Raw genomic sequence first — 461373 nt, forward strand, 5'->3', positions numbered from 1 at the left:
TGCGTTCCGCGTTGCCCGTCCGCCAGCGGCGCGGGGCCGTGGTCCCGAGCCAGTCCAGCGGTTCGACGCCGCCGGGCGACCCGCCGTCCAGCGCGAGCCGGACGGCCGCGCCGAGGTCGGCATCGGTCTGCGGGGTACGGGCGGCCGGGGCGACGGAGACGAACAGCGCGGTGCCGGAACGGGCCACCAAGTCCAGGAACTGACGGTTCAGCCGCCACTCGGTGGCCGGGGTACAGGGCACGCAGTCGGCATCCACCGCGTAGAAGCGGCTGTGCTGGGCCAGCCGGAAGGCGAGGGTGTTGATGCCCATCCGTCGGGTGCGCTCCCAGTGACGGCCCGAGGTGTCGTCACCGGTTCGCTGCACCTGCACCAGACCCGCCGCCAGATGTCCGACGGTGTTGCAGCCAAGCACCACGGCGTCCCCGGCCGCCTCGGCGATGGTCCGGTAGAGGCCCACCAGCACTTCGGCGGTGGTGCGGGTGCGGTCGGCGAGCCGCCATCCGGCACCGGCCATTTCGTGCGGTGTGTCCGGGTGGAAGCGGCCGAAGACGTCGTACGTGCTGAAGTCGTGCTTGATCAGCTCGAAACCCCAGGAGCGGAAGCGGGCGACATCGGCGGCGACGGTCGCCAGCGTCGCGTCCAGCGACGGGTCCAGGGGGATCCGGCCGGGAGCGCCGGTGTCCGTGCGCATCCCCTCCGTCGGCACCCGGGACAGCAGCGGCCGGAACCACAGGCCTGGCCGGGCGCCACGGTCGGCGATGCCCGCGGCCAGGCCCGCCATGTCGTCGAACAGCCCGGGCAGGCCGGTGTCCCACGGCCCTCCCGGGGCGCTTCCCCCGCCTTCCGTCCAGCCGTCGTCGACGACACAGAACGGCCGCACTGGATGGTCCCCGGCGAACTCGGCGATGGTGGCCGCGTCGCGCAGTACGGCGTCCGGGCCGAAGTCCTGGCCGTAGGCGTAGTACCAGTTGTTGCAGCCGACCACCGGCTGCGCGGGCAGCAGCGGATCGGGGGACATGGCGGCGCACAGCTCCTGGAGCGCCGCGTACGGGGTGGTGTCCGCACCCGTCGCCACCCCGACCACCGTGGCGGCGGCGATCTCCCGGTCGCCCGGCAGCACAGGCAGGCCGCCGGAGCGTACGTCCAGCCACAGCGTGGTGCCTTCCTCGTCCACCGTCCAGCAGCACAGCGCCCCGGCGCGGGTCCGTACGCCTAGCCCGGTGCAGCCACCGGTCGCCGGGTCGGTGCTCAGCCAGTACCAGGGCAGGGGGCGTTCCGGCTGGACGCTGCGCCACTGCAACTCGCCGTACGAGCGCTCCCACGCATCGCCGAGTACCAGGGCGGGGCGGTGACCGCCGGGGTGGTGGCGCCAGCGCAGCGCCACTGTCGACAGGCCCTCCGGACCCGGCGCGGCGAGCACCAGCCGCAGGGCGCCGTATGGATCGTGCCGCGCCGTCACCTCGGCGCCGGGCACGGTCCAGCGGCCCGTCCCCACCGGTGCGGCGGTGCGCGGGTCCCCGGACGGACCGGTGATCACATGGACGGAGTCGGGCAGCGGAACGTCGATCGCGGCCATCGGCCTCACCCCTTCACGGCGCCGGAGGTGAGCCCCTGCACGATGTGGCGGCTCGCGAAGGCGAAGAGCACCATGGTCGGCAGGATCGTGAACACGGCCGCTGCGGACATCGAGCCCCAGTCGATGTTGAAGCTGGAGATGAATCCGTTGAGGGCCGTGGGGGTCGTCTTGTTGGCGTCGCTGTTCATCAGGGTCACCGACAGGAACAGCTCGTTCCAGCAGTTGACGAAGTTGAAGATGAACGCCGCCACGATCCCCGGACGCATCACCGGGAGCAGCACCCGGAACAGCGCCGCGAACCGGGAGAGGCCGTCGATCATCGCGGCCTCCTCCAGTGCGTCGGGGATGTTCTCGAAGAAGCCGCGGAGCATCACCGTGCAGAAGGGGATACACACGGCGATGTAGACGAGGATGAGCCCGAGCCGGTTGTCGACCAGTTTCAGGTCGGTCATCAGCAGATACAGCGGGCCCAGCGCGATGAAGGCCGGGATCATCTGGGTGACCAGGGCGGCCGTCAGCAACGCGGACTTGGTGCGGAACTCGAAGCGCGCCAGCACATACGCCGACAGCATCGAGATGGCGGTGGCGACCGCGCCCGCGACGGTCGCGACGATGAGGCTGTTGGTGAGATAGGTCCCGAAGTCGGCCTTGTTGAACAGCTCACTGTAGTTCTCCAGCGAGAAGTGCTCGGGCCAGTAGGCGAGGGGGAAGGAGAAGATGTCGCCCGGCGCCTTCAGCGAGGTGATGGTGATCCAGTAGAGCGGGAAGACGGTGAAGGCCAGCCACAGCCCCAGGAAGACGACCCGGACGGCCCGGCCCGCCGTGGTCTCTTTGCCGATCACGACCTCACCTCTCGCTTCTCACGCGTGGCCAGCAGGAAGAACACCGTGAAAAGCAGCAGCCCCGCGACCACGAGGAGACCGAGCGCCGAGGCCTTGCCGTAGTCGCCCTGCTGAGTGATCTTGATCATCCAGGTGGTCACGATGTGTGTCTGGTTGTTCGGCCCGCCACCGGTCATCCCGAAGATCAGATCGGGGAAGTTGAAGATCCAGATGACCCGCAGCAGCACCGTGAGCACCAGCGTGACCCGGATATAGGGGATGGTGATCTGGAAGAGCGTGCGTGCCTTCCCGGCCCCGTCCAGCGCCGCGGCCTCGTACAGTTCGTCGGGGACCGACTGGAGCGCGGCCAGGATCATGATGGTGAAGAAGGTGACGCCGTACCAGATGTTGGCGATCAGTACGGCGATCATCGCCTTGTGCGGATCGGCCAGCCACGCCACGGGCTCGTCGATCAGCCCCGCCTTCTGGAGCAGATCGTTCACGACGCCGAACTCGCTGTTGAACATCCAGCGGAACAGGATGCCGATGAGGAACCCGGAGATCGCCCAGGGGAAGAAGATCAGCGCCTGGTAGACGCCGCGGAAGCGGAACCGGCGGCGCAGCCACAGGGCGAGCGCGAAACCGATCACGAGCTGGGGCACGATCGATCCGATGACCCAGGCGCCCGTATTGCCCAGCACGGTGCCCCAGTTGGGGTCGGAGAAGACACGGTGGAAGTTGTCCAGGCCCACCCAGGAGGTGTCGGTGAGATCGTTCAGATCCCAGTGGCGGAAGGCCATCTGGCTGCCCGCGATCATGGGGTAGTACGTGAACACCGCCACGAAGATCGCGGCAGGCGCCATGAAGGCGGCGATGAGCAGGCCCCGGCGGGTCGTGAACTCCCGCTTCCGGCCGCCCCGCGGCCCGTTCCGGGCCCGCGGGGCCGCTTGCTTCCGGACGGGGCGCGAAGTCTTCGGCCCGGTCGTCGTTGCGGACGTGGCGGGCATCCCTACTTCTCCTGCTCCCACTTCTCGGTCCAGTACGCGTCCCAGCCCGTCAGCAGCTCCTTGGGCGACATCTTGCCGGTCACCATCTTCTGCACGTCGGCGTCGGACTTCTGCTCCCACTCGCGCCACCAGGTCACGCCGCGCGGCTGGCTGACGTTGAGATAGGTGTCGGGGTGCTTGGTCATGGTGACGTAGGACGACCACGGGCCGGTCTTGTAGAACGGGTCCTCGGTCGCCGACTTGAGGATCGGCACCAGGCTGTTCTTCTTGGTGAAGTCCGTCGACGCCTTGCCCTGGGACAGGAACTTGATCAGCTTGACGGTCTCGGCCTTGTGCTTGCTGCCCTTCGCGACGCCCCACCCGGCGGTGGCCAGCGGCTGGACGGTCTTCCCGCTGGGTCCGGCCACCAGCGGAGCGGTGTCCCACTGCTCCTTCGAGATCGACTTGGACTCGGAGACCGTGGCGATGACTTCCGGATCCTGGAGCAGGAAGGCCGTGGAGCCGTTGGAGAACGCCTCGACCATCTCCGGATAGCCCCAGGACACGGATGACTTGGGCGATGCCTTCTTGAAGAGCGTGAGGTAGGTCTTGAGGGCGTCCAGGGCCTCGGGCGCGGAGAAGATCGTGCGCCCGTTCTTCAGCTTGTAGCCGTTGGCGAGGTCGACCTTGTCGGCCACGTACGCCTCGATGATGGCAGTGGCGTTGCTGTTGGCGTTGGCCCCGCCGCGGAACGCGTAGCCGTAGCGGCGCTCCGCCGGGTCGTTGATGGCGGAGGCCTGCTTCAGCAGCTGGTCCCAGGAGGCCGGGGGCTTGCTGAACCCGGCGTCCTTGATCAGGTCCTTGCGGTAGAAGAGGCTCAGCCCGTAGAAGCCGTAGGGGACGAAGAAGGTACGGCCCTTGGCGTCTTCGGACGCCTTGACGGCGTTCTCCGTCATGGCATTCCAGCCCTGCCAGCCCTTGAGGTCCTTCGCCATGTCGTACAGCCAGCCGTTGTTCGACCACGGGCCGACCGTGATGTCCCGTACCTCGAGTGCGTCCACGCCGCTGCCGGACTGGAGCATCTGCTGGATCTTCTGATCGGCCTGTTCGGTGGGCGGCGAGATCAGGTTGACCTTGATCTTGGGGTTCTGCTTCTCGAAGTCGGCTATGAGCCCCTTGAGCAGATCGGTGCGGGAGGGGTTGGTCAGGCTCTCGACCATGTTGAGCGTGACCGTGCCGTTCGCGTTCGGACTCATGGCGGAACAGCCGGTCAGGACCATCGCCGCGGCGGTGCCGAGGGCGAGGGCTACCGTCCTTCTCCTCATCGTGCTGACCTCTTTCTTGGGTGCGGGCCGCGCTCGGAGCGGCTTGGGGAGTCGGGGGTGGGGAGGGGAGTACGGTGTCGCGCCGCTATGGCGCGCCGTGCCGCCCGCGAGCCGCGCGGGCCCACTCAGCGAGGACGGGGACGCAGGTCTCGGCGAAGTACTCGTAGTCGGCGGCGGTGTTGTAGACGTGGGCGGACACCCGCAGATAGCCGATGCCGCCGAAGCTGGTGAAGGCCGCCTCGACACCCAGCTCCCCGGCGACCCGGTCGCGCAGCGCGTCGGCCTCGACGCGGGTGGCGCCGAGCCCCTCGGGCAGCCGCACCAGACGCATCCCGGGGACCGGCATGCCGACGTCGACGCTGCTGTCGGCGCCGGTCAGCTCGGTGAACGCGGCACCGATGACCTGCGCGGCGTAACCGGCCAGGTGGTCCATATAGCGGCGGGCGTGCCTCCAGCCCCAGGTGTGCTCTATGAAGCCGAGCGCCGTCGGTGCCGCCAGATAGCAGGTGGCATCCACCGTGCCCTGCTGGTCGAAGCGGTCGGGGTACGGATCCTCTGCACCCCATGAGTCGATCGGTGGGTAGAGCCGCTCACGCAGTGGACCGCGGGCGACGAGCGCTGCGGTGCCCCGGGGCGCGCATCCCCACTTGTGCAGGTTTCCGACCCAGAAATCGCAGGTCAGCCCCGAGAGCGGGGCGGGGAGCAGACCAGGTGCGTGCGCACCGTCCACGAGCAGCGGGATCCCGCGCCGCCGGGCCTCCGCTCCGATCCGCTCCACCGGCAGCCGGCGGGCGGTCGCCGAGGTGATCTGGTCCACCACGATGAGGTCCGTCGCCTCGGACAGTTCGGCGAACACGGCCTCGCACGCTTGCTCCTCATCTGCGTCGAGGGGTACCCGCGCGGTGCGGACCCCGCCATCCCAGCGGTCGCGCGCCAGCCGCTCGGCGCCCATGGTCACGGCGCCGTAACCGTGGTCGGTGACGACGATCTCCCCGCCGCGGCGACGGTCGAGGGCGGCGTACACGGTGCTGATGCCCGCGCTCGCGTTCGGCACCAGGGCCAGGTCGTCGGCGGCCACCGCCAAGAAGTCGGCGATCTCGACCCTGGTGTCGGCGATCCGCTGAGGCAGCGCCGGGAACCACACCACCGGGGAGCACTCCATCTCCACCCGCAGCTGCTTCTGCCGCTCCTGTGCCACCAGGGGAACCGCGCCGAAGGAACCGTGGTTCAGGTGTCTCATGGCGGGGTCCAGCGTCCACGCCCGGTCGGCGGGACGGCCGTCGGCCAGCAACAGGGGGCGTGGCGCCGCGATGACATCGGTCTCGCTCACATGAGTGCCGATCTGCCGGGGTCCGGATGTTCCGAGGGGCGTCAGAAACGAGAGAGATCTGATCGCAACCAGAACACGTATGATGACTCGGCATCCTGCATGATGGATTCCATGCAATCAAGGGGTGTAGCAGCGTGGATCATCAGATGACTTCTGATCGATACCTCTGAGATATCTGATGAATCGGTACAGTGCGATGAAGGGCGCGGGACCGCGCCCCGCCCGTTCGGGAGGAATCGGATGTCCGCAGTCGACAAGGCGTTCCACGGCCTACGCCACATGATCGCCACCGGGCGCCTCAGCGCCGGAGGGCGCATTCCGCCCGAGGGCGAGCTGTGCGAGGAACTCGGCGTGTCCCGGGGGTCGTTGCGCGAGGCCGTACGGATGCTCGCGGCCCTGGGGGTGATCGAGCCGCGGCACGGCTCCGGTACTTATGTCTCCCAGCTCAGGCCGGAGGACATCATAGGCAGCCTGTCGCTCACCCTGGAACTGCTGCCGCTCTCCGGTCTGCTGGAGGTGTACGAGATCCGGCGTGTCCTGGAGTCCCACGTCGCGGCGCAGGCTGCGGCCCGCAGCACCCCGGAGACGGTGCGGGAACTCTTCGCGCTCATCGAGGCCATGGACGCCACCGACGACCCCACCGAGGCATCGGACCTCGACCACCGCTTCCATGCCGCGATCGCCACCGCGGCCGGAAACCCCGCCCTCGGCTCCCTGCTCTCGGTCTTCCGCGCCCGCTCCCGCAAGTACCAGATCTTCACCCTCCCCGAGGGCGAGCAGATGCGGCGCAAGAGCGACGAGGATCACCGCGTGCTGGCCACCGCGATCGCCGACCGCGATCCGCGCGCCGCCGCCGGAGCGGCCGAGGCCCATGTCGCCCAGACGGAGCGATGGCTGCGCGCCTTCATGCCGCCCATGGAGGAGGACTCCCCGGCCTGACGCGTTGCGTTGCGTTTGACGTGCCTCGCGTCGGCATGATGCGATCCAGCGTTCCGCGATGGCGTTCATTCGGGGCACCTGGGGCGGTGTCGGAATGACGTGCACGCCGATCGCCTGGAAGACGGCGTCGAAGCTGTCGGTGAAGTAGGTGCCGCGGTCCCGGATGAGGAGGCTGATCGACTCTGCGCGGTCAGCGAGGTCCACGAGGTGGTTCCGTGCTTGCTGGGTGATCCAGGGGCCGGTCGGGTGCCGGGTGATGCCGGCGATGTGCACGTGTCGGGTGCCGTGGTCGATGAAGAACAGCATGAACCAGCGCCGCAGGAAGACCGTGTCGATGTGGAAGAGGTCGGTGGCCATGATGGCGGAGGCCTGGGCTTTGAGGAAGGCGGGCCAGGACTGGTTGGTGCGCTGGGGTGCGGGGTCGATCCCGGCCTTCTGCAAGATCTCCCAGACGGTCCAGGCGCCGAGTTTGCGTCCCAGGCCGAGCAGTTCGCCGCGGATCCGTTGATATCCCCACCCGGGGTGCTCCCGCGCGAGGCGCAGGACCAACTGCCGCAGTGCTTCCGGCGTCGGTGGTCGGCCCGGACGGCGGTGTGCATAGGTCCACTTCCGGGCCACGAGACGTGCGTGCCGGCGCAGGACCGACCGTGGAGTGACCAGCAACACCAGCCGTGCACGCTGCTGCTTGTTCACCATCCGGAGCAGCGCTGCCATGACAGCCCGATCACTCCAGGAAATTGAGGTCGTGGCTGGATGCGTTGCGCGACACCGAGCTGGTGCCGGAGCATCAAGATCTCGACTTCTTTCGCCGCACTCGACCGGGCCAGCAGCGCAAGCCATCGGAAGAGCTGACACGCGAGCTGATAGATCAGGCGTATCGCCACGACCCAGCATGATGCCGCAGCACCCGTCAGCTCCAGCGCTCTGGCAGATCCGAAGTCGCAGGTCACCTCGGGTGACATATTTTCCGGCACCCACAACGTCGCACACCGCTCGGCCAGCACCGCACCTCGCCATCGGCCAGCACCCGCACCTCGCCAGTCGCCTCGTTGACGACCGGGGCGCACATCTCGTCGTCGAGGGTGTCCTCGGCGTCGATGGGCGGCATGTCGGCCATCATGCCGACACCCTCACGCGGCCACGACCTGGATCGGGCGTCCTGACGTTGGCCGTTCGCCCCCTATCAGGTCTTGCTCCGCGCCCGCCGGCGCCGGCCTGGCGGCGGTCCAGACCGGCGGACGGGGCGATGTCATGCGGGGACGCCGAGCGGCGGGTGCTCGAGCACGCGGGGCTTGTACTCGACCAGCTGGATGCGGCCGTCGAAGGTGCGGTGCTCGATCATCTCGAGGGCAACGTCCGGATAGCCGTCGTAGATGCGTTCTTCGCCCGTGGCCCCGGTGATCACCGGGAACATCACGACCCGGAAGCGGTCGACGAGTCCGGCTCGTAGCAGGGACCGGCACAGGCTGAGGCTGCCGATCGTGCTGAGGAGTCCCGAGCCACTCGACTTCATGGCGCGGACCGCCTCGACGGCGTCGTCGCGGATGAGCGTGGAGTTGGCCCATGCCAGTGGCTCCTCGAGTGAGGAGGAGAACACCACCTTGGACGCTTGCGTGAGCTCGTCGACGGACGCCTCTTCCTCGGGCCTGAACTCGTCTTGGCCATTCGGGACCTCGCCTGCGGCGAAGCCGGACATCAGGCGGTAGGTGTTCGCTCCCATCAGATAGGTGGCCTCGGGCTGCTCGCCGAGCCATGCGAGGTACTCCGGGCCCTCGAGGCCCCAGAACCCGGGCCATCCCTCTCCCGATGCGTGGCCGTCGAGGGAGGTGATGAAGTCGACGAGAAGCTCCGACATGGCGGTGTCCTTTCCTGGGGTGTCACGAGCTTGGACCGGCCGGGAGCCACAAACTCATCGGTCGCGCTGTGGAGTGACGAGAAAACCCATGACGCTGCAGCCGATCAGGCCGACGGACGGCACTGCTTCGGCGGGCCCGGAGGCCCATATGATTGCACTATGCACGCAGTCGGGGAATGGTCTCGCGCGATTGGGCACGGCGGTTTGAGTTCTGTCAAAGCCCCAGCTCAGCCCCACCCGCGAACGGCCCCACAACCAGATCCCTACGATCCGGTGCATGCTGGATCCCGAGCTGTTGGAGCGGACCACCGCGCGGAGCGCGGAACTGGACGAACTCGGAGAAAGGCTGGCCAAGCAGTTGGCCGAGGTGCGGGCCGAGCGGGACGAGCCCGCTGTCGCCGAGAAGGTCCTCGAGCGGATGAGCGAGCAGCTCGCTGGAGAGCGCGCTTCATACACCAGTGAGACCGCCATGCGGACATGCTGCCAGCCGAGACCGGATCCCTGACGTCACCTGCCGCGACGACTTTTCGAGCCTGTGCCGTTCAGAAATGCGTCGTTGCGTGTCGTAGGTGGTCTGGCGGGATCAGCGGGCGCGCTGGGACCATGTCCAGGTGATCGTGTCACTGGTGTATCAGGTCACGAGGAAGCTTCTTGGTGCTGCGGCCGGCACGGGAGATCCGGCGCTGGGGCTGCCGCGGGATCCAGGGGGGAGCTCGCCCGGCTGGGCCACAGGATCGGCGCCTCCACGCTCTGGAAGATCTTGACCGCCGCCGGTGTCGGCCCGGCTCCCCGCCGCGTCGGGCCGACATGGCGCGAGTTCCTGACATCCCAGGCCGAAGCCATCATTGCCTGCGACTTCCTGCACATCGACCTGGTGGATCTTCGCCGGGTCTACGCGCTGGTCTTCATCGAGCACGACACACGCCGCCTCCACATCGCCGGCGTCACCGCTCATCCGACCGCACAGTGGACAGCCCAGCAGGCCCGGAACCTCGCTCTTGAGTCGGGCGTGCGCTCTGGAGCGAGCGCCACGCTCTCCGTGTTCTCAGCACCTACGCCGGACACTACAACGGACATCGACCGCATCAGGCCCGGGAGCAACTGCCTCCCCTCGCCGACCACCACACGGCGCCGCTGACCGACCTGAAAACCCCACGACGATTGCTCCGGACCCGTGTCCTTGGTGGCCTGATCAATGAGTACAGGTACGTGGCATGACCAGCGGTGACGCGTTTCTGAACGGCACAGGATCATGTGGTTCTTGGAGTTCCGGATGCCCCATGGCCTGCGTGAACCCGGCGAGCGCCGGCGATCGCGACGGCGCCGCAGTGTTGTTCTCCTACCGCGTCACAAGCCAAGAGCTGAGCTTGCCGTGCTACTTCGTAACCCTGATGATCGGTTGCTCGACCCGCAGTTCGGCCTAGCACGGAGAAGGGTCCAGGGGTGTGTTCTCTGGATGTTCCCTTGTGTACGGGGGCACAGGCCGGGACGCCGTCACGGCTACTACTCCTTACTCTGGGGGTATGGACCGAGTGGAAGCACGTGAGCTCGAGTACTTCGTCGCCCTCGCCGAGGAACTGCATTTCGGGCGGGCCGCGGAACGACTCGGGATCGCCCAGCCACCGTTGTCCAGAGCGATCCGCAGGCTGGAACGCCGGATGGGTGTGCAGTTGTTCGAGCGCACCAGCCGTCATGTCGGTCTCACCGCGGCCGGTGCGGTCTTCCTGACCGAAGGCCGCAAGGCGTTGACCGCACTGGACGACGCGGTGTCACGCGCCCAACGCAGCATTCATCCGCACCGGCTGGTGGTGGCCGCGCTGCAGGGCACCGGGTCCGGGCTGCTGGCCGGCATGTTGCGGGACTACCGCCGCCAGCCCGGTGCCGCCGACGTCGACGTGGTGTTCACCCAGGACCACGTCGACCTCGTGCGCACCGGTTCGGCAGACCTCACGTTGACGTGCGGTCACAGCGGTCTTGCCGGGTTGGAGTTCACCGAGCTCGCCGAAGACGACACAGTCGCGTTGCTACCGCGGGACCATTTCCTCGCGGCGAAACCGGCTGTGACGGCTGCCGATATCGCGCAGGACGCGCTTTTCCGTCCGCAGTGGCCGGAAAACACACTCGACGAGATTATCGATCAGGTCGCCATGGGCGAACTGATTGTGACGGCTGCGGCAAGCGCAACCGACCGGATCGGCTCCGCCGTCGTGGCTGTTCCCGTCCTCGACGCGCCACCGACCTGGCTGGTGCTGACCTGGCGGCCGGACATCCCTACCGCGACGCGCGACGCATTCGTCTACACCGCCAGGAACGTGGCAACCAGGCACCTGGGCCACTCAGGACCAGGTGCCTAGCTGGGTGGCTCCGCCGTCAACGACCAGTTCAAAGCCGGTGATGTAGCTGCTCTGCTCCGATGCGAGGAACAGGATCGCGTTCGCCTGTTCCTCCGGTCGCCCCCACCGGGCCAGCGGGACGGCCGACGCGTAGTTCGCTTTCCACTCGCGCCTGCCGGCCTCGTCGAGCCCGGCCGCGACGAGCGCATCCTCGATCCCGGCAGTGTCCACGATTCCCGGTGACAGCGCGTTGACCCGGATCTTCCGCCCCTTGAGTTCGTTCGCCCAGCTCCGAGCGAACGAGCGGACCGCGGCCTTCGACGCGTTGTACACGCTGTACCCCGCCGTCCCGCCACTCCCCGACACCGAGCTGACCAGCACGATCGACGCGCCGTCGCTGAGCAGCGGAAGAGCCTTCTTGACCGTGTTCAGCGTGCTCCGGACGTTGGTGTTGAAGTGCAGGTCGAAGTGCTCGTCGGTGACGTCTTCGAGCATCGCGAACTTGGCAGTGCCGGCGTTGGCCACCACAACGTCGATCTGACGGCCGTCGGCGCGCACGGTGTCGTACAGCCGGTCGAGATCCGCGGGGTTCGACGTGTCGCCCTGCACGGCGATCGCACCCACCTTCTCCGCGGCGGCCGTCAGCTCCTGCTCCCTGCGACCGGTCACGTACACCACCGCACCTTCTTCGACGAACCGCTGCGCCGTGGCGAGACCGATACCTGAACTGCCGCCGCTGATGACCGCGACCTTGTTGTCGAGTTGACCCATGACACCGAGTCCACCACCGCTCACCAGCGGGAACAATGACGACTCCGGCATCACAGCAGTACCCGGCAGGTATCGACTGTGCGCGGTCATGTTTGCCGGTTGCCGGGACCACCGCAGGTTGCCCCCGAGTTATGTTCTTCGCGGTCCTGCAAGAGGGCCGCTGGCCTACGGGCCCGGCATGACTGTTCCTGTGCCGTTCAGCGATGCGTCGTTGCAGGTCGTAGGGGTCTGGTGATACCCGGGGTCGCCTGGGGCGATTCCGCGGGTGATCATCTCCCTGAGGTATCAGCCAACGCGGAAGCTGCTATCCGTCCCGGTTGTACTGCTCCGCCAACAGGCAGCCAAGGACGCAGAACTACTGGTACTCCGACACGAGAACGCGGTGCTGCGCAGACATCTCGCGCGTCCGGTGCGCTACGAGCCGGTGGACCGACTGTGGTTCGCCGCGCTGTCCTCCCTGATACCCCGGCGGCGATGGGCGCAGGTCTTCCCGGTGACTCCAGGGACTTTGCTCGCGTGGCACCGAAGGCTCGTCACATGCGGCTGGGACTACAGCAGGCGTCGGAGCAGGCCTGGCCGACCACGGCCGGCGAAGGCGATCAGGGAGTTCGTACTGCGGAAGGCCCGCGAGAATCCGCGATGGGGTTGCCGCCGGATCCAAGGCGAGCTGGCTCAGCTCGGGCATCGGGTCGGTTCCACAGTCTGGGAGATCTTGGCCACTGCCGGCGTAGGCCCTGCGCCTCGCAGAGCCGGACCGACATGGCGTGAGTTCCTCACGATGAAGGCCGACAGCATCATCGTTTCTGCGACTTCCTGCACATCGATCTGGTGAATCTCCGCCGGGTCTATGCGCTGGTCTTCCTCAAGCACGGCACGCGCCGCCTGCACATCGCCGGCGTCACCGCACACCCGACGGCTGCCTGGGCCACCCAGCGAGCCTGCAATCTCGCCACTGACCTGGGCGCGCGCATGGACTCGCTCCTGCGCACCCGCGTCCTCGACGCTGTGATCAACGAGTACAGATATGCCGTTTGACCAGGAGTGATGATGATCCGATCCTCATCGGTCAGAACATGGTGTTGTCGTTCTTGGAGGTCGGTGGGATGAGCTGGAGGACGTCCCAGTGTTCGACGATCTTGCCGGCCGCGTCGAAACGGAAGATGTCGATGCCGGCGTACTCCTCGGCGGGCCAGGTCTGGTGGCAGTGCAGGATCACGTGGTCGCCCTCGGCGAAGGCTCGCTTGACCTCCACCCGCTTGCCCGGGTACTCGGCGGCCATGCGCTCGAAGTAGTCGATGAACGCCTGTTTGCCATCGCCGACGTGGGGATTGTGCTGGATGTAGGTGTCGCCGACGTACCGGTTGATGGCCTCGGCGGGGCGGCATTGGTTGAACATCAGGTCGTAGAACGCCTTGGCCGTGGCCTTCTTGGTCTCCGGGTCGCTCATGGTGTCTCCGTAGGGTCGGGTGTCAGGTGCGGCAGGGTGAGTGCGTCGAGCAGGTCGCCGGCCTCGACCGGGACGGGCAGAGTCCGGCCGGAGAGGTCCGCCGGGGTTTCGGGGTGGGTGGAGTTGACGCGTACGAGGCGCGCGTGGGGGAAGTGGCGGGTCAGGTGTTCACCGGGCCATCGAACCACCCCGGGGGTGTTGAACCCGGCGCCGAATTCCAGGATGAGCAGGCGGGTGTCGACGTGAGCCGTTCCCAGCCACTGCTGGAGGCGACGGCCCGCCGGGAGGTAGGGGGTGTCGACGAACTCTGGGCCGATACGGACGTTGATCTCGACCTCCCCGCCGCAGTTCGGGCAGCGGGGCAGGGCGCTCGGGTCCGTTACGGCACCGGTGGCCGGGTCGTATGCGGCGAGGAGCCGCGTGATGAGGGGGCGGCTGTCCCAGGTGCTGGGGATGCAGGGGGTGGCGCACTGGTAGCGGCCGTAGTCGCCCTGTGGTGTGAAGACCCGGTCGGGGGCGAAGCCGCCCCGGGCGAAGAGGGCATCCACGTTGGATGTCATCACCCAGTGTTCCTTGTCGCCGACGAGGGAGCGCAGACGCTGGTAGAGGGGGTTGGGGTCCGGGGAGAAGCGGATGTCGTGGATGTGGACGGCCCAGTAGCCCCACAGCAGGGCGGGCGGCAGAGGGACGCCGACGAGGTAGCGGGAGCGCAGGCCGAGGCGGTGCAGGGCAGGGAAGAGCTCCTTGAAGCGGTCCTCGTCTCCGTAGTCGTATCCGCGGCGGCGCTGAGTCCGGCCCCGGCGGTGATCAGGACACGGTCGGCCTCGGTGAGCCAGGTGCGTATCGTGTCGGCGGCGGCTGCCACTTCGAAAGCGGGGTGGTTCATCGGGGCCGGGTTCCTTCGGTCAGGGCGTGGCGATAGGCGGCGAGGTCGTCGTCCGTATAGACGTTGTAGATCACGCGGTCGAACCGTTCCGGGTGGAGGTCGAGCCAGTCGGCCACGGTGTCCAGGGCGATGCGGGCGGCCGGTGTCCTGGGGTAGCCGAAGACGCCGGTGCTGATGCCGCAGAACGCGACGCTGCGTATGCCGTCCACTTCGGCGGCGAGGTCGAGGCAGGCACGGTAGGCGGACGCCAGTGCCCGCTGGTGGAGCGTGAGCACGGGGCCGTCGACGATCGGACCGACGGTGTGCAGGACGTAGCGGGCGGGCAGGTGGTAGCCCCGGGTGATCTTGGCCGTGCCGGTCGGTTCCGGGTGCCCCTGCAGAGACATGATCGTGTGGCAGTCGGCACGCAGGCGGGGGCCGGCGGCGGCGTGGACGGCGTTGTCGATGCACGGGTGCATCGGGGCGAAGCAGCCGAGCAGGGCACTGTTGGCGGCGTTCACGACGGCGTCCGCGCCGAGGGTGGTGATGTCGCCCTGCCACAGCGCCGTCCGGTCGTCGGCCCGGTATGTGGTGTGGGGAATCGTGTCGCGGACGGTGGGCAGAGAGGTGGCGTCGACGGTGTCGCGTGCCAGGCGTTCGCCGACCAGAAACGCGTCGAGTACGCGGGCGGTGCCGGTGGACAGCGGGCCTGGCTCCCGGACCGTCAACACGGCGCGCAGGAGCTGCCGGGCGGCGGCATCGTCGAGCCGGTCCGCTGCACCGGGGCGCAGCCCGGCCCTCACGGCCACCGGGTCGTCGCCCAGCAGTCCGAGCGCCTCGCGGGCCAGGTCGGCGGGCCGATCCCCTGGGACATGACCGACGTCGAACCGGAAAGGCTCGTCGAGAGCGATGGCGGCGCTGTAGGCGGCGAGCGGCAGCGCGGTCGCGTACACGGTGGTCCTCCGGGCGTGTGAGGGCAGCCTTCAGGCGGGTTCGAGGGTTCCGGTATGGAGTTCGGCGACGCGGCCGTCGCCCGTCTCATAGGTCCAGACGGCGTGGACAGTCCAGGTATTGAGGTTCATGAGGTGGGTGATCGTCATGCCGGAGGCTCCGACCCAGCTGAGCGTGAACAGGCCGGGGCCACCTCGGCGGTGTGGAGGGTGACGGTCTCCTCGGTGCCCTTGGCCGGGCCCTGAAGGGTCTCGTAGCGCAGGCTGGTGCCGTCGGCCGTGCAGGTGTACCGGAAGGCGACGCCGTTGTCGACGCGGAAGACGAACGTCTTCCCGGCGCAGGTGAGCCCACTCACTGCATTGCTCCTTGCAGGTGCCGCGAAGCCTCAGAACAGGCCGTTGTCGTGGGGCAGTTCGGCCGGGATCGGGGCGACGACGTCCCAGTGCTCGACGATCTTGCCGCCCTGGACGCGGAAGAGGTCGTAGTACGCCACGGGGACACCGAACTCGCCCTCGGACTGGAGCAGCACGAACTCGCCCTCGGCGATGACCTTGTGGACGGTCTTGTAGACGAGGTTCTTGCCCTGCTCCGCCCACTGCGCGGCGGCGGCGCCGAAGCCGTCGAGGCCGTCGGCGGCCTCCGGGTTGTGCTGGTGGTAGGTCTCGGTGGAGATGTAGTCGGTGAGCGCCGAGTAGTCGGCGCCGACCAGGACCTTCTGCGCGAACCCGGAGACCAGGGCCCGGTTGGCCTCGGTCTCCTCGGGCGCGGTGACCTGGGAGGGGCCATCGGTCTGCGAGCGGCCCGACGCCGTCTCCCGTACGAGAGGGGTCAGGGCGTCCCAGTGCTCGGCGAGCCTGCCGTCGGCATCGACGCGGAAGATGTCGAAGGCGACCAGCGGGTCCGGGCCGAAGCCGTGGTACGTGCCGTGCAGGGCGACCAGGCCGCCGTCGGCGATCACCCGGGCACCCTCGTACCGGAAGCCGTCCGGCAGGCCGGCGACAAGCTGACGCAGGGCCTCGGGGCCGTCGGCGGCCAGCGCGCTGTGCTGGGTGTAGCCGGCAGCGACCCAGCGGTCCACCGCGCTCGGGTCCTTCTGGCCGAACAGCTCACCGGCTGCGGTCAGAACGGTGTTCTTGGCGTTGCTCATGATGGTTCTCCTCGCGAGGACAGCTTGTGGATGGAGGCCTGGGGGATGGCCCGCAGGCAGGCGCTGGTCGAGGGCGGCGGTCAGGGAAGCGACCCTGGAGGCCGCGCCGCCCATCTGGTCGGCACCGTGTGCGGTGTGCAGCAACAGCGCCGGGGAGGAGGTGACGCGAAGGAGGCACAGCGCCCGGAAGGCGGCGCGAGCCTCCACCCGGCCGCCCGGGGCGCTGTACGCCGAGGTGACGGCGTCCGCGTCCAGTCCGAGCTCGTCGGCTATGTCCCGGTAGACGTCCACGTCGGACAGGCCGCGGCCGTCGACGAACCACGCCCGCTGCATGGCCTCGGCCGCGTCCAGTTCGCTGACTCCGGGCTGGTCGCGCAGCGCGGCCAGCCCCGCCGCCGCGGCAGCGGAGTCGAGCACGGTCGTCCCCCGCGACAGCGCATGCTCGTAGCCCACGCCGAAGGCGGCCCCCGTCAACTGCGTGATGCGGCCGCGTTCGGCCGACAGGTGCGGATAGGCCGCCACCGGCAGCGCCCGGGCACCGGTGTAGAGGCCGGCCGACACGACGCTGAGCCGGATGCGGTGCGCGTTGTCCTCGGCGAAGGCCCGCACGGTGGGGCCGAAGCCGTAGCACCAGGCACAGTACGCGTCGAACGCATACGTCAACGAGGCTTGTTCCGCCGAAGGCATCACCCTCCTCCTCCCTTACTGCTTTCCGACATCGATCGATGTCGGAGGGCGCCGACATCTCAAAGCTATGGTTGTTGAACAGGCTGAATCGGATACCCTGGCGACTAGTGATGGTCAAAAACCGACATGATTCCGACCCGGGGATCCCGGCGGTCTCCTTCGCGGCGCCCGCCGGCACCCCCGCCGGTGTCGAAGTGCTGTCCCTCGCCGACCTGTGCCACCGCGTACCAGGCGCGCGGCTCACGGTCCCCCAGCGCCCGGACTTCCATCACCTGATCACCGTGACCAGCGGAACCCTGTGGCACACGGTCGACTTCACCGCCTACGCCCTCGACCCCGGCTCATGGCTGTGGGTTCGCCCCGGCCAGGTTCAGCAGTGGGGCGACCTCACCCACGCAGAGGGCACCGTGATTCTGTTCCGCCAGGACTTCCTCGACCCGGCCACCAGTGCCGGCGCCCGCATGGAAGACCCGCACGCGCCGATCCTGCGTCGGCCCCTGTCCGAGGACGCCCAGGCCCTGCGACTCGCCGTCGACCATCTCGCCGCCGAGTTCGACGCACTCGGACACCTGCCCCTGGAGATCCACACCGCGGCCCTGCGCCACCTGCTGGCCGTCCTCGTCCTGCGACTGGCCCACCTCACCGCCCCCCTCGGCAGCCCCGTCCCCGAGCCCGACGCCACCTACCTGCGCTTCCGCGACGCGGTGGAAAAGGACTTCGCCCGCACCCGCCGGGTCGAGGACTACGCCGACGCACTCGGCTACTCGGCCCGCACCCTCTCCCGCGCCACCCTTGCCTCCGCCGGGCTCGGCGCCAAGGAGTTCATCGACCGCCGCGTCGTCCTCGAAGCCAAGCGGCTCCTGGCTCACAGCGATCAGACAGCCGCCCGAATCGCCGACCGCCTCGGCTTCTCCAGCGCCACTCACTTCAGCAAGTACTTCCACCAGCGCACCGGACAGACCCCGATTGCCTTCCGCGGCACGGTCCGCGGGCACACCCCGAGGTGAGAGTCGTCCGCCCCGCCGTAGACACCTTGTGGGGCTCGAATATTCATCGCCGCACTTCATCGCCGCACTTCAGGCGGCATAGCGGGAACTCGTTGAGTATCTCGCCCTGGACTGCGTCGGCACGGGCATTGTAGTTGGCGTCGTAGCACGGCGTTTTCATGGCGCAGGACGAGAAGTTCGGCCTCCTTCGAGGTGCCCCGCTGCAGAGGCACTGTCGGGACGGCGAGGAGGCGTCGAGTCACCTGGTACAGGAGCGACACGATCATCCCGTCGCAGCTCTGTGCAGGCCGGATGGGGCGTTTGACCAGCGACAATGACTCCGCGGACGGTGTGATCGGATGGCCGGGCCGACCTGGCGGCTGCCCTGCGGGTTCGACTGGATCCGTCCGCCGTCGACGGTCACACCCGCTTGGCCCGCCGCCAGGCTCAACTGGAGGATGGAGGCCTGTTTGCGATGGGGCTGCTGCTCGGCTCATGTGGGGCAGGGGAGCCGGGTCAGATTGCGGAACGGCCGCCGTCGGCGGCGACGATCGCCCCGGTCGTGAAGCTGGCCAGGTCACTGGCCAGGAAGGCGACCACCTCGGCGACTTCGGCCGGGTCGGCCACCCGGGCCAGCGGCACCGTGTCGCCGTATCCACCGACATCTTGGCCGAGCGACTCGACCGCCTTCGCCGAGCGCATCGGCCCCGGCGAGACGGCGTTGACGCGGACGTTCGCCTGGGCGAACTCGGCGGCCCAGGCGCGGGTCAGGGACTCCAGCGCCGCCTTGGTCGCGCCGTAGACGGCCATGGCGGGCATGCCGATGCCTGCGGCGGTGGAGGAGATGTTGACGATGCTGCCGCCCCCGTTCGCGGCCATCCGCGGTGCCAGCACCGTGGTGAGCGCGAAGGGAGCCCGCACGTTGACAGCGAACGCCTCGTCGAAGGCGGCGAGTTCCTGCGTCGCGCCGAGCAGGACCGCGGCGTTGTTGATAAGGATGTTGACGGGGCCGGCCGCGTCGGCGAGCCGCCGCACGTCCTCGACCTCGCTCAGATCAGCCGGCAGGAAGCGGATTCGCCCGCCGAGATTCTCAACGGCCTGGGCGCCGCGCCGCGGGTCCCGTCCGGTGACCGTGACATCAGCACCGCCGGAGGCGAGGACCCGCGCCACCGCGTACCCCAGCCCACCGATTGCACCGGCGCCGGTGACCAGTGCGTTCTTTCCCTTGAAATCCATGGGCGTGGCCTTCGCCGGGTCAGCGCGCCGCGGCGGCCGCGTTACGGATCCAGTTGCGGAATTCGATCGCCAGGTGCTCGCAGTGTCCCTCGATCATCGAGTCCGGGGCGGCCGACGGATAGACGACGCGTACCACCACGTTCGCGCCGGTCCCGGTGTCCCGCGCCCGGTGCAGGCAGTACGCGAAGGGAGTACCGTCGTCCAGGCTGAGCAGGGCGTTCATCAGCGTCACCGGGTAGGACGTGTCGAGGAAGGCGCTGACGGTGGCGGGCAGTTCGCGCGCTACCGAGACTTGAACCGGGTGAGGTGGCCGCCGATCGTCTCCACCATGCCGCCGGTGTAGGTGGGCGGTTCGACGTAGTGCTCGGGGTGGGCGTTGACGAGCAGTGACTTGTCCTGGAAGCGGCCGGTGCCGGCTTGCGCGGCGAACCAGTCGGCCAGGTCGGTGCCGCTGAGCCCGCGGACGGTGAACTCGGTGCTCGACTCGCGGAAGGTGCCGCCCGAGGCCGCGACGAGTTCCTTGTGATAGCGGTCGCCGGCGTCGATCTGCCCGGCGAGCAGGTCCATCATCACCTGGCCGCCTGCCACGCTCTTCAGGTTCCTCAAGGCCCGGCGTGCGGCCTTGAGCTCCCACCGGTCGACTTCGGTCTCGTCGAAGGTGCGGCCCATGGTGTGTACATCGACGGTCACGAGGGGGGACTGCGGTGCTTCGGTGTGGGTGTTCACGTGTGGTTCCCTTCATGGCAGGAGGCGGTCAATGCAGCTGCGGCGACAGCCCAGCTGTGTACACGGAATGCGCCAGCCCGTTTGCTGCCCGCCCAAATCCACAACAAGATGCACTCATGCACCTTGCAAGCCCGGGCCCCGCCCCCCGCCGCCGTCGGCGCGGCGTAGAACTGCAGGCCGCTCTACTTGATGCGGCCTGGGAAGAGCTGATGGAAAGCGGCTACGCGGGCCTCACCTTCGCCGCGGTAGCGGACCGCGCCGGCACCAGTCGCCCGGTCGTCAACCGTCACTGGGCGACCAAGGCCATGCTGGTCCGTGATGCCATCGGCCGTGCCAGCGATAAGTTCTCGCTCACCGATCCCGGCACCGGATCCCTGCGCGATGACACGATCGGGCTGCTCGAACAGCTCAACGGGGCGTTCACTGTGTTCGCTGTCGCCATGACCGCACAGTTGGCCGCCTACTTCGAAGAGACGGGAACAAAGCCCGCTGAGCTGCGTGCGTCCCTGATCGATGAGAGGTGGGCGCTGATCGAGTCCGTCGTGCAGCGCGCCGTCGAGCGAGGAGAGATCGATGGTTCGAAGCTGACTCCGCGAATCGTGCGGCTGCCCTTTGACCTGCTCCGACACGAAGTGCTCATGGACCTGGCGCCAATGTCTGCGCACGCCATCCAGGAGATCGTCGACACGATCTTCCTCCCCCTGCTCACATAAGACCTGCTACTGAGGTTGAACTCCGCAGTGTCATGGGGGCTGTTGGGGTGCCGACCCTTTGCGTATATGGCCGATGTATGCGGTATCCACAGGGTGGCGGGCTGACCGCCGAACGACGCCAGTTCCGCGAGGAGTTACGGAGCCAGGCCGCGGAGCGCTTCGTCCAGGGTGAGGGCAGCTCGGCGATCGCCGAGGGCCTGCGTGTCAGCTCCGGTCGGTCCAGCGCTGGCGGCAGGCATGGGAGGCGAGCGATCCTCGGGCCCTGCGCGGAAGGCTCGCGGCGGCCCGTGGAGCATGGCTCGTCTTCGAGGACGAAGCCGACTCCATGACGCCGCCGCAAGCGAAGACCTGGTCACCACGTGGCCGCACCCCGGTGGTGCGGGTCCGCGGCCGTTCTCGCAGACGTGTCTCCATCGCCGCGCTGACCTGCTACAAACCAGGACACCGCTCGAGGCTGATCTACCGGCCTCGCCGCGACGACGGCCATCGCGACGGCCGCAAGAGCTTCTCCTGGCGCGACCACCGCGACCTGCTCATCGCTGCCCATCAGCAGCTCGGCGGCCCGATCGTGCTCGTCTGGGACAACCTTGGGCGTCCACAAAGCCGCCGACCCGCGCGAGTTCGCCGCAGCACGGGACTGGCTGACCATCTACTACCTGCCGCCCTACGCACCCGACCTCAACCCCGTCGAAGGGATCTGGCCGCTCCTGCGGCGCGGCTGGCTCTCCAACGTCGCAGCTCGACGAGACCACCGGCGAGCAGACGACCCACAGCTAAGAGGATGCGCCCGGCGGTGTCGAGCGTGTAGCGCTGTGTTTCGCCGAACGAGTTTGTATGGGCGGTCAGGCGGCCCGCCGCGTCACGTTCGTAGGTGCGTTGGGCGCCGTTGAAGTCGGTTTCGGCGACGAGGCGGCCTGCTGCGTCGTACTCGTAGTGCCACTGTCGGCCTTGGGGGTTGGTGACGGCGGTGAGGCGCAATTCAGTGTCGTAGGTGAAGGCGTAGGTGGCAATGTCGGGGTCGGTGCGGGTGGCTGGCAGGTCGAAGTGGGTGTGGGTGTAGCTGGTGGTGTGTCCGGCCTGGTCGGTGTGGCGGGCGAGGTTGCCTTCGGTGTCCCATTGCCACACTTCGCGGGAGCCGTCCGGGCCTTCGCGCCAGGCAGTGAGTGGTGTGGCCGAGGGGATCGATGACTGCGACCGGAAGAGCGGCTGCGTTCGGGGTGACCTCGGTGGTGTGGCCCAGGGCGTCTGTGACGGAGGTGAGGTGACCGGAGGCATTGTGGGCGTAGTGGGTGGTGGCGCCAGTGGGGTCGGTGGTGGAGGCGCGTGCGCCCCTGTCGTTGTAGGTGTAGCGCCAGATTGCTCCACCCGACTCCCGGGTCTTCAGAGGCAGGTGGTGGCAGCGGGTCGGTCTCGGCGATGACCTTGTAGGCCTCGTCGCAGACGTAGGTGGTGGTGTTGCCCTGCGAGTCGGTGTAGCGCGTGGTCCGGGCCTGCGCGTCGTAGTGCAGGCGGCCGGAGAGGATGCCGTCCGGGCCGATGCCGCGCAGCACACGGCCTCGGTGGTCGTAGACATAGGCATAGGTAGTGCCGTTGCGGTCCGTCCATGATGTGACGCGGTGTTCGTCGTCGTACTGGTACCGCAGCGCCTTGCCAGTGGAGTTGATGACCTCGGCCAGGTCCCCGGCCGTGTTGTAGCCGAAGGAGATCAGAGTGGTGCTGTGCTCATGGTCTTCGCCGTGCAGCAGGCGCAGGGCCGTGATCCGCAGCAGTTTTGGATCGGTGTCGACCGCGATGTGATAGCCACCGGAGTGGACGATCCCCGTGGGGGCGCCTTGTGGGTCGTAGGTGACGTCGGTGCGGTCGCCTTCGCCGGTGCGGTCGGTGATCGCTGTCAGAGCGAGCTCTCGGCCGCCCGCCGGCAGCGGGGCGAGAGCAATTGTCAAATCCTGTGGATCAAAGCTCGGACCTGGCGCGGCGAGACCCCGAGGTCGGTGGCCGGATGGCAGCGCTGCCATGCAAACTGGTCTGGACCACCATGACCTGACCTCATGTCAGAGCTCTACTATGGCAAGGCCTAGTTCGGCGGCAGCGCTGAACGCAGCGGTTCGGGGTGTCTCTAGAGGTCGATCACGACCTTGCCGCGGACGTGTCGGGCCGCCTGGAGTTCGACGGCAGCGCGGATGTCTTCGACGGGGAAGGTCGCGGCGATGGGCACACGCAGGCGGCCGGCTGCGACTAGGGCCGCGATGTTATCCAGGGCATCGGGCGCGGCGTTCGCGCCGTTGGCGGCTGGCACCCCGTCGACCACGGCCGCGATGGTGCAGATGCGGCCATCCGGGAGGCCTAGTTCGCGGGCGACGTGCACCGTGTCCGTCCCGTGGAGGTCCAGTGCCGCGGTGACGGGGCCCGCGTCGAGGTCGCGGACCCTGCCGGTCAGGCCGTCGCCGTACGCGACCGGTTCGGCGCCGAGGCTTCGCAGATGCTCCGCTGTCGACGGCGAGCCGGTCCCGATGACGCGTGCGCCCGCGATCCGCGCCAGCTGGACCGCGAACACACCGACCCCGCCGCCCGCGCCGCCGACCAGCACCGTGTCGTCCGGGCCGAGGTCGAGGACGGCCAGAGCTGCGGCAGCGGTGCTGCCCGCGATCGAGAGCGTGGCGGCGGTGCGGTCATCGATGTCGTCCGGGGTGTGGTGCGCGACGCCGCTCGCGATGTTCCCGTCGGCGTCGACCACGACGAAGTCGGCGACCGCTCGGGATAGGGCCGCCCCGAACACGCGGTTGCCGACCGCGTAACCGCTCACGCCCGCACCGACCTGGTCGACGACTCCCGCGTAGTCGGTCCCGAACCCGGCGGGCAGGCTCAGGCCGAACCGTGCCGCGGTCTCGGCGTCCGCGGTCATGAACCAGTCCATCGGGTTCAGGCTGGCTGCTGTGACTTGCACACGGATCTGGCCGTCACCCGCCTGGGGTTCGGACACGTCCTGGACGGTGAGTGCCTCTGGGCCGCCGAACGACTCGAGCCGGACCGCCCTGCTCGTGCCGTTTCGAAGTCCGTCGTTGTGCTGCTGCATGCTGCCTCGTCCCCTGGTGTGAGCGGCGCCGCCCAGAATCGGACTATGCTCCGTTTCCCGAACCACGATAACCGGAGCGTGATCCGTTTGCCTAATCCAGAGCCGCGGGCGAAGCGGGCCGACGCCGCCCGCAACCGTGACCAGCTGCTTGAGATCGCGACGCGGGTGTTCGCGTCGACCGACGCGGAGACGTCGATGCGCGCCATCGCCCGCGAGGCCGGCGTCGGCATCGGGACGCTCTACCGCCACTTCCCGACCCGCGAATCCCTGGTGGAGGCGGTCTACCGCGACCAAGTCGTCCGCCTCACGAACGGCGCCCAGGAATTGCTCGCCGACCTGGCTCCGGCCGTCGCGATGCGGCGCTGGATGGACCTGTTCGGCGACTGGATCGCGACGAAGAACGGCATGCTCGACACGCTACTGACGGTGATCGAATCCGGCACCGTCGGCCACGCCCGAACGAGGGACGAGCTCCTGAACGCGATCTCGTCGATCCTCGACGCAGGCCGCGCCGCGGGAGACCTCCGACCCGACGTCACCGCCGAGGAGATCGCGGCAAGCCTGATCGGAATCTTCACCGTCGCACACCAGCCCGGCCGCACCGTCACCGCTGATCGGCTTCTCGACATCCTCCTCGACGGCCTTCGACCGCGAAATCGTCCTTGAGGAACAGCCGCACGACCGCCGAGGTGAGTCCTGAAGTCGAGAAAAACAAAACCCCAGGTCAGTGACCTGGGGTGAGTGTCTTGCTGGTGCGCACGAAGCCTGGCTGAACGGAAGAAGTGGCCCGTCGACATCGCGGAACAACAGCGGGCGTCGCGCGTGGTCCGTCATGCTGCGCTCACCTCGCGCTCGATGAACTCCCCGCGCGGGAATCGGGCTCCGGCCCGCACGAGGGCGACCAGGTGGGGTTCGTTGACGGCGCGCCAGCGTTCCTGGGCGGACTCGATGAGCTTGAACGTCATCGCCAAGGCAGCCGAACGGGAGCCGGCTCCGCGAGTGACCTTGGTGCGCAGCCGCACCGTGACGAAGGTGGACTCGATCGGACTCGTGGTCCGCAGGTGGATCCAGTGTTCGGCCGGGTAGTCGTAGAACGCCAGCAGCACGTCTTCGTCGTCGACGAGCTTCACAACGGCTTTGGGGAACTTCGCGCCGTACTGCTGGGCGAACACCTTGATCGCGGTGCTGGCCTGGTCTTTGTCCTCCGCGTTGTAGATGTCCGCGATCGCGTTCTTTGCCGCGGGCTGCGCCGACTTCGGGACGACTGCTCTACCTGATCTTCTGCCGACTCCTGGGCTGCCTCCTCTTGCTGGGTCCCACCTGGGGATACGTGAGAATCCAAGGTGAGCTTCGACGGCTCGGCTATCGGGTTGCCGCCGCCACGATCCGGCGTGTTCTACGCCCCTCCGGTCTACCGCCCGCACCGCAGCGAGCCTCCCAGCAGACCCGGCGCTCCTTCCTCCGTTCCCAGGCCCACACGCTGCTCGCCTGCAACTTCATGCACTTCGTCGGCAACGGCACAGCCGTCATCCCGACTCCGCCACAAAGCCCGCGGTCCAACGCCTACGCGGAACGATGGATACGCCCCAGACGACGACCCGAACGTCATCCCCCTGCCCGCAGCCACGGTCATGCGCCGCCGGGTACTCGGTGGACTGCTCGACGAGTACTGCTCGAGGCCACCCCGGCCGCCTCACGGTCCGCAGGGAACACCCAGCTCAGCAGCCTGATCGGAACATATATCGCCGTACCTACGCCGCAGATCTTCAGCACGGCCTCCCGGCAGGCAAGCTCAGACCTGCCCAGGAGTTCCCCGGCCCCGCTCAACGCGGGGGTCCAGGTGCGCATCGCCTCCGGCCCACATCGGCCAGGTTCGAGCCGGTGCATATTTGAGAGACGTAAAAGCCGGTTCCTCTCAGACGAAGAAGGGCCGCAGCTGCTATGGCGCGGCATCGTCTGTGGACGGCTCACGCAACGCTGTGGGCGTGGTGAAGGTCTGCGTGCCGATGGTGTTGAGCAGCGTCAGCGTTCGGGCGTCGGATGATCCTGGCTCGGCGGTGTAGACCACGACACGCAGGTCGCTGCCCTCGACGGTGAGGACGTCGCAGTCCAGGGTCATCGGCCCGACCTGTGGGTGGAGGATCGTCTTGCGCGTCGCCATGTGGCGTGCGACAGCGGCGGACTGCCAGCGTTGGTCGAAGCGGGGGCTCACCTTGCGCAGGTCGGTGATGAGAGCCTGCAGCGGCCTGTCGTCCGGATGGCGTCCAGCCGCGGCGCGCAGATCCGCGACGGCTGCCCGCTCGAAGGCGGCGTCCTCCTCCGGGGTGGCGACGACCCGGGACGGCAGGTCGGTGAAGTGCCGCCACAGGAGGTTGCGTTGGCGTGCCGGTTCACCGAGCATGTCGCCGAGCAGCGCGGTGGCCAGCGGATTGGCGGCGACGAGCTGCCAGGCCTCGTCCAGGACGATGACGGGTGTATCCGCGAGCCGGTCGATGATCCGGTGGACACCTGGGGTCATGTGCCGGTTCATGCCACTGATACGCGGATCCGCGTGGCCGGCCAGATGGAACAGGTGCGTGTTCTCGTCATCGGTCAGTCGCAATGCCCGTGCCAGAGCCTCCAGCACTGAGGGAGACGGGTTGCCGGCGCGCCCCTGCTCAAGGCGGGCGAGGTAGTCCACTGACAGTCCGGCGAGGTGTGCGACTTCTTCGCGGCGCAGGCCGGGCGCGCGCCGCAGGCTGCTTGCGGGGAGTCCGATGCTTGCGGGAGTGAGGCGATCCCGCCAGTCCCGCAAGCATCGTGCGAGTTCATTGCGATCCACGTATCCAACGTCTCCCATCCGGTGCTCTCAGATCCTGGCGAAGGGGGGGCAGGGTGCGCCCCCCGACCGGCCGACCGGCGGGTGTCTGCCCGGTGCGGCAGACACCCGCTTGTGCGGGAAACCGACGTCGACGACGTGAGTCGTCGAATCGTCACAGCTCGGAGAGCATCCGCACGTGTATGTCAGGCAAGGAGACCGGAGCCCTCGCTGAGCAGTTCCTCGACGCGCAGGGTTCCTTGCGGGGTCAGCGGGGTGAGCGGCTCCCGGACATGTGCCGAGGAGATGAGGCCCCTCTGATGGAGGACGTACTTCAAAGGAGCCGGGTTGGTTTCGACGAACAGCAGATCCACCAGAGGGTGCAGACCGTAGTGCAGTTCGCGCGCCGTGGCATGATCGCCGGCTTCCCACGATTCATACATGCGGGCCACGGCGGCCGGAGCCAGATTGGACACCGCACTGATGAAGCCGCGGCCACCGAGAGCGAGGAGGGGAAGACCGAGCAGCTCGATCCCTGACCACACCAGAAAGCCGGTGCCCGTCTTGTGCAGAACCCGCGAGAAGTGTTCGAAGTCCTTGGTGGTCTCCTTGATGCCAACGATGTTGCCGAAGTCGCGGTGGAGCCTGTTGACGGTGTCAGGAGCGATGTCGACCGCGGTGCGCGACGGCACGTTGTAGATGATCAGTGGCAGGTCGGGGAACTCACGGGCGATCGTCGCATACCACTGATACAGCCCCTCCTGGGTGGGGCGTGCGTAGTAGGGGGTGATGATCAGGACGGCGTCGGCGCCCGCGGCCTCGGCGGCAGCGGTGATCTCCACGGTTTCATCGAGCTTGGCGGAGCCCGTGCCGGGGAGGAACGGCACCGCGTCGGCGACTTCTTCGGCGACTGCCTTGATGGCCTCGATCCGCTCCGCGACGGACTGGGCTCCCGGTTCTCCTGTGGAACCGCCGATCGAAATGCCGTGTGAGCCGGCCTCCAGCTGTCGGCGGACCAGACCCCGCAGGGATGGCAGGTCCAGGGCGCCGTCGCTGGTGAAAGGCGTGATGACGGGAGCCACGGAACCCTTGATCTGCGTCGGATCGCTACGGAACTTCATGAGGTCCTCACCTCGTCGTGTGCTCGTTCGCGCACCTCAGGCGCCTGTCGTACGGGGGCCGACATATCCGGTCTGGCCGGCTTCGGAACCGAGGGCGAGGATGGGGCCGGACATCTTCTCCTGCCAGATCAGCGATTCCATGCCGATGTGCAGGGGGTGGTCCTGGACGGTGAAGACACCGAAGCCGTCGGGGCCGTGGTAGTGGTCGTGCTCGCTCCAGCCGGGGGCCGACAGCAGCAGGTCGCCGGCGCTCCAGTCGACGACGTGTCCTTCGACGACGCTCTTGCCGGAGCCGAGGAAGTGATAATTGATGGCGACGGAGCTGTGCCGGTGGCCGCGGCGCAACGGCTGTGCCGCGACGCCGGGCGGCATCGAGGAGGCGGTCACGAAGAAGGTGTGGGTGGCCCCGTTGCGGCGTTCGGTCGCCGGGTTGTACAGCGCCATGATCGTCCGCTTGCCGTCGCCCTCCTCCCAGGACAGGTGCTCGCGGACCTCGTTCCAGGCCCAGTGCAGCGGATTGTTCTCGACAACCTCGATGTCCACGAGGTATTCGTAGCCCCGCAGCCGGGCGCCGGAGTCGTTGAGCTCGATGTCGGGGGCGGTTTCGCGGATGTAGCGCTCGGACCTGCGGTCGGCGGAAGGCGGGACACTGGGGCCTGCGGTCATCTGCTCGTCGGTGAGCGGCTCACTGTAGAGAACTCCGAGCTTGGCCAGGAGCGGAGCATTGGAGTAGCTCAACCGAACCCAGAGTTCGTCGCCGTCGTTCTCGAAGTAATGGCCCTTCATCGAGGGGATACTGCACACGTCCCAGCGCTCCATGCGCGTGGACCTGCCGACGACGTGGACAACGCCGCGGCCGCTGATACCGATCTCGACCTGCCCCGTGTTGCGCCGCAGTGGTGTGGTCCGCTCGCCCGGCTTGAGCACGTCGATGGTGACGTCAACGCCGGGAGCGAGTCCCGGGCCGAGGCCCACGGCGTCCGGATGCACGATGAGAGTGGATCGACGGCCGTTTGCCGGCCGGGGGAGCGAGGCGAGGCGCTCGATCTCCGCCTCGATCCGGGCCCGGGAGATCTTCACGGGCGCCCAGGACCGGATCGGCTCGGGCTCCTGTCCGCTGATGTCCACGAACCGGGCGTGCACATCCCGTGCGGCGGGGAGGGCGTCGATGTCTGAGGGGGAAGAGGTGACGCTCACGGTAACGGCTCCTTGGTCTATTTCTGTGGAGAAGGTCGGGCGCCGCGGAGCAGCAGTGCGGCGACCGAAAGGTCGGACAGTCCCATGCCCATGCCCTTGAAGACGGTGCAGCGTGGCTGCTCGGGGCGGGCCACCTTGCCGGTGACCAGATCGGCGAGCCGGTGGACCGAAGTCCAGTCGTCGCCGAAGAATTCGCCCAGTTCGCGCGAGCCTCGTCGCGCGTTGGAGACACTGTCGACCACGGTGAGTGCTGAGGACGCCAACAGAGCCGCGTCGAACTCCGCGTTGGCGGGAAGGATCGCGCCGACCGCGTTGAGGTGGGCTCCTTCGGCCAGGGCGTCAAGGGCGAAGAACGGGTCAGTGGCACGGGTGATCAGCGTGACGATGGGAGCATCCTGGGACGCCGCCTCAACCGTGGGGAACGCTTCAGCGGCGAGTCCGAGGTCCGTTTGCACCTGGGCGGCGAAGCCCACTGCTCGCTCGGGGGTACGGCTCCAGACGCGGACCCTGCGCAGTTTCCGGACCGCGGCGACCGCGGCCACCTGGCGCAGGGCCTGGCGCCCCGTGCCCAGGACGGCGAGTTCATCGGCGTCCGGGTGGCTCATCCAGCGGGTGGCGAGTCCCGAGACCGAGGCGGTACGCAGGGCACCGGCCACCCCGGCTTGCAGCGAGGCCCGCAGACTGCCGTCGGCGGCGGAAAAGGCGGTGAGGACGGCAGTCGCTCCGGCCGGGGTGTTGACCCAGGTCTTGAAGACGACGAGTTGTTCCTCGGTGTCGATCGCGCCCAGCGCGTGGGCGCTGCTCATGGGCGACCAGGTGGCCATGGTCTTGTCGATGTTCCAGGCGGCACCCGTCGCCTCGTGTTCCAGGACACCTTGTACGGCGTCGATGACGGACGGAAGGTCGGCGCGAGCTTCGACGTCCCGGTCGCTCCACTGGTAGGGGCTCATCGGTGTACCTCCGCGGGGTTCAGGGAGCGTGCCTCGTCGGTGACCGGGTTCCGGAGCACGCCGACACCCGACACTTCGACTTCGAGCTCGTCTCCCGGGCGCAGATACCGGGGGGGATCTTGCCGGTGGCCGATGCCCTGGGGGGTCCCGGTGGCGATGACGTCGCCGGGTCGCAGTGGGGTGAAGGCACTGATGTATGCGAGCAGTTCGCCGAAGGAGAAGGCCAGCCGGTGGGTCGAGTCGTCCTGCACGACCGTGTCGTTGAGCCGGGTGGTCACCCGCAGCGGGCCGTCCCCCAGTTCGTCGGGGGTGACGAGCCAGGGCCCGCAGGAGCCACTGGCGTACCAGTTCTTGCCCGCGGTCGCTTGCCGTGTGTGCAACTGCCAGTCCCGCACACTGTTCTCCGCCATGCAGGTGAAGCCCGCGATATGCCGGTCCGCGCGGTCGGCGGTCACCCGGCGCGCCGGGTGACCGACCACGAAGGCCACTTCGCCCTCCCAGTCCAGGGAATCCGTGTCGTACGGCCGGACCACCGAACGTCCCGCGCCGACGAAGGAGTCGGGGAAACGGGTGAACAGGGTGGGCCACTCGCGCGGCGCCTCCTGGGACTCCACGGCGTGGGACGGGTAGTTGTACCCGACGCACACGACCTTGGCGTGCGTCCCGATGGGGGGCTGCCATGTGACGGTGCTGACGGGCCAGCGCGGGTCGTCGGGGCGTGGCGTGGCGTTGTGGAGCTCGGTCAGCATCGCCTCGAAGGAGGCCATGCGGTGCCCTAGGTCAACCACTTCGTCTCCGTCGACCACACCGAACGACGCCCCGGATCCGTCAGGTGGTGTGTGGAAGCGCGCCAGCTTCATCGGGTGTGCTCCTTGTTCGGCTCTGTGCCCACCACGCTAGGTAAACAAGGAACATAAGTCCATTAACGTTTTCTTTTGTTCTGCATAACGCATTGTTTATGTGCTCACGATGACTACCGCCCCGCCAGCCTGATGGCGTCCAGTGCGGATGCCTGCAGCGGAGAGAAGTACTTGTCCGTCCGGTAGAACAGCCCGATGCGTTCGTGCAGGGCTCCATCGGTGAACTCGATCGCTCGAAGTCTTCCCTCTGCGAGATCACGTTCCACTGAGTAGCGGGGGAAGATTGCCGCCCAGCCGTGCTCGATGACCGCTGTCTTGATCGCTTCGGCATGGCCGAGCCGAATGACCGTGTCGAGCTCGCCGACGCCCAGTTCCTGCAGCTGAGTGTCGATGCTCCTCTGAAACGCCACATGCCTGGGCACTCCCACTATGGGCAGTTTGGGAAGGGCGCTCAGCGAGACGGAGTCCGCCGTAGGCGGTCCATCGGGACTGGCGCAAAGGATCAAGGGCTCGTCCAGCAGCGTCTCGGCGACGATGGAGGTGGGGAGGGCGCGTTCGTCGCGGGTCATCACGGCGAAGTCGACTTCGCCGATCTCCACGGCGTGCAGTGCGTGTTCCGGCTGGGCGACATGGACAGTGATGTCGGCTCCGGGCCGCTCGGCGCGCAACGCCGTCATCAGGGGCGGTAGCAGATAGGTGCCGACGGCCAGGCTGGAGGCGAGCACGACACTGCCTCCCGTGCCGAGTGTCAGCTCCTCCACGTCGCGGCGGACCTGCAGGCACCTGGCCAGCATCTCCCGGGCCCACAGGTGGGCCCGGCCGCCGGCCTCGGTCAGCACCATGCGGCCGGAGGTCCGGACGAACAGCCGCGCCCCGATCCATTGCTCCAGTGCGCGGAGCTGGCTGGAGACCGCCGGCTGGGCGACTCTGAGCCGCTCGGCGGCGCGCGTCACGCTGCCTTCCTCCACTACGAGGCAGAAGACCTCGAGTCTGCGCAGTGAAAGTTGGGATTCCATGGGGCGACCCTCCCGCACGGTCGTTCAGATCCTGGCCTCATTGCCGGTTCTCCATAAGGTATCCGTTATGGAATCATCGAACAAGCGTTACTATGCATATGGCTTGGTTGCCCCTAGAGTTACCCGGCAACGCCGCATCTTTTGAGATGAATGCGCCGGGTCAAGTGCCTCCGCTGGGCCGACAAACGAAGCGCCTGGTATTTGACTCCTCTTCGTGGCCGATCGGCTTAGCCATGCTTGGAGTTAGGGACAATATGAGTGCCATTCTCGGGATAGACATCGGTGGCACGTTCACCGACGCATTTCTGGGTGATGATCAGGGCAACATCACCACCGCCAAAGTTCCATCCACTCCGCCCGATTTTGCGGAGGGGTTTCTCAACGCCGTGGACGAGATCGGCCGCAAGCTCGGCCGGTCCCGTGAGGCGACGCTGTCCGATGTGGACTACATCTGCCACGGAACAACGGCGGCTCTCAACGCATTGGTCACCGGAAACGTCTCCCGGGTTGGACTGCTGACCACAAAAGGGCACCGTGACTCAATTTACATCATGAATGTCGAGGGCCGGTATGCCGGCCTTGGGCCGGAGGAGATCCAGAACGTCGCGGCGACACGCAAGCCTCCGCCGCTCCTGCCCAAACGCATGGTGAAGGAGATCACCGAGCGCGTCGACTACCAGGGAAACGTCGTCGTACGTCTCGACGAGGACAAGGCGCGCGTCGCCATCCGGGAACTACTGGAAGACGGCGTAGCCGCGATAGCGGTGAGCCTGCTGTGGTCCTTTGTCAATCCGGAGCATGAGATCCGGCTCCGCAAGATTATCGAGGAAGAGAGCCCGGGCACCTATATATGCCTGAGCAGTGACCTCAGCCCCAAGATCCGCGAATACGAGCGGACCGTTACCACCGTCATGAACGCGCAGGTCGGTCCGACCCTGCGGGACTATCTGGCACCGCTCACCGAGGAACTCGAGCTCCGCGGGCTGAACGGCGCGCTACTGGTGATGCAAGGGAGCGGGGGAACGGTCTCGGCGCAGGACGCACCCGCACAGGCCATCACGACCATCGGCTCAGTACTCACCGGAGGCGTGGTCGGAGCCCGTAACCTCGGCCGCAAACTGGGCCACCGCAATATCATCACCTCCGACATCGGGGGCACGACGTTCCTGGTCGGCCTGGTGGTCGACGGGGAACCGGTGTACTCCAGCTCCACCACGCTGAACCAGTTCACCGTCAGCACCCCGATGGTCAACGTCACCTCGATCGGCTCGGGCGGCGGTGCGATCGCCTGGCTGGACGCTGGAGGCAATCTGCGCGTCGGCCCGCGCAGTGCCGGCGCCCGCCCGGGGCCCGCCTGCTTCGGCCAGGACGGCGTCGAGCCGACGGTGACCGACGCCAACCTCGTCCTGGGCATCCTCGATCCGAAGACGTTCGCGGAAGGCACCAAGAGGCTGGACGTCGATCGGGCGCGCAAGGCCCTGGAGACCCGGATCGGCGCACCTCTCGGCCTCGATGCCGAGCAGGCCGCTGCCGCGGTCTTCGAGATCCAGAACGCCCAGACCGCCGACCTGCTGCGCCGGGTGGTGGTCGGACAGGGCCACGATCCTCGCGATTTCGTCCTCTACGCCTTCGGCGGTGGCGGTCCCGCGCACTGCTTCGCCTACGGCGCCGATCTCGGAATCAAGGAGATCTATATCCCGCTCGGAGACGCCAACGCGTTCTCGGCTTACGGCCTCACCACCTCCGATGTCGTGCTGTCCGCCGAACTCTCGAACCCCGCGACCTATCCCTTCGACGCGGCGCGGGTCGAGCGGCAATTCGCCGAACTCGAGGCGGGGCTCACTGCTCGGCTCGAGGCCCAGGGAGTGTCGTTCACCTCCATCGGCATGCGCCGGCAGCTCGACATCCGCTATACGGCGCAAATGTTCGAAGTTCCGACGCCGGTGGGCTCGGGCCCGCTCACCGACGCCGACATGGACACCGTGATCTCCGATTTCGAGCACACGTACGAGCAAATGTTCGGTCGCGGAACGGGGCACGCCGACGCCGGCTTCCAGCTCATCAATCACCGTGTCTTCGGCATCGGCTCCACCGCCTTCACTCCTGAGCTGCCGATCGCCCCCAAGGCGGAGAGCGAGGACGCCAGGGTTGCGCTCAGCGGCACCCGGCGAGTCTTCCTGGACTCACGCAGGGGGTGGGAGGTGACGGCGATCTACGACTACGCCCGCCTCACCCACGGACACCGTCTCGAAGGCCCGGCGATCGTCGAGGCCGGCACCACTACCGTCGTCGTACCCCGCGACGCCTCGGCTCAGGTGGACTCCCTGCGCAACATCATTCTTCACCTCGATGACCGGAGGCCATGATGGCTGTGACGCCCGTACCCGGCTCTGAGATCTTCGCCAGCAGGCCGTATACGAACGAAGAGATCCGTACGGACCTTCCCGCGCACCTGCCGCTGTACCCCACGGACCTCAGCGGCGCCGAGGTCGACCCGCTCACCTACGAAGTCGTACGCAACCGCATCTTCGCCATCACCGACCTGATGGGCGACGCACTGCGCCGCATGAGCGGTTCCCTCGTGGTCACGGACTGCAACGACTTCGATGTGGCGCTCACTGACCCTTACGGACACATCGTGCAGGTCGGCCCGTACAACACCCAGCTCGTCGCGTCGATCGGGCTGGCCATCGGCTGGATCCTGCGGAATCGCGCCGACAACCCGGGCATCGAGCCGGGAGACATGTTTCTGTGCAGCGACCCGTGGGTGGGCGGTGGCCTCCACCAGAACGACGTGGCCCTCTTCGCCCCCCTGTTCCACGACGGAAAGCTGTTCGGCTGGACCGCGGCCGTCGCCCACCAACTGGACGTCGGCGGCGTGAGCCCCGGCAGCTGGACCCCGCGCGCGGAAGACGTCTTCTGGGAGTCACTGCCCATGCCGCCGATCAAGGTGGTACGCGGTGGAGTGATCCAATGTGACGTCGAGGACGCGTACGTACGCCGCTCCCGCATCCCCAAGCTGGTCGCCCTGGACCTGCGGGCCAAGGTGGGGGCCAACAAGCTGGGCCAGGAGCGCATCGCAGAGCTGATCCGCAAATTCGACGCGGATACCGTCCAGCAGGTCATGCAGTTGCAGATGCGCGATGCCGAGCAGCGGTTGCGGGACAGGCTGGCCGCGGTCCCGGACGGCACCTGGACCGCCGTCAATCACCAGGAGCAGTCGCACACCGGCGACCGCAAGGCGCACGCGATCCGGCTGAAGCTCACCAAGACCGGCTCCGACCTGCGGTTCGACTTCACGGGGACCGACGAGCAGTCCGGCATGATCAACTGCACCTTCACCGGACTCTACGGCGGGATCATCTCGGCCATGATGCCCCTGCTCTGCGGCGACCTGCCATGGGCGCCCGGCGGCATCATGCGGTGCGTCGACATCATCAGCGAACCCGGCACCCTGAACAACGCCACCTTCCCGGCGGCCGTCGGCAAGGGCTCGGTCGCATCCTCCTGGGCGACCACCAACGCGGTGATGGAGTGCCTGTCGCAGATGCTGGACACGCATCCGTCGACCCGGTCCTCGGTGGCCAGCGTCTGCTGTGGCAGCTGGGACCTCAGTATCGTCGCCGGCCTCAACCAGCACGGCGCACCGTTCGCGACCTCCATTCTGGAACCGATGGCCGGTGGCTTCGGCGCGGGCAGCGACCACGATGGTGTCGACACGGCCGGCCTGCCGTTCATCCCCATGGGCAAGGTCCCGGACGTCGAGATGAACGAGTTCACCACACCCCTGCTCTACCTGTGGCGACGCGAGGAGACCGACTCGGGTGGTCCCGGCCGCTACCGCGGCGGCCTGAGCGGCAGCGTCGCCTTCACCCCGTACCACAGCCCGGCGCCCATCTATCAGGTCATATCCGGTTCGGGGAAGGCCGTTTCGATGAATCGCGGCCTGGCCGGAGGCCACCCCGGAGCCGCACAGGAGGACATCGCCGTACGCGGATCCGACGCGGCGGAGCTGCTCGCCCGGGGCGAGCTGCCTTCCACGGTGGCGGAACTCGGCGGCACCCCCGAGTTCCCCTCCAACCAGGAGGAGAGTCTCCTTCAGCAGGGCGACGTCTACGTCATGCGGTGGCAGGGCGGCGGCGGATACGGAGACCCGGTGCTCCGCGACCCCGAACTGGTCGCCACGGACGTCCGTGAACTGAAGGTGTCGCCCGACGCGGCGCGCACGGTCTACGGCGTCGTCCTCGACGACTCGTTCACCGTCAACGCGACAGCCACCGCCGCATGCCGCGAAGCCGTCCGTGCCGACAGGAGGAACCGTGTCCAAGGCTGACACCAACACCGCGCATCAGATGCCCGCCGACGAGCAGGCCGTGGACGACAACCTCGTTCAGCGCCTGGTGGACGGCTCCCCGCACTACGTGTGCCGGCACTGCGACACTCCCGTGGCACCCGCGGGTCCCGACTGGCGCCACCGGCTGACCAAGGTCTTCGAGGGCGCCCCGAGCACCGCCGGCCCCCACCTCAACGACAACGCTCGTCACTACCTCGACGTGGACGTCGTGCTGCGCCAGGGATTCTGCCCGGGATGTTTCACCGCGCTGTTCACCGAGACTGTGCCCGCACGGAACGGAGAGACACCATGAAGGTTCTGGTAACCGGCGGTCTTGGTGTCAACGGCGCCTGGGCCGTACGACGACTCCTGGCCGAAGGCCACCAGGTCACAGTGCTGGACGTGCGTCCGGACTTCGACCTGCTGCCCGACCTGGAACCCCACTTCGAGTTCGTGCAACAGGATCTGATGGACGTCGAGGGGCTGGGCCGGCTGATGACCAGCCGACACATCGACACCGTCGCCCATCTCGCCGCCGTCGTGGTGGCGCCGTCCGATCCTTACCGGGCATTCGAAGTCAACGCACTGGGCTCGGTCGGCGTACTGGAAGCCGCGCGCCAGGCGGAGGTGCGACGGGTCGTCTACACCAGTTCCAAGGCGGTGTACGCCCCGATCACGGGCGAGTTCGCCCACCCCACCTACGTGCCGGTCACCGAGGACTACCCCCGCGGCCCCACACCCGGTCTGCGGGCATACGGTGCCTCCAAGATCCTGAGTGAGGAGGCCGGACGGGTATACGCCGAGCGTTTCGGCATGGACTTCGTGGCCCTGCGGTTCGGCGCGATCTACGGACCGGGCAAGAAGGCCCGCCACGGTCCCGTCGGAGTCCACAGTCGCATCATCGAGAACGCGATGCTGGGCGTTCCCGCCACAGTCGGCCGCGGAGGCCAGCAGGGCGACGACATGATGTACGCCAAGGACGTTGCCCAGGCCATCGTGCGCGCCTGTACCAGCACGAACCTCGGCTCCTGGGTGTACAACATCGGCACGGGCGCACGCTCCACACTGGAAGACTTCGCGGACGCGGTGCGCGCCCGGTACCCGTCTGCCGACATCACCATCGGCCGAGGGTTCGAATATCTCGGCATCGGCCCCGTGCACGGTGTCATGGACATCACCCGCGCACGCCGTGACCTCGGCTACGGGCCCGAGTTCGACCTGGCGTCAGGTGTCGCCGACTACGTCGAGTCGCTGACGCGGCTGGGGATCGAGCCACAGGCCCAGACCGACGAGAGCAGTTGGTGATCGCCATGCCCCAGGCGGCTCCCCGCACCTCGGCCGTCCTCTTGCTGTGCGCTGTGTGCATGGTCCTCGAGGGCTACGACGTCATCGCCTTCGGCGCCACCCTGCCGCACCTTCTGGCGGACTCTGGCTGGGGATTGACGTCCCGTCAGGCGGGCTTCCTCGGCAGCCTCACCCCCATCGGCATGCTCTTCGGCGCTCTCCTCATGGGATGGGCCGCGGACCTGATCGGCCGCCGACGGCTCGTCCTCATCAGCGTCTCCCTGTTCTCGGGGGCGATGCTCGCCTGCGGAATGGCGCCGAACGCGGAGCTCTTCGGCGTCAGCCGATTCGCGGTCGGGCTCGGTGTCGGAGGGGTACTGCCCACCGTCGCGGCGCTCGTCTACGAGCATTCCCCCGACCATCGCCGCAATCTCTACACCACCCTGGCCTTCGCCGGAGCGGGAGTCGGGGGCGCCCTGGCCGCCGTCATCGCCGCCACTCTCGTACCCGGCCTGGGCTTCCGCTTCGAGTTCCTGGCCGGGGGGCTGGCCGCGCTGATCGTGCTGCCTCTCGCCTACTTCCATCTGCCCCGTTCGGCGGATCTGCCCACAGCCGGGCAGGCGGCGGCCGAGTACTCCGGTCCACGGCGCTTCGCCGTCCTGTTCACCCGCCCCTACCTCCTCACGACAATCACGTTCGGCGCGGCGATGTTCAGCGCGCTGCTGGTGGTCTTCGGCCTGTCCACCTGGCTGCCCGTCCTCATGCGAACCGCGGGATACCCCCTCGGATCGGCACTGACCTTCCTCGTCGTCCTCAATCTGGGCACAGCCGTCGGTCCCGTCGTCATGGGCAAGTTGGCTGACCGGATCGGCTCTCGGCGGGCAGTGATCATCTCTTTCATGACGGCCGTCATGGGCGTCGCCACGCTGAGCCAGCCCCTGTCGATGCTGCTGGTGTACATCGCCGTGGTCCTCGCCGGTATCGGCAGCCTGGGCACCCAGATCCTGCTCAATGTGTACATCGCCGGCAGATACCCGGCCGAGTTCAGGGCGACCGCACTCGGCACCGCCCTCGCCCTGGGCCGCCTGGGCGGGATCGCCGGCCCTCTGTACGGAGGAGTGCTGCTGGACTCCCACCTGCCGTCGGCGTGGAACTTCTACGCCTTCGCGCTGCCCGCGGCGGTCGGAGCGCTGCTCATCGTCTTCCTGCCGCATCCCCGGCGGGAGTCCGAGCGGCCGATCAGCCTCAACGTCGTCAGAGATCCGGTGTGACCAGCCAGGGCCGACGCCCCCGCCCCCGTGATCACCGGGCCGACCCGCTGTGCGGGCCCCAAGCCGATCGGAGAAACGCAGTGCACAGCACCATGCAGGGAGTCGGGCTCCAGATCCGCAGACTTCTCGAACACGGTTCCCGCATCCATGGGGACTCGCGGATCGTCACCGCGGGCCCGCACGGCCCGCGGTCCGCCACCTTCGCCGAAACAGGCCGGAACGCCGCACGTCTGGCGCATGCCCTGCACAGCCTCGGAGTGCGCGGCGGCGACCGCGTGGCCACCTTCATGTGGAACAACCAGGAGCACGCGGAGGTCTACTTCGCCGTGCCGGCGATGGGGGCCATCGTGCACCCATTGAACATCCGGTTGTTCCCCGAGCAGGTGGAGTACATCGCCGACCACGCTCAGGACAAGGTCGTGATCGTCGACCACACCCTGGTCGGGACGCTGGCGTCCATTCTGCCGGGAAGCAAGGCCATCGAGCACGTCATCGTCAATGGCCCCGCGGACCTCTCGCCCCTGGACGGCCTGGGCGTCGAAGTGCACTCGTATCAGGAACTGACCGCCAACGCGCCCCTCTCCTACGCGTGGCCCGACATCGACGAGAACGCCCCGGCCGCCATGTGCTACACCTCGGGCACCACCGGCGGCCCGAAGGGAGTGGTGTACAGCCATCGTTCCGTCTACCTGCACGCGCTGGCGAGTTCACTGCCGGACGCCTTCGGACTCTCGGAACGGGACCTGGTACTGGCCATCGTCCCGCAGTTTCATGTCATGGCCTGGGGACTGCCGTACGCGGCATTCCTCACCGGCGCCTCGCTGGCCATGCCCGACCGGTTCCTCTCGCCGGAACCACTGGCCGAGTTCATCCAGGCGGTTCGTCCCAACAAGGGTGCTGGCGTCCCGACCGTATGGAGCGGCCTGTTGCAGTACGCGCGCCGGCAACCCGGGACCGATCTGTCTTCCTTGCAGGAAGCCGTCGTCGGCGGCTCAGCCATGCCCGACTCCCTGATGCGGGCGTTCGCCGAGGAGCACGGCGTGACCGCGCTGCAGGCCTGGGGAATGACGGAGATGTCGCCGCTGGGCACCATCGCCCGGCCACCGGCCACTGCCCACGGCGATACCGAGCGCACGTACCGGCTGACCCAAGGCCGCTTCCTGGCACCGGTGGAAGCCAAAATCATCGACAACACCGGCGCCGAACTTCCCTGGGACGACGCATCGGTGGGAGAGCTCCTGGTACGAGGCCCATGGATCACGGCGACCTACGTCGGCGACGGGGAACCCGACCCTGACAAGTTCGACTCCGGCTGGCTGCGCACGGGCGACGTGGGGCGCATCTCGCCGGACGGTTACCTGACACTCACCGACCGGGCCAAGGACGTCATCAAGTCCGGTGGCGAGTGGATCTCCTCCGTCGAACTGGAGAATCACCTCATGGGCCACCCGGCGGTCGCCGAGGCAGCCGTGGTCGGGGTGCCCGACGACAGGTGGGGCGAGCGGCCGCTGGCCGTGGTCGTCGCGGCACCGGGCCATGACGTCACGACGCAGGAGCTGCGGGAGTTTCTCAGCAGCCATATCGCACGCTGGCAGCTGCCGGAACGCTGGGCCTTTGTGACGGAGGTGCCGCGTACGTCGGTTGGCAAGTTCGACAAGAAGGAGCTTCGGCGCCTGCATGCCGACGGACTGCTCTCCGTCACTGTTCAGTCCTAGCGCCGGCGGCGGCAAGGGGCTGTTCCGTCCAGATGGTCTTTCCGGTATGCCCGTACCGGCAGCCCCAGCGGGACGCGAGCTGGGCCACGAGGAACAGGCCGCGACCTCCCTCGTCGGTGGTACGAGCCCGGCGCAGCCGCGGCTGAGTGTTGCTGGGGTCGGAGATCTCGCATACCAACACGTCCTCGCGGATGAGCCGCAGCCCTACCGGCCCGCCGGCGTAGCGGATGGCATTGGTGACCAGCTCACTCACCAGCAATTCGGTGGTGAACGCGACGTCCTCCACGTCCAGCCCCCAGGCCGAGAGCTGGCGGGTAGTGGCCTCTCGGGCGCTTGCCACCTGGGTCAGGTCGGCGGCGAACTCCCAGCTCGCGACGTTGTCCGACGGGATCGCCCGGGTGCGGGCCAGGAGCAGGGCGATGTCGTCCCGGGCCGGGGCATCGCTTGTGTCGGTGAGCAGGGAGCGGCCGATGTCGTCCAGGGTCCGACCAGGGCCACCAAAGGCGGCGAGATCGTCGGTCAGTTGCTGGATTCCGGCAGCGAGATCGTGATCTCCGTGTTCGACCAGCCCGTCGGTGTAGAGAGCGAGGATGGATCCGGGCGCCACATGGGTCTCGGCGACCTCGAAGGGCATGCCCCCCACCCCGAGGGGAGGCCCAGGGGTGACGTCGATGTCCCGCACCGTGCCATCGGGCCTGACCACTATGGGAGGCGGATGACCCGCGCTGGCCATCGTGCAGCGTCCGGTGACGGGATCGTAGACAACGTACAGGCAGGTCGCACCGACCGTGTCCTGCTGTCCATGAGGCGCCTCGTTGCCGAGTTGCTGGACGAGGTCATCGACATGCGTGAGGAGTTCGTCCGGCTCCATTTCCAGGTCGGCAAGGGTATGGATGGCGGCCCGGAGCCGTCCCATCGTGGCGGTGGCCGGCAGGCCGTGACCCGTCACGTCCCCGATGATGAGGGCGACCCGCAGGGAAGGCAGGGGGATGGCTTCGAACCAGTCTCCGCTGATGTCGGCCCCATTTCCGGCGGGCCGGTAGAAGCCGGTGGTTTCGGCCGCTGGAGTGTCCGTGGCGGCGCGGGGAAGCAGGCGCTGTTGCAGGACGACTGCTTCGCGGTGCTCGCGGGTGTATCGGCGGGCATTGTCGACGCTCAGCGCACCGCGGCTGGCGATCTCCGTCAGCAACTCCGCGTCCGCCTGGTCAAATGGCTCAGGCCGACTGGTCCGCCAGACCACAACGGCTCCGAGCACGAGCCCTCGGGCGAACAGAGGTGCCGCCACCAACGAGTGCCCGTGCTCGGGAATCAAGAACGCGGCCAGTTGCGAGTCGAAGTCGATCATGGCCATGAAGGCCGTCCGGTCCGGTGCCACCACGGTCTCGCCGTGCTGGACCCTGCGCAGGACGGGTACGTCCGGCATCGGCGGCTCATCGCCGAGTTCGGGGGGCCAGAGCCCGGGTGGCCAGGGAGCGACCGATGCCGCGGCGGCCCTGCGCAGGTGCCACTGTCCCGGGCCGGCCAGTTTCGGAGGCTCGTCACCCTCGAGCACGGCTTCGGCGAGGCTGACCCAGGCCAGGTCACCGAGTGCCGGGACGAGAACGTCAACCAAGTCCTGAGCTGTGCGCAGGACGTCGAGGGAACGGCCGACCCGTGTTGCCGCCTCATGGCGCAGATCCAGGTGGTAGCTGGAGCGCTGCTGCTCGGTAATGTCGGTGAACAGGGTGGCGAGGCCGGTGGGCTGCCCCTTCGCATCCTCCAGTCTGAAGGCTGACAGGGACAAGCACCATTCTTTACCGGGCCCGCGGGGCGTCCGAACACGCTGCTTCCGATCGATCATCGGGATGCCGGTGACCAGTACCCGCCGCAGCGCTGCCGCGGCGTCCGGATCAGAGATGATCTCGCGCAGTTGGCTGTCGACCACCCGGATCCCACCGAACATATCGGGGGTGACGTTGCTGTGGAGGGTCATCAGGTCCATGTCGTGGATGCCGAGCCCCACCCGGTCCTGCGCCAGAAGCGCGCGCACGACAGCCTCGTCCCGCCCCCAGCCGGTGACGCGGAGCGTGGGCGCGGCCAGGACGAGGAGGTCGGATGTGCCGTCCAACGGCAGTACGTCGAAGGCGACGTCAACCGCGCGGCCGGAACGATGACGCAGCAGCGCCTGCCCCGCGCTTCCGGGCCCGCACGTCGGATCCGATTGCTGGACGAGCAGTCGCCGGAGCGAGTGACCGCAAACGTCCGCGGGGGAGCGGTCCAGCAGTCGCGCAGCCGTCCGGGACCATCCCCGCACGATGCCGTTGCCATCGACCAGGGCGGCCGCCACGTCGCCGAACGGGAACGCTTCGCCTCGCTCATGATCGCTGAAGGAGTTCATCTCGCTCCTCATTAGCGATGCTACCTGCCCGGAACACTGCATCCATTATGTCCAATCTGGTGGCATATGTTCCATGGATGGGCGGCATCCCTCGCGCGGCGAACGGCTCTGGGTGCCTCGGTCCGCGTCGACGGCAGGGTGAATCGCTACTTAGGGCCCACGTCCGATGACCCTCGGTGTGCTCCCATTGTCCAGGCCGACGGCATAAGAGGTCGTTTATGCATGCATAGAAAAAGCGATAATTGCCTTTATGTATGCAGGGGCCTACCGTTCGGTGTGAGCAAGGCCGCAGTGCGGAGAATGCTGGAAAAAGACATTGCACGGCCTATTCGTCCTGCCAGTCGCTGAGCGCGCCAGCATATTGAAGCACACACTGGGTGCGCCGGACCAATACGTTCTTCGAACCTGGCGGCGATCTTATGGCCTCATCGAAAGGATCGTCATGATTCCTGAGCGAGCACCCGGAGCCAGTCAGCTCAAGGTAGATCTGCGCGACCGTGTCGCTATCGTCGCTGGGGCCGGTCGCGGTATTGGAGCTGCCGCGGCGCGGACCCTCGCCACGGCAGGGGCCGCGGTCGTGTGCGGAGCGCGTTCGCGGGACGAACTCGACGCACTGGTGAAAGAGATCGAGGAGGCGGGAGGGGAGGCGACTGGTGTTTGTGTGGACATCGCCGACCCGGACTCCGTGGAGGGTCTTGTGCAGGCGGCGGTCGACCAATACGGTCGCCTCGATCTCGCCTTCAACAACGCCGCAGCGCATGCCGAAGGGCCGTTGCACGAACTGACCATCGAGGATTTCGACCGGGTGGTCGGCGTCAATCTGCGTGGCACATTCATATGCCTCAAGCACGAGATCAGCGCCATGCTGTCCAGTGGTGGTGGTGCCATCGTCAACACGGCATCGGTGGGTGGCGTTATCGGCGAGAAATTCATCTCTCCGTACATCGCCAGCAAGCATGGCGTCGTCGGACTGACCAAGGCTGCGGCGCTCGACTACGCGGACCGCGGCATCCGGGTCAATTGTCTCGCGCCCGGCGCGACCCGTACGAGGATGCTGTTGGACTGGCTCAGTACCGACGAAATGATGGAAGCGATAGTTGGCAAGACCCCGATCGGCCGCCTCGCGGATCCGCAGGAAATCGCCAATGTAGCGGTCTTCCTGCTCTCCGACGCCGCGTCCTTCGTCACCGGTGCGACCTACTTGGCAGACGGTGGACTGGTCGTCCCCTAGCTTGGCCCCTTCTTCGCTCATACAGATTCACAACCATCACCCTATGTCTCACTCAACGACGAGGAGTACTCATGGAATTCGCAGGCAAGATAGCGGTGATAACCGCCGGAGCCGGTGGGATCGGCCGTGCGTGCGCCGCCGCGCTCGCCCACCAGGGCAGCACGGTGGTGATCGCCGACATTGATGCCGCGGGCGCCGCGCAGACTGCCGAGGAGATTCGCGCTCTGGGCCGTGAGTCGGTCGGTATCCGTTGCGACGTCACAAGCGACCGCGATGTACAGGCGCTGGCCGATCAGGTGGTCGAGCGGTTCGGCCGCGTGGATCTCCTGCACAATCACGCGGGTATCGGCGTGGCCGGGTCTCCTGACCAGATCCCACTTGAGGAGTGGGAGCGGGTGTTGCAGTTCAACGTCTTGAGCCAGGTGCGCGGCGTGATGGCCTTCCTGCCCCATCTGAAGAAGACCCGCGGGCACGTGGTCAACACGACATCGAGCCTCGGAGTCGTCGCCGGGCATCCGATCTCGCCGATGGTCGCGCCGTACATCACTTCCAAGAACGCGATCGTCGGTATGACGCAGTGCCTCGCTGAGTGGCTGCGGCCTCAAGGAGTTGGGGCTTCTCTGCTGGCTCCAGACCACACCGCGACAAATTTCGATAACACCGTCAAGTTCTACGGCGTTCCGGTGGATCAGGGCGATGATGGTGCGGCAGCCATCGAGGACAAGGTGCCCTACGGAATCCAGCAGCCGGAGGAGATCGGCCGGGCCTACGTCGAGGGGCTGCGCGAGGGCCGTTTTCTGCTCTCCTCGACACCGGATGTCGCGGATATGCTCCGTCGTCAGGCCGAGGGCCTGCTCGACCCGAGCGCGCTTCACGGCGTCTACGCTTAAGCCCCTTCATCCACCGGTTCCCCCTTCATGAAGCGAACTCGGCGATCCGCGTCGCCGGGCGGGATTCCCATGACCTTGGGGCTATCAAGGTCGTGCTCCTGCCTGATCGGTAGAGATTTCCGGTCGACGTCGTCACACCGCGATCGGACTGGAGAAGCCGCTCATGCACCTGTTGGTGACCCATAAGCAAAGCATCGCTGAGAATGTCGTCGCCTTGACACTGAGCGATCCCGATGGCAGTCGTATCGATGGGCCCCGAAACGACTTCCCGCTGATACCCGCTCGCCGGTACGTGTTCATCGCGGGCGGGATCGGCATCACGCCGATCCTGCCCATGGTGTCGGAGGTGGAGCGTTCGGGGGCCGAGTGGCAGCTTTACTACGGAGGGCGGCGTCGCGCCTCCATGGCGTTCCTGGACGAGCTGGCCCGGTACGGGGACCGGGTGCACGTGTACCCGGAGGACGAGCAGGGCTTGCTTCCCCTGTCCGCGGTGCTGAGGCGTTCGAGGTTCGTCTGGCACGGTCCGGCCACACACTCACGGTTCCGCCGGGCAAGTCGATCCTGGAAGTCGTCGAGGAACGCGTGTTCGGTCAGCCCAACGTGCTGAGCGCGGAGGGGCAGACGCACGGCGAGCTGCGGCGAGTGATCGACCCGCCACTGCTCCAGGAGCCGGGCCACGCTTGCGGGTCCACTTTCTTGGGTCTGACGACCCGACCCGAGCGGCTCGGTCGGGTCGTGGAGAATCCCGCCTCTCCCGAAGGCCGTCGCAGAGGGGCTGCGCTGGTTGTCGCCGCTGTTCAGCGGGGCCTCCAGGGTGCCGAACCGCGACATTGAGCTGTCCGGCGTGCGGCTGCGTCAGGGTGACACGGTGTGGCTGTGCTACGGCTCGGCCAATCACGACGAGGCCGAGTTCGACCGGCCGGAGATTTACGATTTCGACCGTCCTGCGCATGGTCGTCTGGCATTCGGCACCGGCCGCCACGCCTGCTCCGGCAGTGCCTTCGCACCACAGATCGCACGCATCGCGCTGGAGGAGTTGCTCGCTCGCCATCCCCGCATCCGTCTCGAACCCGATCACGAAATCATCGTCCGCGGGTGGATGTTCCGGGGTGCCACCGAACTACCCGTCCGCATGCCGCGCTGACCACGGAAGAGCCGGGCAGCGTCGCGATATTCGCTCCGCGCTCGATCGGTCGAGGAAGCAGAGACGTTCAGCGCACCACCCCGGCCGGACGGGCGGGGAACCGCCGATGGCGACCGCGAACGGCCGCCATCGGCGAGATGACCCGACGCCGGTGGGGCGGGTCACTTACCGCAGAGGGCAGTGTCGACGAAGTCGACAACGTGGTCCGCGGCGGTCTGCTGACCGGCCTGGTCGGTGGGTAGGGCGTTGGGCAGCGCGGTGACGGTGACCGAGACGGCGCGGCCGTCTTCGGTGGCGCCGCCGCGGGTCTCGTAGCCGGGAATGTCACCGCCGTGGCCCCAGACGAGGCCCCCGCAGCTCAGTGGGGTACTGATCAGGCCGAGTCCGTAGCGAGCCCCGGGCCAGAGATCGGAGGCCGGGACGGTGGTGCGCATCTGCTTCAGCTGCGCCGGCTTGAGGAGCTTGCCGCCGAGCAGAGCGGAGTAGAAGCGGTTGAGGTCGCTCGGGGTGGCGATCATCTGTCCGGCGGCCCACGCCCAGGACGGGTCCATCTCGGTGATGTCGCGCATCGGATCGCCGGGCTTCGGCACGTGATAGCCCCGCGGATGAGGTCGCCGAATGTCCTGGTCGCCGATGCCGGGGAAGTAGGTGTGGCGCAGCCCGGTGGGCTTGATGACCCGCTGCGTTATCTCCTCGGCCACCGGGCGGCCGGTGACTTTCTGGATGAGCAGGCCCGCGAGGAGATAGTTGGTGTTGCTGTACTCAAACTTGCTGCCGGGGGCAAACTTCGCCTTCTCGGCCAGCGCCAGGTCGAGCAGGTCGCGCGGTTCGGTGTAGGTGTGCCGGCCCTTGAAGAAGTCACCGCCCATGGCCGCGACGTAGTCGGGCAGGCCGCTGGTGTGCTGCAGCAGCTGCCGCACCGTGATGTGGCGGCCATCGATGCCATCGCCCCGGACGAGCTTCGGTAGGTACGTCTCGACCGGTGCGTCGAGGCTGACGCGGCCTTCGCCGACCAGCTGCAGGACGACCACGGCGGTGAAGCTCTTGGTGGTGGATCCGATGCGTACCTGTCCGTCGGCCGGCACCTTCGTCTTGTCTTTCCGGTCGGCGACGCCGGCGGTGTAGTCACGGGTGCTGCCATCGCGTCCGCGGACAGCGGCCAGGGCCGCGGGAAACGCGTCGTCGCGCACCAGGCGGTCGATCCGCTGCCGCACCACATCGTGACGCTGGCCGGCCTGATCCCCGGACGCCGACGCCGACGATTCGCAACCCACGATGAGACTGCCCAGCACCGCCAGTACGGCCGTCGTCTTGGCCGCTCGTCGGTGCCTGAACGGCGACGAGGTGTGAACAGACCGTACAGCGTGGCGATAACGGGACACGAAGAACACTCCTTGCTGGTGCCCTGCCCGGCAGGGCGGGGGTTGAGCCGTGATGAGCCATGGGGCTTCTCCGGCTGCTGTGGGGGGTGAGGGTGTGCGGTAGCCGGCGGTGCGGCAGATCACGCGCACCGCGCGGTACGGGCGATGTGACAGGTCGTACGGGTACCTCAGCCCGGCAAGGCCGTGCTCTTCGTGGCTGTACCGGGGACGGTCTTGCCGAGCATGCGGCAGACCGCGGCGTCCACCAGGGGCCGGTACATGGCGGCGACCTTCGGTTCGCTGAGGCCGAAGACGGTGGTGGTGAGAATGGCGACGGTGCGGTGGCCGGTGCTGTCCGTGTAGTTCTGGCTCGCGTAGCCGGGGATGCCACCGGTGTGTCCCCATACGGTGCCGCACGGGGTGCGGACCTCTTCCAGACCCAGCCCGTACCTGGTGGCCTCCGGCGCGGTGGGGTCTTCCGGGACGGTTGTGCGCATCTGCCTCAGCTGAGCCGGGGGCAGCAGCTCGCCGGACATCAAGGCGGTGTCGAAACGCGCCCAGTCGGCCGCGCTGGAGACAACGGCTCCCGCGGCCCAGGCCCAGCTCGGGTTGATCCCGGTCGTGTCTACGTGGTCGTCGTGGCTCGGACCCGCGAAGGACGTCCCCGGGGGCATGCCGGGAGGCAGCAGGGGGCCCAGATGAGCGGCGTCGGGTTCATAGCCGTGCGCGTGCGTACGGTCGTCGCCGGGCCGCCAGGCGGCAGTGGTGGCGAGGTAGGTGTGGGTCAGACGCAGCGGCCGGACGATCCGCTCGTCGATCAGGTCGGCCACGCTACGGCCGGTGGCCTTCTCGAGCACCATGCCGAGCGCGATGTAGTTGGTGTTGCTGTACGACCACTTCTCGCCGGGAGTGAACAGCGCCTGGTGCCTGGTGGCCAGCGCGAGCAGTTCTTCGGGGGTCCATTGCCGCTGGTCCTGGCCGGTGACCGAGGCGAGGCCGGCGGGGTCGTCGGTGTAGTCGTACAGGCCGCTCGTGTGGTTGAGGAGCATGCGTAAAGTGATCGCGCGTCCGCCGGGGACCAGGCCGGGCAGCCAACTCTCCACCGAGTCGGTCAGGTTGACCTGGTGCTCAGCGACAAGTTGCAGGATCAAAGTGGCCACGAGCGTCTTGGTGTTGGAACCCATGCGGAACTCGTCGTCCACCGCGAGCTTGTGGTCGGCCACGGTCCAGGGGGCCTGCCCGGCAAACTCGACAGCCGGACCACGACCGTCGTCGATCCGCACGGCCACTCCTGGAACACCGGCGTCCACGGTCTGCCGGACCAGCGTGGCCAACTGGTCCGGTCGCGCCGCTACCGCGCCGGCGCGACCGGTATCGGCCGACCACGCGTCAGCCCGCGCCGCCTCGGTCCGCACCGGTGCGGCCGAGGCCGCGGCCGCCGCGCCGGCCGTGGTCAGGCAGGTGGCCAGGGTCAGCGTCAAGGCTGCCCGCAGACGGCGACGCGACATCGGCGCCCGTTCAGTCATGAGATGTCTCCGTGGGGTGAGATATGGTCCGACCGGGTCGATGATGAACGTCGAGGCTGGACCGGTGTCGTACAGTGATCACTCTGGTTGACAGTGGCCGCCCCGGCGATCCGGCCAGCAGCAGCATGCGGGGTGGGGCTATCCCCACTCGGTCCCAGTTCAGGCTTCGGCGGAGTAGTGGGGGCGCCACGCCGGACCATGGTCCGAACCGCATGCCCCCCTCTTTCCGCCCCGAGCCGACCCAGGGCCAGGCGAATAGGTTGGTCGACCGATGTGGCAGCGGTCGTCACGCGTGTGGAGCCCGCCGAGATCATCGAGGCGGGCAGCACGGTGGTCGCACTTGGACACCGTTCGACCGTGGTCGGGGTCAGCGTCCGATGTGGTGGCCGCCCTCGGCGGGGATGACGGCGCCGGTGGTCCAGCGGCTTTCGTCGGACAGCAGGAACAGGGCGGCGCGGGCCATGTCGTCGGCCAGGGCGATCTGGTTCATCGGGGACTTGGCGGCCAGTTGCTCCTGGAATTCGATGGGGAGCATGTCCCACATCTCGGTGCGGGTGGAGCCCGGTGCGAGGGAGTTGACGCGCACGTTGGAGGAGGCCAGTTCCAGGGCCGCGCTCTTGGTGAGCCCGTTGACGGCCCACTTCGACGCGACGTACTCCGAGATGCCTGCCACTCCCACCATGCCGCCGATGGAGGAGACATTGACGATCGAGCCGCCCCCGGCGGCGAGCAGCGCGGGGATCTCGTGCTTCATGGACAGGAAGACGCCCTTGGCGTTGACCTCCATGACCCGGTCGTACATATCGGTGTTCTTCTCGTGCAGTGGTGTGCCGTCGCTGGTGATGCCGGCGCTGTTGAGCGCGCCGTCGAGGCGGCCGAACCGCTTGACCGCAGTGGCTACGGCGGCTTCCACCGTGGCCTCGTCGGTCACATCGAGCGGCACGGCGATGACCTGGTTGTCGGCGGTCGACATCTCAGCCGCCAGCGCCTGGAGGCGGTCGGTGCGCCGGGCGCCGGCCACGACGTGTGCCCCCTCGGCGGCGAAGCGACGCGTGGCGGCTTCGCCCATGCCGGCGGACGCGCCGGTGATCAGGATGACCTTGCCCTCCAGCCGGCGGGCCTGGATGGTCACGGGCGCGGGGTGGTGATTGGGGTGGGACGACATGATGGTGTTCTCCAAACGTAAGAGATATGGGTGACGCGCAAGCGAGCTCAGTGGCCGAGCGCGGTCTTCAGTGCCTGAGCGGCCGTGGGCCAGACCATCTCGCGGCTGACGCGGCTGACGAGAAGCGCGGCGTCACTGTCCGCGACGCCGTACCCGCCCTGCCAGGTGATCGCCGTCTGCCCGTCGGCGGGCTGCAGCGAGACGGTGGTGCGGGAGGTGGAGACGGGGATGGGTGGGTCTCCCTGGAAGCTGTAGGTCAGCGTCATCCGGGCGTGATCCAGCTCGTCAAGACGCTCGGTCACCGTGCTGCCGTCGGTGAGCGACAGTTCACGTACGGCACCAGTCCGTCCGGACGTACCGGCCGCCAACCGGCTGCTCTTCACCTGCGGGTGCCAGTGCATGTCCTCGAAGGCAGCCAGGAGTTGCCAGACCGTTTGCGGGCCACTGTCTATGACAGCGGTGTATTCGACCGTGATGTCCACGTCAAATCCAGCTTCCGCCGTTGACGACAAGGGCCTGTCCATTGATCCATTCGGCCTCCGGCAAGGCGAGGAATCGTGCCACGGAGGCGATGTCACTCGGCTCACCAAGGCGTCCGGCGGGCGCGGAGGCGGCGACGTACTGCCTCATCTCAGGACTGAGGGCGCCGTCACCCGCAGCGAGGAAGCCGTCACCGACAGCGCCGGAGTGAATGCTGTTGGCAGTGATGCCCCGCGAGGCGAGTTCCTTGGCCAGTGTGCGGATGGTGGCGTTGGCGCCGTTCTTGCTGGTGGCGTAGGCACCGAAGCCGGCGCCCGCGCTCTGGGTGGAACTGCTGGAGATATTGATGATGCGACCGCCGTCGGACAGCCGGCGGGCAGCCTCCCGCAGTACGTAGAAGACCGCGCGGGTGTTGACGGCGAGCACGCGGTCGAACTCGGCGTCGGAGATCTCGGCCACCGGCTGCAGCCGTGAGGCGACGCCGGCGTTGGCAACCACGATGTCCAGGCCGCCGAAGTGTGCGATGGCCAGGTCGAACAGCTCCTGCACACTGCTGCTGCGAGTGAGATCCGCGGAAAGCGGCAACACATCGACACCGAGCTTGCGGATCGCCTCCGCGGCCTCGTGTGCCTCCGTCTCCCGGCTGCGGTAGTGCAGGACGATATTCGCCCCCTCCTCCGCGAGCGCCTCGGCGATGGCTCGGCCGATGCTGCGCGGTGCCCCGGTGACCAGGGCGGTCTTTCCGCCCAGGCGGCGGCCGCCAGGGCCGCGCGGCCCATTCGATTGATGCACGGTGACGCTCCTCGAGAATGGCGGCTGCGGATCGCGGTCGCCTCCACATCACCGTGCCCTCCATCCGCTGCCGACACGAGAGGCCGCTTCTGCCTAGGACTGACAGGGCGATGCTCACCCGCTGTCTCCGGGCGCCGCGAAGAAGCCGCACACCTCGCCGGACTGTCAGTGGACTACCTCGCCCGGTCGCCGCCGATCCGCTGGCCACGCGCTGCTCGGCGACATGCTCGGTGAACCGGCACGCCAACGCAAGCTTCTGTGGCGGCACTTCACCGACCTGCGCAAGACGAGCCCCCGTGGGTGGGAGGAGGTTGTGCGGTCGGACGCGGAGGCGACGTTCGACTGCGCCCCGGCGGGCAACATCGGCCCGGTCGCGGACGCCTTGATGGACGCCCTCGGCATGGATTTCACCGTCATATGCCCAGCGCTGCCGGTCAGCGGCCGAACCGTCCGCGACGGCCGGCTCTTCGTGGGCGATGCGCCGTTGGACACCGCATGGCCGGCTGCCATACCCGACTACAGTTCCTGAGAGGACAGCGATGAGTGATGTCGAGCTTCAGCACCGTATGGTGTGGGCGGACGACCTCCGGTTCCACATCGTGGAGGCCGGTGAAGGGCCCACGATCGTGCTGGTCGCCGGTTTCCCGCAGAGCTCCTACGCGTGGCGGCGCCTGATGCCGCTGCTCGCGGACCGTTTCCATGTGATCGCCGTCGACCTCCCTGGACAGGGGGACTCCGACAAGCCGGTGGACGGCTATGACACCCTGACGACCGGCAAGCGGCTGCGCTCGCTGCTGAAGGTCCTCGGTGAGGACCGGTACGTGCTGGTCGGGCACGACATCGGCGCCTGGGTGGGATACGCCTACGCGCATCAGTTCGCCGCCGACCTGCGAGGAGTGGTGCTCCTCGACGGCAACATCCCGGGTGTCACGCTACGGCCGACGATCACGCTCGGCCCGGACAACTGGCGGAACTGGCACTTCCTGTTCAACCCGGTCCCCGACCTGCCCGAGGCACTGCTCCAGGGACGCGAGCGCATCCTCATCGAATGGTTCTTCAGCAGGAAGACCGCCAACTGGCGAACCACTTTCAGCAACGCCGACATCGACGAGTACGAGCGCGTGTACCAGGCCCCGGGCGGACTGCGGGGCATGCTCGGCTACTACCGCGCGGTCCTGGAGGACATCGAGCAGAACACCCCGCTGATGCAGAAGAAGATCGACGTCCCGGTACTCGCCCTCGGCGGTGAGGTCGGTTCCGCGCCGGATCTCCACGAGAGCATGCAGCCGCTGGGCCACAACGTGCACGGTGGCGTCATCGCAGGCAGCGGTCACTACATCCCGGAGGAAGAACCCGAAGCGCTCGCACGGGAAATCTCCGACTTTGTCAACGATCTCAAGGCATAGCGCGCGGATCGTCCCTGGACGACCGCCGGATCGCCTATTACGGGAAGGTCGGCGCAGACGTCGACCTGGTGGCCGCGTGTCTGTGTGCGCAGCGTCATGACGACGGACTATGCGCGTGGTAGCCGTTGGACCCGCCTGCGTCCGCAGTGATCAGCAGATGGGTCATGGATTCCGTACGGGATCGCCTCGCCCGGTCCCTGCCGGTCCAAGAACTCGTGCGTCTTGACCAGGACTGCCGCCGTGCCCCGAGCTCCGGGGCTCGGCCCCCAGTATCAGCCGCCGCTGTCACTCATCCAAGTGCGGGTACGCCCGAACTGCACAGCGAGTGACCACGGACCTCATCGGAGACGCTGATATCACAACAACGAGCCGCACCCCGCGAAGCAACACCTTGATTCTCTGCCGGTCCTTGGTCACAGGAGCGGATCCTCCCACTGCTCCAAGAGGGACTCCACCGTCCCCTGTGTGCCTGCCGCGCCGTCGTCGAGAGTCTGCTCGGCCCAGATCACCTTGCCGTTCGGCGTGTAGCGGGTTCCCCAACGCTGCGCGAACTGGGCGACGAGGAACAGGCCGCGCCCGCCCTCGTCGGTGGTCTTGGCACTGCGCATATAGGGCGATGTGCTGGAGCCGTCGGACACCTCGCAGATCACGGTGCGGTCGTACAGAAGGCGAACGGTGATGGGTTCGCTGCCGTAGCGGATGGCGTTGGTGACCAACTCGCTGAGGATCAGCTCGGTCGGGAAGGCGGTCTCCTCCAGCCCCCAGTCGGCCAGCTGCCGGGCGACCCGGCTGCGGATGGGGGCGACGGCGGCAGGGTCGGCGGGTACGTCCCAGGTGGTGACCCGTGTGGAGGCGAGCATGCGGGTTCGGGCCATCAGCAGTGCGATGTCATCGCTCGGATCGTCGGGTACCAGTGCGTCCAGTACCGCCTGGCAGGTGTTGTCCATGCTGCGGTCCGGATGGCCTGCCAGGGCGCTGCCGAGGAGTTCGAGACCCTCGTCGATGTCGCGGTGGCGGTCTTCGACGAGGCCGTCGGTGAAGAGGGCGACTTGGCTGCCTTCGGCAAGCTGGAGTTCGACGGCCTCGAAGGGCAGGCCCCCGAGGCCGAGGGGCAGGCCGGCGGGCAGATCGGGGAATTCCACGGCGCCATCGGGATGGACGATGGCGGGTCCCGGGTGTCCGGCCCGTGCCATGGTGCATCGACCGGAGACCGGATCGTAGATGGCGTACAGACAGGTGGCCCCCGTGGCTCCTTCGCCCGCACTCTCGGTCGTCCGGTCCTGGTCGATTCTGGCGACCAGCTCGTCCAGGCGAACGAGGAGGTCGTCGGGGGCCAGGTCGAGGGCCGAGAAGTTGTGCACCGCGGTGCGCAGCCGCCCCATGGTGGCCGCTGCGTGCAGTCCGTGCCCGACAACGTCGCCGACCACCAGGGCGACTCGGGTGCCGGGCAGCGGGATGATGTCGAACCAGTCGCCGCCCACACCGGCCCGGGCGGGCAGGTACCGGTACGCCACTTCCAGAGCGCTCTGCTCGGGCATGCCACCGGGAAGCAGACTGCGCTGCAGGGTGACGGCCATGGTGTGCTCTCGGGTGTAGCGGCGGGCATTGTCGATGCACACCGCCGCACGGGCGGCCAGCTCCTCGGCGAAGGACAGATCCTCCTCCCCGAAAAGCTCGGATTGGTCAGCGCGCCAGAAGTCGACTGCCCCCAGCACCACCCCGCGGGCCTGCAACGGCACGGTGATCAGCGAGCGCACGCCATAGTTGAGGATCCTTTGGGTGCGTTCCGGGTCCTGAGCCTTCCAGCCGGGCGCTGCATGAAGGTCGGCATCGAGGGTCGGGCGGCCGCTCGCCATACCCAACGCCGTCGGCGCCGCGGGGACAAACCTGACAAGCTCACCCACCGGGTAGAACGGCGGATCCTCCCGGATGCCGCAGAAGGCCGTACGGCGCATCTCGCTGCTTGGCCCGACCGGCTCCTCACCGCGCAGAACGGGGTCAAGGAGCTCTACGGTGACGAAGTCGGCGAACCCAGGGACTGCCACTTCGGCCAGTTCCTCGGCAGTGCGTACCACATCGAGGGTGGTGCCGATGCGGACACCGGCGTTGTAGAGCAGTTGAAGCCGCTGCCGGGTCTCCTCGGCCCGGTCGGCGAGCGCATGCAGCTCGGTGGTGTCCCGCAGTGTCGTCACGCTCCCCGGCGGCCCCCCTTGACGGTCGGTCGGCCGAACATTGACCGCCAGTAGCCGGTCACCGGCTGGGCACACCTTGTCCGTGGCCTCACGACCGGAGAGCAGCAGCTGCGCGATTCCAGGAGCCAGGCCAAGGTCGGTGACCGTCCGTCCTTCCACGTCCGCGGGCAGCTCTAGCAGCCGTCGGGCCTCGTCGTTGGCCAGCAGCAGCCGCCCGTCGCCCCGGACGATCACCACCCCTTCGCGAACCGCGTGCAGTACGGCGTTGTGGTGGTCGTACATCCGTGTGATCTCGGCCGCGCCCAGACCGTGCGTCTGACGTCGCAGCCGCCGGCTCGCCAGCACGGAACTGCCCGAGGCGAGAAGGAGTGCACCCGCCGCCGAACCCAGCACCACCGGCAGTTGTTCTGCCACCATGGTGTTCACCCTCTTCATGGTGATCCCGGCCGAAACCAGGCCGACCAGCTTGCCGTCCGGCCTGGTCACGGGCACAGAGGAGGTCATGCTGACGCCTGTCACCGTGGGGAAGCTTCTGATGAAGGGCCGATTGGCCCGCGCGGCGTCGAGTGTTTCCTCGTACGGGCCGACGATGTGCTTCCCGATTTTCTTGGGGTCGGGGTGCGTGTACCGGATTCCAGCCGTGTTCCACACCACGATGTAATCGAGGTGGGCGTCCTTCCGGGCAGCCTCGGCGAGCGGCTGCAGCACGTGCGTGGGATTCCGGTCGGACAGGGCTTCGATCATGCCGGGCGAGTGCGCGAAAGCCTCGGCTGCGGCGAGTGTCCGGTCTCGCGCATCCCGGGTGCTCTCGCGCCGAGCCTGCAGCACAAGGGCTGCTACCGCGGCGGCGACGAGCAGGACAATGAGTACGACCTGTAGGACCAGCATTTGGCTCGCGACACTGCGCGTGTCAAGCAGGGAGCGAAGAGAACCGGTCGCTGAGCGTGCCTCTGGTGATGTCAGACCTTTTTTACGCCGAGTAAATGAGGGGAAATTTACTTGCATAACGCATTTTTACCACTCCTCGGACTTTTGGTGACTACTGCCGACGCCGGTCGGATACTCCTGGATGCCTGGGGTCGGATAGTCGGCGCCTTTCACCTTTACGTCCGGGCTCGTGACGCACTGGGGTGCACACGGGCAGAGGCGACTGTCCTTGTTCCCGTGGTCGGCGCTCAGCTCTCTGTCGAGTGCGGGGCCTTGAGGCCGAATGCCCCGTAAGCCGTACGTGCCCGCTCGGATCCGAGAAAACACACCAACTCCGACGCGGGGGACCACTCCGCCGCAGTCGTGGACGGCGCGATGCTGAACTCGGTGTCGTGCGCGGCGTCGGCGGGGAAGGGGCCGACCACATCGACGCCGGGGACGGTCATCAACTCACTCACCTGCTGCACCGCCAGGTCTGCCCTGCCATCCAGCAAGGTGGCGGCGGCGAAGCCCTTCTGCACAATCGTGGCCCGTGCGTTCACCGCCTCCGCGATGCCGAGTCGGCCCAGCAACTGAGCGAAGTAAATGCCGCTGGCCCCCGTTCTGGAGTAGGCGACCGAACGGGCGTCGAGCAATGTCCGCACCAGGTCGTCGACGGTCGCGATCAACGGTCGCGGCGTCCGCGCCCGGACGGCGAGTCCGATGCCCGTTCTGGCAACCGGCAGGCGCGCCCGACCGTCGACGGTTCCCTGAGCCGACAATTGCCGGATGTCATCGGTAACGGCGATCAGGACATCGGGGACCTCTCCGGAGTGGATACGCTCCAACAGCACCGATGTCGGATCGAAGTCCGGCTGGACGCCGATGCCCGTCTCCTCGGTGAACTCTCTGAGCAATCGCTGTTCCAGGGCGGCTTGCACCGCCAGGGTGCTGAAGAGGGATACCTGCCTACCAGCGGAGTTCTGTTCGCGCATGGCTCCTTCACCCTTCCTCTGTATGGATGAACCGCGTCAGCCACCCGAGCCCCTCGGCGGTACCGTTCGCGGGACGGTACTCACAGCCGATCCAGCCCGCGTAACCAAGCGACCGCAACCGGTCGAAGACGAAGTCCCAGGCGATCTCCCCGCTGCCGGGCTCTGCCCGCCCGGGCACGTCCGCGACTTGGAGGTGCGCGATCGACGGCAGGAACGTCTCCAGCCGGGTGGTGATGTCGCCTTGCTGAACCTGACAGTGGTAGACGTCGAAGAGGATGCCGACCCGGTCGTTGCCGATGGCATCTACCACACCCGCGGCCTGCTCCTGGGTATTCACGAGATATCCAGGAATGTCGCGGGAGTTGACAGCCTCCAGGACCAGCCGGACACCGGCCGTGGAGGCGAGCTGCGCGGCCCATGCGACGTTTGTGACGTATTGCGAGAAGGCCGTGTCCCGCTGGACCTCGGGTGGCCTTACTCCGGCGCGCAAGTGGACCAGCGGGCACTCCAGCTCGACCGCGTAGTCGAGCGCTTTGGTTATGCCGTCGCGGAACTCCCGCACCCGGTCGGGCAGACACGCCGTTCCCGCGAATGTGGAAGTTCCCGGAGGCCCCACCGGGCTGTTGATCAGCGCTTGGCACAGTCCCGCCTCCTGCAAACGGCGTCGCAGCGTGAGCGGTGAATGGTCGTACGGCGACGCATACTCGACGGCACTGAATCCGGCCTCGGCTGCGGCGGTGAAGCGTTCCTCAAAGGGCACTTCACCGAAGAGCCAGCCCAGGTTCGCGCAGAAGCGCAATCTCTTGTCCACTGGGGTCACGGACCAGTGACTGCGGCGACGACTTCGATCTCGACGCAGGCACCGTGCGGGAGTTGAGCTACCCCGATGGCGCTGCGGGCGTGCTGTCCGGCCTGGCCGAGGTTTTCGATGAAGACTTCCGACGCCGCGTCGATGACCCTTCCGTGCGCCGTGAAGTCCGGTCCCGAGGCGACGAATCCCGTTATCTTGAGGATGCGCTGGAGTCGGCGTCCTTCGGTGAGTTCCCGGTTCAGGACATTGAGGCACGCCTGTGCGCAGAGCCGTGCCGCCTCGCGCGCGGAGTCCAGGTCGACATCCGCCCCCACTTTTCCGTGATAGGCGATCTGACCGTCCTTCCGGGGGAGCTGGCCACTGACGTACGCGAAGCCTTCATGTACCACAAGCGGGGTCACATAGCCGCTGGGGGCGGATGCTGTCTTGTTCGCTGTTGTCATCGTCTACTCCCTATGCCTTGAGATCGTTGACAAAGTCGGAGATTTCCCGTGCGAGCGCTTCGGGTTCTTCCTCCGGGATGTAGTGACCGCTGCCTGCGATGACGCCACCGTGCACGTTGTGGCCCAGCGGCTGCATGCTCTCGTGGAGATCCGGCGCGGAACCGACCTCACCGCCGAGGGCGAGTACCGGGACGTCGATCTTCTTCTGCATCAGGGGGGTGTTCTGCTCGATGTCCTCCAGGACCGCGCGGTAGTAGCCGAGCATGCCCCGTAGTCCGCCCGGGGTCTGGTACACGCGCTCGTACTCGTCGATGTCGGCGTTGCTGAAAGTGGTTCGCCAGTTGGCGGTCTTCCTGCTGAAGAACCATTCGATGAGGATGCGCTCGCGTCCCTGGAGCAGTGCCTCGGGCAGGTCGGGGATCGGGTTGAACAGGAAGTGCCAGTTCCGCCAGTTGTCCGGGCCGAGCGTGATCGTCGGCCGTAGCGTGACACCCGGGATGTTGCCGTCGAGGAGCACCACTCCTCGCAGGTCGGCGGCGAACTGATGCGCGTAGGCGTATCCCACCCAGGCGCCGATGTCGTGCCCGACCAGCACGTACCGGTCCTCACCGAGGACCTTCAGCAGCGAGCGCAGCCGCTTGCCGGTCGTCAGGGTGTCGTAGCCGTCCACCGGCTTGTCGGAGTCCCCCTGTCCAGGGAGGTCGACGGCGATCACATGGAAACGGTCCGCGAGCAGCGGCATCAGGCGCCGCCACGCGTAGGAGCTTTGCGGGAAACCGGCGACCAGCACGATCGTGGGTCCTTCACCGGCCTCCACGATGTGGAACCGGAGGTCGTCCGCCCACACCATACGGTGCTGGAGCTCGATATCACTCATCGCTGTCCTCTCAGGAACTGTTGTCGGGTATGGCAGTCGGCCATGCGGTGCGGTAGGCGCGCCCAGGAAGCCGCCCACGAGGAGGTGGAGGTCAGCGACCACGGTCGAGTTGTGAGACCTCTTGGTCGCTGAGAGCGCGAGTCGGTATTCCGCGCAGGAGCAGGAAGAGCTTCGCCGTCTCCTCCAGCTCTTCGATCGCCGCCGCCGCGGACTCAAGAGTCGTGCCGCTGACGATCGGCCCGTGGTTGGCAAGCAGGATCGCGTGGTAACGGGCGGCGAGGTCGTAGATCGCGGTGGCCAGCGCCGGGTCACCGGGCCGGTAGTAGGGGACGAGGGGCAGTCGGCCGATCCTCATGGCGAAATAGGCGGTGAGCGGCGGAACACACTCGACCGGATCGAGCCCGTCCATGCAGGACACCGCCGCCGCGTAGGTCGAGTGCAGGTGAACGATGCCACCGGCGTCCCGTCGCTGTCTGTACAGCGCCAAGTGCAGGAGGCTCTCCTTGGTCGGGCGGTCCCCGCCGACGTGGCGCCCGTTCTCGTCCAGCTTTGACAGCCGATCCGGATCAAGAGTGCCCAGACTCGCGTTGGTGGGCGTCATCAGCCATCCGTCACACACCCGCACACTGAGGTTGCCGCTGGTCCCGGTGGTCAGTCCGCGGGCGAACAAGGATGCGCCCAGCGTGGTGAGCCGTTCCCGTAGCTGAGGTTCGTGCCCTTTCGTGATCAGGTTCATGGCAGCCGCTCCCAGGCGTCGAGGAAGAAGTCGCGCGAGCCGAAATTCCCCGACTTCAGCGCGAGCGCGAGTGGCCGAGGGGTGCCAAGCGTCCACGTCCACGGCACTCCTGGACTGATCTCCGGCCCGATGACCAGCCCGGTAGCGCCAAGTGCCCCTACGACCGCACCCGAGGTCTCCCCGCCGGCGACGATCAACCGGCCGACCCCCATGTCGACGAGGCCCCGAGCGATCGAAGCGAGGGTGTCCTCGATCCGTGAGGCGGTGTCGTCCGGAAGCCGTGACTTCGCCGCAGTGACATTCCGCGCCGGTTGCGTCGCGTGCAGCAGGACCGGACCATCCGCCAGGAGTGGGCGGGCCCAGCGCAGTGCCGCTGTGACGACGTCCTCGCCTCGGACAACCGCGCAGGGGTCGACGGGGAAGGTCGGGTACACCGCGCGCGCCGCCTCGACTTGGGCGTTCGTCGCCGCTGAGCAACTGCCCGCGATGACGGCCCGTGCCCCACCGAATGGCACCGGGGCGTGGGGATCACCGTAGGTGAGACCGTGCGGCCGGGTACGGGGAGTCTCCGCGAGCCCGATCGCGAGCCCAGAACTCGCCGTGACCAGCCGCAGATCGGCGCACGCGCGGCCGATGGCGAGGAGGTCGTGATCGTCGGTCGCATCAACGACCGCGTATCGGATTCCCGCCGAGCGCAACGCGCCGAACTCTGCGCGGATCCGCTCCGGCCCCTGAGCCACGGTTCCGTGGCCGACCAGACCGACTCGCGAGCCAGTCTGCCGCCGCATCAACCGCACCACGTTCGCGTCATCCATCGGCGTCAGGGGGTGCTGACGCATGGAAGTCTCGTCCAACGGCGCATCGCCCACGAAGAGCCGGCCGTCGCGGACGGTTCGGCCGTTGGCCGGCAGCGCTGGACATATGACGGTGAAATCCATGCCGAGGGCGTCCATCAAGGCGTCCGCGACCGGGCCGATGTTGCCCGCCGGGGTGGAGTCGAAAGTCGAGCAGTACTTGAAGTAGTAGCGTTCGCAGCCGATCTCCCGCAGCCACCGCAGTGCGGTGAGGGACTGCTCCACCGCGTCGGCGACCGGCGCCGTGCGGGTCTTCAACGCGATGACGACCGCCTCCGCGCCCGACCGCACAACCTCCTCCCCGGTATCGGGGACGCCGATGACCTGCACCGTTCGAATCCCCTGCGCCACCAGCGCGGAGGCGAGATCGGTACCGCCTGTGAAGTCATCGGCGATGCATCCGAGCAACATGTCCGCGCCCCTTTCCGATCACGTCGGCCGACGGGCCCGCAGGGGGACAGCGGCGGTCACACGGCGCCATGGACAGCCTCCTTCAGGGCGAGGACGGCTGTCTGTGGGGCGGTGTAGACGGGCACGTCCACCCGTGCGCGGACCCGCTCCACCGCCTGCGAGGTGGAGAAATGGGCCAGGACGATGGCGTCGCAGCCGGAGAGCCTTGATGCCTGCTCCGCGACCAGCCGGTTGTGTGAGCCTGCGTCCCCCGCACGCAGCAGCTCGATCGCGGAGTCGACGACGATCGATCTGAGCTTCGCAGGTGATCCCAGACGTTCCGCCTCGGCGGCGAATTCGTCCTCCATGGTCGGGACCGAGGGTGCGAATGTGGCGAGCATCCCGACATCGGTGCCGCGCGCGAGCGCCGCCCGGAACATCGCCTCGTTTGGTTTGACCACCGGCACGGGCAGCAGAGCCGCCGCGCGGTCTATCGCCGGGCCGAACGCCGAACAGGTCGCCAGGATGCCGTCGGCGCCGGTGCGGCAGGCATAGCGCACCAGATCCACAAAACGTTCGGTCAACTCCTCAGCCAGCTCTGTCTGGCGTGCCCGCTCGGTGGTGAGCCCGTCATCGAGCAGATTCGTCAGCTCGGCCTCGGGCCATTCTCTTGCGAACGCGTCATGGACGGGCGCCATGGCGACGGGCGTCGCGTGGATGAGGACAATGCGTGCTGTGCCTGTCATCGCTTTCTCTGCTCTGTATGTCACACCGGTTGCCCGCCCGCTGGCGGGCGGCTGAATCGGCCGGTCAGGAACTCTGTGACAGAACGGCCGTGATGGACTCGATGATCTCGATGTGGTCGTCGAGTGGAAGCCTGTCGATCGTCATCTGCAACTGGCCGAGCCGATCGACACGGCTGTCGTCGATTGCCTGGCCGATGGTGACCGCCGCGGTGAGGATGTCGTGCTCGGACCGTGCGTGGAAGTGCTTGAGCAGGTACGGGGCAAGATCGGGCCGCAGGCTCGCGACCGCCCCGAGCAAACCGTAGGCCCCCCAATTGGCGACACCGGAGACGATCAAGTGGTCGGCGCCGGTCCGTGCGGCGACCAGGGCACCGTTCGGAATGTCCTCCTCGACGATCTCCCGGGGCAGCACACCCATACCGAGCTCGTTGCCGCCGTCACCGATACCGATGGTGGTCCAAGGCGAACTCCAGCCGTCATCCTCGAACAGATAATCCAGCGGCGCGGTGTCATCCGAGATGTCCCACCCGTGCTCGCGGTGCGCCCTCCCATCGGCGCCCAGCGAGCAGCGCTCGATCGCGATGAGGTGGGTGAGCGGCTGCTCCGCCGACTCCAGACGTCCGCGCAGGCTCCGCACGGCGTCGGAGTCCACCGGTACAACCTCCAGTGCGACCCTTCCCGGCAGAACACCGGTGACCGCCCATACCGCCTTGGCGCATGGCGCGTCGGTGATCACCGTGACGGGGATACCGGCCTCGATGAACCCCGCGGCGAGCTGACCCATGCCATTCAGGCCGTCCGTCTCAGGTGACGGCGGTTCCGCGTGCCGGACGAAGAACCCGCACACGATGCCGATGTGCGGCGAGGGGTGGTCCGCTATCGACTGGGCGGCGCGCTCCAGATTCCCCTGCGCGAACGCGACCAGCCGACTGATGTCGCGGCGCACCTTACGTCCGACGATGCCTTCGATCTCGGTGATAGGCGTTGGCATTTATACCCTCCAAGGCGGTGGCGTATACTTAACGTATATATGACGCCTGGGCGTGTCAACCACACTCCCGGACCGGTCGGCGCGCGGTTGAACCCGGCGATAGACCGCTCCCCAACTGTTCACGGAAGGGGTGCGCTGGGAGCCCGGCCCTGATGCCTCGCCCTCCGGGCGATCCGCCACCAGTGGGCCGAAGAGGTCTATCTGCTCCAGGGCGGCCTGCGCGACGTGACTCTCGATGCGACCTTCTCCGCCGGACACTTCACGGCACGCCCCCCGGGCATGGGCCGCGTCGGCCCCGCCCGCCCCACCCGGTATCCGTGTCCCGCCCGGACCGACCGCCGATACCTGGAGCACCGGGCACATGGAAGAAGCGTCGGAATCGTAGGCGCCGCGCTCCCGGGTCACGCAACTTGAACCAGGCACAGAGTTCTGTTGGGCAGAGTCTCCGGCGTGCGGCGGGTCCTCAAGTGCCTGGCTGATTTTCGCCCAGACGATGTAAATATACGCGACGTATATTACTGAGAGTGGCGGCGTCAGCGCCGGGTTGGCTGGATGCAAGTGGGCCCTTGACCTGACACGCAAGGCATATATACGTTCCGTATACCTCGTTCTCCTGGAGGCGACATGCCTGAAGAACTGCTCCCCCGCCCCTCGGATGTGGGCGTGAATCCGCCACCCCCGCAACGTCGACAGATCGCCAACGCCTTCGCGGCCAGCCTGTCGGGCACTGCGCTGGAATGGTATGATTTCGGGATTTACTCCGCGTCGGCCGCGCTTGTCTTCCCTGTTCTGTTCTTCCCCGACTCCAGTTCCGCAGCCGCAGAGCTGTTCGCGTTCTCCACCTATGCCGTCGGCTACATCTCGCGCCCGTTGGGAGCGTTCGCACTCGGGCGGCTCGGTGATGTCATCGGACGCAAACAGGTCATCGTCCTGACACTGCTGTTGATCGGCGCGGCCACGTTCGTCATCGGCTTGCTGCCCACGTACGGCACGATCGGCATCGCCGCGCCGATCCTGCTGGTGTCGCTGCGATTCGCGCAGGGAGTGGGGGTCGGCGGAGAGCTGGGCGTGGCTCCGCTGTTGTCCAGCGAGTTCGGCGCCCCGGAACGGAGGGGGCTCTGGTGTTGTGCGCCGCAAATCGGTCCGCCGGCCGGGAATCTGCTGGCGAACGGGATGCTGGCCCTTCTCACGGTGTCGATGTCACACGACGCCTTCCTCTCGTGGGGCTGGCGAGTCGGGTTCCTGACGTCTGCGGTCTTGGTCGGGGTCGGGCTGCTGATCAGGCTCCGGCTCGAGGAGACGCCGGTGTTCCGCGCCATCCGCGACAAGGGGGAGAGCCCGACCGCTCCCGTCCGTGAGGTCTTCTCCACCGAGCGGCGTGGCCTCATCGCCGCGTCGTGTGCCCGGGTGGGACCGGACGTCACTTACGCCCTGTTCGTTGTATTCAGCCTCGTCTACGGCACGAAGGAAGCCGGTTTTACGTCACAGCAAGTGCTGATTGCGGTACTGATCGGCTCAGCCACGCAACTCGTGCTCATCCCGCTCGCTGCGGCACTGTCCGACCGCGTCAACCGCCGCCGGATGTACGCGGTGGCCGCGGCAATTGCGGCCATCTGGCCGTTTGTGTTTCTGCCGGCCGTTCTGAACGGTTCATTCGTAGTCCTCGTCGGCGGGATCGTGGTCGGGTTGGGACTGCATTCATTCATGTACGGACCGCAGGGCGCCTTCATCACCGAGCAGTTCTCACCCCGCCTTCGCGCGAGCGGCAGTTCGCTGGCCTTCGCGATCGGCAGTACGTTCGGCGGCGCCATGGCCCCGCTGGTGTTCACGGCCCTGTTGAGCTGGCAGGGAACGTGGCCACTCCTCGCCGTATACAGCGCTCTCGCCTGCGCAGTCACGATCGCCGGGACTCTCTGGCCAGGTCGCGACTACGACGCGGAGGAGGAGCGCCAGTTCGCCGAGAGTCTGCTCTGAGAAGCATTCCGCTTGCCGGTCGAGAGGCTTGGTCGGTCGAGCACGATTCCCGTACGGGTGATGCGTAGTCGGGACATAACGGCAGGGCTTCCTGGTGGCTCGGGATGAGGATCCCATCAGAGCGGCACCAGGAGGCCCCGCATCGGCAGCACCTACTGCTCGGAGGCCATGGCAGTCAGCCCCTGCCGGTGATATGGACCGGGTAGTGAGCCGGTCGGCAAGAATGATGGGGCATCAGATGTCGCCCATTTGCCGTCGCAGGTGTCGACATGGGAACAGAGACTGGTCTGGCCGCCCGTCCGCGGACACGTGAACAGCGGGCGAGCCGGCTTCCCGGGACGGTGGGGAATCAACTCGCCCCATGGCGCCCCAGATGGTCTTGACATGGGCCGGTCGGCGGGGCCGCGGTATGAGCGCGGCCAGGGTGGAAGCCAGCAGCGTGAATGCTCCGGTGGTCAGGAACGCGGCGCGGGCGCCGGGGACGAACTGGCCGGGTATGGACCCGGCGGCGTAGGCCGAGACGATGACGGCGAGTCCGATGGCGCCGCCCAACTGCTGTGGACTGCCTGGAGCAGGCCGGAGGCCGATCCAGCATGCTCCGGCACGACCCCGCCCATCACCAGGGAGGCGGCCGGCATGAAGGTCAGTCCGGCCGAGACGCCGTTGATCGGCGGTGGGCCGAGGTCCGCGGTGACGTAACTGCTGGTCGTGTCGACATCGCTGACCCAGACGTAGCTGGTGGTCAGGCCGAGGGTGCCGGTGATGAACAGCGGTGCTTGTCCCAAGCGGGCCACCAGCTTCGGGGCGACGCGTGCCATGGCGAAGATGCCGAGGGTCATCGGCAGGAACGCGGCCACGGCTGCGAGGGGGCCGAAGTGCAGCGCCCCCTGGACGTGTCGAAGCGGCCGGGTTGCGCGGGGTTTCGGTGACGAACCGCGGCGCGAGGGGGAGCACCGCGATGCCGAGCAGGGCGAGCACGCCGGGCGCGGCGAGTGCCGCGCCGATGCCCTGGGCCGCGCGGGCCGCGATGAGCAGTGCGGGGTTTGGGCGAAGCCGCCGAGCAGTGAGGACGCGGTGAAGACGGCCAGGCCGAGGAGGAAGGCACGTCGGACATAGGTGTCTCCGGGCCGGCCGCCCAACAGCATCAGGCCGCCGAAGGCGACGGTATAGGCGTTGACGATCCAGGACAGGGAGGCTGTTCCGGAGTGGCTTGGCAGGGTGTTCCCGGCCGGTGCCGACGACGGGACCCGAGCGAGCTGGGCCATGAGCCGGGTGTGCTCAGTCCCCCGGGAGAGCGAGAGGGCGCAGCTTGACGGGGAATGGGGCGACCGTGTTGCTCTGCAGTAGCCGTACCAGCCGGTCCTGTGTGGCGCCTGCGTGCTCCGGCAGCACCTCGGTGAGCGTCTCGCGGTCCTTGTCGCGCACCGCTTCGATGATGCGGTCATGCTGCCGGAGATTGAGCTCGAACTGCTCGTCCTGCTGCTCGGGCAGCGCCGACTCGAGTGTGTAGAGGTAGACGAGCAGCCGACGCACATGGCGGTGGGTCGACTGGGCGAAGCCGTGGAAGAAGCTGTTGCCGATCGACTGGTTCATGCGCATATGGAACTGCTCGTTCAGCGCCGTGATGTTGAGATACCTGCGGTTGTCGACCTCCACGCGATACCGCGTCTGAATGCGTTCCAGGTCGTCGGCCAGCGTCTCGTCGTCGAGCCTGCACAACTGGGCGAGGTTGTTCTCCACCAGTTGGTGAGCCACCACGATCTCACCGATCTCCGCCAGGTCGAGCTTGCGGACGAACGTGCCACCCCGGTTGGGCACGATGTTCACAAAGCCCTCCGCGGCCAGCTGGTTGATGGCCTCTCGCGCCGGGGTCCGGCCCAACTGGAACTCCTTGAGCAGCAGCGGCTCGTCGATCCGGCTGCCCGGCGGGATCGTCAGGTCGATGATGCGGGAGCGAATCTTCTCCACGGCGGCCCCGGTCTGGGAGACCTTTTTCGGGGAGGCCGGGGTCCGGCCCATTCCGGCGTTCGTCTCCACCGCCGGGGCACTGGGCTCAGTTGGTCCGGTCTTCGACATGGCAGCCGCCGCTTTCCGGCTTTCCGGCATTCATCACTCTCCTGCGAACGGGAACGACGGGTGAAGCATCATCCGGACGTTCCGCTGTGGTCCACGGCGCCGGCCCGGAAGGGAAGGCCGTTACGTACCCCTTGGCCGCCCAGACGCCACCGATGGTAACCGGCGTCCGCCTCCGGGCGCGGGGGTGGGGGCGGCATCCCATGGGTCCGCTACCTCGGTAACGCCCCCGTTTCACATGCTCAGACCCGTGTGAGAACCCTGGACGCGCCACCGATACGCCAAGTATACGTTAAGTATCCATTCGGAAGGCGGAATCATTCATGCCGAGTACACCCGACAATGATCTGTCACGATCGCGACCGGCCGTGACCGCGGCCGGGGCGGCGGCCGCACCGGCCACCCGCCATACGTCGACGGGGCCGGAGGACGATTCCGGGCTGGCGCGAGGACTCAGTCCGCGGCACATGCAGATGATGTCCATCGGCATGGCCATCGGTGTGGGGCTGTTCCTCGGCTCCGGACGGGGCATCCACATCGCGGGTCCGGCACTGCTCGTCGCCTACGCCCTCGCGGGGGTGGTCGTGTACTGCCTCATGCGCGGCCTGGGGGAGATGGCCGTCCATTCGCCGCACGCCGGATCGTTCAGCGAGTACGCCCGTGTCCATGTGAGCCCTTTCGCCGGGTTCGTCACCGGCTGGACGTACTGGCTGCAGTGCATCGTGGGCCCGATGGCAGAGCTCACGGCGAGCGGTGTCTACATGCACTACTGGTATCCGGACCTTCCGCAGTGGGTGCCCGCGCTCATCGGCCTGGTCCTGCTGTTCGGTGTGCATTGGGTCTCGGTCCGGATGTTCGGGGAGTCCGAGTTCTGGTTCGCCCTGATCAAGATCATCGCCATCGTGGGACTGATCCTTTTCGGGGCCGTCATCATCGTCACCGGTGTGACCGCGCTCGGCCATGGCGCGAGCCTGAGCAACCTCTGGAGATTCGGCGGCTTCTTCCCGAGCGGTGGGCACGGCTTCTTCCTCACCCTGCAGATCGCCGTCTTCGCGTTCATCGGGGTGGAGATGCTCGGCATCACAGCGGGGGAGGCGGCACACCCGGAGCGGACGATCCCCAAGGCGGTGGGCAACGTCATCTGGCGCATCATCGTCTTCTACATCGGGGCGCTGTTCGTCCTCATGGTCGTCCAGCCGTGGACGCGGTACACCGCTGACGTGAGCCCGTTCGTCTCGGTGTTCTCGAAAGCGGGGCTGGCCGGCGCTGCGGGGATCATGAACTTCGTCGTCCTGACCTCGGCTCTTTCCTCATGTAACGCGAATATGTTCTCGGCCAGTCGGCTGCTCTACGGCCTGGCATCCGCGGGTTCGGCGCCGCGAGCGCTCCACCACACGACACGGCGCCGGGTGCCGGGGCGGGCACTGACGGTCACCTCGCTCGCCGTCGGCGTCGGGGTGCTCTTCAACTATCTGGCGCCCGCTCATGCCTTCATCACGCTGACCAGTGTCGTCAGCGCCTCCGGGCTGTGGACGTGGAGCATGATCGCCATTTCCCATATGCGGTTCCGCCGTCGGCTGGCGCTGGAGGGCGCACCCTTGCCGGCGTTCAGGCTGCCCGGCGCTCCCTGGACGAACGTCTTCGTGGTCGCGATGGTGGTCATCGTCCTGGTGAGCCTGGCATTCGAGGGTGACACACGAGCGGGTCTGTACACCGGTGCGGTCTGGTTCGCCCTCCTCACCATCGTCTACGTCGTCCGCCAGCGGGTCGCGCGGGTGCGGTGAGGGCGGTGTCGCCGGCCGGGGCGCGGTCCGGCCGGCGACACCGGCACGGTGACGGGGACCGCCAGCAGGGCGATCACCAGGGCGGGAAGGGCGTCCTCCATCCGCTGGTCGACCTGTTCGCCCGGTGCATCCCGGACGGCCGCCGGACGAGGGATCGCCGCGCGTGCCCATGGCGCCGGTGCCAGGGCCTGCCGACCTCACCCAAGGTCATCTCCAGGCAGGCATCGCCGGTACACACCGCCACGGGGCGAGAGGCATCGGCCAGTTAGGCCGCTTCCCAGTGTCCGGCGTCGCGGTCGCCGTGGCCGGCGTGGCCACTAAGGCCCGTCTTGCACGGCATTGCCTTTAGGGACCGTTTCCTGAGCGACGTCGAGTGGGCCGAGGTTTCGCGGCCGCCATGGCGCCACGGGCATCGCCCCACGCCAGAGTCCGCCAGGCAGCCATTTGTCCGTGTCGACCAGGTGTCGCCCCGAGTACCTCACGGACGCCGAACACAAGCTCCTGACCCGCCTGTGCGAACGCCGGCCCGCTCTCGGCTCGACATGTGCCCGCCGCCTGGCCGCGCTCCTGCGCCACCGCCGCAACGAACACCTCGCCCTCGAGGTCTGGCTTGCCGAAGTCCGGCTCGACAGCCCACGGGGACCGCGGACCCTCGGTCGTGGTCGCCGCTCGGCGACCTGGAGATAGTGCCGCGCACCGACCGGCGGTGGGACGAACAGCCTCCGTGATCCGGCGCAGCGGGCTCAGGACGGCTCGCAGGCCGCCAGGTGGTCGGGGTGACCGTGCCGGCCGAGGTATCCCTCCCCGACCGTGCTGGACGCGCCCGGCGGCAGCGTGGAGCACGGGCCGGTCGCGCCGTCCTGGTAGACGACCATCACACCCACGGTGTCCGCGCAGTTGTTGGCGGCATCGGTGTATCGCCAGCTCTCGTACATCGCCACGCAGGCCGGGGCCGGCCCGGATGTCCGGTCCCCGGCGGCGGCCGACGAGGACAGGCCGAACGGGAGAATCAATGCTGTGACGACTCCTGCAAACACTGCGCTCCATTTAATCCAACTATGCACTATTTACTCCTCGCCGCACTGGCCGGATGTATACATGTGATTGAAGACTTCGTCCTCAACATGCCGCGAAGCCTTCAGGAGTTGAAGGTTCCGGAGGGGTGAGCACGAGCGCAACCCGATGAGCCCTCTTTCGGACAGCCCGGCCCTTTCGGAACCGGCGCGAACGGGGCCCCTGGGGCATCTGAGAGGCCAGATGACGCTTCAACACGCCGCGCAGTCGGGAGGCCGGGTTGTTACCGGGGGATTCGGCGACGAGTCGACTGCGTGCGAGGGGGTTGGCCTTCAGCGCGGCGGGCCGGTGCCAGTCCTTGAAGGCCTGGCGTACTGCGGCGTCGAATGGCGGCCGGGACAGGACGGCGACCTCGTCGACGCGGCCCGCAGTGGCGTACGTCGCAGCCGTCGCCGGGGCCGGAGTGTCCGCTGCCGGCGTGGCTCATGTCTGAGACCGGGCCCATGCCTCGAACCGGGCGTCGAGACTCAGCCGGCCGGCGCCGGTGATGAAGAGCACGAGCGCCCCCGTGGCGAAGAAGAGGGAGTTTTCGTGCGCCAGCCCCGGCTCAGCGCCCCCGATGAGGGGCTTGCCCAGGCTGGAGGTCAGCCACGTCGTCGTCATCAGGGCGGTCATGAGCACTGCCGAGAGCCGTGTGAGCAGACCGGCCACGACAGCCAGGCTGGTGCCGATCTCGCCCAGGATGCTGAGCCAACTCGCCACCTCCGGGAACGGGACCCCGAAGCCGCGGGAGAGCGCTATGCGATGCGCCGGGTCGCCGAGCCCTTGGAATCCATGGATGACAAGCAGTCCGCCTACGGCCAGACGCAGGATGAGCAGAGCCGTGTCGTCGAGTGTGTTCCGTGGTGTCAGAGGGGGCTTCCTGGGGTCCAGCATCAGCAGTGGATTCGGCATGGCTCCTCCTGGGACCGAGGGTTTTTGGCGATCCGGTGACATGTCGCCGGTGAACGGTTGGGGACCGGCGTGCCCCAACGCATCGGTTCCGCTCAGCGCGGCACTCGCCCGTCCCCCACGGAATCGATCGGCGGCGCGAGACTGCCCTCGTGGAGCGCGCGCAGCAGGGCCAGCAGGCTCTCCTCGTCGTTCGGGCTGATGCCGGGGGGCGATCCCTGGGCCAGTCGCCGCGCGATCGGTGCGAGGTCGTCAAGTCCGACTCCAAGCTGTCGCAGGCCGGATGGCGCGCCGAAGGCGCGGGCCAGGCGTAGGAGTTCCGTACACAGGTCCCCGCCGTCGGCTGACCGGGCCATCAGCTCGCGATGCGCGGCCGGCAGCCAGGGCTCCTGGTGGCGCAGGACGAACGGCAGAACCAAGGCGTGGGTGGCGGCGTGCGGGGCGTCGAACCTGCCGCCAAGCAGGTGGCACAGCCGGTGGTGCAGGCCGATGGTGGTCGAGTCCAGGCAGATGCCGCAGAGCCAGGCAGCGTACAGTGCCTCATCCCGGTCACGGTCATTCCAACCGCCGTCCAGGCCGCGCAGGGCACGGGTCATCACCGCGATCGCCTCACCGGCGGTGACGGCCACCAACGGCGAGGTGTCAGGGGCGTAGACGGCCTCGACGGCGTGTGCGACCGCGTTCAGGCCGCTGAGGCCACTCACCGACCGGGGAAGGCTGTCGGTGAGCTCGGAGTCGTAGACGACCACGCGCGCCAGAACCCGGGCGTCCCGGCCGGTGCGCTTCTCGCCTCCCTTCGTGATACCCCAGACGTCGGTCATCTCCGAGCCCGAGTAGGTCGTCGGCAGACACACGATAGGCAACCCGGTGCGCAGGGCGACCGCCTTGGCAAGACCGATGGCTGAGCCTCCTCCGACGGCGACCAGCGAGTCGGCACCCGACTCCTCGGCTGTGCGCACGTGCTCGTCGACCAGGTGCTCGGGCACGTGCATGCGCGCCCGGTCCGAGGTCGCAGCGGGGGCGAGGGCCTCGTCCGCGAGGCTCGCTGCGACACCCGCTGCTGCTGCCGCGGATCCCGGCGAGGACACGCACAGCGGAGCACGTACGCCGAGGGTCCGCAGCTCCTGCGCGGCCTCGTGGCGGCGTCCGCGGCCGAAGACGATCCGTGACGCATGGGACTGGTGGATGAAGCGTGTCGCTGTGCTCACGTGGACCTCCACGACGTGGCATCAGCGTCCGGGGCGAGGACCAGGTCCACCCGCAGCACCTCGGCGATCGACGGCACGGGCGGGCCACCGGGATCGACCACGAGGCCGGCGAGGTCGCCGTGGTCACCGTCGAGGGTCTGCCGTTGCCGGATAAGGCTCGGACGCACAGCGAAGACCGCGTCCGAGTCGAGGTGCGGGGAGTCCGCCAGGAAGATGTGCGTGGTCACCTCCCGACAGCCTGCGGCCGAGACCTGAAAGTGGATGTGGGCCGGCCTGTACACCGGCCGCGAGGCAGCGGCCAGCAGCTCGCCGACGGGCCCATCGCTGGGGATCGGGTACGGCGCCGGCACGACGGTCTCGAAGTAGAACCAGCCGGCGCTGTTCGTCGTGAACAGCCCGCGGCCACTGCCCGGCGGGACCACATCCGGGAGCTGCACGTCGTAGTAGCCCTCGCCGTCGGCCTGCCATACATCGATGGTGGCCGAGGGGACGGCCGCGCCGGTTGTGTCGCTCACGCGGCCATAGACCAGGAGACGCTCGCCGCCCGCGCCCGCGATTGACGAGCCCAGTTCGCGCTCGGGTGAGGTGGTCATGTGGAACGGTCCCAGCACGGTGCGCTCGGTGGCTCCTCCCCTCTCGCCGCGCGCCTCTGCAAGGACCTCGACCAGCATGCTCGCGCCGAGGACGTCGGAGAGGAGCACGAATTCCTGTCGGGTCTCCGAGCAAGTCCAGCCGGTGCGGGTCAGGAAGTCCACCCCGGCGTACCACTCCTCGATCGTGACGTCGTTCTCCCGCAGGAAGGCGTGCAGGTGCGCCGTGAACGACTGCAGCAGCATGCGGAGCCGGTCGTTGCCGGACCGGTTGAAGCTGGCCCGAACCTGCCGTTCGAGGTTATCCATTGCTGGCGAAGCCGCGACCGTCGTTGGGTTCACGTGGCTCTCCTTTCGATCGTCAGCGTCCACGCTCCGGCCCAAGTGATCAGCCCACCAGCGTTGGCGTCCGCTCAGCGGGATCCATCAGTGGCCTGGAAGCGGGCCCGGGCGGTGCGATGGTCATCGATCTCATAGAGAGGTGGTCTTGGTGCAGCAGCACAACGAACAGAGGGAAGCCGACGAGCGCAGCATCCGCGCGCTCATCAACGACTGGGTGGTCTGGCGCGACGCGGGCGACTGGTGCCGGTTCGCGACGCTCTGGTCGGACGACGGCACGATGAGCGCGACCTGGTTCCAGGGCTCGGCGCACGATTTCATTGAGGCGAGCCGCCGCGGGTGGGAGAAGGGGGTCCGCATCTGGCATCAGCTCCACGGGTGTTCCGTGGACCTCGCGGGGGAGCGCGCGATCGCGCAGACGAAGATGACGATCCTGCAGCGTGCGAGGGTGACCGGGGTCGAGGTCGATGTCACCTGTCACGGCCGTTTCTACGATTTCCTCCTGCGCGGTCGTGAGGGCTGGCGGCTGTGCCACCGCCAGCCCATCTACGAACGGGACCGGCTCGATCCCGTCAATCCGGCCGAGCGCCCCGCCTTGGACCGGGAGCGCCTGCTCGCCTGGCCCGAGGGGTACCGTCACCTCGCCTACATCCAGGCCGAGGCGGGTTACCGCGTCGTCGCCGACCTGCCCGGCCTGACCGGAGAGCCGGTAGAGCGGCTGTACGCGCGCGGGGATCTCTGGCTGGAGGGCGCGGCCCTGACCTTCGAGCCTCTGCCCATCTGACGGCGCCGACGGCCCGCTCTTCCTGAAAAGATTGGCTCATGGCGGGCAACAGTCGTGACAGCGGACGCAGCACTCTGGACCGGACGTTCACCCTGCTCGACGCATTCACATTGGCCAAGCCGTCGCTGCGTCTGACTGACCTCGTCGATCTGAGCGGTCTGCCGCGCTCGACCTGCCACCGCATCGCGATTGAACTCGTCGAGCTCGGAGTCCTTGAGCACACCGGCGACGGACGCTACGCCGTCGGCCTGCGGCTGTGGAGCCTGGCCAGCAGCTCGCCCCGCCACCAGGGGCTGCGGCGGGTCGCGGCACCTTTCATGGCCGATCTCTACGAGGCGACCCGGGAGAACGTGCAGTTGGCCGTCCCGGACGGTCTCGTCGCCCGGGTCGTCGAGAAGGTGTCGGGACCCGGGTCGGTCAGGAACGTCACGACCCCGGGCGGCCCGCTGTCGTTGCACTGCACCGGCGTCGGCAAGGTCATCCTGGCCTTCTCCGACCCCAGCCTGCTGAGCCAGGTGCTCGACGCCGGGCTGGAGCGGCACACGGCGTATACGCTCGTCGAGCCCGGTCGGCTGACCGCCAACATCGCGCAGGTGCGCCAGACATCACTGGGTTGGGCCATCGAAGAGCTGACCCTCGGAGCATGCTCAGTCGCCGCACCGCTCTTCGACGCTCAGGGCGAGCTGAAGGGCGCGCTGGGGATCGTGGCCCGTTCGTCGGCCAATCTGGAACGGGTCTCGAGCGCGGTCCGCATGGCGGCGCTCTCCGTGAGCCGGCTACTTGCCTCGCCAGCGGCTTTGCCGGACCAGCACCGTCACGGGCGTACATCCCACTGAGCGGACGCCGACGCTGGTCGTGCAGACGGGTCCGCTGCGACCGTCACGTCAGCCCAGCGAAGGAGGCTGACGATGTTGAAAGTCACATCCACCGATACCCCTCCCAACAGCTCAATGCCCGACGTGTGGCCCGCCATGCTCTGCTGGATCGCGGTCGCGCTCGACGGGTTCGACCTCGTGGTACTCGGCGCGGTGATCCCCACCCTGTCCAAGACGGGAGACCTCGGCTTCACCGACGCCTGGCTGACGACGGCCTCGACTCTGGGTCTCGTCGGCGTCGGTCTCGGGGCTGTGGCAACCGGCCCACTGACCGACCGCTGGGGCAGGCGCCGCACCCTGCTCGGCAGCATCGCACTCTTCTCAGCCGCGACTCTCGCCGGCGGCTTCGCCCCCACGATGACTGCCTTCATCATCCTGCGTTTCGTCGTCGGCATCGGACTGGGTGCATGTCTGCCGACCTCGCTGGCGTTCATCTCCGAACACGCCCGCGAGGGGAAGAACGCGACGGCGGTCACCATGGCCATGACCGGCAATCACGCCGGCGCCGTCCTGACCGCGCTGCTGGCACTTGTCCTCGTGCCCGAGCTTGGCTGGCGGTCGATGTTTGTGGTCGGCGGCCTTCTGGGCACCGCGCTGCTCCCGCTGCTGTGGGCCAAACTTCCGGAGTCCGAGACCTACCTCGCGGCCAGCCGGCAGCGAGAGACCTCGCCCGCGCCCGCACGGCGGAACCGAGCCGACGTTGTCCGGGGCGCGAACCTCGTCACCAGCCTCGCCCTGTGGGCGGCGTCGTTCATGGGACTGCTGCTGGTGTTCGGGCTGAACACCTGGCTGCCCCGGATCATGGGTCAGGCGGGCTACTCGATCCAAGCGGGCACCGCCCTCCTGCTGGTGCTCAACATCGGGGCCGTGATCGGCCTGATCGTGGCCGGCCGGGTCTCAGACCACACTGGGCAGCACAAGACCACGACGCTCGCGTGGTTCGCCACCGCGGCCGCGCTGCTCGCGCTACTGTCGATTCGGCTGCAGAGCCAAGTCCTGGTCTACTGCGCCGTGCTCGTCACCGGGATCTTCGTCTTCAGCGCCCAGGTCCTCGTATACGCCTGGACAACCCAGCTCCACCCCCCGGAGTTGCGGGCGACGGCCCTGGGCCTCACCGCCGGGATCGGTCGTCTCGGAGCCATCCTCGGCCCCTTCCTGCTCGGCACGCTGGTCACCGCCGGCATCGCCTACCCCTGGGGCTTCTACGCCCTGGCCTGCGCCGCAGCCATAGCGGCGCTCGCCCTCTCGCCGATCTCGGTCCACCGCAAGCCGACAGTCCACGACTGAACCGGCCCCGGGCTACAACCGAGTCCCCAGCCGGAACGCAATCGATGCCGGCGGTGGAGACCTCGGTGAGCGGGTGGGGGCGGCGGCTGTTGATGTGGCCACTGATCAGGCGACAACGTAGCCGTCCGCAACGGATAGCTTCCGTGCTGTTGAGGGAGGTGTCCGAGGACGGCCTGCGCCGGCCCGACAGCCTCGCGCAGATCGCGGTCGGCTTCGGTATCTCCGTCGGCACCGCCCACGCCTGCGCGACGGCCGTCATCAAGTTGCTCGCCGATCGCGCGTCCGGCCTGCTGCGCGCTCCGCGCGAAGACGATCCCCGCAGCTTGCACACAGGGCAGTTCTCGACGGTTTCGGTGGGCCGCCGCAGGGCCCGGCCGGCTGTGGCCTTCCACCGCGCCCACCCCGCCGTGCTGATCTGAGGCTGTTTGCGGGCAAGCCGCGCCGCCTTGGGGTTTCGGGCCTGTCAGGGGCAGCGGGACGGGAGCAGGCCGGTCAGGGCCCGGATGCAGTGGTGAGGGTCGGCACGGTGACCGGGGCGGGGGTTTCCCGGCGGCGATGCAAATTTCCCGCACGCCGGGATAACAGCCGGGGGAGGGGCGTGTTTGTGGTCGGCGATGACCTGGCAGGCGTAGCCGCCGGGGCAGGCATCGTCGGCGATGTTGATGAGGGTGTCTGATGGGATGCACTCCACCCGGGCGCCTTGAAAATGTTCGGGTTCCCTTTATGCGCGCCGTACCTGTCGGCAAACGATCGTTTGCCGACCGGCCGGGGCGGTAACCGTTGCGTGCTGATCGTCAGGCTTGGACCGTGGGGCGGACGACGATCTCGCTGACGTCGATGCCATCGGGCTGCTCGATTGCGTAACCGATGGCGGAGGCGATGGCCGATGGCGGCATGGCGATCTCGTCGCGCAGCTGCATCATCGTCGCTGCTGCTTCGGGGCTTGCTCCCTTGCCCACGCCCTCCGTGTCGGTGATGCCTGGCGAGACAAGGGTGACGCGCAGGTCCGGACCGGACTCCAGGCGCAGTCCTTCGGTCAGGACCTTCACCGCCGTCTTCGTGGCTGCGTACACGCCCTGGGGGGACTTCACGACATAGGCCGCGGTGGAGGCCACATTGACGAACTGTCCGGAGCGCTGCTGCCGGAAGATGGGCAGTGCCGCCCCGATGCCGTTCAACAGGCCCGTGATGTGGGTGGCGACCATGGCGTCCCAGTCGTCCTGGCGCAGCTCGTCGAATGGTGAGACCGCCATGGTTCCTGCGTTGGAGACCAGGACATCGAGTCGGCCGAAGTGGTCGACTGCCGCATCGGTCAGGCTCTTGACGTCTTCGCGGCGTGTCACGTCGACGACAATCCCGATGGCTGAGCCGCCCTGCGCCGTGATCCGCTCCACCACCGTGTCCAGCCGGTCCTTCCGCCGAGCTCCGAGCACCAGGCGGGCCCCTTGCTGGGCGAGATAGGTCGCTGTCGCCTCTCCGATGCCGCTGCTGGCGCCTGTAAGTGCGATGACCTTGCCCTTGATGCCTGACATGACCAGTCCCTTAGTGAGGTGTGTGCAGGTCATACCTTGACCTACAGTGGAATTGGGGGCGCCTCCGATTAATGACACCCTAAGTGGGGACGCCCCCGGTTAGCAACTGGAGAGCCTGAGAGGGGATGGCGAGCGCTTATGGCCGAGGGAGCGCAACGGCCGTTGCGAGCTGACGCGCGGCGCAACCGGGAGAAGATCCTCACGGCGGCAGTGCGCCTATTCGCAACGGAGGGGCTCGACGCCCACTTGGAACACATCGCCAAAGAGGCAGGGGTGGGCAGTGCCACGCTGTACCGCAACTTCCCCACTCGCGAAGCGCTGGTCGAGGCCGTCTACCGCAATGAAGTGGCCCAGCTGTGCGACGCGGCCCCCACCCTGCTGGCAGCGAAGCCGCCCTTTGAAGCCCTGCGTGCCTGGACCCGCCTCTTCCTGGACTACGTGACCGCCAAGTACGGCATGATCGATGCCCTGCGCGCCATCGCAGCGACGGGGAGCAACCCCTACGGTCACAGCCGGGAGATGATCCAAGCCGCCCTGAGTGCCCTCATGACCGCCTGCGCGGCCGCCGGGACGATTCGTACCGACATCAGTCCCGCCGATATCGGCGCCGCCCTCGAAGGAATTGCCCTCACTTCGGCGAGCCCTGAACAACGGCAGCGAGCAGAACGCCTGCTCGACCTCACCCTTGACGGCCTGAAGGCCCGTCCATCAAGGTCGGCATGAAGCGCAGCTCCGTCCCGGTGCGATCGAGAGAGGCCGGAATCGACCCGGCACCCGATCGGGCCTGCAGCACGTGGGCCGATTTCCTACGCTCCCAAGCTGGTGCCTTGCTGGCCTGCGATTTTCTGGAAACGGTCACCTTGTCCGGGTCCCGACTGTATGTGTTGGCGGTGATCGAGCGTGTCAGTCGACGTATCCGGATCCTGGGTCCAGCAGCCCGACGAGACGCTCCCGCAAATATCGCTGAGCTGTTCCTCGCTGGCTTCACGGCGAACCGGGCGGGTCAGCGAGCGGGTCGGGGCGGGACGCCGCTCGCGGGACTCCTACGCTCACCGTCCCGCACGCCATCGTGATCGGAGGCCCTCCCACCGCGCGCTCGAACGGCCCCGCGCACTCCGCGGGGGGCTCCTCGCTGCCGGCTCGCCTTCCCTGCCCCCGTCGCCTTTCCTCCCACTTTCCGCCGCGTGAAATGTCAACGCGCCATTCCGGGGACTTCCTTGCCGGGGCTCGGCCCACTGAGGTTCGCTGGTCCGCGGCGCCACCACCGCACCGCCTCCTCCTCTCGTGTCCGAGACCGCATGTCGTGTTCCCCGTGCGGACGGTGTGCGAAGGGGCGCCGCCCCAGTGACGGTTCGTCCCACGGGAAAGGTGAAGATGTCGGAAACAGTCGACGCGGCAGGCAGGTTGGACGTCATCGTCGTCGGAAACGGCGTTCTCGGGTTGACTGTCGGCGTGCAGTACGCCCGCGCCCATCCCGATGTCCGGGTGGCGGTCCTCGGCAAGCCGGCTCGGCAGTACGGCGCAACGCCCGCGGCCGGTGCCATGCTCGGTGCCTTCGGCGAGGTGACGGCCCATCTGCTGGCCTCGGAGCACGGCAGGAAGAAGCACGCGCTGGCCGTCCAGGCGCAGCGGCTGTGGCCGGAGTGGATCGGCGGCCTTGAGGCCGACGGCGACGGATCGGAGCGTATCCGCACCTCGGACGACACCGTGGTCCTGCTCAACACCGTGGGGCACACCGCCCTGGACGACGCGAACTTCGCCGCCGTGCTGACGGCACTGAAGGAGGCGAACGCGCCACACGAGGAGATCGAGGTCTCCTCCGTCGACTGGATCGATCCGGACCCCAACTCCCGCCCGCTGCGGGCCCTGCACATCGAGGGCGAGGGTTCGGTCGACTCCGGCGTGCTCCTGAGGGCGCTGGAGCGCTCCTTCCGGCAGGCCGGTGGCGTGATGATCGCCGCGGACGCCACGGAGATCAGGACCCGTGACGGACGTACCGAAGGTGTCGTCACCGACGCGGGCGACTTCCTGCCGGCGGGCCAGGTGGTGGTGGCCGCGGGTGCCCGAAGCCAGCGGCTGATCGCCACTGTCCCGGGCCTGGAGCACCGGATTCCGCGGGTTTACGACGGCGTCGGGGTCTCCGCGCTCATCGACACCTGGGACGGCTCGGGGCCGCCCACCGTCCTGCGCACCTCCAACCGGGCGTTCGCTTGCGGGCTGCACCTGGTGCCCCGGTCGGGTGGGTCGGTGTACATCGGCGCGACCAACGCGGTCTGCCTGGAGCCCCGGGGCGGGGCCAGCATCGAGGAGGTGGTCTTCCTCTTCAACTGTGCCATCCACCAGCTGCACCGCAGCCTCAACGGCTCGGAGGTCCGTAAGGTCCAGGTCGGCAGCCGGCCTGCCTCGATCGACGGCTTCCCGCTCATCGGCGGCACCTCGGTGGAGGGCCTGTGGATGCTCTCCGGGACGTACCGCGACGGTCTGCACCTCTCGCCGCTCATCGCCCGGCACGTCGTGTCGCTCATGGCCGGCGGGCTGGGGCTCCCGGACCTCGCGGAGTTCGCTCCCGAGCGGGATCTGATCTCCGCGTGGAGCCGGGAGGAGGTCCTGGAGGACGTGGTCCGGCACACGATGGCGACGGGCTACGAATTCCCGTGGCGGCTGCCACTTGAGTGGCCGCACATGATGGAGACGTTCCTGCGTGGCCCGTTCGCCGAGCTCGCGGACCGGCTGAGCGACACGTACACCCCGCCCGCCGACCTGATGACGGCGATTATGTTCTCCGAGCCGGAGGACCAGGAGGAGCTCATCCGGTACTACGGAAACGTGTACCGGGAGTGGCACTGACCCGGCGGCCGGGGCGCTGAGCCCCGGTCGGCCGACACGGCCACGTGCCGGGGGCACCCCGGCACGTGGCCGATCGCGTGTACGGGCGGGCTTCGACGGGGCGGAGGGGCGAACGATGGCGACACTGACGGTGGGCGGTGGGCGGCAGGTGCGCTATCGGCGGGCGGGCAGCGGCCCGCCCGTGGTACTCGTCGCCGCGGGCGGGCCGGGCGACTTCTGGCAGGCCCACCAGGTACCCGCGCTGGCCGCCGTCGGCTATGAGGCGATCACCCTCGAACTGCCGGAGGCCGCCGGGCCGCGGGACGAACTGACCGCGCTGCTGGCGGACTCCGTCGAGCTGCTGGGCACCGGGCCGTGCGGACTCGTCGGATTCTCCTTCGGCGCGCAACTCGTCCAGGGGCTGCTCGTCCACCGCCCGGACCTGTGGACGCGGGCGGTACTCGTGGCGACCCGGGGCCGACCGGACCCGGTGGGCGGCGCCCTGCTCCGCGCGGAGCGCGCGCTGCATGCGGCCGGGGCCCAACCGCCGCCGCCCTACCAGGCGTTCTTCCAGGCGGTGCTGCACCTCGGGCCTCGCACCTGGGAGCGGGAGGGCGAGATCCTGGACTGGCTGGACCTGTTCGAGGCCGGCGCGAGGACCGGCGGCGTACCCCCGGAACCGCCTGGCGACCAGGCCGACCAGCTCGCCGGGCTGCACGGGGTGACGGGCCCGGTCCTCGTCCTGGGCTTCCAGTACGACATCGTGGCCCCTCCCCGGCTGGGCCGCGAGGTGGCCGAGGCACTGCCGGCGGGCCGTTACCGGGAGATCCCCGACTGCGGCCACTACGGCTGCCTGGAGCGGCCCGGCACAGTCAACGAGGCGATGGTGGGGTTCCTCAGCGCCCCGGTCCCGCGCTGAGGAGGGGCCGGGGCCGTCGTTCCGTGCTCAGCTGCCCGCCTCCGGGCCGCCCCCGGCCGCGGTCCACGACCGCCATAGCCGAGCGTACGCGCCGTCCTTCTCCAACAGCTCCTGGTGGCTGCCGAGTTCGACGATCCGACCGGACTCCATGACGGCGATCAGATCGGCGTCCTGTACGGAGTCGAGCCGGTGCACGATCGAGATGACCGACCGCCCGGCGAGCAGCGCGGCCATGGACCGCTCCACCTGGCGGGAGGCGGTGGGTTCCATGAGGGCCGTGGCCTCGTCGAGGACCAGGGTGTGCGGGTCGGCGAGCAGCAGCCGGGCAAGGGCGATCTGCTGGGCGGTGACGGCCGGTACGTCTGTTTCCCCGGTGGCGACCGGGGAGCCCAGCCCGTCGGGCAGCTTGCGTGCCCACTCCTCCAGGCCCACGGTCCGCAGGGCGGCCCACAGCTCCTCGTCGCCCCAGGTGTCGTCGTCCGGCCCGGTCCTGCCGCCGGGGCCGCGCCGTTCCGGCAGGGTCAGGTTGTCCCGGACGCTGCCCGCGAAGACGTGGTTCTCCTGGGTGACCAGGGCGACCTCGCCGCGCAGGGTGCCGATCGACATCGCGCTCACCGGGGCGTCCCCGATCTCCAGCACGCCCGCCGTCGGGTGGTGAACCCCCGCCAGCAGCTTGCCGAGCGTCGACTTGCCGGCCCCGGAGGTGCCGACCACGGCGATGCGCCCGCCGGGCGGGATGTCGAGGTCGATGCCGTGGAGGACTTCGCGGCCGGCGTCGTAGCCGAACCGTACGCCACGCAGCCGGATCCGACGGCCGGTCGGTACCGCGCCGGTGTCGGACCGCTCCACGGGAAGGCGCTCCACGCCCAGGATGCGCCGGAGCGCCGCGCTGCCGACCTGGAGTTCGTCGGTCCAGGAGAGCAGTTCGACCAGGGGTCCGTTGAGGCTCTGGAGATACAGCACCATGGCGGTGATCTCGGCCAGCCCCACCCGGCCGTCGCGGTAGGCGGCGCCGCCGGCCAGCAATGTGAACGCCATCGGGACCATGGTGGCCAGATCCAGACTGGGGTACCAGACCGTCTGCAGCCCGGTGATCCTGCGGCGGTGGCGGACGACCCGGGCCACGGCGCTCCCGTGGTGGTCGATGCGCCGCCTGGCCAGGCCGAGCGCCTCCACGCTGGCGGCACCGCGGACCGTCTCGTGGGTGCTGGTGAGCACCTCGGCCTCGTCCTTCAGCAGCTCCTCGTAGCCGCGGGTGGCGCGTGGCCGGTACCAGCGGGTGGAGAACACCGCGAACGGCAGCCCGGTGAGCAGGAGCAGGGAGAGCAGGGGCGAGGTGAGGAGCATCGCGACGACGGTCAGCGCCAGGGTGACGGCCGCCATCAGGATCCTCGGCATGGCCAGCCGGATGCCCTCGTTGAGCCGGTCGACATCGGAGGTGGCGCGGCTGAGCAGGTCGCCGGTGCCGACGGACTCCACCGTGCCGAGCGGCAGCCGCATGACGCGCCGCACGAAGCTCTCCCGGGTCTCGGCGAGTACCTTCTCGCCGAGCAGGGTCGTCTGTACCTGGGCGGCCCGGGTGAGCAGCGCCTGGACGGCGAGTACGGCCACGAGTACGAGCGCGACCATGTCCACGCGCCAGGTGGTCGTGGAGCGCTGGACGGACTCGACCAGGTAGCCCAGCAGCCGGGGGCCGACGAGACCGGTGCCCAGGGCGAGCCCGAAGAGGGTCAGCATCGCGGTGATCCGGCCGGAGTTGCCGCGGACGAACGTCCAGAACCAGTGGTGCACCTCCTGCTGCCTGGCCAGCGGCAACCGGGTTCCCGGCTGCTCGTCGGCGGGGGGCGCCAGGGGGTTGGCGTCGGCGGTCCGGGTGGTGGTCATGGCGTCCGCTCCCCTCCGTGGTCGGCGTGGCCGCCGCCGGCGGCCACCCGGGCGAGCGTGACCACCTCGTCGGCGGCGTTCGACCACAGCGGGCTGCCGCTGAAGACGAGGGTGGTGCGCCCCGCGCGGTAGCGGGCCACCCGCCGGGCGATCAGCGCCTCGGTGGAGGAGTCGACCGCGGACGTCGGATCGTCGAGGACCAGGACGTCGGGGGCGGCGAGCAGGGCACGGGCCAGGATCAGCCGCTGCCGCTGTCCGCCGGACAGTGAGCGGCCGCCCTCGATGACGGCGTCGTCCAGCCCGTGCGGCAGCGCCTCGACCACGTCCTCGGCGGCGGCCGCGTGCAGCGCCGCACACAGCTCCTCGTCGGTACGGGCCCGGTCGCCGGCGAGTTCGGCCCGGAGCGGGCCGCTGAACAGGATGTCGGTGTGGCTGCACAGGACGAGCCGACGGCGCAGCTCCGGCAGGGCGATCCGGTCCAGCGGGACGCCCGCGAGCCGGGTGCCGTCCACGGGGGCCGGGGGTCCGTAACGGGTGATCCTGGCCGCGGTCCGCGAACCGTGCTCGCCGCTGGTGGCCACGGCCGTGAGCCGGCCCGCCGGCGCCTCGATGCCGGTCGCCCGGTCCTCCAGCGACAGGGCGCCCGGGGGCAGCGTCAACGGGTCGTCCGGCGGCGGGGGATCGGGGACCAGGTTGAGGAAGCGGCAGATCCGGCCGGCCCCGACATGAGCCTGGCTGATCGACTCCACGGCCTCCGTCGCCGTGCTCACCGGGATGACGAGGAACACCGACGCGCCGTAGAACGCGACGAGTTCGCCCGGGGTGATGACATCGGAGAGTACGAGCCGGGCACCGAGCCATGCGACGACGATGGTGACCAGACCGGGGAGGAACACCCCGGCGGCGCCGAGCCAGGCCTCCAGCCGCCCGGCCGACTCCCCTGCGCGCCGCACCTCCTGGCTGACGCCGACGAAGCGCTCCGTGAACTTCCGCTCCCCGCCGATGCCGCGCAGCACACGCAGCCCTGAGCAGATGTCGCCGGCCTGAGCGGTCGCCGTGCCCAGCCGGTCGCGCTGCTCCTCGTTGCGCCGCTGCAGCGGCCGGAGCAGCGGGCCGATCCCGAGCAGGGCCGCAGGTACGCCGATGAGCACCACGACGCCCAGGACAGGCGAGGTGACGGTGAGGGCGACTGCGATCGCCACGAAGGAGACGACGGCTCCCGAGGACCGGCCGACGACCTCGAAGGCGCTGCCGATGCTGGGGATGTCGCCGGCGGCGACTGCCACCACGTCGCCGGAGCCGGCCTTGAGCCGCAACGAGCCGCCCAGCCGGGTGGCCTGACGCAGCACGACCCGGTGGCTGGTGGCGACCGCGTGCATCTGGCCTCCAACCGCGGCCTGGATGAGCCCCGCGCCGGCGACGGCCTGGACCACAGCCAGCACCGCGACCACGATGACCCAGCCGGTGAGCGAGGAGGTCGATCCGTCGTCGATGCCCTCGTCGATGGCGTATCCGACGACCAGGGGGAGCAGGGCGAGTGGAAGCATCCACAGGGCGCCGAGGGCGGTGCTCAGCACCAGCAGCCGTGGACGGATCCGGATCAGCCACCACAGGTAGCGCCAGGCGCTGCGGTGGTCGGCTTCGGGAACGGTCGCCGGGGACTCAGCGGGCCGGAACATACCGACGGGCAAGAGAATTTCTCCCAACAACTGTGGCGGAAGGCGAGAGCCGGGACATGCGGGTACGGCTGCGCACGACTCTGCCAGGGCGCCGGTCGCACGACGACCGGCCGTGTCGCTCACGCTACGGTTTGCGCCACGATTTCGACCGCTCCGCTGGCTGGTTCCTGTCGTTCGAACAGCGTTGCTTTCCCGGTTCGTACCGGCTGAAAGGCCCACGGCCGCGGCGCGCCGATCATCTGTGCCGGTTAAAGGACATGTCAAGGAGATTCCTTGGTGTGGAATGTCGGCGGCGATTCGTCCCGGCCCGAAGGGCATTCGTGTGTCGCGCCGTTGACGCCGGGAAGAACGGTGGCCAATCCTGTGGCCGACATGCCCGCAGCTCCCGATGAGGGAATGCGCAGGGCGTCGGGAGGAGGAATTATGCCGGTGAGGATCCGCTGATGCGCATCGTGGTGGAACACGACCTGGAGATACCGCTGCGGGACGGCACCGTATTGCGGGCGGACCTTTATCGGCCGGATTCCCGCGTTTCGCTGCCGACGCTGATTCGCCGTACCCCCTACGGCCGTGCCGGCGAATCCGCCGGACCCGGGCTGGACACCCGGCGACTGCTGACGGCCGGCTACGGCCTGCTGGTCCAGGACGTCCGCGGCCGAGGCTCCTCGGGCGGGGAGTTCGAGCCGTTCTGGGCCGAGGGCGTGGACGGCGCCGACACGGTCGACTGGGCCGCGGCGCAGCCGTGGTGCGACGGCAGGGTCGGCATGCTGGGGCGGTCGTACGAAGGCAGCACCGCGCTGCTGGCCGCGGGCCATGTCCCAGAGGCGCTCCACGCGGTCTCCGCGTACATGGCCGGGTCCGAGTTCCGGGAGGGCTGGTGCTACCAGGGCGGTGTGTTCCAGCTCGGCTTCGTCCTGCACTGGGCCCTGGCCGACCTGTTGCTGCCGGGGCTGCTGGCGGCCGACTCAGGCAGCACGGGCGCCGGGGCGGAGCGGGTGCTCCACGCCCTCGACTCCATCGAGGACCTGTACCGGACCCCCGACCTCGCCTGGAAGCTCCTGGACGAACTGGCCCCGTACGTGCGGCGGTGGCGCGAGCATCCCCGGCCCGGCCCGTACTGGCGGCGCGCCGCACCCAACCAGACCTATCCGGCCATGCGGGCGGCCGGACTGCACATCGGAGGCTGGTACGACATCTTCCTCGGCGGAACGCTGGAGAACTACGACGGGGGACGCCGACACTGCGGTTCGGCTGCGGCGCGCGAGCACACCACGCTGGTCGTCGGCCCCTGGTCGCACTGTGTCCGCGGCGGGGTGTTTCCCGGACGGCGCTACGGGGTCCGGGCCGACGACCAGGTGCTGGATGTGACCGGGCTGCACATCGACCACTTCGACCGGACGCTGAAAGGAACGGGCGGGCCGCCGGCGGAGCGGGTGCGGCTCTTCCTGACCGGCGTCGACCGCTGGCAAACCTTCCCGGACTGGCCGGTGCCGGACGTCAGCCCCGCGGCGCTGTACCTGACCAGCGGCGCCCGGCATGCCAACTCCGCCACGGGTGACGGTGCCCTGCTGCCGGACCCGCCCCCTGCGGCCGGCGCGGACCACTTCCTCCACGACCCCGAAGACCCGGTGCCCACCACCGGTGGGGCGACCCTGATGACCGGCATGTTCGTCGGCGCCGACTGCGGGCCGCGGGACCAGCGGGCCGTGGAACGCCGCGCCGACGTGCTCTGCTACACCGGCGCACCGCAGACCGCCGCGCTGACCGTGGTGGGCGAGGTGACGCTCGTCGTGTACGTCTCCTGCTCCGGGCCCGCCACGGACATCGCGGCCAAATTGGTGGACGTGGCCCCGGACGGCCGTGCCGAGATCCTGTGCGACGGGATCCGCGCCGGCTACGCGGAGTGCACCGACGGGCCGTCGCCACCCGGCCGGACCGTCGAAGTCACCGTGCGGCTCGGCGCCGTGGGCCATGTGTTTGCCCCCGGCCACCGTGTACGACTGGAGGTGGCCGGCAGCAACTTCCCACGTTTCGAGGTCAATCCCGGCACCGGCGGTGACCCGGCCGAGCTCTGGGCCCGGCCGTACGAGACGGTCACCGCCACCATCCACCACGGCCGGCCACTCCCCTCCCACCTCCTGCTGTCGGTCCTCACCACCGACTGAACACCCGTGCCGCAGACGGGCCTCCGGCACCGACCAGAGGAGGAGTGCGCCATGGAGGGAACCTCGGGACCGAGCCATCTGCGGCTGGTGCGCGAACGCTGGGACGAGGCCGTCTCCGCCGCCCGTCGGCACGGGGATCCCGGCGCGGTGGTCGCAGAGGTGTTCGGCGACGCCGTGGAACGGGATCCCGTGCACAGCCGCAGTCTGCGCGCGTTCCTCAGAGCCTTGCCGGGAACGCCGTAGCGGACCGGCGGCGTGCGCGGTGTGCCCAGGCCGGGGCACACCGCGCGGTGACGGGGTCAGTCTTCGCCGCCGTCACCGCCGAGGACTTCGCTTCCCCCGGTGTGCACCACGAGCGTGCGCACGGCCGCCTCGGTGGTGCCCGGCTCGTCCCAGACACCGCGCACCGCCCACTCCCGGGCCGGGGACCCGCGGGTCCACAGCACCTCTGCGGACCGCAGGGTGCGCCCCCCGCCGGTCTCCCGCCCGTACCACCGCCGGAACTCGGGCGCGCGCCACAGGTGGAGGGGGACCCACCGCTCACCGGCCCGCCGGCGCGCGCCCGTACCCAGGCGGCGCAGGGCCTCGGCGACGGCCTTCTCCAGCGAGTTGGCGACCGGGACGGCGTGTTCGCGGGCGAAGTGCAGCAGGTACTCGTTGCGCCGGGCCTCCGGCGGGGAGCCGAGGACGGCCCGGCCCGAGCGGTGCCAGGCGCCCCACTTGACGTTGGTGACCAGGCCGGGGAGTTCGGGCAGGGCGCGCGGCACATAGAAGAGGATCACGTCGCTCATGCCCATCGCCTCCTCCTCCCATGCGATGTGCTCCTCGTAGGAGAGCGGCCGGCCCGGTTCCGGCTCGGGCAGGAAGACCACGGGTCCGTGGCCCTCGGGCCCTCCGTCCGCGACGAGTTCGCGGATCCGGCGGATGGCCTCGTCCCGCCAGAGCGGGGTGTCGGGGTTCCGTGCGGTGGGGCCGCAGAGGTAGAGGGAGGCCGACCAGGCCCCGGGGAACGGCTCTCCGGCGCGGACGACGGTGACGTCAGCGGGCACGGCCGGCTCCCGCGGGCTGGGAGGTGTAGCGGGCCGCCTGGCCCAGCCGGGCAACGGTCCGCATCACCTCGGCCGCGGCCCGCCGGTGGGGTCCGGGGTCGGTCGAGCGGCGGACCAGCAGACTCACCGAGGCGACCGTGGCCGCGCCGCGCTGTACGGGGGCGGCCACCAGGTCCCAGCCGGGCAGCGCCGAGGGGGTGCGGGCATGGTTGAGGTCCCGGATGCGGCGCAGGACGGGATCGCCCGGGGCGACGCCGGGCAGCCGCGCGAGGAGGACCAGCCCGGCGGCGTCGGTGTACAGCGGCGCGCGGAACAGCGGGCCGGAGCGGTCGCCGTCGGCCAGGGTGGGCGCCAACTCGCCGGCCGGGTCGTAGCAGCAGCACAGACTGACCCGCAGCGGGGGCCGGAGCATGACGGGCACATGGATGAGTGCGGCGTCCCCTGCGCGGCTGCGCAGGGCGGACAGTTCGGTGTGCAGGGTCTCCAGCGAGACCGGCAGGTTGACGAGCGGGCCGGTGACCGGGCTGACGGCGGAGGGGGCCAGCCGGTACCTGCCGTATCCGGACTGGAGGACCGCGCCTTCGCGGACCGCGGACTGGAGTATGCGGTGAGCGGTGGAACGGGCCAGCCCGGTGAGGCGGGTGAGGGTGTCGAGGGAATGCGTGCCCGGACCGAGCGCGTCCAGCGCCCGAAGCACGCGAAAGGCCCGGTCAGCGGCCGTTTTGGGGGAAACTTCCGAAGTAGTGGACACAATTCTCCCAGCAGACTGCACATCGGCACGGGTGTGGTGCTACGAGACGTATCCTTGCGGGCCGCCATTCCCTTCCGCAATGAAGGCGTCATTTCCAGAATCAATGGCTTCCGAAACGCTCCATAAGCAACGTCGGATGCCGCGGTGGAAGCCCGCCGGTCCGGTGTACCACCCCGACCTTCCCCACAATGAACCGCCCTACAGAGTCGCATTTCAGCCACCCGGGGTCGGCCAGCATTTCAAGCCAACGCGGGAGGCCGATACTAACCTCTTTTCCACCGTCCGCACTAAGGGGTGTGACCCTTGACACAGAATCGCCTATCGAGACATGATCGGGGCGGCCATGGCGGCTTTGGATCCAACCTGGAGGGAAGGCGTTGAGTGCAGGACACTCGGGTATAGACGAGGTAAGGAAGCACCTTGGCCGGTTATTGCGGAAATGCCGCGCCCGGGCCGTGGTGGATCCCGGTGATCCCCGCATTCAGGGGCGCCGCCGGGGCATTTCCCAGGAAACCACGGCCGCCCTCCTCGGCTGTTCCACGCGATGGTACGCGACGCTGGAGTCCGGACGTATGAAAAATCCGACTCCGGAATTCCTGGAAAGCGTGGTCGCGGTCCTGCGGATGAATGACCAGGAGCGCCAGTTCCTGTTCCTCTACGCCACCGGAGAGCTTCCCCTGGCCACCGGCCCGGCCGACTACGCGCTCCATCCCGGCTGGGCCCAACTGGTCGAGCGCCAGCCCCATCCCGCCTGCATCTACACCCGGCGCTGGGACCTGATCGCCGCCAACGCCGGCTATCTCGACCTGCTTTTCGGGGCGGAGGCCGGAAGCGTGGCCGAGCTGCCCGACCGTAACGTGCTGCGCTGGGTCCTGCTGAACAAGGCCTGTCGCGCCGAACGGCTGGTCGACTGGCGCGACAGCTGGGCGGCGCCGATGCTCGGTGAACTGCGCGCCGCGATCGCGGCCAATCCCGACAGCCAGGACCTGATGACCCTGCTGGACAGTCTGCTGGCCGACCCGGTGGTGAAGGAGCTCTGGGACGCGGAGATCGGCGTCTTCCGCACCCACCCCGACGGCACGATGCTGAGCATCGATGACCCGGCGCACGGCCGCGTGGACTTCACCATCCTCGCGGCGAACGTCATGCACGCCAGGGAACTGCGCTTTGTGGCGCTCATGTCCACCGGGCCGGGCTTCCGCCCCGGCTCGGTGGAGGGCCGGGGCACCGCGCCCGCCTACCTCTGAACCAGGAACGGCCCCAGGGCCAGGGCATCGAGCGGTGCACGGGCGAAGGTGGCCAGGGCGTCGCGGGGTGAGCAGACCACGGGTTCGGCGTTGCCGTTGAAGGAGGTGTTCAGCACAACCGCCCGCCCGGTGCGCTCCTCCACCTGTCCCAGCAGTCGGTGGTAGAGCGGGTTCGCCCCCACCGAGACGGTCTGCGGACGGGTGGTGCCGTCCACATGGGTGGCTGCCGCGAGGTACCGCCGGTGCCGCTCGGGCACCGGGGTGGTCACGATCATGTACGGCAACGGCCGGTCCAGTCCAAGAAGTTCGGCCGCCGACTCCTCGCGCAGGCTGGGCGCGAACGGACGCCACCGCTCACGGTCCTTGATGGTCAGGTTGATCCGGTCCTGCTGCTCGGCGGGGTACGGCACGGCGAGGATGCTGCGGTGCCCGAGCGCCCGGGGACCGCCCTCGCTGCGCCCCTGGTGCCAGCCCACGATCCCCCCGCGGGCGAGCATGTCCGCCGTGGCCACCGCGATGTCGGCCGGTTCGGTGTAGCGCGTCCCGGTCGCGTCCAGCACCTGCCGGACGGCGTCGGGACCCCACCGCGGCCCCCACGCGACCGTGCCCGTCATGGGCCGGACCCGTTCCCCGGCCTGGGAGGCGACCCAGCCGGCGGCGCCCAGGCTCACCCCCTGGTCACCCGCGAGCGGCTGGACGAAGAGGTCGTCCACCTCCGGCAGCCGCATCAACTTGCCGTTGAGTGTCGCGTTGAAACCCACGCCGCCGGCCACCAGCAGGGTCGACTCCCCGCTGTCGCGCAGCAGCCCGCGCACCAGGGCGAGCACGCACTGCTCCAGCGCCTCCTGTGCGGTGGCTGCCAGGTCGCGGTAGTCGTACGGGTCACGCGCGGTCCGCTTGGTGTAGCGACCGAGCATCGGATCGAAGCCGCGGGAGACGGCATTGGGCGGCAGGGTCAGCGTCTTCTCCAGCCGGTTCACCCACAGCCGGATCGTGTCGTCCTCCTCGTCGGTGCGGCCGCGCGAGAGCAGGTTCTCCGGCACGGCCTCGACGCTGTAACCGTCCCCGTGTACCTGCAGCGCGCCGCCGAAGGTGGTGTCCCCAGGCGTCCCGTACGGGGCGAGGCCCATGAGCTTGCCCGCGGCGTCGGCACCCAGACCGGCGTACTCGCAGACCGCGGCGTAGAAGTACCCCAGCGACCACCCCGGCGAGATCGACCGGAGCAGTTTGAGGTCGCCACCGCTGCCGACGGCCAGGGTGGCGCTCTCGTTCTCGCCCTGCCCGTCGAGGATCAGCACCGCCCCACTGTCCCGGCCCGAGAAGTAGTAGGCGCTCGCGGCGTGGGCCATGTGGTGCTCGACGAAGATGAGCCGGGGGTCCCGGCGCCTGGGGAAGACACCGCGCGGCAGCAGGAAGTCCAGCGCTTCCTCCGGGGTGGGGAACCATTCCAGACCGCGCCGGGCGAACAACTCGGGCATCTCCCACCCGTGGGCCACGAAGTCGATGTCCTCGATGGACAGCCCCGCCTCGGCCAGGCACCACGCCACGGCGTGGTGCGGGGCCTGGCCGTAGGAGTGCTTGGCGCGGGTGAAGCGCTCCTCCTCGGCGAAGGCGATGACCTCCCCGTCGACAAGCAGGCAGGCCGACGCGTCGTGGCTCGCCCCCGGCCATCCATTCACACCGAGAATACGCATGGAATTCTCCTCCGAGTGATACCCGTGGGGATTCGCTATTGACAGCGAGTCGCCCTCATGTCAAAACTTGAGAAAGCGCCCGCAGAATAGGGAATTCATCCTTGGCGGGTTTCTCATCCCATTTCTTGCTGGAATTGGATTCTCACTTTGAGAGGGCATCGACCTCCTGTCAAGAGAGGTTCCACGATGCCTGTTCGGTTTCTTCGCTTCGATCTCGTCGGACCGGGAGGTCTTCCGGATGCTGCACGTTCGAAACGCCGTTGAAGAACCACTGGGAAATATCGCGGGTACCGGCCGGAATGCGTCGGACGACTTCCATCAGGACTGGGAGCGCCTGCTCTTCCTGCGCCGGCAGGGGGTCGCCGTGCGCTTCACTGAGGTCTGGGAGGACACCCGGTGCCTGGCCACGATGCTGCTGGAGGAGGCCGACGGGTCCTGGTTCATGTGGAAGGGCCCGACCGGTGTGCCCGACCCGGAGGTCCTGAGCCGGCTCCTCACCGACATCGCCCGGCTACCGCGGGTCACCCTCGTGCTCCAGCCCGCCTGGGCGTTGCCCGGAGCACTGGCCGAGCACGGTTTCCGGCCGGGCCCGGAGTTCACCACGCTGCTCGTCGACGCCACCGGAACCGACGAGCAGATCCTCGCCCGGATGCGCCCGAGCACTCGTGGCCGGGTCCGGCGGGCGCTGCGCCACGGCTTCACCTTCACCGACGACCCCGGGCTGCTGGACCGGTTCCACCCGTTCTACACCGCGGCCATGCACAACGCGGACTCGCCCGACTTCGCCCCGCTACAGTACCTGCGGGAGCTGCTGGAACTGGAGCGCGTCCATCTGTTCGGAGCCGTGTACGGCACGGAGGTGGCGGCGGGTTCGGTGTGTCTGGTGAACGGTGACGCGGTGGAGTCCCGCTATGTCGCGACCAATCCCGCGTACCGTTCCCAGGCGGCACTGAACTTCGTCCACTTCCAGACCATGAAATGGGCGGCCGAGCGTGGGCTGCGGCATCTCGATCTGAGCGGTATCGACACCGGCGAGACGAGCGAGAAGACCCGACTGATCAACCGCTTCAAACTCGGCTTCGGTGGATCGGAGTTCCGGTACGCCACCTATTCCCGCTGAACGGGAAGCGGGGCGGGCGCGGGCGTGCGGAAGACCGACAGGTCGGCCACGGGCTCGATGACCCGGCCCCGCTCCCGATGGGCCCGCCGCAACCGGATCCGCTGCGCCGGAGTCAGTTCCGGACAGTGCTGGGGAACGGCGTGGAGCATCCTGGTGCGGCGCGCGGCCGCCGGTATCCGGTGGCGCACCCCGAACGGGTCCCGAAGCAGGTGGTAGAGCGTTCCCGTGTGGTACGTGGCCTGGAGCAGCGCGTAGAAGGCCGCGGCGAGCGGCCCCTTGGCTCGCGCGCAGCCGAGCAGCGTCCGCGCCGAGTCGTACAGCCGCCACAGCACGGGCACGGCCGGCGTGGTGAAGACGCCCAGCTGCTGGCCGATGCCCTCGCCGACGCCGTAGCGCCAGTAGCTGCGAAGGTTCTGCAGACCGTGCTGGGCGTCGTGGTGGATGACCGCGTCGGGCAGGTGGACCACGGGGATCTCGGCGAGCTGGAGCCGGAAGTCGAACTCCCGGTCCTCACACCAGTGGACCAGCGGGTCGTAGTGGTACCCGCCGATGTGGTCGGCGACCCGCCGGTCGTAGATCAGCGGTGGGGAGAGGGCGCTGACGTAGTCCCCCTCGTCGTACTCGCGGACCCGGGCGGTGAGCAGGCTCAGCACCCCGCCCCCCACCCCGTACACCACCTGGCCCTTGACCACGGGGTGTTCGAGCACCGAGCGGACCATCATCCGCACCGCGCCCGGGGCGAAGACGCAGTCGGAGTCCATGTAGAGCAGGTACTGCCCGCTCGCCGCCTCGGCGCCCGCGTTGTAGGCGGCCCCGAGGTTGCCCGAGTCGGGGATCTCGGTGACCACGAGCGGGCGCGGGTGGTCGGCCGCGATGCGGCGAATCTCGTCCGAGGCGCCGTTGAGCGCCAGCACGATCTCCACCCCCGGCTCGTCCACCGACGCGATCGCTTCGACGATTCTGACGTCGTCCTTGAGCGCGATGACGATACTGGTCCTGGTGAGGCCCGCGGTGAGTTCCGCCTCGGTGACGGTCATCCTCTTCCTCTCTCCTGCTGGCTGTTCCCGCCGCGCGGTCACTTCCTGCGCAGCACGTAGACGTGCGTGGTGTGGCTCGGGGAGTACGCGTCGCCCTCGATGTTCCGTACGGCGACGGTGTGCAGCCCGTGGGCGCGGGCGACCTCCTCCAGGGTGAAGGGGTCCACCGCGTACTGGATGTGGGTCTCGCGCCACAGGACCTCGCCGCCGCGGCTCAGGGTGAGCACAGTCCGGCTCCGGTCGTACGCCCGCTCCCAGACGTGCCGGCGGTGCAGCGTGTGGCCGTCCTTCTCCTGGGAGTACTCCAACGCCGCCCAGTCCGTGGAGAGCACCTTGCGTGTGGAGTAGTCGAAGACCATGTGGCCGCCGGGCCGCAGCGCGTCGGCCACACCGGCCAGGCAGCCCGCCAGCGCCTCGGAGGGCAGGTAGTTGAGGGCGTCGAACCCCGACACGACGAAGTCGAAGGCGCCGCCTGTGTAGCCCTCGTCCGCCCGGAAGTCGGCCATGTCACCGACGATCTGACGGTCTTTCGGGACCTTTCCCCAGTCGAGCATCTCCGGGGACCGGTCGAGCGAGGTCACCTCAAGTCGGGGCAGCAACTCGCCCAGGACGCGCGTGCCGACGCCCGTACCGGCCCCGAGGTCGAGGACCCGGCCCGGGCCGTCGGCGAGTTTGGCCAGGTCCGCCGCGATCCCCTGCCGCCAGGTCTCCCGCGCGGTCTCCCCCTCGAACAGCTCGTAGGTGGCGGCCCACTGGGTGTAGGCGATCGGCATCGGTTTCCTCCTGGATGTTGGTCGGGCAGGACGGTCGGTCGTGCGCGGGCGCCCCGGGTCGCCCGGTGGTGCTGTCAGCGGAAGCGGGAGCCCACCGGCTTCCCGGTGCCGCTGAGCCTGAGTGGCAGCCGGTCGAGGACCCGGTACGCCATGGCCTCGGCGCGGGCCGCGTCGGTCCCGGTCACGATCACCCCGGCCAGCGGGTCCGCCCCGCCGCTGTACGGCGGCAGTGTCGCGCCCACCCGCAGTTCACGGCCCCAGAACAGGTCGTAGACCTGCGGCGGGGTCCGGACGGCGGCGAGGTCGCCCACCCAGTCGACGGTTCCGCCGTGGGCGGGGAGGAAGCGCTGGACGACGGCCTGTCCGCCGCCCGGTGCCAACTCGTCCAGGACGAGCGGGCGGCCGAGGGCCAGCCGTACCGCGTTGGGGAGCGGATCGACCCCGGTGCCCAGCGGCATGATCTCGGTGGCGATCCGCGCGCCGGTCATCCGGCAGGTGATCTCCAGCAGGTGGACACGGCCGTCCGGAGTGCGCAGCACGTCCGTGTTGACCACGGCGTCCCGCAGTTCGAGGGCGCGGACCCCGGCCCGCACCGTGTCCACGACGTCGTCCACCGTGCCCGGGGGGAGCGCCGAGGGCATGGTGTCGCCACCCTCGAAGAAGTGCGGCGCGAACTCCTCCTTTCGGCCGTACTCGCGGTCGGCGAAGCCGGTGAGATGGAAGGTGCCACCGGCCACCAGTCCGGCCACGGTGTGCTCGGTGCCCTCCAGGAACTCCTCGATCACGATGCGGCCCGTCTCACTCAGCCGCAGCGCCTCGCGGATCCGCTCCGGGGCGGTGTCGGGCGCGTCGAGCTTGGCCACGCCGGCCGAGTCCGACAGGTCGCGCGGTTTCACCACGGCCGGCAGTCCGATGTCCGCCAGCGCCGCCAGCGCGCCGGACAGGGCGTCGGCGGCTCGGTTCCGCGGCACCGGGAGTCCGGCGCGTTCCAGCACTGCCAGCCGCCGGTCCTTCAGATGGCAGTCCAGAGCGGTCTCCTCGTCGACGCCCGGGCAGCCGAAGCGGCGGGCGAGCCTGGCGACCACGGGCGGGTTGTCGTAGCCGAGCGACAGCACACCGTCGACATCCCGCAGCCCGGCCGCGCCGACGGCCCGCCGTACCGCCTCCTGCCGCCCGGGGTCGGCCACGAGCACCTGATCCGCCACCCGCGTGACCCGTTCCGTCGGCCGGTCGGTGATGACCACGAGCTCAAGCCCCATCTCCTTCACGGCCGCGAGCGAGCGGTCCATGCCGGAGCCGATACCGCACACCAAGAGCCGCTCGGCCATGGCTACTCCTCCGATCGGTGTTCGGGGCGGGGCGCGTGCCCCGCCCGGGGGCGACTACGAAGCGGGCGGCGTGCCCAGGCTGATGACCTCGAACACCTCGGCGTGCGTGGTGCCGGTGGCGACCGCCCCGCGGTACCGGGCGAGCGAGCGCACCGCGTCGTCCCAGGCCGCGTGGCGCAGCTGTGACTGGTACGCCCGCATCGCCTCCACCTTCTGGTCGACGAATCCGGTGACGTCCTCGGCGTACTGGAAGTCCGCAAGCGGCGCCCACACCTCGTAGCCGAGGACGAGCCGGGGCGTCGGGGCCGGCTTCCCGGTCTCCCCGAAGAAGTCGGAGGTGGCCATCCACAGCGCCTCGGTGGCGAGTTGGTTCACCATGCGGTGCTCCACGTCGCCGTCCTTTCGGTGCGGTATGTAGAGGATGTCGGGCCGTACCTCGCGGATCAGCCGGACGAGGTCGAGATGGGTCTTGCGGCTCGGCAGGAAGTCGCGCGACGGCTCGTCCCAGAGCTCCCAGCGGTGCACACCGAGGGCGGCGGACGCCTTACGGGTCTCGTCGGTGAAGTCGGCGTCGCTGCGCAGCCCGTCGTGCAGGCTCCGTTCCCTGGCGATCACGATGGCGACGGTCACCTCGGCGCCGTCGCTGGCGTGCTTGGCCATCGACGCGCCGCAGCCGATGACCTCGTCGTCGGGGTGCGGCGCGACGACCAGGACACGGGTCATGCCGCCCTGCCCTCGCGGGTGCGGCCCAAGCCGATCCATTCGGCCCAGGCGGCGGTCAGCGCCATGCCCGTGTCCAGGGTGGTGGTGCAGCGCACCCCGAGGGCACGGGCGGCCCGGTCGGAGGTGACCCGTCCGGTGGCGCGGTACAGCTCGGCCTCCCAGTCGGGCACCGCCGCCTCGGACGCGTCCGCTGGTGCCGCGGTCAGCCCCCGGATCGACCGGACGTGGTCGAAGAACCGGCCCCAGGTGGTGAGTTCCTCGGCCGCGAGGAGGAACCGCCCGCCGGTGGCGTCGGGGCGGTGGCAGGCGGCGAGGACCGCGTCAACGACGTCGTCCACATAGACGGCGTTGCACACGCCGCCGTCCCCACCGGACGGCAGGACCGCGAAGTCGACGGCGGACCGCACGAGTTGAGCGGTGGTCCACTGGCCACCCCACGGCCCGTACACCACGCCGGGCTGGAGGACGACGACGTCGATCCCTTCCCCGGCCGCGGCGAGGGCCAGCCGCTCAGCGGCGAGCTTCTGTTGCTCGTACTCGCGGTCGGCGGGATCGACGGCCCGGGCCGGGGCCTCCTCGTCGAACGCCCCCTCGGCCGGCGCGTACACGTCGACGGTACTGAGGTGGACCACCCGGCGCACCCCTGCGGCCCGGGCGGCGGCCAGCAGGCGCGCGGTGCCGTCCACGGTGGCCGCCCAGCGCTCGTCGACCCCGCCGGAGCTGCCGAACGCGCAGTGCACGACGGTGTCGCAACCCTCCAGGGCACGGCCGAGCGCCGACGCGTCGGCGAGGTCGGCGACCCGGAAGCCGAGCCGGCCCTGCGGCAGCGGGGCGAGCCTGGCGGCCCGTCCGAAGCCGCGCACCACCGGGCGTACTTCGGCGTCGGTACCCAGGATCAGCCGCTCCACGACGCGGCCGCCGATAAAGCCGCTCGCTCCGGTGACCGCGATCCGGCCGCCGACTGATCCGGAGAACTCCGTCAGCTCGCTCATACCGCGCTCCTCGTCCGGTTGACGGTCCACGGCTGGGGTGCGGCGCGCCGGGCCGGGCCGTGGTAACAGGCGTCGATCAGGTCCACGACCCGCTTGCCGTCCTCGGCCGTCGAGTAGGGTGCGACGGCCTGCGGACCGCAGGCAGCGGCGAAGTTCTCCAACTGCTCGACGAACAGGGCCTCCCACTCGCCCCGGGCGGGGGCGACGGGGGCGACGTCGCCGCGGTGCAGGACCTCACCGGAGCGGGTGACCAGGGTGCACTCCCCGGCGGGGAAGTCGGTGCCGATGGTCACCTCGGCCTCGGTGCCGGTGATGGTGCAGCAGGTGCCGAGCGGGCGCAGCCGGCTGAGTTCGACGATGACGTCGATCGTGCCGAACCGCAGCCAGGTCCGGCTGTCGCTGTCCAAACCGCCCATAGAGTCGTCCTGATGGTCCATCAGGGTCATGTCCTCGCCCAGCCACCAGAACAGGCTGTCGAAGACATGCGAGCCGGTGTCCGTGAGCACACCGCCGTGGGCCAGTCTGCGGTCGAACATGGACCAGGTGACCGGCTCCCAGCTGTAGGGGTGGCCCTCGGTCCAGTGCACACGCTTGACGGTGCCCAGCGCGCCGTTGCGGATCAGCCGGTGCACCCAGGCGTACGCGGGGAACAACCGGCGCGGATGAGCCATGGCCAGCACGGTGCCCGGGCGGTCTGCCGCGGTCTTCAGCAGCATCTCGGCGTCGGCGGGCGAGGTGGTCATGGGCTTCTCCATGAGCACGTGCTTGCCGTGCCGCAGGAGGCCGTCGGCGAGCTGGGCGTGCCGGGTGTGCGGCGCGGCGACCACCGCCGCGTCGAACGACCCGAGCGCCTCCTGCCAACTGGTGGCCTGCTGGGGGGAGCCGCTCCCGCCGTACTCGCGGTAGACCTGGAACGCCCCCTCGGCGTGCGCCGCGTCGGGGTCCACCAGGGCGGTGAGCTGGACGCCGGTGACCTGGGGGAGCGCGGGCAGATGGCAGGCCCGCGCGGCGGCGCCACAGCCGATCACGGCCAGGCGTATGGAAGACATGAGCACTCCGTTCGGATGGCGGGGAATGTCGATGCGGTGGTTGCGGTCGGCGGACTGATGGCAGATCAGGCAGGGTGGAACAGCCAGACGTTGGGCTCGACATAGGTGGCCGAGGCGTCCGGGTCGGCCTGTACGGGGGCGAGGGCGCCCGGGACCACATAGCCGCCCGGGCCCGGCATCGGGAAGCCCGCGGCCTGCTCCCAGCGCGCCACCGGCTGGTGGATCACCAGGGATCGCTCAGCGATGGCGAGCCGCTGGGCGCCCAGCCGCAGATGGGTGCGGAGCCAGGGGTCGAACGGCAGGCCGTCCGGGGTCCGCCAGCGGACGTACTCCGCCATCGGGACCAGCGGGTAGCGGGCCTTGCCGGTGGGGCGCACGGGGATGACCAGCCCGCGCAGCCCGGCACCGGACGCGTCCCCGCGGGCCCGGCGCAGCAGCAGCTCCGGCAGGCGTCGGCCGCGGTGCGAGGCCGCCACCGAGACCGACAGCAGGCACAGTGCGGTCGGCCGCTCCGCGAGATCGCCGTCGACGGCGCCCACCAGCACGTCGTCGGCGCCCGCCGGGAGACCGTCCACGGTGCCGTTCCAGCGGACGGGCAGGCCGTGGGCAGCGGCGACCAGGGTGCCCCGCCCGTCGGTGACGCAGAGCTGGTGGGTGGCGAAGCGGTCGTGCAGGTGATGCCAGCGCCAGTTCCCCGGGGACTCCCACGTCATGAAGGCGGGCATGTTCTCGGTCACCAGCCGGTCCGCGGCGTCCGCCAGCCCGGGGGCGTCGCTGAGCCGGCTGACCGTCAGCTCCGCCGGGCCGGCACTCGCTCGCACGGCTGGTCAGCCGATCAGCCGGGAGCCGGCCAGCGCTCGCATCTCACGGGACTTGCGCAGGTCGCTGGTGACGTTGACGCGCTTGAGCCAGCGGTCGGTGCCGTCGTAGCGGGCCCGGAAGGGGACCCGGCCATGGACCGCCAAGTGGTTGTTGACGCAGAGCACGTCACCCTGCCGCAGGGCGACTTCGCCCAGCGACCGGTCCAGGACCCCGGTTACGGCCTCCAGCGCGGCACGGGCCTGTGGGTCGTCCTCGGGCGTCTCCATGAAGTAGGGGTCGAGCCGCATGTACGGGCCGGAGCGCGAGCCGTACAGCACCGCGACCGGTTCGCGGTCGTTGATCAGCCGCTCGATCGTGGCGAAGCGCCTGGCGGACTCCTCGTGGTCCCCTGCCGAGTTGTTCTTGGGCAGGTGGGACTCGTCGGGGGCGATATGGAAGCGCTTCCGGAACAGCACCTCGACGTGCTCGGGGGCGAGGGCGTCCAGGTCCAGTTCGCCGATGGTGGTGGCGACGTCGTCGGGGTTGCGCAGCGCCGAGAGCAGCAGGTAGTCGCCGCGGTACGGGTGGAAGGCGTCCTCGGTGTGCCAGGTCAGGAGTTCGGAGCTGCCGGTGCCGAGCTGCTCGTGCTCGTGCTTGCGGATCGGGAACACGTCGTGGACGAGCCGCCCGTCCTGCTGGGTGGACCAGCCGAACGGCTCGCCGATGACGGCGCCGTAGAGCAGCAGCAGGATCTCCTCGGGGAATTCCGCGGCGGGCCGGGCCCGGGCCCGCCAGTGCTCCGGGGTCGGGCCGATGCGGCCGGTGTCGATCCGGTGGCCGCGGAGCACGCAGTGGCCGTGCTCCTCCTCCAGCGCGAAGGCGCGCAGGAACTTGCGGGTGCGCTCGGGCAGCATCGCCGCGAGGAATGGCAGGTCGAACAGGAGTCGTGGGTCCTCGGGCGAGGCGTACTTCCGGGCCAGTTCGATGCCGAGGTCGGCGGAACGGTGCGCTTCCTGCGGGGTCAGTTCGAGGACGTTGCTGGTGCCGGTTGCCATGGTCGCGGATCCTTTCGGGTGCCCTCGGTGGCGAACGGGGCATGCGGGTGCGCGTGCGGGTCAGGGCCGGGTGACGCTGCGTCAGGTCCGATCGCTGAGGTGCCTGGCGAGCCGCCGGGGCGTGGGACAGTCGAACAGCGTGGCGACGCGCAGCCCGGCGGCCGCGGGCACATCTGTCCGCAACGCGCTCACCAGACGCATCGCCAGGATCGACTGGCCGCCGTGGGCGAAGAAGTCGTCGTCGGGACCGAGCGCGGGCGCCGCGAGCACGTCGCGGAACCGGTGGAGCACGACATGCAGGGGCTCGTCGACGGTGGACGGTCGGTCCGGTCCAGGCTCGGCGCCGGTCTCGGGCGGCGTACGCACGGGGGCCGCGACCGTCGCCGCCGCCAGCGCCGCCGTGTCCACCTTCCCGTGCGGGTTCTTGGGCAGGTCGGCCGTCCAGTACAGCCGGGTTGGTACGGCCCAGCTGGCGAAGGCCGCGGCGGTCGGCCCCACCACCTCCCCGCGCTGCCCGTCGGTGAGCCGGGCGGCGGTGCCGGACTCCGGGGCCAGCGCCCGGTCGGTCGGGACCAGGTAGGCGATCAGCGAGGTGGCGTCACCGGGGTCGATCAGGACGACGGCCTGGGCGACCGCGGGCGCAGACTCCAGCACCCGCTCTACCGCGGCCGCCTCCAGGCGGTGGCCGCGCACCTTCAGCCGGCTGTCGATCCGGCCCAGGAACTCCAGGGCCCCGCCGGGCAGCAGTCGGCCCAGGTCCCCGGTGGCGTAGACCCGCTCTCCGTCCGCATGCGGGTCCGGGCGGAACCGCAGCTCGGTCTGCTCCTCGTCGTGCAGATAGCCCCGCGCCAGCGAGGGACCGGCGATGTGGATCTCCCCGGTCCGGCCGGGCGGCAGCACCCGCCCGTCGGCCCGTACGGAGACGGCCGCGTTGGACAGCGGTGTGCCGATGGGCACTTCGGTGGCGTCCCCGGGCAGTCGACCGGTGTACATGGTGGAGGTCACCGTGCACTCCGTCAGCCCGTACACGTGCACCAGCGCGGCCGGCTGGCGGCGCTGCCAGGCCCGGTAGGCGCCGGGCTCCATCCGCTCGCCGCCCACGAGGACCGCCCGGAGCGCGGTGGGGGTGGTCTCGTCGGCGGCGTCCAGCCAGCGGGCGTACTCGCGCCAGTACTGGGTCGACAACTCGGCCACGGTCGCCTCGCCCTCCCGCAGCACGCGGTGCAGCTCCGGCGGTTCCAGCGGCAGGGTGTCGGGCCTGCACACCACGGCACCGCCGGTGGCCAGGACGGGGAAGACCTCCTCGATCACCACGTCGAAGCCGAGTGAGGCGATCTGCAGCCAGCGGTCGGCCGGGGTGAGGAGCAGCCGCTCGGCCACCGCATCGGCGAACCCGGCGAGCGCGCCGCGCTCTATCACGATGCCCTTGGGCCGACCGGTGGACCCGGAGGTGAACAGGGCGTACGCCGGCTGCGTGGGGTCTGCCGGGCCGCTGACGCACGGCACGGCGGGGGGCCCGGCTTCCATGGTGGCGAGGTCCAGACACGGCGTACCCAGCGGCAGCGGGGGCCCCTGCCGGGTGCTGTCGTGGAGCCAGAGCACGGCGCCCACCCGGGCGACCAGATCCTTGCGGGCCTCCGGTGGCAGACCGGGCTCCAGGACGGTGAAGGCGGCGCCGGTCCTGAGCACGGCGAGCATGGAGAGGACCGCGTCCCGGGGCCGGTCGAGCGACAGACCCACCACGCTCCCGGGGCCGGCGCCCCGTGCGGCAAGCACCGATGCGAGCGCGCCGGCCCGCGCCTCGGCCTGGGCGTAGCTCCAGCGGGCCGTTCCCTCGATCAGGGCCGGTGCCCCGGGCCGGGTGGCGACCTGATGGTCCCACCGGTCGAGGAAGTCCGGCTGCCGCCCGCTCATCGCCCGCCCCGCGCGCCGCGCAGGAAGCCGGAGAGCCGGTCGAGACCGGCGGCGAACTCCTTCTCGGCACCACCGAATCCGAGCCGCACTCCGTGCGGGAGGTCGAAGGCCGTGCCGGGCACCAGGAGCGTTCCGGTCCGGTCGAGCAACTCCAGGCAGAACCGCTCGACATCGGCCACGTGCGGCAGTTCCAGTAGCCCGCAGACGCCGCCGTGCGGACGCTGCCAGGCGACGACGTCCGCGTGCCGCTCGACCCAGCGGTCCATCAACTCCAGGTTGTGCCGGGCCTGTTCGACACGGGGGCCGATCAGCCGGGGTGCGGCGCGTACTGCATGGAGTGCGATGCGTTCGACGAGAGGCGAGAGGAAGAGCGTCGTGCGGTCGCGCAGCGGAAACGTACGCTCGATCAGTTCCGGCGGGGCGATGCACCAGCCGAACCGCAGTCCGGGCAGGCCGTATACCTTCGAGAAGGTTCCGTACGAGACGGTGTGCGGGTACAGCATTTCCGGGTTGGGCAACGGATCGGCGCCATGGGTGATTTCCGCGAAAGCCGCGTCCCAGACGAGCAGGGCGCCCGCATCCGCCACCCGGTCGAGGAATGCGCGATATCCGGTGCCGGAAAGGCTGAGGCCGGTCGGATTGTGCGGGAAATTCGCCACCACGGCCTTGGTTCCCGGCCCGATCGTGTCGCGCAGTACAGAGTCGGGAAAGGCTCCGTCGGACAGCTCTCCGAGCGGCAGGGTGCGAATCTCGCAGCCGCGCTCCCGCGCGAAGTGGCCGAGCGAGTGGTAGAGCGAATCAGACAGCACCACCCGGTCGCCCGGCTCCAGAAGGGTCCCCAGGGTGAGCGCGATGGCCTCGCTCGAACCATGAGTGACCATGACGTGTTCGCGGCGCCCCCCGGCGTACCGGTCGGCGATCGCCTGCCGCAGCTCCGGCGAACCCTGCGAGGTGCTGTCGTCCATGACGATGCCGTCGAGCTCGTCGTGGCCGATTCCGGCGATGCGGCGCAGTTCCGCGAAAGAATACGGCTGGACTCCGCTGGAACTGATATCCAGTTCGGCCCTATCCAGATATCGCCGGTACCACTCTTCCAATATCGGTGGTGCTGGCGGACTGGTCACTGCGCCGTCGTTGCGTACGGGCGACAAATGGACTCCCGGATCGAGAACGGAGATAGCGGGGCAGTGGTTGCGCTTCATCGGAAGCAAACCCGACGCGTACTGTGGTCCGCAAGCGCTCCCGGTCCCTGGGGAGTTCACCTTCCATCGGGCGGAAACTTGTTTCGGGCTGATGACCGCCGGGGCAGGGTGGGGCCATGGAGGCGTCAGCGCTCAGCGTTCCGCAGCTCGTTGACCACGCCGTCCGGCACGGCATCGCGGTGGCCCCTGGCTCCGCTGTAGTGGACGAGTCCGGCTGGGACTTCCGCGTCGTGCACTGCCGCGACGAGCACGGCGGGGAGTGGATCCTGCGCTCCCCCCGACGCGCACAGGTGGTCGCGCCCGCGGCGGCGGAAGCTCGGCTGCTGCGACTGCTGCGCGACCGGCTGCCGACCCGGATCCCCGAGTGGCGGGTGCACACCCCGGAGTTCACCGCCTACCCGCGGCTCCCGGGGACGGCGGCGGGGGCGGAGGACCCCCGCTCGCTACGCTACCGCTGGGCGGTCGACCCGCTCGACCCCGCGGCGGAGTACCTGGGCCCACTGGCCGGTGTGCTGGTCTCGTTGCACGCCCTGCCGCCCGCGACGGCCGGCCTGCCGGACACGGCACCGGACCGGCCCCGCGAGCGGGTCGCCCGCCAACTCCATGCGGCGCACGCCGCGTTCGGGCTGCCCCCAGGTCGCCGAGCCCACTGGCTGCGCTGGCTGGAGGACGACTACGGCTGGCCGACCGCGACGGTGCCCGTCCACGGCGACGTGCACCCCGGCCACACCCTGGTCTCCCCCCGGCCGGGCCGTGGGCTCCGGCTCGCGGGCCTGCTCGACTGGACCAACGCCCGGGTCGACGACCCCGCCGCGGACTTCGTGGACCTGTACTACGCGGGCGGTCCCGCCGTCCTGGACGCGCTGCTCGCCGCGTACCGGGGACAGGGCGGCACGGTACGGGAGGGAATGCGCGAGCACATCGTGGAACTGGGCGACTTCCTCTGGGTCCGGGTCGCCCTCCGTGGCCTGCGCACGGACCGCCCGCATCTGGTGACGACGGCCAGGGCCCGGCTCCGGGAGCTCGGGACGGTGTCCTGATCGTGGCGACAAGTGCGGTTGCCGGGCGGACGACCGTCACACCCTGACCCAGGGCATGCCACACCTTCGCGTTCACCGGGTCGCGATCCTCCAGGGATGATCGCGGCGGTCGTCCCGGGCGAACGGCCACTGCGCCATACAGGGATACGACCCCTCCAGGGGTGATGACGGCTCGGCCGACGATCCACTTGGCCGGGTTCTGGTCCCGTTGGGAACCCGCCAGGGCTCGGAGATCAGCTGGGGGCAGTGGGCGCCGAGCTGGCGGCGCTGCTCATCACGGCAGCCGCAGCGGCGGTAGACGCGCCCCACGGTCTCGTCGGCGCGCATGGTGATCACCTTCTACGGCGACATGGAATTGTTGCCAAGGGCATCGAGGGGAACCCGGCCGTGACACCACGGGCGCCACAAGCGTCAGGAACAGGGAAGGGCTGTGATGGTGGTGGGACATGACGGGAAGGGAGGAGCGGGGGGCGGACTGCCGACTTCGACGAGCTCGTCACGAAGCTCAAAGCGGAGGTCACCAGTCACGTCCGGGACGAGGAGCAGAATCTCTTCGTCCAGCTTCGGCAGACGTGCGACAAAGGTGAGCTGGACGAGCTGGGGGAGAAGGTTCGTCGCGCGAAGAGGACCGCCCCCACTCGGCCGCACCCCAGTGCTCCGGCCACCCCGCCGGGCAACAAGCTGCTCGCCCCTGGAGCGGGGCTGGTGGACCGAGCCCGCGACTTTGTCACCGGACGCGGCAAGTAAGCAGCGCGGCATCGAGGGCCGCTCGAACATGAACAAGGAACAACTGGCCAAGGCGCTCGGCCACTGACGGGAACCGCACCGCCCTCCCAGGGGCGGTGCGGTTCAGAGCTTCGGCCACGTTCACTCAGCCGCCATTTTCGCCGAACTCCGCCAATTGGGTGAAATGCTCTGAATGTGCATATTTCGGGCGCGGAGACCGGGTAGGGGAGAGGGGTTCCCGTCGCTTCATAGGAGCCCGTATGACGTTCAACCCGTTGGAGCAGCGGGGAATCCCGCTTGACCGTCAACTGCGCACATGGCGTGAGTTGGACGTCTCCCCGATCGACCCGGATCATTGCGACCCTTATACGCGGTGCCGGGTTATCGCGATGAACGGGATCGAGGTCGAGGCGATCCTGTTCAGCCACCAGATGGCCCGCCATTGCCAGGGCCAGGAAGTGAAGCGGCAACTGGCCCGTACCCGCTGTATCGAGGCACAGCAGCAGAAGGCGGTGAACTGGTTGCTGCCGGGAGTGGCCTCGGTGCTGGAGACGACGATCGCCTATGAGCAGGTGGCGGTGGATCTGACGGCGTGGGTGGCGCGCATGGAGCCCGATCCGTATCTCACGCAGGCGTACCAGTTCGGGGTGTTGGAGGACTTTGATCACTTGTACCGGTACGCGAACCTGTACGAGATGATCGAGCACCGCAAGGCGGAGGAGATCGTCCAGGGTCTGACCGAGGTCATGCCCGGTCGGCCGACGAGATTCCATCACCGCAATCCGGTGGACAACGTCCGCGAGCCCTACGACCGGGCTCAGGCCAGCCCGCTGTCCAAGCTCCACGCACTGACGATCATGTCTGCGGAGCAGCAGACCATGAACTTCTACATGAACGTCGGCCCGCAGTACATGGAGCCGATCGCCAGGCAGCTCTACCAGGAGATCGGGCTGATCGAGGAGGAGCACGTCACCCACTACGAGTCCCTGGTCGACCCGGGCGAGACCTGGTGGGAGCAGCTGGTCAACCACGAGTACAACGAGTGCTACCTCTACTACTCCTTCATGGAGCAGGAGCCGGACGCGAAGGTGAAGGCCGTCTGGGAGCTGCACCTGAACATGGAGCTTGAGCACCTGCGTATCGCCTGCGACCTCATGCGCCGCAACGACGGACGCGAGCCCGAGGAGGTCGTCGCGCCTCAGTTGCCCAACGTGCTCACCTTCGAGCCCAACAAGGCATACGTCCGCGAGCTGCTGGCCACCCAGATGGACCTCACGACGCTCGGCACCGGCTACGTCCGCGAGGCCCACGAGCGTTTTGAGGCCGTACAGGCGCAGCTCAACGACGGCGATCAGCCGCCGAGTGAGCGCGTGATGGAGCAGCACCGCGAGATGTTCGGCCGCGAATACCGGTTGGAAACCGAGGGCGAGCACCCCGCAGCGTCGCAGCGCTCACGCGACTGACCGGTCGGCCCGGCTCAAGGGAGGAACACGGTGAAAGATCAGACCCACGACGGCGACACCGGCGCAGGTGTCCAGGACGATGTGGTGGCGCTGCTGACGCGCCAGCACGGTGACATCCGCACTCTCTTCGACGAGGTGGAGCGCACCACGGGCATGGAGCGGCAGGATGCCTTCCGTCGCCTGGTCCGGCTGCTGGCGGTTCACGAGACGGCGGAGGAAGAGATTGTCCACCCCGTGGCGCGCCGGTCCTTCGACGGCGGCGAGCAGGTGGTCGAGGACCGGCTGCGCGAGGAGAAGCAGGCCAAGGAGAAGCTGAGCCGCCTGGACGAGATGGGCCCGGAGGACCCCCAGTTCCTGCCCATGCTTCTCCAACTGCGCACCGAGGTCATGGAGCACGCCCGCTCCGAGGAGCGCTACGAGTTCGCCCAGTTGCGGCGACGGACCGATCCCGGGCAGCTCGCCGCCATGGCCAACGCCGTCAAGGCCGCCGAAGCCCTGGCTCCCACGCATCCGCATCCGGGCGTGGAGACGGCGGCGAAGAACATCGCCCTCGGTCCGATGGCGGCCATCATCGACCGGACCCGCGACACCGTCCGCAGGACCATGGGCAAGGACGGCTGAGGGCGTCTCCGTTGCCGGGGTCAGTCGGCTCCCACGGGATCGCCGTGCAGGCGCGCGAGCAGTCGTAGCCGGTGCAGATCCGTGACCGGCGCCATCAGGTCTGGATGGCGCAGCTGCGGGGCCGCCCGCCGGTCGTACTCGTCGGGAGCGGTCAGCCGACGGAAATCGACCGGCGAGGCGGCGGTGTGTTCGCACCCGGCGAGCGCGGCTACGGCCGTCTCGGCCAGGGCCGGAGAGGTGAGCAAACCGGCCGCCCAGCTCGCCACGACCTCGTCCACCCAGGTACGCCAGGCGTAGTCCGCTTCGTCCATCTCGTGCGGGTCTCCGCCCACGAGCCAGTCCAGCCGGGCCGAGCCGCCCGGCCCCGCCATCGCCACCAGCGCGGCGTCAATCGCCGTGGGGTACCGCAGCCACGCGGCCACCGTCACCGCCTGCCGGGCCTGCGCTTCGGCGAGCGCCGCGTTCATCGCTCCCTCGGCCGCCGGAAAGGCCCGGACCAGCCATTCCAGGTTGCATCACGGTGGTGATCCACAATGCGGGCCACGAGAACTCTGCGTTGCTTCACCCCAGCCAGACGCGCCGCACCGCCGGAAACGGTCGCGCTCCGCACCTCCCGCGATCATCGCGGCAGGTTCGCCGAGAACCCTCGACGAACCTGCTCGGAGATCGAAGGGGGGTGGGACGTGGGTGATGTAGACGATGTCAAGCTTCGCCGACGAGGTTGGACCGATGCCGAACGTTGGCAGGTCTATCTGGCGGCGGCAGGGTTGATCGTGGCCATCATCGCCGCTGTGGGGCAGTTCGTGCGGTAGAAGTCCCACACACGAGACGCGGTCGGGACCGAGCTTCGTATGCAGAAGCCCGGTCGGTAATTGAGCGACCGGGCTTGTGAACTGCATTGGACGGGTCTGGCTCGGGGTGCCTCCCGAGTCGGGCCCTTCAGTGTCACTCGGGATTGGGTGGTTGACACCTCCCGATCGACAGGGAGGACCATACCTGGCTCAGGGCCACCATGGAGCTGGTTCCGACGGCGTCGCCAGCGGCCATGGGTCCCCCTACTTGGTGTCGGTTCGTCAGGACCATCCCAGAGGCAGTGCCATGGGACATCGTCCAGCCCAGCGATGGCGATCTTCGCAGAGTGCACGTGGGTCCGACCGGCGGCGGCCTGATCGACGAGGACGTATCCGAGGGTGAGGTCACCAGGGTACGACCCCGTTGTCGTCGAACAGCTGGCCGGTCGGGCCGTCGTCCGGCAGGGTCGCCAGCCGGATGGCGATCGCCGCGCCCTGCTCGGGGGTCTGGGTCCCGCTGAATCCGTTGAGGTCGGTGGCCACGTAACCGGGGCAGGCGTTGTTGATCAGGATGTTGGTGCCGCTCAGCTCCTTGGCGTACTGGATGGTGACGGCGTTGAGGTAGGTCTTCGTCGGCGCGTAGGCCCCGCTGATCCCCCCGAGGTCGACGCCGGGCGTGGTCTGCAGTGTCAGGGAGCCGACGTGGCTGGACTGGTTGACGATCCGCGGGTGCGCCGAACGGCGCAGCAACGGCAGCATCGCGTTGGTGACCCTGATGACGCCGATGACGTTGGTCTCCACCAGCCGCCGCACGGTCTCAAGATCGATGGTCGTGGGTTCCTCCGGCCAGCCGCCGGCCACGCCGGCGTTGTTGACCAGTACGTCGAGCCGTCCTGCCCGCTCCTCGATCAGTTGGACCGCGGCGGCCACGCTCCCGCCGTCGGTCACGTCCAGGGGCACGCCGAACGCGTCGGCGCCAGCCGCGCGCAACTTCGCCACGGCGTCCTCCCGGCGCTGCTCGTCCCGGGCGCCGACACCGACACTCCAGCCCCGCGCACCCAGCCCGGCCGCGATCTCGTACCCGATTCCCTTGTTCGCGCCAGTGACCAGCGCGATTGTCTTCTCGCTCACGACAGCGAGCATGCCCGCACCGCAGCCGGGCACCAACACCCTCTCGGTAGTGCGGCGATACCCGCGCGATATCGATCAGCCCTCTGCCGTCATTAGCCTGGGCTCATGGAGATACGCGAGCTGCGGTACTTCGTCGCCGTCGCCGAGGAGCTGCACTTCGGCAAGGCTGCCCAGCGCCTTGGGATGGCCCAGCCGCCACTGTCCCGCGCGATCACCCAGCTCGAACGGCGGCTCGGAATCGCACTGCTGGAACGCGACAGCCGCAATGTCACGCTCACCGAGGCCGGAGCCGTGCTGCTGGCCGAAGCACGCGCGATCCTCAGCGCAGTGACCGCAGCCGAGCGGCGTACCCAACGGGCCGCGACAGCGCACCCCAGCCTTGTCCTCGCCGTTAAATCCGGCACCGCCGGCGAGCTGCTGACGAAACTGCTCGACGCCTACGCCGCGGAACCCGGCGCAGCCACCGTCGATCTGCTGCTTTGCGAGGCACACCAGCACCAGCGGCTGCTGCGGGACGGGCAAGCCGACGTGGCTCTGCTGCACCTGCCCTTCGACTCAACAGCCGGGCTCGACACCGAAGCCCTGTACACCGAGGGACAGGTCGCGATCCTGCCGGCCTCACACCCGCTCGCCAGCCGCACCCAGGTCCGGATGGCCGACATCACCACACTGCCAAAGCTCCCGCTGGCCCGCTGGCCCGGTCCCGGCGGCAGCTACCCAGAAGGACCGGGCGCAGAGGTACGGAACCTGACACAGCTCTTCCAACTGATCGCGCTCGGCCGTACCACCGTGGTCATTCCCGAGTCAGCCGGCGCCGACCTGCGTCGGGACCTCGCCGCCGTACCGGTCCTGGACGCTCCGCCCGTGACAACGGTGATCGCCTGGCCGCCGAACAGCCGCCTTCGTACAGTTGCTGACCTGGTCCGCGTTGCAACAAGCCTTTGAACTCGAATTGAGAGCGGCCATCCAACGGCAGCCTTGATCAAGCAACTGGCAGTTCAAACGCCTCCCTGTGCGCTGGCACAGCGCCCGCGTGAGACGTAGCGGGCCACGCCGCGTCGTCCAACACAGACGTCAGGCAGTGACCGCACCGGGGGTGTCCCTTCGGCCATTGGACTCCGTCGCCCCGGTGGCACGTCACGATGCCCACCGAGAGGCCACGGGCCTTGCGAAGCGATCCCGATGAGCGTCGACCACGCGTACGACGGCAGCCACATCACGCAGTGGATGCCGGAAGCCGACTCGTTCGAAGACTTCCTCCAGAAGCATCGTCATCCATCAGGATCCGACGGGTTGGCTCGCCAACGCCCCGATCCGATCCATGTGGGCGTATCCCCATTCGCACAGCGGACGCAGCGCTTCAGCCAGACTCGAGCCGAACGGTGTCAGGGAGTATTCGACGTGAGGGGGAAGCTCCTGGAAGTCCTTGCGGACGACAATGCAGTCTGCCTCAAGGTCTTTGAGCGCACCGATCAGCACTTTCTCGGTAACGCCGTCGACAAGACGGCGCAGTTGGCCGAACCGCTGGGGACCGTGCACGGCGAGCTGCCACAGCACCAGAAACTTCCACCTGCCCCCGACGACGGACAGTGCGGCGTCCAATCCGCAGTAGAACCCACGCTCAGTCATCTGGACATACCCTTCCGTCCGCCACCACCTGGAGGCACTTACCCCAAAGTAGGTACTTGCCGGCGGGAGGGGACTTGTTGTTGGCCGATAATCAGAGTGAGCCACCGGACCGCAGTCGAGGACTCATCCGTACATAAATCCGCTTCGGTGTACGGAGTCGTGCCTGAGCTGAATCGGTGCGGGCGGATGCCGGGACCCGACGTCAGCGCAGGGTGGCGACCTGGTCGGCGGCGAACGGGATCAGCGCCTCCGTGTCCCCGGTGAGGACCTTGCGAGCCCACTCCGGGTCGGCGATCAGGGCGCGGCCGATCGCGATCAGGTCGAACTCGTCCCGCTCCAGCCGGTCCAGCAGCTTCTCGATGTCCGCCACCCCGGTCCGGCTCCCGCTCTGGAACCCCGGTTCGAACACCTTGTCCAGGCCGACGGAGCCGACGCTGATGGTGGCCTTGCCGGTGAGCTTCTTGGTCCAGCCCGCGAGATTCAGGTCCGAGCCCTCGAACTCCGGCACCCAGTACCGGCGGGTGGAGGAGTGGAAGGCGTCCACCCCGGCCTCCGCGATCGGGGTGAGGACCGCCTCCAGCTCCTGCGGGGTGGTGGCCAGCCGCGCGGCATAGTGCTTCACCTTCCACTGCGAGGTGCGGAAGACGATCGGGAAGTCGGCGGAGACGGCCTTCCGGCAGGCGGCCACGATCTCGGCGGCGAACCGGGTACGGGCGACCGGGTCACCGCCGTAGCCGTCGGTGCGGCGGTTGGTGCGCTCCCACAGGAACTGGTCGATCAGAAGGCCATGGGCGCCGTGCAGTTCGACGCCGTCGAAGCCGGTGCGCTCTGCCGCGGCGGCGGCCTCGGCGAAGGCGGCGATCACCGCGTCCAGGTCGTCCTGGGTCATGGCCTTACCGGCCGGCGCGCCGTCCAGCCCGAGACCCGACGGGCTGACCGTCGGGGCGTCGGGGAACGGGCCCGCGCCCTCGGGGCGCTGCACCCCGACGTGGCAGATCTGCGCCAGGATCCGGCCGTCCGCGCGGTGCACCTCCGCCACCACGTTCTTCCAGCCCGTCAGGGCGTCCTCGCCGTGGAACAGCGGCGCCCGGACGCTGTCCCCCGCCGCGTCGTGACGGATGTACGTTCCCTCGGTGACGATCAGCCCGACCCCGCCGGCCGCCCGGCGCGCGTAGTACCGCGCCACATCGGCACCGGGGACGCCGCCCGGCGAGAAGTCGCGCGTCATCGGCGCCATGACGATCCGGTTCGGGACGGTGAGCCCGCGCAGGGTGAACGGGCGGGACAGGGTCTGAGCCGCGCGGTCGGCGGCAGCGCTGCTGGCAGGCACGTGAATGCTCCTCGAAGTAGGACGACGTTTCGCGGAGGGCCGGCTCTCGGAGGCGGCGGCGATGTCGGTGGTGCTGGACGTGTCGGGCATGATCGATGTGCCTTTCGTGCACTCGGTTGGTTTGGGCTGCCTCCCCGACGCCGAGGCTCGTGCGCCCGAACCCGGGACGGGGCTTGACGGCTGGGCCGGTTGCCTACGCTGGAACCGAGGAAACATGCCATTCCTTTCCATGGGCAAGTACCTACTTTTTTGTAAGTGCCCTCCAGCGTGGGTGTTTTCGTAAAACAGGAGCCACGATGAGAACCGATCGCCAGTACCACTGTGGGCTCGACGCAGCGCTTTCGGCGGTTGGCGGCCGGTGGAAAACGCCCCCTCTGCGAGTGGGGTTACGTCCACATGGACCAATTGAGGGGCGTACCAGATTCAATAGTTCAGAGAATCGGAATCGCTCATCACCTGGGCCGCGATCACCCTTATGGCCAGGCAGATCGCCCGTCGAAGTTCCCGCAGGAGCGGACAGTCGCGCCAAAATCGTAGGACAAGCTCATGCCCAGTTCTGCTCCGGCCGAAGCGGGCTATACCTGAGCCATACCGCCATCGATGCAGAGTTCTGCACCTGTCATGAAACTGCTCTCGTCCGAGGCGAGAAACAGCGCACCATTGGCGATCTCCTCGGGAAGCCCGAGGCGGCCCATTGGGACAAGGGTGCTCATGTGGGCTCGGAGAGCTTCTGGATCTTGACCGAAGTACTCGGCCTGTCCGTCGATGATGAGCGTGTCGATCGGTCCCGGACTCAGCACGTTGACCCGAAGACCCCGGTCGCCGAACTCTGCCGCCCACGTGCGCGCATAGGAGCGCACGGCGGCCTTCGCCGCGCTGTAAGCCCCTGCCCCGGGATCCCCCTTGAATGCCGTGATCGAGCCCAGCAAAACGATCGAGCCGCCCGTTCGTAGAAGCGGCAGCGCCTTCTGGACGGTGAACAGCGTGCCGCGGGCATTGAGGTCGAATGTGCGGTCGAAGTGTTCCTCGGTCACGTCCCCGAAGTTCATCCGCTCAATGCTTCCGGCGTTCGCGACGATCACATCGAGGTGCCCGCTCTCCTGACGGATAGCCTCGACCAAATCGTCGAGATCACCCGACGCTGCAGCGTCCGCGGTGACCGCCGTTACATGTCCGTCAATGGAAGCCCTCGCGGCTTCGAGCGCCTCCTTCCGTCGCCCCGTGATGTAGACGTGGGCGCCTTCACTTCCGAATCTCTGGGCAATCGCCAGGCCAAGGCCCGCGCTCCCGCCAGTGACGAGGGCTACCTTATTCGCGAGACGCATGCTTTCTCCTTGAGCCGAGACTGTGAGCGCCGGACACATTGCTTTGCCTCGTCCTGCTTTTGACAGCCGGCGTCGCAGGACTTGCGCGCCTGCAGGACGCGGCCGCCGTCCCGCAGCTTCCCGGCCCCGGTGGCTGCGCTGGGCGTGCACCACGGTAGGACCGGCCCGACATAGAGGCAAATAGTGGCAACGTATAGTCTGCATTGACATCTCCTATGTCATGTCGAAGGTTGGACTCGAATGAACCTGCGCCAGTACGAATACGCCCTGGCCGTCGCCGACGAGGGCTCCATGACAGCGGCAGCAGAACGCCTGCGGGTCACTCAGCCCTCTCTGTCGCAGCAGATCGGCGCCTTGGAGAAGCACCTCGGGGTGCAGCTGTTCACCCGCACCCCGAGCGGGGTGACGGTGACGGTGGCAGGGCGGGCTTTCCTCGTGGAGGCGAAGATCGCGACGACCGCATCCCGGCGTGCCATCACGGCCGCCCGCGCCGCCGACGGGGAACTGGCAGGCGAACTCATCATCGCTGTCCACATGGGACTGGGAGCACGCCAGCTGCCCCAGGTATTGGGGCAGCTGCGCGATCGCCACCCGAAGCTGCAGGTGACTCTCCACGAGGAGCCCGATCCCGCGGACATGGAACGACTGGTCCGCCAGGGAACCCTCGACATGGTCCTCGTGCACCACATCCCGGCCGGGTGCACCTTCGACATTCACCCTCTGGGCGAGGAAGCCTACGTCGCCGTCTTGCCGAAGGGGCACCCGCTTCTCTCGGACGGCGCCCCCCTGCGCCTGGAAGACCTGGCGTCAGAGGGGTGGATCCGGTTCCGGCGCGCCAGCCTGCTCGATGGCTACCTCGCCCGCCTGCTCGCCAACGCGGGCCTCAGCCCGCACACGGTGGCCCGAGCGTCACAGATCTCCACCGCGGTGCGGCTCGTGGCGCAGGGCTTGGGCGTCACCGTGGTCCCGGCCTCGGCCATCCCCGAAGGCTTCGAAGAACTGGCCTGCCCGCTACAGCCCTCCCTGACCGAGCCCGTCCTCGTCGGCGTGCGGCGCAATCCGGGTTCGGCAGAGACGGCCATGCTCGACCATCTCAACCAGCAGAACTGGTGCGGTACAGGACTCCTCTGTCAGCCCGCAACTGTTTGAGCGTTCACTTTCCACGTTGCACCAATATGGAACGACGTCGGGCCCCGAAGCCATTCACGATGCCGCCCTGTCTCCACCGCTCGCTTTTTGAAGAGCTCCAGGCCGTCACTCCGGGAAGTTCCGAGCGCAAGCGGCTGCTGGACCACGTGACCATTGAATTGGTGCGACATTCAGTCGCTGAGGAAGAGCATCTCTATCCTGCCGTCCGCGAAAAGCTGCTGAATTGGCGAAGTCGGCACCCGACGTTTTCTGGCGCACCCACGAAAAACGTCTTGCGGCGCTCGCCAAAGTGGCGACTGAGCCTGGATACACCCCTGGAAGTTGACTGATCCTTCCCTCGGTCGGCGGGGCCCTTACCTGGCCGGTCTGCCGCTCGGAGGTCGCGGTCGACCACTCGCGTAGTGCGGGATCGATTTCCGCTGGCGTGAGAGTCCTCCCGCGTACCGGCGCGGAATGCCGCTACGCCGCCGATGCTGCGGGCGGCGTAGCGGTTCAAGGGGCCCCACCTGGGCCCATGCGGTTATGCGGGCAGATTCCCAGCCTTCGCCACGTGCGCCTCTGCGGCGCGGGCGAGGCGTTCGACCCAGTCCTGGTGATAGCGGTAGAGCGCACCGGGATGCTTGCGTCCGAGTTCCTCGAGGAAGAAGGAACCCTGCTGCGTTTCCTCGGTCAGTACGTGGCAACCATCATCCGTCGGCGTGATGACCCAGCCGTGGTACGCGCTCGAACCGGTTTCGTCACCGTCGACCACCGTCTCCCACGAGAGCCTGCTGAAGGACTCGTATTCCGTCACCCTCAGACTCATCGGAAATCCAACCGTCACCCGGCTGTACTCGGTGCCGAGCGCCAGTGCCGGCTCACCACTGAGGATCTTGACCTGATCTTCGGGAGGAAAGTAGCTCGACCAGTTCTCGGCATCGACGAGCAGTTGCCATACCACTTCCGGTGGTGCCTTCACATCGATGTCATTGAGTGCGTAGATAGCTGACGTCTTCGGGTCATACCGCTCGGGCCAATTCACCTTGTCGTACATCGATCGTTTCTCCTTCTTGGACCTTTTGGAGAGCACTTTCGATGCGCGTCAACTGGCGGGCCTGAGGATTGATTCCCCTGTCGCCCGGGCTTTGGCCTTCGTATCTTTTATGGCTCCCCCTCAGCCAGTTGATGGCACCTCCGCCAGCTGATTCCGTACGTCGCGAGGCACCCGTACGCCGTGGTCGCGCAGGTGGGCGAGGAATCGGGTGAGGAGGGGGTCGGGTTCGGCGGACGTCACCGCGACCAACTGCCTGACCCACCGTGGGGTGAACGAGCGCACCGCGCCGGGGAAGCCCGCGCTGACCGCGCTGACCGGGCTCACCGCGATTCCCAGCCCGGCGGCGGCGAGTTGTGGTGCCGCGGTGGTCACCGAGGTCCGCATCACCGTCTCGGGATGGACTCCGGCACGGGCCAGGGCCCCGTCCAGCCAACCGCTGAGGCCGTTGTCCGGTGCGAAGTGGACCAGCGGCGCGCCTTCGAGGTCTTCCAGACGCACGGCCGGCCGCTCGGCCAGCGGGTGGCCGGCGGGTGCGGTCAACACGATCTCCTCCTCGGCGACGGCGGTGATCGTGAAGTTGCCCGGTGGGGAGCCGGGCAGCAGCGCCACGTCGACCTCGTCGGAGTCGACGAACCGGAGCAGTTCGTCCATCGCGGTGGACTCGCGCAGGGTGATCGCCACTTCCGGGTGGCGGCGGTGCCATCCGTGGATCACCGGGGCGAGCAGGGCGACGCTGAGGCTCTGTGCGCAGGCCAGCCGCAGCATTCCTCCGGCGGCCTGACCGGCCGCACGCGCTGACCTGACCGCGGAGGCGGCCGCCTCGATCGCCCGCCTGGCGTCGGCGACGGCGGCACGCCCCGCGGGGGTGAGCTTGACCCCCCGGGGTTCGCGGCGCAACAGGGCCGTTCGGGTCTCGCGTTCCAGCGAGGCGATCTGATGGGAGACGGCGGGCTGCGAGGAATGCAGCAGCAGTGCGGCCTGGGTGATCGATCCGGTGTCCGCGACCGCGACGAGGCACTCCAGCGCGCGAAGAGAAGCCATTCGTCAATTTTATAGCAGACCCTCGGAACATGATTGTTGTCGAGGGAAGACCTGGAGGCCCCTCGTCGCTGAACCCCCGTGACAGCTTCTCGCCCCATGGCGGTCGAGAAGGCGAGCACACGGTGAAGGAGGTTTTCATGGCGCGGGCGTTCGTCACGGGCGGTTCGGGGTTCATCGGTCAGGTGCTGGTACGGCGGCTCCTCGGTGAGGGACACGCGGTCCGTGTTCTGGTCAGAAGCGAGGGGTCGGCTGCGAAGGTGTCGGCGTTGGGCGCGGAGCCCGTACGGGGCGAGTTGACCGAACCGGCCACGTGGCGGAACCAGGTGACGGGCAGCGACGTGGTGTTCCACCTGGCCGCCGAGACGGACATCACCGCTGACCGTGAGCGTCATGAGCTGGTGTCGGTCCGCGGTACCCGGGCGGCGGTCGACGCGGCTCGTGACGCGCTGGTTCCCCGGTTCGTCCACTGCGGGAGCGAAGCGGCTCTCCTGGCCGGCGACCCGCTGGTGGACATCGACGAGAGCGCGCCGCTGCGGCCGGACTCCGAGGCCGCCTACTGCGCGGTGAAGGCGGTCGCCGAGCGGATCGTGCTCGATGCGAATGCCCCCGGCTTCGCCACGGTCTCGATCCGCCCGCGGTTCGTCTGGGGCCCCGGCAGCATCCTCACCGAGGGCCTGGTGGCGGCGGCGAGGGCGGGGCAGTTCGCCTGGATCGACGGAGGCCGGCACGCGACCGACGTCACCTTTGTCGACAACGCCGTCGAGGGCCTTGTACTCGGATGGCGGCACGGTCGGCCGGGACAGGCCTACTTCGTCACCGACCAGCACCGGGTCGTCCTGCGCGAGTTCATGGAGGCGTTGTTCGGGATCTACGGCGTCGATACGCCGATTCCCGACCTGGACGCCGGGACCGCCGCCCGCGAGGTCCCCGTACCCGCTCGGTGGTTCCTCGGGCAGCCGTGCCTCCTGTGCACGGACAAGGCCGTGGCCGAACTCGGATACAAGCCCATCGTTTCCCATGGCGCCGGTCTGGACGCCGTCAGGAACTCGGTGGCCGCCGGTGGCGCGTGAAACACCACACGCGCAACCGGCACACATGAGGGTTCATTCAAAAGGAGAATTGGAATGAAGATCGTCACGATCGGAAGAGGAATGATCGGCGGAGGTCTGGCCGGTCTGTGGCGGGCCGCGGGCCACGATGTCGACGAACTCGGCCGGGACGGCGGGGACGCCTCTGACGCGGACGTGGTCCTGGTGGCGGTTCCCGGCGACAAGATTTCCGACGCCCTGAGCAGGGTGTCGGGGATCGAGGGGAAAATCGCGATCGACGCGACCAACATCATGCCCGCGCGGCATGGCGATTTTCCGTCGTACGCGGATGAGGTGAAGTCCTTCACCCGCGGTCCGGTGGCCAAGAGTTTCAACATGAACTTCGCGGGCCTGTTCGGCGCGGTGCGCGAGCAGCGGGTGCGGCCGAGCAACTGGTATGTCGCGGACGAGGGCGCCCGCGAGGTCACCGAGCGGCTCATCCGTGACGCCGGCTACGACCCGGTGCGCGTCGGGGATCTCTCACGGGCCCGCGACTTCGAGAACGCGGTCTGGCTGCTCATGGGCATCCAGCCGGTCGGCGGCGTCTTCTACCGGTTCGCCGTTCCCGGCGAGCTCTGATCGAATCGATTGATCCAGCGGGGACGTTCCGCGTGGGCGTGTGCGTGTGCGCCAATCGGATCACCGCGGCGGCGAAGCCGTGACCTGGCGGAGCGCGCGAGATCACACCTGCGTCGGGAGCCGGAAGCACGATCGTTTACGGCATCCCCACCAGGTCAGGCAGATCGTGGAGGCCGCCGCACAGGTCGTCCTGTGCGGCGGCCTGCATCGACGACGGGTCCTACTTGTTGTCGATGCGTCCGGTCGGGTCGGCGGCTTCCGCGAGGGACACGGCCGGACCATGCTGCGGCCCGCGCCGGCTTGCGGTTATCGCGTTGCGGTGGCCAGTGCCGCGCGGATGGCGTCCTCGCCGGCCGACTGGCCCTTCTCGTTCGAGAACGGCCCGTACGGGGTCCCCCACACCGGCGTGCCCGTCGCCTGTCGCCAGCTGTCGGCCAGCGCTCCCGCGTCCACCACGCCGTACCCGATGGATTCGATGAATCCGGTCACCGCCGCCTTCGCCGACACGGAGTCCCCGGCGATCGGCAGGTACGAACGGTCGGCCGCCCCCGCCGGGCGGGCGAGTGACAACAGGTGCTTGAAGAAGATGTTGTTGAACGCTTTCACGAGCATGGCGTCCGGGGTGTACCGCAGCAGCAGCTCGCTCGAGGTGAGCGACTTGCTGTCGAGCTCGGGGATGTGCCCGTCACGCTCGGGGCCGTAGTTGCACGTGTCAATGACCGTCTTCCCGGCCAGTGGCGCGGCGGTCAGGTCGGGGAAGGACTTGACCGGCACCGTGACCACGACGATGTCACCGGCCGCCGCGGCCTCCCCGCTCGTCGCCGCGGACGCCCGCGGCCCCAGTTCCGCGGCCGTGTCCGCGAGCGTTTCGGGACCGCGCGAGTTGCTGAGCACGACCTGGTGCCCGGCCTCGACGGCGAGCCGCGCGATGGTACTGCCGATGTACCCGCTTCCGATGAATCCCACAGTCGTCATACTTTCGACGTCCTTCCAGAAGAGCCGAACCCTTGTCATCAGCCGGACTCGTTGCGGTCCGGGTCCCCGCCGTCAGCCGGCGGGGAAGTAATGGCCGTTGTCCAAATCGGCGAGCAGGCCGGGCTGATCGGGTTGCCAGCCGAGGGTCCGGCGGGTGATGAGGTTGGACGCCGAGTAGCTCTGCGTGACGATGTTCGCGAGGAACCCGAAGTATCCCGGCACCATCAGGACGTCCGCGGGAACACTCACGACGGGCAGGCCCAGACGGCTGCCGATGGCTTCGGCGATCTCGCGGAACGGGATGCCCCCGTCCCCGACCGCGTGCCAGTATTTGCCGGCCGGTCCCTTCTCCAGCGCCAAGCGGAACACGGAGGCGACATCGCGGGCGTGCACGGCGTTCCACAGGTTCGCGCCGTCCCCGGGGTAGCCGACGACGCCCTTCTCCTTCGCGAGCGCGATCAGCGTGGGGAGGAAGCCGGCACGATCGGTCGTGCTGTGCGCGATGTTGGCGATCCGCACGACCGAGGAGCGCACTCCCCGCTCGGCGAGGCCGATCACGGCCCTTTCCACGACGTTACGGACCCGCAGGGTGCCCTTGTGCTCATCGCCGCCGGGAAGGGCCGGGTCCTCCTCGATGGCCGGCCGGCCCAGGTGCTGCCCGGGCGAGCCGATGCTCCCCGCTGCGACCAGCGGCCTTCCGGTTCCCGCGAGCGCCTCGCCGTACGCGAGCATGATCGGGAGCTCCGCGGCGGCCACGGCGTCGATCCCGCCGGAGGAAAGCAGGTCTTGCCTGTGCGCGACGTGGATGACGCCGTCGGAGTCCGCGGCCGCCTCCTTGAGCCCATCGAGATCCTGGAGGTCGCCGCGACGCACCTTCGCGCCGAGCGCGGACACCGCCGCCGCGGCTGTGTCCGACCGGGCCAGGCCGGTGACCTCGTGCCCGGCGGCGATGAGTTCGGGGATGATGTACGAACCGGAATGGCCGGTCCCACCAGCGACGAAAACGCGCATCTTACTGTCCTTCTGTCCTTGTGAAGGTAGGTGGAGGGGCTGCTCTTCTCGTGCCGCAGACCGACTGGCGTGATGTGGCGCGAGATGTGGTGGCGCGGGTGCGCTCAGCCGAGCATGGTGACGCCGAGGGAGAAGTTGGCGTGCTTGACGGAGTGGCTGATGAGGCCCAGCTCCAGCAGGCCGACGTTCTCCAGTGCCCGTGCCATCGGCAGTTCCCCGGTGTCCATCGGACGCAGCCCCAGGCTCTCGATGAACGCCGACACGCGTGCCTTTGCCTGCGCGTCGTCGCCGGCGATGAACACGTCCAACGGACGACCCTCGGCCGGACCGGCCGCCAGCACATGGGAGAACAGGGTGTTGAACGCCTTGACGACATGCGCGCCGGCGGGCGCGGCCTTGGCGATCTCCTGCGCGCCGGAACTGCCCTCGGGGGTGACAAAGCCCTGGAAATCGGAGGTGACGGGATTGGTGACGTCGATGATGACCTTGCCCTGCAGTGCGTCCCCGTACTCACTCACCACCGCCGCCGCGCCGGCGTACGGCACGGCGAGGACAACGATGTCCCCCGCCGGGGCGGCGCCCGCCGTCCCGACAGTGGCGCCGCCGAGCGCGGCGGCCAATTCCCTGGCCTTGGCCGGTTACGGCCGATGATCTCCACGGCGTTGCCGCCGGCGAGCGCCCGGGCGGCCAGGGCGCGGGCCACGTTCCCCAGGCCGATAATGCTGATGCTGCTCATTGGTGTGCCTGCTTTCTGAAGCTGGAAAGGACGCCATACCTCGTCGCCGACGGCTGGGTCGTCGACGACGTCGAATGACGCGATGGGCGGCGCTCAATTCCTGATGTGCTCGTTCAGGGCCTGGGCCCTGCTACCAAATTCCGCTGTCGAATTCTTATGCCGAATTCGCTTCGGCCCATTAGGTATTCAGGTTGCCATTTGGCCTGAGCGGGTGTCCAAGACCTCTTTCAACCGTGGTGATACCTTGGAGGCATCACCGGGCCGGGAGGTGCCATGGATCTGGACCTGCGCAAACTGCGTTACTTCGTCGCCGTGGCCGACCAGTTGCACTTCGGCCGCGCCGCCGAAGAGCTGCATATCGCGCAGCCGGTGCTCAGCCGGCAGATCCGCGCGCTCGAGCAGGACCTCGGCGCCTCGCTGTTCACCAGGGACCGCCACGGCGTAGCCCTGACCGACGCGGGCCGACAACTGCTGGCCGACGCCGGCCCGCTGCTCGCCTCCGCGTACGCGGTCCGCCGCCGGGTGTCCGTGGCCGCCCGCGGCAGCCAGCGGCTGGTGGTCGGTTTCCGGGCCGGCATCCCGGTCATCCCTGCGGCGCGGGCGTTCGAGGCCCGGCACCCGGACGTGGTCGTGGACGTGCAGCGGATCGAATGGGACGACCAGGCCCCGATGCTGCTCGACGGCCGCATCGACGTCGGCTATGTGCGGCTGCCCATCGACGAGGCCGGTCTGCGCGTCGCCCCGCTGTACACCGAGCCGCGGGTGGCGGTGCTGCCCGCCGGCCACCGGTTGGCCGGCAAGCAGGAGGTCACCGAGGCCGACGTGGCCGGCGAACCACTGGTCTGGCATGCCGACCCGAGCACGCAGCCCACCAGGCGCCCGCACCCTGACGCCGGGTACCTGGTGCGCGGGGTGGACGAGACGCTCGAGCATGTCGCGGCCGGCCGGGGCATCTCGTTCCTGGCCCGTTCGGCGACCGTGTTCTACTCACATCCGGACGTCACCTATGTGCCCATCCCGGACCTGGCGCCCGACCAGGTCTGCCTCGCGATGGCGGCATCGCGCACCTCGCCAGTGGTCGATGACTTCTTCACCGCGGCTCAGGCAACGGCCCAGATCACCGCAGAATGCGGGAACTATGAAATGTGGCAACTTGCGAGCGGTGCCGCTTCAAAGCGCAGTTGAGCAGTCCGGCTGACAACACCAGCGCCAGCAGCGGGCACGCGGCCACAACAGTGATGGCTGGTCTCAGGGCCGGAGGTATGCGGCCAGGACATGGCGGGCGTGAGCTCCGTCGAGGATGAGCAGGTGGTCGAGGGCTTCTCGGCGGAGGGTGCCGATCACTTGTTCGCAGTGGGCGTTGGCCTTCGGCGCGCGGGCCGTCGTCTCCACGGAGTGGTCACACGTGTCATGTCGTGTCCGTCACGAGTCTTGCCGCTCTTCCGTCCGGGGCAGTACGCTCCCCACAGAATTGAAGTTAGTTCAACCCCTGCCTTCGCGCCCCATCCGGCGCCCGGGTCGCCGTGGGACGACGACCCTCACGGCTGTCCGACCCGACCCACCACGCGCAGCGTCGCGCCAAGGGGAGCCGCACATGTCCACCCAGTTGACGGATCCTTCGCTGTACCGCCTGTCCGAGTCCGCGGCAAGACGTCCACGACGGCCGCTCTTCGGTCACGTCATCAATCATGAGCCCGTCGCCTCGCCCGACGGGGCGACGAGGTCCAGCGTGTGGATGGAGGTGGGGACACCATGACGCCGACAGTGGAAGCCGACTGGGTGGTCGTCGGTGGCGGCAGCGCCGGGAGCGTGCTGGCGGCGCGTCTGAGCGAGGATCCGGCCAGCGAGGTCGTGCTGCTGGAGGCCGGGCGCGACTGGCGGCCCGCCGACGCCCCACCGCAGTTGCGCAGTATGAACGGCTGGCGGGCGCTGGACGAGAAGGCCTGCGCGGAGTTCCAGTGGCCAGGTCTTACGTCACGGCGCAGCCGCGCCCAGGCGCCGCGGCCGCATGTGCGCGGACGGGGCCTCGGCGGTTCGTCGTCGGTCAACGGCATGATCGCCTTCCGGGCCATGCCGGACGACTACGACCGGTGGGCGGCGTACGGCTGTCCCGGCTGGTCGTACGCGGACATGCTGCCGTACCTGCGACGCATGGAGAGCGACGCGGACTTCGGGGACCGCCCTCACCACGGCGATCACGGACCCATACCGGTGCAGCGGCTCGGCCGCGAGGACTGGGGCCCTGCCGACCACGCGCTCGCCGAGGCCGCGCTGGGACGTGGCCATGCCTGGTGCGACGACCACAACGGGCCGGCGGGGACCGGTGTCTCGCCGTACGCCATCAGCTCTCGCGACGGTGCGCGGGTCACGACCAACGACGGCTACCTCGAGCCGGCCCGACAGCGCCCCAACCTGCGGGTGTTCGGAGGCGCGACGGTGGACACGGTGCTCGTCCAGGGCGGCCGGGCCGTCGGGGTGCGGGTGCGCCGGGGGAACGACTGGACGGAAGTTCGTGCCCAGCACGTTGTCCTGTGCGCCGGAGCGGTGCACTCTCCGGCGATCCTGCTGCGGTCCGGTATCGGGCCGGACGGCCCGGTGGCGGCGCTCCCGGTCGGTGAGGGGATGCAGGAACATCCTCTGGCGCTGTTCTGGCTGTACGCCCGGCCCGGGAACCATCCCGACGTCGATGCCCGGCAGACCAACTGCTGTCTGCGCTACTCCTCCGGACTGGAGGGAGCGGGTGAGAACGACATGATGATCGCCTCGATCAACCAGACGCTCGCCCTGCCGGACCCCGGCGACTCGCACCTCGTCGCGCAAGGCACCGGCGGAACCTGGGGCGGCGCAGGTGGCGGCCACACCGCGGGCGGTCCTGGCCTGCTCTGTCTGTGGGCGAACCAGCAGTTCTCGCGCGGTGTGCTGCGCCTGGCCTCCGCGGACCCGGACGTGCATCCGGTGATGGACCAGGATCTGCTGAGCGACCGCGCGGACCTCGTCCGGATGCGTGACGGCGTCAGGCACTGCGTGGAGTTGCTGCGCAGCGGACCGTTCGACACCGCCTTCGAGCACATCGCCATCGACATCGCCGGCCGGGGCCTCGACGCGCTGTCCGACGACGCGACGGTCGACCGCTGGCTGATGGAGACCATCGGCGACACCGGCCACATCTGCGGAACCTGCCGCATGGGCGCGCCCGACGACCCCCGTACGGTGGTCGATCCGTCCGGCCGCGTCCTCGGCGTCGACGGGCTCTGGGTCGCCGACGCCTCCGTGTTCCCGGAGGTGCCGCGGGCCAATACGAACCTGCCGACCATCGCCGCCGCGGAACGGCTGTCGGACCTCATCCGCGGACGCCTCGCCGGCCCCATCGCGGGCGAGAGCGCCGTCACCCCAGCGTAGTCGCGATCATGACCGAAGCCGGAGGGCCCATGGCCGCATCACATCTTCCATTGGCCGCCGCGCCGCTGGTCGTCGGTTCGTCGACGTTGCGGAACCGGCTGGTCGCCACGGCCCACGCCAGCGGTTTCGTACGGGACGGGCTGCCGGTTGGTGGCGACGCCGAGTACTGGGGCCGTCTGGCAGCCGGTGGCGCGGCGCTGCTGGTCTGCGGTGGTACGACGGTGGCGCCGGAGTCCGCGCCGCGGCAGGGGAACATCCTCTCGCTCCATCGTCCGGAGGCGGTCCAGCCGCTGCGGCGGCGGGTGGAGGCCATGCATGCTGAAGGCGCGGTCGCCGTCTGTCAGCTCGTTCATCTTGGCCGGGAGACGCTCGGCGCGCAGTCGTACTACGCGCCGGTCGCTCCCGCGGCCGTGCGTTCTCCCCGTGAGCCGACGGCGCCGCGTGCTCTGCTCGGCAGCGAGGTCGACGAGGTGGTGGAGGCGTTCCGCGTATCGTCCGCCCACGCTCTGGAGGCGGGGTTCGACGGGATCGAATTGCACGCCGCTCACGGCTATCTGCTGGAGCAGTTCCTCTCGCCGCGGACGAACCCGCGCGGTGACGGGCTCGAGGTGCTGGGGCGGGTGATCGCGGCGGTTCGCGGGCTGTCGGCCGACGCGTTGCTGGGCATCCGTTTCAGCGTCGACGCCTCGGAGGACGTGGCGCTGACGCCGGACGAGCTGGCCGTCCTGCTGCCGGCCGTGGATCCGCTGGTCGACTACGTCAACGTCACCGTCGGGGTGCGGACCACCTACGTCCGTGACATGGCCACCGAACGCCCCCCGGTGCTGGACGATCTGGCGCGGCTGCGGCCACTTGTCACCCGGCCGCTCGTGGCGTCCCACGCCTTTCGTACCGCTTCCGCGATCGGCGAGGCCTTGGCGGCCGGAGCCGACCTGGTGGGGATGGCGCGCGCACTCATCGCCGATCCGGACCTGCCGCGCAAGGTGCTCACCGGACGTGCGGCGGAGGTCCGGCCCTGCGTGGCCTGCAACGAGGACTGCCGGACGTTCGACCCGGTGCTGCTGTGTGTGGTCAACCCGGACCTCGCGCCGCCCGGCGAACCGCGTCGGCCCGCCGCACCGCTGGTGCGCGCGTGGGACCAGGAACGCGTCACCGGACAGCGCGTGGCCGTCGTGGGGGCGGGACCGGCGGGCCTGGAGTGCGCGCTGAGTCTCGCCCGCGCCGGGGTGGCGGATGTCGTCCTCTTCGAGGCCGCCGACCGGCTGGGCGGACAGCTCGCCACGGCGGCTCTGGCGCCCCACCGCACCGGTTGGGCCGCGCTGCTCGGCTTCTACGAACGGGGGCTGTCCGCCGCGGGTGTCGACGTACGTCTGGGGCGGACCGCGGGGCCGGGCGCCGAACTCGAAGGATTCGACGCCGTGGTGCTGGCCACGGGCGCGGTGGAGACATCGCCGCTACTGGAGACTGGGGCCATGGCCTCGTCGGTCGCGCTGGCGCGGGGAGTTCCGTCGCTGGCCGGTGCCGCGCAGGTGCTCGTGGCAGACGACGGGTTCGGCTGGTGGCCGGGGTGCGACGTCGTGGAACTGGCCGTAGCCGCGGGGGTTCCCCGCATCACCTTCGTCACGCCGGGAACGGCCTTCGCCGGGGCGATCCCGCCCGAGAGCCGCGTCCAACTGCTGGAACGTCTTTCGGGCACCTGCGAACTTGAGATCCTGCCGTTGTGCACGGCGACCGGCATCAGTTCCGAAGGCGTCACCGTCGCTCACCGCACCTCCGGAGGGACCACCACCGTGCCCGCGGACCGGGTCGTCGTGGTGGGGGAGCGCCGCCCGCGCTCCGCCCTGGACTGCGCCGCCCCCCTGGTACTGACGGTCGGCGACGCCGTGGTTCCGCGACGTGTGGCGCACGCGATCGCCGAGGGGCGGGAGGCCGCGGTCAGAGTCGCCACCGCTGTACGACAGCGTATGCCGCACAGCCGGGCTCGACCGTTGCGCCCGGTCATACCAAACTGATATTGGTTCAACATGGTTCAATTCATGCGCATGAACGATGACAGCGGAAAGGTCGTGTCATGACGCCCGTCACGGTGGTACCGGCATGATGCGGACTGGACGGGAGATCCGGGTCAGGACGTATCCGGCCGGCAGCGTCAGCCCGGACGACTTCGAGGTGGTCGAGGTCCCTGTGCCCCGGCCCGGGCCGGGGCAGGTGCTCGTACGCAACACGTGGACATCGGTGGACCCCGGCCTTCGGCTGCGGCTGCGTCCCGACGCGCCCTCCGGCTACTTCGCCGCATTCGCTCTCGGCCGCGCCATGGACGGCATCATGACAGTGGGGGAGGTGGTGGAGTCCCGGGCCGAGGGCTTCGCCCCGGGTGACGTGGTGTGGCACGCCCAGGGCTGGCGCGACTACGCGGTGGTGGACGCGGGTGCCGAGCAGCTCAGCGGACTCGGCACCCTGACACGCCTGGACGTCGATGAATGCGAGCCGCAGTGGTATCTCGGCCCGCTGGGCGGTATGGGATTGACGGCCTACGCCGGTCTGCACGTCGTTGACGCGCTACGAGGTGGGGAAACGGTCTGGGTCTCGGCCGCTGCGGGGGCGGTGGGCAGCTTGGCCGTGCAGATCGCACGGCTCATGGGCAACCGGGTAGTGGCCAGCGCGGGCACCGACGACAAGGTCGACTGGCTGCGGGACCGCCTGGGCGCCGAGGCCTTCAACTACCGGGCAGGGAACATCGGGGAAAGGCTGGGCGACATCGCGCCCGACGGAATCGACGTCTATTTCGACTCTGTCGGAGGGCTCCACCTGGAGGCCGCCCTGTCACACCTGAGGAGGGGTGGGCGCGTAGCGATGTGTGGCTCGATCTCGGAGTACGAGTCCGGCCCGGCCGGGCCGCGGAACCTGTTCCTCGCGGTGTCCAAGGACCTGACCCTTCGTGGCTTCCGCGGGAGCGGCAACCTGCGTCTCATGGAGCAGATGCGGCACCGGATGACCGGGTGGCTTCGCAGCGGCGAGCTGGATTATCGCGAGACGGTTTTCACGGGTCTGGAGTCGGCTCCGCATGCGCTGACGGAGATGATCGCTGGCCGAACGGCTGGAAAGACGCTCGTCAGCCTCGGCTGACTCGATGGATGAGGCGAGGCCGCGCGATGGCGACATTCAGTCGGAGGCGCTTCTTCTCGGCCGCCCTGCTGAGCGAGACCGTGGACCTGAGCGGCTACCGGAGGGATATCCCACGGACGTAGGTCCACCTTACCCGGGACCAGTGTTACGTCGAGGAACCGCGGCAGCGATCCATCGCGTTGCTCCGGGCGGAGGTCATCGACCTCGACACCGGTCACCTGGCAATGATCAGCGCGCCGGGAAAGCTCGCCGCCGTCCTCAACACCGTTCACGGCTGAGCTGACCTGATGATGGGCACCGCGCGGAGCTGGCCCACCGGCCTGCTCGCGCATGGCGGCGGCAACAAACGCCCAGCTCAGCGGCTGCAGTGCGGGGCCTTGGCGGCTCGGTAGGTGCGATCCATCCGGGTCCCGGGAGGCCCTGGGCCGGGTCTATGGCAGCTGGTGCAGTGAGCTGAGCGCGTCGTCGTACGAGGCGAACAGCAGGGCGATGGCCATGGCGCCGGGGTCGGGCACTCCGCGCGCGTGGTCGCCCGTATAGCTGGCGCGGCCGCGCCGGGCGCGCAGATCGGTGGTGGCGCGGGCGCCTTCGTGGGCGGCCGCCGCCGCCTGGTGGAGCGACTGGCCGGGCTCGGTGTCCGGGGCGCATTCTGCGAGCGCCAGTGCGGCCGGGACGAGTGCGTCGACCAGTGTCTTGTCGCCGACCTCGGCCTCGCCGACCCGCTGGATGGCGGCCGCGCCGGCGGCGGTACCCGCGGCCAGTTCGCGGGTGCCCGCAGTGGCGGGGTTGGTGGCGACGGCGGTGGCGAGTTCCTGGAGCAGCAGTCCGAACAGCGGGCCGCTGGTGCCGCCCACGTCGTCGAGGAAGACCCGTGCCGCCGTGGCGAGCGGCACGGCGGGGGAGTCCCGGCCGGCGGGCGGGGCGTCGGACAGCGCGTCGAGCGCCCGGCGCACCCCTGCCATCCCGCCCGCGAGATTGGTGCCGAAGTCACCGTCGCCGGCCCGCTGGTCGAGGGCGGTCAGTTCGGGTTCCACCGATTCGGCCGTGGTGGCGAAGCGGCTGAGCCAGGCTGCGGTGGTGTCATACGTGAGGTGGTGTGGGGCGGACGTCGGCGTCGCTGACATGGCGGAGGACTCCTCGGGAATCTGTGGTCGTGCGGTCGGCATCATGTGCGGCGGTCCCGCCGCTCGGGGCCGTTCGGCCGGTCGTGAACGGGTCACAGCGGCCAGGCGGGGGTGCGGGCAGGCGCGTCCCACAGCCGCAGCAGTTCGTCGTCGGTGGCGAGCAGGGACAGCGAGAAGCCGCGCATGTCGAGGGCGCTGACCAGCGTTCCGGTCAGGGACCGGTCGAGGGCGACGCCGGTATCGTCCAGAGCCGCGGTGAGGGCGTGATGGATGCCGTACAGCTCCAGGGAGGTCGTCGCGCCGAGCCCGTTGACCAGGGCGAGCACACGTGGCCGAGGGGTGTCGGGCAGCGCGGCCAGCAGCCGGGTGGTCATCGTCCGGACGAGTTGGCCGAGCGGCATGACGGGGGTGGTGCCCTCGGCGCGCTCACCGTGGATGCCGACGCCGAACTCCAGGACGTCGTCGGGCAGTTCGAAGGCCCGGCCCCCGGTTCCTGGCGTGGTGTGGGCGGCGGAGGCGACGGCCAGGCTGCGGGAGCGCCGGGCCACCTCGGCGCCGAGTGCGGCGAGTTCGTCCAGTCCGCGTCCCTCGTCGGCGGCGGCGCCGAGGATCTTCTCCACGATCAGGGTCGCGCCGGTCCCGCGCCGGCCCACCACGATGTCCTCGGAGTCGGTGGCGAGGTCGTCGTCCACCAGGACGCGGGCGCAGGGTATTTGCTCGTGGGCGAGGCGTTCGGCGGCGATGCCGAAGTTGATGCGGTCGCCGGTGTAGTTCTTGACGATGTGCAGCACCCCGCCGGGTCCGGCGACGGCGCGGCTGGCCTCGAAGATCTGCCGGTTGTGGGGCGAGGCGAAGATCCGGCCGGGGCATGCGGCGTCCAGCATCCCGGCCCCGATGAACCCCGCGTGCAGCGGCTCATGGCCGGAACCGCCTCCCGAGACCAGCCCGACCCGGCGCTCGGGGGAGCGGTTACGGGTGCGCAGATAACCGTGGTCGGGGTGGTGGCTGACGAGGTCGGCGTGGGCGGAGGCGAATCCGGCGAGGGCGTCGGCGACGATCGACTCGGCCGAGTCGGCGAAGTAGCGCGGCATGGTGGTGACTTCCCTGACGAGGTGAGGGCAAGGACGAGGTGCGGGCGGGCGGAGGGTTCCGCTCGACCCCCATGGTGAGGGGAGCGGGCGGGAGGGCTCCGGACGCGCTCATTCCGCGGCGGTGGGCGCACCTCCGGGGCGCCACCGCAGAGGCCGGTGGTCACCGCGCCGCAGGGCGAGGGTGCACACCCCCGACAGCAGTACGACGCCCACGGCGTAGAGGCAGACACCGGTCGGGCTTCCGTCGAAGGCGGTGATCAGCGCGGTGCCCAGCAGAGGTGACAGACCCCCGCCCAGCGTGGCGCCGACCTGCTGGCTGACGGACAGACCGGTGTACCGCAGGGCGACCGGGTAGAGGTTGGCGAACAGCGCGCCCTGGGCGCCGTACATCGCGCCGTGCCCGATCGCCAGGCCCAGCGTCATCGCGAGGGTGATCAGAACCGGGTCGCGGGTCTGGACGAGCAGGAAGAACGGCACGATCAGCAGCGCCTGGAAGAGGGCGCCGCCCACATAGACCAGTCGGCGTCCGACGCGGTCGGAGAGCGCCCCGAACAGCGGGAGGGCCAGACACTCCAGCGCACAGGCGATGAGGATGGCGATGAGCACCGGCTGCTTGCCCACGCCGAGTTCATCCGTCGCGTAGGCGAGCGCCACGACGTAGTAGACGTTGAACAGACCGCTCTCCGCGATCTTGGCGATGATCGAGCAGCCCACCGAGCCCAGATGGCCGTCGGCCAGCCCGCGCAGCGGGATCTTCCGCACCTCGCGGTCGGCGCGCAGCTTCCGGAACTCCGGGCTCTCGCTCAGGGTGAAGCGCAGATACAGCCCGAGGCCGACCAGCACGATGCTGGCGAGGAACGGGATCCGCCAGCCCCAGGCGTCGAAGGAGGTCTCGGACATGGTGGCGCTGAGTACGCTCACCAGACCGACCGGCAGCAGGACCCCGGCCGGGGTCCCGATGTGCACCAGGCTGGTGTACAGGCCCTGCCGTTCACGCGGGGCGTACTCCAGCGCCATGAGCACCCCGCCGCCGTACTCACCGCCCATGCCGAGCCCCTGGATCAGCCGGATGAGGACCAGCAGGATCGGCGCGGCGATGCCGGTGGTGTCGTAGGAGGGCAGGAGGCCGATGCAGAAGGTGCCCAGGCCCATCAGCAGCAAGGTGGTCACCAGGACGGTCTTGCGGCCGAGCCGGTCCCCGAAGTGGCCGAAGACAACGCCGCCGAGCGGGCGGGCGAGATAGCCGACGAAGAAGGTGGAGAACGCCGCCAGGGTCCCGACCGCGTCGTTCACCGAGGGGAAGAAGACGTGGTCGAAGACGAGGGCCGCGGTGGTGGCGTAGAGCGTGAAGTCGTAGTACTCGACGGTCGTGCCGAGGGCGCTGGCGACGGCGACCCGCCGGGCGGCGGTGCGGTCGGCGCCGGGAAGCGTCGTCCGACTCAATGCTGAGGCAGGGGTGAGCATCCGAGTCCTCTCTGATATTTCAGATTCCAGATGCTAGGCTTGCGTCATGGGTTCCGTCCAGGGATCAGCGCCCCGGAATCACCGCAGACGGCGCTCGCGGGGCCGTCGACACACGAGGGAGACAACGTGACACTCGATCTGCACGGGATCATCTCGACCGTGGTGACCCCCTTCGACGGCGATGACCAGGTGGATCTGGACCTGCTCGGCCCCGAGATCCAGTACCTGCTGGACTCCGGCGTCACGGCCATCTGTGCGTGCGGCAGCACCGGTGAGGGCCACGCCCTGTCGGCAGAGGAGAGCGCCGCGATCTGCGCCCGGGTCGTCAAGGAGGTGGACGGCCGGGTCCCGGTGATCGGCGGCGTCATCCAGAACTCCACGGCGGAGGCCATCCGTTACGGCCAGGCACTCAAGGAAGCCGGGGTGGACGCCCTTCAAGTCACCCCGGTCCACTATGTCTTCGCCCCCGACGCGGACCAGACCGTCGACTACTTTCGCCGCATCGGCTCCGTGGTGGGCCTGCCGATCGTCGTCTACAACGTGGTGCCCTGGGCGCTGGTCCCGGTGGACGTCATCGAGCGGCTCGGCGACGTCCCGGAGGTGATCGCGGTCAAGCAGAGCGGCGGCGACATGCATCTGCTCGCCGATCTGCTGCACCGCGTCCGGGACCGCTTCACGATCCTCGCCGCCCTCGACGACCTGCACTACCCGGCGTTCGCCATGGGCGCCCATGGCGCGCTCGCCGCCATCCCCACCGTCACCCCCCGGCTCAGCGTGGAGCTGTGGGAGGCCGTCCGGCGCGGGGACCACGGTGAGGCGCTGCGCCTCCACAACGTCATACTGGGGGTCTGGCGCGCGATCGACGGCCCCAACCTGCCGGCCAGGCTCAAGGCGGCCCTGAAGCTTCAGGGCCGCGACGGCGGCCTGCCGCGCCACCCGTTCACTCCCGCGACAGACGAGGAGCGCGCCGTCATCGCCGACGCCCTGGGGAAGGCCGGTCTGCTGACGGCTCCTTGACCGGACCGCGATCGTAGAAGGTGAGCTCGATGAACCCCCCGACCCCGTCCCCTCCGACCGCTTCTCCGCTCGGCGCGCCCGAGCAGCCGGTGGTGGTGGAAAAGCTGCCCGACCAGATCTATCGCGTGCTACGGCACCGGATCGTGCACGGCCGGATGAGGGCGGGCTCGCGGATCGCCATCAACGACCTCACCGAGGAGTTCGGCACGTCCAAGACGCCGGTGCGCGAGGCGCTCAACCGGCTGGAGTACGACCAGCTCATCATCACCCGCCCCCGGTCGGGCACCTTCGTGGTCCAGCCGACGGCCGACGATGTGGTCGAGGTGTGCCAGCTGCGCAAGGGCATCGAGTGGGTGGCCACCGGTCTGTCGGCCCGGACGATGCCCGAGGCGCTGCTGCGTGAGCTGCGCGAGGAGATCGTGACGGCCAAGCGCCATGCGGACGAGGGGGATTTCGAGCCCTTCTTCGAGAGCGACTTCCGGCTGCACAACCTGATCGTGACCCACGCGGGCAACACCCGCCTGGTGCGGGCGCGCAGTTCGGTCGAGCCGTTCGTCCAGTGGCTGCGGGTCCTGGGCGCCACCGGCCCGCACCGCATCGCCGGGTCCACCCGCCGCCATCTGGAGATCGTCGACGCGATGCTGGACCGGGACGCGGAGGCCGCCATGGCCGCCGCGGCGCTCCATGTCGACGAGGTGCAGCAGTGGACGGTGGAGGACCTCGGCGGCGCGCTGGGCGGCGACTGACCGCCGCGCGCGACGCGCCGGGCCCCGCCGGACAGGGATTGGTCCTGACCGGCGGGGCCTTCGTATGCGCGGCACCGCTGCTTGACAATGAACTCAAGCAACTGCTTGAGTTCATGCCGTGGCACGGGGTGAAAAGACGGATTTGCGTAGGGTGGCCGGTCAGCGCACGCGGGACGGGCTGCTGACGGCCGCCCTGGAACTGCTCGCGGAAAGAGGGCAGGAAGGCCTGACGCTCCGCGAGGTCACAGACCGCGCCGGCGCCAATGTGGCCGCGGTGAGTTACCACTTCGGATCGTTGAACGGGCTGTGCGAGTCGGCGATCGAGCGGGCCTTGGAACGGTACCTGGACGCGCAGATCCTGGCCGTCGAATCCCTTGGTACCACTTCGACACTCCAGGAGCTGGCGGAGGCGTTCGCCCGGCCGATGGTGCGCGCGCTGGGGGCCGGTGGACAAGACCTCGCCGTGATGCGGACCGTGGCGCGCGTCGGAATCGATCCGCCCCAGGGGTGGGGCCGGCTGGCCGGCAAGTTCGACCGGGCCCGCCAGGATGCCCTCCGGGTGCTGATGGTGAACCTTCCCGGAGTCGAGGAGCAGGAGCTCATCTTCCGGACGCGGTGCGCCGCAGGCATGCTGAACTGGCTCGCCCTGGCGCCCATCGGCACCGAACTGGCCGCCATGCCCACCGAGCGGATTGGGCGTCAGCTGATCCCCGTGGTGGCCGGAGCGTTCCACGGATACCCCGTCGTCGGTCGCTGACCAGGCCGGAGACGGTTCTACCCAACAATTCAAATGATTGCTTGACAGGGCTCCCAGGTGTCGGCATGATTCTAATCAATCGATTGATTAACTTCATGGAAGGGAGAGCGGCGATGTCCCCTCACGCAGCAGCCGTGGTAGAGGCGGCGTACCACGCGGCGGAAGGCGCCGTCCTGGACGTCCAGGGATTCAAGGACCTGTTCGCCGAGGACGGCGTGTTCAACAATGTCGTCGCCGGGGAGAGCTTCCGCGGTGAGCACCTGGGCGACCAGGTCGTATCCATGGGCCGGCTGGTGCCGGACATCCACCGGGAGCTCCACCGGTTCCATGTGATGAGCGACATCGTGGCCGTCGAGCTGACCATCGAGGGCACCTTCGCCGGGCCGTTCGAAACACCTGTCGGCGTCGTCCAGCCGACCGGCGCGAAGCTCAGTGTCCCGACCGCCGACTTCTGGTACGTCGAAGACGGCAAGATCAAGGAGTTCAACTGCTACTTCGGCATCAGCGCCCTGCTCGCGCAGCTGGGCGTGCAGCCGGACTTCGCCTCCGCGGTCACGGGGACGGCCGAGGCCGACAGCTGACCAAGCCCGCCGATCACGAGGGACACGAGGGAGGTGCGCGTCCGCGGGCGGACGCACACCTCCCTCGTCCTGTTCCCGGCACAACCCGTAGGCGGGGCGGCTCGCGCCGTGCGGCGCGGGGCCTGGGCCTGGCCTTGCTGCCCCTACGCCGACGATTGAGCGCTGTCGGAGGCGAGCAGCCACGCCACGAGGGTGCGCCAACGATCGGGCTGGTCGGTGTCGCGCGGCCCGACCAGATAGACCTCCTCGACGAGGTCAGCAGAGCGCAGGCCGTTTCGGGCGGCAAAGGTGCCAACGGCGGCGTAGGTGAGGTCGAGGTCGTCGTGCGGACCGCAGTGGGTGGCGACGACGGCTGTCCGCTGAGGCAGGTGGAGCTCCCGTACGGCATCAGACGCTCCTGGCGGCAGGGGCGGCTCGGCCGGGAGATAGACGGTGGCACGGCCCTGGCCCTCGGTGAAGATCGTGTGTTCGTAGCGGCCGCCGGGCGGGAGCCCGCTCATGACCGCGAGCCTGCACCCTCCCGCTGGGAGAGACTCAAGCGGCTGACCGGACTCAGGCTCTGACATAACCCGGCGGCCAGGCCGAGACCGTCAGTCGGGTCCGGAAGTCGGCTGTTGGCCTGGGCGAGCGATCCATCCGTGCCACGTGCCGGCGAGGACGATGTCAGTGAGCCTGCGGTAGCCCGCGCCGCTTGGGTGGGCACCATCAGCGGCGTCTCGTCAGGTGGTCGGTGCGGCTGCGGTGGAGTGTGTCAATTGTCGCGGTGAAGTGCGCTATTTCTCGGCTGGGGCGGGGGCTTGGGGTAGGCGTAGCTGGAAGCATGCTCCGAGGGTCCGGGGGGTGAGGGTGAGGGTTCCTCGGTGGCGGTGGGCCAGGTCGCGGGCGATGGCGAGGCCCAGGCCGGTGCCGCCGTGGTCGCGGGAGCGGGCGTCGTCGAGCCGGACGAAGCGTTCGAAGATGCGCTCGGCGTCCTCGGGGGGCACGCCCGGTCCGTCGTCGTGCACCGTGAGGACGACCCAGGCGTCCTCGTTCCGGATGGTGATCTGGATGCGGTGTGCGGCGTGGCGGGCGGCGTTGTCGATGAGGTTGCGCAGCAGCCGTTCGTATTCGTCGGGGTTTCCGTGTGCGTGTGCGGGGGTGCTGCTGTCGCAGGTGAGCGTCAACGGTCGTTCGGTGAGGGGGTATTGCTCGGCCAGCCGGGAGGCGAGGGCTGTCAGGTCGACGGTTTCGGGGCCGGCTGTGGGGGTCGGGGTGTCGAGGCGGGCGAGGAGCAGCAGGTCTTCGGCGAGGGCCTGGAGGCGGCGGGTCTGTCGTGCGGCGGTGGTGGCCGCGGCGGGCCAGTCGGTGCGTTCCGGGTAGGCGAGCGCGACTTCCAGGCTGGCCAGCAGTGTGGTGAGGGGGCTGCGCAGTTCGTGGGCGGCGTCCGCGACGAAGCGGCGTTGCTGGGCGGCGGCGTTGTCGAGGCGTTGGAGGGTGGTGTTGATGGTGGTGGCCAGGGCGGTGATCTCGTGTCCCGTGGCGGGGACGGTGACGCGTTCGCGGGGGTCGTTCGCGGTGACCGAGGCGGTGAGGACGCGGATGGCTTCGACCGGCCGCAGCGCGATGCGGACGGCGAAGTAGGCGACGGTGGCGATCAGTACGAGGCTGACGAGCCCGGCCCGCAGCAGCAGGCGGTCGGTGGCCTTGGTGATCGCCTCGGCGATGTCCTCGCCCGCGTGCGGGAGCACCACCACGTAGACCCTCAGCCGGGCGTCGGCGCCGACGCCCAGAGCGGCGACTTTGTCACCGCTCAGTTCATCGGCCCTGACGTCGTCGTACATGACCGGGTAGGTCCCACCGTCCTTGCCGAACCGGTCCCCGGGCTTGGAGTCCTGGCGTGCCGGTATACGGATGGGGCGGGTCGTGTAGCCCCAGGCCGCCCCGTCATCCGGTGGGGCGGGCAGCTCGGCCTTCGGTGGGGCGGGCAGCACATGGCGGGTGCCGGGATCGAACTCCTCCATGCCTCCGCCGTAGGCGACAGCGGCGCGTCGGCCGGTCGCGACGATCTCGTACGGCACGGTGCTTCGGCGAGCGGGAACCGCGCCCTCCTTCAGCTGATCGACGAGAGCCAGGAGTTGTTCCTGCGCCTGCCCTTGGGCGATCTGTGTGCTCTGGCGGTAGACGTCGTGGTGGACCCACCAGCCGATGCCGACCAGGATCACAGCGGCGGCAGAGGCCGCCGCCAAGGCCGTGCGGGCTCGTACCGAACGCGGCCACCAGCGGCGTCGCGGCTCAGTCGCGTTCACGGTCGTCCACCAGCCGGTAGCCGGTACCCCGTACGGTCTGCAGGGACTGCCGGTGGAACGCGGCGTCCACCTTCTTGCGGAGGGCGCTGACGCGCGCCTCCACCAGGTTGGGATCCTCAGCTTCGTCGGGCCACGCGTGGTAGAGCAGATCCGCTTTGGAGACCGCCTGGCCCGCCCGGCGGGCCAGCAGCTCCAGCACGGCGAACTCCCTGGGTGTGAGTTCCACCCGGGTCCCGGCCCGGCGGCAGACCCGGCCGGCGACGTCCAACGAGAGGTCGCCCACGGCAAGGACGGGCGGGGCGACCGCGGCGGCTCGTCTGACCAGGGCCCGCAGCCGTGCGACGAGCACCGTGTAGGAGAAGGGTTTGGCCAGGTAGTCATCGGCCCCCGTGTCCAGGGCCTCCGCCTGATCCCAGTCCCCGTCCTTGGCGGTGAGTACCAGGATGGGGGTCGCGTTGCCCTCCCGGCGCAGCTGGGCGCAGACCTTGTAGCCGTTGAGCCCGGGCAGCATCAAGTCCAGTACGACGAGGGCGTATTCGCCGGTCCGGGCCATCCACAGTCCGTGCCGGCCGTCATGGGCGAGGTCGACGCTGTAGCCCTCGGCGGTCAGACCGGTGTGCAGGGTGTGGGCAAGGTCCACCTCGTCTTCGACCACCAGGATGCGCATGTGGTGCAGCCTCGCACAGCGCCGGGCCGCCTTCCTGATCGGCCGGTCAGGTTGGGTCAGCAGTCGGTCAACGAGGTCCGGGCACGCTGGCGGAGTCTCTTCGCCACTGCTGAAAGGCCCTGTCGCCGATGTCCGTTGATGAACGTGGCCCCGCCGAGGCCGGAACGGTTTCCCCTCCCGTAGCCGCCCGTCGGCAATCAACGAGCCCGGCCAAAGCCGTGGTCGTCATCGCGCCCCTGTCGCCGATCTACGTCCCGATTTCGGCCGCAGCCCTAGCCCTGCCGCTGTATGCGGTATGGGCAGCCTATCTGGCAACAGGTGGCGGTGATCTTGCCGCGCAATTTTCATGGGCGGATTTCGTCTCCCGACACCCCGGGTCCCCCTACAACCTGGGCTGGTACGGGGGCATCCATGTTGGCAACTACAGTGTAATCGCACCGCACTTGATGGCTTTTCTCGGCGTACGGACGGTCACCGTGGGGGCGGGAATCATCGCCTCGTGGTTCATGGGGTGTGTGTTCGTACGCAACGGAGTGAGTCGTCCGCTGTGGCCCGCCCTTCTGGCGGTCCTGTCTCTCTGGGCGAATGTCGCATCGGGCCGCTCGACTTTCGCACTGGGCGTGGCTCTGGCACTCATATCCTGTCTTGGCCTGGCAGGTTCCAGCCGACGCTTGGTCCTGGCATCGGCGTTCAGCGCCCTGGCAACTCTGGCCAGTCCCGTCGCAGGGCTGTTCCTCCTGGTTCTTGGGGCGGGGTGGCTCTTGAACCGGGATATTGGAAGAGCTGTCGCTGTTTGTGCACCGCCCGTCGCAGTGGTCGCTTTGGCAACCTCACTCTTCCCTTATAGTGGCGTAATGCCCATGGAAATGGACGACATCTGGAAGCCGGCCCTCTTTGGAATCGTTCTGACGCTGCTGGCGCCGCACAAGTGGAGGACTCTGCGTTTCAGCTCCGCGGTTTACGCGTCAGGTGTTGTCTTGGCCGGTATGATTTCTTCGCCGGTCGGTTCCAACGTAATCCGTCTCGCTGAACTATTCGGGCCTCCGGTGCTGCTCTGCGTGCTACTCGAACGAGGCGTTCAAATAGTGCCAAGGGTGGCTGTCGGGCTCTCCCTCGCTCTTTCCGTGCAGTGGGTGACGGCACACACTGTCCATGTGCTCAATATGTCGACACCTGTGCCGTCATGGGCGTCCCACACACAAGGTGTACTGAAAGCGCTCGACCGTTTGCACGCGGACCGCACGCGTGTGGAGGCAGTGCCTGCTGTCAACCATCGTGAAACCACCGTACTCGGTCCTCATGTGAATCTGGCACGAGGGTGGAATCGTCAGCTCGATGTGGAACGTGGGGGCCTTTTTTATGAAAACGAGTTCACGATCGGGAAATATCGCGCATGGCTCGACAGGTGGGCGGTGGGCTATGTCGTCTTGCCGGAGGGTGAGCCAGACTGGGCGGCAAAAGACGAAGCCAAGCTCGTCCGCAGCAGACCGAGCTGGCTGGAGCCGGTATGGCACGACTCCCAGTGGCAGATTTATCGGGTGAAAGATGCCAGGCCGATTGTCTCGGGTGCGGATGCGTCAGTCGTCAGCGGCGACGGTGCGGAAATTTCAGTACAGGTTCCCAAGCCCGGCATGGTCAGGTTGCGTATCCCCTATTCCCCCTGGCTGCGCACCAGCGCTGGTTGTATCGAGCGTGATGGTGACTGGATCCGTTTCAGGGTTTCCACGCCAGGGCTGTATGAAATCGGCAGCTCCTATGCGGTGCCTTGGCAAGGCAACTGCTGACCAGAGATACCGACCTGACGGTTCTCCCGTGTAACTGCCGCAGTCAGGGCTCACCGCACCGCCCGCTCCAGCGCCCCGCGCAGCTCCGCCGCGCTCGCGCAGCCGATCTCGGGGTGCTCCCGCAGCGCCGTGTCGATGACGTCCGCGAGGCGTCGCGGGATGGCCGGGTCGCGGCGGCGGATCGGGATCGCCGGCTCCTGCAGGACGACCTGCCAGGGGTCCTTGGAGCGCGGGAACTCGCGCGGGGTCCTTCCGGTCAGCGTGTGGTAGACGCAGGCGGCAAATGCCCAGACGTCCGCGGCGGGGGTGGCCCTGCGGAAGTCGATGACCTGTTGGCGCGGCATGAACATCGGTTTGCCCGCTGTGGTGCCGGTGCGTGTCAGCCCGCTCAGGCCCGCCTGGTCAAAGGCTTTTCCGATGCCGAAGTCCGCGATCTTCGCCGTCGTAGAGCCGTCGGTCTCCCTGTGCAGCAGGATGTTGGAGGGGCTCAGGTCGCGGTGGACGACGCCCTGCCCGTGTGCGTGTTCCAGGCCCTTGAGCGCCTGTACCGCGATGGGCACCGCTTCCTCGGCCGGGAGTCGCCCGCCGCGTTCGGCGACGAGCCGGTCCAGGCTGCCGCCGGTGCAGAACTCGGTTGTCAGATAGAAGGTTCCGTTGGCGAAGCCCGCGTCGTGCAGCGTGACGACGTGCGGATGCTTCATTGCCCGGGTGAGCGCCACCTCGCGCAGGAACCGGGCGCGCGCCGTCTCGCTCGCCGCCACCTTCGGCAGCATCACCTTCAGCGCCACCTCGACGCCGGTGGCCTCGTGCCGGGCCAGGTACACCGCGCCCATGCCGCCACGGCCGAGCTCCCGGATCACCGAGTAGCCGCGGATGGCCTTGAGGTCGGCGCGGCCGCCGTGCGCCAGCTCGAGCAGCAGCTTGAGCACGGCGTCGGGCCGGGCCTGACAGGCGGCGCACAACAACTCGCCGGGGCGGCCGTCCGCCTCGTCGTCCAGCTCGCGCTCGCACTTGGCGCAGCGCGCGAGCCTCAGCGTGGCGACCTGCGGCCGCGTGATGTCGACGCGGAACACGGTGTCACCGAGGCGGATCCGGTCGCCGTCCTTCAGGTCGTGCTCGGGGTAGGAATCCGCGACGGCCTCCTCGGGGGTGAGGCCGCGGCGCCGCTGGCCGATCTTCTCGCCGTTGACGTACGTGCCGTTGAGGCTGCCGAAGTCGCGGATGCGGATGTCCGGCGGGTTGATGTCGAGCAGGCAGTGGTGGCGGGAGACGGTCTTGTGGTCGGAGTCGTCGGGTAGTCGTGGCGAACAGTCGGTGGAACGGCCGAGGACGCAGGTGGTGCGCTCCTCGAAGACGTACGCGCCGGGCTTGACCCGGCCCTCGACGAGAGTGAGCGTGATGGTGGCCGAGGGCGTCACGGAGGATCGTCTCCTTGTGGGTGAGGGGAGGGCTCCGGGAAAGGAGACAGACGGTGAACGTGAGCGTGCCGTCCGCGGCGTTCGGACAGTACGCGTCCCGCTCCGCTCAGTCGGCCACCAGCTCCCAGTCGAGGTCCCAGAGCCGGATGCCGTCGTCTCCCGCCGAGACCAAGTTGCGCAGGTCGGGGGTGAGTTCGAGGTGCCGGATGCGTTGTTGGTGCCCTTCGAGCACGTGCAGGCATCGGCCGGTGGCGACCTCCCACATCCGTACGGATCTGTCGTGGCCGGCCGAGAAGGCGAACCGGGCGTCGGGTGTGAACCGTACGGCGGAGACCCAGCCCTCGTGCCCCGCGAACTCGCGTATGGACCGCCCGGCACCGGCGTCCCACAGCCGGATCGGTTCGTCCTCGGCGCCCGAAGACATGACCTGGTGTGTGGACATGGCGAGGCGGCCGTCGGCGCTCAGGCAGGCCGACAGGATCGGTTCCCGGGGGCCGGTCCAGGTCCGCAGGCAGGCGCCGGTGTCGAGATCCCGCAGCCGGACCACGCCATTGGAGTCGCCGACCGCCGCGAGCCTTCCGTCCGCGGACGTGGAGATCACGTTGACCGGGCCGTTCCCGGTGATCGTCGTGACGCAGCGGTCGTCGTCCAGGTCCCATCGGCGCAGCACACCGTCGCCGCCGCCGAGCCAGGCGTACCTTCCGTCGCCCGTGAACATGATGGTCCGCCTCATGTCCCAGTCCGGAGTCAGCCGACGGCACTCGCTGTCCGCCAGTCGCCGCCGAATGATCGCGAGTGGTTTGGTGCCCTCGCACAGGACGTTCCGGCCGTCGTCGCTCAACGCCACCCCGCCCACCCTGCCCTGGTGATCGTCGAGGACACGCGTGCACGCGCCGCTGTCCAGATCCCAGATCCGTACGGTGCCGTCGCTCTGCCCGCTGACGGCGAGCCGGACACCCGCGGCGACACCGATCGCCGTGATGGCTCCGTAGGAGAGGTGGCCGGCGTCCAGTGGCCGCGACCAGGCGGAGCGCAGCCGTACGTGGCGCGCCGAGCGGCCCAGTTCATGCCAGGCGGCCAGGACCTGGGGCGCGCGCTCGTATCCCGGTATCTCCCGTGCGCGGGTCAGCAGGGCGAAGGCTGACCGGTGCCGGCCGTTCGACATCGCCTGGCGTGCGTCGGCGAGCAGTTCCTCGGCCAGTCCGCCGAGCCGGCTGACCTCCGCGTACTCGCGCGGCTTGATCACGTGCGGCTCGGCGGCGTACGCGGTATCGGGCAACCGCCAGCGGTGCATGGGCAGTTCGGGATGCCCGCCGACGGAAGCGCCGAACCGGTCGTCGCTGTCGGGGAATCCGACGTGGTGCATCCCGTACGCGTCGGCGGTGAAGGTCCGCAGACACCGGCCGCGCTCAAGCTCCCAGATCTGAACGGTGTGGTCGCCGGTCGTTCCGGACAGCAGCAGCCGCCCACCGTCGCCGAAGGCCAGGTGACTGGCCGCGGCGGTCAGTCCCGCCAACGCACGCATCGTACGGACCTGCCGGCCGTCCCCCACATCCCACAACCGGATCACCCGGTCCTCGCCGGCCACCGCGACCATCCGTCCGTCGGGACTGAAGCACAGCGCATGCGTCGGCGAGCCGGCGGCCAGCACCCGGCACCGGCCATCGGCCACGCTCCACAGCCGCGCCCCGTCCTCCTCGGCGGTGAGCACATGGCGCCCGTCGGCGCTCACCTCGTACTGCGAGCCGTCCAGGTAGTTGCCCTTGAACGCTTCCCCGAGCGACCACCGGCAGGTCCCGGTCCGCGGTTCCCAGACCTGGACGTGCCCGTCCGCGCCCTGCCACACACCGATGCGACCGTCGGCGCTCAACCTGACCGGGCACCCCGTGGCGCGTGCGGCGGAGCGGATGACGCGGGTGCGCTTGCCCGCCCTGAGATCCCAGAACTGCACCGTGCCGTCGCGGCTCGTGGACAGTGCGTACGAGCCGTCGGGGGTGAGGTCGGCGCCGAGCACCTGCGTGCGGTGGCCCTTGACCGCCAGCCGCTGTGCGCGGGTCGCCGTGTCCCACAGCCGGAGCACGCCGTCCCAGTGGCCGCTCAGCGCGAGGCGTCCGTCGGGAGCGAACCGGATCGGCAGGTAGCCCATCACCTCGTGCCGGGCGAGCAGTTTCACCGGAGCGAACGGCAGCGCGAACGGCTCGCGGAATTCGCGGGTGCCGGTGTGGCGGGCATCGGCCACCGTTCCGGATGCCGCCACCCGCAGCGCCGCCCGTACGTCGGTGTCGTCGGGCCGTTCGCGCGCGAGGGCGTCGAGCAGGTCGCGTGCCGCCGCGAGGTCGCCGCGCTCGAGGTGGACCCGGGCCAGAAACAGCCGCACCTGCCAGGAGGACGCGCCGGAGCCGCGCGGGATCGCCTCCAACCGGGCGACGAGCTCACCATCGGTGATCGCCCCCGTACGCCACTGGAACAGGCCACCGTTGTACACGGCCCCGACGTGGTGCGGGTCGACCGCGAGCGCCTGGCCGAAGGCCTGCTCGGCGTCGGCGGCCCGGTCCAGGTCGAGGAGCGACAGGCCGCGGTTGTTGAGCTCGTCGGCGCGCAGATCGGCGGCCTGCGACGTGGGACGCGGATACGCCGAGCCGGTCACCTGCTCGTAGATCCCGGCCAGGACATCCGCGATGTCCGCCATCGAGGCCGGCCGGTGGGCCGGGTGCTGCCGCAGGCAGCGCCGGAGCAGGTGGGCGGCTTCCGGCGGCGCCGCGACCGGATTCGAGGGGTCGGCCAGGTATTCCTCCAGGGCGAGACCCGCGACCGAGCCGGCCGCCCAATGCACACCGCCGGTGAACATCTCCAGGACCGAGACCGCGAAACTGTAGACATCGCTGCGCCGCCCGACGGGCTCGCCCGCGAGCTGCTCCGGGGACGCGTAGCCGACCGTCATGCCGCCGGTCGGCACCAACACGCTGGCACCCGGCGCCACTTGGAGGTCAGTCGGGGCCGTGGCGGCCTTGGACCGGGCGAGACCGAAGTCGGTGATCTTCGCGGCGCCCGTGCCGTCGAGCAGAATGTTGGCCGGCTTCACGTCCTGGTGCACCAGGTCTCTGCCATGGGCGTGCTCGAGCCCACGGGCCGCTTGGACCGCCGTGTCGAGAACACGGGCGAGGGCCTGCCGCGAATCCCCGGCGTGGAGCCGCCCGTCGCCGATCCACTCGGCCAGGCTGCCGCCGTCGACGTACTCGGCGAACACGCGGGGGACACCGTCGATCACCCGCACGTAATGGCAGGCGCACACGTTCGGATGGAGCCCGAGGGACACCCATGTCTCGGCCTCCCTGACGAACAGCTCCTGATCGCCGGGGCCCCGGAACAGCTCGGGCCGCGAACTCTTCACCGCCATGTCGATGCCCCAGGCGAGATGCCGTACCCGGTGCACGACGCCCATCCCGCCCCGGCCGAGCTCGCCGATCACCCGGTACCGGCCGTCGACGGTCTCGCCGGTCACCCAAATGGCCGACGACGTAGGTGCGTTCACTGCGATTCCTCATCGTGATTGCGGCAGCAGCCGCCGTCCTGGAAGGCCCGGACGCAGAAGGCCCCGTTGCCAGATCTCGACGAGGGTCAGTATGTGACGTCGTCGATCCCGGTGTCGATGTCTCAGGCTCACCGCGGGGGTGCGGGAGCACGCGGGGGTGCGGGAGCGCGCCGTTCAGTCCGTCGCCGACGGCCGAGGCCGCGGTGGGTCCGGCCCGTCCCGACGCCCTAGTCGCGTGTGATGTCCGAGTTCTGGATCAGAGCGCGGAATCCGGTCAACAACGCGTTGAGGCCGACTTCGAACTCGTCGTCGCTGCTGACCTCCGCGAGGGCGTCGGCGTGCTGGACGAGCAGGGGGAAGGCCGCGGCGTCCCGGGAGCGGTACAGCAGGCGTCGGTGACGGCTCTCTTCGGGATCCGACATGTCCAGGCCGAGGTTGAGGTGCACCGAGCCGAGGACGAAGGTGGCCAGCGACGATGCGGCGGCGGACGCGAGCCGGGGGCTGAGCCCGGCGCCGATGAACAGTTCGAGGGAGTACTGCACCCCGGCCAGCGAGTTGGTACCGAGCCGCTCGGTCCCGCGAAGGAGCGAGGCCACGCCGGGGTGCCGGAGCAGGTGCTCGCGGAACAGACGGGAGGACCACGCCGCCTTCTCGGCCCAGTCCGCGCCGTCGGGCGGAACCGAGCTCGCCACGGCGACTGCCCGGTCGACCAGCAGGGTCACCAGTTCCTCACGGTTGCGCACGTGGCGGTAGAGGGACGCCTGCGTGCAGCCGAGTGCTTCGGCGATGTTGCGCATCGTCAGCGCGGCCGCCCCACGCGTGTCGAGCAGGGTCATGGCCGCGTCGAGTACCGCATCGAGGGTCAGCGATCTGCGCCGCCGCTGCCGCGCGGGTTCGCTCTCCCTGGCAAGCCACCAGGCCGCCGTGCCCGGCCTCGGTTCCGCCCGCTGGTTCTTCCGCGGGTCCTCCGGCGGCGGCTCGCCTGCCGTGGCTGTCGTCATCGGTTCATGCACCGGACAAGGATAGGCGTTAGGTGAACTCCTATCACTTAACATAAGTTAACGGCGTTCGCATAACGGAGGGTCGAAGGGGTCACCATGCGCGCAGTACGCAACACCGATCAGGGCATCGTCGTGGCCGAGGCCGACGAACCGGAAGCGCCCGGGGTACGCCTCACCGTCGCCGCGACGGGCATCTGCGGGACCGATGTGAACTTCGCGACCGGTGGCGTTCAGGGCTACACCTATGGTCACGAGTTCGCCGGCACTGCCCCCGACGGCCGGTGCTACGCCGTCGAGCCCACGGTTTACTGCGGCGAGTGCGACCAATGCCGCGCCGGCCATGTCCAGCGGTGCGCCGCCCCGGAGCACGGAACGCTCGGGATCTTCCGGGACGGCGGCATGTGCGACGCTGTGACGGTCGCCGAGAACATGCTTGTCCCGCTGCCCGACGGCCTGGACGTACGCGACGCCTGCCTCGTGGAGCCGGCGTCAGTGGCCTGGCACGGTGTCCGCAGCGCGGCGCTCACGCCGGGGGAGCGGGTGGCGGTCGTCGGTGGCGGCAGCATCGGGCTGCTGGCCGCGGCCGCGACCCGGCAGCGCGGCTCCGACGTCGATATCGAGGTGCGCCACAAGCACCAGAGGATTGCGGCCGAACGCCTCGAAGTCGGCTCGGCCGAAGGCGTCTACGACGTCGTGATCGACGCCGCGGGCAGCGAGACCGGTCTTGCCCGGTGCGCCGAGCTGACCCGCCCCGGCGGTCGCGTCGTGCTGCTGGGCGTATACCAGCACACCATTCCCATCCCGGGCGTCGTCAGCCTGGTCAAGGAACTCACCTACGTCCACTCCATCGCCTACAGCCGGCACGACGGCATCCGCGACACCGAACAGGCCGCGGCGCTGCTCGCCGGCGACCCCACGATCGCGCAGACCGTGATCACCCACCGCTTCCCCCTCGACGAAGCGGCGGAAGCCTTCCGAGTGGCCGGTGACCGGGCCTCCGGAGCCATCAAGGTCGTCCTTCACCCCTGACGGCAACCTTCACCTGTCCCACTGGGAGTCGGTGAGAACCGCGAGCCCAGCACTGGTTCCGCCGCTGGTGCAGGTCACGGAAGCCGTTATCTGCTCAGGATGTACATTTACGGCTCCAGGCGGGGATCGTAAAGGACGGAGCAGGGGCCGGGATGGCGCACGCGACGACAGAAGCTGTGAGCTCCCGCGCTCAAGGAACCCGAGCTCGCCACGCCTATGGTTTCGTCGTCTCGGCCGTGACTTTGGTGGTCTTGATGGCAGCGGTGGCCGCGCCGTCACCGGTTTACCCGCTCTACCAAGAGCGATGGTCTCTGGGCCCGGGCGTGCTGAGCCTGATGTTCGCGATCTACGTCGTGGGCCTGTTGACCGTCCTCATCACCGCGGGCTCGTTGTCGGACCATGTTGGCCGCAGGCCGGTGATTCTCTCCGCAGTCGCCCTCTCGCTGGTGGCCCTTGTCATCCTCGCCCTCGCCCATGGCGCCGGTGCGGTGCTGGTGGCCAGGGTCGTCCAAGGGGCGGCGGTGGCGTTCGGAGTCGCCGGGCTCGGCGCCGCCCTGCTGGACTTCGCCCCGCCCCGTGGTGGCCGGTTCGCCGCCACGCTGAACGGCGCGCTGCCGCCGGCCGGCCTGACGTTGGGGACACTGCTGGGCAGCGTGTTCGTACAGTTCGAGCCGAATCCGACTCGGCTCGTCTTCATGGTGCTGTCCGTCGCGGTCGTGCTGCTCGGCGCCATGGCCTTCTTCCTCCCGGAAGTCCGCCCGCGCCGCCGCGGCGCTCTGGCCTCCCTGCGCCCCACCTTCAGTCTCCCGACTCAGGTGCGCCCGGTGTTCTTCGCCGTGCTCGGCTGCATGCTCGCGTCCTGGGCGCTCGCCGGCCTCTACCTCGGCATGGGCGCGACCCTCATACGTAGCATCTTCGACGCCCCGCAAGCTGTCGTCGGTGGCCTCGCGATCGCCTGCGTGACCGGAGTCGGCGCCCTCACCGGCATTGCCGGGCAGCGCCTGGACGCCCGGAAGATGATGATCGCCAGCGCCGTCGCACTCGTCATCGGGCCTGTACTCATCGTCGCCGCCGTCCAGACGGGGCAGCTCTGGCTCACGTTTCTGGGCAACGTCATCGGCGGCATCGGCTTCGGGGGTGGCTTCCAGGGCGGCCTGCGGCTCATTCTCGACGAGACACCGGAAAACGACAGAGCGGGTGTGCTCTCGACCGTCTACCTGATCAGCTACCTCGCCTTTGGCGTGCCGTGCCTTCTCGCCGGACTGCTCACCTCGGTGCTTGGGCTGCGCGTCGTCGTCATCGGCTACAGCCTCTTCGTCTGCGCGCTCTCCATCATCGCCCTCGCGCTCCAGCTTGCCCGTCGAGGCACTCGCACTAGAGATTCTTTCCTCGGTGCGGAGTGAGTCATCGCGGGCGCGGCAACACCGAGCCGTTTGCGGGCGGGCTCCAGGCCGTCGTCAACGAGGCCGGGACTGGCCCACTCGACGACGAGGGAGCAGGGCCGATCGTCCAGTCTCCGCAGGGTGAGGGAGACCGGGCGGCGCTCCGGGCGGGCCGGCTCCGACAGGTCCTTCATAGGGACCTCAGCAGAGTCGCTCAGGGTGAAGGCCACCGGCGCCTCTCCCGCCAGTGCCAGGGTCACCTTGACGGCGCCTCCTGCACAGCCGACGGCCGCGATCCTGCCGTCCCAGCCCTGAATGGAACGGCCATGGAGGGTTCCCGGCAGCCAGACCGTGTGGCGGGAGGACCCCTGGGGCAGTTTCCACGACCAGATCGCTACGCCTGTGCACGAGGAGCCGACCTGGTTCACACAAAAGGAGGTGTCGACGAAGTAGCGGGGCTTGTCCCCGGATTGGTACCTCAACTCGATCTTGGTCGAGGAAACGTACATCAGAGACACCACCGCAAGGCCGAGCAGTGCGGAACCGACCTGCGACAGGCTGGCGAAGGCGGGGAGCAGAGGTCTCCACCGTTGCCACTTGGCATTCCACTCGCCGTGAACCGACCGGGACGGCTTCTCGACGATCGCGCCGCCCAACTGCCTGAGCACTCGCTCGTGCCGGAACTGGTGGACCGGGCCGATCTGGCGCAGTACGCCGAGTTCGCGGGCGTCGTCGAGGAAGGGCGGCAGTCGCCATGGCAGCCGACGGGTGAGCCAGAACCACGAGCGCGACAGCTGGTATGACCCCCAGGCCGAACCGAGCAGGGTGGCCGTACCCGAAGCGGCACCGACGATCGTGCCGTAATACCAGGCGGTCTGTCCCTCCGCCTTGACCACTCCCATCAGCCACGACGCAGCGGAGAGCGCCGTGATACCGCCGACCGCCAGAGCTGACGCAACGGCGATGAGCGCGTACCGGTGCAAGAGGGCCTTCGGCCCATGCTCGGCGGCCTTGGGCACATACACCTGCTTCAGGTCGTATCGGACCGCGGCATGAGCGACCCACCCCCCGAGTCCGGCGAACAGTCCGGTCATCACTCCCAACATCGGACCGAACAGCATGTGCAGAAACCAGCCCCACACCGAGCCGAACGCCAGGCCGACCAACGGCCCCGTCAGCCGGGCATTGATCTGCCACCAGGCGAAGTCGACCGTTCCGTCCCGTCGCATCTGGCGGGCCATCAGCGTCAGATAGCGCTTGGCCGGCGCCTCCCTGTAGCGGGTGGGCGGATCCTCCGCGTAAACGGCGGGGAGATACCGGTTCAGCAAGGTGTCCTCGATGTCCTCCTTCGAGTGCGTCTTCGACACCAGCTCTCCGGGCTCGGTGAGGTGCGCCCGATACGCCGTCTTGGCCAGGTACAACATCAGGGGTGAGGCCATCGTCCGGGCCAGCCTCGACCCCGGCTCCTCCCGCATGGCGTCGAAGACCACATTCCAGCGGTCGTCACCGGACAGCTTCGACCGTGTCAGGTAGGCGATCGCCGCCTTCGCCTCCACGGCTTCGAGCTCTACGACCGCCGCTCTGGTGAGATGGGACCCGGCCCCGCACGCTGTTTCGTACTCGTCGCCGCGGCAGGTGACCAGCAGCCAGCAGCCGTCCCGGATCACCTTGTCAATCGCCTCGATCGCCCGGCCGCGCAGCCGCTCCGGCAACTCGTCCAAACCGTCGAGCACCGGCATCACCATGCCCTCGTCGAACAGGCCGGCCGCCGCATCCACCCCGAACCTCCACCGGCCGGCGAGGCCTGGGCTGCTCTGCCTGATCTGCCGGAGAATCCATTCCCGCATGGAGATCGCCGGACGCCATGACGACAGCGACATCAGCACCGGGACCGGGTCACCGGGCCGGGGTTCTCTGGTCATCTCATGAACGAGCTGTATCGCCACGACGCTCTTGCCGGTACCCGGTGCTCCCAGGACCACGAGTTGGCGCAGGGGCAGCTGTCGACAGGTATCCGGTACCTGGGTCACCGTCCCCATCAGTTCCTCCGGGGCGACGCCCAGCACGTCCCGCGACGGCTGGACGGGTCTGCCGCTGCCCTTCCAGGCGATTTCGATCAAGGTCGGTCGCTGCAGTTCGAGACGGGCCACGGCATGCCGCGCCCTGGACAGGACGTCCTTCCGTAACCGGTCCGCCGCGCGGTCCAAATCCGTGGCGGTCGGGTTGTCGTCGGTGATCACGGTCCGGTTCCGCCGCGGACCCGGCTCGTCCGGCGGGGAGGCGGAAGGAGGGCTGGTGGTGGTGTCCGATCGAGGCGGCAAGGGAAGATGGCGAATGACCGACAGAGCAGCCGCAGCGGCGTACGCGGCGGCGCGAGGCTGATGTGAGGCGTCGTCGGCGGCGTACTTGGTGCCGTCGGCCCTGTCGCTGATGCCGCGGACGGTGAGGGTCTGCAGTCTGCCGATCTGTGCGGCGTGCGCCATCCCGGCGCTTTCCATCTCGATCGCCACGGCGTCGTTGTAGTGCGTGTGCAACTGGCCACGCAGCGGCGCGGTGGCGGAGTTGAGGACCACGTCTCCGGCTGCGATCGGTTTGAACCACACCCGCGGCCCCGGCGCCCCGGTCGCGTTCAGTCGCTGGTGCCAGGCTGGGCCCCGCAGGGCGTGTCGGGCGGTCTGTAGCAGCGCGTGAGAGCCTGCCCAGCCCTCGGGCCGCGCAAGGAACCCCTCCTCGGCCTCCTTGCCACCGTGGGCGGCGTAGACGCGGGTGGCGATTACGACGTCACCCAATGCCAGATCGTCTTTGAGACCGCCGGCGACGCCGACGAACAGCAGCGCCTCAGGATCGAACGTCTGCCTCGCCTGCTCGGTGACGACCGCGGCCGAGCGATTGCCCTCCCCGACCTCCGCCAGCGCCACCCGCCACGCTGTCCCAGCCACGCGGCCGACCTCGAACACCGTGCCCGTCCCATGACGGACCAGCTCAGAATCGCGGAGGTACTTCTGCACCGCCAGGTACTCCAAACCCAGCGCCGTCAACACCACCACCGTGCCGCTCAAGCTCATCGCCCCCGTGAAAGCTTCCAGAGCCGTACGGTCACCTTCCCCTGGCCGCACAGCACCAACCTGATGTCGCGAATTCTCGAGGACGTGGGCTGCCGGCTGGGAGACCGGGCATGCGGGGTGGTGACCACGGTTAGCGTTCAGGAAGCTCAGGTTCCTGGCCCGTCGTCTCCCGTCTGCTCGTCACCCGCCGGTGGTGCGGCTTCCCAGTGCATGCGGATCACCGCGTAGGTCTCGCCGTCGCTCGGCGGCCGCGTCCAGGAGCGGGTGGTGAATGTGTGCAGCCGCCCGTTCGTGATGGCTTGACGCGGCAGAGCCGCACCGAACTCCTCGGTCAGCGCTTCCAACAGGGATCGTTCCACCTCGGCGCTGTCCTCCAGGTCACCGAAGAACCTGCTCGGGTCCAGTGCTTGCGGTATCTCCCCGCTTGACCGGACCTCTCCGTCGGCGTACGTGAACGCGTACTCCTGGATGCCGTCCCGCGCCACCGAAAGGTGGAAGAACGGCTCCCCGTGCCATGCTCTCAGGCCGCTCCACACCACCACCGCGCGAGTGCCCGCGCCGGCGGCCGCGGCCGGGGAGACGAACCGCCGCCGGTCGAACGGGGCGGGATCGCCGTCGAAGGCGAAGCTCCAGCCGTCGCCGGCCCGGCCGACGGCCATGAGAGCCCTGTCGTCGTAGGACGAGAACTCCCTCTGGTCGTGCTGCGATTTGTGGCGCGCCTCCCAGAACGTCATGGGTTCGGTCAGCACGGTGCCGTCCCCGTCCCCGTCCGCGAGGCGGCCGGGCAGCTCCTCCGGCTCCACGCCTTCCACCAGGACGAACCGGTAGGACGTGCGGTTGTTGCCCGGGTCCGGCTCCGCGAGCCACGCCAGGCCGCCCGTGTCGAGCCCGGCCGCCGGAGTCGGTCTCTCGCCGGTCTGCCCGCCCCTTGGGGCGGACAGCAGCTCGCGGCCCCGCTCCGGAGTCAGCAGCGGCCCGAGTACCGGGTCCGCCACCCACCCCAGCGGCGCCAGGAGGTCCGGTCCCAGCGGCTCCCACAGGGGCAGAGCATTGATCAGTGTCCGCCATGCCGCGTCGGTGTCCCCCCACCGCGCCAGCTCCCGCGCCCGCTCGACCGCCTCCCCGAACGGCCCGGCCGCGGTGTACCGGTACGTGCCCTTCCGCACCTGATCCAGCGTCGCGTAGGCCAGTGACACCAGGTCGTCGTCGGCACCCCGCAGATGGAACGTCAGCGTGGAGTCGTCCCGGTAGGAGTGCGCCGCGTGCTCGGCGACCAGCGGTGGCAGCAGCTCGGGAGCGTAACTCCGGTCGGTCACCAATCCGTCGAAGTACACCATGGAGGTCTGTCCGAGCAGGCGGCGTATCTGGTCGCCCAGCCCGGCGGCCCGAGGTCTGCCGTACTCCTTGGCCTCCTCCAGCGCCGTCGCGGCCCGTTCCCATCCGCCGCGCAGCGCCTCCAGCCGGGCCTCCTCCACCTGGGCGTCCAGCTTTCGCGTCGTGTCGTTGGCGAACACCGGCTCCCCGTCGCCTGGTTGCGCCCGCAGGCTGTGGAACTCCCGGTACATGTCCCGCATGAACGCGCGGAAGTTCGCGTGCCGCTCGGGTGGCGCGGCCCGCCAGCTCGACCACGTGTACACGGCCCACTCACCGTCCTCGTCCACGTCCCCGGGATCCATGAGGACGTGGGTGACGTCGGACTCCACGTCGAGCTGCAACCCGCGCCGCCAGAGGTCCGACTCCCTCCGCTCCTCGGCCCCGGCATCCTCGTCCAGGTAGTCCTCGAACATGTCCGCCAGGCCCGACTCGTTGTTGTGCCAGCGCGCGTCCTCGGTCCCCGCCAGCAGCCACACGAACTCGCCCGCATGCCGCCACCCGTCGCTGATCTTGAGGAACTCCCGGTACGACGGGGGCATCCGGCGGCCGAGGCGCTCTTCCATGGCTGCGATCCGCCCCTCGGACGCGGGCGGGAACCCCAGCCACCGCGACTGCCGGGCGGCCTCGTCGTCCTCGCTCAGCGTCTCGCCGTCCGGCAGGGAATCCGCCCACTCCCCGCCCCACTTGAGCAGGAAGGACCGCCAGTCGAATGCCGTGGTGTCCGTCATGCGCCCGATGCTGCCACCTGCCACTGACAGCGCTCCGCTGCCCGCTGTGGTCAACGCCTCGTCGGTCTGTCCGTCGCGGCTGCGGGCGATGACGCTGACGGCGTTTTCCTCTTCTCGATCCGAGGTGGTCGAGGAATCCGTGCGGGGTCTCGATCTCACTGGCGCTCAGTCTTGCCAGGCCCACCACGACCTGGCACGAAAACTTGCGGTAATGGCAAGGTGGGCCTCATGGATCTCAATACGGACGACGACGTGCTCGACGCGGTGGGGCCGCGGCTTCGTGCGCTGCGTCGTGACCGCGGCATCACCCTCGCCGACCTCGCGGCGAAGACCGGCGTGTCGGAGAGCACCCTGTCCCGGCTGGAGAGCGGGCAGCGGCGGCCGACCCTGGAACTCCTGCTCCCGCTGGCCCGAATCCATGACGTTCCGCTGGACGACCTCGTCGGTGCCCCGCGCACCGGCGACCCCCGGATCCACCTCAAGCCGATCAGGCGGTTCGGCATGACGTTCGTGCCCCTGTCCCGGCGGCCGGGCGGTGTGCACGCGTTCAAGATGATCATCCCCGCCCAGCCGGAACCACTCGAACCGACCCCGCAGACCCACGAAGGCTTCGAATGGCTCTACGTGCTCAGCGGACGCCTGCGACTCGTGATCGGCGAGCGCGACCTGACGCTGCCACCCGGTGAGGCGGCCGAGTTCGACACGTCCCTGCCCCACTGGCTGGGCAGCGCCGACGGCGGCGTGGTGGAGCTGCTCATCCTGTTCGGCCTGCAAGGGATACGCGCGCATGTACGCACCGACCCTCATCGGCCTTCCCGGGACGCGAGCCGACGGTGAACCAGGGCTGTTCCCGGCGGGCGTACGCGCTCCGGGAACAGCGAAGAGGGCCGGGGGCTGGTGCGGCCTCCGGCCGGGTTTCACATATGGACTACGGGTGCCGCGCCGGGGTCCTGGGCGGGTGCACCGCGCCGGTACAGCAGCACGCTGATGATCAGGCCCGGCAGCCGTACACCGTGTGATGGGGCACCGTCCGAACGTACTCCGCGGGGGGCATGGGCATGGTGTGACCGGGCCGTCCCGGACGGTGGTCGAACTCGAAGGCGAGGGCCCCGAGAGCTTCCTTGTCCGGCGGGTAGATGCGGCGGAGGTTGGCGAGTTGCTCCTCGCGCGTGGAGTCGGGATCGATGCGTGCCGGATCCTCCGCGTCGAGAAGCTCCTCGAATGAGCCGTACGGGGTGATTCGCCTCGCGACGATGTCGAGTTCCCGCCCGCTGTCCGGCTCGCGGAAGACGATCGTGTCCCCGGTTTCGACGGCCGCTTTCCCGGGGGTCCCGACGCGTACTTCGATCGTTTTGCGTCCGGACTCCACCTGGGCGTAGTAGCGCTCCCGCAGGGTGAAGTGGTGCTGCCGTGAGGCGGGCGTCGCGTCTCGGACGCCGGCGGGCGCGTATCGCGTGTGGTCGGCCGATGGCCCGGGCAGTGGTTTGGCCTCCGCCGGCTGAGGGCCGCGCAGGACCACGAAGGCCAGTCCTTCGGCGTCGTGGCGTTCGACGGTGGACCAGCCGGCCCCGAGTCGGGCAAGTTCGTCCTCGTCGAGCGCGATACCGCGCCGCTCGGCCGGAGTGTCGGCGGCGAGGGGCGTGATGACCACGATGGCGGCGCCAGGTCGCAGGCGGCTGCCGAGGGCCCGCATGGTTCGGTCGCGGTGCTTCAGGAAGGGATACACGAACCGGAGGATGATGATGTCGTAGCCGTCGGTGTGCAGAGGTGTCCAGTCGTCGAGCTCGATGTCCAGGCGCAGCCACCGCGCGGCGTTTTCGTGCTGGGCGGTCGCCTCGGCGAGGGCGTTGTCGGACCAGTCGACGGCGTCGACGTGATAGCCGAGCGAGGACAGGTGGGCCGCGAGTTCTCCGACCCCGCACCCGACGTCGAGGGCTTTGCCGTCGGCCGGGGCGGGAAAGTGGGTGGCGAGCAGCGACCGCTCACGGTCGCCGAGTTGGCGATAGCGGCGGCCATCGGCGTAGCCGGTGTTCCATTCGTCCTGTGTGACGGACACGGGGGGCACGTCCTTCCCAAGAGCGACGGGTTCACGGCAGAGCCACGGGTTCACGGCAGTGGCGCGGAGGGGTATGGCGGGACCGGGGCGTTGGCGCCGTGATGGATGGGATTTTCTCCGCGGCGGAACGGGTTGGGAAGCGGGCAGCGAGCCGCACACCGCCGGATCCGGCAGCCGGGAGCTGGTTGCGCATGGAACGTGCGAGGTCAGCCGGTTCGGTGGTCAGCCAGTCGTAGCCGATCCTGTTCCAGTAGGAGCACTGGTGTCGCGCCGAGTACACCTCGGAGTCGACGGTCCTGCTGTCGGTCCACACCGCGCCCAGGGCGTACGCCGCGCTGTACGGGCCGTCGTGGGCACCGTAGGAGTAGCGGGCGAGCACCTCGTCGGCGGGTGGACCGAATTGCCGCCTGATAGGCGTCTTTTCTCTGGTCACAGTCGTGTTAGCCGGACGTTAGCTGGACGGCGATGGTGCGGTAGTGGTGCGGTAGCGGCCCCGGTCAGTGTTGTTGTCGTACCGAGCAGACCACGACACCGACCGCTCTGGGGGGAACCCGAAATGCGCTCCAACACCACTGCCCGCATCGCCCGCCGTCGCAGCCTCCGCGTCGCCGCCGCGGTCCTGACCGCGGCTGCCGCCCTGACCCTGACGGCCTGCAACGGCTCGGACGGTGGCGACAAGAAGTCCGCGGGCCAGGCCGACACGGCCCCGGCCGGGTCGGGCGGCTCCTCGGGCTCCTCCGACGGTGCGCAGGGTTCCGACGCCAAGGCCAAGGGGGGCTCGGAGGCGGGCGCCGCGCAGGATCAGCCGGGCGGTGGGCAGGCCGCCACCGAAGGCGGCGGCAGGGCGCACGCGGGCGTCGAGCGCTGCCGCACCGAAAACCTGGAAGCCGCCTTCGCCACGGGTGAGGACGCGCTCCCCGACCGGGGCGGGGAGGGCACGACGACCGCCAGCATCGTCCTGATGAACAAGGGCTCCTACTCCTGCAAGCTCGGCGGCTTCCCCGGTGTGGACCTGACCTCGATCAACGGTGGCGAGCGCTGGTCCCTGGCCCGCTCCTCGCAGAAGTGGAGCTCGGTGGAGGTGGAGGCCGGACAGAGCACCGAGTTCACCCTCAACCTCGCCTTCACCAAGGAGGACGAGGGCTTCTACCAGCCGGCCTGGGTCGAGATCACCCCGCCCAACGAGACCAAGGCACTCAAGATCGAGTGGCCCTGGGAGACCGACACCCTCGTCGACCAGCGCAGCGCCACCCACCCCGGCACCTTCGTCAACCCCATCGGCTGACCGAAGGCCCACTGCCCCGCTGCCCTGGTGCGTGACGGCACCAGGGCAGCGGACTTTTCCGCTCCACCGCCCGCGCCCCCTTCGTGATCGCTGCCGACCCGCTGGGGCGGCGAGTGTCATCGCCCGGCCTCACGCCGGGCGAGCTCCTTGAGCTCCATGCGTGCGGCGGGTGTGCCCGACGGTCCGCACCAGTAGGGGTGTCCGGCGATCTGTTTCGACAGCTGCTGCAGGCGTCGACGGTCCGTGGTGGTGCCGGCCGTCGGGCCGGATTCGGCGAGCTGCCAGTACGTGCGGTACCAGGCGGTCTGCGCCTCCACGAGGTCGAGGGGGAACTCATGCTGGGCCATGCTTCACATTAGATCGCATGTTCGATTTTCAGGGCAACCACCATGCCGCGAGCCACGGGACTAGCGCCATCCGGTATCCACCAGGGGTTCCAACAACGCCCGCAGTAAGAGTGAATCGCTCGGCGGCGGGGGCATAGGTTGAGACGTCCACGACCTGGGAGGGGGCCCGATGAGGCGTACGGAAGCGGCCAAGCGGCTGGGGAGGTTCGTACGGGAGCACCGTACCGATGGCGCGCGACGCCTGCGGCAGGCTGGTATCTGGCTGCTGGCCGGGGCTGTGGGCACGGCCTTCGGGGTGCCGGTGGCGATCGCGTCGGTGGGCACCACCGATGGGGCCCCGGGGCTGGCGGGACTGCTGCTCGGGGTCGGCCTGGTGGGGTGGGGTCTGGGGATCTGGCGCCTGACGCAGGCGTTCCGTACCCGGGAGCAGTGCTTCGACATTCATGAGCGGGGCTTCACCCACCGGGTGGCGGGCACCGCCACCGTGATCCCCTGGGAGGACGTCGCGCGGGTGAGTACCAGCGGCGGTGACGGCCGGCCGCTCGCCGACGCCCGGGGCATGGGCTCCACGTGCGAGATCCGGCTGCACAGCGGACGCCGGATCCGCGTCGATGCCTTCACCGAGGACATCCGGGGCCTGGCGACGGTCGTTCATCGTGCGGTTCACCTCGGGCAGTTCCCCCAGGGCCGGAGACGCTGACCGGCCGCGAAGGACCGAATCCGGACCAGTGGAGTGAGCCCCGCTAATGGAGTGAGCCCCGCCCCGGCGCGCACCGAATCCGTCAGGCCCCGCCAGGGATGGTGGGGCCTGACGTGTGTCAGGGGTCGGATGGGGCGTGTCGCCCGCCGACCGTGCGGGGATCATGCGGATCGATCGCGCCGTGCGGCCGATGAGCTTTTCCGGGCCCCGGTCGGCAGGGCGGGTCAGCGCAGTCCGGCGAAGAGATCGTTCTCGGGTACGGCGGCGCTGGTGGCGTCCTTGACGCGTACGTAGGTCTCCATGCCCATCAACTCGCCGAACCTCTCCTTGCCCATCTTGAGGAAGAAGATGTTCTCGCCCTGGCTGGCGTGCGCGGCCAGCGCGTCGAACTTCTGACCGCTGAACGCGGTGGTGTCCACCCACGTGGTGATCTCGTCGTCGGGGAGGCCGATCTCGGCCATCGCGGCGGCCTCGGCAGGATCCGGCTCCGGCATGTCCTCATGGAACTCGCGCATGATCTCGCCGAACCGCTTCATCGTCGAGTGGGGCATCGTCGTCCAGTACACCTTCGGTGTCAGCGTGGTCATCTCCAGCGCCGCCATCGTGATGCGGTTGGCCTGGATGTGGTCGGGGTGGCCGTAGAAGCCGTTCTCGTCGTAGGTGACGACCACATCGGGTCGGTAGTGCCGCATGAGTTCCGCGAGTCGGGCGGCGCCTTCCTCCACGGGGGTCTGCCAGAAGGATCCGGGGGCGTCGTTGCTCGGCCAGCCCGTCATCCCGGAGTCGGCATAGTCCAGCATTTCCAGATCGCTGATCTTGAGGACGTCACAGCTCGCCTTGAGTTCTTGACGGCGCATCGAGGCGACGGCCACCGGATCGTGCCCGGGATCGCCCGGTTTGACACCCCCCGGTCCGTCACCGCAACCGCCGTCGGTACAGGTTACGAGAACCGTCCGGATGCCCTCCGCCGCGTACCGCGCGAGGATTCCTCCGGTTCCGGTGGCCTCGTCGTCGGGATGGGCGTGTACCGCCATGAGCGTCAAGGGCCGGTCAGTCATGAAACAGTCCTCCTGCGGAAATATGTCTTGATCCAAGTGCGCGGCGGGCGTACCGCGATCCTGGGGCCCGGATCCCCGGCGGGGCGGACGACCTTGTCGTGTCCGCGTTCCCCGCCGTACGGCGCCGGTCCCTCGGTCGATGCAACCGCGCCGCCGGGACGGCTGTTCCCTGCGCGGTTGTCAGGCCGGCTGAGACCGCCGGTGGCCGGCGTTCTCAAACGGCCTGGCTCACGCGGAGGTCTCGGGGGATGCGAAGGAACGCTGGGCGTTCTGCACCGGCCAGTGGGACATCGTGCGCTCGATGCGACCGACAGCCCACTGAACCAAACGAGACGATCTCTTGATGCCGTTGCGGTACTAGGGCCTGTTCTGAGTTGAGATCACGGGATCGGTCATTCCCGCTTCAGGAGGGTGCTGGCTGCGGTAGAGCGGTCGCGTGACTCGTGGTGATCTGACCGATGCCGAGTGGGAGTTGGTCGAGCCGCACCTGCGGATGGGGGCGTTCGGATCGATCCCTGACCGGCGCAGCTACTTCAACGCGGTGAGGTGGCGGTTCCGTACCGGCAGTCCCTGGCGGGATGTGCCGGCAAGCTACGGCTCCTGGTCGACGATCTACGACCGGTTCCGGATGTGGGCGCGTGACGAGGTCTTCCAGACCCTCATGGACGCGGTGATCGCCGAGGCAGCCGCCCGCGATGATGTCGATCTCAGCCTGGTCAGCGTCGACTCGACCGTTGCCCGCGCGCATCACCACGCGGCGGGCATGGTCGTCGACCCGGAGCTCCTTGAGGACCTGGAGAAGGCCGTGGCGGAGGAAAAGGGGCTGCAGCAAAGGGGCAAAACGACCTCGCAGGAGAGGGATCCGCGGACATGGAGGATCCCGAGCGGGAACAGTGCCGCGCCGTGCGCCGACGACGCAGGGCCCGGCTGCGGGCCGCCGAACTGGGGCGCTCCCGGGGCGGGCTCACCAGCAAGGTCCACCTCGCCGTTGAGTGGCGCTGCCGTCCCCTGTCCATCATCATCACCCCCGGTCAGGCCGCGGACAGCCCGCGCTTCATCCCCGTCCTGAAGAAGATCAAGGTCCGCGGCCGGGTCGGTCGTCCCAGGACCAGGCCGGACGCAGTGGCCGGCGACAAGGCTTACCCGCAAGAAGAAGGGACACTCCGGCGGCCGCCCGGTCAGCCCTGGCCGCGGCCGAAGAGGTATTCGGCGGGTCGGGCAAAGCCGGTTCGACCGAGGAGGTGGCGCGCCGGGCCGGCGTCGGGATCGGCACCGTGTTCCGGCACTTCCCGACCAAGCAGCTGCTGGTCGAGGCCACGGTCGTGCGGCACCTCACCCTGCTCACCGACACAGCGCGGGCGCGAGGCGAGGGCGGCGAGGCCGGGGCGGCCTTCCGGATGACGTTCCGGGAGATGGTCTCGGGCGCACCGGCGAAGCTCGCGCTCGTCGCGCTGCTGGAGGAGTCCGCTTGTCCGGCGGGCGCCACTGATGAGGTGGAGGCCGCGGCCACTGTGCTGCGGGACGCCGTCGAGGTGTTGTTGTCCCGGGGCCAAGAAGCCGGTGAGGTGCGCGCGGACGCGACGGTGGACGAGGTCTACGTGCTGATCAGGGCGCTGGCCAACGCACGGGGTGACCGGGCCGTCGTGGACAGGGCGGTCGACATGGTGCTGGACGGACTGTCGCCGCGGCGTTCCGAGCAGCCACCCCGCGGCCTACGCTCGTTGCCGGGCCGGACCGTAGGAAAGGCTGGGTGCAACAACCATGCGGGCCCTGAGGAAGGGGGCCTGACAGGCCCGACATGGGGCGCGCTCCCTCAGGTGTGGATGCCGTGACGGCTACCGCTCTTCGTCCCCGGTCGATCGGCGCCGTAACCTCTGCCATATCCGGTGCAGGGACGCGCCGAGAGGCGGGTGGTGGAAGTGCACTCCGCCGGAGATGTCGCCGGCCTGGACGGTGGGGCTGTGGCAAGTGCCGCCGGAGATGGTGTTCGCGCTGTTTGTCGCCTTGCTCGCCGCTTGTTGTGAGGGCCCAGCCTCCGGCAGTGGCCGGATATCCAGAAGACGGTATCCCTCAAGGCCGCCGCTTCCCTGATGGGTTTCGGTCACCGTCGCGCCCATGAGACGTCGTGCCGCCTTCTGGGTGGCTGCCGCGATGCTGTCTTCCGCCTCAATCTGCGAGGTGATGCGGTCGAGGTCGCCGCGGACCGTATCAAGCCGGTTGCGTGTGTCGCGTAGCCGGTCGCGCACTTCGCGGAGTTGTTGGAGTTTCGTGTCTCGCTCGGCGAGAGCCTTCTCCTTACGATCCGCGAGTAACCGGATGGCGCTCGCGAGGGGGTCCTCCGATCTGAGGGACCAGTGAAAGCCCACGCCGAGGGCTTCGTTCGTTGCGTCGAGGACCTTGACCACCTTGGTGGACAGGCGGCGCCAGTCGTACTGGCGGTGCGTGGCGCGCACATGCCGGGCCATGGCGAGGAGGTGCCGTATGGACTCGTCGACGGTTCCCGAGGAGAGCAGCTCGGCCAATCTCGTCCGCCAGTTGCCGACCAGTTCGGGATCGGCGGCGGATACCATCTCCAGATGCCTGGCCAAGCCCTCGTAATGGGCGTGGAGTTCGGGACTCATGTGCGTGTCGAGACGGTCCTTCAACCCGGCCTGGAACTTTTCCAGGGCCTTCGTGCCGTCATTTTCACGGCCGCTGGCATCCCGTTCGAGCCACTTCGCCTCCCATCCCAGCCGTTCCGCCTCACGTTCAAGCTGCTTTCCCTCTTTGCGGAGTTCAGCCGCGCGGCGGGAGTGGCCGAGCTCCCCGGCGATCCGTTTGCACAGACGGTAAAGGCTGAAGTCGGGACGCTCCGGCTCCGGCCAGCGTACGAGTACCGCCGTGCGCTCGATGAAGTCGAGGAACAGGACACCGGGCAGCCACGACTCCGGTACCTCGAAGTACGCGGCACACCGGGACACCGCCTCGGTCCACGCGGCATGGTGCTCTTTGGGCGTATGCGGGGTCTCCGCGAAGAAATCGCCCGAGACCAGTGTCTCGGAGGCCGAATGGAGGGAATCGACAAACCGCCAGGCGAAGTTGTCCCCGACGTAGCAGAGCGGCTGGACGCTCAAGCCGTACAGGCTCGCCATCTCATCCACGTAGCTGTCGCTCACGAGATTGAGCTGGTGGACATCGCCCAATCGCCTTTCCGGGTCCGGGCAGAGGACGGCGAGAAGCTGCCCGGTGACATCGTGGAGGCTCGTCCAGTCCTCCGTCAGCTCCCAGTGCAGTGTCCGCGCGTCCGCGGTGCGCGCCAGGACGACCACCATACCGGTGAAGTGCGCGTTCTCCGCGGCCCGGACAACGTGCGGAAGCAGGGCGGGAATCGAGGCGGGCGCCGAGAACATGGAGCCTCCGCTGGACGTGAATGCCCGTGGGTGAACCAGGATCCTACCCAAGTCGGGCCCTGGCCCACTGCCCGAACGACGCGGACACCTGCTCCTGTCGGCACCGTCCCGGTAGTCGGTACGGTGGGTGGCTTCCAAACCGATGGGGGAGTTGACGTGTGGGGGATCAACGGTCGTCAGGGGAAGGCTCTACGGGGCGGTGGCCTCGTGCTGCTTCTGGCAGCCGTTCTCGCGGGCTGCGGGGGCGGCGATGGGCAGTCCGAGGGTCTGGCCGGATCAGCGTCGGGTGCGCCGAAAGGGTCGGCGTCCGGCTCGTCGGCGGATTCCAGGACCGGGCTGCTCTACCGGGACAAGGAAGTCTCGCTGAGTAATGTCCGGGCGATCAAGAACGGCTGCCCGTCCGACTTCTCCTTCTACGTGGAGTTCGCGGACAGCGGGCCGCGCGTTCTCGGGCCCAATGAGTCGAACCCGCGCCTGAACGACGACGGGGACCAGACGGACGAGGGCAGGCCGCCCGTCCTGTCCTGGGAGCCTCCCTGCTCCTGGGACGACGAGGTGTTGGACTTCGACGACGTGGCCGTCGCCAAGGTCGCCGCGGACGCCGGGGACCTCGACCAGGCGGGCTGCCAGGATGCCGCACGGGCAGCGGTCGGCAACGGCACGGATGTCGACCGCTACAAGACCGGGGCCCTGGCGGCGGGGGACCGGTTCTGCGAGGACTTCGCCGCGGGCGGCCGCGTGGTCCTCCTGCGCGTGGTGAAGGCGAGCGGATCCCCCGTCGGGGAGCTGACATTGTCGGCGACCGTGTGGGCCGGGCCGGCGAAGACCGAGGGCGCGCCGGCGCAGCCCGGTGACAAGGTCTATGAGAACCAGCCCGTCACGGTGTCCGACGACGTGGCCAAGGCACACGGCTGCGTCCTCGGCAGCGTTGGGCTGGGTTCGGACATGCCGGTCGTTACGTACAGGAACAGGCTGAACGGCGGCGGGGGAGACATCGAGTACCGCGCGAGCTGTCTGTCCGGAAGCCCGAAGATGTGGTTCCGCGGATACGTGGCCCGGGTGGAGGGCGGTGCCGACCCGGACCTCACCGCTTGCCAGGACGCCGCGGCGCGCGGCGAGAGCAACGAACTCGAGGTACCGGTCTCCGAACTGCGGACCGGGGACCGGTTCTGCAGGTTCGACAGTCTCGACAAGGACGTCGCTCTGCTGAAGGTGACCGCCGTAACCACCAAGGCGCCCGCCTCGGTGACCTTCTCGGTCACCCGCTGGAAAGCTCCCGAACCGTCGTAGCGACGGCCCAGGCGGTGGATGTCCCTTCGACCGTGGCGGGGCCGCCCGGTCGCGGAGCTGGGGTGCGAGGTTCACTCATATGTCCTCGCCTTCCCCGACTCCGCGGCCGCGGGTTGGGGAAGGGTCCACCGCGGGGGTTCCGGGCCGGGCGAGTGCGATGGCGGTCGGGCTGCCGGGTTCCGCCGTGTACATCACCAGCTGCAGGTCGCTGCCGGGCAGCAGCAGGGTGTGGCGATCCAACTCCAGTTCGCCCAGGTCCGGGTGGTGCAGGTGCTTGCGCAGCGTCGGTATGGGGCGTACGTCGTGGTCGCGCCAGCCGACGGCGAAGTCCGGGCTGTGCGCGGCGAACTCGTTGACCAGTTCGCCGAGGACGCGGTCGGCCGGGTAGCGGGCGCCGGCCGTGCGCAGTTGGGCGGCGGACTGCCGGGCGAACTCGCCTTCCGCGCCGGCCGGTGCCGAACAGAGGGAGCCGCCCAGCCGGAGGGACAGCCGCACGGTGTTGCGCTCTTCGGGGGGCAGCAGCCCGAAGTCGGTGATCAACTCGGCTGCCGCTCCGTTCCAGGCCACGATGTCCTGCCGCTCGTCGACGAGGTAGGCGGGTATCGGACCGAGCCGGTTCAGTAGTCGGTGGGCGTCGGCGGGCACCGGACTCCGGTCGGCGTTCGTGCCGGGCGGGATCTGGCCGGCCAGCCGCGCCAGGTGTTCGCGTTCGGCGGCGGTGAGCCGTAGTGCCGTCCCCAGCGCGGCCAGCACCTGCGGCGACGGGCGCGGTGCGCGGGCCTGCTCCAGCCGCTCGTAGTAGTTGACCGACACCCCGGCCAGTGCGGCCACCTCTTCGCGGCGCAGCCCGGGCGTGCGCCGGGCCCGGTGGCCCGGCGGGTGGATGGCCGTGGCCGGCAGCCGGTCCGGGGGCAGTGCCTCCCGCCGTCGGCGCAGGAAGTCGGCCAGTTCGCTTCTGCTCACCCCATTCATGGTGGCAGGAGGTGCCCGGCATAGCCACGGACTGGCGGTCCGGGGCTCAGCTGTCAGTTCCCCGGCGGCGGGTCCGTGTCCAGTCTGGACTTCACACCCCGTTGAACATTGGAGGACACCATGCCGCGCACTCCCGAGGAGACGATGCGCCGACTGCTGGATCTGATGCTGGCCAAGGACATGGACGCCGTCGCCGATTTGTGGGCGGAAGACGGCACCGCCGAGTTCCCGTTCGCCGCCGGGGCCTCGCCGCGGCGGCTGGTCGGGCGGGAAGCGGTCCGTGGCTACCTGGCCGGCTTCCCGGAGGTGTATGACGTGCGGGAGATCGCCGCGATCACCGTGCACCATACGGAACGGCCGGACACCGTTGTGGTGGAGTACCACGCGATGGGGCACTCGGTGCGCACCGGAGAGCCCTATCGGATGAACTACATCGTGGTGATCACCGTCCAGGACGGTCTGATCACCCGCTTCCGGGACTACTGGAACCCGCTGGCCAATGCCACAGCGGCCGGGGCCCTGCCCGAACTGCTCGATTCGCTGCGTTCGGAGACCGCTCGATGACCGGCGTGCTGGTGACCGGCGGCACCGGGAAGACCGGGAGCGCACTGGTGGAACTGCTGCGCGGCAACGGTGTGCCGGTCCGGGTGGCCAGCCGCCACCCGGCTGCCGGTGATCTGGACGCGGTCCGGTTCGACTGGGAGGACCCGGCCACCCACCCGGCCGCGTTGCGCGGGGTGGACCGGGTCTTCCTGGTGCCTCCGGTGAACACTGTGAACCCGATGCCGCTGGTAGGCCCGTTCCTGGCCGAGGCGCGACGCCTCGGGGTGCGCCGGACAGTACTTCTCGGATCCGCCATCGTATTGCCGAACGCTCCCAGTGCGCTGGAGCTGGCCGCGCAGGTGCGGGCCCGGCCGGGGTGGGTGGTGCTGCGCGCGTCCGGGTTCATGCAGAACTTCCTGAGCCCGCACCCGGTGGGCGAGCGGATCCGGCGGCACGGCGAGATCCGCACCGCAGCCGGTGACGGCCGAGTGGGCTGGATCGACGCGCGGGACATCGCGGCGGCCGCGTCCGTCCTGCTGACCGGCCCCGGTGCCGAGCCGAGCGACCAGCGTGACTACCTGCTCACCGGGCCGAAGGCCATGAGCTACCAGGACGCGGCGGCGATCATCACCGCCCGCACCGGGCGGTCGGTCCGAGTGGTGACCATCGGGTCCGATGAGCAGGCGGCCAACTACCGGGCCGCGGGCGCGTCCGCCGAGTTCGCCGCCGCCATCGCCGCTGTGGAAGACGGCATCAGGGCCGGTCGGGAAGACCAGGTCAGTACCGCGGTGCTGGACCTGACCGGCCGTCCGCCCCGTACCTTCGGCGAATTCGTCCAGGAGCACGGCTACGAGATCCATGCATGAGCCGACGGCCGGAGGAATGCTGGAATTATGTCCGAGTGTTGTCAAAAATTATCGGCCTTGGCATGCTGTCCGTATGCGAGTCGTCAGAACGCAGTGCGTGCTCCGGCCGTGGCAGGGGCCGGCCGGCAGACGCGACGCCGCACGGACACGGGAAGCGGAACCGCGGCGCGGTCAGCGTCCGGCCTCCGACCCGCGGTCCGCGTAGCTGGGCGTCAGGCGCCGGTCGCGCCGCACACGAGCGGCGATGCCGACGCGGACCACGCCGACGCGGACGACGCGGACGGGATCCTCAAGTCCTCGGGCAGCACGGAGTGTTCTTCAGGGTGTCTTCCGCACGGGGTGCATCGGCCGGTCGCACACGGCGAGGCCGGGGCCCCTCCTTCCGCGAGCTCAGGACCCAGGTCGACGCGGGACCGGGTTCCGCGCGCCGCTGACGGCTGCTTCCGATCCGATGACCATCGGATCCGCTCGTCACGACAGGGAGTTGTGCCATGGAGATCAACCCAAACACCGGGGCCCGGCCCGCCCGGGGAAGGACCCCGGTCTCGCGACGATGGCTGCTGGGGGCCTCTGCCGGGGCCTTCCTGGCTGTTGGCTGCAAGAACGAAAGCCAAGGCAGCCAGGCGGACTCGGCGAAGAAGACCGAGGCTGAGGATGCCCCGCAGAACCGCGCTGCCGTCGTCGGCCCGAGCGGGGTACTGGGGGCGAACTTCAATGAGGATCCGACCCGAGTGGACAGGGACGCGCTGAACGCCCTCGACGCCACCTGGGTGCGTGGCTTCGTACCGATGGACACCATCAAGGACGGCACGGACCCATCGCGGCAGCGGGCGATCCAGAACCTCCTTGAGCTGCGCGAACAGGGGTTCGGCACGATCCTGGCGCTGAAATTCCAGTTCAGCAAGGAAGATCAGACGGTCCCTTCCCCGACGGGGGAGGAGATGAAGGCCGAACTGGCCGCGGTTGACGAGGTGTTGCGGACCGTACTGGACAAGGTGGACATCCTCACTGTCGGCAACGAGCCCTTCCTCGAAACCCACGCGGAGGAGAGGCTGACGAAGCTGAACCCCTTCTACCAGGAGGTGGCCAAACATGTCATCGCCTATCGGAAGAAACGATTCCCTGACGGCTGCCGGACGCATCTCTACATGGGAGCCCTCAACCACCTCGACGATCCAGAAATGATCTCGGACGCGACCAGGGACTGGATCGAGTTCGTCAACGACACCCCACAGCTCGAGGGTCTGGACATCCATCCGCACGTGACGTCGGCTCAGGCCGCCCAGAAGTACCTCGACTACGTACTACGCTGGCTCGACGACGACAAGAAGTTCCTCGTCACCGAGTTCTCGCTGGTGAACCACTATGAGAAGCAGATGACCCGGAACATTCCCGCGGACTTCGTCGATGCCTACGAGAAGGATCTGGACATCACCCGGGAGACGAAGGTGTGGCAGCTTCTCAAGCTCGCCGCGGAGCAGCGCTTCACGCAGCAGCAGTGGAACGACTTCCTGCGGATGAGCCCGTGGTTCGAGAGCGGAAAGCACTTCATGCGGGATGAGGTGCGGAAGTACCGGGAGACGGGCCGGCTGGCCGTGGCCACGTACGGTGTGGTGCAGCAGAAGGCGATGGTGACGGGCATCGACAAGGACAAGAAGCCCTGGATGCTGAACAGCCTGTACGTCCCCCTCACCGTTCAGCACGACGAGGGTGGCGAACTCCCGCACAACTACACCGTCTTCGACGACTTCACGTCCCTGCAGCGCGAACAGGACCGCCTCCCGGTGCATCCGACGAAGGCGCGGGTGTAGGCCGGGCGGCGGGTTCGTCAGCGCCGGGTGGCTGGAGAGGGAACTTGAAGACGTCGAGGACCCGGCCGTGGTCTTCGCCTCATCGATGCGGCTGACCGGCCGGCTGGTCCGTACGCGTCCGCGCATGTCCTCAGTGTGCTGCGGATGTTCGGCATGGACGACACCGAGGCGCGTCGGATCGTGGCGTTGCCACTCCCCGTCGACAAGGCTCCGGCCACGTCGATCTGACGTCGGCCGGGCCGGGCCGGGTCGGAGAGCCGGTGGCAGGCTGCTGTGACGGGAATCGGCGTTGCCCTGCAGACGCGAGGACTCAACCGGCTTCAGCGCGGTGCCCGCTCATCACTGCCAGGCTTTCGTCGCGGATGGGGTGTGAGGTGTCGCGGTCGGGCCGGTAGGGGGCCAGGGCGGGGTCGGGGATGGAAGTGGTGAGTTCCTCGGCGGCGAGGGCCGCGAGGAGCGGGGCGAGTGTGACGCCGCTGTGGGTGGTGATGGTGTAGAGGCCGGGAGCCTGGAGATGCGGGCCGACCAGGGGAAGGCCGTCTTCGGGAACGGGGCGGACACCGATCCGGGTACCCCCCAGGGAGCGGAAGGCGGGCAGGATCGCGGCGCACCGGCTGAGGAGGTCCGCTTCGGGCGGCACATCGGTTGACGCGGTCGGGGCGAGGAGGGCGTCGACCGGCCAGGAGATGGCGCAGACCCGGTTGCCCGGGGCGGGGCGCAGATCGACACCGGGGGTCGCGACGATGGCGCGCAGCGGCTCGGCGAGCGGGACGGACTCGCCCACCAGACCGGGGATCTGGCGCAACGGCAGCCGTACCCGGGCCAGTTCGGCGATGCGCCCGGCGTCGGGGCCCGCACAGTTGACGATGTGGTCGGCCTCGAAGCGCCGGCCCCGTGCCTCGGCGCCGCGTACCCGCTCACCGTCCAGCAGCAGGGCGGTGACGGGACTGTCGTAGCGGATGTCGGCGCCCAGGGTCGCGGCCCGGTCGAGGAGGGTGCGTGCGAGGAGGGGGGCGTCGTACCAGGCGGCGTCGTCGTGCACGACGAGTTCGGTGGCGCGGCAGGAGGCGGGGTCGACGGCAGGTGCGAGAGTGCGCAGCTCGCCGGGGTCGGCGGTGCGGCAGGGGTGCCCCCAGCCCGCGAGGCGCTCGGCACGTGCGCGGAGGACGCGCTGTTCCTCGTCGGTGTGGCCCCACTGGACGAGCGGCGCGGGATGGCGCCAGCCGTTGGCTCCTGTGCCCGCGTGGATCTCGTGCTCCAGCTCCCGGTGGAGCGCGGCGCTGCGCTGGTTGAGCAGGAAGTAGGAGTGGGGGGTCTTCAGATGGGTGACGTCGATGGAGAAGGTGGCGCTGGAGGTGCCCGGCGTGCGGCCGCCGGCGTCGAGCACGGTGACGCTGACACCTGCCTCGGCCAGGCGGTGGGCGGTGGCGGCGCCTATCACTCCGGCGCCGATGACGAGGGCACGGGTCATGGAGACTCCTTCGGTGGCGGTCAGGTGTGGGGCGGTCGGAGAGCGCGCCCGACGCCCGGAAATCCTTGCCGGGGTGGTCAGCGATCCCGGCGAGGTGGTCGGAGATCCCGGCGAGGTGGTCAGAGAACCTTGCTGAGGAAGGCGCGGGTGCGTTCGTGGCGCGGGTCGCTCAGCACGTCCGCCGGCGGGCCGGTCTCGACGACGGTTCCGTCGTCCATGAACACCAGCGAGTCGCCGACCTCGCGGGCGAAGCCCATCTCGTGGGTGACGACGACCATGGTCATGCCGTCGTCGGCGAGTGCTCGCATCACCTCCAGCACCTCTCCGACGAGTTCGGGGTCGAGCGCGGAGGTGGGCTCGTCGAAGAGCATCAGTTCGGGCTTCATGGCCAGCGCGCGGGCGATGGCCACCCGCTGCTGCTGGCCGCCGGAGAGCTGGGCGGGGTAGCTGCCCGCCTTGTCGGCGAGGCCGACGCGGTCGAGCAGTTCCGCGCCGCGTTCGCAGGCCTGTTTCTTCGGCTCCTTCCTGACCTGGACGGGGGCCTCGATGACGTTTTCCAGCGCGGTCATGTGTGGAAAGAGGTTGAAGCGCTGGAAGACCATGCCGATGCCCTGGCGGCGTCGTGAGACGGCCTTCTCGCTCAGCTCGTGGAGCTTGCCGTCCCGCTCTTCGTAGCCGACGAGCTCGTCACGGACGTACAGGCGTCCCCGGTCGATGGTCTCCAGATGGTTGACGCAGCGCAGGAAGGTGGACTTGCCGGATCCGGAGGGGCCCACCAGACACATCACCTCCCCGGGGGCGACGGTCAGGTCGATGCCCTTGAGCACGTCGGTGCGGCCGAAGCTCTTGTGCACGCTCTCGGCTCTGATCACGGCTGCTGGTGTCAACGTGCGCTCTCCTTACGGTGGTTCCGGGCCGCGGCGCGCAACCGCTGGAGCGGGGTGGGCGGCAGATGGCGGCTGGTGCCGCGGCCGAAGCGCCGTTCCAGGTAGTACTGGCCGACGCCCAGCACGGAGGTCGCCACGAGGTACCAGAAGCAGGCGACGACCAGCAGCGGAACCTGCTGGAAGTTGCGTGAGTAGATGCCCTGGATGGAGGTCAGCAGCTCCGGCACGGCGATGGCGAAGACCAGCGAGGTGGTCTTCAGCATGGAGATCACCTGATTGCCGGTGGGCGGGATGATGATGCGCAGTGCCTGCGGTAGCACGATGCGGCGCAGGGCCTGCCCGCGGGACATGCCCAGCGCCTGGGCGGCCTCGTTCTGGCCGTCGTCGACGGAGGTGATGCCCGCGCGGACGATCTCGGCCATGTACGCCGCCTCGTGCAGCCCGAGGCCGAGGACGGCGGCGGTGAGCTGGGTGATGAGGTCGTTCGTGTCGGCCCGCACGAACGTCGGCCCCCAGGGGATGCCGAGCCCGATGGTGGGGACGACCGCGGAGAGGAAGTACCAGAAGAGGAGCTGGACCAGCAGCGGGGTGCCGCGGAAGAGCCAGATGTAGCACCAGCTGAGCCGGGAGAGTATCGGGTTGGCTGACATCCGCAGGACGGCGAGGACGATACCGCCGGCGATGCCGAGTGCCATGGCGAGGAACGTCAGCAGCAGCGTGGTCCGCAGCCCCTCCATGATCACCGGCGAGAAGAGGAACTCACCGACGGTCCCCCACTGCATACGGGGATTGGTGATCCAGCCCTCCAGGAGGAAGACCAGCAGGAAGGCCACGACGACCGCGGCGACGCGCTGGCCCGGACGGCGCGGCGGGACGGGGCGCAGGGACTCGGCGGCGTCGCCGGAGTCCGCCCGGACGAGGGTCTCGGTCATGCCGCGCCCCCGTTCACCGTGGCGCTCTTCAGGGCTCCGGACCTGATGTTCCACTGCTTGAGGATCTTCGCGTAGGTGCCGTTGTCGATAAGTTTCTGCAGGGCACCGCGGACAGCCCGTACCAAGGTCGGCTCCTCCTTGTTGATCAGGATTCCGTAGGGCAGGAAGCGGTACGGCTCACCGGCCGTGCGGAACCTGCCGTGCGACATCTCCGCCTGGTAGACGACGGTGGGGGTGCCGCCGACGAACGCGTCGGCGCGGCCCGTGGACAGCGCCTGGAAGCAGCCGACGGAGTCGGGGAAGACCAGTTTCTCCAGCTCCGGCTTGCCGTTCGCCGCACACTTCTCGGCCTGCGCCGCCACATCGTCCACCTGCGAGGTGCCCTGCTCGACGGCCACCTGGCTGCCGCACAGGCTGGTGAGGGAGCGGATGTTCCCGGCGGCCTTCCTGGAGGCGAGGATCGAGCTGCTGGTCTTCATGTAGTCGACGAACGTGACCTGCGACTGGCGCTCCTTCTTGTCGAGCATGGCCTGGATCGCCACGTCGTAGCGCCTGGACCGGACACCGCCGATGATGCTGTCGAAGTTCGCCTGCACCAGGTGCACGCGGACGCCGAGGATTTGGCCGACCGCGTGAATGAGGTCGGGTTCGGCGCCGATGACGGTCTTGTTGTCGATGTCCAGGAGGGACAGCGGCGGGTAGTCGTTGCCGACGGCCGAAGTGATGGACCCTTTGTCGCGAATGTCCCGAGGGAGCAGGGCACGGAGCGCGGGGTCGACGCGCTGCTCGGGCACCTTGGACTGATTGACGGTCGCGGTGCCGCCACAGGCCGTCACGGTCAACGTGAGCAGCGTCGCGAGCGCGAGGGGAAGTGCGGTGGCGCGGGCTCGCGCATGCCTTCCGGTCACGGTGCCTCCCTTCTGGGCCGCTGGTCAGAGGACCGGCGCGGGGCTGGTGAACGCCCAATCTGCGGGATGGCGGCGGCCTGGGCAAGAACAGGGAGAGTGAACGTTTCCATGCGGAGTGTTAAGTTCATTTGATGCTGACTCCGCCGCAGCTTCAGGCGATATGCGAGGTGGTCGCCGCAGGCTCGTTCCGTACGGCCGCCCGGCGCCTCGGCTACACCCCCTCCGCCGTCTCCCAGCAGATCTCCACCGTCGAGCGCGCCCTGGGCGTCCCGCTCTTCGAGCGCTCACCGCGCAGCGTGCGTCCCACCGCGGCCGGGCTCCAGCTCGCCCTGCGCGCGGGACGGCTGCTGGCCGACCTGTCGGCGACGGAGAACGAGATGCGCGCCTACGCCGCGGCCCAGCGAGGGCGACTGCGGCTGGGCAGCTTCTGGTCCGCGGGGTTCCGGCTGGTGCCGACGGTGCTGACGGGGTTCCTCCGCGACCGGCCCGAGGTCGACGTCCGCTACGAGGAAGGCGACCCGCAGGTCACCGTGGACGCGGTGCTGGAGGGGCGGCTGGACCTCGCCGTGACCTTCGAGTACGGCGTGGTACCGCACAGCTGGCCCGAGGGCCTGGAACACACGCTGGTACGGGAAGAGCCGCTCTACCTCCTCCTCCCCTCGGACCACCCCCTCGCCGGACGGCCGCGCATCCGCCTCGCCGACCTGCGGGACGAGCGCTGGATCAGCTACCACGAGGACACCGACGCCGCTCACTGCCTGCGCCACATCTGCGCGGCCGGCGGCTTCCTGCCCGAGGTGCTCTTCCGTACGAACGACTACAACCTGCCATACGAACTGGTCCGGCAGGGCCTGGGCGTGGCGATCGCACCGGAACTCGCCGTCGTGGACACCCCCACCTCACCCGACGCGTCCGGCACCCGCCTCGTCCGGCTCACCGGCTCCACCCACACCCGTCGGGTCTATGCCACCCGGCGTACCACCGACCCCAACCCCTTCCTCCCCCAGGCCATCAACCTCCTGCACGCCGCCGCGGCCGCCCTGCCCGAGCGGGACGAAGGCGAGCGCCCGGTGGTCACCGGCTGAACAGCGGTGCGTCGGCGGCGATACGTCCGGGACATGTCCCGGACAGCGAATCGCCGCGGCATCCGGGAGCGCGTCGTCAGGTTCGCGCATCCTGGCGGTGACGCCAGGCGTATTCTTCATCGCGGCAAGGGGGCAGGGGTGGATCAGGGCTGGGCAGCGGTGGTAGCCGAAGCACTTCGTGCCGCCACAACCAAGACGTTGGAGTCGCCGCGCTGCCGCACCGCTACGACAGGCTCGCGATGATGTCGGCGACGGTCTCCGGCCGTGACAGGAACGGGTGGTGGCCCGCCTCCACCTCGATGACCTTGTCCGCGCGGCGGGAGAATTCGCGTTGTGCCGCCGCCGAGGTGCCCCGGTCATCAGTGCACACCACGTACGTCGTGGGCAGGTCATGCCACGCCGCTGCCCGTACGGGCTGCTGGGTCACGGCCAGCGTCTGCCGGACCAGAAGGGTCGTTGCGTGGCGGGCGATGTCCGGCGGGCAGTCCTGGGCGAAGGTCTCGGCGAACAGCTCGGGTCGGGCGCCGAACGTGCCGCCGTCGGGGTCGAAGTCCAGGAACGGTGGCGGCGTATCGGCGCCGAACGTCAACAGCGACTCGCCGGGCTGGGGCAGGTAGCTCGACACCAACGCCAGGTGACGCACTGTCTCGACGCCCACCGCCGCCTCGGCGGCGACGATGCCGCCGTAGCTGTGCGCCACGACCACGGTCGGCTCGTCTCCCTCGGTCAGGACAGCGCGCACCGCGGCGACGTCCTCGGGCAGCCCGGGACCCCGCGGTCCGGCCGGCCGCTCGCCCTCGCCGCAGCTCGGCAGCGCTGGGGCGACGCTGCTGATGCCACGCTTGTGCAGGGCCGCGGCGGCCAGGTGCCACCACCACGATCCGTCGCGAACGCACGCCCCGTGCACAAAGACAACACGCATCTCTTCCTCCTCGATTCGGACTCCCGATCGCTTGACTCGATGGTAGACGTACCGTCAGTTACGTGAAAAAGTGAGGCGATGGGACGGCATAAACAGCCCGAGATCCGCGACCGGATTCTCGACGCCTGCGTCGACCACGCGCTCGCGCACGGGCTGCCCGACCGCCTCGAGCCGTTCGCGGTGGCGTCACGCACCTCGACCCGGATGCTGATCTACCACTTCGGGACCCGGGACGCGCTGCTGCGGGAAACTCTGAGAAGGGCGCGGCGGCGCCAGCGCGACTTTTTCGGCGAACTGGTCTCCCCGCGACCGGACGAGCCCTATCTGAGTACTCTGCGACGGGCCTGGCGAGTCATGACCGGTCCCGACGGCCGCCCGTACCTCAGCATGTTCGGCAAGCTCCGCGAGGATGCTGAGCAACAGCTGTGGCCGGGCTTTCGTGGCGAGGCCACCACGGACTGGCTGCGACCGCTCGAGGACGGCATGCGAAGCATCGGCCGGCCCGAACTCGGCACCCTCGTGCTCGCGGTCGTCCGTGGTCTCATCATGGATATCGAGGCCACGGGTGATGTGTCACGAGCCGATCAGGCATTCGACGACTTCCTGGCCGTGCTCGCTCCCGCCGCCGTCCGGGCTGGGCCCCGGATCCCCGGCCAGGACGCCGGCCGCGAAGTGGATACGGCCGCAGGGCCAGGGGACGAGGGTCAGGCGCGGTCCGCATGGTGAGGCGCCCGGAGCCGGCACTTGACGGCCGCGGTTCGCGCAGCCGCATGCCCTCGAACATCTCGGCATCGTCCGCGTGCGCCGTCACCGGGCGCGCCGGGAATCATCCGCGGGTGCGGGTGGCAGCGACGGCCAGGGTCGCGTACCGCATGCGGAAACTGCCGCCGTGGGTGTCGATCGCGTCGCCCATGTCGGCCAGGAGTTCGTCGCGTCTGCCGGACGGGAGCCGGGTGTAGGCGCTCAGTGTGGGAAGGACGTCGAGCCATTCGTCGCGGGTGTAGGTGCGCTCCCAGTCGAAGCGCAGGAACTCCGGTTCGGCGAAGCCACCCGCTTCCCGGATGTTGTCGCCGGCTTTGGTCACGCTCCTGGTGCAGGACTCGAATGTCGAGGTGGAATTCTTGAGGAGCGTCGTGTTTTCGGGGAACATGCGTCGGTTGATCTCGAGGAACGCCTGGGCGAGTTCTCTAGGGGTTTCACTGGCGTTCCAGAAGATCGTGAGTCGGCCGCCGGGGCGCAGGGCGGTCGCTGCCTTCGCCGCGCCGGCCAGCGGGTCAATCCAGTGCCAGGTCCGGCCCGCCACGACGGCGTCGAACAAGCGGCCGGCGGGGTCCCAGGCCTCAAAGGTGGACACCTCGACGTCGAGCCCGCGCGAGCGGGCGTATGTGGCCGAGCGCTCGTCGGGTTCGACGCCGAGGACTTGGCAGCCGGTCTCCTGCAAGAGGCGGGCGACGACGCCGGTACCGCAGCCGACGTCGACCGCGGTGGCCGGAGCGGAGCTGGTGATGGCCTCGATCAGGGCCGGGGGAAAGCTCGTGCGGGCGCGGTCATAGCGCTCGGCGTCGGCGCCGTAGGACTCGGCCATCTCGCGGTGCTGGTGGAACATGCCGCTCGAAGTGGACATGCGCACACGCTAAGGGCCGCATGCGCACCGGTCAACGGCGACGATCTCGTTCTGCCCGTCGGTACCGTCCAGCCGGAACGGGCGGGGAAGGCCCCGCCGGCGGGGCTCACTTGAGGAATTCGGCCGCCCGCTCGCCCCATGTGCGGAGGTCGGCGCGGGTCTCGGACACGTGCAGGGTCGAGCCGGGGATCGCGGCGGCGAGCTGCTCCGACTGGGACACCGGGTGGCCCGGGTCGCCGGCCCAGGCGAGGATCAGCGTCGGCTGGGTGATCCGCGCGATGGTGTCCCGCGGCGGCAGGTCGCTGATGCCCGCCCCGAGCAGGACGGCCGGAAGCCATTCGGCCGTGACGTCCGGGGTGGGCGGAAAGCCCTCCACCTCCGCGAAGATGGTCGGCACCGGGGCCTTCGCCAGGACCTTGGCCAGGGCCTCCACCCCCTTCTGCTGTGCGTAGTCCGCCAGTTGCCGGTACACATCGCCCTGCGCGGCTCGTGTCTCCCAAGCCGTCGGAGGCGCGGTGAGGACGAGCCGGTCGAAGAGCTCCGGATCGGTCGTCACGGCGTGCAGCAGCCCTCCGGTGCCCATCGAGCAGCCGATCGCCGAGACGGGCTCCGCCGGGGAGAAGTGCCGGGCGAGCTCGACCATGTCCGCGCCGAGCGACTTCCACGAGTAGTCGGCCGGGTCGCCGGTCCCTTCGGACTCGCCGTGGCCACGGGCGTCGTAGGAGATGAGGCGGCGGCCCGCGGAGGTCACCACGGAATAGTCGGTCAGGTTCGCCCGCCGTTCGGAGGCCCGGCTGCCGCACAGTCCATGGGCGGAGAGGACGACCGGGCCTGAGCCCTCGTCGGAATAGGCGAAGCGGATTCCCCGCAGACTTACCGTCACTGTTCTGCCTTTCGAGTGTCGGCCACCCCCGTCGAGGATGATCCTAGAGCGCAGTGAGAAAGGCGCCTATGTCGGAGAACGACCGGGCGCCGCAGGCAGCGTATACAGTGCAGTCGCGACAGATGTGATCATCATCGGCCAGGTAGCAAGGAGGCTCATCCCCCGTGAAAGCCACCCCGCGGAGCACCAACCTGCAGCGGCCGATCCCACCGGAGATCTTCGAGCGCAACGGCTGCCCCTTCGACCCGCCCGCCGCCATGAAGGCCTTACACGACCGGGGCCCGGTGACCCGGATCGACCTGCTCAACGGTGCCCACGCCTGGATCGTCTCCGGCTACGAGGAAGTGCGCGCCGTACTCGGCGACGCCCGCTTCAGCTCCGACCGCCTGCGCTACCCGAGCACATTGAGCATGTCGCCCGAGGAAGTGGCCGACCGCCAGGCCCAGCCGGGCGGGCAGTGTCCTGCCGCCCCGCAGGAGCGCAAGGACGGCATGTTCATCTTCATGGACGCGCCCCAGCACCCGCGGCTGCGGCGGCTGTTGTCCGGCCAGTTCACCGTCAAGCGCATGAAACACCTGGAAGACCACGTCCGCGACGTCGCGGTGCAGCTCATCGACGTGATGCGCGCCGACGGCACGCAGGCCGACCTGGTCAAGGCCTTCGCGCTGCCACTCCCGTCGCTGGTGATCTGCGAACTGCTGGGCGTCGACTACGCAGACCGCACCGAGTTCCACCACAGCACCGCGGTCGCCCTGGACCTGTCACGCCCCAGCGAAGAACGCCGGCAGGCCAGTGGCGAGTTGCGTCAGTTCATGGCCAAGCTGGTGGTCGCCAAACGCAGTCACCCGGGCGACGACATCATCTCGGGGCTGATCCACGACCACTACGACCCACCGCTGACCGACCGGCAGTTGGTCGACATGGCCACCACCCTGCTCAGCGCCGGCCACGAGACCACCGCCAACATGCTCGGCCTGAGCGCCTTCGCCCTGCTGGAGAACCCCGACCAACTCGCCTGCGTACGCGACGACCCGGCGGTGCTGGACAACGGCGTCGAAGAACTGCTGCGCTACCTGTCGGTCTTCCACAATGGCCCGACACGGTTCGCCACCGAGGACCTGACCGTCGGCGACGTCACCATCCCGGCCGGCGACACCGTCGTCATGGCCGTACCGGTCGCCAACCGCGACGAGCAGCGCTGGTCCGAGCCCGACCGTCTCGACCTCACCCGCCCCCGAACGTCCCACCTCGCCTTCGGCCACGGCGCCCACCTGTGTCTGGGCCAGCAACTCGCCCGGGTCGAACTGCGCACGGGCCTCGCAGAGTTGATCACCCGGCTGCCCGGGCTCCGGCTCACGACCCCGGCGAGCGAGATCCCCCTGCGCGAGCAAATGGTCGTCTACGGCGTTCACTCGCTGCCCGTCGCCTGGGACTGACGGCACCACCGACGACCTGTGCCACGGGGCCCGGCCCGTCGGTCCAGGGCGGAGCGGATGTCAACGCTCGGCCGAGGTTCGGTCGGTGAGTTCTCGGATTGATCCGAGCGTCTCGATGCGCTGCACCAGGCCGATGATTTCGTCGGCGCGGTCGGCGCCGAGGATGGGGCCGACGAGGCCGGCGAACTTGGCTGTCAGAGTCTCCCACTGGCGGGGCAGCTCGTTGTCGGGCTTGACGGCCAGCGCGTTGACGCGCGCCTGCAGTTCCTCGCCGTTGGTGAGTCGTACCCGGACCTCGGTCGGCATGGTTATGTTGCGGACATGCGTGACCGGCGTGACCCGGACGCGACCGCGGAGGGCGACCATGGCGGGGTCCTGGATCCTCTCGTCGGTCAACGCGGAGGGTCCCGTCGCGGTTCCCGCGAGGGCCAGCGCCGCGCCGTAGCGGATGCTGAACATCCCTTCGACGCTGGTCCGGGGTTCCGCGATGTCGCACACCTCCAGGTGCTGCGCGGAGACGAACACCTCGGCTTCGTCGACATCGTCGGCGGAGAACGCGTGCTGCTCCCGAAGGAACTGGAAGCCGTCGATCGCGGAGTGCGTGGCGCCGCACAGCGCGTGCGGCTTGAACACGAGCCACTCGACGGCCAGCCGTTGGCGCAGCGACGTTCCCGGGCCCGTCGGGTTGAAGTCCGCGGGCCCGTTGTTGTGCGTGGCGGCGAACCCCTGCGGCGCCTCAAGAATGGTGGTGTCCCCGGTGTAGCCCGCTTCCGCCAGCCGGGCCGACAGGATTCCGACCGCTGCCGCGTTCCCGACGTTCAGGTGTTTCGACATCGTCCCGAAGCTCGCCCGTAAGCCCGACGCCTGGGTTCCGGCGATCCCCAACGCGTGCCGCAGCCGCGGCGGATCCAGCTCGAGAAGGCGGCCCGCGCCCATCGCCGCGCCGAATGCGCCGAAGGTGCTGCTGCCGTGGTAGCCGCGGTCGTACGAGGCGTTGCCGCACGCGGCGGCGACCATCTTTCTGGCCTCGTAGCCGGCGAGCATCCCCTGGATGGTCGTCGGCCCGTCCTTGTCCAGCTCCTCGGCCAGGGCGAACACCGCGGGAAGGACGACGGCCGACGGGTGGCCGCCGATGCTCATGTCGTCGTAGTCCAGCGCGTGAGCGGCGACGCCGCCCGCCAGCGCCGCCTGTCGCGCCGTCAGCCGGTGTGGAGTGCCGATCACTTGGGCCGTGGGGCTGCCGCCTTCGGCCGTCAGGAGCTGTTGGATCGCGCGGGCTGACGGCTCCTGCGCCCCGGCGATGCTGACCCCGAGCCAGTCGAGCACGGCGTGCCGCGTTCGCTCGATCACCCGCTCCGTCAGCTTCCGCGATGAGATCTTGCTGACCTCGGACACCAGGTGCTCGGTGTAACCGGTTTCGGTCTCCGAGGGGGCGGAGGCCGTGGTCACTGTCCGGCCGGTCATGGCTTCCACTCTCTGTCGCTCCGCTCTGCCCGGTGGGCTCGTCTCGCGCCGGCCGCTCGCCGTGGTGGAGATACCAACAACTGCGCATACAGTGAGTAATTTAAGCATGTGTTACGCTTGCGCCGCCCAGCCGGGGATGTGCTCCGCGCGGCTCGACGCGAAGCCGCGTTACGGAGCTCGGGAGTGTCACGCATCCACGACGTACTGATCCATGACGTACTGATCGACAAGCGTCTGCGTAACACCTAAGGGGACGGAATGGAAGCGCGTACCGCTACCCTCACCGAAATCCGCAACTGGTTGACGGATTACCTCGCCGCGAAGCTGGAGCGCTCGCCCGAGGAGATGGACACCACCGAGAACCTCATGCATTCCGGAGTGGACTCGCTGACGATGGTCGCGCTCGGTCTGAGCATCGAGGAGACCTTCCAGTTCGAGATCGAGCCGGACTTCTTCAGCCGTTTTTCCACCATCGACGAGGTGGCCAAGGCGGTGCACGACCGGGTGCACTCCTCCGCTCAGGAGGCAGGCGGCGACGCCGTGTGAGCGTCGGCCGCCGTTGAGGTGGCGGGTGACGCCGCCGAGGGCACCGCGATGCCCCGTCGCCATCGTGAAGTGCTCCAACAGGCCTCCCGGTACGTCCTGATCCAGTGATCGTGGACCATCCTGAGCCGGTAGATCACCAGTGTTATATGGACCACATTGCTTGTCGATCAACCGGTCGATACGGTGCGTTCATGGTCCAGTTAAGTGAGGATTTGGATGGTTGCCGAGTCGCGCCGTCCACTTCGGTGAACCGGCCCCGTGCCGCTGCCGCCGACCTCGGTGGCACCGGCGTCATCGTGGCAACCACCCTGGCCCAGCACGGTCCAACCGCGTCGCGGTACGAGGGATCCATGCTGGAGCAGCCCGGTGTCGGAGTGCGGTCGAGATTGCTCGACCCCGGATGGAGTCGTCCACGCCGACGCCCGCATCAGATCGGCAACCACCTTCTCCGCCCCTGATTCCGAGCGCCGATTCCACCGAGGCATGCTCAGATCCCCGGCTCGTAGCGACGTCCTGGGTGAATTGATTCGATGCCGGCCGTAGGTACGGCGATCGTCCCGGCAGTCCCGCCAACGCTCTGACACACAGGACAAGGTCGCGCTATGTCTTCCGAGCACCATGGTCGTCATGACAACGTTGTAGCGGTGGTGGGCGTCGCCTGCCGGCTGCCCGGCGCGGACGGCCCGACGGCGTTCTGGGACCTTCTGCGGCACGGTGTCGAGGCGGTCGGAGCGGCCTCCGGCGATCGTCTTCCCGCCGATCCGACGGCGCCGGCGCAGGGCGGCTTCCTCGACCGGATCGACGAGTTCGACGCCGGTTTCTTCGGGGTCCCGCCGGCCGAGGCCCACGCCATGGATCCTCAGCAGCGCCTCGTCCTGGAGTTGGCCTGGGAGGCGCTCGAAGAGGCGGGCATCGTCCCGGCCTCTCTGCACGGCACCACGACCGGCGTCTACCTCGGTGTGATGGGCGACGACTACGCCCGGCTGACCTTCGGCGACCCGGACGGCCCGAGCGCGTACAGCGCCACCGGCGTCTACCGCAGCATCATCGCCAACCGGGTCTCGCACTTCCTCGGTGTGCACGGCCCCAGCCTGACCGTCGACGCCGGACAGTCCTCGTCGCTGGTCGCCGTCCACTTGGCCGTCGAGAGCCTGCGGCGCGGTGAGTGCGACACGGCGCTGGTCGGCGGCGTCAGCCTCATCGCCGACCCGGACAGCGGCCGACTCACGGCCCGGATGGGCGCGATGTCACCCGACGGACGCTGTTACGCCTTCGACGAGCGGGCAGCCGGATTCGTCCGAGGCGAGGGTGCGGGCCTGGTCGTCCTCAAACGGCTGAGCGCGGCGATCGCCGACGGCGACCGGGTGCTGTGCGTCGTCCGGGGCAGCGCCATCAACAACGACGGCGACGGCGAGCGCCTGACCGACCCGAGCCCGGCGGCCCAAGAGGCGCTGCTGACCAGCGCCTACCAGCGTGCCGGGGTGACGGCCGGCGACGTCCAGTACGTGGAGGCGCACGGCACCGGCACCCGGGTCGGCGATCCGGTCGAGGCGGCCGCGCTCGGTGCCGCACTGGCCCGGCACCGGCCGGCGGACGCCCCGCTGCGGATAGGCTCGGTGAAGACGAACATCGGCCACCTCGAGGGCGCGGCCGGCATCGCCGGACTGATCAAGACGGTGCTCTGCATCGCCCACCGGGAACTGGTGCCCAGCCTCAACTTCGAGCGGCCGAACCCGGCGATCGCGTTCGACGAGCTCGGCCTGGGGGTCCAGCAGGAAACCTCGCCCTGGCCCCGTCCGGAGGACGAACTGATCGCGGGGGTAAGCTCGTTCGGCATCGGCGGCACCAACTGCCACGTGGTCCTAAGTGAGTGGACCGCGCCGGCGACGGGCACGCCGGACCGCCCCGAACCCGGTGTCCTTCCGCTGGTCGTCTCGGGAGCGACCGACGCGGCCCTGTCCGCCCAGGCCGCGCGCCTCGCCACGCACCTCGATCGGCCGGAGCAGCCCGCGGCGGACCTGCCGGAGTTGGCGCACGCGCTGGCCACCACGCGCACCGCGTTCGCGCACCGCGCCGTCGTGATCGCCCACGACCGCGACGGATTAGTCACCGGTCTGGCCGCCATCGCGGACAACCGCGCCCGCCGCGGCGTCGTCCGTGGCACGGCCGACGCCGCCGGCACCGCGTTCCTCTTCTCCGGGCAGGGCAGCCAGCACGTTCGGATGGGCCTCGAACTCGCCGCCGCGCATGAGGCGTACGCCCGCGCCTTCGCCGAGGTCGAGAGGGTCATGGATCCGCACCTCGACCACTCCCTGGCCGAGATCCTGCGTGACCCCGACCTGATCAATGAGACCGCCTACAGCCAGCCCGCCCTGTTCGCCGTCGAGGTCGCCCTGTTCCGCCTCTACGAGAGCTGGGGCATCGCCCCGGACCTGCTGGCCGGGCACTCCATCGGTGAGCTCGCGGCCGCGCACGTGGCGGGCGTTCTGAGCCTGGACGACGCTTGCACACTGGTTGCCGAGCGCGGCCGGCTCATGCGGAACCTCCCGGACGGCGCCATGCTGTCGCTGCGCGGCGAGGAGCACGAAGTACGCACGTTCTTCGAAACGGCGGCGACGGACGTCTCGATCGCCGCTCTCAACGGCCCGTTCAGCACCACCCTCGCCGGAGACCGCGACCAGCTCACCGACCTGGCCGAGCGCTGGCGCGCCCACGGTGGCAGATGTCAGTGGCTGGAGGTGAACCGGGCCTTCCACTCTTCGCACACCGACCGGATTCTCGACGAGTTCCGTGAGGTCGCGGAGCGTCTCACCTACGCCCGGCCGCGCATTCCGGTCGTGTCCAACGTCACCGGGCGCGTCGTCACCGGTGACGAGATGAGCTCGGCCGACTACTGGGTCCGGCACGTCCGGCAGACCGTACGGTTCCTCGACGGCATCCGGGCCCTCGACGAGGCCGGCGTCACCACCTTCGTCGAACTCGGCCCGGACGCGGTGCTGTCCGCGATGGGCCGGTCCTGTCTGCCCGGCCGTGACGCCGTGTTCGTCAGCGTGCTTCAGGCCCGGAAGCCGGAGACGCGGTCCGTGATCGCCGCTCTGGCCGAAATGCACGTACGAGGCGTACGGATCGACTGGAACGCCGTGTTCGGCGCGCCCCCGGCCGCCCATGTGCCCCTTCCGACGTACGCGTTCCAGCGCTCCCGCTACTGGCTCGGCTCGGCGGCCGCGCCGGAACCGGACGCGACGGGCTCCGCCCTCGACCGGCGGATGGCCGGGCTGGCACCGGCCGAACGCACGCTGGTCATGCTCGACCTGGTGCGCGAGCACGCCGCCGCCGTGCTCGGCCACGACGATCCGGGTGCGGTCGCCCCGACGCTCACCTTCCACGACCTGGGTTTCACCTCGTTCACCGGCGTCGATCTGGGTACCCGTCTGGCCCGGGCGGCCGGAGTGGCGCTGTCGCCGACCGCGGTCTTCGATTTCCCGACGCCTCAGGCGCTGGCTGAGCATCTGGTGCGGCTGGGGTCGGGTACGAAAATGACCGCCGGTGAGGTGGTTCGGCCGCGGTCGGTGGATGAGCCGGTCGCGATCGTGTCGATGGCGTGCCGGTTCCCGGGCGGAGTGTCTTCGCCGGAGGACTTGTGGCGGCTGGTGTCCGAAGGTGTGGACGCGGTGGGTGGCTTCCCGGCCGATCGCGGCTGGGAGACGGAGTCTGCCGGGTATGCGCGGGTGGGTGGTTTCCTGTCCGGTGCCGCCGACTTCGACGCGGAGTTCTTCGGGATCTCGCCGCGTGAGGCGGTGGCGATGGATCCGCAGCAGCGGCTGCTGCTGGAGGTGTCCTGGGAGGCCCTGGAGCGGGCAGGCCTGGACCCGGCCGGGATGAAGGGTACGGACACCGGGGTCTTCGCGGGGCTGTACTCGCAGGATTACGCCTCGCGGCTGCCGGAGGGCGATGACGGCTTCCGGCTGACGGGGAACACGTCGAGCGTGGCGTCCGGCCGGGTGGCGTACACCTTCGGTCTTGAGGGGCCGGCGGTCACCGTGGACACGGCGTGTTCGTCGTCGCTGGTGGCGATGCACCTGGCGGCGCAGGCGCTGCGCAACGGGGAGTGCTCGCTGGCGCTGGCCGGTGGTGTGACGGTGATGGCCACCCCGGGGATGTTCACGGAGTTCGCGGCGCAGGGCGGGCTGGCGGCCGACGGGCGGGTCAAGGCGTTCTCAGCCGAGGCGGACGGCACCAACTGGGCCGAGGGTGTCGGGGTGGTGGTGCTGGAGCGTTTGTCGGAGGCGCGGCGGCTCGGGCATCCGGTGCTGGCGGTGTTGCGGGGCAGTGCGGTCAACCAGGACGGCGCGAGCAATGGCCTGACCGCCCCGAACGGTCCGTCCCAGGAGCGGGTGATCCGGCGGGCGCTGGCCGATGCCCGGCTTTCCGCTTCGGACGTGGATGTGATCGAGGGGCACGGGACGGGGACCACGCTCGGGGACCCGATCGAGGCGCAGGCGCTGCTGGCGACGTACGGGCAGGGGCGGCCGGAGGACCGGCCGTTGTGGCTGGGATCGCTGAAGTCGAACATCGGCCACACTCAGGCGGCGGCCGGGGTGGCCGGTGTGATCAAGATGGTCGAGGCGATGCTCCACGCGACGCTCCCGGCGACCCTGCACGCTGGTGAACCGTCGCCGCGGGTGGACTGGACGGCCGGTGAGGTGCGCCTGCTGACGGAGGGGCGGCGGTGGGAGTCGGAGGGCCGTCTGCGGCGGGCCGGAGTCTCCGCGTTCGGGATCAGCGGCACCAACGCTCATGTGATCCTGGAGCAGGCGCCGGACGCGGTTCCCGCGCGATCCGCGCCCGCCCGTCCGGTGGTGACGGGCGATGTGGTGCCGTGGGTGTTGTCGGCGCGGTCGGATGCGGGGTTGCGGACGCTGGGGGGCCGGCTGGCGTCGGGTGTCCCGGCCGGGGCCGACATCGCGGATGTGGCGGGGGCGCTGGCGGGTTCGAGGGCTGGGCTGGAGTTCCGGGCGGTGGTGCTCGGCGCCGACCGTGCGGAACTGGACGAGGGCCTGACGCGGGTGGAGCCGGTCGGGGCGGCGGCCCGGGGCCCGGTGGCGTGGGTGTTCCCGGGTCAGGGGTCGCAGTGGACCGGCATGGGCCAGGAACTGGCCGATTCCTCGCCGGTGTTCGCGGACGTGCTGGACGAAGTGTGTGCGGTGGCGGATCCGTTGCTGGGCCGCTCGTTGCGGGAGGTGATGTTCTCCGGCGTCGAGGTGCATCAGACCGGCTTTGCCCAGGTGGCGATATTCGCGTTCGAGGCCGGGTTGGCGGCGGCGGTGCGGGCGGCCGGCCTGGAGCCGGACTTCGTGGCCGGTCACTCGGTGGGTGAGGTGACGGCTGCCTATGTGGCGGGCGCGGTCACTCTCGAAGACGCGGTGCGGCTGCTGGTCGCGCGGGGCGCGTTGATGCAGGCACTGCCGCCGGGCGGGGTCATGGCGGCGGTGCAGGCCGGCGAGCATGAGGTGGACCTGTCCGGCCTGGAAGACCGGGTTGCCGTGGCGGCGGTGAACGGTTCGTCGGCGGTGGTGCTGTCCGGGGATGAGGATGCGGTCGAGGTTGCCGTCGGGCGGCTGGCGGGCCGTAAGGTGCGCCGGCTCGAGGTCAGCCATGCGTTCCATTCGCCGTTGATGCGTCCGATCACTGCTGATCTGGCGCGGGTGGTGGCCGGAATCCGGTTCACGGAGCCGCGGGTGCCACTGGTGTCGGCGGTCACCGGGGCCGTGGCGGATGCGGACGTGCTCCGCGATCCGGAGTACTGGGTGGAGCAGGCGGTGGGTACCGTCCGTTTCCACGACGCCGTCCGCTATCTGCACGGGCGTGGCACGGCCGGGTTCTTGGAAGTCGGCCCGGACCGGGTGTTGTCGGCTGTGGTTCACGGCGGCGACCGCGGGGTGTGGGCGGCCGGTCTGGCCGAACGGGGGGACGCCGGGGCTCGTCGTCTGCTGGCCGGTCTGGCCGAGGCATGGGCTCATGGCGCGGCGGTGGACTGGACCCGACTGGTCCCGGTCGGCCGTCCGGTGGAGTTGCCGACGTATCCGTTCCAGCACCGCCGCTATTGGCCGGCCGGCCGGGCGGCCTCGGCGTCGGGCCACCCGGTGGTGGGGGAGGGCGTGCCGCTGGCGAGCGGTGCCGGGACGGTCTTCGCGGGGCGACTGGCGGCGGATCCGCTGATCGACGGGTCGATGGCGGTGGCCGAACTGGCGGTGTACGCGGCGGGGCAGGCCGGTTGGCCGGTGCTCGAGGAGCTTGAGTTCGAGCAGGTGCTGGCGCCGGAGGGTCCGGTACAGGTGCAGGTGAGCATCGCGGGACAGCGGCTGGAGGTGTTCGCGCGTCCGTCCGATGCGGGCGAGTGGGTGCGGTACGCCAGCGCGGTCGTCTCGGAGCGGGTCCGGCCGGTGCCGGACCATGCCGGCGATGAGGTGGCCGTGGAGGTGCCCGATGCGGCCGGCTATGCGATTCATCCGGAGTTGCTGGAAGCCGCGCTGAACCTGGGCCCGGATGAGGTGCCGTCGCGGTGGGAGGGCGTCCGGCTGCACGCGGCCGGGGCCCGGGAACTGCGGGTCCGCGTAGGCGCGTCGGGTCTGCTCGCGGTGGATGGTGACGGACAGCCGGTCCTGGAGATCGCGCGGATGACCTCGCGTCCGGCCCCTCGGGGCGGGCCGGTCCACGGTGATCTGCTCGGCCTGCGCTGGGAGCCGACGTCGGCGGCTGGCCTCGGGACGGCGGAGTGGACGGTGATCCGGCCGGGCGGGAGCGTCCCGCCGACGGACGGCGAACCGATGACCGTGGCCGCGGTGTGCGCGGGCGAGGATCCGCTGGGCTGGGTGCTCAGCGTTGTGCAGGAGTGGGCGGGCGAGGACCGGCCGGCCGGGTCCCGGCTGGTAGTGGTGACTCGGCAGGCAGTGGCGGCTGGTCCGGATGACATGGTGTCCGGCCTGGTTCAGGCACCGGTGTGGGGTCTGGTGCGGGCGGCCCGCGGTGAGCACCCCGGCCACGTCCTGGTGCTGGCCGACACCGATACCGACGACCTGGCCCCGCTGGCCGCCTCGGTCGCCGGCGGTGACACGGAAGTGGCCGTTCGCGGCGGCGAGGTACGCGTGCCCCGGCTGCGCCCGCTGCCCGCCACCGCCCTGCCCGAATGGCCCACTCTGGGCGGCACGGTTCTGGTCACCGGCGGCACCGGCACGCTGGGCGGTCTGGTCGCCCGGCACCTGGTGGAGCGGCACGGCGTCCGGGACCTGGTCCTGGCCAGCCGGTCCGGCGCGGACGCGCCCGGTGTCGACGGGCTGGTGGCCGACCTGGAGGCGGCCGGGGCCCGGGTGCGGGTCATGGCCTCTGATCTGGCCGATCCCGGCGCGGCCGACGCGCTGGTCGCGGGCATCCCGGACCTGGTCGGGGTGGTGCACGCGGCCGGGGTGCTGGCCCCGGAGACGGTGCGGGCGCTGACACCGGAAGGGCTCGGCCGTACGCTGCGGGCGAAGGCCGTTTCCGCGTGGCGGTTGCACGAGGCGACCCGCGGTCTGGACCTGCGGCTGTTCGTGCTGTTCTCCTCTCTGTCCGGGCTGCTGAGCACGGCCGGCTTCGGGGCGTATGCCGGGGCCAACGTCTACCTGGACGCGCTGGCCGCGCGTCGGCGGGCGGAAGGGCTGCCGGCGGTGTCGATCGCCTGGAGCATGTGGGAGCAGACCAGCGCGCTGACCGAAGACCTGCCCGTGGTGTACGCGGACCGGCTGACCCGTGGCGGCGGCGTGCCACTGGAGACCGGGCACGCGCTGAGCTTGCTGGACGCCGCGGTGGTGAGTTCGGAGCCGGTGGTGGCGGCCGGGCTGGACATCGCCGTGGTGCGGGCCGCGCTCGCCGCCGGGCTGCCGCTGTCGCCCGTCCTGCACGCCCTCGGCCGCCCCCGGCGGCGCACGGTCACGGCGGGCACCGGCCCGATGGGTGCGCTGGCCGGCCGCCTGGCCGAGGCGCCCGAGGCCGAACACTCCGGGCTCGTACTCGATCTGGTCCGCAGGCACGCCGCCGCGGTACTCGGCCGCGACGATCCCGGTTCGATCACACCTGCGCTGCCCTTCCACGATCAGGGCTTCACCTCGTTCACCGGTGTCGAATTCGGCAACCGCCTCACGGCGGCGACCGGAGTGGCGCTGTCGCCGACCGCGGTCTTCGACTACCCGACACCGCAGGTGCTGGCCGAGCACCTGGTCGCCCGGGCCACCGGTGTGGCCGCGCGGAAAAACGAGGTGGCGCCGGGTCGGTCGGTGGATGAGCCGGTCGCGATCGTGTCGATGGCGTGTCGCTATCCGGGTGGGGTGTCTTCGCCGGAGGACTTGTGGCGGCTGGTGTCCGAGGGTGTGGACGCGGTGGGTGGCTTCCCGGCCGATCGTGGCTGGGAGACGGAGTCGGCTGGTTACGCGCGGGTGGGTGGTTTCCTGTCCGGTGCTGCCGACTTCGACGCGGAGTTCTTCGGGATCTCGCCGCGTGAGGCGGTGGCGATGGACCCGCAGCAGCGGCTGCTGCTGGAGGTGTCCTGGGAGGCCCTGGAGCGGGCGGGCCTGGACCCGACCGGGCTGCGCGGCTCCGACACCGGGGTCTTCGCCGGACTGTCCGGCCAGGACTACAGCTCGCGGCTGTCCGACAGCGACGCGGGCGGCTTCCGGCTTACGGGGAACGCGTCGAGTGTCGTTTCCGGCCGGGTGGCGTACACGTTCGGTCTCGAGGGTCCGGCGGTGACGGTCGATACGGCGTGTTCGTCGTCGCTGGTGGCGATGCACCTGGCGGCTCAGGCGCTGCGGAACGGGGAGTGCTCGCTGGCGCTGGCCGGTGGCGTGACCGTACTGGCGACGGAGGGGGTGTTCGCGGAGTTCGCGGCGCAGGGCGGCTTGGCGTCCGACGGCCGGTGCAAGCCGTTCTCGGCCGCAGCCGACGGTACGGGCTGGGGCGAGGGCGTCGGCGTGGTGCTGCTGGAGCGGCTGTCGGAGGCGCGGCGGCTCGGGCATCCGGTGCTGGGGGTGTTGCGGGGCAGCGCCGTGAACCAGGACGGGGCGTCCAACGGCCTGTCGGCCCCCAACGGCCCGTCGCAGGAACGCGTCATCCGCCGGGCCCTGGCCGATGCCCGGCTGACTCCGGGCGAAGTGGACGTTGTCGAGGGACACGGGACGGGCACCACGCTCGGGGACCCGATCGAGGCCCAGGCGCTGCTGGCGACGTACGGGCAGGACCGGCCGGAGGACCGGCCGCTGTGGCTGGGGTCGGTGAAGTCGAACATCGGCCACACCCAGGGGGCGGCCGGTGTGGCCGGTGTGATCAAGATGGTCGAGGCGATGCGGCACGGGACGCTCCCGGCGATGCTGCACGCCGATGAGCCGTCGCCGCATGTGGACTGGTCGGCCGGTGAGGTGCGGCTGCTGGCCGAGGCGCGGACGTGGGAGTCGGCGGACCGTCCGCGGCGGGCAGGGGTGTCGTCGTTCGGGATCAGCGGCACCAACGCCCATGTGATTCTCGAAGAGGCCCCCGCCGCTTCGGTCGTGGTCCCGTCGGCGGAGCCCGTGGTGACCGGCGCTGTGGTGCCGTGGGTGTTGTCGGCGCGCTCGGGTGCGGGGTTGACGGCGCTGGCGGGGCGGCTGGTGTCGGATGTCCCGGCCGGGGCCGGCATCGGGGATGTGGCGGGTGCGCTGGCGGGGGGCCGGGCCGGGCTGGAGTACCGGGCCGTAGTCCTGGGTGTTGACCGTGACGAGCTGGACGAGGCGCTGACGCGGGTCGAGCCGGGTGGACCGTCGGTGGCTGGTGGCGGTGTGGCTTTCGTGTTCCCGGGTCAGGGGTCGCAGTGGCCGGGGATGGGGCGAGAGCTGCTGGCCTGTTCGCCGGTGTTCGCCGAGTTCGTGGCCGAGTGCGAGCGGCTGGTGGACTTTCCGCTGCGGGACGCGCTGGTGTCGGGGGTGGGGCTGGACCGGGTGGAGGTGGTCCAGCCGGTGTTGTTCGTGATGATGGTGGGCCTGGCCAAGGTGTGGGAAGCGGCGGGAGTGGTCCCGTCGGCGGTGGTGGGCCATTCGCAGGGTGAGGTCGCTGCCGCGTGTTTCGCGGGGGCTCTGTCGTTGGAGGACGCCCTCGGTCTGGTTATCGCGCGGGGCCGGGCGTTGGCGGCGCTGGCGGGTACGGGCGGGATGTTGTCGGTCGCGGCGGCTCCCGAGGTGGTCGAGGGCTTGCTGCGGGCCGGGTTGGGGATCGCGGCGGTCAACGCGGCCGAGCAGGTGGTGGTTTCCGGGGCGCCGGAAGCGCTGGACGCGTTGGCGGCGCGGTGTGAGGCGGCCGGGATCCGGGCCCGTCGGGTCGATGTGGACTACGCGAGCCACCACCCGTTGGTGGAGTCGGTGCGGGACGACTTGCTGGCCGTGCGGGTATCGCCGCGGGCGGGCCGGGTGCCGTTCTACTCGGCGGTGACCGGCACGGTGATGGACACCGCGGAGCTGGACACCGCGTATTGGTGGCGGAATCTGCGGGAGCAGGTCAAGTTCGCGCAAACCGTGGCGGCGGTGCCGGTGGCCGGGTTCGTGGAAGTGAGCCCGCACCCGGTGCTGGTGCCGGGGATCGAAGGCGGCTGGGCGGTCGGGTCGCTGCGTCGCGATGATGGCGGGCAGCGGCGCCTGCTGGCTTCGCTGGGTGAGGCGTGGACTCATGGTGCGGCGGTGGACTGGGCCCGCCTGGTTCCGGTCGGCCGTCCGGTGGTGTTGCCGACGTATCCGTTCCAGCACCGCCGGTATTGGGCGTCGGGTGGCGGGACGGGCCGGGGCGACGCGGGTCACCCGCTGCTGCAGTCGGCGGTGCGGTTGGCCGAGGACGCCGGCTGGGTGCTGTCGGGGCGGGTGTCGGCGGGCACGAGTCCCTGGCTGGCCGATCACGCGGTCTCGGGAACGGTGCTCGTGCCCGGGGCGGCGCTGGCCGAGCTGGTGCTGAATGCCGGGGACCGCGTCGGGTTGCCCGCGATCGGGGAGATCACGTTCGAGCAACCCCTGGTCTTGAACGGCGGCCCGGTTGACCTTCAGGTGTCGGTGGAGGGCGATCGGGCCGCCGTGTTCTCCCGTACCGGGGAGCAGTGGACCCGGCACGCCACCGCGACCCTGGCCGATCCGGCCGGGACGGTGGAAGGTCTGGACGGGCAGTGGCCCCCGGCCGGCGCGCGGCCGCTGCCGGTCGGCGACGCTTACGAGGCCATGGCGGGTCGCGGGTACGAGTACGGGCCGGTGTTCCGCGGCCTGCAGGCGGCCTGGCGGCTCGGCGAGGACCTGTACGCCGAGGTGGAGCTCCCCGCCGGGGATGCTCAGGACGGGTTCGCGATCCATCCGGCGCTGCTGGACTCCGCCTTGCACATGATGGTCGTGGCCGCGGAGGACAGCCACGGGGTGCTGCTGCCGTTCGCATGGCGGGATGTGCGGTTGCACGCCACGGGGGCGTCAGCGCTGCGGGTGAGGTTGCGCCCGGCCGGCCCGGACGCGTTCGCTCTGCTGGCCGCCGACGGTGAGGGCCGGCCGGTGGTGTCGGCGGCGGCGATGATTTCCCGTCCGGCCGACACCGGCCGGCTCACCCGCTCCGCCACGGGTGCGGGGCTGTTGTCGCTGGAATGGGCGCCGCTGAACCTGGGATCGGCTTCGGAGCAGGCCTGGGTACGGGTGGGCCCGGGGTTGGATCTGCCTGAGACCGCGGACGAGCCGGTGCTCGCGTCGGCCGAGCCGGCTGATGTGTCCGCGGCTTTGGCGCTGGTGCAGGCGTGGCTGGGGGCTGGGTATCCGGCGGGGTCGCGGTTGGTGGTCCGTACTCGTGACGCGGTCGCCGCGGCCGAAGGCGACATGGCCGCTGGGCTGGAGTCGTCGGGGGCGTGGGGGCTCGTGCGGTCGGCGCGGTCCGAGCATCCGGACGCGGGTCTGGTGCTGCTCGACGACGACGGGCGCCCCGAATCGGCCGAGATCACCGCCGCCGCGCTGGCCACTGGGGAGAAAGAGCTCGCGTTGCGGGCGGGGGCGGCGCTGGTGCCCCGCCTGCGCCCGGTATCGGCCGTACCCGAGCTGCCGACCGGTCCGGGGGCGTGGCGGCTGGAGTGGGCCGCCGGGGGCGACCTGGACGAGATGCGGGTGGTTGCGGCCCCGGACGCCGAGCGGCCGCTGGGTCCCCATGAGGTTCGTATCGCCGTCCGCGCGGCGGGGGTGAACTTCCGCGACCTGTTGTCGGCACTGGGCATGCTGCCGGGCGACACCCGGCCGCCGGGCAGCGAGGGCGCCGGGGTCGTGGTCGAGGTCGGTCCCGAGGTGCGCGGCCTGGTGTCCGGCATGCGTGTGATGGGGATGTTCCAGGGGTTCGGCCCGCTGGCGGTGGCCGACGCGCGGCTGATGGCGCCGGTGCCGGACGGGTGGAGCGACGTCGAGGCGGCAGCGATACCGATCGTCTATCTGACGGCCTACCACGCGCTGTTCGACCTGGGCCGGGTGCGGGCCGGCGACCGGGTGCTGATCCACGCGGCGTCCGGCGGGGTCGGCATGGCGGCGGTCCGGCTGGCGCTGGCGGCCGGGGCCGAGGTGTTCGCGACGGCGAGCCCGGCCAAGCAGGCCACGGTGGCCGAACTGGGCGTGACACGCATCGCTTCCTCGCGTACGGCGGATTTCGCGGGCGAGTTCGGCCAGGTCGATGTCGTGCTGAACTCGTTGACCGGCGAGTTGCTGGACGCGTCGCTGGGGATGCTGGCTGACGGCGGCCGGTTCGTCGAGCTGGGCAAGACCGACATCCGTGATCCGCGGCAGGTCCCGTTCGACGTGGCGGATCTGGCCCCGGACCGGCTCGCGGAGATGTGGCAGCGGGTCCTGGAGCAGGTCGAGCCGCTGCCGGTCACGGTGTGGCCGGCCGCCCAGGCGGGCGCGGCGCTGCGGTTCATGAGCCAGGCCCGGCACGTGGGCAAGATCGTGCTGCGTCTGCCCGGCATGGGCGACGGCTCGGTGCTGATCACCGGCGGCACCGGAACGCTGGGCGGCCTGGTCGCCCGGCATCTGGTGGACCGGCACGGGGTGCGGGATCTGGTGCTGGTCAGCCGGTCGGGGCCGGCTGCGCCCGGTGCGGCTGAACTGGCCGCTGAGCTGGAGCTGGCCGGGGCGCGGGTGCGGGTCGTCGCGGCGGACTTGTCCAACCGCGCCGCGGTCGACGCGCTGGTGGCGAACATCGCGGATCTGTCCGGGGTGGTGCACGCGGCCGGCGTGCTCGAGGACATGCCGGTGACCTCGGTGACCAGCGAGTCGCTGGCCCGGGTGCTGGCCGCCAAGGCCGAGACGGCCTGGCACATGCACGAGGCCACGGCCGGCCGGGACCTGCGGATGTTCGTGCTGTTCTCGTCGCTGGCGGGGCTGCTCGGCAATCCCGGACAGGGCAACTACGCCGCGGCCAATTCCTATCTGGATGCCCTCGCCGCGCACCGGACGGCCCTTGGGTTGCCGACGGTGTCCATCGCCTGGGGTCTGTGGGAGCAGCGCAGTGCCATGACCGGTGCGCTGGCCGAGGTTGACCGGGCCCGGCTGGCGCGTGGCGGTGGTGTGGTGCTGGGTACCGGACAGGCATTGGGCCTGCTGGACCGGGCGCTGAGCATCGGTCGGCCGGTGGTGGCGGCGGGCTTGGACGTGGGTGCGGTCCGGGGCGCCATCGCGGCCGGGACGCCGGTACCGACGGTGCTGCTCGGCCTGGGCCGTCCGCCGCGTCGCGCCATCGCGGCCGCCGCGGGATCGACCAGTGTGCTGGGCCGTCGCCTGCTGGGCCTGGGCGAAGCCGAGCGGTTGCGCGTCCTGCTGGATCTGGTGCGTGAGCACGCGGCGGTGGTGCTGGGCCACGGTGATGCGAGCGGCGTGGAGTCCGGGCGGGCGTTCCGGGATCTCGGCTTCGACTCGCTGACGGCGGTGGAGTTGCGGAACCGGCTTGCCACCGCGGCCGGGCTGACGCTGCCGGCCACGGTGGTCTTCGACTACCCCACACCACAAGCGCTGGCCGATTACCTGCTGGGGCGGGTGACCGGTGCGGCCCCGGCCGCCGTGGCGGTCGCACCCGCGTCACGGTCGGTGGACGAGCCGGTCGCTATCGTGTCGATGGCGTGCCGTTATCCGGGTGGGGTGGCCTCCCCGGAGGACTTGTGGCGGCTGGTGTCCGAGGGTGTGGACGCGGTGGGTGACTTCCCGGCCGATCGCGGCTGGGAGACGGAGTCTGCCGGGTATGCGCGGGTGGGTGGTTTCCTGTCCGGTGCGGCGGACTTCGACGCGGAGTTCTTCGGGATCTCGCCGCGTGAGGCGGTGGCGATGGATCCGCAGCAGCGGCTGCTGCTGGAGGTGTCCTGGGAGGCCCTGGAACGGGGCGGCTTCGACCCGACCGGGCTGCGCGGCTCCGACACCGGGGTCTTCGCCGGTCTGGCCTTCCAGGGCTACGAATCGCAGCTGTCCGACGGTGACGGCAGCGGTTTCCGGCTGACCGGAAACACGACGAGTGTGGCGTCCGGCCGGGTGGCGTACGCGTTCGGCCTGGAGGGTCCGGCGGTCACGATCGATACGGCGTGTTCGTCGTCGCTGGTGGCGATGCACCTGGCGGCTCAGGCGCTGCGGAACGGGGAGTGCTCGCTGGCGCTGGCCGGGGGCGTGACGGTGATGGCCACCCCGGGGACGTTCGCGGAGTTCGCGGTGCAGGGCGGGCTGGCGTCGGACGGCCGGTGCAAGGCGTTCTCGGACGAGGCGGACGGCACCGGCTGGGGTGAGGGCGTCGGGGTGGTGGTGCTGGAGCGTTTGTCGGAGGCGCGGCGGCTCGGGCATCCGGTGCTGGCGGTGCTGCGCGGCAGCGCGGTGAACCAGGACGGGGCCAGCAATGGGCTGTCGGCTCCCAATGGTCCGTCCCAGGAGCGTGTCATTCGCCGGGCCCTGGCCGATGCCCGGCTGACCCCGGGCGGTATCGATGCGGTCGAGGGGCACGGGACCGGGACGCAACTCGGGGACCCGATCGAGGCGCAGGCGTTGCTGGCGACCTACGGGCAGGACCGGTCGCAGGAGCGGCCGCTGTGGCTGGGGTCGGTGAAGTCGAATATCGGCCACACTCAGGCCGCCGCCGGCGTGGCCGGTGTGATCAAGATGGTCGAGGCGATGCGGCACGAGACGCTGCCGCCGACGCTGCACGCCGATGAGGCGTCGTCGCATGTGGACTGGTCGGCCGGGGATGTGCTGCTGCTGAACGAACCGCGGTCCTGGAAGGCCGATGGACGGCCGCGCCGGGCCGGGGTGTCGTCGTTCGGGATCAGCGGCACGAACGCCCATGTGATCCTCGAAGAAGCTCCCGTTGAGCCGGTTGTGGCTCCGTCGGCGGAGCCGGTGGTGACCGGTGGTGTGGTGCCGTGGGTGTTGTCGGCGCGGTCGGACGCGGGATTGCGGGCGCTGGCAGGTCGGCTGTCCTCGGATGTCCCCGCTGGGGCCGACATCGCGGATGTGGCGGGGTCGCTGGCGCGGGGCCGGGCCGGTCTGGAGTTCCGGGCGGTGGCGCTGGGCGCCGACCGTGCGGAACTGGACGAGGGCCTGACGCGGGTGGAGCCGGTCGGGGCGGCGGCCCGGGGCCCGGTGGCGTGGGTGTTCCCGGGTCAGGGGTCGCAGTGGAGTGGTATGGGGCGTGAGTTGGCGGAGTGTTCGCCGGTGTTCGCGGGTGTGCTTGACGAAGTGTGTGTGGTGGCGGATCCGTTGCTGGGCCGTTCGCTGCGGGAGGTGATGTTCTCGGGGGCCGAGGTGCATCAGACCGCGTTCACGCAGGTTGCGGTGTTCGCGTTCGAGGCTGGCCTGGCGGCGGTGGCGCGGGCGGCGGGTCTGGAGCCTGATTTTGTGGCTGGTCATTCGGTTGGTGAGGTGACGGCGGCGTATGTGGCGGGTGCGGTGTCGCTGGAAGACGCGGTGCGGTTGTTGGTGGCGCGGGGTGGGTTGATGCAGGCGTTGCCGTCGGGTGGGGCGATGGCCGCGGTGCAGGCTGGCGTGCGGGAAGTGGATCTCTCCGGTCTGGAGGACCGGGTCGCGGTGGCGGCGGTGAACAGCTCGTCGGCCGTGGTGCTCTCCGGTGACCGGGACGCCGTCGAGGAGGCGGTGGGCCGTCTGCCCGGTCGGAAGGTGCATTGGCTGGAGGTCAGTCACGCGTTCCACTCTCCGTTGATGCGCCCGATCGCCGATGAGCTCGCGCAGGTGGTGTCGGGGATTCGGTTCTCCGAGCCGCGGGTGCCGCTGGTGTCGGCGGTCACCGGCGGTGTGGTCGGGGCGGACGTGCTGGGCGACCCGGGGCATTGGGTCGAGCAGGCGATGGGTACGGTCCGGTTCCACGACGCCATCCGCTACTTGCACGGGCGTGGCACGGCCGGGTTCCTTGAGGTCGGCCCGGACCGGGTGTTGTCGGCCGTGGTCTACGACGGCGGTGGCAGCGGGGTGTGGGCGGCCGGTCTGGCTGAACGTGAGAACGCTGGGGTTCGTCGTTTGCTGGCCGGTCTCGCTGAGGTGTGGACCCATGGCGCGGCGGTGGACTGGACCCGCCTGATCCCCGTCGGCCGTCAGGTGGTGCTGCCGACGTATCCGTTCCAGCACCGCCGCTACTGGGCGTCCGGTGGCGGCACGGGCCGGAGCACCGCGGGGCACCCGCTGTTGGACAGCGCGGTGCGGCTGGCCGAGGACGCCGGCTGGGTGCTGTCGGGCCGGGTGTCGGCGGGGACGAGCCCGTGGCTGGCCGATCACGCGGTGTCGGGGACAGTTCTGGTGCCCGGGGCGGCGCTGGCCGAGTTGGTGCTGCACGCTGGGGATCGGGCTGGGCTGCCGGCGATCGGGGAGATCACGTTCGAGCAGCCGATAGTGCTCAACGGCCACGGCCCGGTCGATTTCCAGGTGCGGGTCGACGGGGACAGGGCGAGCGTCTTCTCCCGTACGGGAGAGCAGTGGATCCGGCACGCCACTGCCACCCTGGCCGACCCGGTCGGGACGGTGGCCGGTCTGGACGGGCAGTGGCCTCCGACCGGGGCGGAGCCGCTGCCGGACGTGGACACCTACGAGGTCATCTCGGCACGGGGGTTCGACTACGGGCCCGCGTTCCGTGGCCTGCGGGCCGCCTGGCGGCTCGGCGCGGACCTGTACGCCGAGGTGGAACTCCCCGCCGCCGTGGGGGAGGGGCAGGACGGGTTCGCGATCCACCCGGCGCTACTGGACGCGGTCCTGCACGCCCTCATCGCCGCCGGGTACGGCAACGGGGTGCTGTTGCCGTTCGCGTGGCGGGATGTGCGGTTGCACGCCACCGGGGCGTCGGCGCTGCGGGTGCGGCTGAGCCCGGCCGGGCCGGACGCCGTCTCTCTGCTGGCCGTCGACGGCGAAGGCCAGCCGGTGGTATCGGCCGCCGCGATGATTTCCCGGTCCGCCGATGTCAGTCGGCTGGCCGCCCCCGGCCAGGCCGCGGGCCCCGGCTTGCTGGCCCTGGAATGGGCACCGGTCGATCCCGTACCCGAGGCGGAGCGGATGCCGGTGCGGGTGGGATCCGAACTGGACCTGCCCGAGGTGGCGGCCGAGCCGCTGATCGCCTGGGCTGAACCGGCGGACGTACCCGAGGCTCTGGCCCTGGTGCAGGGCTGGCTGGCGGCCGGCTACCCGGCCGGGTCACGCCTGGCGGTCCGCACCCGTGACGCGGTGTCGGCGGCGGACGGGGACACCGTGGCCGGGCTGGAGTCGGCGGGGATCTGGGGCCTGGTCCGGTCGGCGATGGCCGAGCACCCGGACGCGGGCCTGGTGCTGCTCGATGTCGACGGCCGTCCCGAGTCCGAGGCGATCGCCGACGCGGCCACGGCCACCGGGGAAAGGGAAATCGCCGTGCGCGGCGGGGCCGCTCTGGCGCCGCGGTTGCGACCGATAGCGGCCAGCCGACCGGCCACCGGGCCCGCCCTCGACGGCACGGTCCTGATCACTGGTGGGACCGGAACGCTCGGCGGCCTGGTCGCCCGGCACCTGGTGGACCGGCACAGCGTGCGGGACCTGGTATTGGTCAGCCGTTCCGGACCGGACGCGCCCGGCGCCACCGAACTCGCTGCCGAACTGGAGGCGACCGGCGCACGAGTGCGGATCGTGGCCGCGGACCTGTCCGACCGTGCCGCGGTGGACGCGCTGATGGCGGACACCTCGGATCTGGCCGGTGTGGTGCACGCGGCGGGAGTCGTCGAGGACATGGCGGTGACCTCGCTGGACCCCGCGTCGCTGGACCGGGTGCTGGCGGCCAAGGCGGACGCGGCCAGGCACCTGCACGAGGCCACCGCCGGACGGGACCTGCGGATGTTCGTGCTGTTCTCGTCCCTGTCGGGACTGCTGGGCGGCGCGGGGCAGGCCAACTACGCGGCGGCCAACACCTATCTGGACGCTCTCGCCGCCCACCGGACGGCCCAGGGACTGCCCGCCGTCTCGATCGCCTGGGGCCTGTGGGAGCAGGCCAGCGCCATGACCGGCGCGCTGACCGCCACCGACCGGGCCCGGCTGGCCCGCGTCGGCGGTGTGGCTCTGCCGACCGAGCAGGCACTGGGCTTGCTGGACCGGGCGCTGAGCGCGGGCCGGCCGGTGGTCGCGGCGGGACTGGATGTGGGCGCGGCCCGCGACGCGACCGCGGCCGGGACACCACCGCCGCCGGTGCTGCGTGACGTGGTCCGTGCGCCCCGCCGGTCGGCCGCGGGCGGACAAGGTGCGAGCACCTTCGCCCGCCGCCTGCTGGGCCTGGGCGAAGCCGAACGGTTGCTCGTCCTGCTGGATCTGGTGCGCGAGCACGCGGCGGTGGTGCTGGGTCACGGTGACGCGAGCGGCGTGGAGTCGGGGCGGGCGTTCCGGGATCTGGGCTTCGACTCGCTGACAGGGGTGGAGCTGCGTAACCGGTTGGCCGTCGCGGCCGGGTTCGCGCTGCCCGCCACGCTGGTCTTCGACTACCCGACGCCGCAGGCGCTGGCCGAGTATCTGCTGGCCCAGGTGACCGGTGCGGCCCCGGCCGTCGCCGAGGTCGTTCCGATGTCGCGGTCGGTCGACGAGCCGATCGCGATCGTGTCGATGGCCTGCCGCTACCCCGGTGGGGTGGCCTCGCCCGAAGACCTGTGGCAACTGGTCGCCCACGGAGTGGACGCGGTCGGCGACTTCCCTGACGACCGGGGCTGGGAGACGGAATCGGCCCGATACGCGCGGGTGGGCGGTTTCCTGTCCGGTGCGGCCGACTTCGACGCGGAGTTCTTCGGGATCTCGCCACGTGAGGCGACGGCGATGGACCCGCAGCAGCGACTCCTGCTCGAAGTGTCCTGGGAAGCCCTGGAGCGTGCGGGCCTGGACCCGGCCGCGATGAGGGGCACGGACACCAGTGTCTTCGCGGGCCTGATCGGCCAGGACTACGGTTCCGCGCCGGGCGGTGAGGGGTACCGGCTGACGGGCAAGATGTCGTCCGTGGCGTCGGGGCGCGTGGCGTACGCGTTCGGCCTGGAGGGTCCGGCGGTGACGGTGGATACGGCGTGTTCGTCGTCGCTGGTGGCGATGCACCTGGCGGCTCAGGCGCTGCGGAACGGGGAGTGCTCGCTGGCGCTGGCCGGGGGCGTGACGGTGATGGCGACGCCGGAGGTGTTCGCGGAGTTCGCGTTGCAGGGCGGGCTGGCGGCCGATGGCCGGTGCAAGCCGTTTTCGGCCGAGGCGGACGGCACCGGCTGGGGTGAGGGCGTCGGGATGCTGGTGCTGGAGCGGCTGTCCGAGGCGCGGCGGCTCGGGCATCCGGTGCTGGCGGTGCTGCGGGGCAGTGCGATGAACCAGGACGGGGCCAGCAATGGGCTGTCGGCTCCCAACGGTCCGTCCCAGGAGCACGTCATTCGCCGGGCCCTGGCCGATGCCCGGCTGACCCCGGGCGATGTGGACGTGGTCGAGGGGCACGGAACCGGGACGGCACTCGGGGACCCGATCGAGGCGCAGGCGTTGCTGGCGACCTACGGGCAGGACCGGTCGCAGGAGCGCCCGTTGTGGCTGGGGTCGGTGAAGTCGAACATCGGCCACACTTCGGCGGCGGCCGGCGTGGCCGGTGTGATCAAGATGGTCGAGGCGATGCGGCACGAGACGCTGCCGCCGACGCTGCACGCGAGTGAGGCGTCGCCGCATGTGGACTGGTCGGCGGGGGACGTACGGCTGCTGACCGAGGTTCAGCCATGGGCGTCCGATGGGCGGCCGCGGCGGGCGGGGGTGTCGTCGTTCGGGATCAGCGGCACCAACGCACACGTGATCCTGGAGCAGGCTCCCGCTGAGCCGGTTGCGGCTCCGACGGCGGAGCCGGTGGTAACTGGCGGTGTGGTGCCGTGGGTGTTGTCGGCGCGGTCGGATGCGGCGCTGCGGGCGCTGGCCGACCGGCTGGCGTCGGTTGTCCCGGCCGGGGCGGGGATCGCGGATGTGGCAGGGGCGCTGGCGGCGTCGAGAGCTGGCCTGGAGTTCCGTGCGGTGGCGCTGGGCGCTGACCGTGAGGAGCTTGAGCGGGGTCTGGCGGCGGTGGAGCCGTCCGAGGCGCGGACGCGGGGCCGGGTGGCGTGGGTGTTCCCGGGTCAGGGGTCGCAGTGGAGTGGTATGGGGCGTGAGTTGGCGGAGTGTTCGCCGGTGTTCGCGGGTGTGCTGGATGAGGTGTGTGTGGTGGCGGATCCGTTGTTGGGTCGTTCGCTGCGGGAGGTGATGTTCTCGGGGGCTGAGGTGCATCAGACGGCGTTCACGCAGGTTGCGGTGTTTGCGTTTGAGGCTGGTTTGGCGGCGGTGGCGCGGGCTGTGGGTCTGGAGCCTGATTTTGTGGCTGGTCATTCGGTTGGTGAGGTGACGGCGGCGTATGTGGCGGGTGCGGTGTCGCTTGAGGATGCGGTGCGGTTGTTGGTGGTGCGGGGTGGGTTGATGCAGGCGTTGCCGTCGGGTGGGGCGATGGCTGCGATCCAGGCTGGCGAGCATGAGGTGGATCTCTCCGGTCTGGAGGACCGGGTCGCGGTGGCGGCGGTGAACAGTTCGTCGGCGGTGGTGCTTTCCGGTGAACGGGAAGGTGTCGAGGAGGCGGTGGGCCGCCTGGCGGGTCGGAAGGTGCATTGGCTGGAGGTCAGTCACGCGTTCCACTCTCCGTTGATGCGCCCGATCGCCGATGAGCTCGTGGAGGTGGTGTCGGGGATTCGGTTCTCCGAGCCGCGGGTGCCGTTGGTGTCGGCGGTGACCGGGGTCGTGGTGGGCGCTGAGGTGCTGGGTGACCCGGGCTATTGGATGGAGCAGGCGATCGGCACGGTCCGGTTCCACGACGCGGTCCGTTATCTGCATGAGCGTGGCGCGGCCGGGTTCCTGGAGGTTGGCCCGGATCGGGTCCTGTCGTCTGTGGTCCATGACGGTGGGGCGCAGGTGTGGGCGGCGAGCCTGGCCGAGCGTGATGACGCGGGGGCGCGTCGACTGCTGGCGGGTCTGGCCGAGGCGTGGACTCATGGCGCGGCGGTGGACTGGACGCGTCTGGTCCCCCAGGGCAGCCTGGTCACCCTGCCGACGTATCCGTTCCAGCACCGCCGGTACTGGGCATCGGGCGGCGCGACGGGTCGGGGCAGTGCCGGGCATCCGTTGTTGGACAGTGCGGTGCGGCTGGCCGAGGATGCGGGCTGGGTGTTGTCGGGCCGGGTGTCGTCCGCGACGAGTCCGTGGCTGGCCGACCATGCGGTGTCGGGGACGGTGCTGGTGCCGGGCGCGGCGTTGGCGGAGTTGGTGTTGCACGCCGGTGACCGGGCCGGATTGCCCGCCATCGGGGAGATCACCTTCGAGCAGCCGCTGGTGCTCAACGGCAGCCCGGTCGATCTGCAGGTGTCGGTCGAGGGTGGCCAGGCGGCCGTGTTCTCCCGTTCCGGGGAGCAGTGGACCCGGCACGCCAGCGCGACCCTGGCCGACCCGAGCGGGACGGTCGCGACCCTGGACGGGCCGTGGCCCCCGGAAGGCGTGCAGCCGCTGCCCCTTGATGACGCTTACGAGGTCATGGCGGCTCGCGGATACGAGTACGGGCCGATGTTCCGTGGTCTGCAGGCGGCTTGGCGGCTCGGCGAGGATCTGTACGCCGAGGTCGAACTGCCCGCCGGCGATACCCAGGACGGGTTCGCGATCCACCCGGCTCTCCTGGACGCCGCGCTGCACGTCCTGATCGCCGCCGCCGAGGACGGTGACCAAATCGGGTTGCCGTTCGCGTGGCGGGATGTGCGGTTGCACGCGACCGGGGCGTCGGCGCTGCGGGTGCGGTTGAGCCCGGCCGGGTCGGATGCGTTTTCTCTGCTGGCTGTTGACGGTGAGGGTCAGCCGGTGGTGTCGGCGGCGGCCATGGTTTCCCGTCCGGCCGACACCGGCCAGCTCACCCGCTCCGGCACGGGGGCGGGGCTGCTGTCCCTGGAATGGGCGCCGTTGAGTCTCGGATCGGCTTCGGAGCAGGTCTGGGTGCGGGTGGGCCCGGAGTTGGATCTGCCTGAGGTGGCGGACGAGCCGGTGCTTGTGTGGGCGGAGCCGGTGGATCTGCCCGCGGCGCTGGCGCTGGTGCAAGCGTGGTTGGGGGCTGCGTATCCGGCGGGGTCGCGGCTGGTGGTCCGTACCCGTGACGCGGTCGCGGCTGCTGTGGGTGACACCGTGGCTGGTTTGACGGGGTCCGGTGTCTGGGGTCTGGTGCGGTCGGCGATGGCCGAGCACCCCGACGCGGGTCTGGTGTTGCTGGACGACGATGGCCGCCCCGAACCCGCTGAGCCGGGGACCGTTGCCGCCGCCCTGGCGACGGGGGAAAGGGAACTGGCATTGCGGGCGGGTGCCGTGTTCGTGCCTCGACTGCGCCCGGTTCCGGGCGGGTTGGAACTCCCGCAGGGTCCGGGGGCGTGGCGCTTGGAGTGGGCTGCTGGCGGTGATCTGGACGAGGTGCGGGTGGTTTCGGCCCCGGACGCCGAGCGGCCGCTGGGGGCGTACGAGGTGCGGGTCGCGGTCCGTGCGAACGGAGTGAACTTCCGCGATGTGCTGAAGGGCCTGGACATGCTCCCCGCCGATGCCCGGCAACCGGGTGGCGAGGGTGCCGGGGTCGTGGTCGAGGTCGGCCCTGGGGTGGACGGTCTGGTGCCCGGCACGCGGGTGATGGGACTGTTCCCGTGGTTCGGATCGCTCGCGGTGGCCGACGCGCGGCTGATGGTGCCGGTCCCGGACGGGTGGAGCGATGCCGAGGCGGCGGCAGCGCCGATCGCGTACCTGACCGCTTATCACGCGCTGTTCGATCTGGGCCGGGTGCGCTCAGGGGATCGGGTGCTGATCCACGCGGCGTCGGGCGGGGTCGGCATGGCGGCGGTCCGGCTGGCTTTGGCGGCTGGGGCGGAGGTGTTCGCGACGGCGAGCCCGCCGAAGCAGGCGGCGGTGGCTGAGCTGGGCGTGACGCACCTCGCTTCTTCGCGTACGGCGGATTTCGCGAGTGAGTTCGGCCAGGTCGACGTCGTGCTCAACTCGTTGACCGGGGAGTTCCTGGACGCCTCGCTGGGGATGTTGGCCGAGGGTGGCCGGTTCGTGGAGCTGGGCAAGATCGATATCCGTGATCCGCGCCAGGTGCCGTTCGATCTGGGGGACTTGGATCCGGACCGGATTGCCGCGATGTGGCAGCGGGTTCTGGAGACGGCCGTGCCGTTGCCGGTGACGGTGTTTCCGGCCGCTCAGGCGGGTGCGGCGTTGCGGTTCATGAGTCAGGCCCGGCATGTGGGCAAGATCGTGCTGCGCCTGCCCGGTGTGGGTGATGGTGCGGTGTTGATCACCGGTGGCACCGGCACGTTGGGTGGTCTGGTCGCCGAGCATCTGGTGGACCGGTACGGTGTGCGGGAGTTGGTGCTGGCCAGTCGGTCGGGGCCGGAGGCCCCCGGGGCCGATGAGCTCGCGGCCGGGTTGGAGGCGCTCGGGGCGCGGGTGCGGATCGTGGCGGTGGACCTGTCGCAGCGTTCCGTGGTGGACGCGTTGGTGGCGGATATCCCGGGTCTGGCCGGGGTGGTGCACGCGGCCGGGGTGTTGCAGGACGCTCCGGTGACGTCGTTGACCGGCGAGTCGTTGGATCGGGTGGTGGCCGCTAAGGCGGAGGCCGCCTGGCATCTGCACGAGGCGACGCGGGGTCTGGACCTGCGGATGTTCGTGCTGTTCTCGTCCCTGTCCGGACTGCTGGGCGGTGCGGGACAGGGCAACTACGCGGCGGCCAACACCTGCCTGGACGCCCTCGCCGCGCACCGGACGGCCCTCGGACTGCCGGCGGTGTCGATCGCCTGGGGCCTGTGGGAGCAGTCGAGTGGCATGACCGGCACGCTGACCGAGGCGGACCGGGCGCGGCTGGCCCGTGGCGGCGGTGTGGCGCTGCCGACCGAGCAGGCGCTGCGGCTGCTGGACGCGGCCGTGGCCGGTGGCGAGCCGGTGGTGGCGGCCGGGCTTGACGTGGGCGCGGTCCGCGATGCGGTCACCGTCGGCTACGCGCTGCCGTCGGTGCTGGGCGATCTGGTCCGTGTGCCCCGCCCGGCCGCCGCGGCCGCACAGCGCGGGGGCACCCTCGCCCGCCGACTGGCCGGTCTGGGCGAGGCCGAGCGGTCGCATGTCCTGCTGGATCTGGTACGCGAACACGCCGCCGCCGTTCTCGGCCACGGTGATGTGGGCGGCGTGGAGTCGGGGCGGGCGTTCCGGGATCTGGGCTTCGACTCGCTTACGGCGGTGGAGCTGCGTAACCGGCTGGCTGTGGCGGCCGGGTTCGCGTTGCCGGCCACGCTGGTCTTCGACTACCCCACACCGCAGGTGCTGGCCGAGTATCTGCTGGCCCAGGTGACCGGCGCGGCCGCGGCCACGCCGACGACAGTCGTCACGGAGAGGGTGCCGACGGGAGAGCCGATCGCAGTGGTTTCGATGGCGTGCCGCTACCCCGGTGGGGTGGCCTCGCCGGAGGATCTGTGGCGGCTGGTCTCCGACGGCGTTGACGCGGTCGGTGACTTCCCGGCCGACCGCGGCTGGGAGACCGAGTCGGCCGGATACGCGCGGGTGGGCGGTTTCCTGTCCGGTGCCGCCGACTTCGATGCCGGGTTCTTCGGGATTTCGCCGCGTGAGGCGGTGGCGATGGATCCGCAGCAGCGGCTGCTGCTGGAGGTGTCCTGGGAAGCGCTGGAACGCGCGGGCCTGGACCCCTCGGAGTTGCGCGGCTCCGACACCGGGGTCTTCGCCGGACTATCCGCCCAGGACTACGGTTCCGCGCTCGCTACCCAACGAGCGGCTGAGGGTTACTGGCTGACGGGGAACACGCCGAGCGTGGCGTCGGGCCGGGTGTCGTATGCGCTGGGCCTGGAAGGTCCGGCGGTGACGGTGGATACGGCGTGTTCGTCGTCGCTGGTGGCGATGCACCTGGCGGCGCAGGCGCTGCGGAACGGGGAGTGCTCGCTGGCGCTGGCCGGGGGCGTGACGGTGATGGCGACGCCGGTGATGTTCGCGGAGTTCGCGTTGCAGGGCGGGCTGGCGGCCGATGGCCGGTGCAAGCCGTTTTCGGCCGAGGCGGACGGCACCGGCTGGGGTGAGGGTGTCGGTGTGGTGGTGCTGGAGCGTTTGTCGGAGGCGCGGCGGCTCGGGCATCCGGTCTTGGCGGTGCTGCGGGGCAGTGCGGTGAACCAGGACGGTGCGTCCAACGGTCTGTCGGCGCCGAACGGTCCGTCGCAGGAACGGGTGATTCGCCGGGCGCTGGCCGATGCCCGGCTGACCCCGGCTGATGTGGACGCGGTCGAGGCGCACGGGACAGGGACGACGCTCGGGGACCCGATCGAGGCGCAGGTACTGCTGGCCGCCTACGGGGAGGAGCGATCCGAGAAGCGGCCGTTGTGGCTCGGGTCGGTGAAGTCCAACATCGGCCACACTCAGGCGGCGGCCGGTGTCGCCGGTGTGATCAAGATGGTCGAGGCAATGCGGCGCGGGGTGCTCCCGGCGACGCTGCACGCGAGTGAGGCGTCGCCGCATGTGGACTGGTCGATCGGCGATGTACGGCTGCTGACCGAGGCGCAGGAATGGGAGCCGGCGGACCACCCCCGGCGCGCGGGCGTATCCGCGTTCGGGATCAGCGGCACGAACGCACATGTGATCCTTGAAGAAGCTCCCGCTGAGCCGGTTGTGGCTCCGTCGGCGGAGCCGGTGGTGACCGGTGGTGTGGTGCCGTGGGTGCTGTCGGCCCGCTCGGCTCCGGGGCTGGCGGCGTTGGCCGGGCGGCTGTCCTCGGATGTCCCGGCCGGGGCCGACATCGCGGATGTGGCGGGGTCGCTGGCGCGGGGCCGGGCTGGTCTGGAGTTCCGGGCGGTGGCGCTGGGCGCTGACCGTGAGGAGCTTGAGCGGGGTCTGGCGGTCGTGGAGGCGGCTGGACCGGCGACCGGCGGTCCGGTGGCGTGGGTGTTCCCGGGTCAGGGGTCGCAGTGGGCTGGTATGGGGCGTGAGTTGGCGGAGTGTTCGCCGGTGTTCGCGGGTGTGTTGGATGAGGTGTGTGTGGTGGCGGATCCGTTGTTGGGTCGTTCGCTGCGGGAGGTGATGTTCTCGGGGGTCGAGGTGCATCAGACGGCGTTCACGCAGGTTGCGGTGTTTGCGTTTGAGGCTGGTTTGGCGGCGGTGGCGCGGGCTGTGGGTCTGGAGCCTGATTTTGTGGCTGGTCATTCGGTTGGTGAGGTGACGGCGGCGTATGTGGCGGGTGCGGTGTCGCTTGAGGATGCGGTGCGGTTGTTGGTGGTGCGGGGTGGGTTGATGCAGGCGTTGCCGTCGGGTGGGGCGATGGCTGCGATCCAGGCTGGCGAGCATGAGGTGGATCTCTCCGGTCTGGGGGACCGGGTCGCGGTGGCGGCGGTGAACAGTTCGTCGGCGGTGGTGCTCTCCGGTGACCGGGGAGCGGTTGAGGATGCGATAGGGCGGCTGCCGGGTCGGAAGGTGCATTGGCTGGAGGTCAGCCATGCGTTCCATTCGCCGTTGATGCGGCCGATTGCCGATGAGCTCGCGCGCGTAGTGGCGGGGATCCGGTTCGCTGAGCCGCGGGTCCCGCTGGTCTCGGCGGTCACCGGTGCCGTCGCCGGTGTGGATGTGCTGGGGGACCCGGGGCATTGGGTGGAGCAGGCGGTAGGCACGGTCCGGTTCCATGACGTGGTCCGTTATCTGCATGAGCGTGGCGCGGCCGGGTTCTTGGAGGTTGGCCCGGATCGGGTCCTGTCGTCTGTGGTCCATGACGGTGGGGGACAGGTGTGGGCGGCCGGTCTGGCCGAGCGTGATGATGCGGGGGCGCGTCGTCTGTTGGCGGGTCTGGCTGAGGCGTGGACTCATGGCGCGGGGGTGGACTGGACGCGTTTGGTTCCGGTCGGTCGTCGGGTGGTGTTGCCGACGTATCCGTTCCAGCATCGTCGTTTTTGGGCGTCGGGTGTTGGGGCGGGTCGGGGTGGTGTCGGGCATCCGTTGTTGGACAGTGCGGTGCGGCTGGCTGAGGATGCGGGCTGGGTGTTGTCGGGGCGGGTGTCGGCGGGGACGAGTCCGTGGCTGGCTGACCATGCGGTGTCGGGGGCGGTGCTGGTTCCTGGTGCGGCGCTGGCGGAGTTGGTGTTGCACGCCGGGGATCGGGCTGGGCTGTCGGCGGTGGGGGAGATCACCTTTGAGCAGCCGTTGGTGCTCGAAGGCAGCGGCCCGGTTGATGTGCAGGTGTCGGTCGAGGGCGGTCAGGCGGCCGTGTTCTCCCGTACTGGGGAGCAGTGGACCCGGCATGCGACCGCGACCCTGGCCGACCCGGCCGGGACGGTGCAAGGTCTGGACGGGCAGTGGCCCCCGGCCGGGGCACAGGCCCTCCCGGTCGGCGATGTCTACGAGGTCATGGTCGGTCGCGGGTATGAGTACGGGCCGGCGTTCCGGGGTCTGCAGGCGGCTTGGCGGCTCGGCGAGGATCTGTACGCCGAGGTCGAGCTGCCCGCCGAAGATACCCAGGACGGGTTCGCGATCCACCCGGCTCTCCTGGATGCCGCTCTGCACGTGGTGATCGTGGCCGCGGAGTACGATCACGGGGTGCGGTTGCCGTTCGCGTGGCGGGATGTGCGGTTGCATGCGACCGGGGCGTCGGCGCTGCGGGTGCGGTTGAGCCCGGCCGGTCCGGACGCTGTCTCTCTGTTGGCCGTTGATGGTGAGGGTCAACCGGTGGTGTCGGCGGCGGCGATGATTTCCCGCCCGGCCGACGCCAGCCAGCTTGCCGGGCCCGGCACGGGCGCGGGGCTGCTGTCGCTGGAATGGGCGCCGTTGAGCCTGGGATCGGCTTCGGAGCAGGCCTGGGTGCGGGTGGGCCCGGAGCTGGATCTGCCTGAGGCGGCGGACGAGCCGGTGCTTGTGTGGGCGGAGCCGGTGGATCTGCCCGGGGCGCTGGCGCTGGTGCAGGCGTGGTTGGGCGCGGGTTACCCGGCGGGGTCGCGGCTGGCGGTCCGTACCCGTGAGGCGGTTGCTGCGGCCGAGGGTGACATGGTCGCTGGGCTGGAGTCGTCGGGTGTGTGGGGGCTGGTGCGTTCGGCGCAGTCCGAGCATCCGGATGCGGGTCTGGTGCTGCTCGACGATGACGGCGGCCCCGAGTCCGCCGAATTCCTCGGCGCCGCCCTGGCCACCGGGGAGAAAGAGATCGCGTTGCGGGCGGGGGTGGTGCTGGTGCCCCGCCTGCGTGCGATCTCGGGTGGGTTGGAGTTGCCGACCGGTCCGGGGGCGTGGCGGTTGGAGTGGGCTGCTGGCGGTGACCTGGACGGGGTGCGGGCGGTGCCGGTGCCGGACGCCGAGCGGCCGCTGGGGGCGTACGAGGTGCGGGTCGCGGTCCGCGCCACCGGGGTGAACTTCCGCGATGTGCTGAAGGGCCTGGACATGCTCCCCGCCGATGCCCGGCAACCGGGTGGCGAGGGTGCCGGGGTCGTGGTCGAGGTCGGCCCTGGGGTGGACGGTCTGGTGCCCGGCACGCGGGTGATGGGGTTGTTCCCGTGGTTCGGCCCGCTGGCGGTGGTCGATGCACGGCTGATGGTGCCGGTCCCGGACGCGTGGAGCGATGCCGAGGCGGCGGCAGCGCCGATCGCGTATCTGACCGCGTATCACGCGTTGTTCGATCTGGGTGGGGTGCGGTCGGGGGATCGGGTGCTGATTCATGCTGCGGCCGGTGGTGTGGGTATGGCGGCGGTGCATCTGGCTTTGGCGGCTGGGGCGGAGGTGTTCGCGACGGCGAGTGAGGCCAAGCAGGCGGCGGTGGCCGAGCTGGGCGTGACCCGTATCGCTTCTTCGCGTACGACGGACTTCGCCGATGAGTTCGGTCAGGTTGATGTGGTGTTGAACTCGTTGACCGGGGAGTTCCTGGACGCCTCGCTGGGGATGTTGGCCGAGGGTGGCCGGTTCGTGGAGCTGGGCAAGATCGATATCCGTGATCCGCGCCAGGTGCCGTTCGATCTGGGGGACTTGGATCCGGAGCGGATTGCCGCGATGTGGCAGCGGGTTCTGGAGACGGCCGTGCCGTTGCCGGTGACGGTGTTCCCGGCGGTTCAGGCGGGTGCGGCGTTGCGGTTCATGAGTCAGGCCCGGCATGTGGGCAAGATCGTGCTGCGCCTGCCCGGTGTGGGTGATGGTGCGGTGTTGATCACCGGTGGCACCGGGACGTTGGGCGGTTTGGTGGCCCGGCATCTGGTGGACCGGCATGGTGTGCGGGAGTTGGTGCTGGCCAGTCGGTCGGGGCCGGAGGCCCCCGGGGCCGATGAGCTCGCGGCCGGGTTGGAGGCGCTCGGGGCGCGGGTGCGGGTCGTGGCGGCGGATCTGTCTGATCGGGCCGCGGTGGACGCGCTGGTTGCCGGTATTCCGGGTCTGGCCGGGGTGGTGCACGCGGCCGGGGTGCTGCAGGACGGCCCCGTGACGTCGTTGACCGGGGAGTCGCTGGACCGGGTGGTGTCGGCCAAGGCGGAGGCCGCCTGGCATTTGCATGAGGCGACCGTCGGCCGGGATCTGCGGATGTTCGTGTTGTTCTCGTCCCTGGCCGGGCTGCTCGGGAACCCGGGGCAGGGTAACTATGCGGCGGCCAACACCTATCTGGACGCCCTCGCCGCGCACCGGACCGAGCTTGGCTTGCCCGCCGTGTCGATCGCCTGGGGCCTGTGGGACCAGTCGAGTGGCATGACCGGCACGCTGACCGAGACGGACCGGGCGCGGTTGGCGCGTGGCGGCGGTGTGCTGCTGGGTACCGAGCAGGCGCTGGGCCTGCTGGACCGGGCGTTGAGTATCGGTCGGCCGGTGGTGGCGGCGGGCTTGGACGTGACTGCGGTCCGGGGTGTGATCGCCGCCGGGACGCCGGTATCGACGGTGCTGCTCGGCCTGGGCCGTGCGCCACGTCGCGCCATCGCGGCCGCCGCAGGCTCTACCAGTGCGTTGGCCCGTCGGCTCGGTGGTCTGGGTGAGGCTGAGCGGTCCCTTGTTCTGCTGGAGTTGGTGCGTGAGCACGCTGCTGTGGTTCTCGGTCATGGTGATGGCGAGGGCGCGGGGGTTCCGGCTGATCGGGCGTTCCGGGATCTGGGTTTTGATTCGCTGACGGCGGTGGAGTTGCGTAACCGGCTGGCGGCGGCGTCCGGGCTGACGCTCCCGGCCACGTTGGTCTTCGACTATCCGACGCCGCGGGTGCTGGCCGAGTATCTGGTGGCCCAGGTGACCGGCGCGGCCCCGGCCGCGGTGAAGGCCGCTCCGGCCCCGGTGCCCGTACTCGGTGGTCTTGACGAGGTCGAGGCGGCGCTCGCCGGGCTGGGGGCGGACGACGCGGCGCTGCGTGACGAGGTGCGCAACCGGCTGAAGGCGCTGCTGTGGCGGCTTGACGATCACGACAAGCCGGACGAGACAAGCATGGCGGACCACATCATGTCCGCGAGCATCGATCAGGTGATCCAGCTCGTCGCCGAGGAATTCGGCGACGAGGCCGGCTCCAGCGAGGTGGAATAGATGGCGACCGAACAGGAACTCGCGGAATATCTGCGGCTGGTCGCCGCCGACCTGCATCGCACCCGGCAACGGTTGCGTTCGGTCGAGGAGCGGGCCCATGAGCCGATCGCGCTCGTGGCCATGGCCTGCCGTTATCCGGGCGGCGTCGCCTCTCCGGAGGGTCTGTGGCGGCTGGTGGCCGACGGCACCGACGCCGTGTCACCGTTTCCGGCCGACCGGGGCTGGGAGACCGAGCAGTCCGAGTACGCCGGGTACGCGCGCGAAGGCGGCTTCCTGTCCGGCGCGCCGGACTTCGACGCCGAGTTCTTCGGGATCTCGCCGCGTGAGGCGCTGGCGATGGACCCGCAGCAGCGGCAGCTGCTCGAGGTGTCCTGGGAAGCGTTGGAACGCGTGGGCGTGGACCCCTCGAACCTGCGCGGTTCCGACACCGGGGTCTTCGTCGGCATGTACTACCAGGACTACGAATCGCGGCTGTCCGACGTTCACGCGGGCGGGTACGGGCTGACCGGCAACACGTCGAGCGTGGCGTCCGGCCGGGTGGCCTACACGTTCGGCCTGGAGGGCCCGGCGATCACGATCGACACGGCGTGTTCGTCGTCGCTGGTGGCGATGCACCTGGCCGCGCAGGCGTTGCGGAACGGCGAGTGCTCGCTGGCGCTGGCCGGGGGCGTGACGGTGATGTCCACCCCGGCGGCGTTCACGGAGTTCGCGCGGCAGGGCGGGCTGGCGTCCGATGGCCGGTGCAAGCCGTTCTCGGCCGGAGCGGACGGCACCGGCTGGGGCGAGGGCGTCGGGATGCTGGTGCTGGAGCGGCTGTCGGAGGCGCAGCGGCTCGGGCATCCGGTCTTGGCGGTGCTGCGCGGCAGTGCGGTGAACCAGGACGGCGCGAGTAACGGCCTGTCGGCTCCCAACGGGCCGTCCCAGGAGCGGGTGATCCGGGCGGCGTTGGCCAGTGCGAGGCTGTCGACCTCCGATGTGGACGTGGTCGAGGGGCACGGGACCGGAACCACGCTCGGGGACCCGATCGAGGCGCAGGCGTTGCTGGCGACGTACGGGCAGGAGCGGCCCGAGGACCAGCCGTTGTGGCTGGGGTCGGTGAAGTCCAACTTCGGGCACACCCAGGCGGCGGCCGGTGTGGCCGGTGTGATCAAGATGGTCGAGGCGATGCGGCACGGGACGCTGCCGGCGACGCTGCACGCGGGCGAGGCGTCGCCGCATGTGGACTGGTCGGCAGGCGATGTACGGCTGCTCACCGAGGCGCGGCGGTGGGAGTCGACGGACCGTCCCCGGCGGGCAGGGGTGTCGTCGTTCGGGATCAGCGGCACCAACGCGCACGTCATCCTCGAAGAAGCCCCCGCTGAGTCGGCCCCGGACCAGTCAGCCCCGGACCAGTCGGCGCCGTCAGTGGTGACCGGTGGTGTGGTGCCGTGGGTGTTGTCGGCGCGGTCGGACGAGGGATTGCGGGCGATGGCAGGTCGGCTGTCCTCGGATGTCCCGGCCGGGGCCGACATCGCGGATGTGGCGGGGTCGCTGGCGCGGGGCCGGGCCGGTCTGGAGTTCCGGGCGGTGGCACTGGGCGCTGACCGTGAGGAGCTTGAGCAGGGTCTGGCGGCGGTGGACCCGTCCGGGGCAGTGGCGCCGGGTCCGGTGGCGTGGGTGTTCCCGGGTCAGGGGTCGCAGTGGGTCGGCATGGGCCAGGAGCTGGCGGGATGTTCGCCGGTGTTCGCGGGTGTGCTGGATGAGGTGTGTGCGGTGGCGGATCCCTTGCTGGGCCGTTCGTTGCGGGAGGTGATGTTCTCCGGCGTCGAGGTGCATCAGACGGCGTTCACGCAGGTGGCGGTGTTCGCGTTTGAGGCCGGTTTGGCGGCGGTGGCGCGGGCGGTGGGTTTGAAGCCTGATTTTGTGGCTGGTCATTCGGTTGGTGAGGTGACGGCGGCGTATGTGGCGGGTGCGGTGTCGCTTGAGGATGCGGTGCGGTTGTTGGTGGCGCGGGGTGGGTTGATGCAGGCGTTGCCGTCGGGTGGGGCGATGGCGGCGGTGCAGGCTGGCGTGCGGGAAGTGGATCTCTCCGGTTTGGAGGACCGGGTCGCGGTGGCGGCGGTGAACAGTTCGTCGGCGGTGGTGCTCTCCGGTGACCGGGAGGCCGTCGAGGATGCGATAGGGCGGCTGCCGGGTCGGAAGGTGCATTGGCTGGAGGTCAGCCATGCGTTCCATTCGCCGTTGATGCGGCCGATTGCCGATGAGCTCGCGCGCGTAGTGGCGGGGATCCGGTTCGCTGAGCCGCGGGTCCCGTTGGTGTCGGCGGTCACCGGTGCTGTCGCCGGTGTGGATGTGCTGGGGGACCCGGGGCATTGGGTGGAGCAGGCGATTGGCACGGTCCGGTTCCACGATGTGGTCCGGTTCCTGCACGGGCGTGGTGTCGGCGGGTTCGTTGAGCTGGGTCCGGACACGGTGTTGTCGGCTGCGGTGTACGACGGTGACGAGGGTGGGGTGTGGGCGGCCGGTCTGGCCGAGCGTGATGACGCGGGGGCGCGTCGTCTGCTGGCGGGTCTGGCCGAGGCGTGGACCCACGGGGCCGCCGTGGACTGGACGCGTCTGGTTCCGGCCGGTCGCCGGGTGGCGTTGCCGACGTACCCGTTCCAGCACCGCCGCTACTGGCCGGCCGGATCTGGTGCGGTGACCGGTCTGGGGGCCGCCGGCCTGACGGCGGCGGCGCATCCGCTGCTGGCCGCGGTGGTCACCCTGGCCGACTCGGACGAGTGGTTGTTCACCGGTCGGCTTTCCGGCGCGAGTGCGTCGTGGCTGGCCGACCACGAACTGCTGGGCGTCACGGTGTTGCCGGCGGCGGCGCTGGCCGAACTGGTGCTGTTCGCCGGTGAGCGGGCCGGCCGGCCGGCGATCGAGCAGATCACGTTCGAGCGCCCCCTGGCGCTGCAGGAGCGCGAGTCGGTCGATCTGCAGATCAGCGTGCGCGGCGATCGCGCCACGGTCAGCTCACGGCCGGTCGGTGAGGAGTTGTGGATCCGGCACGCCACCGCAACCTTGACCGACGATCTCGCCGACGATCTCGCCGAAGGTCCGCAGTCCGGGTCCGACGGTCGGGACGTCCTCGTACAGGTGGAAACCGACGAGGAGCAGGACGGGTTCGGCATCCACCCCGGATTGCTTCAGGCCGCGCTGAACCTGGGCCCGGACGAGGTGCCCCAGCGTTGGGAGGGCGTACGGCTGTTCGCCGTCGGTGCCCGGCAGATTCGGGCCCGCTCGATCGGATCCGGGCTGCTGGCCGTGGACAGCCACGGCGATCCGGTCCTGCGGATCCGGGTGATGAGCACCCGCCGGACAACGGCCGATGAGTTCGTACGCGGCCACGGCCGGCTGCTCAGCCTGCGCTGGGAGCCCGTACCGGGGTCGGCGGACGAGTCTCCGGCGTGGAGCACGATCCGGCCGGGCGAGACCGTCGCCGCGCCGGACGGGGAACCGGGCACGGTGGTCGCGCTGTGCGAGGGCGAGGACCCGGTGGCCTGGGTGCTCGGCGTCGTGCAGGACTGGGTGGCGGCGGACCGGCCGGCCGGCTCGCGGCTGGTGGTGACGACCCGGGAGGCCGTGGCGGCCGGGACGGACGACACGGTGCCCGGCCTGGCCCAGGCACCGGTCTGGGGCCTGGTGCGGTCGGCTCGGGCGGAGTACCCCGATGCCGGGCTCATCCTGCTCGACGAAGACGGCCACGACGCTTCCAGCGTCGTCCGGCACGCCGCCATCGCCTCCGGCGAACTGGAGCTCGCGGTACGGCGCGGCGAGATCCGAGTGCCGCGCCTGCGCCCGGCGCCCCCCGACGAGCAGGCCACGCGGGCCGGTGGCGTCGGTACCGAAGGCACCATGCTGATCACCGGCGGCACCGGCACGCTCGGCGGCCTCGTCGCCCGGCACCTCGTCGCCCGGCACGGGGTGCGCAGCCTTGTTCTGGCCAGCCGCTCGGGTCCGGACGCCCCCGGCGCCGATGCGCTGGCCGCCGACCTGGAGGCCGCCGGAGCACGCGTACGGGTCGTCGCCGCAGACCTGGCCGACCGCACCGCCGTCGACGCGCTCGTCGCCGACATCCCCGACCTGACCGGCATCGTGCACACGGCCGGCCTCATCGCGGACACCCTGTTCGCGACGCTGACGCCCGAGTCCCTGGCCCGGGTCGTCGCGGCCAAGGCCGTCTCCGCGCAGCACCTGCACGAGGCGACGCTGGATCGCGACCTGACCACGTTCGTACTCTTCTCCTCCCTCGCGGGCCTGCTCGGCAGCCCCGGACAGGCCAACTACGCCGCCGCCAACTCCTACCTGGACGCGCTCGCCGCGCACCGGCGGGCCGCCGGCCGCCCGGCGGTGTCCATCGCGTGGTACCTGTGGGAGCAGCGCAGCACCATCACCACCGGGCTCAGCGAGACCGACCGGGTCCGCCTCGCCCGCGGCGGTGCGCCGCTGCCCACCGAGACCGCCCTGCGGCTGTTCGATGCCGCGCTGACCGCGGGAGACGCGCTGTCGGCGGCGGGCCTGGACCTTGCCGCCGTTCGCGCCGACGTGGACGCGGGCCTGCCCGAGTTGGTGCTGCTGCGCGGCCTGGTTCGCGCCCCGCGCCGCGCCGCGGGCAACGGCGCACTGGGCCGTCAGCTCGGCAGCCGGTCCGCCCCCGAGCAGCGCCGCTTCCTGCTGGATCTGGTCCGCGAGCAGGCCGCCCTGGTGCTCGGCCACCGCGACGCCGGCGGCATTCCGGCCGACCGCGCGTTCCGGGACCTCGGCTTCGGCTCGCTCACGGCGGTGGAGTTGCGCAACCGGCTGGCGGCGGCGGCCGGGATGGCGTTGCCGGCCACGGTGGTCTTCGACTACCCGACCGCGCAGGCCCTCGCCGAGTACCTGCTGCGGCGGGTATCAGGGGTGGCGGACTCCTCGGCGGAGGTGGTTCCGGCACGGTCGGCCGGTGAGCCGATCGCGATCGTGTCGATGGCGTGCCGCTACCCCGGCGGGGTGGCGTCGCCGGAGGATCTGTGGCGGCTGGTCGCGGACGGCGTGGACGCGATGGGCGCGTTCCCGGCGGACCGTGGCTGGGAGACGGATTCGGCGGAGTACGCGCGGATAGGCGGCTTCCTGTCCGGCATGGCGGACTTCGACGCCGAGTTCTTCGGGATCTCGCCGCGCGAGGCGGTGGCGATGGATCCGCAGCAGCGGCTGCTGCTGGAGGTGTCCTGGGAGGCCCTGGAGCGGGCCGGCCTGGATCCGGCCGCGATGAAGGGCACGGACACCGGGGTCTTCGCCGGATTGGCCATGCAGGACTACAGCTCGCGGCTGCCGGATGGGAGCGCGGGCGGGTTCGGGATGACGGGGAACGCGTCGAGCGTGGCGTCCGGCCGGGTGGCGTACACGTTCGGTCTCGAGGGTCCGGCGGTGACGGTCGACACCGCCTGTTCGTCGTCGCTGGTGGCGATGCACCTGGCCGCTCAGGCGCTACGCAACGGGGAGTGCTCGCTGGCGCTGGCCGGTGGCGTGACCGTACTGGCGACGCAAGGGATTTTCGCCGAGTTCACGCGGCAGGGCGGCATGGCGTCCGACGGCCGGTGCAAGCCGTTCTCGGCCGCAGCCGACGGTACGGGCTGGGGCGAAGGTGTCGGCGTGGTGCTGCTGGAGCGGCTGTCGGAGGCGCAGCGGCTCGGGCATCCGGTGCTGGGGGTGCTGCGCGGCAGTGCGGTGAACCAGGACGGGGCGTCCAACGGACTGTCGGCGCCGAACGGCCCGTCCCAGGAGCGGGTGATCCGGCGGGCGCTGGCCGACGCGCGGCTTTCTCCCTCCGACGTGGACGTGACTGAAGCGCACGGGACCGGGACGGCGCTGGGTGACCCGATCGAGGCCCAGGCGTTGCTGGCGACGTACGGGCAGGACCGGCCGGAGGACCGGCCGCTGTGGCTGGGGTCGGTGAAGTCGAACATCGGCCACACCCAGGCCGCGGCCGGTGTGGCCGGCGTGATCAAGATGGTCGAGGCGATGCGGCACGAGACGCTGCCGCCGACGCTGCACGCCGATGAACCGTCGCCGCATGTGGACTGGACGGCCGGTGAGGTGCGGCTGCTGACCGAGGCGTGTCCTTGGGAGTCGGAGGGACGCCCGCGGCGGGCAGGTGTGTCGTCGTTCGGTATCAGCGGCACCAACGCGCACCTGATCCTGGAGCAGGCCCCGGACCCGGTGCCGGTGCCGCCCTCCGATGCGGGGCCGGTGGTGACTGGCGCTGTGGTGCCGTGGGTGTTGTCGGCCCGGTCGGCCCCCGCGCTGGAGGCGCTGGCTGGGCGGCTGGCCTCGGATGTCCCGGCGGGGACGCCCGTCGCGGATGTGGCGGGGGCGCTGGCGCGGGGCCGCGCGGGGCTGGAGCACCGGGCGGTGGTTCTGGGCGTTGACCGTGCGGAGCTGGACGAGGCTCTGATGCGGGTCGAGCCGGCCGGGCCGGCGGTATCGGGCGCCGATGTGGCTTTCGTGTTCCCGGGGCAGGGGTCGCAGTGGATCGGTATGGGCCGTGAACTGCTGGCCTGTTCGCCGGTGTTCGCCGAGTTCGTGGCCGAGTGCGAGCAGCTGGTGGACTTCCCCCTGCGGGACGCGCTGGTGTCCGGGGCGGGGGCGGACCGGGTGGAGGTGGTCCAGCCCGCTCTGTTCGTGATGATGGTCGGTCTGGCCCGAGCCTGGGAAGCGGCGGGAGTGGTCCCGTCGGCCGTGGTGGGCCACTCGCAGGGCGAGATCGCCGCGGCCTGTTTCGCGGGGGCGTTGTCGTTGGAGGACGCACTGAGCCTGGTGACCGCGCGGGGCCGGGCGTTGGTGGCGTTGGCGGGCACCGGCGGGATGTTGTCGGTTTCGGCCGCTCCCGAGGTGGCCGAGGGCCTGTTGGCCGACGGGTTGGGGATCGCGGCGGTCAACGCGGCCGAGCAGGTGGTGGTTTCCGGGGCGCCGGAAGCGTTGGACGCGTTGGCGGCGCGGTGTGAGGCGGCCGGGATCCGGGCCCGACGTGTGGATGTGGATTACGCGAGCCATCACCCGCTGGTGGAGCGGGTTCGGGAGCAGTTGCTGGCGGTGCGGGTGACACCGCGGCCGGGTCGGGTGCCGTTCTATTCGGCGGTGACCGGCACCGTGGTGGACACCGCGGGCCTGGACGCCGCGTACTGGTGGCGGAATCTGCGGGAGCAGGTGCGGTTCGCGCAGACGGTGGCGTCGATGCCGGTGGCCGGGTTCGTGGAGGTGTCCCCGCATCCGGTGCTGGTGCCCGGGATCGAGGGGCGTTGGGCGGTCGGTTCGCTGCGTCGCGACGACGGCGGTCAGCGGCGTCTGCTGGCCTCGTTGGGTGAGGCGTGGTCACATGGCGCGGCGGTGGACTGGACCCGTCTGATAGCCGGTGGGAAGCCGGTGGTGTTGCCGACGTATCCGTTCCAGCACCGCCGCTATTGGGCGTCCGGTGGCGGGACGGGCCGGGGCGGCGCGGGTCATCCGCTGCTGGACAGCGCGGTGCGGCTGGCCGAGGACGCGGGCTGGGTGCTGTCGGGCCGGGTGTCGGTGGGGACGAGCCCGTGGCTGGCCGATCACGCCGTGTCGGGGACGGTGCTCGTGCCGGGTGCGGCGCTGACGGAGTTGGTGCTGCACGCCGGTGACCGGGCCGGGCTGCCGGCGATCGGGGAGATCACCTTTGAGCAGCCGCTGGTCCTGAACGGCAGCCCGGTTGATCTGCAGGTTTCGGTGGAGGGTGACCAGGCGGCCGTGTTCTCGCGTACCGGGGAGCAGTGGACCCGGCACGCGACCGCGACCCTGGCCGACCCCGCCGGAATGGTCGAAGGCCTCGAAGGGCAGTGGCCCCCGGCCGGTTCGCAGGCCCTTGCCGTCAGCGACGCTTACGACGTCATGGCCGGTCGTGGATATGAGTACGGTCCGACGTTCCGTGGTCTGCGGGCGGCCTGGCGGCTCGGCGAGGAGTTGTACGCCGAGGTGGAGCTTCCCGCCGCCGGGGAAGACCAGGACGGGTTCGGGATCCATCCGGCGCTGCTGGACGCCGCGCTGCACGCCCTCCTTGTCGCCGCGGTCGAGGAAAGCGGCCAGGAAGTCCTGCTGCCGTTCGCGTGGCGGGATGTGCGGCTGCACGCGACCGGGGCATCGGCGCTGCGGGTGCGGCTGAGTCCGGCCGGTCCCGATGCGTTTTCCCTGCTCGCCGCAGACGGTGACGGCAAGCCGGTGGTGTCGGCCGGTGCGATGACGTCCCGCCCCACGGCCACCGGCCGGCTCGCCACTCCCGGCGCGGGCACCGGCCTGCTGGCGCTGGAATGGGCGCCGCTCAGCCTCGGACCGGCGCCGGAGCGGGCCTGGGCCCAGGTCGGCCCCGAGCTCGACCTGCCCGACGCGACGGGCGAGCTGGTATTCGCCATGGCCGAGCCCGCGGACCTGCCAGCGGCGCTGGCCCTCGTGCAGGCGTGGCTTGAGGCCGGTCACCCGGCGGGATCGCGGCTGGTGGTCCGTACCCGTGCGGCGGTCGCGGCGGCTGAGGGCGACACGGTCGCCGGGCTGGAGTCGTCGGGGATCTGGGGGCTGGTCCGCTCGGCGCGGTCCGAGCACCCGGATGTGGGCCTGGTGCTGCTCGACGACGACGGCCGCTCCGAGTCCGACGCGGTCGTCGCCCCGGCACTGGCCACCGGTGAGAAAGAGCTGGCTCTGCGGGCCGGAGCGGTGCTGGTACCCCGGCTGCGCCCCGTGCCCGCCGGTCTGGAACCGCCGTCCGGCCCGGAGGCGTGGCGGCTGGAGTGGGCCGCGGGCGGTGACCTGGACGGGGTACGGGCCGTCCCGGCGCCGGACGCGGAGCGGCCGCTGGGAGCGCATGAGGTCCGGATCGCGGTCCGCGCGGCGGGGGTGAACTTCCGCGACCTGTTGTTGGCGCTGGGCTCGCTGCCGAACGACGCCCGGCCGCCCGGCACCGACGGCGCCGGTGTCGTGATCGAGACCGGCCCGGAGGTGACCAACCTTCCGGTCGGCACCCGGGTGATGGGGATGTTCCAGGCGTTCGGCCCGCTGGCGGTGGTTGACGCTCGGCCGCTGGTGCCGATCCCGGACGGGTGGAGCGACGCCGAGGCGGCGGCGGCGCCGACCGCGTATCTGACCGCTCATCACGCACTGTTCGATCTGGGCCGGGTGCGGCCGGGGGACCGGGTGCTGATCCACGCGGCGTCCGGCGGTGTGGGTATGGCGGCGGTGCACTTGGCGCTGGCGGCTGGGGCGGAGGTGTTCGCGACGGCGAGTCCGGCCAAGCAGGCCGCGGTGGCGGCGCTGGGCGTGACGCGCATCGCCTCATCGCGTACGGCGGACTTCGCCGACGAGTTCGGCCAGGTCGACGTGGTGCTGAACTCGCTGACCGGGGAGCTGCTGGACGCGTCCTTGGGGATGTTGGCTGACGGCGGCCGGTTCGTGGAACTGGGCAAGACCGACATCCGCGACCCGCGGCAGGTCCCGTTCGACTTGGGGGACTTCGCTCCCGAGTGGCTCGCGGAGAAGTGGCAGCAGGTCCTGGAGCGGATCGTGCCGCTGCCGGTCACGGTGTGGCCGGTGGCGCGGGCGGGCGCGGCGCTGCGGTTCATGAGCCAGGCCCGGCATGTGGGCAAGATCGTGCTGCGCCTGTCCGGTGTGGACGACGGTGCGGTGCTGATCACCGGTGGGACGGGGACGCTGGGTGGTCTGGTCGCCCGGCATCTGGTGGAGCGGCATGGGGTACGGGATCTGGTGCTGGCCAGCCGGTCGGGGCCGGACGCCCCCGGTGCCGACGAACTCGCCGCCGAGCTGGAGGCGGCCGGAGCCCGGGTGCGGATCGTGGCGGCCGACCTGTCGCAGCGTGCCGCGGCGGACGCGCTGGTGGCGGACATCCCGGAGCTGGCCGGGGTGGTGCATGCGGCCGGGGTGCTCGAGGACATGTCGGTGACGTCGCTGACCGGCGAGTCGCTGGGCCGGGTGCTGGCGCCCAAGGCGGACGCCGCCTGGCATCTGCACCAGGCGACCGAGCATGTGGACCTGCGGATGTTCGTGCTGTTCTCGTCCCTGGCGGGACTGCTCGGCAACCCGGGGCAGGGCAACTACGCGGCCGCCAACACCTACCTGGACGCCCTCGCCGAGCACAGGAAGGCCCTCGGGCTGCCCGCGGTCTCGATCGCCTGGGGTCTGTGGGAGCCGACAAGTGTCATGACCGCCGGGGTCACGAGCACCGGCCGGGCTCGGCTGGCGCGTGGCGGTGGTGTGGTGCTGGGTACCGAGCAGGCGCTGGGCCTGCTGGACCGTGCGCTGGACACCGGCCGGCCGGTGGTGGCGGCGGGCCTGGACGTGGGCGGGGTCCGCGACGCGATCGCGGCGGGTTCGCAGGTGCCGTCGGTGTTGCTCGGTCTGGGGCGTGCGCCGCGGCGGGCGGCGGTTGCCGGGGCTGGTGGTGGGGTGCTGGCTCGTCGTCTGGCGGCGTTGCCGTTGGCGGAGCATGTGCGGGTGGTGCTGGATGTGGTGCGTGAGCATGCGGCGGTGGTGCTCGGTCATGGTGATGGTGTTCCGGCTGACCGGGCGTTCCGGGATCTGGGTTTTGATTCGCTGACGGCGGTGGAGTTGCGTAACCGGTTGGCGGCGGCGTCCGGGTTGACGTTGCCTGCCACGTTGGTTTTCGACTATCCGACGCCTCGGGTTCTGGCTGAGTATCTGGTGGCGCGGGTGACCGGTGCGGCTCCGGCCGTCGCGGAGGTCGCCCCGGCTGCGGTGGCGGCCGGTGAGCCGGTCGCGATCGTGTCGATGGCGTGCCGTTTTCCGGGTGGGGTGTCTTCGCCGGAGGACTTGTGGCGGCTGGTCGCCGATGGTGTGGACGCGATGGGCGACTTCCCGGCCGACCGCGGCTGGGAGACGGAGCCGACCGGATACGCGCGGGTGGGCGGTTTCCTGTCCGGTGCGGCTGATTTCGACGCGGAGTTCTTCGGGGTGTCGCCGCGTGAGGCGGTGGCGATGGATCCGCAGCAGCGGTTGCTGCTGGAGGTGTCCTGGGAGGCGCTGGAACGGGCGGGCCTGGACCCGACCGGGCTGCGCGGCTCCGACACCGGGGTCTTCGCCGGTCTGTACTACCAGGGCTACGGCTCGCAACTGCCCGATGGCGACGGCAGCGGTTTCCGGCTGACGGGCTACTCGACGAGCGTGGCGTCGGGCCGGGTGTCCTACGCGCTGGGCCTGGAGGGTCCGGCGGTCACGATCGATACGGCGTGTTCGTCGTCGCTGGTGGCGATGCACCTGGCCGCGCAGGCGCTGCGCAACGGCGAATGCTCACTTGCCCTGGCGGGCGGCGCGGCGGTGATGGCCACCCCGGCGGCGTTCGCGGAGTTCGCGGTGCAGGGCGGGCTGGCGGCCGATGGCCGGTGCAAGCCGTTCTCGGACGAGGCGGACGGCACCGGCTGGGGCGAAGGCGTCGGGGTGCTGGTGCTGGAGCGGCTGTCGGAGGCGCGGCGGCTCGGGCATCCGGTGTTGGCGGTGTTGCGGGGCAGTGCGGTGAACCAGGACGGGGCGTCCAACGGCCTGTCGGCCCCCAACGGTCCCTCGCAGCAGAGAGTGATCCGGGCCGCGCTGGCCGGCGCGGGGCTGTCCGCCGCGGAAGTGGACGCGGCGGAAGCGCACGGGACCGGGACCACCCTCGGGGATCCGATCGAGGCGCAGGCGTTGCTGGCGACCTATGGGCAGGAGCGGCCCGAGGACCGGCCGTTGTGGCTGGGGTCGGTGAAGTCCAACATCGGCCACACCCAGGCGGCGGCGGGTGTCGCCGGTGTGATCAAGATGGTCGAGGCGATGCGGCACGGGGTGCTCCCGGTAACGCTGCACGCTGGTCAGCCGTCGCACCATGTGGACTGGACAGCCGGCGACGTACGGCTGCTGACCGAGGCGCGTCCGTGGGAGTCCGACGGGCGTCCGCGACGGGCTGGGGTGTCCGCGTTCGGGCTCAGCGGGACCAACGCGCACGTGATTCTCGAGCAGGCCCCGGATCCGCTCCCGGAGCAAGTCTCAGACGCGGCCCCCGTGGTGACGGGCGGTGTGGTGCCGTGGGTGCTGTCGGCCCGCTCGGGTGCGGGCCTGCGGGCGCTGGCGGCCCGGCTGGCGTCGGACGTCCCGGCCGGAGCTGACATCGCGGATGTGGCGGGTGCGCTGGCGGGTGGCCGGGCCGGGCTGGAGTACCGGGCGGTGGTTCTGGGCGTTGACCGTGCGGAGCTGGACGAGGCTCTGGTGCGGGTCGAGCCGGGCCTGCCCTCAGTGTCGGGCACCGATGTGGCTTTCGTGTTCCCGGGTCAGGGGTCGCAGTGGCTGGGGATGGGCCGCGAGTTGCTGGCGGGCTCGCCGGTGTTCGCCGAGTTCGTGGCCGAGTGCGAGCAGTTGGTGGACTTCCCGCTGCGGGACGCGCTGGTCTCCGGGGTCGGGTTGGAGCGGGTGGACGTGGTCCAGCCCGCGTTGTTCGTGATGATGGTCGGCTTGGCCCGCGTATGGGAGGCGGCGGGGGTCGTCCCCTCGGCCGTGGTGGGCCACTCCCAGGGTGAACTCGCCGCGGCGTGCTTCGCGGGGGCTCTCTCGCTGGAGGACGCCCTTGGCCTCGTCATCGCCCGGGGCCGGGCGCTGGTGGCGTTGGCGGGCACGGGTGGGATGTTGTCGGTTTCGGCGGCTCCCGAGGTGGTCGAGGGCATGCTGCGAGATGGGTTGGGGATCGCGGCGGTGAACGCGCCCGGGCAGGTGGTGGTTTCCGGTGCGCCGGAGCCGCTGGACGCGTTGGCTGCGCGGTGTGAGGCGGCCGGGATCCGCGCCCGTCGCGTCGATGTGGACTATGCGAGTCATAACCCGTTGGTGGACTCGGTGCGGGAGCGGTTGTTGGCGGTGGAGGTGTCGCCGCGTTCGGGTCGGGTGCCGTTCTATTCGGCGGTGACCGGCTCGGTGGTGGATACCGTGGAGTTGGATGCCGGGTATTGGTGGCGGAATCTGCGGGAGCAGGTGAAGTTCGCGCAGACGGTGGCGTCGATGCCGGTGGCCGGGTTCGTGGAGGTGTCCCCGCATCCGGTGCTGGTGCCGGGTATTGAGGGTCGTTGGGCGGTTGGTTCGCTGCGTCGCGACGACGGTGGTCAGCGGCGTCTGCTGATGTCTCTGGCCGAGGCGTGGACCCACGGCGCGGCCGTGGACTGGATGCGCCTCATCACCGGGGGCAAGCCGGTCACCTTGCCGACGTATCCGTTCCAGCACCGCCGCTACTGGGCGTCCGGTGGCGGGACCGGCCGGAGCGGGGTGGGCCATCCGCTGCTGGAGTCCGCGGTGCGGCTGGCCGAGGACGCCGGCTGGGTGTGGTCGGGGCGGCTGTCGGCCGGGACCAGCCCGTGGCTCGGCGATCACGTGGTGGCGGGCACGGTGCTGGCACCCGGCGCGGCGTTGGCCGAGCTGGTGTTGCACGCCGGGGATCGGGCCGGTCTGCCGGCGATCGGGGAGATCACGTTCGAACAGCCGTTGGTGCTGGACGGCGTGGTGGACGTCCAGGTGCGGGTAGACGGGGACCAGGCGAGCGTGTTCTCCCGCACCGGGGAGCAGTGGATCCGGCACGCCACCGCGACCCTGGCCGATCCCGCCGGAATGGTGGAAGGCCTCGACGGGCAGTGGCCTCCGGTCGGCGCGCAGGCTCTTGCCATCGGTGACGCTTACGACGTCATGGCGGATTACGGGTACGAGTACGGCCCGGCGTTCCGCGGTCTGCGAGCGGCCTGGCGGCTCGGCGAGGATCTGTACGCCGAAGTGGAACTGCCCGCCGCCGGCGAAGGCCAGGACGGGTTCGGGATCCACCCGGCGCTGCTGGACGCCGCCCTGCACGTTCTGCTCGCGGCGGCCGGGGACGGTGACGAGATCGGTTTGCCGTTCGCGTGGCGCGATGTGCAGCTGCACGCGACCGGGGCGTCGGCGCTGCGGGTGCGGTTGAGCCCGGCCGGGTCGGGCGCGGTCAGCCTGCTCGCCGCGGACGGCGAAGGCCAGCCGGTGGTATCGGTCGGCGCGATGATCTCCCGGCCGGCCGAGACGGGCCGCCTGGCACCTGCTCTGAGCGCGGGCGCGGGCCTGCTCGCCCTCGAATGGGCGCCGGTCCGCCTGTCGGCCGGAAGCTCGGCGGTGCGGGAGTGGGTACGCGCGGACCCGGACCTACCCGCGGGAACGGACGGGCCGCTGTTCGCCCTGGCGGAGCCCGTCGACGTTCCGGCGGCCCTGGCCTTGGTGCAGGCGTGGCTGGCCGATGAGCGTCCGGCGGGGTCGCGGCTGGCGGTCCGTACGCGTGACGCGGTTGCCGCGGTTGAGGGTGATTCGGTCGCGGGGTTGGCCGTGTCGGGCGTTTGGGGCCTGGTCCGTTCGGCGATGGCCGAGCACCCCGACGCGGGTTTGGTGCTGCTGGACGACGACGGCCGCCCCGAGTCCGAGGCGATGGTTTCCGCCGCCCTGGCCACCGGGGAGAGGGAGCTGGCGCTACGCGACGGGAAGGTGCTGGTGCCCCGGCTGCGCCGGGCGGCCCCCAGCGATGAACCGGCCCCCGTACTCGGCCCGGACGGCACGGTGCTGGTGACCGGCGGGACCGGGACGCTGGGCGGTCTGATCGCCCGGCACCTGGCCGTCCGGCACGAGGTCCGGGACCTGGTGCTCGTCAGCCGGTCGGGGCAGGACGCGCCCGGCGCCGACGAACTGGTCGCCGACCTCGAGACGGCCGGGGCCCGCGTACGGATCGTCGCGGCCGACCTGGCCGACCGCGCCGAGGTTGACGCGCTCGTCGCGGACCTCCCCGACCTGACCGCCGTCGTCCACGCGGCCGGAGTGGTCGAGGACGCCCCGGTGACCTCACTGACCGAGCCGTCGCTGGGCCGGGTACTGGCGTCCAAGGCGGTCTCGGCCCGGCACCTGCACGAGGCGACGGCCGACCGGGAACTGCGGATGTTCGTGCTCTTCTCGTCGCTGTCGGGCCTGCTCGGCGGTGCCGGGCAGGGCAACTACACGGCGGCCAACACCTACCTGGACGCCCTGGCCGCGCACCGGACGGCCGAAGGGCTGCCCACCGTCTCGATCGCCTGGGGCTTCTGGGAGCAGCGCAGCACGATCGGCGCCGGCGTCACCGACGTCGACCTGGCCCGGCTGGCCCGCGTCGGAGGCACGCTGCTGCCGATCGAGCAGGCGCTGAACTTGTTCGACCAGGCGCTGAGGGGCGGCCCGCCCGTGGTCGCCACCGGCTTGGACGTGGCCGCGGTCCGCGGCGCGATCGCCGCCGGACAGACCATGCCGGCGGTGCTCCTGGGCTTCGGCCGCGCGCCGCGGCGGACGGCCGCGGCCGGCACCGGCGGCGGCGAGCTGGCCCGTCGCCTGGCCGGGCTGGGCGAGGGCGAGCGGTCCCGCGTCCTGCTCGACCTGGTGTGCGAGCACGCCGCGGTGGTCCTCGGCCACGGCGACGCGAGCGGCATCGAGGCCGGCCAGGCGTTCCGTAATCTCGGTTTCGACTCGCTGACCGCGGTGGAGCTGCGCAACCGGCTGGCCGCGGCGGCCGGGCTGACGCTGCCGGCCACGCTGGTCTTCGACTACCCGACGCCGCAGGACCTGGCCGACTACCTGCTGCGGCAGGCACTCGGCGTGGAAGAGACCGCCGGGGAAGTGGTGCTGGCCCGCTCGGCCGGTGAGCCGGTCGCGGTGGTGTCGATGGCCTGCCGGTTCCCGGGCGGGGTCGCCTCGCCGGAGGAACTGTGGCAACTCGTCGTCGGCGGCACGGACGCGATGGGCGACTTCCCGGCCGACCGCGGCTGGGAGACGGAGCCCGCCGGGTATTCGCGGGTGGGTGGTTTCCTGTCCGGTGCGGCCGACTTCGACGCGGAGTTCTTCGGGATCTCGCCGCGTGAGGCGGTGGCGATGGACCCGCAGCAGCGGCTGCTGCTCGAAGTGTCCTGGGAAGCCCTGGAACGCGCGGGCCTGGACCCTTCGCGAATGCGCGGCTCCAACACCGGCGTCTTCGCCGGGCTTTCCTTGCAGGACTACGCATGGCGGCTCTCCGAGGCCGACGGGGGCAGTTTCCGGCTCACCGGCAACGCGTCGAGCGTCGTGTCCGGCCGGGTGGCGTTCGCGTTCGGCCTGGAAGGTCCGGCGGTGACGGTGGACACGGCGTGTTCGTCGTCGCTGGTGGCGATGCACCTGGCCGCGCAGGCGCTGCGCAACGGCGAATGTTCGCTGGCGCTGGCCGGCGGGGTCACCGTCATGGCCACCCCGACGACGATCTCGGAGTTCGCGCTCCAGGGTGGTCTGGCGGCCGACGGGCGGGTCAAGGCGTTCTCGGGTACGGCGGACGGCACGGCGTTGTCCGAGGGCGTTGGCGTGGTGGTGCTGGAGCGGTTGTCGGAGGCGCGGCGGCTGGGACACCCGGTGTTGGCGGTGTTGCGGGGCAGTGCGGTGAACCAGGACGGGGCGTCCAACGGTCTGTCGGCGCCGAACGGTCCGTCCCAGGAACGGGTCATCCGCCGGGCGCTGGCCGATGCCCGGCTGACCCCGGGCGATGTGGACGCGGTCGAGGGGCACGGGACCGGGACCACGCTCGGGGATCCGATCGAGGCGCAGGCGCTGCTGGCGACCTACGGTCAGGACCGGCCGGAGGAGCGGCCGTTGTGGCTCGGGTCAGTGAAGTCGAACATCGGCCACGCTCAGGCCGCGGCCGGGGTGGCCGGTGTGATCAAGATGGTCGAGGCGCTCCGGCACGGAACGCTGCCACCGACGCTGTACGCCGACGAGCCGTCGCCGCACGTGGACTGGACGGCCGGGGATGTGCGCCTGCTGACCGAACCACGAGCCTGGGAGTCGGAGTCCGACGGGCGTCCGAGGCGAGCCGGCGTCTCGTCGTTCGGCATCAGTGGCACCAACGCTCATGTGATTCTCGAAGCGGCCCCGGAACCGGTTCCCGCGCGACCCACGTCCGGCCGGCCGGTGGTGACCGGCGGAGTGGTGCCGTGGGCCTTGTCGGCCCGCTCGGGTGCGGGGCTGGTGGCGTTGGCCGGGCGGCTGTCCTCGGATGTCCCGGCCGGGGCCGGCATCGCGGATGTGGCGGGTGCGCTGGCGGGTGGCCGGGCCGGGCTGGAGTACCGGGCGGTGGTTCTGGGCGTTGACCGTGCGGAGTTGGACGAGGCTCTGGTGCGGGTCGAGCCGGGTGGACCGTCGGTGGCTGGTGGCGGTGTGGCTTTCGTGTTCCCGGGGCAGGGGTCGCAGTGGCTGGGGATGGGCCGCGAGTTGCTGGCGGGCTCGCCGGTGTTCGCCGAGTTCGTGGCCGAGTGCGAGCAACTGGTGGACTTCCCGCTGCGGGACGCGCTGGTCTCGGGAACGGGGCTGGATCGAGTGGAAGTGGTCCAGCCGACGCTGTTCGTGATGATGGTCGGCTTGGCCCGCGTATGGGAGGCGGCGGGGGTCGTCCCCTCGGCCGTGGTGGGCCATTCGCAGGGCGAGGTGGCCGCGGCGTGCTTCGCGGGGGCTCTCTCGCTGGAGGACGCCCTTGGCCTCGTCATCGCCCGGGGCCGGGCGCTGGTGGCGCTGGCGGGCACGGGCGGGATGCTGTCGGTCGCGGCGGCCCCGGAGGTCGTCGAGGGCATGCTGGCCGACGGGCTGGGGATCGCGGCGGTCAACGCGCCTGGGCAGGTCGTGGTCTCGGGTGCGCCGGAGCCGTTGGACGCGTTGGCGGCGCGGTGTGAGGCGGCCGGAATCCGGGCCCGTCGGGTCGATGTGGATTACGCGAGTCATAACCCGTTGGTCGAGTCGATCCGGGAGCGGTTGTTGGCGGTGGAGGTGTCGCCGCGTCCCGGTCGGGTGCCGTTCTATTCGGCGGTGACCGGCTCGGTGGTGGATACCGCCGGCTTGGATGCCGGGTATTGGTGGCGGAATCTGCGGGAGCAGGTGCGGTTCGCGCAGACGGTGGCGTCGATGCCGGTGGCCGGGTTCGTGGAGGTGTCCCCGCATCCGGTGCTGGTGCCGGGGATTGAGGGGCGTTGGGCGGTCGGTTCGCTGCGTCGCGACGACGGCGGTCAGCGGCGTCTGCTGATGTCTCTGGCCGAGGCGTGGACCCACGGCGCGGCCGTGGACTGGACCCGCCTGGTTCCCCAGGGCAGTCCGATCACTTTGCCGACGTATCCCTTCCAGCACCGCCGTTATTGGGCGTCGGGTGTTGGGGCGGGTCGGGGTGGTGCGGGGCATCCGTTGTTGGACAGTGCGGTGCGGCTGGCTGAGGACGCGGGCTGGGTGTTGTCGGGGCGGGTGTCGGCTGGGACGAGTCCGTGGCTGGCCGATCACGCGGTGTCGGGGACGGTGCTGGTGCCGGGTGCGGCGTTGGCGGAGTTGGTGTTGCACGCCGGTGACCGGGCCGGATTGCCGGCGATCGGGGAGATCACCTTCGAGCAGCCGCTGGTGCTGGACGGTGCGGCCGATGTCCAGGTGCGGGTCGACGGGGACCAGGCGAGCGTGTTCTCCCGTACCGGGGAGCAGTGGATCCGGCACGCCACCGCGACCCTGGCCGATCCGGCCGGGACGGTGGAAGGCCTCGACGGGCAGTGGCCCCCGGTCGGCGCGCAGCCGCTGCCCGTCGGCGACGCTTACGAGGTCATGGCGGCGCGCGGCTACGAGTACGGCCCGACGTTCCAAGGCCTTCAGGCGGCCTGGCGGCTCGGCGAGGACCTGTACGCCGAAGTGGAACTGCCCGCAGGCGACACTCAGGACGGGTTCGCGATCCATCCGGCCCTGCTGGACGCCGCGCTGCACGTCCTGATCGCCGCCGCCGAGGACGGTGACGAAATCGGGTTGCCGTTCGCGTGGCGGGATGTGCGGTTGCATGCGACCGGGGCGTCGGCGTTGCGGGTGCGGTTGAGCCCGGCCGGTCCGGATGCCGTCTCCCTGCTCGCCGCCGACGGCGAGGGCCAACCGGTTGTGTCGGCGGCGTCGATGATGGCCCGCCCGACTGACACCGCCCGGCTCACGACCGGCACGGGTCCGGGCCTGCTGACGTTGGAATGGGCCCCGTTCAGCCTCGGCTCGGCGCCGGAACAGGCCTGGGTCCCCGTCGGCCCGGACCTGGACCTGCCCACGGGAACGGACGGGCCACTCTTCGCCTTGGCTGAACTCGCCGAGGCGTCCACCGCGTTGGACTTGGTGCGGGCTTGGCTGGCCGATGAGCGTCCGGCGGGGTCGCGGCTGGTGGTCCGTACGCGTGATGCGGTTGCGGCGGCTGATGGTGACACGGTCGCGGGGCTGGCGAGTGCGGGGGTTTGGGGCTTGGTCCGTTCGGCGATGGCCGAGCACCCTGATGCGGGTTTGGTGTTGCTGGACGATGATGGCCGTCCTGAGTCCGAGGTGATGGTTTCCGCTGCTTTGGCGAGCGGGGAGAGGGAGTTGGCGCTGCGGGGTGGGGCGGTGTTGGTGCCCCGGTTGCGCCGTGCGGTTTCCGGTGATGATGCGGTCCGGGTGTTCGGCCCCGAGGGCGCGGTGCTGATCACTGGTGGGACCGGGACGTTGGGTGGTCTGGTTGCCCGGCATCTGGTGGACGTGTACGGGGTCCGGAGTGTGGTGTTGGCGAGCCGGTCCGGTCCGGATGCGCCCGGCGCCGGTGAACTCGCCGCCGAGCTGGAAGGGGCCGGGGCCCGGGTGCGGGTCGTCGCCGCGGACCTGTCCGACCGTGCCGCGGTGGACGCGCTGGTGGCGGACATCCCCGAGCTCGCCGGAGTGGTGCACGCCGCCGGCATTACCGAGGACATGTCCGTGACCTCACTGACCGGGCCGCCGTTGGAACGGGTGCTGGCGGCCAAGGCGGACGCGGCCCGGCACCTGCACGAGGCCACCGCCGGCCGGGACCTGGGCCTGTTCGTGCTCTTCTCGTCGCTCGCCGGGCTGCTCGGCGGTCCGGGACAGGCCAACTACGCGGCGGCCAACACCTACCTGGACGCCCTGGCCGCCCTTCGGCAGTCCCAGGGCCTCCCCGGCGTCTCCATCGCCTGGGGCCTGTGGGAACAGCGCAGCGCGCTGACCGGAACGCTGACTCAGGCCGATCAGGCGCGGCTGGCGCGCGGCGGCGGTGTCGCGCTGAGTACCGAGCAGGCGCTACGGCTGTTCGACGCAGCGCTGGCCGGCGCCTCGCCGGTGGTGGCGGCCGGTCTGGACATGGATACGGCCCGGGCTACCGCCACCGCGGGGTTCGCGCTGCCCTCGGTGCTCGGTGACCTCGTCCGGGCGCCCCGGCGGGCCGCCGCGGGGACGCGGGGAGCCGACACCTTCGCCCGTCGCCTGGCCGGCCTGGGCGAGACCGAGCGGTCGCGCTTCCTGCTCAATCTGGTGCGCGAACACGCCGCGGTGGTTCTCGGCTACGACCAGGCCGCGAGTGTTCGCGCCGATCAGGCGTTCCGGGACTTCGGCTTCGACTCGGTCACCGCGGTCGAGTTGCGCAACCGGCTGGCCGGCGTGACCGGGCTGACGCTCCCGGCCACGCTGGTCTTCGACTACCCGACGTCCCGGGTGCTCGCCGAGCACCTGCTGCGTGTGGCGATCGGCGCACCGAAGGACCCCGAAGAAGCGCGCATCGAAGAAGTCATCCGTGCGATCCCCGTGTCGCGTCTACGCGACGTCGGGCTGCTGGACGTCCTCCTCGAACTGGCCGACACGCCGACCAACGGCAACGGCGACGGCAACGACAACGGCAATACCAATGGCAATGGCAGCGGAAACGGCCACGGTGGTGCGCCATCGGCGTCCCAGATCGACGAGCTGAGCTCCGACGACCTGATTCGCATGGCACTGGAGGAGAACGAATGACTGACAGCGCCGGCAATGAGAAGCTCCTCGAAGCACTGCGAGCTGCGCTCAAGCAGAACCAGCGCCTCAAGTGGGAGAACGAGCAGCTGAGCAGCGCGGCCGGGGAGCCGCTCGCGATCGTGTCGATGGCGTGCCGCTATCCCGGCGGAGTCGCCTCGCCGGAAGACCTGTGGCGGGTGGCCGCGGACGGCGTGGACGCGATGACCGGCTTCCCGACGGACCGCGGCTGGGAGACCGAGCCCGCCGGGTATGCGCGGGTGGGTGGCTTCCTGTCCGGTGCGGCGGACTTCGACGCGGAGTTCTTCGGGATCTCGCCGCGTGAGGCGGTGGCGATGGATCCGCAGCAGCGGCTGCTGCTGGAGGTGTCCTGGGAAGCGCTGGAACGCGCGGGCCTGGACCCCTCGGAGTTGCGCGGCTCCGACACCGGGATGTTCGCCGGTCTGTCCTTCCAGGACTACGCCTCCCGGCTGCCCGACGAAGGCGCCGGCGGATTCGGACTGACGGGCAACGCACCGAGTGTGGCGTCGGGCCGGGTGTCGTACGTGCTGGGCCTGGAGGGGCCGGCGGTTTCGGTCGATACGGCGTGTTCGTCGTCGTTGGTGGCGATGCACCTGGCCGCGCAGGCACTGCGTAACGGCGAATGCTCCCTCGCGCTGGTCGGCGGGGTGACGGTACTGGCGACGCCGGGAGTGTTCGGGGAATTCGCGGCGCAGGGCGGGCTGGCCTTCGACGGCCGGTGCAAGCCGTTCTCGGCCGCAGCCGACGGTACGGGCTGGGGCGAGGGCATCGGGGTGGTGCTGCTGGAGCGGCTGTCGGAGGCGCGGCGGCTCGGGCACCCGGTGCTGGCGGTGCTGCGCGGCAGCGCGGTGAACCAGGACGGGGCGTCCAACGGCCTGTCGGCGCCGAACGGCCCGTCCCAGGAGCGGGTGATCCGGGCGGCGCTGGCCGGCGCGGGGTTGTCGACGGCGGACGTGGACGCGGTCGAGGGACACGGGACCGGGACCGCGCTCGGCGACCCGATCGAGGCCCAGGCGCTGCTGGCCACCTACGGGCAGGACCGGCCGGCAGACCGGCCCCTGTGGCTGGGAGCGGTGAAGGCCAACATCGGGCACACCGCGGCGGCTTCGGGCATGGCCGGTGTGATCAAGATGATCGAGGCGATGCGGCACGGGACGCTCCCGGCGACGCTGCACGCCGATGAGCCGTCGCCGCATGTGGACTGGTCGGCGGGCCTGGTGCGGCTGCTTACCGAAACACGTCCGTGGGAATCCGACGGGCGCCCGCGGCGGGCAGGTGTGTCGTCGTTCGGCATCAGTGGCACCAACGCTCACGTGATCCTGGAAGAGGCCCCTGCCGAGCCGGCCCAGGAACCGGTCCCCGGTCCGGCCCGGCCGGTGGTGGCGGGCGAGGCGGTGCCGTGGGTGTTGTCGGCCAAGTCGGCCCCGGCGCTCCAGGCGCTGGCGGGCCGGCTGGCGTCGGACGTCCCGGCCGGGGCCGGCATCGCGGATGTGGCGGGTGCGTTGGCCCGGTCGCGAGCGGGCCTGGAGTACCGGACGGTGGTCCTGGGTGCTGACCGCGCGGAGCTGGACGAGGCGCTGACCCGGGTCGAACCGGGCAAGGATCTGGCTGGAGTCGAGCCCGACAGCGGTGACGTGGCTTTCGTGTTCCCGGGCCAGGGGTCGCAGTGGCTGGGGATGGGCCGTGAGCTGCTGGCCTGTTCGTCGGTGTTCGCCGAGTTCGTGACCGAGTGCGAGCAGTTGGTGGACTTCCCGCTGCGCGACGCGCTGGTCTCGGGAACGGGGCTGGAGCGGGTTGAGGTGGTCCAGCCCGCGTTGTTCGTGATGATGGTCGGCCTCGCCCGCGTATGGGAAGCGGCGGGGGTCGTCCCGTCGGCGGTGGTGGGCCATTCGCAGGGTGAGCTCGCCGCGGCGTGCTTCGCGGGGGCTCTCTCGCTGGAGGACGCCCTCGGCCTGGTGACCGCCCGCGGGCGGGCGCTGGTGGCGTTGGCGGGCACGGGCGGCATGCTGTCCGTCGCGGCGGCCCCGGAGGTCGTCGAGGGCCTGTTGGCCGACGGGTTGGGGATCGCGGCGGTCAACGCGGCCGAGCAGGTGGTGGTTTCCGGGGCGCCGGAAGCGTTGGACGCGTTGGCGGCGCGGTGTGAGGCGGCCGGGATCCGCGCTCGTCGCGTCGATGTGGATTACGCGAGCCATCACCCGCTGGTGGAGCGGGTGCGGGAGCAGTTGCTCGCGGTGCGGGTGTCGCCGCGTTCGGGTCGGGTGCCGTTCTATTCGGCGGTGACCGGCTCGGTGGTGGATACCGCCGGCTTGGATGCCGGGTATTGGTGGCGGAATCTGCGGGAGCAGGTGCGGTTCGCGCAGACGGTGGCGTCGATGCCGGTGGCCGGGTTCGTTGAGGTGTCCCCGCATCCGGTACTGGTGCCGGGGATTGAGGACGGCTGGGCGGTCGGTTCGCTGCGTCGCGACGACGGCGGTCAGCGGCGTCTGCTGATGTCTCTGGCCGAGGCGTGGACCCACGGCGCGGCCGTGGACTGGACCCGTCTGATCCCGGTCGGCCGTCCGGTGACGCTGCCGACGTATCCGTTCCAGCACCGCCGTTATTGGGCGTCCGGTGGCGGGACGGGCCGGGGCGGCGCGGGTCACCCGCTGTTGCAGTTGGCGGTTGAGCTGGCCGAGGACGCCGGCTGGGTGATGGCGGGACGGGTATCGGCCGGTACCAGTCCGTGGCTGGCCGACCACGCGGTCTCGGGCACGGTGCTGGTACCCGGGGCGGCGCTGGCGGAGTTGGCGCTGCACGCCGGGGATCGGGTCGGTCTGCCGGCGGTGGGGGAGATCACCTTCGAGCAGCCGTTGGTGCTCGAAGGCAACGGCCCGGTCGATGTGCAGGTGTCGGTCGAGGGCGGTCAGGTTGCCGTGTTCTCGCGTACCGGGGAGCAGTGGACCCGGCACGCGACCGCGACCCTGGCCGATCCCGCCGGGACGGTGGAAGGTCTGGACGGCCAGTGGCCCCCGGCCGGGGCACAGGCCCTCCCGGTCGGCGATGTCTACGAGGTCATGGCGGGTCGCGGGTATGAGTACGGGCCGGCGTTCCGGGGCCTTCAGGCGGCCTGGCGGCTCGGCGAGAACCTGTACGCCGAAGTAGAACTGCCCGCCGCCGCGGGCGATGTTCAGGATGGCTTCGGGATCCATCCCGCTCTGCTGGACTCCGCCCTGCACGCGATGATCGTGGCCGCGGAGGACAGCCACGAGGTGCGGTTGCCGTTCGCGTGGCGCGATGTGCGGTTGCACGCGACTGGTGCGTCGGCGTTGCGGGTGAGGCTGAGCCCGGCCGGGCCGGACGCGTTTTCTCTGCTGGCCGTTGATGGTGAGGGTCAGCCGGTGGTGTCGGCGGCGGCGATGATTTCCCGCCCGGCCGACACCGGCCAGCTCACCCGCTCCGCCACGGGCCCGGGGCTGCTGTCGCTCGAATGGGCGCCGTTGAGCCTGGAATCGGCTTCGGAGCAGGTCTGGGTGCGGGTGGGCCCGGAGCTGGATCTGCCTGAGGCCATGGACGAGCCGTTGTTTGCATCCGCTGAGCCGGTGGATCTGCCCGGGGCGCTGGCCTTGGTGCAGGCGTGGTTGGGGGCCGGGTACCCGGCGGGGTCGCGGCTGGCGGTCCGTACCCGTGACGCGGTCGCGGCTGCGGCGGGTGACACCGTGGCCGGTTTGACGGGGTCCGGTGTCTGGGGTCTGGTGCGGTCGGCGATGGCCGAGCACCCCGACGCGGGCCTGGCGTTGCTCGACGACGACGGCCGTCCCGAATCCGCCGAGACCGTCGGCGCCGCCCTGGCCACGGGCGAAAAGGAACTGGCCCTGCGGACCGGCGCCGCGCTGGTACCCCGGCTGCGCCCTGTGCCCGCCGTCCTGGAACTGCCGACCGGTCCGGAGGCGTGGCGGCTGGAGTGGGCTGACGGCGGTGACCTGGACACGGTGCGGGCCGTCCCCGCGCCGGACGCGGAGCGGCCGCTGGAACCCGGTGAGGTCCGCATCGCGGTCCACGCGGCCGGAGTGAACTTCCACGACGTCCTGTCGGCGCTGGGTATGCTGCCCGGCGACCACCGACCGCCGGGCGGCGAGGGCGCCGGAGTGGTGATCGAGTCCGGCCCGGAGGTGACCGGCCTTCCGGTCGGCACGCGGGTGATGGGGCTGATGACCGGGTTCGGCCCGCTGGCCGTGACCGACGCCCGGCTGGTGACGCCGGTCCCGGACGGGTGGAGCGACGCCGAGGCGGCCGGGACGACGATCGCGTATCTGACCGCTTACCACGCCCTGTTCGAACGGGCCCAGCTGCGCTCGGGCGAGCGCGTGCTGATCCACGCGGCGTCCGGCGGTGTGGGCATGGCGGCGGTGTACTTGGCGCTGGCGGCTGGGGCGGAGGTGTTCGCGACGGCGAGTGAGGCCAAGCAGGCCGCGGTGGCGGCGCTGGGCGTGACGCGCATCGCCTCATCGCGTACGGCGGACTTCGCCGACGAGTTCGGCCAGGTCGACGTGGTGCTGAACTCGCTGACCGGCGAACTGCTGGACGCCTCGCTGGGGATGCTGGCCGAGGGCGGCCGGTTCGTGGAAATGGGCAAGACCGACATCCGCGATTCCCGCCAGGACGCCTTCGACCTGGCGGAAGTCGCGTACGCGGATCCCGACCGGGTCGCCGCGATGTGGCCGCGGGTCCTGGAGACGGCCGTACCGCTGCCGACGATGGCGTGGCCGGCGGCGCAGGCGGGTGCGGCGCACCGGTTCATGAGCCAGGCCCGGCACGTGGGCAAGATCGTGCTGCGTCTCCCGGCCGCGTCGCAGCCGGACGGTGCGGTGCTGATCACCGGCGGGACGGGGACGCTGGGTGGTCTGGTCGCCCGGCATCTGGTGGACCGGCATGGGGTACGGGAGCTGGTGCTGGCCAGCCGGTCGGGTCCGGAGGCGCCGGGCGCGGCCGAACTGGCCGCCGAGCTGGAGGCGGCCGGAGCCCGGGTGCGGATCGTCGCGGCCGACCTGTCCGGCCGTGCCGCGGTGGACGCGCTGGTGGCGGACATCCCGGAGCTGGTCGGGGTGGTGCACACCGCTGCCGCGCTTGAGGACACTCCGGTGACCTCGCTGACCGGCGAGTCGCTGGGCCGGGTACTGGCCGCCAAGGCGGACACGGCCTGGCACCTGCATGAAGCGACCGCCGGCCGGGATCTGCGGATGTTCGTGCTGTTCTCGTCGCTGTCCGGGCTGCTCGGCAACCCGGGCCAGGGCAACTACGCGGCGGCCAACACCTACCTGGACGCTCTTGCCGCCCACCGGACGGCCCTTGGGCTGCCCGCGGTGTCGATCGCCTGGGGGCTGTGGGAGCAGACCAGCGCCTTGACCGGCGCGCTGACCGAGACCGACCGGGCCCGGCTGGCCCGAGGTGGTGGTGTGGCGCTGCCCACCGAGCAGGCGCTGCGGCTGCTGGACGCGGCGGTGGCCGGCCGTGAGCCCGTAGTGGCGGCGGGCCTGGACGTGAGTGCGGTCCGGAGCGCGATCGCGGCGGGTTCGCAGGTGCCGTCGGTGTTGCTCGGTCTGGGGCGTGCGCCGCGGCGGGCGGCGGTTGCCGGGGCTGGTGGTGGGGTGCTGGCTCGTCGTCTGGCGGCGTTGCCGTTGGCGGAGCATGTGCGGGTGGTGCTGGATGTGGTGCGTGAGCATGCGGCGGTGGTGCTCGGCCACGGTGACGGTGTTCCGGCTGACCGGGCGTTCCGGGATCTGGGCTTTGATTCGCTGACGGCGGTGGAGTTGCGTAACCGGTTGACGGCGGCGTCCGGGTTGACGTTGCCTGCCACGTTGGTTTTCGACTATCCGACGCCTCGGGTTCTGGCTGAGTATCTGGTGGCGCGGGTGACCGGAGCGGCCCCGGCCGCCGCGGAGATCGCCCCGGCTGCGGTGGCGACCGGTGAGCCGGTCGCGATCGTGTCGATGGCGTGCCGTTTTCCGGGTGAGGTGGCCTCTCCGGAGGACTTGTGGCGGCTGGTCGCCGATGGTGTGGACGCGATGGGCGACTTCCCGGCCGACCGCGGCTGGGAGACGGAGCCGACCGGATACGCGCGGGTGGGCGGTTTCCTGTCCGGTGCGGCGGACTTCGACGCGGAGTTCTTCGGGATCTCGCCGCGTGAGGCGGTGGCGATGGATCCGCAGCAGCGGCTGCTGCTGGAGGTGTCCTGGGAGGCGCTGGAACGCGCGGGCCTGGACCCCTCGGGCCTGCGCGGCTCCGACACCGGGGTCTTCGCCGGTCTGGTCGGCCAGGACTACAGCTCGCGCCTGTCCGTGGGTGACGGGAACGGCTTCGAGCTGACCGGGAACGCGCTGAGCGTGGCGTCGGGCCGGGTGTCGTATGCGCTGGGCCTGGAGGGTCCGGCGGTGACGGTGGATACGGCGTGTTCGTCGTCGCTGGTGGCGATGCACCTGGCGGCGCAGGCGCTGCGCAACGGCGAGTGCTCGCTGGCGCTGGCCGGTGGCGTGACCGTACTGGCGACGCAAGGAGTGTTCGCCGAGTTCACGCGGCAGGGCGGCATGGCGTCCGATGGCCGGTGCAAGGCGTTCTCGGCCGAGGCGGACGGCACCGGCTGGGGCGAAGGCGTCGGGGTGCTGGTGCTGGAGCGGCTGTCGGAGGCGCGGCGGCTCGGGCATCCGGTGCTGGCGGTGTTGCGGGGCAGTGCGGTGAACCAGGACGGCGCGTCCAACGGTCTGTCGGCGCCGAACGGTCCGTCGCAGGAACGGGTGATTCGCCGGGCGCTGGCCGATGCGCGGTTGGCCCCGGCCGATGTGGACGCGGTCGAGGGGCACGGGACGGGGACCACGCTCGGGGACCCGATCGAGGCGCAGGCGCTGCTGGCCGCCTACGGGCAGGAGCGGCCCGAGGACCATCCGTTGTGGCTCGGGTCGGTGAAGTCCAACATCGGCCACACCCAGGCGGCGGCCGGTGTCGCCGGTGTGATCAAGATGGTCGAGGCGCTGCGGCACGGAATGCTGCCGCCGACATTGCACGCGGGTGAGGCGTCCCCGCATGTGGACTGGTCGGCGGGGGATGTACGGCTGCTGACCGAAGCACGGCCGTGGGAGGTCACGGACCGTCCCCGGCGGGCAGGTGTGTCGTCGTTCGGTATCAGCGGCACCAACGCCCACGTGATCCTGGAACAGGCGCCGGACACGGTTCCCGCGCTACCCGCGCTGCCCGCGCCCGCCCAGCCGGCGGTCACGGGTGCGGTGGTGCCGTGGGTGTTCTCGGCCCGGTCGGAGGCTGGGCTGGCGGCGCTGGCGTCGGACGTGTCCGAGTGGGCCGAACGGTCGGACGTGGCGCCTGCGGACGTGGCCGTCTCCCTGGTACGGGGCCGGGCGGGCCTGAACTACCGCGGCGTACTGCTGGAGCCGAGCGGGCCGCTGCTGTCCGGCCGGGCGGCGGACGGCGACGGTGTGGCTTTCGTCTTCCCGGGCCAGGGATCGCAGTGGCTGGGAATGGGCCGCGAACTGCTCGCCTGTTCACCGGTGTTCGCCGAGTTCGTGGCCGAGTGCGAGCGATTGGTGGACTTCCCCCTCCGGGACGTGCTGGTGTCCGGGGTCGGGTTGGAGCGGGTGGAGGTTGTTCAGCCCGCGCTGTTCGTGATGATGGTCGGCCTGGCCCGGGTGTGGGAGGCCGCGGGAGTCACCCCCTCGGCCGTGGTGGGCCATTCGCAGGGTGAGCTCGCCGCAGCCTGCTTCGCGGGGGCCTTGTCGTTGCGGGACGCTCTCGGTCTGGTTGTCGAGCGGGGTCGGGCGCTGGTGGCGCTGGCGGGTACGGGCGGGATGCTGTCGGTCGCGGCGGCTCCCGAGGCGGTCGAGGGCATGCTGACCGACGGCCTGGGGATCGCGGCGGTCAACGCGGCCGAGCAGGTGGTGGTTTCCGGGGCGCCGGAAGCGTTGGACGCGTTGGCGGCGCGGTGTGAGGCGGCCGGGATCCGCGCCCGTCGCGTCGATGTGGATTACGCGAGCCACCACCCGCTGGTGGAGCGGGTGCGGGAGCAGTTGTTGGCGGTGCGGGTGTCGCCGCGTTCGGGCCGGGTGCCGTTCTACTCAGCGGTGACCGGCACGGCGGTGGATACCACGGAGTTGGACGCCGGCTACTGGTGGCGGAACCTGCGGGAGCAGGTGAAGTTCGCGCAGACCGTGGCGGCGATGCCCGTGGCCGGGTTCGTTGAAGTGTCCCCGCACCCGGTGCTGCTGCTGGGTATTGAGGACCGTTGGGCGGTCGGATCGCTACGCCGCGACGATGGCGGACCGCGGCGCCTGCTGACTTCTGTGGCTGAGGCGTGGACCCACGGCGCGGCCGTGGACTGGACCCGCCTGATCACCGGCGGGACGCCGGTGACGCTGCCGACGTATCCGTTCCAGCACCGCCGGTACTGGGCGTCGGGCGGCGCGACCGGACGGGGCAACGCCGGGCATCCGATGCTGGACAGCGCGGTGCGGCTGGCCGAGGACGCGGGCTGGGTGCTGTCGGGCCGGGTGTCGTCCGCGACGAGTCCGTGGCTGGCCGATCACGCCGTGTCGGGGACGGTGCTGGTGCCGGGCGCGGCGTTGGCGGAGTTGGTGTTGCACGCCGGTGACCGGGCCGGGCTGCCGGCGATCGGGGAGATCACCTTCGAGCAGCCGCTGGTGCTCAACGGCGGCCCGGTTGATGTTCAGGTGTCGGTCGAGGGTGGCCAGGCGGCCGTGTTCTCCCGTTCCGGGGAGCAGTGGACCCGGCACGCCACCGCGACCCTGGCCGACCCGAGCGGGACGGTGGAAGGTCTGGACGGCCAGTGGCCCCCGGCCGGTGCGCAGGCTCTTCCCGTCGGCGATGTCTACGATGTCATAGCGGCACGGGGATACGAGTACGGGCCGATGTTCCGGGGGCTTCAGGCGGCCTGGCGGCTCGGCGAGGATCTGTACGCCGAAGTGGAACTGCCCGCCGGGGATGCCCAGGACGGGTTCGGGATCCATCCGGCGCTGCTGGACGCCGCGCTGCACACACTTCTCGCCGCCGCGACCGACGACACCGGGCAGCGGGTCCTGCTGCCGTTCGCGTGGCGGGACGTGCGGTTGCACGCGACCGGTGCGTCGGCACTTCGGGTGCGGCTGAGCCCGGCCGGGTCGGACGCGTTCTCCCTGCTGGCCGCCGATGGCGAGGGCCAACCGGTTGTGTCGGCGGCGGCAATCGTCTCCCGCCCCGCGGACACCAGCCGCCTCACCCCCGCCCCCGGTGCCGGCGTCGGCCTGCTCGCCCTGGAATGGGCACAGCTCAGCCCCAGCCCGGAGCCAGGCCCCGACCAGGCCTGGGTGCCGGTCGGCCCGGAGCTGGAATTGCCCGAGGCTGCGGACGGGCCGGTGTACGTCTCGGCCGAGCCGGCCGACCCGACTGTTGCGCTGGCTCTGGTGCAGAGGTGGCTGGAGACCGGATACCCGGCGGGGTCGCGGCTGGTGGTCCGTACGCGTGATGCGGTTGCGGCGGCTGATGGTGACACGGTCGCGGGGCTGGCGAGTGCGGGGGTTTGGGGCTTGGTCCGTTCGGCGATGGCCGAGCACCCTGACGCGGGTTTGGTGTTGCTGGACGGCGATGGCCGTCCTGAGTCCGAGGTGATGGTTTCCGCTGCTTTGGCGAGCGGGGAGAGGGAGTTGGCGCTGCGGGGTGGGGCGGTGTTGGTGCCCCGGTTGCGCCGTGCGGTTTCCGGTGATGGCGCGGTCCCGGTGTTCGGCCCCGAGGGCGCGGTGCTGATCACTGGTGGGACCGGGACGCTGGGTGGTCTGGTCGCCCGGCATCTGGTGGACGTGTACGGGGTCCGGAGCGTGGTGTTGGCGAGCCGGTCCGGTCCGGATGCGCCCGGCGCCGGTGAACTCGCCGCCGAGCTGGAAGGGGCCGGGGCCCGGGTGCGGATCGTCGCCGCGGACCTGTCCGACCGTGCCGCGGTGGACGCGCTGGTGGCGGACATCCCCGAGCTCGCCGGAGTGGTGCACGCCGCTGGAGTGCTCGAGGACACCCCGATCACCTCGTTGACCAGTGAGTCGCTGGAACGGGTGCTGGCCGCCAAGGCGGACGCGGCCCGGCACCTGCACGAGGCCACTGTCCACCTTGACCTGCTGATGTTCGTGCTGTTCTCGTCGCTGTCGGGGCTGCTCGGCAACGCCGGGCAGGGCAACTACGCGGCGGCCAACACGTACCTGGACGCCCTCGCCGCCCGGCGGCGGGCCCTCGGCCTGGCGGCCGTGTCCATCGCCTGGGGCCTCTGGGAGCAGCGCAGCGCCCTGACCGGTGCGCTGACCGCGGCCGACCAGGCGCGGCTGGCCCGCGTCGGCGGCGTCGCTCTGCCGACCCAGCAGGCGCTGAGCCTGCTGGACCGGGCGCTGACCGTCAGTCGGCCGGTGGTCGCGGCCGGCCTGGACACGAGCGCGGTCCGCGGCGTCATCGCGGCCGGGACGTCGATTCCGGCAGCGCTGAGCGATCTCGTCCGCACGCCGCGGCGGGTAGCCGCGTCGGGGGCCGTAGGCGGGGCGATGGCCCGTCGCCTGGCCGCCCTGAGCGAGACCGAGCGCGAGCTTGTCCTGCTGGACCTCGTGCGCGAGCAAGCCGCCGCGGTACTCGGCTACGACCAGGCCGCGAACATGCCGGCCGACCGCGCCTTCCGCGACCTCGGCTTCGACTCGGTCACCGCGGTGGAACTGCGCAACCGGCTGGCCGCGGCGGCCGGGTTGACGCTGCCCGCCACGCTGGTCTTCGACCACCCCACACCGCAGGCCCTCGCGGACTACCTGGTGGCCCAGGTGACCGGCGCGTCCCCGGCGGCCGTCGAGATCATCCCGGCGGCCCCGCGGCTGGTCGGCGAGCCGATCGCGATCGTGTCGATGGCCTGCCGCTTCCCCGGTGGGGTCGCCTCGCCCGAAGACCTCTGGCAACTCATCGAGGACCGGGCCGACGCGATGACCGACTTCCCGGCCGACCGCGGCTGGGAGACCGAGCCTGCCGGGTATTCGCGCGTGGGTGGTTTCCTGTCCGGTGCGGCCGACTTCGACGCCGAGTTCTTCGGGATCTCGCCGCGCGAGGCGGTGGCGATGGACCCGCAGCAACGACTCCTGCTCGAAGTGTCCTGGGAAGCCCTGGAACGCGCGGGCCTGGACCCCTCCGGGCTGCGCGGCTCCGACACCGGTGTGTTCGCCGGTCTGGCCATGCAGGACTACTCCTGGCGTCTGCCCGCGGGTGATGCGGGCGGATTCCGGATGACCGGCAACGCGTCGAGCGTCGTCTCCGGCCGGGTGGCCTACACGTTCGGCCTGGAGGGCCCGGCGGTGACGGTGGACACGGCGTGTTCGTCGTCGCTGGTGGCGATGCACCTGGCCGCGCAGGCGCTGCGGAACGGGGAGTGCTCGCTGGCGCTGGCCGGGGGCGTGACGGTGATGGCCACCCCGGCGGCGTTCGCGGAGTTCGCACTGCAGGGCGGCCTTGCGGCCGACGGGCGGGTCAAGGCGTTCTCGGGTACGGCGGACGGCACGGCGTTGTCCGAGGGCGTTGGTGTCGTGGTGCTGGAGCGTTTGTCGGAGGCGCGGCGGCTCGGGCATCCGGTGCTGGCGGTGCTGCGCGGCAGCGCGGTCAACCAGGACGGTGCGTCCAACGGTCTGTCGGCGCCGAACGGTCCGTCGCAGGAACGGGCGATTCGCCGGGCCCTGGCCGATGCCCGGCTGACCCCGGGCGACGTGGATGTGGTCGAGGGGCACGGGACCGGCACCACGCTCGGGGACCCGATCGAGGCGCAGGCGCTGCTGGCCGCCTACGGGCAGGACCGGCCCGACGATCGCCCGTTGTGGCTGGGCTCGGTGAAAACCAACATCGGGCACACCTCGGCGGCGGCCGGTGTCGCCGGTGTGATCAAGATGGTTGAGGCGCTCCAGCACGGGACGCTCCCGGCGACACTGCACGCCGATGAGCCGTCGCCGCACGTGGACTGGACGGCCGGAGACGTGCGCCTGCTGACCGAAGCACGGCCGTGGGAGGTCACGGGCCGGCCTCGCCGGGCAGGTGTGTCGTCGTTCGGGATCAGCGGCACCAACGCCCACGTCATCCTCGAAGAAGCTCCCGCTGAGCCGGTTGTGGCTCCGTCGGCGGAGCCGGTGGTGACCGGTGGTGCGGTGCCGTGGGTGTTGTCGGCGCGATCGGATGCGGGGCTGCGGGCGCTGGCGGGCCGGATCTCCTCGGATGTCCCGGTCGGGGCCGACATCGCGGATGTGGCGGGGTCGCTGGCGCGGGGCCGGGCGGGGCTGGAGTTCCGGGCGGTGGTCCTGGGCGCTGACCGTGAGGAGCTTGAGCGGGGTCTGGCGGCGGTGGAGCCGTCCGAGGCGCGGACGCGGGGCCGGGTGGCGTGGGTGTTCCCGGGTCAGGGGTCGCAGTGGAGTGGTATGGGGCGTGAGTTGGCGGAGTGTTCGCCGGTGTTCGCGGGTGTGCTGGATGAGGTGTGTGTGGTGGCGGATCCGTTGTTGGGTCGTTCGTTGCGGGAGGTGATGTTCTCGGGCGTCGAGGTGCATCAGACGGCGTTCACGCAGGTTGCGGTGTTTGCGTTTGAGGCTGGTTTGGCGGCGGTGGCGCGGGCGGTGGGTTTGAAGCCTGATTTTGTGGCTGGTCATTCGGTTGGTGAGGTGACGGCGGCGTATGTGGCGGGTGCGGTGTCGCTTGAGGATGCGGTGCGGTTGTTGGTGGTGCGGGGTGGGTTGATGCAGGCGTTGCCGTCGGGTGGGGCGATGGCGGCGGTGCAGGCTGGCGTGCGGGAAGTGGATCTCTCCGGTTTGGAGGACCGGGTCGCGGTGGCGGCGGTGAACAGTTCGTCGGCGGTGGTGCTCTCCGGTGACCGGGAGGCCGTCGAGGATGCGATAGGGCGGCTGCCGGGTCGGAAGGTGCATTGGCTGGAGGTCAGCCATGCGTTCCATTCGCCGTTGATGCGGCCGATTGCCGATGAGCTCGCGCGCGTAGTGGCGGGAATCCGGTTCGCTGAGCCGCGGGTCCCGCTGGTCTCGGCGGTCACCGGTGCTGTCGCCGGTGTGGATGTGCTGGGGGACCCGGGGCATTGGGTGGAGCAGGCGATCGGCACGGTCCGGTTCCATGATGTGGTCCGGTTCCTGCACGGGCGTGGTGTCGGCGGGTTCGTTGAGCTGGGTCCGGACACGGTGTTGTCGGCTGCGGTGTACGACGGTGACGAGGGTGGGGTGTGGGCGGCCGGTCTGGCCGAGCGTGATGACGCGGGGGCGCGTCGTCTGCTGGCGGGTCTGGCCGAGGCGTGGACCCACGGGGCCGCCGTGGACTGGACGCGTTTGGTTCCGGTCGGTCGTCGGGTGGTGTTGCCGACGTATCCGTTCCAGCATCGTCGTTTTTGGGCGTCGGGTGTTGGGGCGGGTCGGGGTGGTGCGGGGCATCCGTTGTTGGACAGTGCGGTGCGGCTGGCTGAGGATGCGGGCTGGGTGTTGTCGGGGCGGGTGTCGGCGGGGACGAGTCCGTGGCTGGCCGACCATGCGGTGTCGGGGACGGTGCTGGTTCCTGGTGCGGCGCTGGCGGAGTTGGTGTTGCACGCCGGGGACCGGGCCGGGCTGCCGGCGGTGGGGGAGATCACCTTTGAGCAGCCGTTGGTGCTCGAAGGCAGCGGCCCGGTTGATGTGCAGGTGTCGGTCGAGGGCGGTCAGGCGGCCGTGTTCTCCCGTACTGGGGAGCAGTGGACCCGGCACGCGACCGCGACCCTGGCCGACCCGGCCGGGACTGTCACCGGATTCGAGGGGGCGTGGCCTCCGGCGGGCGCGCAGTCGTTGCCGGTCGCTGATGCCTATGAGAACTTGTCCGCCCATGGATACGCCTATGGGCCGGCGTTCCGGGGTCTGCAGGCGGCTTGGCGGCTCGGCGAGGATCTGTACGCCGAGGTCGAACTGCCCGCCGCCGCTGGCGAAGAGGCGGACGGGTTCGGGATCCATCCGGCGTTGCTGGATGCCGCTCTGCACGTGATGATCGTGGCCGCGGAGGACGGTCACGGGGTGCGGTTGCCGTTCGCGTGGCGTGATGTGCGGTTGCATGCGACTGGTGCGTCGGCGTTGCGGGTGCGGTTGAGCCCGGCCGGGCCGGACGCGTTTTCTCTGCTGGCTGTTGATGGTGAGGGTCAGCCGGTGGTGTCGGCGGCGGCGATGGTTTCCCGTCCGGCCGACGCCAGCCAGCTTGCTGGGCCCGGCACGGGGGCGGGGCTGCTGTCGCTCGAATGGGCGCCGATGAGTCTCGGATCAGCACCGGAGCAGGCCTGGGTGCGGGTGGGCCCGGAGCTGGATCTGCCTGAGGCCATGGACGAGCCGTTGTTTGCATCCGCTGAGCCGGTGGATCTGCCCGGGGCGCTGGCCTTGGTGCAGGCGTGGTTGGGGGCCGGGTACCCGGCGGGGTCGCGGCTGGCGGTCCGTACCCGTGACGCGGTCGCGGCCGCGGCGGGTGACACCGTGGCCGGTTTGACGGGGTCCGGTGTCTGGGGTCTGGTGCGGTCGGCGATGGCCGAGCACCCCGACGCGGGCCTGGCGTTGCTCGACGACGACGGCCGTCCCGAATCCGCCGAGACCGTCGGCGCCGCCCTGGCCACGGGCGAAAAGGAACTGGCCCTGCGGACCGGCGCCGTCCTGGTGCCCCGCCTGCGCCCGGTCTCGGCCGTTCCCGAACTGCCGACCGGTCCGGAGGCATGGCGGCTCGAATGGGGTCCGGACGGAGACTTGGACGATGTGCGGGTGGTGCCGGCGCTCGACGCCGAGCAACCCTTGGCGCCCGGTGAGGTCCGTATCGCGCTCCGCACGGCCGGAGTGAACTTCCGTGACGTTCTGCAGGCACTCGGCATGCTCCCCAACGACCATCGTCTGTCGGGTGGTGAAGGCGCCGGGGTCGTGACCGAGACGGGCCCTGGGGTGGACGGCCTGGTGCCCGGCACGCGGGTGATGGGGATGTTCCAGGGATTCGGCCCGCTGGCGGTGGTCGATGCACGGCTGGTCGTGCCGATCCCGGACGGGTGGAGCGACACCGAGGCTGCCGGGGTGCCGGTCGCGTATCTGACCGCGTATCACGCGTTGTTCGATCTGGGTGGGGTGCGGTCGGGGGATCGGGTGCTGATTCATGCTGCGGCCGGTGGTGTGGGGATGGCGGCGGTGCATCTGGCTTTGGCGGCTGGGGCGGAGGTGTTCGCGACGGCGAGTGAGGCCAAGCAGGCCGCGCTGGCTGAGCTGGGCGTGACCCGTATCGCTTCTTCGCGTACGACGGACTTCGCCGATGAGTTCGGTCAGGTTGATGTGGTGTTGAACTCGTTGACCGGGGAGTTCCTGGACGCCTCGCTGGGGATGTTGGCCGAGGGTGGCCGGTTCGTGGAGCTGGGCAAGATCGATATCCGTGATCCGCGTCAGGTGCCGTTCGATCTGGGGGACTTGGATCCGGACAGGGTTGCCGCGATGTGGCAGCGGGTTCTGGAGACGGCCGTGCCGCTGCCGGTGACGGTGTTCCCGGCCGCTCAGGCGGGTGCGGCGTTGCGGTTCATGAGTCAGGCCCGGCATGTGGGCAAGATCGTGCTGCGCCTGCCCGGTGTGGGTGATGGTGCGGTGTTGATCACCGGTGGCACCGGGACGTTGGGCGGTTTGGTGGCCCGGCATCTGGTGGACCGGCATGGTGTGCGGGAGTTGGTGCTGGCCAGTCGGTCGGGGCCGGAGGCCCCCGGGGCCGATGAGCTCGCGGCCGGGTTGGAGGCGCTCGGGGCGCGGGTGCGGGTCGTGGCGGCGGATCTGTCTGATCGGGCCGCGGTGGACGCGCTGGTTGCCGGTATTCCGGGTCTGGCCGGGGTGGTGCACGCGGCCGGGGTGCTGCAGGACGGCCCCGTGACGTCGTTGACCGGGGAGTCGCTGGACCGGGTGGTGTCGGCCAAGGCGGAGGCCGCCTGGCATTTGCATGAGGCGACCGTCGGCCGGGATCTGCGGATGTTCGTGTTGTTCTCGTCCCTGGCCGGGCTGCTCGGGAACCCGGGGCAGGGTAACTATGCGGCGGCCAACACCTATCTGGACGCCCTCGCCGCGCACCGGACCGCGCTTGGCTTGCCCGCCGTGTCGATCGCCTGGGGCCTGTGGGAGCAGGCGAGTGGCATGACCGGTGCGCTGAGCGAAGTGGACCGGGCGCGGCTGGCGCGGGGCGGCGGTGTGGCGTTGCCGACCGAGCAGGCGCTGCGGATGCTGGACGCCGCGGTGGCCGGTCGTGAGCCGGTGGTGGCGGCGGGCCTGGACGTGGGCGCGATCCGCAGTGCGATCGCGTCCGGGGCAGAGGTGCCGGCGGTGCTGCTCGGCCTGGGCCGTGCGCCGCGGCGTGCTGTCGCGGCCCGTACCGGGTCGACCAGTGCGTTGGCCCGTCGGCTCGGTGGTCTGGGTGAGGCTGAGCGGTCCCTTGTTCTGTTGGAGTTGGTGCGTGAGCACGCTGCTGTGGTTCTCGGTCATGGTGATGGCGAGGGCGCGGGTGTTCCGGCTGATCGGGCGTTCCGGGATCTGGGTTTTGATTCGCTGACGGCGGTGGAGTTGCGTAACCGGCTGGCGGCGGCGTCCGGGCTGACGCTCCCGGCCACGTTGGTCTTCGACTATCCGACGCCGCGGGTGCTGGCCGAGTATCTGGTGGCCCAGGTGACCGGCGCGGCCCCGGCCGCGGTGAAGGCCGCTCCGGCCCCGGTGGCGGTGGGCGAGCCGGTCGCGATCGTGTCGATGGCGTGCCGGTTCCCGGGCGGGGTGGCCTCGCCGGAGGATCTGTGGCGGCTGGTCGCGGACAACGAGGATGCGATGGGTGACTTCCCCGCCGACCGCGGCTGGGAGACGGAGTCTGCCGGGTATGCGCGGGTGGGCGGTTTCCTGTCCGGTGCCGCCGACTTCGATGCCGACTTCTTCGGGATCTCGCCGCGTGAGGCGGTGGCGATGGATCCGCAGCAGCGGCAGCTGCTCGAGGTGTCCTGGGAAGCGCTGGAACGCGCGGGTCTGGACCCGGCCGGGATGAAGGGTACGGACACCGGGGTCTTCGCCGGGCTGGCCTCTCAGGGCTACGACTCGCTGCTGGCCGAGGGTGACGGCAGTGGTTTCCGGATGACCGGAAACACGTCGAGCGTGGCGTCGGGCCGGGTGTCGTACGTGCTGGGCCTGGAGGGCCCGGCGGTGACGGTGGATACGGCGTGTTCGTCGTCGCTGGTGGCGATGCACCTGGCGGCGCAGGCGCTGCGCAACGGCGAGTGCTCGCTGGCCCTGGCCGGTGGTGTGACGGTGATGCCCACCCCGGGAACGTTCACGGAGTTCGCGGTGCAGGGCGGCCTGGCTGCCGACGGGCGGGTCAAGGCGTACTCGGCCGCTGCTGACGGCACCAACTGGGCCGAGGGCGTCGGGGTGGTGCTGCTGGAGCGTTTGTCGGAGGCCCAGCGGCTCGGGCATCCGGTGCTGGCGGTGCTGCGCGGCAGCGCGGTGAACCAGGACGGGTCCAGCAACGGCCTGACCGCCCCGAACGGTCCCTCGCAGGAACGGGTGATCCGGGCGGCGTTGGCCGGCGCGAAGCTGTCGGCCTCCGACGTGGACGTGGTCGAGGGGCACGGGACCGGGACCACGCTCGGCGATCCGATCGAGGCGCGGGCGCTGCTGGCCGCCTACGGTCAGGACCGGCCGGAGGAGCGGCCGTTGTGGCTGGGTTCGGTGAAGTCGAACATCGGCCACACCCAGGCCGCGGCCGGGGCGGCCGGTGTGATCAAGATGGTCGAGGCGCTCCAGCACGGGGTGCTCCCGGCGACCCTGTACGCCGATGAGCCGTCGCCGCACATCGACTGGTCGGCCGGCGATGTGCGGCTGCTGACCGAGGCGCGTCCGTGGGAGTCCGACGGGCGTCCGAGGCGGGCCGGGGTGTCGTCGTTCGGCGTCAGCGGCACGAACGCCCACCTGATCCTGGAGCAGGCCCCGGACCCGGTCCCCGTGCCCGTGCCCGTAGCGGCTCCCCTGCCCGTCCGGCCGCTGGTCGCGGATGTGGTCGTGCCGTGGGTGCTGTCGGCGCGGTCGGAGGACGGGCTGCACGCCCTGGCGTCGGAGGTCGCCGGCTGGGCCGGGCGGAACCCGGACGCCGGGGCGGCCGATGTGGCGGTGTCGCTGGCGGGTTCGAGGGCGGGTCTGGAGTATCGGGCGGTGGTGCTGGGTGCTGACCGTGGGGAGCTGGTCGGGGCTTTGGCGCGGGTGGAGCCGGGTCGGGCGGCGGACGGTGGCGGCGTGGCGTTTGTGTTCCCGGGTCAGGGTTCGCAGTGGCTGGGGATGGGTCGTGAGCTGTTGGCGTGTTCGCCGGTGTTCGCGGAGTTCGTGGCCGAGTGTGAGGAGCTGGTGGACTGGCCGTTGCGGGACGCTCTGGTTTCGGGGGCGGGGCTGGACCGGGGTGAGGTGATCCAGCCTGCCTTGTTCGTGATGATGGTGGGTCTGGCCCGGGTGTGGGAGGCCGCCGGGGTGGTCCCGTCGGCGGTGGTGGGGCATTCGCAGGGAGAGCTGGCCGCGGCCTGCTTCGCGGGCGCCCTGTCCCTGGAAGACGCCCTCCGTCTGGTCACCGCCCGGGGTACGGCGCTGCAGTCGTTGGTGGGTACGGCCGGGCTGGTGTCGGTCTCCGCGGGCCCGGACGTGGTCGAGCCCCTGCTGCGAGACGGTTTGGAACTCGCGGCGATCAACTCTGCCAGTTCGGTGGTGGTGGTGGGTGCGCCGGGGCCGTTGGAGGCGTTCACGGCGCGGTGTGAGGCGGCGGGGATCCGGGCCCGGCGCGTCGAAACCAATTACGCGAGTCACCACCCGGTGGTGGAGCCGATCCGCGAAGCCATGCTGGCGGTGGAGCTGACACCGCGGACGGCCCGGGTGCCGTTCTATTCCGCGGTGACGGGCACGGCGGTCGACGGGGCGACCCTGGACGCCGGCTATTGGTGGCGGAATCTGCGGGAGCAGGTGAAGTTCGCCCAGACCGTCGCGGCGGTGCCCGTCGCGGGGTTTGTCGAGGTGAGCCCGCATCCGGTCCTGATGCAGGGAATCGAAGGACGGTGGGCGGTCGGTTCGCTGCGCCGCGACGACGGCGGGCAGCGACGCCTGCTGGCTTCCCTGGCCGACGCGTGGATCCATGGCGCGCATGTGGACTGGACCCGGATGATTCCCGAAGGCCGCCGGGTGACGCTGCCGACGTATCCGTTCCAGCACCGCCGCTACTGGGCCTCAGGTGGCGGAACCAGCCGCGGTAACGCGGATCATTCGCTGCTGGACAATGCGGTGCGGCTGGCCGAGGACGCCGGCTGGGTGCTGTCGGGGCGGGTGTCGACCGCGACGAGCCCGTGGCTGGCCGATCACGCGGTCTCGGGGACGGTGCTGGTGCCCGGGGCGGCGCTGACGGAACTGGTGTTGTACGCCGGTGACCGGGCCGGGCTGCCCGCTATCGGGGAGATCACGTTCGAGCAGCCGCTGGTGCTGGGCGGCCGCCCCGTTGATGTGCAGGTGCGGGTCGATGGGCAGCAGGCCGGCGTGTACTCCCGTGCGGGGGAGCAGTGGATCCGGCACGCGTCGGCGGCCCTGGCCGATCCGGCCGGAACCGTCACGGGGCTGGACGGCCAGTGGCCGCCGGCCGGCGCGCAGCCGTTGCCCGTCGGCGATGTCTACGACGTCATGGCGGCTGGTGGGTACGAGTACGGACCGGCGTTCCGTGGTCTGCAGGCCGCCTGGCGGCTCGGCGAGGACCTGTACGCCGAAGTGGAATTGCCGGTCGGGGACTCCCAGGAGAAGTTCGGGATCCATCCGACGCTGCTGGACGCCGCGCTGCACGTCCTGATCGCCGGGGCCGACGACAGTGGCGACAACGGCGACGGTGCGGTGCGGATGCCGTTCGCGTGGCGGGATGTGCGGCTCCACGCGACCGGGGCGTCGGCGCTCCGGGTGCGGCTGAGCCCGGCCGGGCCGGACGCGTTCTCCCTGCTGGCCGCCGACGGCGAGGGTCAGCCGGTGGTGTCGGCCGGTGCGATGATCTCCCGGCCGGTGGACATGGGCCGGCTGGCCGCCCCGGGCGCGGGCGAAGGCCTGCTGGCGTTGGATTGGGAGCCGGTCAGCCTGCCGGAGCCGGGTCCGGAGGAGTCCTGGGTGCTGGTCGGCCCGGAGCTGGAATTGCCCGAGGCCGGGGACGAGCCGGTGTATGCCTGGGCCGAGCCCGCTCATGTGGCCGGTGCGTTGGCCCTGGTGCGGGCGTGGCTGGTGGCCGGGTACCCGGTGGGGTCGCGGCTGGCGGTCCGTACCCGTGACGCGGTGGCGGCGGCGCCGGGCGACACCGTGGCCGGTCGGGCACAGGCCGGTGTCTGGGGTCTGGTGCGGTCGGCGATGGCCGAGCATCCCGACGCGGGTCTGGTGCTGCTCGACGACGATGGCCGCCCGGAATCCGATGCGTTCGTTGTCGCGGCTTTGGCGACGGGCGAAAAGGAACTGGCGCTTCGCGATGGAGTCGTGCTGGTGCCGCGGCTGCGCCGGGTTGACCCCGGTGACGACGCGGTACCGGTGCTCGACCCCGAGGGCACGGTGCTGATCACTGGCGGGACGTCGACGGTGGGCGGGCTGGTCGCCCGGCATCTGGCCACCCGGTACGGCGTCCGGAGCCTGGTGCTGGTCAGCCGGTCGGGTCAGGAGGCGCCCGGCGCCGCCGAGTTGACCACCGCGCTGGAGACGCTCGGGGCGCGGGTGCGGATCGTCGCGGCGGATGTGTCCGACCGTGCCGCGGTGGACGCGCTGGTGGCGGACATCCCGGAGCTGTCCGGGGTGGTACACGCCGCCGGGGTGCTCGAGGACGCCCCGATCACCTCGCTGGACGAGGAGTCACTGGGCCGGGTGCTGGCGGCCAAGGCGGATGCCGCTCGGTACCTGCACGAGGCGACGCGGGACCGGGATCTGCGGACGTTCGTGTTGTTCTCCTCGCTGTCAGGGCTGCTCGGCAACGCCGGGCAGGGCGGCTACGCGGCGGCCAACGCCTGCCTGGACGCCCTCGCCGCGCACCGGATGGCCGAAGGGCTGCCCGCCGTCTCCATCGCCTGGGGGCGTTGGGAGGAACAGAGCGATACGACTGGCGCCAGCGGCCCGCCCATGCCGTCCGAGCATGCGCTGAGCCTGTTCGATCGGGCGCTGAACGCGGACGGGCCGGTGCTGGCGGCCGGTCTTGACCTGAGTTCGGTCCGCACCGCGGTCGCTGCCGGGTCCCCGCTGCCCGCGGTGCTGGGCGGTCTGGTCCGGGTGCCTCGCCGGGCCGCCGCGAGCGGGCCGGGCGCGAGTCAATTCGCCCGTCAGATGGCGGCCTTGGGCGAGGTGGAGCGGGCACGCGTCCTGCTGGACCTGGTCCGCGAGAACGCCGCCGCGGTGCTCGGCCACGACCAGGCCGCGGACGTACGCGCCGACCGGGCGTTCCGGGACATCGGTTTCGACTCGGTCACCGCGGTGGAGCTGCGCAACCGGCTGGCCACGGCGACCGGGCTGACCCTCCCGGCCACGCTGGTCTTCGATTACCCGACCGCGCAGGCCCTGGCCGAATACGTGATGCGGCGGGTGTCGGGTGCCGAAGAGAGCGCCACGGAGGTGGTGCTGACGCGGTCGGCGGGGGAGCCGGTGGCGATCGTGGGGATGGCGTGCCGCTATCCGGGCGGGGTGGCGTCGCCGGAGGATCTGTGGCGGGTGGTCGCGGACGGTGTGGACGCGATGGGTGCCTTCCCCGCGGACCGCGGCTGGGAGACCGATTCCGCGGGATACGCGCAGGTCGGCGGCTTCCTGAGCGGCGCGGGCGACTTCGACGCGGAGTTCTTCGGGATCTCGCCGCGTGAGGCCCTCGCCATGGACCCGCAGCAGCGGCTGCTGCTCGAGGTCTGCTGGGAGGCGCTGGAACGGGCCGGTCTGGACCCGTCCGGGATGAAGGGCACGGACACCGGGGTCTTCGCCGGGATGGCCATGCAGGACTACAGCCTGCGGCTGTCCGATGGCGGCGCCGGCTTCGGGATGACGGGCAACGCGTCCAGCGTCGCGTCCGGCCGGTTGGCGTACACGTTCGGTCTGGAAGGCCCGGCGGTCACGGTCGATACGGCGTGTTCGTCCTCGCTGGTGGCGACGCACCTGGCGGTGCAGGCGCTCCGCAACGGGGAGTGCTCACTGGCCCTCGCCGGGGGCGCGACGGTGCTGGCCACGCAGGCGGCGTTCGCGGAGTTCGAACAGCAGGGCGCGCTCGCGTCGGACGGCCGGAGCAAGGCCTTCTCGGCGGCGGCCGACGGCATGGGGATGTCCGAGGGCATCGGGGTGCTGGTGCTGGAGCGGTTGTCGGAGGCCCGACGGCTGGGGCACCCCGTGCTGGCGGTGTTGCGGGGCAGCGCGGTGAACCAGGACGGGGCGAGCAACGGCCTGACCGCGCCGAACGGCCCGTCGCAGGAACGGGTGATTCGCCGGGCCCTCGCCGACGCCCGATTGACCCCGGGCGACGTGGACGCCGTCGAGGCGCACGGGACCGGGACGGCGCTGGGCGATCCGATCGAGGCCCAGGCATTGCTGGCGACCTACGGTCAGGACCGGCCGGAGGAGCGGCCGTTGTGGCTGGGTTCGCTGAAGTCGAACATCGGCCACACCGTGGCGGGTGCCGGTGTGGGCGGCGTGATCAAGATGGTCGAGGCGCTCCGGCATCGGACGCTCCCGGCGACGCTGCACGCCGATGAGCCGTCGCCGCACGTGGACTGGTCGGCCGGCGATGTGCGGCTGCTGACCGAGGCGCGCCCGTGGGAACCCGCGGGGCGGCCTCGGCGGGCGGGTGTGTCGTCGTTCGGGATCAGCGGCACCAACGCGCACGTGATCGTGGAAGAGGCGCCCGCCGCGCCGGCGCCGTCCCGCTCGGACGACCCGGTGGTGACGGGTGGTCTGGTGCCGTGGGTGTTGTCGGCGCGGTCGGAGGCTGCCTTGCGGGCGCTGGCCGCACGGCTGGCATCCGATGTTCCGGACGCCGGGGCGGCCGATGTGGCGGTGTCGCTGGCGGGTTCGAGGGCGGGTCTGGAGTATCGGGCGGTGGTGCTGGGTGCTGACCGTGGGGAGCTGGTCGGGGCTTTGGCGCGGGTGGAGCCGGGTCGGGCGGCGGACGGTGGCGGCGTGGCGTTTGTGTTCCCGGGTCAGGGTTCGCAGTGGCTGGGGATGGGTCGTGAGCTGTTGGCGTGTTCGCCGGTGTTCGCGGAGTTCGTGGCCGAGTGTGAGGAGCTGGTGGACTGGCCGTTGCGGGACGCCCTGGTTTCGGGGGCGGGGCTGGACCGGGGTGAGGTGATCCAGCCTGCCTTGTTCGTGATGATGGTGGGTCTGGCCCGGGTGTGGGAGGCCGCCGGGGTGGTCCCATCGGCGGTGGTGGGGCATTCGCAGGGAGAGCTGGCCGCGGCCTGCTTCGCGGGCGCCCTGTCCCTGGAAGACGCCCTCGGCCTGGTCACCGCGCGAGGCCGGGCGTTGCGGGCGCTGGCGGGTACGGGCGGGATGGTGTCGGTCTCCGCGGCCCCGGACGTGGTCGAAGGTCTGCTGCGGGACGGTCTGCGGATCGCGGCGGTCAACGCCGCCTCGCAGGTGGTGGTTTCCGGTGCCCCGGCGCCGCTGGAGTCGCTGGTCTCGCGGTGTGAGGCGGCGGGCATCCGGGCCCGGCGGGTCGATGTCGACTACGCGAGCCACCACCCGCTGGTGGAATCGGTCCGGGAAGACCTGCTGGCGGTGGAGGTGACACCGCGGACGGCCCGGGTGCCGTTCTATTCCGCGGTGACGGGCACGGCGATCGATACGGCGACCCTGGACGCCGGCTACTGGTGGCGGAACCTGCGGGAGCAGGTGAAGTTCGCCCAGACGGTCGCGGGTATGCCCGTCGCGGGGTTCGTCGAGGTGAGCCCGCATCCGGTCCTGATGCAGGGAATCGAAGGACGGTGGGCGGTCGGTTCGCTGCGCCGCGACGACGGCGGGCAGCGACGCCTGCTCGCCTCTCTGGCCGACGCGTGGACCCACGGCGCGACGGTGAACTGGGCGCGTCTGATAGCCGGGGGCAGGCCGGTCACGTTGCCGACGTATCCCTTCCAGCACCGCCGCTACTGGGCCTCCGGGGGCGGAATCGCCCGCGGTGACGCCGGGCACCAGTTGCTCAACAGCGCGGTGCGGCTGGCCGAGGACGCCGGCTGGGTGCTGTCGGGGCGGGTGTCGACCGCCACGAGCCCGTGGCTGGCCGATCACGCGGTGTCGGGGACGGTGCTGGTGCCGGGTGCGGCGCTGGCGGAGCTGGTCCTGCACGCCGGGGACCGGGCCGGGCTGCCGGCGATCGCCGAGATCACGTTCGAGCAGCCGCTGGCCCTGGGCGGCAAGCCGGTCGATGTGCAGGTGTCGGTGGAGGGCAGCCAGGCGGGCGTGTTCTCCCGTACGGGGGAGCAGTGGATCCGGCACGCGACCGCGACCCTGGCCGACCCGGCCGGAACTGTCACGGGCCTGGACGGGCAGTGGCCGCCGGCCGGCGCGGAGCCGTTGCCCGTCAGCGACGCTTACGCGGACATAGCGGCTCGCGGGTATGAATACGGCCCCGCGTTCCGTGGGCTGCAGGCGGCCTGGCGGCTCGGCGAGGACGTGTACGCCGAGGTGGAGCTCCCGGCCGCCGCGGCGGAGGGGCTGGACGGGTTCGGGATCCATCCGGCGCTGCTGGACGCCGCGCTGCACGCCCTCCTCGTCGCCGCGATCCGCGACGCGGGCGGGGACAGCGACCAGGTTCTGCTGCCGTTCGGGTGGCGGGACGTGCGGTTGCACGCGACCGGTGCGTCGGCGTTGCGGGTGCGGCTGAGCCCGGCCGGGCCGGACGCGTTCTCCCTGCTGGCCGCCGACGGCGAGGGGCAGCCGGTGATATCGGCGGGCGCGATCATCTCCCGCCCCGCCGACACCAGCCGTCTGGGCGCCGCCCCCGCCGGGCTGCTGTCACTGGAATGGGCGCCGATCTCTCCCGGGCCCGCACCGGAGCAGGCCTGGGTCCGGGTGGGACCGGAACTGCCCGACGCGGTGGGCGAGCCGTTGCTCGCGTGGGCCGACCCGGCCGACGTGCCCGCGGCGCTGGCTCTGGTACAGGCGTGGCTGGGGGCGGACTATCCGGCGGGGTCGCGGCTGGCGGTCCGTACCCGTGACGCGGTGGCGGCGGTGCCGGGCGACACCGTGGCCGGTCTGACCGAGGCCGGCGTCTGGGGCCTGGTCCGGTCGGCACAGTCCGAGCACCCCGACGCGGGCCTGGTGCTGCTCGACGACGATGGCCGCCCCGGGTCCGACGCGGCCGTCGCCGCGTCCCTGGCCACCGGCGAACGAGAAATGGCCCTGCGCGACGGGGCGGTGCTGGTACCCCGGCTGCGTCCGGTCCCGAACGGGCCGGAGCTGCCGATGGGCGAGGGGGCATGGCGGCTCCAATGGGGTCCGGACGGCGACCTGGACGAGGTGCGTGCGGTGCCGGCCCCGGACGCCGAACGGCCACTGGAGCCGCATGAGATCCGCATCGCGGTCCGCGTGGCCGGAGTGAACTTCCGCGACGTGGTCTCATCGCTGGGCATGCTTCCCGGCGACCCCCGTCCTCCGGGCGGCGAGGGCACCGGTGTGGTGGTCGAGACGGGGCTCCAAGTGCGGGGCCTGCCGGTCGGCACGCGGGTGATGGGGATGTTCGCGGCGTTCGGCCCGCTGGCGGTGATCGACGCGCGGCTGGTCGCGCCGGTCCCGGACGGGTGGAGCGATGTCGAGGCGGCGGGGGTGGCGACCGCGTACCTGACCGCCTACCACGCGCTGTTCGATCTGGGCCGGGTGCGTTCGGGCGATCGGGTGCTGATCCACGCGGCCTCCGGCGGCGTGGGCATGGCGGCGGTCCGGCTGGCGTTGGCGGCCGGGGCGCGGGTGTTCGCGACGGCGAGCCCGCCCAAGCAGGCGGCGGTGGCCGAGCTGGGCGTGACGCACATCGCTTCTTCGCGTACGGCGGACTTCGCGGCTGAGTTCGGCCAGGTCGACGTGGTGTTGAACTCGCTGACCGGCGAGTTGCTGGACGCGTCGCTGGGGATGTTGGCCGAGGGCGGCCGGTTCGTGGAGCTCGGCAAGATCGATATCCGTGATCCGCGGCAGGTGCCGTTCGATCTGGCGGACCTCGACCCGGACCGGCTCGCGGTGATCTGGCGGCGGGTCCTGGAGCAGGCCGTTCCGCTGCCGGTCACGGTGTTCCCGGCCGCTCGGGCCGGTGCGGCGCTGCGGTACATGAGCCAGGCCCGGCACGTGGGCAAGATCGTGCTGCGGATGCCCGGGGTGGGCGACGGCACGGTGCTGATCACGGGCGGGACCGGAACGTTGGGTGGCCTGGTCGCTCGGCATCTGGTGGTCCGGCACGGCGTCCGGGACCTGGTCCTGGCCAGCCGCTCCGGACCGGATGCGCCCGGCGCCGCCGAGTTGACCACAGAGTTGGCGGCGCTCGGGGCTCGGGTGCGGATCGTCGCGGCGGATGTGTCCGACCGGGTCGCGGTGGACGCGCTGGTGGCGGACATCCCGGAACTGGCTGGAGTGGTGCACGCGACCGGTGTGCTGGAGGACACCCCGGTGACCTCGTTGACCGGTGAGTCGCTGGGCCGGGTGCTGGCCGCCAAGGCGGATGCCGCTCGGTACCTGCACGAGGCGACGCGGGACCGGGATCTGCGGACGTTCGTGTTGTTCTCCTCGCTGTCGGGGCTGCTGGGCAACCCCGGGCAGGGCAACTACGCGGCGGCCAACGCCTACCTGGACGCCCTCGCCGCGCACCGGATGGCCGAAGGGCTGCCCGCCGTCTCCATCGCCTGGGGCATGTGGGAGCAGACGAGCGGCATGACCGCCGCGCTCACCGAGGCGGATCGGGCCCGCCAGGCCCGCAGCGGTGGTGTGGTGCTGAGTACGGAGCAGGCGCTGGCCCTGCTGGACCGGGCGCTGGGCCTGGGCCGGCCGGTGCTGGCGGCGGGTCTCGACGTCGGTGCGATCCGTCAGGCGATCGCGGCGGGGACGCCGGTGCCGACGGCGTTGCAGGGACTGGGCCGTGCGCCCCGGCGGGCGGCTGTCGCCGGTGCCGGCGGCGGTGCGCTGGCCCGCCGGCTGGCTCAGTTGCCGCCCGGCGAGCATTGGCGGGTGGTGCTGGACCTGGTGCGCGAGCACGCCGCGGTGGTCCTCGGCCACAGTGATGACAGCGGCATCGAAGCCGATCAGGCGTTCCGCAACCTCGGCTTCGACTCGCTGACGGCGGTGGAGTTCCGCAACCGGCTGGCCGCGGTGTCCGGGCTGACGCTGCCGGCCACGCTGGTCTTCGACTACCCGACGCCGCAGGACCTGGCCGAGTATCTGGTGGCCCAGGTGACCGGCGCGGCCGCGGCCGCCGAGAAGGCCGCCCCGGCCCCGGCGGCGGTGGGCGAACCGATCGCGATCGTGTCGATGGCCTGCCGCTACCCCGGCGGAGTAGCCTCGCCCGAGGATCTGTGGCGGCTCGTCATGGACGGCGAGGACGCGGTCGGAGCCTTCCCGGAGGACCGCGGCTGGGACCTGCCGGCCATCTACGATCCGACGCCGGGCACACCGGGCCGCGTATACACGCGGGAGGGCGGCTTCCTGGACGGGGTGGCGGACTTCGACCCGGTGCTGTTCGGGGTGTCCCCGCGTGAGGCGCTGGCAATGGATCCGCAGCAGCGGCTGCTGCTCGAGGTCGTCTGGGAGGCGCTGGAACGGGCCGGTCTGGACCCGACCGCGATGAAGGGCACCGACACCGCCGTCTACGCGGGCCTGGCCGGCCAGGACTACGCGGCCGCGCTCGCCGCGCAGCCGGGGGCCGAGGGCTATCTGATGACGGGCAACGCGTCGAGCGTCGCGTCCGGTCGGGTGGCGTACACGTTCGGCTTCGAAGGTCCCGCGGTGACGATCGACACCGCCTGTTCGTCGTCGTTGGTGGCGATGCACCTCGCGGCCCAGGCGCTGCGCAGCGGGGAGTGCTCGCTGGCCGTGGCCGGGGGAGTGACGGTGATGTCCACGCCGGGACCGCTCGCGGAACTCGCGATGCAACGCGCCATCTCGGCGGTAGGACGGTCCAAGTCCTTCTCCGAGGCCGCTGACGGCATGGGAATGTCCGAGGGCGTGGGCGTGGTGCTGCTGGAGCGGCTGTCGGAGGCGCAACGGCTCGGGCATCCGGTGCTGGCGGTGCTGCGCGGCAGCGCGGTCAACCAGGACGGGGCGAGCAACGGTCTTTCGGCGCCGAACGGCCCCGCGCAGGAGCGGGTGATCCGCCGGGCCCTGGCCGACGCCCGCCTGTCGGGCTCCGATGTCGACGCGGCGGAGGGGCACGGTACGGGGACCCATCTGGGCGACACGATCGAGGCCCAGGCGATGCTCGCCACCTATGGCCAGGACCGCCCCGAGGACCGGCCGCTGTGGCTGGGGTCGGTGAAGTCCAACATCGGCCACACGCAGGCGGCGTCGGGCGTGGCCGGGGTGATCAAGATGGTCGAGGCGATGCGGCACGGGACGCTGCCGGCGACGCTGCACGTGGACGAGCCGTCACGGCAGGTCGACTGGTCGGCCGGTGACGTACGGCTGCTGACCGGGGCCCGGCCGTGGGAGTCCGACGGACGTCCGCGGCGCGCGGGCGTATCGACGTTCGGGATCAGCGGCACCAACGCGCACGTGATCCTGGAACAGGCCCCCGCCGTGCCGGTGCCGCCCCGCGGCGACACCCCGGCCCGCTCGGCCCTGGGCGACCTGGTGCCATGGGCGGTGTCCGCGCGTACCGACGGTGCGCTGCGGGCCCTGGCGGCCGACGTCGCCGACTGGGCCGGGCGGAACCAGGACGTGCCGATGGCGGACGTGGCCGCATCGCTGGCCGCGAACCGGGCCGGCTTCCGCTGCCGCGCGGTGGTGTGGGCGGCCGACCGGGAAGACCTCGTCGCCGGGCTGCGCGGCGTCGCCGAGCGGCTGCCGGTCGAGTACGCCCGTACGGCGGTGACCCGGCCCGGGCGCGTCGCGTTCCTCTTCCCCGGCGCCGAGTCCTCCTGGCCCGGCATGGCTCTCCGGCTCGCCGAGCAGTCAGCGGTCTTCGCGGACGCGCTGACGGAGGCACAGGCCGCCCTGGAGCCGCTGATCGGTTCCGAGGGGGACACGCGGCGACGGGCGGAGCACGCCGGGGTCTTCGCGGTCGAGGTGGCACTGGCGGCGCTGCTGCGGTCCTACGGACCGCGCCCCGACTTCCTGCTGGGCGACTCGGTGGGCGAGGTGGCAGCGGCGTACCTGGCCGGTGTGTTCTCCCTGGCCGACGCCGGCCGGCTGGTGGTCGCGCGGGCCGACGGGACCGGGCTGCGGGAAACGGTGGACCAGATCACCTTCTCCGCACCTTCCGTCCCGATGGTTTCCGCGGTGACCGGCAAGCTTCTCGATCCCTCGGAGATCGCGAGCCCCGGCTACTGGAGCCGCCCGGCCGAGGCGCCGGACGGACTGGAGGACGGCGTACGGCTGCTGCGCGACCGGGGCGTCACCGGCTTCCTCGAGGTCGGCCCGGACGGTGTGCTCAGCCCGGCGGTCAGCGGCGCCCTGGCCGATGTCGACGACCGGGGCTGGGCGACCAGCGTGCTGCTGCGCGACCAGGGCGACGCCTCGCGCGTGCTGAGCTTCCTGGCCGAGGCCTACGTGGGCGGCGCGTCGGTGGACTGGACCGCGCTGCTGGCCGGCTCCGGCCGGAGCCGGGCCGGACTGCCCACCTACCCGTTCCAGCGCCGTCGCTTCTGGCCGTCCGCACCGGCCGCGGCCGGTGCGCACCCGTTGCTCGGGACGGCCGTTGAACTGGCCGACCCCGCCCAGCGGTGGTTCGGCCGGACGGACATCACACCGGTGCTGTCCGCCGGTGCGCGCGCCGACTGGGCGGTGGCCGCCGCTCGCGCTGTCGGTGCGCCGGCCGCCCTGCGCGACCTGGTCTTCCCGGAGCCGGACACCGAGTCGGTGGGACCGGCCGCCGTGCAGACCGCGGTGCGTACCGGCGCGGCGCCGATGCGGATCGACGGGTACGTCCGTGCGTCCGGCGCGTCCGGTGCCGGGTGGACGGCGTACCTGGGTGCGGAGATCGCCGAGCCGGAACCGGCCGATGACCTCCCGGACCGCGCCGACGGCGGCCTGACCCAGGTCACGGGCGACTCCGCCGCCGAGGTGCTCGACGGGTGCCTCCGGCTGGCCGCCGCCGGGGGGAGCGTGGCCTCTGCCGAGCGGCTCGAACTCTTCGACGACGTGCCGGGGGAGGTCTGGTGCCGGGTGCGCGGTCGCGGGGACCTGAGCGACCTGGACCTGGTGTCGGCCGACGGCGCCCCGGTCGCGCGGATAACCGGCCTGCGGTGCCACCCGAAGGCGACGGCATGACCGAGGCACTCAGAGCCTGTGTCATATCCCCGGCCGGGCGTGCGGCGATATGACACAGGCCCTCACCCACGATCCAAGTCCAAGGAAAGGTTGTTCCATGTCGAACCTCGATGCCGTCAGCCCGGTGCTCGCGGTCATTGAGCGTCATGCGCAGACCCGGGGTGACGCGCCCGCGATCATCGTGCCGGGCGAACCGGCCGGGCTGAGCTACCGGCATCTGTCCGGCCGCATGCACGCCGTCCGCACGGCGCTGACCGGGCTCGGGGTGCGCCCCGGGCACCGGGTCGCGGTGGTCCCCGGAGAGGACGCCGACAGCGCCGCGCTGCTGCTCGGGGTGGTCGCCGCCGCGGCCTGCTGCCCGGTCAATCCGCTCTGGTCGGCCGCCGAGACCCAGGACTACCTGGACACGCTCGACGTCGCGCTGATCGTGCTCGCCGACGGAGCCGGAACCGCCGCCGCGCAGCAGGTGGCGGCGGCCAAGGCAGCCGCGGTGACGCTCCGGTTCAGCGGCGAGGACGTGGTGGTGGAGCCGCGGGGCGGCGGCCGCCCGGCCGAGACGGCGGCGACCGGGCCGTATCCGGACGAGGCGGTGCTGCTGCGGACCTCGGGTACGACGTCCATCGGCAAGGTCGTGTCCCTCAGCGCCGCCGGCGTGGTCGCGGCCGCCCAGGCCACGGTGGACGCCTACCACCTGACCGACTCCGACCGCCGGTTCAACATCATGCCGTTCTTCCACGTCCAGGGCCTGGTCGGTTCGCTGATCGCCTCGCTGCTCCCGGGCGGCAGCATCGTCTGCGCGCCGGCCCCGGACCCGGCCACCGCACTGCGGCACGCGCTGGACAGCGAGGCGACCTGGCTCTCGGCCACCCCGACCATGCACCGGCTGATGGTGCGGTACGTCCCCCGGGACCGCGAGTGGCCCGGCCCGCTGCGCTTCGTCCGCTGCGGCTCCGGAGCCCTGACGGCGGGCCTGCGGGCCGAACTCGAGGCCGGTTACGGCCTGCCGGTGGTCGAGTCGTACGGGATGTCCGAGGCGCATCAGATCGCCTCGACCCCGCTGCCGGGCGATCCGGACGCCGCCGGGCTCGTCCCCACCGGCTCCGAGGTCGCGGTCCTCGACCAGCACGGCCGGGTCAGCACCGCGCCGGACGCGTCCGGCGAGATCGTCATCCGCGGCGCCAACGTCATGCACGGGTATGTGTGGCCGCCCGGCCTGGAGTCCCCGTTCGTGCGCGGCGGTTCCGCCGGTGACACGGAAGGGGCCGGCTGGCTGCGCACCGGTGACCTGGGCCGGTTGCTGCCGGACGGCTCGTTCCTGATCACCGGGCGGGCCAAGGAGATGATCAACGTGGGTGGCGAGAAGGTGTCGCCGTTCGAGGTGGAGGCCGCGATGCTGAGCCATCCCGCGGTGGCCGAGGCGGTCGCGTTCGGCATCCCCGACCCGGTCCGCGACGAACAACTCGGTACCGTGCTCGTGCTCAGGCCGGGAGCGACGCTGGGTGACGAGGAGTTCCGGACGTACCTCGGGCAGCGGCTCGCTCCGGTCAAGGTTCCCCGGTTCTTCCTGCGCCGCGCGGACATCCCGGTCGCCGAATCCGGCAAGATCCAGCGCGGCTCGCTGGCCAAGGTGCTGGCCGACGAGTTGGACGCGGCCGGGCCGATGGCGGAATCGGACGGGCGGACCGCACCACGGACGCCGGTCGAGGCCATGGTCAAGGGGCTGTGGTCGCTCGTGCTCAAGCGGGAGGACATCGGCGTGGACAACGACTTCATGGCCCTGGGCGGGGACTCGATGGCCGGGATGGCGCTGCTGAGCCTGGTCGAGGACAGCCTCGGCGTGGCCATCACCCCGGCTGAGCTCTTCACCGACATCACGACGATCGAGGCGATGGCCGCGGCGATCAGCGAACGCACCTCCGGCACCGCGGAAGGAGCCGGCCGATGACCGAGTCGGACAAGCACCGGTTGATGGTGCCGGACGACAAAGTCCTCGCCGGTGGCCTGATGAGCGTGCCCATTCTCTACCGGTTCCGCGGACCACTGGACCGGGCCGCGCTCAGCCGTGCGCTCGACCGGGTGGTGGACCGGCACGTATCGCTGCGGATCCGTTACGAGCGGGCCGGTCTGCGGAGGCTGCGCGAGCACGTCCTGCCACCCGGCGTTCACCTGCCGCTGGGCGAGACCGTCGTATCCGACCCGGACGAGGCCGAGCGGCTGATCGTCGCGCGCATGGCCGAGATGTTCGACCCGGACGGCCTGCCGCTCACGGCCGACCTGTACCGGCTGGCCGACACCGAGCATCTGCTGCTGATCAACGTGAACCACCGGGTCACCGACGCGTGGTCGAACGCCCTGATCCGCCGTGACCTGGCCCGGTTCTACAACGCCGAAACCGGTGTGGAGACCGAGCCGCTCCCCGACATCGAATGGCTGCCCGGCGACTACTACGCCTGGCGGGACACCCGGATGGCCGGCGAGCCGGGTCGCCGCCACGCCGAGTACTGGGACCGGCAGGCGCCCCTGCTGAAATGGGCCGGGCTGCGCCGCCACCCCGAGAAGTTCGGCGCTCGGCGGCCACCGTTCCGGACGGTGGATCTCCCGTTCTCCCCCGCCGACGCGGCCGCGCTGCGGGAGCTTGCCGCCGCCGAGCGCACCACGATGTACGCGGTGTTGCTGGCCCTGCTGTTCGGCGTGCTGCACGCCGCGACCGGGGAGCGCGCTCTGGTGGTCTGCTCGATCCACGCCAACCGGATCCGCCCGGAGACCTGGAACACCGTGGGACAGTTCGCCAATCTGACCTATCTGCGGGTGGACCTGCCCCCCGAGCCCGCGTTCCGGGACGTGCTGAGGGCGACCCGGACCACGTCACTGGACGCGCTGGCCCATCAGGAGTACCCGCTCCTCAATGTCGTGACCCACCCCGGCACGACGCCGCGGACCGTGTCCCGGGCCGGCGAGGTGGCGTTCAACATGCTGGCCACGCCGCCGGGAGCGGACGGGCTCCACGGGGCGGACTTCCACGGTCTGCAGACGGTGGCGCTGCCCTTCCCCGCCGGTGTGAGCAGCCACTTCGACCTGGAACTGTTCATCACGCCCGGCCCTGACGGCCCGGGCGGCGCGCTGCGCTGGGCCGAGGGCGTCTACGAGCCGGAATTCGTGGCCGATTTGGCGGACACGTACGCATCAATAGTTTCGGCAGTGGCACAGGACCCGGACGTGGCGCTGTCCGACTTCCGCAAACGCTTCCGATGAGCGGGTAATCAGCCGATCATGAACTGGCCGCCGTCGACGTGAATGGCGGCGCCAGTGATGGCCGCGGACCGCTCGGCCGCGAGGAACGCGCACGCCCAGGCGATCTCCGCGGGCTGCGGCTGCCGCTTGATCGCGATGGTTTCCCGGGCGAACCGCTCCGACCGCCCGGGAGTCATCCCCGGATGGGTCTCCAGGTCGCGGACGGTGTCGGCGAATCCCGGGTTGATGTCGTTCACCGTGATCCCGAACGGCCCGAGGCTGCGGGACAGGGAGCGGGTAAGGGTCCGCAATCCGCCCTTGGCGGTGGAGTGGGGTATCCGGGTCGGGCCGCCGATCCAGCCGTCCGGCCCGTTCATGTGCACGATCCGGCCCCAGCCGTGCTCGCGCATCCCCGGCGCGAACGCTTTGGCGAGGTACCACGACGCGGTCAGCTGCTGGTTGAGGTGATGGTGCCAGTCCTCGTCCGTCGTGTCCCAGAAGTCCTTGTGCAGCCGCCGGGCGGCGTTGCTCACATAGATGTCGACACGCCCGAACGCCTGCTCCGCCCGGGCCTTCAACTCCAGCACCGTCGACTTCTCGGCCGCGTCGCCGAGCACGACGATGGCCTTCGCGCCGAGGGCCTCCGCCTCGTCCTTGACCTCGTTGGCCTCGTCCGCGTTCGACCTTGAATTGATGACGACGTTCGCGCCGCGGGCAGCGAACTCGAGGACGATCGCCTTGCCGAGATTACGGCCGGATCCGGTGACGAGCAGCGTCTTCCCGGCGATCCCGAACTCATCGGACATGTGGTGCTCCGCCTCTCTCCTGGCGTCCCTGGCCTTAGGGTCCTTCTGACGGATCTCCGCGGCGTGGCGGCGTCCGGCACGTCCTCTCGCCGCACCGCACGAAAACCCAAGTAGCTCCGCTACGAGGGTCTCCGCGCGGCACGCCGAGAGCACGCTCCCCCAGCTACCGCTGGGAGGTGCCCCCTGACGCCGCTCCGGTCCTCCACGGAGATCCGTCAGAAGGACCCTAGCGGTGGTGCCAACTGGCTCAGTGGCCCGATGGTGGGATGGGCAGGGATCTTCGAAATCATAGGCGACGAAATGGACTTGAGGTGAGGATCCCGCTCGAGCGGCCGCCGCCCTCTGGTTGACTTTCCCGCATGACCACATCGGCTGATCCGGATTCCACCGCGCCGCCCGCGTGGTACACCGCCGCGCTGGCTACGCCGGTCACCGAACATGAGATCACGGTGGCGGGCACCCCGATCGTCTACCGGGCCTGGGGCGAGCCGACCGGGCGCGGCATCGTACTCGTACATGGGGCCGCCGCACATTCTCGCTGGTGGGACCATGTCGGCCCGCAGTTGGTCAGCGGCCGGCGGGTCATCGCGCTGGACCTGTCCGGACACGGTGACAGCGGCAGGCGCGACGCGTACGGCCTCGAGATCTGGATGCGTGAAGTGCTCGCCGTCATCGCGGACGCGGGGCTCGACGTGCCGCCGGTGGTGATCGGGCACAGCCTGGGAGGCGCGGTGACGCTCCGGCTGGCCGCGCTGTCCGGGCACCGCATCGAGGGGGCCGTCCTGATCGATTCCCCCATGATCGGCCCGGTGGCGGCGAAACGCGCGACGCGGGAACAGCGCACCTTCGGGGCGGCGACACGCCTCTATTCCTCGCGTGCGGCGATCATCGGGCAGTTCAGTCCCATGCCCAGCCAACCGGTGCTCGGTTACGTCGCCGACCATGTCGCCGCCACGTCCATCCGCGAGGTGGCCGGTGGTTGGACCTGGAAATGGGACCCCGCCATTTTCGCGCGGGAGCGTGTCGAAAACCCGTTGATCCCACTGGACTGCCGGGTGGCGCTGGTGCACGCGGAGCGTGGCATCGTCTCGGCGGAACGCCGCGAAGCCATGTATGACCAGCTCGGCCGGGTCGCCTCGGTCATCGAGGTCCCCGGCGCGAGACATCACATCATGCTCGACCAGCCCCTCGCGCTTGTCGCCGCGATCCGCACCCTGCTCTCCGACTGGGCGCATTCCCCGTCAGGGCGATCGGGCTGAACCCGCTGGAGGCGCGTCTGCGGCCGGCGGTCGCTCGAAGTGCTCCGCTGCTGTGACACCCGTTTGTGGCGCTGATGTTCTATCGGAACGTCGCTGTGGTTCAAGTCCGCGCCGTGCCGATCTTCCTAGGCTTCGGAAGCAGCGCAGACCCGAGCGGATGTAAGCCCCGCGTACGTGAAAGACGAGAGACCCGTGAACCAGGAAATTCCGGCCGCGTGGCCGTCATCACGGGCGCCGGTTCCGGCCTCGTGGGGCCGCTGTCGCGCACACGTTCGCACCGGCGGCCGTCGAAGCGCATCGCCAACCGGGGCCCGTCCACCGTACTGATCAACGGCCTGGCCGGATGTGCCATGGAAGTGGGCCGGAAAGCGCGGCGCGTCGCCCGCCGAGAAGTCTAGTGATATCCGTGGCCAATTATGGAACCTTTCGTGTCAGATACACATGTATCTGACTGTGGCAGCACTAACGTTGGCCAACGGTTGCGAATGAGTAGCCAGGTCGGCATGAGTTCCGCCGCCCAATTGCGCGAGCCGGACCAGGTCTGGCGGGTACCACAGGAAACAGGGTTGTGCATGGCAGCTTCGGCAGACTACGACGGCAGTGGCGTGACGGCGGCTCCCTTCCGGGTGCTCGGGCCGCTTGAGGTGAGCGGTGAGCTGGGGGCCGTGTACGTGGCACCGGGGCGGCAGGAGATCGTCCTCGGGGCTCTGGTGCTCGAACTGAACCGGGTGGTGGAGACCACCTATCTGGTGGATGTCATCTGGGCGCACGATCCGCCGAAGACCGCACGCACCCAGGTGCAGATCTGCGTCTCCCGGCTCCGCAAGGCGCTGGCGGACGGGGGAGTCGACGCCACCATCGAGACCCGCGCCCACGGGTACATCCTGAGGGCACCGGAGGACGCGACCGACGTCGGCAACTTCCACCGCCTGCTGACTGAGGCGCATGCCCTGGCCCGTGAGGGCCTGAAGGTGGCCGCGGTGGACGCGCTCCGCGCGGCGACAGGCCTGTGGCGGGGCCGGTGCCTGGCCGGTGTACTCAGCGAGGTCCTGGCCGGTACGGCGGCGCAGTTGGACGAGAGCCGCCTGGAGGCGGTGGAGACCTGCATGCGGCTGGAACTGGAGCTGGGCCGTCACGAGCACCTGGTCGGCGAACTGCAGCAGCTTGTCGCCGGGCATCCGCTGCGCGAGCGGCTGCGGGGGCACCTCATGGTCGCGTTATTCCGCTCGGGCCGACAGGCGGAGGCGCTGGACGCCTATCACCAGGGCCGCGCGTTGCTCACCGAAGAACTGGGCCTGGACCCGGGAAGGGAACTGCGCGACCTGGCGCAAGCGATCCTGACCGACGACGCCGACCTGGCACTGGCCGAACCGGCCGAGCCACGTTCTCTCGTGGCGACGCCGCTCCCCGAGGCGGTGCAAGAGCGTGGTGCCGATCCCAATCCGGTCGTGACCCCGAGGCAACTTCCCGCCGACATCGGCGACCTGGTAGCCGATGACGTGATCGTTGCGGCGGTCTGCGACGCCGTCACCGGGGGACAGGAGAAGGGGCAACTGAACGTGGTCCTGGTGCTCGGCGGACCTGGTGTCGGCAAGAGCACGTTGGCCAGGCATGTGGCGCACCGGCTCGCGGCCGGGTACTTCCCGGACGGACAGCTCTACTGCGACCTGCGAGGGCCGGGCGGACAACCGGTGGGCTCCGCCGAGGCGCTGGGGCGGTTCCTCCGGGCGCTGGGCGTACCGGGCCAGGCCATACCCGACGCGCTGGATGAGCGCGCGAAGATGTACCGCAGTCTGCTGGCCGATCGCCGGATCCTGGTGTTGCTGGACGACGCGGTGAGCGAGTCGCAGGTGATGCCGCTGCTGCCCGGAACCGGCAGCAGCGGTGTGCTGGTCACCAGCCGCGGCCAGCTCACGGCGCTGCCGGGCACCCGCCGGTTCGACTTGGAGCCGCTGGGCCAGGAGCAGGCCGTCCAGCTCCTGGGGCGGATCATCGGAGAGCATCGTGTGGAGGGCGAGCGGGAGGCGGCACGGGCCCTCATACGCCTGGTGGGCGGGCTGCCCCTCGCGCTGCGCATCATCGGCGCGCGGCTGGCCGCGCGCCCGCACTGGTCACTGACCTCCATGTGGCACCGGCTTGAGAACGAGCACCGCCGGTTGGACGAGCTGGCATACGGCGAGCTGTCGATCCGGGCGAGTCTTTCCCTCAGCTACGACGGGCTGGCGGCGGCCGACCGTCGCCTGTTATGTCTGATCAGCCTGGCCGAGGGGACGGAGATTCCGGGCTGGCTGGGTGCCGCCCTCATCGACGACCGCACGCCGCACCCTGCCGACCTGCTGGAACCGCTCATCGACAGGCGGCTCCTCGACATCACCGCCATGGACCAGGGCGGGGAGTTCCGATGCGGACTGTCGCAGATGGTGCGGACGTTCGCGCACGAACGGCTGCCCCTGGAGATCCCCGAGGCGGAACGCGCCGGAGCGGTGCGGCGGATGGTCGGTGGCTGGATGGCGCTCGCGGAGAGGGCGCACAAAGAGATCTACGGCGGTGCGTACACCATCGTGATGGGCCGGGGCGAACGGTGGCATCCGCCGGAGGAGCATGTCCGGCGGTGCCTGCGCGACCCGCTCGGATGGCTGGAGAGCGAGCAGACCAACCTGTTGAACGCGGTCGAGTTGGCGGCCCGGTCCGGGCTGGACGAGTTGTGCTGGGAGCTGGCCACGACCCTGGTGACGCTCTTCGAGGCCCGTGGCTATCCCGAACTCTGGGCACGCACCCATCGGATAGCGCTGACCGCGGTACAGGAGGCCGGTAACGAGCGGGGCCAGGCGGCGGTTCTCGGCTCGTTGGGGACCCTGCACCTGCACCGGGGCGAGCATGAGGCGGCAGGCCCTTACCTCAGCGCCGCTTTGGAGATCTTCGAGCGGATCGGGGAGCTGAGTGGCCAAGCGCTGTGTCTGCGTGACCTGGCGCGCATCGAGCGGCACCATGGTGACGACGACCGGGCGCTGGCCCTCTACGAGAGCGCCGAGCGCAACTTCTCACGGGCGCAGGACGTCATCGGCCGGGCGTATGTGCTCGGCGAGATGGCACACATCACGATGCGGCGAGCAGACTTCGCGCGGACCCGTTCGTATCTCGACGAGGCTCTCGGGATCTGCCGGTCAGCCGGCTTCGACCGGGGCCAGGCCCTCACACTGCGGCGCCTGGGCCAAATGCTGATGCACCAGCACCGGTACGAGGCGGCGGAACGGACCCTGCTCGAGGTCCTCGCGATGGTCAGAGCCAGCGGCGACCTGGTCGGAGAGGGGTACGTGCTGCACGACCTCGGCCGGGTCAACGCCCACCTGCGCCGCGTGGAACAGGCCGTCCAGTACTACTCGCAGTCGGCCAGGGTCCGCGAGCGGATCCTGGACCACGGCGGGGCCGCCGCCGTACGCGCTGACATCGTTGCCATCCTGGGCAGGCCGATGACGTCGGTCGGCTGATACCAGGGGGCACGCTGGTCCATCATGTCCACGGCGTGTTGGCGAGGGGCTTTTCGTCGGCCGGTGTCACGGCTACCGCGGCAGCCGGTGACTTCTCGATGGCCATCTTCAGTTCTCCTCGCCTCGCGATCCGTTCGGACGTTGCTGGAACCAGCGTGAACCAGGTGCCCATCGCGGCCGCATGCTCGCGCTATCACCGTCCTATCCCGGCCCCGTCCCGCCGTGGATGCGCCGTGATGCCGGGCCGATAGGGCGACACCGGAGATTGGGTCCTGCCGACCTCGGAGCCCCTTCAGCCCCTTCGGGGGACGGCTCTCAAGGGGTGGTCCGAAGGACCGTAGTGACCACCGTGACTCAGGGGAAGGTGCACGGCCGATGACGATGGACGCGGAGTTCTACTCCCGGGTGGCCGAGCGGTTCGGCGGCTACTTCAGCGATGCGCGGAGCACCGACGTATTCCCCGATGGCCGCCCGGATGCCGTCTTCGATGAGCTGGTGACCGCGCTGGGCGCCCCGCAGGCCCGACTGCTGGATGTCGGCTGTGCCGACGGGCGTAGTCTGCTGCGCGTCTCTTCCGCGTACGGCGCCGCGACCGGGATGGATCTGTCGCCCTCGATGCTGGAATGCGCCGCGCGGTACCGAGCGGAGGCGGGCCTGGCGCACGTCACGTTCGAGCTGTGCGATGCCGCCCACACCGGACTACCCGATGGGGACGTCGATGTGGTCACTTCCCGCCGCGGTCCGCTGATCGCCCAAGAGTTCAAGCGGGTGCTCCGCCCCGGCGGTGCCGTGGTGTACATGGGAATCGGGGAGCAGGACGCGCGCGAGCTGAAAGAAACGTTCGGCCGAGGCCAGGACTTCGACAGCTGGAACGGCAGGCCATTGTCGGAGGAGATCGCTCAAGAACTGTCCGACGCGGGCTTCGTCGTGACAAGAAACCAGGCGTTCCGGTTCGAGGAGTTCTACCACTCGCCGGGCGATCTGGACACTTTTCTGCACCAGGTGCCAATCATCGACAACTACGATTCGGCGGCGGACGAGGAGGCATTCGATCGATATGTCACCGCGGCGACCACCGATCAGGGCGTCCGGCTGAGCCGGCATTGGTTCATCGTGCAGGCGCAGAAGCCGACGGCTGTCGAGTCGTCCCACTCATAGGAAACGGTGCGCCATGGAGCAGGATCTCGTAGTCAACGAAATCTTCGGTCCGACCGTCCAGGGCGAGGGCCGGTCCCTGGGACGCAGATGCGCGTTCCTGCGACTCGGCGGGTGCAACCTGTCGTGCTCGTGGTGCGATACGCCGTACACGTGGGACTGGACCGGAGCCAGTGAGAGCGGGGTCGCCCACGATCCGCGCAAGGAACTGCACCGCCGCCCGGTCGGAGATGTCCTCACGGAATTGCTCGCATTCGACACCGAGCTGATCGTGATCTCCGGCGGTGAGCCCCTGGGCCAGCAGGAGCGGCTGATTCCTCTGGTGGCGGCACTGACCGGACACGGTAAAGAGATCGAGATCGAGACCAACGGGACGCACGCCGCGCACCCCGAACTCATCGCCGCCGGCGTCAGGTTCAACGTCTCGCCGAAGCTGTCGCACTCGGGCGACACCCTGCAGCGCAGGATCGTCCCTGAGGCACTCACCAGCCTCTCGGCACTGCCGGGAAGCACGTTCAAGTTCGTCTGCCAGAACACCCGCGATCTCGACGAAGTGGCCCAGCTGGTCGCCACCTTCGACCTGTCCTCGGTATGGATCATGCCGATCGGGCGTACCGCCGACGATGTCACAAAACACATGAGCGAGCTGGCCGACGCCGTGGTGGAGCGCGGCTGGAACCTGACGACCAGACTTCACACCTTGTTGTGGGACGAAAAACGCGGCGTGTGAGCACCGGCACACGCAAAGGAGAAGGGAACTCGGATCGATGACATTTCGAATCACGAAGAAATTTGAATTCTCGGCCAGTCATCGGCTTACCGGCCTTGCTCCTGAGCACCAGTGTGCCCGAATGCACGGGCACAACTATGTGATCGAGTTGGAGCTCGCGGCCGATGACGCGGATCTGTTGCCCGTGGGCTTCGTTCGAGACTACGGAGACTTGTCCGCGTTCAAGGTCTGGCTGGACAACCATCTTGATCATCGGCATCTGAACGATGTGATGGACGAAAATCCGACGGCTGAGAATATGGCAGCCTGGGTCTACAAGACATGGTCGATGGAGTTTCCCGAGTTGACCTGCGTGCGTGTCTCGGAAACTCCCAAGACTTGGGCCGAGTACCGGCCGTGAGGTCAGTGACTCCGAAGCCCGGACGAAAGGTGACCGCATGTCGGTGACAGAATTGGACCTCGATGGTGACTCATCGGCGTCGAGGACGACCGAGGACCCTCTGGTCGGGATCGCCCGCCAACTGCTGGAGGAGATCGGCGAGGACCCGAATCGCGACGGACTGCGCGACACGCCCGCGCGATTCGCCCGCTGGTGGCGAGAGTTCATCAACTACGACCCGGGTTCGCTGGGCACTCTCTTCGAGTCCATCGGCACGAGCCAGCTCGTAGTCGTCTCGGACATTCAGGTCTGGTCCCTGTGCGAGCACCACCTCCTGCCGTTCAACTGCTCGGTGACGATCGCGTACCGCCCGGCGGGGCAACTGCTCGGCCTGTCGAAGTTCGCCAGGGTCGCCCATCAGTACGCGCACAAGCTGCAGGTCCAGGAGCGCCTCGTGGACCAGATCGCGCTCGAGATCAGCACCCTGAGCGGCACCCCGGACGTCGCGGTCATAGCGAAGGGCGAGCACCTCTGCATGTCGATGCGCGGCATCAAGGCCGCCGCGCAGATGACATCCACCGCGTATCGCGGGGAGTTCAGCACGGACGCCGGACTCCGGGGCGAGCTGTTCGACCTGCTCCGGGCGTGACGAGCCATCCGATTCGAATCGGCGCTGACCGACTTCACCAGCGCATCGCCGGAGCGGTGGGTTTTCTCGTCATGAAAGGACAACGATGAACGACAATGACTCTTTGACGCCCGCGGAAGCGGTTCGCCTGCTCCCCGCGCTGGACGCCGACCGGCTGGTGGCCGACCTGATGACGGCGCGCGACCACCTGTGGGACCAACAGCGCGTGTACCGAGACGGGGCTGTGGTCAGGCAGGCCGAGGAGGACTGGCGCTGCCTCGCGGTGCGCAGCCCCGGTGGTGACAAGACACGTACCGACCCGGGCGGCCCCGGTGGTGCGGAGTTCGCCGACACCGAGTGGCTGGCCCATATGCCGTACGTCCGGGAGATCCTGCGTTCGATCCCCGGACCCCTCTTCGCGGCCCGGTTCATGGATCTCGGCCCCGACACCGTCGGCTACCGCCATTGCGACTTCAAGTTCGCCCCGGACTGGGGAATGGCCCGGCTGCACATCCCGGTCATGACCCACGAGAAGGCCACGCTGGAGCTTGACGGGGTGACCTATCGCTGGCAGCCCGGCGAGTTCTGGTTCGGTGACTTCAGCCGCATGCACCAGATCGAGAACCTCGGTCCCGAGCATCGGGTGCACCTGGTCGTGGACGTACTTGTCACACCGGAGCTCGCGCAGCTGTTCCCGGCTGACTGGGCCGACTACTTCAACGGCCCGGACGTGCTCTACAACCGGCCGGCGGTGGCCTTGACCGACGGCGAGCGGGAAGCGGCCCCGTGTTCGTTCGACGCGCCGGAGCACCTGCTGGAGGTGGAGGAGTTCGGGTCGCTCACCTGCCCGCAACCGCAGGCCACCTTCCACGTCGTCGACACCGGCACGGAGCTCGCCATCCGATCCCCCCGGGACCACCTGTTCCCGCTGGTTGCCCTCGGCGGAGACGAGTACCGCCTGGTCGGGTGGAGCGAGGAGCGAACCGTGACCATGCGGCTGGACGCTCCGCGGCCCGAGGTCGAGCTGACCTACCGCAGGGGCCGGCGGGCGACCCGGCTGGTCGTCCCGGCCACGCCGGCGGCATGACCGGCACCGTGCGGCAACCGCTGTGCACGGCGGCGCCGAGCCACGCGTCCGCCGCCGTGTCCGCGCACGGCACACCGCCGCTCTGATCCCCAGGCACTGATCCACAACCATTTCCATCCGCCGGAAGGCGACGCATGCCCAAAACTGTCGCAATCGTGTCCGGCGGCCTGGACTCGGTCACCATGGCCTATCACCTCCAGGCACAAGGACACACGCTCCGACTGCTGTCCGTGAACTACGGGCAGCGCCACCTCATCGAGCACGAGTTCGCCGCGAAGGCGGCTCGAACCCTCGGGGTGCCGCACGACGTCGTCGACCTCAGCCCGGTCGGCAAGCTCATGCACGGCTCCTCGCTCACCGACCCGGACGTCGACGTGCCGGATCAGAAGAGGGACTCGCCCGGCGAGAGCCCGAACGTCGTGCCCAACCGCAACGCCCTGCTGCTGTCCGTCGCCTTCGCGGTCGCCGTCGCCGAGAAGGCGGAAGCGGTGGCCATCGGGGTGATCGACGACCCACAGGCCGCGCCCGACGCCAATAGCGCGTTTCTCGACTCCTTCCTCGCCATGGAGAAGATCGCGACCCACGGATACGCGCACCCCGAGCTGACCTTGACGGCGCCGCTGGCCGAACTGCGCAAGAGCGGCGTGGTGTCGCTCGGCGAGGAGCTCGGCGTCCCCTGGACCGATACCTGGACCTGCATGCGTAGCGGCCCGCTGCACTGCGGACGGTGCGCTTCCTGCTGGGACCGCCAGGAAGCGTTCCAAGACGCCGGCGTGACCGACCCGACGACCTACCAGACCAGCAATGCGAAGGTGCTGCCATGACCGACCCCTTTCCGGTGCTCGACCTCCGTGACGCCGCCGGTTCGGAAGAAACCCGGGCAGAGTTCCTGAACCGGTTGCGCAAGGCCATCCACGAGGTCGGCTTCTTCCAGCTCGTCGGTCACGGTGTCGAGGACTCCGACGACATGCTCGAGCTGGCCCGCCAGTTCTTCGCCCTGCCCGAGGCCGATCGGCTCGCGCTGAACATCCTCGACTCGCCGCTGTTCCGCGGCTACTCCGAACTCGGCCGCGAACACACCAAGGGAATCCCCGACCAGCGCCAGCAGCTGGACATCGGGCCGGAGCAGCCCACGAGGACGTCCGCGCCCGGCGATCCCGCCTACCGGTGCCTGATCGGCCCGAACGAGTGGCCCAAGGCGATGCCCGAGCTGCGCCCGGCCATCGAGTCTTGGATCACCCGGCTGACCGATCTGTCACATCGACTGCTACGGCTGATGCTCGAGTCGCTCGACGCCCCCGCCGGGTTCCTGGACGACGTGGTCGATCCGGATCCGCAGATCCACCTGAAGCTTCTGCACTATCCCGGTCCCACGCGGACGAGCGAGGACGACGGCTCCGGCCAGGGGACCGGCATCCACAACGACCTCGGGCTGCTCACCCTGCTCGTCCAGGACGACAACGGTGGCCTCCAGGTCGCGGTCGAGGAAGACCAGTTCATCGATGTGCCGGTGATCCCGGGGGCGTTCGTGGTCAACCTGGGGGAGCTGCTGGAGGTGGCGACGAGGGGCTATGTGCGTGCCACCCTGCACCGGGTGGTCCGGCCCGCCCCGGGCGTCAACCGCTACTCCATTCCCTTCTTCTACAACCCTCGGCTGGACGCCACGATGCAGCCGCTGCCCAGCCCATATGTCGAGGGCGCCGGCGGAGTCATCGACGTCGCCGACAACCCGCTGTTCGCGCTGTACGGCGACAACGTCATGAAGGGGCTGGTCCGCTCCTTCCCCGACATCGTGGCCCGGCACCACCCGAACCTGGCCGCGGCGGCCAAGTCCACGAGTGCCTGACCTGGAGCCGCACACCCGAGCAGGCCGCCGGGCCGGCCGGCCGATTCAGCCGCGTCGGAGTGCTGAAGTTCGACGATAGGGCGCGGCTCGTGCCGGCGGAGGCGATGAGCGCGGTGCGGGCCGAGGCCGGCCGGCTCATCGCCGAGCACGGAAGCCCCCGTGACCTCGTTCTGGAGCAGATCGCCGCCGGCGAGGTCACGCCGAAGAGATTGTTCGTTCGCCGGGCCACTCGCCCGGAGGAGGCGCCCACGAAGCGCCCCGACCCTGGTCGGACCCGAGGCACGCGCCATCCACGCGGCCACGGACGGCACGGACAGGCAGCGTTCCACGAGCGACGCGGGCCGGCACTCGCCGGGGACGAACGTCCGGGCGGACCGCGTCGCCGGCCGGGGTGACGCCGGGCAGGGCGGCTGCGATCCGGCACCGAACTCCTCTGACGGGGACCGAACGAACATGAGGCAGGGCGAATTTCATGAGAATCAACCTTCTCGGGCCGCTCCAGGCCTACGGGGACGATCACCGCGTCGACCTGGCGCCGGCCGCCCAGAAAGTACGTCAGACACTGGCACTGCTCGTGCTGAACGCGGGCCGGGTGGTGCGCTTCGAGCAACTCATGGACGAACTGTGGGACGACGACCCACCGGCCAGCGCGCACACCGCCCTGCAGACGTATGTGTACCAGCTCAGGAAGCGGTTCTCCCTCGGCAACCCGAGGAGCGGCGGCGCGGTACGGGCGGCCGGCCCGCTGCTGGGCACGGTCGACGGCGGCTACCAGCTTTCGCTGCCCGCCGACCACGTGGATGTCTTCCGCTGCGAGCCGCTGCTCGCCCGCGCCCGTGCGGAGTTCCGTGACGAGGACTTCGCCCGGGCCCGTGACACGGCCGCCGCGGCGCTGCAGCTGTGGCGGGACGATGCCCTGGTGGACGTACGCAAGGGGCCCGCGCTGCAGGCCGAGGCGGTCCGCCTGAAGGAGCTGCGTACCAGCGCACACCACCTGCGGATCGAAGCCGACCTGCACCTCGGCCGGCACCACGAGGTGCTCGGCGAACTCAGCTCGATGGCCGGGCGGGAACCCACGAACGAGTGGGCCCAGCGCAATCTGATGACGGCTCTCTACCGCATGGACCGGCGGGTGGAGGCGCTCCAGGTCTACCAGCGGGCACGCGAGCGGATCGCCACCGAGCTGGGCCTCGACCCTTCCCCCGAACTCCAGGCCCTGCACACGGCCGTGCTCACGTCGGACGAGGAGCTGCTGCGTCCCGCCGGGCGGCTGACGGCCGTGACCGCCGCCACCCGGGCGCCCTGCCATCTGCCCGCCCCGCGCGAACGCCTGACCGGACGCGCCGGCCAACTGGCGCGCATCACCGCGGCGCTGGCGGGCCGGGCGCGGGAGGACCGGCCGCTCGTGATCGTGGGGGGCGCTCCCGGCACGGGGAAGAGCGAGCTGTGCCTGCACGCCGCGCATCAGGTGAGCGGCCACTACCCGGACGGACGGCTCTACGCACGTCTCCGTGACGGCGCCGGGCGGCGGGTGCGGCCCGCCGAGATCCTCCGCTCGTTCCTGCGTGGACTCGGCGCGACGGAGGAGCAGTTGCGGCTGGGCACCACCGACCTGAGCCTGCTGTTCCGCAGCTGGACCGCCGACCTGCGCGTCCTGGTGGTGCTCGACGACGTGTGCGACGTACGGGACCTGACGCCGCTGCTGCCGTCCGGCGGTGGCTGCGGCGTGGTGATCGGCAGCCGGCGGCGGCTGTTCGTGTCCTCGTCGGCGGTCCACGTCGAACTGGCCGGACTGTCCTTCGACGACTGTCTGCACCTGCTGGCATCCTCCGTGCCGAACCACCGGACCACCATGGACCCGGAGGGGCTGCGGCGGCTGGCCGGGCTGTGCCGGGGGCTGCCGGGCGCGCTCTTCGCGGTGGCTTCGCAGCTGCGCCGCCGCCCGCACTGGACGGCCCGGCAGGCCACTGCCTGGGTCCTCGCGTCCGGGGGCGGCGACAGCGATCCGCTGGGCGTGCGGGCCGGATTCGACCGGACGCTCGCGACGCTGCCCGCCGAGTCGCGGTCCCTGGCGTACGCGCTGTTGTCCCCCGGCGTCCCCGACCGGCTCACGCCGGCGCTTGCCGCCGTGGCCCTGGGGATCAGCGACCAGCGGGCCGAGGATCTGCTGGAGGAACTGTCGGAGAGCTACCTGCTGCGCGCGCGGCACCTGTGCGTGAACGGCCGGTTCTCCTACGAGTGGGAGCCTGGGGTACGCCCGTTCGCGGCGCGGCGGAGCAACGCGCCGGTCATGTGCTCGGCCTGAGGCTCACGGCTCCAGGACGACTTCCCCCGTCGCGCCGCGCGTCTCCAGCGCGTGGCGCGGCTCCGTGCTCGCCGGGATGATCTCATGCGGGACCGCACCGGCCGGCCCGCCTCGCCCGAACCGCCCAAGCAACCGAACCCTTGGAGAACCGTCATGCCACAGCGCCCGAAACTCGTCCTCGTCGGCCAGTTGTCCGTGTATCCCTGGGTGTTCGAAGCAGCCGAGCGTGCCGGTATCGACCTGATCCTCATCCCCAGGGGGGACGACTCGGCGGAGTCCGCCGGGCGGGCCAAGGCGGTGGTCGAAGTGCTGCCACTGGACATCGAGGAAAACCCGGAAGGTGCGCTGATCGCGCTCGCCGAGCGCTACCGGCGGGAGCCCTTCGGCGGAATCATGGCGGGCAACGAGAGGGTCGTGCCGTTCGTGGCGCGCGCCGCCCGAGAGCTGGGCCTCACCGGCCTGACCGAGGAGGCGGCGGCCGTGGTGCGCGACAAGCGCAGCATGCGCCAGCACCTGCGGGAGGCGGGTCTGGGCGCGCCCGGCTTCGTGGCCGTCGAGGATCCGGACGGCTGGACCGAGGCGCTGACCTTGCGGTTCCCCGTCGTGGTCAAGCCGGCGAACGGCCACTCCAGCCTCGGTGTGATCCGTGTGGATGACAAGGACAGCCTTGAGCAGGCCGTGGCCCGCACCTGGAAGCTCATCGAAACCCACCACCTGGGGGCCGCCGACGGATCGGCCCCGGAATCCGGTGTGCTGGTCGAGGAGTACCTGGATGGGCCGGAGGTCTCCGCCGAATCCCTCGTGCGCGACGGGCGGGTACGGGTCTGTGGCATCAGCTGGAAGGGGGAACTGGCGGGTCCCTACTTCGAGGAGACCACGCTGCGGGCCCCCGCCCAGCTGCCCGCCGAGATACTCGCCGCGATCGAGGCGGAGGTGATCGGTGCCCACCACGCCTTCGGCGTCACGGAGGGCACCACGCACACCGAAGTGCGGCTGGTCGGCGGGGTGCGGCCGGTGCTGCTGGAGATGGGCGCGCGGATCGGCGGCGGCGGCTTCATGCACCACCTCGTCCACCTCAGCAGCGGGATCGACCTGGCCGCCGAGGCGATGCGCATCCACCTCGGCCAGGAACCGCTCTGCTGGAGTGAGGAGCCGGAACCGGTCGGCCACGTGGCGGCCTACCAGGTGGCGGTCGGCAGCGGTGGACGGATGAAGCGGATACGCGGCTTGGACGCGGTGCGCGACGACCCGCGGGTGGACTACGTGGTGGAGGCCGTGAGCCCCGGCACACTGCTGGCCCCCTACCCGGACCACTCCGGATACCCGGTCATGGTGATCTCCCGTCATGAGTCGGATGCCGAGGCCGAGGAGTACCGCGCCCACCTCGAGCGGACGCTGCACGTCGAGTACGAAGAGCAGGGTTGAGCACACGCCACCGAGTGACCCGAGGGGCTGTTCAGTCGTCCGTTGTGGACGGGCTGAACAGCCTCTCTCCCTTTTCTGTCTTCGGGTGTTTGTCGTAGTGCGCTTGAGTCGCGGTTGAGCCGCTTCGACCGGTTCCGTGCCAGACTCGGCCCATGCTCCACGGGCGTGCGGATCAATCTCTGATCGAACGGGCAAGGCAAATTCGCAGGGGCCTTATGGGAACCCCGCTGATTCCTCTGGCGGACGAGCAGTGTGACATCGTCGCGAAGCTGGAATTCTGCAATCCCACGGGAAGCAGCAAAGACCGTTCGGCGCTGTGGATTCTGGAACAGGCGATCGGCCGCGGGGAGATAGCGCGGGGCACGACGGTGGTCGAGTCCTCGTCCGGCAATTTCGCGCTGGCCCTGGCCTTCTACTGCCGGATGCTCGGCATCTCGTTCGTCCCGGTCATCGATCCGAACTGCAACGAGGCCACCGAGGCCCAGCTCCGGCTGCTGTGCGAGCGGGTGGAGAAAGTCGCCATCCGTGACGGGTCGGGCAGCTACCTGAAGAACCGGCTGTCCCGGGTCCGGGAACTGCTGGTCGAACTCGACTCGGCCTATTGGCCCAACCAGTACGCCAATCCCGATGCCCGCGACGCGCATTACCACTTCACCGCGGGCGAGCTGATCGCACAGGCCGGCCCGCTGGACTATCTCTTCGTCGGCGTGGGCACCGGCGGCACGATCGCCGGGCTCTCCCGCCGGATCAAGGAAACCTACCCCGACTGCGTCGTCGTCGCCGTCGACGCCGAAGGCTCGGTGATCTTCGGCGGCCCGCCGAAGAAGCGGCGGATCCCCGGCATCGGCTCCAGCATCGTGCCACCGCTGTGCGGCCAGGCGCTGATCGACCACGTCGAGATCGTCTCCGAGGCACGAGCCGTCGAGGCCTGCTCCGCCCTGGCCGCCGAGTACGGCCTGTACGCGGGCGGCTCGACCGGCAGCACCTACGCCGCCGTCCAGGACTACTTCGCCCGGCACCGCCCCGGCACCCACCGTCCCCGGGTCGCCTTCATCGCCGCCGACCGCGGCCACGCCTACGCCCAGACCATCTACGACCCCCTATGGGTCCAGCAACTGCACGCGGAAACGGCACAAACCCCCGGCGTCGAAACCCTGGCCGTCAACTGAAGGAGAACCACCCCGTGTCCACCATGGTCCCGCCGCCCATGACCGTGATCGGCGCGGGCGACATCGCCGCCGAGACGGATCGTCACCGTCCAGAGCTCATCGAGGTCGTCCGTGCCGCCTACCTCGCGCACGATGCCGGACAGAGCTCGAACCCGCACAGCTCGTTCCTGCGCTTCCCCCACCAGAGCCGGTCGCGCATCATCTCCCTGCCCGCCTATCTGGGCGGCGAGTTCGAGGTCGCCGGCAACAAGTGGATCGCCAGCTTCCCGGACAACACCCAGCACGGGATCCCCCGCGCCTCGGCCACGCTGATCCTCAACGACTGCGTCACCGGCTATCCGTTCGCCTGCATGGAGTCCTCCATCGTCTCGGCGACGCGGACCGCGGCCTCCGCGGTACTGGGCGCGCAGACGCTGCTCGGCGCGCGCCGTGCCCGCCGGGTCGGCATCGTGGGCACGGGTCTGATCGCCCAGCACGTATGGCGGTTCCTGCGTGATCTCGACTGGGAGATCGACGGCTTCCGGCTCTTCGACCTCGACCCGGCGGCGGCGGACCGCTTCGCCGCCGTCGTGGCCGAGCACACCGAGGCCGAGATCGTGGTCGCCGAGGCGGTGGAGGACGCGTTCACCGACTGCGACCTGGTGGTGCTGACCACGGTGGCCGGCGAACCGCATCTGCACGACCCCGGGCTGCTGGCCCACAACCCGGTGGTCCTGCATCTGTCCCTGCGCGACCTCGCCCCCGAGCTGATCCTCGCCGCCCAGAACTTCACCGACGACGTCGACCACGCCGTACGCGAGCGCACCTCGCTGCACCTGACCGAACAGCGCACCGGCAACCGGGACTTCGTCGACGGCACCCTCGCCGACCTGCTGCGCGGGCGGCTGCACCGGCAGCACGGACGCCCGGCGATCTTCTCGCCGTTCGGACTCGGCGTACTCGACCTCGCCGTCGGCAAGTGGGTGCACGACCGGGTCGTCGCCGCGGGCCGGGGCCACCGCGAGAGGGACTTCTTCACCGGGGTGGGGGTCTGACGCATGAGCGCCTCACCCGCCGCGCGCCCCGACGGGGACCGGTACGTCGTCGTGGTGAACCACGAGGAGCAGTACTCGGTCTGGTTCGCCGACCGTGAGCTGCCCGACGGCTGGACCGCCACCGGCGCGCAGGGCACCCGCCAGGAGTGCCTGGACCACATCGAGCAGGTGTGGACCGACCTGACCCCGCGCTCCGTACGAGCCGCACGATGACGGCGGGTGCCCTCGCGACGGCCTGGCTGCGCGGGCTCGGCGGCCGTGAACACACCGCGCGGTGGCGCCTGTTCGTCTTCCCGCACGCCGGGGCGGGCGCCTCCGCCTACCGGCTGGCGGCGCACCTGCCGGAAACCGTCGAAGTCTGCACGGTCCAGTTGCCCGGCCGGGAGAACCGGCTCGCCGAACCGGCCCTGACGTCGCTGGACGACGCCGTGGCCGCGCTCGCGCCGCTCATCGCGGACCACACGGACCTGCCGTACGCCTTCTTCGGGCACAGCATGGGCGCCCTGATCGCCTTCGAGACGGCCCGGCGGCTGCGTGCGCTCGGCACACGCCTGCCCGACCGCCTGTTTCTGTCGAGCATGCGCGCCCCCGGCCTGCCGGACCGCGACCCGCGGCACACGCTGCCCGACGACAAGCTGCTCGCCACGGCCGAATTCGACGGCGTGGACCCCGAGTTGCAGGAGCTGCTGCTGCCGCTGCTGCGCGCGGACCTGACGCTGTGCGAGACGTACACGCACCGGGCCGAGGCACCCCTGCCCTGTGGCCTGACCGTTCTGGCCGGCTCGGACGACGAAAGCGTCGACCGGACGGAGCTCAGCGGCTGGCGCGAGCACACCTCGGCCGACTTCGAACTGCACCTGTTCCCGGGCGCCCCCCACCTGTATGTGCGCGGCGCGGAACGACAGCTGGCAGAGACGATCACGCGTACCTTCCCCGCACGGGGCTGAGAAGGGCCCGTACGGGGCTGAGAAGGGATCCGTTCATGGCGCCGACCACCCTGGTCGCACTGTGGGAGCGGCAGGCAGCTGCGACACCCGACGCGGTCGCCGTCGTCGCGGGAGCACACCGCGCCGGCTACGCCGACGTGGACCGCCGGGCCACGGCACTCGCCGCCGAGCTGCGGGCGCGCGGCATCGGACCGGAGGACCTGGTCGGCGTCTGTCTCGGCCGCTCGGTCGAGATGGTCGTGGCCCTGCTCGGCATCCTGAAGTCGGGCGCCGCGTACCTGCCCCTCGACCCGAGCTACCCGCCCGACCGGCTGCGGTACATGACCACCGACTCGGGCGCCGGGCTGTGGCTGTGCGACGCGGACCACCGCGCGCGGGCCCTGGCGTCCGGCGCGGCCGACGTCCTGCTGGTCGAGGACATCCCCGCGGAACCTGCCGCCCCGGTGGCCCCGGTGGTGCACCCGCACCACCTGGCCTACGTCATCTACACCTCCGGTTCCACCGGCCTGCCCAAGGGCGTGGCCGTCGACCACGCGGCGATCGCCTCGTTCCTGCGAAGTGTGGCCGAACGCCCCGGCCTCCGGGCGGACGACCGGGTCCTCGCGCTGACCCCGCTGTCGTTCGACATCTCGGCGCTGGAGCTGTTCCTGCCGCTGACCCGGGGAGCGACGGTGGTGATGGCCCCGGCCGCCGCCAACACCGACCCCGAGCTGCTGGCCGCCACCATCGACGAGGCGGCTGTGAGCGTCGTCCAGGCGACCCCCACCACCTGGCGGATTCTGCTGGCGTCCGGCTGGACGGACGGGCACGGCCGGGTACTGCTGTCGGGCGGTGAGCCGCTCGATCCGCAGCTGGCCCGCGACCTGCTCGCCACCGGCTCCACCCTGTGGAACCTGTACGGGCCGACCGAGGCGACGGTGTGGGCCACCGCCGCCCGCGTCGACTCCGCGGCCGACCGGGTCACGGTCGGCACGGCCCTGTCCAACACCCGGCTGCACGTCGTCGACGAGACCGGGCGGGAGGCCGGCCCGGGAGTCACCGGCGAGCTGTGGATCGGCGGCGCGGGCGTGGCGCGCGGCTACCTCAACCGGCCCGCGCTGACCGCCGACCGGTTCGTGCCCGATCCGTTCGGGGACGCCTCCGGGCGCCTGTACCGGACCGGCGACCTCGCCCGGTGGTCCGCCGACGGCACCCTGGAGGTGCTGGGGCGCGACGACGACCAGGTCAAGGTGCGCGGCTTCCGCATCGAACTCGGCGAGATCGAGGCCTGTGTGCGCAGCCACCCCCTCGTCACGGACGCGGTGGTGGCCGTCGACCGCGAGGCGGCCGGCGGCGACCAGCTGGTGGCGTACCTCGTGCCCGCGCCCGGCGCGCGGAACGTGTCCGAGGAGCTGCCCCGCCAGGTCCGTGACCACCTCGCGCGGCGGCTGCCCGCCCATATGGTGGCCCAGGGCTACGCGGTGCTCGACGCCCTGCCCCGCACCCCCGCGGGCAAGGCCGACCGCGGCGCTGTGCGGCGGATCCCGCACAGCCCGGTCCGGGCGAGCGGGCCGATGCCCGACGACGCCCCGCTGCCGCCGCACACCGCGGCGGTGCGCCGCGTATGGGCCGAGGTGCTCGGGCTGGACGACGTGTCCCCGTACGACGACTTCTTCGGCCTCGGCGGCCAGTCGCTCACCGCGGTACGGGCCGTGGCCCGGCTGCGTGCGGAGCTCGGCGTGCGGGTCGACGCCCAGTCGGTCTTCGCGCATCCGACGCCCGCCACGCTCGCCGCCGCCCTGGACGGCGTGGCGCCCTCGGACGACGAGCCGATTCCCGCGGCCGGGACCGCCGAGCTCTCCTTCGGCCAGGAGCGGATCTGGTTCTTCGAGCAGCTGAACGACGCGGTGCCCGCCTACCACCTGCCGGTCGCCCTGGGCCTGCCCGGCGGGCGGGTCGACCTGGCGGTGCTGGAGGACTGCCTGTCCGCGCTGGTGCACCGGCACCCGGCGCTGCGCACGGCCCTCGTCTCCGTCGACGGCCGGGTCCGCCCCGAACCGCGCGAGGCGACCTCGGTGCCGCTGCGCCGCATCGAGGTCGCCGAGGAGGATCTGGACGCGCTGGTGACCGAGCGGATCCGCGCCCCCTTCGCCCTCGACCGCCCACCGCTGCTGCGCGCGGACGTGCTGCGCACCCCGAGCCGTGACATCACTCTGTTGACGATCCATCACATAGCCTGCGACGGCGCGTCGATGGACCTGATGGTCCGGGAACTGGGCGAGCTCTACACCGAGCTCGCCGCCGGCCGCCGCCCGGCCCCCGCACCGCTGCCCGTGACGTACGCCGACTACGCGGCCTGGCAGCGCGACCGACTCACCGACGCCGAGCTGGAGCGGCTGCTCGACCACTGGCGCGCGGCGCTGTCCGGTGTGCCCGTCCTCGAACTGCCGACCAGCCGCCCCCGGCCGGCCGTCGCGAGCCACCGCGGCCGCCGCGAACTGCTGCGCGTCCCCGCGGACCTGGCGCACCGGCTGCGCACACTGTGCCGGGCCGAGGGCGTCACCCTTTTCATGGGCCTGCTGGCCCCGTTGCAGGTGCTGCTCGGCCGGTACGCCGACGAGAGCGATGTCGCCGTCGGCACCCTGACAGGCGGCCGTCCGCGCCCCGAACTGGACGACGTGGTCGGCTACTTCGTGAACACCGTCGTGCTGCGCACCGACCTGTCCGGCGACCCGACCTGGCGCGAGCTGCTGGGCCGCGTCCGCGAGGTCGCGCGGCAGGCGTACGCGCACCAGGAGCTGCCGTTCGAGAAGCTGGTGGCGCAGCTGAGCCCGGAGCGCGACCTGAGCCGCAACCCGCTCTTCCAGGTCCTGCTCGCCCTGCACGAGGAGCCGAGGGCCGGTCACCTCACCGAGCTGTACGACCGCAAGGAGCTGGAGGGACGGCTCGGCACCGCCCGCTTCGACCTCGCCCTCGACGTGACGGACCACGCCGCCGGAGCCGGTGACCTCAGCATCTCCATCGAGTACGCCACCGACCTGTTCGACGCGGACTTCGTCCGGGGCCTCGGCCGGCACTTCCTGCGGGTGATCGAGCAGATGGTGTCCGGTGCCACGGCCCGGCTGTCCGAGCTGGAGATCGTCTCGGCCGATGAGCTGCGCGCCCTCTCCATCGGCGACCGGGCCGAGCCGCTGCCCGAGCCGACCACCCTGGTCCGCCTCTGGGACCGCCAGGTGCGGACCACCCCGGACGCGCTCTGCGTCGTGGGCGACGGCCGGTCGCTGACGTTCGCCGAGACCGACGCGCGGGCCTCGGCCCTGGCCCGGGAGCTGCGGGCCGGGGGCGTGCGCCCCGAAAGCCTGGTCGGCGTCTGCCTGGAACGCTCGGTGGAACTGGTGGTCGCCCTGCTGGGTGTGCTGAAGGCGGGCGGCGCCTACGTCCCGCTCGACCCCGGCTACCCGCCGGAGCGGCTGCGGTACCTGCTGGCCGACTCGGGCGTACGCCTGGTCGTCGCGGACCCGGGACACCCCACCTCGGCCCTGTTCGGCGACGGCGCGCGGATCGTGCCGGTGGACCAGGAGCCCGGGGCGGACCCCGGGCCGGCCGAGGAGGCGCAACCACACCACCTCGCCTACGTGATCTACACGTCCGGCTCGACCGGCAATCCCAAGGGCGTCGCGATCACCCACGCCAACATCACCGGGTTCCTGGAGTGGAACCAGCGGCTGTGCCGGCTCACCGGGCGGGACCGGGCCCTGCTCAACCACTCGGTGGCGTTCGACAACTCGGTCTGGGAGATCTTCCAGTGCCTGGTGTCCGGCGCCGAACTGCACCTGGCGAGCCCCACCGCCGCCTACGACCCCGAGGAGTTCCTGCGAGAGGTCGCCGAGCGCGGCATCACCACGCTCAACGCGACGCCCTCACAGATGCGGATCCTGCTGGAGTCCGGCACGGACCCCGCTCCCCGGCTCGCCTCCGTACGCCTGGTGTTCACCGGCGCCGAGGCCGTGCCGCACGACGTGGCCCGCCGCATCCTGTCCGCCACCGCGCCGGGATGCCAGGTCTTCAACGAGTACGGGCCCACCGAAGCGACCGTCACCTCGGCGTTCTGCCCGATCACCGAGGAGCTGCTCGACCGGCACAGCCATCGCCCGAGCGTCCCGTTCGGCCGGGCGACCGACAACGCGCACCTCTACGTGCTGGACCCGCGGCTGCGCCCGGTCGCCCCGGGCTGCCGCGGCGAACTGTACGTCGGCGGCAGCGCGGTCGGCCGCGGCTATCTCGGCAGGCCGGCCCGTACGGCAGGGGCGTATCTGCCCGACCCGTACGCCGCGGAGCCCGGCTCCCGCATGTACGCCACGGGTGACGTGGTCCGGCTGTTGCCGGACGGAAATCTGGTCTTCCTCGGCCGCAACGACCACCAGGTCAAGGTGCGCGGTTTCCGCATCGAGCTCGGCGAGATCGAGTCCGCCCTCCAGACCCACCCGGCCTGCGCCGACTGCGTGGTGGCCGTGCGCCGCACCAGCACCGCCGTGGACCAGCTGGCGGCCTACCTGATCCTCGAACACCCCGACCGGCCCACCCCGGACCCGGCGGAACTGCGCGCCTACCTGGCGGAGCGACTGCCGCCGTACACGCTGCCGCAGAGCTACACCGTGATCGACGAGATCCCCCTCACCCCGAACGGCAAGGTCGACCGGGACGCACTGCCCGACCCGCGCCCGGTGCCCGCCCCGGCCCCCGCCACCCGCCGGGCCGTCACCAAACAGCAGCTCCTCGTCGCCGACGTGTGGCGGGAGTGCCTGGGCGTCGAGGAGGACTTCGGGCCACAGGACGACTTCTTCGACGTCGGCGGCACCTCGTTGACCATCACCACGGTGGCGGGCCGGCTCAGCGAGCGGCTCGGGCGCCGGGTCTCGCCGGTCCTGGTCTTCAGGAACCCCACCGTCGAGGGCCTCGCCGAGGCCCTCGGGGAGGCCCTCGGGGAGGAAACGCGGCGATGAGCGGCACCGACGGCGCGAGCGTCGTCCCGGTCGGTGCCTAGTCGACGCCGTCGACTAGGCCGCCGGCCCGGTAGGGCTCAGGTCCAGCTCACGACCGTTCGGGGATCGGTGAACCCCATGATGAAGGACACCGTCGTGCGGTTGCCGGTGTTGGCGTCCACCGCGTGCACGAACGCACCGTTGAAGGCGTAGACGTCGCCCTCCCGGATGTCCAGGCGCAGTTCCTCGAAGTCCGCCAGGGCCTCGGCCTGGTAGGGCAGCCCCGTCAGCTCGATGTCGAGCGAGCGCCGGGTCGCGTCGTCGGGGCGGATGTTCCAGATCACCAGCCGCCCTCCGGCGCTGTGTTCGGTGCACATGTTCACCGCGCAGATCTGGTGGTCCAGGACCCGCTGGATCTCGAAACCGGCCTGTCGCGGGTCCTTGCACTGCGCCTCGTCCTCGTGCGGGTCGAGGGAGAAGTCACCCTCCTTGTCCCACGCGCGGATCAGCGCGGCGCACGCCGAGCGGCCGTTCATCCGCGCCACCCGCAGGGACGCGCCCTCCTGCCGCAGGGCCTCGTCCACGCCCTGGCGGAACTCGTGCCAGGGCGAGTTCGGGGCGTCGATGACCTGCTGGACGTGCTCGGCGACCTCGGCGGACTCGTCGAGATAGGTGTCGGCGTCCTTGTTCCAGTGGTAGGCGCCGACGTAGTGCGAGGGCTCGCCCTCCCGATGCTGCCGGGCGGGGCTGGCCCAGAATCGTTCGGTCAGTTCCTTGCGCGCCGCCGTCGGTATGACATCCCGGAAGATCACGCCCAGCCTGCGGCCGTGCAGGACGTCCAGAACGAGCTCGTAGTCCAGTTCGCCGCGCTCCTCGAAGCGGAAGAACTCCGGATCGGCCTGCTGTCCGCTCAGCCGTATCTTGCTCTGCTGCATCTGTTCTCTCTCTTTCACGCGTACACCACTGCCGTAGCCGCGCGGCGGACGGCGGTGGTTCTCCTTCAGTTGACGGCCAGGGTTTCGACGCCGGGGGTTTGTGCCGTTTCCGCGTGCAGTTGCTGGACCCATAGGGGGTCGTAGACGGTCTGGGCGTAGGCGTGGCCGCGGTCGGCGGCGATGAAGGCGACCCGGGGACGGTGGGTGCCGGGGCGGTGCCGGGCGAAGTAGTCCTGGACGGCGGCGTAGGTGCTGCCGGTCGAGCCGCCCGCGTACAGGCCGTACTCGGCGGCCAGGGCGGAGCAGGCCTCGACGGCTCGTGCCTCGGAGACGATCTCGACGTGGTCGATCAGCGCCTGGCCGCACAGCGGTGGCACGATGCTGGAGCCGATGCCGGGGATCCGCCGCTTCTTCGGCGGGCCGCCGAAGATCACCGAGCCTTCGGCGTCGACGGCGACGACGACGCAGTCGGGGTAGGTTTCCTTGATCCGGCGGGAGAGCCCGGCGATCGTGCCGCCGGTGCCCACGCCGACGAAGAGATAATCCAGCGGGCCGGCCTGTGCGATCAGCTCGCCCGCGGTGAAGTGGTAATGCGCGTCGCGGGCATCGGGATTGGCGTACTGGTTGGGCCAATAGGCCGAGTCGAGTTCGACCAGCAGTTCCCGGACCCGGGACAGCCGGTTCTTCAGGTAGCTGCCCGACCCGTCACGGATGGCGACTTTCTCCACCCGCTCGCACAGCAGCCGGAGCTGGGCCTCGGTGGCCTCGTTGCAGTTCGGATCGATGACCGGGACGAACGAGATGCCGAGCATCCGGCAGTAGAAGGCCAGGGCCAGCGCGAAATTGCCGGACGAGGACTCGACCACCGTCGTGCCCCGCGCTATCTCCCCGCGGCCGATCGCCTGTTCCAGAATCCACAGCGCCGAACGGTCTTTGCTGCTTCCCGTGGGATTGCAGAATTCCAGCTTCGCGACGATGTCACACTGCTCGTCCGCCAGAGGAATCAGCGGGGTTCCCATAAGGCCCCTGCGAATTTGCCTTGCCCGTTCGATCAGAGATTGATCCGCACGCCCGTGGAGCATGGGCCGAGTCTGGCACGGAACCGGTCGAAGCGGCTCAACCGCGACTCAAGCGCACTACGACAAACACCCGAAGACAGAAAAAGGAGTCAGCAGTACGGCTTCCAGAGCTCGTACTCCAGGGCGTCGGAAATCGCGGGCGAGGAGTCGCGCAGGCGGTCGAGCATGGCGCGATTGTGCTCGCGGATCTCCTCGTCGTACCCGGCCAGCGGGCTGTCCTCGGACAGGTCCAGCAGCCACAGCGGCCGGAGCGTCGCGCCGCGCAGTGCCTTTCCTTCCGCGGTCTCGGTGCCCGCGTGCAGCCAGCGCACTCCCGGGAGCCGTACCTGCGTGTAATAGGTGAGGTTGAAGTACTCGGCGGCCGAGACGAGTTGGTCGTGGTCGAAGCCGAGCGCCCGCAGGTACACGGTGTCGCCACATCGGTAGTACAGGCAGAAGCCGACGGGCGGTTCGCCGGCGCGCGAGCACAGCACCACCTCGGCGCGCGAACCGGCGAGTTCACCCTGCTCGCGGAAGGACTCGGCGATCGGGGCCACGTCGACAGTCCTGCCGTAGCGCAGTAGCGAACGGGCCAGCAGCCGGGCGACGTCCTGCCAGCAGTCGGCGAGCGTCCGGTGCTCCACCTCGTATCCGGCCCTCTCGAACTTCCGTACCTCGCTGCGGATACGGCGGGCCCGGTGCGCCGACAGCGATTCCAGCCAGGCGTGGTAGCCGCCGGGCGGGATCCCGATCCAGGCGTCGGTACTCAGCGCGACCGGGGCGGTCCGCACCCCCGCCGCCCGCAGCGCCCGCACATCCTCGGTGGTCAGGTACATCGCCACGCGGGCGATCTTCGAGTCCTCGTGCAGGGGGGAGCGCAGCGCGCGGACCGCGTCGAGCACCGCGGCGGCGGCCTCGGTCCGATCGGTTCCCTCGCCGGTGAGCAGATGCGCCAGGTAGCCGCGGCGCTGGCCGATGAGCAGGCCGCCCGGCTCGGGCGCCGGCAGGCCGCGCGCGGTCAGCAGGTCGTGCCACCGCAGCTGCGGGTTGGCTTCGTCGGTCACCGCCGCCACGGGGATCGCGGCCCTGCCGCCGCCCGGGGTCTCCACGTGCAGTCCGCCGGAGACCGACCCGGGCTCGAGGAAGGCGCACTGCCGCAGCCACAGCGCCGACGAGTAGAACCTGCCGTCGGCGAGCCGGTCCCACTCGGTGTCCCCGAGCCCGCCGATGGCGTCGGCGAAAGTGTCCGTCGTGGCGGTCATGGCGCCTCCCATAGTCTCTGCCTGACCGTGCCCGCGAGCTCGCTGCGCGATCGGACGCCGAGTAACGTTCCCCCATTGCCGCACAGCCATTTCTTTCGGCTGTTCAAGTATCTAGTGTTAACACAGATGCTCCACGTCCACATGGGGCCATTGAGCGGCAGTTGAGTCGCAGTTGAGTCGCGCATGAGATCGGGGTGAAACGTTGATTCCCGCGGGCTGAGGGGCTCAGTCACCATCGAGCGGGAGTTGGAGACTTCATGTCGGCGGACCGGGTAGCAGCCCAGTACAACGAGGAGTTCCGCATACCGGGCAGTGACTTGCCCACGGTCGCCCAGCACGTCAAGGACTTCCCGACGCTCGCCCCCTGGCATGGCGAGTATTTGGCCAGGCCCCTCTTCGTCGCCGAGCGTGAGATGCGCGAGTTCGCCGATGACCTGCAGCATCTCATCGACACGGTTTTTTCCTTGCCGGACCGGATGTTCGGCGGCGATCTGGACGCATTCCGGTCGGTGCTCGGCATCAGCGACGGCCGCTGGGAAGCGATACGGCGGTTCGGTGACGTACCGCCACCCCAGTTCGGCCGGGCCGACATGTACCACGACGGCACCTCGTTCAAACTCCTCGAGTTCAATCTGGGGAGCGAGGCCGGCGGCTGGGGCCTCGCGAGTGAAATCTCCAGGGCGACGATGGAGATTGACGCCTTCGCCGACTTCGCGCGCCGGAATCGGCTTGGTTACGTGCATCCCATTCGCGCCGTGGTGGAGGCGCTGCGCCACTTCGCCGCCCGGGTGGCACCCGGGCGCGAACCGGTGGTGGCCCTGCTTGAATGGCGTGGGGGTCTGAAGGACTACGGCGAACTCTGGCTCAACTTCCAGTCCGCACTGCGCTCGGCGGGCCTGGACATCCTGGTGGCCGAGGTCTCCGACGTGCACGAACGCGGCGGGGCGCTCTACCTCGGGGACACGAAGATCGACGTGGTCTACCGCTCCTTCGTCCCGGACCAGATCGCCGAGGAGCCCGACGGCTGGGACCTGGTCGCGCCCCTGCTGCGTGCGCACCGGGCGGGCGAGACGCTGACATGGACCCCGCTTTCCAGCAACATGTTCGCCAACAAGGCCTGTATGGCGCTGCTTTCGGATCCGGCGTGGCGGCGCGACCTCGGCGAGGACGAGTGCCGGCTCATCGACCGGGTGCTGCCCTGGACCCGGCTGATCAACACGGACGCGCTCAAGACCGACCTCGTCGACGAATGCGTGGCGCGGCGCGAGCAGTTGATCCTGAAGGTCAACGGGCGCGGCGGGGGAGTGGGCGCCGTGGTGGGCTGGGAAACGGACGACGCCACTTGGCGGCGGGCTCTGGAGGACTCCGCCGCCGAAGGATGTGTCGTACAACAGCGGGTGATCCCCCGGCCCGAGCTCGTGGTGGACCCGGTATCCGGGGAAACCGAGGAATGGCATGCGGCCTATGGCATGTTCTACACCCCGCACGGCTGTGCCGGAGCGTTCGCCAAGGTGGTGCCGACCGGTTCGGGCGGCATCATTTCCATCGCGGCGCACGCCAAGGCGCGCAGCGCGGCCGTCTTCCATCAGAGCCAGCTGCCCGTCTGGGGCGAAGTGCCTGCCGTGGGCGAATTGCCCGCCGATGCGCCGAAGTAAAGAGAAGTCATGATGTCGCGGCATTCCCCCGCGCCTTCGGCGTGGCGGCGGATTCAGACGGCCTGGGGTCTGCCGGACCTCGCGGGAAAGGGCCGCTTCGTCACGGCCAATCTGATCGACAGCCTGGGCAACGGGTTGGTGATGGCGTTCACCGTCGTCTTCTTCGTGAAGACGACGTCGCTGTCACTGGTCGCCGTCGGCGCCGCGCTGACCGCCGGACAGCTGCTCGCCCTGCCCGTTCCGCCCTTTATCGGGTCCCTGTTGGACAAATACGGTCCGCGTATCGTGGTCGCTGCGGGCAACTGGATTTCGGTGGCCGGATTCATCGGTTTCCTGTTCTCGCACGCGGCCTGGCAGATCGTGCTGTGGCAGTTCGTGGTGCAACTGGGTTCCACCGCCTTCTGGATGGGCAACAGTCCGCTCATCGTGCTGGTCGCCCGGGGCGTCGAGCGGGCCCGCTGGTTCGGCTTCGTGCGTGCCCTCCGCAATGTCGGCGTCGGTTTCGGCGGCGCCGCGTCCGCGGTGGCCCTGAGCATCGGAACCGTCACCTGGCTGCGGGCGGTGATGGTGATCAACGTGGTCACCTTCGCCGTCGCGGGCTGGCTCGTGATCACCTTCCGGGGCGCGGACGGGAGCGGGGCGGCCGATGCCGGCCCCGCGGAGGCGAAGCCCGCCGAGCCGGAGCGGGCGGCGGGCGAAGCCACCGGACAACCCTCGGGCGGCTTTCGCACCGTACTGAAGGACACCCGGTATCTGCGGCTGGTCGCGACGAACATCGCCTTCGCCTTCGCCTCCACGGTGGTCGCGGTGCTGCTCGCCGTCTACGTGGCGGACAACCTCGCTGTCGGCTCCTGGATCGTCGGCGTGCTCGTCGTGCTGAACACGGTCATGGTCGCGCTGCTCCAGACGCTCGCCAGCCGGTGGATCGAGGCCCGCAGACCGGCGGCGGTGCTGGTGCTGGCCCTGCTGTTCAACGCGGCGGCGTTCGCCGTCTTCGGCACGCTGCTCGTGCTGCCCGGCTGGGCGGTGATCGCCGGGCTGCTGATCGCGATGGTGCTCTACACCGTGGGCGAGATCCTCGGCTCGCCGCCGACCAGCGAACTGAGCGTGGTGATGGCGCCCGAGCATCTGCGGGGCCGCTATCTGGGCGTCTACCAGCTGTCCTGGTCGGTCGGCGGTGCCGTCGCCCCGGCGCTGCTCACAGCGCTGCTGGAGGGCGGTGCGGCGCTGCCCTGGGTGTTCCTCACCGCGATCAGCGTGCTGGCCGTACCGCTCGTGCTCGGGCTCGACCGGCGGCCCGCGGCCACGAGCGAGGCCGCACCGGCCGGGGACGCCGCCTCCGTGGAGCAACTCGACGGCGGCCCCGTCGGCTGAGCCTGCCCGGGTTCAGCTGTCGGTCAGCCCGGTTGAGCGGGCGTACTCGGTGGGCGTCTGGCCGTAGGTCTTCTTGAAGACCCGGATGAAGTGGCTGCTGTCGGCGAACTGCCAGTGGGCGGCGAGTTCCGAGACGCTCAGCCTGCCGGCCGAGGCGATGAGAGCGCGGCGGGCCTCTTCCAGCCGCCGGTGACGGATGTAGGCGATCAACGACTCTCCCGCCACGGTGAACGCCCGCTGCAAGGTGCGTAAGGAGACGTTGAGTTCACGCGCCAGCATCGTGGGGGAGAGCTCGGGGTCGGTGAGGTGGCTGTCCGCGAGGTCCTTCGCGGCCCCGGCGAGCGCGGGCGCCAGCCGGGGCTCCACATCGTCGAACCGACGCCTCGCCACCGACTGGGCCAGTTCGAGCAGGGTGCTGTGGGCGGCTTGCACACCGGCCGGGCCCAGGCCGGTCATGGTCTCGTACACCATATTCGCGTGGGCCACCAGCAGGCGTACCTCGGCCGAATCCGCGGGCCCGGTGACGGCCCGGTTTCCCAGCAGTGGGGTGAGCGGCCCGGGAGGCAGCAGAAGGATCTTCACCGTCGTGTGCGGCGCCGCCTCGAAGCGCCACGGCTGCCCGACGTGCCGGAGGAGGAACTGCCCGGCCGCCACGGTGTGCCGGTCCCGATCGCGCGAACCTGCCAACGTCCATGCGCCGCGTTTCACGACGTACATCCGTACCCGGTCCTCCACACCGCCCAGCGCGTGTGCGGTCCGGATGGCCGACATGCTGTGGAGATCGGTGAACGCCAGGTCGCGGACCTTGGCGGCGCGGCTCCTGACCCGGAAGTCACCGGTCACATCCCGGTTGAAGCTCCGCAGCGGCAAGCCGTCGCCGAGCTCCGCGTCCCACCCGCGCTGGAAGGCCTGGAAGAATCCTTGTGGTGCCGCGCCCGGGACGGTGGAGTCCACGGAGAACGCCCCGCGCGATCCGTCGGCCTCCGCTCCAGCGCCGTTGGTCATCCGCCGGTCCCTTCGCCTGTGTTGCTCCGGCTTTGTCTTGTGGCGGTCATATTCCACCAGACGGCGGTGTGGTTCAAGTTCGTGTTGTGTGCACCTTCCTGGGCTGCGAAACAGGGCAACCCCGGGCTGTTCCGGGCGGATGAAGGCCCGAACAGACCGCTTGGCCTGAACCCCACTAGAGCTCCGCAATGTACTCGTCGATCAGCCGCAGAAGAGTCCGCGGTCACATACTTTGCGGTGGAAAGCAATTGGGTTGTCCGACGTGAGGTGATGCCTGCCGTGGAGTGCTATGAACTGGACGCCCGCGATGACGAGCTCAGAAAACTGGAGGAGGTTGTGGACCGGGCGGGCAACGGCCGGGGTGTGGTGGTCACCATCACCGGACCGATCGCCTGCGGCAAGACCGAACTGCTCGACGCAGCCGCCGCGAAGGCCGACGCCATCACGTTACGAGCGGTCTGCTCCGCGGAGGAACAGGCACTCCCGTACGCCCTGATCGGGCAGCTCATCGACAACCCGGCGCTCGCCTCCCACGCGCTGGAGCCGGCCTGCCCGACCCTCCCGGGCGAGCACCTGTCGCCGGAGGCCGAGAACCGGCTGCGCAGCGACCTCACCCGTACCCTGCTGGCGCTCGCCGCCGAACGGCCGGTGCTGATCGGCATCGACGACGTGCACCACGCCGACACCGCCTCTTTGAACTGCCTGCTCCACCTGGCCCGAAGGGTCGGCTCGGCCCGGATCGCCATGGTCCTCACCGAGTTGCGCCGGCTCACCCCGGCCCACTCACAGTTCCAGGCCGAGCTGCTCAGCCTGGGGCACCACCGCGAGATCGCGCTGCGCCCGCTCAGCCCGAAGCACACCGCCGAGCTGGTCCGCGCCGGTCTCGGTCCCGACGTCGACGAGGACGTGCTCACGGGGTTGTACCGGGCGACCGGCGGCAACCTGAACCTCACCCGCGGACTGATCAACGATGTGCGGGAGGCCTGGGAGACGGGAGGGACGGGCATCAGCGCGGGCCGCGCGTACCGGCTGGCATACCTCGGTTCCCTCTACCGCTGCGGCCCGGTCCCGTTGCGGGTCGCACGGGTGGCCGCCGTGCTGGGCCAGAGCGCCAACACCACCCTGGTGCGCTGGATCAGCGGGCTCAACGCGGACGCGGTGGGCGAGGCAACCGAGATCCTCACCGAAGGCGGCCTGCTGCACGACCTGCGGTTCCCGCACCCGGCGGCCCGTTCGGTGGTACTCAACGACATGTCCGCCCAGGAACGACGCCGCCTGCACCGGTCCGCTCTGGAAGTGCTGGACGACGTGCCCGTGGAAGTGGTCGCGCACCACCAGGTCGGCGCCGGTCTCCTGCACGGCCCGAAGGCCGCCGAGATATTCGCCAAGGCCGGCCAGGAGCTGCATGTGCGCGGCGAGTTGGACACCGCGTCCGACTATCTGCAACTGGCCCACCAGGCCTCCGACGACGCCGTCACCCGGGCCGGGCTGCGGGTCGAGGCCGTGGCGATCGAGCGCCGCCGCAACCCGCTGGCCTCGAGCCGGCACCTCGACGAGCTGACCGTCGCCGCCCGTGCCGGGCTGCTCTTCCCCGAGCACACGGCGCTGATGATCCGCTGGCTGGGCGTCGGCGGGCGGTCCGGCGAGGCAGCCGGGCTGCTGGCCTCGCAGCGCCCCCGTGCGGTCACCGACCAGGACAGGGCCCATATGCGGGCCGCCGAGGTATCGCTCGCGCTGGTCAGCCCCGGCACGTCCGGCCCGGACCGGCGGCCGCGTCCGCTCACGCCGGATGAGCTCGCGAACCTGCCGAAGGCGGCCCGGCTCTGCGCGATCGCCGACAATGCCGTCATGTCGGCCCTGCGCGGTCGTCCCGAGCTCGCCGCGGCCGAGGCGGAGAACGTCCTGCAGCACGCCGACTCGGCGGCGGCCGGCACCACCGCCCTCGCCGCGCTGACCGCCTTGCTGTACGCGGAGAACACCGACACCGCTCAGCTCTGGGCCGACAAGCTGGTCTCCGAGACCGGGGCGTCGAACGAGGAGGAGGCGGGCTACGCGGGGCCGCGCGCCGAAGCCGCGTTGCGTCGCGGCGACCTGGCCGCGGCGGTCGAGGCAGGCAGCACCGTTCTGGACCACCGGCGGCTCTCGACGCTCGGCATCACCGCCGCGCTACCGCTGAGCAGCGCGGTGGCCGCCGCCATCCGGCTGGGCGAGACCGAGCGGGCGGAGAAGTGGCTCGCCCAGCCGCTGCCGCAGGCCATCCAGGACGGCCTGTTCGGCCTGCACCTGCTCTCGGCGCGCGGCCAGTACAGCCTCGCCACGGGCCAGCACGAGTCGGCGTACACGGCGTTTCGCACCTGCGGGGAACGTATGCGGAACTGGGGCGTTGACGTGCCGGGTCTGTCCCTGTGGCGCGTCGACGCCGCCGAGGCGCTGCTGCACGGCCGCGACCGGGACGAGGGCCGACGGCTCGTCGACGAGCAACTCACCCGTGCGATGGGACCCCGTTCCCGCGCCTTGACGCTGCGGGTGCAGGCGGCGTACAGCCCGCCGGCGAAGCGGGTCGACCTGCTCGATGAAGCGGCCGACCTGCTGCTCTCCTGCAACGACCAGTACGAGCGGGCACGGGTGCTCGCCGACCTGAGCGAGACGTTCAGCGCGCTCCGGCACCACAGCCGGGCGCGGGGACTGCTTCGGCAGGCCCGGCACCTGGCCGCCCAGCGCGGCGCGATACCGCTGCTGCGCCGACTCGGGGCCAAGCCCGGAGGCCCCGGCTGGCTGGAGGAATCCGGCCTGCCGCAGCGGATCAAGTCGCTGACCGACGCGGAGCGGCGGGTGGCGTCGCTGGCCGCCGGCGGACAGACCAACCGCGTGATCGCCGACCAGCTCTTCGTCACGGCCAGCACGGTGGAGCAGCACCTCACGAACGTCTTCCGCAAGCTGGGGGTCAAGGGCCGCCAGCACCTGCCGGCCGAACTCGTCAAGGCGGAATAGCCGCAGAAGCCACGGGACCGCGCCGCTTGGGAGGGGGAACGGGCGGCGTGTGGTCAGGCGTCCCCGCGGCGGGCGACGACCTGGTAGATGTCGGTGCCGGCGAAGAGCGGCTCCTGCTCGCTGAGGACCGTGAAGCCCTGCCCGCGCAGCAGTGTGAGGACCTCGTCGAGCCTGCCGTCGATGTCGTGCACCTCGGTGACGACCTGGCGGATGCGCGGCCAGTCGGCCGCGTCGATCCCGGCCATCACATGCCGCTCGTTCTTCTCCACATCGATCTTGAGCAGTCCGATCGAGGTGATGCCCCGCTCCGCGATGACGTCGGAGAGGCGTACGACGGACGTCTCGATCACCTGGCTGGTGTCCGGCAGCTCGGCCAGCATCCGGTCGGCGGCCTCGGCACTGTACCCGCCGTTGATGGCGAGCCTGCGCAGCAGCTCCGCGCGGGTCGCCGGATCCGGGTGGAAGCCCGACATCATCGTGGTATCCGTGTAGAACGTCATCTTGCCGCGGCCGGCCACGTCCGAGACCGCGCACTGCTCGAACCGGCCCGCGATGCCGTACCGCTCGGCATTGGCCCTGAGCGCGGCGTACGGCACCGGCGCCGGCTCGAAGGCGTGCACCGTGACATCGGGGCACTCCAGGTGGGCGAAGAGCGAGAACATGCCGATGTTCGCGCCGACGTCGAAGACCACGTCACCCGCTCGCAGCTCAAGGCCGCGCCGCAAGTAGCACCGCTCGGCGAAGATCTCCTGGTAGAGGAACTGCGCCTCGCCCGGGTTGACGTGGGCGACGGTCTTGCCGTTCGGCAGCTTGATGGTCTGCACGGACGCGCTCACTCCGCTCCCCAGGTGACCCGGAGCTCGGCCGGGCTGAACAGGCCCAGACCCTCGTTCATCGGCACGTCGCCCGCCAGTCGCACATCCGGGAAGCGCTCGAACAGGCGCAGCGTGGCGACCTTGATCAACACGCGGGCGAGGTGCTGCCCCGGGCACTTGTGGATGCCGTACCCGAAAGCGAAGTTGTGTTCGGGCTTACGCGTGATGTCGAACGTGTCGGGGTCGGCGAAGACGCCGGGGTCGCGGTTGGCCGTCGAGTAGAGCGGGATCACGTTGTCGCCGGCGCTGATGGTCTGGCCGTGCAGCTCGACGTCCTCGACACAGACCCGCGGCACGCCGAGCTGGTTGAGCGGCAGGAAGCGCAGCAGCTCCTCGACCGCGCCGTCGATCAGGTCCGGGTTCTCCCGCAGCGCCGCCCGCTGCTCGGGATGGGAGAGCAGCGCGTACAGACAGTAGCCGACCATCTGCTGCATCGAGTCGTGCCCGGCGAACAGCAGAGTGGCGAACACCCCGGTCGCCTCCTCGTCGCTGAGCAGGATCTCGTCCTCGCCGGACTCGGCCAGCCGGTGCAGAAGCCTGTCGCCCGCCTGCTCCCGCTTGGCACGCACCAGCGCCAGGACGTGACCGAAGAATTCGTCGGTCAGCCTCTTGATGCTCTCCATGTCGGTGCCGCCCTCCATGGCCCGCATCTGGCCCTCGAGTACGGGCCCCTCCTCCTCATTCAGGCCGTAGAGGTCGTGGATGGCCAGGGACGCCAGGCGCTTGGCGTACCCGGGAACCAGATCGGTGCCGGGACCGGACGCCTCGATGTCGTCGAGGCAGGAGTCCGCCGCCCGGACGATGAACTCCTCCTGCTTGCGCGCGGCCCGCAGGGTGAAGTCCCGGGCGATCTTCTGCCGATAGCGGTTGTGCTCCGGCGAGTCCATCCCGGAGAACCAGCCCGGCCGCCGGTCGCCGAGTATCCCGGACGGCGCCGCCGAGCTGAACCGGGGGTCGTTGGTGACCAGCTTGACGTCCTCGGCCGCGGCCACCAGCCATTGCTTGACGCCGAAGAGTTCGTGCGCGCCGACCGTGCCGGTCTCCAGGATCGTGCGGTGCCCGTCCTGGATCGAGAAGGGGCAGCGTGCGGTGGGCGTGCTCTCTTGCTGAGCTTCGGTGCTCATCGGTGGTCCTTCCAGGTCAGCTCGGCGGGGTCACGCCACCACACCCTCGATCTCGACCAGCAGATCGGTGCGCGCGATGTCGGTGTGCAGTACGGCAACCGTGGCCTCGCGGGAGAGGCGCTCGGCGCAGATCCGACGTACGGTCGAAATATCCTCGCGGTGGCGTACATAGACCTTCAAATGGTCGACGTCGGCGAGGGCGTAGCCCCGGCGGAGCCCGTGCCGTCCCAGGTTCTCGGCACCGATCACCCGGGCGATGTTCTCGAGCGACACCTCGCATTGCGCGGCGACGTCGCCGTGGTGCACCGTCTCGTGACCGACGATGCCGGCGGTCGCGGAGACGAAGAGCCGGCCGTCGTCCGCCCCCGGCGGCGAGAGCCAGGTGGCCCGGGAGAAGACCGGCGGGCGGGGGCCGTACCGCTGCGGGTAGCGGTGAGCCGTGAGCACGGCCGGGTTCTCCATGTTGACCCGGTCACCGGCGCGTGCGGCGATGAAGTAGCACGTGATGCCGCCGCCGTGGGCGCCGATGCCGGTCGCCGCCGGCATGGTCGCCGGGTCGATCCCACGGGCGTCCAGCGCCTCGGCGCGGCCCACACAGAAGTCCCGGTAGACCTCGAGGCCATCGGCGTTCGGCGTGTTGATTCCGCTGACGTAGTTCCAGGTGCGGGCCAGACTGGGGTACCCCAGCGTCCCGATCAGGTCGAAGATTCCGGTGTAGACGGCCGCGGTGCCGGCCGCGTACCGGCCGCCCTCGGGCACCCGCGCGACACCGAAGAGGTAGTCAGGTGTCCGAGCCCAGGCGACGCCATCATGGCTGCCCGACTCCTTCGGCCCCTCCGCGTGCCACGCCTCGGCGAACGACTCGTCCTCGCGGGTCGTCGTGTGTACGGCCGTCCGGGGACAGCCCTCGGCCAGTGAAACCCCGGTGTGTCCGGTGCGATGTTCGATGACGCCGAGAAGTGTCTCGTCGCCGTCGAGATCGGAGGCGCCGAGCTTCTCGAAGCGGCAGTACGGTGCCGTGACCGGCGGAGTCAATTGCCTCACCCTTCCCCGCCGTTCCCTGGCGCGTACCAGGAAGAAAATACGGGCGCGCCAGATCCCGCAACCCCCTACAAACGGGCGCCCGGAGCTGCGGAATCATCCAGGGGGGCGTGGGGGGGTGAGGGTCGTCAGGTGACTGCTAGCGTCGCCGATGTCCGCTCGTGACCTGCCTTGCGTGCCGGCGGGCGGAGGTCGGCAGGGGAGGTGCGCCGAAGCTGCGGCGACCGTATCGCCCACACCGGCAGCGGCGCGACCGGGCGGTCGGCCGAGGCCGGTCGCGGCGACGTGGGCCGGCACCGGTGAGGACGAGATCCCTGAGACCCCGCCGGGCCACGCTCACGAAAGAGAGGTGACATGCAGACCAAGGTTCTGTGCCAGCGTGACATCAAGCGGATCCTCTCGGTGGTCGGCCGCGACGTCATGATGGATCGGCTGATCAGCGAGGTGCACGCCGGTTTCGCGCGATTGGGCCGCGGCGAGACCGACGAGCCGCCACCGCGTACCGGCTTTGCCCGCGGCGGCGACGTTCCGGGCGTCATCGAGTTCATGCCGCACCGCGCGTCGGGCATCGGTGTGACGATGAAGACGGTCAGCTACAGTCCGCAGAACTTCGAGCGCTTCAACCTGCCCACCATCGTCGGGACCGTGTCGCGGCTCGACGACGACAGCGGAAGCATGGTCGCGCTCGCCGACGCGGCCACCATCACCGCCATGCGGACCGGCGCGGTCGCGGCCGTCGCCACCCGGCTGCTCGCCCGGCCGGGGAGCACCACCCTCGCCCTGATCGGCGCGGGCGCCCAGGCGGTCACCCAGGCACACGCCCTCAGCCGCGTCCTCCCACTGGAACGCATCCTGATCAGTGACATCAAAGCTGAGCACGCGGAGTCGTTCGCCGGCCGGGTCGCGTTTCTCGAGCTGCCCGTCGAGGTCACCGACGCGGCGACCGCGATGGCGACCGCGGACGTCCTGTGCACCGTCACATCGGTACCGGTCGGCGGCGGGCCGGTGGTGCCGGCCGAACCGCGCCAGGCACATCTGCACGTCAATGGCATCGGCGCGGACGAGCAGGGCAAGACCGAGCTGCCCAAGGCGCTGCTCGACGACGCGTTCATCTGCGTCGACCACCCCGGGCAGGCCCGCGCCGAGGGCGAGTTCCAGCAGCTGCCCGATCGGGAACTCGGCCCGTCGCTGGCCGACCTGTGCGCGGCACCCGAGATCGCCGCTCCGCACCCGGAGCGCCTGAGCGTCTTCGACTCGACCGGCAGCGCGTTCGCCGACCACATCGCCCTCGACGTACTGCTCGGCTTCGCCGACGAACTCGGCCTCGGCCACAAGATGTCGATCGAGTCGACGCCCGAGGACGTCCTCGATCCGTACTCGCTGTAGTGATGACCGACGTAGTGGTGACCGACCATCTCGCGCGCGTTCATCCACACCGAGTCATCTTCAGAGCAATGATCGAACCGATCCGGCGAATTCGGAGACCCGCATGATCCAACCCGACGTCGTGACCGCCTTCACCAGCGGTGTCGCCGACATCAATCTCGACGAATCCGGCACCCCGCAGGCGGAGACGAAGGCCGCCACCTTCAAGTCCGCCAGCTCCTCCATCTACGACCTCGCCGCCAGCATGTCGGCAAAGGGCCAGCTGTGGAACTGGGGTGTGCACGATTCCGAGTTCGTCGCCGAGATCGAGGCCAGGCTGCCCGGATTCACCGAGTACGGCACCGACGGATTCAGCGAGCAGCTCTACTACCTGGCCCTGCGCGACCTTCCGAAGGGCTTGGAGAGCTGCGACGGCCGGACGGTCCTGGAGGTCGGCTGCGGAATGGGGGAGGGGCTCAACTTCCTGTCCCGCCTCGTCCCCACCGCCCGGATGACCGGGCTGGACCTGGCGCCGAAGGCGATCGCCAGCGCCACCGCCACGCTGTCCCGCGGCGATACCCTGCGGTTCGTCCAGGGCGACGCCGAGGAACTGCCCTTCGAGGACTCCTCGGTGGATGTGCTCGTCAACATCGAGAGCTCGCACACCTACCCCAATCTGGGACGTTTCCTGCGGGAGGCCGCGCGCGTGCTGCGCCCGGGTGGCGCCCTTTCGCACATCGACGTGTTCACGCGGCAGCGCCTTGAGGCGATGCGTCGGATCACAACGGAAATACCCGAACTGAAGTGGGTCAGCGATCACGACATCTCCGATCAAGTCCGTGCCGCGGTGCGCCGGCGGATGGCCCCGGACAGTCACCTCCGCAGCACCCTGAACAAACAACGGATGAACCGGCTTGCGCGCACGCTCGCCCTGCACAGCCAGATCACGGTGTTCGGCGGCACGTTCGCGGACTACCAGCCGCCCGCTTCGGTCAAAATGCTCAGCCGGCTCGGCCTCGTGCCGCCGATGGACAGCCTGCCGATGGAAACCTATCGGCACCAGATCGCCGTCCGCGTGTGAACGGAGACAAAGAATGTCGACGACCGATCAGGGTGAGACCGGAAAGGCCTGCCCTTATCCTTTCGCCGAAATGGAGCGACTCGAGATCCACCCCGAGTACAACCGGCTGCGGGACGCCGGTGAGCTCGGCCGGGTCCTGATGCCGTACGGCGGGGAGACCTGGCTGGCCACCAGCTGGGAGGACGTCGCCAAGGTGTTCGTGGACCCGCGGTTCAGCCGCAGCGCGACGCTCGGCAAGGACGTGCCCCGGGTCCTCCCGGCGATCCAGGACCAGCCCGTCATCATGCTGATGGACCCTCCGGAACACACCCGGCTGCGCCGGTTGGCGACCAAGGCGCTGACCAGCCGCCGGATGGAGGCCCTGCGTCCGCGCACCCAGGAGGTCGCCGACGATCTGATCGACAAAATGCTGGCCAAGGGCGCCCCCGCCGATCTGATGGAGGACTTCGCCCTGCCTCTGCCGATCATCATGATCTGTGAGCTGCTGGGCGTGCCGATCGAGGACCAGACCAAGTTCCGGACCTGGTCGGACCAGATGCTCTCGAACGGCGCCTACTCACAGGAAGTCGTGATGGCGGCCGGCCAGTCGCTCTACCTCTACCTCTCCGAGCTGATCGCGGAACGCCGCAAGCAGGACACCAACGATCTGCTCGGGTCGCTGGTGCGGGCCCGCGACAAGGACGACCGGCTCAGCGAGACGGAGCTGGTCGGCTTCGCCGTCACACTGCTGATAGCGGGATACGAGACCACCGCCAACGCGATCGGCAACAGCGTCTACACCCTGCTGACCCACCCGGAGAAACTCGCCGAACTGCGAAAGGACCTCTCGCTGATCCCGAAGGCGGTCGACGAGTTGCTCCGGATCATCCCGATCGCCAAGCAGGCGAGCTGGGTCCGGATGGCGGTGGAGGACGTCGAGCTCAGCGGCACGATCGTCAAGGCCGGTGAGGCGGTGGCGATCCAGACGCACTCGGCCAACACCGACCCCAAGGTCTACGACCATCCGGAGGAGATCGACTTCCACCGGACGAGCAACCCGCACATGTCCCTCGGACACGGCGCGCACCACTGCATGGGCGCTCAACTCGTCCGGGTGGAGATGCAGACCGCGCTCGGCTCGCTCATCTCCCGTATCCCGGCGCTGCGGTTCGCGGTGCCGGAGCCGCGGATCAAGTTCCTGCGCGGGCGGCTGGTGCCCAGCCTCGAAGCGTTGCCCCTGACATGGTGAGTGGCATGGCGCGATGGGAGCTGTGGATCGACCGGACCGAGTGCATCGGCTCGGCCGTCTGCGTGGCCAGCGCGGGCGCGTACTTCGAGATGCACGGGCACCAGTCGCGCGCCCGCGCGAGCGAGATCGACGCGGACGAGCACGTGATCGCGGTGGCGCAGGCCTGCCCGTCGGGGGCGATCCACGTCCGGGTCAAGGAGACCGGCGAGCTTCTCGAACCCCAGGACTGAGGAATCGAACCCCAGGACTGAGGAAGCCGTCCGTGCGGCTTGTCGTCATACGTCCGAGGGGCGGCCTCACAAGAGGCCGCCCCTCGGACGTATGACGACGGCTCACGCCTCCAGGGTGGCGACGATCGACTGTGTCCATCCGTTCGGCCCGGCCGACTCGTGATGGTCGATGGTGAAACCGTTCTCTTTCAGCCGGTCCACCAGGCCGGTTCCGAACACCTCGGGGGCGAACTTCGGCTCCATGACCTTCATGAAGAGGTCCATCGTCCACCCGTACTTTGTCCGGCGGTCGAGATCGACGATGACGAAGCGGCCGCCGGGCTTGAGCACCCGCACGGACTCGCGGATCGCGCTGAGGCGGCCCGCGGTCGGGACCTCGTGCAGACCGAAGGCCGACATCACGGTGTCGAACGAGTCGTCGGGGTAAGGCAAGGTGGAAACGTCACCCTCGACCAGGGTGACGTTATCGATCCCCCGCGAGGCCAACTTGCGGCGGCCTACCGCGGTCAGTTCGGGTGACAGATCGATGGAGGTGGCCTGTACCTTCGAATGCCTTTCGGCCAGCATTCGCGACGCGAATCCGGTCCCGCCGCACAATTCCAGCACGTTTTCGATGCGACCGCCCTCGAGGAGGCGCATCAGTACGTCGTAGGGGTGACCCTGCAGGCGCGGATTGACAGCTTCGAGGAGCGGTCCGGTAAATCTGAACTTCAGGCGGTTACCCAATTCCAACATCACCTTAAATTATTCTTGCCCAGCCGATGTGCCAAGTACGGGTATACACACACCACGTGTGACACCCTCTTATTCGTTCCTGGTCCTCCATTTTGCCGAGAGCTGTTCCAGCAGTTCGGAAATGGCCTTATGTTCCGCCGCGGTCATGTCGACGGCTTCTGCGTCCAGTTCGTTGATCTCTTCCAGCAGCGCATAAACGCCGGCCGCGTCGATGTCGGAATCAAGCAACGCATCCAAGTGCGCGGCCAATTCCGCCGACGTGGGGTGCTCGAAGAGAAGCGTGGACGGTAGATCGAGTCCGGTGGCCTTCGACAGCCGGTTGCGCAGCCGAACGGCGCTGAGCGAGTCGAATCCCAACTCCAGGAAGGACGAGTCGTCGAGTATGACGCCGGGGTCGGCCATGCCCAGGAGGCTCGCCACCTCCATGTGAACGAGTTCCAGCATGGTGCGGGGCTCATCCGCATAGGAGGGCTCGTCATACTCGCCGCCCTCCTCCTCGACCACGGGCGCCACAGCTGTGGCATCCGGGGCGGCCGGGGCCAGCCAGTAGGACTGGTGCTGGAACGGATAGACCGGCAGATCCACCGCCCGGCCGCCGGACAAGACCTTCGCCCAGTCGATTGCCGTCCCGCCCGCGTGCAACTCCGCGATGGCCGTCATCAGACAGACGTCCTCCGGCGACCGCGGGCGTAGCACGGCGTGGAACGAGGCGTCGCCGCCCAGACACTCCACTCCGGCCGACGCGAGCGCCCCCGAAGGCCCTACCTCGACGAATGTGCCCACACCCTGCTCGGCCAGTTCGCGGACGGCGTCCTGGAAGCGGACGGGTCGCCGGACCTGGCGCAACCAATACTCCGGCGTGCCCATCTCATCCTGGTCGATCAGACGCCCGGTCACGGTCGATACCACGGGCAGCGCAGGGGCACGGAACTTCAGGGACTCCAGTGCCGTACGGAACTCATCCAGCACGGCCTCCACATGGCGGGAGTGGAAGGCATGGCGGACCTTCAGTTTCCTGGCCTCCCGCCCGGACGCCGTCCACGCGGCCTCGAAGTCCGCCACCGGCTCCGGCTCACCCGACACGACGACGGCCTCGGGGCTGTTGACCGCCGCCAGATCCAGCGCCGCACCGGTCCGGCTGAGGAACTCCCTCACCTCTTCCTCACCTGCCCGCAGCGCGACCATGGCTCCCGGCGGTGTCGTCCGCAGCGCTCGACCCCGGGCGACGATCAGAGTGGTGACGTTTTCGAGCGAGAGCATCCCGCTGGCGTACGCGGCGGTTGCCTCACCGATGGAGTGCCCGGCGACGAAGTCGGGGCGCACGCCCCAGTCCTCCAGCAGCCCGAAAAGCGCGGCCTCCATCGCGAAAATGCCCGCTTGCGCGTAGAGGGTGTCATCCACGAGCCCGGCCGTCGTCGAACCGCCCTCACCGAAGCAGACGTCCGTCAGCGAGTGGTCGAGGTGCTTGTCGAACCCGGCGCTCACCGTGTCCCAGGCACGTGCGAAGGCGGGGTAGCTGTCGTACAGCTCCTTGCCCATTCCCAGCCGTTGGGTGCCTTGCCCGTCGAACAGGAAGGCAACGCGCCGGGCCTTGGCGGTCGCGGTCGCGGTCGTGAGCCCGGGCCAAGGGGCGCCGTCCGCCAGCTTGGACAGCGCGCGCAGGAAGTCCTCCCGGCCGGATCCCACCGCGACTGCCCGGTGGGCGAAGTCCGATCGTGTGGTCGCCAGGGAGTATCCGATGTCCAGCGAGTTCCACTCCGAGTCCCCGGCGAGGGAGGCGTACAGCCGCCCGGCTTGCTCCCGTAGCGCTTTCGGGCTCTGCGCGGACAAGACCCACGGCAGCGGTCCGGGCTCATTCGGCGTGACCGGCGTGACCGGCGTGACCGGCGGGGCGGGCGTGACCGGCGTGACCGGCGGGGCGGGCGCCTGGTACTGCTCCAGCACCACGTGCGCGTTGGTACCGCTGAGCCCGAACGACGACACGCCGGCCCTGCGCAGCTTGGTGTCATCCGGCCACGGCTGGTGCTCCGTCAGCAGCGCGACGCTTCCCGATGTCCAGTCCACGTGAGGCGATGGCGCGTCCACATGGAGCGTACGGGGGAGCGAACCGTGCCCCATCGCCTCCACCATCTTGATCACGCTGAGCACGCCCGACGCCGCCATGGCGTGGCCGATGTTCGACTTCAGCGAGCCGAGCCAGGCGGGCGCCGACCGCTCTTGCCCGTACGTCGCCAGAATGGCCTCTGCCTCGATCGGGTCGCCGAGCTTCGTGCCGGTGCCGTGCGCCTCGACCACATCCACGTCCGACGCGGTGAGACCGGCGTTGGCCAGCGCCTGCCGGATCACCCGCTGCTGGGACGTGCCGTTCGGTGCGGTCAGCCCGTTCGACGCGCCGTCGGAGTTCACCGCGCTGCCCCGGACGGTGGCGAGGACCCGGTGCCCCAGCCGACGGGCGTCGGAAAGCCGTTCCACCACCAGGACACCCACGCCCTCGGACCAGATCGTGCCGTCCGCCGACGCGGCGAACGACTTGCACCGGCCATCGGACGACAGGCCGCGCTGGCGGGAGAATTCCACGAACATCGCGGGCGAGGACATCACCGAGACCCCGCTCACCAGCGCCAGCGAGCACTCGCGCTGCCTCAACGCCTGGCTCGCGAGGTGCAGCGCCACCAGGGAGGAGGAGCAAGCGGTGTCCACGGTGACCCCCGGCCCCTCCAACCCGAGCGCGTATGACACCCGCCCCGACAGCAGGCTGACCGAGCTACCGGTGATCCCGTTGTCGTGCTGCTGGTCGACACCCACTCCGTAACCCTGTGCCGCGCCACCCACGTACACGCCCACATCGCGACCCCGGAGGGACTTCGGATCGATCTGCGCGCGCTCGATCGCCTCCCAGGTGGTTTCCAGCAACAGCCGCTGCTGCGGATCCATGCCCAGCGCCTCACGCGGGCTTATGCCGAAGAAGGGAGCGTCGAAGTCGGCCGCGGTGTCCAGGAAGCCGCCCTGCACGCAGTACGACTTACCGGCGGCGTCCGGATCCGGATCGAACAAGCCCTCGACGTCCCAGCCACGGTCGGTGGGGAAACCGGAGATCGCGTCAGTGCCGGACTCCACAAGGTGCCACAAACCCTCCGGGGAACTGACCCCGCCTGGCAGCCGGCACGCCATCGCCACGATGGCGATCGGCTCATTCGCCGACGGCTCATCCGCGACCGGATCGGCCGGGCCGGTGACCGTGCTCGGCGCCGGAGCTTCGAGGCGTTGCTGTACGGGCGGGATATCGAGCTTGCCCAGCAGATGCGCGGCCAGAGCGTTCGCCGTCGGGTAGTCGAACACCATCGTGGCGGGAAGCTGCAGCCCGGTCTCCGCCACGAGGCGGTTACGGAGTTCGATCGCCGTCAGGGAATCCATGCCCAGATCCTTGAACGACGTGTCCGTCGCGATCGCATCCGCCGAGCTGTGGCCGAGTACGGAGGCGGCCTCTCCCAGCACGAGTTCGAGCATGATGCGGTGCTGCTCGACGCTCGTACGGCCGGTGAGACGGGCGCTCAGGGGCTGCGAGCCGACCTCGTTGCGTGCCGCGGTCCTGGACTGCGGACGCTTCACCGTTTGAAGTCCGCGCAGCAGCGCGGGGACCTCGACGTCCCCCCGTAGCGGAGACATCGCCGCGGCGAACAGGACCGGCTCACCGTGGCGTGACGCGCCGTCGAACAGCCGCATTCCGTGCTCGGCGGTGATGGTGCGCATGCCGCTGCGCCGGATCCGATCGTGGTCCGTGTCGGTCAGCCCGGAGGTGAGGCCGCTGGTGTCGTCCCATAGGCCCCAGGCGAGCGCGAGTGCGGGCAGGCCCTCGGCTCGGCGCTGTTCGGCCAGGGCATCGAGGAAGGCGTTGGCCGCCGCGTAGTTGCCCTGCCCCGCGCCACCTATGACACCGGCGGCGGAGGAGTACATGACGAATGCCGCCAGGTCGGTGTTCTGGGTGAGTTCGTGTAGGTGCCAGGCGCCGTCGGCCTTGGGCCGTAGCACCGTGTCGAGCTGTTGTGTGGTGAGGGATTCCACGACGCCGTCGTCGAGTGCGCCGGCGGTGTGGATCACGGCGGTCAGGGGGTGTTCGGGTGATACGCCCGCCAGTACGCGCGCCAGCCCGGCACGGTCCGACACGTCGCAGGTGGCTGTGTCGACGTGGGCGCCCAGCTCGGCAAGCTCCTTGATCAGTGCTTGGTCGGGGGTGGTGCGGGACAGCAGCAGGAGGTGACGTGCACCGTGTTCGGCTGCCAGGTGGCGGGCGAGGATGCCTGCCAGGACGCCGGAGCCGCCGGTGATCAGGATGGTGCCGTCGGGGTCCGGCCGGCGGGGGATGGTGAGGACGATCTTGCCGATGTGGCGGGCGCGGCTCATCCAGCTGAACGCATCGCGGGCCTGGCGGATGTCCCAGGCCTGCACCGGCAGGGGCAGTAGGACGCCTTGCGTGAACAGGGTGAGGAGTTCGGTGATGATTTCCCGTAGCCGGTCCGGGCCGGCGTCCATCAGGTCGAAGGCCTGGTAGGTGGTGCCCGGCCGGTCGGCGGTGACCTGGTGCGGGTCACGGATGTCGGTCTTGCCCATCTCGACGAACCGGCCGCCGCGGGGCAGCAGGTCGAGGGAGGCGTCGACGAAGTCACCGCTGAGGGAGTTCAGGACGACATCGACGCCCTGGCCGTGTGTGTTGTTGAGGAAGGTTTCCTGGAAACTCAGTGTGCGGGAGTCGGCGATGTGGGTGTCTTCGAGACCGGCTTCGCGCAGGATGTGTTGTTTCCCGGTGCTGGCGGTCGCGTAGATCCGCGCGCCGAGGTGGCGGGCGATCTGGGTGGCTGCCATGCCGACACCACCCGCGGCGGCGTGGATCAGCACGGACTCACCCTCACTCAGCCCGGCCAGATCCACCAGCCCGTAGTACGCGGTGGCGAACACAACCGGGACGGACGCCGCCGTAGTGAACGACCAGCCATCAGGAATCACGGCGAGCATTCGACGGTCGGCGATCGCGGCCGGCCCGAATGAGCCTGCCACCACGCCGAAGACGCGGTCTCCCGGGGCCAGATCCTGTACATCGGGGCCGACCTCGAGCACGACGCCGGCCGCTTCGCCGCCCGTCGGCCGGTTGTCATTGACCATGCCGAGGGCCACGACGACGTCGCGGAAGTTCAGGCCTGCGGCGCGTACGTCTATGCGTACTTCGCCGGGTCGCAGGGGCTGTTCGGCGGTGTCGGTGGGTACCAGGGCGAGGTCTTGCAGGGTTCCGCTGCGGGGTTGTTCCAGCAGCCAGGCACGACTGTCGGGGATCGTCAGCGGGGTGTCTTCGGGGGTGGTGTTGGTCCGGGCCAGTCGTGCTGCCTCGTACCGGCCGTCGTTGATCCGCAGCCGTGGCTCGTCCAGTCCGACGGTGGCGGCCAGTTGGCGGAGGGTGAGGGTGTCGTCGTCGCTTTCGACCAGGATGAACCGGCCGGGGTGTTCGGACTGGGCCGACCGCATCAACCCCGACACGGCGGCGGCGGCCAACCCGGTGCCGGTCCGCACGACCAGCGTGCTGTCGGTGAAGCGTTCCCCGGCCAGCCAGGTCTGGACGGTTTGGAGGACCTGGGCGGTCAGTGTGCGGGTCTGTGCCAGTGGGTCCGGCGGGTCCAGCGGGGCCGGCGGACCCAGTGGGTTCTCGCTGCTGTTGGGGAGTGCGGTGAAGACCACCACGTCGGGTACCGGCATGTTGCCGTCCGCCAGGTCTTCGTACCTGCCCATGGTCAGGCTGGTCTCCTGGGGGGCCGGGATTTCCGTCCATGTCAGGGTGAGCAGGTCGTCCGTGGTGGAGCCGAGTGTGTCGGCGGTTACCGGCCGGGTGATGAGGGAGCCGATGGTGGCTACGGGCCTGCCGGTGTCGTCGGCGACCCGCAGACTCCAGCCGTCGGCTTCCTGTGTCACCGCGACCCGCAGCGTGGCCGGGCCAGTGGCATGGACCTGGACGTGGTTCCAGGAGAACGGCAGCCCCACACCCTCCTCGGCGTCGGGTGTGTTCAGGGTGCAGGCGTGCAGGGCCGCATCGAGCAGGGCCGGGTGCACGTCGTATCGTGCCGCCTCCTGCGCCTGCTCCTCGGCGAGAGCAACCTCGGCGTAGACGGTGTCCCCGTCACGCCACGCAGCCTGCAGACCTTGGAAGGCGGGACCGTACTCGTAGCCTTCTGCCATCAGCCGGTCGTAGAAGTCGGCCACGTTCATCGGCTGGGCCTGGGCTGGCGGCCAGGTGTCAGACTCCGGCAGCGAGAGGGGTGTGTCAGAGGTGCTGATAGTGGCGGAAACGTGCCGGATCCATGCGTCCGTGTTGTCCGCCTGGGAGAAGACCGTCACCGTGCGGTGTCCGGACTCGTCGGCCTCGGCGACGGACACGGACAGTTGGACGCCTCCGGTCTGCGGCAGCAGGAGCGGGGTTTCGATCACCAACTCGTCAACGACGTCGCACTCGACCTCGTCGGCGGCGCGGACGACCAGTTCCACAAATGCGGTCCCGGGGAGCAGGACACTGCCCCGGACCGCGTGATCGGCCAGCCATGTATGGGTGGCCAGCGACACCCGCCCGGTGAGCACCACACCGTCGGAGCCGGGCAGTGCCACTACGGTGCCCAGCAGTGGATGACCGTCGGCAGCCGCCCGGTCCACGCTCTTGAGCCAGTACCGCTGGTGTTGGAAGGCGTAGGTCGGAAGGTCCAGTACCCGGGTTGTGGTGGTGCCGAGGATGGCGGGCCAGTCGACGGTGACGCCGTGGACATAGGCCTGTGCCAGGGCGGTGAGCATCCGGGTGGCGTCGCCGTCGTCACGACGCAGCGTGGCAACCGTGACGACATCGTCGTCCATCGCCTGCAACAACACCGGGCTGGCGCTGACCTCGACGAACACGGTGTCGCCCTGGGCCTGCAACTGGCTGACGGCGGGGTGGAAACCGACCGGTTCACGCAGGTTCCGGTACCAGTACTCCCCGTCCAGCGGGCTGTCGACCCAGGTGCCGTCCACGGTCGACAGCCACGGCACGAGCGGGGTCTGCGAGCTGCTGTCGCTAGTGATGTCGAGTAGTTCGTCGCGGATCAGCTCGACGTGCGGGGTGTGCGAGGCATAGTCGACGGTGATCCGCCGCACCCGCACCCCTTGTGCCTCATGAGCGGTGAGGACATGGTCGACCGCTTCCGGGGTGCCCGCGATCACGGTGGAGGCGGGCCCGTTGTGGGCGGCGATCCAGGCCCCGTCGACCAGCTCGACATCCTGCGCGGGCAGGGCGACGGATGCCATCGCGCCCCGGCCCGCCAGGCCCCGGGCGATCGCCTGGCTGCGCAAGGTCACGATCCGGGCGGCATCGCGTAGTGACACCGCACCCGCCACACAAGCTGCGGCGATCTCACCCTGCGAATGGCCGATCACCGCATCCGGCCGCACACCGGCCGCCTGCCACACCGCGGCCAGGGAAACCATCATCGCCCAGGAAGCGGGCTGGACCACATCAACCCGGTCCACCACCGCCGGATCATCCAGAACCGTGAACAGATCCCAGTCCACGAACTCGCGCAACGCCGCCGCACACTCGGCCATCCGCTCGGCGAACACCACCGACGAATCGCGCAGTGCACTGCCCATCCCCAGCCACTGCCACCCCTGCCCGGGAAAGACAAACACGATCCTGGGGTCGGTCACCGCGGTGCCGGTGACGGTGTCATCTCCAAGGAGTACGGCGCGGTGCTCGAACACCGACCGTGTCACCGCCAGCGTCGATGCCACAGCCCGTATATCCGCCCCGGGCGACGCCGCCAGGTAGGCGCGCAGCCGGTCTTCGTGTTCGGTCAGGGCGGGCTGGGTCTTGGCCGATATCACCAGCGGCAGCACATCCGAGGCCACCACCGGCGTCTCAACAGGCTGCGCCTCCTCCGCGGGCTGAGCGGGGGGTGCGCTCTCCAGGATGACGTGGGCGTTGGTGCCGCTGACTCCGAAGGACGACACGCCCGCCCGACGGGGCCGGTCGGTGCCGGGCCAGGGCTGGTTCTCCCTCACCAGCTCAACCGCACCCGCCGCCCAGTCCACGTGCCGCGACGGCTCATCCACGTGCAGGGTGCGGGGAACCGTGTTGTGCTGCAGGGCCATGACCATCTTGATGACACCCGACACGCCCGAGGCGGCCTGAGCATGACCGATGTTCGACTTCAGCGAACCCAGCAGCAGGGGCCGTTCCCGGTCCTGACCGTAAGTGGCGATCAGCGCCTGGGCCTCGATCGGGTCGCCCAGCGTCGTGCCCGTGCCGTGGGCCTCGACCACATCCACCTCGTGCGCGGCGAGGCCGGCGTTACTGAGAGCGGCTTGGATCACCCGCTGCTGCGAAGGACCGTTCGGCGCGGTCAGACCGTTGGACGCGCCGTCCTGGTTGACCGCCGAGCTACGGACCACCGCCAACACCTGATGGCCCTTGGCCTGGGCGTCGGAAAGCCGCTCTACCAGCAGCACACCAACGCCTTCAGCCCATCCCGTGCCGTCCGCGCTGTCTGCGAACGCCTTGCACCGGCCATCGGAGGCCAGACCACGCTGGCGGGAGAATTCCACGAAGCTTTGTGGTGTGGCCATCACGGTGACGCCGCCGACCAGGGCCAGGGAACACTCTCCCTGCCGGAGGGCATACCCGGCCTGGTGCAGTGCCACCAGTGATGACGAGCAGGCTGTGTCGACTGTGATGGCGGGGCCTTCGAGGCCGAAGAAGTACGACACCCGGCCGGACAGGACACTGGTCGCGCTGGCGGTGGCCGCGAAGCCGCCGAGGTCAGCACCGGCACCGTAGCCACCGGCGTACGCGCCCATGAAGACGCCGGTGTCGCTGCCGCGCACGGAACCGGGCTCGATCCCGGCCCGCTCGAAGGCCTCCCAGGACACCTCCATGATCAGCCGCTGCTGCGGGTCCATCGCCAGAGCCTCGCGTGGGCTGATGCCGAAGAATCCGGCGTCGAAGCTGGCTGCGCTGTCGAGGAAGCCGCCCTCTACGCAGTACGACTTCCCGACCGCGTCCGGGTCCGGATCGAACAGGCTCTCCGCGTCCCACCCACGGTCGGCGGGGAAACCGGAAATCGCATCCGTACCCGACTCCACAAGGCGCCACAGATCCTCAGGCGACGACACCCCGCCGGGCAGACGGCAGGCCATACCCACGACCGCCAGCGGCTCGTCCTGCCCCACCACCGACACCGACGGGCGTACCGGTGCAGGGTTCTCGCCGGTGAACAGCTCACCCAGCCGGGTGGCCAGGATGGCCGGGGTGGGGTAGTCGAACACCGTCGTGTTGGGCAGCCGCAGCCCTGTGGCTTTCGCCAGGCTGTTGCGCAGTTCCACCGCGGTCAGCGAATCGATACCCAGATCCTTGAATGCGGCGGCTGCGGGGATGGTGCTGGCGTCAGCGTGTCCCAGGACCAGAGCGGCGCTGTCACGCACCAGCTTCAGCAGTGCGTCTTCCCGCTCGGCCGGTGCCAGGGCCGCCAGCCACCGCGCTGACGAGTCGCTGGTAGAGGCGGCCCGCCGGGCGACGGGACGATGCAACGAGCGGAGGAGCGCGGGGACTTCCGCGTCCCAAACCGGGTCCATCGGTGCGGCGACCAGAATCGGGTTGCCATGGCGTGATGCGGTGTCGAACAGCCGCATCCCGTACTCGGCGGTGATAGTCCGCAGGCCACCGCGCCGGATCCGGTCACGGTCCGTGTCGGTCAGTTGCGTGGTCAGGCCACTGGCGTCCTCCCACAGACCCCAGGCCACCGCGAGTGCGGGCAGGCCCTCGGCGCGGCGTTCTTCGGCGAGCGCGTCCAGGAACGCGTTTGCCGCCGCGTAGTTACCTTGCCCCCCACCGCCCATGACACCGGCGGCGGAGGAGTACATGACGAAGGCGGCCAGGTCGGTGTTGCGGGTGAGTTCGTGCAGATGCCAGGCGCCGTCGGCCTTGGGCCGCAGTACCGTGTCGAGCCGCTGCGCGGTCAGGGACTCGACAACACCGTCATCGAGTACGCCCGCGGTGTGAATCACTGCCGTCAGGGGGTGCTCCGGTGACACACCCGCCAGCACCTGGGCCAGCGCGGCACGATCGGACACGTCACAGGCCGCTGTCTCGACCCGGGCGCCCAGTTCGCCGAGTTGGTTGATCAGTGCCTCGTCCGGGGCGCTGCGGGACAGCAGCAGCAGATGACGCACGCCGCGTTCGGCCACCAGGTGCCGGGCGGCGATCCCCGCCAGCACACCCGAACCACCGGTGATCAGAACCGTGCCATCCGGATCCCAAACCGCTTCAGGCTCAGACCCACTGGCGTTCACACGAGCCAGTCGCGGTGCCTCGTACCGGTCGCCGCTGACCCGCAGCCGCGGCTCGTCGAGCCCGACGGTGGCGGCCAACTGGTCCGGGGCGAGCGTGTCGTCGTCGCTCTCGACCAGGACGAACCGGCCGGGGTGTTCCGATTGAGCCGATCGCATCAACCCCGACACCCCAGCGGCGGCCAACCGGGTGCCGGTCCGCACGACCAGCGTGCTGTCGGTGAAACGTTCCCCGCCAAGCCAGGTCTGGACTGCCTGGAGGACCTGAGCGGTCAGTACGCGGGTCTGTTCCAGCGGGTTCTCGCTGCTGTCGGGGAGTGCGGTGAAGACCGCCACCTCGGGTACCGGCACATCAGCGTCCGACACCAGGTCCTCGAACCGGCCGACCGTCAGGCCGGTTTCCTGAGGGGCCGGGATCTCCGCCCAGGTCAGGGTGAGCAGGTCGTCGGTGCTGGTGGCAGGTTCGTAGACGGGGACGGTGCGCAGGGTGAGGGAGCGGACGGTCAGGACGGGGAGGCCTGTGCTGTCGGTGGCGTCCACGGACAGGGTGCCGTCATCGTGTGAGATGAGGCGGACGCGCAGCTCGGCAGGGTTGCGGGCGTGCAGGGTCAGCGCCTGCCACGCGGCGGGGGTTTCCTCACCGGCGGTGGTGAGGGCGGCGGTCAGGAGGGCAGGGTGCAGGGCATATGTGGTGGCGTCGTGGGTGCTGTCCAGGGCGACCTCGGCGAACACTTCGTTGCCTCGGCGCCACACCCCGCGCAGTGACGGTACTCCGGTCTCGACCGGGACCGCACCGGTCGGCGGCCACGCCTCCCCGGCCTGCCAGCCGGATACCGTTCCCCTGGTGGCGAGGGTTGCGGTGGCCAAGCGTGTCCAGGGCTCGCTGTCGCTGTAACGGGCGTGGATACTGAGCCGGTGGCGACCGGCCTCGTCCGGTTCGCTCACCCAGGTCTGTACCTGGACGGCGCCATCGTCAGGAAGCAGCAGCAACGCTTCCACGTTCAGGTCCTCAACCAGACCGCAGCCGGCCTCGTCCGCCGCTGCCAGCGCCATCTCCACGAACACCGTCGCGGGCAGAACCGTCTGGTCCCGCAGCCACAGATCGCCGCTCCGGGAAACCCGGGCAGTGAACAACACCCCGCTGGCCTCGGCCAGCCGCACCGCCGAACCCAGCAACGGATGGCCACCCGCAGTCGCCCGGTCCGTGCCCTCGAGCCAGTAGCGCTGGTGCTGGAAGGCGTATGTCGGAAGGTCCAGCACCCGTGTTGCCGGAGCATCGCCCAGGAGCGCGGGCCAGTCGACCGTGACGCCGTTGACATACAGGTGGGCCAGGGCGCCGATCGCGGCCTGGATTTCGTGGTCGCCGTGCAGCATCGCGACACCGTCGACCAGGCGGGCCAGTGACCGGTCGGCACCCAGCTCGACGAACACGGCGTCCTCGTACGAGGCCACCTGCTCGCCGAACCGGACCGTGTCCCGGACCTGCCGCACCCAGTACTCAGCGGTGGTCACCTGATCACCAACGGCCATGGAGACCTGCGGCGTCCGGTAGGTCAGGCCTTCGGCGACCGCCCGGAACTCCTCCAGCATGGGTTCCATACGGGCGGAATGGAACGCGTGGCTGGTCGCCAGCCGCGTCCACTTCCCCAGCCCCTCCGCGGCCTGCAGCACGGCGGCCTCATCACCGGAGAGAACCACCGACGACGGGCCGTTGACCGCGGCGATCTCCACACCCTCACCCAGCACGGCCCGGGCCTCATCCTCCGAGACCGGGACAGCGACCATCACCCCACCCGCGGGCAGAGCCTGCATCAGACGAGCCCGCGCCGACACCAAAGTGCAGGCATCCTCCAACGACCACACCCCGGACACATACGCAGCCGCAAGCTCACCCACCGAATGGCCGATCACCGCGTCCGGTCGTACACCCCACGATTCCAGCAGCCCGAACAGAGCCACCTGCATTGCGAACAGGGCCGGCTGGGCGTAACCGGTCTCGTTCACCTCCAGATCGGGCACATCGAGCAGGTCCCACACCTGCTGATGGATCCGCGCGAAGACGGGGAACGCGGCGGCCAGTTCCTCACCCATGCCAGCACGCTGCGACCCCTGTCCCGGGAAGACGAACACCGCCCGAGGGTCAGACACAGCGGTGCCGGTGACGGTGTCATCTCCCAGCAGCACGGCACGGTGCTCGAACACCGACCGTGTCATCGCCAGCGTCGATGCCACAGCCCGCATATCCACCCCGGGCGACGCCGCCAGATACGCACGCAACCGGCCCTCGTGCTCAGTCAAAGCCGACTGGGTCCTGGCCGAAATCACCAACGGCACCCACTCCGGTGCCCGCTCGATCACCGCGTTGTCCGCAGGCTGAGTGGGGGGTGCGCTTTCCAGGATGACGTGGGCGTTGGTGCCACTGATCCCGAAGGACGACACGCCTGCCCGGCGCGCTCGGCCCATATCCGGCCACGGCTGGTTCTCCGTCACGAGCTGCACCGCGCCCGCCGACCAGTCCACATGCCGTGACGGCTCATCGACATGCAACGTGCGCGGCACCAGACCGTGTTGCAGGGCCATCACCATCTTGATGACACCGGACACACCCGCAGCGGCCTGCGTATGACCCAGGTTCGACTTCACCGAACCCAGCAGCACAGGCTGGTCACGGTCCTGGCCATAGGTAGCGATCAGCGCCTGGGCCTCGATCGGGTCACCCAGCGTTGTGCCCGTGCCGTGCGCCTCGACCACATCCACCTCAGCCGTGCTCAGACCCGCGTTGCTGAGAGCGGCCCGGATCACCCGCTGCTGCGAAGGACCATTCGGCGCGGTCAGACCGTTCGACGCACCGTCCTGGTTCACCGCTGATCCACGCACCACCGCCAACACCTGGTGACCGTTACGGCGGGCATCGGAGAGTCGCTCTACGAGCAGGACACCGACACCTTCAGCCCATCCCGTGCCGTCCGCGGCGTCGGCGAACGCTTTGCAGCGGCCGTCGGAGGCCAGGCCGCCCTGGCGGGAGAACTCCACGAAAGTCTGTGGCGTGGCCATCACAGTGACACCGCCGACCAGGGCCAGCGAACACTCTCCCTGCCGGAGGGCATACCCCGCCTGATGCAACGCCACCAACGATGACGAGCAGGCCGTGTCGACTGTGAACGCGGGACCCTCGAGGCCGAAGAAGTACGACACCCGGCCGGACAGGACACTGACCGAACTGGCGGTGGCCCCGAAGCCGCCGAGGTCGGCACCGATGCCGTAGCCACCGGGGTACGCACCCATGAAAACGCCGGTATCGCTGCCGCGTACGGAACCGGGCTCGATCCCGGCCCGCTCGAACGCCTCCCAGGACACCTCCAGCACCAGCCGCTGCTGCGGATCCATCGCCAACGCCTCACGCGGACTGATCCCGAAGAATCCGGCATCAAAGCCAGCCGCGGCATCCAGGAAGCCACCCTCAGCACGGTGCGATTTTCCAGCCATGTCGTACAGGTTCTCGACGTCCCAGCCACGGTCGGTGGGGAAACCGGAGACCGCATCTGTACCCGACTCCAGGAGACGCCACAGATCCTCAGGCGACGAGACTCCACCGGGTAGGCGGCAGGCCATTCCCACGATCGCCAGCGGCTCGTCCTGCGCCACCGCCGACACCGGCCCGCGTACCGGTACGGGGTTCTCGCCGGTGAACAACTCGTCCAACCGGGCAGCCAAGGCGGCCGGGGTGGGGTAGTCGAACACCAGCGTGGCGGGCAGCCGCAGCTCCGTGGCCTTCGCCAGGCTGTTGCGCAGTTCCACCGCGGTCAGCGAATTGATGCCCAGATCCTTGAACGCCGTGGTTGCCGGAATCGTGCTGGTGTCGGCGTGTCCCAGAACCGTCGCGGCGCCGTCAGACACCAGCTTCAGCAGTGCCTTCTCCCGCTCGGCCGGTGCCAGGGCGGCCAGCCACCGCGCTCCACCGGCGGCAGCGGCCCGCCGAGCAATCGGGCGGTGCAACGACCGCAGCAATGCCGGGACTTCCGCGTCCCGTACCGGCTCCATCGGCGCGGCCACCAGAACCGGTTCACTGTGGCGTGACGCGCTGTCGAACAGCCCCATCCCGTGCTCGGCGGAGATGGCCCGCAGGCCACCGCGCCGGATCCGGTCACGGTCCGTGTCGGTCAGTTGCGCGGTCAGGCCACTGGCGTCCTCCCACAGACCCCAGGCCACCGCGAGTGCGGGCAGACCCTCAGCGTGACGCTGCTCAGCCAGCGCGTCCAGGAACGCATTGGCCGCCGCGTAGTTGCCCTGCCCCGCACTACCGAGCACACCGGCGGCGGAGGAATACATGACGAACGCGGCCAGGTCGGCATCCCGGGTGAGCTCGTGCAGGTTCCACGCACCGTCGGCCTTGGGCCGCAGTACCGTCTCCAGCCGCTGCACGGTCAAAGACTCCACAACACCGTCATCCACCACGCCCGCGGTGTGAATCACGGCCGTCAGGGGATGCTCCGGCGAGACACCCGCCAGCACCTGCGTCAGCGCGGCAGGATCGGACACGTCACAGGCCGCTGTCTCGACCCGGGCCCCCAGTTCACCAAGCTCGCCGATCAGCGCCTCATCCGGGGCGCTGCGGGACAGCAGCAGGAGATGACGCACGCCGCGTTCGGTCACCAGGTGCCGGGCGGCGATCCCCGCCAGCACACCTGAACCGCCCGTGATCAGGACCGTGCCATCCGGATCCCACGTCCTTTCAGGCTCAGGCTCTTCGGCATGTGTGCGGGTCAGCCGTGGTACTTCGTACCGGCCGTCGCTGACCCGCAGCCGCGGCTCATCCAGTCCGACCGCCGCCGCCAGCTGATCCTGGGTGAGGGCGTCGTCGCTTTCGACCAGGACGAACCGGCCGGGGTGTTCGGACTGGGCCGAGCGCATCAACCCCGACACCCCAGCAGCGGCCAACCCGGTGCCGGTCCGCACCACCAGCGTGCTGTCGCTGAAGCGCTCCCCGCCAAGCCACTCCTGGAGTGTGTGGAGGACCTGAGCGGTCAGCTTTCGTGTTTGCTCCAGCGGATCGTCGCTGTCGGGGAGTGCGGTGAAGACCGCCACCTCGGGTACCGGCACATCGCCGTCCGCCGCCAGGTCTTCAAACGCACCCACCGTCAGGCCGGTCTGCTGGGGGGTGGGGATTCCTGCCCAGGTCAGGGTGAGCAGGTCGTCGGTGCTGGTGGCCGGTTCGTATACGGGGACGGTGCGCAGGGTGAGCGAGCGGGCGGTCAGGACGGGGAGGCCTGTGCTGTCGGTGGCCTCTGCCGACAGGGTGCCGTCATCGTGTGAGGTGAGGCGGACGCGCAGCTCGCCGGGATTGCCGGCGTGCAGGGTCAGGCCCTGCCACACGGCGGGAGTCTCCTCGCCTACGGTGGTGAGCGCGGCGGCCATCAGGCCGGGATGAAGCACAAACCTGGTGGCATCATGGGCATCGTCCAGGGCCACCTCGGCGAAGATGTCGCTGCCCAGGCGCCACACCGCCCGCAGTGAGGGTGCCGATGTCCCGACCGGGACCGCACCGGCCGGCGGCCACACCCCACCGGCCTGCCAGCCGACCGCGGCAGCGGCCACACCCGTAGTGGTGGCCAGGGTTGCGGTGGCCAAGCAGGTCCAGGGCTCGCCGTCACCGTAACGGGCGTGGACACTGAGCCGGCGCCGACCGCCCTCATCCGGTTCGCCCACCCAGGTCTGTACCTCGACGGCGCCATCATCGGGAAGCAGCAGCAACGCTTCCACACTCAGATCCTCAACCAGACCGCAGCCGACCTCGTCCGCCGCTGCCAGCGCCATCTCCACGAACACCGTCGCGGGCAGAACCGTCTGGTCCCGCAGCCACAGATCACCGCTCCGGGAAACCCGGGCAGTGAACAACACCCCACTGGCCTCGGCCAGCCGCACCACCGAACCCAGCAACGGATGACCACCCGCAGTCGCCCGGTCCGTGCCCTCAAGCCAGTACCGCTGGTGCTGGAAGGCGTACGTCGGAAGATCCAGCACCCGGGTTACCGGGACATCACCCAGCACCGCGGACCACTCGACACTCACGCCGTTCACGTACAGGTGAGCCAGGGCACCGACAGCGGCCTGCGCCTCATGGTCACCGTGCAGCATCGCGACACCGTCGACCAGGCGGGCCAGTGACCGGTCGGCACCCAGCTCGACGAACACCGCATCCTCGAACGAGGCCACCTGCTCGCCGAACCGGACCGTGTCCCGGACCTGCCGCACCCAGTACTCAGCGGTCATCACCTGATCACCAGCGGCCATGGCGACCTGCGGCGTCCGGTAGGTCAGGCCTTCAGCGACCGCCCGGAACTCCTCCAGCATCGGTTCCATACGGGCGGAATGGAACGCGTGACTGGTCGCCAGCCGCGTCCACTTCCCCAGCCCCTCCGCGGCCTGCAGCACGGCGGCCTCATCACCGGAGAGAACCACCGACGACGGGCCGTTGACCGCGGCGATCTCCACACCCTCACCCAGCACGGCCCGAGCCTCATCCTCCGAGACCGGGACAGCGACCATCACCCCACCCGCAGGCAGAGCCTGCATCAGACGAGCCCGCGCCGACACCAAAGTGCAGGCATCCTCCAACGACCACACCCCGGACACATACGCAGCCGCAAGCTCACCCACCGAATGGCCGATCACCGCGTCCGGCCGTACACCCCACGATTCCAGCAACCCGAACAGAGCCACCTGCAAAGCGAACAGGGCCGGCTGGGCATAGCCGGTCTCATTCACATCGAGATCGGGCACATCCAGCAGATCCCACACCTGCTGATGGATCCGCGCGAAGACGGGAAACGCGGCGGCCAGTTCCTCACCCATACCAGCACGCTGCGACCCCTGACCCGGGAAGACGAACACCACCCGCGGATCAGACACCGCGGTACCGGAGACAGTGCCGTCACCCAGCAGCACCCCACGGTGTTCGAACATCGACCGTGTCATCGCCAGTGTTGACGCGACAGCCCGCATATCCACCCCGGGCGACGCCGCCAGATACGCGCGCAGCCGGTCCTCGTGTGCGTTCAGGGCCGGTAGCGTCTTGGCGGAAATCACCAGAGGCACCGGCTCCGAGCCCATCACCGGCGCTTCTACGGGCTGGGCGGCGTCTTCAGCCTGCGTGGGGGGTGCGCTCTCCAGGATGACGTGGGCATTAGTGCCACTGACTCCAAAGGAGGACACGCCTGCCCGGCGCGGCCGGCCAATCTCCGGCCACGGCTGGTTTTCCGTCACCAGCTCAACCGCACCCGCCGTCCAGTCCACATGCCGCGACGGCTCATCCACATGCAACGTACGCGGCACCAAAGCATGCCGCAGGGCCATCACCATCTTGATGACACCCGATACGCCAGCGGCGGCCTGGGTATGACCGATGTTTGATTTCAGCGATCCGAGCAGCAGGGGCTGTTCACGGTCCTGGCCGTAGGTGGCGATCACGGCTTGGGCTTCGATCGGGTCGCCCAGCGTCGTACCCGTGCCGTGGCCCTCGACCACGTCCACCTCGGCTGTGGTCAAACCGGCGTTGCTGAGCGCGGTCTGGATCACTCGCTGCTGGGAGGGGCCGTTCGGCGCGGTCAGGCCGTTGGACGCGCCGTCCTGGTTGACCGCCGAACTGCGGACCACCGCCAGCACCTGGTGACCCTTGGCCTCAGCGTCCGACAAACGCTCCACCAGCAGCACACCGATGCCCTCGGAGAATCCGGCACCGTCCGCACTGTCCGCGAAGGCTTTGCTGCGGCCGTCGGTGGCCAGGCCACGCTGCCGGGCGAATTCGGTGAAGACGTCCGGCGTGGCCATCACGGTGACACCGCCGACCAGGGCCAGGGAACATTCCCCCTGCCGCAGGGCGTACCCCGCCTGATGCAACGCCACCAGCGACGAAGAACATGCGGTGTCCACCGTGATGGCGGGGCCTTCGAGGCCGAAGAAGTACGACACCCGGCCGGAGAGCACGCTGGGACCGGATGTGGTGCCATAACCCTCAAGGTCAGCACCGGCACCGGCGCCGTAGCCGCCTGGGTAAGCGCCTATGAAGACGCCGGTGTCGCTGCCGCGAAGGGAACCGGGCTCGATCCCGGCCCGTTCGAACGCCTCCCAGGACACCTCCAGGACCAGTCGCTGCTGTGGATCCATCGCCAACGCCTCACGCGGGCTGATCCCGAAGAACGAGGCGTCGAAACCGCCTGCGGAGTCCAGGAAGCCACCCTGCACGCAGTACGACTTCCCGGACGCGTCCGGATCAGGGTCGTACAGGTTCTCGACGTCCCAGCCACGGTCGGCGGGGAAGTCGGAAATCGCGTCCGTACCCGACTCGACCAAGCGCCACAGATCCTCCGGCGACGACACCCCACCCGGCAGACGGCACGCCATACCCACAATCGCCAACGGCTCGGTGTTGGCGGCGGCAAGTGCTTCCAGTTTGGCGCGGGTGGTGTGCAACTCCGCAGTCGCCCAGCGAAGATATTCGACCACTTTGTCTTGCTCAGGCATGGCGCTATCTCCTTGCGTGGCCGTTTGCTGCGTATGCCTTGGATACGCGTACGGAGGGGGTGGCAGAGACAACGTGCAACGTCGACTCGACCGAGGAAAGCAGACTCTGAATTCTCGCGGGGTCGAATAGGGATCCGTCGAATACGACAGTTCCGTGCAGGGCGCTGTCATCGTCGAAGAGCCAGATGGCGAGTTCGCCGTTCCCGACCCCCAGATCGGCCTCGACCATGCCGAAGCGCTCGATGGTGGTGCCAGGCAGGACGAGATCCGAGGTCAGCGAGCTGATCAGCTGGAACTGCACGAGCGGCGGGGGGAGTTCGGATGCCGTGGCCGTGGCCGTGGCCGTGGCCGTGGCCGTGGCCGTGGCCTGTATCGCCGCATAGGGGAGGTCCTGGTGCGCGTGAGCACCCAGGACCGCGGTCTGGACGCGTCGCAGGACCTCGCGGAACGTCGGATCGTCGGAGAGATCGACACGGAGGGCGGCAACCTTGGCGAAGAAGCCGATCAGGTGGTCGATCTCGGGTCGGCCACGATTGGCGAAAGGGGTTGCCACCAGAATGTCGTCCAGGCCTGACAACCCGGCTGCGGCCAGCGTGAAGGCTCCGAGCATGGTTTCGTAAAGGGTCACGCCCTCTGCCTGCGCGAGCCTCCGCGCTGCGGCTGTCGCATCCGGGGAAACCGTCCACTCGAGGGATTTCCCGATCGGATCCGCAAGCTTTCGCGGCCTGTCGGTGGGCAGTTCCAGTGCGACAGCGCCCTTGAGGTGCTCTCGCCAGTAGGCGTCGTGTTCCTCGCGGATGGACCCGGACAGGGCCTCGTGCTCCCAGCGGGCGAAGTCCGAATATGTCGTGCCGACTTCCGTCAGTCCCGCGACGGGACCGCCGGCCAATTCGGCGTACAGCGCGGACAGCTCGCGTACCAGAACGTCGAAGGACCAGCCGTCGCCCGCGATGTGGTGCAACATCAGGATGAGGATGTGGTCGTCTTGCTCCAGCCGCAGCAGAACGGCGCGGAGCAGAATACCGTCGACCAGGTCGAAGGGACGTTCAAGTTCGTTCTTGGCGATCTCTGCCGCCGCCGCTTCACGGTCGGTCGTGTCTTTCCCGGTCACCTCGATGAACTCGGCCCTCACCGGCGCGGGCTCGCGGACGATCTGCACGAAGCCGTCGCCGTCGTCGCGGAAGCCTGTTCGCAGTGGCTCGTGACGCGCGACGATCCGGGTCAGAGCGGTGTCGAGTACGGTGCGGTCGATCTCCCCGCGCAGCCGGAATCCGTACGGGCAGACGGGAAATGCGCCCAGGTCGAGCAGCGAATCACTGATCCCGAGCAGCTGCTGCTGGGCCAGCGAGATCGGTGCGGGCGTGGTCCGCGGCGATGGCGCGAGCACGGGCATGTCCCGCGACGACATCGACCCGATGGCCTGGGCGAGCAAGGCGGGAGTCCGGACGTCGAACAGCGTACGAAGCGGTAGATCGCAGCCCAGCTCGGCACGGATACGCGAGACGGCGCGGGAGGCGAGCAGCGAGTGGCCGCCGAGAGCGAAGAAATCGTCGTGCACGCCGACGGTTTGCACCTCGAGCACGTCAGCGTAGATCCCGCAAACCGTGGATTCGGTCGCGTTGCGCGGGGAGACTGGCGAGGTGGGGGCCGGTGACCAGCTTTCCGGGGCGGGGAGCGCACGCCGGTCGGTCTTTCCGCTCGTCGTCAGCGGCAGCTTGTCCAGGACGATGAACGCGGACGGGACCATGTAAGAGGGGAGCCGCGCCTCGACATGACCGCGCAATTCGACGGCGAGGTCCCCGGCATCCGAGTGGGGCACCACGTAGGCGACCAGCCGTTTGTCGCCGCGGTCGTCTTCTCGGACGGTCACCGCGGCCTGAGTTATGGCCGCGTGTTCGGACAGGGCCGTCTCGATCTCGCCGAGTTCGATCCGGATGCCCCGGATCTTGACCTGGTCGTCGATTCTCCCGAGAAACTCGAGATTTCCGTCCGGCAGCCGCCGGGCCAGGTCACCGGAGAGGTACATCCTCGGCTCCGAGCCGGTACCTTCGGTGATGAATCGCTGCCGGGTCAGTTCGGGCCGGGCCAGGTAGCCGCGGGCCAGACCGATCCCCGATATGCAGACCTGCGCCGCTACGCCGTCGGGTACGGGACGAAGCGCGTCGTCGAGAAGGTGGATGCGCGTGTTGTCGATCGGCTTCCCGATAGGGGTCGTGGCCGGCCAGGCGGAGACGTCCTCGGGCAGTGTGTAGCCCGTGACGAGTTGGCTCTCCGCCGGGCCATAGTGGTTGTGCACCCGCAGATGCGGGCGGTGCAGGCACACCTCTCGCAACTTGCCGTCCAGCACGAGCGCCTCGCCGCCCTGGCAGAGGTGACGCAATGTCGACAAGCCCGTGCCCTGCGGGTCGACGTGCTCGACCAGCGCGCGCAGCACCGTGGTGGGTGCGTAGATGCGCGTGATACGGCTGTCGTCGATCCATTGTGCGAGTCGCGCGGGGTCCAGCCGTATGTCGTCGGGGGGAATGACAAGCGTGCCCCCGAGCAGCGCGGAGAAGATTTCCTGAACCGAGTAGTCGAAGGTCGCGGTGATGAACTGGGCGGTGCGACTGGCCGGTTCGCGACCCATCGTGCGTTCCTGCCACAGCAGCAGGTTGACGACGCAGATGCCGGGCATGAGCACGGCCTTGGGACGGCCCGTGGAACCGGAGGTGTAAATCGCATAGGCCAGGCTGTTGCGGTCGGTCGTCACATCGGGCGGGCTTGCGGGCTGATTCTCGAGGCCGGGGTCGTCCGGGAGAATGATGTCGCGGACATCGGGGAACCGAGTCCGGTACGTCTCCTGAGCGATGACCGTGGATATGCTGGAATCGTCCAACACGAAACGGGTGCGCTCGATGGGATGCTCGGGGTCGATGGGCACATAGGCCGCGCCGGCTTTGAGAATGCCGAGCATGCCCACGATCATATCGGCGCCTCGGTCGACGCAAAGACCGACTAGTTCGCCGGGGCGAACGCCTTTGTGTCGCAGCAGATGCGCCATCTTATTGGCCCGCCCACCGAGTTCGGCATAGGTGAGTGTGACCCGTTCGTCGACGACGGCGATCGCGTCGGGGTTTCTTGCTGCCGCGTCCGCCAGCAATTCCGGCAGCGAATCGAACGGCAAGTCTCGGTCTGTTTCGTTCGCTTCGACCGTCGGCAGGTCGGTACCGATCTCCGGCGCGAGTGAAATCTGCGAGATCGGAACGTCCGGGTTGTCGAGTACGCTGCGCAGGACGAGAGTGAACTGATCCAGCATTCGTTCTATACGAGGCCCGTCGAAGAGCGCTCGGCTGTACCAGACCTCGCCCGTCAGCCTGTCCCCGGCGGGATCCTCGTAGACATGGAACTCCAGATCCATGCGGGTGAAGAACTGGTTCATATCGAACGGCTCGACCGCGATTCCCGGCAGCGTAAACGTGTTCGACGCCAGCGGCATGAGCTGGAAGAGCACCTGCACGACCGGGTTCACCGACAGGTCGCGCTGCGGTGCGACCTTCTCGACGAGGAGGTCGAACGGCAGCTCGGCGTTCGCGAACGCGCCCATGGCGTTCGTACGGGTCCGCAGGAGGAGCTCGCGGAAGGTCGGATCACCTGACAGATCGCCGCGCAGCACCACCGTGTTCACGAACATGCCGATCAGCCCCTCCACCTCCGCGTGATTGCGGTTGGCGATCGGGGTGCCGACCAGGACGTCATCGGTGCGCGCGTAGTGGGACAGCACCACCTGGAAGGCGGCCAGCAGCGACATGAACAGCGTGGTGCCCGTCGACCGGCTCAGTTCTTTGGCCGCGGTCACCAATTCCGTCGGCGGGCACCAGGCCACCGTGCCCGCGTCCGAACTGCCGACCGGCGGTCGTGGCCGGTCGGCCGGCAATCCCAGCACCATCGGGGCGTCCCGCAGGTTCTCCTGCCAGTAGTCCAGCCGCTTTTGCAGCTTGGTGCCCGACAACGCCTTGCGTTCCCACTGGGCGAAGTCCGCGTACTGCGACGGGAGTGCGGGCAGATCGGCCTCCGCACCGCGAAGCAGCGCCGCGTACTGCGCCGAGAGCTCCATCCGCAGGATGGCCAGCGACCAGCCGTCGCCCGCGATGTGATGCACCGTGAGCGCCAGCACGTGGTCATCGTCGGCGAGTCGTACCAACAACGCTCTCATCACAGGACCGGCGTGCAGGTCGAACGGCTCGGCCGTCTCCCGCCGGACCAACGCTCTGGCGTGGTCCTCGTCCCGGGCGTCCAGTTCGCGCAGGCGCACGACATCCGCGGGCTGGATCCGCTGGAGCGGCTCGCCGTCCTCCGCGTCGAATACGGTCCGAAGCGCCTCGTGGCGGCTTGCGACGAGGCCGAGAGCGCGCCTGAGGATCACGGTGTCCAGGGCGCCCCGCAGCCGCTGCACGAGCGGCAGATTATAGGAATTGCTGTCGGGTGCGAGCTGCTGCATGAGCCATAGACGTTGCTGCGAGAAAGACGCCGGAAGTGGCCCGTTCCGATCGGCGCGACTGATGCCGCGCTCGTCAAGTCTGCGACGCTGACGCTGCGTCCGCGAAACAGCGAAAGCCGGTTTGAGCGGCCTTGGGCGGGGACTGTCGGAAGCCATTCACCTCTCCTGGAAAGGCGTTCGTTATCTGCGGTCGGAGACGGCCTTCCCAAACAAATCCAATGGAGGGTTTCCGGGTCCTCCCGGTGACCTATGTGCACCTTCTTGTGGCACGGCTGGACTGCGGTGTAATGGATGGCCCGAAGGGCCGAGCATGCCTTGATCCAAGAAGACACCTCAGGCCGCAGTCCACGCAACCCCCTAGACGTCCTGCCTGCTGAATCGTGCGCAGAAGGGTGATCAACATAGGGGGTGGAGGGGTATGGAGAACTTCTCCGCGAGACTGCTATCGTTCGGATGGGATTGTCGGTGGTGCGTCGCTGGTGGCTGATTGCAGTCGGTTTAGAGTTATCAGAAACACCGTACTTTGCCGGAAGGTGTATTAATGTCACGCGCGGAACTGGTACGGCCTATTTATGATCTGCTTCGCGCGAATGCTGAACGGCTCGGCGACAAAATAGCGTACGTGGACTCGCGGCTCGCACTGACGCATGCCGAACTGGCCACGCGGACCGGACGGATCGCCGGGCACCTGGTGGACATGGGTGTGGACCGGGGCGACCGGGTCGCGATCCTGCTGGGGAACCGCGTCGAGAACATCGAAAGCTATCTGGCGATCGCCCGGGCCAGCGCGGTTGCCGTACCGCTCAACCCGGACGCGACCGAGGCCGAGGTCGCCCACTTCCTGTCGGACAGCGGCGCCGTAGCCGTCATCACCGACTCCGCTCATCTCGACGATGTGCGTCGCACGGCCCCCGCAGCGACCATCGTTCTGGTGGGCGAGGAACGAACTCCCCCAGGAGTACGGTCATTCGCCGAGCTGGCCACCACCGAGCCCCTCCGGCCGCCACGCGACGACCTGGGGCTCGATGAACCAGCCTGGATGCTCTACACCTCCGGCACCACGGGCACCCCGAAGGGCGTCCTGTCGACCCAGGGCAGCGGCCTCTGGTCCGCGGCGTATTGCGATATCCCCGCCTGGGAGCTGACCGAGAACGACGTTCTGCTCTGGCCCGCGCCGCTGTTCCACAGCCTCGCCCTCCACCTGTGTCTCTTGGCCACCACCGCCGTCGGCGCCACTGCGCGGATCATGAACGGCTTTGTGGCGAGCGAGGTGCTCGAAGAGCTCACGGAGCATCGGTGCACCGTGCTCGTCGGCGTGCCGACGATGTTCCGCTATCTCCTGGGAGCCGCCGACACGTTCGAACCACGGACGTCGTCGCTGAAAATGGGCCTGGTCGCCGGCTCCGTCGCGCCGGCTTCCCTCATCGAGGGCTTCGAGGACGTCTTCGGCGTACCGCTGCTCGACACCTACGGCTGCACCGAGACCAGCGGATCCCTCACCGTCAACTGGCTCAGCGGGCAACGGATCCCCGGTTCGTGCGGCCTCCCCGTCCCGGGGCTGTCCCTGCGCTTCGTCGATCCCATCAGCGGCGCCGACGTCGCGGACGGCGAAGAGGGCGAACTGTGGGCCAGCGGACCGAGCATCATGATCGGCTACCACGAGCAGCCCGAAGCCACGGCAGAGGTGCTTTCGGACGGGTGGTACCGCACCGGTGACCTGGCCCGCCGCAGCGAGACGGGACACGTCACCATCACCGGCCGGATCAAGGAACTCATCATCCGCGGTGGTGAGAACATCCACCCGCACGAGATCGAGGCAGTGGCGCTCGACGTGCCCGGGGTCAAGGATGCGGCAGCGGCAGGCAAGCAGCACCCCGTACTCGGCGAGATTCCCGTGCTGTACGTCGTGCCGGAAACGGGCGGTGTCGACACTGACATGGTGCTCGCCGTGTGCCGCGAACGGTTGTCGTACTTCAAGGTGCCAGAGGAGATCTACCGGGTCGACGCCATCCCGCGGACCGCGTCCGGCAAGGTGAAGCGCTCCTCCCTCACGGAGAAACCGGCCGAATTGCTCGCCGGAGCGAGCGGCGGCGAAACCCTGCACCGGCTGGAGTGGATTCCCCTCGACCCGCCGAAACAGGCCTCCCCGGACGGCCGCCATGTGGTCGTACGCGTCGACTCCCTGCCGTCCGACGCCGCCGACCTGGCCGGCGCGGTCCGCGATCTCGCGCAGTCCTGGCTCGCCGACAAGCGGCGTGCCGATTCGACACTCGTCTTCGTCACCCGCCGTGCCGTGCACACTGGTCCCTCCGACCTCCCGGTCCCCGAGCACGCAGCGGCGTGGGACGCGATCCGCCGGGAACAGACGGAGAACCCCGGCGTCTTCGTCGTCATCGACGTCGACTTCGACGATGCCGACCCCGACCCCGACGACACCCTCCTGCGGGCCCTCGCCGGGCTCGGAGAACCACAGCTCGCGCTGCGCGACGGTAATCCGCTCGTCCCGCGACTGGCCCACGCGAACACCGCGGACAGCGACTCGCTCACGATCCCCGAGGACCGTGCGTGGCTGCTGGAGCACTCCCGCAGCGGAACCCTGCGAGACCTCGCCCTGGTACCCGCCGATACCGCTGAGCGGCCCTTGCGCCCCGGCGAGGTGCGGATAGCCGTGCGCGCCGCGGGTCTGAACTTCCGGGATGTTCTCATCGCTCTGGGCACGTACCCAGGTGAGGGACTGATGGGAGGTGAGGCCGCGGGCGTGGTGCTCGAGGTCGGCCCGGAAGTACACGACCTGACCCCGGGAGACCGGGTCTTCGGGCTCGTGGGAAGTGCGTTCGGGGCGGTCGCGATCACCGATCGCCGTCTGCTCGGTGCGATACCCGATACGTGGTCCTTCGCGACGGCGGCGTCCATCCCCATCGTGTTCGCCACCGCCTACTACGGGCTCGTGGACCTGGCCGGGCTGAGTGCGGGTGAGTCCGTGCTGATCCACGCCGCGGCGGGTGGCGTGGGCATGGCAGCGACCCAGATCGCCCGCCACCTCGGCGCGCGGATCCACGCGACCGCCAGCGCGGGCAAGCAGCACATCCTGCGTGAGGCGGGCCTGGAGGACACCCGGATCGCGGACTCCCGCACACTCGCATTCCGGGAAGCGTTCCTGAACACCACCGACGGCCAGGGTGTCGACGTCGTCCTCAACTCTCTCAGCGGTGACTTCGTCGATGCTTCGCTCGACCTGCTGCCCCGCGGTGGCCGGTTCCTGGAAATGGGCAAGACCGACATCCGCGACGCGGACCGGATCACCGCGGACCGGCCTGGTACCACCTATCAAGCGTTCGACCTCCTGGACGCCGGCCCGGACCGGCTGCGGGAAATCATCGCCGAGCTGCTCGAACTGTTCGCACAGGGCGTGCTGCGGCCGCTGCCCGTACTGACCTGGGATATCCGCAAGGCCCGCGACGCGTTCAGCTGGATGAGCCGCGCCCGCCACACCGGCAAGATCACCTTCACCATTCCCCGGCGACTCGACCCCGACGGTACGGTCCTGATCGCCGACGGAGCAGGCGCCCTGACGGGAACCGTCGCCCGGCATCTGGTGGCCGAACAGGGCGTGCGTCATCTGCTGCTGCTGTCCCGCAGCACCCCGGACGAAGCACTGATCAACGAGCTGATCGAGTCGGGCGCCCGGGTCGACACGGCGGTCTGTGACGTGTCGGATCGTGCCGGGCTGGTGCGGACACTGGCCGGGATAGCACCGGAACGCCCTCTCACCGCAGTGATCCACACCGGCGGTCCCGCCGTTGCCCACGAGAGCCACCAGCTGCACCGCCTCACGAAAGGCCTCGACCTCGCCGCCTTCGTCGTCTTCAGCCAAGACGCGCCCGCCTCCGTGGACGCCCTCGCCCGGCGCCGCCGCGCCGAAGGCCTGCCGATCACGGCGATCGCCTGGGGCATACCCGAAGCCGAAGCGGTCGTGGTCAGGGGACCCCTGCTGGGCCGCGCGATGGCTTCCGCCGACTCGGCGCACATCGTCACCCGTCTGAACACCGTCGGTCTGCGAGCACTGGCCGCGGCCGACACGCTTCCCCCGCTCCTCCAGAACTTGGTCGGTGCGCACACCGACACCACCGAACAGCAGGCATGGTCGCGGCAGTTCCTAGCCGCGGAGGCTGCCAGAGAACAGGCGTTGCGCGATCTCGTCCGCAGCAGCGTCACGGACATCCTGGGCCTCTCCGCGGCCGATCGGTACGCCCCTGACAAGACGTTCCGCGAGATGGGCATCGACTCGCTGACCTCGGTGGAACTGCGCAACAGCCTGGCCAAGGCAACGGGTCTGCGGCTGCCAGCCACGTTGGTGTTCGACTATCCGACCCCGGCCGTGCTCGTCGTCCGGTTGGGGGAGTTGTTCACGGGCGAGAGCCCCGCCCCGGAGCGCGCGGTGTCGGCGGTGGGGCAAGGCGAGCCGTTGGCGATCGTGGGTATGGCGTGCCGTCTGCCGGGCGGTGTGTCGTCGCCGGAGGATCTGTGGCGCTTGGTCGAGTCGGGTACGGACGCGATTTCCGGTTTTCCCACCGACCGTGGCTGGGACGTCGACGGCCTGTTCGATCCGGACCCGGACGCGTCCGGGAAGTCGTACTGCGTGCAGGGTGGCTTCCTGGACACCGCGGCCGGCTTCGATGCCTCGTTCTTCGGGATCAGCCCGCGTGAGGCGTTGGCGATGGATCCGCAGCAGCGGCTGGTGCTGGAGGTGTCCTGGGAGGCGTTCGAGCGGGCCGGTATCGAGCCCGGCTCCGTGCGAGGCAGCGACACCGGTGTCTTCATGGGCGGTTTCCCCGGCGGCTACGGCGCCGGCGCCGACCTTGAGGGTTTCGGCGCGACCGCTGGTGCGGCGAGTGTCTTGTCCGGCCGGGTGTCGTATTTCTTCGGCCTCGAAGGCCCCGCCATCACGGTGGACACGGCCTGCTCGTCATCGCTGGTGGCGTTGCACCAGGCGGGGTATGCCCTGCGGCAGGGTGAGTGCTCGCTGGCCCTGGTCGGCGGTGTCACGGTGATGGCTACGCCGCAAAGTTTCGTGGAGTTCTCCCGCCAGCGCGGCCTGTCAGCCGATGGCCGGTGTAAAGCCTTCGCCGACGCCGCGGATGGCACGGGGTGGGCCGAGGGCGTCGGCGTGCTTCTGGTGGAGCGCTTGTCGGATGCTCAGGCCAAGGGCCACCAGGTGTTGGCGGTGGTGCGGGGCTCGGCTGTGAACCAGGACGGTGCGTCGAACGGTCTGTCCGCGCCGAACGGTCCTTCGCAGCAGCGGGTGATCCGGGCCGCTCTCAGCAACGCCGGTCTGGCGCCGCACGAGGTGGATGTGGTCGAGGCGCACGGCACGGGTACGACGCTGGGTGACCCGATCGAGGCCCAGGCGGTGATCGCCACTTACGGCCAGGACCGTGAGCAGCCTGTGTTGCTGGGGTCGTTGAAGTCGAACATTGGTCATGCGCAGGCCGCGGCGGGTGTGTCGGGTGTCATCAAGATGGTGATGGCGCTGCGGCACGGTTTCGTGCCGCGCACACTGCATGTGGATGAGCCGTCGCGGCATGTGGACTGGTCGGCGGGCGCGGTTGAGCTGGTGGCGGAGAACCGGTCCTGGCCCGCCACCGGTCGGCCGCGCCGGGCGGGTGTGTCGGCCTTCGGGGTCAGCGGTACGAACGCCCACGTCATCCTGGAGGGTGCACCGGCACAGTCCGTGGACGACGCGGCCGGCTCAACACCCGTAGTGGATTCGGAGCTGGTGCCGTTGGTGGTGTCGGCGAAGTCGTTGCCTGCTCTGGCCGAGGTCGAGGGCCGGTTGCGTGCGTATCTGGCGGCGTCGCCCGGGGCGGATGTGCGGGCTGTGGGGTCGACGCTGGCGGTGACGCGGTCGCTGTTCGAGCACCGTGCCGTGCTGCTGGGGGATGACAGCGTCACCGGCACCGGCACCGCTGTGTCTGATCCTCGGGTGGTGTTTGTTTTCCCGGGTCAGGGGTGGCAGTGGCTGGGGATGGGCAGTGCGCTGCGCACTTCGTCGATGGTGTTCGCCGAGCGGATGGCCGAGTGTGCGGCGGCGTTGAGTGAGTTCGTGGACTGGGATCTGTTCGCCGTGCTGGATGATCCGGCGGTGGTGGCCCGGGTTGATGTGGTTCAGCCTGCTTCGTGGGCGGTGATGGTTTCGCTGGCCGCGGTGTGGCAGGCGGCCGGTGTGCGGCCGGATGCGGTGGTCGGTCATTCGCAGGGTGAGATCGCCGCGGCGTGTGTGGCGGGTGCGGTGTCGTTGCGGGATGCGGCGCGGGTTGTGACGTTGCGCAGTCAGGTGATCGCGCGGGGGCTGGCGGGCCGGGGTGCGATGGCATCGGTTGCGTTGCCCGCGCAGGATGTCGAGCTGGTCGACGGGGCGTGGGTCGCGGCTCGTAATGGTCCCGCGTCTACGGTGGTTGCGGGTGCGCCGGAGGCGGTGGACCGTGTGCTGGCGGTTCATGAGGCGCGGGGGGTGCGGGTGCGGCGGATCGCCGTTGACTACGCCTCGCACACCCCGCACGTCGAGCTGATCCGTGACGAGCTGCTGGGTGTCATCGCCGGTGTTGATTCGCGGGCTCCGGTGGTGCCGTGGCTGTCGACGGTGGATGGGACGTGGGTCGAAGGCCCCTTGGACGCGGAGTACTGGTACCGGAACTTGCGTGAGCCGGTGGGTTTCGAGCCCGCCGCCGGCCAGTTGCAGGCCCAGGGTGACACCGTGTTCGTGGAGGTCAGCGCCAGCCCGGTGTTGTTGCAGGCGATGGACGACGATGTCGTCACGGTTGCCACGCTGCGTCGTGACGACGGGGACGCCACCCGGATGCTCACCGCCCTGGCGCAGGCATATGTCGAGGGCGTGACTGTCGACTGGCCTGCGGTGCTGGGTACCACCGCAGCCCGGGTGCTGGACCTTCCGACGTACGCGTTCCAGCACCAGCGGTACTGGCTCAAGGGCGTGGACCGGGCGGCTGCCGATGGTCATCCACTGCTGGGCACGGTAGTGGCGCTGCCCGGCTCCGATGGTGTGGTGCTGACCGGGCGGGTGTCGCTGGCCACGCATGCGTGGCTGGCCGATCACGCGGTGCGGGGCAGTGTGCTGCTGCCCGGGACCGCATTTGTTGAGCTGGTCGTCCGCGCCGCCGGCGAGGTGGGGTGTGACGTTGTCGATGAGCTGGTGATCGAAACCCCGCTCCTGCTGCCGCAGACTGGCGGTGTGCAAATGTCCGTATCGGTCGCCGAGGCCGACGAGTCCGGGCACCGCGCGGTGATGGTCTTCTCCCAGGCGGACAACACCGATACGTGGACCCGGCACGTCACGGCGACAGTCAGCACCTCTGACTCGACGGTCTCGCAGCCGGAGTTCGCTGCTTGGCCCCCCGCAGGGGCAGAGCCGCTTGACCTTAGTGATTTCTACGACCAGCTGACTGGGGCCGGTTACGAGTACGGTCCCGCGTTCCAGGGGCTGCGGACTGCGTGGCGCGACGGCAACACCGTCTTCGCCGAGGTTGCTCTGGCTGAGGAGCAGGCGCAGGAGGCGGCACGGTTCGCGGTGCATCCGGCGCTGTTGGACGCCGCCCTCCACGCCAGCAATTTGAGCACACTCGACACCGCCGAGCAGGGTGTGCGGCTGCCGTTCTCCTGGAACCAGGTTTGGGTCCACGCCACAGGGCCGGTGATGCTGCGTGTCGCGATAACACGAACAGCGGACGGCTGGAGTGTGCTGGTCGCTGACGACAGTGGCCGGCCAGTGGCTAGCGTCGGTTCGCTCGTGACACGGGTGGTGACGGCCGACGCGCTTGGTTCCGCTGCCGATGAGCTGCTCGCCCTGACGTGGATGGAGATCCCGGCTCCTCAGGGGACCGGTCTGACGGTCGGCCGGTTCGAGGATCTGGTGTCGGGTGGTGATGTGCCGGTGCCCGAGGTGGTGGTGTTCACCGCACTTCCCGGCAGCAGCGAGACTCCGCTGGACCCGCTGGACCCGCTGGCACAGACTCGCACGTTGACCGCCCAGGTTCTCCAGGCAGTTCAGGCATGGCTGGCCGGGGAAGGCTTCACGAACAGCACGCTGGTCGTGCGGACCGGTACCGGTTTGGCCGCCGCCGGGGTGTCGGGGTTGATGCGTTCGGTCCAGTCGGAGCATCCGGGCCGGTTCGTTCTGGTGGAATGCGACGACGACACCCTCACCCCGGACCAGTTGGCGGCGACTGTCGGATTGGACGAGCCGCGGCTGCGGGTCTGCGACGGCCGGTTCGAGGTACCGCGGCTGGCGCGGGCGAATACGCCGGAAAGCAGCCCGCTGACGATCCCCGACAGTCGTGCCTGGCTGTTGGAACAACCCCGCAGCGGAACCTTGCGGGACCTCGCTCTGGTACCCACCGACACCGCCGAACGGCCCCTGCAATCCGGTGAAGTACGAGTAGACGTACGCGCCGCAGGACTCAACTTCCGCGACGTCGTCGTGGCCCTCGGCATGGTTGACGACAAACGCCTGGCAGGCGGTGAGGCTGCGGGCGTGGTGCTCGAGGTCGGTCCGGAGGTCCAGGATCTGGCCCCGGGAGACCGAGTGTTCGGTCTTGTGGGCGGTGGGTTCGGGGCGGTCGCGATCGCTGATCGCCGAATGCTGGGTGTGATTCCTGACGGGTGGTCGTTCACTACGGCGGCGTCCGTCCCGGTTGTGTTCGCCACCGCGTACTACGGGCTGGTGGATCTGGCCGGGCTGAGTGCGGGTGAGTCCGTGCTGATCCACGCCGCCGCGGGTGGTGTCGGCATGGCAGCCACCCAGATCGCCCGCCACCTCGGCGCGCGGATCTACGCGACCGCCAGCACCGGGAAACAACACATCCTGCGCGAAGCCGGTCTCGAAGACACCCACATCGCCGACTCCCGCACACTGAGTTTCCAGGAAACCTTCCTCAACAACACACACGGCCAGGGCGTCGATGTCGTCCTGAACTCCCTCAGCGGTGACTTCGTCGACGCCTCCCTCGACCTGCTGCCCCGCGGCGGCCGGTTCATCGAGATGGGCAAGACCGACATCCGTGACCCGCACCAGGTCACCGCCGACCGGCCGGGCACCACCTACCAGGCCTTCGACCTGATGGACGCCGGCCCGGACCGGCTACGGGAAATCATCACCGAACTCCTCACCCTGTTCACGCAAGGCGTCCTACTGCCCCTGCCGGTGCAGGCCTGGGACATCCGCCAGGCCCGCGATGCGTTCAGCTGGATGAGCCGCGCCCGCCACATCGGCAAGATCGTCCTCACCATCCCCCGCCGGCCGGACCCCGACGGCACCATCCTGATCACCGGCGGCTCCGGCGTCCTGGCAGGCATCCTCGCCCGCCACCTGGCAGCCGAACACGGTGCACGTCACCTCCTGCTGCTGTCCCGCACCACCCCCGACCAAGCACTGATCAAGGAGCTTGCCGAGCTGGGCGCCCACGTCGACACAGCCACCTGCGACGTGTCGGACCGTGCCGGGCTGGCGCGCGTACTGGCGGGCGTATCACCCGAACACCCCCTGACCGCCGTGATCCACACCGCCGGCGCACTCGACGACGGCGTCGTGGAATCCCTCACCACACAACAGCTCGACACGGTGCTACGGCCCAAGGCCGACGGCGCCTGGCACCTACACGAACTCACCCAGAACACCGACCTGGCGGCGTTCGTCATGTATTCCTCGGCTGCTGGTGTGCTCGGTAGTGCGGGGCAGGGTAATTATGCGGCGGCCAATGCGTTCGTGGATGCGCTGGCTGAGCAGCGTCGTGGTGAGGGGCTGCCCGCGCTGGCGGTGGCGTGGGGTCTGTGGGAGGACACCAGTGGTCTGACCGCGAAGATGACCGATACGGACCGTGACCGGATCCGGCGTGGTGGCCTGCGGGCGATCTCCGCGGGCCGGGGGATGGGCTTGCTCGATGCCGCGTCACGTCATGGTGAGCCGGTGCTGCTCGCTGCGTCGATGGAGCCTGTGCGTGATGTCGAGGTTCCGGCGCTGCTGCGTTTGTTGCATCGTCCGGTTGCCCGGCGGGCTGCTTCTACCGGTGATTCGTCGGTGCAGTGGCTGGCCCGGTTGGCGCCGGTGGAGCGGGAGAAGGCGCTGCTGAAGCTGGTGTGTGATGGCGCCGCGACGGTTCTGGGACATGCCGACGCCAGCACGATTCCGGCGACTGGTGCGTTCAGGGATCTGGGCGTGGATTCGCTGACGGCGGTGGAGCTGCGGAACGGTCTGGCGAAGGCGACAGGGTTGCGGTTGCCCGCCACGTTGGTGTTCGACTACCCGACCCCGGCCGCTTTGGCTGCGCGGTTGGAGGAGCTGTTCACCGGCGAGAACCCTGCACCGGTACGTACGTCGGTGTCGGTGGTGGCGCAGGACGAGCCGTTGGCGATTGTGGGTATGGCGTGCCGTTTGCCGGGTGGGGTGTCGTCGCCTGAGGATCTGTGGCGTCTTCTGGAGTCGGGTACGGACGCGGTCTCCGGATTCCCCACCGATCGTGGCTGGGATGTGGAGAATCTGTTCGGCCCCGCAGTCGGCAACTCCTATCGCTTGCAGGGTGGCTTCCTGGATGCCGCGGCTGGTTTCGATGCCTCGTTCTTCGGGATCAGTCCGCGTGAGGCGTTGGCGATGGATCCGCAGCAGCGGTTGGTGCTGGAGGTGTCCTGGGAGGCGTTTGAGCGGGCCGGGATCAAGCCCGGTTCCGTACGCGGAACTGATACCGGTGTTTTCATGGGTGCGTACCCCGGTGGCTACGGCATCGGTGCCGACCTCGGCGGCTTCGGGACAACTGCCGGTGCGGTGAGTGTCCTGTCGGGTCGGGTGTCGTATTTCTTCGGATTTGAGGGCCCGGCGTTCACGGTCGACACGGCGTGTTCGTCGTCGTTGGTGGCGTTGCATCAGGCGGGGTATGCCCTGCGGCAGGGTGAGTGTTCGCTGGCCCTGGTCGGTGGTGTCACTGTGATGGCCACGCCGCAGACTTTCGTGGAGTTCGCTCGTCAGGGTGGCCTGGCCGGTGACGGTCGCAGTAAGGCGTTCGCGGACAGTGCGGACGGCGCCGGCTTCTCCGAGGGCGTCGGTGTGCTGTTGGTGGAGCGGCTTTCCGATGCCCGTCGTAACGGTCACCAGGTGCTTGCGGTGGTGCGGGGATCGGCGGTCAATCAGGACGGTGCGTCGAACGGTCTGACCGCGCCGAATGGTCCTTCGCAGCAGCGGGTGATCCGGGCCGCTCTCAGCAACGCGGGTCTGAGTACGGCTGAGGTGGATGTGGTCGAGGCGCACGGCACGGGTACGACGCTGGGTGACCCGATCGAGGCCCAGGCGTTGATGGCGACCTATGGCCAGGATCGTGAGCAGCCGTTGCTGCTGGGTTCGGTGAAGTCGAATCTGGGTCATACGCAGGCTGCTGCGGGTGTGTCGGGTGTCATCAAGATGGTGATGGCGCTGCAGCGCGGTTTCGTGCCGCGTACGTTGCATGTGGATGAGCCGTCACGGCATGTGGACTGGTCGGCGGGCGCGGTGCAGCTCGTGACGGAGAACCAGCCCTGGCCCGGCACCGACCGGCCTCGCCGGGCAGGTGTGTCGTCCTTCGGGATCAGTGGCACCAACGCCCACGTCATCCTGGAAAGCGCACTCCCCACACAGCCTGCGGGCAACACAGTGGTCGAGTCGGCACCGGAGTGGGTGCCGTTGGTGATTTCGGCGAGGACCCAGTCGGCACTGGCTGAATACGAGGGCCGGTTGCGTGCGTATCTGGCGGCGTCGCCCGGGGCGGATACGCGGGCTGTGGCATCGACGCTGGCGATGACACGGTCGGTGTTCGAGTACCGGGCCGTACTCATTGGAGATGACACCGTCACCGGTACCGCGGCGACCGATCCGCGGGTGGTGTTCGTCTTCCCGGGTCAGGGGTCGCAGCGTGCTGGTATGGGTGAGGAACTGGCCGCCGCGTTCCCCGTCTTCGCGCGGATCCATCAGCAGGTGTGGGATCTGCTGGATGTGCCCGATCTCGATGTGAATGAGACCGGGTATGCCCAGCCGGCCCTGTTCGCTTTGCAGGTGGCTCTGTTCGGGTTGCTGGAATCGTGGGGTGTACGGCCGGATGCGGTGGTCGGTCACTCTGTCGGTGAGCTCGCCGCCGGATACGTCTCCGGGTTGTGGTCGTTGGAGGATGCCTGCACTTTGGTGTCGGCGCGGGCTCGTCTGATGCAGGCTCTGCCTGCGGGTGGGGTGATGGTCGCTGTCCCGGTCTCGGAGGATGAGGCTCGGGCCGTGCTGGGTGAGGGTGTGGAGATCGCCGCGGTCAACGGGCCGTCGTCGGTGGTTCTCTCCGGTGATGAGGCCGCCGTGCTGCAGGCCGCGGAGGGGCTGGGGAAGTGGACGCGGCTGGCGACCAGTCACGCGTTCCATTCCGCCCGTATGGAACCGATGCTGGAGGAGTTCCGGGCGGTCGCTGAAGGCCTGACCTACCGGACGCCGCAGGTCGCCATGGCCGCTGGTGATCAGGTGATGACCGCTGAGTACTGGGTGCGGCAGGTCCGGGACACGGTCCGGTTCGGCGAGCAGGTGGCCTCGTTCGAGGATGCGGTGTTCGTCGAGCTGGGTGCCGACCGGTCACTGGCCCGCCTGGTCGATGGCATCGCGATGCTGCACGGTGACCATGAGGCGCAGGCCGCTGTCGGTGCCCTGGCTCACCTGTACGTGAACGGCGTGAGTGTCGAGTGGTCCGCGGTGCTGGGTGATGTCCCGGTAACCCGGGTGCTGGATCTTCCGACGTACGCCTTCCAGCACCAGCGGTACTGGCTTGAGGGCACGGACCGGGCGACTGCGGGTGGTCATCCGTTGCTGGGTTCGGTGGTGCGGCTGGCCGAGGCCAGTGGGGTGTTGTTCACTGCCCGGGTTTCCCGGAGCGGTGATCTGTGGCTGCGGGACCAGACGGTTCTGCCCGCGACGGTGTTCGTGGAGATGGCGCTGGCAGCGGCGGACGAGGTCGGCTGCGGTCTGGTTGAGGATCTGAGTGTGGAAGCGTTGCTGCTGCTTCCCGATGATGGCGCCGTCGAGGTACAGACCTGGGTGGGCGAACCGGATGAGGGCGGTCGGCGCCGGCTCAGTGTCCACGCCCGTTACGGTGACGGCGAGCCCTGGACCTGCTTGGCCACCGCAACCCTGGCCACCACTACGGGTGTGGCCGCTGCCGCGGTCGGCTGGCAGGCCGGTGGGGTGTGGCCGCCGGCCGGTGCGGTCCCGGTCGGGACATCGGCACCCTCACTGCGGGCGGTGTGGCGCCTGGGCAGCGACATCTTCGCCGAGGTGGCCCTGGACGATGCCCATGATGCCACCAGGTTTGTGCTTCATCCCGGCCTGATGGCCGCCGCGCTCACCACCGTAGGCGAGGAGACTCCCGCCGTGTGGCAGGGCCTGACCCTGCACGCCGGCAATCCCGGCGAGCTGCGCGTCCGCCTCACCTCACACGATGACGGCACCCTGTCGGCAGAGGCCACCGACAGCACAGGCCTCCCCGTCCTGACCGCCCGCTCGCTCACCCTGCGCACCGTCCCCGTATACGAACCGGCCACCAGCACCGACGACCTGCTCACCCTGACCTGGGCAGGAATCCCCACCCCCCAGCAGACCGGCCTGACGGTGGGTGCGTTTGAAGACCTGGCGGCGGACGGCGATGTGCCGGTACCCGAGGTGGCGGTCTTCACCGCACTCCCCGACAGCGACGATCCGCTGGAGCAAACACGAAAGCTGACCGCTCAGGTCCTCCACACACTCCAGGAGTGGCTTGGCGGGGAGCGCTTCAGCGACAGCACGCTGGTGGTGCGGACCGGCACCGGGTTGGCCGCTGCTGGGGTGTCGGGGTTGATGCGCTCGGCCCAGTCCGAACACCCCGGCCGGTTCGTCCTGGTCGAAAGCGACGACGCCCTCACCCAGGATCAGCTGGCGGCGGCGGTCGGACTGGATGAGCCGCGGCTGCGGGTCAGCGACGGCCGGTACGAAGTACCACGGCTGACCCGCACACATGCCGAAGAGCCTGAGCCTGAAAGGACGTGGGATCCGGATGGCACGGTCCTGATCACGGGCGGTTCAGGTGTGCTGGCGGGGATCGCCGCCCGGCACCTGGTGACCGAACGCGGCGTGCGTCATCTCCTGCTGCTGTCCCGCAGCGCCCCGGATGAGGCGCTGATCGGCGAGCTTGGTGAACTGGGGGCCCGGGTCGAGACAGCGGCCTGTGACGTGTCCGATCCTGCCGCGCTGACGCAGGTGCTGGCGGGTGTCTCGCCGGAGCATCCCCTGACGGCCGTGATTCACACCGCGGGCGTGGTGGATGACGGTGTTGTGGAGTCTTTGACCGTGCAGCGGCTGGAGACGGTACTGCGGCCCAAGGCCGACGGTGCGTGGAACCTGCACGAGCTCACCCGGGATGCCGACCTGGCCGCGTTCGTCATGTATTCCTCCGCCGCCGGTGTGCTCGGTAGTGCGGGGCAGGGCAACTACGCGGCGGCCAATGCGTTCCTGGACGCGCTGGCTGAGCAGCGTCACGCTGAGGGTCTGCCCGCACTCGCGGTGGCCTGGGGTCTGTGGGAGGACGCCAGTGGCCTGACCGCGCAACTGACCGACACGGACCGTGACCGGATCCGGCGCGGTGGCCTGCGGGCCATCTCCGCCGAGCACGGGATGGGGCTGTTCGACAGCGCGTCACGCCACAGTGAACCGGTTCTGGTGGCCGCGCCGATGGAGCCGGTACGGGACGCGGAAGTCCCGGCATTGCTGCGGTCGTTGCACCGCCCGATTGCTCGGCGGGCCGCTGCCGCCGGTGGAGCGCGGTGGCTGGCCGCCCTGGCACCGGCCGAGCGGGAGAAGGCACTGCTGAAGCTGGTGTGTGACAGTGCCGCGACGGTTCTGGGACACGCCGACACCAGCACCGTCTCCGTAGCCGCCGTGTTCAGGGATCTGGGTGTGGATTCGCTGACTGCGGTGGAACTACGGAACAGTCTGGCGAAGGCGACGGGGTTGCGGCTGCCCGCCACGTTGGTGTTCGACTATCCGACTCCGACGGCTTTGGCTGTTCGGCTGGGGGAGTTGTTCACCGGCGAGAACCCCGTACCGGTACGCGGGCCGGTGTCGGCGGTGGCGCAGGACGAGCCGCTGGCGATCGTGGGAATGGCCTGCCGCCTACCTGGTGGAGTCTCGTCGCCTGAGGATCTGTGGCGTCTCCTGGAGTCGGGTACAGATGCGGTCTCCGGTTTCCCCACCGACCGTGGCTGGGACGTCGAGAACCTGTACGACATGGCTGGAAAATCGCACCGTGCTGAGGGTGGCTTCCTGGATGCCGCGGCTGGCTTTGATGCCGGATTCTTCGGCATCAGTCCGCGTGAGGCGTTGGCGATGGATCCGCAGCAGCGGCTGGTGCTGGAGGTGTCCTGGGAGGCGTTCGAGCGGGCCGGGATCGAGCCCGGTTCCGTGCGCGGCAGCGACACCGGCGTCTTCATGGGCGCGTACCCCGGTGGTTACGGTGCCGGTGCTGACCTCGGCGGCTTCGCGGCCACCGCCAGCGCGACCAGTGTCCTGTCCGGCCGGGTGTCGTACTTCTTCGGCCTCGAAGGCCCCGCGTTCACAGTCGACACAGCGTGTTCGTCGTCGCTGGTCGCCCTGCACCAGGCGGGGTATGCCCTCCGGCAGGGAGAGTGCTCGCTGGCCCTGGTCGGCGGTGTCACCGTGATGGCCACGCCGGAGCTCTTCACCGAGTTCTCGCGGCAGCGTGGTCTGGCCTCCGATGGCCGGTGCAAGGCGTTCGCAGACAGCGCGGATGGCACGGGATGGGCTGAAGGCGTTGGTGTGCTGCTGGTAGAGCGACTTTCCGACGCCCAGGCCAAGGGCCATCAGGTGTTGGCGGTGGTCCGTAGCTCGGCGGTCAACCAGGACGGCGCGTCCAACGGTCTGACCGCGCCGAACGGCCCCTCCCAGCAGCGGGTGATCCAAGCCGCTCTCAGTAACGCCGGCCTCGCCGCGCACGAGGTGGATGTGGTCGAGGCCCACGGCACGGGTACGACGCTGGGCGACCCGATCGAGGCCCAGGCGGTGATCGCCACTTACGGTCAGGACCGGGAACGGCCCCTGCTGCTGGGCTCGCTGAAGTCGAACATCGGTCATGCTCAGGCCGCCTCGGGCGTGTCGGGTGTCATCAAGATGGTCATGGCCCTGCAGCACAACACGGTTCCCCGCACCCTGCACGTGGATGAGCCGTCGCGGCACGTGGACTGGGCGGCGGGTGCGGTTGAGCTGGTGAGGGAGAACCAGCCCTGGCCCGGCACCGACCGGCCCCGTCGGGCGGGCGTGTCGTCCTTCGGAGTCAGCGGCACCAACGCCCACGTCATCCTGGAGAGCGCACCCCCCGCTCAGCCCGCGGAGGAGGCGCAGCCTGTTGAGACGCCGGTGGTGGCCTCGGATGTGCTGCCGCTGGTGATATCGGCCAAGACCCAGCCCGCCCTGACCGAACACGAAGACCGGCTGCGCGCCTACCTGGCGGCGTCGCCCGGAGTGGATACGCGGGCTGTGGCATCGACGCTGGCGGTGACACGGTCGGTGTTCGAGCACCGCGCCGTACTCCTTGGAGACGACACCGTCACCGGCACCGCTGTGTCCGATCCCCGGGTGGTGTTTGTTTTCCCGGGGCAGGGGTGGCAGTGGCTGGGGATGGGCAGTGCGCTGCGGGATTCGTCGGTGGTGTTCGCCGAGCGGATGGCCGAGTGTGCGGCGGCGTTGAGTGAGTTTGTGGACTGGGATCTGTTCACGGTTCTGGATGATCCGGCGGTGGTGGACCGGGTTGATGTGGTCCAGCCCGCTTCGTGGGCGGTGATGGTTTCCCTGGCCGCGGTGTGGCAGGCGGCCGGTGTGCGGCCGGATGCGGTGATCGGCCATTCGCAGGGTGAGATCGCCGCGGCGTGTGTGGCGGGTGCGGTGTCGTTGCGGGATGCCGCCCGGATCGTGACCTTGCGCAGCCAGGCGATCGCCCGGGGCCTGGCGGGCCGGGGCGCGATGGCATCCGTCGCCCTGCCCGCGCAGGATGTGGAGCTGGTCGACGGGGCCTGGATCGCCGCCCACAACGGTCCCGCCTCCACCGTGATCGCGGGCACCCCGGAAGCGGTCGACCATGTCCTCACCGCTCATGAAGCGCGAGGGGTGCGGGTGCGGCGGATCACCGTCGACTATGCCTCGCACACCCCTCATGTCGAGCTGATCCGCGACGAACTGCTCGACATCACTAGCGACAGCAGCTCGCAGGCCCCGCTCGTGCCGTGGCTGTCGACCGTGGACGGCTCCTGGGTCGACAGCCCGCTGGACGGGGAGTACTGGTACCGGAACCTGCGTGAGCCGGTCGGTTTCCACCCCGCCGTCGGCCAGTTGCAGGCCGAGGGTGACACCGTGTTCGTGGAGGTCAGCGCCAGCCCGGTGTTGTTGCAGGCGATGGACGACGATGTCGTCACGGTTGCCACGCTGCGTCGTGACGACGGCGACGCCACCCGGATGCTCACCGCCCTGGCACAGGCCTATGTCCACGGCGTCACCGTCGACTGGCCCGCCATCCTCGGCACCGCCACAACCCGGGTACTGGACCTTCCGACCTACGCCTTCCAGCACCAGCGGTACTGGCTCAGGAGCGTGGACCGGGCGGCTGCCGACGGTCATCCACTGCTGGGCACCGTAGTGGCACTGCCCGGCTCCGACGGTGTGGTGCTCACCGGGCGGGTGTCGCTGGCCACCCATACATGGCTGGCCGATCACGCGGTCCGGGGCAGTGTCCTGCTACCCGGGACCGCATTTGTGGAACTGGTCGTCCGCGCCGCCGACGAGGTCGAGTGCGACGTCGTTGACGAGTTGGTGATCGAAACCCCGCTCCTGCTGCCGCAGACCGGAGGCGTCCAACTGTCCGTGTCCGTCGGCGGAGCCGACGAGTCCGGGCACCGCGCGGTGATGGTCTTCTCCCAGGCGGACAACACCGATACCTGGACCCGGCACGTCACGGCGACAGTCAGCACCTCTGACTCGACGGTCTCGCTGCCGGAGTTTGCCTCGTGGCCACCAGCCCAGGCCCGGCCGGTGAGCGTGGCCGACTTCTACGACCGGCTGGCTGCGGCAGGTACCGAGTACGGTCCCGCGTTCCAGGGGCTGCAGGCCGCGTGGCGTGACGGGGACACCGCCTACGCCGAGGTTGCTCTGGCCGAGGAGCAGGCGCAGGAGGCGGCACGGTTCGCGGTGCATCCGGCGCTGTTGGACGCCGCCCTGCACGCCAGCGTCTTGAACACACCCGACGCTGAGCAGCAGAGCCTGCGGATGCCGTTCTCCTGGAGCCACGTCCAAGTCCATGCCACTGGCTCGGCCACGCTGCGTGTTGCGATGACACCGACAACAGACGGCTGGAGTGTGCACGTCGCCGATGACGACGGTCGGCCGGTGGCCACCATCGGCTCATTCGTGACGCGCCCGGTGACAGCCGACGCGCTCGGCTCCGCAGCCGATGACCTGCTCAGGGTGGTCTGGACGGAGATCCCCATTCCCCAGCAGACCGGTCTGACCACTGGCCGGTTCGAGGATCTCGTGGACGCCGATGTGCCGGTGCCCGAGGTGGTGGTCTACACCGCGCGTCCCGACACCGACGGCAGCCCTGATCCGCTGGCACAGACTCGCACGTTGACCGCCCAGGTTCTCCAGGCAGTCCAGGCATGGCTGGCCGGGGAACGTTTCACCGACAGCACGCTGGTCGTGCGGACCGGCACCGGGTTGGCCGCCGCCGCGGTGTCAGGGCTGATGCGTTCGGTCCAGTCGGAGCACCCGGGCCGGTTCGTTCTGGTGGAAGGCGACGACGACACCCTCACCCCGGACCAGCTGGCGGCGACCGCCGGGCTGGACGAGCCGCGGCTGCGGGTCTGCGACGGCCGGTTCGAGGTACCGCGGCTGGCGCGGGCGAATACGCCGGAGAGCAGCCCGCTGACGATCCCCGACGATCGTGCCTGGCTGCTGGAACAACCCCGCAGCGGAACCCTGCAAGACCTCGCTCTGGTACCCACCGACACCGCCGAACGGCCCCTGCGACCCGGCGAAGTACGCATAGACGTACGCGCCGCAGGCCTGAACTTCCGCGACGTTCTTATCGCGCTCGGCACTTATCCCGGTGAGGCTGTGATCGGGGCTGAAGCTGCGGGCGTGGTGCTCGAGGTCGGCCCGGAGGCCCACGACCTGGCCCCGGGAGACCGAGTGTTCGGTCTTGTGGGCGGCGGATTCGGGGCGGTCGCGATCGCCGACCGTCGAATGCTCGCCGTGATTCCTGATGGCTGGTCGTTCACTACGGCGGCGTCCGTGCCGGTTGTGTTCGCCACCGCGTATTACGGGCTGGTGGATCTGGGCGGGCTGAGTGCGGGTGAGTCCGTGCTGATCCACGCCGCCGCGGGTGGTGTGGGCATGGCAGCGACCCAGATCGCTCGCCACCTCGGCGCGCAGATCTACGCGACCGCCAGCGCGGGCAAGCAGCACATTCTGTACGAGGCGGGTCTGGACGGCACTCGGATCGCGGATTCCCGCACCACGGGCTTCCGGGAAGCGTTCCTGAACACTACCGACGGCCGGGGTGTCGATGTCGTCCTGAACTCCCTCAGCGGTGACTTCGTCGACGCCTCCCTCGACCTGCTGCCCCGCGGCGGCCGGTTCGTGGAAATCGGCAAGACCGACATCCGCGACCCGCACCGGATCACCGCCGACCGGCCCGGCACCACGTACCAGGCGTGCGACCTGATGGACGTCGGCCCGGACCGGCTGCGGGAGATCATTACCGAAATCCTCAGCCTGTTCGGACAAGGCGTCCTACAGCCGCTGCCCGTACAAACTTGGGACATTCGCCAAGCTCGCGATGCGTTCAGCTGGATGAGCCGCGCGCGGCACATCGGCAAGATCGTCCTCACCATCCCCCGCCGGCCGGACCCCGACGGCACCATCCTGATCACCGGCGGTTCCGGCGTTCTGGCAGGCATCCTCGCCCGCCACCTGGCAGCCGAACACGGTGCACGTCACCTCCTGCTGCTGTCCCGCACCGCTCCCGACGAAGCACTGATCAAGGAGCTTGCCGAGCTGGGCGCCCGGGTCGAGACAGCGGCCTGCGACGTGTCGGACCGTGCCGGGCTGGCACGGGTGCTGGCGGGCGTATCACCGGAACACCCGCTGACGGCGGTGATCCACACCGCCGGCGCACTCGACGACGGCGTCGTGGAATCCCTCACCACACAACAGCTCGACACGGTGCTACGGCCCAAGGCCGACGGCGCCTGGCACCTACACGAGCTCACCCGGGATGCCGACCTGGCGGCATTCGTCGTGTACTCGTCGGCTGCCGCTGTGCTGGGTAATGAGGGGCAAGGCAACTACGCGGCGGCGAACGCGTTCCTGGACGCCCTGGCCGAACAACGGCGTACCCAGGGCCTGCCCGCACTCGCGCTGGCGTGGGGTCCGTGGGAGTACACCGGGGACCTGACCGCGCAACTGACCGGCACCGACCAGGACCGGATCCGGTGCAGCGGCATGCGAACCATCACCGCTGAGGACGGAATGCGGCTGTTCGACACCGCGTCGCACCATGGCGAACCGCTCTTGGTGCCCGCGGTGTTGGACCCGACCCGAGACGGCGAAGTCCCTGCGTTGCTGCGTTCGTTGCGTCGCCCGATTGCCCGGCGGGCCGCTTCCGCCGACGGTGGGGTGCAGTGGCTGGCCGCCCTGGCACCGGCCGAGCGGGAGAAGGCGCTGCTGAAGCTGGTGTGTGACAGTGCCGCCATGGTTCTGGGGCACGCCGACGCACGCAGCATTCCGGCGGCTGGCGCGTTCAAGGATCTGGGTGTGGATTCGCTGATGGCGGTGGAACTACGGAACGGTCTGGTGAAGGCGACGGGGTTGCGGTTGCCGGCCACGTTGGTGTTCGACTATCCGACCCCGACGGTCTTGGCTGCTCGGTTGGACGAGTTGTTCACCGGCGAGAACCCTGCACCGGTACGCGGGCCGGTGTCGGTGGTGGGGCAGGACGAGCCGTTGGCGATTGTGGGTATGGCGTGCCGTTTGCCGGGTGGGGTGTCGTCGCCGGAGGATCTGTGGCGTTTGGTCGAGTCGGGTACGGATGCGGTCTCCGGATTTCCCACTGACCGTGGCTGGGACGTGGAGAACCTGTACGACTCTGATCCGGAGGCGGCGGGGAAGTCGTATTGCGTGCAGGGTGGCTTCCTGGACACGGCGGCTGGCTTCGACGCCGGATTCTTCGGGATCAGTCCGCGTGAGGCGTTGGCGATGGATCCGCAGCAGCGGCTGCTGTTGGAGGTGTCCTGGGAGGCGTTCGAGCGGGCCGGGATCGAGCCCGGTTCCGTACGCGGCAGCGACACCGGCGTTTTCATAGGGGCATTCCCCGTTGGCTACGGCGCCGGGTTCGATCGCGAAGGTTATGGCGCCACGTCCGGCCCCAGCGTGTTGTCCGGCCGGGTGTCGTACGTCTTCGGCCTTGAGGGCCCGGCGATCACGATGGACACGGCGTGCTCCTCGTCCCTGGTTGCTTTGCATCTGGCGGCGCAGGCGTTGCGCAATGGTGAGTGTTCGATGGCGTTGGCCGGTGGTGTGACGGTGATGGCCACGCCGGAGGTCTTCACCGAGTTCGCCCGGCAGCGTGGTCTGGCCTCCGATGGCCGGTGCAAGGCGTTCGCGGACAGTGCGGACGGTGCCGGTTTCTCCGAAGGCGCGGGTCTGCTGCTGGTCGAGCGGCTGTCCGACGCCCGCCGTAACGGTCACCAGGTGTTGGCGGTGGTGCGTGGATCGGCGGTGAACCAGGACGGTGCGTCGAACGGTCTGACCGCGCCGAATGGTCCTTCGCAGCAGCGGGTGATTCGGGCCGCTCTCAGCAATGCGGGTCTGAGTACGGCTGACGTGGATGTGGTCGAGGCGCACGGCACGGGTACGACGCTGGGTGACCCGATCGAGGCCCAGGCGCTGCTGGCGACCTATGGCCAGGACCGTGAGCAGCCGTTGCTGCTGGGCTCGTTGAAGTCGAACATCGGTCATACGCAGGCTGCCTCGGGTGTGTCGGGTGTTATCAAGATGGTGATGGCGCTGCGGCACGGTTTCGTGCCGCGCACGTTGCATGTGGATGAGCCGTCGCGGCATGTGGACTGGGCGGCGGGTGCGGTTGAGCTGGTGAGGGAGAACCAGCCCTGGCCCGGCACCGACCGGCCCCGCCGGGCAGGCGTGTCATCCTTCGGAGTCAGCGGCACCAACGCCCACGTCGTCCTGGAGAGCGCACCCCCCGCACAGCCCGCGGAAGAGGAGCAGCCTGTTGAGACGCCGGTGGTGGCCTCGGATGTGCTGCCGCTGGTGATATCGGCCAAGACCCAGCCCGCCCTGACCGAACACGAAGACCGGCTGCGCGCCTACCTGGCGGCGTCGCCCGGGGCGGATACGCGGGCTGTGGCATCGACGCTGGCGGTGACGCGGTCGGTGTTCGAGCACCGCGCCGTACTCCTTGGAGATGACGCCGTCACCGGCACCGCGGTGACCGACCCCCGGGTGGTGTTTGTTTTCCCGGGGCAGGGGTGGCAGTGGCTGGGGATGGGCAGTGCACTGCGGGATTCCTCGGTGGTGTTCGCCGAGCGGATGGCCGAGTGTGCGGCGGCGTTGAGTGAGTTTGTGGACTGGGATCTGTTCGCCGTGCTGGATGATCCGGCGGTGGTGGACCGGGTTGATGTGGTTCAGCCTGCTTCGTGGGCGGTGATGGTTTCGCTGGCCGCGGTGTGGCAGGCGGCCGGTGTGCGGCCGGATGCGGTGATCGGTCATTCGCAGGGTGAGATCGCCGCGGCCTGTGTGGCCGGTGCGGTGTCACTACGCGATGCCGCCCGGATCGTGACCTTGCGCAGCCAGGCGATCGCCCGGGGCCTGGCGGGCCGGGGCGCGATGGCATCCGTCGCCCTGCCCGCGCACGAGATCGAGCTGGTCGACGGGGCCTGGATCGCCGCCCACAACGGTCCCGCCTCCACCGTGATCGCGGGCACCCCGGAAGCAGTCGACCATGTCCTCACCGCTCATGAAGCACGAGGGGTGCGGGTGCGGCGGATCACCGTCGACTATGCCTCGCACACCCCCCACGTCGAGCTGATCCGCGACGAACTACTCGGCATCACCGCCGGTATCGGTTCGCAGCCTCCGGTGGTGCCGTGGCTGTCGACGGTGGACGGCTCCTGGGTCGACAGCCCGCTGGACGGGGAGTACTGGTACCGGAACCTGCGTGAGCCGGTTGGTTTCCACCCCGCCGTCAGTCAGTTGCAGGCTCAGGGCGACGCCGTGTTCGTGGAGGTCAGCGCGAGTCCGGTGTTGTTGCAGGCGATGGACGACGATGTCGTCACGGTTGCCACGCTGCGTCGTGACGACGGGGACGCCACCCGGATGCTCACCGCCCTGGCACAGGCCTATGTCCACGGCGTCACCGTCGACTGGCCCGCCATCCTCGGCACCACCACGGCCCGGGTGCTGGACCTTCCGACCTACGCCTTCCAACACCAGCGGTACTGGGTCAAGAGCGTGGACCGGGCGGCTGCGGATGGTCATCCGTTGCTGGGTGCGGTGGTGGAGTTGCCTGAATCCGATGGTGTGCTGTTGACCGGGCGGGTATCGCTGGCCACCCACGCGTGGCTGGCTGATCACGCGGTCTGGGGCAGTGTCCTGCTGCCCGGTACCGCATTTGTGGAGCTGGTTGTCCACGCCGCTGGCGAGGTCGGTTGTGACGTTGTCGATGAGCTGGTGATCGAAACCCCGCTCCTGCTGCCGCAGACCGGCGGTGTGCAATTGTCCGTGTCCGTCGGCGAGGCCGACGAGTCCGGACACCGGGTGGTGACGGTCTTCTCCCGGGCGGACAACGCCGATACCTGGACCCGGCACGTTTCCGCCACCGTCAGGGTTTCCGACACGACTGTCCCACCGTCGGACCTCACCGCGTGGCCACCTGCGCAGGCCAAGCCGGTGGACGTGGCGGGCTTCTACGACCAGCTGACCGGGATGGGTTACGAGTACGGACCTGCCTTCCAGGGTTTGCAGGCCGCGTGGCGTGATGGGGACACTGTCTTCGCCGAGGTTGCTCTGGCTGAGGAGCAGGTGCGGGAGGCGGCGCGATATGCCGTGCATCCGGCTCTACTGGATGCGGCTCTGCATGCCTGCACCTTGAATGCGTCCGATGCCGAGGTGGGTGTGGGGCTGCCGTTCTCCTGGAACGGTGTTCGGGTCCATGCTGGTGGTTCGGCCATGTTGCGTGTCGCGGTGACGCAGGCGGCGGATGGCTGGAGTGTGCGGGTCGCTGATGACATCGGTCGGCCGGTGGCTAGCGTGGGTTCGCTCGTGACGCGCCCGGTGACGGCCGACGCGCTCGGTTCCGCTGCCGATGACCTGCTCGCCTTGACCTGGGCAGGAATCCCCACCCCCCAGCAGACCGGCCTGACGGTCGGCCGGTTCGAGGAGCTGGTGTCGGACGGTGATGTGCCGGTGCCCGAGGTGGCGGTCTTCACCGCACTCCCCGACAACGACGACGACCCGCTGGAGCAAACACGAAAGCTGACCGGTCAGGTCCTCCAGGCAGTTCAGGAGTGGCTTGGCGGGGAGCGCTTCAGCGACAGCACGCTGGTGGTGCGGACCGGTACTGGTTTGGCCGCTGCTGGGGTGTCGGGGTTGATGCGGTCGGCCCAGTCCGAACACCCCGGCCGGTTCGTCCTGGTCGAGAGTGATGACGACGCCCTCGCTCCGGATCAGCTGGCGGCGGCGGTCGGACTGGATGAGCCGCGGCTGCGGATCAGCGACGGCCGCTTCGAAGCGCCACGACTGACCCGTACGCATGCCGCTGAACCCGAGTCAGAGAAGGTGTGGGATCCGGATGGCACGGTCCTGATCACCGGTGGTTCGGGTGTGCTGGCGGGGATCGCCGCCCGGCACCTGGTGGCCGAACGCGGCGTGCGTCATCTCCTTCTGCTGTCCCGCAGCGCCCCGGACGAGGCACTGATCAACCAACTCGGCGAACTGGGAGCCCGGGTCGAGACAGCGGCCTGTGACGTGTCCGATCGTGCCGCGCTGGCCCAGGTGCTGGCGGGTGTGTCACCGGAGCACCCCCTGACGGCCGTGATTCACACCGCGGGCGCACTCGATGACGGTGTGGTCGAATCTTTGACCGCGCAGCGGCTGGACGCGGTGTTGCGGCCCAAGGCCGATGGCGCGTGGAACCTGCACGAGCTCACCCGGGATGCCGACCTGGCGGCGTTCGTCATGTATTCCTCCGCCGCCGGTGTGCTCGGTAGTGCGGGGCAGGGCAACTACGCGGCGGCCAATGCGTTCGTGGACGCGCTGGCTGAGCAGCGTCGTGCCGAGGGTCTGCCCGCACTCGCGGTGGCCTGGGGTCTGTGGGAGGACGCCAGTGGCCTGACCGCGAACCTGACCGACACGGACCGTGACCGGATCCGGCGCGGTGGCCTGCGGGCCATCTCCGCCGAGTACGGGATGGGGCTGTTCGACAGCGCGTCACGCCATAGTGAACCGGTTCTGGTGGCCGCGGCGATGGAGCCGGTACGGGACGCGGAAGTCCCGGCGCTGCTCCGGTCGTTGCACCGGCCGATTGCTCGCAGGGCCGCCTCTACCGGTGACTCGTCAGTGCAGTGGTTGGCAGCTTTGGCACCGGAGGAACGGGCGAAGGCGTTGTTGAGGGTGGTGTGTGACAGCGCCGCGACGGTTCTGGGACACGCCGACATCGACAGCATTCCCGTGACCGCGGCGTTCAAGGATCTGGGTGTGGATTCGCTGACCGCAGTGGAGCTGCGGAACAGTCTGGCGAAGGCGACGGGGCTGCGGCTGCCCGCCACGTTGGTGTTCGACTACCCCACCCCGACGGCCCTGGCCGCCCGGCTGGACGAGTTGTTCGCTCCGGCGGAGCCGGAACCTCGCCTCCACGAGCAGGAGCTACGCCGAGCGCTCGCGGGGATCTCGATTGACAAGTTCCGGGAGGCCGGTGTGCTGGACACGCTGCTGAGGCTGGCAGCCATGGAGGGCCTGGCCGTTCCAAAGCCCGATTCGGAATCCGATGACGAGGCCTTCGTCGATGAGATGGACGCTGACGCTCTCATCAAGCACGTGCTGGAGGAAGAACGATGAGGGAAGATCAGCTTCTCGACGCATTGCGCAAGTCGGTCAAGGAGAACGCGCGGCTCCGCAAGGCGAACACGTCGTTGCGGGCAGCCATGGACGAGCCGTTGGCGATTGTGGGTATGGCGTGCCGTCTGCCGGGTGGGGTGTCGTCCCCGGAGGATCTGTGGCGCCTTGTCGAGTCGGGTACGGACGCGATTTCCGGATTCCCCGCCGACCGTGGCTGGGACGTCGAGAACCTGTACGACCCTGATCCGGAGGCGGCAGGCAAGTCGTACTGCGTGCAGGGCGGCTTCCTGGACTCCGCAGGCGGTTTCGACGCCTCGTTCTTCGGGATCAGTCCTCGTGAGGCGTTGGCGATGGATCCGCAGCAGCGGCTGGTCCTGGAGGCGTCCTGGGAAGCGTTCGAACGGGCCGGGATCGAACCCGGTTCCCTCCGCGGTAGCGACACCGGTGTTTTCATGGGTGCGTACCCCGGTGGCTACGGCGTTGGTGCCGACCTCGGCGGCTTCGGGGCAACTGCCGGTGCGGTGAGTGTCCTGTCGGGTCGGGTGTCGTATTTCTTCGGTCTCGAGGGGCCGGCTGTCACGGTGGACACGGCGTGTTCGTCGTCGTTGGTGGCGTTGCATCAGGCGGGGTATGCCCTGCGGCAGGGTGAGTGTTCGCTGGCCCTGGTCGGTGGTGTCACTGTGATGGCCACGCCGCAAAGTTTCGTGGAGTTCTCGCGGCAGCGTGGCCTGGCCTCCGACGGCCGGTGCAAGGCGTTCGCCGATGCCGCGGACGGCACGGGATGGGCTGAAGGCGCCGGCGTCCTGTTGGTAGAGCGTTTGTCGGATGCTCAGGCCAAGGGCCACCAGGTGCTTGCGGTGGTGCGGGGATCGGCGGTCAATCAGGACGGTGCGTCGAACGGCCTGTCCGCGCCGAACGGTCCTTCGCAGCAGCGGGTGATCCGGGCGGCTCTCAGCAATGCGGGTCTGAGTACGGCTGAGGTGGATGTGGTCGAGGCGCACGGCACGGGTACGACGCTGGGTGACCCGATCGAGGCCCAGGCGCTGCTGGCGACCTATGGCCAGGATCGTGAGCAGCCGTTGCTGTTGGGTTCGGTGAAGTCGAATCTGGGTCATACGCAGGCCGCTGCGGGTGTGTCTGGTGTCATCAAGATGGTGATGGCGCTGCAGCACGGTCTGGTGCCGCGTACGTTGCATGTGGATGAGCCGTCGCGGCATGTGGACTGGACGGATGGCGCGGTTGCGCTGGTGACGGAGAACCAGCCGTGGCCGGATATGGGTCGGCCTCGCCGGGCAGGTGTGTCGTCCTTCGGGATCAGTGGCACCAACGCCCACGTCATCCTGGAAAGCGCACCCCCCACGCAGGCTGTGGACGATGTGCCGCCTGCGGAGGCGCCGGTGGTGGCGTCGGAGTTGGTGCCGCTGGTGATTTCGGCGAGGACGTTGCCAGCTCTGGTCGAGTACGAGGACCGGCTGCGTGCGTATTTGGCGGCGTCGCCTGGGGTGGACGTGCGGGGTGTGGCGTCAACGCTGGCGGTGACGCGTTCGGTGTTCGAGCACCGGGCGGTGCTCCTTGGAGATGACACCGTTACCGGGACCACGGTGTCTGATCCGCGGGTGGTGTTCGTCTTCCCGGGTCAGGGGTCGCAGCGTGCTGGTATGGGTGAGGAACTGGCCGCCGCGTTCCCCGTCTTCGCGCGGATCCATCAGCAGGTGTGGGGCCTGCTGGACGTGCCCGATCTGGAGGTGAACGAGACCGGCTATGCCCAGCCGGCCCTGTTCGCTTTGCAGGTGGCCCTGTTCGGGTTGCTGGAATCGTGGGGTGTACGGCCGGACGCGGTGGTCGGTCACTCTGTCGGTGAGCTCGCCGCCGGATACGTCTCCGGGTTGTGGTCGCTGGAGGATGCCTGCACGCTGGTGTCGGCGCGGGCCCGCCTCATGCAGGCCCTGCCCCCGGGTGGGGTGATGGTCGCCGTCCCGGTCTCCGAAGATGAGGCCCGGGCCGTGCTGGGTGAGGGTGTGGAGATCGCCGCGGTCAACGGCCCGTCGTCGGTGGTTCTCTCCGGCGATGAAACCGCAGTACTGCAGGCCGCAGCAGCCTTGGGCAAGTCAACACGTCTGGCAACCAGCCATGCCTTCCACTCCGCCCGCATGGAACCCATGCTGGAGGAGTTCCGGACGGTCGCCGAACGCCTCACCTACCAAACACCCCGCCTCGCCATGGCCGCTGGTGATCGGGTGACGACGGCTGAGTACTGGGTGCGGCAGGTCCGGGACACGGTCCGGTTCGGCGAGCAGGTGGCCTCGTACGAGGACGCGGTGTTCATCGAGCTGGGTGCCGACCGGTCGCTGGCCCGCCTGGTCGACGGTGTCGCGATGCTGCACACCGACCACGAGGCACAGGCCGCGATCAGTGCCCTGGCCCACCTGTATGTCAACGGCGTCACCGTCGACTGGACCGCGCTTCTGGGCGATGCTCCGGCAACACGGGTGCTGGACCTTCCGACATACGCCTTCCAGCACCAGCGGTATTGGCTTGAGGGTGCGGACCGGGCGGCCGCGGGCGGTCATCCGCTGCTCGGGCCGGCGGTAGGGCTGGCCGAGGCCAGTGGAGTGCTGTTTACCTCGCAAGTTTCCCGGAGCGGTGATCTGTGGTTGCAGGACCAGACGGTCTTGCCCGCGACGGCGTTCGCCGAGATGGCGCTGGCAGCGGCGGACGAGACCGGCTGCGGCCTGGTCGAGGAACTCACCGTGGAAGCCTTGCTGCTGCTTCCTGACGATGGCGCCGTCCAGGTACAGACCTGGGTGAGCGAACCCGACGATGCCGGCCGCCGCCAGCTCAGTATCCACGCCCGTTACAGCGACGACGAGCTCTGGACACGCCTGGCCACCGCGACCCTGGCCACCACCACCGGCAGGGTGTCCGGCTGGCAGGCCGGCGAGGCGTGGCCGCCGGCCGGTGCGGTCCCGGTCGAGGCCCGAGTACCGTCACTGCGCGGGGTGTGGCGCCGTGGCAGCGAAGTGTTCGCCGAGGTCGCCCTGGACGACACCCACGACGCCACCAGGTTTTTGCTTCATCCCGGCCTGATGACTGCCGCCTTCGCCGCCGTAGGCGAGGAGACTCCCGCCGCGTGGCAGGGCTTGACCCTGCACGCCCGCAACGCTGCCGAGCTGCGCGTCCGCCTCACCTCACAGGATGACGAGACCCTGTCGGTAGAGGCCGTCGACAGCACAGGGCTTCCTGTCCTGACCGCCCGCTCCCTCGCGCTGGACGCCGTTCCCGTCAACGAACCGGCCACCAGTGCCACCGACCTGCTCACCCTGACCTGGGCAGGAATCCCCACCCCCCAGCAGACCGGTCTGACGGTGGGTGCGTTTGAAGACCTGGCGGCGGACGGCGATGCGCCGGTGCCCGATGTCGTGGTGTTCACCGCGCTCCCCGGCAACGACGACCCGCTGGCACAGACTCGCATACTGACCGCGCAGGTTCTGCGGACAGTCCAGGAGTGGATTGGCGGGGAACGCTTCAGCGACAGCACGCTGGTGGTGCGGACCGGTACTGGTTTGGCCGCGGCAGCGGTGTCGGGGTTGATGCGCTCGGCCCAGTCCGAACACCCCGGCCGGTTCATCCTGGTGGAAAGTGATGACGACGCCCTCACTCCGGACCAGCTGGCCGCGACTGTCGGATTGGACGAGCCGCGGCTGCGGATCAGCGACGGCCGGTACGAAGTACCACGGCTGACCCGCGCACATGCCGATGAGCCTGAGCCTGAAAGGGCGTGGGATCCGGATGGCACGGTCCTGATCACGGGCGGTTCCGGCGTTCTGGCGGGGATCGTCGCCCGGCACCTGGTGGCCGAACGTGGTGTGCGTCATCTCCTGCTGCTGTCTCGCGGCACTCCGGACCGGGCGCTGCTCAGCGAGTTGGCCGAGTTGGGTGCCGCGGTGGACACAGCGGCCTGTGACGTGTCGGATCGTGCAGAGCTGGCGCGAGTGTTGGCGCGTGTGTCGCCGGAGCACCCGTTGACGGCGGTGATTCATACCGCGGGCGTGGTGGATGACGGTGTCGTTGAGTCCCTGAGCGCGCAGCGGCTGGAGACCGTATTCCGGCCCAAGGCCGATGGTGCTTGGCATTTGCACGAGCTCACCCGGGACGCCGACCTGGCGGCGTTCGTCATGTATTCCTCGGCTGCCGGTGTCATGGGCGGTGCGGGTCAGGGTAACTACGCGGCGGCAAACGCGTTCCTGGACGCGCTCGCCGAAGAACGCCGAGCCGAGGGCCTGCCCGCACTCGCGGTGGCCTGGGGCCTCTGGGAGGACGCCAGCGGCCTGACCGCGCAACTGACCGACACGGACCGTGACCGGATCCGGCGCGGTGGCCTGCGGGCCATCTCCGCCGAGCACGGGATGCGGCTGTTCGACAACGCGTCACGCCACAGTGAACCGGTTCTGGTGGCCGCGCCGATGGAGCCGGTACGGGACGCGGAAGTCCCGGCATTGCTGCGGTCGTTGCATCGTCCGAACGTCCGGCGTGCCGCTCTCGCCGGTGGAGCGCAGTGGCTGGCAGCCCTGGCGCCGGAGGAGCGGGCGAAGGCACTGCTGAAGGTGGTGCGTGACACCGCCGCGACGGTTCTGGGGCACGCCGATGCCCGCACCATTCCGGTGACCGGAGCGTTCAGGGATCTGGGCATTGATTCGCTGACCGCGGTGGAACTACGGAACGGTCTGGCGAAGGTGACGGGGTTGCGGTTGCCGGCCACGTTGGTGTTCGACTATCCGACCCCGGCGGTCTTGGCTGCTCGGCTGGGGGAGTTGTTCACCGGCGAGAATCCTGTATTGGTGCGCACCGCCTCGGTGGTGGGGCAGGACGAGCCGCTGGCGATCGTGGGTATGGCCTGCCGTCTGCCCGGCGGGGTGTCGTCGCCTGAGGATCTGTGGCGCCTTGTGGAGTCGGGTACGGATGCGATTTCCGGTTTCCCCGCCGACCGTGGGTGGGACGCGGAGAGCCTGTTCGATCCGGACCCGGACGCGGTCGGGAAGTCGTACTGCGTAGAGGGCGGCTTCCTCGACAGCGCAGCCAGCTTCGACGCCGGATTCTTCGGCATCAGCCCACGCGAGGCTCTGGCGATGGACCCGCAGCAGCGGCTGATCATGGAGGTGTCCTGGGAGGCCTTCGAGCGGGCCGGGATCGAGCCCGGTTCCGTGCGCGGCAGCGACACCGGCGTCTTCATGGGCGCGTACGCCGGTGGCTACGGTGCCGGTGCTGACCTCGGCGGCTTCGCGGCCACCGCCAGCGCGACCAGTGTCCTGTCCGGCCGGGTGTCGTACTTCTTCGGCCTCGAAGGCCCCGCCATCACGGTGGACACGGCGTGTTCGTCGTCGCTGGTGGCATTGCACCAGGCGGGGTATGCCCTGCGGCAGGGGGAGTGTTCCCTGGCCCTGGTCGGTGGTGTCACGGTGATGGCCACGCCGCAAAGTTTCGTGGAGTTCTCGCGGCAGCGTGGTCTGGCCTCCGATGGCCGGTGCAAGGCGTTCGCAGACAGCGCGGATGGCACGGGATGGGCTGAAGGCGTTGGTGTGCTGCTGGTAGAGCGGCTTTCCGACGCCCAGGCCAAGGGCCATCAGGTGTTGGCGGTGGTCCGTAGCTCGGCGGTCAACCAGGACGGCGCGTCGAACGGCCTGTCCGCGCCGAACGGCCCCTCCCAGCAGGGGGTGATTCGGCAGGCGCTGGCCAACGCGGGTCTGACCACGGCCGAGGTGGATGTGGTCGAGGCCCACGGCACGGGTACGACGCTGGGCGACCCGATCGAGGCCCAGGCGGTGATCGCCACTTACGGTCAGGACCGGGAACGGCCCCTGCTGCTGGGCTCGCTGAAGTCGAACATCGGTCATGCTCAGGCCGCCTCGGGCGTGTCGGGTGTCATCAAGATGGTCATGGCCCTGCAGCACAACACGGTTCCCCGCACCCTGCACGTGGATGAGCCGTCGCGGCACGTGGACTGGGCGGCGGGTGCGGTTGAGCTGGTGAGGGAGAACCAGCCCTGGCCCGGCACCGACCGGCCCCGTCGGGCGGGCGTGTCGTCCTTCGGAGTCAGCGGCACCAACGCCCACGTCATCCTGGAGAGCGCACCCCCCGCTCAGCCCGCGGAGGAGGCGCAGCCTGTTGAGACGCCGGTGGTGGCCTCGGATGTGCTGCCGCTGGTGATATCGGCCAAGACCCAGCCCGCCCTGACCGAACACGAAGACCGGCTGCGCGCCTACCTGGCGGCGTCGCCCGGAGTGGATACACGGGCTGTTGCATCAACGCTCGCGGTGACACGGTCGGTGTTCGAGCACCGCGCCGTACTCCTTGGAGACGACACCGTCACCGGCACCGCTGTGTCCGATCCCCGGGTGGTGTTTGTTTTCCCGGGGCAGGGGTGGCAGTGGCTGGGGATGGGCAGTGCGCTGCGCGATTCCTCGATCGTGTTCGCCGAGCGGATGGCCGAGTGCGCGGCCGCGTTGCGCGAGTTCGTGGACTGGGACCTGTTCACGGTTCTGGATGATCCGGCGGTGGTGGACCGGGTTGATGTGGTCCAGCCCGCTTCCTGGGCGATGATGGTCTCCCTGGCCGCGGTGTGGCAGGCGGCCGGTGTGCGGCCGGATGCGGTGATCGGCCATTCACAGGGTGAGATCGCCGCGGCGTGTGTGGCGGGTGCGGTGTCGATGCGGGATGCCGCCCGGATCGTGACCTTGCGCAGCCAGGCGATCGCCCGGGGCCTGGCGGGCCGGGGCGCGATGGCATCCGTCGCCCTGCCCGCACAGGATGTCGAGCTGGTCGACGGGGCCTGGATCGCCGCCCACAACGGTCCCGCCTCCACCGTGATCGCGGGCACCCCGGAAGCGGTCGACCATGTCCTCACCGCTCATGAAGCGCGAGGGGTGCGGGTGCGGCGGATCACCGTCGACTACGCCTCGCACACCCCGCACGTCGAGCTGATCCGCGACGAACTGCTCGACATCACTAGCGACAGCAGCTCGCAGGCCCCGGTCGTGCCGTGGCTGTCGACCGTGGACGGCTCCTGGGTCGACAGCCCGCTCGATGTGGAGTACTGGTACCGGAACCTCCGTGAGCCGGTCGGTTTCCACCCCGCCGTCGGCCAGTTGCAGGCCCAGGGCGACACCGTGTTCGTCGAGGTCAGCGCCAGCCCGGTGCTGTTGCAGGCGATGGACGACGATGTCGTCACGGTTGCCACGCTGCGTCGTGACGACGGCGACGCCACCCGGATGCTCACCGCCCTGGCACAGGCCTATGTCCACGGCGTCACCGTCGACTGGCCCGCCATCCTCGGCACCACCACAACCCGGGTACTGGACCTTCCGACCTACGCCTTCCAACACCAGCGGTACTGGGTCGAGGGTGTGGATCGCTCGGCTGCGGGTGGTCATCCGTTGCTGGGTGTGGCCGTGGAGTTGCCGGACTCCAATGGTGTGGTGCTGACCGGGCGGGTGTCGCTGGCCACCCATACATGGCTGGCCGATCACGCGGTCCGGGGCAGTGTCCTGCTCCCCGGGACCGCATTTGTGGAACTGGTCGTCCGAGCCGCCGACGAGGTCGAGTGCGACGTTATCGATGAGCTGGTGATCGAAACCCCGCTCCTGCTGCCGCAGACCGGAGGCGTCCAACTGTCCGTGTCCGTCGGCGGAGCCGATGAGTCCGGACACCGCGCGGTGACGGTCTTCTCCCGGGCGGACAACGCGGACACATGGACCCGGCACGTTTCCGCCACGATCAGCGCCTCTGATGCACCCCTCTCGCTGCCGGAGTTTGCCTCGTGGCCGCCAGCCCAGGCCCAGCCGACGAACGTGGCCGACCTCTACGACCGGCTGGCTGCCGCGGGTACCGAGTACGGTCCCGCGTTCCAGGGGCTGCAGGCCGCGTGGCGTGACGGGGACACCGTCTACGCCGAGGTCGTCCTCGCTGAGGAGCAGGCGCAGGAGGCGGCACGGTTCGCGGTGCATCCGGCGCTGTTGGACGCCGCCATGCACGCCAGCGTCCTGCACACACCCGATACCGACCAGCAGAGCGTGCGGATGCCGTTCTCCTGGAACCACGTCCAAATCCGAGCGACCGACACAGCCATGCTGCGCGTCGCGGCAACACCGACAACAGACGGCTGGAGTGTGCGGGTCGCCGACGACACCGGCAGGCCCGTGGCCACCATCGGTTCCCTCGTCACCCGGCCGGTGACAGCCGACACACTCGGCTCCGCTGCCGATGACCTGCTCACGCTGGTATGGACGGAGATCCCGACTCCCCAGCAGAGCAGCCTGAGCGTCGGCAGGTACGAAGACCTGGCGGACGGTGACGTGCCGGTCCCCGACGTGGCGGTCTACACCGCACGTCCCGAGGCCGACGGCAGCCCTGATCCGCTGGTACAGACTCGTACGCTGACCGCCCAGGTGCTCCAGACGGCCCAGGCGTGGCTTGGCGGGGAGCGCTTCACCGACAGCACACTGGTCGTGCGGACCGGCACCGGGCTGGCCGCCGCCGCGGTGTCAGGGCTGATGCGTTCAGCCCAGTCGGAACACCCCGGCCGCTTCGTCCTGGTGGAAAGCGACGACGACAGCCTCACCCTCCACCAACTGGCCGCTACCGTCGGACTGGACGAGCCCCGGCTGCGGGTCAACGACGGCCGGTTCGAAGTGCCACGGCTGGCCCGGGTGAACGCCGCTGAGCCCGAATCTGAAACGGTGTGGGACCCGCATGGCACGGTCCTGATCACAGGCGGCTCCGGCGTCCTGGCAGGCGCCCTCGCCCGCCACCTGGTCACCGAACGTGGCGTACGTCATCTCCTGCTGCTGTCCCGCACCACTGCCGACGAGGGGTTGCTCAACGAACTCGGCGAGCTGGGCGCTCGGGTCGAGACGGCGGACTGCGACGTGTCGGACCGTGCCGGGCTGGCGCGGGTGCTGGCGGGCGTATCACCGGAACACCCGCTGACGGCGGTGATCCAAACCGCCGGCGCACTCGACGACGGCGTCTTGGAGACCCTGACCGCGCAGCGGCTGGACACGGTCCTACGGCCCAAAGCCGACGGCGCCTGGCACCTGCACGAACTCACTCGCAACACCGGCCTGGCCGCGTTCGTCATGTATTCCTCGGCCGCCGGTGTCATGGGTAATCCGGGGCAGGGCAACCTCGCGGCGGCCACCGCGTTCTTGGACGCGCTGGCCGAGCAACGTCGTGCCGAGGGGCTGCCCGCACTCGCACTCGCCTGGGGTTCGTCAGAAGAGACCAGTGACCTGATCGGTCTGCGGACCATCTCCGCCGAGCGTGGGATGCGCCTGTTCGACAGCGCATCGCATCGTGGCGAGCCGCTTCTGATGGCCGCGTCGCTGGATCCGGCACGGGCCGCGGAGGTTCCGGCGTTGCTGCGTTCGTTGCGTCGCCCGGTCGCCCGGCGGGCCGCTTCCGCCGACGGTGGGGTGCAGTGGCTGGCCGCCCTGGCACCGGCCGAGCGGGAGAAGGCGCTGCTGAAGGTGGTGTGTGACAGTGCCGCCGTGGTCCTGGGGCACGCCGACGCCCGCACCATTCCCGTGACCGGTGCGTTCAAGGATTTGGGCGTGGATTCGCTGACCGCGGTGGAGCTGCGGAACAGCCTGGTGAAGGCGACGGGGCTGCGGCTGCCCGCCACGATGGTGTTCGACTATCCCACCCCGACCGCCTTGGCTGCTCGGTTGGACGAGTTGTTCACCGGCGAGAACCCTGCACCGGTACGCGAGCCGGTGCCGGCGGTGGCGCAGGACGAGCCGTTGGCGATTGTCGGTATGGCGTGCCGTCTGCCGGGCGGTGTGTCGTCGCCGGAGGATCTGTGGCGCTTGGTCGAGTCGGGTACGGACGCGGTCTCCGGCTTTCCCACCGACCGTGGCTGGGACGTCGAGGGCCTGTTCGATCCGGATCCGGACGCGGCCGGGAAGTCGTACCGCGCTGAGGGCGGCTTCCTGGACACGGCGGCTGGCTTCGACGCCGGATTCTTCGGGATCAGTCCGCGTGAGGCGTTGGCGATGGATCCGCAGCAGAGGCTGCTGTTGGAGGTGTCCTGGGAGGCCTTCGAGCGGGCCGGGATCGAGCCCGGTTCCGTACGCGGCAGCGACACCGGCGTCTTCATTGGCGCGTTCCCCGTTGGTTACGGCGCCGGTGCTGCCCGCGAGGGTTACGGTGCGACCGCGGCTCCCAACGTGTTGTCCGGCCGGCTGTCGTACTTCTTCGGCCTTGAGGGTCCGGCGATCACGATGGACACGGCGTGCTCCTCGTCCCTGGTTGCTTTGCATCTGGCGGCGCAGGCGTTGCGCAATGGTGAGTGTTCGATGGCGTTGGCCGGTGGTGTGACGGTGATGGCCACGCCGGAGGTCTTCACCGAGTTCGCCCGGCAGCGTGGTCTGGCCTCCGACGGCCGGTGCAAGGCGTTCGCGGACAGTGCGGATGGTGCCGGTTTCTCCGAAGGCGCGGGTCTGCTGCTGGTCGAGCGGCTCTCCGACGCCCGCCGCAACGGCCACCAGGTGCTCGCAGTCGTTCGCGGATCGGCAGTCAACCAAGACGGCGCGTCCAACGGCTTCACGGCGCCGAACGGACCCGCCCAGCAGCGGGTGATCCGGCAGGCGCTGGCCAACGCGGGTCTGACCACCGCCGAGGTGGATGTGGTCGAGGCACACGGCACGGGTACGACGCTGGGTGACCCGATCGAGGCCCAGGCGGTGATCGCCACCTACGGTCAGGACCGTGAGCAGCCTCTGCTGCTGGGCACATTGAAGTCGAACGTCGGACATACGCAGGCTGCCGCAGGTGTGTCGGGTGTCATCAAGATGGTGATGGCCCTGCAGCACAGCACGGTGCCGCGCACCCTGCATGTGAACGAGCCGTCGCGGCATGTGGACTGGTCGGCGGGTGCGGTTGAGCTGGTGACGGAAAACCAGTCCTGGCCCGTCACCGGTCGGCCGCGCCGGGCGGGTGTGTCGGCCTTCGGGGTCAGTGGTACGAACGCGCATGTCGTCCTTGAGAGCGCACCACCCGCCCAGTCTGTGAACAACGCGCAGCCCGTAGCGACACCAGTTGTGGCCTCGGAGCTGGTGCCGCTGGTGATATCAGCCAAGACGCTCCCGGCGCTGACCGAACACGAGGACCGGCTGCGCGCCTACCTGGCGGCGTCGCCCGGGGCGGATATGCGGGCTGTGGGGTCGACGCTGGCGCTGACGCGTTCGGTGTTCGAGCACCGTGCCGTACTCCTCGGCCACGACACCGTCACCGTCACCGGTACCGGCACGGCGGTGTCCAACCCCCGAGTGGTGTTCGTTTTTCCGGGGCAGGGGTGGCAGTGGCTGGGGATGGGCAGTGCGCTGCGGGGTTCGTCGGTGGTGTTCGCCGAGCGGATGGCCGAGTGTGCGGCGGCGTTGAGTGAGTTTGTGGACTGGGATCTGTTCGCGGTGCTGGATGATCCGGCGGTGGTGGACCGGGTTGATGTGGTTCAGCCTGCTTCGTGGGCGGTGATGGTTTCCCTGGCCGCGGTGTGGCAGGCGGCCGGTGTGCGGCCTGATGCGGTGATCGGCCATTCGCAGGGTGAGATCGCCGCGGCGTGTGTGGCCGGTGCGGTGTCGTTGCGGGATGCCGCCCGGATCGTGACCTTGCGCAGCCAGGCGATCGCCCGGGGCCTGGCGGGCCGGGGCGCGATGGCATCCGTCGCCCTGCCCGCGCACGAGATCGAGCTGGTCGACGGGGCCTGGATCGCCGCCCACAACGGTCCCGCGTCTACGGTGGTTGCGGGTGCGCCGGAGGCGGTGGACCGTGTGCTGGCGGTTCATGAGGCGCGGGGGGTGCGGGTGCGGCGGATCGCCGTTGACTACGCCTCGCACACCCCGCACGTCGAGCTGATCCGTGACGAGCTGCTCGACATCACCGCGGGTATCGGTTCGCAGGCTCCGGTGGTGCCGTGGCTGTCGACCGTTGATGGGACGTGGGTCGAGGGTCCGCTCGATGTGGAGTACTGGTACCGGAACCTGCGTGAACCGGTGGGCTTCGACTCCGCCGTCGGCCAGTTGCGTGCTGAGGGCGACACCGTGTTCGTGGAGGTCAGCGCGAGTCCGGTGTTGTTGCAGGCGATGGACGACGATGTCGTCACGGTTGCCACGCTGCGTCGTGACGACGGGGACGCCACCCGGATGCTCACCGCCCTGGCACAGGCGTTTGTCGAGGGCGTGACCGTCGACTGGCCCGCAATCCTGGGCACCGCCACGACACGGGTACCGGACCTTCCGACGTACGCGTTCCAGCACCAGCGCTTCTGGGCCGAGGGTGCGGACCGGTCGGTTGCGGGCGGTCATCCGTTGCTGGGTGTGGCGGTGGAGTTGCCTGAGTCCGATGGTGTGCTGTTGACCGGGCGGGTATCACTGGCCACGCATGCCTGGCTGGCTGATCACGCGGTGCGGGGCAGTGTGCTGCTGCCCGGTACCGGGTTTGTGGAGCTGGTCGTCCGCGCCGCTGATGAGGTGGGGTGTGACGTTGTCGATGAGCTGGTGATCGAAACCCCGCTGCTGCTGCCGTCGTCCGCTAGCGTGCACCTGTCCGTGTCGGTCGGCGAGGCTGACGAATCCGGGCGCCGGGGTGTGACGGTCTTTTCCCGTGCGGATGGCGCCGACGCCTGGACTCGCCACGTTTCGGCCACGATCGGCGTCTCTGGCGCTGCCCTCTCGCTGCCAGAGCTTGCTGCTTGGCCTCCCGCACAGGCACAGCCGGTGGGCCTGGGCGATTTCTACGACCGGCTGACCGGGGCCGGTTACGAGTACGGTCCCGCGTTCCAGGGGCTGCAGGCCGCGTGGCGTGACGGGGACACCGTCTTCGCCGAGGTGGCCCTGGCCGAGGAGCAGGCGGAGGAGGCGGCACGGTTCGCGGTGCATCCGGCGCTGTTGGACGCCGCCTTGCACGCCGGAATTCTGAACACACTCGACACCGCCGAGCAGGGTGTGCGGCTGCCGTTCTCCTGGAACGGTGTCCAGGTCCGGGCCACTGGCACGGCCACGCTACGCGTTGCGATAACACCAGTGACGGACGGCTGGAGTGTGCGGGTCGCCGACGACAGCGGCCGACCGGTGGCTACCGTCGACTCGCTCGTAACGCGGCCGGTAACGGCCGACACGCTCGGTTCCGCTGCCGACGACCTGCTCACGGTGGTCTGGACGGAGATCCCCACCCCCCAGCAGACCGGCCTGAGCGTCGGCCGGTTCGAAGACCTGGCGGACGGTGATGTGCCGGTGCCCGAGGTGGTGGTCTGCACCGCACTCCCCGACAGCAGCGAGAACCCGCTAGCCCCGCTGGATCCGCCGGATCCGCTGGTACAGACCCGCACGTTGACCACCCAGGTTCTCCAGGCAGTTCAGGCATGGCTGGCCGGGGAACGTTTCACCGACAGCACGCTGGTCGTGCGGACCGGCACCGGGCTGGCCACCGCCGGGGTGTCGGGTCTGATGCGGTCTGCCCAGTCGGAACACCCCGGCCGGTTCGTCCTGGTGGAATGCGACGACAACCTCACCCTCCAGCAACTGGCCGCGACTGTCGGGTTGGACGAGCCGCGGCTGCGGGTCTGCGACGGCCGGTTCGAGGTACCGCGGCTGGCGCGGGCGAATACGCCGGAAAGCAGCCCGCTCACGATTCCCGGGGATCGTGCGTGGCTGCTGGAGCAGTCCCGCAGCGGAACCTTGCGGGACCTCGCGCTGGTACCCGCCGAAACCGCCGAACGGCCCCTGCAATCCGGTGAAGTACGAGTAGACGTACGCGCCGCAGGCCTGAACTTCCGCGATGTTCTCATCGCGCTCGGCACTTACCCCGGTGAGGCTGTGATCGGGGCTGAGGCTGCGGGCGTGGTGCTCGAGGTCGGTCCGGAGGTCCAGGATCTGGCCCCGGGAGACCGAGTGTTCGGTCTTGTGGGCGGTGGGTTCGGGGCGGTCGCGATCGCTGATCGCCGAATGCTGGGTGTGATTCCTGACGGGTGGTCGTTCACTACGGCGGCGTCCGTGCCGGTTGTGTTCGCCACCGCGTATTACGGGCTGGTGGATCTGGCCGGGCTGAGTGCGGGTGAGTCTGTGCTGATCCACGCCGCCGCGGGTGGTGTCGGCATGGCAGCCACCCAGATCGCCCGCCACCTCGGCGCGCGGATCTACGCGACGGCCAGCACCGGTAAGCAGCACGTCCTGCGCGAGGCGGGTCTGGAGGATGCCCGGATCGGGGACTCGCGTACCACTGGCTTCCGGGAAATGGTTCTGGACACCACTGACAGCCGGGGTGTCGATGTCGTCCTGAACTCCCTCAGCGGTGACTTTGTCGATGCTTCGCTTGATCTGCTGCCTCGTGGTGGCCGGTTCGTCGAGATGGGCAAGACCGACATCCGTGACCCGCACCAGGTCACCGCCGACCGGCCGGGTACCAGCTACCAGGCGTTCGATCTGATGGACGCCGGTCCGGACCGGCTGCGGGAGATCATCGCCGATTTGCTCGCCCTGTTCGCGCAGGGTGTGCTATTGCCCCTGCCGGTGCGGGCCTGGGACATCCGTCAGGCCCGTGAGGCGTTCAGCTGGATGAGCCGTGCCCGCCACATCGGCAAGATCGTCCTCACCGTCCCTCAGCAACTCGACGCCAACGGCACGGTTCTGGTCACCGGTGGTTCAGGTGTCCTGGCGGGGATCGCGGCCCGGCATCTGGTGGCCGAGCAGGGTGTGCGTCATCTCCTGCTGCTGTCCCGCAGTACCCCGGACGATGCGCTGATCAACGAGCTCGGTGAGCTGGGCGCCCGGGTCGACACGGCGATCTGCGACGTGTCCGATCGTGCCGGGCTGGCACGGATACTCGCCGGTGTATCACCAGAGCATCCGTTGACCGCGGTGATTCACACCGCCGGCGCACTTGACGACGGCGTCGTGGAGTCCCTGACCGCGCAGCAGCTGGAGACGGTACTGCGGCCCAAGGCCGACGGCGCCTGGCACCTGCACGAGCTCACCCGGGACGCCGACCTGGCGGCGTTCGTCATGTACTCCTCCGCCGCCGGTGTGCTCGGCAGCGGGGGACAGGGCAACTACGCGGCGGCCAACGCGTTCCTGGATGCCTTGGCTGAGCAGCGTCGTGGTGAGGGGCTGCCCGCGCTGGCGGTGGCGTGGGGTCTGTGGGAGGACGCCAGCGGCCTGACCGCCGAAATGACTGACACGGACCGTGACCGGATCCGGCGTGGTGGCCTGCGGGCGATCTCCGCGGGGCATGGGATGGGCTTGCTCGATGCCGCGTCACGTCATGGTGAGCCGGTGCTGCTCGCTGCGGCGATGGAGCCTGTGCGTGAGGCCGAGGTTCCGGCGCTGCTGCGTTTGTTGCATCGTCCGGTTGCCCGGCGGGCTGCTTCTACCGGCGGCTCGTCGGTGCAGTGGCTGGCCCGGTTGGCGCCGGTGGAGCGGGAGAAGGCGCTGCTGAAGCTGGTGTGTGATGGCGCCGCGACGGTTCTGGGACATGCCGACGCCAGCACGATTCCGGCGACCGCGGCGTTCAAGGATCTGGGCATCGATTCGCTGACCGCGGTGGAACTGCGGAACAGCCTGACGAAGGCCACGGGGCTGCGGTTGCCCGCCACGCTGGTGTTCGACTACCCCACCCCGACGGCCTTGGCAGCCCGGCTGGGGGAGTTGTTCGTCGGTGAAACTCCTGTTCCGGTACGTACGTCGGTGTCGGTGGTGGCGCAGGACGAGCCGTTGGCGATTGTCGGCATGGCGTGTCGCTTGCCGGGTGGGGTGTCGTCGCCTGAGGATCTGTGGCGTCTTCTGGAGTCGGGTACGGACGCGGTCTCCGGATTCCCCACCGATCGTGGCTGGGATGTGGAGAATCTGTTCGGCCCCGCAGCTGGCGACTCCTATCGCTTGCAGGGTGGTTTCCTGGATGCCGCGGCTGGTTTCGATGCCTCGTTCTTCGGGATCAGTCCGCGTGAGGCGTTGGCGATGGATCCGCAGCAGCGGTTGGTGCTGGAGGTGTCCTGGGAGGCGTTTGAGCGGGCCGGGATCGAGCCCGGTTCCGTACGCGGAACTGATACCGGGGTTTTCATGGGTGCGTACCCCGGTGGCTACGGCATCGGTGCCGACCTCGGCGGCTTCGGCGCCACCGCGAGCGCGGTCAGTGTCCTGTCCGGCCGGGTGTCGTACTTCTTCGGCCTCGAAGGCCCTGCCATCACGGTGGACACGGCGTGTTCGTCGTCGTTGGTGGCGTTGCACCAGGCGGGGTATGCCCTGCGGCAGGGTGAGTGTTCGCTGGCCCTGGTCGGTGGTGTCACCGTGATGGCCACGCCGCAGACTTTCGTGGAGTTCGCTCGTCAGGGTGGCCTGGCCGGTGACGGTCGCAGTAAGGCGTTCGCGGACAGTGCGGACGGCGCCGGCTTCTCCGAAGGTGTCGGTGTGTTGTTGGTGGAGCGTTTGTCGGACGCTCAGGCCAAGGGCCACCAGGTGCTGGCGATGCTGCGCAGTTCGGCGGTCAACCAGGACGGTGCGTCGAACGGTCTGACCGCGCCGAATGGCCCTTCCCAGCAGCGGGTGATCCAGGCTGCCCTCAGCAACGCCGGCCTTGCGGCACACGAGGTGGATGTGGTCGAGGCGCACGGCACGGGTACGACGCTGGGTGACCCGATCGAGGCCCAGGCGTTGCTGGCGACCTATGGCCAGGATCGTGAGCAGCCGTTGCTGCTGGGTTCGGTGAAGTCGAATCTGGGTCATACGCAGGCTGCTGCGGGTGTGTCGGGTGTCATCAAGATGGTGATGGCGCTGCAGCGCGGTTTCGTGCCGCGTACGTTGCATGTGGATGAGCCGTCGCGGCATGTGGACTGGTCGGCGGGCGCGGTTGCGCTGGTGACGGAGAACCAGCCGTGGCCGGATATGGGCCGAGCGCGCCGGGCAGGCGTGTCGTCCTTCGGGATCAGTGGCACCAACGCCCACGTCATCCTGGAAAGCGCACCCCCCACTCAGCCTGCGGACAACGCGGTGATCGAGCGGGCACCGGAGTGGCTGCCGATGGTGATTTCGGCCAGGACCCAGTCGGCTTTGACTGAGCACGAGGGCCGGTTGCGTGCGTATCTGGCGGCGTCGCCCGGGGTGGATATGCGGGCTGTGGCATCGACGCTGGCGATGACACGGTCGGTGTTCGAGCACCGGGCCGTGCTGCTGGGAGATGACACCGTCACCGGTACCGCGGCGACCGATCCGCGGGTGGTGTTCGTCTTCCCGGGTCAGGGGTCGCAGCGTGCTGGTATGGGTGAGGAACTGGCCGCCGCGTTCCCCGTCTTCGCGCGGATCCATCAGCAGGTGTGGGACCTGCTCGATGTGCCCGATCTGGAGGTGAACGAGACCGGGTATGCCCAGCCGGCCCTGTTCGCTTTGCAGGTGGCTCTGTTCGGGTTGCTGGAATCGTGGGGTGTACGGCCGGATGCGGTGGTCGGTCACTCTGTCGGTGAGCTCGCCGCCGGATACGTCTCCGGGTTGTGGTCGTTGGAGGATGCCTGCACTTTGGTGTCGGCGCGGGCTCGTCTGATGCAGGCTCTGCCTGCGGGTGGGGTGATGGTCGCTGTCCCGGTCTCGGAGGATGAGGCCCGGGCCGTGCTGGGTGAGGGTGTGGAGATCGCCGCGGTCAACGGGCCGTCGTCGGTGGTTCTCTCCGGTGATGAGGCCGCCGTGCTGCAGGCCGCGGAGGGGCTGGGGAAGTGGACGCGGCTGGCGACCAGCCACGCGTTCCATTCCGCCCGTATGGAACCGATGCTGGAGGAGTTCCGGACGGTCGCCGAAGGCCTGACCTACCGGACGCCGCAGGTCTCCATGGCCGCTGGTGATCAGGTGACCACCACTGAGTACTGGGTGCGGCAGGTCCGGGACACGGTCCGGTTCGGCGAGCAGGTGGCCTCGTACGAGGACGCCGTGTTCGTCGAGCTGGGTGCCGACCGGTCACTGGCCCGCCTGGTCGACGGCGTCGCGATGCTGCACGGCGACCACGAGGCGCAGGCCGCTGTCAGTGCCCTGGCCCACCTGTACGTCAACGGCGTCACCGTCGACTGGCCCGCGCTCCTGGGCGATGCTCCGGCAACACGGGTGCTGGACCTTCCGACGTACGCCTTCCAGCACCAGCGCTACTGGCTCGAGGGCACGGACCGGATGGCCGCGGGCGGCCATCCGCTGCTGGGTGAGGCGGTGGCGGTTCCCGGCTCGGATGGTGTGCTGTTGACCGGGCGGGTGTCGTTGGCCACGCACCCGTGGCTGGCTGATCACGCGGTGCGGGGCAGTGTGCTGCTGCCCGGTACCGGGTTTGTGGAGCTGGTCGTCCGCGCCGCCGACGAGGTCGGTTGTGACGTCATCGACGAGCTGGTGATCGAGACGCCGCTCCTGCTGCCGCAGACCGGAGGCGTGCAACTGTCCGTCGCGGTCGCCGAGTCCGATGATTCCGGACGCCGGGCGGTGACGGTCTTCTCCCGGGCGGACAACGTCGATACCTGGACGCGGCACGCCACGGTCACGGTCAGCAACTCTGATACGACCCTCTCGCTGCCAGACCTCAGTGCGTGGCCACCTGCCCAGGCCCAGCCGGTGAACGTGGCCGACTTCTACGATCAGTTGACCGTGGTGGGCTACGAGTACGGTCCCGCGTTTCAGGGGCTGCAGGCCGCGTGGCGTGACGGCGACACCGTCTACGCCGAGGTCGCCCTCGCCGAAGAGCAAGCGCAGGACGCGGCCCGATACGCCGTGCATCCCGCGTTGCTGGATGCTGCCCTGCACGCCGGGATCCTGAACACGCCCGACACCGAGCAGGGCGTGCGGTTGCCGTTCTCCTGGAACCAGGTTCAGGTCCACGCGGTCGGCTCGGCGATGTTGCGCGTCGCCGTGACACAGGCGGCGGACGGCTGGAGTGTGCGGGTCGCTGATGACACCGGCCGGCCGGTGGCCACCATCGGCTCCCTCGTGACTCGGCCGGTGACGGCCGACACACTCGGCTCCACCACCGACGACCTGCTCGCCCTGACGTGGACGGAGATCCCGGCCCCTCAGGAGACCAGCCTGACCATAGGCCGCTTCGAAGACCTGGCGGACGCCGATGTGCCGGTGCCCGAGGTGGTGGTCTTCACCGCACGCCCCGACAGTAGCGAGAACCCGCTGGCCCAGACTCGTACGCTGACCGCCCAGGTCCTGCAGAAGATCCAGGCGTGGCTGGCCGAGGAACGCTTCACCGACAGCACACTGATTGTGCGGATCGGCACTGGCTTGGCCGCTGCCGCGGTGTCGGGTCTGATGCGGTCGGCCCAGTCGGAACATCCGGGCCGGTTTGTCCTGGTGGAAAGCGACGACGACACCCTCGCCCCCGACCAGCTGGCGGCGACCGTCGAATTGGATGAGCCGCGGCTGCGGATCAGCGACGGCCGGTTCGAAGTGCCACGACTGACCCGTACGCATGCCGCTGAACCCGAGTCAGAAAAGGTGTGGGATCCGGATGGCACGGTCCTGATCACCGGTGGTTCGGGTGTGCTGGCGGGGATCGCCGCCCGGCACTTGGTGGCCGAGCGTGGCGTGCGTCATCTGCTGCTGCTGTCCCGCAGCGCACCGGACGGGGCACTGATCAGCGAGCTTGGCGAACTGGGCGCCCAGGTGGCCACAGCGGTTTGCGACGTATCGGATCGCCCTGGGTTGGTGCGGGTGCTGGCGGACGTGTCACCGGAGCATCCCCTGACGGCGGTGATTCATACCGCGGGTGTGGTGGACGACGGTGTGGTGGAGTCCCTGACCGCGCAGCGACTGGACACGGTACTGCGGCCCAAGGCCGACGGTGCCTGGCACCTGCACGAGCTCACCCGTGACGCCGACCTGGCCGCGTTCGTCATGTACTCCTCGGCCGCCGGTGTATTCGGTAGCGCGGGGCAAGGCAACTATGCGGTGGCGAACGCGTTCCTGGACGCTCTCGCAGAGCAACGTCGTGCCGAGGGCCTGCCCGCACTCGCACTCGCCTGGGGCCTCTGGGAGGGCACCAGCGGCCTGACCGCCAATCTGACCGATACAGACCATGACCGGATCCGGCGCAGCGGCATGCGGGCCATCTCCGCCGAGCATGGAATGCGGCTGTTCGACGGCGCGTCACGCCGCAGCGACCCGGTTCTGGTGGCCGCGGCGATGGAGCCGGTACGGGAAGCCGAAGTCCCCGCGATGCTCCGGTCGTTGCACCGCCCGGTCGCCCGGCGGGCGGCCTCCGGCGGTGCGGTGCGGTGGCTGGCCGCTCTGGCGCCGGAGGAGCGGGCGAAGGCACTGGTGAAGGTGGTGTGTGACAGTGCCGCGACGGTTCTGGGACACGCCGACGTCGACAGTATTCCGGTGACCGCCGCGTTCAGGGATCTGGGCGTGGATTCGCTGACGGCGGTGGAACTACGGAACAGCCTGACGAAGGCCACGGGACTGCGGCTGCCCGCCACGTTGGTGTTCGACTACCCGACCCCAGGTGCCCTGGCCGCCCGGTTGGAGGAGCTGTTCACCGGCGAGAATCCTGTTCAGGTACGCACGCCGGTGTCGGCGGTGGGGCAGGACGAGCCGTTGGCGATCGTGGGCATGGCCTGCCGCCTGCCTGGTGGGGTGTCGTCGCCTGAGGATCTGTGGCGCCTTGTGGAATCGGGTACGGATGCGATTTCCGGTTTCCCCACCGACCGTGGCTGGGACGTGGAGAACCTGTTCGACTCGGATCCGGATGCGGCCGGGAAGTCGTACTGCGTAGAGGGTGGCTTCCTGGCGACCGCTGCCAACTTCGATGCCTCGTTCTTCGGGATCAGTCCGCGTGAGGCGTTGGCGATGGATCCGCAGCAGCGGCTGGTGCTGGAGGTGTCCTGGGAGGCGTTCGAGCGGGCTGGGATCGAGCCCGGTTCCGTACGCGGCAGCGACACCGGCGTCTTCATGGGCGCTTTCCCGGGCGGTTACGGCATCGGCGCAGACCTCGAAGGTTATGGTGCGACCGCTGGCCTCAACGTGCTGTCCGGCCGGCTGTCGTACTTCTTCGGTCTTGAGGGGCCGGCCGTCACGGTGGACACGGCGTGTTCCTCGTCGCTGGTCGCCCTGCACCAAGCGGGGTATGCCCTGCGACAGGGTGAGTGCTCGCTGGCCCTGATCGGCGGTGTGACCGTGATGGCCACACCACATACCTTCGTGGAGTTCTCCCGGCAGCGTGGCCTGGCATCCGATGGCCGGTGCAAGGCGTTCGCCGACAGCGCGGACGGCACGGGATGGTCTGAGGGAGTCGGCGTCCTGCTGGTCGAGCGCCTGTCAGACGCTCAGGCCAAGGGCCACCAGGTATTGGCAGTGGTCCGCAGCTCGGCGGTCAACCAGGACGGCGCGTCGAACGGCCTGTCCGCGCCGAATGGCCCCTCGCAACAGCGGGTGATCCGGCAGGCGCTGGCCAACGCGGGCCTGACCACGGCCGAGGTGGATGTGGTCGAGGCCCACGGCACGGGTACGACGTTGGGTGACCCGATCGAGGCCCAGGCGGTGATCGCGACCTACGGTCAGGATCGTGACCAGCCTGTGCTGCTGGGTTCGGTGAAGTCGAACGTCGGTCATACGCAGGCTGCCGCGGGTGTGTCGGGTGTCATCAAGATGGTGATGGCGCTGCAGCACGGTCTGGTGCCGCGTACGTTGCATGTGGATGAGCCGTCGCGGCATGTGGACTGGACGGATGGCGCGGTTGAGCTGGTGACGGAGAACCAGTCCTGGCCCGAAGCCGGTCGGCCGCGCCGGGCAGGCGTGTCGTCCTTCGGAGTCAGTGGCACTAATGCCCACGTCATCCTGGAGAGCGCACCCCCCACGCAGGCCGTGGACGATGTGCGGCCTGCGGATGCGCCGGTGGTGGCGTCGGTGATGGCCTCGGAGTTGGTGCCGTTGGTGATTTCGGCCAAGACGCAGTCGGCACTGGCTGAGTACGAGGGCCGGTTGCGTGCGTATCTGGCGGCGTCGCCCGGGGTGGATATGCGGGCTGTGGCATCGACGCTGGCGATGACACGGTCGGTGTTCGAGCACCGTGCGGTGATCGTGGGTGATGACACTGTTAGTGGGACCGCGGCGACCGATCCGCGGGTGGTGTTCGTCTTCCCGGGGCAGGGGTCGCAGCGTGCTGGTATGGGTGCGGAACTGGCCGCCGCGTTCCCCGTCTTCGCGCGGATCCATCAGCAGGTGTGGGACCTGCTCGATGTGCCCGATCTGGAGGTGAATGAGACCGGTTACGCCCAGCCGGCTTTGTTCGCTTTGCAGGTGGCTCTGTTCGGGTTGCTGGAATCGTGGGGTGTACGGCCGGACGCGGTGATCGGCCATTCGGTGGGTGAGCTTGCGGCTGCGTATGTGTCCGGGTTGTGGTCGTTGGAGGATGCCTGCACTTTGGTGTCGGCGCGGGCTCGTCTGATGCAGGCTCTGCCTGCGGGTGGGGTGATGGTCGCTGTCCCGGTCTCGGAGGATGAGGCTCGGGCCGTGCTGGGTGAGGGTGTGGAGATCGCCGCGGTCAACGGCCCGTCGTCGGTGGTTCTCTCCGGTGATGAGGCCGCTGTGCTGCAGGCCGCGGAGGGGCTGGGGAAGTGGACGCGGCTGGCGACCAGTCACGCGTTCCATTCCGCCCGTATGGAGCCGATGCTGGAGGAGTTCCGGGCGGTCGCTCAAGGCCTGACCTATCACGCACCTGGTGTCGTGATGGCCGCTGGTGATCGGGTGATGACGGCTGAGTATTGGGTGCGGCAGGTCCGGGATACGGTCCGGTTCGGCGAGCAGGTGGCCTCATACGAGGACGCCGTGTTCGTCGAGCTGGGTGCCGACCGGTCACTGGCCCGCCTGGTCGACGGCGTCGCGATGCTGCACGGCGACCACGAAACCCAGGCCGCGATCGGCGCCCTGGCCCACCTGTATGTCAACGGCGTCACCGTCGACTGGACCGCGCTGCTGGGTGATGTCCCGGTAACCCGGGTGCTGGATCTTCCGACGTACGCCTTCCAGCAGCAGCGGTATTGGGCTGAGGTCGGCCGGTCTGCCGATGTGTCGGGGGCGGGTCTGGATGCGGTGGGGCATCCGTTGCTGGGTGCGGTGGTGGCGTTGCCGGGTTCGGATGGTGTGCTGTTGACCGGGCGGGTGTCGTTGGCCACGCATGCGTGGCTGGCTGATCACGCGGTGCGGGGCAGTGTGCTGCTGCCCGGTACCGGGTTTGTGGAGCTGGTTGTCCGCGCGGCTGATGAGGTGGGCTGCGACGTCGTTGACGAGCTGATCGTCGAAGCCCCGCTTCTGCTGCCGCAGACCGGCGGTGTGCAGGTGTCGGTATCGGTTGGTGAGGCTGACGAGTCCGGACACCGGGTGGTGACGATCTTCTCCCGGGCGGACAACGCCGATACCTGGGTCCGGCACGTTTCCGCCGTGATCAGTACCTCTGACTCGACGGTCTCGCTGTCGGAGTTTGCCTCGTGGCCACCAGCTCAGGCACAGCCGGTGGACGTGACGGGCTTCTACGACCGGCTGATGGCAGAAGGGTACGAGTACGGTCCCGCGTTCCAGGGTTTGCAGGCCGCGTGGCGTGATGGGGACACTGTCTTCGCCGAGGTTGCTCTGGCTGAGGAGCAGGTGCGGGAGGCGGCGCGATATGCCGTGCATCCGGCTCTACTGGATGCGGCTCTGCATGCCTGCACCTTGAATGCGTCCGATGCCGAGGTGGGTGTGGGGCTGCCGTTCTCCTGGAACGGTGTTCGGGTCCATGCTGGTGGTTCGGCCATGTTGCGTGTCGCGGTGACGCAGGCGGCGGATGGCTGGAGTGTGCGGGTCGCTGATGAGATCGGTCGGCCGGTGGCTAGCGTGGGTTCGCTCGTGACGCGCCCGGTGACGGCCGACGCGCTCGGTTCCGCTGCCGATGACCTGCTCGCCTTGACCTGGGCGGAGATCCCGGCCCCTGAGGGGACCGGTCTGACGGTCGGCCGGTTCGAGGAGCTGGTGTCGGACGGCGATGTGCCGGTACCCGAGGTGGCGGTCTTCACCGCACTCCCCGACAACGACGACGACCCGCTGGAGCAAACACGAAAGCTGACCGGTCAGGTCCTCCAGGCAGTTCAGGAGTGGCTTGGCGGGGAGCGCTTCAGCGACAGCACGCTGGTGGTGCGGACCGGTACTGGTTTGGCCGCTGCTGGGGTGTCGGGGTTGATGCGGTCGGCCCAGTCCGAACACCCCGGCCGGTTCGTCCTGGTCGAGAGTGATGACGATGCCCTCGCTCTGGATCAGTTGGCGGCGGCGGTCGGGTTGGATGAGCCGCGGCTGCGGATCAGCGACGGCCGCTTCGAAGCGCCACGACTGACCCGTACGCATGCCGCTGAACCCGAGTCAGAGAAGGTGTGGGATCCGGATGGCACGGTTCTGATCACCGGTGGTTCGGGTGTGCTGGCGGGGATCGCCGTCCGGCACCTGGTGACCGAACGCGGCGTGCGTCATCTCCTTCTGCTGTCCCGCAGCGCCCCGGACGAGGCACTGATCAACCAACTCGGCGAACTGGGGGCCCGGGTCGAGACAGCGGCCTGTGACGTGTCCGATCGTGCCGCGCTGGCCCAGGTGCTGGCGGGTGTGTCACCGGAGCATCCCCTGACGGCCGTGATTCACACCGCGGGCGTACTCGATGACGGTGTGGTGGAGTCCCTGACCGCGCAGCGGCTGGACGCGGTGTTGCGGCCCAAGGCCGACGGTGCGTGGAACCTGCACGAGCTCACCCGGGATGCCGACCTGGCGGCGTTCGTCATGTATTCCTCCGCCGCTGGTGTGCTCGGCAGTGGGGGACAGGGCAACTACGCGGCGGCCAATGCGTTCCTGGACGCGCTGGCTGAGCAGCGTCACGCTGAGGGTCTGCCCGCGCTGGCGGTGGCCTGGGGTCTGTGGGAGGACGCCAGTGGCCTGACCGCGCAACTGACCGACACGGACCGTGACCGGATCCGGCGCGGTGGCCTGCGGGCCATCTCCGCCGAGCACGGGATGGGGCTGTTCGACAGCGCGTCACGCCACAGTGAACCGGTTCTGGTGGCCGCGCCGATGGAGCCGGTACGGGACGCGGAAGTCCCGGCATTGCTGCGGTCGTTGCACCGCCCGGTCGCTCGGCGGGCCGCTGCCGCCGGTGGAGCGCGGTGGCTGGCCGCCCTGGCACCGGCCGAGCGGGAGAAGGCACTGCTGAAGCTGGTGTCTGACGGCGCCGCGACGGTTCTGGGACACGCCGACACCAGCACGATTCCGGCAACCACGGCGTTCAAGGATCTGGGCATCGATTCGCTGACCGCGGTGGAACTGCGCAACAGCCTGGCGAAGGCCACGGAGCTGCGGCTGCCCGCCACGCTGGTGTTCGACTACCCCACCCCGACGGCCCTGGCTGCCCGGTTGGACGAGTTGTTCACCGGCGAGAACCCCGCTCCGGTGCGCGGGCCAGTGTCGGCGGTGGCGCAGGACGAGCCGCTGGCGATCGTGGGAATGGCCTGCCGCCTACCCGGTGGAGTCTCGTCGCCGGAGGATCTGTGGCGCTTGGTCGAGTCCGGTACGGACGCGATTTCCGGCTTCCCAACCGACCGCGGCTGGGACGTCGAGAACCTGTACGATCCGGACCCGGACGCGCCCGGGAAGTCCTACAGCGTGCAGGGCGGCTTCCTGGATGCCGCGGCCGGTTTCGACGCCTCGTTCTTCGGGATCAGTCCGCGTGAGGCGTTGGCGATGGATCCGCAGCAGCGGTTGATGCTTGAGGTGTCCTGGGAGGCGTTCGAGCGGGCCGGGATCGAGCCCGGTTCCGTACGCGGCAGCGACACCGGCGTCTTCATAGGTGCTTACCCCGGTGGCTACGGCATCGGTGCCGACCTCGGCGGCTTCGGGACAACTGCTGGTGCGGCGAGTGTGTTGTCGGGCCGGGTGTCGTACTTCTTCGGTCTCGAAGGTCCCGCGTTCACGGTGGACACGGCGTGTTCGTCGTCGCTGGTGGCGTTGCATCAGGCGGGGTATGCCCTGCGACAGGGTGAGTGTTCGCTGGCCCTGGTCGGCGGCGTGACCGTGATGGCCACGCCGCAGACTTTCGTGGAGTTCTCGCGGCAGCGAGGCTTGTCAGCCGATGGCCGGTGCAAGGCGTTCGCTGACGCCGCGGACGGCACGGGGTGGGCTGAGGGCGTCGGCGTCCTATTGGTGGAGCGTTTGTCGGATGCTCAGGCCAACGGTCACCAGATATTGGCGGTGGTCCGTAGCTCGGCGGTGAACCAGGACGGTGCGTCGAACGGCCTGTCCGCGCCGAACGGTCCTTCGCAGCAGCGGGTGATCCGGGCCGCTCTCAGCAACGCCGGCCTGGCGCCGCACGAGGTGGATGTGGTCGAGGCGCACGGCACGGGTACGACGCTGGGTGACCCGATCGAGGCCCAGGCGGTGATCGCTACTTACGGCCAGGGCCGCGGGGAGCCGCTGCTGCTGGGATCGCTGAAGTCGAACGTCGGCCATACCCAGGCTGCCGCAGGTGTGTCGGGTGTCATCAAGATGGTGATGGCCCTGCAGCACAGCATGGTGCCGCGCACGTTGCATGTGGATGAGCCGTCGCGGCATGTGGACTGGTCGGCGGGTGCGGTCGAGCTGGTGGCGGAGAACCAGCCGTGGCCGGAGACCGGCCGACCCCGTCGGGCAGGTGTGTCGTCGTTCGGGATCAGTGGCACTAACGCCCACGTCATCCTTGAGAGTGCACCGGCACAGTCTGTGGGCGACACGGCTGGCTCTACACCCGTACTGGTTTCGGAACTGGTGCCGCTGGTGATATCGGCCAAGACCCAGCCCGCCCTGACCGAACACGAAGACCGGCTCCGCGCCTACCTGGCGGCGTCGCCCGGAGTGGATATACGGGCTGTGGCATCGACGCTGGCGGTGACACGGTCGGTGTTCGAGCACCGCGCCGTACTCCTTGGAGATGAGACCGTCACCGGCACCGCGGTGTCCGACCCCAGGATCGTGTTCGTCTTTCCCGGGCAGGGATGGCAGTGGCTGGGGATGGGCAGTGCACTGCGCGATTCGTCGGTGGTGTTCGCCGAGCGGATGGCCGAGTGCGCGGCGGCGTTGAGTGAGTTTGTGGACTGGGATCTGTTCGCCGTGCTGGATGATCCGGCGGTGGTGGACCGGGTTGATGTGGTCCAGCCCGCTTCCTGGGCGGTGATGGTTTCCCTGGCCGCGGTGTGGCAGGCCGCCGGTGTGCGGCCGGATGCGGTGATCGGCCATTCGCAGGGTGAGATCGCCGCGGCGTGTGTGGCGGGTGCGGTGTCGATGCGGGATGCCGCCCGGATCGTGACCTTGCGCAGCCAGGCGATCGCCCGGGGCCTGGCGGGCCGTGGTGCGATGGCATCCGTCGCCCTGCCCGCACAGGATGTCGAGCTGGTCGACGGGGCCTGGATCGCCGCCCACAACGGTCCCGCCTCCACCGTGATCGCGGGCACCCCGGAAGCGGTCGACCATGTCCTCACCGCTCATGAGGCACAAGGGGTGCGGGTGCGGCGGATCACCGTCGACTACGCCTCGCACACCCCGCACGTCGAGCTGATCCGCGACGAACTGCTCGACATCACTAGCGACAGCAGCTCGCAGACCCCGCTCGTGCCGTGGCTGTCGACCGTGGACGGCACCTGGGTCGACAGCCCGCTGGACGGGGAGTACTGGTACCGGAACCTGCGTGAGCCGGTCGGTTTCCACCCCGCCGTCAGCCAGTTGCAGGCCCAGGGCGACACCGTGTTCGTCGAGGTCAGCGCCAGCCCGGTGCTGTTGCAGGCGATGGACGACGATGTCGTCACGGTTGCCACGCTGCGTCGTGACGACGGGGACGCCACCCGGATGCTCACCGCCCTGGCACAGGCCTATGTCCACGGCGTGACTGTCGACTGGCGCGCGGTGCTGGGTGATGTCCCGGCAACACGGGTGCTGGATCTTCCGACGTACGCGTTCCAGCACCAGCGGTATTGGGCTGAGGCCGGCCGGTCTGCCGATGTGTCGGGGGCGGGTCTGGATGCGGTGGGCCATCCGTTGCTGGGTGCGGTGCTGGCGATGCCGGGTTCGGATGGTGTGATGCTGACCGGGCGGGTATCACTGGCCACCCACGCGTGGCTGGCTGATCACGCGGTCCGGGGCAGTGTCCTGCTGCCCGGTACCGGGTTTGTGGAGCTGGTTGTCCGCGCGGCTGATGAGGTGGGCTGCGACGTCGTTGACGAGCTGATCGTCGAAGCCCCGCTTCTGCTGCCGCAGACCGGCGGTGTGCAACTGTCCGTATCCGTCGGCGAGGCCGACGAGTCCGGACACCGCGCGGTGACGGTCTTCTCCCGGGCGGACAGCGCCGATGCCTGGGTCCGGCACGTTTCCGCCACCGTCAGCGTGTCCGACACGACTGTGCCAACGTCGGACCTCACCGCGTGGCCACCTGCGCAGGCCAAGCCGGTGGACGTGGCAGGCTTCTACGACCAGCTGACCAGGGCGGGTTACGAGTACGGACCTGCCTTCCAGGGTTTGCAGGCCGCGTGGCGTGATGGTGACACCGTCTTCGCCGAGGTTGCTCTGGCTGAGGAGCAGACCCAGGACGCGGCACGATTCGCCGTCCACCCTGCGGTGTTGGATGCCGCCCTGCACGCCGGGATCCTGAACACACCCGATGCCGACCGCGACACCGTGCGGTTGCCGTTCTCCTGGAACCACGTCCAGGTCCATGTCACTGGCTCGGCCACGCTGCGGGTCGCGATGACACGGGTCGCGGATGGCTGGGGTGTGCGGGTCGCTGATGACATCGGTCGGCCGGTGGCCACCATCGGCTCGCTGGTGACCCGTCCGGTGGCAGCCGATGCGCTCGGTTCTGCTGTCGATGATCTGTTCGCCCTGACGTGGACGGAGATCCCGGTCTCCCAGCAGGTCGGCGTGACGGTGGGCAAGTTTGAAGACCTCGCGGACGGCGAGGTGCCGATGCCCGATGTCGTTGTGTTCACCGCACTCCCCGACAGCGGTGACCCGCTGGCACAGACTCGTCGGCTGACCGCTGAGGTTCTGCAGGCGGTGCAGGTGTGGCTGGCGGGGGAGCGTTTCACTGACAGTACGCTGGTTGTGCGGACCGGAACTGGTTTGGCCGCAGCCGCGGTGTCGGGGTTGATGCGTTCGGCTCAGTCGGAGCACCCGGGCCGGTTCGTCCTGGTGGAAAGTGACGACGACACCCTCACCCCGGACCAACTGGCCGCCACCGTCGGGCTCGATGAGCCGCGGCTGCGGGTCATCGACGGCCGGTACGAGGCACCGCGACTGACTCGTACGGGCGTCGCTGAGCCTGAGCCTGAAGGCGTCTGGGATCCGGATGGCACGGTTCTGATCACCGGTGGTTCGGGTGTGCTGGCGGGGATCGCCGCCCGGCACCTGGTGGCCGAACGCGGTGTGCGTCATCTGCTGTTGCTGTCCCGCAGCGCCCCGGACGAGGCGCTGATCAGCGAGCTGGCCGAGTTGGGTGCCGCGGTGGTGGACACGGCGGTGTGCGACGTGTCGGACCGTGCCGGGCTGGCGCGGGTGCTGGCGGGTGTGTCGCCGGACCATCCATTGACGGCGGTGATTCACACCGCAGGTGTGCTGGATGACGGCGTCGTGGAATCGTTGACGGCGCGGCGGCTGGACACCGTGCTGCGGCCCAAGGCGGATGGTGCGTGGAACCTGCACGAGCTCACCCGCGATATCGACCTTGCCGCGTTCGTCATGTACTCCTCGGCTGCCGGTGTGCTCGGTAGTGCGGGGCAGGGTAACTACGCGGTGGCGAACGCGTTCGTGGACGCGCTGGCTGAGCAGCGTCGTGCTGAGGGTCTGCCGGCCCTCGCGCTGGCCTGGGGCCTGTGGGAGGACGCCAGCGGCCTGACCGCGAAGCTGACCGGTACCGACCATGACCGGATCCGGCGCAGCGGGCTGCGAACCATCACCGCCGAGCGCGGGATGCGGCTGTTCGACATCGCCTCACGTCAGGGTGAACCGGTTCTGGTGGCCACGCCGATGGAGCCGGTGCGGGAGGTCGAGGTTCCGGCATTGCTGCGTTTGTTGCACCGCCCGGTTGCCCGGCGGGCCGCCTCCACCGGTGATTCGTCGGCGCAGTGGCTGGTCGGCTTGGCGCCGGAGGAGCGGGCGAAGGCACTGCTGAAGGTGGTGCGTGACAGCGCCGCGACGGTTCTGGGACATGCCGACGCCCGCAGTATTCCGGCGACCGGTGCGTTCAAGGATTTGGGTGTGGACTCGCTGACCGCGGTGGAGCTGCGCAACAGTCTGACGAAGGCCACGGGGCTGCGGCTGCCCGCCACAATGGTGTTCGACTACCCGACCCCGGCAGACCTGGCCGCCCGGCTGGGCGACCTCATGAACCCGAGGGTTCAGTCGACGACCCTGCTCGCCGAGATCGATCGCATAGAAAAGATGTTCACGTCCGTGACCTTCGACGATCGACAGGCATCCGCGATCAAGGATCGGCTGTCGTCGGTTCTGAATAAATGGCAGCGGATTTCGAGCCCCGAAGAGGTTTCCACTACCGCCCTCTCGAGTGCGAGTGCCAGCGAAATCCTTGACTTCATCGATCGGGAGTTCGGTGATCCCACGGCCTGAGGGCAAACTGCCCGACGTGTGGTGACCCGCCGCCGCAAGGACCGGAACGGAGGCGAACGGCTCCAGCGGGTGCGGGCGCTGGAGCTGCCACCGAAGCTGTTCGGGGATGTGCCGGGCCATCTGTTCATCGGGAGCCAGGTATTGACATGAGTTCAATTAGGTTTGATGCTAGTCGGCAGTCATCCACGACAGGTCAGCTACGAGATCAGATGTATACCTGAGTTCAATTGAGTTCGATGCTCGTCGGGCGCACATAGACGTTGGCTAGCACACGCCCGGCCTCTCGCCCCCGGCCCCTCGGCGGATCGCTGGGTGGCGTGGTGGAGCCGCTGTGCGCTCGCCGGACGCTGAGACGACTGATCGCAACCACCTGGATGAGGATCTGCTGTGGACGCTAATGGGGATGGCAGGGTCTCTGTACGAGATCTAGGAGATGGCCCAATGGCAACGACCCTTGAGCACCGCTTCGCGGGACAGGTCGCCCTCGTTACCGGGGGCGGGTCAGGAATCGGGGCCGCGGTGGCGCACCTGCTCGCTGCCGAAGGATGTGCGGCTGTGCACGTGGGCGACCTCAACGCGGAGGGTGTTCGCACCGTCGCGTCCGTCATCAAAGGGGTTGCGCACGTTGTCGATGTGACCGATCCGCGGGCCGTTGATGCCGTAGTGTCGTCCGTCCTCGAATCCGAAGGCCGTATCGACGTGGTCATCCACACGGCCGGGGTGGACGATCCCGACGCCAAGGCGCGAATCCTCGAGGCTCAGGAGTCGGGCGAGCCGGTGGATGTGCTGACTCGACTCGATGACGCCGCCTGGCGCCGGGTGATGGCCGTGAACCTCGACGGTACTTTCCACGTTCTGCGAGCCGCGGTGCGAGCCATGCGCCCACGCGGCAGGGGCGCCATCGTGACTGTTGGCTCGTCCGCGGCGTTCGACACGCTCACGGGATATCCGCACTACGCCGCTTCCAAAGCCGGTGTGCACGCGCTGTCCCAGGCCGTGGCAAAAGAGGCCATCGCTTTCGGTATCCGCGTCAACACCGTCGCTCCGGGGCCAGTGGACACACCGATGGCGGCGCGTACCCCGGACGCCGTCCGCCAGAAGATGGCCGAGTCGGGCGCGTCGGGATACGCGACGCCGGAGGAGCTCGCCGACAACATCTGCTATCTGGCGTCGCCTGCCGCGTCCAATGTGGTTGGTGCGGTGCTGCTGAGCAACGGAGGCCGGTTCACGGTCTGACCGGATGAATGCCCCAACCATGGGGCATCGACAGGCTGTCCATTCACCCGAAGACGCTGATCATTATTCTCCGCAGCCAGCGCTGACCGGCGGTTTCCTCCTCGACGCCGCGGTCGCAACACGGTGGAGCTTCCTCGCCACCCCCTCCGAGCCCGGCCGGGGCCGTCGGCCCGGCTGGCTGCTGACCACGGCCATCGCGGCGGCCGCGGTCGTGGTCGTGGTGGTGGTGGTCGCCGTCCACTTCGGTACGCAGCGTTCCTCGGCCGATTCCTCCCCGTCCGCGCAGGGGCGGCCATCCGGTTCGGCCGCCTCGCCGACCGCGGGGAAGAAGCCGTCCGCCTCGACCCAGGGACCCCAGGGATCTCAGAAGCCCCAGGGGCCCCAGAAGCCCCAGGAGAAGGGCGCGGCACTCAAGGTCATAGAGGCCACGTTCGAGTTGCCCACCGGGAAGTCCGTGGTGGCCGGGGCCAGGAGTCTGATCATGCAGGAAGACGGCAACCTGGTGGTCCACGACCAGGACCGCAAGCCACGCTGGGCTGCGATGACCAAGGGCGAGAACAACTCCGCCCGCTTCCAGACGGACGGCAACCTGGTCGTCTACAGCAGTGAGGGGCAGCACCTCTGGTTTTCACGGACCAATGGCCATCCAGGAGCGGTCCTCGTGTTCCAGGCCGACGGAAATGTTGTGATCAAGTCCGGCGACACCGTGCTCTGGGCCGCGGGAACCGAGAGCTGACCGTCCCGGTGCCGGGACGGCCCGGTGGGGGAGGCCCTGTCGGGGCTTCAACGGCGGCAAGGGAAGCGCAGGGTGAGGGTGAGTCCGCCTTCGGTGCCGGGTTGTGCCGTCAGCGTGGCGTGGTGGGCGTTGGCGATCGAGTGGGCGATGGACAGTCCCAGACCGTGGCCGGTGGTGGCGGTACGGTCCCCGTCCAGGCGGTGGAAGGGCTCGAACAGGTCGGGGATCTGTTCCGGGGACACGTGGGGGCCCGTATTGGTCACCGTCACGGTGGGGGTATCGAGCCGTATGCGGACGTGGCCACCGGGGTGGTTGTACTGGATGGCATTGCGGACCAGGTTCGTGAGCAGGTGGCGCAGCAGGACCGGGTCACCGGGAACGGCCAGCGGGGTATCGGCGTCGAGGTCGATGCGCACGCCGTTCTTCGTTGCCAGTGGGGTGAGGCCGGTGGACACGAGCCGGACGATGGCCGCGACGTCCATGGTCTGGGTCTTCTCCAGGCCGCGGTCGCTGCGCGCCAGCAGCAGCAGGCCGTTGATCAGCTGTTCGGCCTCGTGGTTGGCGGTGAGCAGGTCCTCGCGGACGTCTGCGAGTCCCTCGGGGAGGGGGTCGGCGAGGCCGACCTGGAGGCTGGTGCGCTGGACCGTGAGAGGGGTCTTGAGTTCGTGGGAGGCGTTGGCGACGAAGCGGCGCTGGCTCTCGAAGGACTTCTCGAGCCTGTCGAGCATGGTGTCGAAGGTGTCGGCGAGGCGGTGGAGTTCGTCGTCGGGGCCGGTGAGCGCGAGACGCTGGTGGAGGCTCTGTTCGCTGATGCGGCGCGCGGTTTCGGTCATGGAGGCGACGGGTCGCAGGGCTCGGCCGGCGAGCCACCAGCCGAGCACTCCGGCAAGGAGCGCCATGGCGAGGAGGCCGACGGCGGACCAGAGCACCATCTGGCGCAGCGCGGTGTCCTGGACGGCTCGCACGGTCTGGTCGATCTTCTGGAACATGGCGACGTCGCCCGGGGCCCGCTGTGTGAGATTCGGCCGGGTGGGGCGCACGGGCCCCATGGGCGCCCCACTGCCGCTCGGCACATCCCCGTACGTGACCGATATCCCCTGGGCCTGCTGCTCCGTTCCGTGGCGGGCGAGTAGCACCACGAAGGCGAGCAGTGCGATGCCGGCGATCAGAAAGAGGGCGGAGAAGGCCGCGGTCAGGCGGGCGCGGAAGGGCAGTCGGCTCAGCAGCGCCCATGGGTTCAGTCGCACAGCCGGTAACCCTCCCCCTTGTCGGCGAGAATGAGGCCGGGGTCGCCGAGTTTGCCGCGCAGCCGGCTGACGGTGGCGCGGACCGCGCTGGTGCGCGGGTCGAGGTGCTCGTCCCAGACGGTGCGGACGAGTTCGTCGTGCGACACCGGCGCGCCCCCGGCCACAAGCAGCAGGTGCAGGACCGCGAGCTCCTTCGGGGTCAGCTCCAGCGGGCGGCCGTCCACGGACACCTCGCGCCGCGTCTCGTCCAGGGTGATGCTCGCGAAGCGCAGCACGGTAGGGGGCTGCTTCGGTGCGCGACGGCTCAACGTCCGTACCCGGGCGACCAGTTCGCTGAAATCGAAGGGTTTCGCCAGGTAGTCGTCGGCGCCGAGTGTCGTGAGGCCGTAGATCTTGTCCGTCAGCTCGCCGGCCGCGGTCAGCATCAGGATCCGTGGAGGGTCCTGGAGTTCGCGCAGCCGTCGGCACACCTCGTCGCCGCTCAGGACCGGCAGATCCCGGTCGAGGATCAGCACGTCGTAGGCGGTGAGCAGGCACATCCGCTCGGCCTCGTCGCCGGCGGCCGCCACGTCGACGGCCATCGCCTGGCGGCGCAGGCCGGTGGCGATGGTGCGGGCGAGAACACGGTGGTCCTCGGCTACCAGAACTCTCATGCCCCCATCAAATCAAGATCGCGATTGCAGCCGGATAAGGATGTGGCGGCCCGTGCCGTGAGCCGGCGGGGTCGTGCGGCGCCGGTCGCGGGGCACGGTGCGAGCAGGTCCTTATGTTGCCGTAACGCTTATGCCGCCGTAACACGCTTATGCCGCTGTAACGCGCTTATCTCGCTGCAAACAACGAGCTGCTTCTGTCTTCGGCATGAACTTCGTCAAGCGCGCCGGGATGAGCCTGGGGGCCAGAAAGTCCAAGAGCGCCGCGTTGCTGGCGATCTTCGTCGTCATCTGCACCCTGCTTCTCGGCGGCTTTCTGCTGCAGGCCGCCGCGGCCCGCCAGGAAGCCGGCGCGCAGCGCACCATCGGCGTCGACGTCACCGTCAGGAAGAAGGGCCTTACCGCGGTCCTCGCGGACCGGCTCGGTGCCTCGGATCTGGTGTACCGCTACAACCCGGAGCTTCCGGTGCGGGCCGGGGCGCGTGGCTTCACGCCGCTGACGTCGGACGCGCCGAAGCCGGGCGATGCGGGTGCGGGTGCGGGTGCCGGTCCAGGTGCCGGTGCCGGGAAGAAGGAGCAGGGCCCGCTGGCCGTGAACGGCGTCCGTGACTCGGGCATGCTGCTGCCCTTCTCGTACGGCTCGACGAAGATCACGGCAGGGCGCGGCATCACCCCCGAGGACGCGGGCCGCAACGCCGCGGTGATCGAGCAGCGGCTGGCCGACAGGAATCACCTCAAGGTGGGCGACACGATCCATGTGCGGTCGGTGGACGACAAGGAAACCGTTCCGCTGCAGGTGGTCGGCGTCTTCCAGAACCCCACGCAGGATCCGGCGCGCTGGACGGCACCGCACAAACTGCCCGGCAACGCGCTGTACGTGCCGATGGGCACGGCGCAGCGGCTCGGTCCCGGCAACGTGGCGGTCAGCGAGGCGGTGTACAAGATCGGCTCGCCGGAGCAGGCCGAGCGGCTGCACACCGAGGCCGAGCGTCTCCTGGGCGGGGACGGCTTCGACTTCCGCGTCAACGACAGGGCGTACAAGGACCAGGTCCGCCCGATCCAGCGGGTCGGCGCGTTCGCGGGACTGATCGTCTGGGTGATCGCGCTGGCCGGGACGCTGATCCTCGGCTTGATCGTGGCGCTGCAGATCCGCGAGCGGCGCGCCGAGCTCGGGGTGCTCCTCGCGATGGGCGAGAAGAGGTGGAAGCTCATCGGCCAGCACGCCGTGGAGGTGGCGGCCGTGGCCCTGCCCGCCATCGCGCTCGCCGCGCTGGCCGGTTCACTCGCCGGACAGCCCGCGGGTGACACCCTCCTCGGGCGGCAGGACGGCAAGCCGGCCGCGGCGGCCGCGGCGGCCGGTGTGCCCGATGCCGAGATCGCGCCGCCGACCGTACGAGTCGAGCCCGCCACCGTCGGCAAGGTCGCCGGCATCGGGCTCGGCATCTCCCTGGTCGCCACCGTCATCCCGGGCATCGGGATCCTGCGCCTGCATCCCCGCTCCATCCTCACCGACACCGAATAGCCACTCACCGGCACGGACTGAGAAAGCCGATCCCATGAACTTCGTCAAACGCGCGGGACTCAGCCTGTGGTCCCGCAAGGGCCGCACCCTGATCACCCTCGCCACCTTCCTCGTCATCTCCGTGATGGTGCTGGCCGGTGTCCTGATCAACGACGCCACGGCCCAGGCCGAGCAAGACGCCAGGCGTTCCGTCGGCGCCGAGGTCAACCTCGAGGCGGATTTGGGCCAGTTGGGCGGCGGGAGCGAGCTGAGGGCTCCGCGCATCGACGCCGCGACCGTCGACAAGGTCGGGGCTCTGCCCCAGGTGCGGAAGTACACCTACTCGATCTGGGACCGCGTCCTCCTCAAGGGCGGCCCCCAACTGGCCGACGGTGGGCCGAAGGAGCCCATGGGCCCCGGCGGCACCGTGGGCATGGGCGTGCTCGACACCTCGCTGCTGCCCGACTTCCGCAGCGGCAAGTTCACGCTGCTGTCCGGTGAGCACCTCACCGCCGCCGACAAGGGCAAGAAGCGACTCCTGATCGAGGAACGGCTCGCCAAGGAGAACAAGCTCGGTGTCGGCGACACGATCACCCTGACCGGCAACGACGAGAAGACCACGGCCGACTTCACCGTGGCCGGCGTCTACCGCGACCCGAGCCCTGCCACCGAACCGGACAGCGAGTACGGCATCAGTCCGGCCAACATGCTGTACGGCACGGTGGGCGGCCTCTCCGCGCTCAGCTCCGAGCGGAACGGGCCGCTCCAGGCAGGTAAGGCGACCTTCCTCCTCCAGGACGCCGACACGCAGGGTGCGTTCAAGGACGAGGCCAAAAAGGTCGCGGGCCCGGCGCTCGACGGTTTCAAGCTGGACGCCAACGACAAGGCCATCCGGCAGATGACCGGCCCGCTCAAGTCCATCAGCACTACCGCCACCCTGGCCATGTGGCTGATGGGGCTCGCCGGTGCGGCCGTCCTGACGCTGCTGGTCAACCTCGCCGTCAAGCAGCGCCACAAGGAGTACGGCGTCCTGCTGGCCATGGGCGAGAAGAAACGCAAGCTCATCGCCCAACAGGCCCTGGAGATCCTCGTCGTCGCCGCCCTCGCCATCGGCCTGAGCTCCCTGTTCGCCCCGCGGCTGACCCAGAGCGCCGGGCAGGCCCTGCTCGGCAGGGAAGCCACCAGCGCCCAGCACAAGATCGACTCCTGGCAGGGCCCGCCGTCCGGCAGTACCGGCCTCGGCGAGGGCATCGACCCGAACGACAAGCCCGTCGAGGACGCCGACCCCATCGACAAGATCACCGTACGACTCGATCCGGCGGACCTCGCCACCCTCGGCGCCATCGGCCTCGGCATCGGCCTGCTCGCCACCGCCGTCCCGGCCGGTGCCGTGCTGCGGCTGAGCCCCCGCACCATCCTCACGAAGGGCAAGTGACCCGCCATGACCAGCGCCACCGCCGCCCCGCCCGTTCTGCGTCTCGCGGGCGTCAGCCACACCTACTCGGGCCAGCGCCGCAGGACCGCGGTCCTCAAGGACATCGACTACGCCTTCGAACGCGGCACCTTTTACACCATCCTGGGCCCTTCCGGCAGCGGCAAGACCACCCTGCTCTCCCTCGCCAGCGGTCTCGACACCCCCACCAAGGGCACCATCACCTTCGAGGGCCAGGACCTCACCGAACTGGGCCTCGGCCGGTACCGCAACCAGCACGCCGCCACGATCTTCCAGCAGTACAACCTCCTCACCTACCTGACCGCCCTCCAGAACGTCACCTGCGCCATGGAGATCACCGGCACCAAACCCACGACCGGCAGTCGCAAGGCCCGGGCTCTGCACCTGCTGGAGAAGATCGGCCTCGACAAGGCGATGGCCACCCGCAACGTCCTCCAGCTCTCCGGAGGCCAGCAGCAGCGCGTCGCCATCGCCCGCGCCCTCGCCTGCGACGTCGACATCCTCTTCGCCGACGAACCCACCGGAAACCTCGACGAGGACACCGCCGCGGGCATCATCGGCACCTTCCGCGAACTCGCTCACGAGCAGGACAAATGCGTGGTCGTCGTGTCCCACTCCCAGCAACTGGCCGCCCAGTCCGACCGTGTCCTCACCCTGCGCAAGGGAAAACTCACAGAACAGGTCAACGCCCGATGAAGACGGGTGCGCCGCACGGTCAGCGGACGGCCGCTCGCAACGCCGCCTCGATCGCGTTGGTCAGCGTCTCCAGATACTCATCGTCGCTTCGGCCCTGTATGACCAGTACGCGGAATGCGAGCGGGGCGATCAGCAGGTCGGTGCCGAGGTCCAGATCCAGCCCGGGAGGGAGTTCGCCGCGGTCGATCGCGCCCCGCAGTATCGCGTGCGCCGCCGCCCGCCGCGGTGCGGTCACTCCGGTGTAGAGCCCCTCCGCCAGAGCGTCGTCGTGACTGGCCTCGGCGAGCAGCCCGGCCGCGATCCGGGCAAGCAGCGGATTGGCCAGTTGACCGCGGAAGGTGGTGAGCAGTTCGCGCAGGTCGGTGCGCAGGGCGCCGGTGGCGGGCGTGGGCGGGAGCGTGTCGGTGACCTTGCCGCGGATCAGTTCGGTGACCATCGCCTGCTTCGAGGGCCAGCGCCGGTAGAGCGCGGCCTTGCCCACGCCGGCCCGCCGGGCCACCGACTCCATCGACATCCGCGCGTACCCGGCGTCGGCGAGTTCGGCGAAGGCCGCCTCGGTGATCGCCTCGGTTACCCGCTGTCGCAGGGCCGCCCCGCCGGTCGCCGGCCGGCCCTTCTTCTGCTGCGCTGTCATGCTCCCGAGCATAACGAACGGAACGGTCACGTTCCATGTGTTACCTTCGAAGGTAAGGCGGAACGGTGCCGTTCCGTTCCATTCTCGGAAAGGAGCCCGACGATGAAATTCCTCTACGACGACGAGTCCTTCTCCTTCGAGGCACTGCGCGCCGCGGGCTACGCGGCCTATGGCGGCGCCGACCTCGGCGAGGTCCTGGTCACCTGCCGGCAGATCCCAGAGGGAGACGAGGAAGCCTGGTCGGCCCAGTGGGCCGCGACGGCGGCGCGCATCGAGCGCATCGGCCGGGACGCGCTGGCCGCCGGTCACCGGGTCAGCGCCCGGGAGGCGCTGCTGCGCGCGTCCAACTACTACCGGACCGCCGACTTCTACCGCCGCGAGAATCCCGCAGCCGACGCCGAGTCGGCGCGGCTCGCCAAGGCCTCCCAGCAGACGTTCGCCGACGCGGCCCCGCTGCTCGACACTCCGGCCCGCGCCCTGCGCATCCCGTACGAGGACACCACGCTTCCCGGCTACCTGTTCCTCGTCGACGATTCGGGCACCCCGCGCCCGACCGTGCTCTTCCACGGCGGGTACGACTCCACCCTCGAGGAGGACTACCTGGCGCTGGCCGCCGGCGCGCTGCGGCGCGGCTACAACGTCATCGCGTTCGACGGCCCCGGCCAGGGCAGCACCGTCCGCGAGCAGGGCCTGCACTTCCGGCCGGACTGGGAGGCGGTGGTCACCCCGGTCGTCGACTTCGCGCTCACCCTGCCCGAGGTGGACGCCGAGCAGCTCGTGCTGATGGGCATGAGCCTGGGCGGCTACCTCGCCGCGAGGGCGGCGGCCTTCGAGCACCGCGTAGCCGCGTGCGTGCTGTACGACGGCGTCTACGACTTCCACGCGGTCATCGCCGCGACCGCCGGCCGTGCCGCTTCGACGCCGGGCGGCATGGAGGCGTTGATGGCGCAGAACACCATGGTGCGGTGGGTGGTGCGCAACGGCCGGTGGACCTTCGGTGTATCCGGTGTCGACGAGCTGGTCAGGGCGGCCGAGCCGTACACCATGGCGGGTATCGCCGACCGCATCACCTGTCCGACACTCGTGCTCGAAGCCGAGAACGACCAGTTCTTCAAGGGGCAGCCGCAGCGGCTGTTCGACGAGCTGACCTGCCAGAAGGAGCTGATCTCCTTCCGCGAGGACGAAGGCGCGGGCGAGCACTGCCACGAGGGTGCGATGTTCCTGTTCCACCAGCGCACCTTCGACTGGCTCGACACCGTGCTCGCCGGCTGACCTCGCCGGTCGGCTTGTCCCTTGCCATGCCACGGGGCCGGCTCGTCTCGCGTCACCTCCTCCGGTGAAGGCCCCCGTCACGTTTCCTGGCCGGAACCCTTGACGTTGCTCCTGACCCGTACCTAATCTCGCGGCGTAGTTCGTACTTCCAGCAGTTCACGTGCTGCGGCGCTTTCCGCAGTGTTTTGACAGGCATAGACATAGACCACCTGTCGGTGGTTTCGTCATGCCTGTTCTGCTCCCCGTGCCGCCGATGGGTCCTCCCCGAAGGCGGATTCATGGCACCACGTCCGAGCGTCAGAAGCGTCGCCGACGTCGTTGCGCTCATCGATGGGCTGGGAAAGATCACCGGCCGGGCGCAGATCATCTGGTTCCTCGTGTTCGGCGGGCTGTTCCTCGACGCCTACTCGAACGCCGCGCTGAGCGCCGGACTTGGGCCCATGACGACCCAGATGGAGCTCACCAGCACCCAGGTCTCGATCCTCACGGCCACCGCTCCGGCCCTGGCGATCCTCTTCAACCCCCTCGGCGGCTGGCTCGCCACCCGCATCGGCCGGGTCCCCCCGCTGCTCATCGCCAAGCTGTTCGCGATCGCGGGTGCCCTGCTCGCCGCCTTCGCAGGTGACTTCACCGTCGTCTGGCTCGGCCGGGTGCTGGTGGGTGTCGCCTACGGGATGGACTTCGCGGTCGCCATGGCGCTGCTCGCCGAGTACACCCCCGCGAAGCTGGGCGGTCGGCTCAACCTGTGGCAAGCCGTCTGGTACATCGCCACCACCAGCAACCTCGTCCTCGCCCTGGTCTTCTTCAACCTGGACGTCGGCGCGGACATCTGGCGCTGGTCGGTCGGCTCGGCCGCGGTCGTCGCCGTCGCGCTCCTCCTGGGCCAGTGGCTGATGCTCAAGGAGAGCCCCACCTGGCTGGCCGGCAAGGGCCGCCTGGGCGAGGCGATCACCAACCTGGACAAGATCTACGGGATCAAGGCCGTCGCCGGTACGCCCGACGAGATGACCCGCACCCCGGCTGAGGCGCCGGTCATCGGGCTCCGGCAGGCCGGACGGCTGTTCAGGGGCGAGTACCTGCCGCGTACGATCCTCTCCTCGGTGATCTCGCTCGGCCAGTCGATGCAGTACTTCGCCGTCGGCTGGTACCTCCCGCTGATCAGCCTGACGATCTTCGGCGAGAGCTTCGAGAAGGCCACCATCGGCTCGATGGTCTTCAACGCCTTCGGCATCGCGGGCGGGCTGCTGTCCGCGTACTTCGGCCGCCGCCTCGGACTGCGGCGCAGCTCCGCCGCCGGGTTCGCCGGAGTCTTCGTCACGCTGGTGGCGATGGGGCTGACCTTCGGGAAGGTCCCGCTGGCGGTGGCGTTCCTGCTGCCGGTCCTGTTCATCCTCTGCCACTCCGCGGGCCCCGGGGCCAACGGCAAGTCCATCGCCGCGCTCTCCTACAGCAGCGATGTCCGCGCGCTCGGCACCGGTGTCACCGGAATGATCGGCAGCTTCGGCAGCGTCACCGGCCTGTATGTCTTTCCCCAGATCAAGGACTCACTCGGACTCGCCGACACCTTCCTGGCGCTCTCCGCCGTACCCCTGCTCGGCCTGATCACCTGCCTGACGATCAAGTGGGAACCGATGAAGGCCGCCTCCCTCGACGAGGCCACCGGACAGGACCGCGACGCCACCGCGACGCTCTCCGCGACCGCGCGCTGACCCGCCGCCGGACCTGCCGCATCGCACGATGGTCCCCCTGGCCCCTTCCCTTCCGTATCCCTCCGCGCAGATCGCGATGAAAGGGCTGCAATGACGCAGACGTTCCCCGGCGCCGCCCCTCGGCGCGGTGTGCTGTCCATCGACGAGGGCACCACGGGCACCAGGGCCGGAGTCGTACTCGACTCCGGCGCCGCCCACGAGGTGTCCTACCGGTCGATCGGCGTCAGCCATCCGGACGACCTCTCGGTCGAGCAGGACCCCATGGAGATCTGGACCGCCACCGCCGAGGTGGCGGGCCGGGCCGTCGGCCGGGCCCACGCGCAGGGCATCGAGATCACCGCTGTCGCGCTCTCCACCCAGCGGGCCACCGCGATGCTGTGGGACCGGGTCACCGGGCTGCCCTTGCTGCCCGCGGTGGTGTGGCAGGACCGCCGGTACGCGCATGAGCTCACCGCGTACGAAGCGGAGTGGGACGCCGTCCTGCTGGCCCGGCAGGGCCGGCCGGTCGGCGCCCGCGCACCGTTCCTCTGGGCCGCCCGGCAGCTCGCCGGGCACCCGGAGGTGGCCGCCGCGTACCGCCAGGGCCGGCTGCTCTTCGGGACCGTCGACACCTGGCTGATCTGGCGCCTCACCGGCGGCGCCGTCCACGCCACCACGCCGACCAACGCCGCGTCCACCGGTGGCTATCTGCTGGAGCGGCACGCCTGGGACGAGGAGTGGATCAGCCATCTCGGCTTCCCCCTCGACCTGCTGCCGGAACTCCGCTCCGACGACGCCGGATTCGGCACCACCGATCCGGCCGCCCTCGGGATCGCCGTCCCGCTGGCCGCCTCCATGGGCGACCAGCACGCCGCACTCGTCGCGCTCGGCGGGCTCGCCGCCGGGCAGGGCATGTGCGTGTACGGGACCGGCGCCTTCGTCGACGCGGCGACCGGCACCACGCCCGCCCTGCCCCGGCCGGACATCTCCGGGGTGCTCGCCCAGCCCGGCCGGCGGCAGGGCGGCATCAGCCACTACAGCCTGGAGGCATACACCTCCACGGCGGGTTCGGCGCTGCGCTGGCTCTGCGACGACCTGGGGCTGTTCGCATCGCCCGAGGAACTCGGCGAGGAGGCGGGCCGGGTCCCCAGCCGGCCCGGCCGCACCCCGCGTTTCCTCCCGGCCCTCGCCGGGGTCCGTACGCCGGTCTGGCACCCGGAGGCCACCGGGGTCCTCACCGGGCTCACCCTCGCCACCACCCGCGCCGATCTCGCACGCGCCGTGCTCGACGGGATCGCGCACTCGGTGTGCGATCTGATCGACGGGGTCGCCGACACCATGGGCACGCCGTTCACCCGGCTCCGGGTCGGCGGCGGAGTCTCCGGCAGCGACCCGCTCATGCAGACCCAGGCCGATCTGACCGGTCTGCCACTGGAGCGGGTCTCCGACTCCGCCACCGCCAGCCTGCGCGGCACCGCCTATCTGGCGGGTGTCGCCCGGGGGCTGTGGCCCTCGCTCGAAGAGGTCGTCGAAGCACAGCCGCACGGCCGGTTCTTCGAGCCCGCGATCACCACGGCCGAACGCGTCGAGCAGCGGGCCGCCTGGTGCGACCTGCTGATCGCCCACCTCGACGACCCCGCGCTGCTCTCCGACGAGCGCACCGCGTCCCGGCCTCACACCCCCCACTGACCGTCGCACTGGCGGCCCGCCGACCACGCGGCCGCCGTACCGGAACACCAGGAGTTGATGTTGTGATCACCATGCCCGCCCGGAAACCGCGGCGCAGCGCCGCGGCGACCCGCCGAACGCCACTGCTGCTCGACCGGGCAGCCCTCAAGCGCCGGCTGGCCGACGACACGTATGACGTGCTCGTCATCGGCGGCGGCATCACCGGGGCGTACGCCGTGCTCGACGCCGCCTCGCGCGGGCTGCGCGCGGCGCTGATCGAGAAGGACGACTTCGCCTCCGGCACCTCGTCGAAGTCCTCGAAGATGGTGCACGGCGGTCTGCGCTATATCGAGCAGGGCAACGTCAATCTGGTCCGCCACTCGCTCCTGGAGCGACACCGCTTCCGGAAGAACGCCCCGCACCTGGTGCACCGGCTGCCGTTCCTCTTCCCGGTCCTGGAGAAGGAGGGTGTCTTCGACGCCCGCCTCGCCAAGGGCTTCGAGGGTCTGCTGTGGACGTACGACCTGGTCGGCGGCTGGCGGATCGGCAAACTCCACCAGCGGCTCACGGTTCCCGAGGTGCTCGCGCAGGCGCCGACGCTGCGCGCCGAGAACCTCAAGGGCGGGCTGATGTACTTCGACGCCCGCACCGACGACGCCCGGCTCGTCCTCACCATCGTCCGCACCGCCGCCGCGCTCGGCGCGACGATCCTCAACGGTGCCAAGGCCGAGGGTCTGCTGACGCAGCGGGACAAGGTGGCCGGTGCCCGGGTCACGGCGGACGGCGACACCTTCGACATCCGCTCGCGGGCCGTCGTCAACGCCACCGGGGTGTGGACCGACGAGCTCGACGGACAGGCGGACGACGGTCACCAGCCGCGGGTCCGCCCGGCCAAGGGCGTTCACATCGTGGTCCCCTGGGACAAGGTGCGGATCAACTGCACGGTCACCGTGCCGGTCCCCGGCCGGACCCGCCGCGCGACCTGCACCCGCTGGGGCAACAGCGTCGTGCTGGGCACCACCGACGAGGACTACCAGGGCCCCCCGGACGATGTGCACTGCACCCGCGAGGAGATGAACTTCCTGCTGGAGGGCGCCAACACCGCCTTCGAGGGAAAGCTCACCGCGGACGACGTGGTCGGCTCCATCGGCGGTCTGCGCCCGCTGGTCGGCGGCAAGGAGGGCGCCACCCTCGATATGCGCCGCGACCACCACATCACCGTCGGCCGCACCGGCATGGTGACGGTGACCGGAGGCAAGCTCACCACCAGCCGGCACATGGGCGAGCTCGTCATCGACAAGGTGATGACGGTCCTCGGCCGCAGGGGGAAGAGCCGTACCGCCCACCTCCCGCTGCTCGGCGGCGCCGGTTACGACGCCGAAGCCGTCGCCGCGTCCGGTGGCCTGGCCGCGCACCTGGGCGAGCGCTTCGGCACCGAGGCCCGCTTCGTCGGCGACCTGATCCAGGACGACCCGGCGCTGGCCGAGCCGATCGTCGCGGGACTCCCGTACACCAAGGCCGAGGTCGTGTACGCGGCCCGCGCCGAACTGGCCCGCTCGGTCGACGACGTGCTCTCCCGCCGCATGCGCGCCCGGCTGTTCGCCCGGGACGCCTCCGCCGACGCCGCCGAGGCCGTCGGCGCGATCCTCGGCCGGGAACTGAACCTCACGGAGGCCGAGGCCGAGCGCTCGGTCGCCGAGTACCTCGCAGCCGTCCGCCACGAAAAGTCCGTACTCCTCGAAGGAGCAGCAGCATGATCAGCCGCCAGACCATCACCCACCCGTTCAACCGGGGCGACTACACCGTCGGCGCCCCCAGCTTCGCCAGGTGGGCGCGGAACACCCCGATCGGGGAGGGCGAGGCCGCCCTCCAGACGAATCCGGTCGAGGTCCCCGAGAGCGTGGTCGAGGCGCTGCGCGACGCCGCGCACGCGGTCCACACCTCCCGCCACGAGGTCGTCATCCGGACCCGTGACTGGTGGGCCGGGTCGATGATCGGCGAGACCGAGGGCCGTCCCGCCACCCCGAACGCCGTGATCGTCGAGGCCGCCGACGCCGACCAGGTCGCGGCCGTGCTGCGCGTCTGCCACCAGGCAGGCATCCCGGTCACCCCCGCCGCGGGCCGCTCCAACGTCACAGGCGCGGCGCTGCCCGTCTTCGGCGGCGTCGTCCTGGACGTCTGCGGGCTGAACCGGATCACCGGCTTCGACGCCGAGTCGAACATCGTGGACGTCCAGGCCGGAATGTTCGGGGACCTCTTCGAGAAGCAACTGCAGGAGGAGTACGGCGTCACCACTGGCCACTGGCCGTCCGCGTTCGCCGTCTCCACCGTCGGCGGCTGGATCGCCTGCCGCGGCGCCGGTCAGCTCTCCACCCGTTACGGCAAGATCGAGGACATGGTCGTCGGCGTCGACGTCGTGCACGCGGACGGTACGCGTGCCACGTACGGCGACTACGCCCGCGCCGCGGTCGGCCCGGACCTGCGCCAGCTGTTCATCGGCTCCGAGGGCACCCTCGGCGTCATCGTCTCGGCCCGGCTGCGGGTCCACCCGCTGCCGGAGTACGCGAGCGCCGCCGCGTACGGCTTCACGACCTTCGCGGAGGGCCTGGACGCCTGCCGCAAGATCATGCAGCGTGGCGCCACCCCGGCCGTCCTGCGCCTGTACGACGCGCTGGAGTCCGGCACCCACTTCGGCCACCCGGAGACCAACCTCCTGCTCATCGCCGACGAGGGTGACCCGGCCGTCGTCGACGCCTCGATCAAGGTGGCGAAGGAGGTCTGCGGGAGTTACGGCCCCGAACTGGACAGCGATGTGGTCTTCGAGCGCTGGCTGGACGAGCGGATGCTGGTCGGCAAGTCCGCCGACGGCTTCAAGCCGGGTCCTGGCTTCGTCGCCGACACCCTGGAGATGGCCGCGTCCTGGGCCGACCTCCCGGTGATCTATGACGAGGTGGTCGCCGCGATCCAGACGGTGGACGGCACCCTGGCCGCCTCGGCCCACCAGTCCCACGCGTACACCGACGGCGCCTGCGTCTACTTCTCGCTGCGTGGCGATGTGGCGCCCGAGTCGCGCCGCGAGTGGTACCGCTCGGTGTGGGACGCGGCCAACGCCGTACTGATCAAGCATGCGGCGGCGCTCAGCCACCACCATGGCTGCGGTCTGCTGCGCGGCCCCTACCTGGAGGAATCCCTCGGGGCGGGCTTCGCGACGTTCGTCGCGGTGAAGAAGGCCCTCGACCCGGCGGGCATTCTCAACCCTGGCAAACTGGGCCTTCCCAGCCGCTTTGGCACGTCCCCGCTGGACTGATCCCAGCAGCCCCGCCCGCCCTCCTTCCCCAGGCAGGACTTCACCATGGCCCCCCGCCCGTTCCCGTCCGGTGCCGCGCTCGCGCCCCGGCTCGCCTCGGACTTCGCCGAGGTGCCGGTCGTCGCGTCGGTGATCGGCACCCAGCCGCTGCGGCAGTTCCTGACCGCACCGGCCAAGGTGTGCATCCTCGCGTCGTTCACCGTGGGGCAGCTGCCCAAGGTGGTGCCGGCGCTGGTCCGGGCGGGGAAGACCGTGTTCGTGAACGTGGACAGCAGTCCCGGTCTGGCCCAGGACCGGGGCGCGCTGGAGTTCATCAAGAACATGGGCGCGCACGGCGTGGTCAGCACCCGGCTCTCCCTCATAGAGAAGGGCCGTCCGCTGGGCCTGCTGACGATGATGAAGGTGTTCGTCACCGACCGGTCCAATCTGCCCCGCTCCACGGACGCGATCTCGCGCGGGGCACCGGACCTGGTGGAGATCATGCCCGCCCCGATCATCGCCTGGATGAGCGAGCGGGCACAGCGCGCGATGTCCCCGTCGGTCGCCGCCGGATTCGTGGAGACCCCCGCGGACGTGGCGCTCGCGCTGGCCCTCGGATCGGCCGCGGCCGCCACGTCCGACCCCCGCCTCTGGCACCTGCGCCGGGACCAGCTGCCACCGGTCCCGCCCACCGCGCTGAAGAGGCCCGCGTGACCACACGCGAGGTGGTGGCCGTCAGTCGAGGAAGCGGAGCAGTTCGGTGGTGACGAACGCGGGGTTCTCCTCGACGAGCCAGTGGCCCGCCTTCGGTACGTCCACCGCGCGCACGATGTTGCTCATGCGGGGGGTCACGGTGGCGCGGACGGGGGCGAGTTGGCCCTGGGCCGTCATGAGGAGGGTGGGGGTGTTCACCGGGGCCGCCGCCGTGGTGTCGCGGACGTCCTTGTCGAGGGAGCGGTAGAGGTCGAAGCCGCCGGACAGGGCGCCGGGGCGGCCGTAGGTGCGGGCGTACTCCGTGATCTCGGCGTCGGTGAAGGGCGATCGGGTGGAGGTGCCGCCGAACGCCGTGCCGCCGAAGGCGACCTGCGGATAGAACAGCGCCAGATACTCACGGACGTCGTCCGCGACGACGGCCTCGGGGACGCGGCGCTGGGAGTGGAAGGCGATGTGCCAGCTCAGGGAGCGGTAGGTGCGCGCGTCCATGGCGGGTCCGGGCAGCGGCAGGTCGAGGTAGCCGAGGCGCTCGGTGTCCGCGGGGAACCGGGCGGCGTACTGGAAGGCCACCGCGGCGCCGAGGTCGTGGCCGACGACCCGGGCGTGTCGCATGCCGAGCTTCCCGGCGACGAGGGTGTGCACATAGCGGGCCAGGGTGGCCTTGTCGTAGCCGGTCGGTGAGCCGCTGCTGTCGCCGAGCCCCGGGAGGTCGATGGCGTAGACGGTGTGGTGTTCGGCCAGCTCCGGCATGATCGGCCACCAGCCGTACCAGGTCTGCGGCCAGCCGTGGAGCAGGACGACCGGGGAGCCTTTGCCGCCCTTCACGTAGTGCATCCGCACGCCGTCGACGGTGGCGAACTTATGGCCAAAGGCGCGGTTGAACTCCGGGTCGTCGTGTGTGGCGGAGGCGTAGGAGGGGACGTCGGGGCCTTGCGGGGCGCAGGCGGCCGCGCCGGTGGTCAGGACGAGGGCCAGGACGGCGGATGCCGCCCGTCGGGCCGTGCGCGGTGCGCGGTTCGGTGACGCGGATGTCATGGCTTCCTGCCTGTGGGCGGGTGGGTCAGCGTCCGGTGGCGCCGTCGAGGAGTTCGCGGATGATGTCGGCGTGGCCGGCGTGGCGGCCGGTCTCCTCGATCATGTGGGTGAGCGCCCAGCGGACGGCGGGGGCCGGTGTGTCCGGCCGGGAGCGGGGCAGTGGCGCGCCGAGGTCGGTACAGGTGTCGAGGACCTCGTTCGCCTCCGTGACGGTCTCCCGGTAGCGGGCGACGACGGCGGTGGCGGTCTGCGCGGGGGCGGTGTGGAAGGTCGCCTTCCAGTCGGTGATCCGGGCGCCGAGGAACAGCGCCCGCTCGACGCAGGTGAGGTGGTGGAGCAGGCCGAGCAGGTTCGTGCCCGAGGGCACCACGGCCGTACGGATCCCGGGTTCGGGAGCGCCTTCGACCTTCGCGGCGATCGAGTCGCGCAGGTAGTCGAGGAATCCGCGCAGGACCTCGGTCTCGGTGTTCCCGGTGCGCGGCGGCGGGGCGTCGCGGCGGCGGTGGGGGCGCGGGGAGGTGGTCATGGTGGCTGCTTTCGACGGCCGTGCCGGTTCAGGCGTCACGGCGGATGATCAGGACGTGGTCGGTGACCTCGGCCGTGCGGCCGTCCGGTCCGGTCGCCTCGCGCACCTGGGCGTCGGCTCGCTCGACCGTCCAGGTCGCGGGGGCCAGGGCCAGGTCCGCCGCGACCTCCTGCGGGGTCGGGTACCGGATGTGCGGGTCCTGCGTCCATGACCACGGCGCGGTCGAGCCGTGGTCGACCACCAGCAGTCGTCCGCCCGGGCGCAGGGCGTGGGCCGCCGTGCGCAGCACGGCCGTCCGGTCCAGGTCGAGGGGGGTGTGCAGGTAGTGGGCGCAGACCAGGTCGAAGACGCCCGCGGGGAAGGACGTGCGCAGGTCGTGGTGGTGTGCCGTCAGCCGGTCGGCGAGGCCGGTCTCGGCGGCGAGGCGGGTGAGGCGCCCGACGGCCACGGAGGAGACGTCGACGGCGGTTACCAGCCATCCGCGGCCCGCCAGCCACAGGGCGTCGCCGCCGTCGCCGCACCCCAGGTCCAGGACGTCGCCGGGCGGCAGGCCGGTGACGGTCGCGGTGAGGCAGGCGTTGGGGCGGGGGGAGACGGCCGCGGACCGGGCCGCGTAGATGTCGTTCCAGTACGTACCGGCGTCTGTTGCGCTCATCGGGACTCCTTGTGCGGGGAGGGGCGCACACCACTCTCGCCGGACTTGCCCGAACTGGCACGTCATCTTGCGGTTTCTGCAAGATGGGCCGATGAGCGGCGCGCGGCACGGGTTCGACGGCGGTGCGGTCCAACTGCTGATCCCGTCCGGACCGCAGGGGGCGCGCACACACCTGCGTGCGACCCCCGGCCGGACCCACCGGCACCGGCAGTGAGTTGGCCGAAGGCCCGGAAAACTCCCGTTGCCACAGGTCACAAGGCACGTCTTCGTCACCAAGGCCCGCGGGCGGTCACCGGTCGGTGGATCCAGCTTCAAATCTTGGGCACAAGTTGCACACATTCCCTCTTCAGATGGGCCCCCCGATGGTCTAGATTGACCGTGCTTCACATGTTTGGACACCGGCGACAAATAATGATCTATGGGTCCGGATCTACGGACAGTCGGCAGTCGCCAGGGTGGGTTGTTCGAGCAGCTCTGAAGCAGTCGGCATGTCAGGCGCGGGGGGTGGGGGCCTCCCGCGGGGAGGAACGGCGCGGCGCGGGGGCGGGGGCCCCCGAGGGGGAACAGTGCCGGGGGGTGGGGGCCTCCCGAGGGGAGGGGCAGTACGGGGGGGGGGGACCTCCCGAGAACAGTGTGAGGCGAATACGTCGAACCACTGGGGACCTTGGGGGGTTCTGTGCGGCAAGGGGGATTACTCAACCCGTTTCCGTCAGCGCGCGGGCGTCTGGCGGACGGGGCAATCAGACAGCCCGCGACCGACTGGGAGCAGCGGTACCGACGTACCGTGATCACCAGCGATACCGTGGCCACCGCCTTCGTGGTGGCGGCGATCGGCAACTTCTTCGGGGCCCGGGACGCGGCCAACTGGCACGAGAAGTGGGGAATTCTCGCATTCGGCACCGAACTGCTGGTGCTGGGGGCGCTCGCGGTGAGCCGGTCGTGGGCTCCGGCCGTGCTCGGTCAGGGGGCCGAGGAATTCCGCCGGCTCGGACGCTCACTGTTCACGGCGACCGTCGTACTGGCGCTCGGCGGGATCGCCCTCACCTCGCGCAACATCAAGCTCTGGATCTTCGTCGCGATCCCCGCGATCGCGCTCGTCACCATGTCCGCGCGGTATCTGCTGCGCCTCTGGCTGCACAAACAGCGGAAGGAAGGACGGTGTCTGCGACCGGTGCTCGCCGCCGGGAGCCCGGCCACCGTACGCGACCTGATCACCCGGACCCGTAAGTTCCCGCACCTCGGGTGGCGGGTGGAGGCGGTGTGCACGACGGACGGTCGCGGGCTCGACGGTGACCGGCTGGACGGAGTGCGGGTCGTCGGCCGGCTGTCGGACGTCGCCAAGCACGTCCGCCACGACGGCTACCGTGTCGTCGCTGTCACACCGGACCCGCACTGGTCACCGGACCGGCTGCAGCGGCTGGCCTGGAACCTCGAAGGCAGCGACGCCGAGATGGTCGTGGCCCCCGTGCTGATGGAGGTGGCCGGCCCGCGGCTGCACATCGACGCGGTGCTCGGGATCCCGCTGCTGCGGGTCAGCATGCCCACCTTCACCGGGGGCCGCCGGGCGGTCAAAGGGGTCGTCGACCGGATGGGCGCGGCGATCCTGCTGGTGCTGTTCGCGCCGCTGATGGTGTTCGTCGGGCTGCTCGTGCTGGTGGACAGCCGGGGCGGGGCGTTCTACCGCCAGCGCAGGGTCGGCAAGGACGGCCGCGAGTTCACCATCCTCAAGTTCCGCACCATGGTCGCCGGGGCTGACAGGGCACGTGCCGAGCTGGCCGACCGCAACGAGGGCGCGGGACTGCTGTTCAAGGTCCGCCGGGATCCGCGGGTGACCCGGGTGGGGGCGGTGCTGCGCCGGTACTCGATCGACGAGCTCCCGCAGCTCTTCAACGTGCTCACCGGATCGATGTCGCTCGTCGGTCCGCGGCCTCCGTTACCGGAGGAGTCCGCCGCGTACGGCCCGGACATCCGGCGGCGGCTGCTGGTCAAGCCAGGGCTCACCGGTCTGTGGCAGATCAGCGGACGCAGTGACCTGCCGTGGGAGGAAGCGGTCCGGCTGGACCTGCGGTACGTGGAGGACTGGTCGCTGGCCCTGGACACAGTGATCTTGTGGAAGACGCTGCGTGCGGTGCTCCAGGGGCAGGGGGCCTACTGATGCGCGGGGGCGGGCGTCGTCCGGTCGGCGCAGGGAGGGCGGGCCGGAAGGGCCTGCCCGGGGGGAGGAACGGGTCATGAGAGTCAGCGTTTTCGGGCTCGGCTACGTGGGCTGCGTGTCGGCCGCGTGCCTGGCCAGTATGGGGCACGAGGTCATCGGGGTGGACGTGAACCAGGTGAAGGTCGACCTGGTCAACGACGGCAGGGCCCCGGTGGTCGAGGAGCGGATCGGCGAGCTCATCGCCGAGGTCGTGCGGACCGGAGCGCTGCGCGCCACCGGCGACGTCCGCGAGGCGATCACGGGCAGCGAGGTGTCACTGGTCTGTGTGGGCACGCCGTCGGAGCCCAACGGCAGCCTGTGCACCACGTACTTGGAGCGGGTCACCGAGCAGATCGGCGCCGCGCTGGCCGAGGGGGCCGAGGGGGCCGAGCAGGGGGGCCGGCACACCGTCGTGTTCCGCAGCACCATGCTCCCGGGCACCTGCCTGAACCTGCTGCTGCCGATCCTGGAGAAGTACGTCGGCGGCACGGCCGGGGTGGACATCGGCGTCGCGGTCAACCCGGAGTTCCTGCGCGAGGGCACGAGCGTGCGGGACTTCTTCGACCCGCCCAAGACCGTCATCGGCGAGCTCGACCCGGCGAGCGGCGACGCGGTGACGGCGCTGTACGACGGCTTGCCCGGCGAGGTGTTCCGGGTGCCGGTCCCGACGGCCGAGGCGATCAAATACGCGGACAACGCGTTCCACGGCCTCAAGATCGGCTTCGCGAACGAACTGGGCGCGGTGTGCCAGGCGCTCGGGGTGGACTCGCACCAGGTGATGGACGTGTTCCTGGCCGACCGCAAGCTGAACATCAGCCCCGCCTACCTGCGGCCCGGCTTCGCCTTCGGCGGCTCCTGCCTGCCCAAGGACCTGCGCAGCCTGGTCCACGCGGCGCAGCGGGCCGACGTCTCGGTGCCCATCCTCGCCCATGTGCTGCCCTCCAACTCCGAACATCTGCGGCGCGCGGTGGAGCTGGTCGAGCGCACCGGCAGGCGCCGGGTGGGCCTGTTCGGGCTGTCGTTCAAACCCGGCACCGACGACCTCCGCGAGAGCCCGCTCGTCGAGCTGGCGGAGAGACTCTTCGGCAAGGGCTACGACCTGAAGATCTACGACGCCAACGTGAGCCTCTCCCGGCTGCTCGGCGCCAACCGCGAGTACATCGAGACCCGGCTGCCGCACCTCTCCCAGCTGCTCGCGGACTCCGTCGACCAGGTGCTCGAACACGCCGAGGTGTGCCTGGTCGGGACCAGGGATCCGGACGTGCTGTCGGCGCTGCCCCATGGCGACGGCCCGGTGATCGTCGACCTCATCCGCCTTCCCGACGCCGAGGCGCGCCGGGCCGAACCGGGGTACATGGGCCTTGCCTGGTAACGCGATCAGCGGTGACGGGTCGGGCCGGCGCGCGCTGATCCTGGTGGAGAACCTGTCGGTGCCGTTCGACCGGCGGGTGTGGCAGGAGTGCACGACGCTGCGCGACGCGGGCTGGACGGTGCACGTCATCTGTCCCCGGGGGAGCAAGCGGGACACGGAGCCGGAGGCGTTGATCGACGGGGTGCGGATCCACCGCTACCCGTTGCGCGCGGCCACCGGCGGACCGGCCGGCTATCTGCGGGAGTACGGATCCGCGCTGTGGCATACGGTCCGGCTGGCCCGGAAGGTCGGCCCGGTCGACGTGGTCCACGCCTGCAACCCGCCCGATCTGCTGTTCCTGCCGGCACTGTGGCTGAAGCGGCGCGGCGCGCGGTTCGTCTTCGACCAGCACGACCTGGTGCCCGAGCTGTACCTCTCCCGGTTCGACCGCGGCAAGGATCTGCTCTACCGCGCCGTGTGCGCGCTGGAGCGGCGCACCTACCGGGCCGCGGACGTCGTGCTCGCCACGAACGAGAGCTACCGGGACGTCGCGCTGCGCCGTGGCGGCCGGCGCCCTGAGGACGTCTTCGTGGTGCGCAGCGCGCCCCAGATCGACCGGTTCCAACCGGTGCCGCCCGAGCCGGAGTTGAAGCGCGGCAAGCCTCATCTGCTGTGCTACCTCGGCGTCATGGGCCCGCAGGACGGCGTCGACTACGCCTTGCGCGCCCTCGCGAAGCTGCGCGACGAGCTCGGACGTACCGACTGGCACGCGGTGTTCGTCGGCTCCGGCGACGCCTTCGACGCGATGGTGGAGCTGTCCCGGCGGCTCGGGCTCACCGGGCAGGTGCAGTTCACCGGGCGCGTTCCGGACGCCGACCTGGTGCGCTACCTGTCCACCGCGGACGTGTGCCTCTCTCCCGACCCGCGCAATCCGCTCAACGACGTGTCGACCATGAACAAGGTCCTGGAGTACATGGCGATGGGCCGGCCGATCGTCTCGTTCGACCTGAAGGAGGCGCGGGTCTCCGCCGGTGACGCCGCCGTCTACGCGCCCGCCAACGACGAGGCCGAGTTCGCGGGGCTCATCGCGCTGCTCCTCGACGATCCGGAGCGGCGGGCCCGGATGGGCAAGATCGGTCAGGAGCGGATCGGCGGGCCGCTCTCCTGGCGGAACTCGCAGGCGTCGCTGCTCGCCGCCTACGCGTCGGCGGGCGACCCGGACCGGGCACGGAGGAGGCCGCGCCGTTGAGCGATGACACGATACGCCTGGTCACGATCGGGCGGATTTTCCGTCGGCGGTGGCGGCTTCTCACCATCCTCGCCGTGGTGGGGGCGCTCGTCGGCTACGGCACCTCCTTGCTGTTTCCGCCGCGCTACACGGCGTCGGCGTCGGTACTGCTGCCGGGGGCGTGGGAGGAGCGCGAGCTGCTCACCCAGGCGGAGATCGCGACCAGTTCGGTGGTGGTCGACCGCGCGGCCGCCACGCTCGGCTGGACCGGGGTCAGCGGCAGCGAGCTGCGGGACCGGGTGAGCGCCAAGGCAGCCGACGGGAACATCATCAAGATCTCGGGTACGGCCGACACCCCGGAGCGCGCACAGCACCTCTCCGACCAGGTGGCCCAGCAATTCGTCGCCTTCGCCGCGCGGCTCGCGGGCGACGACACCGACTCCGAAGCCTCGGCCGGGCCCGAGACACTGCGGAAGATGGTGGTGCAGACCAGCCGCCGCATCACCGAACTGGCCGACGCGGCCGATCCGGGGCAGACCGTGGAGAGCGTGCAGGGCCGCACCGAGCTGGAGAAGCTGCGCATCGCGCTGCAGGAGGCCATGAAGAAGCTGACCGAGGCCGACCCGGTGACCAGCAAATCCAACATGGTCGTCATGGGGCCGGCGGCCCGGCCGTCCGGCGAGGCACCGCCGACTAGGACGCAGCTCACCGTCGCCGGAGCGCTGCTGTTCTTCCTGCTCGCGGTCATCGGCCATCTCACCGCCGCACGGATGAGCCGCCGGCTGCGCACCGAACCGGAGATCGCCGCGGCGCTGGGCTCGACACTGCTGGGCACCGTCGACGTACCTGGTGAAGGGCGCGCGCACCGGCCGGAAGGCGGCGGCCCAAGGGCCCGGATCCGCCGGCTCCTCGGCATCGACACCCGGTGGGACATGCCGACCCCGCGGCGGTCCGGCGACGAGGCCGGCAGGCAGATCCGCTACCGGCGGGTGTGCGCCCGCCTCCGGGACCAGTTGCCGGCTCCCCGGCGGCTGCTGGTGGTCGTACCGGACGGCGACGAGATCGCCCGCCGGGCCGCCGGGCAGCTCGCCGCCGAGGCCAAGGGCGATCCTTCCCCCTCCTCTTCGAGCAGGGGATACCCCGTGCTGCGGGTGGTGGAGGTCTCGGTGGACCGGCCGATCGTGCCGGACCGCGACACCGAGTCCGGTGCCCTGGTGGTCCTCAGCGCGGGCAGCCGGACCGCGGAGGAGCTCGCCGGCATCGCCGAGGCGTGTGCGGACGCCGGGCATGAGGTCGTCGGCATCGTCGTCGCCGGAACGGTGCGGGCCCGCCCGACGCGGACCGCCGACCGCCCTCCGGACGAGCCCACTCTGGAACTCGCCGTGCGCGGCCACGCGACGGGAGGCTCGAAGTGACGACGAGCGAGACCGCGGAGTCGTCGGCCGCCACTCCGCTCCTTGACCTCCAATCGCTGGTGGTGGCGGTGCGCAGGCGCCGCCGCCTCTGGTGCTCCATGGCTCTGCTGGGGCTGCTGGCCGGTGCGGCGATGGCCGTCCTGCTGCCGTCGCCGCCGACCGCGGTGACCAAGGTGCTGGTGGCGCATCAGGAGGACCAGCCGAACGACACCGGAACGCTGATCCGCACCGACGTCGCGCTGCTGGGGACCTCGCGGATCGCCGGGGAGGCCCTGCGGTCCCTCAAGTCCACGGAAAGACCGGAGGACTTCATGGGGGACTACCGGGGCACCGGCTTGACCAACAACCTGCTGCAGATCGATGTGACGGGTGACAGCGACGCCGAAGCGGTGGCCCGGGCCAAGGCGCTGGCCGACGCGTTCGTCGCGGACCATGTGAGGCGGATGCGGGAGGCCGCGAAAGCCGAGTCCAAGGCCCTGCTCGACCAGCGTGATCGCGTACGGGACGAACTCACCGAGGTCAACAAGGCGATCGGGGACCGATCGCCGGGCAGCGACCCGGAAGCGTCGGCGAGCATCGAGTCGCTCTTCGCCCGCCGGGCCGAGCTCAACTCGCGGATCGCCGATTTCGACCAGCGCGCCGCGGAGGCGCGCACCGGCACGCCCAAGGTCATCGCCGGTACGCAGATCGTGGACGCCCCGCGCGCGGTGCGGCACTCCCCGCTGAAGGCCGCTGCCACCAACGCCGCGATCGGGCTCGTCCTCGGGCTCGCGCTCGGGCTCGCGGTGGCCGCGGTCGGCACGGTGGTGGCGGACCGACCCGTGCTGCGCCGGGAGATCGCGGCGAACCTGGGCGCCTCGGTCATCGCGGAGCTGCCCCGCCGGCCGGGCGGGCTGTGGCGGCGCCGACGGATCCGGGCGGCACGGACAAGGCTCACCGCGTCCCTGGCCCGCACCGTGCGCGGCGCCGCGGAACCGGTGTCGCTGCTGGAACTGGGCTGTGCGCGCGGCACGAGCGTGATCGCCCTGGACCTCGCCAGGGCGCTGGCGGCGGATGGGCCGGTGGTCATCATCGACGGTCTGCCCGGTCCGCAGCTCGCGATCCGCCGCCCGAAGCCAGGAGACCCGACCGTGGTCAGCGGCGAGCAGGCCGCCGCCGTGTCGCCTCAGGAGCACCGGTTCGGCGTCGGCTCGGTCGGGCCCGGCACCGCGTGGACCGACCTCCAGTACCTCGGTACCCGGACCGTGCTCGTCGTGCGTGCCGGGCACGGCAGCGCCGCATGGCTGCACACCGTGGCGCGGCAGCTCGCGGACCAGCGCATTCCGGTGATCGGTGTGGTGCTGATCGACCCCGATCCGCGTGACCGGACCGACGGAACGCTGTGGGACGGGCTGCACATCGCGCTGCGGGGCCACGGCGAGCGGCCGGCCCGGCGGCACGGGACGGGCCAACTACGGACGGAGCGGCTGCCGATGTGGGCCGCGCGAGTCCCGGACAGCGACCAGGAGGCACGGTAGGACATGTGTGGCATCGCAGGCACCTACCGATGGCCGGACGGGAAGGCCGTGACCGACCGGCTCACCGATACCCTCGCCCACCGCGGTCCGGACGGGACGGGCCGGTACGGCCACCCCGCCGGTGACGGCGAAGTGCACCTCGGGCACCGCCGGCTGGCCATCATCGACCTGTCCGAGACCGGCGCCCAGCCGATGGCCTCGGACGGCCTCGTCCTGACGTACAACGGCGAGCTGTACAACGCGCCCGAGCTGCGAGCCGAACTGGCAGCCGCCGGGGTGCGCTTCCGCGGTACCTCCGACACCGAGGTGCTGCTTGAGGCCTGGCGGCGCTGGGGCACCGACTGCCTGCCCCGGCTGCGCGGCATGTTCGCGTTCGGGATCTTCGACGAGCGAACCGGTGACCTGGTGCTCGTCCGCGACCAACTCGGCATCAAGCCGCTGTTCCTGCTCCGGCGCGGCGAGGGCCTGGTGTTCGCCTCCGAACTCAAGGCGCTCGCCGCCGTGACCGGCGGGTCGCTGGAGGTGGACCATGCGGCGCTGGTGGCCTCGCTGCTCTACTACTGGGTGCCGGACTCGCGCTGCGCGTTCCGCGAAGCGGAGAAGCTGCCGCCGGGGAGCTGGCTGCGGATCCGGCCCGACGGCCGGGTGGAGCGCGGCCGGTTCTGGAACCTTAGGGACGTCGCCGCCGAGGGCCGGGAGCGGGCCCGGAGCGGCGAGCGGCCGGACCTCGCCGCCATCGTCGAGGAGTCGACCCGGCGCCATCTGCTCTCCGACGTGCCCGTGGCGACCTTCCTCTCCGGCGGTCTCGACTCCAGCTACCTGACCGCTCTGGCCGCCCGCCACCAGCCCGGGATCTCCGCCTACACGATCGGGTTCCGCGCCGAGGACGCCAGGTTCGAGGCGATGCCGGACGACCTGCGCTACGCCCGGCGGGTGGCCGAGCGGTTCGGCGTCGACCTGCATGAGATCGAGATCGCCCCGAACGTGCTCGACCTGCTGCCGCAGATGACGTACCACCTGGACGAGCCGATCGGCGACCCCGCCGCGATCAACACGTTCCTGATCTGCTCGGCCGCCCGGGAGGCCGGGGTCGAGGTGATGCTCTCGGGGATGGGTGCCGACGAGCTGTTCGCCGGTTACCGCAAGCACCTGGCCAACCTGATCGCGCTGCGCTACCAGCGCGTTCCGCGGCCCCTGCGGCGCGGGGTGTCCAGGGCCGTGGACCGGCTGCCGGTGGCCACGGCCCGCCGTGGGTACCGGTCGGTGCGCTTCGCGAAGCGGTTCCTCTCCTTCGCCGATCTGCCGGAGGAGACCGCGTTCCGGCGCAGCTACACCATGTACGACCAGGACGAGCTGCTCGCGTTGATCGATCCGGACCTGGCCGGGACGGTCGAGGACGTGCTGACCGAGCACGCGGATGTCTACCAGGACAACGACCTCGACGACTTCGTCAACCGCATGTGCCTGGGCGACGCCCGGATGTTCCTGCCGGGCCTGAACCTCACGTACACGGACCGGTCGAGCATGGCCGCGTCGACCGAGGTGCGGGTGCCGTATGTGGACGTCGAGGTGGTCAGGGCGGCGTTCGCCGTGCCCGGTGACCGCAAGATCGTCGGACGGCAGGGGAAGGCCGTCCTCAAGGAGGCGGCCACCTCGATCCTGCCCCGGGAGATCGTGTACCGGCCCAAGGGCCTGTTCAGCGCCCCGCTGCGGGCCTGGATGAGCCGGGATCTGGCACCGCTGGTGCGCGAGGTGGTGCACGACGGCGTGCTCGTCCGTTCCGGGTTCCTGCGCCGCGACGCGCTGGCGCGGATGGTCGCCGAGGACGCCGCCGGGCAGCGGGACTTCTCCAAACATCTGTGGCATGTGCTGACCCTCGAGTACTGGTATCGCGGCGCGACTTCTGGGGAGTTTGAGTGAAGCAGGTTGTGCAGAACTACAAGAGCGGCGAGCTGGCGCTGCTCGACGTGCCGGTGCCGGGGTGCAAACCGGGCGGTGTGCTGGTCCGCAGTGCCTACTCGCTGATATCCACCGGGACCGAGCTCATGAAGGTGTCCGAGGCCGGGATGTCGATGGTGGGCAAGGCCCGCTCCCGGCCGGACCAGGTGGCCAAGGTCATGCAGAGCGTGGCCACCAACGGGGTGGGCGCCACCTACCGCAAGGTGATGGGCAAGCTGGACTCCTACACGCCGCTCGGCTACTCGCTGTGCGGGGTGGTCGAGGAGGTCGGCGGCGGGGTCGACGATGTGAAGGTCGGCGACCTCGTGGCCTGCGCCGGCAATGAGCACGCGCTGCACGCCGAGCTGAACTGGGTGCCGAAGAACCTCTACGCCCGGGTGCCGGACGGGCTCGAGCCGCGGCACGCGGCCTTCGGCACCGTCGGGTCGATCGCGTTGCAGGGCGTCCGCCGCGGCGAGCCACAGCTCGGCGACGTGGCGCTGGTCATCGGCCTCGGGCTGATCGGGCAGCTGGTGGTGCAGCTCCTTGCCGCCTCGGGAGTCCGCGTCGTCGGGGTCGACCCCGACCCGGTGCGCTGCGAGCTCGCCGAGCGCCTGTCCGCGGCGGCCTGCGGCGATCCCGCGTCCGCGGCCGTGGAAACCGCCGTCGCCGAACTCACCGGCGGTCACGGTGTGGACCAGGTGTATCTGGCCGCCGGCGGCGGCAGCAACCAGCCCGTCGAGCTGGCCGCCCGGCTGAGCCGGGACCGCGGCCGCGTCGTCGACATCGGCAAGTGCCGTCTGGACCTGCCGTGGAACGCGTACTACGAGAAGGAGCTCGACGTCCGGTTCTCCCGCAGTTACGGCCCCGGGCGCTACGACCCGGAGTACGAGCTCGAGGGGCGGGACTACCCGATCGGCTACGTGCGCTGGACCGAGCGCCGCAACCTGGCGTGTTTCCTCGATCTCCTCGCCCGCGGCAGCGTCGACGTGGAGCCGCTGGTCTCCCATATGGCCGACTTCGATGACGCCGTCGAGACGTACCAGCGCCTGAAGGACGGCGACCTGAAGGCCGTGGCCGTGCTGTTCCGGTATCCCGGGCACCCCGGCCAGGCCGGGGAAACGGAGGCCCCGGCGGTGGCCGTGCCCGCGGTGCGGCGCGGCGGCGGAGTGTCCGCCCCGGCCCTGGCCAACGCGTCGGTGCGGCTGGCGTTCGTCGGCGCGGGAAACTACGCGACGTCGATGCTGCTGCCGCACCTGGAACGGCGCGAAGGCGTCGAGCTGTCCACGGTCGTCACCACCACCGCGCTGTCCGCGGCCAACGCCAAGCGGAAGTTCGGCTTCGCCGAGGCGACCACCGATCTCGACGCCGTGCTCGGCGACCCGTCCATCGACGCGGTGTTCGTGGTCACCCGCCACAGCTCGCACGCCGAACTGACCATGAGGGCGCTGCGGGCAGGCAAGGCGGTGTTCGTGGAGAAGCCCCTGGCCCTCACCGAGGACGAGCTGGCCGGGGTGCTCGCGGCGGTGGAGGAGACCGGCAACGACCGGCTGCAGGTGGGCTTCAACCGCCGGTTCGCGCCGCTGCTGCAGGAGGCCAGGAAGCGGTTCGGTTCCCGGACCGGGCCGGGAAGCCTCCGCTACCTGGTCAACGCGGGCCGCCTCGACCACGGCAGCTGGTACCTCCAACAGGGCACCGAGGGCTCGCGGTTCGCCGGCGAGGGCGGACACTTCATCGACACGGCGAGCTGGCTGCTCGGGGCCGACCCGGTCTCGGTGTACGCGGTCGCCACGTCCGGCAACGAGGACCTCCAGGTCGTGCTGCGATACCCGGACGGGTCCACCGCCACCATCGCTTACGTCACCACCGGCTCGCCGGGCTTCCCCAAGGAGACGCTGGACCTGATCGCGGACGGCAAGGTGCTGCGGCTCGACGACTTCGTCCGTACCGCCGTGTACGACGGCCGCCGCGACCGGTGGGTCAGTTCGCGGCTGCCCAAGGCCCGGGACAAGGGCCAGTCCGCCGAGCTGGCCGCGTTCATCAAGGCCGTGCGGACCGGCGGGCCGATGCCGGTGCCGCTGGAGTCGCTGGTCGCCACCACGGCGGCCACCCTCGCCGTGCGGGCCGGCCTGGCCAGTGGTGCGCCGGTGACGTTGGCGAGGGCGCGATGACCGTGAGCTCGGGGAGCCCGGGCTGGTACCTGCGGCGGCTGTCCCGGATGGGACCGCGGGAGATCGGCGGCCGGGTGGGCGACGCGGTGCGCAGGCGGCGGTGGCGGTCGGCGCGGCCGGACTGCCCGAGCGTGACCGGCGCCCGGTTCACCGCGGTACTGCCCGCGGGGACGATCGCCGCCGTGCCACCGGACGCCGCGAAACGCCTCATCGCCGAGGCGGATCGGCTGATGGCCGGGCACGCCGAGTACTTCGGGGTGGAACGCGACGACCTGGCCGACCCGGACTGGTGGTACGACCCGAAGACCGGGCGCCGGGCTCCGTGGGGCTACGCCTTCGACGTGCCGTACCGCGACGAGGACGCGGTCGGGGACATCAAGCAGATCTGGGAGCCGTCCCGGCATCAGTACCTCACCGTGCTCGCCGCCGCCTACGCGATCACCGGGAACGAGCGGTACGCCGAGCGGGTGGCCGAGCACCTGCGGTCGTGGTGGACGGCCAACGCGCCGCTGCGCGGAGTGCACTGGACCAGCGGCATCGAGCTGGGGATCCGGCTGCTGTCCTGGGTGTGGATCCGCCGGCTCCTCGACGGCTGGCCGGGCGCGGCCGGGCTGTTCGAGGGCAACCCGGTGGCGCTGAACCAGATCTGGCACCACCAGCGCTGGCTGGCCGCCTTCCCGAGCCGGGGGTCCTCGGCGAACAACCACGTCATCGCCGAGGCCGCCGGGCAGTTCGCCGCGGCCTGCGCGTTCGGGTGGTTCCCCTCCTCGGCGCGCTGGCGGGCCGATGCGCTGCGGTCGCTGGAGCGGCAGCTGCGCGGCAACACCTTCGACTCCGGCCTCAACCGCGAGCTGGCCACCGAGTATCACGGACTGGTGCTGGAGCTCGGCCTGGCCGCGGTGGCCGAGGCGGATGCCGCGGGCAGGCCGGTGCCCGCGTCGATCAGGCTGGTGCTGCTGCGGATGACCGACGCGCTCGCGGCCATCGTGGACAGCCGGCTGCGGCCGCCGCGCCAGGGGGACGCCGACGACGGGCACGGTCTGGTCGTGGACGGCGCGGGCACCGACCGCTGGGCCTCGCTGCTGGCCACCGGGGACGCCGTGTTCGGCCGGCTCGCCTGGTGGCCCGCGGTGACCGGCACCGATGTGCGCACCCCGCTGCTGGCCGCGTTCATCAAACCCACTGAACTGCCGGTGGCCCGCCCGCCGAGCCGACCGGCCCACTTCGCCGACGCGGGGCTCACGATCCTGCGTGGCCCGGAAGAGATCTGGTGCCGCTGCGACGGTGGTCCGCACGGCTTCCTGTCCATCGCCGCGCATGCCCACGCGGACGCGCTGTCCGTGGAGGTCCGGCACGACGGGGTCGACGTGCTCGCCGACCCGGGGACGTACTGCTACCACGGGCAGCCCGAGTGGCGGCGGTACTTCCGGTCGACCCTCGGCCACAACACCCTGCAGCTGGACGGCGGTGACCAGTCCGTCTCCGGCGGCCCCTTCCTGTGGACCCGGCATGCCCGCAGCCGCGTCCTGGCCGTGGAAACCTCCGGCGAGGGCGTGGCCCGCTGGTGTGCCGAGCACGACGGCTACCAGGGCTCCGTGCACCGCCGCCGGGTGGAACTGACGGCCGCGACCGGGGAGCTGAGGGTGGTGGACGAGGTGCGCGGCCCGCGCCGGGAGGTGTGCCTGGCGTTCCACCTCGGCCCGGCGATCGCCGCGGACCTGGTGGCCAACCGGGCACGGCTCACCTGGACCCGGGACGGCGAGGACCGCTCCGCGGTGCTCGACCTGCCCGGGCAGCTGTCCTGGCGGGCACATCGCGGCGCGACCGAACCGCCGCTGGGCTGGTACTCCGCCGGTTTCGGGCGCAAGGAACCCACCACCACACTGGTCGGCACCGGCTTCGCCGACGGCGCGCGGGGGTTCACCACCGTACTCACGTTCCGCGGCTAGGAGGACGCGTGGTGATCAAGTGGCGGAGCTGGGCGTTACCGGTGGCGGTGGCGGCGCTCGTCCTGCTGGCGGCGACCGGCTGTGAGAGCGCGCCGGGCGGCCCGGCGGCGGAGCCGACCGCCGCGCCGTCCGCGTCCGCGGCCCGGTCCGTGGCCCGGGTGTGCGCCAATCCCGTGGCCGGACCGGCGAAGGCGCCGGCGGGCGCGGTGACGGTCGACCCCGCGGTGGCCGGTGACCTGGCGGCGAAGACCAAGAGCCACCCCCCGAACACCACGTTCTGGCTTCGGCCGGGCAAGCACAGGCTCGACCCGGACCGCTATGCCCAGGTCATCCCCAAGGAGGGGAACCGCTACCTCGGTGCGCCGGGCGCGGTGCTCGACGGCCGGAAGAAGAACCAGTACGCGTTCGGCGGCACCGCCCGCGACGTCACCATCCGCTACCTGACCGTGCGACGTTTCGTGGCGCCGCCGGACGAGGGCGTGGTCAACCATGACTCGGCCGACGGGTGGGTGATCGAGCACACGACGATCCAGGAAAACACCGGCGCCGGGCTGATGGCCGGTGCCCGCCAGCGGGTCCGCGCCAGCTGCCTGCGCGGCAACGGCCAGTACGGCATGAACGCGTACAAGGCCAAGGGCCGTATCAGCGGCCTGGTGGTCGAGGGCAACGAGATCGTGGGCAACAACACCGGCGACTGGGAGCGGCGGCGGAAGGGCTGCGGCTGCACCGGAGGCATCAAGTTCTGGGCCGTCAACGGCGCCGACGTACGCGGCAACTGGGTGCACGACAACCGCGGCACCGGGTTGTGGGCGGACACCAACAACAACGACTTCCGCATCGAGAACAACGTGCTCGAGGACAACGACGGGGCCGCGCTGATCTACGAGACCAGCTACAACGCGGTCATCCGGAAGAACACGATCCGGCGGAACAACTGGGTCGAGGGCCGCGGGGAGGCCGACCGAGGCGACAACTTCCCGTTCGCGACCGTCTACCTGTCCGAGTCAGGTGGCGAACCACGGATCAAAGCCCGCACAAACAAGATCGAGATCTACCGGAACGTGCTGGAGAACAACTGGTCCGGGATCACCCTGTGGGAAAACGCCGACCGGTTCTGCAACAGCCCGGCCAACACCTCGTCCGGTGACTGCACCTTGCTGGTCGGGAAGACCCACCGCTGCGCGAAACCGGCGATCGCCAAAGCCCCGCTCTACGCCGACTGCCGGTGGAAGACCCAGCGGGTGGACATCCACGACAACCGCTTCGTGCTGGACAAGTCCGTCGTCAAGTGCATGGTGAAGTGCGACCGAATGGCGGTGCTGGCCAACTACGGCACCTATCCGGACTGGTCGCCGTACCAGGGCGAAGGGGTGGCCGAGGCGATCACCCACAAGCAGCACAACCGCTGGCACGACAACGTCTACCTCGGCCCATGGATGTTCGTCGCCCACGACCCGAGCCGGGTGCTCGACTTCGGGCAGTGGCAGAGCACGCCGTACCAGCAGGACGCGGGCAGCACCTTCCGCGCACGGGACGGTGGTTGAGGTGGGCGGGGGCCACACACCGAAGATCGTCGGGACGGTCTGGGGGCTGCTGGTCCTCAACACGCTCGGCTCCGCCGGGGCGAAGACCATCGTCCCGCTGCCCCGCTCCCTCATCCAGATGGTCACCATGGGCGCGCTGGTCGCCGCGTTCGCGCTGGCGCTCGCGGTCAATCTCCGGCTGCGCATCCGAGCCAGTGCGTATGTGTTCCTGCTCACCCTGCTGCTGGTGACGAGCGTGATCTCCAGCGCGCACCTGGAGTCCGGGTTCGGCGCGCTGTTCCGCAGCGTCCGGCTGGCTCTCTTCGTCGGGGCGCTGTGGCTGCTCAGCCGCTGGTGGGACGGCAGCCTGACGTTCGTCCGGCACCACATCCGGATGTACTTCGCGGTGCTCGGGTCGGTGGCCGTCGGCCTGGTCGTCTCACCGGGCGCGGCGCTGCCCGACCTCTACGGCGGGCGGCTGGTCGGCGCGTTGTGGCCGCTCACCCCGCCGCAGATCGGACAGTACGCCGCGGTGATCATCGGGCTCACCGTGCTGCTCGTACTGGGCCGCCGGACCGACAAGACCAGTGCGGCGCTGGTCATCGTGCCGTCACTCGTCCTGCTCGCGCTGACCCACACCCGGACGGCCACGCTCGGCCTGTTCCTCGGCCTGGCGTTGGCGATCGGCTCGCTCCTCCTCACCAGCGCCGCGGCCCGCCGCTTCTTCACCTGGGCGGTGCTGTGCGCCACGGTGGCCGCGGTGGGGTTCGCCTCCGTGCTCCAGGCGTGGTTCCTGCGCGGACAGAGCAAGGAGAACTTCTCCAGCCTCACCGGCCGGGCCAAGGTCTGGGACGCCCTGCTGGCCGCGGACCGGACGACCGGGGAGAAGTGGTTCGGCGTGGGCCTGGGCGACAAGTCGTTCGGCGGGCTGCCGATCGACAACAGCTGGCTGGCCGTCTACAACGAGCAGGGTCTGGTCGGCGTCACCCTCGTCGCGGCGATCATCATCGTGCTGGGCGGCGTCGCGTTGCTGCGGCCACCGTCGCTGCAGAGAGCCTGCGCGATCTTTCTGATCAGCTACTGCGCGATCGCCTCGTACACCGAGGCCGGTCTCGGCGACGCCTCGCCGTATCTGCTGCATCTGGCCCTGGCCGCCACCCTGCTGGCGGCACCTGCCGCTCCGCTCGCGACGCCCGAAGCGCCCCGACGGCACATTCCGCGCTGGGCCCGGAAATCGGAGGTTCCTTGAGCATGCACGTCCTCGTGGTGCACAACCGCTACGCCTCGGCGCAGCCGAGCGGGGAGAACAAGGTCGTCGACCAGGAGGTGGAGCTGTTGCGCGCGGCCGGCCATCAGGTCGGGGTGTTCGAGCGGCGCAGCGACGACATCGCCGCCCGGTCCCTCCTCGGCAAGGCCGCGGTGCCGCTCCTCGTGCCGTGGAACCCGGCGGTCCGCGCGGAGCTCACCGCCCGGCTGCGCACCGAGCGGCCGGACGTGGTCCACGTCCACAACGTCTTCCCGCTCCTGTCGCCCGCGGTGCTCGCCGCCTGCGCCGACGCCGGTGTGCCCGCCGTCGCCACGCTGCACAACTACACCCAGGTCTGCCCGCCCGGCACCCTGCAGCGGGACGGCCGCCCGTGCACCGAGTGCGTCGGGTCGGCACCGCTGCCCGCCGTGCGGCACGGCTGCTATCGGAACTCCCGCCTCGCCACGGTGCCGCTCGCGGTCAGCCTGTCGGTCAACCGGCGGCGATGGTGGTCCGGCGTGGAGCGGTTCTTCTGCATCTCCGCGGCGCAGCGCGACGTCCTGGTGCGGGCCGGCCTGCCGGCCGAACGGCTGGCGGTGAAGCACAACTTCGTGCCCGACCCGGGCGTCCGCCGGGTAGGCGGGGGAGAGCATCTGCTCTGTCTCGGCCGGCTCGCGGAGGCCAAGGGCATACGGCTGCTCATGGCCGCGTGGGACGAGATCGCGGCGAGCGGCGGTGTGGGCGTACCGCTCGTGATCGCCGGTGCGGGGCCACTGGAGCGAGAGGTGACCGCCTGGGCGGCGGGCCGGGACGACGTGGCCTTCGTCGGCCTGCTGGACCCGGCGGAGTGCGCCAAGGCCATCGCGCGATCGGTCGCCGTGGTGGCGCCCTCGACATGGCTGGAGGCGTTCGGCCTGGTGGTCGTGGAGGCGATGGCGGCCGGGGTCCCGGTCGTCGCCGCCGGTCACGGGGCCTTCACCGAACTGGTCGAGGACGGCGTGACCGGGCTGCTGCACCAGCCGGGCGAGTCCGCCTCGCTCGCGTCCGGCATGCGCCGGATCGCGGCCGAGCCGGCCCTGAACCGGGAGATGGGCCGGGCGGCCCGGCTCCGTTACGAACAGGATTTCAGCCCGGCCGTCGGGCTGGAGCGCCTGGTGGAGGAGTACCGCACCGCGATCGCGGGGCGGTCAGCACTGACTCGTGGCGGGGACTCCCGCGCGAGCAGGGGGGATGGGGACAGTAGATGACACGATGCCGACTCTGCGGCTCGGAAGCGATGGCGAGCGTTGTCGACCTCGGGGCGACGCCACCATGTGAGAGCTTTCTCGCCGCGGACCAACTGGACCAGCCGGAACCGGCGTACCCGCTGCACCTGCGGGTCTGCACCGACTGCTGGCTCGCGCAGATCCCGCCGCTGATCACGCCGGAGGAGACGTTCAGCGAGTACGCGTACTTCTCCTCCTACTCGACCTCCTGGGTGGAGCACGCGCGCACGTACGTCGCCGACGCCACGGCGCGGCTGGGTCTCGGCCCCGACGACTTCGTGGTCGAGGTGGCGAGCAACGACGGATACCTGCTGAAACACGTGGTGGACCGGGGGATCCGCTGCCTCGGCATCGAGCCTTCGGTGAACGTCGGCGCCGCGGCGCGGGACGCGGGCGTGCCCACGCTCACGGAGTTCCTGAGCCCGGACACCGGCTCGGCCGTCCGTGCCGAACACGGCCCGGCGGACCTGGTCGTGGCCAACAACGTGTACGCGCACATCCCCGACGTGGTCGGGTTCACCCGGGGGCTGCGCGCCCTGGTCGCCGACGACGGCTGGGTCTCCATCGAGGTGCAGCACCTGCTGACCCTGATCGAGGAGAACCAGTACGACACGATCTACCACGAGCACTTCCAGTACTACACGGTCGCGTCCGCGATCCGAGCCCTCGCGAGCGGCGGACTCGCCCTTGTGGACGTCGAGTTGCTGCCCACGCACGGCGGTTCCATCCGGCTGTGGGCCCGGCCGGCCGAGGTGGCCGGCGAACCGGCTTCGAGGGTGGCCGACGTACTGGACCGGGAGAAGGCCGCCGGGCTGCGGGAACTGTCCGGGTACACCGAGTTCTCCGCCCGGGTGGCCAAGGTGCGCCGGGACCTGCTGCGATTCCTCATCGAGGCGGCCGAGCGCGGCGAGACGGTCGTCGGCTACGGCGCCCCGGGCAAGGGCAACACCCTGCTCAACCACTGCGGCATCCGGCCCGACCTGCTTCCGTACACCGTCGACCGCAACCCCTACAAGCACGGCAGGTTCACCCCGGGCACCCGCGTCCCGATCCTGCCGCCCGAACGGATAGCCGCCGACAAGCCGGACTACGTGCTCGTCCTCCCGTGGAACCTGCGGGCCGAACTGGTCGAGCAGCTGTCCTTCGTGCACGACTGGGGCGGCCGGCTGGTCTTCCCCATCCCGGAACTGAGCATTGTCGAGGTCAAGGCATGAAGGTCGTTCTGTTCTGCGGCGGTTACGGGATGCGGATGCGGAGCGGTGCCGCGGACGATGTGCCCAAGCCGATGGCCATGGTCGGCCCCCGGCCGCTGATCTGGCACGTCATGCGCTACTACGCGCACTTCGGGCACACGGAGTTCATCCTGTGCCTCGGGTACGGGGCCCACCACATCAAGGACTTCTTCCTCAACTACGAGGAGACGACGTCCAACGACTTCGTGCTGCGAGGCGGGCGGACCGAACTGCTGTCCACCGACATCTCGGACTGGACGATCACGTTCGCGCAGACCGGCGTCGAGTCACCGATCGGGGAGCGGCTGCGCCGGGTGCGGCACCACCTGGACGGCGACGAGATGTTCCTCGCCAACTACGCCGACGTGCTCACCGACGCCCCGCTGCCGGAGATGATCGACCGGTTCGCCCGGCGCGACGCCGGTGCGTCGATGATGGTGGTGCCGCCGCAGTCCTCGTTCCACTGCGTGGACCTGGGCGATGACGGCCTGGTGGGGGGCATCACCGCGGTGAGCGAACTGCCACTGTGGGAGAACGGCGGCTACTTCGTGCTCCGCCAGGAGGTCTTCGACCACATCCCGGAGAACGGGGACCTGGTGGCCGACGGATGCGCCCAACTGGCCAAGCGCGGCCGGCTGGTGGCGCACCAGCACCGCGGCTTCTGGAAGCCGACCGACACCGTGAAGGAGCGGGCCGCGCTCGACGCCGCCTACGCCCGGGGCGACCGCCCGTGGGCCGTGTGGGAACGAGACGGTGCGGGGGCGACGGCGTGATCCGTCTGCACACCGGGCGCCTGGACCGGATCGTCGCCATGGGCGCGCACTGCGACGACATCGCCATCGGCGCCGGTGGCACGCTGCTCGCGCTGTGCCGCGCGCGGCCGGGCGTCCGCGTCGACGCGCTGGTGCTCACCGGCGGCGGCAGCGAGCGGGAGCGGGAGGAGCAGTCCGCGCTCGCCGCCTTCTGCCCGGACGCCGACCTGCGGCTGACCGTGCACAAGCTGCCCGACGGCCGGCTGCCCGCGCACTGGGAAGAGGCCAAGGCCGCGGTCGAGGAACTGCGCGCGCGGACCGAGCCGGATCTGGTGCTGGCGCCGCGTACCGATGACGCGCACCAGGACCACCGCGGCCTGGCGCGGCTGATACCCACCGCCTTCCGTGACCACCTCGTGCTCGGCTACGAGATCGTCAAGTGGGACGGCGATCTCGGCCGCCTCGCGGCGTACCAGCCACTGTCGCCGGAGACCGCCGAACAGAAGGTGCGGCTGCTGCAGGAGCACTACCCCTCGCAGCGTCACCGGCCCTGGTACGACCGGGAGGCCTTCCTCGGCCTCGCGCGGATCCGCGGCATCGAATGCCACGAGCGATACGCCGAAGCGTTCGCCGTCACCAAACTCACGCTCAACCTGGGGGGTTGAACCTTGCGCGTACTGCTGACCGGACACCAGGGCTATCTGGGAACCGTCATGGCCCCGGCCCTTGCCGAGGCCGGGCACGAGGTCGTCGGCCTCGACGCCGGACTCTTCGCCGACTGTGTCCTCGGCCCGACACCTGCCGACCCGCCGGGGCATCGGGTCGACCTGCGCGATGTCACGGCCGAACACGTGGCCGGGGTCGACGCGGTGATCCACCTGGCCGCGCTCTCCAACGACCCGCTGGGATCGCTGGCGCCACAGCTCACCCACGACATCAACCACCACGCGTCCGTACGGCTGGCCCGGCTGGCGCGCGAGGCCGGAGTGCGGCGCTTCCTGTACGCGTCGACCTGCTCGGTCTACGGCGCCGCGGGCGGCGACGACCTGGTGGCCGAGGACGCCCCGCTGCGCCCGGTGACGCCGTACGCGGAGTCCAAGGTGCGGGTCGAGGACGATCTGCACCACCTGGCCGACGGCGACTTCAGCCCGGTGTTCATGCGCAACGCCACCGCCTTCGGCTACTCGCCCCGGCTGCGCGCCGACATCGTGCTGAACAACCTGGTGGGCCACGCACTGCTGTCCGGCGAGGTGCTGGTGCTCTCCGACGGCACCCCCTGGCGCCCGCTGGTGCACGCCGTCGACATCGCACGGGCCTTCACGGCCGCGCTGACCGCGCCGCGGGAGGCGGTGCACGACCGGGCGTTCAACATCGGAAGCGAGACCAACAACGTCACGGTCGCCGAGATCGCCGGGCAGGTCGCCGAGGCGGTGTCCGGCTCCAAGGTGGTGATCACCGGGGAGACCGGCGCCGATCCGCGTTCGTACCGGGTGGACTTCTCCCGGTTCCGCGCCGCCTTACCCGGCTTCGACTGCGAGTGGACGGTGAAGCAGGGCGCGCTCGAACTCGCCGACGCCTACCGGGAACACGGGCTGACCCGGGAGGACTTCGAGCAGCGCTTCACCCGGCTCGCCGTGCTGCGCGCGGCGTCCGACGCCGGCACCGTCGACGACACCCTGCGGTGGCGCCGGTGACCGCGCCAGGCGAGGAGATGTACGCGCTGGTGGAGCGGCTGTACCCGCTCTGCCGGAGCATCACCGGCGACGGTGTGCGCGCCACCCTGGAGATCGTCGGCGAGTACGTCCCGCTGAAGGTGCACGAGGTGCCGACCGGGACCCAGGTGCTCGACTGGACGGTGCCGCAGGAGTGGAACATCCGGGACGCGTACATCGCCGACCCCGCAGGCAACCGGGTCGTCGACTTCGCCGCGTCCAGCCTGCACGTGCTCGGCTACAGCGTGCCGGTGTCGGCGGTCATGCCGCTGGCCGAGCTCCGCGCGCACCTGCACACCCTGCCGGACCACCCGGCCTGGGTGCCCTACCGCACCAGCTACTACCAGCCGGAATGGGGGTTCTGCCTGGCCCAGGAGACCCTGGACGCGCTGCCGGACGGCGAGTACGAGGTGCGTATCGACTCCACGCTCGCGGACGGGCACCTCACCTACGCCGAGCACGTCGTCCCCGGGCAGGTCCCCGACGAGGTGATCGTCTCCTGCCACGTCTGCCACCCGTCGCTGGCCAACGACAACCTGGCCGGTGTCGCGGTGGCGACGTTCCTGGCCCGGGCGCTGGCCGAGCAGACGCCGTACTACACCTACCGGTTCATCTTCGCGCCCGGCACCATCGGGGCGATCACCTGGCTGGCCCGCAACGCGGAGCGGATCGACCGGGTCAAGCACGGCCTCGTGCTGGCCTGTGCCGGTGACCGGGGCCACCTCACGTACAAACAGAGCAGACGCGGCGACGCGGAGATCGACCGGGTGATGCGGCATGTGCTGACCGCCTCCGAACGCCCGTACCGCGTCGTCGAGTTCACCCCGTACGGCTACGACGAGCGGCAGTTCTGCTCGCCCGGGTTCGATCTCGGCGTCGGCTCGCTCACCCGGACCCCGTACGCGGGCTACCCCGAGTACCACACCTCGGCGGACAACCTGGACTTCGTCTTCCCGGAGGCGATGGCGGACACCCTCGCCGTCTGCCGCGAGGCGTTCGCCGTCCTGGACCGCGACCGGCGGTACCTCAACCTCAGCCCCTACGGCGAACCGCAGCTGGGCCGACGCGGGCTGTACGACGCGCTCGGCGGCCGCAGCGACACCAAGCAGGCCCAGATGGCCATGCTCTGGGTGCTCAACCTCTCCGACGGCGAGCACAGTCTGCTGGACGTCGCCGAGCGGTCCGGGCTGCCGTTCGACACCGTCGCCGACGCGGCCGGCGCCCTGCGCGGCGCCGGGCTGATCAAGGCATGACGCCGATGCCCACCGAGGGGGAGAAGCCGCAGACGACGGCGCCACCGCCCCGATCCGCCAAGCGGGCCCTCGTCGGCCGGCTGTCCTGGGGACTGGCCGACCAGGCGGCCTCCAGCATGTCCAACTTCGCGGTGGGCATCTACGTGGCCCGCTCGCTGGGGGTGACCGCGTTCGGCGTGTTCAGCCTCGCCTGGGTGACCTACGGCGTGGTGCTCAACATCTCCCGCGGGCTGGCCACCGATCCGCTCGTGGTGCGCTTCAGCGGCGTGCCGGAAGCGTCCTGGCGCGCGGCGGTGGCCCGGTCGTCGGGTACCGCACTCGGCGTAGGGGCGGTCATCGGCGCGGCGTGTCTGGTGGCCGGGCCGGCCCTCGGCGGCCGCGTCGGGCCCGCGTTCGTCTGCCTCGGCGTCATGCTGCCGGGGCTGCTGCTGCAGGACGCCTGGCGGTTCTCGTTCTTCGCCGCCGGTGCCGGGCGCAAGGCGTTCGTCAACGACGTCGTGTGGGGCGTCGCGCTCGTCCCGGCCATGATCGTGGCGGCCCGGGTGGGCAGCGTGGCCGCCTTCGTGCTCGCCTGGGGCGCGTCCGCCACGGTGGCGGCGGGGTACGGCTACCTCCAGTCCGGCATCCGGCCTCGGGTGGCCGGGGCGCGCGAGTGGCTTCGCGAGCAGCGCGATCTCGGCTACCGGTACCTGGTCGAGAACACCTGCCTCAGCGGCGCGAGCCAGCTGCGGGCGTACGGACTCGGCGCGATCGTCGGGGTCGGCGCGGTGGGCGCGGTGCGGGGCGCCGAGCTCCTGCTCGGCCCGTTCCTCGCCGTGCTGATGGGCCTTTCGCTGGTCACCGTGCCGGAGGCGGCACGGGTGCTGCGGCGGACCCCGCACCGCCTCGGCGCGTTCTGCCTGCTGCTGGGTGGCGGGCAGGCCGCCGGCGCGCTGCTCTGGGGCGGGGCGCTGCTGCTGATGCCGGACCGGCTCGGCGAGTTGGCGCTGGGCGGTGTCTGGCACTCCGCCGCACCGCTCATCGTGCCGGTCACCCTCGGCGTCGCGGGCGCCGGCCTCGGCACCGGCGCGGCGGCCGGGCTGCGCGCGCTCGGCGCCGCCCGGCGCAGCCTGCGCTCCCAGCTGTTCGCCTCCGCCGCTTACGTCGGCGGCGGGCTCGGCGGGGCGGCCGTCGCCGGCACGGTCGGCTCGGCCTGGTGCGTCGCCGCCGCGACCGTCAGCGGCTCGGCCGTGTGGTGGCTGCACCTGCGGTCCGCCCTGCGCGAGCGCCACCACGATTCCATCCGCGAAGTGAGGACCTCATGACCGACCGACCCAGGCTGAGCATCGGCCTGCCCGTGTACAACGGCGAGGAGTACCTGGCCGAGTCGCTCGACGCCCTGCTCGGCCAGACCTACGAGGACTTCGAGCTGGTCATCTCCGACAACGCCTCGACCGACGGGACCGAGGACATCTGCCGCGAGTACGCCGCGCGGGACGCGCGCGTCCGGTACCTCCGGCTGCCCCGGAACATCGGCGCCACGCCGAACCACAACCGGGTGTTCGCCGAGTGCCGCGGCGAGCTGTTCAAGTGGGCCTCGCACGACGACCTTTACGCCCGCGACCTGCTGCGGGCTTGTGTCCAGGCGCTGGACGAGCGGCCGGACGTGATCCTCGCACACGCCGACCAGGCCGTCATCGACGGCGACGGCGAGGTGAAGGTCCCGTACGAGTACACGCTCGCCACCGGCTCACCGCACCCGGCGGAGCGCTTCCGCAGCATGCTGTTCGAGCCCGGTGGCGACGACTTCTACGGGGTGATCCGGGCCGCCGCGCTGCGCCGGGTGAAGCCCATGGACAGCTACCACCACGCGGACCGCACGTTCGTCGCCGAGATCGCCCTGCACGGGCGCTTCCACCAGGTGCCGGAACTGCTGTACTTCCGCCGCGACCACCCCACCCGCGCCGAGCGGGCGAACCCGAGCAAGCGCTCCCGGTGCGTCAACCTGGACCCGCGCCGGGCGGGCCCGCTCCACCCGACGCCCCGGCTGCTCGCCGAGTACGTCTGGGGCTTCGCCTCGGCGATCCGGCGGGCCCCGTTGTGCGCGGCCGACCGGCGCACGTGCTACCGCCACCTGGCCGCGTGGATGACCAGCCGGGCCCGGCCGGGCGCCGGTGAACGGGTCGAGGACCGCGCCCCGGTCGACCCGGCCGAGCTGACCGTCTCCGTCGACGCCCTCGTCGCCGGGCGTGAGGGGCGGCGGGCATGAGGACGGCGACACGTGTGGGGGTGTTCGGCCTGCTCGGCTCCGGCAACCTCGGCAACGACGGGTCACTCGAGGCCGTGCTCGGCTACCTCCGCGCCGAGCACCCGGAGGCGGTCGTGGACGCGCTGTGCGGGGGACCCGAGGCCGTCACGGCCCGGTTCGGGATCCCCGCCACGCGGCTGCACTGGAACCGCGCGGAGTACCGGACCGCGTCGCGCGCGGGCGCGATCGCGGCGAAGGGCCTGGGCAAACTCGTCGATGTCTTCCGCACCGCCGCCTGGGTGCGCCGGCACGACGTGGTGATCGTGCCGGGCATGGGCGTGCTGGAGGCCACGCTGCCGCTGCGGCCGTGGGGCTTCCCGTACTCGCTGTTCCTGCTCTGCGCGAGCGGCCGGCTGCTGCGCACCCGGGTCGCGCTGGTCAGCGTGGGCGCGGCCGAGATCCGCAACCGGCCGACCCGGGCCCTGGTGCGCTGGTCGGGGCGGCTGGCCGCGTACCGGTCGTACCGGGACGCCCAGTCCCGGGACGCGATGCGGGCGATGGGCGTGGACACCGCGCGCGACGAGGTCTACCCCGACCTCGCGTTCGCTCTGCCGACGACTTCGGCCGCCATGTCCTCGGGTACGGTCTGCGTTGGCGTCATGGACTTCCACGGCGGCAACGACGACCGCGCCCGGGCCGACGAGATATACCGGCGCTACCTCGACGGGACGATCCGGTTCGTCCGTGCGCTGGTCGAGGAGGGCAGGCCGGTCCGGCTGCTCACCGGTGACGACTGCGACGCGTCGGTGGTCGCCGCGATCCTCGACGCGGTGGACTCAGCCCTGGTCACCGCTGCCGAACCGGCCTCACTGGCCGACCTGATGAACGAGATGGCGGCTGCGGACGCCGTCGTGGCGGTCCGGTACCACAACCTGATCTGCGCGCTGAAGACCGGCACACCGGTACTGGCCCTCTGCTATGCGGCGAAGAGCGACGCGCTCATGGACCGGATGGGCCTCGGCGCGTACTGCCACCCGGCGCGCGCCGTCGACGCCGACCGGCTGCTCGAACAATTCAGGGACCTGGAGAAGCACTCGGCCGAACTGCGGCACACCCTCACCGAGCGGAACCGGGCCGCCGCACAGCAACTCGCCCGCCAATTCGCCGCGTTGACCGCGGCCCTCTTCCCGGCGACAGACCACGCACACGCCCACGCGCATCGGGAGGCTCGATGAAAGCGACCGAAGTACCGCAGATCGCCGGCGCGTACCTGTTCGAGCCGACGCCGTACGCCGACGAGCGCGGCTTCTTCTGCCGCACCTTCGACGCCGACGTGATCCGCTCGGTGGGCCTCGACCCGGACGCCTTCGTGCAGGACAGCCTGTCCCGCTCGGTCCGGGGCGTGCTGCGCGGCCTGCATCTGCGCTCCGGCGCCGGTGAGGCCAAGCTGGTGCGGTGCTCGTACGGAAGGATCTTCGACGTCGTCGTGGACCTGCGGCCCGAGTCGCCGACCTACCTGGGCCGGGCCTCCTTCGAACTGTCCGGCGAGACGCAGACGACCCTGTACATCCCGGCGGGGTGCGCGCACGGCTTCCAGGCGCTGACCGAGGCCGCCGACACCTCGTACCGTATCGACCGCCCGCACGATCCGGCCGAGGACGTGACGATCGCCTTCGACGACCCGGAGCTCGCCATCGGCTGGCCGCTGCCGGTCACATCGATGTCCCAGCGGGACCGGGAGGCGCCGAGCCTCGCCGAGGTCCTGAAGCACAAGGAAGGGTGAAGTCGGCTTGGCCACCGAACACACCGAACAGACCCCCGAGTTCCTCCTGCCCCGCTCGCGGACGGCGAACGAGCGGCTGCACGCCATGATCCCCGGAGGCGCGCACACCTACGCCAAGGGCGACGACCAGTACCCCGAGAACCTGGCCCCGGTCATCAGCCACGGCCGCGGTGCCCACGTGTGGGACATCGACGGCAACCGCTACGTCGAGTACGGGTCCGGCCTGCGGTCGGTCAGCCTCGGCCACGCCCACCCACGCGTGACCGAGGCGGTGCGGCGGGAACTCGACCGCGGCAGCAACTTCGTCCGGCCGTCCATCGTGGAGGTCGAAGCCGCGGAACGCTTCCTGGCCACGGTACCGACGGCCGAGATGGTGAAGTTCGCGAAGAACGGCTCCGACGCCACCACCGCCGCGGTGCGCCTCGCCCGCGCCGCCACCGGGCGCCCGCGGGTGGCCATCTGCGCCGACCATCCGTTCTTCTCCGTCGACGACTGGTTCATCGGCACCACGCCGATGTCCGCCGGTGTTCCGGCGGCGACCAACGAGCTCACCGTGGCGTTCCCTTACGGGGACCTGGCCGCCACGGAGGCACTGCTCAGCCGGTACCAGGACGAGGTCGCCTGTCTGATTCTCGAACCCGCCACCCACACCGAGCCCACTCCCGGGTACCTCGCCGGTCTGCGCGAGCTGGCCGACCGGCACGGCTGCGTACTGATCTTCGATGAGATGATCACCGGCTTCCGCTGGTCCGAGGCGGGCGCCCAGGGCCTGTACGGCGTCGTCCCCGACCTCTCCACGTTCGGCAAGGCGCTGGGCAACGGATTCGCCGTCTCCGCGCTGGCCGGGCGCCGCGAGCTGATGGAGCTGGGGGGCTCGCGTCACTCCGGCGACCGGGTGTTCCTGCTGTCCACCACGCACGGTGCGGAAACGCATTCGCTGGCCGCCGCGATGGCCGTGCAGACCACCTACGCCGAAGAGGGCATCACCGCCCAACTGCACGCCCTCGGCGAGCGGTTGGCGGCGGGTGTCCGCGAGGCGGCGGCGGGCACGGGCGTCGGCGAGCACATCGTCGTCCGGGGCCGGGCCAGCAACCTGGTCTTCGCCACCCTCGACGGGAACGGGCAGCCGTCGCAGCACTACCGCACCCTGTTCCTGCGCCGGCTCCTCGCGGGCGGGGTGCTGGCCCCGTCGTTCGTGGTGAGCAGCGCGCTCGGCGACGCCGACATCGAGCACACCGTCGACGTGGTGGCCCAGGCATGTGCGGTGTACCGGAAGGCACTGGACGCCGGTGACCCCACCCCCTGGCTGGCCGGAAGACCGGTGAAACCCGTATTCCGCCGCCTGGTGTGACGGGGCGTCAGCTACGTTCTCGCCGACGGGAGTCGGCCATCCGAACGACCAGCCAGTCCGCCGTCCGGTCGACCAGCCATGCGGTGGCCGGGATCACCGCCAGCGCGGTGCACCAGCCGCCGAGGACGTCGGTCGGATAGTGCGCGCCCAGGGCGACCTGCGCCCATCCCATCGCGGCGCCGGCCACGAGCGCCGCCGCGAGCACGAGTGTCGTTCCGGCCGTCCTGCCGAGGCCGAACCGGCCGGTCACGAGCAGCGCCACGACGAGCGCGAGCGCGGTGAAGAAGGCGGTGTGCCCGCTCGGATAGGACAGGTTGCCGTCGCCGTGGATGGTGCGTCCCACCACATGCTTGAGCAGCGTCGCCGTCCCCACGGTCATGGCGGCGCCGGCAACGACGAGCGCCGCCGCGCGAGGACGCCGAAGCAGCAGGCAGCCCGTCACAGCGGCCACGATCAGCGTCGCCGCTCCGGCGGGTTCCCCCAAGAAGTCCATGGCCAGAGCGACGCGCCTCCAGGGCGGCCGCACACTGTCCGCCGTCGGCCGGATGATCCACCTGTCCACCCCGCCGGGCTCGCTGTGCCCGGCGTACAGGACCCCCAGCACGCCGACCACCAGCGCGGCGAGGACCGCGATCGGCCCGAGCCGCGCGCGCAGCGACCGGGGCAGCACGAACCGGGTGGGGCCGACTTCCAGGTCCGCTCCGGTCAGGCGATCCAACGCGAGCCCCCCGTCGTGTCCGACGCACCCTCCAGCGACCACAACCGCCCTGCGGACACCCGCTCCTGGCCCGTACGACTCCGCGGGAGCCATCAGCCGGTGCGGCCCCGAACTGGTCGGTTTGTCATCCTACCGGTAGTTCGTCGATCCCGGCCGGGTTGGCGCGGCAGCACCTCCGACCACGCCTGCATGTACGGAAGCGGGCCTCCCTACGAACTCCTGGAGAGGAGATCCACTGATGGGCACGAAGCTGAGCATCGGCGTATACGCCTATGAGCACACCGAGGCACTGTTCGACGGCCGGGTCGCGGTCGACGGGGTGGACGCGGTGTTCGAGACGGCACCCCTCGTATCGGACATCTTCCGCCGCACCATCGAGGGGCACTACGACCTCGCCGAGTTCGGTCTCACCTACTTCCTGCGCACCTTCGACCTCGACGATCCGCCGTTCCTGGCGCTGCCGATCCTGCCCAACCGCAACTTCCGCCACTCGGCGATCTTCGTGAACACCGCCGGCGGGGTCGAGAAGCCGCGGGACCTCGTCGGCCGGACCGTCGGCGAGTTCATGCTCTACGGCCACGACGCCGGGATCTGGCCGAAGGGCATCCTGGCCGACGAGTACGGCGTGACCCCCGACCAGTGCCGCTGGGTCATCGGCGGCACCAACCACCCCATGCCCGCCTGCGACTGGATCCCGCAGCCCGTCCCGGACGGGGTCGACGTGCGCCACGCGGAGGACGGCCGGACCCTGGGCGCCATGCTCGAATCCGGCGAGATCGACGCACTGATCTCCGTCGACGTGCCGCGGGCCGTGCTGGACGGCTCACCGAAGGTCGCCCGCCTGTTCCCCGACTACGAGGCCGTCGAGCGCGACTACTACCGCCGCACCGGGATCTTCCCCCCGATGCACATCGTCGCGATCCGCAGGGAACTGGCACAGCGACGGGGCCTCGCACGGGCCGTCTACGACGCCTTCACGGAAGCCAAGGAGCTCGCCGAGCGGAAGTACCTCGCCGGCGCCGCGAAGCAGCACATGGGCGTCATCACGCCGTGGTTCAGCGCGCTGTTCGAGGAGAACCGCCGGCTGCTCGGCGACGACTGGTGGCCCTACGGCATCGGCGCGAACCGCGAGGCCATCGACACCTTCTTGCGCTACCACCACGAGCAGGGCCTGTCGAAGCACCGGCTGACCTGCGAGGACATCTTCGTGCCTGAACTGCTCGACACCTGAGGCGAGCGGCGACGACGGTTGCCCGCCTGGATACCGGGTCTGACGGTAGGTCAACCGCCCGTCGGTGGCGCATGATGGAGGCGCATGATGGAGGCGCATTATGGAGGCGCCCGTCCCGTCAGAAGCGAGGTGTCGCGTCCCGATGAAGCGCAAGACCAGAATCCTCCTGACGGGCCTGGCTTCCGTGGGCGGCGTCGCCGCCGCGGGCATGGCGCACAACCGTCGGCCTGATCGCCGGGAACTCCTCCACGCCACGGTCTTCAGCGAGCCCGGCTACAGGGGCCGCAACCAGATGCTGACCTGGAACGGCGGCAAGCACGAGGTTGTCCCGCTCAACCGGGTACAGCTGCCGCGCATCGGCTCGATCACGCTGGACCGGCTCGTGTACCGCTTCAAGCCCGATGTGCGGCTACCGAACATGCGTTTCCTGTGGCACGCCCTCACCGAGCGCCCGGACCGCACGGACCCCGAGAGCGGCGTGGCCAGCTTCATCGCCATGCACGAGCTCGTCGGCATGTTCTCGATGGGCTGGTGGGAGCCGGTCCGCGAATCCAAGGCGCGGTCGGGGGTGCGGCTCTGGGCCGGGCGCCCCGGCGATCCGCCGCCCGCGCACGACAAGGGGGGCCTTTCCGGTAAGGCGGCTCCCGGCGAGGCGGCCACTCCCGGCGTCCAGCCCTGGCACGACGTCCTGTCCAACACGTCCGACCTCGGCTCCTGGGGCGCCCGCACCCGCTACCTCGAACTCGGCTACCACGACGGAAGCACCCCCCGCGGCTGACCGACTAGTTGGTGAGTGGGAGGGCTGTCGCACCGTGGCTGCCGCCCAGCGCGCCCAGTGTGGTTCGCACGAGTAGATCGATCTTCGCCTCGGTCTCATCCGTGGTGGCCGGGGAGGCCAGGGTGGGAGAGCCCGCGGGCAGGTCGTGGACCTCGTGCAGAAGGGCCAGGTAGACCTGGCGGCACCAGGTGGGGTCGACCGCGGTGATTGCCTCGGTGTCTCTCAGGCGGGCGAAGAGCAGGTCGAGGCCGTCGAGGACTTCCGGCGTGAGGGCCGCGCTCAGCTGGATGGCGAAGCGGTGGCTGAGCTTGAGATCGAAGACGATCTCCGTCAGACGGTGCAGCGCGATGAGGGGCGGTGCGGTCTTCACCCGTGCTTCGGCCAGCCCGCCCAGGTAGCGCTGACTGAGCTGTTCGGCCAGGGCGTCCACCAGCGCGCTGCGGGAGGCGAACCGGCGATGGACGGTGGCGCGGGCGAGTCCCGCGGCGTCCGCGATCCGCTCCAGGGACGCGGTGGCGTCCGCGGCGAGCACGGTTTCCGCCGCTTCCAGGATGCGGGCCGTACTGCGTTCGGCGTCCGCCCGGATCCGCCGGGGAGAGCTGTTCTCGCTCATGCCACCTCCTCTGCCGCTGTCTCGGAGCACCCTACCCTCGTCAACAGCAACTGAGACAGTCATGGATCAGTTATTGACATAACTGCGATAGTCTTGTTTCAGTTATGCCGCTTGAGCCCTTCCCATCACAGGAGCACGTCATGGATCTTCAGCTCGCCGGTAAGCGCGTCCTCGTCACCGGGGCGAGCAGGGGCATCGGCCTCGCGATCGTTCAGGCATTCCAGCAGGAAGGCGCCCTGGTGACCGCGACCGCGCGACGCAGCACGCCCGAACTCGAGGCCACCGGAGCCGCTTTCGTCCCCGCCGACCTGGCCACGGCCGACGGCCCGCGACACCTGGTCGACGCCGCCCTGGCCGTCGATCCCAGGATCGATGTCCTGGTCAACAACGCCGGCGGCGGCGAAATGCCGCAGGAGGGGTTCGGCGATCCACTCAACGGCGGGGACGAGGTCTGGGCCTACGGGTTCGCCCTCAATTTCGAGTCGGCCGTCCGGACCACCCGCGCGGCACTGCCCTCGCTCCTCGAGGCCAGGGGCGCCGTGGTCAACATCAGCTCCGACAGCGCCCGTCGACCGGGGACGGAGCCGCTGCCGTACTCCGTCGCCAAAGCGGCCCTCAACGCCTTCACCCGACAGCTGGCCGAGCGCATGGCGCCCTCCGGAGTACGCATCAACGCGGTGTCGCCGTCAGCGACGCGCACGCCCCAGATAACGGCTGAGGACGGGTACGTCGCACGAGTGGCGGACAACGTGGGCGTCGACCACGCGACGCTGATGGCAGCCCTGCCGAAGGAGACCGGGATGCTCACCGAGACCCTGATCGACCCCGCCGAGATCGCCCGGGCGGTGCTGCTGCTGGCCTCCCCGGCCATGCCGAGTGCGATCGGTGTGAACCTGTCTGTCGATGCGGGGGCCACCAAGATCGTCTGAACCCGCACATCCAGCAGATGGCTCCTCGGCTGATCGACGCGGCCAATGAAGTGGCCAACGAGGCGGCCAACGAGGCGGCCAATGAAATGGCCGACCGCGAGGCGGTCCGCTCGATCCGGCCTCTAGGCTGAGAATCCATGGACCACAGCAGTCGATTACCCCGGTGGGGCGCGCTGGCCCTGACCCTGCTCCTCGCGCTTGCGACCGCGTGCTCGAAACAGCATGAGGACACAGCACCCGACGACCGGATCTCACCGAAGGCACGGGCGTATCTCACGGCAGCACTGGACCTCATCCAGAAGCGGGCGCTGAAACGGGGTGAGGTCGACTGGCCCGAGGTGCGCCGCACGGCGTTCACCCGCGCGGCGGGGGCCCGGAAGCCGAGCGGCACCTACCCCGCGATCGAGGGGGTCCTCGGTGCCCTCGGGGACGGCCACAGCCGCTTCCTGAGTCCGGCGGCCGCCGAGAAGTTGTCTGAGACATCTTTGCAAACGATCCCCGGCCTGGTCGCCAAACGGCTGCGGAGCGGTCCGGGGTACGTAGCCCTCCCCGGCGTGCAGGGCTCGATGCACACGTATGACACGTATGTGCGTCAGGGCCGGGACGCGGTGGCGGCGGCCGACCGGAAGGGCGCCTGCGGCTGGGTGGTGGATCTGCGCGGGAACCGAGGCGGGAACATGGACCCCATGTTCGCCGTCGTAGCGGCGATCCTGGGCGACGGGAATGTGGGCGCCTTCGTGGAGGCCGACGGCAAGCGCACCGTGTGGACGGTGAAGGGCAGGAGCCTCAAGGCCGGCGCCAACCCGCCCCCGTGGCCGGCGGCCAGGCCGCTGTCGCGTACGCACCCGGCCGTGGCCGTCCTCACCGACGGCCGGACCGCGAGTGCCGGAGAAGCGGTCACCGTGGCCTTCCGGGGCCGCCCCGCGACCCGCAGCTTCGGCATGAGAACCTCCGGAGTTCCCACCGGCAACACCCACCACCGCCTTTCCGACGGTGCGGCGCTCGTGCTCACCGAGGCGAAGGAAGCGGATCGAACCGGCCGCACTTACGGCGGACCGATCCCGCCGGACGAGGAGTTCCTCGTCGAGCCCCAGGACATCGGCACCAGCCGCGACCGCGCACTGGACGCGGCCACCCGCTGGCTCGGGAAACAACCCGACTGCCGATGAGCGCAGGCCCCAGCGCCGCGCCCGCTCAGTGCGTGTTACGTCGGCGTGGTGCCCAAGGGCGCTGCGATCAGTAGTGCGGCCAGTCTGCCGGGTCGCCCCCGGGAGTCGCGAGGAAAGGGGCACCCGCTACAGGTCGGCCGGGTCCCTGCGCAGCGTGACCTCGCGCCCGGTCGCGGTGCGCACCGTTACCGCGTGCACGCCCGGCCGGCCGGGCACGACCGCCAGCGGCAGCCGGTCGAAGGTCTCGGCACCGATGTGCTCACGCAGTTCCCCGGCGTCAGCGCCGATCTCCAGCCGGGTCACGGCCACCCCGCGCTCACCGTGCTCCACCGCCCCACGATCCGGGTTGGTGGCCGGGTCCTCCCGGTAGAACCAGTTCGGCAGCCCCCGGCGCCAGCACGTGTCGAGCGCGCGGCCGGGGCCCGGCGCGGTGGTGATGATGCGCTGGGTGCCGTCGGGCTGGACGCGCCCCGGAAGTCGCGCCACCTCGCCGCCGAGCCGCTGTGCGACCGCGGTCATCTCCTCGAGGGTGTCGGCGCGCAAGCTCCAGAACATCCATCGGTCAGCCCCGTCCGCGAGGAGCCCGTCGAACCACGCGGCCGCCGTGCCCGGCTCCGTGGCGGGGCCCGTCGCGGCCTCGACCTCCAGGTAGACGTCCTCGCCGAGCGGGAAGATCGTGTTGGCGATCCCGGCGGCGAAGACGCCACCGTCGTAGTGAGCGAGTCCTGTCTCCTCGTGCACTCGGCGGACCCCGTCGCCCAAGTCGCGGACGCCGAGACAGAGGTGATCCAGATGAAACATGCGTTCAGCCTCCCGTGACCAGACGATCTTCTTGACCCGCGGCCGCAGCCGATCCACTCTCCCGCAGCCTGCGATCGGGTTCGGGCGGCGGGCCGAACGGGCAACGGCCCCGCGCCATCGGGTACCGGGGTACGTCGGACAGGACCTCCGACATCACAGTCCTCCCACAGAGTTACCAAACGATCGTTCGGAGACTTACCGAACACACGTTAGGAATCTTGGAGGAACTTGTCCACCCTCCGGATCAGGATCGCCACCGCAGAGGAGAACGACGGGGGCAACGAGAGGAAAAACGCCAGGTGTTAGGCGAAAACGAGCGAAACGAACTCATCGACGAACGACCTCACGGAGTCCGCATCGTTGTGCTCGGCCGAGTTCTGGAAGAGAGCGACACGACCGTGCGCGCCGACGAACGCGATCACCGCAGCTCGCTCAGCAGACACCCGGAGCGCGACCCCCGCCGCGGCGCAGCGCGCGAAACCGGCGACGAGCAGGTCGATCACGTCGGCCAGTGGCCCGGCCGGCCGGACGCCGGGCGCGGTCCGGGGAGGCCCGTTGGCCGTCATCAGCCGGTAGTGCCCCGGGTTGTCCACCGCGAACTGGCAGGAAGCGTGAATCATCGCCCGCACACGGCCCACCACGTCGTCAGAGTCCACGCGGCCCTCGGCCGCCTCCATCGCGACGCGCAGCCGGACGAACTCGTGCTCGGTGAGCCCCGCTACGAGCGCGGCACGATCAGTGAAGTGCTGGTAGATGCTGGCGGGCGCGATACCGGCGGCACGGGCGACGCCGCGGATGGTCAGCCCGTCCTCCCCGTCGAGCTCGGACAGCAACCGGCTGGCCGCGGCGAGGATCTCCCCGCGCAGCCGCTCACCCTCCCCCCAGCGGTTGCGCATGCGCGGGGCGCTGACCTGAACCTCTTCCGACACGTACCCATTCTTACTACCCGCGCCCCCCAGGCCACAGCCCGGTCCGCTGCGGATGGCGGCCGTTTCGCGGATGGCGGTCTTTCGTAGCGTCTTTCGCTCGTGCCCCGCCTATTTTCGGGCCGTGCGTCATCCGGCGGGTTCGATACGGAGGACGGCGGTGGCGTCGTGGATCTTGACGACCTTCAGGCTCATGTGGTCGTTGATGGTTGCGGCGGGTCCTTCGCCGCAGCTCAGTCCGACGCCGCCACCGCCCTCCGATGACACGCCGCCGCCACCGGAACAGCCCGAAACGCTGAAGCCCGAACCCGTCAGCTGCGCCGCCATCTCGACCTCGTCGCCGGTGATCGCCGTCACCTTGATCCGCCCGAGGCCGTACTTCTCCGGCACTGTCACGACGTCCCCCGAGGTGACCTTGATCTCGCACTTCCCGTCAGCGCACGGACCGGTCGGCGAGGGCGACGGCGTGGCCGTCTTTGTGGGAGTCGACTCGTGATCGGACGCCGGTGACCCGGAGTTGGACCCGCTGGGCCGGTCCTTCGCGGCGGACCCGTCCGAGGAATCGGAGGAACACGACGTGAGGGCGGCGAACACGACAGCGACAACGGCGGCGAGGGCGACGGTGGATGACGTTCTATGCATCATGAGCCCATGGAACCCCACCCCGGTCGGGACCCCTCCCGCCCGGGCAGGCGCGCCGGCCGCCCGGCGCTCGACTGGGCTGGGCCGGGGTCGGTGCGGCGTGAGGTGCGTGGGAGTCGTGAAGAGTTCGCGCGCGGTTCTCGGGATTTGGTTACGGGGGCGGAAGACTTGGGGGGCTCACTCGGTGCTCCGAACAGGTCGGGCGCCGACCCAAGCGAGGGGAGACCGGTCAATGATGTTCACACTCTTACGGAGCAGAGTACGGAGGGCCGCGTTCGCGCTTTCGGCGATCGCGGCCCTCGCCTTCGCCGGGACCGCGGCGACCACCGCGACCGGCGCGACCGGCGCGGCATCGGCCCCCGCTCCCGCAAAACAGGGGTCGACCTCGGTGGCGTACGTCGAGGTGAACAACAACAGCATGCGCAACGTCGGCAAGTACACCCTCGCCAACGGCGGCGGCAACGTCTTCGACGTCGCCGTGATCTTCGCGGCGAACATCAACTACGACACGGGTACGAAGACGGCGTATCTGCACTTCAACGAGAACGTGCAGCGCGTCCTCGACAACGCCGCCACGGAGATACGGCCGTTGCAGCAGAAGGGCATCAAGGTCGTCCTCTCGGTGCTCGGCAACCATCAGGGCGCGGGCTTCGCCAACTTCCCTTCTCAGCAAGCGGCTTCGGCGTTCGCGAAGAAGCTGTCGGACACCGTGGCTGAGTACGGCCTCGACGGCATCGACTTCGACGACGAGTACGCGGAGTACGGCAACAACGGCACCGGCCAGCCCAACGACAGCTCGTTCGTGCACCTTGTGACGGCCCTGCGCGCGAACATGCCGGGCAAGATCATCAGCCTCTACAACATCGGCCCGGCCGCGTCGCGCCTCTCCTACGGCGGCGTCGACGTGTCGTCCAAGTTCGACTACGCCTGGAACCCGTACTACGGCACCTGGCAGGTTCCCCGCATCGCACTGCCCAAGTCGAAGCTGTCACCGGCGGCTGTCGAGATCGGCCGGACCTCGCAGAGCACAGTCGCCGACCTCGCCCGCCGCACCGTCAGCGAGGGCTACGGCGTCTATCTGACGTACAACCTCGACGGCGCCAATCGCGGCGCCGATGTCTCCGCGTTCACCAGGGAGCTGTACGGCAGCGACGCCGTCTACACGCCGTAAGGCCACCGCACGCCCCGGCGCGCGGACGGCGGTCCACGCGGTACGTGTGTCACCAAGGCCCGGTCAGCCGCCCCGGCGCCGGGCCCCAGGATGTGCGGCCGTGCCCGCGACATCGCTGTCGAAGGCGCGGCCCGCACATCAAGCTGGGTATGGTACCGAGTACCCTCGGTCAAGGCTCTGAGTGCCATGCGGGGAAGCTAGCCGTCTCCCAAAGTCTTCTCGATCTTCTGCACCACGCGCCATATGGGAGCGCTCCGTGGCGCCACCAAGACGATCACATCGTCCTCCGGCGCGGGCGCGGGCGCGGTGCTGCGCTCCGCGGATTCGCCGACGCCGCCCCACGTCTGCCGTACGAAGATCAGCGACTGATCCACCGCCTTCGCGGCATCGCCCTGCCCCCCACCTCGCAGCCAGGTCCGCAGTCCGTTGTTGTGCGCGGCGACGACGGCCGCGGCCTGTACTTCGGCCCGAAGCGCTCCGGCATCGTCCCCCGCGTACCGTTGCCGGAGGTAGTGGGCCAGGGTCCGCTCGTAGCGGTGCACCACGGACAGCTCAGAGCCGCGAAGGCTGGGCACTTCGCGCGTGAGCCGGTAGCGCTGCACGGAGAACTCGGGGTTCGCGGCATACATCCGCATGACGAGGCGGGCCGCGTCACAGACCACGTCGAGTGGTTCGCCGTCAGTGCTCGTGGTGAGGAAAGCGCTCATCTCGGCCAGGCAGCGCTCATGTTCGGGGAAGACGACGTCTTCCTTGGACGGGAAGTACCGGAAGAACGACCGGCGTCCCACTCCTGCCCGCGCCACGATGTCGTCCACTGTGGTCCGCTCGAAACCGTGCACCAAGAAGAGCTGGAACGCGGCCTCGATGAGCGCCTCGCGCATGGGCGCCTTGTCGGACGGCTCGGGCCCGCCGACCGCCGCGGTCGCCCTGCCCTCGTCGCGTACGTCCGTCATGGAGGGAACCTAGCATCGGCTCCGGCAGTCGTTGACACTGAGTACCTTTACGCAGGGCACTGAGTGCCATACTCTCGTTCGGGTGCTCCACTGCGGAAACGCAGACAGTCGGGAACGGTGAGGAGAGCGGGCGTGAGTTTGAGGATCGTTGTCTGTGTGAAGTACGTGCCCGACGCCACCGGCGACCGGCACTTCGCCGAGGACCTGACCGTTGATCGCGATGACGTGGACGGTCTGCTCTCGGAGCTGGATGAGTACGCGGTCGAGCAGGCGCTGCAGATCGCCGACGAGGCCGATGAGGCCGAGATCACCGTGCTGACCGTCGGTCCGGAGGACGCCAAGGACGCGCTGCGCAAGGCGCTGTCGATGGGTGCGGACAAGGCCGTGCACGTCGAGGACGAGGATCTGCACGGCACGGACGCGCTGGGGACCTCGCTGGTGCTGGCCAGGGCGGTGGAGAAGACGGGTTACGACCTGGTCGTCTGCGGGATGGCTTCCACTGACGGCACGATGGGTGTGCTCCCGGCGATGCTGGCGGAGCGCCTGGGTGTGCCGCAGGTGTCGCTGTTGTCGGAGGTGTCGGTCGGGGACGGCATCGTGAAGGGGCGCCGTGACGGGGACACCGCGACCGAGCAGTTGGAGGCGCAGCTTCCGGCGGTGGTGTCGGTGACCGATCAGTCGGGTGAGGCGCGTTACCCGTCGTTCAAGGGCATCATGGCGGCGAAGAAGAAGCCGGTGACCTCCTGGGACCTGTCCGACCTCGACATCGAGGCCGAGGACGTGGGGCTGGAGGGTGCCTGGACGGCGGTCGAGGGTGCCACCGAGCGTCCGGCCCGTACGGCGGGCACGATCGTCAAGGACGAGGGCGAGGGCGGCAAGCAGCTCGCCGAGTTCCTGGCGGGTCAGAAGTTCATCTGAGCCGCGCTGCCCCTACCGCCCAGATCTTTCGCATTTCGCAGGAGAGCGATTCCCATGGCTGAAGTCCTTGTCTTTGTCGACCACGTGGACGGTGCCGTCCGCAAGCCCACCTTGGAGCTGCTGACCCTGGCCCGCCGCATCGGTGAGCCGGTCGCGGTCTCCCTCGGCGCCGGTGCAGAGAACACCGCGTCCGCTCTCGCCGAGCACGGTGCGGTGCGGGTGCTGACCGCTGACGCGCCCGAGTTCGCCGACTACCTCGTCGTTCCGAAGGTGGACGCGGTCCAGGCCGCGTACGAGGCCGTGTCGCCGTCCGCGGTGCTGTTCCCGTCTTCCGCGGAGGGCAAGGAGATCGCGGCCCGGCTGGCGGTCCGTATCGGCTCGGGGATCATCACCGACGCGGTGGACCTGGAGGCCGGTGAGGAGGGTCCGGTGGCGACGCAGTCGGTGTTCGCCGCCGCCTTCACGACCAGGTCCCGGGTCAGCAGGGGCACTCCGGTGATCACCGTGAAGCCGAACTCGGCCGCCGTGGAGGCCGCCCCGGCCGCGGGCGCGGTCGAGGTGCTTCAGGTGTCCTTCTCTGAGCGCGCCACCGGCACGAAGGTCGTCTCGCGCACGCCGCGTGAGTCGACCGGGCGCCCCGACCTGACCGAGGCCGCGATTGTGGTCTCCGGTGGCCGTGGTGTGGGCGGTGCGGAGAACTTCCCCGTCGTCGAGGCCCTGGCCGACTCCCTCGGCGCGGCTGTTGGTGCTTCGCGTGCGGCGGTGGACGCGGGCTGGTATCCGCATACCAATCAGGTGGGGCAGACGGGTAAGACCGTCTCGCCGCAGTTGTATGTCGCGGCGGGTATCTCGGGCGCGATTCAGCACCGGGCGGGTATGCAGACTTCGAAGACCATTGTGGCTGTGAACAAGGATGCCGAGGCGCCGATCTTCGATCTGGTCGACTACGGCGTGGTCGGCGACCTCTTCGAGGTCGTCCCGCAGCTGACCGAGGAGGTCAAGGCACGCAAGGGCTGACGTCGCTGCGCGCGCTTCTCGACCGGACCGGCATCGATCCGGGCTCCGTGGACGATGTGTACTTCGGCTGCGTGAGCCAGATCGGCGCGCAGACCGGCTACATCGCCCGAACCTCCTGGCTGGCGGGTGGTCTGCCCCAGCATGTTCCGGGCACGACCATCGACCGGCAGTGCGGCTCCTCGCAGCAGGCCGTGCACTTCGCGGCGCAGGCCGTGATGTCCGGCTCCGCCGACCTCGTCGTCGTGGGCGGGGTCGAGGCGAGAGCCTGGTGCCCCTCGGCAGCCCGGTCACCCTCGGCGAGCGCGAGGGCATGGGCAGTCCATACGCGGGGGAGGGCTGGCGGAGCCACTTCGGCGACCAGGAGATCTCCCAGTTCCGTGGGGCGGAGCTGATCGCGGAGAAGTGGGGCATCTCCCGGCAGGCCATGGAGCGCTACGCACTGGCAAGCCACCAGCGGGCACTGGCGGCCCAGGCGGGCGGGGTCTTCGCGGACGAGATCGCGCCCGCGTTCGGACTGGAGGCCGACGAGGGGCCCCGCGCCGACACCTCACTGGAGAAGATGGCGGGGCTCAAGCCGCTCACCGAAGGCGGCCGGCTGACCGCCGCGGTGTCCAGCCAGATCTCCGACGGGGCCGCCGCTCTGCTGGTCGCGTCCGAGGAAGCGGTGCGCCGCCTGGGCCTCGCCCCACTGGCCCGCGTGCACACCATGACCTGGTGGAGATCAACGAGGCATTCGCACCGGTGGTCCAGGCCTGGCTGGCGGAGACCGGCGCCGACCCGGAACGCACCAATGCCTTCGGTGGCGCCATCGCCCTGGGCCATCCGTTGGGTGCCACCGGCGCCCGGCTGATGACGACGCTGGTCCACCACGGCCATCGATTCCTTCTTCCGCCACTGAGCAGTACGGCGTCTTTTCATCGCCACCCGCCCGAAAATCAGTGGAGCCGCGCTCCCGTGTGGCGTTACCGTGCTCCCGCCCACAGTCACTCCGTCAAGGACGTCCCGTTGTACACCAAGTGAGCCCACCCGAGCGCTGATCCGTCGCGCGTCGCACATGTGCGCCGCGCTCCTTTTCGCTGTGGTCTTCTCACTGGAACCGGTGTAACTCTGTGTCCAAGAACTGGGCGTTCGTGCCCACCTTCCTGCCGATTCGCGGCTCGGTTCGACCCGAGCGGCCCGCCTGGCAGTCGCCGTACGGTCCGCCGCAGCCCCGGGCACACCGCGGCCGGTGGGCGCCTGAGCCGGGGGTGGGCACGTCTCGGTCCGCGCTGCGGCGTGGATACCCGTGCGGCCGGTGCGACTGATGTCTCATAGGGCGCGGTGACGGGCTCCTCCCCGGTGCCGCCCGGCTCTCTCCGAACCGGGCGGCAGGGGAGGAAGCGGTGCCACGAGTTGGTGGGCGGCCGCGTATATGACGGCTTGAGTGCGATCGCGCAGACCCAGTTTCGCCAGGATCCGGGAGACGTGTGTCTTGACCGTCTCGTCGCCGATGCCCAGCGCGCGGGCGATTTCCGTGTTGCTGTGCGCCTGGGCCACGAGGATCAGGACCTCGCGTTCGCGGGCCGTCAGTCTCTCGACTTCGGTGGAGGACGCGGGCGGCGCGATACCGCTGGCGAAGCGGGAGATGAGACGGCGCGTGACCGAGGGATCGATGATGGCATCACCTCTGTGGGCGATGCGGATGGCCGCGATCGTCTCCTCGGGAGGGACGCTCTTCAGGAGGAATCCGCTGACCCCCATGCGGAGGGCGCTGTAGACGTAGCTGTCGTCGTCATAGGTGGTGAGCACGATGACTTTCGTGGTGTTGCCCGGCCTGCCGAGGATGCGTTCCGCCGCGCGCAGTCCGTCCAGCCGCGGCATACGGATGTCCAGGATGGCGACGTCGGGGGCCAACCTGATGGTCTCTTCGACGGCTGCCCGACCGTCGGCCGCTTCCGCGACACAGCACAGGTCGTCCTGGGTGCTCAGGACCGCTTTCAGCCCCGAGCGGAACATGGCGTGGTCGTCGGCCAGGAGAATACGCAGGCTCATGTGCCGTCCATGGAGAGGGTGGCGGATATCTTCCAGTCGGCGCCGCCGTGTACCGGTCCGTACGAGACGAAGCCATTGAACATGCCGACTCGGCTGCTGATGCCTTCGAGGCCCCGGTGTGGAGAATCCGCCACGAGCCGCCCCGAGGCGGCGATCGGGTTGACCGCGGTGACCGTGATCCGCGAAGTGCCGTAGCGCAGGGTGATGTCCACGTGGCCGTCGCCGTGGCGCAGGGCGTTGGTCAGCATCTCCTGCACCACACGATAGACGGCGATGTCCAGGGAACCTTCCAGTTCCTGCCGGGTGCCCCGGACGCTGACGTTCGTCTCGAGGCCGGCCGCGGACACGACCTGGATGAGTTGGTCGAGGTCGCGCAGGCCCGGTTGCCGTGCGCCCTCGGCGGGGCTGTCGTGCAGGAAATCCAGCAGCCGGCGCAGGTCGAGGAGGGCCGCTCGGCTGGAGGTCTCCACCGCCGTGAGCGCGGTCGACACCGGCGACACCTCCTTGGCGGACAGCCCCAACCGGGCGGCTCCGGCATGCACTCCGATGGCGCTCACATGGTGGGCGATGACGTCGTGGAGGTCCCGGGCGATGGCACTGCGGTCCTCGGCGATGGCATTCGCGAGATCTTGCCGGGCCATCTCCCGCTCCCGGACGGCCCGCTGTTCCAGTTCGGCGATGTGAGCGCCCCGGGCGGTGGTGTAGCGGCCGACCAGCCAGGCGAGGAGGGTCCCTTTCACCGTGCTCAGCAGAATGGAGCGCCATTCGGTGAGATCGGTGGTGCAACCGAGTGTCCTGGCCCCGATGGATCCCGCGGCCAGGTAGAGGAGAGCCAGAACGGCGGGTCGGCCGTTCAGCCAGGCTCCGGCCCGATAGGCCGCGATGAGCATTCCGGCGTCGTTCAAGTCCGGCGGTGGGCTGCCGCCGGGCAGTACCAGCGCACCGGCCACGGCCAGTGCCGCCTGGGCGAGAGCGACGACTCCCGAAAGCCGGGCCGAACTCGCGAGTGCCGCGTCCACCAGGGCGATCCCCGCCAGCAGGCACCAGTAGGACACGGGGGGATACACATGCGAGCCCTCGTAGAAGAAGCTGAGCGTGTCCGCGAGCAGGCAGAAGCCCGCCACCATGAGGGACTGCCGGGTCAGGGACCCACTCGGGTCCCGAAGCTGAGCGGACAAGGCCCCTCTCTCAGGATGTCGGCAGGCCCGCACCGCGGGCATGCCGGAAGGCGGAATGTGCGGTCGGAGTGCCACGTTGTACGGGGCCGGTCGCACCAGGCATCCACTTATGGTGCACGAGCGGTACGGAAAAGCCTTCCCGCGCCTGGGGGAGGCGGCGTCCCCCGCGCGGGGGACCTGATGTGCCCCGGGTGCGTGACGACACCGCGTGGGGGCGGTTCTTAGTGTCTGCCGCGTGAACGACAACCCACCCCCTGTATCCGTTCGCGGCGGACGCACCGGCCGGAATCGCCTCGGCAGGTCATACGCGGCGCGAGTGGTGGCACCAGTGGCGGCGGCCGTGCTCTGTGTCCTGGGCCTGTCCGTCACCGTGGGATCCCCCGCATGGGCGGATTCCACGGCCGGAGGCGACCTACAGGTCGCGCAGACGCTCGGCGACCGCGACCTGACCCTCATCCTGCGGCGCGTCACCGGGCTGCCCGGCCCCTTGCGGGTGGATGTGCTCACCCATCGGGGCACCGCCGCGGGAACCCTGCGCCTGGGCGCCGTCCCCACGGGTGCGTCAGCGGATCGAGCGGAAGGTTCCTCGGCGGGGACCACCACCAGCACCGTCTCGGTCAAGCTCGGCAGCACGCCGGGGTCCTACGGTGCCGCCCTGGACATCGATCGGGCAGGCCCCTGGGAACTCGTCGTCGACGACGGATCCCGCACGGCGCGGATTCCCTTCACGGTGCCGGGCCAGGCCACCTCTCCGCCGGAACTCGCCGTGTTCGGCGGTTTCGTCACCGCCGGTGTGCTCATGCTGGTGACCCTGTTCGTCGCCGTCCGGGCCCGGCGCGGGGCCTGGGCGCTGCTTCCGGCGGGAGGTGTCGTGGCCGCGCTCGCGGTGGCCGTGACCGCCGCGCTGCTGTCCACTTCCTTGCCTCTGCCACCCGAGCCGGGCGGGCAGGTGGATGCCACGAACGACAACGTCACCGACCCCTATTCGGTCGTCCGGCCGGTGACGAACGACTACTCCCGGCCGCCCGCCTCGCTCGAGTTGGGTTCGTACCCGGCCAAGGCGGCGGAACGGGGCACGCTCCGGTTGAGCGTGAACGACGGCTCCACCGGCCTGCCCGCGGACGATCTCATCGTCCACGACGGTGCTCTGATGCACCTGCTGGTCATCGGACCGACCGGTGAGCTCTGGCACCTGCACCCCATACGCACCGCGCCCGGCACCTACGAGGTCCAGCTGCGGCTGCCCGCGGTCGGCCACTACGCCGTGTCCGCGGAGTTCGCCCGCCGCGGTGGCGGAATCCAGCATGTGCGCTCGGCAACCGGCCTGACCGTCGCCGACGGCTCCACGCGTGGCGGCGTTCCGGCCCTGCCCGCCGAACTCGCCCCGCGGGGACCGGGAACGCGGACGATCGACGGTGTGCCGGTGCGCCTGACGGCGCCCTCGCCCAGAGCGGGCGAGGCGAGCACCCTGACCGCGCGCGTCGGCGACACAAGGACGCTCCAGCCCTGGCTCGGCATGGTCGGCCACATGATCGTGGTCGGGCCGCTCGACCGGGCCGACGCGACCAGCCCCACACGCATGGGACAAGCCGCCCAGGGCGCACCCGTCTGGGCTCATGCGCACTCCATGGGTGGCGACATGAGCGGCGACCCCACACCCGGCATGGCAGGCGCTCCGGACCACGACATGGCCGCCATGCGACACGGGGCTCACTCGGGCGGGGACGAGGAGAGCATGGATTCGATGAGTGGGCTGATGCCCCTCAACGGCGACAGTCCCGCGGACGAGACCGTGGCCGCGTACGGGCCGGACGCCTCCTTCGTGTACACCTTCTCCCGTCCCGGCTACTACCGCGTGTGGATACAGGCCGAGCGCGACAGTGCCATCCTGACCGTCCCCTACCTCCTGCGCGTGTCCCCGGCGGCCGGAGCGGCGAAGTGAGCGCCCGCACCGCCTCCCGCACCCCCATGGCCCGGTTTCTGTACGGAGTCGCCGCGGCGCTGCTGACGGTGTCCCTCGCCATGGTGGCCACCGGATTCCTTCCGTCCTGGACGGACGATGGCATCTCGCTGACCGGGGGCGGTGCCACCGACGAAGTGACACTGACGGTGGCCCGGCCCCGCACCGGCGCCACGAATGTCGGCATCCGCCTCACCCCGCGCCGCGGAGGGCGAAGCGGACCACCGCCCACCATCACCGTGCAGGCCGTCATGCCCACTCATGGCCACGCGACGCCCGCGGCACGCGCACAGGCACACGGCCCCGGCAGTTACTCCACAGCCGTCCACTTGATGATGCCGGGGCGCTGGACCTTCCACGTCAGCGTCGACTACGGCACACGGCGCGACCAGTTCGACTTCCCTCTGGCGATCTCCGGCTGAACGACCAGCCGCACGACGCCTGTATCCGCTCCCGCACGGTCATGAGAAAGGCAGTCCCGTGAGCACAGCACTACCCGTCACCAGTACCAGTGGGGCGTCCCGGCCGTCCCTCGCTGTCAAAGTCTCCCGCGACAGCCGGACCGGCCCCATCGCCGCCAACACCGTCCTGGCCGGGACGACGCTGTCCCTGTTCGGCATCAGCTGGGACATTCAGTGGCACGTCGACGTCGGCCCGGACACCTTCTTCACGCTCTCCCACCTCATGCTGTACTCCGGCAGCGCCGTCGCCGGCATCGCCAGCCTGGCCATGGTCCTGATCGCGACCGCCGCCCAGCGCGCCGGCCGGCCCGTGGATCAGTTCCCCGGCGGCAAACCCGTACGCGTCCTCGGCGGGGTCTTCCGCGCCCTACTGGGCTATCTGATCACCGGGACGGGAGCCGCCCTGTTCCTTCTCTTCGGGCTTCTGGACCTGTGGTGGCACTCGCTGTACGGCTTCGATGCCGTGCTGGACTCACCGCCGCATATCGGGTTGTTCCTCTCGATCTCCTTCACCATGGTGGGGAGCGTCATCGTCTTCGCCGCGGCGCGCCACACCCGGTGGGGCCGAGCAGGCGTGATCGTCAGTGTCCCCGTGCTCATCGTCTTCAGCCCCATCACGACGAAGGCATTCGGCGCGCTCCCCCTGCCGGTGGACCCCGATCTCGTCGGGAACGTCCTCTTCTCCACCCTCCTGCTGATCCTGGGGACGCTCACCATCGGCCGGCGGATCACCGCACTGACGATCGCCGCGGTCCTCGGCGCCCTGCAGCTCGTCCTGTGGTGGTTCTCCCCCTGGGCGGCCCGTGTCTACGCCGACGCGACCGGTCTGCCGCTGCGCGACAACCTCGGCGACGATCCGCCCGAACTGCCCTCCGAGATCCCGGTGTTCATGCTCTTCGCGGCAGCGGCCATCACCGCACTGCTGTGGCTGACCAGGCAGCGGGGCTGGTCGGGCCGCATCGCGCCGCAGATCATGGGCGCCGGAGGCGGAGCCGTGCTCGGCCTCTCCCTCCCCGTCCAGAGCGCCCTGCTCGGCGGCTCCGGCCCGGACTCGGCCGAACTGCTGAGGATGACGGCCGTCGGTCTGGTGACGGGCGTCCTCGCGGGCTACCTCGCGGCTCGACTCGCCGTCCTGCTGCGCGAGCACTCCACCGCATCAGTCACGAAGGGCCGATGACCATGCGCTCCTCACGTTCACCACTGCTCCTCGCCTGGGCCTTCGCATCCGGGCGGGTGCGGGACCACGCACGCCGACTGGTACTGGCCACGGTCGCCGCACTCGCGCTGGTGGCGGTGCCGACCGCACCGGCCACGGCGTACGCCCCGGTCGGCGTCGTCCATACCGAGCGGGTACAGGCGGGGCCCTACACGGTCACCGTCGGGTTCTCCGAGTGGCCCTTGCGGGCCATGCAGTCACTCGACTTCACGTTCGCACCGGCCGACGGCATCGCGGGAAAGTCGGGCAGGCTCACCATCGACGGGCCCGGCCTCGACGCCGACGACCGGGAGACCCCGCTGAGCAGGCACCCTCGCAAACGGGATGTCTGGGGCCTGGATGTCCAGGCCCTGCCGGAGTCCGGCACATGGAGCTTCACCTTCGACATCGACGGCCGGGCCGGCCACGGCCGCGGCACCCTGCGGAACGTCACCGTGCTCGACCAGCCGGGCCCGCCCCTGGCCATCAGCTGGACCGTCTGCGCCATCCCGCCCATCGGGATGCTCGCCTACCTCGCTGTGGGGTGGCGGCGCAACAAGCCCTCCGAGCGGGTGGCCGCACTCGTGTGAGCCGCCGTCCGTAGTCGCCGCGTCGCCGCGCGGGTGATGTCGCGGCCGTCCCACGGATGGGTGGGTGTGATGGACCCTTCCTGAACCCTGCCCGCGTCCTCAGCGTCGAGTCATGAACGATGAACAGTTGATCGCGGACCTGCACAGCCGGTGGGTGTTCGGCTGGGAGCGCGACGAGGGAGACGCACCGTTCGACTTCCGGCACACCTTCGGCGAGTTCTACGACTTCGGCTCCCCGGACGTCCGACTCTACGACGACTTCGACCCTGAGCAGCGTGTGGCGACGACGGCCACCGGGTACGGCTCGATCTGGGAGCCCGTCTTTCACGACATGGTCTCCGCGCACCATGCCGTCGACGACGGCCCGCACGTCATCGCCGGTCACGATCTGGCCGCGTCCACCCTGACATTCGTGGCGCGGATCACCAGACCCGACGTCACCACGGATATTCGCACCACGACCTCGCTGGTCTGGCACCGAACGCCGGACGGCTGGCGGATCGTCCGCGAACACAACTCGGCCAAGGTTCTGCCCGCGGGGGAACTCGACGGCATGCTGCCGGCGCACGAGGCTCCCTGACCCCGTGCGCCGGCCGGGGCTCAGGAGGCCCGCTCGTCCCGGGCAAAGAAGTTGATCACGTCCTCCAGCGTGGGATGGTCAGGGTCTTCGGCCGTCGGGAGTTGCTCGGCACCGCGGGGGAACATCGCTTGTTCGTATGCGGAGAGCGCGGTCTCGATGTCGCCGGGGTGCGCGGCGAGGGCCTCACCGAGTTCGGCGCCGTCCAGCATGGCCAGGTTGGCGCCCTCGCCGTTCGGCGGTATGAGGTGGGCGGCGTCGCCGACCAGGGTCGCCCCCGGCACCCGGTCCCACCGGTGCCCGACCGGCAGCGAGTAGAGCGGGCGCAGGACCGGTGCGGTGTCGCTTTCGGTGATCAGGGCGGTGAGCTCCGGCGCCCAGCCGTCGAACGCCCGCGCGATCCGCGCGGCGGCCGCCGCGGGATCGGCGAAGTCGATACCGTCGAACCACTCCAGCGGCTCGGACAGCATCGCGTAGACGTGAAGGGTCCCGCCCTTCTCCCGTTGAGCCCCGATCTGCCGCTTGCCCTGATCGCCCGCGAACATCGACCCGCCACCGACCGCCTTCGCGGCAGCGGGGTGCCGCGTGTCGGCGTCGAACAGATAGGTCTCTACGAACGACGCACCCGCGTACCCGGGGACGGCGGGGGAGAGCACCGGCCGGACCCGGGACCACGCGCCGTCCGCGCCGACCAGCAGGCTCGTGACGACGGTGCCGCCGTCGGCGAAGGCCACCTCATGGCGGCCCTCGCCGAGGGCACGCACCCCGCTGACCTTGTGCCCCCACCGGACGGTGCCCGCCGGGAGCGAGTCGAGCAGCATCTGCCGCAACTCGCCGCGCTGCACCTCGGGGCGTCCGCCCGTACCGTCGTCGGGTTCGTCGATGACGACGTTTCCCAACCGGTCGAGGCCTCGTACCGCCTGGCGGCCCTCCAGGACGATGCCGTGGAACTCCTCCATCAGGTCGGCGGCGCGCACCGCCAGTTGGCCGTTGTAGTCGTGGATGTCGAGCATCCCGCCCTGCGAACGCGCCGTCGGCGAGGCCTCCGCCTCGTAGATGGTGGCCGGGATGCCGTGGACGTGCAGGACGCGGGCGAGCGTGAGTCCGCCGAGTCCGGCGCCGATGATCGTGACGTGAGTGGTCATGCTGATTCCTTGCCTGTCGCACGCCTGCCGGATGGGCGCCCGGCAGGCTCTCCGGCAAGGCTTCAGCCCTCCGCCGACAATCCACCGGCATCGGACCGACGGCCCCGACATCTCACTGACACCGTGGCATCATCCAGTGATCGCTCAACCGCTTGGCACGTGCGGCGGGTGCTAGCGTGAAGCGGACTCGGCCGGTCCGTCCGGCGAATCCGTGTCCTGACGGGGGACTTCTCACCATGCACCAGCAACCTCGCGTGGCGGCTTTCGGCGCGCTCGCCGCATCCGCTCTCCTCGCTCTCTCGGCCTGCTCCGGCGGCGGGTCGGACGACGCGTCGTCCGCCGCGGGGAAGTCCGCCGCCGGGAAGGAAACGAAGAAGGGCACGAGCAGCAGCGGTTCGCCGGGTTCGAAGAGCACGTCGTCGCCGTCCGCCGCGGCGGGCCGGTCGACCGGCGGATCGGACACCGCCCAGGCCGTCACGTCCAAGGTCGAGGTCAGTATCAAGTCGTGCCAGCTGCGCGATGCGTCCAAGCTGTTCGCGGTCGTCCAGCTCGACAACGCGAACGGTGCGGCGGACTACGCCTACACCGTCAAGGTCCGTTTTCTGAACTCCGCACACCCCGATCAGGCGGTCTACACCACCCTCACCCATCAGCCCGTCCAAGCCGGGGCCATGAAGAGCGCGCTCGCGTCCGCCGCGTGGAAGGGCGACTCCGCCGCGATGCCGAAGACGTGCGAGGTCGCCAAGGCGACCAAGGTGAAGACGGCCGGCTGACCCGGCCGCTACCGCGGGCGGCGAGGCACGGGGACTTTCGACTTGTTGAGGACAAAGTATGGACGGTTCAGGGGGATGTTCGTACGCTGGGCGTCGCTTTCGTACGGACGTCTGCGTGCCTCAGGGCGGAATGCCGCCGCACCACCCGTACGTGGATGAGCACCACTCTGTGACCGCGGTCCGCCGTCGGCCGCGCCGCCTAGCGCCCAGCAGGAGGAAGAGTGACGCTACGCAAGTACCCGAGCCTTCGCGGCCACCGCCGTAGACCACGAAGAACCGGCCTGCTCCTCGCGGCCCTTCTCGCCGGCGCCCTCGCGACACCGGCCGCCGAAGCGGACGAAAAGCCCTTTGCGGATCTGCCGCCCCAGGAACCTGGCGTCACCCTCCGCGTCTTCGACATCCAGTCCCCGCTGAGCAAGCTCTGCGACCTCAAACCGGCCCAGACCCCCAACGTCGACAAGCTGATCCCCAACGTCGACTGGTCCTCCACCGAGGGTTTCGGTTTCACCGACAACTTCGTGTCGCAGATCACCGGCAACATCGACGTCCCCACCGACGGTACGTACACATTCCGCCTGATCAGCGACGACGGCTCCCGACTGCTCATCGGCGACAAGAAGGTCGTCGACCATGACGGACTGCACGGTGCCGAGCCCAAGGACGGCGAGATCGCCCTCGCACCCGGTTACCACGCCCTGCGCGTCGACCACTTCGACCGCGGCGGCGAGCAGCAGGTCACCCTCCAGTGGAAGCCGCCGGGCGCCGACGACTTCTCCCTCGTCCCGAACTCCGTGCTGAGCACCGACGCCGGTGTCGTCCGTGTCACCGCCCCGGGCCGCAAGGAGTGCGAGGGCAGCTATGACACCCCGGGCGACGGCCTCCCGCTGACCTCGGTCAACCCCGGCTACACCCTCACCGACCTGCGCCCCGAGGGGTTCGAGCCGCAGGTTTCCGCGATGGACTGGCTGCCGGGCGGCAAGCTCGCCGTGACGACGTGGGGCGGCAGCACCAAGACGGAGGGGGAGGTGTACGTCCTCGACCATGTCACGGGTGACACCGGCCCGGAGAAGGTCACGTACAAGAAGATCGCCGAGGGCTTGAGGGAGCCGATGGGGATCAAGTACGTCGACGGAAAGCTCTACGTCTCGGAGAAGCACCAGCTCACCGAGTTGTCCGACCTCGAGGGCGACAACACCGCGGGCGAGATCCGCAAGGTCGCCGACTGGCCGTACGGAGCGAACTTCCATGAGTTCGCCTTCGGGCTGCTCTACGAGAACGGGAACTTCTATCTGAACCTCTCCGTGGCCATCAACTACGGCGGTGCGACAACCGATCCACAGCCCGCCGCGAACCGCGGCACCACCATCAAGGTGAACAAGAAGACCGGAAAGGTGAGTTACCTGGCCGGTGGCCTCCGTACCCCGAACGGGATCGGGCGGGGCCCTCAGGGCGATCTCTTCGTCACCGACAATCAGGGCGGCTGGCTGCCCGCTTCCAAGCTGCTCCACGTCAAGCAGGACCGCTTCTTCAACCACTACACCAACCCGGATGGCCCGTTCGACGACCGCCAGGTCACCAAGCCCGCGCTCTGGCTGCCGCAGAACGAGATAGCCAACTCGCCCAGTACGCCGATGTTGTTGAAGCAGGGACCCTTCGCCGGGCAGATGCTCTTCGGCGACGTCACCTACGGCGGGATCCAGCGCGCCGACCTGGAGAAGGTGGACGGCGAATACCAGGGCGCGGTGTTCCGGCACACCCAGGGCCTGGAGGCCGGCATCACCCGGATCAGCACCGGACCGGACGGTGCGATCTACGCCGGCGGTCTCGGCGCCGACGGAAACTGGGGCCAGGAAGGCAAACTCCGCTTCGGCCTGCAGAAACTCACACCGAACGGCAAGACCGCCTTCGACATCAAGACCATGCGCGCCACCCGCGACGGCTTCGAACTCACCTACACCAAGCCCCTGTCGACGGAGACCGCCGCCAGGCTGACGAACGGCGCCTACTCCGTCGAGCAGTGGCGCTACGTCCCCACCCCGGCGTACGGCGGCCCCAAGGTCGACGAGGAGGCCCTCCCCGTCGCGGACGCCCGGCTGTCCGCCGACCGCCGTACGGTCCGGCTCACCATCCCCGGCCTCAAGACCGACCGGGTGGTGCACATACGCTCACCGCGCCCCTTCGCCTCGGACAACGGTGAGCAACTCTGGTCCACCGAGGCCTGGTACACGCTGAACGCACGCCCCGGCCCCGAGCGGCCCATCACCTCGTACGACGCGGAATCGGCGCGCCTGACCGGCGGAGCCGACATCGACACCGAGCACGCCGGCTACACCGGTGGCGGCTTCGCCGACGGGTTCTCCACCCCGGGCGCCACGGCCACCTTCGAGGTCGACGCACCCGCGAAGGGCGGCTACGACGTGGGACTGCGCTACGCCAACGGCCCCCACCCCTTCACCGGCACCAAGACCATGGGCATCAGCGTCAACGGCGCTCAGGCGCGGCAGACCAGCCTCCCCTTCACCGGCGCCTGGAACCGCTGGTCCACCAAGACCGAGCGGCTCTCCCTGCACAAGGGCCGCAACACCATCGCCTACACCTATCGGCCGGAGGACACCGGCCACGTCAACCTCGACATGATCGAGGTGCGCGGACCCGGCAGCCGGATCGATCTGTTCTCCGGCGGCAGCGTCTCCACCGCCTGGCAGCACACCGACGGCCGCGGTGTCGAATGGCCGCGCTCCGCCGAGGACTCCATCGAGGTGTGCTGCGGCGACATCCGCACCAAACAGGCCTTCGGCGACTTCAGGCTGCACGCCGAATTCCGGGTGCCGAAGCTCCCGGACGATGTCACCGGGCAGGACCGCGGGAACAGCGGCATCTACCTCCAGGAGCGGTACGAGATCCAGATCCTGGACTCCTTCGGAGTGGAGAAACTCGCCCCGGACGAGGCCGGGTCCATCTACCACAAGAAGGCCGCCGACCTGAACGCGGCCATGCCACCGGAAAGCTGGCAGACGTACGACATCGTCTTCCGTGCGGCCCGTTTCGACACCGCGGGCCGGAAGACCGATGACGCCAGGATCACCGTGGTGTGGAACGGCAGGAAGGTCCACGACAACGTGGCGGTGGACGGCCCGACCGGCGGCGGCGACGCCGAATCGGCCGCGACGGGCGCGATCCGGCTCCAGGACCACGGCAACAAGGTCCGCTTCAGGAACCTCTGGATCGAACCCGTGGTGTAACAGGATCGTATTAGGGGGCGGTTGGGCTGAACGGTTCGCCGACCGGGCCGATCTTGGTGATCAGAAACGGCCGCTCGTACCGACTCGTACCGAGCGGCCGGCACCCCAACTGATACCGAGGTAGAACGATGCGCGTTCATAAGGTCACACTCGCCGCCCTGGCCGTTGCCGCGAGTCTCTCGCTCGCGGCCTGCCAGAACGACGATGACAGCGCGGGGAAGAGCGACCCGTCGTCCGGGTCCACCGCGTCCTCCTCGGGCGGCGGTTCGGGCTCGGGCGGCGAGGCCGGCAAGTGCCGTACCGACGAGCTGGAGATCACGGCGGCGGACCGCAGCATCGACGGCGACGGTGAGGGCACCGTCGCGGTGACGCTGAAGAACGGTGGCGGCCGGGACTGCACGATCTCCGGGTTCGCGGGTGTCGACCTGAAGACCAGCGAGGGGGCGCTGTCCGCGAAGCGCAGTGGCGAGCCGGCCGACCCGCACGTCCTCAAGGACGGGGAGTCGACGTACTTCGGCGTCAACTACCCGATCAACGACTCGGGCGGCTCCGGCGTCCGCGTCACGGGGCTGGTGGTGACCCCGCCGAACGAGACGAAGTCGGTCACCCTCGACTGGCCGGGCGGCGGCTCGCTGCCCGTCACGGACGGCAGCGGCTCCCCGGTGAAGGTCGGCCCGATCGGGGGTATCGGTCAGGGCGGCTGACCCGCGGCTCCGCGATATCTGAGTCAGGCCCACGATCTCTGATCGTGGGCCTGACTGTTCTGTCTGCTCTCTCTGTTCTGTCTGCTCTGTCTGCTGAAACGCGCAGGCTAGTCCCGCATGACCTCGGGCTCGTGCCGACGCAGCAGGCGGGCCACGACGAAGCCGCAGAGCAGCCCGATCGCCAGGAGCACACCGAGGTCGATGCCCCACTGGGTGACGGTGTGGGCCCACAGCGGGTCGAGGTCGTCCGGCTTGTCGAGATTCCAGGGCGGCATGGTGTGCGAGAGGTCGAGTGTGGTCCCGGCGCCGGCGACCGCCCAGCGGGCGGGCATCAGCCAGCCGATCTGTTCGATGCCCGGAGCGTTGAACAGCTTGAAGAGGACCCCGGTGAAGACGACCTGGACGACGGCGAACATCACGAGCAGCGGCATGGTCTTCTCCGGGGTCCTCACCAGCGCGGAGATGACCAGACCGAACAGCATGGTGGTGAAGCCCAGCGCACTGATGACCACGCAGACCTCGACGGCCGTGGGCATGAGCAGCCCCTGGCCGGGCAGTTGACGGACGGAGAAGCCGATCGCGCAGATGACGACACCCTGCATCGCGGTGATCAGACCGAGGACGATCACCTTCGACATCAGATACGCGGATCGCGACAGACCCGTGGCTCTCTCCCGTTCGTAGATCACCCGTTCCTTGATCAATTCACGTACGGAGTTGGCCGCGCCGGAGAAGCACATGCCGACGACCAGCACCAGCAGAATGGTTCCGGACTCCTGGTTGTAGCGGAAACCGCTGTCGGGCGGCGGCGGGGCGAGTCCGTATTTCGCCGGAATCAGACAGCTCACTCCGCCCAGCACGGCCGGGAGCAGCAGCATCAGCGCCATGAAGCCCTTGTCGGAGGCGATGACCGACACATAGCGGCGCATCAGCGTCCACAACTGGCCGAGCCAGCCCTGTGGTTTGGGCTGCAGAGCTCGTGCGCGCGGCTGCGTCGCGGGGGTGCCCGGCTGCTGCGGCGGTACGGCCGAGTCGATCTCCGCGAGGCACCGTTCGTACTGCCGGGAAGCCCGCCAGCGCCCGCCCCAGTCGTCGTCACGATGGTTCTCGAAGGCGGAGAAGACATCGGCCCAGCTGTCGTGGTCGAAGTACTCCAGGGCCTCGCCCGGGGGACCGAAGTACGCCACGGAGCCATTGGGCGCCATGACCAACACCCGGTCACACATGGACAGTTCGGCGACCGAGTGCGTCACGACCAGCACGGTGCGGCCGTCGTCGGCGAGCTCCCGCAGCAACTTCATGACGTCACGGTCCAGGCCCGGGTCCAGACCGGAGGTGGGCTCGTCGAGGAAGAGCAGGGAGGGCTTGGTGAGCAGTTCCAGGGCAACGGACACCCGTTTGCGCTGACCGCCGGAGAGCGAGGCGACCTTCTTGGCCCGGTGGACGTCGAGCCTGAGCTCCTGGAGTACCTCGTCGATACGGGCCTTGCGCTCGGCCGCCTTGGTGTCACCGGGGAAGCGGAGCTTGGCGGCGTACTTCAGAGCGGTGTCGACGGTCAGCTCCTTGTGCAGGATGTCGTCCTGCGGAACGAGGCCGATACGGCGGCGCAACTCGGCGAACTGGGCGTAGAGATCGCGGTGGTCGTAGAGCACCTGACCACGGTCGGCGGGCCGGTAGCCGGTGAGTGCGCGCAGAAGGGTGGACTTCCCGGAGCCCGACGGTCCGATCACCGCGACCAGCGACTTCTCGGGGACACCGAAGGAGACGTCGTCCAGGATGGTCTTGCCGCGCCCGACGGCCACTGTCAGGTTGCGGGCGGTGAAGGAGACCTCGCCGGTGTCGACGAACTCCTCCAGCCGGTCTCCGGCGAGACGGAAGGTGGAGTGGCCGACGCCGACGATGTCGTACGGGCCGATGACCCGGCGGTGCACGGGCTGCCCGTTGACATAGGTGCCGTTGTGGCTGCCGAGGTCGACGATTTCGAAGCGGCCACCGGGCAGGGGCCGGAACTCCGCGTGGTGGCGGGAGACATACGGGCCCTCCACCACGAGTTCGTTTTCCGGCGCGCGACCGATGCGCAGCCGTTGTCCCAGGGAGAGCCGGTGCACGCCCGACGGATCCCGGTCGATGAAAAGGGCCGCGGCGGCTCCACGGGGACCGGCCGTGGGTCCTTCGGGCCGGTGGGTGCCCCGGGCGTCACCCGCCTCTCCGGGGGTCCGGGGAGCCGCCGCCCGGGTGGGGTCGGATGCGCCGTGGTGGGGGAGGGGCCGGAACAGGTCGTCGCCATGGGCCGCCGCCCCCGTGGGGGCTCCCGGCACCTCGCCCGCCCGGGGGCCAGGCACCACCGGGGGTGTGACGGCGGCCGCCGTCGGCGTGCCCCGGTCCGTGGCACCCCCGGCCTGGGGACGGGCCTCGCCCTGCGGCAGCCCCGCGCGTATCCGGGCGTCAGCACGCACCTGCTCGTCACCCACCGCCGCCGGGGCTCCGGTGAACACCGCGGTG

The 461373-nt window shown here is 69.9% G+C and carries 259 protein-coding genes and 19 pseudogenes (2 of these 278 running past the window's edge); 149 read left to right on the forward strand and 129 right to left on the reverse strand.

What is annotated here, in order from left to right; translation table 11 throughout:
* The 5 genes from LIV37_RS40245 to LIV37_RS40265 form a co-directional block, all read right to left on the reverse strand.
* Positions 1-1576, reverse strand: the 5' portion of a protein-coding gene (locus tag LIV37_RS40245; RefSeq protein WP_020872794.1) for an alpha-amylase family protein. The gene continues 50 nt to the left of window position 1, outside the view; only the first 1576 of its 1626 coding nucleotides appear in the window; it begins with the start codon at positions 1574-1576; its stop codon lies beyond the left edge, outside the window.
* A gap of 5 nt (positions 1577-1581) precedes the next feature.
* Positions 1582-2418 carry a carbohydrate ABC transporter permease gene (locus tag LIV37_RS40250; RefSeq protein WP_020872795.1) on the reverse strand — a complete coding sequence of 279 codons (837 nt, stop codon included), beginning with the start codon at positions 2416-2418 and terminating at the stop codon, positions 1582-1584.
* Positions 2415-3404, reverse strand: a complete 990-nt coding sequence (locus LIV37_RS40255) for a carbohydrate ABC transporter permease (RefSeq protein WP_020872796.1) — start codon at positions 3402-3404, stop codon at positions 2415-2417. The genes LIV37_RS40250 and LIV37_RS40255 overlap by 4 nt, the downstream gene beginning before the upstream one ends.
* Positions 3405-3406: 2 nt before the next feature.
* Positions 3407-4708, reverse strand: a complete 1302-nt coding sequence (locus tag LIV37_RS40260) for an ABC transporter substrate-binding protein (protein WP_121823940.1) — start codon at positions 4706-4708, stop codon at positions 3407-3409.
* Between the two features lie 85 nt (positions 4709-4793).
* Complete coding sequence (locus LIV37_RS40265; RefSeq protein WP_020872798.1) at positions 4794-6038, reverse strand: aminotransferase class V-fold PLP-dependent enzyme; 1245 nt, start codon at positions 6036-6038, stop codon at positions 4794-4796.
* 240 nt (positions 6039-6278) lie between these two features.
* Between LIV37_RS40265 and LIV37_RS40270 the strand changes: the two genes are divergently transcribed.
* Entirely contained in the window at positions 6279-6977 is a 699-nt protein-coding gene (locus LIV37_RS40270; RefSeq protein ID WP_020872799.1) for a FadR/GntR family transcriptional regulator, read from the forward strand.
* Positions 6978-7076: 99 nt separating this feature from the next.
* On the forward strand, positions 7077-7718 hold the full coding sequence (locus tag LIV37_RS40275; RefSeq protein WP_158634850.1) for a hypothetical protein: 642 nt from the start codon (positions 7077-7079) through the stop codon (positions 7716-7718).
* A 205-nt stretch (positions 7719-7923) separates the two neighbouring features.
* On the opposite strand, the gene LIV37_RS40280 is transcribed toward LIV37_RS40275, so the two are convergent.
* Both LIV37_RS40280 and LIV37_RS40285 read right to left on the reverse strand, forming a co-directional pair.
* Positions 7924-8085, reverse strand: a complete 162-nt coding sequence (locus tag LIV37_RS40280; RefSeq protein WP_158634849.1) for a hypothetical protein — start codon at positions 8083-8085, stop codon at positions 7924-7926.
* 141 nt (positions 8086-8226) lie between these two features.
* Positions 8227-8832: a dihydrofolate reductase family protein gene (locus LIV37_RS40285; RefSeq protein WP_020872803.1), complete on the reverse strand. Its 606-nt coding sequence runs from the start codon at positions 8830-8832 to the stop codon at positions 8227-8229.
* A gap of 277 nt (positions 8833-9109) precedes the next feature.
* On the opposite strand from LIV37_RS40285, the gene LIV37_RS40290 reads away from it, so the two are divergent.
* The 3 genes and pseudogenes from LIV37_RS40290 to LIV37_RS40300 all read left to right on the forward strand — a co-directional run.
* Positions 9110-9337, forward strand: coding sequence for a hypothetical protein (locus tag LIV37_RS40290; protein ID WP_020872804.1), 228 nt, complete (start codon positions 9110-9112; stop codon positions 9335-9337).
* Between the two features lie 146 nt (positions 9338-9483).
* Positions 9484-10050 (forward strand): annotated as a pseudogene (locus LIV37_RS40295) (integrase core domain-containing protein); the annotation flags it as partial.
* A gap of 305 nt (positions 10051-10355) precedes the next feature.
* Positions 10356-10958: pseudogene (locus LIV37_RS40300) on the forward strand (LysR family transcriptional regulator); the annotation flags it as partial.
* Positions 10959-11183: 225 nt separating this feature from the next.
* Here the strand turns inward: LIV37_RS40300 and LIV37_RS40305 are convergent.
* Positions 11184-11936, reverse strand: a pseudogene (locus tag LIV37_RS40305) (SDR family NAD(P)-dependent oxidoreductase); the annotation flags it as partial.
* A 265-nt stretch (positions 11937-12201) separates the two neighbouring features.
* On the opposite strand from LIV37_RS40305, the pseudogene LIV37_RS40310 reads away from it, so the two are divergent.
* Positions 12202-12917 (forward strand): annotated as a pseudogene (locus LIV37_RS40310) (integrase core domain-containing protein); the annotation flags it as partial.
* Positions 12918-13002: 85 nt separating this feature from the next.
* On the opposite strand, the gene LIV37_RS40315 reads toward LIV37_RS40310, so the two are convergent.
* The 6 genes and pseudogenes from LIV37_RS40315 to LIV37_RS52220 all read right to left on the reverse strand — a co-directional run.
* Entirely contained in the window at positions 13003-13383 is a 381-nt protein-coding gene (locus LIV37_RS40315) for a nuclear transport factor 2 family protein (protein WP_020872809.1), read from the reverse strand.
* The gene (locus tag LIV37_RS40320; protein WP_020872810.1) at positions 13380-13943 is read right to left on the reverse strand and encodes an SIR2 family NAD-dependent protein deacylase; all 564 of its coding nucleotides are present in this window, start codon (positions 13941-13943) and stop codon (positions 13380-13382) included. Before LIV37_RS40320 ends, LIV37_RS40315 begins: the two co-directional genes overlap by 4 nt.
* 322 nt (positions 13944-14265) lie before the next feature.
* Complete coding sequence (locus tag LIV37_RS40325; RefSeq protein ID WP_020872811.1) at positions 14266-15201, reverse strand: protein-ADP-ribose hydrolase; 936 nt, start codon at positions 15199-15201, stop codon at positions 14266-14268.
* Between the two features lie 30 nt (positions 15202-15231).
* A pseudogene (locus tag LIV37_RS40330) lies at positions 15232-15554 on the reverse strand (MoaF-related domain-containing protein).
* Positions 15555-15584: 30 nt separating this feature from the next.
* Positions 15585-16346 carry a nuclear transport factor 2 family protein gene (locus tag LIV37_RS52215; RefSeq protein WP_121824995.1) on the reverse strand — a complete coding sequence of 254 codons (762 nt, stop codon included), beginning with the start codon at positions 16344-16346 and terminating at the stop codon, positions 15585-15587.
* Positions 16347-16520: 174 nt separating this feature from the next.
* A pseudogene (locus LIV37_RS52220) lies at positions 16521-17033 on the reverse strand (DsbA family protein); the annotation flags it as partial.
* Positions 17034-17143: 110 nt separating this feature from the next.
* Here LIV37_RS52220 and LIV37_RS40340 point away from each other — a divergent pair.
* Positions 17144-18040 (forward strand): helix-turn-helix transcriptional regulator, encoded by an 897-nt coding sequence (locus tag LIV37_RS40340; protein WP_020872815.1) that lies wholly within the window; start codon positions 17144-17146, stop codon positions 18038-18040.
* A 495-nt stretch (positions 18041-18535) separates the two neighbouring features.
* Here LIV37_RS40340 and LIV37_RS40350 read toward each other — a convergent pair whose 3' ends face one another.
* Genes LIV37_RS40350 through LIV37_RS40360 form a run of 3 tightly spaced genes read right to left on the reverse strand, consistent with a single transcriptional unit; the run spans position 18536 to position 19981 of the window.
* Positions 18536-19255 carry an SDR family NAD(P)-dependent oxidoreductase gene (locus LIV37_RS40350; protein ID WP_020872816.1) on the reverse strand — a complete coding sequence of 240 codons (720 nt, stop codon included), beginning with the start codon at positions 19253-19255 and terminating at the stop codon, positions 18536-18538.
* A 19-nt stretch (positions 19256-19274) separates the two neighbouring features.
* Positions 19275-19487 carry a hypothetical protein gene (locus tag LIV37_RS40355; RefSeq protein WP_243146071.1) on the reverse strand — a complete coding sequence of 71 codons (213 nt, stop codon included), beginning with the start codon at positions 19485-19487 and terminating at the stop codon, positions 19275-19277.
* Between the two features lie 50 nt (positions 19488-19537).
* Complete coding sequence (locus LIV37_RS40360) at positions 19538-19981, reverse strand: hypothetical protein (protein ID WP_020872818.1); 444 nt, start codon at positions 19979-19981, stop codon at positions 19538-19540.
* A gap of 116 nt (positions 19982-20097) precedes the next feature.
* Here LIV37_RS40360 and LIV37_RS40365 point away from each other — a divergent pair, with 116 nt between their 5' ends.
* Both LIV37_RS40365 and LIV37_RS52740 read left to right on the forward strand, forming a co-directional pair.
* Positions 20098-20694, forward strand: coding sequence for a TetR/AcrR family transcriptional regulator (locus LIV37_RS40365; protein WP_121823938.1), 597 nt, complete (start codon positions 20098-20100; stop codon positions 20692-20694).
* A 77-nt stretch (positions 20695-20771) separates the two neighbouring features.
* Positions 20772-21584, forward strand: a pseudogene (locus tag LIV37_RS52740) (transposase).
* Here LIV37_RS52740 and LIV37_RS52745 read toward each other — a convergent pair.
* Together LIV37_RS52745 and LIV37_RS40380 are read right to left on the reverse strand one after the other, a co-directional pair.
* Positions 21472-22634 (reverse strand): annotated as a pseudogene (locus tag LIV37_RS52745) (type IV secretion protein Rhs); the annotation flags it as partial. The pseudogenes LIV37_RS52740 and LIV37_RS52745 overlap by 113 nt on opposite strands.
* Positions 22635-22810: 176 nt before the next feature.
* Positions 22811-23767 (reverse strand): NADP-dependent oxidoreductase, encoded by a 957-nt coding sequence (locus LIV37_RS40380; RefSeq protein ID WP_020872821.1) that lies wholly within the window; start codon positions 23765-23767, stop codon positions 22811-22813.
* A 45-nt stretch (positions 23768-23812) separates the two neighbouring features.
* Here LIV37_RS40380 and LIV37_RS40385 point away from each other — a divergent pair, with 45 nt between their 5' ends.
* Positions 23813-24433 (forward strand): TetR/AcrR family transcriptional regulator, encoded by a 621-nt coding sequence (locus tag LIV37_RS40385; RefSeq protein WP_121823937.1) that lies wholly within the window; start codon positions 23813-23815, stop codon positions 24431-24433.
* A 164-nt stretch (positions 24434-24597) separates the two neighbouring features.
* Here the strand turns inward: LIV37_RS40385 and LIV37_RS40390 are convergent.
* The 7 genes and pseudogenes from LIV37_RS40390 to LIV37_RS40420 form a co-directional block, all read right to left on the reverse strand.
* Positions 24598-25035 (reverse strand): annotated as a pseudogene (locus LIV37_RS40390) (transposase); the annotation flags it as partial.
* Between the two features lie 671 nt (positions 25036-25706).
* Positions 25707-26606 carry a helix-turn-helix transcriptional regulator gene (locus LIV37_RS40395; RefSeq protein WP_121823936.1) on the reverse strand — a complete coding sequence of 300 codons (900 nt, stop codon included), beginning with the start codon at positions 26604-26606 and terminating at the stop codon, positions 25707-25709.
* A gap of 164 nt (positions 26607-26770) precedes the next feature.
* Complete coding sequence (gene dapA / locus LIV37_RS40400; RefSeq protein ID WP_020872825.1) at positions 26771-27685, reverse strand: 4-hydroxy-tetrahydrodipicolinate synthase; 915 nt, start codon at positions 27683-27685, stop codon at positions 26771-26773.
* Positions 27686-27721: 36 nt separating this feature from the next.
* A complete protein-coding gene (locus LIV37_RS40405; RefSeq protein ID WP_020872826.1) occupies positions 27722-28882 on the reverse strand; it encodes a cupin domain-containing protein in 1161 nt (386 codons plus the stop codon).
* Between the two features lie 17 nt (positions 28883-28899).
* On the reverse strand, positions 28900-29832 hold the full coding sequence (locus LIV37_RS40410; protein WP_020872827.1) for an ornithine cyclodeaminase family protein: 933 nt from the start codon (positions 29830-29832) through the stop codon (positions 28900-28902).
* Entirely contained in the window at positions 29829-30692 is an 864-nt protein-coding gene (locus LIV37_RS40415; protein WP_020872828.1) for a fumarylacetoacetate hydrolase family protein, read from the reverse strand. Before LIV37_RS40415 ends, LIV37_RS40410 begins: the two co-directional genes overlap by 4 nt.
* A 113-nt stretch (positions 30693-30805) precedes the next feature.
* Positions 30806-31708 (reverse strand): LysR family transcriptional regulator, encoded by a 903-nt coding sequence (locus LIV37_RS40420; RefSeq protein WP_121823935.1) that lies wholly within the window; start codon positions 31706-31708, stop codon positions 30806-30808.
* A gap of 254 nt (positions 31709-31962) precedes the next feature.
* On the opposite strand from LIV37_RS40420, the gene LIV37_RS40425 reads away from it, so the two are divergent.
* The 6 genes from LIV37_RS40425 (at position 31963) to LIV37_RS40450 (ending at position 40311) form a co-directional block, all read left to right on the forward strand.
* Positions 31963-34074 carry a hydantoinase/oxoprolinase family protein gene (locus LIV37_RS40425; protein ID WP_121823934.1) on the forward strand — a complete coding sequence of 704 codons (2112 nt, stop codon included), beginning with the start codon at positions 31963-31965 and terminating at the stop codon, positions 34072-34074.
* Entirely contained in the window at positions 34074-36041 is a 1968-nt protein-coding gene (locus LIV37_RS40430; RefSeq protein WP_243146069.1) for a hydantoinase B/oxoprolinase family protein, read from the forward strand. The genes LIV37_RS40425 and LIV37_RS40430 overlap by 1 nt, the downstream gene beginning before the upstream one ends.
* Positions 36028-36354: a hypothetical protein gene (locus LIV37_RS40435; RefSeq protein WP_243146068.1), complete on the forward strand. Its 327-nt coding sequence runs from the start codon at positions 36028-36030 to the stop codon at positions 36352-36354. The genes LIV37_RS40430 and LIV37_RS40435 overlap by 14 nt, the downstream gene beginning before the upstream one ends.
* The gene (locus LIV37_RS40440; protein ID WP_020872831.1) at positions 36351-37346 is read left to right on the forward strand and encodes an NAD-dependent epimerase/dehydratase family protein; all 996 of its coding nucleotides are present in this window, start codon (positions 36351-36353) and stop codon (positions 37344-37346) included. The genes LIV37_RS40435 and LIV37_RS40440 overlap by 4 nt, the downstream gene beginning before the upstream one ends.
* 5 nt (positions 37347-37351) lie before the next feature.
* Positions 37352-38596, forward strand: a complete 1245-nt coding sequence (locus tag LIV37_RS40445) for an MFS transporter (protein WP_148717751.1) — start codon at positions 37352-37354, stop codon at positions 38594-38596.
* A 92-nt stretch (positions 38597-38688) separates the two neighbouring features.
* Positions 38689-40311, forward strand: a complete 1623-nt coding sequence (locus tag LIV37_RS40450; protein ID WP_214664165.1) for a long-chain fatty acid--CoA ligase — start codon at positions 38689-38691, stop codon at positions 40309-40311.
* Here LIV37_RS40450 and LIV37_RS40455 read toward each other — a convergent pair.
* Positions 40295-42637 (reverse strand): ATP-binding SpoIIE family protein phosphatase, encoded by a 2343-nt coding sequence (locus LIV37_RS40455; protein WP_373920761.1) that lies wholly within the window; start codon positions 42635-42637, stop codon positions 40295-40297. The two genes, LIV37_RS40450 and LIV37_RS40455, sit on opposite strands and share 17 nt — an antisense overlap.
* Positions 42638-43130: 493 nt before the next feature.
* Between LIV37_RS40455 and LIV37_RS40460 the strand changes: the two genes are divergently transcribed.
* The 4 genes and pseudogenes from LIV37_RS40460 (at position 43131) to LIV37_RS40475 (ending at position 45953) form a co-directional block, all read left to right on the forward strand.
* Positions 43131-43919 carry an SDR family NAD(P)-dependent oxidoreductase gene (locus tag LIV37_RS40460; RefSeq protein ID WP_121823932.1) on the forward strand — a complete coding sequence of 263 codons (789 nt, stop codon included), beginning with the start codon at positions 43131-43133 and terminating at the stop codon, positions 43917-43919.
* A gap of 71 nt (positions 43920-43990) precedes the next feature.
* Entirely contained in the window at positions 43991-44809 is an 819-nt protein-coding gene (locus LIV37_RS40465; protein WP_020872836.1) for an SDR family NAD(P)-dependent oxidoreductase, read from the forward strand.
* 241 nt (positions 44810-45050) lie between these two features.
* Positions 45051-45305: pseudogene (locus LIV37_RS40470) on the forward strand (ferredoxin reductase domain-containing protein); the annotation flags it as partial.
* 246 nt (positions 45306-45551) lie between these two features.
* Positions 45552-45953 carry a cytochrome P450 gene (locus tag LIV37_RS40475; protein ID WP_121823930.1) on the forward strand — a complete coding sequence of 134 codons (402 nt, stop codon included), beginning with the start codon at positions 45552-45554 and terminating at the stop codon, positions 45951-45953.
* Between the two features lie 161 nt (positions 45954-46114).
* Here LIV37_RS40475 and LIV37_RS40480 read toward each other — a convergent pair whose 3' ends face one another.
* The 5 genes from LIV37_RS40480 to LIV37_RS40500 form a co-directional block, all read right to left on the reverse strand.
* Positions 46115-47335: a serine hydrolase domain-containing protein gene (locus LIV37_RS40480; protein ID WP_121823929.1), complete on the reverse strand. Its 1221-nt coding sequence runs from the start codon at positions 47333-47335 to the stop codon at positions 46115-46117.
* 167 nt (positions 47336-47502) lie between these two features.
* Positions 47503-48840 carry a serine hydrolase domain-containing protein gene (locus tag LIV37_RS40485; protein WP_020872839.1) on the reverse strand — a complete coding sequence of 446 codons (1338 nt, stop codon included), beginning with the start codon at positions 48838-48840 and terminating at the stop codon, positions 47503-47505.
* 367 nt (positions 48841-49207) lie between these two features.
* Positions 49208-50020 carry an SDR family NAD(P)-dependent oxidoreductase gene (locus LIV37_RS40490; protein WP_020872840.1) on the reverse strand — a complete coding sequence of 271 codons (813 nt, stop codon included), beginning with the start codon at positions 50018-50020 and terminating at the stop codon, positions 49208-49210.
* Between the two features lie 32 nt (positions 50021-50052).
* On the reverse strand, positions 50053-50487 hold the full coding sequence (locus LIV37_RS40495; RefSeq protein ID WP_020872841.1) for an SRPBCC family protein: 435 nt from the start codon (positions 50485-50487) through the stop codon (positions 50053-50055).
* A gap of 1 nt (position 50488) precedes the next feature.
* Positions 50489-51277, reverse strand: coding sequence for an SDR family oxidoreductase (locus LIV37_RS40500; protein ID WP_020872842.1), 789 nt, complete (start codon positions 51275-51277; stop codon positions 50489-50491).
* A 331-nt stretch (positions 51278-51608) separates the two neighbouring features.
* Between LIV37_RS40500 and LIV37_RS40505 the strand changes: the two are divergent.
* Positions 51609-51764, forward strand: a pseudogene (locus tag LIV37_RS40505) (four-carbon acid sugar kinase family protein); the annotation flags it as partial.
* A gap of 52 nt (positions 51765-51816) precedes the next feature.
* Entirely contained in the window at positions 51817-52683 is an 867-nt protein-coding gene (locus LIV37_RS40510) for an alpha/beta fold hydrolase (protein WP_020872844.1), read from the forward strand.
* A 413-nt stretch (positions 52684-53096) separates the two neighbouring features.
* On the opposite strand, the gene LIV37_RS40515 is transcribed toward LIV37_RS40510, so the two are convergent.
* The 9 genes from LIV37_RS40515 to LIV37_RS40555 form a co-directional block, all read right to left on the reverse strand.
* Entirely contained in the window at positions 53097-55763 is a 2667-nt protein-coding gene (locus LIV37_RS40515) for a SpoIIE family protein phosphatase (protein WP_243146066.1), read from the reverse strand.
* 287 nt (positions 55764-56050) lie between these two features.
* Complete coding sequence (locus LIV37_RS40520; protein ID WP_020872847.1) at positions 56051-56776, reverse strand: molybdate ABC transporter substrate-binding protein; 726 nt, start codon at positions 56774-56776, stop codon at positions 56051-56053.
* 7 nt (positions 56777-56783) lie between these two features.
* Positions 56784-57596 carry a hydroxypyruvate isomerase family protein gene (locus LIV37_RS40525; protein WP_243146065.1) on the reverse strand — a complete coding sequence of 271 codons (813 nt, stop codon included), beginning with the start codon at positions 57594-57596 and terminating at the stop codon, positions 56784-56786.
* Positions 57593-58030: a RidA family protein gene (locus LIV37_RS40530; protein WP_121823925.1), complete on the reverse strand. Its 438-nt coding sequence runs from the start codon at positions 58028-58030 to the stop codon at positions 57593-57595. The genes LIV37_RS40525 and LIV37_RS40530 overlap by 4 nt, the downstream gene beginning before the upstream one ends.
* A 10-nt stretch (positions 58031-58040) precedes the next feature.
* Positions 58041-58907 carry an alpha/beta fold hydrolase gene (locus tag LIV37_RS40535; RefSeq protein ID WP_020872850.1) on the reverse strand — a complete coding sequence of 289 codons (867 nt, stop codon included), beginning with the start codon at positions 58905-58907 and terminating at the stop codon, positions 58041-58043.
* A gap of 91 nt (positions 58908-58998) precedes the next feature.
* On the reverse strand, positions 58999-59643 hold the full coding sequence (gene otnC, locus LIV37_RS40540; protein ID WP_020872851.1) for a 3-oxo-tetronate 4-phosphate decarboxylase: 645 nt from the start codon (positions 59641-59643) through the stop codon (positions 58999-59001).
* Positions 59640-60908, reverse strand: a complete 1269-nt coding sequence (otnK, locus tag LIV37_RS40545; RefSeq protein ID WP_020872852.1) for a 3-oxo-tetronate kinase — start codon at positions 60906-60908, stop codon at positions 59640-59642. The genes otnC and otnK overlap by 4 nt, the downstream gene beginning before the upstream one ends.
* A 56-nt stretch (positions 60909-60964) precedes the next feature.
* Complete coding sequence (locus LIV37_RS40550) at positions 60965-61633, reverse strand: aspartate/glutamate racemase family protein (RefSeq protein ID WP_121823924.1); 669 nt, start codon at positions 61631-61633, stop codon at positions 60965-60967.
* A gap of 64 nt (positions 61634-61697) precedes the next feature.
* Positions 61698-62624, reverse strand: a complete 927-nt coding sequence (locus LIV37_RS40555) for a glutamate cyclase domain-containing protein (RefSeq protein ID WP_020872854.1) — start codon at positions 62622-62624, stop codon at positions 61698-61700.
* Positions 62625-63248: 624 nt separating this feature from the next.
* Between LIV37_RS40555 and LIV37_RS40560 the strand changes: the two genes are divergently transcribed.
* The gene (locus LIV37_RS40560) at positions 63249-64598 is read left to right on the forward strand and encodes an MFS transporter (protein ID WP_020872855.1); all 1350 of its coding nucleotides are present in this window, start codon (positions 63249-63251) and stop codon (positions 64596-64598) included.
* Positions 64599-65053: 455 nt separating this feature from the next.
* Here LIV37_RS40560 and LIV37_RS40565 read toward each other — a convergent pair whose 3' ends face one another.
* Together LIV37_RS40565 and LIV37_RS40570 are read right to left on the reverse strand one after the other, a co-directional pair.
* Entirely contained in the window at positions 65054-65863 is an 810-nt protein-coding gene (locus tag LIV37_RS40565) for an MFS transporter (RefSeq protein ID WP_020872856.1), read from the reverse strand.
* 13 nt (positions 65864-65876) lie between these two features.
* On the reverse strand, positions 65877-66704 hold the full coding sequence (locus LIV37_RS40570) for a GntR family transcriptional regulator (protein WP_254807147.1): 828 nt from the start codon (positions 66702-66704) through the stop codon (positions 65877-65879).
* A 434-nt stretch (positions 66705-67138) separates the two neighbouring features.
* On the opposite strand from LIV37_RS40570, the gene LIV37_RS40575 reads away from it, so the two are divergent.
* Positions 67139-68455, forward strand: coding sequence for an amino acid permease (locus LIV37_RS40575; RefSeq protein WP_020872858.1), 1317 nt, complete (start codon positions 67139-67141; stop codon positions 68453-68455).
* 743 nt (positions 68456-69198) lie between these two features.
* Here the strand turns inward: LIV37_RS40575 and LIV37_RS40580 are convergent.
* The 4 genes from LIV37_RS40580 to LIV37_RS40595 form a co-directional block, all read right to left on the reverse strand.
* On the reverse strand, positions 69199-69468 hold the full coding sequence (locus tag LIV37_RS40580; RefSeq protein ID WP_020872859.1) for a hypothetical protein: 270 nt from the start codon (positions 69466-69468) through the stop codon (positions 69199-69201).
* Positions 69469-69952: 484 nt separating this feature from the next.
* A complete protein-coding gene (locus tag LIV37_RS40585; RefSeq protein WP_020872860.1) occupies positions 69953-70423 on the reverse strand; it encodes a DoxX family protein in 471 nt (156 codons plus the stop codon).
* A gap of 92 nt (positions 70424-70515) precedes the next feature.
* Complete coding sequence (locus tag LIV37_RS40590; protein WP_158634848.1) at positions 70516-71628, reverse strand: maleylacetate reductase; 1113 nt, start codon at positions 71626-71628, stop codon at positions 70516-70518.
* Complete coding sequence (locus LIV37_RS40595; protein WP_373920762.1) at positions 71625-72560, reverse strand: dioxygenase family protein; 936 nt, start codon at positions 72558-72560, stop codon at positions 71625-71627. The genes LIV37_RS40590 and LIV37_RS40595 overlap by 4 nt, the downstream gene beginning before the upstream one ends.
* A gap of 148 nt (positions 72561-72708) precedes the next feature.
* On the opposite strand from LIV37_RS40595, the gene LIV37_RS40600 reads away from it, so the two are divergent.
* From LIV37_RS40600 to LIV37_RS52750, 4 genes and pseudogenes are all read left to right on the forward strand, one after another.
* Positions 72709-73341, forward strand: coding sequence for a nuclear transport factor 2 family protein (locus LIV37_RS40600; RefSeq protein WP_121824992.1), 633 nt, complete (start codon positions 72709-72711; stop codon positions 73339-73341).
* 38 nt (positions 73342-73379) lie between these two features.
* Positions 73380-74177 (forward strand): IclR family transcriptional regulator, encoded by a 798-nt coding sequence (locus LIV37_RS40605; RefSeq protein ID WP_020872864.1) that lies wholly within the window; start codon positions 73380-73382, stop codon positions 74175-74177.
* Positions 74178-74249: 72 nt separating this feature from the next.
* Positions 74250-75503, forward strand: a complete 1254-nt coding sequence (locus LIV37_RS40610; RefSeq protein WP_121823921.1) for an MFS transporter — start codon at positions 74250-74252, stop codon at positions 75501-75503.
* Positions 75504-75676: 173 nt separating this feature from the next.
* A pseudogene (locus LIV37_RS52750) lies at positions 75677-75820 on the forward strand (transposase family protein); the annotation flags it as partial.
* A gap of 477 nt (positions 75821-76297) precedes the next feature.
* Here the strand turns inward: LIV37_RS52750 and LIV37_RS40620 are convergent.
* Entirely contained in the window at positions 76298-77035 is a 738-nt protein-coding gene (locus LIV37_RS40620; RefSeq protein ID WP_020872867.1) for an SDR family oxidoreductase, read from the reverse strand.
* Positions 77036-77173: 138 nt separating this feature from the next.
* Between LIV37_RS40620 and LIV37_RS40625 the strand changes: the two genes are divergently transcribed.
* From LIV37_RS40625 to LIV37_RS40635, 3 genes are all read left to right on the forward strand, one after another.
* Positions 77174-77758: a TetR/AcrR family transcriptional regulator gene (locus tag LIV37_RS40625; protein ID WP_020872868.1), complete on the forward strand. Its 585-nt coding sequence runs from the start codon at positions 77174-77176 to the stop codon at positions 77756-77758.
* 651 nt (positions 77759-78409) lie between these two features.
* Positions 78410-79882 carry an NAD(P)/FAD-dependent oxidoreductase gene (locus LIV37_RS40630; protein ID WP_121823920.1) on the forward strand — a complete coding sequence of 491 codons (1473 nt, stop codon included), beginning with the start codon at positions 78410-78412 and terminating at the stop codon, positions 79880-79882.
* 115 nt (positions 79883-79997) lie between these two features.
* Positions 79998-80780, forward strand: a complete 783-nt coding sequence (locus tag LIV37_RS40635) for an alpha/beta fold hydrolase (protein ID WP_020872870.1) — start codon at positions 79998-80000, stop codon at positions 80778-80780.
* A gap of 27 nt (positions 80781-80807) precedes the next feature.
* On the opposite strand, the gene LIV37_RS40640 is transcribed toward LIV37_RS40635, so the two are convergent.
* Positions 80808-82664 carry an ABC transporter ATP-binding protein gene (locus tag LIV37_RS40640; RefSeq protein ID WP_020872871.1) on the reverse strand — a complete coding sequence of 619 codons (1857 nt, stop codon included), beginning with the start codon at positions 82662-82664 and terminating at the stop codon, positions 80808-80810.
* Positions 82661-84355 carry an ABC transporter transmembrane domain-containing protein gene (locus tag LIV37_RS40645; RefSeq protein ID WP_185058035.1) on the reverse strand — a complete coding sequence of 565 codons (1695 nt, stop codon included), beginning with the start codon at positions 84353-84355 and terminating at the stop codon, positions 82661-82663. The genes LIV37_RS40640 and LIV37_RS40645 overlap by 4 nt, the downstream gene beginning before the upstream one ends.
* A gap of 431 nt (positions 84356-84786) precedes the next feature.
* On the opposite strand from LIV37_RS40645, the gene LIV37_RS40650 reads away from it, so the two are divergent.
* Both LIV37_RS40650 and LIV37_RS40655 read left to right on the forward strand, forming a co-directional pair.
* Entirely contained in the window at positions 84787-86508 is a 1722-nt protein-coding gene (locus tag LIV37_RS40650; protein ID WP_020872873.1) for a CocE/NonD family hydrolase, read from the forward strand.
* 51 nt (positions 86509-86559) lie between these two features.
* Complete coding sequence (locus LIV37_RS40655) at positions 86560-86751, forward strand: hypothetical protein (protein ID WP_020872874.1); 192 nt, start codon at positions 86560-86562, stop codon at positions 86749-86751.
* Positions 86752-86807: 56 nt separating this feature from the next.
* On the opposite strand, the gene LIV37_RS40660 is transcribed toward LIV37_RS40655, so the two are convergent.
* Together LIV37_RS40660 and LIV37_RS40665 are read right to left on the reverse strand one after the other, a co-directional pair.
* Positions 86808-87557 (reverse strand): TIR domain-containing protein, encoded by a 750-nt coding sequence (locus LIV37_RS40660; protein ID WP_020872875.1) that lies wholly within the window; start codon positions 87555-87557, stop codon positions 86808-86810.
* Positions 87547-88329 carry a helix-turn-helix domain-containing protein gene (locus LIV37_RS40665; protein WP_121823918.1) on the reverse strand — a complete coding sequence of 261 codons (783 nt, stop codon included), beginning with the start codon at positions 88327-88329 and terminating at the stop codon, positions 87547-87549. The genes LIV37_RS40660 and LIV37_RS40665 overlap by 11 nt, the downstream gene beginning before the upstream one ends.
* A 356-nt stretch (positions 88330-88685) precedes the next feature.
* Between LIV37_RS40665 and LIV37_RS40670 the strand changes: the two genes are divergently transcribed.
* The gene (locus LIV37_RS40670) at positions 88686-89555 is read left to right on the forward strand and encodes a helix-turn-helix domain-containing protein (protein WP_338060243.1); all 870 of its coding nucleotides are present in this window, start codon (positions 88686-88688) and stop codon (positions 89553-89555) included.
* Here LIV37_RS40670 and LIV37_RS40675 read toward each other — a convergent pair.
* On the reverse strand, positions 89546-91249 hold the full coding sequence (locus LIV37_RS40675) for a carbamoyltransferase family protein (protein WP_020872878.1): 1704 nt from the start codon (positions 91247-91249) through the stop codon (positions 89546-89548). The two genes, LIV37_RS40670 and LIV37_RS40675, sit on opposite strands and share 10 nt — an antisense overlap.
* A 238-nt stretch (positions 91250-91487) precedes the next feature.
* Between LIV37_RS40675 and LIV37_RS40680 the strand changes: the two genes are divergently transcribed.
* Positions 91488-92369, forward strand: coding sequence for a GNAT family N-acetyltransferase (locus tag LIV37_RS40680; RefSeq protein ID WP_020872879.1), 882 nt, complete (start codon positions 91488-91490; stop codon positions 92367-92369).
* On the opposite strand, the gene LIV37_RS40685 is transcribed toward LIV37_RS40680, so the two are convergent.
* The 10 genes from LIV37_RS40685 to vioD form a co-directional block, all read right to left on the reverse strand.
* A complete protein-coding gene (locus LIV37_RS40685) occupies positions 92357-93406 on the reverse strand; it encodes a glycosyltransferase family 2 protein (protein WP_020872880.1) in 1050 nt (349 codons plus the stop codon). The genes LIV37_RS40680 and LIV37_RS40685 overlap by 13 nt on opposite strands.
* Before the next feature lie 38 nt (positions 93407-93444).
* Positions 93445-94179, reverse strand: a complete 735-nt coding sequence (locus LIV37_RS40690; protein ID WP_020872881.1) for a class I SAM-dependent methyltransferase — start codon at positions 94177-94179, stop codon at positions 93445-93447.
* A gap of 74 nt (positions 94180-94253) precedes the next feature.
* Positions 94254-95507 carry an ATP-grasp domain-containing protein gene (locus LIV37_RS40695; RefSeq protein WP_020872882.1) on the reverse strand — a complete coding sequence of 418 codons (1254 nt, stop codon included), beginning with the start codon at positions 95505-95507 and terminating at the stop codon, positions 94254-94256.
* A gap of 54 nt (positions 95508-95561) precedes the next feature.
* Positions 95562-96230, reverse strand: a complete 669-nt coding sequence (locus LIV37_RS40700) for a PIG-L deacetylase family protein (RefSeq protein ID WP_020872883.1) — start codon at positions 96228-96230, stop codon at positions 95562-95564.
* On the reverse strand, positions 96227-97222 hold the full coding sequence (locus LIV37_RS40705; protein ID WP_020872884.1) for an NAD-dependent epimerase/dehydratase family protein: 996 nt from the start codon (positions 97220-97222) through the stop codon (positions 96227-96229). The genes LIV37_RS40700 and LIV37_RS40705 overlap by 4 nt, the downstream gene beginning before the upstream one ends.
* Positions 97219-98271, reverse strand: coding sequence for a Gfo/Idh/MocA family protein (locus tag LIV37_RS40710; RefSeq protein WP_020872885.1), 1053 nt, complete (start codon positions 98269-98271; stop codon positions 97219-97221). The genes LIV37_RS40705 and LIV37_RS40710 overlap by 4 nt, the downstream gene beginning before the upstream one ends.
* A 65-nt stretch (positions 98272-98336) precedes the next feature.
* On the reverse strand, positions 98337-99092 hold the full coding sequence (locus tag LIV37_RS40715) for a hypothetical protein (RefSeq protein WP_020872886.1): 756 nt from the start codon (positions 99090-99092) through the stop codon (positions 98337-98339).
* Between the two features lie 6 nt (positions 99093-99098).
* Complete coding sequence (gene vioC / locus LIV37_RS40720) at positions 99099-100127, reverse strand: arginine beta-hydroxylase, Fe(II)/alpha-ketoglutarate-dependent (protein WP_020872887.1); 1029 nt, start codon at positions 100125-100127, stop codon at positions 99099-99101.
* 81 nt (positions 100128-100208) lie between these two features.
* On the reverse strand, positions 100209-102041 hold the full coding sequence (locus LIV37_RS40725) for a non-ribosomal peptide synthetase (RefSeq protein WP_020872888.1): 1833 nt from the start codon (positions 102039-102041) through the stop codon (positions 100209-100211).
* Positions 102038-103243: a capreomycidine synthase gene (gene vioD / locus LIV37_RS40730; RefSeq protein ID WP_214663135.1), complete on the reverse strand. Its 1206-nt coding sequence runs from the start codon at positions 103241-103243 to the stop codon at positions 102038-102040. Before vioD ends, LIV37_RS40725 begins: the two co-directional genes overlap by 4 nt.
* 116 nt (positions 103244-103359) lie before the next feature.
* Between vioD and LIV37_RS40735 the strand changes: the two genes are divergently transcribed.
* Positions 103360-104283 (forward strand): macrolide 2'-phosphotransferase, encoded by a 924-nt coding sequence (locus LIV37_RS40735; RefSeq protein ID WP_020872890.1) that lies wholly within the window; start codon positions 103360-103362, stop codon positions 104281-104283.
* Positions 104284-104355: 72 nt separating this feature from the next.
* Here LIV37_RS40735 and LIV37_RS40740 read toward each other — a convergent pair whose 3' ends face one another.
* Positions 104356-104610, reverse strand: a complete 255-nt coding sequence (locus LIV37_RS40740) for a hypothetical protein (RefSeq protein WP_148717749.1) — start codon at positions 104608-104610, stop codon at positions 104356-104358.
* 153 nt (positions 104611-104763) lie between these two features.
* On the opposite strand from LIV37_RS40740, the pseudogene LIV37_RS40745 reads away from it, so the two are divergent.
* From LIV37_RS40745 to LIV37_RS40755, 3 genes and pseudogenes are all read left to right on the forward strand, one after another.
* A pseudogene (locus tag LIV37_RS40745) lies at positions 104764-105030 on the forward strand (hemerythrin domain-containing protein); the annotation flags it as partial.
* Positions 105031-105269: 239 nt separating this feature from the next.
* Positions 105270-106472 (forward strand): hypothetical protein, encoded by a 1203-nt coding sequence (locus LIV37_RS40750; RefSeq protein ID WP_121823916.1) that lies wholly within the window; start codon positions 105270-105272, stop codon positions 106470-106472.
* Positions 106473-106502: 30 nt separating this feature from the next.
* Positions 106503-107093, forward strand: coding sequence for a hemerythrin domain-containing protein (locus tag LIV37_RS40755; RefSeq protein ID WP_020872892.1), 591 nt, complete (start codon positions 106503-106505; stop codon positions 107091-107093).
* 20 nt (positions 107094-107113) lie between these two features.
* Here LIV37_RS40755 and LIV37_RS40760 read toward each other — a convergent pair whose 3' ends face one another.
* Entirely contained in the window at positions 107114-107602 is a 489-nt protein-coding gene (locus LIV37_RS40760) for a hypothetical protein (protein ID WP_121823915.1), read from the reverse strand.
* 174 nt (positions 107603-107776) lie between these two features.
* On the opposite strand from LIV37_RS40760, the gene LIV37_RS51875 reads away from it, so the two are divergent.
* Complete coding sequence (locus LIV37_RS51875) at positions 107777-107905, forward strand: hypothetical protein (protein WP_274596663.1); 129 nt, start codon at positions 107777-107779, stop codon at positions 107903-107905.
* Positions 107906-108289: 384 nt separating this feature from the next.
* On the opposite strand, the gene LIV37_RS40765 is transcribed toward LIV37_RS51875, so the two are convergent.
* The gene (locus LIV37_RS40765; protein ID WP_020872894.1) at positions 108290-109027 is read right to left on the reverse strand and encodes an SDR family oxidoreductase; all 738 of its coding nucleotides are present in this window, start codon (positions 109025-109027) and stop codon (positions 108290-108292) included.
* 93 nt (positions 109028-109120) lie between these two features.
* Between LIV37_RS40765 and LIV37_RS40770 the strand changes: the two genes are divergently transcribed.
* Positions 109121-109960 (forward strand): LysR family transcriptional regulator, encoded by an 840-nt coding sequence (locus LIV37_RS40770; protein ID WP_020872895.1) that lies wholly within the window; start codon positions 109121-109123, stop codon positions 109958-109960.
* Positions 109961-110293: 333 nt separating this feature from the next.
* Here LIV37_RS40770 and LIV37_RS40775 read toward each other — a convergent pair whose 3' ends face one another.
* The 3 genes from LIV37_RS40775 to LIV37_RS40785 all read right to left on the reverse strand — a co-directional run bounded on the left by LIV37_RS40775 (position 110294) and on the right by LIV37_RS40785 (position 113299).
* On the reverse strand, positions 110294-110644 hold the full coding sequence (locus LIV37_RS40775; protein ID WP_014055951.1) for a winged helix-turn-helix transcriptional regulator: 351 nt from the start codon (positions 110642-110644) through the stop codon (positions 110294-110296).
* 202 nt (positions 110645-110846) lie between these two features.
* Entirely contained in the window at positions 110847-111974 is a 1128-nt protein-coding gene (locus LIV37_RS40780) for an NADH:flavin oxidoreductase (protein ID WP_020872896.1), read from the reverse strand.
* 575 nt (positions 111975-112549) lie between these two features.
* Positions 112550-113299 (reverse strand): SDR family NAD(P)-dependent oxidoreductase, encoded by a 750-nt coding sequence (locus tag LIV37_RS40785; protein ID WP_020872897.1) that lies wholly within the window; start codon positions 113297-113299, stop codon positions 112550-112552.
* Between the two features lie 240 nt (positions 113300-113539).
* On the opposite strand from LIV37_RS40785, the gene LIV37_RS40790 reads away from it, so the two are divergent.
* Positions 113540-114448 (forward strand): LysR family transcriptional regulator, encoded by a 909-nt coding sequence (locus LIV37_RS40790; RefSeq protein WP_020872898.1) that lies wholly within the window; start codon positions 113540-113542, stop codon positions 114446-114448.
* 520 nt (positions 114449-114968) lie between these two features.
* Here LIV37_RS40790 and LIV37_RS40800 read toward each other — a convergent pair.
* On the reverse strand, positions 114969-115481 hold the full coding sequence (locus tag LIV37_RS40800; RefSeq protein WP_020872899.1) for an SRPBCC domain-containing protein: 513 nt from the start codon (positions 115479-115481) through the stop codon (positions 114969-114971).
* A gap of 120 nt (positions 115482-115601) precedes the next feature.
* Positions 115602-116522, reverse strand: a complete 921-nt coding sequence (locus tag LIV37_RS40805) for a LysR family transcriptional regulator (RefSeq protein WP_121823914.1) — start codon at positions 116520-116522, stop codon at positions 115602-115604.
* Positions 116523-116659: 137 nt separating this feature from the next.
* Between LIV37_RS40805 and LIV37_RS40810 the strand changes: the two genes are divergently transcribed.
* Entirely contained in the window at positions 116660-117592 is a 933-nt protein-coding gene (locus LIV37_RS40810) for an NAD-dependent epimerase/dehydratase family protein (RefSeq protein ID WP_020872901.1), read from the forward strand.
* A gap of 54 nt (positions 117593-117646) precedes the next feature.
* A complete protein-coding gene (locus tag LIV37_RS40815) occupies positions 117647-118189 on the forward strand; it encodes an NADPH-dependent F420 reductase (protein WP_020872902.1) in 543 nt (180 codons plus the stop codon).
* Between the two features lie 306 nt (positions 118190-118495).
* Here the strand turns inward: LIV37_RS40815 and LIV37_RS40820 are convergent, their stop codons facing one another.
* From LIV37_RS40820 to LIV37_RS40830, 3 genes and pseudogenes are all read right to left on the reverse strand, one after another.
* Entirely contained in the window at positions 118496-119155 is a 660-nt protein-coding gene (locus LIV37_RS40820) for an NADPH-dependent F420 reductase (RefSeq protein WP_121824989.1), read from the reverse strand.
* Between the two features lie 81 nt (positions 119156-119236).
* Positions 119237-120175, reverse strand: coding sequence for an SDR family oxidoreductase (locus LIV37_RS40825; protein WP_020872904.1), 939 nt, complete (start codon positions 120173-120175; stop codon positions 119237-119239).
* 104 nt (positions 120176-120279) lie between these two features.
* A pseudogene (locus tag LIV37_RS40830) lies at positions 120280-120911 on the reverse strand (NADPH-dependent F420 reductase).
* Between the two features lie 273 nt (positions 120912-121184).
* Between LIV37_RS40830 and LIV37_RS40835 the strand changes: the two are divergent.
* On the forward strand, positions 121185-122096 hold the full coding sequence (locus LIV37_RS40835) for a LysR family transcriptional regulator (RefSeq protein WP_020872907.1): 912 nt from the start codon (positions 121185-121187) through the stop codon (positions 122094-122096).
* Positions 122097-122159: 63 nt separating this feature from the next.
* Here the strand turns inward: LIV37_RS40835 and LIV37_RS40840 are convergent, their stop codons facing one another.
* Positions 122160-122303 carry an integrase core domain-containing protein gene (locus LIV37_RS40840; protein ID WP_020872908.1) on the reverse strand — a complete coding sequence of 48 codons (144 nt, stop codon included), beginning with the start codon at positions 122301-122303 and terminating at the stop codon, positions 122160-122162.
* A 360-nt stretch (positions 122304-122663) separates the two neighbouring features.
* Between LIV37_RS40840 and LIV37_RS40845 the strand changes: the two genes are divergently transcribed.
* The 3 genes from LIV37_RS40845 (at position 122664) to LIV37_RS40855 (ending at position 127436) form a co-directional block, all read left to right on the forward strand.
* Complete coding sequence (locus LIV37_RS40845) at positions 122664-124310, forward strand: GMC family oxidoreductase (RefSeq protein ID WP_020872909.1); 1647 nt, start codon at positions 122664-122666, stop codon at positions 124308-124310.
* Between the two features lie 29 nt (positions 124311-124339).
* Positions 124340-126322 (forward strand): oxidoreductase, encoded by a 1983-nt coding sequence (locus LIV37_RS40850; RefSeq protein WP_121823913.1) that lies wholly within the window; start codon positions 124340-124342, stop codon positions 126320-126322.
* Positions 126323-126407: 85 nt separating this feature from the next.
* Positions 126408-127436 (forward strand): NADP-dependent oxidoreductase, encoded by a 1029-nt coding sequence (locus LIV37_RS40855; RefSeq protein WP_020872910.1) that lies wholly within the window; start codon positions 126408-126410, stop codon positions 127434-127436.
* 431 nt (positions 127437-127867) lie between these two features.
* On the opposite strand, the gene dhaL is transcribed toward LIV37_RS40855, so the two are convergent.
* From dhaL to LIV37_RS40870, 3 genes are all read right to left on the reverse strand, one after another.
* Entirely contained in the window at positions 127868-128560 is a 693-nt protein-coding gene (dhaL, locus tag LIV37_RS40860) for a dihydroxyacetone kinase subunit DhaL (protein WP_020872913.1), read from the reverse strand.
* A 92-nt stretch (positions 128561-128652) separates the two neighbouring features.
* Positions 128653-129651: a dihydroxyacetone kinase subunit DhaK gene (locus tag LIV37_RS40865; RefSeq protein WP_020872914.1), complete on the reverse strand. Its 999-nt coding sequence runs from the start codon at positions 129649-129651 to the stop codon at positions 128653-128655.
* A 108-nt stretch (positions 129652-129759) separates the two neighbouring features.
* Positions 129760-131115, reverse strand: a complete 1356-nt coding sequence (locus LIV37_RS40870; RefSeq protein WP_121823912.1) for an MFS transporter — start codon at positions 131113-131115, stop codon at positions 129760-129762.
* Between the two features lie 126 nt (positions 131116-131241).
* On the opposite strand from LIV37_RS40870, the gene LIV37_RS40875 reads away from it, so the two are divergent.
* The 4 genes from LIV37_RS40875 (at position 131242) to LIV37_RS40890 (ending at position 134216) form a co-directional block, all read left to right on the forward strand.
* Positions 131242-132132, forward strand: coding sequence for a dihydrodipicolinate synthase family protein (locus tag LIV37_RS40875; RefSeq protein ID WP_020872916.1), 891 nt, complete (start codon positions 131242-131244; stop codon positions 132130-132132).
* A 29-nt stretch (positions 132133-132161) separates the two neighbouring features.
* Complete coding sequence (locus LIV37_RS40880) at positions 132162-132878, forward strand: GntR family transcriptional regulator (protein ID WP_020872917.1); 717 nt, start codon at positions 132162-132164, stop codon at positions 132876-132878.
* A gap of 151 nt (positions 132879-133029) precedes the next feature.
* On the forward strand, positions 133030-133635 hold the full coding sequence (locus LIV37_RS40885) for a TetR family transcriptional regulator (RefSeq protein WP_020872918.1): 606 nt from the start codon (positions 133030-133032) through the stop codon (positions 133633-133635).
* Between the two features lie 113 nt (positions 133636-133748).
* Positions 133749-134216 carry an ester cyclase gene (locus LIV37_RS40890; RefSeq protein WP_214663136.1) on the forward strand — a complete coding sequence of 156 codons (468 nt, stop codon included), beginning with the start codon at positions 133749-133751 and terminating at the stop codon, positions 134214-134216.
* 143 nt (positions 134217-134359) lie between these two features.
* Here LIV37_RS40890 and LIV37_RS40895 read toward each other — a convergent pair whose 3' ends face one another.
* From LIV37_RS40895 to LIV37_RS40905, 3 genes are all read right to left on the reverse strand, one after another.
* Positions 134360-134716 (reverse strand): GyrI-like domain-containing protein, encoded by a 357-nt coding sequence (locus LIV37_RS40895; protein ID WP_020872920.1) that lies wholly within the window; start codon positions 134714-134716, stop codon positions 134360-134362.
* Positions 134717-134989: 273 nt separating this feature from the next.
* Entirely contained in the window at positions 134990-136501 is a 1512-nt protein-coding gene (locus LIV37_RS40900) for a sensor histidine kinase (RefSeq protein ID WP_121823909.1), read from the reverse strand.
* Complete coding sequence (locus LIV37_RS40905; RefSeq protein WP_020872922.1) at positions 136488-137168, reverse strand: response regulator transcription factor; 681 nt, start codon at positions 137166-137168, stop codon at positions 136488-136490. Before LIV37_RS40905 ends, LIV37_RS40900 begins: the two co-directional genes overlap by 14 nt.
* A 218-nt stretch (positions 137169-137386) precedes the next feature.
* Here LIV37_RS40905 and LIV37_RS40910 point away from each other — a divergent pair, with 218 nt between their 5' ends.
* Positions 137387-138952 (forward strand): hypothetical protein, encoded by a 1566-nt coding sequence (locus LIV37_RS40910; protein WP_243146064.1) that lies wholly within the window; start codon positions 137387-137389, stop codon positions 138950-138952.
* A gap of 50 nt (positions 138953-139002) precedes the next feature.
* Here the strand turns inward: LIV37_RS40910 and LIV37_RS40915 are convergent, their stop codons facing one another.
* The 3 genes from LIV37_RS40915 to LIV37_RS40925 all read right to left on the reverse strand — a co-directional run bounded on the left by LIV37_RS40915 (position 139003) and on the right by LIV37_RS40925 (position 144915).
* The gene (locus LIV37_RS40915; RefSeq protein WP_020872923.1) at positions 139003-140370 is read right to left on the reverse strand and encodes a protein kinase domain-containing protein; all 1368 of its coding nucleotides are present in this window, start codon (positions 140368-140370) and stop codon (positions 139003-139005) included.
* 106 nt (positions 140371-140476) lie between these two features.
* Positions 140477-143902, reverse strand: a complete 3426-nt coding sequence (locus LIV37_RS40920; RefSeq protein WP_121823908.1) for a WD40 repeat domain-containing serine/threonine protein kinase — start codon at positions 143900-143902, stop codon at positions 140477-140479.
* A gap of 227 nt (positions 143903-144129) precedes the next feature.
* Complete coding sequence (locus tag LIV37_RS40925) at positions 144130-144915, reverse strand: TetR/AcrR family transcriptional regulator (protein WP_243146063.1); 786 nt, start codon at positions 144913-144915, stop codon at positions 144130-144132.
* 84 nt (positions 144916-144999) lie between these two features.
* Between LIV37_RS40925 and LIV37_RS40930 the strand changes: the two genes are divergently transcribed.
* A complete protein-coding gene (locus tag LIV37_RS40930; protein ID WP_020872926.1) occupies positions 145000-145932 on the forward strand; it encodes a zinc-dependent alcohol dehydrogenase in 933 nt (310 codons plus the stop codon).
* A gap of 152 nt (positions 145933-146084) precedes the next feature.
* Positions 146085-147335: an MFS transporter gene (locus LIV37_RS40935; protein WP_020872927.1), complete on the forward strand. Its 1251-nt coding sequence runs from the start codon at positions 146085-146087 to the stop codon at positions 147333-147335.
* Here the strand turns inward: LIV37_RS40935 and LIV37_RS40940 are convergent.
* Positions 147236-150379, reverse strand: a complete 3144-nt coding sequence (locus LIV37_RS40940; protein ID WP_020872928.1) for a 5'-methylthioadenosine/S-adenosylhomocysteine nucleosidase — start codon at positions 150377-150379, stop codon at positions 147236-147238. The two genes, LIV37_RS40935 and LIV37_RS40940, sit on opposite strands and share 100 nt — an antisense overlap.
* A gap of 146 nt (positions 150380-150525) precedes the next feature.
* Positions 150526-152481, reverse strand: coding sequence for an SMI1/KNR4 family protein (locus LIV37_RS40945; protein ID WP_020872929.1), 1956 nt, complete (start codon positions 152479-152481; stop codon positions 150526-150528).
* A gap of 228 nt (positions 152482-152709) precedes the next feature.
* Between LIV37_RS40945 and LIV37_RS40950 the strand changes: the two genes are divergently transcribed.
* The gene (locus LIV37_RS40950) at positions 152710-153318 is read left to right on the forward strand and encodes a helix-turn-helix domain-containing protein (protein WP_020872930.1); all 609 of its coding nucleotides are present in this window, start codon (positions 152710-152712) and stop codon (positions 153316-153318) included.
* 154 nt (positions 153319-153472) lie between these two features.
* On the opposite strand, the gene LIV37_RS40955 is transcribed toward LIV37_RS40950, so the two are convergent.
* Together LIV37_RS40955 and LIV37_RS40960 are read right to left on the reverse strand one after the other, a co-directional pair.
* Complete coding sequence (locus LIV37_RS40955) at positions 153473-154537, reverse strand: methyltransferase domain-containing protein (RefSeq protein ID WP_020872931.1); 1065 nt, start codon at positions 154535-154537, stop codon at positions 153473-153475.
* 31 nt (positions 154538-154568) lie between these two features.
* Complete coding sequence (locus LIV37_RS40960) at positions 154569-154970, reverse strand: hypothetical protein (RefSeq protein WP_148717748.1); 402 nt, start codon at positions 154968-154970, stop codon at positions 154569-154571.
* Positions 154971-155093: 123 nt separating this feature from the next.
* Here LIV37_RS40960 and LIV37_RS40965 point away from each other — a divergent pair, with 123 nt between their 5' ends.
* The gene (locus LIV37_RS40965) at positions 155094-155822 is read left to right on the forward strand and encodes a DUF4232 domain-containing protein (RefSeq protein WP_020872933.1); all 729 of its coding nucleotides are present in this window, start codon (positions 155094-155096) and stop codon (positions 155820-155822) included.
* A gap of 116 nt (positions 155823-155938) precedes the next feature.
* Here the strand turns inward: LIV37_RS40965 and LIV37_RS40970 are convergent, their stop codons facing one another.
* Positions 155939-156169, reverse strand: a complete 231-nt coding sequence (locus LIV37_RS40970; RefSeq protein WP_020872934.1) for a hypothetical protein — start codon at positions 156167-156169, stop codon at positions 155939-155941.
* Positions 156170-156338: 169 nt separating this feature from the next.
* Here LIV37_RS40970 and LIV37_RS40975 point away from each other — a divergent pair, with 169 nt between their 5' ends.
* The gene (locus tag LIV37_RS40975; RefSeq protein WP_020872935.1) at positions 156339-156869 is read left to right on the forward strand and encodes a hypothetical protein; all 531 of its coding nucleotides are present in this window, start codon (positions 156339-156341) and stop codon (positions 156867-156869) included.
* Between the two features lie 224 nt (positions 156870-157093).
* Here LIV37_RS40975 and LIV37_RS40980 read toward each other — a convergent pair whose 3' ends face one another.
* Entirely contained in the window at positions 157094-157927 is an 834-nt protein-coding gene (locus LIV37_RS40980) for a PIG-L family deacetylase (RefSeq protein WP_121823907.1), read from the reverse strand.
* A 436-nt stretch (positions 157928-158363) separates the two neighbouring features.
* On the opposite strand from LIV37_RS40980, the pseudogene LIV37_RS51880 reads away from it, so the two are divergent.
* The 3 genes and pseudogenes from LIV37_RS51880 to LIV37_RS40995 form a co-directional block, all read left to right on the forward strand.
* Positions 158364-158579 (forward strand): annotated as a pseudogene (locus LIV37_RS51880) (transposase); the annotation flags it as partial.
* Positions 158580-158828: 249 nt separating this feature from the next.
* Positions 158829-159074: pseudogene (locus LIV37_RS40990) on the forward strand (transposase); the annotation flags it as partial.
* Positions 159075-159111: 37 nt separating this feature from the next.
* Positions 159112-159759, forward strand: coding sequence for a TetR/AcrR family transcriptional regulator (locus LIV37_RS40995; protein ID WP_121824984.1), 648 nt, complete (start codon positions 159112-159114; stop codon positions 159757-159759).
* Positions 159760-159762: 3 nt separating this feature from the next.
* Here the strand turns inward: LIV37_RS40995 and LIV37_RS41000 are convergent, their stop codons facing one another.
* Complete coding sequence (locus LIV37_RS41000; RefSeq protein WP_020872939.1) at positions 159763-161316, reverse strand: hypothetical protein; 1554 nt, start codon at positions 161314-161316, stop codon at positions 159763-159765.
* Between the two features lie 207 nt (positions 161317-161523).
* Here LIV37_RS41000 and LIV37_RS41005 point away from each other — a divergent pair, with 207 nt between their 5' ends.
* Positions 161524-162606 carry a hypothetical protein gene (locus tag LIV37_RS41005; protein WP_020872940.1) on the forward strand — a complete coding sequence of 361 codons (1083 nt, stop codon included), beginning with the start codon at positions 161524-161526 and terminating at the stop codon, positions 162604-162606.
* Between the two features lie 75 nt (positions 162607-162681).
* Here the strand turns inward: LIV37_RS41005 and LIV37_RS41010 are convergent, their stop codons facing one another.
* The gene (locus tag LIV37_RS41010) at positions 162682-163569 is read right to left on the reverse strand and encodes a helix-turn-helix transcriptional regulator (protein WP_020872941.1); all 888 of its coding nucleotides are present in this window, start codon (positions 163567-163569) and stop codon (positions 162682-162684) included.
* 129 nt (positions 163570-163698) lie between these two features.
* On the opposite strand from LIV37_RS41010, the gene LIV37_RS41015 reads away from it, so the two are divergent.
* The 3 genes from LIV37_RS41015 (at position 163699) to LIV37_RS41025 (ending at position 166798) form a co-directional block, all read left to right on the forward strand.
* Positions 163699-164142 (forward strand): nuclear transport factor 2 family protein, encoded by a 444-nt coding sequence (locus LIV37_RS41015; RefSeq protein WP_202979579.1) that lies wholly within the window; start codon positions 163699-163701, stop codon positions 164140-164142.
* A complete protein-coding gene (locus LIV37_RS41020; RefSeq protein WP_020872943.1) occupies positions 164139-164987 on the forward strand; it encodes an NAD(P)H-binding protein in 849 nt (282 codons plus the stop codon). The genes LIV37_RS41015 and LIV37_RS41020 overlap by 4 nt, the downstream gene beginning before the upstream one ends.
* Positions 164988-165478: 491 nt before the next feature.
* A complete protein-coding gene (locus tag LIV37_RS41025) occupies positions 165479-166798 on the forward strand; it encodes a hypothetical protein (protein ID WP_020872944.1) in 1320 nt (439 codons plus the stop codon).
* A 310-nt stretch (positions 166799-167108) separates the two neighbouring features.
* Here LIV37_RS41025 and LIV37_RS41030 read toward each other — a convergent pair whose 3' ends face one another.
* The 4 genes from LIV37_RS41030 to LIV37_RS41045 all read right to left on the reverse strand — a co-directional run bounded on the left by LIV37_RS41030 (position 167109) and on the right by LIV37_RS41045 (position 170996).
* Positions 167109-168269, reverse strand: coding sequence for an NAD(P)/FAD-dependent oxidoreductase (locus LIV37_RS41030; RefSeq protein ID WP_020872945.1), 1161 nt, complete (start codon positions 168267-168269; stop codon positions 167109-167111).
* A gap of 119 nt (positions 168270-168388) precedes the next feature.
* On the reverse strand, positions 168389-169141 hold the full coding sequence (locus LIV37_RS41035; protein WP_020872946.1) for an amino acid ABC transporter ATP-binding protein: 753 nt from the start codon (positions 169139-169141) through the stop codon (positions 168389-168391).
* Between the two features lie 11 nt (positions 169142-169152).
* Positions 169153-170088, reverse strand: a complete 936-nt coding sequence (locus LIV37_RS41040) for an amino acid ABC transporter permease (RefSeq protein WP_020872947.1) — start codon at positions 170086-170088, stop codon at positions 169153-169155.
* Complete coding sequence (locus tag LIV37_RS41045; protein ID WP_020872948.1) at positions 170085-170996, reverse strand: ABC transporter substrate-binding protein; 912 nt, start codon at positions 170994-170996, stop codon at positions 170085-170087. The genes LIV37_RS41040 and LIV37_RS41045 overlap by 4 nt, the downstream gene beginning before the upstream one ends.
* 131 nt (positions 170997-171127) lie before the next feature.
* On the opposite strand from LIV37_RS41045, the gene LIV37_RS41050 reads away from it, so the two are divergent.
* On the forward strand, positions 171128-172081 hold the full coding sequence (locus LIV37_RS41050) for a LysR family transcriptional regulator (protein WP_020872949.1): 954 nt from the start codon (positions 171128-171130) through the stop codon (positions 172079-172081).
* Positions 172082-172304: 223 nt separating this feature from the next.
* Here the strand turns inward: LIV37_RS41050 and LIV37_RS41055 are convergent, their stop codons facing one another.
* Positions 172305-173003: an alpha/beta hydrolase gene (locus tag LIV37_RS41055; protein WP_020872950.1), complete on the reverse strand. Its 699-nt coding sequence runs from the start codon at positions 173001-173003 to the stop codon at positions 172305-172307.
* A 78-nt stretch (positions 173004-173081) separates the two neighbouring features.
* Here LIV37_RS41055 and LIV37_RS41060 point away from each other — a divergent pair, with 78 nt between their 5' ends.
* Entirely contained in the window at positions 173082-173729 is a 648-nt protein-coding gene (locus LIV37_RS41060; RefSeq protein ID WP_020872951.1) for a TetR/AcrR family transcriptional regulator, read from the forward strand.
* Positions 173730-173829: 100 nt separating this feature from the next.
* On the opposite strand, the gene LIV37_RS41065 is transcribed toward LIV37_RS41060, so the two are convergent.
* The gene (locus LIV37_RS41065) at positions 173830-174627 is read right to left on the reverse strand and encodes a class I SAM-dependent methyltransferase (RefSeq protein ID WP_243146062.1); all 798 of its coding nucleotides are present in this window, start codon (positions 174625-174627) and stop codon (positions 173830-173832) included.
* 106 nt (positions 174628-174733) lie between these two features.
* On the reverse strand, positions 174734-175510 hold the full coding sequence (locus LIV37_RS41070) for an alpha/beta fold hydrolase (protein ID WP_020872953.1): 777 nt from the start codon (positions 175508-175510) through the stop codon (positions 174734-174736).
* 164 nt (positions 175511-175674) lie between these two features.
* Here LIV37_RS41070 and LIV37_RS41075 point away from each other — a divergent pair, with 164 nt between their 5' ends.
* Positions 175675-176946 carry a cytochrome P450 gene (locus tag LIV37_RS41075; protein WP_020872954.1) on the forward strand — a complete coding sequence of 424 codons (1272 nt, stop codon included), beginning with the start codon at positions 175675-175677 and terminating at the stop codon, positions 176944-176946.
* A 60-nt stretch (positions 176947-177006) separates the two neighbouring features.
* Here the strand turns inward: LIV37_RS41075 and LIV37_RS41080 are convergent, their stop codons facing one another.
* Positions 177007-178410 carry an MmgE/PrpD family protein gene (locus LIV37_RS41080; protein ID WP_020872955.1) on the reverse strand — a complete coding sequence of 468 codons (1404 nt, stop codon included), beginning with the start codon at positions 178408-178410 and terminating at the stop codon, positions 177007-177009.
* Positions 178411-178668: 258 nt separating this feature from the next.
* On the opposite strand from LIV37_RS41080, the gene LIV37_RS41085 reads away from it, so the two are divergent.
* The 6 genes from LIV37_RS41085 to LIV37_RS41110 all read left to right on the forward strand — a co-directional run bounded on the left by LIV37_RS41085 (position 178669) and on the right by LIV37_RS41110 (position 264649).
* A complete protein-coding gene (locus LIV37_RS41085; RefSeq protein WP_020872956.1) occupies positions 178669-178956 on the forward strand; it encodes an acyl carrier protein in 288 nt (95 codons plus the stop codon).
* 602 nt (positions 178957-179558) lie between these two features.
* Positions 179559-210029, forward strand: a complete 30471-nt coding sequence (locus tag LIV37_RS41090) for a type I polyketide synthase (RefSeq protein ID WP_121823905.1) — start codon at positions 179559-179561, stop codon at positions 210027-210029.
* Complete coding sequence (locus LIV37_RS41095) at positions 210030-230897, forward strand: type I polyketide synthase (RefSeq protein WP_020872959.1); 20868 nt, start codon at positions 210030-210032, stop codon at positions 230895-230897.
* The gene (locus LIV37_RS41100) at positions 230894-261397 is read left to right on the forward strand and encodes a type I polyketide synthase (protein ID WP_121823903.1); all 30504 of its coding nucleotides are present in this window, start codon (positions 230894-230896) and stop codon (positions 261395-261397) included. The genes LIV37_RS41095 and LIV37_RS41100 overlap by 4 nt, the downstream gene beginning before the upstream one ends.
* A gap of 97 nt (positions 261398-261494) precedes the next feature.
* Complete coding sequence (locus tag LIV37_RS41105; protein WP_020872964.1) at positions 261495-263342, forward strand: non-ribosomal peptide synthetase; 1848 nt, start codon at positions 261495-261497, stop codon at positions 263340-263342.
* Positions 263339-264649, forward strand: a complete 1311-nt coding sequence (locus tag LIV37_RS41110; protein WP_020872965.1) for a condensation domain-containing protein — start codon at positions 263339-263341, stop codon at positions 264647-264649. Before LIV37_RS41105 ends, LIV37_RS41110 begins: the two co-directional genes overlap by 4 nt.
* An 8-nt stretch (positions 264650-264657) precedes the next feature.
* On the opposite strand, the gene LIV37_RS41115 is transcribed toward LIV37_RS41110, so the two are convergent.
* Positions 264658-265434 (reverse strand): SDR family NAD(P)-dependent oxidoreductase, encoded by a 777-nt coding sequence (locus LIV37_RS41115; protein WP_020872966.1) that lies wholly within the window; start codon positions 265432-265434, stop codon positions 264658-264660.
* Positions 265435-265793: 359 nt separating this feature from the next.
* Between LIV37_RS41115 and LIV37_RS41120 the strand changes: the two genes are divergently transcribed.
* The 16 genes from LIV37_RS41120 (at position 265794) to LIV37_RS41195 (ending at position 287868) form a co-directional block, all read left to right on the forward strand.
* Positions 265794-266693: an alpha/beta fold hydrolase gene (locus LIV37_RS41120; RefSeq protein ID WP_020872967.1), complete on the forward strand. Its 900-nt coding sequence runs from the start codon at positions 265794-265796 to the stop codon at positions 266691-266693.
* 572 nt (positions 266694-267265) lie between these two features.
* Complete coding sequence (locus LIV37_RS41125; protein WP_020872969.1) at positions 267266-270181, forward strand: AfsR/SARP family transcriptional regulator; 2916 nt, start codon at positions 267266-267268, stop codon at positions 270179-270181.
* Between the two features lie 375 nt (positions 270182-270556).
* On the forward strand, positions 270557-271339 hold the full coding sequence (locus LIV37_RS41130) for a class I SAM-dependent methyltransferase (protein ID WP_020872970.1): 783 nt from the start codon (positions 270557-270559) through the stop codon (positions 271337-271339).
* Positions 271340-271352: 13 nt separating this feature from the next.
* A complete protein-coding gene (locus LIV37_RS41135) occupies positions 271353-272066 on the forward strand; it encodes a 7-carboxy-7-deazaguanine synthase QueE (protein ID WP_020872971.1) in 714 nt (237 codons plus the stop codon).
* Positions 272067-272103: 37 nt separating this feature from the next.
* Positions 272104-272466 carry a 6-pyruvoyl trahydropterin synthase family protein gene (locus LIV37_RS41140; protein WP_121823900.1) on the forward strand — a complete coding sequence of 121 codons (363 nt, stop codon included), beginning with the start codon at positions 272104-272106 and terminating at the stop codon, positions 272464-272466.
* A gap of 37 nt (positions 272467-272503) precedes the next feature.
* The gene (folE, locus tag LIV37_RS41145; RefSeq protein WP_020872973.1) at positions 272504-273094 is read left to right on the forward strand and encodes a GTP cyclohydrolase I; all 591 of its coding nucleotides are present in this window, start codon (positions 272504-272506) and stop codon (positions 273092-273094) included.
* 85 nt (positions 273095-273179) lie between these two features.
* Positions 273180-274160 carry an aspartyl/asparaginyl beta-hydroxylase domain-containing protein gene (locus tag LIV37_RS41150; protein WP_020872974.1) on the forward strand — a complete coding sequence of 327 codons (981 nt, stop codon included), beginning with the start codon at positions 273180-273182 and terminating at the stop codon, positions 274158-274160.
* A gap of 134 nt (positions 274161-274294) precedes the next feature.
* Positions 274295-274984 carry a 7-cyano-7-deazaguanine synthase gene (locus tag LIV37_RS41155; protein WP_121823899.1) on the forward strand — a complete coding sequence of 230 codons (690 nt, stop codon included), beginning with the start codon at positions 274295-274297 and terminating at the stop codon, positions 274982-274984.
* On the forward strand, positions 274981-276006 hold the full coding sequence (locus LIV37_RS41160) for an isopenicillin N synthase family dioxygenase (protein ID WP_020872976.1): 1026 nt from the start codon (positions 274981-274983) through the stop codon (positions 276004-276006). Before LIV37_RS41155 ends, LIV37_RS41160 begins: the two co-directional genes overlap by 4 nt.
* Before the next feature lie 472 nt (positions 276007-276478).
* A complete protein-coding gene (locus LIV37_RS41165) occupies positions 276479-278311 on the forward strand; it encodes an AfsR/SARP family transcriptional regulator (RefSeq protein ID WP_020872977.1) in 1833 nt (610 codons plus the stop codon).
* A gap of 153 nt (positions 278312-278464) precedes the next feature.
* Positions 278465-279736 carry an ATP-grasp domain-containing protein gene (locus LIV37_RS41170; RefSeq protein ID WP_020872978.1) on the forward strand — a complete coding sequence of 424 codons (1272 nt, stop codon included), beginning with the start codon at positions 278465-278467 and terminating at the stop codon, positions 279734-279736.
* 215 nt (positions 279737-279951) lie between these two features.
* Positions 279952-280905: a 2,3-diaminopropionate biosynthesis protein SbnA gene (gene sbnA / locus LIV37_RS41175; RefSeq protein WP_167525776.1), complete on the forward strand. Its 954-nt coding sequence runs from the start codon at positions 279952-279954 to the stop codon at positions 280903-280905.
* A gap of 23 nt (positions 280906-280928) precedes the next feature.
* Positions 280929-281939, forward strand: a complete 1011-nt coding sequence (sbnB, locus tag LIV37_RS41180) for a 2,3-diaminopropionate biosynthesis protein SbnB (RefSeq protein WP_121824981.1) — start codon at positions 280929-280931, stop codon at positions 281937-281939.
* Positions 281940-281942: 3 nt separating this feature from the next.
* Positions 281943-282152, forward strand: a complete 210-nt coding sequence (locus LIV37_RS41185) for an MbtH family protein (RefSeq protein WP_020872980.1) — start codon at positions 281943-281945, stop codon at positions 282150-282152.
* Positions 282149-282886, forward strand: coding sequence for a thioesterase II family protein (locus LIV37_RS41190; protein ID WP_020872981.1), 738 nt, complete (start codon positions 282149-282151; stop codon positions 282884-282886). The genes LIV37_RS41185 and LIV37_RS41190 overlap by 4 nt, the downstream gene beginning before the upstream one ends.
* A 35-nt stretch (positions 282887-282921) precedes the next feature.
* On the forward strand, positions 282922-287868 hold the full coding sequence (locus LIV37_RS41195) for a non-ribosomal peptide synthetase (protein WP_020872982.1): 4947 nt from the start codon (positions 282922-282924) through the stop codon (positions 287866-287868).
* Between the two features lie 77 nt (positions 287869-287945).
* Here LIV37_RS41195 and LIV37_RS41200 read toward each other — a convergent pair whose 3' ends face one another.
* The 3 genes from LIV37_RS41200 to LIV37_RS41210 form a co-directional block, all read right to left on the reverse strand.
* Positions 287946-288782, reverse strand: coding sequence for a 2OG-Fe(II)-dependent halogenase WelO5 family protein (locus LIV37_RS41200; RefSeq protein ID WP_020872983.1), 837 nt, complete (start codon positions 288780-288782; stop codon positions 287946-287948).
* Between the two features lie 65 nt (positions 288783-288847).
* Positions 288848-289801: a 2,3-diaminopropionate biosynthesis protein SbnA gene (sbnA, locus tag LIV37_RS41205; RefSeq protein WP_121823897.1), complete on the reverse strand. Its 954-nt coding sequence runs from the start codon at positions 289799-289801 to the stop codon at positions 288848-288850.
* Positions 289802-289950: 149 nt separating this feature from the next.
* On the reverse strand, positions 289951-291102 hold the full coding sequence (locus LIV37_RS41210; RefSeq protein WP_020872984.1) for a GNAT family N-acetyltransferase: 1152 nt from the start codon (positions 291100-291102) through the stop codon (positions 289951-289953).
* A gap of 257 nt (positions 291103-291359) precedes the next feature.
* Between LIV37_RS41210 and LIV37_RS41215 the strand changes: the two genes are divergently transcribed.
* Both LIV37_RS41215 and LIV37_RS41220 read left to right on the forward strand, forming a co-directional pair.
* Positions 291360-292757, forward strand: coding sequence for a hypothetical protein (locus tag LIV37_RS41215; protein ID WP_020872985.1), 1398 nt, complete (start codon positions 291360-291362; stop codon positions 292755-292757).
* 9 nt (positions 292758-292766) lie between these two features.
* Positions 292767-294131 carry an MFS transporter gene (locus LIV37_RS41220; protein ID WP_020872986.1) on the forward strand — a complete coding sequence of 455 codons (1365 nt, stop codon included), beginning with the start codon at positions 292767-292769 and terminating at the stop codon, positions 294129-294131.
* 12 nt (positions 294132-294143) lie between these two features.
* Here LIV37_RS41220 and LIV37_RS41225 read toward each other — a convergent pair whose 3' ends face one another.
* Entirely contained in the window at positions 294144-295136 is a 993-nt protein-coding gene (locus LIV37_RS41225) for a helix-turn-helix transcriptional regulator (protein WP_020872987.1), read from the reverse strand.
* Positions 295137-295415: 279 nt separating this feature from the next.
* Here LIV37_RS41225 and LIV37_RS41230 point away from each other — a divergent pair, with 279 nt between their 5' ends.
* A complete protein-coding gene (locus LIV37_RS41230; protein ID WP_020872988.1) occupies positions 295416-298127 on the forward strand; it encodes a helix-turn-helix transcriptional regulator in 2712 nt (903 codons plus the stop codon).
* 53 nt (positions 298128-298180) lie between these two features.
* On the opposite strand, the gene LIV37_RS41235 is transcribed toward LIV37_RS41230, so the two are convergent.
* Genes LIV37_RS41235 through LIV37_RS41245 form a run of 3 tightly spaced genes read right to left on the reverse strand, consistent with a single transcriptional unit; the run spans position 298181 to position 301161 of the window.
* Complete coding sequence (locus LIV37_RS41235; protein ID WP_251983328.1) at positions 298181-298951, reverse strand: FkbM family methyltransferase; 771 nt, start codon at positions 298949-298951, stop codon at positions 298181-298183.
* 8 nt (positions 298952-298959) lie between these two features.
* The gene (locus LIV37_RS41240) at positions 298960-300126 is read right to left on the reverse strand and encodes a C9 hydroxylase cytochrome P450 (protein ID WP_020872990.1); all 1167 of its coding nucleotides are present in this window, start codon (positions 300124-300126) and stop codon (positions 298960-298962) included.
* A gap of 30 nt (positions 300127-300156) precedes the next feature.
* Positions 300157-301161: an FkbO/Hyg5 family chorismatase gene (locus LIV37_RS41245; protein WP_020872991.1), complete on the reverse strand. Its 1005-nt coding sequence runs from the start codon at positions 301159-301161 to the stop codon at positions 300157-300159.
* Between the two features lie 360 nt (positions 301162-301521).
* Here LIV37_RS41245 and LIV37_RS41250 point away from each other — a divergent pair, with 360 nt between their 5' ends.
* The 4 genes from LIV37_RS41250 to LIV37_RS41265 all read left to right on the forward strand — a co-directional run bounded on the left by LIV37_RS41250 (position 301522) and on the right by LIV37_RS41265 (position 305071).
* The gene (locus LIV37_RS41250) at positions 301522-302553 is read left to right on the forward strand and encodes an ornithine cyclodeaminase family protein (RefSeq protein WP_020872992.1); all 1032 of its coding nucleotides are present in this window, start codon (positions 301522-301524) and stop codon (positions 302551-302553) included.
* A 121-nt stretch (positions 302554-302674) separates the two neighbouring features.
* Positions 302675-303613 (forward strand): class I SAM-dependent methyltransferase, encoded by a 939-nt coding sequence (locus LIV37_RS41255; protein ID WP_243146061.1) that lies wholly within the window; start codon positions 302675-302677, stop codon positions 303611-303613.
* 70 nt (positions 303614-303683) lie between these two features.
* Positions 303684-304841, forward strand: a complete 1158-nt coding sequence (locus LIV37_RS41260; RefSeq protein WP_202979578.1) for a cytochrome P450 — start codon at positions 303684-303686, stop codon at positions 304839-304841.
* A 5-nt stretch (positions 304842-304846) separates the two neighbouring features.
* Complete coding sequence (locus LIV37_RS41265) at positions 304847-305071, forward strand: ferredoxin (protein ID WP_020872995.1); 225 nt, start codon at positions 304847-304849, stop codon at positions 305069-305071.
* 102 nt (positions 305072-305173) lie between these two features.
* On the opposite strand, the gene LIV37_RS41270 is transcribed toward LIV37_RS41265, so the two are convergent.
* The 5 genes and pseudogenes from LIV37_RS41270 to LIV37_RS41280 form a co-directional block, all read right to left on the reverse strand.
* Complete coding sequence (locus tag LIV37_RS41270; RefSeq protein ID WP_121823894.1) at positions 305174-305806, reverse strand: class I SAM-dependent methyltransferase; 633 nt, start codon at positions 305804-305806, stop codon at positions 305174-305176.
* A gap of 69 nt (positions 305807-305875) precedes the next feature.
* Positions 305876-309313 (reverse strand): type I polyketide synthase, encoded by a 3438-nt coding sequence (locus LIV37_RS52765; RefSeq protein ID WP_420834392.1) that lies wholly within the window; start codon positions 309311-309313, stop codon positions 305876-305878.
* A 107-nt stretch (positions 309314-309420) separates the two neighbouring features.
* A pseudogene (locus tag LIV37_RS41275) lies at positions 309421-321088 on the reverse strand (SDR family NAD(P)-dependent oxidoreductase); the annotation flags it as partial.
* A 732-nt stretch (positions 321089-321820) separates the two neighbouring features.
* Positions 321821-324655 (reverse strand): annotated as a pseudogene (locus tag LIV37_RS53075) (type I polyketide synthase); the annotation flags it as partial.
* A 22-nt stretch (positions 324656-324677) separates the two neighbouring features.
* A complete protein-coding gene (locus LIV37_RS41280) occupies positions 324678-329306 on the reverse strand; it encodes a non-ribosomal peptide synthetase (protein WP_121823893.1) in 4629 nt (1542 codons plus the stop codon).
* A gap of 385 nt (positions 329307-329691) precedes the next feature.
* Here LIV37_RS41280 and LIV37_RS41285 point away from each other — a divergent pair, with 385 nt between their 5' ends.
* The 5 genes from LIV37_RS41285 (at position 329692) to LIV37_RS41300 (ending at position 388017) form a co-directional block, all read left to right on the forward strand.
* Complete coding sequence (locus LIV37_RS41285) at positions 329692-355380, forward strand: type I polyketide synthase (protein ID WP_121823892.1); 25689 nt, start codon at positions 329692-329694, stop codon at positions 355378-355380.
* Positions 355377-386045, forward strand: a complete 30669-nt coding sequence (locus LIV37_RS41290; RefSeq protein ID WP_243146060.1) for a type I polyketide synthase — start codon at positions 355377-355379, stop codon at positions 386043-386045. The genes LIV37_RS41285 and LIV37_RS41290 overlap by 4 nt, the downstream gene beginning before the upstream one ends.
* 18 nt (positions 386046-386063) lie before the next feature.
* A complete protein-coding gene (locus LIV37_RS51885) occupies positions 386064-386195 on the forward strand; it encodes a hypothetical protein (RefSeq protein ID WP_020873007.1) in 132 nt (43 codons plus the stop codon).
* A 291-nt stretch (positions 386196-386486) separates the two neighbouring features.
* The gene (locus LIV37_RS41295; protein ID WP_121823891.1) at positions 386487-387281 is read left to right on the forward strand and encodes an SDR family NAD(P)-dependent oxidoreductase; all 795 of its coding nucleotides are present in this window, start codon (positions 386487-386489) and stop codon (positions 387279-387281) included.
* A gap of 19 nt (positions 387282-387300) precedes the next feature.
* Positions 387301-388017, forward strand: coding sequence for a hypothetical protein (locus LIV37_RS41300; protein ID WP_020873010.1), 717 nt, complete (start codon positions 387301-387303; stop codon positions 388015-388017).
* Positions 388018-388064: 47 nt separating this feature from the next.
* On the opposite strand, the gene LIV37_RS41305 is transcribed toward LIV37_RS41300, so the two are convergent.
* Both LIV37_RS41305 and LIV37_RS41310 read right to left on the reverse strand, forming a co-directional pair.
* Complete coding sequence (locus LIV37_RS41305; RefSeq protein WP_020873011.1) at positions 388065-389264, reverse strand: sensor histidine kinase; 1200 nt, start codon at positions 389262-389264, stop codon at positions 388065-388067.
* Positions 389255-389917 (reverse strand): response regulator transcription factor, encoded by a 663-nt coding sequence (locus LIV37_RS41310; RefSeq protein WP_020873012.1) that lies wholly within the window; start codon positions 389915-389917, stop codon positions 389255-389257. The genes LIV37_RS41305 and LIV37_RS41310 overlap by 10 nt, the downstream gene beginning before the upstream one ends.
* Positions 389918-390122: 205 nt before the next feature.
* Here LIV37_RS41310 and LIV37_RS41315 point away from each other — a divergent pair, with 205 nt between their 5' ends.
* The 3 genes from LIV37_RS41315 to LIV37_RS41325 are packed head-to-tail and all read left to right on the forward strand — an operon-like array spanning position 390123 to position 393564.
* Complete coding sequence (locus LIV37_RS41315; protein WP_020873013.1) at positions 390123-391436, forward strand: ABC transporter permease; 1314 nt, start codon at positions 390123-390125, stop codon at positions 391434-391436.
* Between the two features lie 34 nt (positions 391437-391470).
* Positions 391471-392850 (forward strand): ABC transporter permease, encoded by a 1380-nt coding sequence (locus LIV37_RS41320; RefSeq protein WP_020873014.1) that lies wholly within the window; start codon positions 391471-391473, stop codon positions 392848-392850.
* A 6-nt stretch (positions 392851-392856) separates the two neighbouring features.
* On the forward strand, positions 392857-393564 hold the full coding sequence (locus LIV37_RS41325; protein WP_020873015.1) for an ABC transporter ATP-binding protein: 708 nt from the start codon (positions 392857-392859) through the stop codon (positions 393562-393564).
* Between the two features lie 19 nt (positions 393565-393583).
* On the opposite strand, the gene LIV37_RS41330 is transcribed toward LIV37_RS41325, so the two are convergent.
* On the reverse strand, positions 393584-394198 hold the full coding sequence (locus tag LIV37_RS41330) for a TetR/AcrR family transcriptional regulator (RefSeq protein ID WP_121824977.1): 615 nt from the start codon (positions 394196-394198) through the stop codon (positions 393584-393586).
* A gap of 102 nt (positions 394199-394300) precedes the next feature.
* Between LIV37_RS41330 and LIV37_RS41335 the strand changes: the two genes are divergently transcribed.
* From LIV37_RS41335 to LIV37_RS41360, 6 genes are all read left to right on the forward strand, one after another.
* Entirely contained in the window at positions 394301-395470 is a 1170-nt protein-coding gene (locus tag LIV37_RS41335; RefSeq protein WP_020873017.1) for an alpha/beta hydrolase family protein, read from the forward strand.
* Positions 395471-395748: 278 nt separating this feature from the next.
* Complete coding sequence (locus LIV37_RS41340) at positions 395749-397179, forward strand: MFS transporter (RefSeq protein ID WP_020873018.1); 1431 nt, start codon at positions 395749-395751, stop codon at positions 397177-397179.
* A 90-nt stretch (positions 397180-397269) separates the two neighbouring features.
* On the forward strand, positions 397270-398847 hold the full coding sequence (locus LIV37_RS41345; RefSeq protein WP_020873019.1) for an FGGY family carbohydrate kinase: 1578 nt from the start codon (positions 397270-397272) through the stop codon (positions 398845-398847).
* A 62-nt stretch (positions 398848-398909) separates the two neighbouring features.
* Positions 398910-400583 carry a glycerol-3-phosphate dehydrogenase/oxidase gene (locus tag LIV37_RS41350; protein WP_020873020.1) on the forward strand — a complete coding sequence of 558 codons (1674 nt, stop codon included), beginning with the start codon at positions 398910-398912 and terminating at the stop codon, positions 400581-400583.
* A complete protein-coding gene (locus tag LIV37_RS41355) occupies positions 400580-402133 on the forward strand; it encodes an FAD-binding oxidoreductase (RefSeq protein ID WP_020873021.1) in 1554 nt (517 codons plus the stop codon). Before LIV37_RS41350 ends, LIV37_RS41355 begins: the two co-directional genes overlap by 4 nt.
* A 45-nt stretch (positions 402134-402178) precedes the next feature.
* The gene (locus LIV37_RS41360) at positions 402179-402826 is read left to right on the forward strand and encodes a glycerol-3-phosphate responsive antiterminator (protein WP_020873022.1); all 648 of its coding nucleotides are present in this window, start codon (positions 402179-402181) and stop codon (positions 402824-402826) included.
* Positions 402827-402847: 21 nt separating this feature from the next.
* Here LIV37_RS41360 and LIV37_RS41365 read toward each other — a convergent pair whose 3' ends face one another.
* The 3 genes from LIV37_RS41365 to LIV37_RS41375 are packed head-to-tail and all read right to left on the reverse strand — an operon-like array spanning position 402848 to position 405042.
* The gene (locus tag LIV37_RS41365) at positions 402848-403861 is read right to left on the reverse strand and encodes an alpha/beta fold hydrolase (RefSeq protein ID WP_020873023.1); all 1014 of its coding nucleotides are present in this window, start codon (positions 403859-403861) and stop codon (positions 402848-402850) included.
* A gap of 25 nt (positions 403862-403886) precedes the next feature.
* On the reverse strand, positions 403887-404387 hold the full coding sequence (locus tag LIV37_RS41370; protein ID WP_020873024.1) for a DinB family protein: 501 nt from the start codon (positions 404385-404387) through the stop codon (positions 403887-403889).
* Positions 404388-404415: 28 nt separating this feature from the next.
* Positions 404416-405042: an SAM-dependent methyltransferase gene (locus LIV37_RS41375; RefSeq protein WP_020873025.1), complete on the reverse strand. Its 627-nt coding sequence runs from the start codon at positions 405040-405042 to the stop codon at positions 404416-404418.
* 91 nt (positions 405043-405133) lie between these two features.
* On the opposite strand from LIV37_RS41375, the gene LIV37_RS51890 reads away from it, so the two are divergent.
* The 22 genes from LIV37_RS51890 (at position 405134) to LIV37_RS41480 (ending at position 433149) form a co-directional block, all read left to right on the forward strand.
* Entirely contained in the window at positions 405134-405256 is a 123-nt protein-coding gene (locus LIV37_RS51890) for a hypothetical protein (protein ID WP_274596662.1), read from the forward strand.
* A gap of 462 nt (positions 405257-405718) precedes the next feature.
* Positions 405719-407197: a sugar transferase gene (locus LIV37_RS41380; RefSeq protein ID WP_121823890.1), complete on the forward strand. Its 1479-nt coding sequence runs from the start codon at positions 405719-405721 to the stop codon at positions 407195-407197.
* Positions 407198-407273: 76 nt separating this feature from the next.
* A complete protein-coding gene (locus LIV37_RS41385) occupies positions 407274-408608 on the forward strand; it encodes a nucleotide sugar dehydrogenase (protein WP_020873027.1) in 1335 nt (444 codons plus the stop codon).
* Positions 408598-409836 (forward strand): glycosyltransferase family 4 protein, encoded by a 1239-nt coding sequence (locus LIV37_RS41390; protein ID WP_020873028.1) that lies wholly within the window; start codon positions 408598-408600, stop codon positions 409834-409836. The genes LIV37_RS41385 and LIV37_RS41390 overlap by 11 nt, the downstream gene beginning before the upstream one ends.
* Entirely contained in the window at positions 409833-411230 is a 1398-nt protein-coding gene (locus tag LIV37_RS41395) for a Wzz/FepE/Etk N-terminal domain-containing protein (protein WP_020873029.1), read from the forward strand. Before LIV37_RS41390 ends, LIV37_RS41395 begins: the two co-directional genes overlap by 4 nt.
* Positions 411227-412747, forward strand: a complete 1521-nt coding sequence (locus tag LIV37_RS41400) for a Wzz/FepE/Etk N-terminal domain-containing protein (protein ID WP_020873030.1) — start codon at positions 411227-411229, stop codon at positions 412745-412747. Before LIV37_RS41395 ends, LIV37_RS41400 begins: the two co-directional genes overlap by 4 nt.
* Positions 412748-412750: 3 nt before the next feature.
* Positions 412751-414667: an asparagine synthase (glutamine-hydrolyzing) gene (asnB, locus tag LIV37_RS41405; RefSeq protein ID WP_020873031.1), complete on the forward strand. Its 1917-nt coding sequence runs from the start codon at positions 412751-412753 to the stop codon at positions 414665-414667.
* Entirely contained in the window at positions 414664-416856 is a 2193-nt protein-coding gene (locus LIV37_RS41410) for a bi-domain-containing oxidoreductase (RefSeq protein WP_020873032.1), read from the forward strand. The genes asnB and LIV37_RS41410 overlap by 4 nt, the downstream gene beginning before the upstream one ends.
* Positions 416853-418805 (forward strand): alginate lyase family protein, encoded by a 1953-nt coding sequence (locus tag LIV37_RS41415; RefSeq protein ID WP_020873033.1) that lies wholly within the window; start codon positions 416853-416855, stop codon positions 418803-418805. Before LIV37_RS41410 ends, LIV37_RS41415 begins: the two co-directional genes overlap by 4 nt.
* 8 nt (positions 418806-418813) lie before the next feature.
* Positions 418814-420349, forward strand: coding sequence for a right-handed parallel beta-helix repeat-containing protein (locus tag LIV37_RS41420; protein WP_020873034.1), 1536 nt, complete (start codon positions 418814-418816; stop codon positions 420347-420349).
* A 1-nt stretch (position 420350) separates the two neighbouring features.
* On the forward strand, positions 420351-421577 hold the full coding sequence (locus tag LIV37_RS41425; RefSeq protein ID WP_121823889.1) for an O-antigen ligase domain-containing protein: 1227 nt from the start codon (positions 420351-420353) through the stop codon (positions 421575-421577).
* A gap of 2 nt (positions 421578-421579) precedes the next feature.
* Complete coding sequence (locus LIV37_RS41430) at positions 421580-422821, forward strand: glycosyltransferase (protein WP_020873036.1); 1242 nt, start codon at positions 421580-421582, stop codon at positions 422819-422821.
* Positions 422818-424053, forward strand: coding sequence for a class I SAM-dependent methyltransferase (locus LIV37_RS41435; protein WP_121823888.1), 1236 nt, complete (start codon positions 422818-422820; stop codon positions 424051-424053). Before LIV37_RS41430 ends, LIV37_RS41435 begins: the two co-directional genes overlap by 4 nt.
* Positions 424050-424844 (forward strand): glycosyltransferase family protein, encoded by a 795-nt coding sequence (locus tag LIV37_RS41440; RefSeq protein WP_020873038.1) that lies wholly within the window; start codon positions 424050-424052, stop codon positions 424842-424844. Before LIV37_RS41435 ends, LIV37_RS41440 begins: the two co-directional genes overlap by 4 nt.
* A complete protein-coding gene (locus LIV37_RS41445; RefSeq protein WP_020873039.1) occupies positions 424841-425488 on the forward strand; it encodes a PIG-L deacetylase family protein in 648 nt (215 codons plus the stop codon). The genes LIV37_RS41440 and LIV37_RS41445 overlap by 4 nt, the downstream gene beginning before the upstream one ends.
* Positions 425489-425491: 3 nt before the next feature.
* Positions 425492-426517, forward strand: coding sequence for an NAD-dependent epimerase/dehydratase family protein (locus LIV37_RS41450; protein ID WP_020873040.1), 1026 nt, complete (start codon positions 425492-425494; stop codon positions 426515-426517).
* On the forward strand, positions 426505-427788 hold the full coding sequence (locus LIV37_RS41455) for a DUF4910 domain-containing protein (protein ID WP_020873041.1): 1284 nt from the start codon (positions 426505-426507) through the stop codon (positions 427786-427788). Before LIV37_RS41450 ends, LIV37_RS41455 begins: the two co-directional genes overlap by 13 nt.
* Positions 427785-429092 (forward strand): MATE family efflux transporter, encoded by a 1308-nt coding sequence (locus tag LIV37_RS41460; RefSeq protein ID WP_121823887.1) that lies wholly within the window; start codon positions 427785-427787, stop codon positions 429090-429092. The genes LIV37_RS41455 and LIV37_RS41460 overlap by 4 nt, the downstream gene beginning before the upstream one ends.
* The gene (locus LIV37_RS41465; protein WP_020873043.1) at positions 429089-430036 is read left to right on the forward strand and encodes a glycosyltransferase family 2 protein; all 948 of its coding nucleotides are present in this window, start codon (positions 429089-429091) and stop codon (positions 430034-430036) included. The genes LIV37_RS41460 and LIV37_RS41465 overlap by 4 nt, the downstream gene beginning before the upstream one ends.
* Positions 430033-431250 (forward strand): polysaccharide pyruvyl transferase family protein, encoded by a 1218-nt coding sequence (locus LIV37_RS41470; RefSeq protein WP_121823886.1) that lies wholly within the window; start codon positions 430033-430035, stop codon positions 431248-431250. The genes LIV37_RS41465 and LIV37_RS41470 overlap by 4 nt, the downstream gene beginning before the upstream one ends.
* Positions 431247-431798, forward strand: coding sequence for a dTDP-4-dehydrorhamnose 3,5-epimerase (gene rfbC, locus LIV37_RS41475; protein WP_020873045.1), 552 nt, complete (start codon positions 431247-431249; stop codon positions 431796-431798). Before LIV37_RS41470 ends, rfbC begins: the two co-directional genes overlap by 4 nt.
* Positions 431799-431805: 7 nt before the next feature.
* On the forward strand, positions 431806-433149 hold the full coding sequence (locus tag LIV37_RS41480; RefSeq protein WP_020873046.1) for a glutamate-1-semialdehyde 2,1-aminomutase: 1344 nt from the start codon (positions 431806-431808) through the stop codon (positions 433147-433149).
* Between the two features lie 7 nt (positions 433150-433156).
* Here the strand turns inward: LIV37_RS41480 and LIV37_RS41485 are convergent, their stop codons facing one another.
* Complete coding sequence (locus LIV37_RS41485; RefSeq protein WP_020873047.1) at positions 433157-433867, reverse strand: phosphatase PAP2 family protein; 711 nt, start codon at positions 433865-433867, stop codon at positions 433157-433159.
* A gap of 238 nt (positions 433868-434105) precedes the next feature.
* Between LIV37_RS41485 and LIV37_RS41490 the strand changes: the two genes are divergently transcribed.
* Together LIV37_RS41490 and LIV37_RS41495 are read left to right on the forward strand one after the other, a co-directional pair.
* On the forward strand, positions 434106-435098 hold the full coding sequence (locus tag LIV37_RS41490; protein WP_020873048.1) for a substrate-binding domain-containing protein: 993 nt from the start codon (positions 434106-434108) through the stop codon (positions 435096-435098).
* 142 nt (positions 435099-435240) lie between these two features.
* A complete protein-coding gene (locus LIV37_RS41495; protein ID WP_020873049.1) occupies positions 435241-435876 on the forward strand; it encodes a hypothetical protein in 636 nt (211 codons plus the stop codon).
* Between the two features lie 4 nt (positions 435877-435880).
* Here LIV37_RS41495 and LIV37_RS41500 read toward each other — a convergent pair whose 3' ends face one another.
* Positions 435881-436489, reverse strand: coding sequence for a TetR/AcrR family transcriptional regulator (locus LIV37_RS41500; RefSeq protein ID WP_020873050.1), 609 nt, complete (start codon positions 436487-436489; stop codon positions 435881-435883).
* 140 nt (positions 436490-436629) lie between these two features.
* On the opposite strand from LIV37_RS41500, the gene LIV37_RS41505 reads away from it, so the two are divergent.
* The gene (locus tag LIV37_RS41505; RefSeq protein WP_020873051.1) at positions 436630-437418 is read left to right on the forward strand and encodes an SDR family NAD(P)-dependent oxidoreductase; all 789 of its coding nucleotides are present in this window, start codon (positions 436630-436632) and stop codon (positions 437416-437418) included.
* Between the two features lie 137 nt (positions 437419-437555).
* Positions 437556-438587, forward strand: a complete 1032-nt coding sequence (locus LIV37_RS41510) for a S41 family peptidase (protein WP_020873052.1) — start codon at positions 437556-437558, stop codon at positions 438585-438587.
* A 126-nt stretch (positions 438588-438713) separates the two neighbouring features.
* On the opposite strand, the gene LIV37_RS41515 is transcribed toward LIV37_RS41510, so the two are convergent.
* The 3 genes from LIV37_RS41515 to LIV37_RS41525 all read right to left on the reverse strand — a co-directional run bounded on the left by LIV37_RS41515 (position 438714) and on the right by LIV37_RS41525 (position 440710).
* Positions 438714-439388, reverse strand: coding sequence for a VOC family protein (locus LIV37_RS41515; protein ID WP_121823884.1), 675 nt, complete (start codon positions 439386-439388; stop codon positions 438714-438716).
* A 302-nt stretch (positions 439389-439690) separates the two neighbouring features.
* A complete protein-coding gene (locus LIV37_RS41520; RefSeq protein WP_202979577.1) occupies positions 439691-440317 on the reverse strand; it encodes a TetR/AcrR family transcriptional regulator in 627 nt (208 codons plus the stop codon).
* 126 nt (positions 440318-440443) lie between these two features.
* Positions 440444-440710, reverse strand: a complete 267-nt coding sequence (locus tag LIV37_RS41525; RefSeq protein ID WP_121824975.1) for a hypothetical protein — start codon at positions 440708-440710, stop codon at positions 440444-440446.
* A 481-nt stretch (positions 440711-441191) separates the two neighbouring features.
* On the opposite strand from LIV37_RS41525, the gene LIV37_RS41530 reads away from it, so the two are divergent.
* Positions 441192-442127, forward strand: a complete 936-nt coding sequence (locus LIV37_RS41530; protein WP_185058141.1) for an endo-beta-N-acetylglucosaminidase H — start codon at positions 441192-441194, stop codon at positions 442125-442127.
* Positions 442128-442324: 197 nt separating this feature from the next.
* Here the strand turns inward: LIV37_RS41530 and LIV37_RS41535 are convergent, their stop codons facing one another.
* Positions 442325-443008, reverse strand: coding sequence for a TetR family transcriptional regulator (locus LIV37_RS41535; protein ID WP_121824974.1), 684 nt, complete (start codon positions 443006-443008; stop codon positions 442325-442327).
* 204 nt (positions 443009-443212) lie between these two features.
* Between LIV37_RS41535 and LIV37_RS41540 the strand changes: the two genes are divergently transcribed.
* The 3 genes and pseudogenes from LIV37_RS41540 to LIV37_RS41550 all read left to right on the forward strand — a co-directional run.
* On the forward strand, positions 443213-443998 hold the full coding sequence (locus LIV37_RS41540) for an electron transfer flavoprotein subunit beta/FixA family protein (RefSeq protein ID WP_121823816.1): 786 nt from the start codon (positions 443213-443215) through the stop codon (positions 443996-443998).
* A gap of 54 nt (positions 443999-444052) precedes the next feature.
* Positions 444053-445015 carry an electron transfer flavoprotein subunit alpha/FixB family protein gene (locus LIV37_RS41545; protein WP_121823815.1) on the forward strand — a complete coding sequence of 321 codons (963 nt, stop codon included), beginning with the start codon at positions 444053-444055 and terminating at the stop codon, positions 445013-445015.
* Positions 445009-445894, forward strand: a pseudogene (locus LIV37_RS41550) (thiolase family protein); the annotation flags it as partial. The gene LIV37_RS41545 and the pseudogene LIV37_RS41550, both read left to right, overlap by 7 nt.
* 429 nt (positions 445895-446323) lie before the next feature.
* On the opposite strand, the gene LIV37_RS41555 reads toward LIV37_RS41550, so the two are convergent.
* Together LIV37_RS41555 and LIV37_RS41560 are read right to left on the reverse strand one after the other, a co-directional pair.
* Positions 446324-447046 carry a response regulator gene (locus LIV37_RS41555; RefSeq protein ID WP_020873059.1) on the reverse strand — a complete coding sequence of 241 codons (723 nt, stop codon included), beginning with the start codon at positions 447044-447046 and terminating at the stop codon, positions 446324-446326.
* A complete protein-coding gene (locus tag LIV37_RS41560; protein WP_158634846.1) occupies positions 447043-448224 on the reverse strand; it encodes a sensor histidine kinase in 1182 nt (393 codons plus the stop codon). The genes LIV37_RS41555 and LIV37_RS41560 overlap by 4 nt, the downstream gene beginning before the upstream one ends.
* Positions 448225-448540: 316 nt before the next feature.
* Between LIV37_RS41560 and LIV37_RS41565 the strand changes: the two genes are divergently transcribed.
* The 5 genes from LIV37_RS41565 (at position 448541) to LIV37_RS41585 (ending at position 453010) form a co-directional block, all read left to right on the forward strand.
* Positions 448541-450166: a hypothetical protein gene (locus LIV37_RS41565; RefSeq protein WP_121823882.1), complete on the forward strand. Its 1626-nt coding sequence runs from the start codon at positions 448541-448543 to the stop codon at positions 450164-450166.
* Complete coding sequence (locus tag LIV37_RS41570) at positions 450163-450606, forward strand: FixH family protein (RefSeq protein ID WP_020873062.1); 444 nt, start codon at positions 450163-450165, stop codon at positions 450604-450606. The genes LIV37_RS41565 and LIV37_RS41570 overlap by 4 nt, the downstream gene beginning before the upstream one ends.
* 58 nt (positions 450607-450664) lie before the next feature.
* Positions 450665-451822 carry a hypothetical protein gene (locus LIV37_RS41575; RefSeq protein ID WP_020873063.1) on the forward strand — a complete coding sequence of 386 codons (1158 nt, stop codon included), beginning with the start codon at positions 450665-450667 and terminating at the stop codon, positions 451820-451822.
* Entirely contained in the window at positions 451819-452430 is a 612-nt protein-coding gene (locus LIV37_RS41580; RefSeq protein ID WP_020873064.1) for a hypothetical protein, read from the forward strand. Before LIV37_RS41575 ends, LIV37_RS41580 begins: the two co-directional genes overlap by 4 nt.
* A gap of 112 nt (positions 452431-452542) precedes the next feature.
* On the forward strand, positions 452543-453010 hold the full coding sequence (locus LIV37_RS41585) for a nuclear transport factor 2 family protein (RefSeq protein ID WP_020873065.1): 468 nt from the start codon (positions 452543-452545) through the stop codon (positions 453008-453010).
* A gap of 20 nt (positions 453011-453030) precedes the next feature.
* Here the strand turns inward: LIV37_RS41585 and LIV37_RS41590 are convergent, their stop codons facing one another.
* Positions 453031-454152: an FAD-dependent oxidoreductase gene (locus LIV37_RS41590; protein WP_020873066.1), complete on the reverse strand. Its 1122-nt coding sequence runs from the start codon at positions 454150-454152 to the stop codon at positions 453031-453033.
* 236 nt (positions 454153-454388) lie between these two features.
* On the opposite strand from LIV37_RS41590, the gene LIV37_RS41595 reads away from it, so the two are divergent.
* The 3 genes from LIV37_RS41595 to LIV37_RS41605 all read left to right on the forward strand — a co-directional run bounded on the left by LIV37_RS41595 (position 454389) and on the right by LIV37_RS41605 (position 458871).
* Positions 454389-454925 (forward strand): hypothetical protein, encoded by a 537-nt coding sequence (locus tag LIV37_RS41595; protein WP_121823881.1) that lies wholly within the window; start codon positions 454389-454391, stop codon positions 454923-454925.
* 221 nt (positions 454926-455146) lie between these two features.
* The gene (locus LIV37_RS41600) at positions 455147-458167 is read left to right on the forward strand and encodes a 3-keto-alpha-glucoside-1,2-lyase-like domain-containing protein (protein ID WP_020873068.1); all 3021 of its coding nucleotides are present in this window, start codon (positions 455147-455149) and stop codon (positions 458165-458167) included.
* Between the two features lie 128 nt (positions 458168-458295).
* Positions 458296-458871 (forward strand): DUF4232 domain-containing protein, encoded by a 576-nt coding sequence (locus LIV37_RS41605; protein ID WP_020873069.1) that lies wholly within the window; start codon positions 458296-458298, stop codon positions 458869-458871.
* Between the two features lie 107 nt (positions 458872-458978).
* On the opposite strand, the gene LIV37_RS41610 is transcribed toward LIV37_RS41605, so the two are convergent.
* On the reverse strand, positions 458979-461373 hold the 3' portion of the coding sequence (locus LIV37_RS41610; RefSeq protein ID WP_020873070.1) for an ABC transporter ATP-binding protein/permease. The gene runs 281 nt beyond the window's last position; 2395 of the gene's 2676 nt are visible here — the last part of the coding sequence; its start codon lies off the right edge, out of view; its stop codon occupies positions 458979-458981.

Source organism: Streptomyces rapamycinicus NRRL 5491 (assembly GCF_024298965.1).
GTDB lineage: Bacteria > Actinomycetota > Actinomycetes > Streptomycetales > Streptomycetaceae > Streptomyces > Streptomyces rapamycinicus.

Excerpts from the sequence above, each read along its gene's own strand:
- LIV37_RS40255 (WP_020872796.1), bottom strand. The coding sequence starts at position 3,404 with ATGCCCGCCACGTCCGCAACGACGACCGGGCCGAAGACTTCGCGCCCC.
- LIV37_RS40260 (WP_121823940.1), bottom strand. The coding sequence starts at position 4,708 with ATGAGGAGAAGGACGGTAGCCCTCGCCCTCGGCACCGCCGCGGCGATG.
- LIV37_RS40270 (WP_020872799.1), top strand. The coding sequence starts at position 6,279 with ATGTCCGCAGTCGACAAGGCGTTCCACGGCCTACGCCACATGATCGCC.
- LIV37_RS40280 (WP_158634849.1), bottom strand. The coding sequence starts at position 8,085 with ATGCCGCCCATCGACGCCGAGGACACCCTCGACGACGAGATGTGCGCC.
- LIV37_RS40285 (WP_020872803.1), bottom strand. The coding sequence starts at position 8,832 with ATGTCGGAGCTTCTCGTCGACTTCATCACCTCCCTCGACGGCCACGCA.
- LIV37_RS40290 (WP_020872804.1), top strand. The coding sequence starts at position 9,110 with ATGCTGGATCCCGAGCTGTTGGAGCGGACCACCGCGCGGAGCGCGGAA.
- LIV37_RS40315 (WP_020872809.1), bottom strand. The coding sequence starts at position 13,383 with ATGAGCGACCCGGAGACCAAGAAGGCCACGGCCAAGGCGTTCTACGAC.
- LIV37_RS40320 (WP_020872810.1), bottom strand. The coding sequence starts at position 13,943 with ATGACATCCAACGTGGATGCCCTCTTCGCCCGGGGCGGCTTCGCCCCC.
- LIV37_RS52215 (WP_121824995.1), bottom strand. The coding sequence starts at position 16,346 with ATGAGCAACGCCAAGAACACCGTTCTGACCGCAGCCGGTGAGCTGTTC.
- LIV37_RS40340 (WP_020872815.1), top strand. The coding sequence starts at position 17,144 with ATGGTCAAAAACCGACATGATTCCGACCCGGGGATCCCGGCGGTCTCC.
- LIV37_RS40350 (WP_020872816.1), bottom strand. The coding sequence starts at position 19,255 with ATGGATTTCAAGGGAAAGAACGCACTGGTCACCGGCGCCGGTGCAATC.
- LIV37_RS40365 (WP_121823938.1), top strand. The coding sequence starts at position 20,098 with ATGCACCTTGCAAGCCCGGGCCCCGCCCCCCGCCGCCGTCGGCGCGGC.
- LIV37_RS40380 (WP_020872821.1), bottom strand. The coding sequence starts at position 23,767 with ATGCAGCAGCACAACGACGGACTTCGAAACGGCACGAGCAGGGCGGTC.
- LIV37_RS40385 (WP_121823937.1), top strand. The coding sequence starts at position 23,813 with ATGCTCCGTTTCCCGAACCACGATAACCGGAGCGTGATCCGTTTGCCT.
- LIV37_RS40395 (WP_121823936.1), bottom strand. The coding sequence starts at position 26,606 with ATGGGAGACGTTGGATACGTGGATCGCAATGAACTCGCACGATGCTTG.
- dapA (WP_020872825.1), bottom strand. The coding sequence starts at position 27,685 with ATGAAGTTCCGTAGCGATCCGACGCAGATCAAGGGTTCCGTGGCTCCC.
- LIV37_RS40410 (WP_020872827.1), bottom strand. The coding sequence starts at position 29,832 with ATGAGCCCCTACCAGTGGAGCGACCGGGACGTCGAAGCTCGCGCCGAC.
- LIV37_RS40415 (WP_020872828.1), bottom strand. The coding sequence starts at position 30,692 with ATGAAGCTGGCGCGCTTCCACACACCACCTGACGGATCCGGGGCGTCG.
- LIV37_RS40420 (WP_121823935.1), bottom strand. The coding sequence starts at position 31,708 with ATGGAATCCCAACTTTCACTGCGCAGACTCGAGGTCTTCTGCCTCGTA.
- LIV37_RS40425 (WP_121823934.1), top strand. The coding sequence starts at position 31,963 with ATGAGTGCCATTCTCGGGATAGACATCGGTGGCACGTTCACCGACGCA.
- LIV37_RS40430 (WP_243146069.1), top strand. The coding sequence starts at position 34,074 with ATGGCTGTGACGCCCGTACCCGGCTCTGAGATCTTCGCCAGCAGGCCG.
- LIV37_RS40440 (WP_020872831.1), top strand. The coding sequence starts at position 36,351 with ATGAAGGTTCTGGTAACCGGCGGTCTTGGTGTCAACGGCGCCTGGGCC.
- LIV37_RS40445 (WP_148717751.1), top strand. The coding sequence starts at position 37,352 with ATGCCCCAGGCGGCTCCCCGCACCTCGGCCGTCCTCTTGCTGTGCGCT.
- LIV37_RS40450 (WP_214664165.1), top strand. The coding sequence starts at position 38,689 with ATGCAGGGAGTCGGGCTCCAGATCCGCAGACTTCTCGAACACGGTTCC.
- LIV37_RS40460 (WP_121823932.1), top strand. The coding sequence starts at position 43,131 with ATGATTCCTGAGCGAGCACCCGGAGCCAGTCAGCTCAAGGTAGATCTG.
- LIV37_RS40465 (WP_020872836.1), top strand. The coding sequence starts at position 43,991 with ATGGAATTCGCAGGCAAGATAGCGGTGATAACCGCCGGAGCCGGTGGG.
- LIV37_RS40485 (WP_020872839.1), bottom strand. The coding sequence starts at position 48,840 with ATGACTGAACGGGCGCCGATGTCGCGTCGCCGTCTGCGGGCAGCCTTG.
- LIV37_RS40510 (WP_020872844.1), top strand. The coding sequence starts at position 51,817 with ATGAGTGATGTCGAGCTTCAGCACCGTATGGTGTGGGCGGACGACCTC.
- LIV37_RS40515 (WP_243146066.1), bottom strand. The coding sequence starts at position 55,763 with ATGCTGGTCCTACAGGTCGTACTCATTGTCCTGCTCGTCGCCGCCGCG.
- LIV37_RS40520 (WP_020872847.1), bottom strand. The coding sequence starts at position 56,776 with ATGCGCGAACAGAACTCCGCTGGTAGGCAGGTATCCCTCTTCAGCACC.
- LIV37_RS40530 (WP_121823925.1), bottom strand. The coding sequence starts at position 58,030 with ATGACAACAGCGAACAAGACAGCATCCGCCCCCAGCGGCTATGTGACC.
- LIV37_RS40535 (WP_020872850.1), bottom strand. The coding sequence starts at position 58,907 with ATGAGTGATATCGAGCTCCAGCACCGTATGGTGTGGGCGGACGACCTC.
- otnC (WP_020872851.1), bottom strand. The coding sequence starts at position 59,643 with ATGAACCTGATCACGAAAGGGCACGAACCTCAGCTACGGGAACGGCTC.
- otnK (WP_020872852.1), bottom strand. The coding sequence starts at position 60,908 with ATGTTGCTCGGATGCATCGCCGATGACTTCACAGGCGGTACCGATCTC.
- LIV37_RS40550 (WP_121823924.1), bottom strand. The coding sequence starts at position 61,633 with ATGACAGGCACAGCACGCATTGTCCTCATCCACGCGACGCCCGTCGCC.
- LIV37_RS40555 (WP_020872854.1), bottom strand. The coding sequence starts at position 62,624 with ATGCCAACGCCTATCACCGAGATCGAAGGCATCGTCGGACGTAAGGTG.
- LIV37_RS40560 (WP_020872855.1), top strand. The coding sequence starts at position 63,249 with ATGCCTGAAGAACTGCTCCCCCGCCCCTCGGATGTGGGCGTGAATCCG.
- LIV37_RS40565 (WP_020872856.1), bottom strand. The coding sequence starts at position 65,863 with ATGGCCCAGCTCGCTCGGGTCCCGTCGTCGGCACCGGCCGGGAACACC.
- LIV37_RS40570 (WP_254807147.1), bottom strand. The coding sequence starts at position 66,704 with ATGCCGGAAAGCCGGAAAGCGGCGGCTGCCATGTCGAAGACCGGACCA.
- LIV37_RS40575 (WP_020872858.1), top strand. The coding sequence starts at position 67,139 with ATGCAGATGATGTCCATCGGCATGGCCATCGGTGTGGGGCTGTTCCTC.
- LIV37_RS40585 (WP_020872860.1), bottom strand. The coding sequence starts at position 70,423 with ATGCCGAATCCACTGCTGATGCTGGACCCCAGGAAGCCCCCTCTGACA.
- LIV37_RS40605 (WP_020872864.1), top strand. The coding sequence starts at position 73,380 with ATGGCGGGCAACAGTCGTGACAGCGGACGCAGCACTCTGGACCGGACG.
- LIV37_RS40610 (WP_121823921.1), top strand. The coding sequence starts at position 74,250 with ATGTTGAAAGTCACATCCACCGATACCCCTCCCAACAGCTCAATGCCC.
- LIV37_RS40620 (WP_020872867.1), bottom strand. The coding sequence starts at position 77,035 with ATGTCAGGCATCAAGGGCAAGGTCATCGCACTTACAGGCGCCAGCAGC.
- LIV37_RS40625 (WP_020872868.1), top strand. The coding sequence starts at position 77,174 with ATGGCCGAGGGAGCGCAACGGCCGTTGCGAGCTGACGCGCGGCGCAAC.
- LIV37_RS40630 (WP_121823920.1), top strand. The coding sequence starts at position 78,410 with ATGTCGGAAACAGTCGACGCGGCAGGCAGGTTGGACGTCATCGTCGTC.
- LIV37_RS40635 (WP_020872870.1), top strand. The coding sequence starts at position 79,998 with ATGGCGACACTGACGGTGGGCGGTGGGCGGCAGGTGCGCTATCGGCGG.
- LIV37_RS40640 (WP_020872871.1), bottom strand. The coding sequence starts at position 82,664 with ATGACCACCACCCGGACCGCCGACGCCAACCCCCTGGCGCCCCCCGCC.
- LIV37_RS40650 (WP_020872873.1), top strand. The coding sequence starts at position 84,787 with ATGCGCATCGTGGTGGAACACGACCTGGAGATACCGCTGCGGGACGGC.
- LIV37_RS40655 (WP_020872874.1), top strand. The coding sequence starts at position 86,560 with ATGGAGGGAACCTCGGGACCGAGCCATCTGCGGCTGGTGCGCGAACGC.
- LIV37_RS40675 (WP_020872878.1), bottom strand. The coding sequence starts at position 91,249 with ATGCGTATTCTCGGTGTGAATGGATGGCCGGGGGCGAGCCACGACGCG.
- LIV37_RS40680 (WP_020872879.1), top strand. The coding sequence starts at position 91,488 with ATGCTGCACGTTCGAAACGCCGTTGAAGAACCACTGGGAAATATCGCG.
- LIV37_RS40685 (WP_020872880.1), bottom strand. The coding sequence starts at position 93,406 with ATGACCGTCACCGAGGCGGAACTCACCGCGGGCCTCACCAGGACCAGT.
- LIV37_RS40690 (WP_020872881.1), bottom strand. The coding sequence starts at position 94,179 with ATGCCGATCGCCTACACCCAGTGGGCCGCCACCTACGAGCTGTTCGAG.
- LIV37_RS40695 (WP_020872882.1), bottom strand. The coding sequence starts at position 95,507 with ATGGCCGAGCGGCTCTTGGTGTGCGGTATCGGCTCCGGCATGGACCGC.
- LIV37_RS40700 (WP_020872883.1), bottom strand. The coding sequence starts at position 96,230 with ATGACCCGTGTCCTGGTCGTCGCGCCGCACCCCGACGACGAGGTCATC.
- LIV37_RS40705 (WP_020872884.1), bottom strand. The coding sequence starts at position 97,222 with ATGAGCGAGCTGACGGAGTTCTCCGGATCAGTCGGCGGCCGGATCGCG.
- LIV37_RS40710 (WP_020872885.1), bottom strand. The coding sequence starts at position 98,271 with ATGTCTTCCATACGCCTGGCCGTGATCGGCTGTGGCGCCGCCGCGCGG.
- vioC (WP_020872887.1), bottom strand. The coding sequence starts at position 100,127 with ATGGCAACCGGCACCAGCAACGTCCTCGAACTGACCCCGCAGGAAGCG.
- LIV37_RS40725 (WP_020872888.1), bottom strand. The coding sequence starts at position 102,041 with ATGAGCGGGCGGCAGCCGGACTTCCTCGACCGGTGGGACCATCAGGTC.
- vioD (WP_214663135.1), bottom strand. The coding sequence starts at position 103,243 with ATGAAGCGCAACCACTGCCCCGCTATCTCCGTTCTCGATCCGGGAGTC.
- LIV37_RS40735 (WP_020872890.1), top strand. The coding sequence starts at position 103,360 with ATGGAGGCGTCAGCGCTCAGCGTTCCGCAGCTCGTTGACCACGCCGTC.
- LIV37_RS40740 (WP_148717749.1), bottom strand. The coding sequence starts at position 104,610 with ATGCGCGCCGACGAGACCGTGGGGCGCGTCTACCGCCGCTGCGGCTGC.
- LIV37_RS40750 (WP_121823916.1), top strand. The coding sequence starts at position 105,270 with ATGACGTTCAACCCGTTGGAGCAGCGGGGAATCCCGCTTGACCGTCAA.
- LIV37_RS40765 (WP_020872894.1), bottom strand. The coding sequence starts at position 109,027 with ATGCTCGCTGTCGTGAGCGAGAAGACAATCGCGCTGGTCACTGGCGCG.
- LIV37_RS40770 (WP_020872895.1), top strand. The coding sequence starts at position 109,121 with ATGGAGATACGCGAGCTGCGGTACTTCGTCGCCGTCGCCGAGGAGCTG.
- LIV37_RS40775 (WP_014055951.1), bottom strand. The coding sequence starts at position 110,644 with ATGACTGAGCGTGGGTTCTACTGCGGATTGGACGCCGCACTGTCCGTC.
- LIV37_RS40785 (WP_020872897.1), bottom strand. The coding sequence starts at position 113,299 with ATGCGTCTCGCGAATAAGGTAGCCCTCGTCACTGGCGGGAGCGCGGGC.
- LIV37_RS40790 (WP_020872898.1), top strand. The coding sequence starts at position 113,540 with ATGAACCTGCGCCAGTACGAATACGCCCTGGCCGTCGCCGACGAGGGC.
- LIV37_RS40800 (WP_020872899.1), bottom strand. The coding sequence starts at position 115,481 with ATGTACGACAAGGTGAATTGGCCCGAGCGGTATGACCCGAAGACGTCA.
- LIV37_RS40805 (WP_121823914.1), bottom strand. The coding sequence starts at position 116,522 with ATGGCTTCTCTTCGCGCGCTGGAGTGCCTCGTCGCGGTCGCGGACACC.
- LIV37_RS40810 (WP_020872901.1), top strand. The coding sequence starts at position 116,660 with ATGGCGCGGGCGTTCGTCACGGGCGGTTCGGGGTTCATCGGTCAGGTG.
- LIV37_RS40815 (WP_020872902.1), top strand. The coding sequence starts at position 117,647 with ATGAAGATCGTCACGATCGGAAGAGGAATGATCGGCGGAGGTCTGGCC.
- LIV37_RS40825 (WP_020872904.1), bottom strand. The coding sequence starts at position 120,175 with ATGCGCGTTTTCGTCGCTGGTGGGACCGGCCATTCCGGTTCGTACATC.
- LIV37_RS40835 (WP_020872907.1), top strand. The coding sequence starts at position 121,185 with ATGGATCTGGACCTGCGCAAACTGCGTTACTTCGTCGCCGTGGCCGAC.
- LIV37_RS40845 (WP_020872909.1), top strand. The coding sequence starts at position 122,664 with ATGACGCCGACAGTGGAAGCCGACTGGGTGGTCGTCGGTGGCGGCAGC.
- LIV37_RS40850 (WP_121823913.1), top strand. The coding sequence starts at position 124,340 with ATGGCCGCATCACATCTTCCATTGGCCGCCGCGCCGCTGGTCGTCGGT.
- LIV37_RS40855 (WP_020872910.1), top strand. The coding sequence starts at position 126,408 with ATGATGCGGACTGGACGGGAGATCCGGGTCAGGACGTATCCGGCCGGC.
- dhaL (WP_020872913.1), bottom strand. The coding sequence starts at position 128,560 with ATGTCAGCGACGCCGACGTCCGCCCCACACCACCTCACGTATGACACC.
- LIV37_RS40865 (WP_020872914.1), bottom strand. The coding sequence starts at position 129,651 with ATGCCGCGCTACTTCGCCGACTCGGCCGAGTCGATCGTCGCCGACGCC.
- LIV37_RS40870 (WP_121823912.1), bottom strand. The coding sequence starts at position 131,115 with ATGCTCACCCCTGCCTCAGCATTGAGTCGGACGACGCTTCCCGGCGCC.
- LIV37_RS40880 (WP_020872917.1), top strand. The coding sequence starts at position 132,162 with ATGAACCCCCCGACCCCGTCCCCTCCGACCGCTTCTCCGCTCGGCGCG.
- LIV37_RS40890 (WP_214663136.1), top strand. The coding sequence starts at position 133,749 with ATGTCCCCTCACGCAGCAGCCGTGGTAGAGGCGGCGTACCACGCGGCG.
- LIV37_RS40895 (WP_020872920.1), bottom strand. The coding sequence starts at position 134,716 with ATGAGCGGGCTCCCGCCCGGCGGCCGCTACGAACACACGATCTTCACC.
- LIV37_RS40905 (WP_020872922.1), bottom strand. The coding sequence starts at position 137,168 with ATGCGCATCCTGGTGGTCGAAGACGAGGTGGACCTTGCCCACACCCTG.
- LIV37_RS40930 (WP_020872926.1), top strand. The coding sequence starts at position 145,000 with ATGCGCGCAGTACGCAACACCGATCAGGGCATCGTCGTGGCCGAGGCC.
- LIV37_RS40935 (WP_020872927.1), top strand. The coding sequence starts at position 146,085 with ATGGCGCACGCGACGACAGAAGCTGTGAGCTCCCGCGCTCAAGGAACC.
- LIV37_RS40940 (WP_020872928.1), bottom strand. The coding sequence starts at position 150,379 with ATGAGCTTGAGCGGCACGGTGGTGGTGTTGACGGCGCTGGGTTTGGAG.
- LIV37_RS40945 (WP_020872929.1), bottom strand. The coding sequence starts at position 152,481 with ATGACGGACACCACGGCATTCGACTGGCGGTCCTTCCTGCTCAAGTGG.
- LIV37_RS40950 (WP_020872930.1), top strand. The coding sequence starts at position 152,710 with ATGGATCTCAATACGGACGACGACGTGCTCGACGCGGTGGGGCCGCGG.
- LIV37_RS40965 (WP_020872933.1), top strand. The coding sequence starts at position 155,094 with ATGCGCTCCAACACCACTGCCCGCATCGCCCGCCGTCGCAGCCTCCGC.
- LIV37_RS40970 (WP_020872934.1), bottom strand. The coding sequence starts at position 156,169 with ATGGCCCAGCATGAGTTCCCCCTCGACCTCGTGGAGGCGCAGACCGCC.
- LIV37_RS40975 (WP_020872935.1), top strand. The coding sequence starts at position 156,339 with ATGAGGCGTACGGAAGCGGCCAAGCGGCTGGGGAGGTTCGTACGGGAG.
- LIV37_RS40980 (WP_121823907.1), bottom strand. The coding sequence starts at position 157,927 with ATGACTGACCGGCCCTTGACGCTCATGGCGGTACACGCCCATCCCGAC.
- LIV37_RS41000 (WP_020872939.1), bottom strand. The coding sequence starts at position 161,316 with ATGTTCTCGGCGCCCGCCTCGATTCCCGCCCTGCTTCCGCACGTTGTC.
- LIV37_RS41015 (WP_202979579.1), top strand. The coding sequence starts at position 163,699 with ATGCCGCGCACTCCCGAGGAGACGATGCGCCGACTGCTGGATCTGATG.
- LIV37_RS41020 (WP_020872943.1), top strand. The coding sequence starts at position 164,139 with ATGACCGGCGTGCTGGTGACCGGCGGCACCGGGAAGACCGGGAGCGCA.
- LIV37_RS41025 (WP_020872944.1), top strand. The coding sequence starts at position 165,479 with ATGGAGATCAACCCAAACACCGGGGCCCGGCCCGCCCGGGGAAGGACC.
- LIV37_RS41030 (WP_020872945.1), bottom strand. The coding sequence starts at position 168,269 with ATGACCCGTGCCCTCGTCATCGGCGCCGGAGTGATAGGCGCCGCCACC.
- LIV37_RS41040 (WP_020872947.1), bottom strand. The coding sequence starts at position 170,088 with ATGACCGAGACCCTCGTCCGGGCGGACTCCGGCGACGCCGCCGAGTCC.
- LIV37_RS41050 (WP_020872949.1), top strand. The coding sequence starts at position 171,128 with ATGCTGACTCCGCCGCAGCTTCAGGCGATATGCGAGGTGGTCGCCGCA.
- LIV37_RS41055 (WP_020872950.1), bottom strand. The coding sequence starts at position 173,003 with ATGCGTGTTGTCTTTGTGCACGGGGCGTGCGTTCGCGACGGATCGTGG.
- LIV37_RS41060 (WP_020872951.1), top strand. The coding sequence starts at position 173,082 with ATGGGACGGCATAAACAGCCCGAGATCCGCGACCGGATTCTCGACGCC.
- LIV37_RS41065 (WP_243146062.1), bottom strand. The coding sequence starts at position 174,627 with ATGTCCACTTCGAGCGGCATGTTCCACCAGCACCGCGAGATGGCCGAG.
- LIV37_RS41080 (WP_020872955.1), bottom strand. The coding sequence starts at position 178,410 with ATGACCGGCCGGACAGTGACCACGGCCTCCGCCCCCTCGGAGACCGAA.
- LIV37_RS41085 (WP_020872956.1), top strand. The coding sequence starts at position 178,669 with ATGGAAGCGCGTACCGCTACCCTCACCGAAATCCGCAACTGGTTGACG.
- LIV37_RS41090 (WP_121823905.1), top strand. The coding sequence starts at position 179,559 with ATGTCTTCCGAGCACCATGGTCGTCATGACAACGTTGTAGCGGTGGTG.
- LIV37_RS41095 (WP_020872959.1), top strand. The coding sequence starts at position 210,030 with ATGGCGACCGAACAGGAACTCGCGGAATATCTGCGGCTGGTCGCCGCC.
- LIV37_RS41100 (WP_121823903.1), top strand. The coding sequence starts at position 230,894 with ATGACTGACAGCGCCGGCAATGAGAAGCTCCTCGAAGCACTGCGAGCT.
- LIV37_RS41105 (WP_020872964.1), top strand. The coding sequence starts at position 261,495 with ATGTCGAACCTCGATGCCGTCAGCCCGGTGCTCGCGGTCATTGAGCGT.
- LIV37_RS41110 (WP_020872965.1), top strand. The coding sequence starts at position 263,339 with ATGACCGAGTCGGACAAGCACCGGTTGATGGTGCCGGACGACAAAGTC.
- LIV37_RS41115 (WP_020872966.1), bottom strand. The coding sequence starts at position 265,434 with ATGTCCGATGAGTTCGGGATCGCCGGGAAGACGCTGCTCGTCACCGGA.
- LIV37_RS41120 (WP_020872967.1), top strand. The coding sequence starts at position 265,794 with ATGACCACATCGGCTGATCCGGATTCCACCGCGCCGCCCGCGTGGTAC.
- LIV37_RS41125 (WP_020872969.1), top strand. The coding sequence starts at position 267,266 with ATGGCAGCTTCGGCAGACTACGACGGCAGTGGCGTGACGGCGGCTCCC.
- LIV37_RS41130 (WP_020872970.1), top strand. The coding sequence starts at position 270,557 with ATGACGATGGACGCGGAGTTCTACTCCCGGGTGGCCGAGCGGTTCGGC.
- LIV37_RS41135 (WP_020872971.1), top strand. The coding sequence starts at position 271,353 with ATGGAGCAGGATCTCGTAGTCAACGAAATCTTCGGTCCGACCGTCCAG.
- LIV37_RS41140 (WP_121823900.1), top strand. The coding sequence starts at position 272,104 with ATGACATTTCGAATCACGAAGAAATTTGAATTCTCGGCCAGTCATCGG.
- folE (WP_020872973.1), top strand. The coding sequence starts at position 272,504 with ATGTCGGTGACAGAATTGGACCTCGATGGTGACTCATCGGCGTCGAGG.
- LIV37_RS41150 (WP_020872974.1), top strand. The coding sequence starts at position 273,180 with ATGAACGACAATGACTCTTTGACGCCCGCGGAAGCGGTTCGCCTGCTC.
- LIV37_RS41155 (WP_121823899.1), top strand. The coding sequence starts at position 274,295 with ATGCCCAAAACTGTCGCAATCGTGTCCGGCGGCCTGGACTCGGTCACC.
- LIV37_RS41160 (WP_020872976.1), top strand. The coding sequence starts at position 274,981 with ATGACCGACCCCTTTCCGGTGCTCGACCTCCGTGACGCCGCCGGTTCG.
- LIV37_RS41165 (WP_020872977.1), top strand. The coding sequence starts at position 276,479 with ATGAGAATCAACCTTCTCGGGCCGCTCCAGGCCTACGGGGACGATCAC.
- LIV37_RS41170 (WP_020872978.1), top strand. The coding sequence starts at position 278,465 with ATGCCACAGCGCCCGAAACTCGTCCTCGTCGGCCAGTTGTCCGTGTAT.
- sbnA (WP_167525776.1), top strand. The coding sequence starts at position 279,952 with ATGGGAACCCCGCTGATTCCTCTGGCGGACGAGCAGTGTGACATCGTC.
- sbnB (WP_121824981.1), top strand. The coding sequence starts at position 280,929 with ATGGTCCCGCCGCCCATGACCGTGATCGGCGCGGGCGACATCGCCGCC.
- LIV37_RS41185 (WP_020872980.1), top strand. The coding sequence starts at position 281,943 with ATGAGCGCCTCACCCGCCGCGCGCCCCGACGGGGACCGGTACGTCGTC.
- LIV37_RS41190 (WP_020872981.1), top strand. The coding sequence starts at position 282,149 with ATGACGGCGGGTGCCCTCGCGACGGCCTGGCTGCGCGGGCTCGGCGGC.
- LIV37_RS41195 (WP_020872982.1), top strand. The coding sequence starts at position 282,922 with ATGGCGCCGACCACCCTGGTCGCACTGTGGGAGCGGCAGGCAGCTGCG.
- LIV37_RS41200 (WP_020872983.1), bottom strand. The coding sequence starts at position 288,782 with ATGCAGCAGAGCAAGATACGGCTGAGCGGACAGCAGGCCGATCCGGAG.
- sbnA (WP_121823897.1), bottom strand. The coding sequence starts at position 289,801 with ATGGGAACCCCGCTGATTCCTCTGGCGGACGAGCAGTGTGACATCGTC.
- LIV37_RS41210 (WP_020872984.1), bottom strand. The coding sequence starts at position 291,102 with ATGACCGCCACGACGGACACTTTCGCCGACGCCATCGGCGGGCTCGGG.
- LIV37_RS41215 (WP_020872985.1), top strand. The coding sequence starts at position 291,360 with ATGTCGGCGGACCGGGTAGCAGCCCAGTACAACGAGGAGTTCCGCATA.
- LIV37_RS41220 (WP_020872986.1), top strand. The coding sequence starts at position 292,767 with ATGATGTCGCGGCATTCCCCCGCGCCTTCGGCGTGGCGGCGGATTCAG.
- LIV37_RS41225 (WP_020872987.1), bottom strand. The coding sequence starts at position 295,136 with ATGACCAACGGCGCTGGAGCGGAGGCCGACGGATCGCGCGGGGCGTTC.
- LIV37_RS41240 (WP_020872990.1), bottom strand. The coding sequence starts at position 300,126 with ATGAGCACCGAAGCTCAGCAAGAGAGCACGCCCACCGCACGCTGCCCC.
- LIV37_RS41250 (WP_020872992.1), top strand. The coding sequence starts at position 301,522 with ATGCAGACCAAGGTTCTGTGCCAGCGTGACATCAAGCGGATCCTCTCG.
- LIV37_RS41260 (WP_202979578.1), top strand. The coding sequence starts at position 303,684 with ATGGAGCGACTCGAGATCCACCCCGAGTACAACCGGCTGCGGGACGCC.
- LIV37_RS41265 (WP_020872995.1), top strand. The coding sequence starts at position 304,847 with ATGGCGCGATGGGAGCTGTGGATCGACCGGACCGAGTGCATCGGCTCG.
- LIV37_RS41270 (WP_121823894.1), bottom strand. The coding sequence starts at position 305,806 with ATGTTGGAATTGGGTAACCGCCTGAAGTTCAGATTTACCGGACCGCTC.
- LIV37_RS52765 (WP_420834392.1), bottom strand. The coding sequence starts at position 309,313 with ATGCTCGAACTCGTGCTGGGAGAGGCCGCCTCCGTACTCGGCCACAGC.
- LIV37_RS41280 (WP_121823893.1), bottom strand. The coding sequence starts at position 329,306 with ATGGCTTCCGACAGTCCCCGCCCAAGGCCGCTCAAACCGGCTTTCGCT.
- LIV37_RS41285 (WP_121823892.1), top strand. The coding sequence starts at position 329,692 with ATGTCACGCGCGGAACTGGTACGGCCTATTTATGATCTGCTTCGCGCG.
- LIV37_RS41290 (WP_243146060.1), top strand. The coding sequence starts at position 355,377 with ATGAGGGAAGATCAGCTTCTCGACGCATTGCGCAAGTCGGTCAAGGAG.
- LIV37_RS41295 (WP_121823891.1), top strand. The coding sequence starts at position 386,487 with ATGGCAACGACCCTTGAGCACCGCTTCGCGGGACAGGTCGCCCTCGTT.
- LIV37_RS41300 (WP_020873010.1), top strand. The coding sequence starts at position 387,301 with ATGGGGCATCGACAGGCTGTCCATTCACCCGAAGACGCTGATCATTAT.
- LIV37_RS41310 (WP_020873012.1), bottom strand. The coding sequence starts at position 389,917 with ATGAGAGTTCTGGTAGCCGAGGACCACCGTGTTCTCGCCCGCACCATC.
- LIV37_RS41315 (WP_020873013.1), top strand. The coding sequence starts at position 390,123 with ATGAACTTCGTCAAGCGCGCCGGGATGAGCCTGGGGGCCAGAAAGTCC.
- LIV37_RS41320 (WP_020873014.1), top strand. The coding sequence starts at position 391,471 with ATGAACTTCGTCAAACGCGCGGGACTCAGCCTGTGGTCCCGCAAGGGC.
- LIV37_RS41325 (WP_020873015.1), top strand. The coding sequence starts at position 392,857 with ATGACCAGCGCCACCGCCGCCCCGCCCGTTCTGCGTCTCGCGGGCGTC.
- LIV37_RS41330 (WP_121824977.1), bottom strand. The coding sequence starts at position 394,198 with ATGACAGCGCAGCAGAAGAAGGGCCGGCCGGCGACCGGCGGGGCGGCC.
- LIV37_RS41335 (WP_020873017.1), top strand. The coding sequence starts at position 394,301 with ATGAAATTCCTCTACGACGACGAGTCCTTCTCCTTCGAGGCACTGCGC.
- LIV37_RS41340 (WP_020873018.1), top strand. The coding sequence starts at position 395,749 with ATGGCACCACGTCCGAGCGTCAGAAGCGTCGCCGACGTCGTTGCGCTC.
- LIV37_RS41345 (WP_020873019.1), top strand. The coding sequence starts at position 397,270 with ATGACGCAGACGTTCCCCGGCGCCGCCCCTCGGCGCGGTGTGCTGTCC.
- LIV37_RS41355 (WP_020873021.1), top strand. The coding sequence starts at position 400,580 with ATGATCAGCCGCCAGACCATCACCCACCCGTTCAACCGGGGCGACTAC.
- LIV37_RS41360 (WP_020873022.1), top strand. The coding sequence starts at position 402,179 with ATGGCCCCCCGCCCGTTCCCGTCCGGTGCCGCGCTCGCGCCCCGGCTC.
- LIV37_RS41365 (WP_020873023.1), bottom strand. The coding sequence starts at position 403,861 with ATGACATCCGCGTCACCGAACCGCGCACCGCGCACGGCCCGACGGGCG.
- LIV37_RS41370 (WP_020873024.1), bottom strand. The coding sequence starts at position 404,387 with ATGACCACCTCCCCGCGCCCCCACCGCCGCCGCGACGCCCCGCCGCCG.
- LIV37_RS41375 (WP_020873025.1), bottom strand. The coding sequence starts at position 405,042 with ATGAGCGCAACAGACGCCGGTACGTACTGGAACGACATCTACGCGGCC.
- LIV37_RS51890 (WP_274596662.1), top strand. The coding sequence starts at position 405,134 with ATGAGCGGCGCGCGGCACGGGTTCGACGGCGGTGCGGTCCAACTGCTG.
- LIV37_RS41385 (WP_020873027.1), top strand. The coding sequence starts at position 407,274 with ATGAGAGTCAGCGTTTTCGGGCTCGGCTACGTGGGCTGCGTGTCGGCC.
- asnB (WP_020873031.1), top strand. The coding sequence starts at position 412,751 with ATGTGTGGCATCGCAGGCACCTACCGATGGCCGGACGGGAAGGCCGTG.
- LIV37_RS41415 (WP_020873033.1), top strand. The coding sequence starts at position 416,853 with ATGACCGTGAGCTCGGGGAGCCCGGGCTGGTACCTGCGGCGGCTGTCC.
- LIV37_RS41430 (WP_020873036.1), top strand. The coding sequence starts at position 421,580 with ATGCACGTCCTCGTGGTGCACAACCGCTACGCCTCGGCGCAGCCGAGC.
- LIV37_RS41435 (WP_121823888.1), top strand. The coding sequence starts at position 422,818 with ATGACACGATGCCGACTCTGCGGCTCGGAAGCGATGGCGAGCGTTGTC.
- LIV37_RS41440 (WP_020873038.1), top strand. The coding sequence starts at position 424,050 with ATGAAGGTCGTTCTGTTCTGCGGCGGTTACGGGATGCGGATGCGGAGC.
- LIV37_RS41460 (WP_121823887.1), top strand. The coding sequence starts at position 427,785 with ATGACGCCGATGCCCACCGAGGGGGAGAAGCCGCAGACGACGGCGCCA.
- LIV37_RS41465 (WP_020873043.1), top strand. The coding sequence starts at position 429,089 with ATGACCGACCGACCCAGGCTGAGCATCGGCCTGCCCGTGTACAACGGC.
- LIV37_RS41470 (WP_121823886.1), top strand. The coding sequence starts at position 430,033 with ATGAGGACGGCGACACGTGTGGGGGTGTTCGGCCTGCTCGGCTCCGGC.
- rfbC (WP_020873045.1), top strand. The coding sequence starts at position 431,247 with ATGAAAGCGACCGAAGTACCGCAGATCGCCGGCGCGTACCTGTTCGAG.
- LIV37_RS41490 (WP_020873048.1), top strand. The coding sequence starts at position 434,106 with ATGGGCACGAAGCTGAGCATCGGCGTATACGCCTATGAGCACACCGAG.
- LIV37_RS41495 (WP_020873049.1), top strand. The coding sequence starts at position 435,241 with ATGAAGCGCAAGACCAGAATCCTCCTGACGGGCCTGGCTTCCGTGGGC.
- LIV37_RS41500 (WP_020873050.1), bottom strand. The coding sequence starts at position 436,489 with ATGAGCGAGAACAGCTCTCCCCGGCGGATCCGGGCGGACGCCGAACGC.
- LIV37_RS41505 (WP_020873051.1), top strand. The coding sequence starts at position 436,630 with ATGGATCTTCAGCTCGCCGGTAAGCGCGTCCTCGTCACCGGGGCGAGC.
- LIV37_RS41510 (WP_020873052.1), top strand. The coding sequence starts at position 437,556 with ATGGACCACAGCAGTCGATTACCCCGGTGGGGCGCGCTGGCCCTGACC.
- LIV37_RS41515 (WP_121823884.1), bottom strand. The coding sequence starts at position 439,388 with ATGTTTCATCTGGATCACCTCTGTCTCGGCGTCCGCGACTTGGGCGAC.
- LIV37_RS41530 (WP_185058141.1), top strand. The coding sequence starts at position 441,192 with ATGTTCACACTCTTACGGAGCAGAGTACGGAGGGCCGCGTTCGCGCTT.
- LIV37_RS41535 (WP_121824974.1), bottom strand. The coding sequence starts at position 443,008 with ATGCGCGAGGCGCTCATCGAGGCCGCGTTCCAGCTCTTCTTGGTGCAC.
- LIV37_RS41545 (WP_121823815.1), top strand. The coding sequence starts at position 444,053 with ATGGCTGAAGTCCTTGTCTTTGTCGACCACGTGGACGGTGCCGTCCGC.
- LIV37_RS41555 (WP_020873059.1), bottom strand. The coding sequence starts at position 447,046 with ATGAGCCTGCGTATTCTCCTGGCCGACGACCACGCCATGTTCCGCTCG.
- LIV37_RS41580 (WP_020873064.1), top strand. The coding sequence starts at position 451,819 with ATGACCATGCGCTCCTCACGTTCACCACTGCTCCTCGCCTGGGCCTTC.
- LIV37_RS41585 (WP_020873065.1), top strand. The coding sequence starts at position 452,543 with ATGAACGATGAACAGTTGATCGCGGACCTGCACAGCCGGTGGGTGTTC.
- LIV37_RS41590 (WP_020873066.1), bottom strand. The coding sequence starts at position 454,152 with ATGACCACTCACGTCACGATCATCGGCGCCGGACTCGGCGGACTCACG.
- LIV37_RS41595 (WP_121823881.1), top strand. The coding sequence starts at position 454,389 with ATGCACCAGCAACCTCGCGTGGCGGCTTTCGGCGCGCTCGCCGCATCC.
- LIV37_RS41605 (WP_020873069.1), top strand. The coding sequence starts at position 458,296 with ATGCGCGTTCATAAGGTCACACTCGCCGCCCTGGCCGTTGCCGCGAGT.